This is a genomic window from Agrobacterium larrymoorei, from assembly GCF_005145045.1.
In the GTDB taxonomy this organism is placed as follows: Bacteria; Pseudomonadota; Alphaproteobacteria; order Rhizobiales; family Rhizobiaceae; genus Agrobacterium; species Agrobacterium larrymoorei.
Genome location: NZ_CP039693.1, coordinates 1 through 396,698, shown reverse-complemented (window position 1 = coordinate 396,698; position 396,698 = coordinate 1). Strand labels below are relative to the sequence as shown.

General features: G+C 56.1%; 366 protein-coding genes and 14 pseudogenes. 175 read left to right on the top strand and 205 right to left on the bottom strand.

The genetic code is table 11. The features are described 5' to 3' along the window. Positions 1 to 621: 621 nt before the first annotated feature. Positions 622 to 1,527 (bottom strand): GntR family transcriptional regulator, encoded by a 906-nt coding sequence (locus tag CFBP5473_RS22950; RefSeq protein WP_051441168.1) that lies wholly within the window; start codon positions 1,525 to 1,527, stop codon positions 622 to 624. 337 nt (positions 1,528 to 1,864) lie between these two features. On the opposite strand from CFBP5473_RS22950, the gene CFBP5473_RS22945 reads away from it, so the two are divergent. After that, positions 1,865 to 2,029, top strand: a complete 165-nt coding sequence (locus CFBP5473_RS22945) for an AbrB family transcriptional regulator (protein ID WP_084631480.1) — start codon at positions 1,865 to 1,867, stop codon at positions 2,027 to 2,029. Between the two features lie 17 nt (positions 2,030 to 2,046). On the opposite strand, the gene CFBP5473_RS22940 is transcribed toward CFBP5473_RS22945, so the two are convergent. Both CFBP5473_RS22940 and CFBP5473_RS22935 read right to left on the bottom strand, forming a co-directional pair. Further along, a complete protein-coding gene (locus CFBP5473_RS22940; protein WP_027674186.1) occupies positions 2,047 to 3,117 on the bottom strand; it encodes an LLM class flavin-dependent oxidoreductase in 1,071 nt (356 codons plus the stop codon). A gap of 255 nt (positions 3,118 to 3,372) precedes the next feature. Beyond that, positions 3,373 to 4,467 carry a LacI family DNA-binding transcriptional regulator gene (locus tag CFBP5473_RS22935; protein ID WP_027674187.1) on the bottom strand — a complete coding sequence of 365 codons (1,095 nt, stop codon included), beginning with the start codon at positions 4,465 to 4,467 and terminating at the stop codon, positions 3,373 to 3,375. Between the two features lie 232 nt (positions 4,468 to 4,699). On the opposite strand from CFBP5473_RS22935, the gene CFBP5473_RS22930 reads away from it, so the two are divergent. The 12 genes from CFBP5473_RS22930 to CFBP5473_RS22880 all read left to right on the top strand — a co-directional run bounded on the left by CFBP5473_RS22930 (position 4,700) and on the right by CFBP5473_RS22880 (position 16,058). Beyond that, positions 4,700 to 5,677, top strand: coding sequence for a substrate-binding domain-containing protein (locus tag CFBP5473_RS22930; RefSeq protein WP_027674188.1), 978 nt, complete (start codon positions 4,700 to 4,702; stop codon positions 5,675 to 5,677). A gap of 121 nt (positions 5,678 to 5,798) precedes the next feature. Beyond that, complete coding sequence (locus tag CFBP5473_RS22925) at positions 5,799 to 7,289, top strand: sugar ABC transporter ATP-binding protein (RefSeq protein ID WP_027674189.1); 1,491 nt, start codon at positions 5,799 to 5,801, stop codon at positions 7,287 to 7,289. Beyond that, complete coding sequence (locus CFBP5473_RS22920) at positions 7,282 to 8,298, top strand: ABC transporter permease (RefSeq protein WP_027674190.1); 1,017 nt, start codon at positions 7,282 to 7,284, stop codon at positions 8,296 to 8,298. Before CFBP5473_RS22925 ends, CFBP5473_RS22920 begins: the two co-directional genes overlap by 8 nt. After that, positions 8,295 to 9,290, top strand: coding sequence for an ABC transporter permease (locus CFBP5473_RS22915; protein WP_027674191.1), 996 nt, complete (start codon positions 8,295 to 8,297; stop codon positions 9,288 to 9,290). Before CFBP5473_RS22920 ends, CFBP5473_RS22915 begins: the two co-directional genes overlap by 4 nt. Before the next feature lies 1 nt (position 9,291). Continuing rightward, positions 9,292 to 10,170: a sugar phosphate isomerase/epimerase family protein gene (locus CFBP5473_RS22910; RefSeq protein ID WP_027674192.1), complete on the top strand. Its 879-nt coding sequence runs from the start codon at positions 9,292 to 9,294 to the stop codon at positions 10,168 to 10,170. Continuing rightward, positions 10,167 to 10,838, top strand: coding sequence for a nucleoside triphosphate hydrolase (locus tag CFBP5473_RS22905; protein ID WP_027674193.1), 672 nt, complete (start codon positions 10,167 to 10,169; stop codon positions 10,836 to 10,838). The genes CFBP5473_RS22910 and CFBP5473_RS22905 overlap by 4 nt, the downstream gene beginning before the upstream one ends. Before the next feature lie 37 nt (positions 10,839 to 10,875). Next, positions 10,876 to 11,745 (top strand): D-psicose 3-epimerase, encoded by an 870-nt coding sequence (locus CFBP5473_RS22900; RefSeq protein WP_027674194.1) that lies wholly within the window; start codon positions 10,876 to 10,878, stop codon positions 11,743 to 11,745. 176 nt (positions 11,746 to 11,921) lie between these two features. Continuing rightward, entirely contained in the window at positions 11,922 to 12,947 is a 1,026-nt protein-coding gene (locus CFBP5473_RS22895) for a GlxA family transcriptional regulator (RefSeq protein WP_051441169.1), read from the top strand. A gap of 178 nt (positions 12,948 to 13,125) precedes the next feature. After that, positions 13,126 to 13,293 (top strand): hypothetical protein, encoded by a 168-nt coding sequence (locus CFBP5473_RS25165; protein WP_169696917.1) that lies wholly within the window; start codon positions 13,126 to 13,128, stop codon positions 13,291 to 13,293. Positions 13,294 to 13,339: 46 nt separating this feature from the next. Continuing rightward, complete coding sequence (locus tag CFBP5473_RS22890) at positions 13,340 to 14,122, top strand: EAL domain-containing protein (RefSeq protein ID WP_037170730.1); 783 nt, start codon at positions 13,340 to 13,342, stop codon at positions 14,120 to 14,122. Positions 14,123 to 14,216: 94 nt separating this feature from the next. After that, a complete protein-coding gene (locus tag CFBP5473_RS22885) occupies positions 14,217 to 15,302 on the top strand; it encodes a YihY/virulence factor BrkB family protein (RefSeq protein ID WP_084631483.1) in 1,086 nt (361 codons plus the stop codon). Between the two features lie 114 nt (positions 15,303 to 15,416). Further along, positions 15,417 to 16,058, top strand: a complete 642-nt coding sequence (locus CFBP5473_RS22880; RefSeq protein WP_051441170.1) for a BA14K family protein — start codon at positions 15,417 to 15,419, stop codon at positions 16,056 to 16,058. Between the two features lie 62 nt (positions 16,059 to 16,120). Here the strand turns inward: CFBP5473_RS22880 and CFBP5473_RS22875 are convergent, their stop codons facing one another. Next, positions 16,121 to 17,992, bottom strand: coding sequence for an ABC transporter ATP-binding protein/permease (locus CFBP5473_RS22875; protein WP_051441171.1), 1,872 nt, complete (start codon positions 17,990 to 17,992; stop codon positions 16,121 to 16,123). 290 nt (positions 17,993 to 18,282) lie between these two features. Between CFBP5473_RS22875 and CFBP5473_RS22870 the strand changes: the two genes are divergently transcribed. The 3 genes from CFBP5473_RS22870 to CFBP5473_RS22860 all read left to right on the top strand — a co-directional run bounded on the left by CFBP5473_RS22870 (position 18,283) and on the right by CFBP5473_RS22860 (position 21,518). Further along, positions 18,283 to 20,517, top strand: a complete 2,235-nt coding sequence (locus tag CFBP5473_RS22870) for a methyl-accepting chemotaxis protein (RefSeq protein WP_051441172.1) — start codon at positions 18,283 to 18,285, stop codon at positions 20,515 to 20,517. A gap of 243 nt (positions 20,518 to 20,760) precedes the next feature. Continuing rightward, entirely contained in the window at positions 20,761 to 21,069 is a 309-nt protein-coding gene (locus CFBP5473_RS22865) for a hypothetical protein (RefSeq protein ID WP_027674196.1), read from the top strand. Positions 21,070 to 21,161: 92 nt separating this feature from the next. Then, positions 21,162 to 21,518: a hypothetical protein gene (locus CFBP5473_RS22860; RefSeq protein WP_136954437.1), complete on the top strand. Its 357-nt coding sequence runs from the start codon at positions 21,162 to 21,164 to the stop codon at positions 21,516 to 21,518. A 55-nt stretch (positions 21,519 to 21,573) separates the two neighbouring features. Here the strand turns inward: CFBP5473_RS22860 and CFBP5473_RS22855 are convergent, their stop codons facing one another. The 5 genes from CFBP5473_RS22855 to CFBP5473_RS22835 all read right to left on the bottom strand — a co-directional run bounded on the left by CFBP5473_RS22855 (position 21,574) and on the right by CFBP5473_RS22835 (position 26,754). Next, positions 21,574 to 22,173, bottom strand: coding sequence for a transglutaminase-like cysteine peptidase (locus CFBP5473_RS22855; RefSeq protein WP_234881900.1), 600 nt, complete (start codon positions 22,171 to 22,173; stop codon positions 21,574 to 21,576). Positions 22,174 to 22,490: 317 nt separating this feature from the next. Further along, positions 22,491 to 22,796 carry a hypothetical protein gene (locus CFBP5473_RS22850; protein WP_027674199.1) on the bottom strand — a complete coding sequence of 102 codons (306 nt, stop codon included), beginning with the start codon at positions 22,794 to 22,796 and terminating at the stop codon, positions 22,491 to 22,493. A gap of 152 nt (positions 22,797 to 22,948) precedes the next feature. Beyond that, entirely contained in the window at positions 22,949 to 24,247 is a 1,299-nt protein-coding gene (locus CFBP5473_RS22845; RefSeq protein ID WP_027674200.1) for an HlyD family type I secretion periplasmic adaptor subunit, read from the bottom strand. A 7-nt stretch (positions 24,248 to 24,254) separates the two neighbouring features. After that, a complete protein-coding gene (locus CFBP5473_RS22840; RefSeq protein WP_051441174.1) occupies positions 24,255 to 26,009 on the bottom strand; it encodes a type I secretion system permease/ATPase in 1,755 nt (584 codons plus the stop codon). Positions 26,010 to 26,271: 262 nt separating this feature from the next. Further along, on the bottom strand, positions 26,272 to 26,754 hold the full coding sequence (locus CFBP5473_RS22835) for a calcium-binding protein (protein ID WP_027674202.1): 483 nt from the start codon (positions 26,752 to 26,754) through the stop codon (positions 26,272 to 26,274). Positions 26,755 to 27,473: 719 nt separating this feature from the next. On the opposite strand from CFBP5473_RS22835, the gene CFBP5473_RS22830 reads away from it, so the two are divergent. Then, positions 27,474 to 27,812, top strand: a complete 339-nt coding sequence (locus CFBP5473_RS22830; protein ID WP_027674203.1) for a hypothetical protein — start codon at positions 27,474 to 27,476, stop codon at positions 27,810 to 27,812. 99 nt (positions 27,813 to 27,911) lie between these two features. Here CFBP5473_RS22830 and CFBP5473_RS22825 read toward each other — a convergent pair whose 3' ends face one another. Beyond that, positions 27,912 to 29,207: an O-antigen ligase family protein gene (locus tag CFBP5473_RS22825; protein ID WP_136954436.1), complete on the bottom strand. Its 1,296-nt coding sequence runs from the start codon at positions 29,205 to 29,207 to the stop codon at positions 27,912 to 27,914. 342 nt (positions 29,208 to 29,549) lie between these two features. Between CFBP5473_RS22825 and CFBP5473_RS22820 the strand changes: the two genes are divergently transcribed. Both CFBP5473_RS22820 and CFBP5473_RS22815 read left to right on the top strand, forming a co-directional pair. Continuing rightward, complete coding sequence (locus tag CFBP5473_RS22820) at positions 29,550 to 30,971, top strand: oligosaccharide flippase family protein (RefSeq protein WP_027674205.1); 1,422 nt, start codon at positions 29,550 to 29,552, stop codon at positions 30,969 to 30,971. 198 nt (positions 30,972 to 31,169) lie between these two features. Continuing rightward, positions 31,170 to 32,339, top strand: coding sequence for a polysaccharide pyruvyl transferase family protein (locus CFBP5473_RS22815; RefSeq protein WP_027674206.1), 1,170 nt, complete (start codon positions 31,170 to 31,172; stop codon positions 32,337 to 32,339). Between the two features lie 198 nt (positions 32,340 to 32,537). Here CFBP5473_RS22815 and CFBP5473_RS22810 read toward each other — a convergent pair whose 3' ends face one another. The 3 genes from CFBP5473_RS22810 to CFBP5473_RS22800 form a co-directional block, all read right to left on the bottom strand. Further along, positions 32,538 to 34,466: an acyltransferase family protein gene (locus CFBP5473_RS22810; protein ID WP_157835788.1), complete on the bottom strand. Its 1,929-nt coding sequence runs from the start codon at positions 34,464 to 34,466 to the stop codon at positions 32,538 to 32,540. A gap of 59 nt (positions 34,467 to 34,525) precedes the next feature. Further along, a complete protein-coding gene (locus CFBP5473_RS22805) occupies positions 34,526 to 35,161 on the bottom strand; it encodes a sugar transferase (RefSeq protein WP_051441176.1) in 636 nt (211 codons plus the stop codon). 924 nt (positions 35,162 to 36,085) lie between these two features. After that, entirely contained in the window at positions 36,086 to 36,379 is a 294-nt protein-coding gene (locus CFBP5473_RS22800) for a hypothetical protein (protein WP_136954435.1), read from the bottom strand. A gap of 206 nt (positions 36,380 to 36,585) precedes the next feature. On the opposite strand from CFBP5473_RS22800, the gene CFBP5473_RS22795 reads away from it, so the two are divergent. The 6 genes from CFBP5473_RS22795 to CFBP5473_RS22770 all read left to right on the top strand — a co-directional run bounded on the left by CFBP5473_RS22795 (position 36,586) and on the right by CFBP5473_RS22770 (position 43,857). Beyond that, positions 36,586 to 36,795, top strand: a complete 210-nt coding sequence (locus CFBP5473_RS22795) for a KTSC domain-containing protein (protein ID WP_084631488.1) — start codon at positions 36,586 to 36,588, stop codon at positions 36,793 to 36,795. Positions 36,796 to 37,115: 320 nt separating this feature from the next. Further along, positions 37,116 to 38,648 (top strand): O-antigen ligase family protein, encoded by a 1,533-nt coding sequence (locus CFBP5473_RS22790; protein WP_051441177.1) that lies wholly within the window; start codon positions 37,116 to 37,118, stop codon positions 38,646 to 38,648. Positions 38,649 to 38,778: 130 nt separating this feature from the next. Continuing rightward, on the top strand, positions 38,779 to 39,999 hold the full coding sequence (locus CFBP5473_RS22785; protein WP_027674209.1) for a polysaccharide biosynthesis/export family protein: 1,221 nt from the start codon (positions 38,779 to 38,781) through the stop codon (positions 39,997 to 39,999). Between the two features lie 122 nt (positions 40,000 to 40,121). Beyond that, positions 40,122 to 40,787, top strand: a complete 666-nt coding sequence (locus CFBP5473_RS25160; RefSeq protein WP_137395748.1) for a hypothetical protein — start codon at positions 40,122 to 40,124, stop codon at positions 40,785 to 40,787. 62 nt (positions 40,788 to 40,849) lie between these two features. Then, positions 40,850 to 43,129 (top strand): GNVR domain-containing protein, encoded by a 2,280-nt coding sequence (locus CFBP5473_RS22775; protein WP_051441186.1) that lies wholly within the window; start codon positions 40,850 to 40,852, stop codon positions 43,127 to 43,129. Positions 43,130 to 43,131: 2 nt separating this feature from the next. Further along, a complete protein-coding gene (locus CFBP5473_RS22770; RefSeq protein WP_136954434.1) occupies positions 43,132 to 43,857 on the top strand; it encodes a hypothetical protein in 726 nt (241 codons plus the stop codon). A 147-nt stretch (positions 43,858 to 44,004) separates the two neighbouring features. Here the strand turns inward: CFBP5473_RS22770 and CFBP5473_RS22765 are convergent, their stop codons facing one another. From CFBP5473_RS22765 to CFBP5473_RS22740, 6 genes are all read right to left on the bottom strand, one after another. After that, positions 44,005 to 44,994, bottom strand: coding sequence for a glycosyltransferase family 2 protein (locus tag CFBP5473_RS22765; RefSeq protein WP_136954433.1), 990 nt, complete (start codon positions 44,992 to 44,994; stop codon positions 44,005 to 44,007). Next, a complete protein-coding gene (locus CFBP5473_RS22760; protein ID WP_136954432.1) occupies positions 44,991 to 45,923 on the bottom strand; it encodes a glycosyltransferase family 2 protein in 933 nt (310 codons plus the stop codon). Before CFBP5473_RS22760 ends, CFBP5473_RS22765 begins: the two co-directional genes overlap by 4 nt. Further along, positions 45,920 to 46,936 (bottom strand): glycosyltransferase family 2 protein, encoded by a 1,017-nt coding sequence (locus tag CFBP5473_RS22755; protein ID WP_136954431.1) that lies wholly within the window; start codon positions 46,934 to 46,936, stop codon positions 45,920 to 45,922. Before CFBP5473_RS22755 ends, CFBP5473_RS22760 begins: the two co-directional genes overlap by 4 nt. 14 nt (positions 46,937 to 46,950) lie before the next feature. Beyond that, positions 46,951 to 48,132, bottom strand: a complete 1,182-nt coding sequence (locus CFBP5473_RS22750; protein WP_136954430.1) for a glycosyltransferase family protein — start codon at positions 48,130 to 48,132, stop codon at positions 46,951 to 46,953. 41 nt (positions 48,133 to 48,173) lie between these two features. Further along, positions 48,174 to 48,962 (bottom strand): endo-1,3-1,4-beta-glycanase ExoK, encoded by a 789-nt coding sequence (exoK, locus tag CFBP5473_RS22745; protein ID WP_169696916.1) that lies wholly within the window; start codon positions 48,960 to 48,962, stop codon positions 48,174 to 48,176. 363 nt (positions 48,963 to 49,325) lie between these two features. After that, positions 49,326 to 50,114, bottom strand: coding sequence for a metallophosphoesterase family protein (locus CFBP5473_RS22740; protein ID WP_027674959.1), 789 nt, complete (start codon positions 50,112 to 50,114; stop codon positions 49,326 to 49,328). A 293-nt stretch (positions 50,115 to 50,407) separates the two neighbouring features. Here CFBP5473_RS22740 and CFBP5473_RS22735 point away from each other — a divergent pair, with 293 nt between their 5' ends. Continuing rightward, positions 50,408 to 51,763 carry an aspartate aminotransferase family protein gene (locus CFBP5473_RS22735; protein ID WP_027674958.1) on the top strand — a complete coding sequence of 452 codons (1,356 nt, stop codon included), beginning with the start codon at positions 50,408 to 50,410 and terminating at the stop codon, positions 51,761 to 51,763. Positions 51,764 to 51,803: 40 nt separating this feature from the next. Here the strand turns inward: CFBP5473_RS22735 and CFBP5473_RS22730 are convergent, their stop codons facing one another. The 6 genes from CFBP5473_RS22730 to CFBP5473_RS22705 all read right to left on the bottom strand — a co-directional run bounded on the left by CFBP5473_RS22730 (position 51,804) and on the right by CFBP5473_RS22705 (position 57,672). Beyond that, the gene (locus CFBP5473_RS22730) at positions 51,804 to 52,589 is read right to left on the bottom strand and encodes an ABC transporter permease (RefSeq protein WP_027674957.1); all 786 of its coding nucleotides are present in this window, start codon (positions 52,587 to 52,589) and stop codon (positions 51,804 to 51,806) included. 2 nt (positions 52,590 to 52,591) lie between these two features. Beyond that, entirely contained in the window at positions 52,592 to 53,770 is a 1,179-nt protein-coding gene (locus CFBP5473_RS22725; RefSeq protein WP_027674956.1) for an ABC transporter permease, read from the bottom strand. After that, positions 53,767 to 54,834 carry an ABC transporter ATP-binding protein gene (locus CFBP5473_RS22720; RefSeq protein WP_027674955.1) on the bottom strand — a complete coding sequence of 356 codons (1,068 nt, stop codon included), beginning with the start codon at positions 54,832 to 54,834 and terminating at the stop codon, positions 53,767 to 53,769. Before CFBP5473_RS22720 ends, CFBP5473_RS22725 begins: the two co-directional genes overlap by 4 nt. A gap of 97 nt (positions 54,835 to 54,931) precedes the next feature. Then, positions 54,932 to 55,960: an ABC transporter substrate-binding protein gene (locus tag CFBP5473_RS22715; protein ID WP_328703255.1), complete on the bottom strand. Its 1,029-nt coding sequence runs from the start codon at positions 55,958 to 55,960 to the stop codon at positions 54,932 to 54,934. Between the two features lie 234 nt (positions 55,961 to 56,194). Beyond that, positions 56,195 to 56,935, bottom strand: a complete 741-nt coding sequence (locus tag CFBP5473_RS22710) for an SDR family NAD(P)-dependent oxidoreductase (protein ID WP_027674953.1) — start codon at positions 56,933 to 56,935, stop codon at positions 56,195 to 56,197. 71 nt (positions 56,936 to 57,006) lie between these two features. Next, entirely contained in the window at positions 57,007 to 57,672 is a 666-nt protein-coding gene (locus CFBP5473_RS22705; protein ID WP_027674952.1) for a GntR family transcriptional regulator, read from the bottom strand. A gap of 96 nt (positions 57,673 to 57,768) precedes the next feature. Between CFBP5473_RS22705 and CFBP5473_RS22700 the strand changes: the two genes are divergently transcribed. Then, a complete protein-coding gene (locus CFBP5473_RS22700) occupies positions 57,769 to 58,812 on the top strand; it encodes a phosphotransferase (protein ID WP_037170878.1) in 1,044 nt (347 codons plus the stop codon). Positions 58,813 to 58,815: 3 nt separating this feature from the next. Continuing rightward, complete coding sequence (locus CFBP5473_RS22695; protein WP_027674950.1) at positions 58,816 to 60,138, top strand: aspartate aminotransferase family protein; 1,323 nt, start codon at positions 58,816 to 58,818, stop codon at positions 60,136 to 60,138. Between the two features lie 223 nt (positions 60,139 to 60,361). On the opposite strand, the gene CFBP5473_RS25615 is transcribed toward CFBP5473_RS22695, so the two are convergent. Further along, positions 60,362 to 62,617 (bottom strand): methyl-accepting chemotaxis protein, encoded by a 2,256-nt coding sequence (locus CFBP5473_RS25615; protein ID WP_051441232.1) that lies wholly within the window; start codon positions 62,615 to 62,617, stop codon positions 60,362 to 60,364. An 807-nt stretch (positions 62,618 to 63,424) separates the two neighbouring features. Here CFBP5473_RS25615 and CFBP5473_RS25460 point away from each other — a divergent pair. The 3 genes and pseudogenes from CFBP5473_RS25460 to CFBP5473_RS22680 all read left to right on the top strand — a co-directional run. Beyond that, a complete protein-coding gene (locus CFBP5473_RS25460; protein ID WP_051441231.1) occupies positions 63,425 to 63,925 on the top strand; it encodes an MFS transporter in 501 nt (166 codons plus the stop codon). Further along, positions 63,846 to 64,409, top strand: coding sequence for a hypothetical protein (locus CFBP5473_RS25455; RefSeq protein WP_234881898.1), 564 nt, complete (start codon positions 63,846 to 63,848; stop codon positions 64,407 to 64,409). Before CFBP5473_RS25460 ends, CFBP5473_RS25455 begins: the two co-directional genes overlap by 80 nt. Further along, positions 64,372 to 64,689, top strand: a pseudogene (locus CFBP5473_RS22680) (fumarylacetoacetate hydrolase family protein); the annotation flags it as partial. The gene CFBP5473_RS25455 and the pseudogene CFBP5473_RS22680, both read left to right, overlap by 38 nt. Positions 64,690 to 64,779: 90 nt before the next feature. Here the strand turns inward: CFBP5473_RS22680 and CFBP5473_RS22675 are convergent. Beyond that, positions 64,780 to 65,094, bottom strand: coding sequence for a cupin domain-containing protein (locus CFBP5473_RS22675; RefSeq protein ID WP_027674948.1), 315 nt, complete (start codon positions 65,092 to 65,094; stop codon positions 64,780 to 64,782). Positions 65,095 to 65,236: 142 nt separating this feature from the next. Between CFBP5473_RS22675 and kduI the strand changes: the two genes are divergently transcribed. The 5 genes from kduI to CFBP5473_RS22650 all read left to right on the top strand — a co-directional run bounded on the left by kduI (position 65,237) and on the right by CFBP5473_RS22650 (position 70,073). Beyond that, positions 65,237 to 66,061: a 5-dehydro-4-deoxy-D-glucuronate isomerase gene (gene kduI, locus CFBP5473_RS22670; RefSeq protein ID WP_027674947.1), complete on the top strand. Its 825-nt coding sequence runs from the start codon at positions 65,237 to 65,239 to the stop codon at positions 66,059 to 66,061. Next, entirely contained in the window at positions 66,058 to 66,801 is a 744-nt protein-coding gene (kduD, locus tag CFBP5473_RS22665; protein WP_027674946.1) for a 2-dehydro-3-deoxy-D-gluconate 5-dehydrogenase KduD, read from the top strand. The genes kduI and kduD overlap by 4 nt, the downstream gene beginning before the upstream one ends. 417 nt (positions 66,802 to 67,218) lie before the next feature. Beyond that, the gene (locus tag CFBP5473_RS22660; RefSeq protein WP_027674945.1) at positions 67,219 to 68,196 is read left to right on the top strand and encodes a TRAP transporter substrate-binding protein; all 978 of its coding nucleotides are present in this window, start codon (positions 67,219 to 67,221) and stop codon (positions 68,194 to 68,196) included. Positions 68,197 to 68,271: 75 nt separating this feature from the next. Further along, positions 68,272 to 68,793, top strand: coding sequence for a TRAP transporter small permease (locus CFBP5473_RS22655; RefSeq protein ID WP_027674944.1), 522 nt, complete (start codon positions 68,272 to 68,274; stop codon positions 68,791 to 68,793). Further along, the gene (locus CFBP5473_RS22650) at positions 68,793 to 70,073 is read left to right on the top strand and encodes a TRAP transporter large permease (protein WP_027674943.1); all 1,281 of its coding nucleotides are present in this window, start codon (positions 68,793 to 68,795) and stop codon (positions 70,071 to 70,073) included. Before CFBP5473_RS22655 ends, CFBP5473_RS22650 begins: the two co-directional genes overlap by 1 nt. A 39-nt stretch (positions 70,074 to 70,112) precedes the next feature. Here CFBP5473_RS22650 and CFBP5473_RS22645 read toward each other — a convergent pair whose 3' ends face one another. Beyond that, positions 70,113 to 71,033 (bottom strand): helix-turn-helix domain-containing protein, encoded by a 921-nt coding sequence (locus CFBP5473_RS22645; RefSeq protein WP_027674942.1) that lies wholly within the window; start codon positions 71,031 to 71,033, stop codon positions 70,113 to 70,115. A gap of 213 nt (positions 71,034 to 71,246) precedes the next feature. Here CFBP5473_RS22645 and CFBP5473_RS22640 point away from each other — a divergent pair, with 213 nt between their 5' ends. The 6 genes from CFBP5473_RS22640 to CFBP5473_RS22615 all read left to right on the top strand — a co-directional run bounded on the left by CFBP5473_RS22640 (position 71,247) and on the right by CFBP5473_RS22615 (position 78,166). Beyond that, on the top strand, positions 71,247 to 72,128 hold the full coding sequence (locus CFBP5473_RS22640) for a carbohydrate ABC transporter permease (protein WP_027674941.1): 882 nt from the start codon (positions 71,247 to 71,249) through the stop codon (positions 72,126 to 72,128). 4 nt (positions 72,129 to 72,132) lie between these two features. Beyond that, the gene (locus CFBP5473_RS22635; RefSeq protein ID WP_027674940.1) at positions 72,133 to 73,017 is read left to right on the top strand and encodes a carbohydrate ABC transporter permease; all 885 of its coding nucleotides are present in this window, start codon (positions 72,133 to 72,135) and stop codon (positions 73,015 to 73,017) included. Between the two features lie 2 nt (positions 73,018 to 73,019). Continuing rightward, on the top strand, positions 73,020 to 74,120 hold the full coding sequence (locus tag CFBP5473_RS22630; RefSeq protein WP_027674939.1) for an ABC transporter ATP-binding protein: 1,101 nt from the start codon (positions 73,020 to 73,022) through the stop codon (positions 74,118 to 74,120). 37 nt (positions 74,121 to 74,157) lie between these two features. Further along, complete coding sequence (locus CFBP5473_RS22625; protein ID WP_027674938.1) at positions 74,158 to 75,426, top strand: ABC transporter substrate-binding protein; 1,269 nt, start codon at positions 74,158 to 74,160, stop codon at positions 75,424 to 75,426. Between the two features lie 77 nt (positions 75,427 to 75,503). Next, on the top strand, positions 75,504 to 77,060 hold the full coding sequence (gene pglA, locus CFBP5473_RS22620) for a polygalacturonase PglA (RefSeq protein ID WP_027674937.1): 1,557 nt from the start codon (positions 75,504 to 75,506) through the stop codon (positions 77,058 to 77,060). An 8-nt stretch (positions 77,061 to 77,068) separates the two neighbouring features. Further along, entirely contained in the window at positions 77,069 to 78,166 is a 1,098-nt protein-coding gene (locus CFBP5473_RS22615) for a glycoside hydrolase family 88/105 protein (RefSeq protein WP_027674936.1), read from the top strand. A 19-nt stretch (positions 78,167 to 78,185) separates the two neighbouring features. Here CFBP5473_RS22615 and CFBP5473_RS22610 read toward each other — a convergent pair whose 3' ends face one another. The 3 genes from CFBP5473_RS22610 to CFBP5473_RS22600 all read right to left on the bottom strand — a co-directional run bounded on the left by CFBP5473_RS22610 (position 78,186) and on the right by CFBP5473_RS22600 (position 81,142). Further along, entirely contained in the window at positions 78,186 to 79,028 is an 843-nt protein-coding gene (locus CFBP5473_RS22610; RefSeq protein ID WP_051441230.1) for a DUF1206 domain-containing protein, read from the bottom strand. Between the two features lie 15 nt (positions 79,029 to 79,043). Further along, the gene (locus tag CFBP5473_RS22605) at positions 79,044 to 80,117 is read right to left on the bottom strand and encodes a catalase family protein (protein WP_027674934.1); all 1,074 of its coding nucleotides are present in this window, start codon (positions 80,115 to 80,117) and stop codon (positions 79,044 to 79,046) included. A 101-nt stretch (positions 80,118 to 80,218) separates the two neighbouring features. Beyond that, on the bottom strand, positions 80,219 to 81,142 hold the full coding sequence (locus CFBP5473_RS22600) for a transglycosylase SLT domain-containing protein (RefSeq protein WP_051441229.1): 924 nt from the start codon (positions 81,140 to 81,142) through the stop codon (positions 80,219 to 80,221). Positions 81,143 to 81,350: 208 nt separating this feature from the next. On the opposite strand from CFBP5473_RS22600, the gene CFBP5473_RS22595 reads away from it, so the two are divergent. After that, positions 81,351 to 81,593, top strand: a complete 243-nt coding sequence (locus CFBP5473_RS22595) for an acyl carrier protein (protein WP_027674932.1) — start codon at positions 81,351 to 81,353, stop codon at positions 81,591 to 81,593. Positions 81,594 to 81,707: 114 nt separating this feature from the next. Continuing rightward, positions 81,708 to 82,136, top strand: a complete 429-nt coding sequence (locus CFBP5473_RS22590; protein ID WP_027674931.1) for a DUF4112 domain-containing protein — start codon at positions 81,708 to 81,710, stop codon at positions 82,134 to 82,136. A gap of 4 nt (positions 82,137 to 82,140) precedes the next feature. Here the strand turns inward: CFBP5473_RS22590 and CFBP5473_RS22585 are convergent, their stop codons facing one another. Continuing rightward, a complete protein-coding gene (locus tag CFBP5473_RS22585; RefSeq protein WP_027674930.1) occupies positions 82,141 to 83,040 on the bottom strand; it encodes a LysR family transcriptional regulator in 900 nt (299 codons plus the stop codon). A 90-nt stretch (positions 83,041 to 83,130) separates the two neighbouring features. On the opposite strand from CFBP5473_RS22585, the gene CFBP5473_RS22580 reads away from it, so the two are divergent. From CFBP5473_RS22580 to CFBP5473_RS22560, 5 genes are read left to right on the top strand one after another with little or no spacing between them, the layout of a single operon-like run. After that, positions 83,131 to 84,291 (top strand): isovaleryl-CoA dehydrogenase, encoded by a 1,161-nt coding sequence (locus CFBP5473_RS22580; protein WP_027674929.1) that lies wholly within the window; start codon positions 83,131 to 83,133, stop codon positions 84,289 to 84,291. Then, positions 84,291 to 85,886, top strand: coding sequence for a carboxyl transferase domain-containing protein (locus CFBP5473_RS22575; RefSeq protein ID WP_027674928.1), 1,596 nt, complete (start codon positions 84,291 to 84,293; stop codon positions 85,884 to 85,886). Before CFBP5473_RS22580 ends, CFBP5473_RS22575 begins: the two co-directional genes overlap by 1 nt. A 34-nt stretch (positions 85,887 to 85,920) precedes the next feature. After that, positions 85,921 to 87,777: an acetyl/propionyl/methylcrotonyl-CoA carboxylase subunit alpha gene (locus CFBP5473_RS22570; protein WP_027674927.1), complete on the top strand. Its 1,857-nt coding sequence runs from the start codon at positions 85,921 to 85,923 to the stop codon at positions 87,775 to 87,777. Then, the gene (locus tag CFBP5473_RS22565; RefSeq protein ID WP_027674926.1) at positions 87,777 to 88,229 is read left to right on the top strand and encodes a MaoC family dehydratase; all 453 of its coding nucleotides are present in this window, start codon (positions 87,777 to 87,779) and stop codon (positions 88,227 to 88,229) included. Before CFBP5473_RS22570 ends, CFBP5473_RS22565 begins: the two co-directional genes overlap by 1 nt. Continuing rightward, positions 88,226 to 89,059 (top strand): HpcH/HpaI aldolase/citrate lyase family protein, encoded by an 834-nt coding sequence (locus tag CFBP5473_RS22560; RefSeq protein WP_027674925.1) that lies wholly within the window; start codon positions 88,226 to 88,228, stop codon positions 89,057 to 89,059. The genes CFBP5473_RS22565 and CFBP5473_RS22560 overlap by 4 nt, the downstream gene beginning before the upstream one ends. A 9-nt stretch (positions 89,060 to 89,068) precedes the next feature. Here the strand turns inward: CFBP5473_RS22560 and CFBP5473_RS22555 are convergent, their stop codons facing one another. From CFBP5473_RS22555 to CFBP5473_RS22545, 3 genes are all read right to left on the bottom strand, one after another. Beyond that, positions 89,069 to 90,301, bottom strand: a complete 1,233-nt coding sequence (locus CFBP5473_RS22555; protein ID WP_027674924.1) for a type II toxin-antitoxin system HipA family toxin — start codon at positions 90,299 to 90,301, stop codon at positions 89,069 to 89,071. Continuing rightward, positions 90,298 to 90,570, bottom strand: a complete 273-nt coding sequence (locus tag CFBP5473_RS22550) for a helix-turn-helix domain-containing protein (RefSeq protein WP_027674923.1) — start codon at positions 90,568 to 90,570, stop codon at positions 90,298 to 90,300. Before CFBP5473_RS22550 ends, CFBP5473_RS22555 begins: the two co-directional genes overlap by 4 nt. Before the next feature lie 109 nt (positions 90,571 to 90,679). After that, on the bottom strand, positions 90,680 to 91,558 hold the full coding sequence (locus CFBP5473_RS22545) for an aldo/keto reductase family oxidoreductase (RefSeq protein WP_027674922.1): 879 nt from the start codon (positions 91,556 to 91,558) through the stop codon (positions 90,680 to 90,682). A gap of 111 nt (positions 91,559 to 91,669) precedes the next feature. Here CFBP5473_RS22545 and CFBP5473_RS22540 point away from each other — a divergent pair, with 111 nt between their 5' ends. Next, the gene (locus CFBP5473_RS22540; RefSeq protein ID WP_027674921.1) at positions 91,670 to 92,596 is read left to right on the top strand and encodes a LysR family transcriptional regulator; all 927 of its coding nucleotides are present in this window, start codon (positions 91,670 to 91,672) and stop codon (positions 92,594 to 92,596) included. 72 nt (positions 92,597 to 92,668) lie between these two features. Then, positions 92,669 to 92,977: a hypothetical protein gene (locus CFBP5473_RS22535; RefSeq protein ID WP_027674920.1), complete on the top strand. Its 309-nt coding sequence runs from the start codon at positions 92,669 to 92,671 to the stop codon at positions 92,975 to 92,977. 64 nt (positions 92,978 to 93,041) lie between these two features. Here CFBP5473_RS22535 and CFBP5473_RS22530 read toward each other — a convergent pair whose 3' ends face one another. After that, entirely contained in the window at positions 93,042 to 93,296 is a 255-nt protein-coding gene (locus tag CFBP5473_RS22530; RefSeq protein ID WP_027674919.1) for a WGR domain-containing protein, read from the bottom strand. Positions 93,297 to 93,498: 202 nt separating this feature from the next. Between CFBP5473_RS22530 and CFBP5473_RS22525 the strand changes: the two genes are divergently transcribed. Both CFBP5473_RS22525 and CFBP5473_RS22520 read left to right on the top strand, forming a co-directional pair. Then, a complete protein-coding gene (locus CFBP5473_RS22525; RefSeq protein ID WP_027674918.1) occupies positions 93,499 to 93,981 on the top strand; it encodes a pyridoxamine 5'-phosphate oxidase family protein in 483 nt (160 codons plus the stop codon). Positions 93,982 to 94,124: 143 nt separating this feature from the next. Further along, complete coding sequence (locus CFBP5473_RS22520; RefSeq protein ID WP_027674917.1) at positions 94,125 to 95,105, top strand: 3'-5' exonuclease; 981 nt, start codon at positions 94,125 to 94,127, stop codon at positions 95,103 to 95,105. A gap of 4 nt (positions 95,106 to 95,109) precedes the next feature. On the opposite strand, the gene CFBP5473_RS22515 is transcribed toward CFBP5473_RS22520, so the two are convergent. Next, positions 95,110 to 95,625, bottom strand: a complete 516-nt coding sequence (locus tag CFBP5473_RS22515) for an NUDIX hydrolase (protein ID WP_027674916.1) — start codon at positions 95,623 to 95,625, stop codon at positions 95,110 to 95,112. Between the two features lie 105 nt (positions 95,626 to 95,730). Here CFBP5473_RS22515 and CFBP5473_RS22510 point away from each other — a divergent pair, with 105 nt between their 5' ends. Both CFBP5473_RS22510 and CFBP5473_RS22505 read left to right on the top strand, forming a co-directional pair. After that, a complete protein-coding gene (locus tag CFBP5473_RS22510) occupies positions 95,731 to 96,375 on the top strand; it encodes a DUF47 domain-containing protein (RefSeq protein ID WP_027674915.1) in 645 nt (214 codons plus the stop codon). Then, entirely contained in the window at positions 96,375 to 97,379 is a 1,005-nt protein-coding gene (locus CFBP5473_RS22505; protein ID WP_027674914.1) for an inorganic phosphate transporter, read from the top strand. Before CFBP5473_RS22510 ends, CFBP5473_RS22505 begins: the two co-directional genes overlap by 1 nt. Before the next feature lie 43 nt (positions 97,380 to 97,422). On the opposite strand, the gene msuE is transcribed toward CFBP5473_RS22505, so the two are convergent. The 11 genes from msuE to gnd form a co-directional block, all read right to left on the bottom strand. Then, positions 97,423 to 97,983, bottom strand: coding sequence for an FMN reductase (gene msuE, locus CFBP5473_RS22500; protein ID WP_027674913.1), 561 nt, complete (start codon positions 97,981 to 97,983; stop codon positions 97,423 to 97,425). A gap of 48 nt (positions 97,984 to 98,031) precedes the next feature. After that, positions 98,032 to 99,210 carry an acyl-CoA dehydrogenase family protein gene (locus tag CFBP5473_RS22495; protein WP_027674912.1) on the bottom strand — a complete coding sequence of 393 codons (1,179 nt, stop codon included), beginning with the start codon at positions 99,208 to 99,210 and terminating at the stop codon, positions 98,032 to 98,034. A gap of 84 nt (positions 99,211 to 99,294) precedes the next feature. Then, positions 99,295 to 100,398: an LLM class flavin-dependent oxidoreductase gene (locus CFBP5473_RS22490; RefSeq protein WP_027674911.1), complete on the bottom strand. Its 1,104-nt coding sequence runs from the start codon at positions 100,396 to 100,398 to the stop codon at positions 99,295 to 99,297. 179 nt (positions 100,399 to 100,577) lie between these two features. Then, on the bottom strand, positions 100,578 to 102,296 hold the full coding sequence (locus tag CFBP5473_RS22485; protein WP_027674910.1) for an ABC transporter ATP-binding protein: 1,719 nt from the start codon (positions 102,294 to 102,296) through the stop codon (positions 100,578 to 100,580). Further along, positions 102,275 to 103,120 carry an ABC transporter permease gene (locus CFBP5473_RS22480; protein WP_027674909.1) on the bottom strand — a complete coding sequence of 282 codons (846 nt, stop codon included), beginning with the start codon at positions 103,118 to 103,120 and terminating at the stop codon, positions 102,275 to 102,277. Before CFBP5473_RS22480 ends, CFBP5473_RS22485 begins: the two co-directional genes overlap by 22 nt. Continuing rightward, positions 103,117 to 104,127 (bottom strand): ABC transporter permease, encoded by a 1,011-nt coding sequence (locus tag CFBP5473_RS22475; RefSeq protein ID WP_027674908.1) that lies wholly within the window; start codon positions 104,125 to 104,127, stop codon positions 103,117 to 103,119. Before CFBP5473_RS22475 ends, CFBP5473_RS22480 begins: the two co-directional genes overlap by 4 nt. Before the next feature lie 29 nt (positions 104,128 to 104,156). Further along, positions 104,157 to 105,812, bottom strand: a complete 1,656-nt coding sequence (locus CFBP5473_RS22470) for an ABC transporter substrate-binding protein (protein WP_027674907.1) — start codon at positions 105,810 to 105,812, stop codon at positions 104,157 to 104,159. A gap of 460 nt (positions 105,813 to 106,272) precedes the next feature. Then, on the bottom strand, positions 106,273 to 106,875 hold the full coding sequence (locus CFBP5473_RS22465; RefSeq protein WP_027674906.1) for a 2-hydroxychromene-2-carboxylate isomerase: 603 nt from the start codon (positions 106,873 to 106,875) through the stop codon (positions 106,273 to 106,275). Positions 106,876 to 106,887: 12 nt separating this feature from the next. After that, on the bottom strand, positions 106,888 to 107,457 hold the full coding sequence (locus CFBP5473_RS22460; protein ID WP_027674905.1) for a TetR/AcrR family transcriptional regulator: 570 nt from the start codon (positions 107,455 to 107,457) through the stop codon (positions 106,888 to 106,890). Beyond that, entirely contained in the window at positions 107,454 to 108,458 is a 1,005-nt protein-coding gene (locus CFBP5473_RS22455) for a ketopantoate reductase family protein (protein ID WP_027674904.1), read from the bottom strand. The genes CFBP5473_RS22460 and CFBP5473_RS22455 overlap by 4 nt, the downstream gene beginning before the upstream one ends. 242 nt (positions 108,459 to 108,700) lie before the next feature. Then, positions 108,701 to 109,702 carry a phosphogluconate dehydrogenase (NAD(+)-dependent, decarboxylating) gene (gnd, locus tag CFBP5473_RS22450; protein WP_027674903.1) on the bottom strand — a complete coding sequence of 334 codons (1,002 nt, stop codon included), beginning with the start codon at positions 109,700 to 109,702 and terminating at the stop codon, positions 108,701 to 108,703. 408 nt (positions 109,703 to 110,110) lie between these two features. Here gnd and CFBP5473_RS22445 point away from each other — a divergent pair, with 408 nt between their 5' ends. The 8 genes from CFBP5473_RS22445 (at position 110,111) to CFBP5473_RS22410 (ending at position 120,276) form a co-directional block, all read left to right on the top strand. Beyond that, the gene (locus CFBP5473_RS22445) at positions 110,111 to 112,891 is read left to right on the top strand and encodes a bifunctional diguanylate cyclase/phosphodiesterase (protein ID WP_027674902.1); all 2,781 of its coding nucleotides are present in this window, start codon (positions 110,111 to 110,113) and stop codon (positions 112,889 to 112,891) included. Positions 112,892 to 113,238: 347 nt separating this feature from the next. Further along, a complete protein-coding gene (locus CFBP5473_RS22440; protein ID WP_037170876.1) occupies positions 113,239 to 114,837 on the top strand; it encodes an ABC transporter substrate-binding protein in 1,599 nt (532 codons plus the stop codon). A gap of 64 nt (positions 114,838 to 114,901) precedes the next feature. Next, on the top strand, positions 114,902 to 115,918 hold the full coding sequence (locus CFBP5473_RS22435) for an ABC transporter permease (protein ID WP_027674900.1): 1,017 nt from the start codon (positions 114,902 to 114,904) through the stop codon (positions 115,916 to 115,918). A 103-nt stretch (positions 115,919 to 116,021) separates the two neighbouring features. Then, positions 116,022 to 116,825: an ABC transporter permease gene (locus CFBP5473_RS22430; protein ID WP_234881922.1), complete on the top strand. Its 804-nt coding sequence runs from the start codon at positions 116,022 to 116,024 to the stop codon at positions 116,823 to 116,825. Between the two features lie 7 nt (positions 116,826 to 116,832). Next, positions 116,833 to 117,672, top strand: coding sequence for an ABC transporter ATP-binding protein (locus tag CFBP5473_RS22425; protein WP_234881896.1), 840 nt, complete (start codon positions 116,833 to 116,835; stop codon positions 117,670 to 117,672). A 16-nt stretch (positions 117,673 to 117,688) separates the two neighbouring features. Next, positions 117,689 to 118,447 carry an ABC transporter ATP-binding protein gene (locus CFBP5473_RS22420; protein ID WP_027674897.1) on the top strand — a complete coding sequence of 253 codons (759 nt, stop codon included), beginning with the start codon at positions 117,689 to 117,691 and terminating at the stop codon, positions 118,445 to 118,447. Between the two features lie 29 nt (positions 118,448 to 118,476). Continuing rightward, positions 118,477 to 119,217 (top strand): FadR/GntR family transcriptional regulator, encoded by a 741-nt coding sequence (locus CFBP5473_RS22415; RefSeq protein WP_037170875.1) that lies wholly within the window; start codon positions 118,477 to 118,479, stop codon positions 119,215 to 119,217. Then, complete coding sequence (locus CFBP5473_RS22410; protein ID WP_027674895.1) at positions 119,218 to 120,276, top strand: dienelactone hydrolase family protein; 1,059 nt, start codon at positions 119,218 to 119,220, stop codon at positions 120,274 to 120,276. It abuts the gene before it with no gap. A 97-nt stretch (positions 120,277 to 120,373) separates the two neighbouring features. Here the strand turns inward: CFBP5473_RS22410 and CFBP5473_RS22405 are convergent, their stop codons facing one another. Continuing rightward, complete coding sequence (locus CFBP5473_RS22405; protein ID WP_027674894.1) at positions 120,374 to 121,525, bottom strand: mandelate racemase family protein; 1,152 nt, start codon at positions 121,523 to 121,525, stop codon at positions 120,374 to 120,376. 335 nt (positions 121,526 to 121,860) lie between these two features. Here CFBP5473_RS22405 and CFBP5473_RS22400 point away from each other — a divergent pair, with 335 nt between their 5' ends. Further along, positions 121,861 to 122,646 carry a MipA/OmpV family protein gene (locus CFBP5473_RS22400; protein ID WP_234881894.1) on the top strand — a complete coding sequence of 262 codons (786 nt, stop codon included), beginning with the start codon at positions 121,861 to 121,863 and terminating at the stop codon, positions 122,644 to 122,646. Here the strand turns inward: CFBP5473_RS22400 and CFBP5473_RS22395 are convergent. From CFBP5473_RS22395 to CFBP5473_RS22315, 17 genes and pseudogenes are all read right to left on the bottom strand, one after another. Then, positions 122,636 to 123,031 carry an EamA family transporter gene (locus CFBP5473_RS22395; RefSeq protein ID WP_027674892.1) on the bottom strand — a complete coding sequence of 132 codons (396 nt, stop codon included), beginning with the start codon at positions 123,029 to 123,031 and terminating at the stop codon, positions 122,636 to 122,638. The genes CFBP5473_RS22400 and CFBP5473_RS22395 overlap by 11 nt on opposite strands. Next, entirely contained in the window at positions 123,028 to 124,185 is a 1,158-nt protein-coding gene (locus CFBP5473_RS22390; RefSeq protein WP_051441228.1) for a GNAT family N-acetyltransferase, read from the bottom strand. The genes CFBP5473_RS22395 and CFBP5473_RS22390 overlap by 4 nt, the downstream gene beginning before the upstream one ends. After that, complete coding sequence (locus CFBP5473_RS22385; protein ID WP_027674890.1) at positions 124,166 to 124,993, bottom strand: alpha/beta hydrolase; 828 nt, start codon at positions 124,991 to 124,993, stop codon at positions 124,166 to 124,168. The genes CFBP5473_RS22390 and CFBP5473_RS22385 overlap by 20 nt, the downstream gene beginning before the upstream one ends. Further along, the gene (locus tag CFBP5473_RS22380; protein WP_027674889.1) at positions 124,990 to 125,334 is read right to left on the bottom strand and encodes a DMT family transporter; all 345 of its coding nucleotides are present in this window, start codon (positions 125,332 to 125,334) and stop codon (positions 124,990 to 124,992) included. Before CFBP5473_RS22380 ends, CFBP5473_RS22385 begins: the two co-directional genes overlap by 4 nt. Continuing rightward, entirely contained in the window at positions 125,331 to 126,284 is a 954-nt protein-coding gene (locus tag CFBP5473_RS22375; protein WP_027674888.1) for an arginase family protein, read from the bottom strand. The genes CFBP5473_RS22380 and CFBP5473_RS22375 overlap by 4 nt, the downstream gene beginning before the upstream one ends. Positions 126,285 to 126,288: 4 nt before the next feature. Continuing rightward, positions 126,289 to 127,701, bottom strand: a complete 1,413-nt coding sequence (locus tag CFBP5473_RS22370) for an aspartate aminotransferase family protein (protein ID WP_027674887.1) — start codon at positions 127,699 to 127,701, stop codon at positions 126,289 to 126,291. Between the two features lie 15 nt (positions 127,702 to 127,716). Next, entirely contained in the window at positions 127,717 to 128,400 is a 684-nt protein-coding gene (locus tag CFBP5473_RS22365; protein ID WP_027674886.1) for an MtnX-like HAD-IB family phosphatase, read from the bottom strand. Positions 128,401 to 128,490: 90 nt separating this feature from the next. Next, positions 128,491 to 129,858, bottom strand: coding sequence for a sensor histidine kinase (locus CFBP5473_RS22360; protein WP_027674885.1), 1,368 nt, complete (start codon positions 129,856 to 129,858; stop codon positions 128,491 to 128,493). Next, positions 129,855 to 130,517, bottom strand: coding sequence for a response regulator transcription factor (locus CFBP5473_RS22355; protein WP_027674884.1), 663 nt, complete (start codon positions 130,515 to 130,517; stop codon positions 129,855 to 129,857). The genes CFBP5473_RS22360 and CFBP5473_RS22355 overlap by 4 nt, the downstream gene beginning before the upstream one ends. Positions 130,518 to 130,593: 76 nt before the next feature. Next, the gene (locus CFBP5473_RS22350) at positions 130,594 to 132,861 is read right to left on the bottom strand and encodes a glycosyltransferase family 4 protein (RefSeq protein WP_027674883.1); all 2,268 of its coding nucleotides are present in this window, start codon (positions 132,859 to 132,861) and stop codon (positions 130,594 to 130,596) included. Further along, entirely contained in the window at positions 132,858 to 136,094 is a 3,237-nt protein-coding gene (locus tag CFBP5473_RS22345) for a glycosyltransferase (RefSeq protein WP_027674882.1), read from the bottom strand. Before CFBP5473_RS22345 ends, CFBP5473_RS22350 begins: the two co-directional genes overlap by 4 nt. Positions 136,095 to 136,138: 44 nt before the next feature. Then, a pseudogene (locus CFBP5473_RS22340) lies at positions 136,139 to 137,341 on the bottom strand (glycosyltransferase family 1 protein); the annotation flags it as partial. Positions 137,342 to 137,413: 72 nt separating this feature from the next. Then, entirely contained in the window at positions 137,414 to 138,718 is a 1,305-nt protein-coding gene (locus CFBP5473_RS22335; RefSeq protein ID WP_420359741.1) for a glycosyltransferase, read from the bottom strand. Next, positions 138,642 to 140,786 carry a catalase gene (gene katE, locus CFBP5473_RS22330; protein WP_027674880.1) on the bottom strand — a complete coding sequence of 715 codons (2,145 nt, stop codon included), beginning with the start codon at positions 140,784 to 140,786 and terminating at the stop codon, positions 138,642 to 138,644. The genes CFBP5473_RS22335 and katE overlap by 77 nt, the downstream gene beginning before the upstream one ends. Positions 140,787 to 140,939: 153 nt before the next feature. Next, complete coding sequence (locus tag CFBP5473_RS22325; protein WP_027674879.1) at positions 140,940 to 141,542, bottom strand: general stress protein; 603 nt, start codon at positions 141,540 to 141,542, stop codon at positions 140,940 to 140,942. 76 nt (positions 141,543 to 141,618) lie between these two features. After that, a complete protein-coding gene (locus tag CFBP5473_RS22320; protein WP_027674878.1) occupies positions 141,619 to 141,939 on the bottom strand; it encodes a PepSY domain-containing protein in 321 nt (106 codons plus the stop codon). A 480-nt stretch (positions 141,940 to 142,419) separates the two neighbouring features. Next, positions 142,420 to 143,568, bottom strand: coding sequence for an ROK family transcriptional regulator (locus CFBP5473_RS22315; RefSeq protein WP_027674877.1), 1,149 nt, complete (start codon positions 143,566 to 143,568; stop codon positions 142,420 to 142,422). A 144-nt stretch (positions 143,569 to 143,712) separates the two neighbouring features. On the opposite strand from CFBP5473_RS22315, the gene CFBP5473_RS22310 reads away from it, so the two are divergent. The 6 genes from CFBP5473_RS22310 (at position 143,713) to CFBP5473_RS22285 (ending at position 149,480) form a co-directional block, all read left to right on the top strand. Then, entirely contained in the window at positions 143,713 to 144,942 is a 1,230-nt protein-coding gene (locus tag CFBP5473_RS22310; protein WP_027674876.1) for an extracellular solute-binding protein, read from the top strand. Positions 144,943 to 145,021: 79 nt separating this feature from the next. After that, positions 145,022 to 146,062, top strand: a complete 1,041-nt coding sequence (locus CFBP5473_RS22305) for an ABC transporter ATP-binding protein (protein ID WP_027674875.1) — start codon at positions 145,022 to 145,024, stop codon at positions 146,060 to 146,062. Beyond that, the gene (locus tag CFBP5473_RS22300; protein WP_027674874.1) at positions 146,062 to 146,919 is read left to right on the top strand and encodes an ABC transporter permease; all 858 of its coding nucleotides are present in this window, start codon (positions 146,062 to 146,064) and stop codon (positions 146,917 to 146,919) included. Before CFBP5473_RS22305 ends, CFBP5473_RS22300 begins: the two co-directional genes overlap by 1 nt. Continuing rightward, complete coding sequence (locus CFBP5473_RS22295) at positions 146,916 to 147,779, top strand: ABC transporter permease (RefSeq protein ID WP_027674873.1); 864 nt, start codon at positions 146,916 to 146,918, stop codon at positions 147,777 to 147,779. The genes CFBP5473_RS22300 and CFBP5473_RS22295 overlap by 4 nt, the downstream gene beginning before the upstream one ends. A 32-nt stretch (positions 147,780 to 147,811) precedes the next feature. Beyond that, positions 147,812 to 148,711 (top strand): glycerophosphodiester phosphodiesterase family protein, encoded by a 900-nt coding sequence (locus CFBP5473_RS22290; RefSeq protein ID WP_027674872.1) that lies wholly within the window; start codon positions 147,812 to 147,814, stop codon positions 148,709 to 148,711. After that, the gene (locus CFBP5473_RS22285) at positions 148,704 to 149,480 is read left to right on the top strand and encodes an inositol monophosphatase family protein (protein ID WP_027674871.1); all 777 of its coding nucleotides are present in this window, start codon (positions 148,704 to 148,706) and stop codon (positions 149,478 to 149,480) included. Before CFBP5473_RS22290 ends, CFBP5473_RS22285 begins: the two co-directional genes overlap by 8 nt. 562 nt (positions 149,481 to 150,042) lie before the next feature. On the opposite strand, the gene CFBP5473_RS22280 is transcribed toward CFBP5473_RS22285, so the two are convergent. From CFBP5473_RS22280 to CFBP5473_RS22270, 3 genes and pseudogenes are all read right to left on the bottom strand, one after another. Continuing rightward, positions 150,043 to 150,942: a hypothetical protein gene (locus CFBP5473_RS22280; RefSeq protein WP_027674870.1), complete on the bottom strand. Its 900-nt coding sequence runs from the start codon at positions 150,940 to 150,942 to the stop codon at positions 150,043 to 150,045. A gap of 233 nt (positions 150,943 to 151,175) precedes the next feature. Then, positions 151,176 to 151,853, bottom strand: a pseudogene (locus CFBP5473_RS22275) (SOS response-associated peptidase). Positions 151,854 to 151,862: 9 nt separating this feature from the next. After that, on the bottom strand, positions 151,863 to 153,929 hold the full coding sequence (locus CFBP5473_RS22270; protein ID WP_027674869.1) for an ATP-dependent helicase: 2,067 nt from the start codon (positions 153,927 to 153,929) through the stop codon (positions 151,863 to 151,865). Between the two features lie 530 nt (positions 153,930 to 154,459). Here CFBP5473_RS22270 and CFBP5473_RS22265 point away from each other — a divergent pair. From CFBP5473_RS22265 to ligD (CFBP5473_RS22245), 5 genes are all read left to right on the top strand, one after another. Beyond that, complete coding sequence (locus CFBP5473_RS22265; RefSeq protein ID WP_037170873.1) at positions 154,460 to 156,253, top strand: YbhB/YbcL family Raf kinase inhibitor-like protein; 1,794 nt, start codon at positions 154,460 to 154,462, stop codon at positions 156,251 to 156,253. Between the two features lie 30 nt (positions 156,254 to 156,283). Then, positions 156,284 to 157,384 (top strand): alpha/beta hydrolase, encoded by a 1,101-nt coding sequence (locus tag CFBP5473_RS22260; RefSeq protein WP_084631573.1) that lies wholly within the window; start codon positions 156,284 to 156,286, stop codon positions 157,382 to 157,384. 17 nt (positions 157,385 to 157,401) lie between these two features. Then, on the top strand, positions 157,402 to 157,953 hold the full coding sequence (locus CFBP5473_RS22255; protein WP_051441227.1) for a DUF4142 domain-containing protein: 552 nt from the start codon (positions 157,402 to 157,404) through the stop codon (positions 157,951 to 157,953). A gap of 138 nt (positions 157,954 to 158,091) precedes the next feature. Continuing rightward, entirely contained in the window at positions 158,092 to 158,310 is a 219-nt protein-coding gene (locus CFBP5473_RS22250; RefSeq protein WP_027674866.1) for a hypothetical protein, read from the top strand. A 34-nt stretch (positions 158,311 to 158,344) separates the two neighbouring features. Beyond that, the gene (gene ligD, locus CFBP5473_RS22245) at positions 158,345 to 161,017 is read left to right on the top strand and encodes a DNA ligase D (protein ID WP_027674865.1); all 2,673 of its coding nucleotides are present in this window, start codon (positions 158,345 to 158,347) and stop codon (positions 161,015 to 161,017) included. A gap of 6 nt (positions 161,018 to 161,023) precedes the next feature. Here the strand turns inward: ligD (CFBP5473_RS22245) and ku (CFBP5473_RS22240) are convergent, their stop codons facing one another. Together ku (CFBP5473_RS22240) and ku (CFBP5473_RS22235) are read right to left on the bottom strand one after the other, a co-directional pair. Continuing rightward, entirely contained in the window at positions 161,024 to 161,833 is an 810-nt protein-coding gene (gene ku / locus CFBP5473_RS22240; protein WP_027674864.1) for a non-homologous end joining protein Ku, read from the bottom strand. A gap of 12 nt (positions 161,834 to 161,845) precedes the next feature. Further along, positions 161,846 to 162,742 (bottom strand): non-homologous end joining protein Ku, encoded by an 897-nt coding sequence (gene ku / locus CFBP5473_RS22235; protein WP_027674863.1) that lies wholly within the window; start codon positions 162,740 to 162,742, stop codon positions 161,846 to 161,848. Between the two features lie 202 nt (positions 162,743 to 162,944). Between ku (CFBP5473_RS22235) and CFBP5473_RS22230 the strand changes: the two genes are divergently transcribed. The 3 genes from CFBP5473_RS22230 to CFBP5473_RS22220 are packed head-to-tail and all read left to right on the top strand — an operon-like array spanning position 162,945 to position 164,151. Beyond that, complete coding sequence (locus CFBP5473_RS22230; RefSeq protein ID WP_106389368.1) at positions 162,945 to 163,121, top strand: hypothetical protein; 177 nt, start codon at positions 162,945 to 162,947, stop codon at positions 163,119 to 163,121. A gap of 8 nt (positions 163,122 to 163,129) precedes the next feature. Next, positions 163,130 to 163,930 carry an exodeoxyribonuclease III gene (gene xth / locus CFBP5473_RS22225; RefSeq protein WP_027674862.1) on the top strand — a complete coding sequence of 267 codons (801 nt, stop codon included), beginning with the start codon at positions 163,130 to 163,132 and terminating at the stop codon, positions 163,928 to 163,930. Beyond that, a complete protein-coding gene (locus CFBP5473_RS22220; protein WP_027674861.1) occupies positions 163,927 to 164,151 on the top strand; it encodes a hypothetical protein in 225 nt (74 codons plus the stop codon). Before xth ends, CFBP5473_RS22220 begins: the two co-directional genes overlap by 4 nt. A 47-nt stretch (positions 164,152 to 164,198) precedes the next feature. On the opposite strand, the gene budC is transcribed toward CFBP5473_RS22220, so the two are convergent. Further along, positions 164,199 to 164,960 (bottom strand): meso-2,3-butanediol dehydrogenase, encoded by a 762-nt coding sequence (gene budC, locus CFBP5473_RS22215; RefSeq protein WP_027674860.1) that lies wholly within the window; start codon positions 164,958 to 164,960, stop codon positions 164,199 to 164,201. 184 nt (positions 164,961 to 165,144) lie between these two features. Here budC and CFBP5473_RS22210 point away from each other — a divergent pair, with 184 nt between their 5' ends. Continuing rightward, the gene (locus CFBP5473_RS22210) at positions 165,145 to 165,942 is read left to right on the top strand and encodes an alpha/beta hydrolase (protein WP_234881892.1); all 798 of its coding nucleotides are present in this window, start codon (positions 165,145 to 165,147) and stop codon (positions 165,940 to 165,942) included. A 57-nt stretch (positions 165,943 to 165,999) separates the two neighbouring features. Here the strand turns inward: CFBP5473_RS22210 and CFBP5473_RS22205 are convergent, their stop codons facing one another. From CFBP5473_RS22205 to CFBP5473_RS22195, 3 genes are all read right to left on the bottom strand, one after another. Then, entirely contained in the window at positions 166,000 to 166,296 is a 297-nt protein-coding gene (locus CFBP5473_RS22205; protein WP_027674858.1) for a PRC-barrel domain-containing protein, read from the bottom strand. A 103-nt stretch (positions 166,297 to 166,399) separates the two neighbouring features. Beyond that, positions 166,400 to 167,032 carry a hypothetical protein gene (locus CFBP5473_RS22200; RefSeq protein ID WP_027674857.1) on the bottom strand — a complete coding sequence of 211 codons (633 nt, stop codon included), beginning with the start codon at positions 167,030 to 167,032 and terminating at the stop codon, positions 166,400 to 166,402. A gap of 64 nt (positions 167,033 to 167,096) precedes the next feature. Further along, positions 167,097 to 167,999: a LysR family transcriptional regulator gene (locus CFBP5473_RS22195; protein WP_027674856.1), complete on the bottom strand. Its 903-nt coding sequence runs from the start codon at positions 167,997 to 167,999 to the stop codon at positions 167,097 to 167,099. A gap of 87 nt (positions 168,000 to 168,086) precedes the next feature. On the opposite strand from CFBP5473_RS22195, the gene CFBP5473_RS22190 reads away from it, so the two are divergent. Next, entirely contained in the window at positions 168,087 to 169,103 is a 1,017-nt protein-coding gene (locus tag CFBP5473_RS22190; RefSeq protein WP_027674855.1) for an NADP-dependent oxidoreductase, read from the top strand. Positions 169,104 to 169,158: 55 nt separating this feature from the next. Then, the gene (locus tag CFBP5473_RS22185) at positions 169,159 to 169,461 is read left to right on the top strand and encodes a putative quinol monooxygenase (protein ID WP_027674854.1); all 303 of its coding nucleotides are present in this window, start codon (positions 169,159 to 169,161) and stop codon (positions 169,459 to 169,461) included. 113 nt (positions 169,462 to 169,574) lie between these two features. On the opposite strand, the gene CFBP5473_RS22180 is transcribed toward CFBP5473_RS22185, so the two are convergent. Then, on the bottom strand, positions 169,575 to 170,465 hold the full coding sequence (locus tag CFBP5473_RS22180; RefSeq protein ID WP_027674853.1) for a LysR family transcriptional regulator: 891 nt from the start codon (positions 170,463 to 170,465) through the stop codon (positions 169,575 to 169,577). Between the two features lie 114 nt (positions 170,466 to 170,579). Between CFBP5473_RS22180 and CFBP5473_RS22175 the strand changes: the two genes are divergently transcribed. Then, complete coding sequence (locus CFBP5473_RS22175) at positions 170,580 to 171,449, top strand: SDR family oxidoreductase (protein WP_027674852.1); 870 nt, start codon at positions 170,580 to 170,582, stop codon at positions 171,447 to 171,449. 89 nt (positions 171,450 to 171,538) lie between these two features. Beyond that, entirely contained in the window at positions 171,539 to 172,606 is a 1,068-nt protein-coding gene (locus CFBP5473_RS22170) for an alkene reductase (protein WP_027674851.1), read from the top strand. A gap of 87 nt (positions 172,607 to 172,693) precedes the next feature. Here the strand turns inward: CFBP5473_RS22170 and CFBP5473_RS22165 are convergent, their stop codons facing one another. Then, complete coding sequence (locus CFBP5473_RS22165; RefSeq protein WP_084631570.1) at positions 172,694 to 173,590, bottom strand: AraC family transcriptional regulator; 897 nt, start codon at positions 173,588 to 173,590, stop codon at positions 172,694 to 172,696. Between CFBP5473_RS22165 and CFBP5473_RS22160 the strand changes: the two genes are divergently transcribed. After that, positions 173,589 to 173,996: a DUF2000 family protein gene (locus CFBP5473_RS22160; RefSeq protein ID WP_027674849.1), complete on the top strand. Its 408-nt coding sequence runs from the start codon at positions 173,589 to 173,591 to the stop codon at positions 173,994 to 173,996. The two genes, CFBP5473_RS22165 and CFBP5473_RS22160, sit on opposite strands and share 2 nt — an antisense overlap. A 133-nt stretch (positions 173,997 to 174,129) precedes the next feature. On the opposite strand, the pseudogene CFBP5473_RS22155 reads toward CFBP5473_RS22160, so the two are convergent. The 3 genes and pseudogenes from CFBP5473_RS22155 to CFBP5473_RS22145 form a co-directional block, all read right to left on the bottom strand. Then, a pseudogene (locus CFBP5473_RS22155) lies at positions 174,130 to 174,531 on the bottom strand (DUF1810 domain-containing protein); the annotation flags it as partial. Positions 174,532 to 174,585: 54 nt separating this feature from the next. Next, complete coding sequence (locus CFBP5473_RS22150; protein ID WP_027674848.1) at positions 174,586 to 174,906, bottom strand: hypothetical protein; 321 nt, start codon at positions 174,904 to 174,906, stop codon at positions 174,586 to 174,588. Beyond that, a complete protein-coding gene (locus tag CFBP5473_RS22145) occupies positions 174,903 to 175,679 on the bottom strand; it encodes an exonuclease domain-containing protein (protein WP_210163857.1) in 777 nt (258 codons plus the stop codon). The genes CFBP5473_RS22150 and CFBP5473_RS22145 overlap by 4 nt, the downstream gene beginning before the upstream one ends. A gap of 380 nt (positions 175,680 to 176,059) precedes the next feature. Between CFBP5473_RS22145 and CFBP5473_RS22140 the strand changes: the two are divergent. From CFBP5473_RS22140 to CFBP5473_RS22070, 15 genes and pseudogenes are all read left to right on the top strand, one after another. After that, positions 176,060 to 176,745 (top strand): annotated as a pseudogene (locus CFBP5473_RS22140) (ImuA family protein). Continuing rightward, positions 176,666 to 177,749, top strand: a pseudogene (locus CFBP5473_RS22135) (Y-family DNA polymerase); the annotation flags it as partial. The pseudogenes CFBP5473_RS22140 and CFBP5473_RS22135, both read left to right, overlap by 80 nt. Before the next feature lie 309 nt (positions 177,750 to 178,058). Then, positions 178,059 to 178,685 (top strand): acyl-homoserine-lactone synthase, encoded by a 627-nt coding sequence (gene traI / locus CFBP5473_RS22130; RefSeq protein ID WP_027674845.1) that lies wholly within the window; start codon positions 178,059 to 178,061, stop codon positions 178,683 to 178,685. Between the two features lie 2 nt (positions 178,686 to 178,687). After that, positions 178,688 to 179,659: a P-type conjugative transfer ATPase TrbB gene (gene trbB / locus CFBP5473_RS22125; protein WP_027674844.1), complete on the top strand. Its 972-nt coding sequence runs from the start codon at positions 178,688 to 178,690 to the stop codon at positions 179,657 to 179,659. Next, a complete protein-coding gene (locus CFBP5473_RS22120) occupies positions 179,649 to 180,026 on the top strand; it encodes a TrbC/VirB2 family protein (protein ID WP_027674843.1) in 378 nt (125 codons plus the stop codon). The genes trbB and CFBP5473_RS22120 overlap by 11 nt, the downstream gene beginning before the upstream one ends. Beyond that, positions 180,023 to 180,307, top strand: a complete 285-nt coding sequence (locus CFBP5473_RS22115; protein WP_027674842.1) for a conjugal transfer protein TrbD — start codon at positions 180,023 to 180,025, stop codon at positions 180,305 to 180,307. Before CFBP5473_RS22120 ends, CFBP5473_RS22115 begins: the two co-directional genes overlap by 4 nt. A gap of 10 nt (positions 180,308 to 180,317) precedes the next feature. Beyond that, positions 180,318 to 182,774, top strand: coding sequence for a conjugal transfer protein TrbE (locus CFBP5473_RS22110; RefSeq protein ID WP_027674841.1), 2,457 nt, complete (start codon positions 180,318 to 180,320; stop codon positions 182,772 to 182,774). Beyond that, a complete protein-coding gene (gene trbJ / locus CFBP5473_RS22105) occupies positions 182,746 to 183,549 on the top strand; it encodes a P-type conjugative transfer protein TrbJ (protein ID WP_027674840.1) in 804 nt (267 codons plus the stop codon). The genes CFBP5473_RS22110 and trbJ overlap by 29 nt, the downstream gene beginning before the upstream one ends. Then, the gene (locus CFBP5473_RS22100; RefSeq protein WP_027674839.1) at positions 183,543 to 183,719 is read left to right on the top strand and encodes a TrbJ/VirB5 family protein; all 177 of its coding nucleotides are present in this window, start codon (positions 183,543 to 183,545) and stop codon (positions 183,717 to 183,719) included. The genes trbJ and CFBP5473_RS22100 overlap by 7 nt, the downstream gene beginning before the upstream one ends. A 4-nt stretch (positions 183,720 to 183,723) precedes the next feature. Continuing rightward, entirely contained in the window at positions 183,724 to 184,932 is a 1,209-nt protein-coding gene (gene trbL / locus CFBP5473_RS22095; protein WP_027674838.1) for a P-type conjugative transfer protein TrbL, read from the top strand. A gap of 21 nt (positions 184,933 to 184,953) precedes the next feature. Then, positions 184,954 to 185,616 (top strand): conjugal transfer protein TrbF, encoded by a 663-nt coding sequence (locus CFBP5473_RS22090; protein ID WP_027674837.1) that lies wholly within the window; start codon positions 184,954 to 184,956, stop codon positions 185,614 to 185,616. A 16-nt stretch (positions 185,617 to 185,632) separates the two neighbouring features. Next, complete coding sequence (gene trbG, locus CFBP5473_RS22085; protein WP_027674836.1) at positions 185,633 to 186,445, top strand: P-type conjugative transfer protein TrbG; 813 nt, start codon at positions 185,633 to 185,635, stop codon at positions 186,443 to 186,445. A 3-nt stretch (positions 186,446 to 186,448) separates the two neighbouring features. Continuing rightward, entirely contained in the window at positions 186,449 to 186,886 is a 438-nt protein-coding gene (gene trbH, locus CFBP5473_RS22080) for a conjugal transfer protein TrbH (RefSeq protein ID WP_027674835.1), read from the top strand. A gap of 15 nt (positions 186,887 to 186,901) precedes the next feature. Further along, positions 186,902 to 188,200: an IncP-type conjugal transfer protein TrbI gene (gene trbI / locus CFBP5473_RS22075; RefSeq protein WP_027674834.1), complete on the top strand. Its 1,299-nt coding sequence runs from the start codon at positions 186,902 to 186,904 to the stop codon at positions 188,198 to 188,200. Between the two features lie 213 nt (positions 188,201 to 188,413). Beyond that, positions 188,414 to 189,121: an autoinducer binding domain-containing protein gene (locus CFBP5473_RS22070; RefSeq protein WP_037170882.1), complete on the top strand. Its 708-nt coding sequence runs from the start codon at positions 188,414 to 188,416 to the stop codon at positions 189,119 to 189,121. 6 nt (positions 189,122 to 189,127) lie between these two features. Here the strand turns inward: CFBP5473_RS22070 and CFBP5473_RS22065 are convergent, their stop codons facing one another. Further along, the gene (locus CFBP5473_RS22065) at positions 189,128 to 189,421 is read right to left on the bottom strand and encodes a transcriptional repressor TraM (protein WP_136954429.1); all 294 of its coding nucleotides are present in this window, start codon (positions 189,419 to 189,421) and stop codon (positions 189,128 to 189,130) included. A gap of 164 nt (positions 189,422 to 189,585) precedes the next feature. Here CFBP5473_RS22065 and CFBP5473_RS22060 point away from each other — a divergent pair, with 164 nt between their 5' ends. The 3 genes from CFBP5473_RS22060 (at position 189,586) to CFBP5473_RS22050 (ending at position 190,926) form a co-directional block, all read left to right on the top strand. Beyond that, positions 189,586 to 189,804, top strand: coding sequence for a helix-turn-helix domain-containing protein (locus tag CFBP5473_RS22060; protein ID WP_027674831.1), 219 nt, complete (start codon positions 189,586 to 189,588; stop codon positions 189,802 to 189,804). Positions 189,805 to 189,920: 116 nt separating this feature from the next. Beyond that, the gene (locus CFBP5473_RS22055; protein WP_027674830.1) at positions 189,921 to 190,544 is read left to right on the top strand and encodes a DUF433 domain-containing protein; all 624 of its coding nucleotides are present in this window, start codon (positions 189,921 to 189,923) and stop codon (positions 190,542 to 190,544) included. 4 nt (positions 190,545 to 190,548) lie between these two features. Further along, the gene (locus CFBP5473_RS22050; protein ID WP_027674829.1) at positions 190,549 to 190,926 is read left to right on the top strand and encodes a DUF5615 family PIN-like protein; all 378 of its coding nucleotides are present in this window, start codon (positions 190,549 to 190,551) and stop codon (positions 190,924 to 190,926) included. Between the two features lie 48 nt (positions 190,927 to 190,974). On the opposite strand, the gene CFBP5473_RS22045 is transcribed toward CFBP5473_RS22050, so the two are convergent. The 4 genes from CFBP5473_RS22045 to traA are packed head-to-tail and all read right to left on the bottom strand — an operon-like array spanning position 190,975 to position 196,889. After that, on the bottom strand, positions 190,975 to 191,583 hold the full coding sequence (locus tag CFBP5473_RS22045; RefSeq protein WP_027674828.1) for a TraH family protein: 609 nt from the start codon (positions 191,581 to 191,583) through the stop codon (positions 190,975 to 190,977). A gap of 14 nt (positions 191,584 to 191,597) precedes the next feature. Beyond that, the gene (locus CFBP5473_RS22040; RefSeq protein ID WP_027674827.1) at positions 191,598 to 192,758 is read right to left on the bottom strand and encodes a conjugal transfer protein TraB; all 1,161 of its coding nucleotides are present in this window, start codon (positions 192,756 to 192,758) and stop codon (positions 191,598 to 191,600) included. Next, entirely contained in the window at positions 192,748 to 193,278 is a 531-nt protein-coding gene (gene traF / locus CFBP5473_RS22035) for a conjugative transfer signal peptidase TraF (RefSeq protein WP_027674826.1), read from the bottom strand. The genes CFBP5473_RS22040 and traF overlap by 11 nt, the downstream gene beginning before the upstream one ends. A 32-nt stretch (positions 193,279 to 193,310) precedes the next feature. Next, positions 193,311 to 196,889, bottom strand: a complete 3,579-nt coding sequence (gene traA, locus CFBP5473_RS22030; RefSeq protein WP_027674825.1) for a Ti-type conjugative transfer relaxase TraA — start codon at positions 196,887 to 196,889, stop codon at positions 193,311 to 193,313. A 255-nt stretch (positions 196,890 to 197,144) separates the two neighbouring features. Here traA and traC point away from each other — a divergent pair, with 255 nt between their 5' ends. The 5 genes from traC to CFBP5473_RS22005 all read left to right on the top strand — a co-directional run bounded on the left by traC (position 197,145) and on the right by CFBP5473_RS22005 (position 200,894). After that, positions 197,145 to 197,441: a conjugal transfer protein TraC gene (gene traC, locus CFBP5473_RS22025; protein WP_027674824.1), complete on the top strand. Its 297-nt coding sequence runs from the start codon at positions 197,145 to 197,147 to the stop codon at positions 197,439 to 197,441. A 4-nt stretch (positions 197,442 to 197,445) separates the two neighbouring features. Further along, on the top strand, positions 197,446 to 197,661 hold the full coding sequence (gene traD, locus CFBP5473_RS22020; RefSeq protein ID WP_027674823.1) for a type IV conjugative transfer system coupling protein TraD: 216 nt from the start codon (positions 197,446 to 197,448) through the stop codon (positions 197,659 to 197,661). Beyond that, positions 197,648 to 199,582: a Ti-type conjugative transfer system protein TraG gene (traG, locus tag CFBP5473_RS22015; RefSeq protein WP_027674822.1), complete on the top strand. Its 1,935-nt coding sequence runs from the start codon at positions 197,648 to 197,650 to the stop codon at positions 199,580 to 199,582. The genes traD and traG overlap by 14 nt, the downstream gene beginning before the upstream one ends. Positions 199,583 to 200,053: 471 nt before the next feature. After that, positions 200,054 to 200,362 (top strand): WGR domain-containing protein, encoded by a 309-nt coding sequence (locus CFBP5473_RS22010; protein ID WP_234881918.1) that lies wholly within the window; start codon positions 200,054 to 200,056, stop codon positions 200,360 to 200,362. Between the two features lie 223 nt (positions 200,363 to 200,585). Further along, positions 200,586 to 200,894, top strand: coding sequence for a thermonuclease family protein (locus CFBP5473_RS22005; RefSeq protein ID WP_413228993.1), 309 nt, complete (start codon positions 200,586 to 200,588; stop codon positions 200,892 to 200,894). Positions 200,895 to 200,926: 32 nt separating this feature from the next. Here the strand turns inward: CFBP5473_RS22005 and CFBP5473_RS25150 are convergent, their stop codons facing one another. The 3 genes from CFBP5473_RS25150 to CFBP5473_RS22000 form a co-directional block, all read right to left on the bottom strand. Then, on the bottom strand, positions 200,927 to 201,100 hold the full coding sequence (locus CFBP5473_RS25150) for a hypothetical protein (RefSeq protein WP_169696914.1): 174 nt from the start codon (positions 201,098 to 201,100) through the stop codon (positions 200,927 to 200,929). Between the two features lie 263 nt (positions 201,101 to 201,363). Then, the gene (locus tag CFBP5473_RS25145) at positions 201,364 to 201,534 is read right to left on the bottom strand and encodes a hypothetical protein (protein ID WP_169696913.1); all 171 of its coding nucleotides are present in this window, start codon (positions 201,532 to 201,534) and stop codon (positions 201,364 to 201,366) included. A 320-nt stretch (positions 201,535 to 201,854) separates the two neighbouring features. Further along, positions 201,855 to 202,163: a DUF736 domain-containing protein gene (locus CFBP5473_RS22000; protein WP_027674819.1), complete on the bottom strand. Its 309-nt coding sequence runs from the start codon at positions 202,161 to 202,163 to the stop codon at positions 201,855 to 201,857. Between the two features lie 488 nt (positions 202,164 to 202,651). Between CFBP5473_RS22000 and CFBP5473_RS25755 the strand changes: the two genes are divergently transcribed. Beyond that, positions 202,652 to 202,873, top strand: coding sequence for a hypothetical protein (locus CFBP5473_RS25755; RefSeq protein WP_136954428.1), 222 nt, complete (start codon positions 202,652 to 202,654; stop codon positions 202,871 to 202,873). A gap of 182 nt (positions 202,874 to 203,055) precedes the next feature. On the opposite strand, the gene CFBP5473_RS25140 is transcribed toward CFBP5473_RS25755, so the two are convergent. After that, positions 203,056 to 203,232, bottom strand: a complete 177-nt coding sequence (locus CFBP5473_RS25140; protein ID WP_169696912.1) for a hypothetical protein — start codon at positions 203,230 to 203,232, stop codon at positions 203,056 to 203,058. 613 nt (positions 203,233 to 203,845) lie between these two features. On the opposite strand from CFBP5473_RS25140, the gene CFBP5473_RS21990 reads away from it, so the two are divergent. After that, positions 203,846 to 205,270: an amidase gene (locus CFBP5473_RS21990; RefSeq protein WP_051441226.1), complete on the top strand. Its 1,425-nt coding sequence runs from the start codon at positions 203,846 to 203,848 to the stop codon at positions 205,268 to 205,270. A 309-nt stretch (positions 205,271 to 205,579) separates the two neighbouring features. On the opposite strand, the gene CFBP5473_RS21985 is transcribed toward CFBP5473_RS21990, so the two are convergent. The 6 genes from CFBP5473_RS21985 to CFBP5473_RS21960 all read right to left on the bottom strand — a co-directional run bounded on the left by CFBP5473_RS21985 (position 205,580) and on the right by CFBP5473_RS21960 (position 212,859). Further along, positions 205,580 to 206,818 (bottom strand): CapA family protein, encoded by a 1,239-nt coding sequence (locus CFBP5473_RS21985; RefSeq protein ID WP_027674816.1) that lies wholly within the window; start codon positions 206,816 to 206,818, stop codon positions 205,580 to 205,582. 77 nt (positions 206,819 to 206,895) lie between these two features. Then, positions 206,896 to 208,575: a dipeptide ABC transporter ATP-binding protein gene (locus CFBP5473_RS21980; protein WP_027674815.1), complete on the bottom strand. Its 1,680-nt coding sequence runs from the start codon at positions 208,573 to 208,575 to the stop codon at positions 206,896 to 206,898. Beyond that, entirely contained in the window at positions 208,576 to 209,445 is an 870-nt protein-coding gene (locus tag CFBP5473_RS21975) for an ABC transporter permease (protein WP_027674814.1), read from the bottom strand. It abuts the gene before it with no gap. An 11-nt stretch (positions 209,446 to 209,456) separates the two neighbouring features. Then, positions 209,457 to 210,428 (bottom strand): ABC transporter permease, encoded by a 972-nt coding sequence (locus CFBP5473_RS21970; protein WP_027674813.1) that lies wholly within the window; start codon positions 210,426 to 210,428, stop codon positions 209,457 to 209,459. Positions 210,429 to 210,439: 11 nt separating this feature from the next. Beyond that, on the bottom strand, positions 210,440 to 212,035 hold the full coding sequence (locus CFBP5473_RS21965; RefSeq protein WP_027674812.1) for an ABC transporter substrate-binding protein: 1,596 nt from the start codon (positions 212,033 to 212,035) through the stop codon (positions 210,440 to 210,442). Between the two features lie 215 nt (positions 212,036 to 212,250). Further along, positions 212,251 to 212,859 carry a hypothetical protein gene (locus tag CFBP5473_RS21960; protein ID WP_027674811.1) on the bottom strand — a complete coding sequence of 203 codons (609 nt, stop codon included), beginning with the start codon at positions 212,857 to 212,859 and terminating at the stop codon, positions 212,251 to 212,253. 124 nt (positions 212,860 to 212,983) lie between these two features. Between CFBP5473_RS21960 and CFBP5473_RS25445 the strand changes: the two genes are divergently transcribed. After that, positions 212,984 to 213,226, top strand: coding sequence for a transcriptional regulator (locus tag CFBP5473_RS25445; RefSeq protein ID WP_084631562.1), 243 nt, complete (start codon positions 212,984 to 212,986; stop codon positions 213,224 to 213,226). 86 nt (positions 213,227 to 213,312) lie between these two features. Here the strand turns inward: CFBP5473_RS25445 and CFBP5473_RS21950 are convergent, their stop codons facing one another. From CFBP5473_RS21950 to CFBP5473_RS21920, 6 genes are all read right to left on the bottom strand, one after another. Beyond that, a complete protein-coding gene (locus CFBP5473_RS21950) occupies positions 213,313 to 214,698 on the bottom strand; it encodes a hypothetical protein (RefSeq protein ID WP_234881917.1) in 1,386 nt (461 codons plus the stop codon). Between the two features lie 75 nt (positions 214,699 to 214,773). Continuing rightward, positions 214,774 to 215,841: a class I SAM-dependent methyltransferase gene (locus CFBP5473_RS21945; protein ID WP_027674810.1), complete on the bottom strand. Its 1,068-nt coding sequence runs from the start codon at positions 215,839 to 215,841 to the stop codon at positions 214,774 to 214,776. A 205-nt stretch (positions 215,842 to 216,046) separates the two neighbouring features. After that, positions 216,047 to 216,772 carry a helix-turn-helix transcriptional regulator gene (locus CFBP5473_RS21940; RefSeq protein ID WP_027674809.1) on the bottom strand — a complete coding sequence of 242 codons (726 nt, stop codon included), beginning with the start codon at positions 216,770 to 216,772 and terminating at the stop codon, positions 216,047 to 216,049. Between the two features lie 965 nt (positions 216,773 to 217,737). Beyond that, positions 217,738 to 219,165 (bottom strand): ISNCY family transposase, encoded by a 1,428-nt coding sequence (locus CFBP5473_RS21930; RefSeq protein WP_027674808.1) that lies wholly within the window; start codon positions 219,163 to 219,165, stop codon positions 217,738 to 217,740. A gap of 307 nt (positions 219,166 to 219,472) precedes the next feature. Next, positions 219,473 to 220,678, bottom strand: coding sequence for a multidrug effflux MFS transporter (locus CFBP5473_RS21925; protein ID WP_027676791.1), 1,206 nt, complete (start codon positions 220,676 to 220,678; stop codon positions 219,473 to 219,475). Between the two features lie 56 nt (positions 220,679 to 220,734). After that, the gene (locus CFBP5473_RS21920; protein ID WP_234881920.1) at positions 220,735 to 221,220 is read right to left on the bottom strand and encodes a TetR/AcrR family transcriptional regulator; all 486 of its coding nucleotides are present in this window, start codon (positions 221,218 to 221,220) and stop codon (positions 220,735 to 220,737) included. A gap of 279 nt (positions 221,221 to 221,499) precedes the next feature. On the opposite strand from CFBP5473_RS21920, the gene CFBP5473_RS21915 reads away from it, so the two are divergent. The 4 genes from CFBP5473_RS21915 (at position 221,500) to CFBP5473_RS21900 (ending at position 227,303) form a co-directional block, all read left to right on the top strand. Next, positions 221,500 to 222,615 carry an efflux RND transporter periplasmic adaptor subunit gene (locus CFBP5473_RS21915; protein ID WP_157835815.1) on the top strand — a complete coding sequence of 372 codons (1,116 nt, stop codon included), beginning with the start codon at positions 221,500 to 221,502 and terminating at the stop codon, positions 222,613 to 222,615. A gap of 2 nt (positions 222,616 to 222,617) precedes the next feature. Then, a complete protein-coding gene (locus CFBP5473_RS21910) occupies positions 222,618 to 225,740 on the top strand; it encodes an efflux RND transporter permease subunit (protein ID WP_027676788.1) in 3,123 nt (1,040 codons plus the stop codon). A gap of 125 nt (positions 225,741 to 225,865) precedes the next feature. Further along, positions 225,866 to 226,480 carry a TetR family transcriptional regulator gene (locus CFBP5473_RS21905; RefSeq protein ID WP_027676787.1) on the top strand — a complete coding sequence of 205 codons (615 nt, stop codon included), beginning with the start codon at positions 225,866 to 225,868 and terminating at the stop codon, positions 226,478 to 226,480. A gap of 85 nt (positions 226,481 to 226,565) precedes the next feature. Continuing rightward, positions 226,566 to 227,303, top strand: a complete 738-nt coding sequence (locus CFBP5473_RS21900) for a hypothetical protein (RefSeq protein ID WP_136954425.1) — start codon at positions 226,566 to 226,568, stop codon at positions 227,301 to 227,303. Positions 227,304 to 227,653: 350 nt separating this feature from the next. Here CFBP5473_RS21900 and CFBP5473_RS21895 read toward each other — a convergent pair whose 3' ends face one another. From CFBP5473_RS21895 to CFBP5473_RS21885, 3 genes are all read right to left on the bottom strand, one after another. Further along, positions 227,654 to 229,783: a methyl-accepting chemotaxis protein gene (locus CFBP5473_RS21895; RefSeq protein WP_027676785.1), complete on the bottom strand. Its 2,130-nt coding sequence runs from the start codon at positions 229,781 to 229,783 to the stop codon at positions 227,654 to 227,656. Between the two features lie 32 nt (positions 229,784 to 229,815). Further along, positions 229,816 to 230,748 carry a substrate-binding domain-containing protein gene (locus CFBP5473_RS21890; RefSeq protein WP_027676784.1) on the bottom strand — a complete coding sequence of 311 codons (933 nt, stop codon included), beginning with the start codon at positions 230,746 to 230,748 and terminating at the stop codon, positions 229,816 to 229,818. 431 nt (positions 230,749 to 231,179) lie between these two features. Beyond that, positions 231,180 to 232,193 carry a LacI family DNA-binding transcriptional regulator gene (locus CFBP5473_RS21885; protein WP_027676783.1) on the bottom strand — a complete coding sequence of 338 codons (1,014 nt, stop codon included), beginning with the start codon at positions 232,191 to 232,193 and terminating at the stop codon, positions 231,180 to 231,182. A gap of 124 nt (positions 232,194 to 232,317) precedes the next feature. On the opposite strand from CFBP5473_RS21885, the gene iolG reads away from it, so the two are divergent. Genes iolG through CFBP5473_RS21865 form a run of 4 tightly spaced genes read left to right on the top strand, consistent with a single transcriptional unit; the run spans position 232,318 to position 236,541 of the window. Beyond that, positions 232,318 to 233,325 carry an inositol 2-dehydrogenase gene (gene iolG, locus CFBP5473_RS21880; protein WP_027676782.1) on the top strand — a complete coding sequence of 336 codons (1,008 nt, stop codon included), beginning with the start codon at positions 232,318 to 232,320 and terminating at the stop codon, positions 233,323 to 233,325. A 24-nt stretch (positions 233,326 to 233,349) separates the two neighbouring features. After that, entirely contained in the window at positions 233,350 to 234,291 is a 942-nt protein-coding gene (gene iolE, locus CFBP5473_RS21875) for a myo-inosose-2 dehydratase (RefSeq protein WP_027676781.1), read from the top strand. Beyond that, entirely contained in the window at positions 234,284 to 235,456 is a 1,173-nt protein-coding gene (locus CFBP5473_RS21870; protein WP_027676780.1) for a Gfo/Idh/MocA family protein, read from the top strand. Before iolE (CFBP5473_RS21875) ends, CFBP5473_RS21870 begins: the two co-directional genes overlap by 8 nt. A gap of 38 nt (positions 235,457 to 235,494) precedes the next feature. Next, complete coding sequence (locus tag CFBP5473_RS21865) at positions 235,495 to 236,541, top strand: Gfo/Idh/MocA family protein (protein ID WP_027676779.1); 1,047 nt, start codon at positions 235,495 to 235,497, stop codon at positions 236,539 to 236,541. Positions 236,542 to 236,558: 17 nt separating this feature from the next. Here the strand turns inward: CFBP5473_RS21865 and CFBP5473_RS21860 are convergent, their stop codons facing one another. From CFBP5473_RS21860 to CFBP5473_RS21795, 14 genes are all read right to left on the bottom strand, one after another. Next, positions 236,559 to 237,392, bottom strand: a complete 834-nt coding sequence (locus tag CFBP5473_RS21860; protein ID WP_027676778.1) for a MurR/RpiR family transcriptional regulator — start codon at positions 237,390 to 237,392, stop codon at positions 236,559 to 236,561. A gap of 70 nt (positions 237,393 to 237,462) precedes the next feature. Continuing rightward, entirely contained in the window at positions 237,463 to 237,852 is a 390-nt protein-coding gene (locus tag CFBP5473_RS21855) for a tautomerase family protein (protein WP_027676777.1), read from the bottom strand. Positions 237,853 to 237,904: 52 nt separating this feature from the next. Next, entirely contained in the window at positions 237,905 to 238,714 is an 810-nt protein-coding gene (iolB, locus tag CFBP5473_RS21850) for a 5-deoxy-glucuronate isomerase (protein ID WP_027676776.1), read from the bottom strand. 9 nt (positions 238,715 to 238,723) lie between these two features. Beyond that, positions 238,724 to 239,641, bottom strand: a complete 918-nt coding sequence (iolE, locus tag CFBP5473_RS21845; RefSeq protein ID WP_027676775.1) for a myo-inosose-2 dehydratase — start codon at positions 239,639 to 239,641, stop codon at positions 238,724 to 238,726. Between the two features lie 29 nt (positions 239,642 to 239,670). Continuing rightward, positions 239,671 to 241,506, bottom strand: a complete 1,836-nt coding sequence (iolD, locus tag CFBP5473_RS21840) for a 3D-(3,5/4)-trihydroxycyclohexane-1,2-dione acylhydrolase (decyclizing) (RefSeq protein WP_027676774.1) — start codon at positions 241,504 to 241,506, stop codon at positions 239,671 to 239,673. Position 241,507: 1 nt separating this feature from the next. Further along, positions 241,508 to 243,445 (bottom strand): bifunctional 5-dehydro-2-deoxygluconokinase/5-dehydro-2-deoxyphosphogluconate aldolase, encoded by a 1,938-nt coding sequence (locus CFBP5473_RS21835; protein WP_037171620.1) that lies wholly within the window; start codon positions 243,443 to 243,445, stop codon positions 241,508 to 241,510. A 78-nt stretch (positions 243,446 to 243,523) separates the two neighbouring features. Continuing rightward, positions 243,524 to 244,309 carry a TIM barrel protein gene (locus CFBP5473_RS21830; protein WP_027676773.1) on the bottom strand — a complete coding sequence of 262 codons (786 nt, stop codon included), beginning with the start codon at positions 244,307 to 244,309 and terminating at the stop codon, positions 243,524 to 243,526. An 8-nt stretch (positions 244,310 to 244,317) separates the two neighbouring features. Continuing rightward, positions 244,318 to 245,328 carry a Gfo/Idh/MocA family protein gene (locus CFBP5473_RS21825; protein ID WP_027676772.1) on the bottom strand — a complete coding sequence of 337 codons (1,011 nt, stop codon included), beginning with the start codon at positions 245,326 to 245,328 and terminating at the stop codon, positions 244,318 to 244,320. 1 nt (position 245,329) lies between these two features. Further along, a complete protein-coding gene (locus tag CFBP5473_RS21820) occupies positions 245,330 to 246,232 on the bottom strand; it encodes a sugar phosphate isomerase/epimerase family protein (RefSeq protein WP_027676771.1) in 903 nt (300 codons plus the stop codon). A 43-nt stretch (positions 246,233 to 246,275) separates the two neighbouring features. Next, on the bottom strand, positions 246,276 to 247,196 hold the full coding sequence (locus tag CFBP5473_RS21815) for a substrate-binding domain-containing protein (protein WP_027676770.1): 921 nt from the start codon (positions 247,194 to 247,196) through the stop codon (positions 246,276 to 246,278). 73 nt (positions 247,197 to 247,269) lie between these two features. Continuing rightward, positions 247,270 to 248,286 (bottom strand): ABC transporter permease, encoded by a 1,017-nt coding sequence (locus CFBP5473_RS21810; RefSeq protein WP_027676769.1) that lies wholly within the window; start codon positions 248,284 to 248,286, stop codon positions 247,270 to 247,272. Positions 248,287 to 248,314: 28 nt separating this feature from the next. Then, positions 248,315 to 249,853 carry a sugar ABC transporter ATP-binding protein gene (locus tag CFBP5473_RS21805; protein WP_027676768.1) on the bottom strand — a complete coding sequence of 513 codons (1,539 nt, stop codon included), beginning with the start codon at positions 249,851 to 249,853 and terminating at the stop codon, positions 248,315 to 248,317. A 68-nt stretch (positions 249,854 to 249,921) separates the two neighbouring features. Beyond that, the gene (locus tag CFBP5473_RS21800; protein WP_413228994.1) at positions 249,922 to 250,848 is read right to left on the bottom strand and encodes a sugar ABC transporter substrate-binding protein; all 927 of its coding nucleotides are present in this window, start codon (positions 250,846 to 250,848) and stop codon (positions 249,922 to 249,924) included. A 283-nt stretch (positions 250,849 to 251,131) separates the two neighbouring features. Further along, on the bottom strand, positions 251,132 to 252,160 hold the full coding sequence (locus tag CFBP5473_RS21795; RefSeq protein ID WP_027676766.1) for a LacI family DNA-binding transcriptional regulator: 1,029 nt from the start codon (positions 252,158 to 252,160) through the stop codon (positions 251,132 to 251,134). Between the two features lie 185 nt (positions 252,161 to 252,345). Here CFBP5473_RS21795 and CFBP5473_RS21790 point away from each other — a divergent pair. Further along, positions 252,346 to 253,474, top strand: a pseudogene (locus tag CFBP5473_RS21790) (IS3 family transposase). A gap of 61 nt (positions 253,475 to 253,535) precedes the next feature. Here CFBP5473_RS21790 and CFBP5473_RS21785 read toward each other — a convergent pair. The 10 genes from CFBP5473_RS21785 to CFBP5473_RS21740 form a co-directional block, all read right to left on the bottom strand. Further along, on the bottom strand, positions 253,536 to 254,429 hold the full coding sequence (locus tag CFBP5473_RS21785; RefSeq protein WP_027676765.1) for an amidohydrolase family protein: 894 nt from the start codon (positions 254,427 to 254,429) through the stop codon (positions 253,536 to 253,538). Between the two features lie 67 nt (positions 254,430 to 254,496). Beyond that, entirely contained in the window at positions 254,497 to 255,477 is a 981-nt protein-coding gene (locus tag CFBP5473_RS21780) for a substrate-binding domain-containing protein (protein WP_027676764.1), read from the bottom strand. 44 nt (positions 255,478 to 255,521) lie between these two features. Continuing rightward, positions 255,522 to 256,532: an ABC transporter permease gene (locus CFBP5473_RS21775; RefSeq protein ID WP_027676763.1), complete on the bottom strand. Its 1,011-nt coding sequence runs from the start codon at positions 256,530 to 256,532 to the stop codon at positions 255,522 to 255,524. Continuing rightward, positions 256,529 to 258,031, bottom strand: coding sequence for a sugar ABC transporter ATP-binding protein (locus CFBP5473_RS21770; RefSeq protein WP_027676762.1), 1,503 nt, complete (start codon positions 258,029 to 258,031; stop codon positions 256,529 to 256,531). Before CFBP5473_RS21770 ends, CFBP5473_RS21775 begins: the two co-directional genes overlap by 4 nt. A 10-nt stretch (positions 258,032 to 258,041) precedes the next feature. Continuing rightward, a complete protein-coding gene (locus CFBP5473_RS21765) occupies positions 258,042 to 259,301 on the bottom strand; it encodes a TRAP transporter large permease subunit (protein ID WP_027676761.1) in 1,260 nt (419 codons plus the stop codon). Beyond that, a complete protein-coding gene (locus CFBP5473_RS21760) occupies positions 259,298 to 259,828 on the bottom strand; it encodes a TRAP transporter small permease (RefSeq protein ID WP_027676760.1) in 531 nt (176 codons plus the stop codon). Before CFBP5473_RS21760 ends, CFBP5473_RS21765 begins: the two co-directional genes overlap by 4 nt. A gap of 26 nt (positions 259,829 to 259,854) precedes the next feature. After that, the gene (locus tag CFBP5473_RS21755; protein ID WP_027676759.1) at positions 259,855 to 260,859 is read right to left on the bottom strand and encodes a TRAP transporter substrate-binding protein; all 1,005 of its coding nucleotides are present in this window, start codon (positions 260,857 to 260,859) and stop codon (positions 259,855 to 259,857) included. Positions 260,860 to 260,926: 67 nt separating this feature from the next. Next, on the bottom strand, positions 260,927 to 261,964 hold the full coding sequence (locus CFBP5473_RS21750) for a transketolase family protein (RefSeq protein ID WP_037171613.1): 1,038 nt from the start codon (positions 261,962 to 261,964) through the stop codon (positions 260,927 to 260,929). Then, positions 261,961 to 262,800 carry a transketolase gene (locus tag CFBP5473_RS21745; protein ID WP_027676757.1) on the bottom strand — a complete coding sequence of 280 codons (840 nt, stop codon included), beginning with the start codon at positions 262,798 to 262,800 and terminating at the stop codon, positions 261,961 to 261,963. Before CFBP5473_RS21745 ends, CFBP5473_RS21750 begins: the two co-directional genes overlap by 4 nt. 43 nt (positions 262,801 to 262,843) lie before the next feature. Beyond that, the gene (locus CFBP5473_RS21740) at positions 262,844 to 263,605 is read right to left on the bottom strand and encodes an SDR family NAD(P)-dependent oxidoreductase (RefSeq protein ID WP_027676756.1); all 762 of its coding nucleotides are present in this window, start codon (positions 263,603 to 263,605) and stop codon (positions 262,844 to 262,846) included. A gap of 143 nt (positions 263,606 to 263,748) precedes the next feature. On the opposite strand from CFBP5473_RS21740, the gene CFBP5473_RS21735 reads away from it, so the two are divergent. After that, on the top strand, positions 263,749 to 264,648 hold the full coding sequence (locus CFBP5473_RS21735; protein WP_027676755.1) for a LysR substrate-binding domain-containing protein: 900 nt from the start codon (positions 263,749 to 263,751) through the stop codon (positions 264,646 to 264,648). 540 nt (positions 264,649 to 265,188) lie between these two features. Here CFBP5473_RS21735 and CFBP5473_RS21730 read toward each other — a convergent pair. From CFBP5473_RS21730 to CFBP5473_RS21685, 10 genes are all read right to left on the bottom strand, one after another. After that, positions 265,189 to 266,220, bottom strand: a complete 1,032-nt coding sequence (locus CFBP5473_RS21730) for an L-idonate 5-dehydrogenase (protein WP_027676754.1) — start codon at positions 266,218 to 266,220, stop codon at positions 265,189 to 265,191. Between the two features lie 10 nt (positions 266,221 to 266,230). After that, positions 266,231 to 267,178, bottom strand: a complete 948-nt coding sequence (locus CFBP5473_RS21725; RefSeq protein WP_136954424.1) for a 2-hydroxyacid dehydrogenase — start codon at positions 267,176 to 267,178, stop codon at positions 266,231 to 266,233. A gap of 22 nt (positions 267,179 to 267,200) precedes the next feature. Next, entirely contained in the window at positions 267,201 to 267,758 is a 558-nt protein-coding gene (locus CFBP5473_RS21720) for a gluconokinase (protein WP_037171730.1), read from the bottom strand. Then, positions 267,727 to 268,497: an SDR family oxidoreductase gene (locus CFBP5473_RS21715; protein ID WP_027676973.1), complete on the bottom strand. Its 771-nt coding sequence runs from the start codon at positions 268,495 to 268,497 to the stop codon at positions 267,727 to 267,729. Before CFBP5473_RS21715 ends, CFBP5473_RS21720 begins: the two co-directional genes overlap by 32 nt. A 126-nt stretch (positions 268,498 to 268,623) precedes the next feature. After that, positions 268,624 to 269,298: a 4-carboxy-4-hydroxy-2-oxoadipate aldolase/oxaloacetate decarboxylase gene (locus tag CFBP5473_RS21710; protein WP_027676972.1), complete on the bottom strand. Its 675-nt coding sequence runs from the start codon at positions 269,296 to 269,298 to the stop codon at positions 268,624 to 268,626. 88 nt (positions 269,299 to 269,386) lie between these two features. After that, positions 269,387 to 270,223, bottom strand: coding sequence for an ABC transporter substrate-binding protein (locus CFBP5473_RS21705; protein WP_027676971.1), 837 nt, complete (start codon positions 270,221 to 270,223; stop codon positions 269,387 to 269,389). 28 nt (positions 270,224 to 270,251) lie between these two features. Continuing rightward, on the bottom strand, positions 270,252 to 271,007 hold the full coding sequence (locus tag CFBP5473_RS21700; RefSeq protein ID WP_027676970.1) for an amino acid ABC transporter ATP-binding protein: 756 nt from the start codon (positions 271,005 to 271,007) through the stop codon (positions 270,252 to 270,254). Beyond that, the gene (locus tag CFBP5473_RS21695) at positions 271,004 to 271,762 is read right to left on the bottom strand and encodes an amino acid ABC transporter permease (RefSeq protein WP_027676969.1); all 759 of its coding nucleotides are present in this window, start codon (positions 271,760 to 271,762) and stop codon (positions 271,004 to 271,006) included. The genes CFBP5473_RS21700 and CFBP5473_RS21695 overlap by 4 nt, the downstream gene beginning before the upstream one ends. After that, a complete protein-coding gene (locus CFBP5473_RS21690; RefSeq protein ID WP_027676968.1) occupies positions 271,759 to 272,466 on the bottom strand; it encodes an amino acid ABC transporter permease in 708 nt (235 codons plus the stop codon). Before CFBP5473_RS21690 ends, CFBP5473_RS21695 begins: the two co-directional genes overlap by 4 nt. After that, positions 272,463 to 273,242, bottom strand: coding sequence for an SDR family oxidoreductase (locus tag CFBP5473_RS21685; RefSeq protein ID WP_027676967.1), 780 nt, complete (start codon positions 273,240 to 273,242; stop codon positions 272,463 to 272,465). The genes CFBP5473_RS21690 and CFBP5473_RS21685 overlap by 4 nt, the downstream gene beginning before the upstream one ends. A 229-nt stretch (positions 273,243 to 273,471) precedes the next feature. Here CFBP5473_RS21685 and nac point away from each other — a divergent pair, with 229 nt between their 5' ends. Beyond that, a complete protein-coding gene (nac, locus tag CFBP5473_RS21680; protein WP_027676966.1) occupies positions 273,472 to 274,377 on the top strand; it encodes a nitrogen assimilation transcriptional regulator NAC in 906 nt (301 codons plus the stop codon). A 45-nt stretch (positions 274,378 to 274,422) separates the two neighbouring features. Here nac and CFBP5473_RS21675 read toward each other — a convergent pair whose 3' ends face one another. The 9 genes from CFBP5473_RS21675 to CFBP5473_RS21635 form a co-directional block, all read right to left on the bottom strand. Beyond that, complete coding sequence (locus tag CFBP5473_RS21675; RefSeq protein ID WP_027676965.1) at positions 274,423 to 275,628, bottom strand: pyridoxal phosphate-dependent aminotransferase; 1,206 nt, start codon at positions 275,626 to 275,628, stop codon at positions 274,423 to 274,425. A gap of 48 nt (positions 275,629 to 275,676) precedes the next feature. Continuing rightward, positions 275,677 to 276,444: a 5-oxoprolinase subunit PxpA gene (locus CFBP5473_RS21670; protein WP_027676964.1), complete on the bottom strand. Its 768-nt coding sequence runs from the start codon at positions 276,442 to 276,444 to the stop codon at positions 275,677 to 275,679. Between the two features lie 17 nt (positions 276,445 to 276,461). Beyond that, positions 276,462 to 277,457, bottom strand: a complete 996-nt coding sequence (locus CFBP5473_RS21665; RefSeq protein WP_027676963.1) for a 5-oxoprolinase subunit C family protein — start codon at positions 277,455 to 277,457, stop codon at positions 276,462 to 276,464. Continuing rightward, positions 277,454 to 278,161 (bottom strand): 5-oxoprolinase subunit PxpB, encoded by a 708-nt coding sequence (gene pxpB / locus CFBP5473_RS21660; RefSeq protein ID WP_027676962.1) that lies wholly within the window; start codon positions 278,159 to 278,161, stop codon positions 277,454 to 277,456. Before pxpB ends, CFBP5473_RS21665 begins: the two co-directional genes overlap by 4 nt. Beyond that, a complete protein-coding gene (locus CFBP5473_RS21655; protein WP_027676961.1) occupies positions 278,158 to 278,568 on the bottom strand; it encodes a hypothetical protein in 411 nt (136 codons plus the stop codon). The genes pxpB and CFBP5473_RS21655 overlap by 4 nt, the downstream gene beginning before the upstream one ends. Further along, complete coding sequence (locus CFBP5473_RS21650) at positions 278,565 to 279,947, bottom strand: acetyl-CoA carboxylase biotin carboxylase subunit (protein ID WP_027676960.1); 1,383 nt, start codon at positions 279,945 to 279,947, stop codon at positions 278,565 to 278,567. The genes CFBP5473_RS21655 and CFBP5473_RS21650 overlap by 4 nt, the downstream gene beginning before the upstream one ends. After that, positions 279,947 to 280,372: an acetyl-CoA carboxylase biotin carboxyl carrier protein gene (locus CFBP5473_RS21645; RefSeq protein ID WP_027676959.1), complete on the bottom strand. Its 426-nt coding sequence runs from the start codon at positions 280,370 to 280,372 to the stop codon at positions 279,947 to 279,949. Before CFBP5473_RS21645 ends, CFBP5473_RS21650 begins: the two co-directional genes overlap by 1 nt. Before the next feature lie 101 nt (positions 280,373 to 280,473). Further along, positions 280,474 to 280,638 (bottom strand): HTH domain-containing protein, encoded by a 165-nt coding sequence (locus tag CFBP5473_RS21640; RefSeq protein WP_084631817.1) that lies wholly within the window; start codon positions 280,636 to 280,638, stop codon positions 280,474 to 280,476. A gap of 130 nt (positions 280,639 to 280,768) precedes the next feature. Next, positions 280,769 to 281,275 (bottom strand): PAS domain-containing protein, encoded by a 507-nt coding sequence (locus tag CFBP5473_RS21635; protein ID WP_051441410.1) that lies wholly within the window; start codon positions 281,273 to 281,275, stop codon positions 280,769 to 280,771. 228 nt (positions 281,276 to 281,503) lie between these two features. Between CFBP5473_RS21635 and CFBP5473_RS21630 the strand changes: the two genes are divergently transcribed. After that, positions 281,504 to 281,707: a cold-shock protein gene (locus CFBP5473_RS21630; protein ID WP_027676958.1), complete on the top strand. Its 204-nt coding sequence runs from the start codon at positions 281,504 to 281,506 to the stop codon at positions 281,705 to 281,707. Between the two features lie 133 nt (positions 281,708 to 281,840). Here the strand turns inward: CFBP5473_RS21630 and CFBP5473_RS21625 are convergent, their stop codons facing one another. From CFBP5473_RS21625 to CFBP5473_RS21620, 3 genes are all read right to left on the bottom strand, one after another. Then, on the bottom strand, positions 281,841 to 282,152 hold the full coding sequence (locus CFBP5473_RS21625; RefSeq protein ID WP_027676957.1) for a hypothetical protein: 312 nt from the start codon (positions 282,150 to 282,152) through the stop codon (positions 281,841 to 281,843). 284 nt (positions 282,153 to 282,436) lie between these two features. Then, entirely contained in the window at positions 282,437 to 282,574 is a 138-nt protein-coding gene (locus CFBP5473_RS25135) for a hypothetical protein (protein WP_157835819.1), read from the bottom strand. A 115-nt stretch (positions 282,575 to 282,689) separates the two neighbouring features. After that, positions 282,690 to 283,454 (bottom strand): hypothetical protein, encoded by a 765-nt coding sequence (locus tag CFBP5473_RS21620; protein WP_136954423.1) that lies wholly within the window; start codon positions 283,452 to 283,454, stop codon positions 282,690 to 282,692. Between the two features lie 149 nt (positions 283,455 to 283,603). Here CFBP5473_RS21620 and CFBP5473_RS25440 point away from each other — a divergent pair, with 149 nt between their 5' ends. Continuing rightward, on the top strand, positions 283,604 to 283,822 hold the full coding sequence (locus CFBP5473_RS25440; protein WP_027676955.1) for a helix-turn-helix domain-containing protein: 219 nt from the start codon (positions 283,604 to 283,606) through the stop codon (positions 283,820 to 283,822). Positions 283,823 to 284,616: 794 nt separating this feature from the next. On the opposite strand, the gene CFBP5473_RS21610 is transcribed toward CFBP5473_RS25440, so the two are convergent. Then, positions 284,617 to 285,576, bottom strand: coding sequence for a helix-turn-helix domain-containing protein (locus CFBP5473_RS21610; RefSeq protein ID WP_027676953.1), 960 nt, complete (start codon positions 285,574 to 285,576; stop codon positions 284,617 to 284,619). 461 nt (positions 285,577 to 286,037) lie between these two features. Here CFBP5473_RS21610 and CFBP5473_RS21605 point away from each other — a divergent pair, with 461 nt between their 5' ends. Together CFBP5473_RS21605 and CFBP5473_RS21600 are read left to right on the top strand one after the other, a co-directional pair. Continuing rightward, positions 286,038 to 286,358, top strand: a complete 321-nt coding sequence (locus CFBP5473_RS21605) for an ArsR/SmtB family transcription factor (protein ID WP_413228992.1) — start codon at positions 286,038 to 286,040, stop codon at positions 286,356 to 286,358. Positions 286,359 to 286,866: 508 nt separating this feature from the next. Beyond that, positions 286,867 to 287,430 (top strand): hypothetical protein, encoded by a 564-nt coding sequence (locus tag CFBP5473_RS21600; RefSeq protein ID WP_027676952.1) that lies wholly within the window; start codon positions 286,867 to 286,869, stop codon positions 287,428 to 287,430. Between the two features lie 6 nt (positions 287,431 to 287,436). On the opposite strand, the gene CFBP5473_RS21595 is transcribed toward CFBP5473_RS21600, so the two are convergent. The 6 genes from CFBP5473_RS21595 to CFBP5473_RS21570 form a co-directional block, all read right to left on the bottom strand. Further along, positions 287,437 to 288,147 carry a response regulator transcription factor gene (locus CFBP5473_RS21595; protein WP_027676951.1) on the bottom strand — a complete coding sequence of 237 codons (711 nt, stop codon included), beginning with the start codon at positions 288,145 to 288,147 and terminating at the stop codon, positions 287,437 to 287,439. Then, positions 288,144 to 289,772: a sensor histidine kinase gene (locus CFBP5473_RS21590; protein ID WP_051441409.1), complete on the bottom strand. Its 1,629-nt coding sequence runs from the start codon at positions 289,770 to 289,772 to the stop codon at positions 288,144 to 288,146. Before CFBP5473_RS21590 ends, CFBP5473_RS21595 begins: the two co-directional genes overlap by 4 nt. 40 nt (positions 289,773 to 289,812) lie before the next feature. Further along, entirely contained in the window at positions 289,813 to 290,442 is a 630-nt protein-coding gene (locus CFBP5473_RS21585) for a L,D-transpeptidase (protein ID WP_051441408.1), read from the bottom strand. Between the two features lie 226 nt (positions 290,443 to 290,668). Continuing rightward, positions 290,669 to 293,923, bottom strand: a complete 3,255-nt coding sequence (locus CFBP5473_RS21580; RefSeq protein ID WP_027676949.1) for an error-prone DNA polymerase — start codon at positions 293,921 to 293,923, stop codon at positions 290,669 to 290,671. Beyond that, positions 293,920 to 295,431, bottom strand: a complete 1,512-nt coding sequence (locus CFBP5473_RS21575; protein ID WP_027676948.1) for a Y-family DNA polymerase — start codon at positions 295,429 to 295,431, stop codon at positions 293,920 to 293,922. Before CFBP5473_RS21575 ends, CFBP5473_RS21580 begins: the two co-directional genes overlap by 4 nt. Then, positions 295,352 to 296,116, bottom strand: coding sequence for an ImuA family protein (locus tag CFBP5473_RS21570; RefSeq protein WP_027676947.1), 765 nt, complete (start codon positions 296,114 to 296,116; stop codon positions 295,352 to 295,354). Before CFBP5473_RS21570 ends, CFBP5473_RS21575 begins: the two co-directional genes overlap by 80 nt. A 281-nt stretch (positions 296,117 to 296,397) precedes the next feature. Between CFBP5473_RS21570 and ligD (CFBP5473_RS21565) the strand changes: the two genes are divergently transcribed. Further along, the gene (gene ligD, locus CFBP5473_RS21565; protein ID WP_136954422.1) at positions 296,398 to 297,450 is read left to right on the top strand and encodes a non-homologous end-joining DNA ligase; all 1,053 of its coding nucleotides are present in this window, start codon (positions 296,398 to 296,400) and stop codon (positions 297,448 to 297,450) included. A gap of 59 nt (positions 297,451 to 297,509) precedes the next feature. After that, positions 297,510 to 298,187, top strand: coding sequence for an SOS response-associated peptidase (locus tag CFBP5473_RS21560; RefSeq protein ID WP_027677127.1), 678 nt, complete (start codon positions 297,510 to 297,512; stop codon positions 298,185 to 298,187). Positions 298,188 to 298,462: 275 nt separating this feature from the next. On the opposite strand, the gene CFBP5473_RS21555 is transcribed toward CFBP5473_RS21560, so the two are convergent. Both CFBP5473_RS21555 and CFBP5473_RS21550 read right to left on the bottom strand, forming a co-directional pair. Continuing rightward, entirely contained in the window at positions 298,463 to 299,059 is a 597-nt protein-coding gene (locus CFBP5473_RS21555) for a hypothetical protein (RefSeq protein WP_027677128.1), read from the bottom strand. Between the two features lie 332 nt (positions 299,060 to 299,391). Beyond that, positions 299,392 to 299,628 carry a hypothetical protein gene (locus tag CFBP5473_RS21550; RefSeq protein WP_027677130.1) on the bottom strand — a complete coding sequence of 79 codons (237 nt, stop codon included), beginning with the start codon at positions 299,626 to 299,628 and terminating at the stop codon, positions 299,392 to 299,394. A 556-nt stretch (positions 299,629 to 300,184) separates the two neighbouring features. Here CFBP5473_RS21550 and CFBP5473_RS21545 point away from each other — a divergent pair. The 4 genes from CFBP5473_RS21545 (at position 300,185) to CFBP5473_RS21530 (ending at position 304,587) form a co-directional block, all read left to right on the top strand. After that, positions 300,185 to 301,228, top strand: coding sequence for a sensor histidine kinase (locus CFBP5473_RS21545; RefSeq protein WP_084631841.1), 1,044 nt, complete (start codon positions 300,185 to 300,187; stop codon positions 301,226 to 301,228). A gap of 2 nt (positions 301,229 to 301,230) precedes the next feature. Then, complete coding sequence (locus tag CFBP5473_RS21540) at positions 301,231 to 301,608, top strand: response regulator (protein WP_027677131.1); 378 nt, start codon at positions 301,231 to 301,233, stop codon at positions 301,606 to 301,608. 471 nt (positions 301,609 to 302,079) lie between these two features. Continuing rightward, on the top strand, positions 302,080 to 303,315 hold the full coding sequence (locus tag CFBP5473_RS21535) for a sensor histidine kinase (protein WP_051441432.1): 1,236 nt from the start codon (positions 302,080 to 302,082) through the stop codon (positions 303,313 to 303,315). A 336-nt stretch (positions 303,316 to 303,651) separates the two neighbouring features. Next, positions 303,652 to 304,587, top strand: coding sequence for a bile acid:sodium symporter family protein (locus CFBP5473_RS21530; protein WP_027677132.1), 936 nt, complete (start codon positions 303,652 to 303,654; stop codon positions 304,585 to 304,587). Between the two features lie 58 nt (positions 304,588 to 304,645). On the opposite strand, the gene CFBP5473_RS21525 is transcribed toward CFBP5473_RS21530, so the two are convergent. Both CFBP5473_RS21525 and CFBP5473_RS21520 read right to left on the bottom strand, forming a co-directional pair. Next, positions 304,646 to 305,905 carry a DUF2254 domain-containing protein gene (locus tag CFBP5473_RS21525; protein ID WP_027677133.1) on the bottom strand — a complete coding sequence of 420 codons (1,260 nt, stop codon included), beginning with the start codon at positions 305,903 to 305,905 and terminating at the stop codon, positions 304,646 to 304,648. Positions 305,906 to 305,983: 78 nt separating this feature from the next. Continuing rightward, a complete protein-coding gene (locus CFBP5473_RS21520; protein WP_027677134.1) occupies positions 305,984 to 307,966 on the bottom strand; it encodes a BCCT family transporter in 1,983 nt (660 codons plus the stop codon). Positions 307,967 to 308,249: 283 nt separating this feature from the next. On the opposite strand from CFBP5473_RS21520, the gene CFBP5473_RS21515 reads away from it, so the two are divergent. Together CFBP5473_RS21515 and nhaA are read left to right on the top strand one after the other, a co-directional pair. Continuing rightward, positions 308,250 to 308,996, top strand: a complete 747-nt coding sequence (locus CFBP5473_RS21515; protein WP_234881914.1) for a potassium channel family protein — start codon at positions 308,250 to 308,252, stop codon at positions 308,994 to 308,996. Positions 308,997 to 309,168: 172 nt separating this feature from the next. Continuing rightward, positions 309,169 to 310,368, top strand: coding sequence for a Na+/H+ antiporter NhaA (gene nhaA, locus CFBP5473_RS21510; RefSeq protein WP_027677136.1), 1,200 nt, complete (start codon positions 309,169 to 309,171; stop codon positions 310,366 to 310,368). A 302-nt stretch (positions 310,369 to 310,670) separates the two neighbouring features. On the opposite strand, the gene CFBP5473_RS21505 is transcribed toward nhaA, so the two are convergent. The 5 genes from CFBP5473_RS21505 to CFBP5473_RS21485 form a co-directional block, all read right to left on the bottom strand. Further along, positions 310,671 to 311,045: a response regulator gene (locus CFBP5473_RS21505; protein ID WP_027677137.1), complete on the bottom strand. Its 375-nt coding sequence runs from the start codon at positions 311,043 to 311,045 to the stop codon at positions 310,671 to 310,673. Then, complete coding sequence (locus CFBP5473_RS21500; protein WP_210163878.1) at positions 311,045 to 313,246, bottom strand: PAS domain-containing sensor histidine kinase; 2,202 nt, start codon at positions 313,244 to 313,246, stop codon at positions 311,045 to 311,047. The genes CFBP5473_RS21505 and CFBP5473_RS21500 overlap by 1 nt, the downstream gene beginning before the upstream one ends. Positions 313,247 to 313,619: 373 nt before the next feature. Beyond that, the gene (locus CFBP5473_RS25750) at positions 313,620 to 313,913 is read right to left on the bottom strand and encodes a helix-turn-helix domain-containing protein (protein WP_413228995.1); all 294 of its coding nucleotides are present in this window, start codon (positions 313,911 to 313,913) and stop codon (positions 313,620 to 313,622) included. Between the two features lie 71 nt (positions 313,914 to 313,984). Beyond that, a complete protein-coding gene (locus CFBP5473_RS21490; RefSeq protein ID WP_051441435.1) occupies positions 313,985 to 314,386 on the bottom strand; it encodes a cyclic nucleotide-binding domain-containing protein in 402 nt (133 codons plus the stop codon). 186 nt (positions 314,387 to 314,572) lie between these two features. After that, positions 314,573 to 317,710, bottom strand: a complete 3,138-nt coding sequence (locus CFBP5473_RS21485) for a PAS domain-containing protein (protein WP_084631845.1) — start codon at positions 317,708 to 317,710, stop codon at positions 314,573 to 314,575. Positions 317,711 to 317,945: 235 nt separating this feature from the next. Here CFBP5473_RS21485 and CFBP5473_RS21480 point away from each other — a divergent pair, with 235 nt between their 5' ends. The 4 genes from CFBP5473_RS21480 (at position 317,946) to CFBP5473_RS21460 (ending at position 324,399) form a co-directional block, all read left to right on the top strand. Then, positions 317,946 to 320,945 (top strand): PAS domain S-box protein, encoded by a 3,000-nt coding sequence (locus tag CFBP5473_RS21480; protein ID WP_084631847.1) that lies wholly within the window; start codon positions 317,946 to 317,948, stop codon positions 320,943 to 320,945. Between the two features lie 192 nt (positions 320,946 to 321,137). After that, positions 321,138 to 322,532 carry a sensor histidine kinase gene (locus CFBP5473_RS21475; protein ID WP_136954421.1) on the top strand — a complete coding sequence of 465 codons (1,395 nt, stop codon included), beginning with the start codon at positions 321,138 to 321,140 and terminating at the stop codon, positions 322,530 to 322,532. After that, the gene (locus CFBP5473_RS21470; RefSeq protein ID WP_037171832.1) at positions 322,532 to 322,900 is read left to right on the top strand and encodes a response regulator; all 369 of its coding nucleotides are present in this window, start codon (positions 322,532 to 322,534) and stop codon (positions 322,898 to 322,900) included. The genes CFBP5473_RS21475 and CFBP5473_RS21470 overlap by 1 nt, the downstream gene beginning before the upstream one ends. 1,016 nt (positions 322,901 to 323,916) lie before the next feature. Further along, positions 323,917 to 324,399: a cupin domain-containing protein gene (locus CFBP5473_RS21460; RefSeq protein ID WP_136954420.1), complete on the top strand. Its 483-nt coding sequence runs from the start codon at positions 323,917 to 323,919 to the stop codon at positions 324,397 to 324,399. A 179-nt stretch (positions 324,400 to 324,578) separates the two neighbouring features. On the opposite strand, the gene CFBP5473_RS21455 is transcribed toward CFBP5473_RS21460, so the two are convergent. Together CFBP5473_RS21455 and CFBP5473_RS21450 are read right to left on the bottom strand one after the other, a co-directional pair. After that, on the bottom strand, positions 324,579 to 324,917 hold the full coding sequence (locus tag CFBP5473_RS21455; protein ID WP_084631866.1) for a DoxX family protein: 339 nt from the start codon (positions 324,915 to 324,917) through the stop codon (positions 324,579 to 324,581). Positions 324,918 to 324,943: 26 nt separating this feature from the next. Beyond that, on the bottom strand, positions 324,944 to 325,480 hold the full coding sequence (locus tag CFBP5473_RS21450) for an alpha/beta hydrolase (protein WP_234881912.1): 537 nt from the start codon (positions 325,478 to 325,480) through the stop codon (positions 324,944 to 324,946). A gap of 329 nt (positions 325,481 to 325,809) precedes the next feature. On the opposite strand from CFBP5473_RS21450, the gene CFBP5473_RS25130 reads away from it, so the two are divergent. From CFBP5473_RS25130 to CFBP5473_RS25125, 3 genes are all read left to right on the top strand, one after another. Then, positions 325,810 to 325,980 carry a hypothetical protein gene (locus tag CFBP5473_RS25130; RefSeq protein ID WP_169696910.1) on the top strand — a complete coding sequence of 57 codons (171 nt, stop codon included), beginning with the start codon at positions 325,810 to 325,812 and terminating at the stop codon, positions 325,978 to 325,980. A gap of 84 nt (positions 325,981 to 326,064) precedes the next feature. Beyond that, entirely contained in the window at positions 326,065 to 326,229 is a 165-nt protein-coding gene (locus CFBP5473_RS21445; RefSeq protein WP_106389483.1) for a helix-turn-helix domain-containing protein, read from the top strand. 28 nt (positions 326,230 to 326,257) lie between these two features. After that, positions 326,258 to 326,425 carry a hypothetical protein gene (locus tag CFBP5473_RS25125; RefSeq protein WP_157835827.1) on the top strand — a complete coding sequence of 56 codons (168 nt, stop codon included), beginning with the start codon at positions 326,258 to 326,260 and terminating at the stop codon, positions 326,423 to 326,425. A gap of 298 nt (positions 326,426 to 326,723) precedes the next feature. Here the strand turns inward: CFBP5473_RS25125 and CFBP5473_RS21440 are convergent, their stop codons facing one another. Next, positions 326,724 to 327,830 carry a Fic family protein gene (locus CFBP5473_RS21440; protein WP_027677287.1) on the bottom strand — a complete coding sequence of 369 codons (1,107 nt, stop codon included), beginning with the start codon at positions 327,828 to 327,830 and terminating at the stop codon, positions 326,724 to 326,726. Positions 327,831 to 328,031: 201 nt separating this feature from the next. On the opposite strand from CFBP5473_RS21440, the gene CFBP5473_RS21435 reads away from it, so the two are divergent. Both CFBP5473_RS21435 and CFBP5473_RS21430 read left to right on the top strand, forming a co-directional pair. Further along, positions 328,032 to 328,250: a hypothetical protein gene (locus tag CFBP5473_RS21435; protein WP_413228991.1), complete on the top strand. Its 219-nt coding sequence runs from the start codon at positions 328,032 to 328,034 to the stop codon at positions 328,248 to 328,250. A gap of 66 nt (positions 328,251 to 328,316) precedes the next feature. After that, a pseudogene (locus CFBP5473_RS21430) lies at positions 328,317 to 328,481 on the top strand (Tn3 family transposase); the annotation flags it as partial. Between the two features lie 236 nt (positions 328,482 to 328,717). On the opposite strand, the gene CFBP5473_RS21425 reads toward CFBP5473_RS21430, so the two are convergent. From CFBP5473_RS21425 to CFBP5473_RS21365, 13 genes are all read right to left on the bottom strand, one after another. Then, a complete protein-coding gene (locus CFBP5473_RS21425; RefSeq protein WP_027677289.1) occupies positions 328,718 to 330,622 on the bottom strand; it encodes a HAMP domain-containing methyl-accepting chemotaxis protein in 1,905 nt (634 codons plus the stop codon). 401 nt (positions 330,623 to 331,023) lie between these two features. Next, on the bottom strand, positions 331,024 to 331,608 hold the full coding sequence (locus CFBP5473_RS21420) for a plasmid pRiA4b ORF-3 family protein (RefSeq protein WP_136954362.1): 585 nt from the start codon (positions 331,606 to 331,608) through the stop codon (positions 331,024 to 331,026). Then, complete coding sequence (gene tnpC / locus CFBP5473_RS21415) at positions 331,608 to 333,266, bottom strand: IS66 family transposase (protein ID WP_136954363.1); 1,659 nt, start codon at positions 333,264 to 333,266, stop codon at positions 331,608 to 331,610. The genes CFBP5473_RS21420 and tnpC (CFBP5473_RS21415) overlap by 1 nt, the downstream gene beginning before the upstream one ends. Before the next feature lie 78 nt (positions 333,267 to 333,344). Beyond that, positions 333,345 to 333,692: an IS66 family insertion sequence element accessory protein TnpB gene (tnpB, locus tag CFBP5473_RS21410; protein ID WP_012478004.1), complete on the bottom strand. Its 348-nt coding sequence runs from the start codon at positions 333,690 to 333,692 to the stop codon at positions 333,345 to 333,347. Then, positions 333,689 to 334,030: an IS66-like element accessory protein TnpA gene (gene tnpA / locus CFBP5473_RS21405; protein WP_136954364.1), complete on the bottom strand. Its 342-nt coding sequence runs from the start codon at positions 334,028 to 334,030 to the stop codon at positions 333,689 to 333,691. Before tnpA (CFBP5473_RS21405) ends, tnpB (CFBP5473_RS21410) begins: the two co-directional genes overlap by 4 nt. A 790-nt stretch (positions 334,031 to 334,820) precedes the next feature. Then, a complete protein-coding gene (locus CFBP5473_RS21400; protein WP_027676880.1) occupies positions 334,821 to 335,378 on the bottom strand; it encodes a fasciclin domain-containing protein in 558 nt (185 codons plus the stop codon). A gap of 131 nt (positions 335,379 to 335,509) precedes the next feature. Continuing rightward, positions 335,510 to 335,923, bottom strand: a complete 414-nt coding sequence (locus tag CFBP5473_RS21395; RefSeq protein ID WP_234881910.1) for a DoxX family protein — start codon at positions 335,921 to 335,923, stop codon at positions 335,510 to 335,512. Positions 335,924 to 335,995: 72 nt separating this feature from the next. Beyond that, the gene (locus CFBP5473_RS21390) at positions 335,996 to 336,709 is read right to left on the bottom strand and encodes an anti-sigma factor (protein WP_027676878.1); all 714 of its coding nucleotides are present in this window, start codon (positions 336,707 to 336,709) and stop codon (positions 335,996 to 335,998) included. Then, positions 336,706 to 337,248 (bottom strand): sigma-70 family RNA polymerase sigma factor, encoded by a 543-nt coding sequence (locus tag CFBP5473_RS21385; protein ID WP_027676877.1) that lies wholly within the window; start codon positions 337,246 to 337,248, stop codon positions 336,706 to 336,708. Before CFBP5473_RS21385 ends, CFBP5473_RS21390 begins: the two co-directional genes overlap by 4 nt. 881 nt (positions 337,249 to 338,129) lie before the next feature. Further along, entirely contained in the window at positions 338,130 to 338,747 is a 618-nt protein-coding gene (locus CFBP5473_RS21380) for a hypothetical protein (RefSeq protein ID WP_027676876.1), read from the bottom strand. 90 nt (positions 338,748 to 338,837) lie between these two features. After that, positions 338,838 to 339,614 (bottom strand): molybdopterin-binding protein, encoded by a 777-nt coding sequence (locus CFBP5473_RS21375; protein ID WP_027676875.1) that lies wholly within the window; start codon positions 339,612 to 339,614, stop codon positions 338,838 to 338,840. Further along, complete coding sequence (locus CFBP5473_RS21370) at positions 339,611 to 340,465, bottom strand: cytochrome b/b6 domain-containing protein (RefSeq protein WP_027676874.1); 855 nt, start codon at positions 340,463 to 340,465, stop codon at positions 339,611 to 339,613. The genes CFBP5473_RS21375 and CFBP5473_RS21370 overlap by 4 nt, the downstream gene beginning before the upstream one ends. Positions 340,466 to 340,543: 78 nt before the next feature. Next, the gene (locus tag CFBP5473_RS21365; RefSeq protein WP_027676873.1) at positions 340,544 to 340,804 is read right to left on the bottom strand and encodes a pentapeptide MXKDX repeat protein; all 261 of its coding nucleotides are present in this window, start codon (positions 340,802 to 340,804) and stop codon (positions 340,544 to 340,546) included. A 194-nt stretch (positions 340,805 to 340,998) separates the two neighbouring features. Here CFBP5473_RS21365 and CFBP5473_RS21360 point away from each other — a divergent pair, with 194 nt between their 5' ends. Together CFBP5473_RS21360 and CFBP5473_RS21355 are read left to right on the top strand one after the other, a co-directional pair. Beyond that, entirely contained in the window at positions 340,999 to 341,553 is a 555-nt protein-coding gene (locus tag CFBP5473_RS21360; protein WP_027676872.1) for a sigma-70 family RNA polymerase sigma factor, read from the top strand. Beyond that, positions 341,537 to 342,181, top strand: coding sequence for a DUF1109 domain-containing protein (locus tag CFBP5473_RS21355; protein WP_027676871.1), 645 nt, complete (start codon positions 341,537 to 341,539; stop codon positions 342,179 to 342,181). The genes CFBP5473_RS21360 and CFBP5473_RS21355 overlap by 17 nt, the downstream gene beginning before the upstream one ends. 734 nt (positions 342,182 to 342,915) lie before the next feature. Here the strand turns inward: CFBP5473_RS21355 and CFBP5473_RS21350 are convergent. From CFBP5473_RS21350 to CFBP5473_RS21335, 3 genes are all read right to left on the bottom strand, one after another. After that, positions 342,916 to 343,179 carry a hypothetical protein gene (locus CFBP5473_RS21350; RefSeq protein ID WP_003551697.1) on the bottom strand — a complete coding sequence of 88 codons (264 nt, stop codon included), beginning with the start codon at positions 343,177 to 343,179 and terminating at the stop codon, positions 342,916 to 342,918. 18 nt (positions 343,180 to 343,197) lie between these two features. Then, positions 343,198 to 343,833, bottom strand: coding sequence for a toll/interleukin-1 receptor domain-containing protein (locus tag CFBP5473_RS21345; protein WP_027676870.1), 636 nt, complete (start codon positions 343,831 to 343,833; stop codon positions 343,198 to 343,200). Positions 343,834 to 344,193: 360 nt separating this feature from the next. After that, on the bottom strand, positions 344,194 to 345,177 hold the full coding sequence (locus CFBP5473_RS21335; protein WP_027676869.1) for a helix-turn-helix transcriptional regulator: 984 nt from the start codon (positions 345,175 to 345,177) through the stop codon (positions 344,194 to 344,196). 208 nt (positions 345,178 to 345,385) lie between these two features. Here CFBP5473_RS21335 and CFBP5473_RS21330 point away from each other — a divergent pair, with 208 nt between their 5' ends. Together CFBP5473_RS21330 and CFBP5473_RS21325 are read left to right on the top strand one after the other, a co-directional pair. Further along, entirely contained in the window at positions 345,386 to 345,979 is a 594-nt protein-coding gene (locus CFBP5473_RS21330) for a DUF6088 family protein (protein ID WP_027676868.1), read from the top strand. Continuing rightward, positions 345,972 to 346,985, top strand: a pseudogene (locus CFBP5473_RS21325) (nucleotidyl transferase AbiEii/AbiGii toxin family protein). Before CFBP5473_RS21330 ends, CFBP5473_RS21325 begins: the two are co-directional and overlap by 8 nt. Positions 346,986 to 347,123: 138 nt before the next feature. Here the strand turns inward: CFBP5473_RS21325 and CFBP5473_RS25435 are convergent. Continuing rightward, positions 347,124 to 347,450 carry a hypothetical protein gene (locus CFBP5473_RS25435; protein WP_027676867.1) on the bottom strand — a complete coding sequence of 109 codons (327 nt, stop codon included), beginning with the start codon at positions 347,448 to 347,450 and terminating at the stop codon, positions 347,124 to 347,126. Between CFBP5473_RS25435 and CFBP5473_RS21320 the strand changes: the two genes are divergently transcribed. Together CFBP5473_RS21320 and CFBP5473_RS21310 are read left to right on the top strand one after the other, a co-directional pair. Then, complete coding sequence (locus CFBP5473_RS21320) at positions 347,437 to 348,426, top strand: UvrD-helicase domain-containing protein (protein WP_234881908.1); 990 nt, start codon at positions 347,437 to 347,439, stop codon at positions 348,424 to 348,426. The two genes, CFBP5473_RS25435 and CFBP5473_RS21320, sit on opposite strands and share 14 nt — an antisense overlap. A gap of 518 nt (positions 348,427 to 348,944) precedes the next feature. Then, on the top strand, positions 348,945 to 350,483 hold the full coding sequence (locus tag CFBP5473_RS21310; RefSeq protein ID WP_027676864.1) for an IS3 family transposase: 1,539 nt from the start codon (positions 348,945 to 348,947) through the stop codon (positions 350,481 to 350,483). A 79-nt stretch (positions 350,484 to 350,562) separates the two neighbouring features. On the opposite strand, the gene CFBP5473_RS21305 is transcribed toward CFBP5473_RS21310, so the two are convergent. The 4 genes from CFBP5473_RS21305 to CFBP5473_RS21290 form a co-directional block, all read right to left on the bottom strand. Then, entirely contained in the window at positions 350,563 to 351,285 is a 723-nt protein-coding gene (locus CFBP5473_RS21305) for a restriction endonuclease (RefSeq protein ID WP_051441399.1), read from the bottom strand. Further along, on the bottom strand, positions 351,282 to 351,875 hold the full coding sequence (locus tag CFBP5473_RS21300) for a 7-cyano-7-deazaguanine synthase (RefSeq protein ID WP_027676863.1): 594 nt from the start codon (positions 351,873 to 351,875) through the stop codon (positions 351,282 to 351,284). Before CFBP5473_RS21300 ends, CFBP5473_RS21305 begins: the two co-directional genes overlap by 4 nt. Beyond that, positions 351,872 to 353,062 (bottom strand): PfkB family carbohydrate kinase, encoded by a 1,191-nt coding sequence (locus CFBP5473_RS21295; protein WP_027676862.1) that lies wholly within the window; start codon positions 353,060 to 353,062, stop codon positions 351,872 to 351,874. The genes CFBP5473_RS21300 and CFBP5473_RS21295 overlap by 4 nt, the downstream gene beginning before the upstream one ends. Before the next feature lie 447 nt (positions 353,063 to 353,509). Further along, positions 353,510 to 354,199, bottom strand: coding sequence for an 8-oxoguanine DNA glycosylase (locus tag CFBP5473_RS21290; RefSeq protein ID WP_051441397.1), 690 nt, complete (start codon positions 354,197 to 354,199; stop codon positions 353,510 to 353,512). Between the two features lie 73 nt (positions 354,200 to 354,272). Between CFBP5473_RS21290 and CFBP5473_RS25745 the strand changes: the two genes are divergently transcribed. After that, a complete protein-coding gene (locus CFBP5473_RS25745) occupies positions 354,273 to 354,581 on the top strand; it encodes a helix-turn-helix domain-containing protein (protein WP_027676861.1) in 309 nt (102 codons plus the stop codon). Between the two features lie 204 nt (positions 354,582 to 354,785). On the opposite strand, the gene CFBP5473_RS21280 is transcribed toward CFBP5473_RS25745, so the two are convergent. Continuing rightward, positions 354,786 to 355,913, bottom strand: a complete 1,128-nt coding sequence (locus tag CFBP5473_RS21280; RefSeq protein WP_027676860.1) for an RHE_PE00001 family protein — start codon at positions 355,911 to 355,913, stop codon at positions 354,786 to 354,788. A 188-nt stretch (positions 355,914 to 356,101) separates the two neighbouring features. Here CFBP5473_RS21280 and CFBP5473_RS21275 point away from each other — a divergent pair, with 188 nt between their 5' ends. After that, positions 356,102 to 357,250 carry a site-specific integrase gene (locus tag CFBP5473_RS21275; RefSeq protein WP_027676859.1) on the top strand — a complete coding sequence of 383 codons (1,149 nt, stop codon included), beginning with the start codon at positions 356,102 to 356,104 and terminating at the stop codon, positions 357,248 to 357,250. A gap of 43 nt (positions 357,251 to 357,293) precedes the next feature. Here the strand turns inward: CFBP5473_RS21275 and CFBP5473_RS21270 are convergent, their stop codons facing one another. Beyond that, complete coding sequence (locus CFBP5473_RS21270) at positions 357,294 to 358,376, bottom strand: hypothetical protein (protein ID WP_234881906.1); 1,083 nt, start codon at positions 358,374 to 358,376, stop codon at positions 357,294 to 357,296. 58 nt (positions 358,377 to 358,434) lie between these two features. Here CFBP5473_RS21270 and tssI point away from each other — a divergent pair, with 58 nt between their 5' ends. The 10 genes from tssI to CFBP5473_RS25655 all read left to right on the top strand — a co-directional run bounded on the left by tssI (position 358,435) and on the right by CFBP5473_RS25655 (position 370,820). Beyond that, the gene (tssI, locus tag CFBP5473_RS21265; RefSeq protein WP_084631810.1) at positions 358,435 to 360,843 is read left to right on the top strand and encodes a type VI secretion system tip protein TssI/VgrG; all 2,409 of its coding nucleotides are present in this window, start codon (positions 358,435 to 358,437) and stop codon (positions 360,841 to 360,843) included. Between the two features lie 7 nt (positions 360,844 to 360,850). Further along, positions 360,851 to 362,011: a DUF2169 family type VI secretion system accessory protein gene (locus CFBP5473_RS21260; RefSeq protein ID WP_027676857.1), complete on the top strand. Its 1,161-nt coding sequence runs from the start codon at positions 360,851 to 360,853 to the stop codon at positions 362,009 to 362,011. Next, positions 362,008 to 362,592, top strand: coding sequence for a PAAR-like domain-containing protein (locus CFBP5473_RS21255; RefSeq protein WP_027676856.1), 585 nt, complete (start codon positions 362,008 to 362,010; stop codon positions 362,590 to 362,592). Before CFBP5473_RS21260 ends, CFBP5473_RS21255 begins: the two co-directional genes overlap by 4 nt. Next, a complete protein-coding gene (locus CFBP5473_RS21250; protein ID WP_027676855.1) occupies positions 362,589 to 363,098 on the top strand; it encodes a hypothetical protein in 510 nt (169 codons plus the stop codon). Before CFBP5473_RS21255 ends, CFBP5473_RS21250 begins: the two co-directional genes overlap by 4 nt. Positions 363,099 to 363,144: 46 nt before the next feature. After that, the gene (locus CFBP5473_RS21245; protein ID WP_027676854.1) at positions 363,145 to 367,656 is read left to right on the top strand and encodes an RHS repeat-associated core domain-containing protein; all 4,512 of its coding nucleotides are present in this window, start codon (positions 363,145 to 363,147) and stop codon (positions 367,654 to 367,656) included. Between the two features lie 8 nt (positions 367,657 to 367,664). Beyond that, entirely contained in the window at positions 367,665 to 368,060 is a 396-nt protein-coding gene (locus CFBP5473_RS21240) for a hypothetical protein (RefSeq protein ID WP_037171666.1), read from the top strand. A gap of 110 nt (positions 368,061 to 368,170) precedes the next feature. Next, positions 368,171 to 368,533, top strand: a complete 363-nt coding sequence (gene tnpA / locus CFBP5473_RS21235; RefSeq protein WP_136954338.1) for an IS66-like element accessory protein TnpA — start codon at positions 368,171 to 368,173, stop codon at positions 368,531 to 368,533. Next, entirely contained in the window at positions 368,530 to 368,877 is a 348-nt protein-coding gene (gene tnpB, locus CFBP5473_RS21230) for an IS66 family insertion sequence element accessory protein TnpB (RefSeq protein WP_136954339.1), read from the top strand. Before tnpA (CFBP5473_RS21235) ends, tnpB (CFBP5473_RS21230) begins: the two co-directional genes overlap by 4 nt. A 72-nt stretch (positions 368,878 to 368,949) precedes the next feature. Next, on the top strand, positions 368,950 to 370,515 hold the full coding sequence (gene tnpC / locus CFBP5473_RS21225) for an IS66 family transposase (protein ID WP_136954438.1): 1,566 nt from the start codon (positions 368,950 to 368,952) through the stop codon (positions 370,513 to 370,515). Further along, positions 370,515 to 370,820, top strand: a complete 306-nt coding sequence (locus CFBP5473_RS25655; RefSeq protein ID WP_035209878.1) for a hypothetical protein — start codon at positions 370,515 to 370,517, stop codon at positions 370,818 to 370,820. The genes tnpC (CFBP5473_RS21225) and CFBP5473_RS25655 overlap by 1 nt, the downstream gene beginning before the upstream one ends. 52 nt (positions 370,821 to 370,872) lie before the next feature. Here the strand turns inward: CFBP5473_RS25655 and CFBP5473_RS21215 are convergent, their stop codons facing one another. Further along, on the bottom strand, positions 370,873 to 371,823 hold the full coding sequence (locus tag CFBP5473_RS21215) for an ADP-ribosylglycohydrolase family protein (protein WP_027674167.1): 951 nt from the start codon (positions 371,821 to 371,823) through the stop codon (positions 370,873 to 370,875). A 141-nt stretch (positions 371,824 to 371,964) separates the two neighbouring features. Between CFBP5473_RS21215 and CFBP5473_RS21210 the strand changes: the two genes are divergently transcribed. Together CFBP5473_RS21210 and CFBP5473_RS21205 are read left to right on the top strand one after the other, a co-directional pair. Beyond that, the gene (locus tag CFBP5473_RS21210; RefSeq protein WP_136954418.1) at positions 371,965 to 372,243 is read left to right on the top strand and encodes a hypothetical protein; all 279 of its coding nucleotides are present in this window, start codon (positions 371,965 to 371,967) and stop codon (positions 372,241 to 372,243) included. A gap of 698 nt (positions 372,244 to 372,941) precedes the next feature. Beyond that, on the top strand, positions 372,942 to 373,751 hold the full coding sequence (locus tag CFBP5473_RS21205) for a ParB/RepB/Spo0J family partition protein (RefSeq protein ID WP_037170743.1): 810 nt from the start codon (positions 372,942 to 372,944) through the stop codon (positions 373,749 to 373,751). A gap of 36 nt (positions 373,752 to 373,787) precedes the next feature. Here the strand turns inward: CFBP5473_RS21205 and CFBP5473_RS21200 are convergent. Further along, positions 373,788 to 374,063 (bottom strand): annotated as a pseudogene (locus CFBP5473_RS21200) (integrase core domain-containing protein); the annotation flags it as partial. A gap of 59 nt (positions 374,064 to 374,122) precedes the next feature. Beyond that, positions 374,123 to 377,089, bottom strand: a pseudogene (locus CFBP5473_RS21190) (Tn3 family transposase). A gap of 164 nt (positions 377,090 to 377,253) precedes the next feature. Between CFBP5473_RS21190 and CFBP5473_RS21185 the strand changes: the two are divergent. The 3 genes and pseudogenes from CFBP5473_RS21185 to CFBP5473_RS21175 form a co-directional block, all read left to right on the top strand. Continuing rightward, complete coding sequence (locus CFBP5473_RS21185; protein ID WP_027674168.1) at positions 377,254 to 377,805, top strand: recombinase family protein; 552 nt, start codon at positions 377,254 to 377,256, stop codon at positions 377,803 to 377,805. Positions 377,806 to 377,818: 13 nt separating this feature from the next. Beyond that, entirely contained in the window at positions 377,819 to 378,343 is a 525-nt protein-coding gene (locus CFBP5473_RS21180) for a GNAT family N-acetyltransferase (protein ID WP_027674169.1), read from the top strand. Positions 378,344 to 378,453: 110 nt separating this feature from the next. Further along, positions 378,454 to 379,296 (top strand): annotated as a pseudogene (locus CFBP5473_RS21175) (site-specific integrase); the annotation flags it as partial. A gap of 10 nt (positions 379,297 to 379,306) precedes the next feature. Here CFBP5473_RS21175 and CFBP5473_RS21170 read toward each other — a convergent pair. Further along, positions 379,307 to 379,720 (bottom strand): type II toxin-antitoxin system VapC family toxin, encoded by a 414-nt coding sequence (locus CFBP5473_RS21170; RefSeq protein WP_027674170.1) that lies wholly within the window; start codon positions 379,718 to 379,720, stop codon positions 379,307 to 379,309. Then, positions 379,717 to 379,965, bottom strand: a complete 249-nt coding sequence (locus CFBP5473_RS21165; RefSeq protein ID WP_027674171.1) for a type II toxin-antitoxin system VapB family antitoxin — start codon at positions 379,963 to 379,965, stop codon at positions 379,717 to 379,719. The genes CFBP5473_RS21170 and CFBP5473_RS21165 overlap by 4 nt, the downstream gene beginning before the upstream one ends. Before the next feature lie 310 nt (positions 379,966 to 380,275). Between CFBP5473_RS21165 and CFBP5473_RS21160 the strand changes: the two genes are divergently transcribed. Next, positions 380,276 to 381,055, top strand: a complete 780-nt coding sequence (locus CFBP5473_RS21160; protein ID WP_084631472.1) for a Crp/Fnr family transcriptional regulator — start codon at positions 380,276 to 380,278, stop codon at positions 381,053 to 381,055. Positions 381,056 to 381,107: 52 nt separating this feature from the next. Here CFBP5473_RS21160 and CFBP5473_RS21155 read toward each other — a convergent pair whose 3' ends face one another. Beyond that, positions 381,108 to 381,359, bottom strand: a complete 252-nt coding sequence (locus CFBP5473_RS21155; protein WP_027674172.1) for a hypothetical protein — start codon at positions 381,357 to 381,359, stop codon at positions 381,108 to 381,110. Between the two features lie 280 nt (positions 381,360 to 381,639). Here CFBP5473_RS21155 and CFBP5473_RS21150 point away from each other — a divergent pair, with 280 nt between their 5' ends. Continuing rightward, positions 381,640 to 382,323: a Crp/Fnr family transcriptional regulator gene (locus CFBP5473_RS21150; protein ID WP_234881905.1), complete on the top strand. Its 684-nt coding sequence runs from the start codon at positions 381,640 to 381,642 to the stop codon at positions 382,321 to 382,323. A gap of 3 nt (positions 382,324 to 382,326) precedes the next feature. Here CFBP5473_RS21150 and CFBP5473_RS21145 read toward each other — a convergent pair whose 3' ends face one another. Next, entirely contained in the window at positions 382,327 to 382,563 is a 237-nt protein-coding gene (locus CFBP5473_RS21145; RefSeq protein ID WP_027674174.1) for a DUF6894 family protein, read from the bottom strand. A gap of 770 nt (positions 382,564 to 383,333) precedes the next feature. Here CFBP5473_RS21145 and CFBP5473_RS21135 point away from each other — a divergent pair. The 4 genes and pseudogenes from CFBP5473_RS21135 to CFBP5473_RS25120 all read left to right on the top strand — a co-directional run bounded on the left by CFBP5473_RS21135 (position 383,334) and on the right by CFBP5473_RS25120 (position 385,283). Continuing rightward, the gene (locus tag CFBP5473_RS21135; RefSeq protein ID WP_234881904.1) at positions 383,334 to 383,720 is read left to right on the top strand and encodes a hypothetical protein; all 387 of its coding nucleotides are present in this window, start codon (positions 383,334 to 383,336) and stop codon (positions 383,718 to 383,720) included. 128 nt (positions 383,721 to 383,848) lie between these two features. Then, a pseudogene (locus CFBP5473_RS21130) lies at positions 383,849 to 384,780 on the top strand (TIM barrel protein). Between the two features lie 92 nt (positions 384,781 to 384,872). After that, on the top strand, positions 384,873 to 385,103 hold the full coding sequence (locus CFBP5473_RS21125) for a hypothetical protein (RefSeq protein ID WP_027674175.1): 231 nt from the start codon (positions 384,873 to 384,875) through the stop codon (positions 385,101 to 385,103). A 39-nt stretch (positions 385,104 to 385,142) separates the two neighbouring features. Then, positions 385,143 to 385,283: a hypothetical protein gene (locus tag CFBP5473_RS25120; RefSeq protein WP_169696909.1), complete on the top strand. Its 141-nt coding sequence runs from the start codon at positions 385,143 to 385,145 to the stop codon at positions 385,281 to 385,283. Between the two features lie 602 nt (positions 385,284 to 385,885). Here CFBP5473_RS25120 and CFBP5473_RS21120 read toward each other — a convergent pair. Together CFBP5473_RS21120 and CFBP5473_RS21115 are read right to left on the bottom strand one after the other, a co-directional pair. Continuing rightward, positions 385,886 to 386,230 carry a hypothetical protein gene (locus CFBP5473_RS21120; RefSeq protein ID WP_136954417.1) on the bottom strand — a complete coding sequence of 115 codons (345 nt, stop codon included), beginning with the start codon at positions 386,228 to 386,230 and terminating at the stop codon, positions 385,886 to 385,888. 786 nt (positions 386,231 to 387,016) lie between these two features. Continuing rightward, positions 387,017 to 387,916, bottom strand: coding sequence for a LysR family transcriptional regulator (locus CFBP5473_RS21115; RefSeq protein WP_027674178.1), 900 nt, complete (start codon positions 387,914 to 387,916; stop codon positions 387,017 to 387,019). A 106-nt stretch (positions 387,917 to 388,022) separates the two neighbouring features. On the opposite strand from CFBP5473_RS21115, the gene CFBP5473_RS21110 reads away from it, so the two are divergent. From CFBP5473_RS21110 to CFBP5473_RS21095, 4 genes and pseudogenes are all read left to right on the top strand, one after another. Beyond that, positions 388,023 to 389,105: a 4-oxalomesaconate tautomerase gene (locus CFBP5473_RS21110; protein WP_027674179.1), complete on the top strand. Its 1,083-nt coding sequence runs from the start codon at positions 388,023 to 388,025 to the stop codon at positions 389,103 to 389,105. Between the two features lie 48 nt (positions 389,106 to 389,153). Further along, positions 389,154 to 390,155, top strand: coding sequence for an ABC transporter substrate-binding protein (locus CFBP5473_RS21105; RefSeq protein ID WP_027674180.1), 1,002 nt, complete (start codon positions 389,154 to 389,156; stop codon positions 390,153 to 390,155). Between the two features lie 11 nt (positions 390,156 to 390,166). After that, positions 390,167 to 390,997 carry an ABC transporter ATP-binding protein gene (locus CFBP5473_RS21100; protein WP_027674181.1) on the top strand — a complete coding sequence of 277 codons (831 nt, stop codon included), beginning with the start codon at positions 390,167 to 390,169 and terminating at the stop codon, positions 390,995 to 390,997. Further along, a pseudogene (locus CFBP5473_RS21095) lies at positions 390,981 to 391,754 on the top strand (ABC transporter permease). The gene CFBP5473_RS21100 and the pseudogene CFBP5473_RS21095 overlap by 17 nt, the downstream one beginning before the upstream one ends. A 75-nt stretch (positions 391,755 to 391,829) precedes the next feature. Here the strand turns inward: CFBP5473_RS21095 and CFBP5473_RS21090 are convergent. From CFBP5473_RS21090 to repA, 4 genes are all read right to left on the bottom strand, one after another. After that, positions 391,830 to 392,885: a D-alanyl-D-alanine carboxypeptidase family protein gene (locus CFBP5473_RS21090; RefSeq protein ID WP_027674182.1), complete on the bottom strand. Its 1,056-nt coding sequence runs from the start codon at positions 392,883 to 392,885 to the stop codon at positions 391,830 to 391,832. Positions 392,886 to 393,030: 145 nt separating this feature from the next. Then, on the bottom strand, positions 393,031 to 394,245 hold the full coding sequence (gene repC / locus CFBP5473_RS21085) for a plasmid replication protein RepC (RefSeq protein WP_027674183.1): 1,215 nt from the start codon (positions 394,243 to 394,245) through the stop codon (positions 393,031 to 393,033). Positions 394,246 to 394,446: 201 nt separating this feature from the next. Further along, positions 394,447 to 395,478, bottom strand: coding sequence for a plasmid partitioning protein RepB (repB, locus tag CFBP5473_RS21080; RefSeq protein ID WP_027674184.1), 1,032 nt, complete (start codon positions 395,476 to 395,478; stop codon positions 394,447 to 394,449). After that, positions 395,475 to 396,698 carry a plasmid partitioning protein RepA gene (repA, locus tag CFBP5473_RS21075; RefSeq protein ID WP_037170728.1) on the bottom strand — a complete coding sequence of 408 codons (1,224 nt, stop codon included), beginning with the start codon at positions 396,696 to 396,698 and terminating at the stop codon, positions 395,475 to 395,477. The genes repB and repA overlap by 4 nt, the downstream gene beginning before the upstream one ends.

Sequence of the window (396,698 nt, the reverse complement as noted above, 5' to 3'; positions counted from 1 at the left end):
AATTCCCTCTTGGCGGGCATCCACCGGTTTGCCGACCTTTGCTCGCTAAGGGTACATCATGATTCGGGCGCTCCGTCCAGTATTTACGGTTTGCACGCGTTGAAACCACCAAGATTGCTGTTGAAGGGAGAATCGGTAAAGATCGTTAACCATTCTGAAACACATCGATGATCGCTTCTCGCGATCTCCAGATATGCGGACTGGGAGCGGTATGGATTTGACACTATACCAGCACAAGGCGCTTGAAGCTCAATATTGGCATGTATCCGGCTTGATACTCATTTCGGAATCACTATTTCATCGGCCGAATAGAGGATTTGACTGGCCGTTCTAGTGGTTTGCCAAATCCAGACGGGGTCAGGATATCGGTCCACTCATCCCTTAAATGATCGCAGCACAATCCTGCCGTTCGGTCACCTGCTCATTAATGGCCAACCCGGGCGCTCAGCATTATTGGAAAAGACGAACAAACGCGTGGAGCGCTTCATTCAACTTTCCGAACATCAGTGAGGGAGACATCTTCCTGAACGCAGAAATGATTTTATCTTTTGCCCAAACATAATAATCTTACCCGAAAGGTAAGTAGCAACCTAGATGAAAAACCATCGGCCTAAGGCAGCGTCAATCCTTGGTCCAAGGCGCTCCAACTACTAAACTGCCACTCCGCGCATTCCTGATCTTGGCATTGCCGAGGTGGTGCGCAAGCATTTGCGACGCCTCGAAGCGAAGACCCTTCTTAAGCTTGTCCAGAATATCGAAATGCTCGTTACTCTGAACGCGCTCGTGCTCGCGGTTTAGTGTTTGGCGGTACTCAATCAGTCTTCGTAACTGGTTCTGGCGCTCTATCGTCCCAAGCAGGAAGCGGTTTCCAGACATCTCGGCTAGGCCTTCATGGAACTGTGCGTCGATTTCGAAAAATTCAATCTGGTTAAGAGTTTCCCATGCCCCGTCGCGCACCATAGCCTGCTGCTGATGCAGCCTGTCAAGGATTGCCTCATCTAATTTGAACGAGTCGTTGATGAGCCCCGCAGGCTCCAACATCTGCCGCAGCTCACAGGATTCGCGATAAGCGTCACCCGAGTCGATCAGCTGTATAAAGCACCAGCCGCGACCTTCGCGGCGCTCTATCCAGCCTTCGGTTGCAATCCGCATAAGAATTCGTCTCAGGCGGGCGCGCGAAACATCATAGCGCCGCATCAGTTCCGGCTCCGATACCGTGCGTGCAATATTGCCGACAAGCCGATCATAGGCAATCGTCAGGTAGATCCCTTCATCATCGCTGGACGCATGCTGCTCGACCGCCGGCGGCTCGGAGACGACATTCCCAAGGAAAAAACCGCGGTTAGGAACCTGCTGAACGTAGCCATCCGCGATCAACAAAGCCAGCGCCGCGCGGATAGGGCCGCGCGATGTTCCTAACAGATCGGCCAGTGATACTTCGGTCAAATGATGCCCGGCCTGCAAACCATTAGTCCTGACATATCGAAGTATCTTGGAGGCTAGCGCCCTGTGCAGCTGATTTGCCATTGTCCACCTTGTTGACCAGTTCTTTTGATACAGTAATTCACGATACCGGCGCCAGATGTCTGTCAATTGAAAAAGGCGGCTTTTTTGTTCCAGCCAAGATAGTCTCTCGCCTATCTTTTGATCTGGAGACGACTGATCGTGCCTCCTGCATCGTCTGTATCTGCAATCACCAAAGCATACCCTCGGGACCACATGCCATTTCTAGCCCGCTATCCGCTCTGCCCGTTTATGCCAGTTTAGACTAACATCTAGCCGGCGCTTCCACCTTGATGCTGCCAAGCGCGTTATTGGGGCTGCCACAAATCGTTATCGGCTCCACGGTCCTCTTGTCGGAACCATGCTGGGTTACTCACTCGGCGGCGTCGCCGAAATGAGCCTGATCGCCCTTACCCTTGGAATAGAAGTGCCCTTCGTGGTGTTCCACCACATTGTGCGCGTTCTGCTGGTGTTGGCAGGATCCGCTGCGATTTTTGCGCTGGGAAATCGTGCCAAGCCGAAGTGACGTGTCAGCAAGCGACCTCAGTCTCTGAGCAACGGCAACAAATCTCGCCCCTGCCTCTCGATCTCCGCCAGATAAGGCGTGTCGGACAGGATGAAATGTGTAATCCCGAGGTCGCGATATTTCTTCAACGAAGAGGCCACGTCCTCTGCCGAACCCACCAGCCAGGTCGTACCCGCGCCGCCGCCGCCGAAGCGGCCGGGGGCGGTGTAGAGATTGTCATCGAGGACATCGCCCTGTTTTTGCAGGTCGAACAGCCTCTGTTGGCCAACGGCGATGGATTGCAGGTGGTCGTTCCAGCGTGCGCCGCTGCCTTTTGCCATTTCCGCGACCTTGTTTTCCGCATCTCTCCAAGCCTCAGCGGTTGAGCTGCGCACAAGCGTCGTGATGCGCAGTCCGAATTCGAGAGGGGGCAGATCGCGATCCAGTTGGTTGCTCAAAGTTTTGAGCCGCTCGATCCGTTCCTGAACAGCCTTCAGCGGCTCACCCCAGAACAGTTGTACATCCGCTTCCGTTGCTGCCACTTGCTCAGCCGCTTCGGAGGCGCCGCCGAAATAGAGTTTTGGGTGAAGCCTTTCACCATGAGCTCGAATGCGTGGCTGCGCGGTTGAGTTGGAAACCCGGAAATGCTCGCCCTCGAAACTGACATTCTCTTCGGTCCAAAGCCTCCGGGTCAGCCGTATGAATTCTTTCGTGCGGGCATAACGCTGGGCCTGGTCGCCCTCGCTGTCGCCATAGGCCGCTAGGTCATCGCGCCCGGACACGATATTGATGCGCAGACGTCCCCCCGAAAGCTGATCGAGCGTTGCCGCAGCAGAGGCAAAATGAGCGGGTTGCCAGTAACCGGGGCGAATTGCCGCAAGTGCCTCGAAGCTCGTGGTCTGCGCTGCAATGGCAGTCGCAACGGTAAACGTGTCCGGTCGGCCCCAGCCCGTCCCGATCAAAGCGCCTTTCCAGCCATTCTGCTCAAGGGCCCTGGCGTGCGCAGTCAGCGTTGCAAGACTATTATGGTCTGCGGAGGCCGTATCGCCACGGTGCCCCGCCTTCGTATCATTCGGAATGTACCAGAGAAATTCGCTCGTTCCGGTCATGCTGATCCCAGCCGAACAGCTCGCTTCAAAGTCACGGCAATATTGTCAGATAGTCCGTTCACGCAGTCTTCCTTCACTTCCGGCAAGCCAGACGCCTAGCTCCATGAAAGCATGTCAAAGAGCTGGGAGCAGGACCAAGCAGTGCGACCCAAATTACCGCTTCCAAAGAGAAGAGAATTTGCGTGGCGCCTCCGTCAGAAGAAAAATCGACTAGATCAGTAGAGAATTAGCAGGCCATGTTTGCGGACAGTGAATTCATGCCCGCGCATGACGCTGCAAGATGTTGGTGGATGATATCGTGTCCTTGATGTCGTCCAGCGGGCCTTCCAGTGCAGTGCGGGGTAAAACCAGTTGAGGCTGGACAATCTTGACGACCGGCTCGCCCGGACCCGCATCCAGCAGTTCAAAGCCTCGCTCAAGCATTTCGGCCATATCAGGCTTGATCATATAGACGGAGAAGGGGAGGAAAGAGGCGAAGGGGTCGTAGTCGAAACAGCCGACGACGATATCGCCGAAGGCCTCTCCATCATGACGGCCCATGAAGCGCAGTAGTCCCTCGAAGTTGATCGAAGAGTTGACGAAGAAACAGCGCGGTAGACGGCCCTTCCGCTCGTAGAATTTTTCGAAGGCCAGTTCCGTCATTTTTGGAGAGTAGCCGGTGATTTCGATATCGTCATCAGCCGGTACGCCGAAGTGCTTTTCCTTGACGGCGTGAAACCCGGCTATGCGGTCGCGGCTCGCATGGTCATCATGCCCGCCGAACAGGATGACGTCGTCCGGCATCAGGTCTCCGCTTCGGCTTGCATGCGCAAGAATTGCGCTCGTCAGCACCTCTGCGCCTTGGCGATTGTCGGAAATGACCGAAGAGGCCAGCTTGCCTGGAAGATCGATGTTGACATGGGGAAGGGCCGAGCGTGCGCAGACCTGATGAACCCCATCTGGATCGCTGGCCCCCGCAATGAACAGTGCATCAACGGAATAGGCGATCAACGTTTCCACCGTTTTACGCTCCTCCTCCGGGTCTCTTCTGCCGGAAACGACCATCGGTGAAAGCCCACGTTTGCGCGCATGTGCTTCGAATGTCTGGGCCATGGAAGAGAAAAAGCGGTTCTCATAAATCGGCACCAGAAGCCCCACGAGGCCCGACTTGGAGCTGCGCAGACCGCGCGCCTGCAGATTGGCGGTGTATCGCTGCGCCTTGGCGAGCGAAAGAATCTTGGCCGCCGTCTCCTCGGAAATCCGCCTTTTGCGCCATGAACCATTGAGAACCGCGCTCACCGTCGATGCCGAAGCACCGGACATGACCGACAGGTCGTAAATCGTGGCTTTCTTTGCGCTTTGGTCCGACATCTGCATTCTCCCAGTGATTCTCATTGATAGAGCAGTGATCCTCTTGACGAAAGAGATTTGCGTGATATCGTGATTGCACCATCGATTGTGCAGATAAGCAATATCGATTGTGCGTCGATGGTTGCTATGGGAGTGGCAAGGGAGCGTTTCGCAAAGACGAGACGAGGATTTGAAACGCGTCGGTTTTCCGACCGGGCAAATCCGATTGCCGAGTTGTTGAGGAGGAACATTCATGAAGAGAATTATTGCAGCAGCTGTTGGATTGTCGCTCGCCTTGCTCGCGTCTACCGCATGGGCCGAAGGTCCAAAGGTCGGCGTGGTCGTCAAGATTGGCGGCATTCCATGGTTCAATGCCATGGAAGCAGGCATCAAGGAGCAAAGCTCCAAATTGGGTGTCAACGGCTTCATGGTAGGCCCGACGAGCGCAGACCCTGCGCTTCAGGTTCGCGCCATCGAGGACCTTATCGCGCAGAAGGTCGACTTCATCGGTGTCGTGCCGAATGATGCGAAGGTTCTGGAGCCGGTTTTGAAGAAGGCGCAAGCCGCGGGTATCAAGGTCATCACCCATGAATCGCCAAAGCAGCAGGGCGCCGACTGGGATTTCGAACTGGCATCCGCCAAAGGCTTCGGTGAAGCGCATGGCAAGCTTCTTGCCGAAAAGATGGGTGGCAAGGGCCGTTACGCCGTCTTCGTCGGCTCGCTCACCGTCCCGCTCCATAATGCATGGGCAGATGCAGCAATTGCCTATATCAAGGCCAACTATCCCGACATGAAGCTGGTGGGCGACCGCTACGGCGTGGCCGAAGATCTCGACAAGAGCCGATCGACAGCACTCGATCTCATGTCCGCCAATCAGGATCTGAAGGGCTTCCTGGCATTCGGTTCGCAGGGTCCGATTGGTGCCGGTCGCGCTGTCGAAGAACGCCGAAAGGACGGCAAGGTTTTTGTCATCGGCCCGTTCTCACCGGGTCAGGGCGCAAAGCTCATCAAGTCCGGCGCGCTGACGGGTGGTTTCATGTGGAATCCGAAGCAGGCCGGTGAGGTGTTCATCACGCTTGCGGATCGTATTGCCAAGGGCCAAGTGCCGAAGGCAGGAGACGATATCGAAGGTCTCGGCAAGATCGATCCAGATGGGAATACCATCGTTGTGGATCAGCTTCTGAAGATCGACAAGGAAAGCATCGACAAGCTGGTTTCCATGGGCCTCTAATTCCTCCCCAGGGCCACGGCGTCGCGTGAAACATGCGAGTTTACGCGACGCCGACTTCGACAAAGCATGAATATGACTGACGCCCGCACTACCTGCGGCGCGACTGGAGAGATGTGCCGTTATGAGCGAAGAACCGCTCCTGTCCCTAAAGAACATCAATGTCACGTTCGGCGGCGTTCGGGCATTGAAGAACGTGTCCTTCGAGGTCAATCCCGGCGAGGTGCATTGCCTTGCAGGCGAAAACGGCTGCGGCAAAAGCACCCTGATCAAGGTCATTACCGGCGTCTACAAACCGGCGGACGGGGCTGAACTCTATTTCGACGGCAAGCCGATCACGGCGATGACGCCAGCACTCGCGCAGTCTCTCGGCATTCAGGTCATCTGGCAGGATCTTGCGCTTTTCGACGAGATGTCTGTTGCCGAGAATATCGGCTTTCAACATGCGGTAAACGGCAAATACGGATTGGTCGACAAGCGCGCAATCCGTCAGGCTGCGGAAAAGGCGCTGGCCCGGCTGGGTGTCGAAATAGACATAGACAGGCCGCTCAAGGAGTTGCCCATTGCACAACGGCAGATCGTTGCCATTGCCCGCGCGCTGGTCGGCGAGGCGCGCATCGTGTTCATGGATGAACCAACCGCGTCACTCACGCAATCGGAAGCGGATTATCTGGTCGATATCGTCCGTCATCTTTCAGCGTCCGGCGTGGCAGTCGTCTTCGTATCTCACCGTCTGGCCGAAGTTCTGGAGATTTCGCACCGGATCACGGTGTTGCGCGATGGCGCTCTTGTCGGCGTTTTCCCGGTAGAGGGCATGACCCAGTCGCGCGTTACGGAACTGATGACGGGTCGTAACTTCGATAGTGCCATCATCGCGACCGACCATGACGATCGTCCCGTCGTACTTTCCGTGCGGGAACTGACGCGAGCGGGCGAGTTTCAGGATATTTCATTCGATCTACGCAAGGGCGAGACGCTCGGCATCACCGGCCTCCTGGGTGCGGGTCGCACAGAGCTTGCGCTCACCCTTTTTGGTATGCACCGCCCGCAATCGGGAGAAATTCTGATCGAAGGCGAGCCGGTCGATTTCCGCTCGAACCGGGATGCCATTCGCGAAGGCGTCGCCTATCTCTCGGAGGACCGTCTGTCGCTCGGGCTGAACCAGCCGCAATCCATTGCCGATAATCTGGTCATGGCATCGCTCGATCGCATCTTGTCCGGCGGCTTGATTTCGCCAACGAAGAAAGCCGATGTGGTGTCGCACTGGATCCGCGCGCTGGGCGTCAAGATCGGCCTGCCGGACGATCCGATCCGCACGCTGTCCGGCGGCAACCAGCAGCGTATTGCAATTGCAAAATGGCTGGCAATCGGCCCGAAAATCCTGATCCTCGACGCGCCGACGGTCGGTGTGGATGTCGGCGCGCGCGCCGGCATTTTTGAAATCGTCCGCAAGCTTGCTGCGGAAGGGCTTTCCATCATCGTGATCTCGGATGAGCCCCCGGAGGTCTACTTCAATACGGACCGGATCATTCACATGGTCGAAGGGCGCTTCCAGGCAACCTACGACCCGCGGCACATCTCTCTGACGGAATTGGAGGCCGCCATCTATGCGTAGGCTGATCCTGGGAAATACCACCGAGTTCACGCTGTTCCTCGTCACGATCCTGCTCTGTGCAAGCCTTTCGTTTGGTACGGACCGTTTTCTCACCGTCTCAAACGCTTTCGACGTTTTGAACGTGTCGGCAGTCAACATCATCTTTGCAGTAGGATTGCTCGTCGTACTGATCTCAGGCGGCATCGATATATCCTTCGCCGTAGCCGCCTCGGTGGTTCAATATGTCACGGTTCTGGCTTTGAGCGCGCTCGGCGGCGGCAATTGGGCCGAGGGCTTCATCATTGCTGGCGCGGTCGGCATCGGGCTTGGTCTCATCAATGCCTTTCTCGTTTGGCGGCTTCGGATCATCTCCATCGTTGCCACCATCTCTACCTTCAATATCTTCTTTGGCCTGCTGATGTTCTTCACCAAGGGCGTATCGATCTACGATCTACCTGACTGGCTTTCCACACGCGTCGTCTTTTACGAGCGCGAGATGGCGGACGGATCGTGGGTGGAACTCACCCTTCCGGTCGTCGTCATGATCCTCTGCTGTATCGCCACATGGTTCATGATTTCGCGAACCACGATTGGCCGGCAGCTCTATGCCTTCGGTGACAATCCCGAAGGTGCGCGCCGCTTCGGCATCAATATCGGCGCCATGCACTACATCTCCTTTGGTTGGCTCGGGCTGATGGCGGGGATCGCCGGGTTAATGCAGGCGCATTATGCGCAGGAAGTGGTGCCGAACGCGCTTTACGGGCGAGAACTGGATGTGCTGGCAGCCACCGTGCTGGGCGGCGCCCGGCTTGGCGGCGGCAAAGGTTCGGTCATCGGCTGCGTGCTCGGTATGCTTCTGGTCTCCATCACCCAGAACGGCCTCAACCTGATGGGCGTGTCGCCTTTCGCATTCAAGATGATCGTCGGGGCCATCATTCTCGTCGCGATCACGCTTTCCTCCGCTCGGCTCGATAAGCTTCTGCCATCCGCAATGAAGCGTTCTATAAGACAGGGGAGCACGCGCTCATGACGTCTGCCATTCGTAAGTTCAACGCCACTTTCGGCCCGGATATGGCCGGTCCGGTCATCGCCTTCATCGCGGTCATACTCGTCTTCGGACTTTCGGCGGACAACTTTATTTCGATGGGCACATTCGGCTCCGTCGCCTTCCAGCTTCCTGAACTCGGTCTGCTAACGCTGGCGATGCTTCTGCCGCTTTTGACCGGCGGCATCAATCTCTCCGTCACTTTTGCCGCCAACCTTTCCGGCCTTGCAGCAGCATGGGTGTTGCAGGCCCATGGCGGGGTCGATGCGCCGCCCAGCAGTTTCTTTTTCGCATGTCTTGCAGCACTCACAGTCGGTGGCGCCGCCGGGGCCATGACCGGCGCCGCAATCGCCTATACCAGCGCGCACCCCATTCTCGTCACGCTGTCGATGATGATTTTCCTGCGCGGTCTCGGAGAATTTTTGACGAGGGGCGGCGATGTTTCGGGCTTCCCGAGCTATATGGCGCCCATCGGTCATGGATCGTTTTTCGGGCTGCCTATTCCACTTCTCATCTTCATCGTCTGCGTTGCTCTGTGGCAATTGCTCTTGACGCGCAGCAAGCTGGGCTTCGGGCTGTTGATGATCGGTTCGAACATAGAGGCCGCCCGCTATTCCGGCCTCAACACCCGCAAAATTCAAATCCTTGTCTACACACTCTCCGGGCTCATGTGCGCAGTTGCGGGCATCATCATGCTGGCGCGCTTCAACTCGGTGCGCGTGGGCCATGGTGAATCCTATCTGCTGATCACCGTGCTGGCGGCGTTTCTCGGTGGCATCAACCCGTTCGGCGGTTTCGGACGCGTCCTGCCCGTCTTCGTCGCACTGATCGTGTTGCAGCTTCTCTCCTCCGGGCTGAACCTGCTTGGCGCCAATCAGCATCTCGCCACCGCTTTGTGGGGCGTGCTGATGATCGTGGTGATGGCCGCCCGCACAATCGTTTCAAACTATACCGCATACCGCAGAAAGAAGGCCTGACGTGCAAGGATTTGGTGTTCATGCAATGATGTGGTCCACCGTGTGGGACCACGCCGGGGCCGAGCGCGCAATCGCCGGAGCCGCCCATTACAATCAGGATTTCATCGAAATTCCGCTGATCGATATCGCATCCGTCGATGCGCAGCGTAGCCGGGCGCTTTTGGAAAAACATCGCCTGAATGCCACTTGCTCGCTGTTCTTGCCCGAACATGCCTGGGCCTCGATAAGGCCCGATGCTGCAATCGACCATCTCAAGGCAGCACTGGACAAAGCGAGCGAGATGGGTGCGCAAGCACTGACAGGCGTCACTTTCGGCGGCACGAATGAGCGCACCGGACAAAGGCCGACCCAGGGCGAATACGATAATCTGACCTATGCGCTGACTGCCGCGGCAAAGCATGCCAAGTCGCTAGGGCTCCAGTTCGGCATCGAGGCGGTCAATCGCTACGAAAACCACCTGATCAATTCTGCCGAGCAGGCGGTTGGACTGGTGGAGCGGATCGGCATGGACAACGTCTTCGTCCATCTGGACACCTTCCATATGAATATGGAGGAGAAAGGCATCGCCAATGGCATCATCGCTGCGCGCGACCACCTGAAATACATGCACATGTCCGAAAGCGACCGCGGCACGCCGGGCTTCGGCAATGTGGCTTGGGATGCGCTGTTTGCGGCACTTTCTGGAATAGAATTCAAAGGACTGCTGGTTCTCGAAAGCTTTGCGAGAATGCCGGTCGAAATGGCAGGCGCGATCTCGACCTGGCGTCCCGTTACCCGCGATGCGGATGAGACTCTGGATCAGGGGCTGGCCTTTCTGCGCAGCAAGGCCGACCAATATCGGCTTTTTTCTAACGCCGCATCCATTCGAGAATTGCCGTGACCACTTTAGACGAAAACGCACATACCATCGCTAATCTGACCTTGGATCGCTTTGAGAAACAGGGGAGGCGGATCATCATCGCGATTGCCGGGGCACCGGGATCGGGCAAATCGACAATCGCCGAACGCGTGGTCGAGCATCTGAACTCGGCGCAGGATATTTCCGCCGCGCTCTTTCCCATGGATGGGTATCATTACGACGATGCCGTGCTGGAAGAGATGAACAGGCTCCCGTTCAAGGGTGCTATCGATACATTCGATGCGCACGGGCTACGCCACATGCTGGAACGCCTGAAGGCCAATGAAGACGATGTCATTGCCGTGCCCGTCTTCGACCGCGCACTCGAAATCGCCCGGGCAGGCGGCCGCCTGATCCCCCGATCCATCGATATCATCGTCTGTGAAGGCAACTATCTGCTTGCGGGGCAAGCTCCGTGGGATCGGCTAAAGCCCATTTTCGATCTCACGATCTTTGTCGACGTGAACGAGGACGACTTAAGGCGACGGCTTCAGGATCGCTGGCGAAGCTTCGGTCTCTCGAAAGAGGAGATCACAGGCAAAGTCGAGAACAACGATCTGCCGAACGGCCTGTTGATCGGCAGGATCAGCACCGAACCGGACCTTCGGGTGAGGAACCCTGACAATACACCCGCTGAGACTGCCAACTGACGGCCCTTAGCATTCCTACCAATCGAAAGAGGCACAGATGAAACACGGTATCTACTACTCCTATTGGGAGCATGAATGGAGCGCGAAATTCGGCCCCTATATCGAGAAAGTCGCGAAACTCGGCTTCGATATCATTGAGGTCGCCGCGCACCATATCAATGAGTATAGCGATGCCGAACTTGCGGCGATCAAGCAGAGCGCCAAAGACAATGGCATCACTCTCACAGCCGGTATCGGTCCGTCCAAGACGAAAAACCTCTCATCGCCGGACGCTTCGGTGCGTGAAGCTGGCAAAGCCTTTTTCGAGCGCACGCTGACCAATGTCGCCAAGCTCGATATCCACACCATTGGCGGCGCGCTGCATTCCTATTGGCCTGTCGATTATTCCCAGCCGGTCGACAAGGTGGGCGACCGCGCCAGAGGCGTCGAGGGCATTCACGGTATCGCCGATTTCGCCAATAATCTCGGCATCAATCTCTGCATCGAGGTTCTCAACCGCTTCGAAAACCACGTACTCAACACCGCCGCCGAGGGCGTGGCCTTCGTGAAGGATGTCGGCAAGCCGAACGTGAAGGTGATGCTCGATACCTTCCACATGAATATCGAGGAAGACAGCTTCGGCGACGCCATCCGCACCGCAGGCCCCCTTCTTGGTCATTTCCACACAGGCGAAAGCAACCGCCGCGTTCCCGGCAAGGGCAGAATGCCGTGGCATGAGATCGGCCTGGCGCTTCGGGAGATCAACTACGACGGCGCCGTCGTCATGGAGCCCTTCGTCAAGACCGGCGGAACAATCGGCTCTGATATTCGCGTCTGGCGCGATCTCACCGATGGCGCGGATACGGCCAAGATGGATGAGGATGCACGCAAGGCACTCGCCTTTTCACGGTTCGTCCTGGGAGGCTGAGCCTCTCAACGACGGGGCCTGCTTCTCCGCGCGAAGCAGGCCTATTTTTGATGGCGGCGGCCTCAGTCCTCCCGGCACGAGTGAGCCTGCAACGGCGTAAGCCTTGACGATCCGCAGAGAAGCGGAACTATAGCATCCATGCCTCCAGTTTTGAGAAGCCGCCCCGGAACGAACAGATGCTACAGAGACAGAAACAGCAATCCAAATCGCCGGCGCGGCTGAAGGTCGGCTTCGTTCTGGGACGCACCTTTACCCTCTCTGCCTTCTCCCTTTTTGTCGATACGCTGCGTCTGGCAAGCGATGAGCTGGACCGTTCCGGCAGAGTGCTGGCGGATTGGGAGGTGCTTGGTGATACACGGCATCTCATCCGCTCCAGCTGCGGCGTCAGTGTCGCACCGACGAGTGATCTCGTCTCGCCGGAACGCTTCGATGTTCTTGTCGTCGTCGGTGGTCTTCTTTCGGAGGATGTGGCTTGTAACCGGCAGACGCTGGACTATCTGAAACGCGCCGCGGCCCTTGATATACCGTTGCTCGGTGTATGCACCGGTTCCTTCATTCTGGCCGAAGCGGGCCTTATGAGGGAGCATGAGAGCTGCGTGAGCTGGCTTCACTTCGAGGCGTTTCGGGAGCGTTTTCCAGACCTTCGCGTCAGGCCGGACCGGCTTTTCAATTTCGATGGAAAACGCGGTTCCTGTGCAGGCGGAGCCAGCTCCGCGGATCTGGCGGCCTTTATCGTCCGCGCCTGGGTCGGTCGCGATGCGGAGCGCAATGCGCTCGACATTCTGCAAATCACCTCACCGCGCAAGGCCAGCGACAGCCAGTCGCGCGTGCCCATGCAGCCGCGCAATGACAGCGACGAAATCGATCAGCGCGTCAACGCCGTAATGCTTTTGATGGAGCAGCATATTGCCGAGCCGATCGAGATCGAACGTCTCGCGCAGGCCGTACAATTGTCGCGTCGTCAACTGGAGCGGCTATTTCAACGGGTTCTCGGCTACTCCCCGGCTGAAGCCTATAAGCTGCTGCGGCTGCGCCGCGCCAATCATCTGATTACCAGCACCAGCAGGCCGTTGATCGATATCGCGGTCGATGTCGGCTTTAGCAGCGCTTCCAACATGGGCCGTTCTTTCCGACGCATCTACGGCAAATCCCCCGGCAGTCTTCGTGATGATGACGAGGATCATGCTGAGCGCGCTGATTAAATCGGGCCGGAACTGCCCAATTTGATCCTCCACGTGATCATTGAAGGCGCATCTGCAACCGCGAGCAAATGAACGACGCTTCCTTTCGCTGACCACTGATGGGAAGAGCCATGAAAGCGGCGGAGCAACGGAACTTTACATTCCTAAATCTGTTACTTCATCTTTACCGGAGATGTAGATGACAACCACCGCCGACGACCTGTTCAAGCCAGAAAAGCTCTCCACCGAGCAAAAGATGGCCAATACGACGACCGCATTTCGCAACATCGTTGCAATAGAAGCGGAAGAGCGCCGCGCCAAGACCGAACGCCTTCGCGCCCTTCGATTAGGATTAGAAACTAATTAAGTGATTGCGCGCATACTCTCCCTGCTTAGAAATGGAGATCGCTTCAATGGCAACAAAATGTAAAGGTTGCCATGATGGCGCCGAGGGTTTCCCGATTCCTTTCTCGATGGCGTTTCAGCCAATCTTCGACGTTTCCAATGGCACAGTCTTTGCTCATGAAGCGCTTGTTCGCGGACCGGGCGGGGAGGGCGCCAGATCAGTTCTGGATCAGGTGACGAGCGACAATCGCTACGCCTTCGACCAACAGTGCCGCGTCAAGGCAATAGAACTGGCAGCCAGCCTGTTCGAGCCAGCCGGCAGCACGAAACTCTCGATCAACTTCATGCCCAACGCAGTTTACGAGCCGCGCGCCTGCATTCGGCTGACGTTGGCAACGGCAATGCAGACCGGCTTCCCGGCAGATCGCATCATCTTCGAATTCACTGAAAATGAGCGGCTCGACACCAACCACCTTTTGAACATCCTGCGTACATATCGTTCGCTCGGCTTCAAGACTGCCATCGACGATTTTGGTGCTGGCCATTCCGGGCTTTCGCTTCTCACCCGTTTCCAGCCGGATATCGTCAAGCTGGATATGGATCTGATCCGCGGGATCGATCAGGATCCGGTGAAACGTGGCATCGTCAAACACACGCTCGCCATGTTGAACGAACTGTCGATCACGCCGATATGCGAAGGCGTGGAGACGCAAGACGAGCTTTCAACTCTCAGAGACCTGGGCGTATCACTCATTCAAGGTTACGTTCTGGCCAAGCCGACCTTCGAAAGCCTTTCGGCTTACCCGGCAGTCAGTGCAGAAGGCGAGCACCGCCTAGCAGTGCTCGCTTGAACAAGCGGGCATTCGTCTTTCGCTTTTCTGCCAGACACAAACATATCATCATTTCTTATCCAGCTTACGCAGCTTTTCGGCGCTCTATAACGTTATGATGCGCATGAAACTCGCGCGCATCATACCGGCCAAGAGCTCCCTGTTCCTTCTTACTGCAGCGACCATCGCGGCTTCGTTCGCGCTCGTCAAAAAGCAGCCCGAACTTGCCTATGGCAATCCCCGCGATCAGGAGCGGGGGCGTCTTGCCAGGGTGCCGGAAGATATTCCAAAGCGTGGACTTCTGGATGTTCTCGGGCGGGTTTTTAACGAGGTCAGAAACGACCGCGTGACGCTGATCGCCGGCGGCGTGACGTTTTACATCCTGCTTGCCTTGTTCCCGGCGCTCGCGGTTCTCGTTTCGCTATACGGCCTCTTCGCCGACCCTGCGACAATGTCCGAGCATCTGGGCAAGCTTGCAGTTATTCTGCCACCCGGTGCTTTCGATCTCGTGGCCGATCAACTGACCGCGCTGACAGCGCAAAAGAGCGAGACGCTTGGTATTGCCTTCATTGTCGGGCTAGCGGTGACCCTCTGGAGCAGTCATAACGGAATTCTCGCCATATTCGATGCCATGAACGTAGCCTATAACGAGAATGAAAAGCGCAGCCTCATCCATCTCAATGTGGTCGCGATGGGCTTCACCATCTGCGCCATGATTGCCGTTGCCGTGGTCATCGGCTTCGTCGCAATCGTTCCGGTCCTGTTTTCCTATCTTTATCTCGACGCCTACCTCGAAACCGCCGTTTTGATCATGCGATGGCCGCTCCTTTTGCTGGGGGCCGCGCTCGCAGCTATGGCCATTTACCGCTTTGCGCCCAGCCGCGAGCCCGCGAAAATCAGGTGGCTTACCTGGGGCGCGGCATTGACGACCATATCGTGGTTCGTCATGTCGCTCGGTTACTCCTTCTACATGGAAAATTTCGCCAATTACGCAAAAACATATGGCGCGCTGGGAGCTTTGATCGGCTTCCTGATCTGGGTCTGGCTATCAGTCACCATCCTCATTGTCGGCGGCACGCTGAATGCGGAGTTGGAACATCAAACCGCGCTCGATACGACGACCGGGCCTGAACTGCCCATGGGAACGCGCGGAGCCTATGTTGCAGATACGCTGGGTGAAGAGAGCAAACTCAGCGTCTGAGGAAGACGAAGTAACGGACGCAAGTCCCTGAAAAAGGTTCCATAAAGCTTAAAAATTTGCTGCGGAACCAAGCGCTGCCGAGAGCATTTCCGATCACAAAAGGGAGATACTCTCATGCAGAACTTCATCGCCGGACTATTGCTTGCATCTTGCGCAGTACCGCTGTTTGCGGGCTCCATGACAATCGCTTCCAGCCTTTCGCACGACGCACCCTCACACCAGTTCACCAATCTGGATGCGGAACCGCTTTGGACTTCCGAAGTAAAGAGGATCGACGTCAACAAACAGGCCTACGAGCGCCTCCCGGCTGTTATCGCCCCCGAAACCCTTGTCGCGGAAGCGAAGAAAAAAGCCGCTCCTTCGCTTGTTGCATCCAACGATGAAACGCAGATGCAGATGGCGCAGGACCGTGACCAGACTTTCGATATCAGCGAACAGGCAAAGAACTGGTGTGCTGCAAAGTATCGGTCCTATTCTGCGGAAGACAATAGCTATCAGCCCTATGGCGGCGGCGACAGAAAGCCATGCGTTGCACCCACAGAGATCGCGGGCCCGGCCACAATTCAGACAGCGGCAGTCTCTGAAGATATCAGCGGCAGTGACCATGTGCAGTGGTGCATGGAACGGTATAGTTCCTATCGCGTAGAAGACAATTCCTATCAGCCATTTTCCGGCCCCAGAAAGAAGTGCCTGCCACCGCAGCAGCAATCCGCCAGTAACCGCTACGCGGTATCGGATCAGCAGCTTTATCAGTGATGTTTAGCGGCTGGGTTCGCTCCAGCCGCTCAATGGTATTTCAGGTTTTGCGGCTGACCCGCTTATTTGCGCCGCCGTCGCTTCATTAGCCGCGAAATAGCACCGCCCTTACGGCGCTGCTGCATGAGGCCAACGTCGCTGACGAGCCGTGCACCGCCTTCGCGTTTTTCAAGCGTTATCTTGCGGGTGTGGAATGCTTCCAGTTCAACGCGATGAGCGACGCTCAGCACCGTTGCATCGGGTAGTTCCTCAATCAGCATCGCCATCATCTTGTCCTGCGTTTTCTCGTCCAGTGCCGAGGTGGCTTCATCCAGAACGATGATGTTGGGCTTGTGCAGAAGAAGGCGGGCAAAGGCCAGGCGCTGTTTTTCGCCGCCGGAAAGCGTATGGTCCCACGGCGCTTCATCGTCGATCTTTTCGATCAACTGCCCGAGACCGACCTTTTCGAGAGCGACGCCGATATCCTCGTGCTCCCATGTCTCCGCGGCCTGCGGATAGGAAACGGCCCGCCGCAATGTGCCTGTCGGGATATAGGGCTTCTGCGGCAGCATGAAGAGGTGGTGATCGGGATGAAAATCGACATGCCCGCCGCCCCATGGCCAGAGGCCGGAGATGGCCCGAACCAGCGTACTCTTGCCAGAGCCCGACTCGCCCGCCACCAACACGCGCTCACCCGGCTCGATGACGACCTGTGTTTCCTTCACGACGGCGGTGCCATCGCCGAGCGAAACGGACAGGTTTTCCAGACTGAGCATCGTCGTCCCGGAGGTTTCGCCACGCTGCACGCGCCCGACCTTGTCGCTCTGCTCGGCCTGCTCGAGCCCATCGAGTGACATCATAAGCGAGGCCACACGGCGAGCGCAGGCATTCCAGTCTGCAAGACGAGGGTAGTTATCGACCAGCCAGCCGAAGGCGCCCTGTACGATGGTGAATGCAGACGCAGCCTGCATCACCTGACCGAGTGTCATACTACCATCGAGAAACTTGGGCGCGCAAAGAAGAACAGGCACGACCGGTGCAATCAGCATCGAACTGTGCGACACCAGCGTCGTTCGCATATATTGATTGGCCAGCAGCCTCCACTGCTGGCGCACATTTGCGAAGCGCCGGGAGAGATCCTCCCGCTCTTCCTCCTCTCCGCCTAGAAGAGCAATGCTCTCCCCGTTCTCGCGGACGCGCGTCAGCGTGTAACGAAATTCCGCCTCCACCTGATTTTTGGTCTCCGAGACCCGGACGAAGTTGCGGCCAATGAATGCAATCGCGCCTGACGTTATCGTCGCATAGAGGATCGCGGCGATGACGAGAAAGCCTGGGATCGTGATGGTAGAGCCACCTAAAGGCACAGTGAGCGCCCCACCGATTGTCCACAGCACGACAATGAAGGTGGACGCCGAAACGAACGCGGAAATGACGCCGGAGGTGAAATCCACCGGAGCCTCGGTGGCAATCCGCATATCTTCCGAAATGCGCGCTTCCGGGTTTTGATGATCACCATCGATCAGGTTCAGCTGGTAATATCGACCGTTGGCAAGCCAGCGTCCGATAAGCCCCTTGGTCAACCAAGAGCGCCAACGCCGCTGGATCAGCATGCGCACATAAACCTGCGATGTGACGAGTGTTACACTTCCCAGCACCAGAAGCGGAAACAACGATCCGAGGTAATATACATTCGCAGAATTGCGCTGCTCGATGGCATCGAAAAGGCCTCGGTTCCAAACGTTGATACCATACTGGAAACAGACATTGAGCCCGATCAACACCAACAGCCCGATGCAAACCGGCCAGGCAAACCGATCACCCTCCCGGCTCCAATAGCCGCGTGCGCTGATCCAGAATCTGCGCAGCAGAAACGCTTTGCGCGCTTCTTCCCTCTGCTCTGGCGTCAGCTCGTCTCCAACATTTTCATCCTGAATGTGCGCAGTTTCGGAAACCATCTAGACCCCTGACCAGACTGAAATTTTGTTGGTTTTCATCGCTATACGATTGGGAACAGGTTTTGGTTTCGCGGATGGAAAAAAGATAGTGTTGGAACGAGCCCGCCCTTAACAAATAAGCCGATTTCGCAGTTGCATGACGACAGATGACATAAATCATATGAGTTTTCGCATTTGTTAGGGAAGTCTTAGATGCTGGTAAGTCATTAATTCCGCCAAGTCCGGTTGAGGATCGTATTGGGGTACGATGCGCTCCGTGTTGTTACGGAATATCGTAAGGGGGAATTGAAATGAAGTTTTCGGTGAGAAACATACTCGTCGGCGTTTTCGCCATCTTTAGTGTGGCGGTAATGGGCTTGATGGGCAATCAGCTTTTGGGGGAAATTGCCGTCCAGCAGAACTCCAAGCGCTTATCGGATCTCGCGGAACTCGACAAATCCTTATTCGACGCGCTGCTCGGCATGCGAGGCGAGCGCGGGGGCTTTGCCTCTGCAATCAAGCTTGAAATCGCAGACATGTCTTCCACGCGCAAGAACATTGACGACGGGCGCCGCGATCTCGATGCAGCTTTCGGCAACGTGAAGTCTTTCGCCGACCGCGCCGAGCCTGCCAGCTTAAAAGCGACTATTTTGCCTATTTTTCAGAAATATGATGCGTGGCTGGCTCTACGTATGCCGGTCGATGCGGCCTTGGCGAAGGCCGTACAGGATCGCGACCCCGCACTCGGCAAGACGGTGCTTACAGCGGCTGACCAGATGCTGGTCGATCTGGAAAAGGCAGCCTATCAGGTCGAAGCCGCGATTACCGCACGCGATCCAGCCATGACCGCGTTCACGCAACTGCGCTCGCTTGCCTGGACATCGAGAACGCAGCTTGGAACGGCGAATTCGACGCTGGTTGGCGCCGTCATCGCCAGACAGCCGCTATCATCGGAGAAGCTCGCGGAGATCGCCGTTCAAGATGCGCGCGTAACTCTGGCCTGGAACGTCATCTCGCAGATCGTGGCCAGTGATGCCACCCCGCAAAGCATCCGCACCCTGCACAAAGTTGCTGAAGACATGTATTTTTCCGGTGCTTATGCCGAACAGAAGGCAGCTCTCATCAAGGCATCTCAGGCCGGTCAGGCATTCATCATGAATGTCGACGACTGGCGCAAGCCGGCTGCACCTGCACAGGCCTCGGTTGCGGAAATTGCCTCCGCCTCTCTCAAGGAGATGACTGCAGTGACAGCGAGCCAAGTGGATGGAGCAACGCGTTTCATTTTTATTTATGGTGCGGCAACGCTGGTGGCCTTAGTCCTCTCCGTCATCGGCTTCACCACCATCATCTTCCGCATTGCAAATCCGATCACTCAACTGACCGGCACGATGCGCAAACTCGCCGCTGGCGATCTGTCCGTCGAAGTCATCGGTGCCAAACGTCACGACGAAATTGGCGACATGGCCCGCGCGGTAGAGGTGTTTCAGCAGGCATCCATTCGTAACCGCGACATGGAAGCGGATGCCGCGCGCCTGCGAGAAGCTTCCGAGGCGGAACGTCTTGAAATACAGCAACGTGTCGAAAAAGAAGCGGATGAGCGCCTGACACAGGCCACCTCGAACCTTGCGACAGGTCTCCGTCGCTTGGCTTCGGGTGATCTCTCCTGCCAGATCGACAGCGCTTTTGCCGAACGTTTCGAAGCGCTGCGTCATGATTTCAATAGTTCGGTTCGCCAATTGGGCGAAGCGCTTGAAGGCGTCAATAAATCCGCCTTGACCGTGCGAACCGGCAGTACCGAAATTTCGAGTGCATCCGATCAACTTGCCAAGCGAACCGAGCAACAGGCCGCCTCCCTGGAAGAAACCGCGGCCGCACTGGAAGAAGTCACGACCAATGTGAAGCAGACATCGGAGCGCGCCGGTGAAGCGCGTCAGATGGTTCGCCACGCAACCGAACGCGCAGAAGTTTCGAGCTCGGTCGTATCCGACGCCATCAATGCCATGGGTAAGATCGAGACGGCGTCACAGCAGATTGGCCAGATTATCAGTGTCATTAACGACATCGCCTTCCAGACCAATCTTCTTGCACTCAACGCCGGTGTCGAAGCGGCGCGTGCTGGCGAGGCGGGCAAAGGTTTCGCGGTCGTTGCCCAGGAAGTGCGGGAGCTCGCGCAGCGCTCTGCGAATGCCGCAAAGGAGATCAAAACGTTGATTGGCAATTCCGAAGCCGCGGTCAGGGAGGGTGTAACGCTGGTCAACGACACCGGAAACGGACTTAAGGAGATTGCAGGACTCGTCGCTGCTATCAATGAGCATATGGATGCCATTGCTGTATCTGCCCGTGAGCAGGCATCGGGCCTCTCCGAGATCAACACGTCCGTCAATCAAATGGATCATATGACCCAGCAGAACGCCGCAATGGTGGAAGAGATGAACGCTGCCGGTGCCGGTCTTGCTCAGGAGAGCATGCGACTTTCCGATCTCCTTTCTCAGTTTGAAGTGGAGCATGGCCAGCGCTCTCAATTTGCAGTCCGCACTGCGGCTTAACCACGTCACCGCTTCGAGAGCTATCCGACGAAATCGACAGCCTTTGAAGGCAGTCGCTTATCTCATTGGTTGATCGCAAAAGAATGGATGCAACTTCAAGGTCGCAGAGAGAATAGTCGCAGTGTGGAGTTTTTGATCGGTTCGAGATAGTTGCCTTTGAACGAGAGACATGATGAAAGTAAACGAGTTTTCATCGTCCCATAAGTAGTCGAATGCTCTTGGATTAAGCTTCGGAGTCGAGCGATGCGATTGTCTAATATTTTAGTTCTATTGGTTGCCGTTGCGTCCCCGGCAGGCGCAGCTCAATCCTCTGACAAGCTTCGGACAGCCACTGAAACGGAAATCCGGCAACATCTTCAAAGAGCAGGTAGCTTGAAGGATGGAACGGACGGTTATCAATATCTCGAAGGTAGTTCGACGGGTTACAAAATCACCGATGGAAAGATTTGCGTGCGCAAGCGAAATTCAGTCGATTGCGCGGATGTCCTTTTTGACGGAACGCGGCTCGAGCTGATAGATCGAAACGGAAATCGCGAAATTATCGGCAACTAGAATAATCGAATTTATTTGACATGACCTATGCCCTAGACGGGCACGACGAACTCAAATCTTTCTCTATCATGCCTCGGCACTAAGGGCGTCAAATGGTACTTATGCGTTATGCTTTGAGTGTAGCAATCGTGCTTTCCATCGCGTCACATGCGGCGGCAGATCAAATCACGATTTCCAATAAGGCAACTGGAACGATTTATCGTCTATACGCCTGGCCGACCGATCTCGTGGCGCGCTCGTTCAACATCCTCAATACGCCGTTGCAACGCAACGCTCAAGCCGTTGTCAGCGTGGACAATAGCTACCAGGACTGCAAGTTCACGTTTCAGTACGATCTCAACAATCCGGCAGACAAGCGCAAGAAAAATTATCGCCGTCGGCCTCTACAAAGTAAAGAAGTCGATATTTGTGGAAATAAAGGCTCGGTTTATCTCGGATATGATTTCTAAACGAGATTTTTGATACCGGGCCTCAACAACAGAGGCCCAGCATCTTCCGTTTGATTTAAATGTCGAACCAGAGGCGGGGATTTTCTCCGGACTGAATCTTCTCCCAGATAAGATCAGTCTTATCCCAGGCACGTATGGCGGAAAACCGGTTATCGAGAACGAGATCGCCTTCCGAGGTTTTGACCACCAACACGGCGTGTCCTTCGCCGGATCTGGTTCGTGCTACGGCAATCCTAAGGCTGCGTGCTGGCCAACCCTGAGCAATAAGGTGGCGGCGTTTCGTCAGCGCGAAATCTTCGCAATCCCCCGAAGTGACGTCTGCAGCCCAGACATCTCCTTGCGATTGAGAGTCATTGACCGGCTTGATGGAGCGATTAACAGACGAGTTGACGGACTGCAGCTTCCGGCGATTTTCTGCCGTCAGGTTGACAATCGACTCACCGCTTTCCGCGGCGCAGTCCGCCTGATTGCTGCGGCAGAAGCGAACGAAAGCAAATGGCGCGAGCGTCGCGCGCGAGGTGCTGATAAATGAACTTGCCGGAGGCAAGTGAAGCGACCGGCCCATTCCGGCCGGAGAGGCTGCGTTTGCAACATTTCCACTCAAAATTAAAGCAAGGGCGGTGCCCGCTACTTTGATAAATCGACCTGCCATCATGATATGCTGACCTCGCATATTTCGTTTTTTGATGGCCTGTTTGTAGCATTGGGCTTTTAAGGGCGATTTAGTCGGATTGTTCGCATTTTATCTAGTTGCATTTTATCCGCGCAACAAAACACCCGGCAATTGCTTTGGTAAAAAATGTGATGCTCTTACTATGGCCAGTAAGAGGAGAGTTTCGGGCTATGCCGTTACGATGAAAACAGACACATAGTTTTCCGATATGTGCCTGAACAAGCGTCGAAAACGCAGTCATCATAAGCGAAAACCGCGATTGGAAAATCGCAAATGGCATAATTGCCGCTATCAGCCGTTCAGTTTACGACGGTCGAAGAGCTGCTATAGGTGATGCTGGTTCCGCCAGATGAGCCAGGTTCGAAGTTGCCGCGAGGATCGAGATTGAGGGGCGGATGGCACAATCTGACGACCCGCCGCCCGGAATCGTCGATGATCAGCAGATTAGAACAATCCTCTGCGGAATAGCGCACGTACGAGCTCTGGTAGCTTGACGAGCGAGCCGAGCCTGACTCGATGTAATCCGCAGCATATGCAACATGGGCGAACGGCGCTGCCGATGCGAGAAAGAGAGTAATTCCTAAAATTCTGCGACGAACGGCCATGAATGATCTCTCAAAATTCAAACGCGAACTATGCTTTCTATTGAGGTAGCAAATTTGCTTCCCCAATACTAGCTCCGCTCCATGTTCCTTTACAGCACAACTCGTAAATTCTGACAGCCTCCTCCTTGGAAGAGGCTGCGCAACGAATTTGCTTAATCCTCTCGGAAAGTATGGTTGATTTGGTCCATAAGCGGTTTCGAGAAATAGGATATCACAGATCGGTCTGCGATCTTTATGAAGACTTCTGCGGGCATACCCGGATACAACGTCAATCCCTGCAGTTTTTTGACGCCCTCGTCATCAGGTAAAATCCGGATGGGGTAGTAGGTTAGGCCGCTTCGCTGATCCGTCACCGCATCAGGGGAAATCGAGGATACCGTTCCGGCAACTTCAGGCGTCGTTCTCTGATCGAATGCCGCGAAGCGAATGTTGACTGACTGTCCGGGGAAAATCTGATCGATGTTCCGTGTAGCGATCTTCGCTTCCACGGTTAGGGCGCGCGCATCGGGTGCCAGCAACATCAAGGCATCGCCCGGATTAACGATCCCGCCGACGGTGTGAACCGTCATCTGATAGATGCGCCCATCCATCGGTGCATGTAGCTCCAGGCGCTTCAGCTGGTCCTGCAATGCAACCCGGCGCTCCTCCGATTGGGCAATATCGGATTCAACCTGCGTCAGTTCCTTCGCGTTTTCCGTGCGCCGATCCTCATCGAGCTGGAGAATCTGAAGATCGATCTCGCTGATCTTCCCTTCCGCCTGCGCGCGGGCGGCAACGCGCTCACCGCGGCTTCCCTCCAGATCAACACGCTGGCGTTTCAACACGTTCACCCGCTGCATGGTGACGAGTTGCTGTGCGTAGAGTGAATTCGTCGCTTTATATTCTTCATCGATAATCGATAAGCCGTTATCGATCGACTTGATCTGCTCGCCTATCCCGAAAATCTCTTCGGCAAGCTGGTTCTTGCGTTCTTTCAACTGCTTTTTCATGCCGACAAGAGCGGACTGGCGTGTGGCAAACAGCTGGAGCTCACCATCGATCAAGCTGCGATTGGCATCGATATCGACAGACTCGGCGGCCAGATCCTCCGCCGTAAAACTTTCCTTGCCGACACGCTCGGCTTTCAGTCTTGCGCGTCGCGCATAAAGTTGCGCAAGCGTGCTGTCCACAATGCCGAGGCTGGCACGAACCGCGGTGCCATCAAGGCTCAGCAAAAGGTCCCCCACCTTGACATGGGAGCCTTCCTTTACTGCGATTTCGGATACGATGCCGCCGGTAAGATGCTGTATCTTCTTGGCATTATCATCGATAACGACCGTGCCGTCACCGATGACTGCATTCGATAATTTCGCTGTCGCTGCCCAGCCTCCTAGTCCCCCGACCAGAATGATGCTGAGACTGACGACCCCGAAGACATGTCGGCGAAGTGATTTTTGAGACGGTACGTTCATTCGCTCTTCACTCCTGGCCTTCGCCAACGACCTTCAGCGTGACAGGCCTCGATTCTGCGGCCATGACGCTGTCCCTGCGCAGGAATTTCGGAAGCACATCCTCCTTCGGCCCGAATGCAACGGCTCTGCCATCTTTCATCATGAGAATATGATCGACCGCAACCAGCGCGCTTGGACGGTGTGCAATCACGATCACAATTCCACCACGGGCACGAACGTCGCTGATTGCGGTGCTGAGCGCTTCCTCGCCTTCCGTGTCGAGGTTTGAATTGGGTTCATCCAAAATGACCAGAAAAGGGTTGCCATAAAGAGCCCGTGCCAGTGCGATGCGCTGACGTTGACCGGCGGACAACAGGGAACCGTTCAGCCCGATATCCGTGTCGTAACCCTGCGGCAGATTGAGAATGAGGTCATGCACGCGCGCTGCACGTGCAGCGGCCACAACGGCCTCCGGCGTAGCGTCTTGCCTATATCTGGAAATATTCTGTGAGACCGTGCCGGTGAACAACTCGATACCCTGCGGAAGATATCCGATATGCTGACCGCGCGAAGATTCATCCCACTGATCGAGTGCCGCACCATCCAGTCTCATGGAACCGCGATAGATCGGCCAGATACCCGTAAGCGCCCGCGAAAGCGACGATTTTCCCGACGCGCTGGGGCCGATAATGCCCACAGCACTACCGGCATGCAGTGTAAAGCTAATGTCAGAAACAATCGCCTGTTGCGCATTCGCCGGGCCGGTCGACAGCTTTTGAACCGACAATGTTTCTTTCGGCGCCGGGAGCGTGAGCGGTTGGGAGACCTCAGGTATTGTATCGAAAATCTCTCTTATGCGCTTCCAGGATTGCTGCGCCAGTACGAAACCGCGCCAGCTGGCGATGACCTGTTCGACAGGCGCGAGCGCGCGTGACGTCAGGATCGACGACGCGATAATGATACCGCCAGAAGCCTGATTTTCGATAACAAGTACGGCACCGGCGGCTAATACGCCAGACTGCAAGGCTATACGGAAAATCTTGGATACTATGGCATAAGCACTGCCGCTGTCGGCACTGTTTCTGCACAACGTCCTATACCGCTTATTATAATCCTCCCAGTCCCGCGCCAGATCATTGCTCATACCCATCGCTTCAACGACCTCGGCATTCCGCAATGCCGCGCCCATCAACACGTTTCGCTGATTCCAGACATCATGGACCTTGCGATCGGCGGCCAGTGCAGTGAGGTTCGTAAGAACTGTGATGAAGATCAAAATGAGCGCGCCGCACACCGCGATGATGCCGACGACCGGGTGAAACAGGAAGCAGATCCCGATGTAAATCGGCATCCATGGAAGATCGAAAAAGGCCGCAGGACCAGTGCCCGATAAAAAGGTTCGGACCTGATCGAAGTCTCTCATGACCATGAGGCCGTCATTCGCACCGCTGGTCTTGATCGGCGTTTTGAGCATCACCTTGAAAACGCGCTGACCCAAAACCTCGTCGAACACACCCGATACGCGCGTCAGCATACGGCTTCTGAAAAGCTCGAAAGCGCCCTGAAAAGCATACAAAGCCGCGGCAAGTATTCCCAGCGCGATCAAGGACGGAATGCTGTGACTTGGAATGACGCGGTCATAGACCTGCAACATGAAGAATGAACTGGTCAAGTAAAGCACATTGATCAACGCACTTGCTAAACCGATTGCTACAAGGCCGGATCGACTTCTACAAAATGCTTCGCGCGTCAAATCTTCCTTAGATTGAAACTTAAACGCCATACTAACGCTTCCCTCTACTAAGGCCGTTTGTAGCTTACTTCGATCCTTAACAGGATATTAATATTTGGAATTTTCTTATTAGCGTGAACAAGAACGGTTAATTCCTGTCCAGAAGAAGTCGCACGAAATCAATCCGGTTTTCTTGAGATCGCGCTACTTTCTATTCTCGAAAATACGCAGGGTCGCACAGCAACCCTGCGTAATTGATCGCATCCATCAGTGCGAAAATTTCGCGACGGAAATATAATAACGCGAATTGGTTTTAGACGGCGGCGTTCGGCACAGAACCGTAGAAGGCATAGTCGTCTGCAGTCAGAGGCTTGCCGTTTACGGATTCAATCGAGATATAGTTGTGCTGTCCAGTGTTGCTGTCAAAAAGGTCATACTTGTAGATCACGTGACCGTCGACGCCAGCTGTGTGAGACACGAGGTTGAGTGTGGAATCGACACCCATACCGCGGAACGTCAGGCGGTCGCCACTGGCTTCACCAGCGCCACCGAAGTCGAAAATCTTGTCGGTGCTGCCGTCTACGTCAGAGGCGAGCCACAGGAACGTGTCGTTACCGCCACCGCCGTACATGTAGTCATTGCCCTTGCCGCCCTGAAGGATGTCGTCACCCTTGCCGCCGTTGAGGTTATCGCTACCACGACCGCCGTCCAGATGCGCAGCGCCGCCAGTAGCAACAAGAACGTCGTTGGATTCACCAGAGCCCAGGTATCCACCTGCAGTGTACTTTATAGACATAGTTCTCTCCATTGTATATTTATTTGTAAAACCGGCAGATGACCGTTAACGATCCGTTAAATTATTGTCAATCAAAGCGAAGAGGAAGTTATTGAAACTTTTTTAACAGTAACGTTAAGGCGCAGCATAACCAGTTGATTCGCTTAAATACATTTATCGGCGACTATTTTTGGAATTTGCTTGATTATGAAGTCCGAGGTGCGCTCAATGATCCATAAACAGGGTAAATAATTATATTCACTAATATACACTTGAGAATTCAACCTTTATTTACAGAACAATACTTATTTATCTTTATAACTAAAGGTTGAATTATCAAGTTGATACATTCTATCCGTCTACTTTTTAAATTTTTAAAACGACGATCATAGTTGCTATTAGCGGCCAACGGAACCTGATGCAGTGACAACAAAAACTAGTCAGCTTCTGCGCAGCTATACTGAGGCGGCGGAATGCCAACTTGGAAACTCAGGTGAAACGAAAGAAACTCGTAAAAAGCTGAGCCAGTCTTTAAATGGGTACTGTCAGCGTGAAGAAAAATAGCGTGAAATTTCAATAAGGTAATTTTAGAGGATGCTTTAAAGCGCCATCCAGACTTTTTTTGACCTTATCTTCATCCGCAGCATACAATTTATTATGCTTGATTTCTCGTATATCTAAGCATTAATGAAGATAAGCGGGACACACTTGCTTTCATAAACATCGAATGGGGAAATCCAGTGAAAGAGATTGAGCTGGCAGGTTGGGTATTGCTTCCGATTGGCAAAACCACGATGAGTATCGACTACGTAAACTGGCAGAACAGAAGCTGGCTCGTGCCGGCATGGGTCGATGTCGCGGACAAAGGCATCCGATTGCCGACCAGACTGATCGCGCCCCGTTTCGTTTCTGGACACACGCCTCCGCCAGGCCCGGAAACCCTCGAGATATTTAAAAGGCTCCGCCTGCCTGAAATTGTGTTCGATGCCAATCACTCCCTTGATCAGCTTGTGCCGCTGATCGAAATCGTGGAACGGCCCGCACTTTTCATGCGCTCTATTCACGCCTTGGTTGCCTGATTTAGGAAGTTTCGACGTCTCTTGATCGCTTAGATGGCTTGAGTGACGAACTCAGGCCTGATCAAAACCCAGCATTATGATTTTCAAGAATAAATCGGATCAGGGAACAGTTGCGGCCGTATGATTGTCCAAGCTCGAAGTGTTGCGCTTCCGTGCTGTCACGCGATCCAGTTTGAACAGATAGGCGACCACAAACAGGGTCAAAATCCAACCAATCGAAAACGGTGCCAGAAGATCGACCTCTGTAGAGATGCGAGACATCGTCAACACGATGATTTGCAGCAGAAACACCGTTAGAGCATTATAATGCAACATAACCGTGCGGACGCAGACAATCACGAGCGTCGCCACATAAAGAAATGTGACAGCCACACCGAAATAGCCCAACTCCACCGCCGTTGCGTAGAATTGGTTATGAAAATGAAAGCCGCTTCTGGTTGGAATGTGGAAAGCATCCCAAAGCGCTTCCGGGGCCGCGTCATTTTGAACCCAGAAAGCCTGATAGCCGATACCGAACAAGGGCCGCTGCTGAATAAGCCGCGCTGCGTAGTCCCATAAATCGGTTCGCCCGGTCAGCGTGGCATCCTTACCCATCATTTCGAGTAGTGCGCCTGTCAGCCCGTTCTCATCGCCAAAAACCAAACCTGCCAGACAGACGATACACAATACTATGATGATGGATGCGAATAAAAATTGCCCTCGCGCCTTGACGTTGATCAACCTGACAACTGTCAACACGCAATACGTCATCACGAGAAGCAGAAATGAGATCGCGGCTCCTGCTGAAATCGTTAGAACGAGCGTCAGCAGAGCAAGGCCCACACCGAAACAGGCTATCAGCCAACTTTGAATACTCTTGCTTATTCCCGCTGCGGTAACAGACAGAACGAAAAGCACGAGCCCCGCGTAGGCCAGGTAATTCTTGCTGCCGTAATAACCGACATAAGCGGCCTGCTGCGTCTCATATATAATCGCGGTCTTACCGGAGAGGACGCTCGCTCCCACAGATAGCAACTGGGCAAAGAAGAAAGCCCATACCAGTGTTCTAAGCCGCACCGAACTTGTGAGCAGGAACACCACACCACAAGACAGCAAGGCCTCGGCTGCAAGCCGAAATGTAAGAACAGGATGGTTGGACCAGAATGTGGATGCCAGAAAAAGCGCTGGCATCATGAAAAGAAGGAAAAGACCCGGCGTTTCTATGTGGCCCTGAATCCTGAAATTTTTGGACTTCAGCAGGAGAAGCGCCGCAGAGGGCAATAGAAAGAAAACTATTGCAATGGTGCCGAAGCCCGGGCTGAGAGTAAGACCTAGAAAAGTTACGAACGGAAATGCGAACTGCCCGATATCATCAACCCGTGAGCTAGTCTGCACTCCCTGATGTGATTGGTACACGGTGAATTACCTGAAAATTCGGAATGTCTTCGACAGCACGTCGGTTAATTTGGCGGATGAACAATGTGTTCGGAACTCTCAACACATTTAAAGGACCAATACCCCTTTTTGCCAGCGCGATCTACTGGACCATGAGGGCCAACCAAGATTAATTTTCCTGCAATATTGGCATGGCATCAGTGCATCGTTTCATTCGATGCTTATAAGACACGCGGAGGTATCGTTCCTAAAGTATTTGGATGGCAGCCTGTTCGCGTTCAGGCTATGTAAGCTCAAATCATCTTTTCTAGCCTGCAACTTCGAAGTTCAGGCTTAAGTCGATCACAAACATCAGGGTGCCGAGTGTCCTTAAAAAAAATCGCCTTTGGCACCATGTCGATGTCTTCGATTTCAATTCTTCGAATTGCCGCTCAGTTCTTCGTCATGCCAATATTGGCACGTTTTCTGAGCCCGCATGAATACGGAACTGTAACACTTGCCATCCCGATCGTTCTTCTGCTCGTTATCTTTGCGGATGCGGGGGTAGGGCAGTCGCTGATCAAAGAAGATGAAAATAACTCTCTTGTCTGGTCCAGCGCATTTTGGCTCACGGCGATCATCGGTGTGGTTCTGGCTTTGGTGGCGCTGTTTGGCGCCTCAGGGCTTGCGATCATATTTGCAGAGCCTGATCTCGGGCCCATTACCAGAGGACTGGCGCTTATCGCATTTCTCCAGGCCATCAGCGCAATACCGGGCGTGAAACTGCAAAAACGGGGAAAATTCACGACCATTGCCATCATTGAAGTCGTCGCTATGGCAGCGGGCCTCACAACTGCTCTCGTCGGTGTTTTGAACGGCGCTGGCATATGGTCTCTGGTCCTCCAGCAATTGGCGCAGTACTCCATCCGCGCCGCCTTTACCTTCATAGCGTCCCGGTTCAAACCAAGCTTTGTTTTCTCATTGGCGTGCCTGAGGGAGCACATCGTGTTCGGGCGCAGCATGCTCTTCAGCAATCTCGCAACGAACCTGTCCCAGTCGCTCGAGTTGATCATAATAGGTCACGCGCTTGGCGCAGTCGGGGCAGGGATATTCTCCATGGCGTTCCTGTTCGCCCGGTTACCCGGCCGCATCCTGACGGGGCCGCTCAACTACGTGATATACACCCATCTCCTGCCATTTCGGGAAAACAAGGAAAAGCTCGGCGGGGTCTATCTTGCGATATCCTATCTGGTCGCTGCCTTCATGCTTCCTATGCTGTTTTTAGCGTCGGCCGCCCATCAGGAGATATTTTCCCTTGTGCTCGGAAACAAGTGGACGGAATCGGGCTATCTGTTTGCCTTGATAGCGCCATTTGCGGGTTATCAACTGATTGGAACGCTGGCGGTCACGATCCGCATCGTCTTGGGTCAAGTCCGCAGCCAAATGAGATTGGCCATCGAATTCGCGCTCGCCTGGTGCCTGCTGCTCGCCATATTCGCCGTCGGTGGCACAACTTACATCGCGGGCGCATTTGCAGTTGCCGTTGCTCTGATCGTTCCACGAAACATAAACAGCATTCTAAGTCTCCTGAGCCTATCGCGCATCCGGTTCATTACGCTGATGTCCGCCCCGACGATGATCTCCTTGCTGGCCGCATCCATCTACTGGGTTTTCGCCTCTGAACTGCGCACCCAATGGTATCTGTGGATTCCATGTGTCACAGGCCTGACAATCATCGCAATCGTCACATCGATGGCTGCTGGTTATGCGACACTCCGCAAAGGGCTATCTGCCTTGAACAGCTAAAACTGCGGATTTCTGTTGGTTATTGGAAATAACGAGGCAGAAATCCGAACCGTTCAACCAATTCCGGTCTTTCATGTCGAGTAGATTGGACGAGCAGTGACTTGACGCTGTATCAGCCAGAACCTATACGGCTTGAAGATAGTTTTCGTCAATTTCTTTGAAATCTGGTCAATCGTTACAGGGGAAGATGTACAGTAAATGAAAACAATTGCTGTAATTTGCGCGCTTCCTCCCGAACGTAATACAGGCATGCTGACCGTAGATTTGGCGGCGCACGTCACGTTGTCAAAACTGGCGCATCCAAATATCGTTAAATTTTATACATATGGAAAGTTAAACGAGTACTCTTATCCTGAATCGGAAATTCCATTTACTTATTTGGATATCATCGATCACCAGGAAGAATACCTGAAATCAGACGTATTTCTGTTTTGGGGAGATTTTCTTCATTCCCTGTCATACCTTGAGAAGGATAGGGGCTCGTGGAACAAGAGCCTGTCCCAGGAAGGTCAAACCGGGTTTCAAAGCGACTATTACAAGTACATCTTTCTGTCCCGGCTTGAGGAAGACCGGATTAACCGGGCGATCATTTTCGGCAGCACGATCATCACAAATCGGGCGGAGGACGACGTCGATCAAGCGTATCAGCTGTTCTCGGAGAGGCTCTTCAAAAACGCCGCAGGCGTGTTTTTCAGAGATGCATTGTCGGCTGCAAAAGTGTCACCGCTAAGAGGCCTCGATCCATCGCTCGCCTGCGACTGCGCGTTTTTGCTGAGCGACGAGGATCTTGAGAGATTCTCAGGCTTTAAGATGGCTGAACAGCGTCAGGGTGTGGGCGTTTATTTCGGTCGGACAAAGTCGAAATTTCTGATGCTTCTCTACGCAAAACTGCTGGCGCGAAGCCTTGGTGAATCCTCGCGGTGGATACCATGGTTTTTCACACGACGGAAAATTCGGGCACTCGCTGGCTCGTTCGGCTATCAGGTGCCCAATCAGCACGTAGAGACCGGGAAGATACTCTCGGAACTTTCAGGATGTAAGTTTATCATTACGGACACCTATCATGTCTGCGTCAACGCTTGGCGGTTAGGGATTCCTGCAATATGCATCGGGCTTGGTGCCGCTACCGCCGACAATTCTCTTTCTGACAAAAAGAAAGAGATACTCTTCGAAATGTATGGGGCGCGTAGCTTCTACATTTTCGCAGAGCAGCTACACAGCTTCTCTGGCTTCAGGGCAGCACTTGCGCAGGCAAAAAATGTTCTGGAAAAGCCAGACATCGCGTCCCAAGTTCGCAAGAATATCCAGCACCATGTGGAGACGGCGCTTACACGGCTGAAACGCGCGCTCGAGCAGTCTTGCAAGTGAGATACAAGCTAACTGCTTGCGATTGAGAGACATCTGCTCCGGCAGGGATCGATCTTCGAGGCAAACATGCTTCCAAGTCAGGCTAACCGATCGTTATTGAGCTGGAACTGCCTATCTTTCGCAACGGCGAGTCTGCCGCGCCGTAAGCAAAAAAAATAACACCGTCGGCTCAGCCTCGTGCCGGGGTAGCCGTTGCCACTATGTCTTATTCGAAAGCTTCACGGGCGCATCATTATGCTTGAGAGCAGGTAACAGATAGGAACGAACGGCGAAGTCAGCGCCGTATTTCGAAAGATGACCGTAGTCGGCGTAAAGATAGTTGGAGTTTACGCGATATACGCAACGGTCTGACACGCATAGTGTGGACATAGGATTGATGAATGTCGCACCGGCTGCTTCACTGGCGACTTTTTCCATCGACTCTTCACTGTTCGCCGCGTTGCCAGCAACTTCACCAGCACGCGCCGAGGCACCGGAAAGATAGTCGAGACGCTGGACGTCAGCGGAAAACTGGGGAGAGGGGCCGATCACGATGACATCCACACCGTGGCGTTTGATCTCCGCGATTGTCTCGTGAAGCTGCTCGAGCGTCGCCTTGGGTACGTCGCTCCAGCGAGAGGACAGAATCACAGTCTTGATATTGTAAGTCGTGAGAAGGGAAAGCGCTTCCGCATTGAATTTGCTGCAGGCGGGGCGGGCAAGCGAATAATAGGACAGAATTGGCGGACAACCTGCAAAGGTGTACTGGAAAATGTTTTTGTCCAACTGTGCAGCGTTGGTCAATAAACCCGGCAAATAATGCGCCGCAAAGGAGTCTCCCCAAAGGAGAACGTTGCCCGTAGAGCCAGTCGTCCGCTGGCAATGAACGGGATCCCAGGATTCCAGCGTCGTTGCATTTTGGTGGAAGCATGAATTGCCGCCCCAATCTTCAAGTCCTGCAATTTTCTGCTCGACAAAGCCGGGCTGCCGCTGGGGAAAACCGTTCGCAGCGATGACGGCAAGCCCGATGACCGAGAATGTACCGATGCCAATCCCTGTTTTTACAAAAGCAGATCGCATCTGTTCGAATGACAGCGTTCTGAACGGCTGCTCGACATACTTCCAGGAAAGATATGCCAGGCCGATAACCATCACTATCAAGCCGGAATAAGCATAAGGGGAAAGCGTCCCATCGACATAGTAGTTCAGGAAAGCGATCACCGGCCAATGGATCAGGTACAGCGAAAAGGAAATTTTTCCGACGCCGACGGGCAGGCGAGTTGCGAGCAGGCGATTGACCAGAGGCCGGCGCTCGGTTGTACCGGCTAAGATTATCAACGCCGCTCCGACACAGGGAAACAGTGCGTTCCAACCTGGAAAAGGATCTGCACTGCCAATCGTGACAAGCCCGAAAACAATCAGGCCCAGCCCGGCGAAGCTCAAAAGCGAGTTTGGAACACCTTTGAGCTTCAAGCCAAAATGGCTCGATTGAACCGCAAGCGTGGCACCGATAAGCAGCTCCCAGAGGCGAGTGGGAAGCAGAAAAAAGCCTGCCGTAGGTGCCGCATAAATTGCTGTGATAGCCAGCGCAAAGGAAAAAAGCGAAAGGGTGGCCAACACCAAAATCGTAAGCTTTTTTCCCGCCTGACGGCGGTAGAGAAATGCGAATAAAAGCGGCGCAAACACATAATACTGCTCTTCAACAGAGAGCGACCAGGTGTGCAGAAGCGGCTGGTTTTCAGCCAGTGGATTGAAATATCCGGACGATTTCCAGAAGAAAATGTTCGATACGAAGGTTGCCGATGCGATCAGGCTTTTGGAAAATGAGATAAAATCTCTTGGGAGCAGAATGATAGCTGCCGCGATTGACGTCAGCAGATAGACGACGAACAAGGCGGGTATGATCCGTCGAACTCTCTTGAAGTAGAAATGGGAGACGCTGAACTCTCCCCTCTCCAGCTCCACAAATATCGACTTTGCGATAACGTAGCCCGAAATAACGAAAAATATGTCTACTCCGGTAAACCCGCCTGACAAGAAGGCGAATTTATAGTGATAGAAAACAACCGATAATACCGCTATTGCGCGCAGACCATCGATATCATTTCGATAACCGCCATGTGCTGCCGATTTACTCAGATCACTCACGGTGCGATAGCCTTTTATCGTGCCCGGATGGGCTTTCGTGTATAGAGGGGTTGGCGGTACTAATAGCTACCGCGTGCCATGCAGACTGCTGGAATTGTCTTCAGGATGATGGCCAGGTCCTGGATCAAGGACCAGGTCTGGACATATTGCGTATCGAAAGCGATCCGGCTCTCATAAGATACGTCATTGCGGCCGCTAATCTGCCACAGGCCCGTCAGGCCCGGTCGTGTGCGAAGATAGTAGACAGCGGAACTGTCATAAGCCCGCAATTCTTCATCAACGACGGGGCGCGGACCGACGACACTCATTTCGCCGCGAATAATGTTGATAAGCTGAGGCAGCTCATCGAGGCTCAACTTACGCAGAACCCTGCCGACGGCGGTAACGCGCGGATCGTCTTTCAGCTTGCGGGTCGCCTTCCATTCGGCAGCAGCCTCAGGGTTGTCACGCAGATGGCTGCGAAGCAGCTCGTCGCCGTTCACTGCCATTGTCCGGAACTTCAAGCATTTGAACTTCTGCCCATTGTGACCAACGCGCTCGTGTCCAAAGAAAGCCGGTCCGTTGTCGCTGAACTTGACCAGCGCCATGATCATCAAGAATATCGGACCGAAAAGGACGAGTGCACAGATTGCAACTGTTACGTCCAAGCTTCGCTTTGCCAGTCCGCCAGTTGGAAGAGCTGTTGCATACTTCATAAAGAAAGCTCCATCGTTTCGTGATTATGAGCCGCGGTTAGGAGCCGGCGGATCAATCAGTTACACAAATAAAAGAATACCAGGCTAACGACTTGAACGTGAACTTGAGCCACGCCCTACAGCCGATAGGCGCTTCGTTAATAGTTTATAAACCAATATCGCATTACTGAGTCAATACTTAGTGAACAATGTAGTTAATCGCCGACGCGAGATGCATAAAAGACACGCATTTCCGCTAGACTGAATAACGGTACAGGCGACGAAAATATTTCTGTCACAATCAAGAAAAACCCCAGTTTTTGCAGAATCTTCGATAATTTTCTGGTCGATTCGGGCCGATACACTCGATAAAAACCTATTTTCGCCGAAAAAATTTGGAAATCGAAGGATTGGGTAGAAATATTCAACTGCGAGCAAGTAAATTATCTTATTCTAATATTTGAGCGAAGAAATTACTGACGCCATAAGAGAGCTATGACAAATATGCGCCTCTGCGTTGCGCGTCCTGCCTGCAATGTAAAAGAAAACTGCAGACTCTGATGACACTTGCTCTCCAAGAGGCATCCCAAAGCTTGCCCACGACGCGCGTTCGCGTGCTCAAAATATTCGTGATGGAGTTGCGCAATTATAACGAGTGAGCCGTAAGTAGCTGCGAGTATTGCTGTGGAACTCGCTTTACACTCCTCACAATGAACAAGCGTGAACCCAAAACTTTGGTCCCACTACCGCTTGATCAATCACGCTCGCCGAGCTTCGGTTACGGCGACAGGGTTAAAATGCCGATTTTAAGAGACCCTGGAAGAGGACCAGCCCTCTTCGCGTTGCAACATCTTTACAGTAAGATTGTGAAAAGCACGTATATTTCGATAACTATACTTATGAAGTAAGGTTACCGCGAGAAGCGACTGAAATCGTAAGCCTGAATCACTGGCAAATAGCGTTGCCATTTCCCGTCATGTAGCAACGTTTTAGCGTATCACCCGTCACCCCAGAATTGGGAATCACGACCTTTGGGGAAACCGCCGAAGGGCGCCTGCTCGAACCGCGTGGTGGCGGCACTGCGGTCCCATCGTTCTGATAAGTCTGGAAATTTTGCCCACCATAGGTGCCCGAATATCCTCCGGTACCATCTGGCTGAACTTCCAGATTACGATATTGCTGTGCGTCGACCACGCTCGGAAAAGCTATCAAGACAATAACGAGAACTGTTTTCTTCACGTGAAGTCCCTCGACATGATCCGACCGGATATAGGGCCTGCTACTCGGGTCAACGTCGCCTTCCACCGAGACCACATAATCTTCGGGCCGTCTGCTCGATGAAAAGCTAAAAACATCCGCAAAACTTTAAGGTTTGGCTCACCACATCTTTTCACAAGACGTTTCAGGTTCACGGCTAAAACAAAATAATACAAGGGAGAAAAGAAATGAAGAGCCTCTCGATTAAATCGCGTATCATTCAAAATGTTTACTTCAGTCAGGACGACGGACAACTGCATATTTGCTTCAAAAACGGCGAGGAGCGCCTGTTCGTCGGCGTACCTGAAAGTGAAGTAGAAGCGATGTGCGCTGCCAAATCTCCTGGCCAGCATTATATTGACCGCATTCGCAAGCAGTATAAACGCATCGCTGCATAGTGCCGAGGTCAAATTCGTCATATTGCTGGCAAACCTGAGCCGCATGCGCGCCGCTGCCACGACATTCTACGATGCTCCGGCTCCAAGTCTTTTCATCGAAATCGATTTTTTGAAAGCCAATAATAGTCCGATCTGAAAGCATATCCTCTGGGGATAATTCATCAGGCTGGTTTATCGAGCTTCTACTCCGCTGTAGCGTGGCCGAAATACCCAATGATGAATAGGCCGCGCCCAACTTCCGTTGGCCTCATGACTTAAATTTTTGTTGTTTGGTTATCAACACGGTAAAACGCCACCGAAGAAGCAATACAGGTTGAAGAATGCCGTCACTCTTTATTGCTTCTATAATTTATTGTGTTACAATTTTAATTGCGCTGCTGAATTACGGCTCAGTCGAGCTTCTAACCGTCTCTCTTCTTGCTTTGCCGATTTTTCTACTTCTGCTGATACTCCTCATCACACAAGGTCTGCCAGAGCATACCGCCTCGACACTGTGGATGAGCTCGATCTTATTGGTGATGCTTGTCGCATGGGTCGCCATTCAATCGACGCCTGGCCTGGACCTGGGTACGGCGCAACCCGCCTGGAGAGAGGTTCAACAGCTTCTTCCTGACACGCAATCGGCCATTTCTCTATCTCCAGCAGACGACCTACCTGCGGCACTTCGTATTGTCGTTCCGTTTGGCGTATTCATGGTTGGTCTTTTGTTGTTTGCGAATGATGACCGGGCGACCAGAGCCGTGAAGGTGTTTTCAGTCTCTGCTGGCCTGATCTCGATCTTCTCGATTGCACATTTCTACGCCGCACCCGATCGGCTGCTTTTTGGCGAGAAGATAGCATATTTGACCAGCCTGACCGGTCTCTTCGTAAACAGAAACACCGCGGCCACTTTTTTTGGACTTGCCTTGCTTCTCAACGCTACAGTTGTTGAGACCTCGATCCGAAAGATCGATATCTGGCGTGTGCTAGGCGCCATCGGCGCTGGCAGTATGCTCTCGTCCGGCACTCAGAAGAAAGTCTGGCACGCCTCATGGCATTGCGCTCTTCTTTTTTCATCATTGACCGCACTGATGCTGACGAAATCGCGGGGAGGAATCGGCGCCACATTCGTCGCGGTCTGTTTCCTGCTTGTCCTGAAAATGGTTCGTAAGTCGCGCATATCCCGAAAACAGCAGGCCGATGTATCGGCGCTTGGGCGCAGAACGAAAATGCTTGCGGCAAGCTGCGGCTTTCTGGTGGTCCTCGTTATCTTCTTCATGCTTGGGCAGCGCGTGCTTTTGCGCTCCCAGATGCAAGACACTTTTGAAGATGGTCGCTTTTGCGTGATGCCGGGTATTTTATCGGCGGTTCGCGATCATTTTCCGTTCGGGGCAGGCCTATCCAGCTTCTCCAGCGTTTTCCCAGCATATCGCGACCCTAGCTGCGGCATCATCGGCGCTTGGGACAGGGCTCATAATGTCTACCTTGAGGGACTATTTACACTCGGAATTGTCTTCGTCGTGCCAGTTCTCGTTTTTGCTATCTGGCTGACCATCGTTTTCCTGATCGGGATCAGACGCCGTCGCAGCGCACGATTTGCGGGAGAGTTGGGTCTCTCGGCTCTTCTCCTGGTCGCGGTTCACTCGGCGATAGACTTCTCCCTGCAAATATCCGGCCTGGCTATTTTCTTCGCAGCGATGCTCGCGCCGCTCGTAACATTGTCGCTTCGCCCTCCGGGTAACGGTAATGCGCAGAGAAAAACTACATATCGCGTTCGCTCCAGCTTAACAAAAATAGAGACAGCAAGCCCGATTGATAGCCGCCTAGCATTTAAAGCTGATTTATTTGCATCTTCTAAGATTAAGGCTAGTTAACCGTGAGTTAGCACTATGTGTTTAAACAGCAACAATCCATTCCAAAGCTGAACACAAGCATAACTTGATCCTAAACGGCGCTGGATTTCATTCTTCAATTGATGTTATTGCCGAGTAACATATTGGCTTCATGGGGACGAAATTGAAGCGGAGTAAGACTCACATTTTTCTGCTTATTGCAGCCACTTCGCTTTCCAGCTGCACTTCGCTCCCTAGCGCAGGACCCGCCGCACGTAGTGTGGAGGCAGGGGCAGCCGTAAAAGTTACTTCAGCAGACAAGCCTGCCGCGGTCGGAATCGATTATGCGCTGGTGGATATCAATAAAAGCGTGCTGAGCTTCGTTTCAGATACGGCGCCTACTTCACTGTCTAAAGGCTTCGGCGGCGGGCGGGGCGGTGCACCCGCATTACCGCTCGGCGTGGGTGACGTCGTTCAGGTTTCGGTGTTCGAATCGCAATCCGGCGGTCTGTTCATTCCTTCCGATGCGGGCAGCCGACCCGGGAACTTCGTGTCTCTGCCGCAGCAGACCATCGACCGAAACGGAACAGTGAGCGTGCCATATGCCGGGCGCGTGCGCGCTGTCGGCAGGGCGGTGGAAGCGGTTCAGAAGGAAATCGAAGACCGCCTCGTAAACCGCGCCATCGAGCCTCAGGTGCTTATCACCAAAATCAGTAGCCGCTCTGCGCAGGCCGCCGTTTTGGGAGACGTGCGTTCACCGGCAAAGATCGAGTTGACGGAAGCTGGCGAACGGGTTCTCGACGTAATTTCCGAAGCAGGCGGGTTGAGCGCGCCGGGCATCGAAACACGGATCACGCTTCAGCGTGGTGGACGCTCCGCAACCGTACAATATGATTATCTGGTCGCAACGCCTGCCGAGAATATCTATGTCGCACCGGGCGATACGATCCTCGTCGATCGAGAGCGCCGCACATATTCTGCTTTTGGCGCGTCTGGGCTGAATGGCAGATTTGACTTTGAAGAATCCAAGTTGAGTTTCGGAGAAGCTCTTGCGAAAGCTGGCGGCGTCCTCGATGCCCGAGCGGATCCGGCACAGGTTTTCCTCTACCGCGTCGTCCCGAAGGACTCGCTTGCAAAGATCGGCGTAAACGTATCGCGCTTCACGTCTGAGACAGTGCCGGTCGTATTCCGTGCGAATATGCGGGATCCGTCCGCCCTGTTTGCAATTCAGAAATTCCCGATGCAGGACAAGGACATCATCTACATTACGAATGCAGACTCTGTTGAACTTCTGAAGTTCCTCAACATTGTCAACTCCGTCTCGTCTACTGCCGCAGGCGTTCCGTCCGATGCAGTTTCTGTTAGAGATTCCGTACGAACACTTACGAGATAACAATTAGTGCTTGTATCGACTGTAGTCGTTTACTCTAATATTCGGTTTCTTCTTGCTGGCATAATATTTTTGTGCCATCAGACAAAGTGAATAAAGTATAAATTTTCTTGGGGAGTGCCGTCGTGGCGAAGGGTTTGAAATACGGTTTGGTGTGCGGCGTCCTCTTCTCGTTGATGCTGGCACACGATGCGTCGGCGCAGGCCTCTGGAGGCGCGAGCTGTCTCGTCGCTCCTGCAAGTCTCCCGGACAGCACGATTCAGGCATTCCTGTCCTCGCCAGCGGGCCTGTTGAGCGAGTTTCAGACAGGCGGAATATTGATGTCGAACCGTGTTCGGGCACTTGCTGGCACCGATCCTGCAGCTTTGACGCCCATTATTGCGCTCGCGAGCCAGGCTAATCCCGCGCAGGTCGCTGCTCTGGGCGCTGGTCTGGCACGTGCGGCCGCAGCCTGCGTTCCGGTAAAGCCTGATTATGCAGCGCGCATTCAGCAGGAAGTTGCCGAAACAGATAACGCCGCATTGCAGACGGCGTTTGCGGGTGCAACTCCAGAAACTGAAACGGCCGCCCTGGGTGCCGCTGGCGCGGGAGGAGCAGGTGCCACCGGCGCTTCGGCCATCGGCAGCAATGGCACTGCGGGTGGTGGTGTCAATGCCACCGGCACCACAGCTGGTGCAGGTGGAACGGATTCTGGCAATTCTGCATTCAGCGCCGGTGCAAGCAGCCCTTATTTTTCGACGGCCAGCGCCGGATCTTCAACGATCATCGCCGTGAGTGTAACGACCCAGTAAGCCCCCTGGCGGGGTAAAGACGCAACGGAAATGAGGCGCTCTTGCAGCTCTATAATAAGGAAATTCACGCATTTTCGCGCGAAGACAATGCTGACGCGAGCCAGCAGGAAAGTTTTCTTGACATCGAAAGCGTGATTGCGATTGCAAGACGCCAATGGAAGATCGTTGCGGCAAGTGTGGCCGTTGCTGTCGTTCTCGGGATCATCAACATTCTTACCGCGGTGCCACTGTTCACCGCGGATGTCAGCGTGCTTATCGACAGAGGCAACGGACAACTAGCAGATCAACTGTCAAGCATTGGGTCTTCTGGCGGTAGCCTTATGGAAGACGAGTCTTCGATCCTCAGCCAGGTTGAAATATTCAAGTCGGATACCATCGCCAGTGCCGTGGTTGATAAGCTCTTTCTCGCCAATGACCCGGTGTTCATGGCGGATGATCGCTCCGCAATTGCACAGCTGATCGGAACGTTACGTTCCCTTCTGAATGTATCGCAATGGTTCGTGTCCGATGAGGCCGAGAAAGATGATGCAGCCGCCAGACACTTTGCAGCGGAACGCAAGCTTGTAGACAATCTGGACGTGACCAGGGTCGGACGAACCTATGTTCTGGACGTGAAATACACGTCCCCATCGCCGGAGCTGTCCGCCAAAATTGCCAATGCTTTCGGGGACATCTATCTTGTCGACAAGCTGAACTCGAAATACGAAGCAACGCGGCGCGCGAGCGACTGGCTGCAGAACCGTATTGCGGAATTGCGCCAGAGAGCTCTCGATTCTGACCTTGCGGTTCAAAAATTCCGCACGACCAATAATCTCGTATCTGCGGGCTCCGTTCTCGTGTCGGATCAGCAGCTGTCCGAATTGAACAGTGCTCTCATCGTTGCGCAGTCGGATACGTCCAAGGCGGAAGCACGCCTTCAGCGCATCCAGCAGATAATCGCATCCGGCCAAACGGATGCCATCGTCACCGATGTTTTGGGAAGCACGATTTCCAACGAGCTGCGGCAAAAATATCTGGACGCGTCCAAGCGGGAAGCCCAGATTTCCGCCAGGCTTGGTGCCAACCATGTGCAGGCAATTCGCATGCGCAGTGAAATGGCCGAGTATCAGCGGCTTATGTTCGAAGAACTCAACCGCATCGCCGAAAGTTACAAAAGCGATCTTGATGTTGCGAAGGCCCGTGAGAAGAGCCTGAATGACAGCGTCTCACAGGCAACCGGTATCAGCGCATCTGCAAACGAAACACAAGTGCAGCTGCGAGAGCTTGAGCGCGAAGCCGAGACCTACAAAAACCTCTACCAGACTTTCCTTCAACGTTATCAGGAGGCTGTACAACAGCAGTCCTTCCCGGTCACCGAAGCGCGTGTCATTACCCGTGCATCCCCACCCAAATCGCCGAGCCACCCGAAAAAGCCGCTTATCCTAGCACTCTTTATCGTAATGGGCGGCGCTGTAGGCTGTGGTTTCGCGGCATTCAGGGAAATCCGTGATCGCTTTTTCAGAACCGGTGATCAGGTTCGCGACACGTTGAAGCTCGAATTCCTTGGCATGACCCCACTCATCGCAGGCCGTCGATTGTCTGCTCCGCCCGGTTCCAAATTACCGGTTGGAGAGCTGTTCAAAACGAACTCGGTGTCGAATTACGTCGTTGAAAACCCTCTGTCCTCTTTTGCAGAAACGTTGCGAAGTGCAAAACTATCTGCAGACCTTGGAATGGTAGGGAAGGAATGTAAGATCATCGGGGTTGTTTCGTCTCTGCCTGGCGAAGGCAAGTCGATGACCTCCATCAACTTCGCTCAACTGCTCGCCGATCAGGGCAACCGCACGGTATTGATCGATTGCGACTTAAGGAACCCGGGCGCAACGAGAGCAATCGGCTCTCATGCAGAGGCAGGACTGCTTGAAGCGGTGCTTGAAAATCGTGATCCCCGTAGCCTGTTACTTCGGGATCCGAAGACTGGCCTCGCGTTTCTGCCAACCGTGATCAAGCATCGTGTGCCGCATTCTTCTGAATTGCTTGCATCCCCAGCCATGCGGGGCATCCTGACGACACTCAGCGCGAATGCAGATTACATCGTGCTGGATTTGCCTCCACTCGGCCCGGTTGTTGACGCCCGTGCAATAGCTTCTCGCGTAGACGGCTTCCTGATGGTTGTCGAATGGGGCAGGACGGCAAGACATGTCGTGCGCCAGCTACTCAGGGCCGAAGTGGAAGTCCGAAACAAATGCCTTGGTGTTATTCTCAACAAGGTCGATCAGCGAAAGCTCAAGCTTTACAGATCCTTCGGCTCAAGCGAGTACTACCACTCCCAATATACGAAATATTATCAGGACGCCGCTTGATCTTGGCAGGACTTCGCCAAAATCCAATATCGGTGATCCTCCTGGGCATATTGGCTTGTTGCGTGTTTATATACGCTGCTGATCAAGTGGCTCGATATGCCCGTTATGCGGACTTGCAGTATTGGGCGCGGCAGATCGAGAAAGGTAAACCTGTCGAGGCTAAGACGTTGGACAGGCTGATCAGTGATAGCTATAAATCGAATATCGACAAAGAGTGTCAGTCGGCATTCGTAAAACCGTTTCTGACAGTCCTCCTGGCAGACATGGATAAACATAATCCGAATGTGGATTATGAGAGATGGCTTGGGGCGCTGCAACTCACCGACACCTTTTTGCAGCACACGCTGAGTTGCCTACCCACAGACGGTAATCTTTGGGCACGATATGCGATGATACGGCAAGCTTCCGCTGAACAGCCCGAGGAGATTTCACGCCTTCTGTCACTCTCCCAGGCATACTCACCAGCGGAAGAGAACGCGCTTTCAGCGCGCTATTTTCTATATAATCGTCTCACCGAGGCTTCATTGGCAAGCGCTGCAGCGCCGCTCGAGGATGATCTGAAAATTCTATGCTCTTCCATGGCAGAGAAGTTGCGAAGCAGATTGCCTGCTCCGAATGCTCGCGTTTCGAAGGTCATAGAAAAACTAAATCCGTCGTGCCCACCTATCGGCGGCTCTCCAGACGAACATAGGTTTGAGCGAAACAGATCATTGCAAACCGTCTTTTAGTGCGAAGCGGTTTTGCGTCTGGACGACACGTCAGAACAAGTACCTAAAATGTCTTAGCACCTCAAAGAAGTGCTGAAACCACAGGTCTGTCAGGTCAGACTGATCAGTATTCCCTGAGACTTTCGGGGTCTTTCAGCCCGTTATCTATCAGAGTCTTTTCCCGTGCGCGTTGATTTGAGACGGAAAAATCGCCTCCCGTAGTTTCTTCAGCCGTACCGCAATCGGCATAGTGAGGTGTCGCATTGCGCGTGGGTTTTTGAGTGCGACATGGATTATGCCGGTTGGTGAGCGGCGTTTGATGCTGTCGACGAGGATGAGGAAGTGGCGGGCTTCGATGAGGCTTCGGGTGCGGGCCTTTTGGGCATCCATGGCGGCGGGTAGAAGGGTGAACTCGGCGAGGAAATCGCGGTCTGCCGCAATCATCGCATCGACATGGCGCAGTTCCAGAACGCGCGAGATGGAGCCTTCGCGGATGTTGTAGACATAGCCCGGCGTCGGTTCGATGGCGCAGAGGCCACCTTTGGCCAGAGCGGAAGCAAGCAGCAGGTAATCCTCGCCGATCCGCAGATCGGGGCGGAACCGGAGGCCGTTTTCATTGAGGAAGTCACGCCGGAACATCGGCTTCATGTAGCCGTAATTGAAGGTGGACTTGAACAGGATGTTCGAGCCGATGAACTCTTCAAGCGTCAAGGTCTCTTTCTGCGTCAGGAATTTCTGGCAGAACATCGTGTCCTTCGGGCGCCCGTCCAGATAGACCACGTCCAGATTATCGACCGCGATCTGCGCATTGGCCTGCTCGGCGCGCCAGATCATGCGGGCGCTGCGATCCTGATAGATCAAATCGTCGGAATCGAGAACGGCAATCCAGCGTCCACGTGCTGCATCGATGCCTGCATTGCGCGCGCCGCCGGGCCCGAGATTTTGCTGAAGTGCAAGGAGCTTGACGCGCGGTTCGCCTTCGGCAAGCGCACCGACGATCTCGCGCGTCGCATCCGAGGAACAATCGTCCACGACGATGACCTCAAGCGACACGCCCTGCTGCGTCAGAGCACTTTCGATGGCGGGAACGATCGTATCCGCAGAATTATAGGCCGCGATGATGAAGCTGACATCCGGTTGCGTGTGCAGCGCGCTCATGCAGCCTCCACCGTTCCATATTGACGGATTTCGCGCACGCCGAAGATGCCGCTGAGCGCGCCTGCATGCAGCGCCGTGCGCAGGGCAGAGCGCGTGCGGCGGACCGGGTCGAAGGCGGTCAGAACTGTGAAGACCGCGCTGTAGACGATCTTCGCTACCGTCGCGACGATGAGCGGCAGGCGCTTCAGCCCGGTCTTCTGCTCCGCCTTCAGCCGCCCATGCGTCTGGCCGGAGCGGAAGCGGCGCTTTGCCAGCCACATGAAGCTTGCGCGCGTATCCGGCACGGGTTCGGTCAGCATCGCATGTTGCGCATAGGCAATGCGTCCGCCATCCGCATGCATATGGGTGAAGAAGTGCGTGTCCTCACCGCCGCTTTGGCCCAGCGACAGGGCAAAGCGCCGTCCGCTGACCGATGGAGCATCCATCTTCAAAAGCGTGTTGCAGGTATAGCCGGTGATGATCTCGCCATTGACCCAAACGGGGAAAGTGGAATGGAAGTCACCCTTCTTCATCCAGCCGGGCACATTGTCCTTGTAGAGTGCCGTCACGGGACCGAGCACGGCTTCCGCATCGGTCTCTCTCGCCGTCTTCAAAAGCTCGGAGAGCCAGTTGCGCGGTGCCGTTTCATCATCGTCGATGAAGGCCAGATAATCCGCTTCACAGGCGGACAGGCAGGCATTGCGGGCAATCGAGATATTCGACATCGGGCAGTGGATATAGCTGATCTCAAATGGCGAGGTCTCGCGCAGCCGGTCGATACTGTCCTTTGCCGATGGTTCGGCATCATTGTCGGCGACGATCAGCCGGACGGAGACGCCTTCCGGCACGTCCAGTTCGAACAGCGACTTCAGCGTCGCAACCACCGCCAGGCGGCGGTAGGTGCAGATGCCGATATCGACCTTTGTCGCAGAGGCGGAATTGGAGGTCATGACACTGCCTTTCTCGCAAAGGGTGCGGGCGCGACGAAGGAGCCGATGAGTTCCAGCCAGAAGCCGGTCGACCAGGCCAGATGCATGATCATCGCAGACAGCGCGGCAAGCGGGCCATAGGGGTTCCTCTGGCCGATGGCCATCCACACGCCATAGCTTAAGCATGCGGCAATCCAGAGGCACAGCGGCACGAGCGCAATCCAGTGCACGAAGCCCAACAGCGCAAGAATGACCACGGGCAGGACGGACAGCGGGATCATCTGGCGGATTTTCGGCAGGGTGCGGTGCTTGAGCAGGTTCTTGGCACGCCCCCGGCCATAGGCCAGATATTGCTTGAACAGCGGACGAACGCTTGCACGCGGATAATAGGTCATGCGCGTCTTGTCGGTCATCCAGATACGGAAGCCCGCTTTTCGTAAACGATGGTCCAGTTCGGCATCTTCATTATGGCTGAAGCCTTCGTCATAGCCGCCAACTTCGGTAAAGGCGGCGATGCGCATCAAGGCATGATGGCCGTGATCGATCCAATGGCCCTTGGCGCCCTCGCGGTGCTTGGAGCCGCCATTGCCGAGCTTGGAATTCTGCGCAATCGCAGTCGCCTTCTGGAACGTGCTGTGGCCGACCGTATCCATGGCGACGACAACCGAATCCGCACCGGTTTCGACCGCATCCTGTAACAGCCGGTAGCAGTAATCATCCGGATAATCGCCATGCGCATCGATACGGATCAGATAGTCGTAATCCTTGCCGAACACGTCGATGGCAAGATTGATGCCCGCGCTTTGAATGCGCTTGGGATTGGCCAGAAGAATGACCCGCGGGTCCTGACGCGAGAAGTCGGCAACGATATCGCGCGTGCCATCCGTGCTGCCGCCATCGGCCACCACGATGCGATCATCCGGGCCGTTCAGCGTGCTGGAGAATTTCAGGAGAAGATCGTCGATCGTCTCGGCCTCGTTAAGACAAGGGATGACGATCAGCGTCTTGATATCGGGAATGGTCGGTAGTTTCATCTCTTGTCCCCAGCTCAAACCGTGGAAAGCGCGGCATCGGCAGCGCGTTGGCCGTCAGGCGAAGACAGCGCCTGAAGCCTGCGCACAAGCTGCTCGCAATCATCCCGGTCCGTTACCCATTGATGCCGGTCGACGGCAGACAGTTTTTCGAAGGCGTCGGTATAAATCTGCTCATCCAGACCGGTGAACAGCGCCGCAAGCGTGTCCGCATCGGCCTGCGGCAAAACAAAGCCGATGTCGCGCTTTTGCAGGAAGCGCGCGGTTTGCGTGCCGGAAACGGCAATGGGCAGGGTGCCATAAAGGCAGCCCTCATACAGCCGGTTCGGCAACAGCCAGCTGGAGTTCTGCCCCTCTTCGAAGAAGTCTATCGCCCAGGTGAACTGCACCTCATTATAGATCGAGGCGAGATCCTCGGGGTTCCTGTACGGCCCGTGGAACGTGACATGCGGCGCTTTGGCGACGATGCCGTCGAAGTCATCGAACTCCGAATAGGCGGGGCGTCCGCGCAAAACCACGTCCACACGCCCATCCATCCGCTCGGCAAAATCGGTCAGAATCTGCAGCGATTTGCGGCAGCGCAATGCACCGAACCAGCCGATCTTCCACGCCTCTCCCGCAGCCGGCACGCGCGGCAAAGGCTCAGGCGTCGCTTCAGAGCCCAGCATCAGAACCCTGTTTTCCTGAAGCAGCACGGGAAGATCGAGCCCGGAGCGCGGCGCAAAATAATTGTCGACGAAGGCAGGCGAACTGGTGATCAGCAGGCGTGCGTTTTTGGCAAGGAAACGCTGCGCGGCATTCAGCAGTTTTCCCGGCAAACCGTCGTTCAGCAGCAGGCGGTGAATGTCGAGGCATTCATAGACCACCGGCACATCGGCGCCAAACAGCGCGTTGGCCCGGCGGGCAAGCGCCAGCATTTCCAGATTGCGCGCCAGAATGATGTCGGGCTTTGCAACGCCTCTCAGCTTGGCGGCAAGGCCAAAGCTGGATTTGACGACCGAAGCGATGCGCTGGGCAAAACGGCCATCGGCCGTTTCGCCAAGCACGACCGGCGTCAGACCATCCACCTGCGCCAGCGCATTCTCGCCGCGCCTGAACCCTGCAAGCAGGACGGTTGCACCGCCCGCCTGCAGCGTCATGACGCGCCGCCGGATGGCGGGGTCTGCAAGATCATGCGCGAGGTAGAGAATATGGGTCATATCCAGTCCGGTTATCGAGGGCGGCGTTCAGGCAGCATGCGTCAGTTGGTGGCGCAGGCAACCGACTGCGGAAACTGGCACTTGTCTCCCAGCGCGGTAAAGGCCAGGCGGTCCACCTGCATCGTCGTCGGGCCGGTATAGGCGAACTTGCCCATCCAGCTTTTGAGCGTATCCGTGCCCCACAGGCTGAAGAAAATCTTCTGCGGTGTCTGCGGGATCTTCGATGGATCGGTCACCTCGTGCACCATCTTGCCATTGACGTAGTAACGCAGGCGCTGCGGCTCCCAGACGAAGGCATAGTCGTTGAACCCCTTGTCTGCACCGCCGGGCACATCCACCAGCTGCTCATTGCCGCCCTTGGCGGAAATATACTGGTTCAGCTGCACCTGACCGCTGTTCTTGCCAAGAACCTCCATGTCGATCTCGTCATGCGGCTTCTTGTCGGTCGGGCCGATATAGGTGAAGAAAGCAGAGTTCAGGCCGGAACCCGAAGCCGTCTTGATCCGCGCCTCATAGGTGCCATAGCGATAACGCCCCTTGGTCTGGATTTCCCCGCAGGAATAATTACGGTCCCCCGCACGGCCTTCCTGAAACCCCAGCTGCAAATGCCCACCCTCGAACTTCACCAGCTTCTTCGACCACGTACAATTCTGATGCGGACCATTGTTCCAGCCATCGGATACATACCAGAACGACCGATCCATACTGTCGAAGTTCTCGATAAAAGACTTGCCGTTGTTCTCTTGAGCCATGGCGGCTGAAGAGCCGAGGCCGAGTGCCACCAATGCTGTGGCCAAAATGCGCGACGATATATGCGCAATGTAGGTCATCAGGTTACCTCTGTCTGGACGTGTAGGTAGAGCTTGCCGATGGCTGGCAGTGGAAGCAGCGTGAGTGATGGACCCATTAATGATCATTGAGATACTCGTTCAACACAATGCCCGGCAAAGCAACGGGGATTATTTGCCAGTTTTGTTTGCGATTGGGTAGTCCAATATGATGGTATTCATTGAAATATAATACTTCGAAAATTTATCCTGATAATCAGACCTCAAATGACACACCAGCATAATGACCGGCTATCTACCTGAGACATTTAAAAAAGATCAATCAGTTCAACTCTTACTGGAATCACGTTTACAGCGCGCTCTATCAAAACGCAGCCGGTATCAGAGAAATATTTGCCTTTTAGATCAAATGAGCTGCATCTGATCGCCATCGATCCGCAACACGGTCAGCGTGTTGGTGTAAAACGCACCGGTGTCTATGCAAAGCCGTTGGGGCCCTGGACTGGGTTTATCTTTTGGCGTGTGACCATGGATGACGAACAAGTCCGGAAGCTTTGGGCCTTGCGCTAGAAACGGCTCACGAATCCACATCATGTCCTCATCCGACTGCTCGGCCAGCGCAATGCCAGGACGAATGCCCGCGTGTACGAAAAGCAACTTTCCCACCGTGAGCATGATCGGAAGGCTGGCGATGAAGCGCTTGTGGCCGTCTGGAATGGCCTCCGCAAACAAATCTACGAGGGTGCCTTCTCGCTCGCTACGCAGGAAGGCTGCACCGTGCACGTCAATCCCATAGGAGGCCAGCGTCTGTTCACCTCCAAGCGCCAACCAATCCGCATTTTTCTTGGGATCGCTGAGATAGCGCAGAAAGACGTCTTCGTGATTGCCAGCAAGCGGAAGGCGCCTCAGACCGTGTTCGCTCTGATGCATGAGGTGGTTGATAACCTGCGCAGAGGAGGGGCCACGATCAATGAAATCACCCAGCAAAACCGTCAGGCTGTTTTTGCCTGTAGCTGCGATATCATCGGCAATACGCGTTTCGGCCTGCTTCAAAAGATCCAGCCGACCATGAACGTCACCGACTGCGTAGATCGAGAATGATGGCGCTCTGTCGCCCAGATCGATCCGGCGCCGGGGGACAACTCGTTGCTGGCTTTTCCGGTATCGAGAAAGCCAATCGATGACCTTGCGCATGATTTGGATCACAGTGCCAAGAGAATGAAAGAGACGTACTTTAAGTGGGCGCGTCCTAAAGGAACATTAACAGAATAGCGTGGCTATTGACGATGCTGGGTCGGATTTTTTTGAAAGGCGAGCATCTTTCAATCTCTATCTTGCGGCTTGCAAGCCTGTCGCCGCTAAGGTTCTATTAGCGCATCGAAATCACCGGGTTGTCGTCGGAAATGAAGGCGAAAGCTTCGCTTTCCAGTGCAGCCGATGCCACTTTCGAGCGCTATACCAAATAAAGGGAACAAAGGAACCGACATATGACCATCATACCGAATTCGATCGAAGGCCGCGATATTGCCTATCAGATGCATCCGAACGTCAATCTTCGGAAATATGAAAAGACGGGCGGTCTCGTGATCGAGTCGGGGGAGGGTATCTATGTTTTCGATAGCAGCGGCAAACGCTATATCGAAGGGTTGGCGGGGCTCTGGTCGGTGGCTGTCGGATTTGGGGAGAAGCGTCTCGCGGAAGTGGCGAAAGCCCAGATGGAGAAGCTGCCTTATTACCATACCTTCGCTTACAAGACGCATGGTCCATCGATAGACCTTGCCGAAAAGCTGATCCAGATCGCGCCGGTTCCGATGTCCAAGGTTCATTTCACCTCGTCCGGTTCCGAGGCAAACGATCTGGCCTGCAAGATGGTTTGGTATCGCTCGAACGCCCTTGGAAAGAAGGACAAGAAGAAGATCATCGGGCGCATCAAGGGTTATCATGGCGTGACGATTGCCTCCGGTTCGATCACCGGCCTGCCACGCAACCATGAAAGCTTCGATCTGCCGCTGGACCGCATGATCCATACATCCTGCCCGTCCTTCGTCCACCATGGATCAGCAGGCGAGAGTGAGGCGGACTTTACCGCGCGCATGTTAAAGGATCTGGAAGACCTGATCCTCAAGGAAGGTCCGGAAACTATCGCTGCATTCTGGGGCGAGCCTGTGATGGGAGCGGGCGGTGTGCTGGTTCCACCGGCGGGATACTGGGCTGGCGTGCAGAAAATCCTGAAAAAATACGACATTCTGCTGGTCGTGGATGAGGTGATCTGCGGCTTTGGCCGTACCGGCAAGATGTTCGCCTGCCAGACCTATGGTATCGAGCCGGATGTTCTGGTTCTCTCCAAGCAGCTTTCCTCTTCCTACATGCCGCTTTCGGCAATTCTGATGAATGACGCGTTCTACCAGCCGATTGCCGACGAGTCGGATCGTATCGGCGTTTTCGGCCACGGTTTCACCGCATCCGGCCATCCCGTTGCGACAGCCGTTGGACTGGAAAACCTGAAGATCATCGAGGAGAAAGATCTGGTCGGCAATGCCGCCAGACTGGAGAGCAAATTCCTCTCGCAGCTCGAAGGCCTTTCCAGGCATGCGCTGGCCCACTCATTCCGTGGTATCGGCCTGCTCGGCGCGCTCGAGATCAAGCCTTGGGAGAATGCGAAAGCCGGAGATGCGGCGGCCGCCGTTGGCGCGGCCCTGGAACATGAGGGCGTTATCGCCCGTGTCGTTGGAGAAGCGATCTGCTTCTGCCCACCGCTCATCATCACGGCGGAGCAGATCGACGAGATGTTCGATGCACTGGCTCGTGCGCTCGATGCCGTCGCTGCAACGCGGAAGGTCTGACAGGAATAGAGATCCGGCAGCGAAAGCTGCCGGATCTGCCTCAGCCGGTTGTCGCTTTTCTCATATGCCTGAAGATCATGGCCAGGGCGCCGGCCAAAAGGGTTGCCGTGATGAACAGGAAGGCCGCCGCTGCAATGGCAGGGCTGATGTTCTCGCGGATGCTGGAGAACATTTCACGCGCCAGCGTCCTTTGATTGGGACCGGCGACGAAGAGCGTCAAAACCACCTCATCCAGTGACGTTGCAAAGGCCAGCACCGCGCCGGAGAGAACGCCCGGCATGGCAAGAGGCAAGGTAACGCGGCGGAAGACGGTGGCGGGCGAGGCGCCGAGACGTTCGGCGGCAAGCTCCACCCGCTCATCGATACCGGCCAGTGCCCCGCTGACACTGACGACGACGAAGGGGACAGCCACGACGGTATGGGCGATGATAACGCCTATATAGCTGTTGGTGAGCCCGAAGCGGGCGAGCAGAACCTGCATGCCAACGCCAAGGACGACAGCCGGAACCACCATCGGCAGCAAAAACAGGGTGCGGATCGTACCCTTGAAAAACAGGCGGCGGTTGCGCAAGCCAAGCGCTGCCAATGTTCCGAGAATGACCGCGAGCAGCGTGGTGCCGGACGCGATGATGAGGCTATTGATGATCGCCCGACGCCAGGAATCTGCCGTGAACAGTTCCTCCAGCCATCGCAGCGACCACGAGGGAATTGGGTAGGTGAGGATGACGCTTGATGTAAAGGCGAGGGGCAGGATTGCGAGAAGCGGCGCGATCAGGAAAAGAATGGCGGCAACGGCAAAGAGTGGCTTGAGAATTCTGAGCGTCATGGTCAGTACTTCCTCTGCTCTTCCGCCGAAAGCCGGGCATAGACACTGTAAAGCACGAGCGTTGCGACAAGCAGCACGACACCGAGCGCGCCTGCCATTCCCCAGTTCGCGGTTCCCGTCGCATAGAATGCGATGACGGAAGAAATCATCTGATCTCCCGGACCGCCGATCAAAGCGGGGGTGATGTAATAGCCGATGGCCGAGATGAAGACGAGCAGGCAACCGGAGGCCACGCCACGCAGGCTGAGCGGCAGAAGAACCTTGATGAAGGCCCGAAGGGGATGAGCACCGAGCGAAGCTGCGGCGGGCATGAGGTTGCGCGGTATGGTGATCAGCACCGAATAGATCGGCAAAACCATGAACGGCAGAAGCACATGCGTCATGGCGATGATCACGCCGATACGGTTGAAGATCAGCGGTAGCGGAGCATTTATCAGGCCGATCCATTGCAGCATTTCGTTGATCAGCCCCTGCTCTTGAAGCAGAATGAACCATGCCGCCGTTCGCACCAGAAGCGATGTCCAGAGCGGCAGAAGCACCGCGCCCAGCATGAGATCGCGCTTCCAGCCTTCGAGGGAGGCTGCAATCAGTGCATAGGGAAAGCCGATGAGGACGCAGGCGAGCGTTACCAGCGCTGCAATCCAGAAGGTACGAGCGAGAATGACACCGTTGACGGATTGATCGGCGGGGAGATGCTCGATGTCCCCAGCGGAATTGCGGCCAAGATCGACTGCTGCAAGCAGATTGCGATCCGTGATCGGCGAAAGTGCATCCGCAATCGCGATCCAATAGTCAGGCTGCCCCCATCTTTTGTCTACGGAAACAAGATCGACAGGTGACGCTGCACTATCTGCCAAAGCACTCGTTGTTTTCGACATCAGTGTGCGAAAGCCGGGGCGGGCGCTGTTGAGGCGGCGAACCATGTCGCCCAGCGCCTGCGTATCGTCCACCGCCTTCAAATCTGAAATCAGCGCCGTCTGCATCTCACTCGTCGGTGGCGTCTGCCGATCCCAGTCAGCGACGATTTCGGCACTTTTGGGCAGAAGACGCAGCACCGCCGTATCCGAAACCGATTGAGACACCATGCTGAGAAGCGGCCAGATGAAGAAGCCGATGAGAAAGAGGAGAAGCGGCGCGAGAAGCAGAAGTGAGCGAGCGGTGCGTTGCGAGAAACCACTCATGGGATGATGACCCGACAATCACTGGAGGAGAAACCGGCATAGACTTTCGTGCCCGGCGCGAATTCGCGCGAGCGCCGACCGAGCTTCGCGATGAGGGGGTGGCTGTCATTCTGCAACTGAACCCTCAAATGATCGCCCTGATATACGCAGTCCAGGATTTCCGTCTCGATGCAGTTTCGTGCCTCCATGCGGGCTTCGCTCAGGTCCACACGCTCGGGACGGACGGAAACGAGTACGGGACGACCCGCCGAAACGCCTTCTGCAACCCCGGAAATGATGTGCGAGCCGGAAGGCAGGCGAACCTTTGCCTCATGCCCATCGAGTACCTCCACAACACCCTCAATCAGATTGGTTTCACCGATGAATTCGGCAACGAAGCGGGTCGCGGGCTCGTCATAGACCTGACGCGGCGTTCCGATCTGCTCGATTTTGCCCTTGTTGAACACCGCCACCCGGTCCGACATGGTCAGCGCTTCCGATTGATCATGTGTGACGAAAACGATAGTAAGGCCGAGCCTTCGGTGAAGATCACGGATATCGAGCTGCATCTGTTCGCGCAGTTGCTTGTCCAATGCGCCCAACGGCTCATCCATCAACACGACCTGCGGCTCGAATACCAGCGCGCGCGCCAGCGCCACGCGCTGCTGCTGCCCGCCGGAAAGCTGGAACGGTCTCCGCTCAATGAAGGCCGAAAGCTGGACCATATCCAGTGCCCGTTTGACACGGCTTGCTATTTCACCTTTGGGGAGGCCACGCATCTGGAGCGGAAAGGCGATGTTCTCACCCACCGACATGTGCGGGAAAAGCGCGTAGTCCTGAAACACCACGCCCATGTTTCTCTTGTAGGTCGGGATATTGTTGACGGCTGCGCCATCGACAAGGATGTCGCCGGAGGTCGGCTGCTCGAAACCTGCAAGCATCATAAGAAGTGTCGTCTTGCCGGAGCCGGAGGGACCGAGCAGGCTGACGAACTCCCCTTTGTCGATGCTGAGATCGAGGTTCTCGACCACTGTCAGAGGGCCGAAGCATTTGGTGATGCGATCAAAACGAATAAATTCAACCATGGAAACTCCATCGACTGCCCCGGCAATAAAAGGGAGCAGGACGTGTCGTAGCTGAAGCAGGACACCGACACGCGGTGCCCTGTGAGGGTACTAAAGCTTACTTGGCCAGCCAGGCGTTGAAGCGCTGGGTAAGGGATTCAGCATTGTCGATCCAGAAATCGACATTGAGCGGGATCGCATCCGTCATGTTGGCGGGCTCCGTCGGCAGGTCCTTGGCGTATTCTGCCGGTACCTTGGAAGCGGCTTCCTTGTTCGGCAGACCGTAGGCCACGAATTCAGGAAGCTTGGACTGGTGTTCCGGCAGGCTTGCGAAAGCGATGAAATCCTGCGCCTCGGCCTTGTTTGCCGCATCTTTCAACACCACCCAGCTATCGACGGCATAGATGCTGCCCGGCCAGACGACCTTGAAATTCTTGCCCTCGGTGCGGTTGATGCCGGTAATGCGGCCATTATAGGCGGATGTCATCACCACTTCGCCCGATGCCAGAAACTGCAAGGGCTGCGCACCGGATTCCCACCAGACGATGTTCGGCTTCAACTCATCGAGTTTCTTGAACGCGCGGTTGACGCCTTCCTCGGTGGAGAGAACATCGTAAAGCTCATCCTTGGAAACGCCGTCCGCCAGAAGAGCGAATTCGAGTGTATATTTCGGGCCTTTGCGCAACGAGCGCTTGCCCGGAAATTTCTCCACGTTCCAGAAGTCCTGCCAGGATTTCGGGCCTTCCTTCAGCTTTGCGCCGTCATAGGCAATGGCGGTTGACCAGACGATTGCGCCGACGCCACAGTCGTTGACGGCCGTTGGCAGGAACTTGTCCTTGCCGCCCATCTTGTCCCAGTCGATCTTTTCGTAGAGACCATCGGCGCAACCGAGAGCCAGCTCTTCCGCCTCGACCTGCACGGCATCCCAGTTCGGTGCGCCAGCCTTGACCTTGGATTGAATGACACCGATGCCACCATCCCACGCCTCGTCCAGAACCGGCTTGCCGATCTTTTCGGAGAAAGGCTTGAAGTAAATCTTGCGCTGCGCATCCTGATAGGTACCACCCCAGGAGACGACGGTCAGATCGCGGCTGAAGGCTGGCAGGCTCTGGGTCAGCGTCAGGGCGGCGGCTGTCGCCGCAAGCACGGAAAATTTCTTGAACTGCTTCATTATGTTCCCCTTTTCGTCCTGAGAGGGACCGGCATCGGTTGCTCGGCCCGGATTGAATTCCTCAAGTTCTCGGCAAATCTCGTGCTTGGCTTTTGCAATGTCACGAGCCCTGCCTGTCGCCCGCCGGTCTTCCCTTTTCCTTTGGAAGGCGGCGGAGAGTATCGTATGCATTCTTCTGACCGGCGGCGGATGTTCGGCCCGCCAACAGGGTCAAACGTGCTGTCCTCCATTGATGTGGATTTCGGCTCCGGTGATATAGGAGGACTGCTCCGAGCAAAGGAAATAGATGGTTTCCGCCACTTCCTTCGGCTCCCCCAGCCTGCCCATCGGCACCTCTGCGGCAACCAGCTCATCGGTGCCTGGCGAAAGGATCGACGTCTCGATTTCCCCCGGAGCAATGGCATTTGCCCGCACACCGAAACGGCCGAATTCATGCGCCATTTCGCGTGTCAGGGAAGCCAGCGCCGCCTTGGAGGCCGCATAGGCAACGCCCGCGAATGGGTGCACGCGCGATCCCGCAATCGAGGTGACGTTGACGATCGAACCCTTTGCCGCTTCAAGCTCCGGCAGAAGTGCCCGGGCCAGAAGTGCAGTCGAGATGAGGTTGACGTTCATCACCTGCGTCCACACGTCGGCAGCCGTTTCGGCAACGCCGAGACGGCTTTTCTCCGGTCCCTTCGGCGAAATACCGGCATTGTTGACGAGCGCTTGCAGCTTGCCCTTCGGCAATCTTTCGCGCACAGTATCAACGAGGCGGTCGATCTGGCTTAAGTCGGCAAGGTCGGCCTGGATGTGGCTTTCGCGGGCCGAAGGCCATGCGCATTCCTCGGAAAACGGCTGGCGGGAAACGGTGAGGATTCGCCACCCCTTGGCCTGAAAGAGCTTGACGGTGGCGTGGCCGATGCCGCGGCTCGCACCGGTCAGTAGCATGTAAGGTCGATCTTCGCTCATACCGCCGCTCCTTGATGTTTGATGCATCATATTAGCCCATTTGGGAAATGCAACAGGTCATTTTCGCCGGATTAATTTTCTTCCCGGGTGGTGATGCGCTCCAGGATAGGCTTCCCGCCAAGCAATATGTCATCGATGATCGCCATGGCCGCCGCAGCCGAGTCATGTCGCTTAAGAGCATCCACAACCGGATAATGATGATCGATCATCGCGCGTCCGGCAGGAATGTAAACGTCCGATATGTGCGGACCCATCTGAAGCCAGAGGCGCCTCAATATGCCGTTAAGCACAGGCAGCCCGGCAATTTGCGGCAGCATGAAGTGGAATGCCTGATTGAGCGCAGCACCCTTTAGACCATCTCCATCGGCAATGGCCTGCTCATTGTCGCGTAAAACCTGCTCCAGCGCTGCAATATCCTTGGCAGTCGCCGTTTGCGCTGCGGTTTCTGCCGCCAATCCTTCAAGCTTCACACGAATTGACCTGATTTCCCGGTAGCGTGCCTGTTTCATGTCGGGAATCCGAATATCCCGCGGCGAGCGGAAGATCAGCGCTTCGTCATTGGCAAGCCGCAGGATCGCATCGCGGATGGGCGTGACACTGGTGCCGAACTGCTCGGCCAGATCGCGGATCTTCAGGCGCTCGCCGGGTTGAAAGCGCCCCTGCATGAGCGCATCGCACATGGCGGAGTAGACCGTGTTGCTCAAGCTCTCATAGTCCAGCGGAGAAAATTCCGGCATAAAACCTCCCGACCCAATTTGATGCTTGATGCATCATAATTTTATGTTACATCACTCATATCAGTTTGGTCTTGATTGGCAATATGGGGGAGACAGGTGGAAGCAGCCGCGACGTCCAAAGAGGACGCCATCTCCGCTTCGCTGACTGTGACGCCGCTCTTGACGGTGAGCCAGCATGCATTCGAAATCTATGGCTTTACCGGCTCTACCAAGAGATTATCGAGCGAACGCGACGAAACTTTCCTGTTCACGCGTGAGGACGGCGTTGAATTCACGCTGAAGATCGCCAATGCCGCAGAAGAACCAGCGGCTCTCGAATTTCAGGATGGCGCGCTGCTGCATCTGGCCAAAGCTGCTCCTCATGTTCCAGTGCCTCGCCTCGTGCTGACGCGAAACGGCAAAGAGAGCCACGCGCTTCAAACGGTCGACGGGCCACGCATCATGCGTCTGCTCACCTTCCTTCGCGGCGACTTGCAGTACCGAACGCCCGCAACGGCGAGGCAAAGCCGAAATGTAGGCTCGGCACTGGCGCAGTTGGGGCTAGGGCTTAAAGATTATGGCGGACGACCGCCCTGCGGAAAGCTAATGTGGGACATATCCCACACCTTGGATCTGCGCGCCTTTACCAGCTTCGTGGGAGCGGAACGCCGAAAAGCTGTCGAGGCGGTGCTCGAAGAATTCGAGATCGCACTACCCTCGATAAGGGCGCTAAAGCGCCGCCAGATCATTCACAACGATTTCAATCCACACAATATCCTCATGCAGCCGGATGCTCCTTCCGAGGTCTCGGGTATCATCGACTTCGGCGATATGGTCGAAGCACCTCTTATCAACGATGTGGCAGTCGCGCTCTCTTACCATCTCGCAACCGATAACTGGCAGGAGAGGGCGCAGGCCTTTCTGGAAGGCTTCGTTGCCGTGCGTCCGTTGCAAGCCGACGAAATAGAGCTTCTGCCTCTTCTCACCCGCTGCCGTCTGGCCATGTCCATCGTCATAGCGGAGTGGCGCTCGGCGCTTTTTCCCGACAACCGCGATTACATCATGAGAAACCATGCTTCCGCATGGCGTTCCCTGCAACACATTCCGCAACTCACATCCGCCGGGTTGAAAAGCCTTGCGTCAAATCTTTCGAGGGCTTGAAACATGTCTATGGTCAACGCTTTTTCGCGCGATGATTTCGAACGTCTGGATGAGGCCGAAAAGGCTTTGATTGCAAGGCGAAACAAGGTTCTAGGCCCGGCATATCGCCTTTTCTACGAAAAGCCTCTGCACCTCGTGCGGGGTGAGGGCGTCTTTCTCTATGACACGGCAGGCACGCAATATCTGGATGCCTATAATAACGTCGCTTCGCTGGGCCACTGCCATCCGCGCGTCGTTGAAGCGATCACCGCGCAGACGGCGATCCTCAATACCCACACGCGCTATCTGCATGAAGGCATCATCGAATATGCCGAAGAGCTGACCGCAACTTTTCCCGATGAACTGAGCCAGGCGATGTTCACCTGCACGGGCAGCGAGGCAAATGACCTTGCCTTCCGCATCGCCCGCTTCGTCACCGGTGGCACGGGCGTCATCGCGACCGAACTTGCCTATCATGGGCTGACCAGCGCTGTTGCTGAATTCTCGGCTTCGCTCGGAGAATCCGTGACCCTCGGCGCCCATGTCCGTACCGTCCCGGCACCGGATAGCTATCGTTATTCGCCCGAAGACATGGCACAGAAATTTGGCGCGGACGTAAGGCGCGCAATCGCGGATCTGAAGCGTCACGGCATCAAGCCTGCGCTTTTTATCGTAGACACGATCTTTTCCAGCGACGGCATCTTCGCCGGTCCGAAGGGCTTCCTGAAGCCTGCTGTCGATGCGATCCACGAGGCTGGCGGTCTGTTCATCGCCGATGAAGTTCAGCCGGGCTTCGGTAGAACCGGTGAAGCGATGTGGGGCTTCCAGCGCCACGGCGTGATGCCGGATATGGTGACGCTCGGCAAGCCTATGGGCAATGGCTATCCCATGGCGGGCATCGTGATGAAGCCAGAAGTGATTGCGCAATTCGGCCCGCAGGCGCGATACTTCAATACCTTCGGCGGCAACCCGATTGCGGCAGCCGCCGGTAGAGCCGTTCTGGATACGATCAAAATCGAGGGCTTGCAGCAAAATGCACTGGAAGTCGGTCGCTATCTTATGGACGGACTTTCAAACCTCGCAGGACCACAGTCGGTGATCGGCAATGTCCGCGGCTCAGGCCTCTTCATCGGCGTGGAAATCGTTTCCGATACGGCAACGAAAAAGCCGGATGCTGCCCTGACCTCCCGGATCGTCAACGGCTTGCGGGAACGTCACGTTCTGATCAGCGCATCTGGCCCGAATGCCAACATACTAAAAATCCGCCCGCCGCTGGTCTTCGCACGCGAGCATGCCGACCTCTTCCTAGACAAGCTCAAGCTCGTGCTCGACAGCCTTGGAAAATAAAAAGCGCGATGTGAGAACGCCCTGCACGTTCGCAGTCGTCGGGGCTTCCGAACCGTAGTCCCGATGTTACCGTTGCGAGCAAGCTTACTGCCTCTATCGCAGCGACGATCAATCGACGGGGTGCGACCCTGATAGAAAAAGCCACCGAAGCACTGGCTTCGGCGGCTTTTAAAATCAGGTTATTATCTGCCCTCAGCGATGAGCCAAGGCTTGCCATGCAACCTCATGCGGCACGGCTGGAGAATGACGACTTGACGCGATCCATCAAGCGGTTCGCGGGCGATCCGGCGTTGCTGGAATGCTGAGCGTGAAGCGCCACTGAACCTGTTTCGAACTTGCCAACGAGTTGGAAGAGCGCCTCTGCTTCGCGAGCGAGAGAATGGCTTGCCGCAGTGGATTCTTCCACCATCGCCGCGTTCTGCTGTGTTCCCTGATCCATCAGCGAAACAGCATGGTTGATTTCCTTGATGCCGGTGGACTGTTCACGCGAAGCTTCAACGATGGAAAGAACGTTGACGCTGATTTCCTTGACCTGCTCAACGATTTGGCCAAGTGCCTCACCGGTTTCGCCGACGAGCGAAACGCCGCTCTTTACATGTTCACCGGATTTGGCGATCAGGGTCTTGATGTCTTTCGCAGCGCTTGCCGAACGTTGCGCAAGTTCGCGGACTTCCTGCGCCACGACAGCGAAGCCCTTGCCTGCTTCACCTGCTCGCGCGGCTTCCACACCTGCATTCAGTGCCAGCAGATTGGTCTGGAAAGCAATCTCATCGATAACGCCGATAATCGTGGAGATTTCGTTGGACGACGCTTCGATTGCGTTCATCGCATTGATGGCATTCGTGACGACGTGGCCGGAATGTTCGGCATTTTCGCGTGTAACGCTGACCAGACGACCGGCTTCCTCCGCGCGACGCGTGGTGTCGGCGACGGTCGTGGTAATCTGCTCCAGGGCAGCGGCGGTTTCCTCGACGGACGCGGCCTGCTGTTCGGTACGCTTTGCCAGATCGTCAGCCGCAGAGCGGATCTGGTTCGATCCCGCAGAGATTGCCTGCGCGTTGCCGCTCACGTCCACAATCGCATCTTCCAGACGCTCGATAGCACCATTGAAGTCCACCCGGATCTTGTCGAGGCGCTCGGCAAATGTCTGCTCGATGCGGTGATTCAGCTTGCCATTCGCCATCGCGCCGAGGCCAACGGCCAGCGTATCGACCGCGAATTGCACTTCTGCGGCATCTTCCGCCTGACGCTTTTGCTGCTCCATGCGCTCACGCTCGGAAAGAGACCGGTTGGCGTCCGCCTCGGCTTCGAGACGCAATCTGTCCTGCGCGTTCTGCTTGAACACGGCGACGGACTTGACCATGTCACCGATTTCGCTTCGGTCTGCAACCGCATCGATGTCTGCCTCTGCATTGCCAGCGGCTAGCTCACGCATGGTCTGCACGATCCGCGTGACGGGGCGCGTGATGGAGCGAGTGACGATTGTTGCCAGAACCGCCACGATGGCCAGAACGCCGATGGAGGTGAGGATGGAAATCAGGAAATCCTTGTGCTGCGCATCGGCAGAGGCAGTTGCATATTCCTTCAGCTCCAGACCGGTCTGATCTTCAACTGCCTTCAGCGCATTGATGCGGTTGGTCGTTGCCTTGTACCAGTCTTCACCGGTAACGCTGCTCATCTGGCCACCAAACGGAGCCTGAAGTGCGACGCTGCGCTGCTTCTCGACAAGCTGACCGGCATCGCTCGAAAGTGCTGCCTGAAGCGCGGCACGCTGCGGTGCGCCCGCATAGCTGTTGAAGTCTGCAAAATACACGTTCTGCATGGCGCCGAACTTCACGAACTGCTGATAGCCTTCAGGCGTGAATTTGCCAGTCGCGAAAGCTGCCGTACCAATGGTACGTTCCTGTCCAGCGCGTTCCTTGCCCTGCAAGAGCGCAGAATAGGCGACGATCCGGTTGGAAATCGTGCTGTCCGTCGTAAGCGAACTCATGGATTCGATCAGCTTGATCAGGCTGCCGATCGTGTCTGCAAAATAAGAAGCGATATCCGGCACGGTTGCCTTCAGGGAGGACACATCTTCACGCATCGTCCTCAGCCTGTCGATCTTGCCTTGTGCCGCAAACGCCAGTTCCTTCATTGCCGGGCCACCAATGGCGTCATTGGATGTAAGGTTCAAAGTCTTGAAATTCGCGATTGCAGCATCTGCGGCAATACGCTGCTTATCCAGAAGCGAACCGAATTCACCTACGCCCTTTGCACCCACGAAGCCAGCGGATGCGCCGCGCTCTTTTTGAATTTCGTGGATAGTCGCGCCGATGATTGGCGCCATCGAAGAGATATCGGCAACCGAACGCGCTTCTGAAGCATGACCAAGGCGTTTTACGTTGTCCTGAACGACAGCGCCAATCAACGCAATCGTTGGAATGGCCGCAACAAGAACGACGCGCGTACCGATTTTCAAATTGCCGAATATGCTCACGTAAAGCCTCGATTTCTGCTTGTGAAATGAGCAGCAGCGAAACTGCTCATGCTAAATTGGTAGGAAGGATAATAGTTTTGATTAGGAACAATTGTTTAAGCTTGGTTATCGTGCCTAGTTTTTCATCAGAAATGCTTATTATTTAAGTCGACCGCATAGATTTGCGGTTCGTCAATTCTATGCTCGTTGATGCCGGGCCACGGCCCGATTACAGCACAGCTGGAAAAACGAAGAGAAACCCACTAACCTGGCATGGCTCCTGGGCCTGGTTTATGCTTTCCCACGAAGATGCTGCTCCGCTTCGGCGAGCATGACATTGACTTCCGAGGGTCTCGCCGACGCCATGATGAACCGATGTGGAGTAATAGCGCAATTGCTTCCGACTTCGATTCGATGAAGTCTCGTAACGTCCTGCATCCGAAGGAATGTTCGCTGGCGGGATTCGCATTCCCCGTAGAGATATGAAAGATTGCTCCGCCCAGATCATTCATAATTCGCAGTGACGTCTGGTTGAGGAAGCTGTGCGGATCGACACCGAAGCCTACCAGCGCAAAACCTTTGCCGAGCACCTCACGTCTATGCAGGCTCTGCTACCGTGGATGCCCTTCAACAACAATCATCGGAGTTGCAGACGCGCCTTGACGCATAGGCACGCCAATGACTTCTGCGCTTTCATCGGTTCTGGGAGGAAATCATGACAGAAAAATCAACAAGTAATTTAAGGCCTTACGTCGTCCTGTTCATGCTTTTCCTGTTTCAGACGCTGAACTTCTTCGACAAACTGGTCTTCGGTCTCTCCGCAGTCCGATGATGAAGGCGCTGAGTATCTCGCCGCAGCAGTTCGGCTTGATCGGCAGCAACTTCTTCCTGCTTTTCTCCATTTCCGGCGTGCTGGTCGGCCTTTTCGTCATCGGGCGGATTCCGGTGAAATGTATCCTCGTGCTCCTCGCCCTGATCTGGTCGGTCGCTCAGATCGCTATCTATTTTACCAGCTCGGTCACGGCGCTGATTGCTTGCCGCATCCTGCTTGGCCTAAGGCGAAGGCCCCGGCCGCCGACCGCACTTCATGCCTGCCAGAACTGGTTTCATCCGCAAAAGCGCAGCGTTCCCGGTGCCATCGTGGTGCAGGGCATCAGCGTCGGCCTGCTGGCGGGTGGCCCGATCTTGACCTGCTTCATCCTGAACCATGGCTGGCGCGTCGGTTTCCTGTTTTGCGGCGTGATCGGCCATGTTTGGATCGCATGCTGGCTTCTGGTTGGCGGTGACGGTCCTTACAAAGAAAGATGGCAAGGCGGCTGCCGTCGATAATCACGATGCCATTCCAGCAAAAAATCTCTGGCTCGACCCAATCGTGATCGGCGTCATCATCATGTCCACCATGTCCTACTGGATCGTAGGCATGTCCGCCACATGGCTTCCGCCCTTCCTGCAACAGGGGCTCGGCTATTCGCAGGGTGAGATCGGCTACATCATTTCCACCGTCTATATCTTCCAGTGTCCGCTTCTGCTTCTCGGCTCATGGGTTGCGCAACGCATGTTGCAGAGAGGTGTGAGCAAGCGCTCGGGCTTAGAAGCGCCTCCGGCTATGCCCTTCTCGTCAGCGGCCTTGTCCTCGTCGGATCGGTCTATGTTACCGGGCTCTTGCAGTTCGCCCTCGTTGCATTGCCTTTGCAGCACCAAGCCTGACCACGATCTACGGACCTATCACGCTTGGCGCCGTAGCACCCGCCGTTCAGCGCCGTCGTCTGATCGTCACCGGCGCATTTGGCCCATGGATGATGACGCCGGATGAGTTGGGCGCACTTGACTATTTGCGACTTCAGACAAGGCTGAATGGCGTTGTGGTACAGGAAGCGACCATCAGCCAGATGATCTTCGATATTGCCCGCCAGATCGAATATTGCTCCAGCTTCACGCGGCTTGAGGCAGGCGACGTTATCGTCAGCGAAAGGCCGGGCGGTGTCGGCGCCAAGCGCAACCCGCCGCTCTGGATGAAGCCGGGCGATGTCGTTGAAGTGGAAATCGACACGCTAGGTATTCTGCGCAATCCAATCATCGAAGAGGCCGCGTAAGCCTCATCACGGCCATCCATCGTTCTGCTTAAACTTAAAATGGCACGCCTCATCGGGGCGTGCCCTTTCATTTAAGCCGTAAGCTTTCGATCAGAGAAAATCGTCGCGGCGGGGCGTGAAGCAGTCGATCAACTCGCCTGCCTCAAGGCACATGCAGCCATGTTCGATGTTCCCCGGTATGACCAGACTGTCGCCCTTCGCCAGTTCATGCGCTTCACCATCGCGGAAAAAGCGGAAACGTCCGCTTGCCACATAGGTCGATTGCACATGCGGGTGGCTGTGCAGTTTTCCTTCGGCATCCTTATCAAAGCGGAAGGAGACGACCATCAGTTCCGGCGCCTCCGAAAGCACGGTGCGCTGTACGCCTGCATCGGGCGAGACTGTCGGGAAAGTGGGACGTTGCATCTTTTATCTCCTGTGAAATCCCTGCGCTGGCGGTTGCATCTGCAGCGTGTCGCCAAGCGGCTATTGACCTCATGATACATATCGTACAATAACGAGCAAGAGATATTATGTCTTGAGATCAACAACCAGTGGAGATGTCTGCATGTTGAGTGTCGTCACACGACAGGCCGTGAACCCGGAATACGCAAAAACGCTCGATACGGAGGGCCTGCGCAAGCACTTCCTCGCAAACGACATGTTCCGCGAAGGCGAAATCCGGCTGATCTATACGCATTACGACCGCTTCGTCATGGGCGGCGCGGTACCGAATGGCAGTTCGCTGACGCTGGACAAGGTGGAAGAGACGAAGACGCCGACTTTCCTTGATCGACGCGAAATGGGCATCGTCAACATCGGCGAAACCGGCACCGTTAGCGCGGCCGACGAAACCTTCACGCTGAACCGCGGCGACGTTCTCTATCTCGGCGCAGGCTCCGGCGCTGTGACGTTTGCAGGCGCTGGCCGCTTCTACATCACCTCATGCCCGGCCCATCGCAGCCTTCCGGCCAAGCTCGTCACCATTGCCGACAGCAAGGAAGTGAAGCTTGGCGCGACCGAGACATCGAACAAGCGCACCATCAACCAGTTCATTCACCCGCTTGTCATGGAAAGTTGCCAGCTGGTGCTGGGCTACACATCGCTTGAAGACGGTTCCGTCTGGAACACGATCCCGTCTCACATCCATGACCGCCGCATGGAAGCCTACCTCTATTTCGGCATGGACGAGAAGTCCCGCGTTCTCCACCTGATGGGTGAGCCGCAGGAGACGCGCCACCTCTTTATTTCCAACGAAGAAGGCGCGATTTCCCCACCATGGTCAATCCATTCAGGCGCGGGCATCGGATCCTACACCTTCATCTGGGCCATGGCTGGCGATAATGTCGACTATACGGACATGGATTTCATTCAGCCTAGTGATCTGAAATGACGGGCATTTTCTCTCTTGAAGGTCGCAAAGCGTTGGTCACCGGGTCCAATACCGGCCTTGGCCAGGCAATTGCGGTGGCTTTTGCCGTCGCAGGCGCCGAGGTGGTGTGCGCCGCGCGCCGTGCGCCGGATGAAACACTGGATCTGATCTCTAAACAGGGCGGGAAGGGCAGCGCCCTGCTCATCGATTTCAGCGACCCGATGGCCGCGAAGGATATTTTCACCGGAGCAGGCTTCGATATTCTGGTCAACAATGCAGGCATCATCCGCCGCGCCGATGCGGTGGAGTTTGGTGAACGGGATTGGGACGAGGTGATGGATGTCAATCTCAAGGCCCTGTTCTTCACCACGCAGGCCTTTGCAAAGGAGCTGCTGAGCAGTGGCCGCAGCGGTAAGGTCGTCAATATCGCCTCGCTCCTGTCGTTTCAGGGCGGTATTCGCGTGCCGTCCTATACCGCTGCAAAGCATGGCGTTGCCGGTCTTACCAAGCTCCTCGCCAATGAGTGGGCGGCCAAAGGCATCAACGTCAATGCGATTGCGCCCGGCTACATCGAGACCAACAATACGGAAGCCCTGCGGGCGGATGAGGACCGCAACAAGGCGATCCTTGATCGCATTCCGGCAAATCGCTGGGGAAGGCCCGAAGATATTGCAGGCGCCGCCGTCTTCCTCTCATCTGCTGCCGCAGATTACGTTCACGGCGCAATCCTGAACGTCGATGGCGGCTGGCTGGCCCGATAGTTAGACTAATTCATCATACAACACATATGATGAGTAGTTGACAATCATATGCCAGTTAGATTAGCTGTTTGCGACTTGTGTAGGAGGAAGTTTCGGTAAGCTATGATTGAATTAGCGCTCCCGAAAACGACCTCCTCACACTTTCAGTAAAAGCGTAACCTGTGCAGCTCCCGCTGGCATCGAGCCGGTGGCTCATCAGGCATACGGACTTGCAGCCATCGCCCGATGGCGCGCAGGCCCGCCCTCATATCGAAATGCAAGTTTGTTGTCGGTTTGACCATCGCGGCAAGGCATCGGGACGTGCCGACCGCCTGTGTGGCTGCCGATAACGCTCATCAACAATATTTGGAGTTCATGAAAATACCGGTCCGATAGCCTGGAGGGGCAGGGACCACCTGATCAATGGAGGAGGAAAGTATGAAGAAGTTTGCAAGTCTTATGTGCGTTGCGCTTGGCGTGACCTTTGGGGCTGTTCCGGCAATGGCGCAGGAAATCACCTTGCGCTCCGCCGATATCCACCCGGATGGATATCCGACGGTCGAAGCCGTCAAATATATGGGCGAGTTGCTGGCCGAGCGCTCTAACGGTCGCATCAAGGTTCAGGTTATGAACAACTCGGTGCTCGGCGGTGAAAAGGACACGATCGAGCAGACCCGCTTCGGCGTGATCGACATGAACCGCGTCAATGCGGCACCGTTCAACAACCTTGTCAAGGAAACCACGGTTCTCGGTCTCCCGTTCCTGTTCCGCTCCACCGAGCACATGCACAACACGGTTGACGGCCCGATTGGCGACGAGGTGCTTGCCGCCTTCGAACCCCACGGGCTTGTCGGTCTGGCGTTCTACGATTCCGGCGCGCGTTCGTTCTACACGACAAAGAAGCCGATTGAGAAACTGGCGGATCTAAAGGGCCTGAAAATCCGCGTTCAGCAATCCGATCTCTGGATTTCGATGATGCAGGCTTTCGGTGCCAACCCCACACCCATGCCCATGGGCGAGGTTTACTCGTCGCTGGAAACCGGCGTGGTCGATGGCGCTGAAAACAACTGGCCGTCCTACGAATCCGCGCGCCATTACGAGGTCGCGAAGAACTATTCGCTGACCGAACATTCCCTCAACCCGGAAATCCTCGTCATGTCCAAGGTGACATGGGATAAGCTGAAGCCTGAGGACCAGCAGCTCGTTCGTCAGGCCGCCAAGGATTCCGTCGGCAAGATGCGCGAACTCTGGAGCGCGCGCGAAAAGGCATCAGAGGAAAAGGTCCGCGCCGGCGGTGCCAATGTCATCAAGGTCAACAAGGAGGAATTCGCCGCAGCGATGACTCCGGTCTACGACAAGTTCGTGACCGACCCGAAGATGAAGGATCTGCTGGAACGGGTGAAGGCGGTGAAGTGATTCAAGGCGAGACCGGCTCTGGAAACAGGGCCGGTTTTCCTTTGCCATCTTTCGCCTGGAGGAGGAGGAATAGAGATGCGTAATTTCATGCGGGCCATCCGCCCGTTTCTTGGCGTGCTCAGCAGAGCATCGCTTTACATTGCCGGCATCGGCATGATTGCCATGACGTTGATCGTCGGCTGGCAGGTCTTTGCCCGGTATATTTTGAACGACTCCCCCAGCTGGTCGGAACCGCTTTCCCTGCACCTGATGTCATGGTTCATCATGCTGGGCGCTGCCGTTGGCGTGCGCGAGAGCGTTCACCTCGGCCTCGATATCATTCGTTATCAGATGCCGCCGCGGGTGCAGGTCTCGATGGACCTCGTCAGTCTGGCGCTCATCTTTTTCTTCGGTATCGGTATGGCCTGGTACGGCACGACGCTTTCCATGGGCACATGGACAGCCACCATCCCCGTGCTTGGATGGCCGGGCGGCGTCGATTTCTTTCCTCTGGTCGCGGGCGGATTTCTGATCGCGCTGTTTTCCGCAGAACGCTTCATCGACCTCGCCCTTGGTGAGGACATTGCAGCCGACGTGCTCGTTCAGGAGGCCGCGTAATGGCCTATACCATCCTCTTCGGCGTCTTTACGCTTCTCATGATGATCGGTACGCCGATTGCTTTCTGCCTCGGCATAGCATCCTTCGCGACCGTGCTTTATCTCGGCCTTCCGCCCATCGTCGTGTTCCAGCAAATGAACTCCGGCATGAACGTGTTTGCGATGATGGCGATCCCGTTCTTCATTTTCGCGGGCGACTTGATGGTGCGCGGCGGCATCGCCCATCGCCTCATTCGTTTCGCCGCGGGTCTTGTCGGCCATCTGCGCGGCGGTCTCGGGCAGGTCAATATCGTGGCATCGACGCTGTTCGGCGGCATTTCCGGTTCAGCGGTCGCTGACGCGTCAGCTGTCGGCGGATTGATGATCCCGCAAATGGCAAAGCGTGGCTATGACAAGGATTATGCCGTCAACGTCACCGTCAATGCGGCCATCATCGCCCTGATGATCCCGCCATCGCACAACATGATCCTCTACTCGATTGCCGCTGGCGGCAACGTATCGGTTGCAGACCTTTTCACAGCCGGTATCATCCCCGGACTTCTGCTGGCCCTGGCACTGATGGTAACCGCCTACATCGTTGCCCGGCGCCGAGGATACCCATCCGAACCCTTTCCGGGTTTCTACAAGGTCGGCTATTATCTTCTGGCCTCTTTCCCCGGCATTCTCCTGATCGGCATCATCTTCGGCGGCGTGCGCTCCGGCGTTTTCACCGCAACGGAGAGCTCGTGCATAGCCGTTCTTTATGCCTTTCTCGTTGCGATGCTCGTTTATCGGGAATTGAATTGGGATGGTTTTGTAGAAGCCGTGATGGGTGCGGTTCGAACCACGGCGATGGTGCTTCTGGTCATCGGAACCGCCGCTGCTTTCGGCTGGCTGATGGCCTTCCTTCAGGTGCAAACGCTGATGATCGCCGCGATCAGTGCGATTTCGGACAATCCGATTATCGTGCTTCTCGTCATCAACATCATTCTGCTGCTGCTCGGCACCTTCATGGACATGGCGCCGATGGTGATCATCGCAACGCCGGTTCTCCTACCCGTGGTCAAAGCCTTCGGCATTGACCCCGTCCATTTCGGCGTGGTCATGATCCTGAATGCAGGTATCGGCCTGAATACGCCGCCGGTAGGAACGGTCCTGTTCGTCGGCTGCGCCGTTGGCGGCATATCGATAAGGCAGGCGATGCGTACCATCTGGCCGTTCTTCGGCGCAAGCTGCGCGGTGTTGCTGTTGGTCACCTACATTCCGGCGCTTTCGCTCTGGTTGCCATCTCTCTTCCGTTGATCTGAAGTGCCATCATCAAGCCTCCGCCGTCGGCGGGGGCTATTTCATTTCGGCATCGCTGGAGAGCAACAGTTCCTGCTCATGCTCATCGAAACCCATAAGATTGCCGTGCTGGCTCCGGCGCACTTTGCGCAAATGATCTCTCGGGCTTAATCCCAGCGTCCGTTTAAACATGCGGGAAAAATAATAGGGATCGGTATAACCGACCTCGGCTCCTGCCGATGCCACGGACCGACCGGCTTCGAGGACATGCATGGCGCGTTCCATGCGCTTGAACTCCTGATATTTGCGCGGCGTTCTGCCTACCCGCTTCTGAAATTCGCGCAGAAAGTAGTCTCTGTTATAGGGTGCGGCATCAGTCGCCTTGCCTGCAATTTCCGGATCGAGCGGGTTTGCCGAAATCATCGTAATGGCTTTCATCACCGCAAGATCGAGCGCTTCCGTTCCTTCGGACTGAAAGCTCAACCGGTCGTTCCAGCCGATGAAGGCATCGTCGATGTAAGCGATCAACAGCACCATGAACAGATGATGCTGTCCGAGCGTGACCGAGGATGGAGGAGCGCTCTGACGGTAGTGCCGAACGAGCGGTTCGAGCAGCGGCCAGCGGCTCAAACGAATCTTCGGCTTGATCTCCATCTGCGCGATAAGGTTGTGCCGACCATAGATATCGAGCGTGAAATGCTGGGCAACCCCTCGATACATCGTAATCTGTTCATTCCAGCCGATGAAGCGCTGCCCGCGGGAAATCAGCATGGCATCGCCCGGATCCAGAACCCGCTTTTCGCCATCGATGAGATAATGGCCTTGCCCTTCAAGGCATATGATCAGGTCATCGACCTGATTGGACTTATCGATTTGCCAGGTGCGCGAATGCTCCATGCGGATGGCGGCGCGCGTCAGGTTCAGCTGCAAGGCAGCAGGTGGAATGGAAGATAAAATGCCACCTTCGATTTCGTCCATCTTTTTCCTCGTCTTTGTTAATTCAAAATGACTTGGATTTTTGGTTTTGTCACGTCATAAACCCGTTACATGACGCTTAACACCGAGGGAGGAGATCGGTTTTGGCGGTGGATGCGATGGTAATCGCGCGCGCCAATGACCGACCTGGGAGAATCACTTGTACGAAATTGTATTCTGTTATTCGCGTTCCCCCGGGACGCGGGGAGGAATGTCGTGAAATCGCAGCGCTTTCTGGGGCTGGGATATCTGGCGCCCTATATTATCGGTCTCCTGATTTTTACGGCGATACCGTTTCTCGGTTCCCTCTATCTCAGCTTCACCCGTTACGACCTGATGAGCGACCCGACATGGGCGGGCCTGTCTAATTACGAACGCCTGTTCACGCGCGACCGCACCTTCCTGAAGTCGTTGAACGTAACGCTGTTCTACGTTTTCATGACCGTTCCGATCAAGCTTGCCTTCGCGCTGTTCATAGCGGCGATACTCAATTACAAGCTGCAATTCATCAACTTCTTCCGCACGGCATTCTATGTCCCGTCGATCCTCGGCGGCTCGATAGCGATTGCCGTTTTGTGGCGCTACATCTTCGCCTCCGAAGGTCTTGCGAACATGGCGCTGACGACCATCGGACTGTCCCCCGTGGACTGGTTCGGCGATCCCGGGAATGCGCTTTTCACCATCACGCTTCTGCGTTGCTGGCAGTTCGGCTCGGCCATGGTGATCTTCCTCGCGGCTTTGCAGTCCATCGACAAGTCACTTTATGAAGCGGCGGCCATCGATGGGGCTGGCAAGGTCAGAACGTTCTTTTTCATCACCTTGCCGCTTCTGACGCCGGTTATCTTCTTCAACCTCATCATGCAGATGGTTCAGGCATTTCAGGAGTTTAACGGTCCCTACATCATCACACAGGGGGGGCCGCTGAAATCGACCTACCTGCTGCCGCTCTACATTTACGATGAGGCCTTCAAGAAGTTCAACATGGGCTATGCCTCTGCCATCGCCTGGATTCTCTTCACCATCATCACCGTGCTGACCCTCGTGGCCTTCTGGTCCTCGAAGAAGTGGGTCTATTACGCTGGCGACAAGCGGAACTGATGCCATGACGGATATTGCAACCTTAAACGACATACAGGCGGCGCGCCGCGCGCGGCTCAGGCTCCTGTCCACCTCCGTCCGTTATGTTCTGCTCTTCGTCGTCGGCTTTCTTATGCTCTACCCGCTGATCTGGCTGGTCGGCGCAAGCTTCAAGACGAATTCGGAAATCTTCTCGGGCGCAGGCTTCATCCCGGAAAACCCGACACTCGACGGCTATGTGCGCGGATGGGAAACCTCGACACCTTATACCTTCGGGCGTTTCTTCTGGAATTCCTTCCTGATCATCCTGCCGAAGGTCATCGGCACGGCGATCTCCTGCACCATGGCCGCTTACGCCTTTGCCCGTTTCGATTTTCCGTTCAAGAAAATCCTGTTCGGCTCCGTCATCGCCATCCTGCTCTTGCCGAATGTCGTTACCCGCATTCCGCAATATATCCTGTTCCGCGACCTCGGCTGGCTCGACAGTTTCCTGCCGCTCTGGGTGCCGTCCGCACTGGCTGGCGATGCGTTCTTCGTCTTCATGCTCGTGCAGTTCTTGCGTTCGCTTCCATCGGACATGGAAGAGGCGGCGCGTGTGGATGGCGCAAACAGCCTGCAAACGCTGATCTATATCGTTGTCCCGATGCTGGCGCCTGCACTGATTTCGGTCTGCCTGTTCCAGTTCATGTGGACGATGAACGACTTCCTTGGGCCGTTGATCTACCTGTCTTCGGTCGAAAAATATCCGGTGAGCCTCGCGCTCAAACTCTCCATCGATACAACCGAAGCCTTCGAATGGAACCGCATCCTGGCGATGTCGGTCCTGACGATCGCGCCCGCGCTCATCGTCTTCTTCGCAGCGCAACGGTATTTCATTGAAGGGATCTCGTCTGGCGGGGTCAAGGGCTGAAAATGGCAAGTGTAGAACTGAAGAACCTCGAAAAGGTCTATGGCGGCAGCTTCAAGGCTGTCCATGGCATCAATCTCGAGATCGAAGACGGCGAGTTCATGGTCTTCGTCGGCCCGTCCGGCTGCGCCAAATCCACCACGCTGCGCATGGTGGCGGGGCTTGAGGAAATTACCGGCGGGGAAATCCTGATTGGCGATCAGCGGGTCAACGATCTGCCGCCGGGCAAGCGTTCCATCGCCATGGTGTTCCAGAATTATGCCCTCTATCCGCACATGAAAGTCCGCGGCAATCTTGCCTTCGGTCTGAAGATCGCGGGCGTCGCCAAACCCGATATCGAAAAGGCAATCGACAATGTAGCGCGCATTCTGGAAATCGAACCGCTTCTGGATCGCTTGCCTAAGCAGCTTTCCGGCGGGCAGGCCCAGCGCGTGGCGCTTGGGCGCGCGCTCATCAAGAAGCCGGGCGTGTTCCTTTTCGATGAGCCGCTTTCCAATCTCGACGCGAAGCTGCGTGCTTCGATGCGCGTTCGCATCACCGATCTTCACCGGCAGTTAAAGGCGGATGGCCTGTCATCGACCGTCATTTACGTGACACACGACCAGACGGAAGCCATGACCATGGGAGACCGTATCTGCGTCATGCAGACGGGTCGCATCATGCAGGTGGCAACACCGAAGGAGCTTTATAATCACCCGGCCAATCTCTTCGTCGCAGGCTTCATCGGCACGCCGGAGATGAACCTGGTCGATGTCACGATGGAAGGCTCCGATTTCGTCATCGCTGGCCAGCGCCTGCCGATTGGCGATCATCTGGAATGTCGCCTGTCCGCGCGCCCAAAGGATGCCGTGATCGGCATCAGGCCGCAGCACCTTTCACTGGCCATGCATGACGATGGCCCGGCACTTCAGGCAAAGCTCACCAATGCCGAGTTCATGGGGCACGAGGTCTATCTTCATGCCGATCTTGCCGGACAGAAACTGGTCAGCGTCGTCGGCGCTGCGGAATTCGAAGAACTGGGTCGCTCTGGCGAACTGCGCCTGAAGCCGGACCCGGAGAAACTGCACATTTTCGACAAGGCCGATGGCCGCAATGTCTCGCTGTAACCGCGCGGCATAAAAATATTTGAGGAGTAGGAAATTAATGAACACGTTCAAACGAACAATGACGCTTCTGGCTGCAACCGCATATGCCGCGATGGCCATGGCGCCAGCCGCCAGCGCCGCCGAACTCAGAATGTCCTGGTGGGGTGGCGAAAGCCGTCACGTCGCTACGCAGAAGGCTATTGCTGCCTGCGGTGAAAAATACGGCCACATCGTCAAGGGTGAGTTCACCGGCTTCGACGGTTATCTCGAAAAGCTGACCACGCAGATGGCCGGAAAGACCGAGGCCGACATCATTCAGGTCAACTGGCCGTGGCTGCCGCTCTTCTCCAAGAACGGCGAGGGCTTCGCAGACCTTCGGCAGCTCAAGGGCATCGATCTGTCTCAATGGACGGAAAACGACCTCGAAGCCGGGTCTATGAATGGCAAGTTGCAGGGCCTTTCCGTTTCCACGACAGGCCGCGTGTTCTTCTTCAATGCCACGACATTCGAAAAGGCTGGCGTCGAAATTCCGAAGACATGGGACGAGTTTTTCGCCGCGACGAAGACGATCAAGGAAAAGCTCGGCAAGGATTACTACACGTTCAACGCCGTGAAGGAGACAGCGCAGCTTCTGGTGACGCTCGCCGTCGTGCAGAAGACGGGCAAGGATCTGGTGGATGAGAAGACCAACCGCGTTGCCTGGACGCCGGAAGAGCTTGCCGGTGCGATTTCCTTCCTCGGCAAGCTCGTCGAAACCGGTTCCATCCGTTCGCAGAAAGAAGAAGCGGCAGATGGCAACGTCAATCTCTACGAAAAGCCGTCATGGTCCGAAGGCCGTATCGCTGGTTCCTACGAGTGGGATTCCACCTATTCGAAATATGCCGACCCGTTGAAAGAAGGTCAGGTTTTGAAGCCGGTGGCAATGCTGAAGCAGGCCGATGCGGTGACAGAAGGCGTTTACCGCAAGCCATCCATGGTGTTCTCGGTGTCGCGCAATTCGAAGAACCCGGAAGCGGCAGCGCAAATCCTCAACTGCCTGCTCAACGAGCCGGAAGGTATCGATGCGCTTGGAACATCGCGTGGTCTGCCTGCATCCAAGGCAGCGGCCGCACGGCTGGGAGACAAGGGTGAACCTGAAGTTCGGGCAGCGAATGCCATCGTCATGGCTGCCTCCGGCCCGGTTGTGTCTCCCTTCAACGAGCATCCTGAAATCCGCTCTGCCTTTATCGATACGCTGGAAGAATTCGCTTACGGCCAGCTGACCGCCGAGGAAGCCGCCGAACAGATCATCGATTCCACCAACGACGTTCTGGCAAAGTTCGACTGAGGACTGGCCGACTTTGCCATGAGCGGATGCCTTCGCCGATTTTTCGGCGAAGGCTCAACGATAAAACGAGACCGAACATGAACCGACCCTTGCTCATCGCGCATTCTGCGCGCACGGCAGCGCTTTGCCTTGCTGTGCCAGGCGCACGCTACAATCTCCCCACGGAGATTTCCTGGCGCTTGACCTCCGAAGGCACCGAAGAAAGCGTGCGCGAAGGCAGCACCACGCGTGTCGTGACGTTGCTGCACGACCTTGAGCCAGACAGGGCCTACAGCTTCGAGGCTGAAGGTTTTGATCCTCTGGAATTTCACACGTCACCTTGCGCCGGTCTCGTGAATGTGGGCGATCATGCGATTGTTGCAGATGTGGCGCTTGATGATGCCGATGCAGCGCGTGCCAACGCGCGCGCCTTTGCGGAGGCTATCGCTGCCGTTCCGAAGGGCGGCACTCTTCATATCCCGGCAGGGACATGGACTACCTATCCCTTGCAGCTGAAAAGCGACATGTCTCTGCATCTGCCACAGGGCGCGGTGCTTCGAGCACCCTCCATCCGGGAGGGATGGCCAATCCTTGGCTCGCGGGATGCCGACGGACAAATGCTGGGCAGCTGGGAAGGCCTACCGGATGCCTGTTTCGCAGCACCTCTATATGCTATCTCGGCGAAAAATCTCGTCATCGAAGGCGAGGGGACACTGGACGGCTCCGGCGACAAGGGCGACTGGTGGAAATGGCCGAAGGAAACGCGCGATGGCGCGCGCCGCCCGCGCGGCCTGCATCTCATCTCCAGCAAAAATGTAAAGCTCTTCGGCTTCACCATTCAAAACGCTCCGTCGTGGACGATCCATCCGCAGGGTTGCGATCATCTGGTCGCCGCGGGCCTCACCATCAAGGCGCCGGCGGATAGTCCGAATACGGATGGTTTCAATCCGGAAAGCTGTCGCGACATTCTTATCGCCGGTGTTCGTTTTTCGGTCGGCGATGATTGCATCGCCGTCAAAGCGGGCAAGCGCGGGCCGGATGGCGAGGACGATCATCTGGCAGAAACGCGCGGCATTGCCGTGCGCCACTGCCTGATGGAGCGCGGCCATGGCGGGCTGGTCATCGGTTCGGAAATGTCCGGTGGCGTGCATGATGTGGTTATCGAAGATTGCGAGATGGTCGGCACCGATCGCGGCCTGCGCCTCAAGACGCGGCGCGGACGCGGCGGGTCGGTAAGCAACATCACCATGCGCAGGGTTCTGCTCGACGGCGTGCAAACCGCGCTCTCAGCCAACGCGCATTATCATTGCGATGCGGATGGACATGACGACTGGGTACAGTCGAGACATGCCTCCATTGTCGATACGGGCACGCCGCGGATCAGCAGGATCGCCGTCGAGGATGTCGAAGTCCGCAATCTTTCCCATGCCGCAGGCGTCTTCCTTGGTCTTCCCGAAGCGCCGATCCGTGACATCGAAATCCGCGGGCTGAAAATCGTTTCGCTCGATCCGAACGCGGTCGCAACAGCACCCATCATGGCCGATCACATTCGCCCGATGCGCCATGAGGCAATCGTCTGCGAACAGGCGGAGGTCCGTTGCGACGACCCGTCGCTGATCAGCCAATCACCCATTTCCCTTTCACAAGCCGGTTGAGCCCAAACATGAATGCCTTGGATTATTTCGAACAGTTTGCCAGCCGCTACCAGCATTACAAAGGTGGAAGCTGGTGTTACGAGGATGGCTGCATCTATCGCGGCCTGCAGCTTCTGCATGACGCGACAGGCGACAAGCGCTGGAATGATCACCTGCATCGGATGGCCGATCAGCAGATTGGCGCAGATGGTGTGCTGGCGGGCTACGATCCGCAGGAATACAACATCGATCATATTCTGGCAGGGCGTGTGCTCTTTCCAATGGCGGAAGCGACGGGCGACAGCCGTTACATGAAGGCGGCTCAACATCTCGCCGGACAGCTTGAAACCCATCCCAGAATTCCTGCCGGAAACTACTGGCACAAGAAGCGTTATCCGCATCAACTCTGGCTAGACGGGCTCTATATGGGTCTGCCTTTCCAGATCGAATATGCCAAGGCGACGGGGCGTCCCGATCTGACCGGCGATGCGCTACAACAGCTGGCAACAGCGCTTGCACTGACGGAAAACCCCGGCGGGCTTTACGTTCACGGTTACGACGATAGTCGCGAACAAAGCTGGGCCGACCCGGTAACCGGGCGCTCCCCCGCTCTCTGGGGCCGCTCGCTTGGCTGGCTTGCCATGGCGCTTGTCGACTGCATGACGATGCTGCCAGAAGACGAGGCGACAGCATCGCTTCGAAAGCGAACAGTGACCATGCTGACGGACGTTATGGATCGACAGACTGAAAACGGCCTTTGGATGCAGGTCTTCGATGCGCCCGATCTCACAGGCAACTACGAGGAAACGTCCGCCTCCGCCATGTTTGCCTATGCGCTTCTCAGGGCATCGCGCCTGAATCTGGTGACTGTAAAGGACGGACACCGTGCGCGTCGGGCAGGCAGCAAGGCGCTGGAAGCGTTGATTAAGACCAAACTTGAGCAAGAGGCAGACGGCACGGCAAAGCTTTGCGGCATCGTCCACGTCGCAGGACTGGGCGGCTTCGATGGAAATTACCGCGACGGATCGCCGGAATATTATCTCACCGAACCGGTGGTGAAAGACGATGCGAAGGGCGCCGGGCCGCTGATGATGGCCTATGCGGAGTTTCTTCAACTCCAGCAATAGATGTCAGCGGCCAACAAAACTAACCGAGATTGGGCACAGCACGCTTGATCTCGGACAGGCTTGGTCCCTTGACGATACGATAGCGCGCCTCGACAAGATTGTAGATTCCAAAAGCCGCCAGTCCGGCTGCAATGATCAAATAGATAATCTGGCCAAACGGCAGCTGTCGCAACCATTCCATGGCATCGGACATGCTGCCTGCCTGTGATGGATCGACCTTATAACCAGCATAGGCAAACAGGATGCCGGTGACGGCAAAAACCACACCGCGTGCGACAAGCCCGTAAATACAGACCCATGAAAGTGCGGATCGGTTCTTGGGGATTTTTACGTATTTCTCGAACTTGCGGGCAATGCCTTTGAAGGAGGTAACGAGGCCGCCGATGACGAAACCGATGCCAACTGCAATGGCAAGGTAGGACCCGAAGGGTCGGGACATGACCCATTCGGCAAGCCCTTTTTCACCGGAACCTTCGCCACCGCCCGAATTGAACGCGTGGCCGATGGCATAGAGTGCAAGGCTGGTATAGGTGACAGCGCTGCCGAGGAGTGCCGCGCGAACGATCAAAGCCTTGCCCTTTTTGCCATGGCCATCGCTATCCAGCAGCGATTGTGCCAGACGCCAGGCGACGAAGCCGAACAGTCCAGCCCCGATCAGGCCCACCCAGACCCTTCCAAAAGGCTGTTCTAGGAGTAGCGAAACCGCAGATTTGGTATCTGTTTGGCTCTTGGCAAAGCCTGAGAAAAGTGCGAGGCCCGCAACCAAAAGGAAAACTACACCTCGCGCTGCATAGCCGAATTTGGCAAGCAGTTCGAAACGAGGTTTTGGGCTGGCGGCGACTGAGCGGTCGGCGTAACTCATTTTTCAACGTGCCCCTTATCGCTGTGGCTCGTGGATCGGACAGCCGTTGAACGCCTCGCGGAAGCGAGAAGAGTGCTCGTAAGGCACCTTGCGTGCGCGGTTGATGTTGCCGAGCGGCTGGTGATCCTTAAGGCCTGTCCAGACACTGAAACGCATCCTTTCATCCACAGTCGAAACCTGCTCGTCGCTCCAGCTGTCCTGGGGTTCGACAACGATGCGGGCGACGGTGGCGAATGGCGCTTCCTCCTCGTCCCACTCCACGGTAGGGTCTTCGACGGGCTGTTTTTCAACGTCTCGACAGAGCTGGACCTGAAACTCCCACTCGCCACGAATATCCTGCATTTCCGCGCGGACAGTATCGCGAATGGCATTGTCGCCAGTGCTGGTATCGATCTCGCGACCCTCCAGTTCCAGCAAACCATGGGCGACCGGCTTCAGGCGGAACTTCGCGACATATTCGCCATACCGAAAAGGTGTAACACTGAAATAGGTCTCGCCGAGCGGATCCACATTCGGCGCTCCACCGAGGGATTGCACCTTGGGGCTGGCAAGCCCGACGGCTTCCAGACCCTTGTTGGCGACCTGAAGAACACTGGAAAGCACTTCTTTCGTCCCTTCCATCCGGTCGGTGGTTTTCGCCAGCATCTTCAGGTTCGACAGAAACTTTTTCGCATTCGGCGCCTGAAAAACGGGTCCATTGACCATGACGAAATCCTGCGTTTCGCCAGCCGCACCCTCCAGCCTCTCGCCCGAAACACCGACCACCTTTACAGCAATACCTCTTGGCAAGGCGATTGTATCGGGCAGGATGTCCCCGGCATTCGTGGACAGGCGCATAAAGACATCGTAATTGCCCGGATGGGCAAACAGTCCCTGTGCGAGTTCCGGGCTCAAACCATCCTCGACCCTCATCCGACCTTTCAATATTCCATGCGCTTTCGCGTGGACGGAGCGGACTGCGTGGCCGTAATCGTCCGCAGTTCGTTTGAGAATGACGTCGAATGCGTCATTGAGACCGGACACGACCTCATCCTCATCGGGGCGAAACTCTTCGAGTTCAGGCGAATAACGAACCGGGGATGAGGTCATGGGAGGCGCTCCAGTGTGAAAGACGGGTCGTTTCACAACGTGATGACTCTCAGGATGTTCCATGTAACCCTAATATTCTCGAGGCGAAGCCATGCAGACTCTTATCGGTTACGGAAGACAGTGCAGGGAACCGAGGCGGCCTTTATGCGCTCGCAAAGGGAATTCGCTTCCGCACGCGTTTCCCGCCCAATCCGCGCCGCATATCTGGGCCGCGAGCCGAAGTTGCCTCCGCGCTGGCGCACGATCAGGGCGCGCTCATCATTCAGTGGGGCAGGCAGCTTTGCAATTGCGCGGTTGAACAGCTGATCCACCACCGATGGCCGATAGTGCGCCGAGAGTTGTACGCCCCAGGGTGCCCAGTCTGCCGACCCGGCAAAGACCGGCTCATTCATGCGGCGTGTGGACGCCAGTTGAACGCAAGCCTCCTGAAACGGCATCGCGTCATCCAACTCGAGAGCAGCCTTCTCAGGTGGCTTGTCCTTCCACATCTCGATTGTCTGGCCGGTGATCGCAAAAACATAATCGCGCGTCTCGATGGGCAGGCGACCCGTATTCAGGAAGCGGGAAAGCCCGCCTTCACCTGCATTGTAGGCCGCCGCGGCAAAACCGAAATTGCCAAACTGCCCTTCCAGGGTCTTGAGGTAGGTAGCGGATGCATCGAGCGCTTCGATGACGTGGAAGCTGTTCTCAAGTCCTCTCAGCCGCGCGGTGGATGGCATGAATTGTGCAATTCCCTCAGCGCCCTTGTGGCTGATGGCTTCCGGGCGAAAAAGGCTTTCCCGCCAGATGAGCCGCGCAAAGAAAGCAGGCGGCACGCCATGCGTTTCAGCGGAACGGCCTATGGCCCGGCAGAGGTCCGCATTGAAACTGTTTTTCCTGATGCAGATCGTTTCTCCACCCACATCGCCTTCGTAGAGACAGGAAGCGTCCGACGTTTTTTCCGATGCCGCAGCTGCGCCGGAAGAGAGCGCGACGAGCATAAGTGCGGCGGCCTTAATTTGGCCGACCAAGCGTCTTGAGGTCATCGAAAGCTCGCCATATCATCACCATCCAGTTTCAAGGAGTTACACAACTCTCATCCTCAATTACGGGTTCATGAAGGAGAACCGTATTTTTTGCCGCCGTACTTAAGTCGCATAATGTGCTAGCTTCAATGCGAACACGCCCCACCATCACCGCCTTTCCAGACTGAAGCAACACATCGATTGATCTCATTGATCCGAAAGGAATTTTATGGACGAGATAGCAGGCCGAATAAAGTCGATCATCGGACACTATTTGGAGATTCCGGCAGATACGATTGAGGATAACGCGAGCTTCACGGAAGACCTTGGCGCGGATTCTCTTGAAGCGGTCGAAATCATCATGGCAATCGAGCAGGAATTCGGTGTGGTGATCGATGACGACGCGGCTGAAAAAATTCTTAGCGTTGGCGATGCGGTGAATTATCTGAAAGAAAACATGCTGCAGCTTTAAGAGACATTTCTGATCAATATTCCGGGTAGAATTCGAAGACATGGTGCTTTGACTTGAAATCCAGCATCGCTCCCCCATTTCTTTCTCGCTGGTTTTCCAGTTTTGGAGGTTCCTATGGCAGCGAGAACATGGAATGCAGGTGGCTTTGGCGCGAGTGCCTCAAGGGACGCCTTTGATGTCGAGCAACGTCTTCTGAAACTGCGCAGACTGTCCGGCATCTCCCGACTGATGGATACGGCGGTTGGCATTCCCGGCACGCGCATCCGCTTCGGGGCCGATTCCGTTCTCGGCCTCGTACCGGTCCTTGGTGACGGCGCTGGTGCGCTTGTTGGGCTTTATATCGTCAATGAGGCCCGCCGTCTTGGTGTTCCGCCGGAAAAGCTGGCGAAAATGATCGGTAATGTCGCGATGGATTCCATCGTCGGCAGCGTGCCGCTCTTCGGCGATCTGTTCGACGTCTATTTCAAATCCCACCGCCGCAACGTGCAGATCATTCTCGATCATTTCGGCGTCCAGCCGGAAGAATTGCGACGAAAGAGGTGAGCAATCAGGCAAGGTGAGGAAATGCCTGCCGCAGCTTCGCATGCCTTTCCAAAAGGGTATCGCGAATTGCGGTGAGCGCCTCGGAATGGCGGCGTTCCTCCGGTATCCGATCATGGACGAAGCCGATCTCACGCCTGAGATCGAACCCTGAAAGACGGGCCATTGCAATGTCCTCGTCAGCAAAACAATCGGGCATGACTGTCAATCCGTGTCCCGCTCGGACATAGCCAAGAGCCTGATTGTCATTTGTTGTCCGCGCCGACATGAAAGGCCTGACACCGCGTGCGGTGAAATGACCGCTCGTAGCGGACAGCGCTTCGCAATGTCTGCGAACGATCATCTGGCTATCTGCAACCTCTTCCGCATCGATGTTTTGTTTTTGTGCAAGCGGATGATCGGAAGGGAGTACGAGGCCGTAGCCTTCTTCAAAAATGACGTCGGAAAAGCGAGACCTCGCACCACGAACGACACTGAGCAGAACGTCCAACCGACCACGATCGAGCCGCTCCAGAAGAAGCTTTTCCGAGGCTTCGACAATCTCGATCCTGTAAGGCCTGCCACCTAAGCGTGCGGCGCGTAACGCCTCCTCCATCCATGTGCTCGGCAGGCTGGAAACAACACCCAGGCGTAAAGTGGATTGGGCATCTGGAAGCCGTGCCTCCTGCTCACCAAGCGTAAACTCGCGCTCGATCCTGCGCGCCCGCTCCACCCACCGCACACCAAGTCCGGTCAATTCGACGCGGCGGTTGCTTCGAAGGAGAAGAGCGGCTCCCACTTCCGCCTCCAATTTGGCAATGCCTGCCGAGAGCGTCGGCTGCGACACGCCGCAATGCGCGGCCGCCTTTGTGAAGCTGCCCTTGTCGACAACGGCCAGAAGATAGCGCAAAAGATATCGATCGATCATAGATACTGTCTATCCTCAGCTTCGAAAGCATCGATTTTACCAATAGCATTTTCAGGTGTAGCATCCAAGCTGGTCAGGGAGGGCCGCAGCATGGTGGAGCTTGATTTCGGGCTGTCTGAAATGACGGAATCATTGCGCGATGCCACCCGGCGTTTTGCGACTGAGAAAATCGCGCCACTTGCGGCGGAAATAGACCGTGATGACCGGTTTCCAATCGAACTCTGGCCGGAAATGGGCGCGCTGGGGCTGCACGGCATAACCGCGGAAGAAGAGTATGGCGGTCTGAAGCTCGGCTATCTGGACCATGTCATCGCCTGCGAAGAAGTCAGCCGCGTCTCCGCCTCAGTCGGGCTCTCCTATGGCGCCCATTCCAACCTCTGCATCAACCAGATTTCACGCTGGGGCTCGCCTGAGCAGAAACAGAAATACCTGCCAAAGCTCATTTCCGGCGAGCATGTCGGAAGTCTCGCAATGTCCGAAGCTGGCGCTGGATCGGACGTTGTTTCGATGAAGCTCAAGGCGGAAAAAGTCGAGGGAGGCTGCCGGCTAAACGGCACCAAGTTCTGGATCACCAATGCGCCCTATGCTGAGACGCTGGTGGTTTATGCGAGGACACAGGCAGATGCAGGCTCACGCGGCATCACCGCCTTTCTCATCGAAAAAGGTTTCGCCGGTTTTTCAATCGGGCAGAAGATCGACAAGGTCGGCATGCGCGGTTCCCCAACGGCAGAACTCGTCTTCAACGACTGTTTCGTTCCCGAAAGCGCAGTCATGGGCCCGCTGAATGGCGGGGTAAAAGTGCTGATGTCGGGCCTCGATTATGAGCGCGTCGTCCTTTCCGGCATCCAGCTCGGCATCATGCAGGCCTGTCTCGATGTGGTTCTGCCCTATGTTCGGGAACGAAAGCAGTTCGGTCAGCCAATCGGAAGCTTCCAGCTCATGCAGGCGAAGGTGGCGGATATGGTCGTGGCGCTGAATTCTGCCCGTGCTTATGTTTATGCTGTCGCAAGAGCCTGCGATGCGGGCAAGACGACACGACACGATGCGGCTGGCGCTATCCTCTTTGCATCTGAAAATGCGGTAAGGGTTGCGGAGCAGGCGGTTCAGGCACTGGGCGGAGCAGGTTACACCAAGGATTGGCCGGTGGAGCGTCTTTGGCGCGATTCCAAACTTCTCGATATCGGCGCTGGCACCAATGAAGTCCGTCGCATGCTGATCGGTCGGGAAGTCATTGCCGCGGAGAAAGCATGATGCCGCAACTCCACAGCACCATCGATACCTCCTCCGAAACCTTTCTCGCCAACAGGACGCATAATATCGCGCTTGCCGAAGCACTTCGGCAGAAGGTGGCAGAGACAGCCAAGGGCGGATCGGAAAAGCATCGCGAGCGTCACGTTGCGCGCGGAAAATTGCTCGCGCGCGACCGCGTGGAACGTCTGCTGGACCCGCTCTCGCCCTTTCTCGAAATCGGTCAGCTGGCAGCCAACGGCATGTATGAGGACGAAGCACCGGGCGCCGGAATGATCGCCGGTATCGGCAAGGTATCGGGTGTCGACTGCATGATCGTGGCGCATGACCCCACCGTAAAGGGCGGGGCCTATTTTCCGATGACGGTGAAGAAGCATCTGCGCGCTCAGGAAATTGCTTTCGAAAACAGGCTGCCTTGCATCTATCTGGTGGATTCCGGCGGTGCGAACTTACCGCATCAGGCGGAAGTTTTTCCAGATAGGGATCATTTCGGGCGTATCTTCTACAATCAGGCACAGATGTCTGCCGCAGGCATTGCCCAGATTGCATGCGTCATGGGAAGCTGCACTGCAGGCGGTGCCTATGTGCCGGCAATGTCTGATGAAACCGTTATCGTCAGAAATCAGGGGACGATCTTTCTGGCAGGCCCCCCGCTGGTCAAGGCGGCAACGGGGGAGGTGATTTCTGCCGAAGATCTTGGCGGAGCAGATGTTCACAGCAGACGTTCCGGCGTGGTTGATCATGTCGCGGAAAATGACGAGGAAGCGCTACTGATCGTCCGCGATATCGTTGCGACGCTGAACCGGAAGAGACAGGTCGATATCGAACTTTTTGAACCTCATCCACCTGCTTACGATGCGAATGAGCTTTACGGGATCGTGCCCAAAGACGTGCGCACCCCCTATGACGTTCGCGACGTCATCGCCCGAATTGTCGACCAGTCCGAGCTTCACGAATTCAAGGCAAGCTATGGCATCACGCTCGTCTGCGGATTTGCCCGCATATGGGGAATGCCCGTCGCAATCCTTGCCAATAACGGGGTTCTTTTTTCTGAAAGTGCGCTGAAGGGAGCGCATTTCATCGAGCTTGCCTGCCAAAGACGTGTGCCGCTTCTCTTCCTTCAGAACATTTCCGGCTTCATGGTGGGCGGGAAATACGAAGCAGACGGCATCGCAAAGAATGGTGCCAAGCTGGTGACCGCCGTTGCGACAGCCTCCGTCCCGAAAATCACGGTGTTGATCGGCGGCAGTTTCGGCGCGGGCAATTACGGCATGTGTGGTAGGGCTTATCAGCCGCGCTTTCTGTTCAGTTGGCCCAATTCCCGTATCTCCGTCATGGGCGGAGAGCAGGCCGCCGCCGTGCTCGCAACGGTGCATCGGGATGCCGATACCTGGAGTGCGCAAGAGGAAGACGCTTTCAAGACCCCCATCCGGCAGAAATACGAGAATGAGGGCAACCCCTATTATGCGACGGCCAGACTGTGGGACGACGGCATCATCGACCCCGCACAGACGAGAGATGTTTTGGGCCTCGCATTTGCCGCAACCCTGAATGCCCCGATACCGGAGCGGGCGCAATTCGGCCTGTTCAGGATGTAGCCCATGTCATCAACTAGCCGTGGAGTGAGTGAACGTGCTCGATAGCCTGCTGATTGCCAATCGCGGTGAGATTGCGCGGCGGATCATAAGAACCGCGCGAAAGCTCGGCATCCGCACGATTGCCGTTCATTCCGATGTCGATGCTGAAGCACCCTTTGTCCGGGAAGCCGACCAGGCGATCTGTATCGGCACGGCACCCGCGAAAGAAAGCTATCTGCGGGGTGACAGAATCATCGAGGCCGCCTTGCAGGCGGGGGCGCGCGCCATTCATCCGGGTTACGGTTTCCTTTCGGAAAACGCCGATTTTGCTGAAAGCGTCACCGGTGCCGGGTTGATCTGGGTCGGGGCGCCGCCTTCGGCAATTCGCGCCATGGGCCTGAAGGACGAAGCGAAGCGGCGAATGGTGGCGGCGAATGTGCCGGTAACACCGGGCTATTTCGGGGAAGGCCAGTCTTCTGAGCATCTGAAAAAGGAGGCCGACAAGATCGGCTATCCGGTTTTGATAAAGGCCGTTGCAGGCGGCGGGGGCAAGGGCATGCGCCGCGTGAACGCCTCCGTTGATTTCGACAGCGCGCTTTCAAGCTGCAAACGCGAGGCCTCGGCCTCCTTCGGCGACGACCGGGTGCTTCTTGAAAAATACGTCCTTTCGCCGAGGCACATCGAAGTACAGGTGTTCGGCGACAGTTTCGGCAATGTTGTTCATCTTTTCGAGCGAGACTGCTCTCTGCAAAGACGTCATCAGAAGGTCATCGAGGAAGCGCCTGCACCCGGAATGGACGCGGCAACGCGTAATGCGGTCTGCACGGCGGCGGTGGAGGCGGCGCGTGCGGTTGGATATGTCGGGGCTGGGACCATAGAATTCATCGCCGATGCCTCGGAAGGCTTAAGGCCGGATCGAATATGGTTCATGGAAATGAACACGCGATTGCAGGTCGAGCACCCTGTGACGGAGGCGATAACCGGTCAGGATCTGGTCGAATGGCAATTGCGCGTTGCCTCGGGCGAACCATTGCCCTTGCGGCAGGATGACATCGTAATGGATGGATGGGCAGTGGAGGCGCGATTATATGCCGAAAACCCCTCCAATGGTTTCCTTCCCTCAATCGGCATGCTCGATCATTTGCGCCTCCCCGACACCATTCGCGTCGATAGTGGCGTGGAAGAGAAGGGCGAGGTCAGCCCCTATTACGACCCCATGATCGCAAAGCTGATAGCCAAAGGGAAAACGCGCAGGCAAGCGATTGACGCATTGGCCGACGCTGTGGCCGGTGTCGAAATATGGCCTGTGAAGACCAATGCTGCCTTTTTGGAGAGAACATTGAAGCATTCCGATTTCCTGTCCGGTGCCGTCGATACCGGTTTCATCGAGCGGCATCTGGATGCACTCGTTCCCTCGTCTGAGCCCGGACCGCATGTTCTACAGGCGGCAGCCAACGCTCTTTTGGCAGAACAACGCAACGGTTCCTGGGGGCAACTGCGCGGCTTTCGTTTGAATGGAAAAGCATCGCGGCGTGTGGAAATCGTCGTTGCCGGTCAACCTTATATGGTCGAGATTGAAGATAGGGAGCCTTCGGAGAGCGCAAGCAACCGCGTGCTTTTCATCGATGGCGAGGCATGGCCCATTGGCTGGCGTCGCGCTGGAAATAAAGGTCAGGCAGGCGAGGGGGCCGGTGGCATGATTTCCTCTCCCATGCCCGGCAAGGTCACAGCACTCTTCGTTTCGAAAGGTGAGGCGGTAAAGCGGGGGCAGGCGCTGATCATCATCGAGGCGATGAAAATGGAGCAGACATTGACCGCTCCCTTCGATGGCAAGGTGATGGAAATCAGGGCAAGCGAAGGCGCGCAGATTGCTGAAGGTACGATGCTTTTGCAGATCGAAAAGGATGGGTGATGGCCGGGCGTTATTTCGAGGAATGGACAGTCGGCGACCGGATGACGCATGACATACGGCGAACCGTTACGGAAACGGACAATCTTCTTTTCTCCACCATGACCCATAATCCGCAACCGCTTCATCTGGATGCAGAAGCGGCGCGCGCCAGCGAGTTCGGCCAAATTCTGGTCAACGGCACCTTCACCTTCTCGCTGTTGATCGGGCTGAGCGTCGGCGATACCACGCTCGGCACGCTGATCGCCAACCTCGGATATGACAAGGTGGTGATGCCGAAACCCGTCTTCATTGGCGATACGCTACGGGCGGAAAGCGAAGTTCACGAATTAAGGGAAAGCCGCTCAAGACCCGAAGCGGGTATCGTGACTTTCAAACACGGCCTCATCAATCAGCGGCAGGAGGTTGTCTGCACCTGCCTTCGCACCGCACTTCTGCAAAGGAAACCGGCGTGAGATTGCGCTCGCTGCTTTTTGTCCCCGGCGACAGGCCGGATCGTATGGAGAAGGCGGTTGGCACCGGAGCCGACGCCGTTATCCTCGATCTGGAAGATTCCGTCGCACTTGGCCAAAAGGCGTTAGCACGCGAGGAGGTTTCCGCTTTCCTCAAAACGTCGAAGCGTTCCACCAAACTCTTCGTCCGGGTCAACGCGTTCGATAGCGGCATGATCGACGATGATCTCTCCGCCATCCTGAGCGGCAATCCGGATGCACTCGTGCTGCCAAAGGCCGAGGGTGCGGCAAGTGTCAGCCGCTTGTCTTCGCTCGCGGGCCCCATCCCGATCCTGCCGATTGCCACCGAGACACCTACGGCGATATTCGAATTAGGCAGTTACGCTGCCGTTCGAGACAGTCTCATCGGCCTGACCTGGGGTGCGGAAGATTTACCCGCAGCAATCGGAGCGAGCCGCTCTCGCGACGCGGATGGAAAGCTGACGCCGCCTTACGAGATGGTGCGAGCACTGACGCTTTTTGGAGCCCATGCTGCAGGCACGCTGGCAATCGAAACTGTCTATCCCGATTTTCGGGATGCTAGGGGGCTGGAATTATATGCCCTCAACGCCCGTCGTGACGGTTTTACGGGGATGATGGCGATCCACCCGTCTCAGGTGCCTATCATCAACAAGGCGTTTCTGCCCACTGCCAAAGAGGTTCTCAGAGCGCGTGAAATCGTCGGCGCATTCGAAGCCGAGCCGGATAAGGGCGTATTGCAGATCGACGGTAAAATGGTGGACCGTCCGCATCTGAAGCAGGCGCAACGCATCCTGAAAATGATTGAAGAGTAGCGCAAGCCGTCAGAGTTGCCGCAGGATACGCTTGCAGCGCTTTTCGATGGCGTGGGTCACCCGTTCCAGCACTCTGGTCGGATCTCCATGCGCATCCGAAACCTGTTTCGATGTCTCCTCGCACTTCGAGGCAACGAGATCGGCCAGTTCGGCCACGCGGCGCAGCGTCGATGCACCGCTCAAGCCCACATTCTCCGCCAGCTTCCTCCAGTCATCTCCATGAAGCTCCACTGCCATAAAGCAACCGTTGATGGACTGGGCAAGCGACTGATCGACCTGCTGGTAAACGCCTGCGCACATCAGATCGTAGAGCGGTGCCAGCTTGGCAGACCCTTGAGCACCGATCAGGATGGAATAGTTCTTTGCATGGGAATCCGAATTGCAGATCAAAACATTGAAGATGACGCCATCCAGAAGTTTCACACGCTCTCCGGGCGAAACGTGATCATTGATCGCATCGAACATCATCTTCAGCGTCGCGCCCCCGCCCGTGGATGAGCGTTCGTATTTCTGCGCTGGAAAATGTCCTGTCAGCTGGCAGAGATCCTCCTGATGCAGCCGCCTTAATTCGCCGGATGCGTCGGTGAACCGGTCATAGCGGCGAACAAGCAGAAACCGCCGCGCACCCACCACTCCGATCTCTGCCTGCGCGGCATCCAGACCGCAGGCGGCGGCAAGGGCAAGGCAAAAGGCTTCATTTTCGACGCTGCCCGCCAACCTCGGCGAATCCGGCTTGATGATGTGGGTGGATGGGCTGCCATCCAGCGCTATCGAAAATTCTCCGCTGTCATCCAGATAAACAGGCAGCTTTTCCTGTACGCCCGCCAGCGACATCGACACACCCTTTTCGCCGACAAGGAATGGCTTGGCTTGCAGGTCATTCAGTATGCGTTCCAATGCCTCCATTCCGGGTATCGGCTGAAGGCTGATCCCCTTCTTGCGCGCCTTGCCGATGGAAAGGGCGCCAGCCGTATCTCTCCCGATATGCTCGAGAAGGCCCACAATGTCCTGAGGCGAGACCTTCAGCCGTTGGCCGATTTCGCTGAGATGATTTTCAGGAAGAAGATTAGAGAGCCAGGGAAGAAGCACCGAGCCGTCAAAAGGCCCGTCTTGCAGCGGCATCGTGAGTGAGACGGGAAATGCCGAACGGCGGGCGAGCCAGCTGGAATCGTAATCCAGCCGCCACTGGCCTTCGAAATGCATCGAGGCAACCGGGAATGTCTCGTAAAAGATGGTCGTCACGCGCTATCACCAAACTTTGGCAGGAAGTGCAGATCATCATCTTCCGCCCGCGCTTGAGGCGACAAGCTCTTACGATCGATTAGCTCCAGTCCTACGGTTCGGGCAACGATCAACGCTTTTTCCAACTGGCAACTCGGCTTGCCAGCTTCCAGTTCGATTACGAAGCGATCACCGGTTCCCGACCTGCGAGCAAGTTCCGCCTGCGTCCAGCCCAAATTCTTTCGCCGCTGCTTGATCGCCTGTCCCAAATCCTGCGCAGTCTTGAACATCTTCTTCTCCAATAACTTACCGTACAGGAAGTTTCTGAAGAAATCAAGATTATCCTTACCGAGCGGGAAGCTCCGCAGTTTAGAAACTCAAAGCTTCCCGATCGGTAATTCAATGCGCTGTATTTGCCGCCATACCATTCAACGCGGTGACAGCCTCTTCCGGCAGGTTCAACTCTGCCGCCTTCAGATTTTCCGCCAGATGCGCGCGCGAAGATGTGCCAGGGATCAGGAGAATGTTTGGTGAGCGCTTCAGCAACCAAGCAAGTGCAACCTGCATCGGCGTTGCCGAAAGACCGGCTGCGACATTCGACAGCGTTTGTGACTGGAGTGGAGAAAACCCGCCGAGAGGGAAGAAGGGCACGTACGCGATGCCTTTGCTCGCGAGGGAATCGATCAGCCCGTCATCCCCGCGATGCGCAAGGTTATACTGGTTCTGAACACAGACCACTTCTACCATTTTCTGGGCATCACTCACCTGCTTCTCGGTCACGTTGGAGAGCCCGATATGCTTCACCAGCCCTTGACGCTGGAGGTCCGCAACTACTTCCAGAGGCTCTTCCAACGAACCTTCGGCAGGCCCATGCACATCGAACATCGCGCGAAGGTTGACGACGTCGAGCACATCGAGACCAAGATTTTTGAGATTATCGTGAACGGCTTTTGTAAGCTCGGCCTTAGAGAACGCAGCGTTCCACGACGCATCTTCACCCCGAATTGCTCCAATCTTGGTGACGATTGTGAGGTCGTCCCGATAAGGATGTAAGGCTTCCTTGATGATCTGATTTGTTATGTGCGGACCGTAGAAGTCGCTGGTGTCTATATGATTGACGCCGCTCTCAACAGCTTCCCGCAAAACGGCGACAGCCTCTTGCCGGTCTCTCGGTGGGCCGAACACACCTTTCCCGGCAAGTTGCATGGCTCCATATCCCAGGCGATAGACGTTGTGATCGCCAAGCTTGAACGATCCCGCGCGTTGAATATTGGTCATTTTGCTGGCTCCTTGATTCATAGGCACTTGATACAATGCGCAGCAGCGCGCAACAATTACGGACAATCGAAACAGCCTGTCCGACATGGCGGACAAAAGGAGATTCCATCTTTGGCGGATTTCAACGATGTCAGGGCTTTTCTTCTTGTCGCAAACAATGGTGGTTTCCGTGAGGCTTCGCGCTCTTCAGGTTTGAGTTCCTCTTCGCTCAGCGATGCGGTCAAGCGGCTGGAGGCAGAGCTCGACGTCCGGTTGCTGAACCGCACGACGCGTAGCGTTTTGCCGACCGAGGCGGGCAGGGCGCTCATTGCACGCGCCGGTCCAGCATTCAGCGAAATTTGCGCAGCCATGGAGGAAACGAGTAATTTCCGCAACCGTCCAGCAGGCACTTTGAAACTGAACGTCCCCGTCAGTGCTGCGAGGCTCGTATTGCCAGATATCGTTCCGCAATTTCTCGCTGAATATCCCGATATCCGGCTGGAAATCGTGACTGAAGAAAGTTTCGTGGATATCGTTGCAACGGGTTGCGACGCAGGTATCCGCTACGATGAGCGGCTCGAAAACGACATGATAGCGTTGCCAATCGGTCCACGTGTTCAGCGCTTCGCGCTGGGAGCGTCACGCGCCTATCTTTCGTCACGGGGTCGGCCTGAGCATCCGAGAGATTTGCTTGATCACGCCTGCATTTATGGACGTTTTGCCGGGCGGGCAGTGTTCCCTTGGGAATTCGAGCGGAACGGAGAAAGCATTCTATTTGAACCTTCCGGGCCACTTCTCGTCCAGTCTGGAGGGGGCACCGATCTCGGTGTTGAAGCAGCGATTGCAGGCACAGGTCTCATCTATCTCTTCGAGGACTGGCTGCGCCCGCATTTCGACAGCGGCAAACTGGAGCCGGTGCTGGAAGAATGGTGGCTGAGCTTCAGCGGACCTTTTCTCTATTATCCAGGCCGCCGCCTTGTGCCAGCGCCCTTGAGAACCTTCATCGATTTCATAAAGAGCGACCGCAAGGCTCGAAAAGATGAGCCTTTCTCGGTCTGATTACCACGCGTGAGGAAACCAACCATACATCTAAGAGTTTGTCCTCGGTGATGATCACGAAGGAGTACGATTATGGCGGACGACAGCACGACGACCATCAGAGCGATATTCAACACCCGCGAAGCAGCCGATCTTGCGGTCGAGCATATGGTCCAGCAATATGGGATTGCCAGACCCGACATCTTCATCCAGTCCGTCAGCGACGAAAATAGCGCCGGTTCCAGACCATCAGGCAGCGACCGCTCTCATGAAGACGGGCCACGCCGGGATGGCGCGCTTGAGGGAGAAATCGAGGTATCGGCAGATATCGCTTCCCATCAGCTAGCCGCAGTCCAGCGAAGCTTGGGAGATGCTGGCGCAATCAGAGTAACCGGTCGCTGATGAAGCACCGCATCAACGGGACAAGCGGTGCCGGTAGTCTCATCGGCTCCGCAAGTCTCTTCCATCAATTTGCGCTGCTGTCCAGATAACCCCGCCGCCGCTTGATTGCTGCCAGACGCTCGAGCGCTGCGTGGGCTCCATCATAATCATCATATGTATCGATCTTGGTTTGACCTGACGTGCCGATGCGTCCCCAGTTGCGCAGAAGCGAAACGCCACCGAACAAGGTCGGCTGTATGCCCAGAATATAGAAGCGCTTCATGTTCTGCGCTGCGTCTATACGCCTGAGATCTATGGTGTTTTCAGTCTTTTCCGTCATGGGAGAATACTGCCTCCCATCCAACCGGGCGTCCAACGACAAATTTGAATCAATCGACCGGATCGATTCATGTTTTTGATGAAGCGTGGCCCCTATAGACCTTACGAGACAGTGCGGTCGATAGATGCCGCAAGGCAGTTCGCGTTCAGGAACGATGTCATGCCGAAGCCGTTGAGTGAGGATACAAAAGAGGAGTGACCCAATGGCACATATCGACAACGACAATAGCAGGGTGTGGGATCTGGCCGAGAAGATCGGCTTTTGCATGCTGACGACACAGACCGGGTCCGACCTTCGCGCCCGCCCCATGGCAGCACATGTGGAGCGTCTGGAAAATGCCTTCTATTTTCTGACGGATGTTGCAAGCCACAAGGACGAGGAAATCGCCAGCCACCCAAACGTGTGTCTAGCCTTCGCAGATTCGAAGGGTCAGAAATATGTGTCCATTTCCGGGACGGCGGAAGTGCAGAACGACCGCGAACGCATTCGCGATTTGTGGTCCACGCCAGCCAAGGCTTGGTGGGATGATGCCGAGGATCCATCCATCCGTGTGCTGAAGGTCACGCCATCCTCGGCTGAATATTGGGATAGCCCCGGCACTGTCATCAGCTACATCAAGATGGCGGCAGCAGCCGTCAGCAATACCCGCCCGGATATGGGCGATAATGCCAAGGTCGAAATGTGATATGCTGCTGGCCAGCGGACATCGTTGGCCAGCACTTCCCGCAATTCACAAGCAAATCAGGATATGACGATGGTACGTCATTGTCCGCCACTGCCCGTCCGTCTATCATGCGGCATTGATCACGCAGCATGCACACGGACAAAATGGCTTCTCAACTTGATTTCTTCGGCGCCAACGCCGCGTCTCAAAACGCCGGGGCTCGAGTTGCCGCAAAGGGTGCAAAAGCGAAGAAAAGCTTGGACGATATCGACGCCGAAGACATGGCAAAGCTTCTGGAAGCAACCGGCAACTACCGCATTCTGAGAAAACTGGAACCCCGCGCAGTCGCGGAACAACCGAGACCGAATTTCAAACGCCGCGGCATCATTCTCGACACGGAAACCACGGGCCTCAACCACAAAGCCGACGAGATCATCGAAATCGGGATCATCGCCTTCACCTTCGATGATCTGGGCCTTGTGGGCGATGTTACCGGCATCTATGGCGGCTTGCACCAGCCATCCCAACCCATCCCCGAAGACATAACGCGGCTGACTGGCATTACCGACGACATGGTGGCCGGACAGGCGATCGATCTGACCGCCGTCGCTTCCATGATCGAAACGGCGGACCTTGTCATTGCGCATAATGCCGGATTCGACAGGCCATTCTGTGAAAGGTTTTCGCCGGTCTTCCACGGCAAAGCCTGGGCCTGCTCGGTGAATGAGGTGGATTGGAAACGGCGCGGTTTCGAAGGCAACAAGCTCGGCTATCTCATCGGTCAGGCAGGCTATTTTCACGACGGACACCGCGCGGTGGATGATTGTTTTGCGCTGCTGGAAGTTCTGGAGCGCTCGATGGACGCGACCGGAGCCACCGCTTTTTCAGAACTATACGCAGCAAGCCAGCGCTCGAAAGTCCGCATATACGCCGAAAACAGCCCGTTCGATATGAAGGATCATCTAAAGGCCCGCGGCTATCGCTGGTCGGATGGAACGGATGGGCGCCCGAAATCCTGGTGGATCGAGTTGCAGGAAGAGGAACTCGATGCGGAATTGCAGTTTCTGCGCAAGGAAATATACCGCTGGGATGCCGATCCGCTCATCAAACGCCTAACAGCCTTCGACCGCTTCAGAGCGGCGTAGCGACCTACTTCTCAGCTGGTCGGAAATCAATCAGCAGCGATTTCAGCTCCACCTCTCGCACGCGGCGCGAGGCCTCTTCAGGTGTGACCCAAATGAGCTGGCGCTGGCCGCGCTCCTTGAAGTCTTCTGAAATCTCCGTAACCTCGACCTGATACACATCGACCACGCAGGGTGCGACATCGCCATCCGCCATCCATTTCAGGTAAGTATAGCTGCCGACGGGTTTCTTTTTGGCGCGCCCGCGCACACCGGCTTCTTCCCAGGCTTCCGTCTGCGCCGCCTCATGCGGCTTTTTCTTCTTCATTGGCCAGCCCTTAGGGATGACCCAGCGGCCCGTGCCCCTGGAGGTGACGAGAAGTATCTGAAGACCCGCTCCGTCAGGGTCTTTGCGATAGCAAAGCGCGCCGAGTTGCTGGCGAAATTTGCCAGCAAACAGCTTGTCGGGCATGGCGGCCAGCTGCTTCAGCAGCGGCCTTGCATTTCCCTTCGTCGCCTTGCGACCCTTTGTGACAGCTTTCATTTCACTGTAAGTCTCTGATTTTCTGCGTTGCTACAAGGGCCAAGCTACGTTTATGACAGTTTTATGACAGCGCTTTCGCGCTTGGTGTTAAGGCAGGGCAAGCCAATGATGAGTATTTTTAGAAAACTGATGCCTCGTGAAGACAAGTTCTTCGACATGTTTCGCGAGCATTCGAAGACCGTGGTAGAGGCTGCCGAAGCCTTGCAGAACCTTCTGAACGGCATCGAAGTAGAGAAGAACTGCGAGCGTATCGTGGCACTCGAAGACCGCGCGGACAATATCACCCGTGACGTTCTTCTGGCTGTTCGCCGCAGCTTCATCACCCCGTTCGACCGGGGCGATATCAAGGATCTCATCCAGTCCATGGATGACGCAATCGACATGATGCACAAGACGGTCAAGACCATAAGGCTGTTCGAACAAACGAGCTTCGACTCGCTGATGCGGCAGATGGGCGAGGAAGTGGTGAGAGCCGCGCATCTCGTAGCAGCCGCCGTTCCGCTTCTCGACAAGGTCGGAGCCAATGCGCAGCAGCTAAGCTCCATCGCGGAAGAGGTGACACGCGTCGAAGGTCGCTCCGACGAGCTGCACGATCAGGGTCTCAAAGACCTGTTCCGCAGACACGGCGCTTCCGGCAATGCGATGGCCTATATAATCGGCAGCGAAATCTATGGCGAACTCGAGAAGGTCGTCGACCGCTTCGAGGATGTCGCCAACGAAATCAGCGGCATTGTGATCGAGAACGTTTGATGGACGCGACACTCGCTTTTCCGCTGCTGGCCGCGCTTATCGGCGTTGCGCTGTTTTTTGACTTTCTGAACGGACTGCACGACGCCGCGAATTCGATTGCGACCATCGTCTCGACACGCGTTTTGCGCCCGCAATATGCCGTTGCCTGGGCAGCCTTTTTCAACTTCATCGCCTTCATGTTCTTCGGTCTTCACGTGGCGGAAACACTGGGAACGGGCATCATCGATCCCGGCATCGTGTCGCCCGCCGTGATCTTTGCAGCGCTGATGGGCGCGATCATCTGGAACATCGTGACGTGGGCTTTCGGCATACCTTCGAGCTCTTCCCACGCGCTTGTCGGCGGGCTGATCGGCGCGGGCATGGCCAAAGTCGGCTTTTCGTCCATCGTCTGGAGCGGCTTTCTGAAAACCGCAGGCGCCATCGTCATGTCACCGGCAATCGGCTTCTTTCTGGCGCTGGTGCTGGTCCTTGCCGTGTCATGGATATTCGTGCGCCAGACGCCGTTTGCCGTCGACCGCACGTTCCGCATCATGCAGTTCGTTTCCGCATCGCTCTATTCGCTCGGCCATGGAGGCAACGATGCGCAAAAGACGATGGGCATCATTGCCGTTCTTCTGTTCAGCCAAGGCTATCTCGGATCGGAATTCTACGTGCCCTTCTGGGTGGTGATTACCTGCCAGTCGGCCATGGCGCTCGGTACGTTGTTCGGCGGATGGCGGATCGTCCACACCATGGGCTCGAAGATAACGCGACTTAATCCCATGCAGGGTTTCTGCGCAGAAACCGGCGGGGCGCTGACGCTGTTCGGAGCAACATGGCTCGGAATCCCTGTTTCGACCACGCACACGATCACGGGCGCCATCATCGGCGTTGGCGCTGCGCGTCGTATGTCCGCCGTCCGCTGGGGTCTTGCGGGTAACATCGTGATCGCATGGATCGTCACCATGCCAGCGGCGGCGCTTATCTCTTATCTAACCTACAGCGCAGTATCGCTGTTCAACTGAGGCTAGCCTTCCAAAGCCCCGGCACGCCGGGGCTTTTTCGCTTTTACTCCGCAGCCACTGCCAGCGTCCGGGAACGGGCGTTGACGATCAGCGACGCCTCGCCGATGGCCTGACGCACGCGGGCGCTGATGGCGGGGGAGAGTTCACCTTCCACGAAATCGCGGCCCGTGGCGTAGATTGCCGTTGGCGTAACGAAGGCTTCGAAAAAGGCAAATAACGGTCGGAGCTGATGTTCGACCACAAGTGAATGGCGGTCTCCGCCGCCGGTTGCGGTCAAAACGATAGGCTTGCCGCGAAGATCGGCAGGATCGAGAAGGTCGATGACGTGTTTGAAGAGGCCGGTGTAGCTGCCCTTATAGGTGGGGGAGCCGATGACGAGCGCTTCTGCATCGATGATCGTTTGCACCACGCGGCGTGCATGGGCATCGAGATCAGCGACAGAGCGGGCCGAGGAGAGGGATGATCCTAAATCCTCGATATCGAAAACCCGATGCTCCAGCCCAACCTCGCGCGCAAGCGTCTCACTGACGCTTTCAACGAAACGTTTCGTGCTTGAAGGGCGTGTCGTGTTACCGGAAAAGCCGACAATCAGATTGTTGCTCATTGAAAATCCTTTCGGTGATATCGGATGGAAGCGAAGCTTAGCCGCGCTTCAAGCGGTTTTGCGGATCGACAGATTGAGCGCGTGCGCGGCTTCGCTTTCCTTCCGGTTCCAGCGGTCAAACGCCGCGCGACCGAGAATAGCAACGGACGTATCCTCCTGCGGCGCGTGGACGAGAACGGACTGGACATCGCGGAAGTGGCGCTCAATTCCAAGATCGGCGTTAAGGCCGGGATTGCCGATGCCTCTGACGGCGATCTGAACGGCTTCGCGTATCTGCCGTCCTGCAAGCAGCCTTGCGCGGATTACCCGCTCGGCATCGCTCAGATCGCCATCCAGCGCTCCGAAGATGATCTGGCGAGCGCCGGACACGAGGAGATCGATTTCCCCGGAAAGCGAGACGAAACGCTCGGTTTTTGCGATAGGGTGACCGAGATTTGCGGGTATACGTTCATGGGCAAAACGAATGAATGCCTCCTGCGCGGCCTCCGCCGCGCCGAGATAGATCGCGGTCAGGGCGAGGTTGATGGCGGCGTGGCTGCGATTATCCTGGTGGGCGACCGAGGGGTCGACCAATTCCAGCACATGTTCGGCGGGGATTTCGACATCGGTAAACTCCACGTCATGCGATCCGGTCGCCCGCATCCCGAGACTTTTCCAGTTCTCGATGATGGTAATGCCCGGCAAGCCGTTCGGAACGACGAAGGTTCCGACGCGAGACTGAATTTCATCCGTATGAGCCCAGACGAGAAAATGCGTGACGCCATGAGCCCCGGTCACGAAACGCTTCCTGCCTGAAATTGCCCAACCATTCGCAGTTCGACGCGCGCGTGTTGCAGGCAGGCCGCCGCGCGCAGGCGAACCAAGCTCGGGCTCCACGCGTGCCGCATTCAAAAGCAGGGGCTTGGCCCTGGCCTGCAACAGAAGCTCGCGGTAAAGCTCTTCCGGCCAATGCCCTTTTGCGGCTTGGCCGAGGTGATTGAAGATCGTCATGGCGCTGATCAGCGCAACAGAAGGATCTCCGCGTCCGAGCGCTGCGAGAATATGCGCAGCCGTGCTGAGTGTTCCGCCTGAACCACCATAGCGGGTCGCGACCGTGCTTTCGAGGAGACCCGCCTGATGGACAGCGCGAATACCGGCCCAGGGAAACTGACCGGTCTGATCCGCCTCCGGCGCAGCCTCGGCGACTACACGCACGGCAGCTTCAAGTGCAGTAGGATCATAGGACATAAGTTTACGGCCTTCCTGATGGCGGTGCGGCATATTCGCTTTTTCGATTGAGAGACTGCCCGGCCTCATGCCGGGCACTGAGGATCAGGCGGCGGCCTTCCTCTTCGCCTCTTCGCGTTCACGAATGCCCTCACGCACGAGAGGCAGGACGTAGCGACCATAATCGACGGCGTCGTTGAAATTGTCATAGCCTCGGATCGAGATCAGGTCGCAACCGAGATCGATATAATCGAGGATGGAGTCGGCAATGGTGCGAGGCGATCCGACAAGTGCGGTCGTTGCGCCGCTGGCATTCGTGGCCGTCACAGTCGGGTACCAAAGCGCGCGGTCATGGACGTCTCCGCGCTTTGCGATGTCGAGAAGCCGTTGCGAGCCGACATTGGCTGGTGCCGCCGCATTGATTGGCGCGCGAGACAGGCCTTTCTGGCGGTTCGCGTTCAACTGGTCGAGAACGCGATGCGCTTTCTCCCAGGCAAGTTCATCGGTTTCCGCAACGATTGGGCGGAAGGTCACCCAGATGCGAGGGCGATCCGTTCGACCTGCCTTTGCCGCTTCCGCATAGATGCGGTCGATCTGTTCCTTGGTTTCCTTGAGCGGCTCGCCCCAGAGGCCGAAAATATCGCAGAGCGAACCGCCGATGCGGTAGGCGGCATCGGAAGATCCGCCAAGTGAAATCGGGATCAGGCCATTAGTTGGTCGCACCGCACTGTGGAACTGTTTGAACTGGTAGTATTTGCCGTCGAAATCGAAGGGCTCGGTCGATGACCATGCCAGGCGCAGAATACGGATATATTCTTCCTGCCGTTCGTAACGCTCTTCCTTATTGAGAAAATCACCCTCGCGCGCCTGCTCATCGTCGCTGCCGCCCGCGATGAAGTGAACCACGACACGCCCGCCGCTCAACTGGTCCAGTGTCGCAAGCGATTTCGCCGCAACCGTGGGATAAACCGTGTTGGGACGCAGCGCGACGATGATCTTGATATTTCTGGTATGCGCCAGAACCGTTGCGCCGAGCGTGAACGGATCGAAGGAGGCGGAAGAGTAGGGGATGAGGGTGTAATTGAAGCCGTAATCATCCAGCGCGCGTGAGTAGCGCTGCAAAAACAGCGGATCGACCGGAGCATCCGGGATCGGGTTCAAATCATTGGAAGCGTTGGGAAAACTGACGCTGATGAATTCCGCAGCCATGAAAGCTTCCTAGGGTGTTTCTGAAATCGTTTAGTTGAAGCTACGGCCTGGGCGGGGAATGAGGAAGACAGGTCTTTCTTTTTCTATTGAATATGTAGAAAATATTGCCCGTCTGCCCTTTCCGATTGAAATCGGGAAGCCTTCTGCGGGGAGGCGGGGCCTTTAACCCCGCCATAGCATCATGCGCTTTCCGTATCGGGAACGCGTTGCAGCTTCGGCGTAGCTGATTGAACCTGAGCCAAGCCTGACGGGATTGATGCCAGCAATGCCGCTGTGTAGTCGTGCTTTGGGTTGGCGAAGATATCCGTCACGCTGCCGTGTTCGACAATGCGACCCCGCTGCATGACGGAGACGGTATGTGCAAGCTGGCGCACCAATGCGAGATCATGGGAGACGAAGACATAGGTGAGACCGAGTTTCGCCTGCAGAGACAACAGCACGTCGACGATATCTGCCTGAACGCTCACATCCAATGCGGAAGTGGGCTCGTCCAGAACGATGACATCCGGTTTCAGAACCAGCGCCCGCGCAATTGCCACGCGCTGGCGTTGTCCGCCCGAAAGCGCGGACGGCTTGCGTTGCAGCAGATGCTCGCTCAGACCGACATTGGCAATAGCTTCCTTCACGGCATTCATCCGCTCCGCAGGTGTTCCGATCCTGAACCTGTCGAGAGGTTCGCGAATGAGCTGCTCGACCTTCCACGCAGGATCGAGCGAGGTGAAAGGGTTTTGATAAACGAGTTGCAGGTGCCGCCAGACGGAGCGAAGCGACGCACGGCTCCTGCTCGTTACGGTGTCTCCGCCAACGTCGATTGTGCCAGCCTCCGGTTCTTCCAAACCCAGCAACAGGCGGATTGTCGTTGTCTTGCCCGAACCGGATTCGCCGACCAATGCGTGTGTCGTGCCAGCGGCGACGTCAAAGGAAATATCATCTACCGCCGTCAATATCTTGCCATCGACGGCAAAACGCTTGGTGACGCCGCTCACCTTAATCTTTGGCGATGCCGGGTCGGCAGTACGGTTGAAGCCAGTATCTCGAAGTTTGGCGTAACGGTTCGGATTAAGTGCCGGGACATCGCCATGCAGCTTCCGGGCGTAGGGCGAGGAGGGTGATGAGAAGACCGATGACGTGCGCCCAGCCTCCTGAACGGAGCCGTTCTTGAGCACGACCAGACTGTCGGCACGTTCCGCAGCAATAGCGAGATCATGCGTGATCAGCAGCAGGCTGATGTCCAACTCTTCCTGTAACCGCGACAAAAGATCCAGAATGCGCTTCTGGATGGTTACGTCGAGAGCGGATGTGGGCTCGTCTGCCACCAGAAGGGCTGGACGAGGCAGGATCGCGAGCGCAATCAACACGCGCTGCAACATGCCACCAGAGAGTTGATGCGGATAGGAATCGAACACGCGTTGCGGATTGTCGAGACCAACCTTGGCAAAGGTTTCGAGAATGAGCGCCTTCTGGAGCGCAGGGCTGGCCTCATCGGTCAGTGCCGCGGCCTCCAGCGCTTGCGAGCCGATGTTACGGACAGGGTTGAGGGAATTTCCCGGATCCTGCGGGACGAAACCGATATCCCGACCGCGATATGGCCTGAAGCGTCGTTCCGACAGGCCGAGAAGCTCCTGCTCGTTGAAAACGACCTGACCGCTCGCCGCCGCTCCATTGGGAAGCAGCCGCAAGACGGCCTTGGCGATGGTGGATTTTCCCGAACCGGATTCGCCGATCAGCGCAAGGCTTTCGCCGCGCCCGATCTCGAACCCGACATTATGGACCACCTCTTGCCGACCATAGGAAACGGCAAGATTCTGCACCGTCAGCAGCGGAACTGCTGGTTGGGGTGACGGAGCCTGGAACTCTTCGAGAGCGGGCGCTTTTTTCAGTGCGATTTGCGAAGCCATCGGCTGATCCTGTTGACAGAGAGGACGGTCACGATCGTTACGAGCGCGGGTGCGTAAACAAGCCAGGGCCATTTCAAATAGTCCTTGCCGATAGAGATCAGCAGGCCCCAGTCGGAGGACGGCGGCGGGTCGCCATAGCCAAGAAAGGCAAGGCCTGCGATGACGAGAATGGACTCGCCGAACTGCAGCACCGCCAGTGGAAGCATCGAGCGCGATGCATTGGGCAGAACGTGCCTCAGCACGATAAAGCTGCGTGAGCCGCCGAGCAGGAACGACGCCTCCACGAATGTCGCCTGCCGCGTCTTGATGACTTCGGCGCGCGCAACGCGGGCGAAGAAGGCAATGGCAGAAATGCCCGTTGCGATGGCTGCATTGATAGTTTCGAAGCCGATTGCCGTCACGATGATGACGGCGAGCAGGAATTTCGGGATCGACAGCAGCACATCGACAAGGCGAGCGAAGACGACATCGACCCAGCCGCCGAAAAATCCGGCGAGAAGTCCGATCAGGCCACCGATTACCACGCCGATCACGACGGCGACCAGCGCGCTCGATACCGACGAGGACGTTCCGTAGACGACCCTCGTATAGAGATCGCGTCCAAGATGATCCGTACCGAACCAGTGCGAAAGACTTGGCCCAAGCAGCTTGACAGCCGGAACGCCGCTGACCGGGCTGTGGCCGGTGAAGAACTGCGGCGCAATCGACCACGCAATGACGATGGCGATGACCAAAAAAGACAGGACGACGGTTGGCGTAAGGTTGAACGACCTGAATTTTTCGACGCGGCTGCCGATGGAAACGGGGTTGGAAATAAGGCTCATGATTTCGCTCCTGTTTCCAGTCCCAGTGGCGCGTCATCGACAACAAATTGCCGACGCTTTCGCCCCACCAGTAATTTCACGCGTGGATCGAGCAGCGGATAGAGGAGATCGGCAATGAGATTGACCACCACGAAGATGACGGCTCCGAGAGACACGATGGCCTGAAGAACCGGCAAGTCCTGCGTGCTGACGGAGCGCTGCACCAGACTGCCGATCCCCGTGCGTCCGAAAACGGTCTCGGTGATCAGGGAATTGCCCAGCAGCTCCCCCACGGTCAGCGCGATGACGGTAACGACCGGAAGCGAGGCAGGCTTCAACAAATGCTTGGTGAACAGTTTTCTTGGGCCGATCCCCCGGCTGCGCGCCACCGCCGCGTAATCCTGCTCCGCCTCATGATCGAGATTGGCAATCAGGACTTCTGCAATCTGCGCCGAAAAAGGAATGCCGATGGTGATGGCGGCAAAGAAGGTGGCCCAGAAGCTGTCCGGTTCGATTACTCGAAACAGCCTGAGCTGAAAGCCGAAAAGATGGATGAGGAAGAGGCCGATGACGAAATTCGGCGTCGAGAGGAAGAGCGATGGGAAGGCTCGAAGCAGCCCCTGCCCATATTTCTTCGGCACCACCTGCGTTCCGTAGGCAACCGCGAAGGCCAGTAAGAGCGCGACCGTGAGGCCGGATGCAGCAAGGATGAGCGTCGATGGCAAGACTTCGGCAATCAATGTCGCAACCGGTCGGTTGGAGCGCATCGACATGCCGAGATCGCCGGTGAGGAACGCGGACAGCGAATGCCAGAGCTGCACGATGATCGGCTGGTCCAGCCCCTGCGCCGCTATGATTTCGGCGATTTCCTGTTCGGTAAAGCCGTTCTGAGGGTTGCGCAGCACGCTGGTTATCGGGTCGCCAGGCAGAATGCTGACGACCACGAAGGTAAAGACATAGGCCAGAAGGATGACGACGAGCGCCTGGCCGAGCCGCTTTGCGGCGTAGGTTAGGTAGGCATTGCTCATGCCGTCACCTCCTTGATGCGGTTCAAATCCTATTCGGCGAGGTAGGCGGTGTAGTAGCTGGCATAGGCCACGCCGTTATAGACCTCGCCTTTCAGGTTCGGAGACTGGACATAGATGCGCTGGACGATCTGTGTGCGTGGGATGAAGTAGCCTTGCTCCAGCACGTATTTCTGCAAATCATCCAGAAGCGGCTTCCGGTCTTCAATCGAGCCAGCACTGGCTATTGTATCGCGCAGCCCGTTCAGCGTGGCATCGCGGTCATCCAGCGCAAACCAGTTTTCACCGTTATTGGCATTGGTGAGGATACCTGCGACGGTGCCCGCATCGATGAAACTGCGCGTAACGTCATAGACCGGCACTGTCGGGCTGCCATATTTCACCTTTTCGCCGAACGTTACGACGTCGTAAGCGCGGATCACTGTTTTCCAGCCGATCTTGGCGAGCTGTTGGGAAATGAGCTCATCTATCGCCTTGGATGTTGCGAGATAGGGCGTTGAATGAAGCGTCAGTTCAAGCGTCTTGCCGTCCTTGCTTCGGAAGCCATCTGCGCCTTTCTTCCAGCCTGCCTCGTCCAGAAGCTTTTCAGCCTTATCCGGATTGTAAGCGAGAAGATCGCTATGATCCGTTGCTCCCGGAACATTGCTCTGGATAAACGAGGTCGGAAATTTCCAATCGGGCGTGTAAACCGTATCGATGATTTCCTGACGGTTGATGCCGGATTGAAGGGCCTGACGGACCTTGACATCGTCATAGGGCGGCAGCTTGGTGTTGACGGCCCAGCCGTTGACAAAACCGAGATAGCGCGGCGTGGCAATGGTAAAGCCTTCTTCCTTCAGCGATTTCAGTTCCTGAGGAGAGGCGTTGTAGGCAACGTCTGCCTGACCCGACTGGACGGAAGCAACGCGCAGCGAAGGCTCCGTCACGAGCTTATAGGTGATGGTATCGAGATAGGCGGGGCCGGTGTGGCCGACTGCCTCTGGACCCCAATTGTAGTCCTTACGCTTGACGAGGGTAACGTGATCGCCTTCCTTCCAGGATTCGACCACATAGGGACCACTGCCCGCCGTCTTGCCCAGATCAGCCTGCACGCTGGCTGGCTGCGCCAGTGTCTTCGGCGAAATCAGGATGGAGCCGTGATACCCAAGCGTCGGGATGAAGCCGAGTGTCGGCTTCTTGAAATAGACCTTTACGGTCGTGGCATCGATGGCTTCGGCACGGTCATAGGTCTTCGGGAAAAGACCGATGGGGTTGATGCCTTCGTTCTTGCGGCCCGCATACCAGATGTCGAGATTGGCAACTACCGCTTTCGCATCCAGCGGCTCGCCATCGGAGAAGGTCACGCCGTTCTTGAGGTGAAGGGTGAATTCCGTCGCGGTATCGTTCTGCTCCCACTTCTGCGCAATCCATGGGCTGACCTTACCTTCGGCGTCCACATAAAGCAGCTTATCCGCGACATGGCCCCAGATGTGCCCTTGGAAGCTGGAGATCGCGCTGTTGTTCGGTATCCAGTTATCGCCGAGGGAATCGATCAGAAATGTGATGTCGCCACCCTCACGAGGGGTATCTGCGGCTTCGGCAGTCAGCGGCGCTGTCGTGGAGAAGAAGAGGGCCGCAGAGGCTGCAATGGAGGCGGTGAGCAGCAGCTGGCGCCGGGAAAAAATCAGGGAAGAGAGACGTCTTGTCATAATGTCGTCCTGAGAGAAAATCGAATGAATTGAGTGGCTTCGTCCTGTGCCTTCAAGGCGCGCGGCAGCGCTCACCCGAAGGCATGTCGGGTGGTGTCGAAAGCCTGTTGATGTCGGAGATGGGGCGCTGTGGCGGCTGGCGAAATTAGCCTGTTTCGCCAAGGCGTGAAGCGCGCCCGCTTCTACACAATCCGGTCATGGCGCAGTCCCCCTGCTGTGTGATGTTCATCTTGCCAATAACCTAGCAGCCATGTTCAAGAGAGAAAGACTGGTTGTTCTTTTTCTATGGAATTAGGGGATTATTTTATCGCCTAATTCGCTGCAATTTGGATTGGTGTTTCAGCAGCCTTTACTTCGACACCCTCGGGGACGGAAAAGCGCGGGGCATCGACATATGGCTCTTACCGCTTGAGGGTACGGCGCAGACCTGCATTAGATGCTGCGCCATATTGGTGCTCGGTCAAGCCGCGAGTTTCTCGCCCTTGAGGTGGCGCTCAAGGAAAGGCAGGCTGTCCTGGCCCCAGTAGAGTTCGTCCTCGTAGCGATAGGTCGGCACTCCGAAAACACCAGCAGCCTTCGCGGCCTCGTAGTTCTCCTTGCGCAGTGCCTCGATACGCTCACCCTGCGCTTGCTCGTCCAATGCTGCGCCGTCGAGACCGGCGGCATTTGCTATCGAGCGGCGAACGTCCTTGTTGCCGATGTCCTCACCGCGCACCCAGAAGGCTTCCTGAAGCGCCAGCGTCAGCTTGAGCCAGTCCGCGCCCGCTTCTATGGCCGCCAGCACCAACGCGCCGGCTGGTGCTGGATCAGAGAGATTTGCGCGATTTCCGAAGTTGAAAGCCTTGCCGCGCAGAGCGGCCCAACGCTTCAAATCCTTTGTCCAATAAGCACGCCGCACTTCGGGGCGATTGCGCGAATATATGCCGCCATTTTCTTCAATCAGAGGAATGACATAGGGCTTTATCGTCATATCGTGCCGATGTGCCAGGGCAGCAAAGGGTTCGAGGCCGATAAAGGCGTAAGGAGAGCCGATGCTGAAGAAGTAATCGATCGTCTTTGTCATCTATGGATACTTTCAGTTTGCTGGGTTGACCGAAGTGGCTGTATCGAAAACGGATAGGGCGCAATCGCGCGCGATGAGAACAGCGTCCGGGTCTCGCCCGACCGCAACCGTGGCGAGAGCGCCTTCATAGAGAAGGGCCAGATGGGCAGCCACGAGCTCTGACGCGATGCCTGCCCTCGCAAGAATAGAAACGAAGACATCTCTCACCATTGCCTTATGCGTGCGCGCGACGGACGCGACCTTTTCGGAGTCTCCATGCTCGGCAACCGCCAAGGCGAAGGCACAGCCACGAAAATCTGGACTGTCGGCCTTCTCGTAGAGCCGTTCGAAGATCAATTGTATCTGGTGGCGAGTGGAGGTCTGGGCCGAGATCACATCTTGCAGCGACTGGATGACACGCTCATGCCGCGCCTCCAAATAGGCTGCAACGAGATGATCCTTAGAGGGGAAATGCCGGTAGAGAGTGGCCTTGGCGACTTTCGCCTCGTCAATGATCCGGTCGATCCCGACGGCTCGGATGCCTTCGCGATAGAACAATGCTCCCGCAGCAGAAAGAATGTGGTCCGATATGGCTTCTCTCATTTCGAAGCGCCCGATGCAGCAACGAAATCCGCTATCGCGGACAGAGCGAGAGGTGATGTGAAAGCACCATTCCTGGCCAATTCTCCAGCTAGGCTCTGGACGCCGATATTGTAAGGTGTCGCCACACCATGCAGGCGCCCGAGAAGAACGATTTCACCATTCAGAAAATCGACCTCGCTTGAAGCGCCGCGCGTGAAACTCTGCCATGTCGATTGCTGGCCGGGCGAAATTCCACTGTCCGGTGCAATATGCCAGCCGCTGATATCTATGCGTCGCTCCGAAGGTGACGCAGAGGCGTAACCTGCCGCCTCCAGCGCCTGCCTTGCCTCATCGACAAGCGTCGCGCTAAGCCTTTCCCGCAAATTGTCGGCGCCCTCGAAAAGCTCAAGCACGTTGCGAACATTATGAAGCAACTTCGCTGCCTTCCAGCGACGAATGTCATCCGTCGCTTCAGCAAGATAATTCGCGGTGCTGAGATCGGCTGCGATCCGCTCGCTCGTTTCATCGCGCCCATGCGGGAAACGCCCCACCGTCACGATGCCCAGTTGCGGTTCCCCGCCGACAACGACAGTACCCGTTTCCGTGAAGCGCGCGGGTGTCAGAATGCTTGCGCCATACACCTTCGCGAAGGTTCGAAGAGCGGCGGCCTCTGTCGCAAGACCATTCTGAAACGTGACGATTGGGAGGGTCGTCGCGGCGGTGGCACCTGATCCTGAAACGCTCTGCCAGGACCAGAAGGCGAGCGCGCTTGCTGCATCCTGCGACTTGACCGTCAGAAGCAGGATATCGTCGGGACGCAATTGCGGAGGCTCGGAAACATCGAAAACGTCCAAGGAAACCTGACGCGTGCCGCTTGGTCGCTGAAACGTCAGGCCATTCTGCCTGATATGCGCGATTTGCGCGCCGCGCCCTACCAGAACATGGTCTATACCAGAGAACTGAAACTGGGCTGCCAGGCTCGCGCCGACTGCACCAGCCCCGATAATGACGTAACGCGGCATGTGTTGTTTCTCGCCTTCATTCGGTGATTTGCATGTGATGATCGAAGCACAGGCTTCGCTGATCTGGGTCATCCTACGGCGGCAGCAGAGCCACGAGGAAGACCGGTCATTCTATTTCTACGTAATTTGTAGAAAATTATTCGCCTGCGTCACATTGGGGAGGTGCTGGAGAGCGGGACTTATCGGGCAGATACAGGAAGGGGCAGATTTGACTGCCCCTTTGTCATTCCCGATCCGCAAAATCACTCCGGCTTCTTTTCCGCATGCCCGCCGAAGGCGAAGCGCATGGCGGACAGGAGTTTGTCGGCATAGGCGGATTGCCCCTGCGAGGTGAAGCGGCTGAAGAGGGCGGATGAAAGGATGGGGGCCGGAACGCCGGTGTCTATGGCGGCCTTCAGTGTCCAGCGCCCTTCGCCCGAATCCGATACGCGACCATCGAACTGGTTCAGATCCGCGTCTTTCTTCAAAGCCTCCGCGGTCAGATCGAGAAGCCAGGAGTCGATAACGCTGCCATGGCGCCACACTTCTGAGACTGCTGCCAGATCGATATCGAACTGGAAATATTGCGGGTGTTTGAGTGGCGACGTTTCCGCGTCGATGGTACGTTTTTCTTTGCCCGCATTCGCGGCGCGCAGAATGTTCAGTCCCTCGGCATAAGCCGCCATCACACCATATTCGATGCCGTTATGGACCATTTTGACGAAGTGGCCTGCACCGCTTGGGCCGCAATGCAGATAACCGCGCTCCGCAGTCGATGCCTGTGTTGAAGTGGCGTTGTCGGCACCGGGCGCGAGGCTGGCCAAAATCGGGTCGAGATGGCGCACTGCATCGTCCGGGCCGCCGATCATGAGGCAGTAGCCGCGCTCCAGCCCCCAGACACCACCGCTTGTGCCGACATCGACAAAGCTGATTTTCTTCTCCGAAAGCCGTGCGGCGATATCGACCGCGTCCTCGTAATGAGAATTACCGCCATCGATGATGATGTCGCCGGGCTCAAGCAGTGCCGCGATCTCTTCGACAACCTTGCCGGTGATTGCGGCAGGCAACATCAGCCAGACGCAGGCAGGCTTGGACAGTTTGCCGATGAATTCCTGCAAGGATTGCGCGCCCGAAGCACCGTCGGATGCAAGAGCGCCGACTGCCGAGGGGTTCACGTCATAAACGACGCACTCATGCCCATCCTTCATGAGCCTGCGGACCATATTGGCCCCCATTCGACCCAATCCCATCATGCCAAGCTGCATTTGCGAAATCCTTTCACTGGACAATTTTCACGCGGTAGCAATGTTGCTCGCCGAATGGATCAAAAGCCGATGTGACCGGGAGGTTCCGGTTTTGCCAAACGGTGAGCTTCACTAAAACTCTTGATCGCATCCGTTTGACGACAACACTCCCGACATGCGGCTAAAATTTGTTGACGATACAGCCCTGAACCAACCATTTTCGGTGCGGATTTTAGAGTTATTTCGAAAACAATTATATGCAATTACGAGTTCAGCCCGAAGTCGTTCGGAAACTGCTGGTATGCGCTCGTTGTTCCCGCGTTAATCACGACGCTCGAAGCTTCCGCTGTTCCGCCCTCATAGGCAGGTTATTTCATGCATTCTTAATTGAGCAAGTTCTTAGCTCGCTTCTGAATAACGGAAGCAATCATGTCTGCAATCGCCTACTGCCTGGCCTACCAGCACAATCTATGGCTCGTCCTTCTGGCGGGGGCTTTGTGCTTTTTGTCTAACCTCGGCTCCATGCTTTTCCTGCGTGCCGCCGGGCGTTCGATCTCGTATCAGCGCTGGACATGGATTTGCGTCATGGGGTTTGCAGGTGGCTTCGGCATCTGGTCGACGCATTTCGTTGCCATGCTGGCCTATGATCCGGGTATTGTCGTCGGCTATGATCGTGATCTGACGCTGCTTTCGCTTGCAGTGGCGTTCGCCTCGACATTCACAGCTGGCGCCGTCATTCTGGTGTTGCCGCGCAGCCAAGGAACGATTGCCGCAGGCCTCATCTTCGGCTTCGGCGTGGCCTCCATGCACTTCGTCGGCATGGCGGGTATGGAAGTTCCGGGCGAGCTCGTCTGGGACCGCAATCTCGTCATCGCATCGCTGACCATTTCCTGGATTGCCGCCACCATCGGTTTTTCCATTTCGAATACGATCGTCCTGTCCGACAAGCGCATCGTCACTGCGGCATCCTTTCTCTCTCTTGGCATCGTTCTGATGCACTTCACCGCCATGGGCGCGTTGACGCTCTCGCCGGGCATCAATCCGGTGGCGCATCAGGGGCTATCGAAGTCCTTCCTGCTCATCATGATCATGCTGGTATCGCTGTCATTTCTGGCATCGGGCATTTCAGCCGTCACGATTGCGGTGCGCGCTGCGCGCAAGGCGCTCGCATCCGAAGCCAATTTCGACGTTCTGGTACGCGGCGTAACCGATTATGCGATCTACATGCTGGACCCAACCGGCGTTGTCACCAACTGGAATGCAGGTGCCGAACGGTTCAAGGGCTACAAAGCCAGCGAAATCATCGGCAGCAATTTCTCCATTTTCTATTCGCAGGAGGACCAGAAAAACGGCCTTCCTGAACATGCCCTGCATCTTGCGCGCAAGAATGGCCGCTTCGAAGCAGAAGGGCTGCGCTATCGCAAGGACGGATCGTCCTTTTACGCCAACGTCCTCATTCAACCGGTCTATGACGACAAGGGCCATCAACTCGGCTTTGCCAAGATTACCCGCGACATCACCGAACAGAAGGCCGACCGCGACCGGATCGTTGCGGTCACGCGCAACCTCGATCTGGCGCTTGAAAACATGATTCAGGGCATCTGCCTGTTCGATGCCAATGAGAAGCTCATTCTCTCGAACCAGCGCTACCGGTCGCTCTTCAGCTTCGATGACGAGTTTCTCAAACCCGGCGTCAGCTACTGGGAAATCGTGCGTCGCGGTTACGAGATTGCGCTTCCTGACGATCCCGGTTTCGAAGAACGGGCGAGGGCGCACTATCGCAAGCATATCGAAGCCATTCGCTCCGGCCAGAATAGCCTCATCCATAAAATGGATGGCGATCATTCTATACTGGCGAATTTCAACCTCGTGGTAGATGGCGGCTGGGTCGCGACCTTCGAGGACATTACCGACCGCATTCGCTCGGAAGAGCATATCGCCTTCCTTGCCAAGCATGACAGCCTGACGAAGCTGCCCAATCGCTCCGCCCTGAACGACTTTCTGGACTACGAGGTTTCCGTTGCGACCCGCAACAACGGGCATGTGGCGGTGATCGGCGTCGATCTGAACAAGTTCAAGATGATCAACGACCAGATCGGCCATCATGTAGGCGATAAGGTTCTGGTCGAGCTTGCCACACGCTTGAGCAAGCTTTTGAAGCAGAACGAAATGGTCGCGCGTGTCGGCGGCGATGAGTTTGCGGCAATCAAGCGCTATACGGATATTTCGGAAGTGCAGGATTTTGCCGAACGTCTGTCCGAGGCTTTGAGCATTCCCGTTACCCTCGATCACCACAAGCTGACGACCGGAGCAAGCATCGGCGTTGCACTCTTCCCGGAAGATGGCGATGCGCCGGATGTGCTGCTGGCCAATGCCGATCTTGCCATGTATCGCTCCAAAAACAGCCTGACCCAGAAGATCTGCTTCTATGACGGCAACATGGATGAGCTTGCCCGGGACCGGGCGAAGCTTGCCAAGGATCTCTGGCTCGGCATCGAGAACAACGAATTCCATCTGCATTATCAGGTGCAGAAATCGGTTCTCACGGGTCGCATCACCGGTTATGAAGTGCTGTTGCGCTGGCATCATCCCGAACGCGGAAACGTCTCGCCGGTCGATTTTATCGGTGTCGCAGAAGAATGCGGTGCAATCCTTCCAATCGGTGAATGGGTTCTGCGCCAGGCATGCCATGAGGCGGCATCTTGGCCGAACGACCTGAAGGTCGCGGTCAATCTCTCTCCGGTCCAGATCGCTCATGCAGATACGGTGTCCCTCGTCATTTCCGTTCTCAAGGAAACCGGCCTCGATCCGCGAAGGCTCGAGCTGGAAATCACCGAGAACTCCATCATCGTCGACAAGCAGCGGGCGATGAACGCGCTCAACCTCATCAAGGCGCTAGGCGTATCGATTGCCATCGATGATTTCGGCACCGGTTATTCTTCGCTCGAACTGTTGCGCAGTTTCCCCTTCGACAAGATCAAGCTCGACCGCAGCTTCATGGTGGAGTTGCAGGAAAGCGATGAGGCCAGAGCGATGGTGCGCGCCATTCTCTCGCTCGGCCAGGGGCTGCGCATTCCCGTGCTTGCCGAAGGTGTGGAGACGAACGAGCAGCTGGATATCCTGCGCACGGAGGGATGTCAGGAAGCGCAGGGTTATCTCCTCGGGCGGCCCATGCCCATGGCGCAACAGGCTTTGGCGCAGGTCGCCTGATCCTTTAAAACCGGATCTAAAAACAGGATTGTGACCACTCCCCGGTGGAGGGCGGCTTGCCTGTGTCGCAACAATCATCACAATTTAGCTTCGCAGCACATGCTCATGTTCGGCAGGACCGATGAAGCACGTCAGAATGGCAAAGAACGTTAAGTCCATTTGCCACCGCTGTTTTTCGCCCTGGCATGTTGATCGGGCGGCATCCGAAATGCCTCCAGTCCATCTTCCGCCCACGCAATTCGACCAGGGATACGTTGACAGATGTCATAAGACGTCATATCTCTTTATCAAATTGGTCAGCGGCGGGTTTGAGGAACCGACGCGTATTGGGAGGAGTCACAGCGACCATGATCAAACGTAGCCTAGCCGCGCTTATTTTAAGCTCAACCGTTCTATTTCAGCCAGTTCACGCTGAAACACCGCCTACCATGCTGGTGGTCGGATTTTCGATGAATAACATCCTGACGCTCGATCCCGCCGCCATCACCGGCAAGGAAAGCGTCCAGGTTCTGGCAAACATATATGACAACTTGGTGGGACTGAACCCGACCAAGCGGGGACAGCTGGACCCGCAGCTCGCGGAAAGCTGGACGGTTTCGGATGACGGATCGGCCATCACATTCAAACTGCGCGATGGCGCGAACTTCGCTTCCGGCAATCCGGTAACATCCGCCGATGTCATCTGGTCGCTGAAGCGTGTGATGAAGCTCAATCTGGCTCAGGCCTCCTTCCTGAAAACCCACGGCTTCACCGCTGCCAATGCGGATGCGAGTTTCACCGCGCCCGATGAAAAGACTGTCGTCGTGACCCTGCCGAAAGAGGTCGATCCGCAGATCGTCATCCAGACGCTCGGCATCGTCGGCCCGGGCTCGGTCCTCGACATGAAGGCCGTCATGGAGCATGACAAGAACGGCGATCTCGGTAGCGCCTGGCTTACCAACAACTCCGCCGGTTCCGGCCCCTTCACTCTTGCCCAGTGGCAATCCAACGAGCGTGTGACGCTGGACCAGAACAAGAATTACTGGGGCGAGAAGCCGGCCATGCGTCGCATCATGATGCGCCACCTTGCCGAATCCCAGAGCCAGCGCCTGATGCTGCAAAAAGGTGATATCGACATCGCATTTTCGATGTCGGCGGCTGATCTCAAGTCGCTTGAAGGCAACAAGGACGTTAAGGTCCAAACGAATGCCGGTAGTGGCTTCTATTATCTTGCGGTGTCGATGAAGGATGAGCGTTTCCAGAAGCCGAAGGTGAGGGAAGCACTTCGCTATCTGATCGACTATCAGGGCCTGAACGATAGCGTCATGCCCTATTTCGGCAAGCTGCGTGACCGTCCGCTGCCATCCGGCGTCTTCGGCGCGCTTCCGAATGCGGGATATAAGCTCGATGTCGAGAAGGCGAAGGCTCTTCTGGCTGAAGCGGGTTACCCGAACGGTTTCTCCACGACGCTGCGCGCCATTTCCGATGTTCCCTTCATGAGCCTTGCCACTGCCATTCAGGCAACGCTTGCCCAGGGCGGCATCAAGGCGGAAATCATCACCGGTTCCGGCGATCAGATCTACGGCGCGATGCGCGAGAGAAAATATGAACTCGTCGTCGGTCGCGGCGGCGGCGGCCAGTTGCCGCACCCGGATTCCAACCTGCGTGCCATCGTCTACAATCCCAACAATGCGGATGAAGCGAAGCTGACGAACTTCCAAGGGTGGCGCACGTCTTTCTACGATCAGAAGATCAACACCATGATCGATGATGCTCTCGTCGAAACCGACAAGAACAAGCAGGTCAAGGATTACGAGGACATCCAGCGCTATTACGAAGAGGTCGTTCCGGCGATCCAGCCGTTCTCCGAAGTGATCGACAGCGTCGGCTACCGCGCCGACATCAAGGGGCTGGAGCTCAACCCGTCCTGGTCGACGCAGCTGCGCACCGTCACCAAAAAACGATAGTTCAAGGCGCCGCCTTGCAAGCCTGTAGCGCTTGCAGGGCGGGTTACATATTCCGAGGAAGCCAATGACAACTGAGCGTTTCAGCGCATTCGTGCGCCAGGCCGGAACGGTCCTTGCGACCCTGATCGGTTTGCTCATCCTGACCTTCTGTATCGGTCGGTTGATGCCGGTCGATCCGGTCAGAGCAATCGTGGGGGAAGAGGCCGATCAGGCAACCTACAACATGGTTGCCGAACGGATCGGCGCAAACCTGCCGCTCTGGGAGCAGTTCACCCGCTATGTCGGCGATCTGTTGCATGGCGACTTCGGCACCTCGATCCGAACCGGCCAGCCCGTGCTCAACGACATCCTGCATGTCATGCCCGCAACGATCGAGCTTGCCACCTTCGCCATTCTGTTCGGTGCGGGTCTCGGCATTCCTCTCGGAATCCTCGCAGCCGTGCGTCGTAACAGCGCTGTAGACCACACGATCCGCTTCGCAACCCTGATCGGCCATTCGATGCCGATTTTCTGGACGGGCATGATCGGCCTGATCATCTTCTATGCCGTGCTTGATCTGGTGGGCGGCGGTGGACGTGTCTCGGATTATTATGTCGGTCTGGTACCGGATACGACCGGTTTCCTTCTGATCGACTCCCTGCTTGCCGGCGATATGGAAGTCTTCTGGGACGCCGTGAACCACCTCGTTCTGCCGGCCAGCATCCTCGGCTACTCGTCGCTTGCCTATATCACGCGCATGACCCGCAGCTTCATGCTGGACCAGCTCAACCAGGAATACGTCACCACGGCGCGGGTGAAGGGCCTGTCGAAAAGCCGGACCATCTGGCACCACGCCTTTGCAAATATCCGCGTTCAGCTCGTCACAGTCGTCGTTCTTGCCTATGGTACGCTGCTGGAAGGTGCGGTCCTTATTGAGACTGTGTTTTCATGGCCGGGCTTCGGTCAGTACATGACCAACAACATGCTCATCGGCGACATGAATGCCGTCATGACCTGCGTTCTTCTGGTCGGTGTCATCTTCATCGCACTGAACCTGCTGTCGGATGCGCTTTACAAAATCTTCGATCCGAGGACGCGTTGATATGGCCACCCATTCTCCATCCGTTCAATATTCCGCACCAGGCGCTTCGCGCTCACGGTTCAAAGCAACGGCGAAGCGGGCAGGTTCGCTGATCGGCGAATTGATGGAAAGCCCGACATCGGCTTTCGGCGTCATCGTCATTTCGATCCTGCTGCTGACGGCACTGCTGGCGCCGCTGCTGGCGCCGTTCGATCCGAATGTGGTCAATCTGTCCGCCACCTTGCAGCCGCCAAGTGCCACGCACTGGTTCGGCACCGACGAGCTTGGCCGCGATATTCTTAGCCGCATCATCTACGGAACCCGCATCAGCCTGACCATCATCACCATCGTATCGGTCGTCGTCGGGCCCATCGGCCTGCTGGTCGGAACGACTGCCGGTTACTTCGGTGGCTGGTACGATACGTTGATGATGCGGATCACTGATATTTTCCTGTCCTTCCCAAGCCTCATCCTTTCGCTGGCCTTCGTTGCTGCCCTTGGTGCCGGCCTGGAAAATGCGATCATTGCCATCGGGCTTACGACATGGCCGCCGATTGCGCGTCTTGCCCGTGCAGAGACGCTGACCTTCCGCAGTGCCGACTACATCTCAGCCTCGCGCATGCAGGGAGCGTCATCGCTGCGCATCATCATCAAATCGATCATGCCCATGTGTCTGCCTTCGGTTCTCGTGCGCGTAACGCTGTCCATGGCCACCGTCATCCTGACTGCCGCAGGCCTCGGCTTCCTCGGTCTTGGTGCACAGCCGCCGCTTCCCGAGTGGGGCGCGATGATTGCGACGGGCCGACGTTACATGCTGGACAATTGGTGGCTGGTCGCCTTCCCGGGCGGCGCCATCCTCATCGTCAGCCTTGCCTTCAACCTGTTGGGCGATGGTCTGCGCGACGTGCTCGACCCGAAACAGCACTAGGAGACCGATGATGGAAACCGCAACACCTCTGCTCAAGGTCGATCAGCTTCGTGTCAGCTACCGCACCGGCAAAAGCTACAAGGATGTGGTCAAGGGCGTCTCCTTCGACCTCGGTCGTGAAAGGCTCGGCATCGTCGGTGAATCCGGCTCCGGCAAATCCACGATTGGACGTGCTCTCCTGAAGCTTCTCCCAACGGCGAAGATCGAGGCCGATGAGATGAGCTTCGGCGATACGGATCTTCTGTCTGCAAGCGAAAAGCAGATGCTGCAAATCCGTGGGCGGCGCATTTCGATGATCCTGCAGGACCCGAAATTTTCGCTCAACCCGGTGCACCGCGTCGGCGATCAGATCGCGGAAGCGTACCGCGTGCACACCAATGCCTCCCGCGACGTTGCCAAGCGCAAAACCATCGAAATGCTGGAAGCCGTGCAAATCCGTGATCCTGAGCGCGTCTATTCGCTTTATCCTCACGAGGTTTCAGGTGGCATGGGCCAGCGCATCATGATTGCGATGATGCTGATCCCCGAGCCTCAGATCATCATTGCCGACGAGCCGACATCCGCGCTCGACGTGACCGTGCGCATGCAGGTTCTCAACATCCTGAACCAACTCGTCACGGAGAAGGGCCTCGGACTGATCATGATCAGCCACGACCTCAATCTGGTTCGCAATTTCTGCGACCGCGTTCTCGTGATGCGCCACGGTGAAGTTGTCGAGGAATGTTTGGCGCGCGATCTCAGAAACTGCACGCACCCCTACACCAAGGGCCTGCTTGCGGCGCAGCCTCACATTGGCGGCAATCGCGGGCCGCTGCCTGTGCTCAACCGCGAAACGCAGAGCGCTTAAGATGAGGGACAAGAGCATGAAGGCCATCGAGGTTCGCGACCTATCCATCGATCTGGGCTATGGACCGGCCAAAAAGAGGATTCTCGGCGATGTGAGCTTTTCCGTCGAAGCGGGCGAATCCTTCGGCCTCATCGGCGAATCCGGTTCCGGCAAGTCCACGATCCTGCGCTGCATGGCGCGCCTGCTCAACACCTGGGAAGGTGCAATCGATCTCGAGGGAAGGGCGATTGCGGACATTCCCTTCAGCGAATATTGCCGCCTGGTGCAGATGGTGTTTCAGGACCCCTATGGCTCGCTTCACCCGCGCCAGTCCATCCGCACCGCATTACAGGAGCCGCTGCGCATTCACCGCATGGATCGACAGATCGAGCGTATGGAGCAGGCTCTGATCGATGTCGGCCTTCCGCCGGACTTCCTCACGCGCTACCCACACGAGCTTTCGGGCGGCCAGAGACAGCGCGTGGCGATTGCCCGCGCTCTTATTCTGGAGCCGAAGTTTTTGCTGCTCGATGAACCGACCTCGGCCCTCGATGTCTCGGTTCAGGCTGAAGTGCTGAACCTGCTTGCTGATCTGCGCCCGAAGCGTGGCCTAACCTATCTCTTCGTGTCGCATGATCTTGCGGTCATCGACCATATGTGCGAACGCCTGGCTGTGATGCAGCATGGCAAAGTCGTTGAAGTCATGGACCGCGAGGTCTTGACAACCGGAAACGCCAAGGACCCATATGCTCGTCAATTGATACAGGCGAGCCTGGAGTATGATCAAGCCGTCTGAGGATTGGACGGAAGCGCTGGAGATGCCCGATGACGATAGAGTTGGACAAGCCGGTTACGCCATCTGCCCGCCGGGAAACCCTGTCGTCGCAGGTGGTGAGGGTCATCGAAGAGCGCATCAAAAACGGCGAATATGCGCGCGGCGCAAAGCTGCCGACGGAAAAGGCGCTGATCGATGAACTCGCGGTCAGCCGCACGGTCGTCCGCGAGGCGATTGCCAATCTTCGCGCAAGTGGGCTCGTCTCCATCCATCACGGTATCGGAGTCTTCGTGCGTGAAGACGCAGGCGTGAAGCCCTTTAGGTTGGGCGATGAGAATCTGGCTTTGGTCGGCAATCTGGTCAAAGGGTTGGAACTTCGCATTGGCATCGAATCCGAGGCGGCGGCACTTGCCGCAGAGCGTCGACGTCAGGAAGACATCGATGCCATGGCCGCTGCCTGCGATGCCATGGATGCGGCAATCCGCGTCGTCAGCCGCGACACACAGGCGGATTTCGACTTTCACCGCGCCGTCGCGACAGCGAGCCAGAACGAGCATTTCTTTGAGATTTTCAACTATCTCGGTGAGACGCTGATGCCGCGCATGCGGCTTTCCACCAATGCGGTAGATGACGAGGCGCTGTCCCTGCATCTCGCCCGCGTCAATCAGGAACACCGCGCCATTCTCCATGCCATCGAGGCGGGTGACGTTGAGATTGCCCGCGCAGCCATGCGCAAACATCTCGGTGAGAGCCGCAACAGAATGATTTCCCGCATGGCATCGAGGGCATGAATGATCGACAGCGAAAATCTCTCCAGCCTTGCCATCCGGTTGCGAGACAATCTGTCGTTTCCCTGGAACTTCAATCCGGCAGCGGAAGACTTTACCGTATGGAAAGCGCGCACGCGGCAGACTGTCGTCGATGCGCTCGGCATTCAGACGATCTCTCCTGCCACGGCTTCGATGGTGGGTCACTGGGACGCGGACGGCTATACGGGGCAAGAACTTGAACTGGGTTTTTCGAATGGAGAGACCACGCGCGCTTATATTCTGAAGCCCAAAACGGAAATGAAAACACCCGCAGCCGTACTCTTCCACGATCATGGCTCCCTATTCTCCATCGGAAAGGAGAAGCTGATCAGGCGCCGGGATGAACCGGAACAGGTGGCAAAAGCCTCGGATTCCTGGGCCGACAGGCTCTATGGCGGACGCCATATTGGCAACGAGCTTGCCTGGCGCGGTTACACCGTGATCTGCGCCGATGCGCTTGGCTGGGGCAGCCAGGAAGGAAACGGTTACGAGGCACAGCAGGCCCTTGCTGCCAATCTTATGCAATTCGGCATTTCCTACGCCTCCGTCATCCTTCGCGAAGATCTTGAGTGCCTTGCTTGGCTGTCCAATCTGCCGACTGTCGATGCCGACAGGGTAGCGGTGATCGGATACTCGATGGGAGGATCGCGGGCCTGGCAGGCTTCGGCACTTTCTGATCATGCGACACTCTGCATCGCGGGCGGCTGGATGGGGACTTTGGCAGGCTTGATGCAGCCCGGAAACAATCAGCTGCGAGGCCAATCGGCATTCTCAATGCTGCATCCGCAGATCGCAGGCAAGCTCGACTATCCACATTTCGCAGCGCTCGGCGCACCCAAACCGACGCTGATCTTCAGCGGCGAGGACGACCGGCATTTTCCAAAGGCGACTGCCAATGCTGCCCAGCAGCAGCTGCGAGCAATCTGGAAATCTGCGGGCAGCAGTGCACTCGAAACGAAAATCTGGCCCGGTTCGGCCCACGCCTTTTCTGTTGAACAGCAGGACCACGCTTTCAATTGGCTTGAGCAGGCGCTGAAATAGAGGCAAGCGCCGCCGACTTGCCTCCCAGCACTTTTCAACATGTCCCGAAATCATCTGAGCCCGATCTTTGAGACCGGGCTCAGTGTCACAACCCTATTCAGACAGTGACCAGATTTGCGTTGATGAAGTCGAAATTGATATCTTCGCCAAGGCCCGGCTTGTCCGAAATATGGACGAAGCCATCCTGATCCATAGGATCGACAAGGCCATTCAGATATTCGAAGCCGTCATCATATTCGAGGAACGGGTGCAGCAGTCCGCGCTCGTACCACTTCGCATTCTTGGTGCAGGCCGCGATGATGAGGTTCGGTGCGCCATTGCCATGGATTTCGCAGTTCATGCCGAAGGACTCGGCAAGATGCATGCATTTCATCGCCGGGCTGATGCCGCCTACATCATGAACGCCGGTGCGAAGAATATCGCAGGCCTTCGACGTGATCCACTCCGCGCGGCTAAAATGCTTGCCGCCAGCACTTTCGGGACCCAGAACCGGGATATCGAGATTCTCTGCAAGCCAGGCGTAGGAGAGGGCGCTGTCCTCATCCATCGGTTCCTCGATCCAGGCGAAGTCAAGCTTTTGAAGGCCTCGTCCGAGTTCCAGGGCTTCCGTGCGGGTATACCAATGGAAGGCATCGATCATGAGATCGATATCGGGACCGACCGCCTCGCGAACAGCGGCGCACGCCTTCAGGTCCATCTTAACGTCGGGCGCCCAGGAAACCGGCGGCATCCATGTGTGAAGCTTGATGCCCTTGTAACCGCGCGCAACCAGCTTTTCGGCAAAACGCCCGTAATCCTCTGGCGTCGCCAGCCCGTTTTCCAGTTCGTCACCGCACATGATCGAGCCATAGGCAGGAATTTTGTCGCGGTAGCTTCCGATCAGCTTGTGCACGGGCATGTTGAGCTTGCGACCGGCAAGATCCCAAAGCGCGCAGTCTACGATTGCCAATGCACGGTCCGTCAGCTGCATGGCGCTGCCACGCTGCCAGTGGGCGAGATCCTGCCACAGCCGTTCCCGCGCGAACGGATCTTCGCCGATCAGAACCTTCTTGACGAACTTTTCGATGACATGCGGACGGATGACTTCCGGCGGGGCAAAGCAATAACCTTCAGTACCGTCATCTGCGACGATGGTCAGCAGACCCATATTCACCTTATGCGGAGGGCCGGGGTGTGCGTGCCCTGCGGTATCCTGATGTCTGCGGGTCGTATGGGAAAACACGCGCACATGAACGTCTACAATCTTCAAGAACTTTCTCCTCACACTCTCTGCGACATCCTTATGTCGGTCGCCGGTATTCGCGATGGCAGGCTTGACGCCTACCTCAACTCATCAGTCATCATACCTCTTAGATCATATAACAAACAATTGGAAGTGCGGTCTTCTTCGCGAACGCATATTTCGGAGAGGGCATGAGCGAAAGTAAATTTGAAATTGCAGGAATCGAGGGAGGATAGGAGGACCAGTGGATGAAGCTTTCCTCATGTGCTAAATGTTGCTGCATAGTCCTCTTCATGTCGGTTTCTGGTCTTGTCCGTATGCGTTTCTTGACTGAGCTGCGTCTTTCCTTTCGGCAACTGCTTTTGGCAGGGCTTCACATTGCGGTTGCCACACCGGCACTCGCCGACGACCCGTCTACAGATGGAAAATCTGGCTTTGTCGTCACGCTTGGAGGCAATGTCGAATATGCGCCGTCATATCCGGGATCGTCCCACCAGTCGCTTGGCGCTATTCCGAGCTTCGATATTCGGCGTATGGACGAGCCGGACGAAAACAGCGCTCCGGATGACAATATCGACTACAGCTTGTTCGACGCCGAAAATTTTGAGGCGGGGCCGGTCTTGGGTTTCCGGGATCGGCGTTCGGTGATGGATGACGAAAGGCTCGGCGGCCTGCGCAAGATCGAGTGGAGCCCGGATTTTGGCATCTTCGCGCAGCATTGGCTGGTACCCGACAAGCTTCGGCTGCGGACCGAAGTGCGGCAGGGCCTGTTCAATGACAGCGGCATCGTCGCGGATTTCGGCGCGGACTGGTTCATGCAGCTGACCGACGATTTGACTATTTCGGTCGGTCCTCGCCTGTCTGCGGGCAGCAGCAGATACATGAAGACATATTTCAGTGTCAGCGATGCCGAAGCCGCGTCAAATGGCGCTGTCACCGCCTTTCAGGCTCCGGGAGGGCTTCAGTCCGCTGGCCTGACGATCGCCGCTTCCTATCAGGTGACACCGACGATTACGATGGGCGTCTACAACCGTTTTGATCGGCTTCTCGGCGATGCGGCAGATAGCTCGACCACACAGGCATTCGGTCGGGAAAACCAGAACACAATCGGCATATCGCTGACCAAATCCTTTCAGGTCAGTCTTTAGACAGCTCACCGAGCTGCCCGGTCGAATCTCCCTGAGTAGACCCGGTGACCAGCCATGCTCCGGCAAGGATCAGCACGCTTCCGATAATCTGCGTCCAAAGGACTGGCTCGCCATAGGCGAGCCAGGCAATAGCCATGATCAACACGTAGCTCACGGCTGACAGTGGAAAGGCGGCACTCAGATCGACTTCGGAAAGCACAGTCATCCAGATACCGAAACAGGCGATTTCGGCTGCAATGGCGGCCATGAACCAGGGCGACATCAGAAGATGATCGAGCCAATGATAGGATACCCCAGACACGGTTTCAGCACTCTGTTTGAGAAAGACCTGCTGCAACGTGTTGAGAACCGGCACCAGCAGCCAAAGCGGTTGCGTCTGCTTCACGGCGCGGTTTCCTTGCCATCGTCACCGGCCAGCAGTGGCGCAATGCGTTTCAGTGCAGCATGCAAAATCGCATTCGTGTGGCGAAAGACCATGGTGTTCTGGGTCAGTTCGCTGCCGAGTTTTACCTTGTTGCGATAATAGGCCTGTCCGCTCTGATAGCGACCTATGCCTTTCTCCAGGCAGTAACGAATATTCTCGAACCAGCTGAGATAATAGAGATTGTAGGGCCGCCCCCGGTCCGCATCCATGCAGAAAAACTTGTCGACCAGCTGGTGTCCGTCATGGAGCAGAAGATTGAAGGCAAGCGGCTCGTCGTCAACGAGATAGACGGTGCAGAAGGCATTGTCCGGCATTAGCCGCAGGATCCCGGTAAAATAAGCAGGCGTCAGGTCTTCGAACTGCCACTCGCTTCGTTCGCGCGTCTGTCTGTAAAGCTCCATGAAACGCTGTTCATACGCTCCAAGATCAACGACCCGCTCGACCCTGACCGAGCTTCCGGCGCGCAGTTTACGACGCATGTCCTTGCGCGTGCCAGCCGATAAGGTCGCAAGATAATCATCGACTGTCTCGAAATCGATTTGCCGCCACGCGGTGGCCATGCCACCTGTTTCGACATATTTCCGTTGCTCCAGGACATGCGCAAGCGCTGGATCAAGCGGGAGCGGGAGGTCTTTTAAGGCCAGAAGCGTTGCGCCTTGCGCCATTGCTGCCGCCTCGAAACTGGAGAGCAGCTTTTCAATGATCTCGCGATGTCTAAAAACAGGCACTTCGGGATGAATGCCGATGATACCGTTTTCGGTGCATGGTGAACCGAGGCATGCCAGCTTGAGCTTCAGAAAGCCGGGCATGATCCGCCGTATCCGTTCAATCAACCCATGCACATTGCCGCGTGGCAATGTCGTTTCCAGACCGTAGTCGCACAGGAACGCGGGCATTGCCGCAAGGATTGTGCCATCCTCTTCCACGGTGACGTAGCGCCACCGAAACCCGTCCAGTCCGCTCTCTTCCACGGCCAGCAGGTAGGCGTGTCCCTCCAGTTCATCCGGAAAGCACGCAACCCATGCTTGCCTATCGATTGCGGAAACATGGTCGTGCACCTTGGTCGTCAACTTGTAACCGTTGACAATCGGGCTTTCAGCCAATTGGGCTTTCATGTTTTGCAGCATTCTCGGCCTCGAAAAATTGAGCGGTCAGATCGGCCACGACGCGATGCTGCCGGTCCACATGGATCATGTGATAGCTGTCATCCAGCCAGTGCAGGCGATTTTGTCCGCCGATGTGATCTGCGATGTATCTGGCATGCGAAGGCCCACTCAGATCGTCCTCGCGTGAATGGATGATCAGCGTCGGCGTCCGCATGGAGGGCAGGCGGGACTTCAGCTTTCGGCCCAGGGCGTGCATCTCGAACAGGGCTTTGGCGGGAAAGCTCTCAAATATGCCTTCTGCGCCCAGCCCGGCGATCAGCCGCCTCATCCGCTCATCCTTGATCCCGAGAGATGGATTTTCGTGGAAATTGAGCCGTCCGAGCAGGGGAAAACGCGAAAGCCAGCCGACATTGGAGGAAAGAAGCGAATAATGAAGCGGAACTTCCCATCCATCGTAATAAAAGCAGGGTGAGTAAATTGCCGTTGCCTTGATTTTGTCGGGCGTATCGGCTGCGGCCATCATCGCAAGCTTGCCGCCAACGCAGATTCCTGCAGCGTAGACGGTATCGACCCGTCTGGAGAAGGCAGCGCGGGCGATATGGACGCTTTCGAGCCAATCTTGCCAGCGAGACCGCCGCAGAACGGAAGCGTCCACGCCGTGTCCCGCCAAAAGCGGGGCGAGAACACTATAGCCCCGTTTATGAAGCTGGCGCGCCACAAGCCGCATCTCCGCCGGTGCGCCCGTCAACCCATGGATGAGAAGAACGCCGCGACCGTTGGTGCCTTCTTCGAAGAATGTCGAGGTTTCAGATTTCATAGGCCTGTCGCGCCGACGCAGGCGACGCCTCCAAGGATCAGGATGATGCCAGTGAGACGACGCAGATCGATCGTCTCCTTAAAAAAGATGGCGGCGCAGATGGCGATGGTTGCGTAGCTCAGCGACATCAGGGGAAAGGCGACGGAGAGGGGAGCTTTTGCCAGCACGATGGTCCACGCGAGCAGTTCCACTGCCCAGAACGCAATACCGAGCCATGTGGCGGGGACGAGAAGAAAAAGACGGTTCGAACGGGTTGCCGCATATTTGAAGCAGAGTTCGCGCCCGGTTTCGGTCACGATGCAAAAGCCAATTGTTGCCAGCAACGTCAAGCTCATACTCATGCCATCACCTCCGAAAACACCTCAAGGAGGGCATGATTGGCGGCACTGTTGATATTACGGGTCGTCTCCCTGTTCCGCAGGTGGAATGGCTGATCGATGAATATCTCAGCTTTCTTCATCAGGCGCGTCCAAGGCGTGCCGCCATAACGCGGTTCGGAATAGTCGCCTGTAACGTCAGCCCCGACGATATGGTGGCGGGTCCCGATCTCATGTATCAGCCACAGGACATATGGCAGGCTCAGTCCGCCCTGATCCCAGTTGGTCACGGCATCGGCTAGAACGAGACTATCCTTGTCGATAGTGATGTAGACGGCAGCGGTCTGGATTGTCTCAAGCAACCGGTCGAGGAAATTGCTTTCACCGAGATCCGAAATCGTACTCCAGTGCAGATGCCCCTCGACCTGTGAATAGCTCGCACCACGGCCAACGGCGCTGCGAACTTTGCTCGGTGGGTGTTGATAAGGATAAAGCTCGAGCTTGCCGCTACGGAGCAGGTCGAGATTGGCACCCTTGCTCTCAGGAGAAACGAGATCGCTGCTACAGACGCCGAGCGTAATGACTTTATCGACTTGGGGATTGGAGACTGCGGCGTTGACCCAGGATCCGCAATGAAGCCCATCGGCAAAATGCACCCAGTCAGGATGATTGTCGATATGGATCACGGTCACGCTTCCCTGAAAGCTTTCAAGGGCATCATCGAGAAGAAGTGCTGTGACGTGATGGAAATCGCCGGATCCCATGAAGCAAAGCCGAGGTCTGGCCTTTCGGTCGGATGCCGATCTGACCAGACCTCGGTTCAGGTGACACAGAGCATCTTTCCGGCTCCACAGCCGCAGCAGTTGGCCGCACTCCTTGTCAGCTATTTCCCGGGCGCCGGCCATCATGGCGGCACCCAGGAAATCGGGTTGCAACTCCAATGCATCATCGAGGTGGAGAAGCATAAGCTGCACGGAACTATCTCCGTTCGGCGCGTGTCAGAAGCTGATCGAGAAGTTCGATGGCAAGCCTGATCTCGTCATTGGAGATCATCAGGTTCGGTGCCAGCGTGATGACATTCTTGTGGTAACCGCCAACGTCGAGAACGAGGCCGTATTTATGGCCATTGAACTCCAGATCGCCCTTCATTCCTTCGTCCGACATCCAGTCAAGCGTCGCCTTATCCGGCGTATAGCTATCCGACTGGCAAATCTCCATGCGCAGCGCCAGACCCAGACCGTCCACTTCGCCGACGATGGCATGACGAGACTTGAGCTCTTTCAGTCCCTCAAGGAACAGGGCACCCTTGGCCATAACGCTTGAACCAAGATCCTCTTCTTCAACCATCCTGAGCGTCTCGAGCGCAACTGCGGTGCCCATCGGATTGCTGGCGAAGGTCGAATGCGTGGAACCGGGCGGGAAGATCGTCGGATTGATCATCTCTTCACGCGCCCAGATACCGGAGAGCGGATTGAGACCATTGGTAATGGCCTTGCCGAAGACCAGCACGTCGGGGGAAACGCCGAAATGCTCGATGGACCATAATTTTCCGGTCCGGTAAACACCCATCTGGATTTCGTCGACCACGAGCAGAATTCCATGCTCGTCCAGAACCTTCTTCAGCTCCACGAAGAAATTCATCGGAGGAATGACATAGCCACCCGTGCCCTGGATCGGCTCGATATAGAAGGCCGCATATTCCGATTTTCCGGCCTTGGGATCCCAGACGCCGTTATATTCGCTTTCGAACAGGCGGGCGAATTTCTGGACGCAATAGTGGCCATATTCCTCTTTCGACATGCCCTTGGGGCCGCGAAAATGGTAGGGGAATTCGATGAACTGCGCGCGTTCGCCGAAGTGCCCATAGCGTCGACGGTAGCGATAGCTCGATGTGATCGAACTGGCACCCAGCGTGCGACCGTGATAGCCGCCTTCGAAGGCAAACATCAGGCTTTTGCCGCCAGAAAAGTTGCGAACCAGCTTCAGCGAATCCTCGATTGCCTGCGATCCACCGACATTGAAGTGAACCCGGCCCTTGTGACCGAATTTCGCTTCCGCATCCCGCGCGATCAGGGCTGCAAGCTCGACTTTTTCACGGTGCAGATATTGCGATGCCACCTGCGGCAACCGGTCCAGCTGGCGATGAGCTGCCGCATTCAGGCGCTCGTTGCGATAGCCGAAATTGACTGCGGAATACCACATCTGCAAATCGAGAAATGGCGTTTCGCTGCTGTCGAAGAGGAATGAGCCATCACAACCATCGAAGAACTTCGGATGCTCTGTGTAATGGACCGTATCGCCGTGCGAGCAATAGGCAGCCTCGAGCTTGCGAAGCTCTTCTTCAGGCGCTTCGAGATCGAACTGATCGGCTATTTTCGAATGGACGTTCATGATGTTTCCTTGGCCTTAAGCGGTTTTCGCCAGTCGGGCGTCGTTCGCCCGGCTGGACATGTCGGTGAGAAGGCTTGCGACGGCGCATTGCACGTCCGAAAAGCCTTCATAGGGAATGAAAGGGATGGATTGCTGCGCGCAGTGAACGGCGAGTTTGGATTTGGCAAACACAAGGGACGCCTGCCGCGAAACGCAGAAATCGCTTCGACCATCACCCACATAGATGTGCTGCGCCGACGTCTGGACGATGTTGCATTTGCAGACACCAGCGCCCGAGGCACAGCCCGCGCTGGCAAAAGGCGTATCCAGCCGAAAGCTAAATTTCTGGTTGCTTACTGATGACGACAGCCGGTTCGCATTGATCGCAATGTCGGTCACACCGTGGCGCGCAAGGATGCGACGAATGAAATGGTCGACACCATCACTGACCACGGTGATGCCGATTGAATGGCTGCGGCAGAATTCGGCAAATGCGGGAAAATCGGGATCGATTTCGACCGTATCGAGAAAAGCATTGAGATCCTGAAGCGTCGCATCGATCAGCGGGATCTGGGCGCGCATGCATTCCGCCGCCGTTATCCTGCCCGCTTCCCAGTCTTTCTCCAGTCGGTGCCATTCCTCGCTTGCGAAGCGCTCAAGAACGAGATCGGTCACGTCATCTACGGCAATCGTTCCGTCGAAATCGCAAAATGCATGCATGTCCTGCTCCTCAATGCTGTGAGGAAGCAGTTAGACCGGGCAACTGAAGGCAAGATTAGGTGAAGATGAAGCGAAACTGAATTCGAACCGTTACGACGCGGGAATATCGAATTTCACCCGCAAACCATATCCCCATTCCGGCGTATCGAGCCTCGTCTGGATACCGAGGCGACTGGCAATATCGGCGACGATGGTCAGTCCAAGCCCGGCTCCGCCATCATCGGCAGCCATCAACCGGTTGAAGCGCTGGAAGACATTGCTACGCTGATCGACCGGAATACCGGAGCCGGTATCGCTGATGGAGAGCGTCCATCCACTTTCCTTCTCGTCAATGGCGACGACGATACGGCCGCCATCCGGCGAGTATTTTATGGCGTTGTCGACAACATTATCGAGCATGACCCGAAACAGTGCCCGGTCGATGCTGACGAATGCATTGTCGTGGCGCTGAAGCTGAACCTCGAAGTCGCGGCTTGCAAAGATCGGACCAAAATCGGCCAGGCAACTCGCCGTGAGATCGTTGAGATCGGCAATTTCCGGGACGACCGTTTGATGGCTGACACGGGCAAGCCTAAGCAGCTGTTCGATAAGGTGCATGGCGCGCTCGTTGCTGGAAATCAGATCCGCAACGAGAACTCTCCTCTCCTCGTCCGTGTCGCTGCGCTCGAGAAGCTGGAGCAGCAGCTTGATGCCAGCCTGAGGGGTGCGCAACTGATGCGCGGCCAGATCGGAGAACTGCCGCTCGAGAATTATGGATCGCTCCAGCTTCTGCAACAGCGCGTTGAGCGACTGAATGAGCGGCGCCAGATCCCTCGGTTGCCCCATGACGGATATCTTCGAGAGGTCATCGGAGTTTCTGCTTCGTATCTGCCGAACGAGATCGCGTATCGTGCGCAGCCCGTTGTCGATGGCAAGCCAGGTTATGCAGGCAATAATCGGGATGAGAATGAGAAGAGGCAGCGCCAGATCCGTCAGAATATTCCCGACAAGCGTTTGGCGCAGTTCGATATTTTCCGCTACCTCGACTATTACCTCGCTGTCAGCGATCGGAAGAGAATAAATCCTCCACTGCGCATTCTGAAACGATATGTCGGTAAAGCCGGATTTGAAGGGTCGGTCCGAGGCGGGAAACGGATTGCTGCTTTCCAGCGCCAGAACATTGTTGCGCCAAGCGCGGTAGGCATGTGCATCGGCATAATCATCCGCCTCATCATTGATGGCCAGTTGATTGTTCATATTGAAATCGAGATCCGGCACATGGATTTCGGCGCGAGGCTTCGACGAACTAAGAGGCTTCCTCAACAGCGACCAGAGAACGTTGGCGTCGTTGATCAGCTGTGCGTCATAGATGTTGTTGATCTCGCGTGTCGCACTTCTGTAGGCGAGGAAGCCGATCAAAGCGATCGTGATGATGATGGTTGGCAGGATGCGCAGAAAAAGGCGTTGCGCAAGCGTCATGATGCACGCTCTATCATATAGCCGACGCCGCGGATCGACCGAATGAAATCGGAGCCCAGCTTCTTGCGCAAATTGTAGATCGTGACCTCGATCGTGTTGCTTTCAACCGCGGTATTGAGATCATAAAGCGCGTATTCGATATCGGCTTTCGTGACGTATCGCCCACTTCGCTCCATCAGCATGCGCAACAGATGGAACTCCTTGGCGGGCAGATGCAGCTGACTTCCCGCACGACGGGCGACCATGGCTGAAGGATCAAGCTCGACCTCACCGCAGCGCAGGATCGTTTCTCCGCGCCCCTGCCGCCGCCGGATGAGCGCCCGGACACGGGCAAGCAATTCATCCAGATCGAATGGCTTGGTGACATAGTCATCCGCACCTTCATCCAGCCCCGCCACACGATCACGAACCCCATCTAGCGCCGTCAACATCAGAATTGGTATGTCGTTTCCCTGACGGCGGAGCTGCTGCGCAATTTCCAGCCCGCTCAAACCCGGCAGATTCACGTCCAGAACAAGCACCGTATAGTCACTGTTGCGAAGCGCCTCCAAAGCACTCCCGCCATCACGAAACCAGTCTGCCCCATAAGCGTGCTTCTCAAAGGCCCGCTTCAGCGATGACCCGAGTATCTTGTCATCCTCAACGATCAAAATCCGCAAGCCGACACTCCTTCAGAGATAGGCTCAACCTGAAACTATTTGCGTTCTGTTTCAACTGGTCTGTTTTGTCGTACCGTCAGCGGAACGCTCGGCTACTACACGCAATCTCTAACGATGACCGCTTCAACACATCAGCCAGCGGCTGATAGGCCCTTCGTTTGTTCATCGAAGTAATTTCGCTGGAAAGAAGCCCGTTGAAACAAGGCCGGTCGTCATCCCAGCCGGGATGATTGATGATCGGGTAGAGGCAGATGCCTTCGAGCGGTACACCCGCCTGCATCGCGTGTGCTCCTTGAGACGCCACGTATTTAAACCATTCTGGCCGGCGCTCATCTTCGATACCGGTTTCGGCAATCAGAATTGGTCTGCCATAGCGGGCGTAGGTTTCGATCAGAATCCTGCTCAGTGGCTTGTAAAGTGGATGACCGATATCGATGGGAGGGCCGCCGTGGATCCACTGATTGTTGAAGTAATAATTGACCCCGATAATGTCGAGAAGCTCCGGCCTGCCGCCGATTTGGGGCCATATCCTTCCGGCAATCAGGTCCCATCCTTGAAATTGCGCTTGCCTGTGGCCCTCGCTGGCGCCCGCTTCCCAAGGGCGGGTGGGATCGGTGATGACGTTTATGACCGGATCGCAGTGAACGAAGCGCGCTTTCGGCTCAATTGTGAGAATGGTTTCCATTGCAGCAATTGCCGCCCGGGCAAGCTGGACCTTGAGTTCGTATCCGCGGCCATTCGCAAAGGGGTTGAGGTATCCGGCATCTCCGCCGCCCCAGGAGAAAAAAGAGATTTCGTTAACGGGACAGTAGAATGGGATATCATCGCTTTCCTCGCGCACAAACCGAGCACAAGCGCCTGCAAAACGTGCAAATCGGTCGACAAACTGCGGTGACCAGATGTCGAGACCGTCCGGCCATCCATAGTGTAGCAAGTCCCAAATAACCTGCGTTCCGGTTGCTTGGGCTGCCTTCAGCATGGGGCGGATGCTGGACCAGTCATATTCGCCTTGCCTGTCGATCAGATGCCAGCGAAAACCATCTCGAACAGTCCTGATGCCGAATTCTGCAAGCTGCCCATAGTCTTGTGCAGCATGGATGTCATGACTGACCGCCGCGATCATATCGAGACGTCGGCCTTCTGCAGAGCCTGCAGGGCGGAGCCGGTGCGTCGAGCATTCGAAGCCGCCCTGCAGGAAGGATCTAAACAGGCCTGTCGGTCCTGAAGGCTTACGCTCAGCCAGTACTTCGGCAAACAGCTGTTCCCACTGCGGCAGCACAGCCGTCACGCTGTAGGTCGTTTCGACCTTGCGCCGAAGGGCTTGTGCGAGGCGAGCGCGCAAATCGGGATTTGCGATCAGGCGTTCAACAGCCATGGCGACAGCGGCAGGATCGCTATAGGGCACGAAAATACCGCCGACACCGTCTTCGATCTGTTGCATCGCGCCATTGTCTGGCGTGGCGATGACGGGTAGCGCGGCAGCACCCGCCTCCGCAATGACATGTGGCATGCCTTCGCCTTTTGACAACCAGACGAAAATGTCCATCGCCGAGAGAAGGGCCGGGATATCCTTACGATCGCCCAGAAAGCGCAGCACGCTGTCGAGCTTTTTGGTCTTTGCAAGCGTTTGCAAGTGCTCGGCGTAGTCCGGTAAAAAGGCATCAGGTCCGCCGATTATGACAAAGCGAGCTTTTGGATCGCGTGCGTGAACCAGTGCTGCGGCCTCAATGAAATCCTCGACATTTTTCTTAGGGTCAAGCCTGCCGACCCAGCCGATAAGAATCTCGTCCTGCTTTATACCAAGCGATGTGCGCATCGCGGCACGCTGATGCCCGTCGAAATCCGAGAGTTCTACCATCGACGGGATTTCCAAGGCATCCCCTTCACGCCCCGGCATGATGGATGCGGCGGCTTCCCGGATGGAGCGGCATACGCCGACATAACGGCTGGTAAAGTGTTTCGGTCCTGCCAGCGCCTCCGATACCAGCCCGCCATGTTCGATCAGCGGAGGGCGCCAATGCAGTCGTTCCAGTGCAGGATAGATGTCGGCCACGTTCTGGCAGGAGACGATGACATCATAGGCCGGTATCTTGTTGGCGAGATAGGCAACCGTGTCTTCAAAGGAAAGCCCGTAGGGCGTCGTGTCCACATCGACCCCGAGTTCGCGCAATTGCTCATGCGTCTGGTGCGGCATGTTCGGTTTATGGAAACAGGCAACGACATCGAGACGATAGCGGCTGCGATCCAGATGACGCGCCAAGAGCCTAACTTCCGTTTCTTCGCCCCCGACAACCAGCCATGCGAAGACGAAGAGAATTCGGATGGGTTGTTCGTTGGACGTCATTCGCCGACCTTGAAGATGATTTGCAGAAATTCGGGTCGGTTGGCGACAAGGTCTGCCAGGAACTGCGGGCCGTCATCGAAAGGTACGACATGGGTAATCATCTGCTCACGGATGATGTTGCCGTGGGTCTGAAGAAGGCCGATGGTTTCATGGGCGAGCCGCCGTCTGTTCCACAGACCATCAAGCCCGCGCGGGACGCGGTTGATCTGGGCGCAACGAATGTTGAGACCATTGTGGTGGAATTCCTCCCCCAGCCGCAACGCATCCGCTCCGCCCTGATAGAAGGCGAGATCGATAACGGTGCCCTGTGGGCGCAGCGCCTTCAGCGCCACATGCAAACTATGGGCATGCGCCCGCGTCTGAAAAACGAAGTCGGCACCTCGATCCGTGGCACCATTATGCCAGCGCGCCTTGCAATGCTGCCAGGCGTCTTCCTCCGTCATGGCTATCAGTCCCATGGCCTGCGCTTTGCTTCGCCTGAATTCGGACGGATCGGCGATGATGACGCCGAGCGCGCCCGCCCTTTGTGCGAAGAGCGCGGTCATCAGGCCCACCGTGCCGGCGCCGATGACGATGACGTTGCGACCGGCAACACCTGCACCAAAGGTCGATATATTCGGCCCCAACGCATCCGCATCCGCGTGGAGAATACCGTTGGCGGCGATGGGACCCATCTGGGCGACAAAGACACCAAGGATGGGGTCGATCTCATCCGGCATCGGCACCAGCACATCATGGAACGGGTCTGAGGTGTGGCCGGTTTTATGGGCGTAAGTCGTGGCGAATATGTCGCCTACACTGAAACCTTCGGCCCGAGATTTCGAGACGCGCGCCACTTCCATGTAGCCAAGAAACGGTACGGGATAGTGCAGATCCGGTTCGTTTTGCAGAAACACGCCCCGCCCGCCATCGAAGCGGGAATGGAGATAGGGATTTGTGTTTTTCAGAAAGGTGAGTTCTGTGCCTGCCGAAAAGCCGGTATAGAGCGTGTCCAACCACACCTGATTGTCTGTCGGTGGGCCTTCCTCGTACTCGAAGAAAAAAGCCCTGCCGGGCGCTTCGATGCCAAGCGAACGGACAATCCGGTGCCCGGGCGCAGGGCCGGGTTGCTGCTCGTTGCGCGGTTCATGATAAAGCGGGGCAACCGGATTGCGGGAGATGGATGGCTGCTCCAAAGAGACAGGTTCGCCGCTGCGCGCCGACTCCACCACCGCGAGGGCAACGCGGTGTGTCGCGAGCGCATCCTGATAAGTGCAGCGAATGTGGTTTTCGCCACCACGCACAGCGTCAATGAAGTCTCGATCTTCGCGCCAAACCGGATCACCGTCTGCCTGGCGAACGGGCCGCCCGGCACCGACATCGACCATGATATCATGGTCGGTCAGTTCAATGGCCAGACGATCCGCGAAGATGTTGAGACCAATCCTGTGGCTCCAGCCCAGAAGGCAGGTGGAAGAGATATTGGCGATGACACCGGACTGAAAGGTAAGGTTGGCGGTGGTGACGCCGGGCACATCAAGGCCGGGGAAGCTGTCGCGCTCCTTGAACCCGACACGGCCATAGACATGGGCGACTTCACCGACCAGATAGCGGGCAAGGTCGATAATATGCGTCGCCTGTTCAACCATTTGTCCGCCCGACATATCCGATTTCCACCACCATTGCGGCGGCGGTGTCTGATCCAACCAGTAGCCGGACAAAAGCTGAGCGGGGTTATGTTGAAGAAGGTTGCGCGCCTCCTCGACAGTATCGAGGTAGCGCCAGTGATAGCCGACACCGGTGATCAGCCTCGAGGCCTCGATCTCCGCGCTCAGTTCCTCGGCCAATGCCAGATCGAGCGTGATAGGCTTTTCAACGAAAAACGGAATGTTTTTGGCGATAAGGTCGCGCTCAGCTTTGCCATGGGCGAAAGGTGGCACGCAGATATAGACAGTATCCAGTGACTGCGCTTCCAGCATGGCGCGGTGGTTATCGAAGGCCTTGGCACCGAAACGGCTGGCGGCATGTTCTGCGCGGGCAAAATCCGGGTCGGCAAACGCCACCAGTTCCACATCCTCGAAGCCACCGAGAATTTCCAGATGGCGGTTGGCGATGCCGCCAGCACCGATAAAGCCGATACGCTTTTTTCCCATGAAGACATGTCCTTGCGTGAGAGGCGCTGCCTGCGAAAGTACGCGCTCGTAAACGGCGGCGGTTTCGTTTGCCATGCGCTGTGCGGAAAAGTGGTTCTGGAAGCGTTCGAAGCCCGATTGTCCCGCCGATTTTGCCGTTGCAGGATCATCGAGAGCCCTGATCAACACCTGCGCCAGCGAGGCGTAATCGCCTGGTTCGGCCAGAAAGGGATGCGAAGGTCCAAGCGCCTCTATATTGCCGCCAATGTTGGTTGCGACAACGGGCAGCCCGATCGACATGGCCTCCAGCACGGCAAGCGGCAGTCCTTCGAATTTCGATGGCAGAACGAAAAGATCGGCTTGCGCCATCAAGTCGGCAATATCGGTTCTATGGCCGAGAAAACGCACATGTTCCGTCAACGACTGCGCTTCCACCAGAGCCTTGATCGCTTCAAGCTCCTCGCCTTTGCCGACAAGGAGCAGGACGGTGTTCGGGTGTGCCGCAAGAATGGCGGGCATGGCCGCAATCAGGGTCGCGTGGTCTTTCTGTTTGGAAAAGCGGGCGGCGGTGAGAAGGACATTTCGCCCATCCATGCCCCTTATTGAGGTTTTGCCCGGATTTGGCGTCAGGGCAAAAGTGCCGTTGCGCACGAGGCTAATATGGTCGGCATCGACGCCGTTTTGTTCGAAGCTGGATTTTACGGCTTCCGATACGGCAATGCGATGAGCGAGCGACACGCATTCTCTGGCGTAATGTTGCTGCTGGTCTTTGTCGGTCAGAAGATAAGGCAGATGCTCGGTTCTGACGACGGGGATGTTGTGAGCGAAACCGGCCCCCGCTATTTCGTGGCCTTCCCAACCGATGCCCGCATGGACATGGAGGATAGACGTGGACGTCGCGCGCAGCCATTCACCGAAAGCCGACATGTCATCGATGCTTTTGACGGCAAGCCCCAGTCGGGCTGCCCTCGACAACAACCGTCCTTCGGTTTCGGCAGGCGCCGCAATCGTTACCGCCCACTCATTTTCAAGTGCGCGGGCAAGCGTCAACATGTGTTCACCCATGCCCGATGGATCGAGACTATCGGTGGCAAGAACGATCCTGTGACGCGCGCTGCTCATAGACCGGGCGCAGCCACGATTTCGCCAACGATGACGGGTTGGCCCGGGCTGGTTTTCTTAGGCAGGGCGGCGGGCATCTGCACAAAAGCGCTTCGCGCCATGACGTCGTCCACCAAGCTCTTCATAGCGGCAAAGGTTTTGTCCCAGGACGATGCTTCGAGCATGTCATCAACGGGCTTCCACCATTCTGTGCCAGCTTTCGCCATGGCAAGCGCTTCATCGCAGGCGGCTGCGAAATGCGCGGCATCCGGCGCGACAAGGACACTTTCGACATCTCCATAATGACGCACGACATCTCGGATTGGCGTGCTGACGACGGGCCGGCCAGCAGCAAGATATTCCGGTGTTTTCGTGGGGCTGATGAACTGCGTGGACTCGTTCAAAGCAAATGGCATCAGCGCCACGTCCCAGCCTGAGACATAGGCAGGGAGCTCTCCGTAGTGTTTCGGTCCCAGGTAATGAATGTTTGCCGCTTGCGGTAAATCTTCCGGCGCGATCTTGGTTATGGGGCCAATGAATATGAAAGACATATTCGGACGCTGCCCGGCGACAGTCGCGATCAAATCGAGGTCGAGCCGCTCATCGATCACGCCGTAATAGCCAAGCTTCGGACCAGGAATAGAGCTTTGGTCGGCGGGTTCTTTTGCGCTTTTGCGGGCGGTGTGAAAGTGCTCGGCATCCACTCCGGATGGAAACGGATGGATGTTGTCGTGCTGCCCGCACTTGGCTTCAAAGAGGCTGTAGCCGCCCGTAAAGACCACATCGGCGCGCGCCATCAGTGCCGCTTCCATCTCCTTCATGCGATGTGGCGCAAATTTGAAATTCGCAAGCTCGTCCATGCAGTCATAGACGATGGCTGACGCATCGATGTGCCGGGCAAATTCATACATGGTCGGAGTGTAAAACCAGAAGATAGGGCGCTTCGCACCATACATCGCAAGAAGATCATCCAATAAGTGGCTGAGCGCCACTTCACGTTCCGCCTCGCTCCACCAATGGGGCACGCGCGGGCGCACGGATTTAACGGTCGTGCCTTCGAAGGGATGAATTTCCAGATAGGCGAGGTGATGATCTGTCGGAATGAATTCTTCGAAAAAGAACACCGCCCTTTCCCTGGCGAAACGCGACATCAAATGTTGCGGACGCTGTAAAACGAAATCCCACCGCAGATGCGAAAAACAGATTAGCGGCGTCTTCCGCTCTGATGTTGCGTGTGATGGCGAGGGAATGGAACTGGAAAGATTCATCGGCGCATCCAGGTTTCAGGAACGTAACCAAACCGGGCGAAACATGCTTTGTTCCTGCTGTCTGGAAACTTTCTAACGGCTTGAAACGTCCATGATTTTTTGAAGTTTTGCGATGGAATGCGGCCATGTCCATCTGTCGATCACGGTCTGTCTGGGAGAGAAATCATCCAGATTTTTCAGCATGGACAGAATGCCCTCGTGAAAAGTCTCCGCCGGTGCCGCTCGCCCCGTCTGCGGGGTGATAAATTGCAGGCCACAACGAAGCTGACTGTTAGCGAGAACAGGTAGTCCTGCCAGCATATATTCCGTGAGAATGGCGGGCGCGCCGTCATCGATGCCGCAGACAACGCCCATTTTGGCTAGGTTCATCAGTCGATTGACCTCTGTAAAAGAAACGCCCGGCGGGCCGACGAAGTCAACGTCGATGTCTAGGTGGCGAGCATTCTCACGAAGCTCGTCGCTCAGTTCTCCATATCCGAAAACGCAGAGCGCTTTAATGGAACGCGGCAGTTTTGAAAGTGCGTCAAACAGAATGTCGTGGCGCTTGTACTTTTGCGCCGCGGCCACGTAGATGACGTCATAGGGCTTTGGCCCATCTAACGGATGAAACTGCGTTTCCGACGCGAATTCCGGGCCGATGGGCAGTATGGCCGTCGGCATATGAGGGTGGCGCTCTTTTACTTCACACGATTGCCATTCCGCTCCGGTCAGGATCAGATCGAAACGGGTGCTGACTTCCGGCGGAATGCGTAACGCCGGGGCATCGATGGAATTGTATATCTTGTAGCTTGAAGCGCAGGCGTCCAGAATTTCCGCCGATACGCCCAAACCCCAGACGCAAAGTATCTCCGGCGCGCCAAAGACCGTGATATGGGCGAGCATATCATTGGAATGGAAAGGCGCATAAGGCCCATTCATCTGAAATGCACGACGGATGATGAGCGGTGACCTATGCAAATCTGGCGCAGGCGGGATATCCCCGCGCCAATGGGTCCATATTTCAATGACATCGACAAGACCGGCTTTCACGCAGGCGAGCGGAAGACGCTCTATGTAACCGCCTTCCACATTAAACCCGGGTACCGCCTCTTCGCGTGACGCCGGTTGGCCACGCTCGCCGCTCCGCCACTGGCGTTGAAACTCTTCGACGCTCGGGACACTGGAGGAGAAGGAATTGCCATCTTGAAAATCGCTGATGACGACGAGACGTCTGATGTTCCTGTTGTTTCCCATTGCAGGCGGTTCCGGGCTTTCCCTTGAACGAAAGAAGCGCGGCATTGCTGCCGCGCTTTGACCTATTTTACTTCGAGGGAGAGGCTTTGCCGAGCTTAACCGATGGCTCTCGGCCCCAGACCCGCAGCTTGCCCAATTCCGCAACGAAGTCCGCAGGGCTTGCTTCGTCGGGGAGGGCTATGACGCCTTCATCGATGGCATTTGCCAAGCCTGCCGTTTGAAGCAGAGGCAGGGCGGATGCGACATAGCCGATGAACTTGCAATGCTGAAAGGCATCGGCCACGAAGTCACGGGCGGTGGCCTCATCCTTCAAATCTTCGATGCCCTCGGGTGAAGTCAGCAAAGCCACGGCATCGAAGAGAACCGATGGTCCGCCATCGATCATGTGATGGGCTTCGATCCAGCTTCCGTCGGAGGCTTTGACGCCGCCGACCTTGGGAGCGATGAGTTCGAACACGGCTTTTTCAGCAGTGACCGCGCCTGTGAGCGCTTTCAGCATTTTGGCATCGACACCATCGGTGATCAAAATGCCGAGCTTGCGTCCCTCGAAGCGCTTCGGGCCGTTCTCAACGATGCTGAGCGCCGGTGATGCATCGAGGTCCTGCCGCGTCGGCATTGCGGCATCGGCGGGTTTGGGCATTTTCTGGAAGCCAAGCTTTTGCGCGACGGTCGCGGCCAGCGTTTCATCGATATTCAGCAAATGCGCGACCATGCGTTCACGAATGGCCGGAATTTCGACCTTGCTGAGCTCAAACGTAAGTGCAGACGCGATGTGACGTTGCTCAGCGCCGGTCTGGCTGATGTAGAATTGCCGCGCCTGGCTGTAATGGTCTGCAAAGCTTTCCGGGCGAAGCCGCGCCTTGGTGCCTTGCTCCTCGGCTGGATAGTGGCGATAGCCCTTTGTGGGCGATTCCCTTGGGCCTTCTCCGTGGGAATTCGGCTGGTAATTCACTCGACCAACCGGATTGCGCATCGCCATATGGCCATCCTGCTGGAAATGCGCGAAGGGACACTTGGGGGCATTGATCGGCAGATGGGTGAAATTCGTGCTGCCCAGCCGTTTCAATTGCGTATCGAGATAGGAAAAGTTGCGACCTTGCAGCAGCGGGTCGTTGCTGAAATCGATACCCGGCGGCACATTCTGCGTCATGAATGCGACCTGCTCGGTTTCCGCAAAGAAATTGTCCGGCATACGGTCCAGCACCATCCGACCAATGGCTTTCGTCGGCAGGATTTCTTCGGGGATGATCTTGGTAGGGTCCAGCACGTCGAAATCGAAGCTATCGGCGAACTCCTGATCGAACAGCTGGACGTGCAATTCCCATTCGGGGAAATTGCCGGACTGGATGGAATTCCACAGGTCGCGACGGTGGAAATCGGGATCGGCGCCATTGATCTTGACCGCCTCGTTCCAGGCAACGGACTGCAGGCCGAGCTTCGGCTTCCAGTGAAATTTGACGAAGGTGGACTCATCCTTGGCATTCACCATACGGAATGTGTGAACGCCGAAGCCTTCCATAAAGCGCAGTGAGCGGGGAATGGTCCGGTCCGACATGATCCACATCACCATGTTCATGCTTTCCGGCGTCAGGCTGATGAAATCCCAGAAATTGTCATGCGCCGTCTGGGCCTGCGGAAAAGCTCTATCCGGCTCCTGCTTTGCGGCATGGATGAGATCGGGGAATTTGATGGCATCCTGAATGAAGAAGACCGGAATATTGTTGCCGACCAGATCCCAGTTACCTTCCTTGGTATACATCTTGACCGCAAATCCGCGGACGTCCCGGGCAAGATCGGCTGAACCCTTGTTCCCCGCGACAGTGGAGAAGCGGACGAAGAGCGGGGTCTTTTCGCCCTTGCGCTGAAACAGGTCGGCCTTGGTGTATTCGGCAAGCGAATCGTAGTTCTCGAAATAACCATGCGCGCCATAGCCACGGGCATGAACGACCCTTTCCGGGATACGCTCATGGTCGAAATGAAACATCTTCTCGCGAAAATGAAAATCATCCACGACAAGCGGTCCACGGGCACCGATGCGGAGTGAATTCTGGTCGTCCGATACCGGTCCACCCTGCGCTGTGGTCATAACCGGTGTGTCGCCTTCGGCGAACTGATGAAGCTCGCCGCCGGGTCCACGTTGCATTTTCTGGTCGTGTATCGTGACCACGTCAGTCTGTGGAATGGAGGGTGGGGTAGCCTGTTTCTTGGCCATTGTGCATCTCCTAGCCGTGTGACGCGAGTTGCGCCACCGCAACCCGTAAGGAAAAAGGCCGCCCGAAAGCGGCCTGCTGAATTCGCGATGCCCGGCAGAAACCTGCAAACTAGCAGGTCCATGTGGCGCTCAGAGCCCGCATCGATTGGTATTTCAAAGAGCCGGACGCTTATAACGAGCGCGTTCTTTCTCGATCTGGTCGGCGTCGTAAGGGTCGAGCGTGTCGTCGAAGCGCTGCCATCCTTCTTCCCTGTAGGCGGCGCGGCGTGCAGTCGGATCGACCCAGTTCGAACGCTTGAGAACGGCCTCGGCCTCTGGAACCATGTCGTCGTCGACTTTCGCGGTAACGATGGTACCGCCACGGCGTACACCTTCCGCATAAACATGCGCATCTTCTTCAGAGACGCCGGAGTCCATCATGGCGCCAACGATACCGCCTGCTGCACCGCCTGCAACTGCGCCAGCGGCCACACCCGCCGCCGTGGCGGCAAGCCAGCCAGCGGCAACGACTGGGCCAACGCCTGGGATGGCCATGATGCCGAGGCCAGTCAAAAGGCCGCCCGCGCCACCGACGACTGCGCCGATACCGGCACCCGTGCCAGCGCCTTCGGCGGCCTTGGAATCGTCGCTATGTCGGTTATCGGCATTGTTCGATACGATGCTGATATCTTTGGAAGGAACACCAGCGGTTTCCAACTCGGTCACTGCCGAGCGCGCATCCGCGTGGTCATCGAAAAGTCCGGTTACAGTTCTCATCTGTGTCATCCTCAATTGGGTGGATCACTGGTCTCTCGCCTGGACCGGGGAGATCAGGCCTCGATAAACGGACAGCTTACTTGGCGACGACGTTGCCCTGATAATCCATGGAGATCATGACGGACTTGTCATCCTTCATGCCAGCCGCCATCCAGATACCCTTGTCATCCTTCTTGAGGTCCTTGACATCGGAGTAACCGGCCTCTTCGATGCGGGTTTTCGCCTGCTCTTCCGTAAAGCTGTTCGCACCTTCAACCGGAGCTGTCGGGTTCTTGGTTTCCGGGGTGGCGACAGCGGGCGTGTTGCCGTCATTGCTGGTTGCCGGGGCAGATGTCTGGGCAGCCGCAGACATCGCCGTGGCGCTCAGCAGCGCCACTGCTATAATGACTTTCTTCATGATGATTTCCTCTCATAAGGGCCGCATCTCTTGTTGCCCTCGACTACCAAACTGGCAGTCTCTGTATTCGTTCCGATCCCACGGAATTTAAAATAGAGGCGGATTGCCGCTTTTTTCTTTATCCGCGCACAGCCCATCGAAGCCCGCAATTGGGCTTTCGACACGTTTAATCGGATCGGGGCTTCGGTATGATGGGAAATGGCTCAAATCGTTTGAGTGTCATGATGATGAGGAGGTGCCGGTTCATATCGCTGGAAACCTGCCGAGAAATATTCAGCTGTAGGTCTCGTACCGCTTGGGCAATAACGGGCAAAACCTCTCAATACGGTAGGCCTCCAAACCACGGTCTGGAGTGTTTCCAAAGTGGCGTGTAGCAATAGATTAAGGTATTGCAATCGAAACGATACTTGTCTGTCTTTTGATCTGCAATCATCCGCCTCGCCAACGCGGCGCCCGGCTTTCGTAAGCCGTCATAGGGTATCAGCTGAAATACCGAACTCTCAGCGGCAAAAGCGCCGCACCCAAGGCAGAGGGGTCACCTTCCGTTTCGCTGAGAACAAGTTTGGCTTCCTTGGGGCCTGTACCGTAGCGGTGCTCGCGTTGTGAGGGCATGTTCGCGCGTTCGATCATCATTCGGCCAAGTGCGCGGGGCAATAGTCCCCCGAAGACGATCGCTTGGGGGTCGAGCACGGCGATAAGGCTGGCTATGAGCCTGTCCACCTGCGGCATGGTTTCGTCAAGCCATTCTTCCACACCGGGCCACGCGGGATCGAACTGGTGGTAAAGCGTATCGACAGAATGGATGTCGACGCCGTTTCTTTGTAGCGTCTTCATCAGATATTGCAGTGCTGGACGCTTAGGGGACTCATCCGGGTTGTATATGCCGCTGAACTCACCAGCATTGCCATGGAAGCCGTGGAATGGCCGGCCATTAAGGATCAAGCCACCGCCGAAGCCATAGGCGAAGGATAGATAGGCGAAGGTTTCACACCATAATCCGACACCGCGCAGGTTTTCGCCGATTGCGCCCGTCGTTGCATTGTTTTCCAACCAGACTGGTAATCCAAACCTTGTTTCAAGTATGGGTTTGAGCTCAATGAGCGACCAGTCCCGCAAAGGCTCAGGTGCGTTGAATATCCTGTCTTCCGAGATAAAAAATCCCGACATGGAGAAGCCGAGGCCGAGCAGCCTTGCGCGCGCAATCCCATGATCAGAGAGTATTCGATCCAATGTCATCGCCAGCGCATCAAGCGTCGCTTCCCGATCACCTGGAAGCGTCTTCAACTTTTCCTCCACAACGATGTTGCAGCGGAAGTCGGCAATGCAGATGACGACAGAGTCGGTATTGATCGAAAACCCGAGGGAGTAGGCGGCCTCAGGTATCAATTCGATCGTTGGGCTGGGTTGACCGCGTGTACCTTTCAGGGCTGCGCCGGTGCGTAGCAGTTCGCGCTCTAAAAGGCCTTCAATCAACCGATGTACGGATTGCTGCGTCAGGTTTGTGTGGCCGGTAATCGATGCGCGAGCAATGGGTCCGTGGCGTCGAACAATATCCAGAATCAAACGCTCGTTCTCGCTGGCAAGCGGATGGCGGGCGAAATTTAATTGCAACGTCTGGGTGATTGTCATGGCTTTGGATAGCGGCTGTGTCCACCGGCGGCAACAGGTCTCATGCGTCATTTCCACATTTTCACTGGACCGTCACAAATATTACGCTTAAAGTGTATTAATAAGAAGCCAGTTCTACAACGGCTCCCTAGGAGAAACTATTCAATGGGTATGAAATTCTTTGCATTCGCCGCGCTTGCGCTGGCGACGACGGCAGCGCCGTGTCTATCGGCAGACAGCAACATGAAGAATCTCGATTTCGACCTGTCCAAGCTCACACGCGAAAATTTCTACGACATCGTCGTTCCCGCCGCTAAGGCGGAAGGCCATGTAACGATGTACAACTTCGCGGGAAGCTTCGCCGACACATGGAAAGAACTGATCAACCGGTTCGAGGCCAAGTATGGTATCAAGGTTACCTATAGCGATGTGAAAGGCGATCAGGCCAACCAGCAGCTGATTGCAGTGCAGGCGGCCGGGCAGGATTCACCTGTGGATGCCTATTTCTCGGGCGGCGGCGATTATCCGCTTCTCTCTTCGAAAGGTGTCGTCGGCAATATTGCGTTGACGAAAATCCTGCCGAACATGGCGAATTACGACCCTGTATTGGCTGAAAGCCTGTTCGGTCGCAAGCACGGTGGCAGCTATCCGCTTGTCCATCTCAACCAGACAGCGATTGGTTATGACTCAGCTTTCGTAAAGCCACAGGATGTGCCGAAAAGCTTTGATGAGCTGCTGGTCTGGGCTGAAAAGAACCCGAAGCGTCTGGGCATAACATTGCCATCGAAAGGTGGTTCAGGCAGTGGCTTCATCTATTCCCTCGCGCTGAATTATCTGACGGGCGAATGCCGCCAGACGCTGACCGATTACAGTCAAACACTGGACGAAGCGCGCGATTGGGCGATGAGCACAGATTGCCTCGACCCCGTGTGGGACTATTACCGGCGTCTTCTGTCTGTCGCGGAACTGACGAATGGTAACGCCGATACGCTGAACCTCATCAACAACCAGCAGCTCTACATGGGCACCGTGTGGGAGGACCAAGTCCTGACTTTCCTCGGTAACAAGCAGTTACCGGAAACATTCCGCCTGACATTGCTGGAAAAAGGGCAGGTCGGTTCCGGCGACGCCATGTTCGTGCCCGCCAATGCGAAGAATGTCGCAGCGGCGCTTTTGCTGATCGACATGGCCATGAGCAAGGACTTTCAGGCCTGGAAGCTGGAAACCAAGGCCTCGCGTTCGCCCCGTGCGGATGTGACCAACGATCTGATGCCAAAGGACAAACAGGCCAACGTTCTTCCGCCGGATGTCTATCCCCGACTTTCCGTTCCAGCCTTTTGGGACATGTCGAAAGCCCTCTCTGACGCGCTCGATGAAAAGGTGCTGAACCAATAGGACGCGTGCACTTGCAAGGTGCGGTTCAGGCAGCCTGACCGCACTCCTCGCCACAGCCTCTATTGAAGGGAACGTCGTGATGAGCGAACTCGAGATCAGCAATGTAACGAAGGATTACGGTGCAACGCGCGCGCTTCATCCAGTGTCCATCAATGTCGAGCGCGGTGAATTCGTGACGATCCTCGGCCCTTCGGGCTGCGGCAAGTCCACCCTTCTGCGCATTCTCATGGGCATCAGCGAACCATCCTCCGGGGAGATCCGGCTCGGTGGCAGGCGCATCGATCAGGCGTCACCGGAAGCGCGTGACATCGCCATGGTGTTTCAGTCCTACGCGCTGTTTCCGCACATGTCGGTTGCCAAAAATCTTGGCTTTGGTCTGCGAATGAAGAAAGTGCCCAAGGATGAGCGGGCCCGGCGTATCGCTCATGCTTTGGAAATCTGTAATCTTGCAGGTCTCGTTGATCGCATGCCCCGTCAATTATCCGGTGGTCAGCAGCAACGTGTGGCCTTGGCCCGCGCCATCGTCATGCAACCCAGTCTGCTCCTGTTTGACGAGCCGCTTTCCAACCTGGATGCAAAGCTTCGCGACACGCTGCGTCACGAATTGACGGAATTGCATCGCAGAATTGGCGCGACAAGCATCTACGTGACGCATGATCAGGCGGAAGCAATGGCAATGTCCGACCGTATAGTCGTCATGAATGCGGGTCGCGTGGTGGAAATCGGGACGCCGCTTGAGCTTTATCGAGCCCCGAAACATGCGTTCACGGCAGGGTTTCTGGGCCAGACCAACCTGCTACCTGTCACTGCGAATGGTTTGGAGGCTGTGCTTGCCTGGGGACAGCCCGTAACGCTGGATGCAAGGGCCAATGGCCCGGCGCAGGTTTCCGTTCGACCTGAAAATATCACCATGGCCGCCAACGGCCAGGGTGTGGGCACCGTGTCGTCCGTTTCCTTCATGGGAGCGAATGCGCTCTACACCGTAGAGATAGGCTCGGCCCAATTACGCGTTACGCTTACGGGCGCGGAAGCGCTCATAGAAACCGGCAGCCGGGTGTCCCTGCAGTTTCCCGGCTCTGTGCACCTCCTTCATGATCAGATGATAAAGGAGGCAGCGTGATGCGTGGACTTCTTCGCGACCGGCGTGTGCAGCTCCTTTTGCTGCTTACACCCGGTGTCGGCTACCTGATCCTCTTCTTCGGCAGTCCCTTGATGTCCGCGCTGATCGGCAGCTTTCAGCAGGACGATGGCAGTTTCACGCTCGCTCTCTACGAGCGCATTTTCACCCGCCCTTCCATGATCCGTGGTCTTCGCACCTCGATATATTACGGCGTGATGCCGGTTCTCGTCTCGCTCGCGGTCTCCGTACCGCTGGCACTTTTGATCCGCAAAAGCTTCTGGGGCCGTAAGCTCTTCAGCGGGCTATACAAGCTTCCCATGGCGGTGCCCGGCATCATTGTCGGCCTGATGGTCATCGTGGTTTTCGAGCGCGGCGGCTTTATGGACCGCCTTGTGGCGCCGCTCGGAGTAACCCTGCCGAAACTCGTTCGCGACGATTGGGGGGTCGGCGTTATTCTGGCAAGCGTCTGGAAACAAATCCCCTTCATGACTTTGATCATTACCAGCGCGTTTGCGGCAATCCCTGAAGACATTCGTTACGCCTCGCGCACGCTTGGAGCATCCAGATTGAAGACGTTGATCTTCGTCGAAATTCCGCTCGCGATGCCCGGCATTACAGCCGCGATCCTTCTGACATTCATTGGCTCCATGGGCTCCTACGCGATACCGGATATCGTTGGCCCGCCGACCGCGCGTCCTCTTTCGGTGCTGATGGTGCAGGAATTCAATCAAGGTCGCTTCAATCAGGTTTACGCCATGGGCATGGTGCTGAGTGCCTTCGCGATATCGGTCCTGCTGGCCTATTACGCGCTGACATCCCGCATCGGAACCGGTCAAACGCGGGGAGACGCGGCATGAGTACTCTTGTTAGCGAAGCGCCGGTAATACCTCGCCGCCGCGTGTTCGAACCGGAAGATCGCATTTTCGTGTCGGCAGGTCTGTACATCTGCCTGGCACTGGCAATTGCCCTGCCGCTTGCGCTGATATTTCTCTGGAGCGTGGCGGATGGATGGGCGCCTCCGCTGCTTGTGCCCAAAGACTATACGGGTGCGCGATGGATCAGTGTTCTCTCCGATAACACGCTGATCCAGGCAACCATCAACAGCATCTTCATCGCAGTCGTCGTTACCTTTTCCACAGCAGCAATTGCGTTGCCGACGGCCTGGGCGATGGCCCGTTTTCCCTTCCGGATGAAGCGGTTGGTCGAGATATTCATTCTCGCGCCGATCATCATTCCCGGTCTCGTCGTCGCCGTGGGTATCGGCAAGATATTCCTGCTGATGGGCCTCGCCTATTCCGTGCTCGGCGTCATTCTAGTGCAAATCGTCGGAACCTTGCCCTTGATGATCCGCCTGATGACTGCGGCACTGGAAACAATTCCCGACGATCTCATTCATGCGGCGCGCTCGCTAGGAGCGGGAACAGTCGGCATCGTGTTGCATATCGTTCTGCCACTGGCCGTGCCGGGCCTGCTTGCTGGGGGACTCATGTCCTTTATCGGCAGCTTCGAGGAATTCGACAAGTCCTTCATCGTTGGCGCACCGGTGGTCCAGACGCTACCGATCAAGCTCTACATGTATCTCGATCCCTATTCGATGCAGCTGCCGCTCGCCTCCATCGTCTCATTCATCCTGCTGTTTCCGGCGCTCATCGTCTTCATCATCGCGGGTCGTATCCTGCGGGATGACCTGATGGCCGCAGGCATGGGCAAACTATGATCCTGATAACGGAAAATCCGAAAGTGAATAAAATGCACCAGACCATCGAAGCCTCTCGAAAGACCAATCGCTCCTGTGATGTCCTAGCCCTTTCTTCGCGGGAAAATCCGGCTATCCTCACCATTGCCCATCGTGGCTTCTGGACCCTCACCGCCGAAAATTCTCTGGCATCTGTAAGGGCAGCCGTTTCCGCTGGCGTGGAGATGATCGAAATCGACACGCAGGCAACGGTTGACGGACGCCTTGTCGTTATTCACGACGAAACGCTTGACCGCACCACGACGGGGCAGGGGACCGTAAGTGACCTTCCGTTCGAGACGGTTCGTGCTGCCAAGCTCAAAGCGGGCGCCGGTGGGAATGCCGCGGCCATCACCACCGAAACTGTGCCGACGCTGGAAGAGTTACTGGAAGAAGCCCGCGGACGCATCACCGTCAATATCGACACCAAGTTCACCCGCGACCTGCCGCAAGTGATGGAGACCGTGCTGCGTCTTGGCGTTGAGGATCAGGTTCTGGTCAAAACGGATATCGACCCGGAGGCAATCCGCTTCGAGATACTTGAAAAGGACTGGTTCGGAAAAATTCCGCATATGCCGATGTTTCCAGTGCGGAAGGGTAGGTTTGCAGAGGATTTACGTCGGATCGAAGCGCTACGCGCGCCGATGATCGAAGTAAAGTTCACCGATATTGCCGATCTCCTGGAAGGACGTGCCGAACTGGAGCGTCAGAATATTCGCCTCTGGATCAACACTCTCGACGTTTCCCATTGCCAGGATTTCAACGACACCAGAGCTTTGTCCAATCCGGATGCCGTGTGGGGAGCCCTCGCTGCGGCCGGTGTCGGCGCGATCCAGACGGATGAGGTGGAAGCCTTCAGGAATTGGCTAAAAACAGGTGCTGGTGAAAGCGGAGATCGCGGACATGATGAGTGAACGTCTCGAACGCGCCGCCACCATTGTCGAAGAAGCGATGGCTCTGGCTCTTCGCTTCTTTGGAGAGCGTGACGCGATCGCCACCCGATCAAAGGGCTTTCAGGATTTTGTTTCCGAAGCGGATACGACGGTCGAAAAGCTGATCCGGGATCGCCTTGCGGCGACATTCCCCGGCGAAACGGTGCTGGGTGAAGAGATGGGTGGCGTCGCCGACGACGCCTATTGGATCATCGATCCAATCGACGGAACCGCCAACTTCCTGCGGGGTTCCCCACTTTGGGGCATCTCGCTCGGCTTCGTGCGCAACGGAAGGCCGGAACTTGGCATCGTCGCAATCCCTGTCTTCAACGATATTTACGCCGCAGCTGATGGGACGGGCCTTCTGCTGAACGGCAAGCCGTTCGTCCGCCACGTGCCGTTCCAGGATGTCAGGGTCATGTCTCTTGGAGACAGCGCGGCTGCCGATGCCGAAGAAATTGCGACCCTTGCCGTGGGATTGCGGCACGCCGGTTGGGTAGTGGAATCCATCCGCTCAACATCCATAGGCCTCGCCTTCGCGGCCCGTGGCATTTTCGACGGCCATTTGCAGAAGATGACGACAATGTGGGATATCGCCGGCGGTGCCGTTCTCGCCCGAGAGGCGGGCCTCGATGTCAGAATTAGCACGCGTGAAGGCAGCAATATCCCATGGATCGCGGCTTCAACCTCTCAGCTGATGCGGGCTACCGAGGAGCTATGGCCAGAGGTAAAGTTGATGCACAATGAGTGAATGTTCTTTTGAATTTACGGATACGCATGGGTTGGATCTCGGCTAACCCGAAGATATCTGCAACCATACCCAGAGAATTTCGGCATATAACCACTGTCAGAAACTGGGTTTGATTTTTTTAACTTCAACCATCATCGTCAGGGATAACCGCTGCTGTAAAGGCCTTGGAAACACGCTTCAGCTTCGATATCGCCAGGGCCGCTCATGCAAGCGGATACCACAGCGAAAGACGGCATTTAATTTTGCGCAGTCCGAAACAAAGCAACCCTGCTGGAAAGCGATGCTGACTATTAATCAGCTGGCAGGCCCGATGCCTAGAACCGGATCAAATGGGAGGATCGATCGTTAAATTCGGTCCCTTTTACAAGGAATCACCATCGCTCCAGCAGGCTTGCACGTCCTTGAGGTTCGCAGATCGATCTTCGCCAAAAGACCAGCGTTGTTGCTGTTCCAGCTTAAAAGAGTAGCCAGGCGTTATCCGGTTAGATAATGTCGGGCTGATATCGAGATCATGAATCTAATGCCAAGGGAGCAAATGCTCCCTTGGCAGATCTTGTGCACGTTATAGAATACGCGCACTCAGCAAATCTTCCTCATCGTCACGCTGCTTTCCGCCCAATGCAGCCGCAGCTGATGCGATGAACGCTCCGACGAGCAGCGAGATAGCGCCTACAAGAGCAGTCGTTGCTGCAGCCTTGCGAGCGGTATCTGCCGATTCTTGAGCCTTTACCTTAGCGGCTTCGATCTGACCGAGCACAGTGTCGACACGATTGCGGGCATCCGCCTCGTTCAAACCTGTTCGGGCAGACACGACACTTGCGATGTACGCGCGGTCGGGTTCGGCCACTTCACCTGCCGCCGCACCTTGTAGGAGAATGCGTGACACTTCGGACGCCGCTGCAGTGCTGTCGGTGCGTGCATCCGCTGTTACTCGTCCTGGCCTAAGGAGCATGTCGGTGAAATAGGACGTCGACAAATCGGATCCATCTGATGAACCGGTAGACGATGCGGCTCCGGCGGTGGTTGCGGTTGAAGCGGCAGAACCAACAGCGGATGCGCCAGCGCTTGCAAGAGACGTAAGCGAAGATGCAAGGAAACCCATAACCAGGATGGTGGCGAGTGCCCAGCTCAGGAAACCATGTGCGGTATCTCTGAAAAACACTTCGTCAGTGTGAACTGCAGCCCATTTCGTCCTGAGTCTGCCGGTAAGATATCCCCCCAGAGCCGATGACAACCACTGGACGACAATCAACCAAATTGCCGCGGTTACGCCAAGAGTTGCAGCGGAACTGCTTTCGCCTGACCACGGAGAAACCATGGTGAGGCCAAAGCCTGAGCCGACGAGAAGCAGAATCAAGGTGATGCCCGTCGCCGCAATCGCGCCACCGATGATCGGGCCCCAAGACAGTGCCGTTTGTGAGGATTCGACAGGCATTGCGCCCAAGTTGTTGTTAAGGGGCATCGCCGTTCCTATCGCAGAAAGATAGCAAGAAGGATGATGATTGGAAGGGGAACACCCAGCATCCAGAGTAATATGCCACGGCCCATCGGAGATCTCCTTTTGAAAATTGTCGGTGGAGATTCTCAAACTGTTTCAGTGTCTATTAGTTCCTGCAGAAATGCCGTGGAAGTTGTTGATCCGCTTGTCAATTTCAGTAGCTCGAATAACACGTTGGCGGCGCTGGGGCGACTTCGTTAAAGCAGGAGCCCTTCTTCCTGAATATCGGGGTTCTGCTGAGGCGGAACGATGACCAGCATGTTGCCCGGAAGTGGTCGTTGAAGGTGACGCGCCTCGTCCCACGGCGCCGTCAGCCAGGTATCGATTTCTTCCCGAGTGGTAAGGATCGCGGGCATCGCCTTCTGGTGGATGGGGGAAACGATCTCGTTGGGCGATGTCGTGAGGAAACCGAACAGCTCATACTCCTGCTCGCCGTCTCTGACCTTGCGAACACCTTTCCACGGCGTCCAAAAACCTGCGAAGAACATCAGTGGCTTGGTTTGATCCTTCGCAAACCAAGCATTCGGGACGCGGCCACTACCGACCTTGCTCGTCGGATCCGGTTCCGCAAATGAGGTGAAGGGAACGACGCATCGGCTGGTCGGTCCGAGCCATCGCCGCCAGTGCGGTGAGGATACGTTGCGGACATTGGTTACGCCGGGATCGTAGTTCTTAACGTAGGCCGGAGGCGAAGGCATCCCCCACGTCGCGCGGACGATCTCTCTTTGCCCATCCCCCGCGACGCGCACAATCGGTGCCTGATAGCCGGGATAGACGTCGAAGCTCGCCTCGTTCTATCCGGCCAGATCACGGAACGCCTTTGTAAATTGCAGGACGGCGTCTCGCGTCGTGGTCACGTTGTAAAGATTGCACATCGGCCCCTCCTATTTCCACATTCCGCGCATGCGTGCGCCGACATCGATACGGATCTGCTGGGCGCTGCGTTCCGATGCAGCGGCCGAGACCTTCGGCCAAGCCATGGGTTCGAAGTATTGTAGCAGCGTCGCCGGGATGAACCGGGAGCGCGACGCGTAGACGTGCCGATCGCCTTTCGAGTTCTGGCCGTGCGTAAAAAACCGCTGCGGCGTGATAAGTGACAAGCTGTCCTTCGCTCTCGTCATGCCGACATAAAGTAGACGCCGCTCTTCTTCGATCTCCTGCGTCGTACCTGTCCCCAGGTCCGATGGTATGCAGCCATCAACAACGTTCAGCATAAACACGGAACGCCATTCCTGTCCTTTGGCCGAATGAATGGTCGACAGGATGAGATAGTCTTCATCGAGCAGCGGCACTCCCGCCTGATCGCTTGTCGCATCCGGTGGATCGAGCGTCAGTTCGGTTAGGAAGCGCTCTCGGGAGGGGTAGCCGCTGGCAATCTGTTCGAGCTGCAGGAGATCGGCTTTGCGGGTATCGGCGTCTTCATGGATGCGGTCGAGATGCGGCTCATACCATAGGCGGGCGCGCTCGATATCCGAAGGCCAGCCATCCTTTGTTTTCCGGAGACCAGCCAACAGTTGAACGAAGGAGGTCCAATCTTCGCCCGTCTTCGGTGGCGGCGGGATTTCGGCTAGTGCCAGCAGCGGCTCGGGATCGGTGGCGATTGTGTCGAGGATGGTGCCAGCCTTTTTGGGGCCGATGCCTGGTAGCATCTGCAGGAGACGGAAACCCGCAACCCGGTCACGCGGGTTTTGGGCGAAACGCAGTACTGCCAGCATGTCCTTTACATGCGCACTGTCGAGAAACTTCAAGCCGCCGAACTTTACGAAGGGGATGTTGCGACGGGTCAGCTCGACCTCCAGTGTGCCACTGTGGCTGGATGTCCGAAACAGCACCGCCTGCTGCTTCAGCGTCATTCCAACCTCGCGGTTGGCGAGTACCTGTTCGACAATGAAGTTCGCTTGCTCAATCTCGTCCTTCACCGTCACCAGCTTCGGGCGCTCAAGCGATTCTCGTTCGGTCCAGAGGTTCTTGGTGAAGCGCTCTCGCGCCAGTTCGATGACGCCGTTGGCTGCTGCGAGGATAGGCTGGGTGGAACGATAGTTTCGGTCGAGTGTGATGACATCAGCCGCGGGACTGAATGATGCGGGAAAGTCGAGAATATTTCGGACCGTGGCTGCGCGGAACGAGTAGATCGATTGGGCGTCGTCACCAACCACCGTCAGACCGCGGCCGCCGGGCTTCAGAGCCATAAGAACTGATGCCTGTAACTTGTTGGTATCCTGGTATTCATCGACCATAACATGATCGAAGCGATTGCCGATATCATCGGCGAGGCCAGGATCGTTGACCATCTGCGCCCAGTAGAGCAGGAGGTCATCATAGTCGAGCACGTTCTGTGCCTGCTTGGCCTCGACGTAGGCTCGGAACATCTCCTTCAACTGTTCTTCCCAGGTGGCGACCCAAGGATAATGCTGGCGCAGGATTTCGTTCAGCGGCCTCTCCGAGTTGACGGCGCGTGAATAGATGGCGAGACAGGTGCCCTTGGTTGGGAAGCGTCTATCCGTCTTAGAGAAGCCCAGCTCATGCCGAACTAGGTTCATGAGGTCGGCGCTATCTTCCCGGTCATGAATGGTGAAGTCGAGGTTGAGACCGATCTGTTCGGCATACATCCGCAGCAGGCGCGCGCCGATACCATGGAACGTGCCGGACCAGGCAAGCGCGTCTGTCAGGACGGCGGCGTTGGCGCCCAACACATTGCGGCAAATACGCTCGACGCGTCGTGCCATTTCCGAGGCGGCTCTGCGAGAAAAGGTCATCAGCAGGATGCGGCGAGGATCAGCGCCATTGACGATCAGATGAGCCACCCGGTGAGCAAGCGTGTTCGTCTTGCCTGAACCCGCACCAGCAATAATCAGGAGTGGGCCGTTGACGTTCAGCGTTGATGGTCCAACGCCATACTCGACAGCTCGTCTCTGTTGATCGTTGAGCTTTTCAAGATAAGCAACTGCCATCACCATGCCTCCAATGTAGTTGAGGTCCATATCCTAGCAAAAGCTACTTCGCGGGATCGGTATCGTGACAATTAGCACCTACTTGCAGACCGATCCAGAACAAAAAATGAACATAGTGTCCTGGGGGACTGGGGGCTCACTCAGTTTTCATAGCGACACAGGGGAGGGCGGGGGCGGCCCTTTTCTGTAGAGGACAGTCCTTTGAACCAGCCTGCCCCCATAGCTATGAAACGTATCTCTTAGCCCATCCAAGCGTTGCGTTCCTTTCGACCTAGAATGCGTTCTGAAACCTCTGAGAACTTCCAACTGGGAAAACCGTGGCTTTCGCAAGTTGCCTTCACCAGCAGCATCAGCCCCGATCAGCGCACCGAAGTTTTGCGGGAAAAGCTCGCGGTTCTTCTTTACATGCGGCATCTGCGGAACGTCCGCGCAGTCGCCTCGCGCGCGGCGGATCCGCGGAGAAGAACGAGAGATAGGAACTTTGAAGAGTCTCGGATGTTCGGCGTGCGAGTTCTTTGGAGGAATACTTGATGATATCCCGTGTTGTCGGCGCCACATCAATTGTGGCAGCACTTCTTGCTTGCAGTACTTCCTACGCCCAACAGGGTGACGGAACTGAAGTTCAGATCACCACTAACGTCTTTAAGCCCAACAAGGTGCCGGTTACGAGCGAGCGCATAGGACAGTTGAAGGTCCCTGAAGGCTTTTCCGTGCAGCCCTTCGCGCAGGGTCTTGGCAACAGCCGAATTATCGCGGTCTCCGACAAAGGATTCATCTATGTCAGCCGTCGAGAAGAGGGTGATGTGCTACTTCTCAAAGATGAAGACGGCGATGGCAAGGCAGATCGCGCACCGATCCAGGTCGCTTCTCGTGCACAGGCGCACGGGTTGGCAATCAAAGGCGACAAGCTCTACCTGGTGACTGTGAAGGAGGTCTTTGTCGCCGACATCCAAGCTGACGGCACTCTCGGCGAGCTTGAGATGATCATTGGCGATCTGCCGGATTCCGGACAGCATCCAAACCGCGTCATGGCATTTGGCCCCGACGGGATGCTGTATATCAGCGTCGGGTCAACCTGTAACGCCTGTAACGAAAGCAATCCGGAAAATGCGACGATCATTCGCGCGACGCCGGATGGTAAGAGCCGGACGATCTTTGCGTCGGGTCTGCGCAACACGATTGGTTACGATTGGCAGCCGCAGACCGGCGAACTCTGGGGTTTGGACCACGGCATCGACCTGATGGGCGACGAGGTTCAGGCCGAGGAGCTGAATAAAATCGAGCAGGGCAAACAGTATGGCTGGCCCCATGTGTTCGGATTCGGTGACATCTATCCACAATCGACGCCGGTTGGGGGTGTGACAAAGGAACAGTGGCGCAACCAGAGCCAGCCGATGGTGCTCGGATACACGGCTCATGCTGCTCCGATGCAGATGAAGTTTTATCACGGCTCAGCATTTCCAGCCGAATTCGCAGGCGATGCGTTCGCGACGATGCGTGGATCATGGAACCGCAACCCCGCGTCGGGTTACGAAGTGGTCCGCATTCACTTTGAGAATGGGCAGCCCAAAACCATCGAGCCATTCCTGACCGGCTTCCTGACGGATGGGGGCAAGACTCACTTCGCCCGCCCAGTCGGTCTTGCCGTCGCCAAAGATGGTTCGCTGCTGATGGCGGATGATGCCAACGGTGTCATCTATCGGATTGCCTATACCGGAGATGCCCAAAAAGCCGACACCGCAGCCACGGCTCCTGCCGATGTTATGGAAGCGCAGGCGAAAAAAGGGGCCGATGTGCCGTTGGCCTTGAAGCGACCTGAGACCGAGACACAAGGCAAAATCACAGTTTCCACCGAAGCGTTCTCGGATAGCCAAGCGATCCCAGCGAAGTATAGCGAATATGCCGACGGCGTTTCGCCAGCGCTCAAATGGAGCGCGGTGCCTAAGGCCGCGTCCTACGCCATCATGATGGAAGACCCGGACTCTTCACCGCTCAAGCCTTTCGTTCATTGGCTGGCCTGGAATATTCCCGCCACCGTGACGACACTGCCAGAAGGGCTGCAGGAGCAGCTTCGCCTGGTAGAGCCGGAAGGTGTGTTACAGGGTCGGAACACATCTGGAACGCACGGCTATTTCGGACCGAAGCCACCTCCGGGCGACAAGCCGCACCACTATCACATCCAGGTTGTTGCACTCGATTCCATGATCGATCTTCCACCGACGTCGGACCGCGATGCGCTCTTGTCTGCGATCTCCGGCCACGTAATCGCAAAAGGTGAGATCGTCGGAACCTACCAGCAGAAGATCGAGCCACCCAAGCAATAACGACTAGAAATCTGGTTCAAAGGAAACCTCATGTCAATCTTACGTTCTACTTTCGGTGTCGCAAGTGTCGCGGCGCTACTGTTTTCGTCCTCAGCATCTGTCTGGGCCGAACAGACAGCCTCACCCCCTTCCCAAACGGCTCAGGAGCCTCAGCAGACGGAACAGGCAAAGCCTGATGCCCAGATGCAGGCTGTTCTGGATGCCCTGAAAGGCCTAGATGCCAAGCCGTTTTCGGGACTGACCGTGCCGGAAGCGCGGATGCAGGCGAGTGCTGCCGACGCCGCGCGCACAGTTCAGCGAGATAAGAAGATTTCGCCGATGCCAGAGGCGGGTGTCGCAACGAAAGATATCGCCATACCAACTGCAGCGGGAGCATTGCCAGCGCGCGTCTATATTCCGGAAGGCAAGGGGCCTTTCCCAGTAGTGCTATACTTCCACGGCGGCGGATGGGTTGTGGCAGACATAAATACATATGATGCGACGCCGAGGGCGCTTGCGCTCGGTTCGAAGGCCATCGTTGTCTCTTCCGATTATCATCATGCGCCAGAAAGCAAATTCCCGGCGCAGCATGACGATGCCTGGGCTGCCTACACCTGGACGGTTGAAAACATTCATACTTTGAATGGCGACGCAAAGAGAATTGCCGTTGCAGGTGAAAGCGCTGGTGCCAATTTGGCGGCAAACGTTGCTTTGATGGCGAAAGAAAAGAAGACCACAATACCGGTGCACCAGTTGCTGGTCTATCCCATTGCGGGCAACGACATGAACACTCCATCCTATCAGGAAAATGCCAACGCGGCGCCACTGGGCAAGGCGGATATGGAATGGTTCGTCTCGCATGTGTTCAAGTCAAAAGACGAGACCGCAGATCCGCGGATCAACCTTGTCGGTCGCGACGATCTTGAAGGACTGCCATCCGCAACTGTCATCACCGCCCAGATTGATCCGCTCCGCTCCGAAGGTCAGGCTTACGCGGAAAAGCTGAAGGCGGCTGGCGTGGAGGTAAATGCTCTCAATTATGAAGGCGTAACCCACGAGTTTTTCGGGATGGCCAAGGTTGTGGATAAGGCGAAGGAAGCTGTCGATGCTGCCAATGCCGACCTCGCAAAAGCATTTTCCGAAGCAAAGTGACCGCCTGAGAAAGGACTATGACGATGAAATTCTCGAACCTATCCTACCTGGCATTATCCGTCGCTTTGCTGTCACAGCCGCTGATAGCGCAGGAACAGAAGCCCAAGCCTGCTGGAGATGCTGCACCCATGATGGTCATGGACCGGCCAACCTTTGTGAGCGTCGTATCAAGCGCCAACGAGTTTGAAATAAAGTCCAGCGAGCTGGCTTTGCAGAATGCGGCGTCCGCCGACATCAAGGATGCGGCAAAAATGATCATCGCCGATCATCAGAAAGCTGGTGAGAAGCTGAAGGGAATCCTGGAGAAAAAGGGCGAGCCACTGTCTTCTCCAATCGTCCTTTCGCCCAAGCACCAAAAAATGCTGGATCAGTTGCAGGCCGCAAAGGGAAAAGATTTTGACACGCTTTATCTCGATATGCAGGTCCAAGCACATCTGGAGGCGATTGCACTCTTCCGGACCTACGCAGAATCTGGCGACGATCAGACGGTCGTAGGCTTTGCGAAGGAGACATTGCCGAGCCTGGAGAAGCATCTGTCGCATGTGAAAATGCTCGTCGCCAAACATTAGGATCTCCTGGGCCCATCTTTATTAGCTCTCTTGGTTTTTGCCTTCGATGGCCTAGCGAACCATCGAAGGCAGATTTCTGGAAACTATTGCTGCAGCAGATGGTTTTGGTCTTTGAGACTTCACTATGAGGAGATAAGCATGATCGATGACGGAACGGCCACGATCCGAGCAATGGTCGAAAGCCGCGCCTCTGCCGATCTGGCGGTCGAATATCTTATCCAGCAGCAGGGAATTTTTCGCCCAGATAGCCTTTTTAATCCGTCACGTCCCAAGTGTCTGCCATCGTCTGACAAGTTTCCCTTGGTCCAAGGTGATGTCGGTGATGCCGGCGCCATTCGTGTTTCGGGTGCTGTCTGAGGGTAACCTGGCTTTCTCCTCGGGAGTTGATGCGTTGACAGACAATCTGAGTAAGTACCGATCCAAACGCGATTTCAAGCAAACGCGCGAGCCCAGTGGAGAGATCGAGGTCAAGGCGTCGAACCGGCGCCGTTTTGTTATCCAGAAGCACGACGCGACCCGCCTCCATTACGATCTCCGCATCGAGCTCGATGGCGTGTTCAAGTCCTGGGCGGTGACAAAAGGCCCATCTCTCGATCCGGGAGACAAGCGGCTTGCCGTCGAGGTCGAGGATCACCCTTTGGACTACGGCGACTTCGAGGGCACGATACCGAAGGGTCAGTATGGCGGCGGTACCGTAATGCTGTGGGATCGAGGCTACTGGGAACCGGAGGGCAACAAGACGCCCGAGCAGGCACTGGCGAAAGGCGACTTCAAGTTCACATTGCAAGGTGAGCGCCTTAATGGAAGCTTCGTTCTGGTGCGGATGCGCAACGACCGCGACGGCGGCAAGCGGACGAACTGGCTGCTGATCAAGCACCGCGACGATTACTCTGTCGACGAGAATGGCGCCGCCATTTTGGAAGACAATCAGACCTCCGTCGCTTCCGGCCGGACCATGGAGGCAATCGCTGCTGGCAAGGGCAAGAAGCCTAAGCCTTTCATGACGAAGGGCGACACGGTCAAGGCAGACGCGGTGTGGGACAGCAACGAAGGGTTCGCCGCCGAGGAGCGCAAGGCAGGTACGAAAAGCCTGGCGAAGCCTAGGACGGCTCGGACAAAGGCTGCCAAGTCCTCAAGCTCCAAATCGGCGATGCCTAGCTTCATCGCGCCGCAGCTTTGTGAGAGCCTGACACGTCCACCGTCTGGCAAAGGCTGGATCCACGAGATCAAGTTCGACGGCTACCGGGTCCAGATGCGCGTCGCCGGTGGCGAGGTCGCGTTGAAGACCCGCAAGGGACTGGATTGGACGTCGAAGTGGCCGGCGATTGCAGAGGCGGCGTCGGCGCTACCTGAATGCATCATTGATGGCGAGATCTGCGCGCTCGATGAGCAGGGCGCGCCCGATTTCGCGGCGCTCCAGGCAGCGCTCTCCGAAGGAGCGACGAACGACCTTGTCTACTTTGCATTTGATCTGCTGTTCGAGGGTGACGAGGATTTAAGGGAGCTTCCGTTGACGGAACGCAAATCCCGTCTGGAAACCCTGATGGCCGATGCGGGCGACGATCCCCGCTTGCGGTTCGTCGAGCATTTCGAAACCGGTGGCGACGCCGTCTTGAAGTCGGCCTGCAAGCTGTCGCTCGAGGGCATCGTCTCCAAGGAGGCCGATGCTCATTACGTCTCCGGTCGGACGAAGACGTGGGCGAAATCCAAATGTCGCGCGGGCCATGAGGTTGTCATCGGCGGCTATGCCAAGACCAATGGGAAATTCCGCTCACTGCTTGTCGGCGTCTTCAGCGGAAAGCACTTCGTTTACGTTGGTCGTGTCGGGACAGGCTACGGCACCAAGACGGTCCAACAACTTCTGCCGAAACTTCAGGAGATGGAGACCTCGAAATCTCCGTTTACGGGGATTGGTGCGCCGAAGAAAACGGAGGATATCGTCTGGCTAAAACCCGAGCTTGTCGCCGAGATTGAGTTCGCCGGATGGACCGCAGATGGTCAGGTTCGTCAGGGTGCGTTCAAGGGCTTGCGTGAGGATAAGCCTGCCGAAGAGGTGGAAGCCGAAGAGCCTGCAGTACCAGCGGACGCGGATGTCCCGGATCCTGAGACCAAAACGCCCCCAGCTAGACGCTCTCGGAAGGGCGCAAAGGAAGAGGTCATGGGCGTCATGATCTCGAGCCCCGACAAGGCGCTCTGGCCGGACGCGGGTGACAAAAAACCTGTGACCAAGGTCGATCTTGCTCAGTACCATGAAGCTGTTGGAGCGTGGATGATCGATCATATCAAAGGTCGGCCATGCTCGATCCTTCGTTGTCCTGATGGCATTGGTGGCGAGCAGTTCTTCCAGCGCCATGCCATGGCTGGAACGTCGAACCTTCTGGAACTCGTGACGGTCTTTGGCGACAAGAAGCCCTATCTCCAGGTCGATCGCGTCGAAGGACTTGCCGCCATCGCCCAGATTGGCGGGATCGAACTTCACCCGTGGAACTGCTTGCCCGATCAGCCGGAAGTTCCGGGAAGGTTGGTATTAGACCTCGACCCCGGCCCGAATGTCGAGTTTTCAGCAGTCGTGGACGCCGCGCGTGAGATACGCGACAGGCTGGAAGAACTGGGTCTTGTCAGTTTCTGCAAGACGACAGGCGGCAAGGGACTGCACGTCGTGACGCCACTCGCCGCAAGTCGAGGTAAGAAGCTGAGTTGGGACGAGGCTAAAGGCTTTGCGCATGACGTTTGTCAGGATATGGCGCGGGATAACCCGGATCAGTACCTCATCAAGATGGCGAAGAACCAACGGGAAGGGCGGATATTCCTCGACTACTTGCGCAATGACCGCATGGCGACGGCGGTCGCGCCTCTATCTCCACGAGCACGTGCTGGTGCGACGGTGTCGATGCCTTTGAACTGGACGCAGGTGAGGGTTGACCTCGATCCAACGCGCTTTACCGTCAGGACAGTTCCGGACCTACTGAAAAAGAGCACGGCCTGGCAGGACTACAATGAGGGCCACCGCTCGCTGGAGCAAGCTATCAAGCGGCTGAACAAAGCTCGGAAGGCATCTGCCTGACGCAACCTATTTTGCCCGTGTTTCTGCGGCGACCGACTTCTTCAGTGCGTCCATGATGTTGATGACATTGCTTGGTTTGGAAGGCGACGAAGGCACCTTTGCCTTGGCACGAGTCGGCTTTTTCTGCTGTTTCTTCTTCGCCTTGATGATGTCGAGCAGACGATCCTGGACAGGATCTATGACCATCTTCGCGTCCCAAGGCTTCGTCTGCTTTTTGATGAGCTTCTGAATGAGAGGCATCATGTCGGCGTCTGGTTTCTCATCGGCGATACTGTCAAAGTAGCTGTCTTCGTCACGTACCTCATCGCCATAACGCAGCGTCCACAGGACTATTCCCTTGCCGCGAGGTTCGAGCATGACGGCGCGTTCCCGGCGCGAGATTACCAGTCGGGAAATACCGACCATACCTTGCGAAGCCATGGCGTCGCGGATCACGGCGAAAGCCTCCTGTGCCACTTTTTCGCTCGGAGACAGGTAGTAGGGGGTATCGAGCCAAATCCACTCGATCGTGTCTCGTTGCGTGAAGGTCGTTATGTCGATTGTGCAGGTGCTGTCCAGGGCGACATTCTCTAGCTCGTCATGTTCAAGGATGATGTAGTCGTTTTCGCCGCGCGCATAACCCTTGACCTCGTTCTCCTCTTTCACGTCCTTGCCCGTGACGGAATCTACATAGTGGCTGACCACCCGGTTCTGGGTGGCACGGTTCAGAGTGTGGAAGCGAACCTTCTCGCTCTCCGACGTCGCCGGCATCATCTGGACGGCGCAGTTGACAAGGGAAAGTTTCAGGTGGCCTTTCCAATAAGGGCGAACAGCCATGTGGTTCTCCTGTTAGCCTGCGCGGCGGCTGGGTGCCGGGGGGGGCTTTGCCTTGCCGGCAGCTTTCTTGGTTCTTGAACGGCTTGCGCTTGCATTGGCGTTGGCTGCGGTTCGACTAGATCTGGTCTTCTTGGCACCGAGGCCCGCACTTTCGCGCAACGCCTGCAGCAGATCGACGGCCTTCGCAGCAGGGGAAGCCTTCTTCTTTGGCAGCGAACGGCCTTCGATCTTGGCTTTGACGAGTTCCGTCACAGCGTCCTCATATCTGTCGTCAAAGGTGCTGGCGTCGAAAGTGCCCTTCTTCTTGTCGATGATCAGCTCCGCAATCTCGAGCAGTTCCGGATCGCTCTTGATGTCCGGCTGATCCTCGAAGGCCTCCTGCGATGACCGAACCTCGTAGTCGAAGTTGAGAGTGGAAGCGATGAGGCCCTTGCCATGTGGTCGAATGAGGACTGTGCGCAGACGGCGAAACAGGACCGTGTGCGCTATTGCCGCGACCTTGGCCCTCTTCATGCCTTCTCGCAGCAGGACGTAAGCCTCCGTGCCCATCTTGTCCGGCGTCAGATAGTAGGGCTTGTCGAAGTACACGGTGTCGATGTCGGAGCAGGGAATGAACGATTCGATCGTGAGTGTCTTATCGCTGTCAGGGACTGCGGCCGCGACTTCCTCCGGTTCGAGGACGATGTAATGGCCATTTTCCGTCTCGTAGCCTTTGACCTGATCGCCCTTTTCAACTGGCTCTCCTGTCTCGCCATCTATGAACTCTCGCCTGACCCGGTTTCCGGTCGCCCTGTTGAGTGTGTTGAAGGCGATGCGCTCCGAGGCTGACGCCGCCGTGTAGAGTGCAACGGCGCACGACACCTCGCCGAATTTGATGAATCCTTTCCAGTTTGCTCTCGGGGAACCCATGACACGCGTACTCCTGACACAACCGATGAGATTCAAACCGAATCAGCATGCGAATCGTTCCTGGCAAAATGAATCGTTTTTCAATGACTTAGCCAGGTGCGAGCGCCCGTTATGCGAGTCTCTTCTATGGTGCTGATTCGAATGCATCTTTCCCGCACGCAGCGCGTTTGCCTCCGTAACTCAATCCAAAGGGAGGTCTGTTATGACCAAGCGAGAATTGATCGATACCGGAACCGACAAGCGTTATGTCCGCCGCGACGAGGGTGGGAAATTCAAGGAGAGCGTCGACGTTTCCCGCTCACTTTCAGCCGACGCCCGCCATGATGCGAAGCACGATACGAAATCGGGCGAGGGCGACAAGGGCGATCGCAAACGCTGACCGCTTCAGTGAAGATCGCCACGTTTAACGTCAACGGCATTAATGGGCGCCTCGACATCCTCCTTCGTTGGTTGGACGAGGTGACACCCGACATCGTCTGTCTTCAAGAGCTGAAAGCACCTTCCAACAAGTTTCCCCGTAAGGAATTAGAGCGCTCCGGCTATGGAGCGATATGGCATGGCCAGAAATCCTGGAACGGCGTCGCGATCCTCGCGAGAGGTCAGAAGCCGCTGGAAACGCGACGCGGGCTGCGCGGCGGTCAGGATGACGATCAGAGTCGTTACATTGAGGCAGTCATTGACGGCATAGTCGTCGGCTGCCTGTACCTGCCGAACGGCAATCCGGTCTCAGGACCAAAGTTCCGGTACAAGCTGGAGTGGTTTCAGCGACTGCATTCCTACGCGGCCGAACTCTTGGAGCTCGGTGTGCCCGTCGCGCTCATCGGCGACTTCAACGTCATGCCGACCGATCTCGATGTCTACAAACCCGAGCGTTGGATCGACGATGCGCTGTTCCGGCCCGAAGTGAAGAAAGCCTATGCGGACCTGGTGGCGCAAGGCTGGATAGACGCAGTCCGGCACCTCCATTCGGACGAGCGCATCTACACTTTCTGGGCATATTTTCGGAACGCGTTCGCGCGCGACGCTGGCCTTCGGATTGACCATTTCCTGCTGAGTCCGGACCTCGCCGAGAAACTCTTGATAGCCCAAGTCGACAAGCATGTACGTGGCTGGGATCACACCAGCGATCATGCGCCTGTCTGGATTGAACTGACTGGTAAGACCGCTAAACAAAGGAGAGAGAAATGACCGATGATTTAAAACGTGAGGTTCGCGTCAAGCTCGAGGAGCTGGTTGATGGTCTCGTGGTGAAGGGGATCAAATACGAGGACGCCTGCAGCATGATCGTCGTGGAGGTCAACGGCCTGTTGATGGCTCACGAGCAAGATCCAGATCCGGCAGATGATGGAGTGATTGATGAGCCTGCCAATGACTGGCCCGCGGCCGAAGATAAACGACCTGTCGAATAAAGAGTATCTCGGCCCCTCGGGACATTCCATCAGGGGCCGTTCGATAATCACTGGGGCGGCTGTCCGTTTGACGCAGACATCCCGCCGTCCACGGGTAGATTGACCCCAGTCACGAACCGGGCGTCTTCGCTTGCGAGGAATGCTATAACGGCTGCGACGTCTTCAGGCTCGCCTGGCCCCTTGAGCGCGAAGCGTTCGTTGAACTTCGAAATCAGCTTGTCGTCGTCCATCATATCCTCGGTCATGCCTGTTCGCGTGAGGCTCGGGCACACTGCGTTGACCCTGATGCCGTCCTTACCATGGTCCATGGCCATAGCCCGCGTGAGATTGGTCACTGCACCCTTGGCGGCGTTGTAGGCTGCCATTACCCAATCCCCACCTGTGCCGGATACCGAGCTGACGTTGATGATGGAGCCCCGCGATGACTTCAGATGCGGGATCGCCGCACGGCTCGCGTAGAAGACGCCATCGACATCCGTCGCCATCACTGTCCGCCAATCATCCGTTGTGAGGGTGCCGACGTTGCCCTGAGCCACGACACCAGCATTATTGACAAGAACGTCAAGGCGTCCGAACTTTTCGACGGTGCGGGAAATTAGGTCATTTACCTCACCTTCGTTCGAAATGTCGGCCTCGGCAACGAGAACCCGATCGGCAGGGTGGGGGTTCGCGACGTTGTCCAGCTTGGACTTGGTGCGACCCACGAGTGTCACCATCGCACCTTCACTAAGAAAACGCTCCGCCGTCGCCTTGCCTATGCCGGAGCCCGCGCCAGTCACGACGACGACCTTGTCTGCAAACCGCTGCATCGAAATCTCCTTGAGTATGCAATGCTGTTCAAGTCTGAACGGGAGATAGGCAAGGATGTTCCAAGCACGAGACTCATGCGTTTTGAGCGGACAAGGGCAATAACGCAATTGTCAGTATCAGACTGTTTGTGACGCGGAACGAACGTTCCGAGGAAAGGTTGAGGACATGCAACAGGAAAGTCCCATGACACCGTCACATCTCGCAACCCTCGTCTTTCTCTTCATTCTGCTCGTTGGTGCCATCTACGTTTTCGCGAGGCCGGATGAAGTGATGGCGGCCGACAGAGAATCTACAATGGTGTCTCCCAAGGTCGACTATTGCTTCAACCCTCTGCAAGTAGCGCAGGCTGATCGCTCGCCCGAAGTTGCCGCCAAGCGAAAAGAAGTCACGCGTTCGCATCAACTGGTCATTCTGTTTCACGGCATCCGCGGGCGAGGATCTGTGATGGAAGCGACCGGAAACTCCTGGGAGGCGACGCTCCCGGACACAGTGTTTGCTGCGCCAGACGCACCTTTTCCACATAGGTCAGGTGGACGTCAGTGGTTTGCAGTCGACGACCAGGTCATGCGCCCCGAGCGCATTGATGCTGCGCGTCGCGCCTTTGACGGAGTAGTATCTGATATTATTAAACGTGAAGGGTTCGAAGCAGCCTTGGATCGGGTGGCCTTCGTCGGAGTTTCACAGGGCGCGATAATGGCGCTGGATGGAGTGGCTTCGGGTCGCTGGAAGGTGGGCGCAGTCGTCACCTTCGCTGGATTGTTGCCTCTTCCACCGACGTCGTCATCGACACAAACGGACATTTTGATGATGCATGGTTCCGCGGACAAGACCATCCCTCCTGCGGCAATGGCGGTCGCGGCGAGCCAATTGGAATCGGCAGGCTTTACTGTAAGGTCTAAGATCTACCCTGGGGTTGGTCACACGATTTCATCCGAGGAAGCGAGGGACGCCGTCAACTTCCTTCTTGAAGGCTTTGAATAGGGGAGGACGAGTAGTAGCGGAGGTAAGGCCCGACACTGAGACCGGGCCCTGTCTACCTCAGTGATGATGTTCCGGCATGTCTTTCAACTGATCTTTTGTCCAGGATGTCACAGCATGGACGTCGCCGTCTTCGTCGCGCATGAAGTCCAGATCGCTTAAGGCGACTGCTACTGGTTTCGCGCCAATTCCAAGAAAACCGCCGACATCTATGATGACCTGGCCGCCTGCAGCCCCTGCGTGAACATGGTCAACTTTTCCGATTTTGTGGTCATCAGCGCCGTAGACAGTCGCACCTTCAAGAATTTCTGGTGTCAATTCCGTTGTCGACAAGCGAACGTGGTTTGTGTGATCCATTTTTTTCCTCCTTGTTGGATGACAAGGTAACGGGATCAGACGCCACAGGTTCCCCATTGAGATTGAGCATATGGACTTCGCGCAGTCGTCTTATAAGGCGCGTTTAATGAAGCAGTCCGTCGATGTCGAATTCCTCCCAGCCGCCAAGCTTTAGGGTTGAATCCTCGGAGCTATCCTTTGCCCTCTTGGATCGCTTTGCGGACTGCTTCTTGAGCGAGCGCGTCAGCTTCGCCTGATAGGCCGCCTGCTGTTTCTTTTCGGCCTTCGCCTCTGCTTCCTCCACGCGCCATTCTTCGACGACGCCCGTATCGAGAAGCTCTTCCACCACCCTGGGGTCGAAGACATGGAAGGTGATCTGGCGGGCGCGTCCGTTCAGTCTGACGGTTCTCGTGCCCGCGCTTGGCAGACGACCGTCGGCAAGCCAACGGTGCCGCTCACTGGTTTTGATCGCCAGGACGTCCTCGATTTCGCGTGGGATGACCGGAAGAGCGACGGCTTCGGCGACGACCTTGGAAGCAATGGCCGCAGCAGCGTTGAAGGTGGTCTTTTCGCTGGCTGCCATCGCAAGCGTAAGATCAACTCCTTCAAGAGAGATGGATTTTTTCGAAATGGTGGGCAGCCTTGCCTGTATTTCCTGCAATACGCCTTTCGCGCGGACCGCCGACCCCATTGTTACAGTGGCTGGCAGCGTCCATGTCCTGACGAGTTTAATGTCACTTTTGTCTTGCTTTGGCATTCTGCAGAGATGGTGTTCCAGTGCATTCACGTAAACGAGCACGTCGAAGGCTATCGACGTAAAGTCATAGTGCTTCCGTAAGGATGCTTAAGAAGGCTCGTACGGCAGGGTTAGTTCGGCGGCTTTCCGGCCAGACTGCTGTTATGTTGTGACGCTCCACGGCAAAATTAAAAAGTACGCGGACCAGTTGGCCACGATTGACCCATGGAGCCGCCATGAAGCTCGTAGCCATTCCTATTCCCGCTCCCGCTGCGATCGTTGCTATGACAGCCTCGCTCGCATCAACGATGATTGCGGACGACGGCAAGATCTCGATTTCTCGCTCGTTGAGTTGGAATGGCCACCGAAATAACTGCCCGCTGCTCTGATAGCGCAGGTTGACCGTCTGGTGCTGCTGAAGATGATCGGGGTGGGTAGGCGCGCCATTCGTAGCCAGATACTCCGGGGAAGCGTAGCAGCAAAGCAGATGCGGCGAAAGTTTCCGTGATCGAAGCTGTGAGTCGGGAAGATCCCCGATGCGAACAGCCAGATCTATACCCTCCTCAATAAGGTCCACCCTCTGATCATTCAGTCTGAGATCGATCGAAACTTTCGGATGACGTTGGCGAAACCGGGGCAACACAGGTGCAATGACATGCAGACCAATCGGCAGGGAAGCGGCAATGCGCAACGTTCCCGCGGGTTCGGAACGCGCGAACTTTGCTGCCTGCTCAATGTCTTCGGCATCCCGCAACAGCCGTAGTGCGCGCTCATGCAGGTCACGGCCTTCATTGGTAAGAGTGAGAGATCGCGTCGTTCGGGTGAACAGCGAAACGCCAAGGTGGCTTTCCAGTCGCTGGACGCTTTTACTCACCGCTGACGGCGAGATCGCAAGCGACCGCGCTCCCGCCGTATAGCTGCCCAGCGATCCGGCTCGCGCAAAGGCGATCAAGCCGGTCAACCTATCGATTCCAATTCGTTGCTTCATGGCACTATTAGAGCGAAATGGAGCGTCATTATCAATCTCATCGGAAGTTCGTACATGTGGTGCACGAACAATTGGAACGAGTTTGAAATAACTGAGATGATGAAAGTAGTCCGCCTGCATGAATTTGGTGGCCCAGATGTTCTGCGTTACGAAGATGCTCCGCGACCCGTTATCGCAAAGGGAGACGTCCTTGTCCGGGTACATGCTGCAGGCCTCAATCCGCCTGATCTCTATCTACGGGACGGCTATCGTTCGCTCCCGCCTGAGTGGCGCCCCAGCCCAGTCTTTCCGTTGATCCTGGGCACAAATATTCCCGGCATCGTTGCCGAAGTCGGGGATGACGTGCTGGAGTTTGGCGTCGGCGACGAGGTATATGGCATGGTGCGGTTTCCCCACGACCTCATGAGCGGCAGCAACGCCTATGCGGAATACGTCAAAGCCCCGGCCTCGGATCTCGCGCTGAAACCGGCAGGTATAGAACACACGCAGGCCGCTGCTGCTCCAATGTCACTGTTGACGGCATGGCAGTTTCTCGTGGAGCTCGGCCACGACGAACCGAACCCTTTCCAGGCATTCAAGCATGCACCGATTCCGCTTCAGGGAAAAACAGTTCTCGTCAATGGTGCTGCCGGTGGTGTCGGTCACCTGATTGTTCAGTTGGCTAAATCGAAGGGTGCACGCGTAATTGCAGTTGCTTCGGGACGGCACGAAAGCCTTCTGTCCGATCTCGGCGCAGATACGTTCATTGACTACATCAGGCAGTCAGCCGAGACAGTGACGCAGAAGGTTGATTTGGTGATAGACGCGGTTGGCGGCTCCAAGATGGAGCGGATCCTAGACGTTATCAAAACGGGCGGCGCGTTATATCTGGTCAATCCTCTCGGTTTCTCTGGCCACGAAGAGGCGCAACGACGCGGGATCACCGTTTCAACGACGCAGGTCCGTTCCAACGGTGCGCAACTGGCGAAAGCAGGTCGCCTGCTCGATGATGGTACTATCCGCGTTGTGATCGACAGCACGTTCACAATGGCTAACGCAGCCGCTGCCCACGAGCGTGCATCCAAGGGAAGCATGCAAGGTAAGGTCGTCCTCGTCAACGCTTGAAGGCGTGAGTCCCGGCCGGGAACGGACGGGGCATATCGCAACAAAGGAATGCCAAATGCTGATTGTCGTCGGGTATGTCCAGATCGATCCCGCTGATCTCAACGAGTTTACTGAGGATTTAAAGTTTCTCGCCATGGCCGCACGCCGGAGACCAGGCAATATCTCTCGCGATCGAGCCATAGACGACCAGCAATCTGGCCGATTGCTTGTTGCCGAACGATGGGCCGATGAGATGTCCCTCTCTGCGCATCTTTGTTCTGATGTCACCGTGGCGTTCGTGAACCGATGGAGGAGGCGTATGAAAAGCGATGTTCGAAAGTACGACGCCTCAAACGAACGGGCTCTTGCTGAAGACTGAATCTGTGAGGTCGGGACGATTAGTTTGCGTTAATGGTGGTGTGTGTATGATCCCCTTTGGATGATCGCGGATGCATTGGCCGATATCGGATAGTCTCGCAGATACGCTTTTGGTCAGTTCAGGTAGGCAGCAAGTTCTTCCGGGCTTCCTTGCGGGAAAGCCTCCTTCAGGTAATCAAGGAAGGCTGATACGCGCGCGCTTAGGAGACGCCGGGAAGGATATAGTGCCCATAGCGCCGTTTCTGCTCCCTCGATATCGCCCCAGTGGTTGAGACGACCAGAGGCGATGTCTTTGGTGACCAGAGAGAGCGGTAGCCGTGCAACGCCGGCTCCCATAAGTACTGCATCCCGCAGCATCGTGTTGGAAGACATTCCAAGAACGGCTATGACGTTGAGTTCCATCGGACCTTTTGCCGTCTTGAGTTTCCAATTGTTTCGTTCACCAACAGAGCCGCGCACGATCGATGGCATGGCGCGACCCTCTTCAGGCCAGACAAGCTTCGGAGCAGCGACGACGACTTGGCGGTCATGCAGAAAAGCTCTGCCGACGAGACTGACGTCAGGCTTCGGATTGACGCGGATAACGAGATCATAAGCCTCCTCGATCATATCGACAGGACGATCCTCCACGACAATTTCGATCCTCATTTCGGGATACTTCAGCAGGAAACCCGCTGCCAGCTTTCCCAAGGCTGCCTGTGCGAACAATAGCGGAGCACTGATGCGTAGGCGTCCGCGCGGTGTCTGGCTCCTTGAAGCAATTGAGGTCGTCGTCTCCTCCAGCTCTGTCAGTAACTGCGCCGTGCGCTCGAAAAGGGCGCGCCCTTCTTCCGTCAGCTTCAAGTCCCGTGCCCCCCTTTCGAAGAGCCGGAGATCGAGGCTCGCCTCAAGATCGGCGACGCGTCTGGATAGCGTGGCTTTCGGCCGCCCAGCTATGCGCGCCGCTTTGCCAAACCCGCCATACCGAGCAACGAGGGTAAAATCAGCTAGTGCGAGCAAATCCATGTGTTCCACCTGTGAGACGATGCGTCCCAAAAGATCGTCTATCGGAAGGAATATGGATCACCTAACTTCCTAGATGTCAACAGCGCCCCAGCGGCTTCACAAGGAGTATCATTCATGACCATTCTCGTAGTCGGTGCCACCGGCCGTGTTGGCCGTCACGTCGTAGAACAGCTCGTTCAGCGCAATGCCAAAGTCCGCGTGCTGACCCGCGACGCCACAAAAGTGAACTTTCCTGCGAACATCGAAATCGCCCAAGGCGAGTTGCTCGACCTCGATGCAATTCGCGCGGTATTCAAAGATATCCGCACCTTGTTCCTTCTCAATGCCGTAACAGGTGATGAGTTCACTCAAGCCCTCATCACCCTTAACATTGCCAAAGAGGCGGGTGTCGAACGCGTTGTTTATCTCTCGGTGTTCAACGCCGAAAACTCCGTCAACGTCCCGCATTTTGCTGTGAAGGCGGGTGGCGAACGTATGCTGAGCGAGATGGGCTTCAGCGCTACGATCCTGCGTCCGACCTACTTCATCGACAACGAGATCATGATCAAGGATGTCGTTATCAATCACGGCGTATATCCGATGCCGATCGGCTCCAAAGGCGTTGCAATGGTTGACGCGCGCGATATTGCCGAAGTCGCGGCAATCGAACTTATCCGCCGCGATCAGGCCGCCGAACTCTTGCCAGTTGAAACGATCAATCTTGTCGGTCCAGACACGCTCACCGGAACAAAGGTGGCTGCGATCTGGTCCGAAGTCCTCGAGCGCGAGATCGTCTATGGTGGTGACGATCCAAGCGGTTTCGAACAGAACATGGCGAGCTTCATGCCGAAGTGGACCGCGTATGAAATGCGTTTGATGGCAGAACGGTATGTTTCCGACGGCATGATCCCGAGTGAAGGGGACGTCGAACGGCTCGTGAAAATGCTGGGCCGCCCGCTGCACAGCTACCGTGACTTTGCGGAGAGCCTTGCGTCTGCCAATTGACTTAACCGACGAACGGTCAAGCCAAATTGCTGAAATGCAAATGGCGAGGAGACTCGCCAGCGACCCCCACACCTTCACCGGAGAATTTCATGACCGATATCTGGAGCCCGATCACACTTGGCGGGATTACCCTGCCGCATCGTCTGGCCATGGCACCGATGACCCGCAGCCGCGCAAGGCCCGACGGAACACCTGGCAACCTCGCGCCGGAATATTACGCTCAGCGAGCATCGCTCGGGCTTCTGATTAGCGAAGGAGCCCAGCCGTCTGACGATGGGCAAGGATACCTGGCTACCCCTGGTATCTACACTGACGAGCATGTCGCTGGCTGGCGGAAAGTCGCCGACGCCGTCCATGCGTCAGATGGGCGCCTGTTCATACAGCTCATGCATGTCGGCAGACGGTCTCACCCTGATAACACGCGACATCATCGCCAGCCCGTTGCACCTTCGGCAATCGCGTCAGGCGATTCCATGTTCACGATGAGCGGGATGCAGCCCGTGCCGCGACCTCGCGCACTGGAAACAGAGGAGGTCCAGCAGACGATTGCGGATTTTGCCTATGCCGCAAAGCGCGCTATCGAAGCCGGTGCAGATGGCGTCGAAATCCATGGAGCGAACGGCTATCTGGTACACCAGTTTCTCGCCCCGGACAGCAACCATCGCGCCGATGAGTACGGTGGCACGATGAAGAACCGGGCGCGCTTTGCCATTGATGTCGTGCGTGCGGTAGTCGATGCCATTGGCCCACAGAAAACCGCCATCCGCCTCTCTCCCGGTGTTGCGACGGGTGGCATCGCCGAAGGTCAGGACAACGACGACTTGTACCGATATCTCGCTGCTGAATTCGGCAAGATGGGGTTGGCCTATATTCACATCCTGTATGCCCGCAAGGATCCGCTCTTAGAAGATATCCGCCGCTCTTTCGATGGACCTCTAGTCCTCAACCGCCCCGGTCGTGTGCGTGAACAGATCGGTGCTGATGTGGGGGCGGGACTTGCCGATATTGAAGCACTGGGCGTCATGGCGCTCGCAAATCCGGATCTTGTGCAGCGCCTCAAGACCGGCGCTCCGCTTAATGACGTGAGATCCGATCTCTTTTGTGCAGGCGGCGGTGCTGAAGGTTACACCGACTATCCCGCGAATCACGCAGCATGATGCATAAGCGGGCGGATCGTATTCGCCCGCTACCGTCCTTCAATTAGCTTGTATCGCGTCCGATGGCAGTTCGAATACAATCAGAACCTATCCAAAGCTTGCAGAACGCATTGCCACCCAGTCTCCTGGCGTCATACCGAAAGCTTTACGGAAATGCCGGGTAAAATGTGCCTGGTCAGCAAAACCCGCATCTGCTGCCGACTGCGCTAATCCGTGGCCATTAAGAATAGACTGTTTCGCCAGTTCAAGCTTGCGCATGATGAGGTATCGATGCGGGCTGGTACCCAGCAACCGGCGAAACTGGCGGGCCAATTCGTAGCGGTCCAGTCCAGACGCAACCTCTAGCGCTTCAGAGCGCACGATATCGTTGCAATGCTCTTCGATAAAGTCACGGGCACGAAGAACAGCCGACCGCGCCGATTTGGCGATGCTTTTGTGCGGTGCACCTGCTTGGCGGGACAGGCCCGAAGCCAGTCGCATCAGGACGTCATCCATGATCAGGTCGCTTGGTTCTTCGCTCAGATCGGCAAGAATCTCCGCCAGTGCCTGCCAGAGGCCGACATCGACAACCACCGGATCGGGAACGAATGGCAGAGCATGGCGGTAACCATCGACGGCACCAATCAGGTCGGGAGGCAGATAAATCATCCGATATATCAATCCATCCTCTGTACCTGCAGCGCCATCATGCAGCTCGTCGGGATGCAGCACGATGACGTTGCCTGGGCTGCTGAAACGTTCGGCGCCGCGGTAGCGGAAGGTCTGTACGCCGTGGAGCGTCAGTCCAAACGCATAGGTGTCGTGCCGGTGCGGAGAAAATGCGTTGCCATAAAACCGGGCTTCGATCCGCTCGACACCATGTGAGGGCGCGGCGACACGCATGCTGTCGGCAAATCCAACTTTGCACGAACGTTCAAGACCGCCCGCCTTGCTCGAAGCTAGGTATTCTTGTCCCTCGATACCTTGAATGGAGTTCAACCGCATGTTTGACACCAAGATCGCAATCGTTATCCGCGATGACCTCGCAACCTGGCAGAAGTTGAACGTCACCGCCTTCCTGACCAGTGGCATCGTCACTCAGACACCAGCGATCATCGGCGAACCATATCGGGATGCAGTTGGTCATGTCTACAATCCCATGACGATCCAGCCAATCGTGGTCCTCGCCTCGGATCAGGATACGCTGCGCACGATCCTCAGGCGGGCTCTGGACCGCGACGTCACAGTCTCGGCTTATATTGAGGAGATGTTTTCAACAGGGCACGACGCCGCCAACAGGGAGGTGTTCGCCCAGTTCGGCCCAGACGATTCGAAACTGGTAGGACTGGCACTTAGAGCCGAAAAGAAGGTGGTCGATAAGATCGTAAAGGGAGCAAAAATGCATCCTTGACCTATGGGAATTTTGGTTCGGGCACCGCGACGCCATTGGAGTAGCTGTGCGCGCGAGCACGTCCACGCGGCCGAGTCCTGGTTGAACTACGATAAGTCGCAACGTTTGCAAAAGTCGATGACCGTCTGATCGCAAGCGTGGCTTGATCGCCTTCACCTCCGTAAAAAACGTGAAGGGCGGTCTTGAACGGCGAACCACTCTGGGCGGCGATGCCAAATAACGTCATGCTGGAATGAAATTTGAGGTCGTCGGGAGAGCCAAGAATTTCGCGCGCAGTTGGGCTGGGATGGCTAAGCATGGAGCGAGTGCACTCCTCCAAACGGGCTCCCAAAACAGGATATTTCAGGTAGGCTTCGGCCTCAGAATGTCCAGAGATCGCGTAAAAGCGAGTAGTTTCCGATCGACCAAGTCCGTGAATTTGCGGAAAGATGAACCACATCCAGTGAGACCTCTTCTGTCCGTCACTCAACTCCTGCAAGGCTTCTGCGTAGTTGTCCTGCCGCGCTTTGATGAACCGCGCCAGATCAAATTCCATGCCTTTAACCTTGCTCAGCGGGTTAGATTTCTGTTTTCGAGGTGTGATGACGTCTCAGTCCATTTTCAACTGTTCGAACCAGGCTGCGTATGGAGTGTTTCTAGCGAGATGGCGATTGTAGTCCGGCGCGCCATCGTCCCACCAGACCGGACCGCGTTCGCCAAGGGCAACTTTGGCTCCATCCACTTTCTGTCGGGCTTCGACCATCGCTTGAGAGCCTGCCGATGCATCGCGAACTGCCCGGCGCGCAGCCATCAAATCCCTGATCAGTGCCGAACGCTTGAGCTCATCGAGTGCAGGATTGCTGCGGCGCCACAGCCGTCCTTTTACGACGAAGTATCGACCATCGGGCGTATCTGGATATTTGTTGCTCATTCGAACCCAAGCGTCCCTTGCGCCGGTTCCGCATTCTGAGATGGCTTGTCCTCAATCCGTCGAGCCAGTTCGGTCTGTGCACTGAAGCGAACGTCGACATCCCGATCTGCAACGAACGCCTGCAGCGCCTCAATGGTGATGCGATCCCAGGGTTTTCCTCGATCTGGTCCGGCGGGGACGCGAGGCAAAAGACCTGGTTCAGTGCTCCATGCCAGGCAGTCCTCAAGCGAGGTTTTGTTCAACATGTCGCGGAGATGATGAGCCGTGACGTAGGCGTCAGGCATCGCCCTATGCGCTGGGAGGCCAATTTCATGTACCAGCCCGGTGGGCATTCGCTGATAACGCAGCATCTGGTTGGAAAACCGAGGAAGCTGCGGCCAGACACGCAGCGCACATTTCCAGGTGCAGATCCAGGGTGTTCCACCTGTAAATCGAGGCGTGCAGTAACGTTGCTCGAAGGCGGCTCGATGAGCTGCCAAGGCGTCGATGCGGCCGGGTGGACGAAGAACCGTAGATGCTATTTCCTTCCAGAAGGGAGCATCCGCTACTTGGGCATCTAGGATATGATGGATCGCCATGGTGTCGGGTGAGATGGGGCGGCCAGGATTTACGAACAGCGCCCCGCGTTCATCGGTGACCTGCCATATTCCGGTTTGGTCGATCACGACATCCTGCCAGCCGATCTCGCAAACGTCATTCGGGCCGTTGCCGCCTGTTTCGAGGTCGATGACACGTACCCTGGCTTCGACCACTTCGTTGCTACCTTTCTTCAAACTCCAGCATTGATAAGCGCGATTGGCGTAGGATGGTCCCTGGATATAGGGCTACGATCAGCGGAGCTTGCACGCAACGACAGCCGATGCTGAGGATTTAAGCGGGCTCCCCTGAAATTTATTTTGTGCTCGTCACCGAGCACCGTTCCAAGTCTTACTCACTGATTCAATTTACGAATCTTTTGAATCGCTAAAAATGGAGGACTGCATTCCTAATTTAGCACCTCTCGACTCTTGTTGGACGCGGGAAGAACGTGAACATCAACATTGATAGCGGCATGAAGCGGTTCCCATAAACCACGCGAGCCGGAAGGATTACGTGAACAAGGGCTGCCGCGCGCGAGCATGTTATAGGGGATCTGCGCGATCGCATCGCGTCGCTGGAAGGCGTAGTGGCGAAGCAGGGGGAATGTCTGCCGTTCGGTGTGAGCGCAATCGACGCGGTGCTGCCAGGAGGCGGTCTCGCAAGAGGCGATCTTCATGAATTTGCAGGCGGAGGCGCCGGAACCGTCGATGGCGCGGCGGCAGCGCTGTTCGTGGCAGGCGTTGCTGCTCGCACCAACGGAAAGATCGTCTGGTGTCTGACGCGCCCGGACCTGTTTTTCCCTGCACTCGCGCAGGCAGGTCTTAATGCTAACCGCGTGATCTTCGTGGAAAGCGATCGCGAAGAGGATGTCCTCGCCTCAATGGAGAAGCATTGTCTTTCGGCGGGCTCGGCGCCGTCGTCGGAGAGGTGGTTCGACTGCCAATGCTGGCGAGCCGCCGGCTCCAGCTTGCTGCAGAGAAGAAGGGAAGCCTGGCCCTCGTTGTTCGCAGGTGGCGGCGACAGACGGAAGCCAACGATTTTGGCCAACCCACCGCGTCGACGACCCAGTGGAGGGTGAGTGTGCTGCCATCGGAGGAGCTGCCCGTGCCGGGTGTTGGGCGGGCAAGGTGGTTGCTGGAACTGATGCGGTCGCGTGCTGAGGTTATCGTTGGAGCGTGTGATGACAAGGGTCGCATCGATCTTCCTACCGGATCTGTCTACGGATCGCATTCGTCGCGCCGATCCCGGCATTCCGGCTGAACAGGCCATCGCCGTGATTGCGAAATCTGGCTCGAAACGCTGGGTATCGGCCGCCGATGCTGCCGCAAGAAAGGCAGGTCTGCGTGCGGGGATGCAAGCGGCAAAGGCGCAGGCTTTTTTTCAGGGGCTGATGATCGATGCTGACCTAAAGGCGGACGCCGAGGCTCTGGAGCGTATCACCTCCTGGGCTCTGAGCCACTACTCTCCGATCGTCGCCGTCGATGCGCCAGATGGCATTGTCATGGACACGGATGGTGCCGACCATCTTCAGGGGGGGAGCTTGCCATGGTGGCGGGGATTGCCAACCGCTTTAGGGGCGCTGCGCTGACAGCCCGAGTAGCCATTGCCGATACTTGGGGCGCCGCCCATGCATGCGCCCGCACCATCATCAGGGAAACAGTGATCGTGCCGCGCGGCGAAACCGTAAAAGCAGTCGAGCGACTACCGATTTCCCTGCTGCGGCTATCTGAAAGGACGATCGATGATCTGAGGATGCTAGGCTTTCGAACCTTTGGTGAGCTGTCTGCGACGCCTCGGGCACCGCTAATACTGCGTTTCGGCCCAGAAATCGCCCGCCGCCTCGACCAGTTATTCGGGCGCGTGGGCGAACCCATAGACCCCATCCGCAGGCCCGAGCTGATTGAAGTCAACCGCATGTTCCAGGAGCCAATAGGCGCAGCCGAAACGATCGATAAATATGTGGGTCGCCTAGTTATCGAGCTCTGCAACCACCTCCAGAAAAGGGCTTGGGCGTTTGTTGTGTCGATCTCATCATTCACAAGGTCGACAACACGACCCAGGCGCTGCGGGCAGGGACCACAAAGGCCGCCCGCGACGTCGCCTGGTTGACGAAACTGTTACGCGATAGGACCGAGAAGATTGATCCTGGCTTCGGGATCGAGAAGCTGACCCTCGCGGCCATCATGGTGGAGCCGCTTGAAGTGACACAAAAGGCGTCTTCCCTTGTCGAGGACGAGATCGCGGACGTCACGCCGCTCATCGACAACCGATTCCGGTAGGATTTGCAAGATATTTAAAGTTAATCAAGTTAACGCCCTTATTCTCTGCCGCCACCTGAGTGGAAGGATTTGCCCGATTCAGTTTATGAATTGGGACGTTAGAGATTGACAACGCTAACTTTTGATCGACCGGTTACTAACACTTTTGTTGGTGCTTCAGTGCCTGCCCTCGTCGAAAAAAGCGTTCCACAGACGCTCGCGCATAGAATCACTCGCTAACACTTTTGGCAGTAGATCGATGTTCTCTGCCACGGCAAACCTCATCGCATCACCAATGCAGGGGAGATTTGCTCGATGCGTGTCGTCGCCATCAAGAATCCAAAGAGCGAAGCTGAGCACCGACTCATCCATGAAATGCATCGGCTCCGGGCCCGCATCTTCGGCGGTCGATTGGCTTGGAAAGTAAGTTCGATATCAGGTCTTGAGATCGACAGCTTCGACGAGCTCAGTCCGACGTACGTACTTTGCATAGACTGCTCCGGCGGAGTGATTGGATGCGCTCGGCTCCTGCCGGCGACCGACGGCACAATGCTGGAGAAAGTGTTCCCTCAACTCCTGTCAACGGGACAGCTCGCTACGCACCATCGGATGGTCGAGAGCTCCCGGTTTTGCGTGGACACAAACGCGGCTGCCGAGCGGGAGCAGGCAGGCCTACATTCGGCGACACTCGCGATGTTCGCCGGTATCATTGAGTGGAGTATCCTAAATGGCTACCGAGAAATCGTAACTGCAACGGATGTCAGACTTGAGCGTATCCTTCGTCGCGCCGGCTGGCCTCTCGCCCGCCTCGGCTCCCCTGAACAAATCAATGAAACCAAAAGCGTCGCTGGCCTGCTGCCAGCAGACTGGGTGAGCTTCGATCAACTTCGCCCCAGCACCTACTCGTCGAATTTCTCCTACCATCAAAAGGAAACGGCCTGATCATGCTCAGCACCCAAAGCCGCTCACTACCCCGTCTTGTCAGCAAGCTGCAGAACGCACTGGGAGATCATCTATGCGTCGCGCTCGAAGATCCGAGCGTCGTAGAGATCATGCTCAATCCAGATGGTCGTCTGTTCATCGAGCGGCTCGGTCATGGAATGGCCGCGGCTGGCGAGATGACACGCTCTGCCGCCGAAACAATTATCGGGAGCGTTGCCCATGTTTTGAACTCTGAGGTCGATGACAATCGGCCGATCGTCTCGGGTGAACTGCCGATGGGCGGGCACCGTTTCGAGGGACTACTACCACCCATCGTCTCGGCCCCATCGTTTACGATCCGCCGTCATGCGTCGCGCCTCATCCCTCTCGATGACTATGTGTCGGGCAAAATCATGACCGGCGAGCATGCGGAAATCATTCGCAGCGCAGTCGCGTCAAAGCTCAATATCCTCGTGGCCGGTGGCACTGGTTCGGGAAAGACGACCCTAACTAATGCGATCCTTGCTGAAATCGTATTGAGTTCTCCCGACGATCGCCTGGTCATCCTGGAAGACACGGCCGAGATCCAGTGCGCCGCAGACAATGCGGTCAGCCTGCACACCAGCGACGCTGTCGACATGTCACGTCTCCTGAAAAGCACGATGCGCCTTCGGCCGGATCGGATCATCGTCGGCGAGGTCCGTGACGGAGCCGCACTTACCATGCTGAAAGCCTGGAACACGGGGCATCCCGGAGGGGTCGCAACGATCCATTCGAACAGCGCACGCTCCGCGCTTCAGCGCCTCGAGCAGCTCACTGCCGAAGTCAGTCATCAGCCGATGCAAGCGGTCATCGGAGATGCAGTCGACCTGATTATCTCGATCGAGCGAACGGCCAAGGGCCGGCGCATCAGCGAAATCCTTCACGTCACCCGCTTCGCAGGCGGCCAGTACCAGACTGAGCCCTATGCAGAGGAGAGCCGCAATGCAGCATAAAAAATCCCACCTGATACTGGCGGTGATTATCTTCTCTGCCATCGCTACCGCGTCCCCCGCCGTCGCAAGTTCTGGCGGCAGTCTTCCGTGGGAAGGACCGCTCGAACAAATCCAGGAATCCATCACTGGTCCGGTGGCTGGCTACATCGCGCTGGCCGCTGTCGCAATTGCCGGTGGGATGCTGATCTTCGGAGGTGAACTCAACGATTTCGCTCGCAGATTGATGTACGTCGTTCTGGTCGCCGGCATCCTGCTTGGTGCGACGACGATCGTCGGTCTCTTCGGCGCCACCGGTGCGTCTATCGGCTTTCCAACGGATCAGGTCACGCAAGCTCTTTCGGACGAAGCGGGGGAGGGGGCGTCGTGACCCTCCATCGCAATCGCATCCATCGCGCTCTGTCGCGTCCGAACCTTCTGATGGGCGCCGATCGCGAGCTGGTGCTGATCACAGGTCTTGCGGCCGTCATCCTAATCTTCGTCGTGTTGACCGTCTATTCGGCACTTTTTGGCGTGGCCGTCTGGGTCGTCATCGTCGGCCTGCTCCGCGTGATGGCCAAGTCCGATCCGCTGATGCGGAAAGTCTATGCGCGTCACATCTCCTACAAGCCCCACTACCGGCCAACGGCCGCGCCGTGGCGAAAATATTAGGGGTATCCAGATGGCCTCGCTCAAACGCTTCCGCACCACCGGCCCATCCTTCGCAGATCTCGTTCCCTATGCAGGTCTGATCGACAACGGCGTTCTGCTTCTGAAGGACGGAAGCCTCATGGCTGGCTGGTATTTTGCCGGTCCTGATTCCGAGAGCGCCACCGATCTCGAACGCAACGAACTGTCCCGACAGATCAATGCAATCCTGTCGCGTCTGGGGACAGGATGGATGATCCAGGTCGAGGCCATACGGGTGCCGACGATCGACTACCCCACACCGGACCAGTGCCATTTCCCTGACCCCGTCACACGCGCGATCGATGCCGAGCGCCGTGCCTATTTCGGGCGTGAGCAAGGGCATTTCGAGAGCAAGCACGCGATCATTCTGACCTACAGACCGCTCGAGTCGAAGAGGACTTCGCTCAGCAAATACATCTATTCGGACGAGGAGAGCCGGAAAAAGTCCTATGCGGACACGGTCCTGTTCATATTTCGCAACGCGATCCGGGAGATCGAACAGTACCTTGCCAACACCCTGTCGATTGGTCGCATGCAGACCCGCGAGGTCCGCGACAGGGGAGGGGAGAGGGTAGCACGCTATGACGACCTCATGCAGTTTGTACGGTTTTGCATCACGGGCGAGAGCCATCCCGTCCGCTTGCCCGAGGTGCCCATGTATCTCGACTGGCTGGCGACGGCCGAGTTGGAGCATGGCTTGACTCCGAAGGTCGAGAACCGGTTCCTCGCCGTTGTCGCTATCGATGGCCTGCCGGCGGAAAGCTGGCCCGGCATCCTCAACAATCTCGATCTGATGCCGCTGACCTACCGCTGGTCGTCACGCTTCATCTTCCTCGATGCGGAGGAAGCGCGCCAGAAGCTCGAGCGCACGCGAAAGAAATGGCAGCAGAAGGTTCGACCTTTCTTCGATCAGCTCTTCCAGATCCAGAGCAGATCGGTCGATCAGGATGCTATGACTATGGTCGCCGAGACCGAGGACGCTATCGCCCAGGCCTCGTCCCAGCTTGTTGCCTACGGCTATTACACTCCAGTCGTCATACTGTTCGATGAAGATCGTGAAGCTTTGCAGGAAAAGGCCGAGGCCATCCGCCGGCTCCTCCAGGCCGAAGGGTTCGGGGCGCGCGTCGAGACCCTGAACGCGACAGATGCGTTTCTCGGAAGCCTGCCCGGGAACTGGTACGCCAATATCCGCGAGCCGCTGATTAATACCAGCAACCTGGCAGACCTTGTCCCGCTGAACTCGGTATGGTCAGGCAATCCGGTGGCGCCATGCCCGTTCTATCCGCCGAACTCACCGCCGCTGATGCAAGTTGCCTCGGGCTCAACGCCGTTTCGCTTGAACCTACACGTCGATGATGTCGGCCACACCCTGATTTTCGGACCAACGGGTTCGGGTAAATCCACCCTTCTCGCTCTGATTGCTGCGCAGTTCCGCCGATACGAGTTCGCCCAGATTTTTGCCTTCGACAAGGGCAACTCGCTCCTTCCCCTGACGCTTGCTGCCGGCGGCGATCACTACGAGATCGGCAACGACCAGAACGGGGAGGGGAGAGCGCTGGCGTTCTGCCCTCTGTTCGATCTTTCGACAGATGGCGATCGGGCTTGGGCGACCGAGTGGATCGAAATGCTCGTCGCGCTTCAAGGCGTCACCATCACGCCTGATCACCGTAATGCGATCTCCCGCCAAATCGGGCTGATGGCGACAGCGCCTGGAAAGTCGCTGTCGGACTTTGTCAGCGGCGTGCAGCTGCGCGAGATCAAGGATGCGCTCCACCACTATACCGTCGATGGCCCGATGGGCCAGCTTCTTGACGCGGAAGAGGATGGTCTGACACTTCAAGCGTTCCAGTGCTTCGAGATCGAACAGCTCATGAACATGGGTGAGCGCAATCTGGTGCCCGTCCTGACCTACCTCTTCCACCGGATCGAAAAGCGACTGGATGGTTCGCCGAGCCTCATCCTCCTCGACGAGGCCTGGCTGATGCTCGGCCATCCGGTGTTTCGCGATAAGATCCGGGAATGGCTGAAGGTTCTACGCAAGGCCAATTGTGCCGTCGTCTTGGCGACGCAATCGATCTCCGACGCAGAGCGCTCCGGCATTATCGACGTGCTGAAGGAATCCTGCCCGACGAAGATCTGCTTGCCAAATGGCGCTGCACGCGAGCCGGGCACCCGCGAGTTTTATGAGCGGATCGGGTTCAACGAGCGCCAGATCGAGATTGTCTCAGGCGCCATCCCCAAGCGCGAATATTACGTCGCCACGCCAGATGGACGGCGGCTGTTCGATATGTCGCTCGGGCCGGTGGCTCTGAGCTTTGTGGGCGCATCCGGAAAGGAAGACCTGAATCGGATCCGCGCGCTGAAGGCGGAACACGGCCAGGACTGGCTTTCCCATTGGCTTCAATCGAGAGGAGTTCACGATGCCACGTCGCACCTCAACGTCGAATAACTGGATCGTCGCAATAATGACCGCGGCAATCGCGCTGTCGCCGACCGCTTCCGCCCACGCCGGATCTGCAACGGGCGCGGCCACCGAATGGACGCAGCTTGCCAACAATGCTCAGCTCATCGACCTCCTGAAGAGCTCTGGCATACAGGTTGATAATCAACTGACCCAGATCACGCAACTGGCAGAGCAAATCCAAAACCAATTGAAAATCTACGAGAACATGCTGCAGAACACCGCGCAGCTCCCGAACCATATCTGGGGTCAGGTCGAGAGCGACCTTAATCAGCTTCGTGACATCGTCGAACAGGGAGAGAGCATTTCGTTCTCGATGGGCAATGCCGACGACGTCCTTCAGCAGCGATTCAAGAGCTATGCGGATTTGAAAACCAATCTTCCCAATGCTGAATCCTTCTCGAGCACCTACCAGTCCTGGTCGGACACAAACCGGGACACGATCGGCAGCACACTGAAGGCGGCAAGCCTGACAGCGGATCAGTTTGACACGGAGGAAGGAACGATGAGTTCGCTGCGATCCATGTCGGAGTCTGCCGACGGCCAGATGAAGGCCCTCCAGGTCGGACATCAGATCGCTGCCCAGCAGGTTTCCCAGATGCAGAAGCTACGCGGCCTGGTTTCCCAGCAGATGACGATGATGGGCACGTGGCTTCAGACCGAGCAGACGGACAAGGACCTCGCCCAGGCACGCCGTGAGGAATTCTTCAAATCAACTGCGCCCTCAACATCCGGCGGCGAGAAAATGAAGGTGGAATGGTGAGAACAAAGGTGATCCTGGCCATCGTCGCCGTAGTCATCTCCTTCGGTGCAACAGGCTCGTGGTTCCTGATTTCAGAGCGAAAGGAAGTGCAAGAGCGGCACGAAAAGTTGTCTGGGTCGACGAAGGAGTATCCGACGTCGGGCGGCGAGAAGATGAAGATCGAGTGGTAGGCGCATGACCTCAGAGCTCAAAACGATCAGGGGCATTGCTGTGCTCGTCGCATTCATCGCTGTGTCGTTCCAGCCCGCGATTGCGCAGGAGGGTTCGGTCCTAACGGCCCTCCAGGACGAAATCACTACTGCCGCCAAGGGTTGGGAGACCACCGTCATGGATGCGGCAAGATCGCTATTCTGGATTCTCGCAGGGATCGAAATCGGTATCGCCGCAGTCTGGCTGGCGCTTCAGGCCGCGTCACTCGATAGCTGGTTTGCTGAACTGGTCAGGCGCACCATGTTCGTGGGCTTCTTTGCATTCGTTCTCGCGCAGGGTCCGACCTTCGCGAAGGCGGTCGTCGATAGCCTGTTTCAGATCGGCGCTGGTGGAGGCACGGCTTCGCCAGCCGACGTGTTCAATGCAGGTTTGACCGTTGCAACCAAGATGTCCGAGAAAGTTCAATTCGGCCTGTTCGAGGACAATGCGCTCGCCATCTCGGCGGCCTTCGCGATGGTCGTAACGGTGATCGCATTCTCCCTCGTTGCCGCGATATTTGTATCGGTGATGGCGGAAATGTATCTCGGTCTGCTCGCGGGAATGATAATGTATCTCGGTCTGCTCGCGGGAATGATCATGCTCGGATTAGGAGGCTCGTCCTTCACTAAGGACTTCGCCATTCGTTACCTCATCTATGCGTTCTCGGTCGGCATGAAGCTCATGGCTCTGGTCATGATTTCCCGGATCGGCTCCGAGGTCCTGATCGGCCTTGCGAACCGGCCCGACGTGGGGGACCAGTTTCAGACAGCATTGGCGATCGCCGGAATCGCGGTCGTGGTCTTCATTATCGCCATGTATGTGCCGAACATCATCCAAGGCGTCGTTCAAGGGGCATCGGTCACAGGTGGCATGGAAACCATCCGCCACGGGGGGCAGGCCGCATCATTTGCTCTTGGAGCAGCTTCACTAGCCGGCGGCGCCGTCGGAGCCGGCGCCGCGGCTGCTCAGTCAGCTCGCGCAGCAGGCTCCTCATTTGCCGGTGCAGCGCTTCGCGGCATGGGCGCCGGGATCGGGTCCGCTGGAAAGGCTGCCGGCTCGGCTGCCAAGGAAAAGGCGATCGGTTCGCCCGGAGCCTATGCCGGTTCGATCATGGGGCTCGCCAACGCCAAGCTCGACCAGAGCCGCACGGGACAAAGTGGTGCCAAAACGCCGCTAGAACGAAACGACAAGTAATCATCAGAAAGGCGACAAGCGATGGCAGCAAACCGGCCACCCGACAGCCCTTACCTTGCCGCGCGGCAGGAATGGACGGAACGATATGGATCCTACGTCCAGGCGGCGCGCGCTTGGCGGATCGTCGGCATTCTCGGACTTGCGATGGCCGTGATCGGCTTCACCTATGCCATGTATCTCAGCACGCAGGTCAAGCTCGTGCCCTACATCGTCGAGGTCGACAAGCTCGGCACGTCAGTGACGGCTGGCTTCCCCCAGCAGATCGAGTATGCCGATGCCCGCGTTGTCCGCGCGACACTCGGCAACTTCATCACCAGCCTCAAGTCGATCACACCGGATGCGGTGGTGCAGAAGCAGTACATCGACCGGACCTACGCGCTTCTCAGGACCTCCGATCCTTCGACCCAAAAGGTCAATGCCTGGTTCCGCGGCAATTCGCCCTTCGAAAAGGCGAAGACGTCGACGGTTGCCATCGAGGTCAATAACATTGTCGCGTTATCCAACCAGACTTACCAGATCGACTGGACCGAATATGAACGCGACCGCAAGGGCAAGGAAACCGGTACACGCCGGTTCCGCGGCATCGCGACGGTCGCGCTAACGGCACCACAGGACGAGGCGATCATCCGCCTCAATCCGATCGGTCTTTATGTTCAGGATTTCGACTGGACCGCACAGCTTTAAGGGCAGAGGAATTCACATGCACAAAACAGGATTAATCGCGGCCGCCGGCTGCATGGCCGGACTCATCCTTGCGGATTGCGCAGTCGCTCAGAGCATGACATCGAACGAGGTGAAGGGGACCAACATCTCCCAAAAATGGCGGGGGACACCTGGTCTGGTGACGACTGGTCCAGACGGCAAAGTCGTCTTTCTGTTCGGCGAGACCCAGCCCTCCGTTGTGTGCTCACCGCTTCAAGTATGCGATATCGAGCTGCAAGGCGGCGAGATCGTCCGCGATGTGCTTGTCGGTGACACGGTTCGCTGGAAAGTCGAGCCGGCGACGTCGGGGGCGACCGGTGGGCAGGCGATCCACCTGATCGTCAAGCCATCGGAGGCTGGCCTCGTCACATCGATGGTTGTTACGACCTCGCGGCGAACCTATCATATTCAACTCAAATCCCATCGCAGCCAGTACATGGCCCGCATCGGTTTCGAGTATCCGGAGGATGTGTCGACCAAGCTGGCCGACATCAATGCCCGGTTTGAGACCGGAGGCATACCAGGGAACGCCCCCGACAAGCTGAACTTCTCCTACTCGATCAGTGGTAGTGCCTCATGGCGGCCGAAGCGCGTCTATTCCGACGGCGCCAAGACCTACATCCAGTTTCCTCGGTCCATCTCCGGACAGGACGCGCCGGTGCTGTTCGTCGTCAGCGGTGGCCAGAACCGCGTCGTCAACTATCGCATGAAGAACGACATGATGATCGTCGACTACGCGATCGACAAGGGCGTGCTCGTCTCCGGTGTTGGCTGGCGCCAGCAGAAAATCACGATTCGACTGGGAGGCTGACCGATGAGAAAGACACTTGTCGCCATTGTCATTACTGCGTTTCTTTCCGGTTGTCAGACTGCGGATGAAACGCTGACCTCCAGTTCCACCCCGATTGCCGTCACTGGCGCCACCGCCAGCGCCATCGCCGCCGATATGGCAAGCCGCCTTGCCGAACAGGTTGGCCCGGCCGGCACAACGATCATCAAAATGGACAAGGACACCTCCGAGTACGCCGCCGCGCTCGAGTCAGCGCTGAAAGGATGGGGATACACTGTCATCGCCGACGGCAAGATCGGCAAGGATCAGAAACCTGTCGAGATCGCGTGGTCGGTCGACAGCTTCGAGGGACACGTCCTGGCGCGTGTCAGCACGCCGGCCATTGCGCTCGGGCGCGCCTACACGGCGACTTCAGCCGGAGCGACGCCGGCAAGTGCGCTCTCGATCATGCAACGAAACTGAGGGGGAGGGGAGATCATGGTTCAATCGCTCCAGCTCGGCACGACGGGCAACGCTGACGATCAACAGAGTATGCGACGCCTCAATCGCCTGCCAATCATCGTCACGATCGTCATCATCGTTCTGTTTTTCGGAGTCGTGATCATCGGCCTGTCGTGGCGCGGTCTCTCCTTCAACCGTGGAAATGAGCTCGACAGCACCTCGGCGTCTCCGGCAACAACATTTGGCGATCAGCTGAAGCGAGGCGTGTCGGACGGGATCATAGGCGAGCCGGAACAACGCGAAGTGTTCCAGCCGACGCCAGTCATTGTCGAGCGGGAGCCGGTGAGAGAACCGGTCGTGGAGCGGCAGAGTGAGGTGCGAACGGAACGACGATCGCACCTCGAACCCGAAGCCGAGTGGAAGGCGCGGCTGAAGCGGGAACAGGACGAGCAAATCCTCCGCGAAGCGCAGCGTCAGAGGATGGCAAGCCTCCAGGCTCGGGCAACAGCCCTCGATTCCCCTCTCAAGGTCGACGTCTCCGAGGTGCCGAAGAGCGCCTCCGAAATCAGGGCCGACGCCCACCAATCGCTCAATTCCAAGACGAACAGTGCATCCGATCTCTACAGCGCTGCGATGCAGTCCGGTTTGCTAGGACAAAACGTCGATCAGAACGGGCAGACCTCGAAAGAGGACTTTTTCAATCAGGACATCAAGGATCTTGGTTACCTGCCGAACCAGGTCGTTACGCAGCTTTCTCCGTATGAGTTGAAGCGAGGATCCGTCATTCCAGCCACGCTGATTACGGGCTTGAACTCCGACCTTCCGGGCAGGATTTCGGCGCAGGTCAGCCAGAACGTCTATGATAGCGCCACAGGCTATCGGCTGCTTATACCTCAGGGGGCGAAGCTTTTTGGCCGCTACGATTCCAAGGTGTCGTTCGGGCAGGAGCGCGTGCTAGTGGTGTGGACTGACCTGATCTTCCCGAACGGGTCGACACTTCAAATCGGCGGCATGTCCGGCACGGATGCCGAAGGGTATGGCGGCTTCAAGGACAAGGTCGATCGCCACCTCTGGCGCACGTTTGGTTCTGCGGCGCTTGTCGCTATCATCGGCACAGGGATCGATATGTCGATGCCGGAGAGTTCGACGCTGGCCACGCAGGACACGGCTTCAGATGCGGCGCGCCGGAACTTCGCTGAAAGCTTCGGTAGGGTGGCCGAGCAGACAATATCAAAGAACCTAAATGATCAGCCAACCATCAGGATCAGGCCAGGCTACAAATTTAACGTACTTGTCGATCAAGATATCATATTTCCGGCCGCTTATCGAAGCTAGCCGACAGAAACTTTTCGCGCATAAGAGGATTCTAATACTGAGATACAGATAAAATACAATCTTGCGTAGGAAATATCATTGATCGATAATCAACATCAGACTGCTACTAGTGGGCCTCGCTTCGCATTGGAAGCTTGAATACGCTGAGTAGAAAAGCTTCATCAATTGGGACTGCAACTTAGTCGCGGTCTCACCCTTATTCTCAAGGAGGCGATGAAATTGAACCAATGGTTTGAGCGTTTGATCGAACAGATTACACTGACCCACGATGAAGTCGCAGCAAGGAGGACCTTGGAAGGATTGAGTAAAGAGGCGGGTTTCCGCGCTTATGCCTATCTCAACCTCCAGGCGGGAACGCAGACAGTAATCTCAAATTATCACGAAGATTGGCAGCATCGTTATATTGACAAGTCTTTGGCGCGCATCGATCCGGTCGTGCGCAACGCCCGCAGTCATTTTGAAGCGTTCGCATGGTCGGCCGAGACATCTTTAAAGATAAGCAAGGAACGGCGTCACTTTTACAGCGAGGCGGCGGAATTTGGTATTCGTTCTGGCATCACGGTCCCGATAAGGACCGGGTTCGGCAGAATTGCAATGTTTACCTTGGCATCCGACGACACAAAGTTGCCGGAGGGGCTCACGCTGAACCCGGTGCTCGCCGCTTCAGCCGTCGCACAACTACATTCAAGACTTCGATGCCTTGGGGCAAAACCGACCTACCATACTCCGATCCGGATGAAGCCTGCAGAACTGACATGTCTACGCTGGTCGGCCGAGGGTAAATCAATGAAAGCAATCGCCGTCATAGAAGACATGAGCTACGCGAATGTGGCGTTCTTCCTTCGAAATGCCAAGTCGGCGCTTGGAGCAACGAGCTTGCCGCAAGCGACTGCCATGGCGAAGGAGTTTGGTCTGATCTAATTTTTATCAGTGTGCCTTGGAACTCGGCATTTCCGGAATATATCCGAGTATATCGAGCAACGTCGAAACAACTGTTTGCTGAGCGTGGACTGCGATCATCGCAGCGATATAGGCCCGAGTTGCGTCACCGTCGGGCTCGGTTTCAAACTCCGGGTGAACTTGCGCCTCCAGCATTACGGCATCGTCGCGCAAGCGACGATATTTCTCGATCTCGCGCACGACGTGGAGTTCTATTTCTGAAGGCGGCTGAGCACTCATCAAACCGATGAGAGGTCGCAGGACTATTTTTGTTTCAGACAAGGGACCATCGATGTTTGTGTCGTTTAACCTCGATCACTTATCGGCTCCTCTATAGCAGTGTAAACCTTCTTGAGCACTTTATCGATTTGCCATAACCGCCGGATGACATCACTTACATACTATAGTTGATAAACTTAAACTATGTAAATGTCGATCTTGATCGCATGGATATGCGCAGATTGGTCGGCCGAAATTTTGCCCGCCTTCGTCGGGAAAAGGGCCTGACGCAGGAGGACATTGAAGCGCGCTCCGGCTTTAGCCAGCAGTATCTGAGCGGGCTAGAGAGGGGAAAGCGAAACCCATCGATAGTCACACTATATGAGATAGCCCAAGCTTTGGGCGTCAGCCATGTCGAGCTCGTCATGCCTGATCGGGAAAACTGAATCTGCGCAGCGTAACCGGTTTGGGGCCAAAGCTTTCATTGATTTTACAGCAAATGGATCTCACTCTTCACAAACGCCCCTAGAACCATTATATGTTCTTCGCAAGGAGAATAATAATGGTTCAGATGTCGCGTGCCTATACGCCTGCCGAAGCAGCTGCCGTCAGCGGGATTGCCGTGAAGTCGGTACACAACGCAATCGACAAGCGAATAATAGCCAGACGTTTCGAGGAGGATGAGGGACGAGCACTTTCCGACGATGACTTGCTTCGGCTCAAGCTCTGGTACGGGGTCGGCTCGATCCTGTCGGCTGAACGCCGTCAGAGGCTCTTCGACACGATAGACCAGAACCCAAGCGCCGACACCGTACGAGCAGACGATTATCTGATCGTTGACGTTGCCCGTGCGCGCGAGCAGCTTGCAGATCGTGCGGAAGCTCTTAGCGAAGCGGAACGAGTTATCGAATCCGTGAAGGGCGTCCTTGGCGGCGAACCGGTTTTTACCAAAACACGTGTTCCTGTCAGAGCGGTTGCTGCCATGAGGGCCCAGGGAGCCAGCACCGAGGAGATTGTCGAGGGGTATCCGTCGCTTACTATGCGTATGGTCGAACTCGCGGAGATCTGGGCTGCGGCTCACCCGGCACGGGGTCGGCCCCGCAAACTGTCCGACGGTGGTGCGACCGTGAAATCGTCCAAGCGGCTCTTACTTCCGAAGGCCGCCAACAGTTCGTCAGGCATCTGATATAGTGAAGTTCCTGATTGATGAATGCTTGCACACGTCTCTCGTGGCCGTTGCTCAGAATAACGGCCACGATGGCTTCCACGTGAACTGGTTAGGATTGAGCGGAGAAAAAGATTGGGATCTCATGCCGCGTATCGTGGCTCAGGACTATACGTTCGTCACCAACAACGCGCGCGATTTCAGGAAGCTCTATAGCAGCGAGGAAATCCACGCCGGCTTGATCATCATCGTGCCTCAAGTCGTCCCGGCACTGCAGCGAGAGCTGTTCACACTCATCCTCGAGGAGGTTGCCGAGGGCGAGGAATTGCTGAACGAGGTGATCGAGGTCGGCATCGAGGGCGATGAGGCCATTCTTACCCGCTATTCTCTCCCACCGAACTGAGATCGGCGTACATGCGCTCGTGCCGCGGGACGCGCACCGTGCCGCCCGCTATTTCTGCCCCCCGATCCTTGTCAGGTCGATCCGGATACCGGCGTGATCGGGTTTGATTGGAGTTTCCTCCAACATCTCATCAGTTTCGTCGTCTGCGACGTCGGCAGCGTCGTCACTTTCGACCACTGACCGCTGCACGACCGCTCCACCTGGATCCTCCGCTTGGAACACGCTCTCGCCCTCGAACTTTCCGGTTTGCCAGGCGTGGACCGCATCGTCGAAGAGCTGCGGAAAGACCTCCTCGCTTGTCGGGTTGCCATACCATTTGGCGACGATACGAAGGATCTTGCCGAACATCGCAGTGCCCGTCCGCAGATTGGCGCAGGGATCGACGAGATCGACCTTCAGTTCCGACGCGTCCTTCAACCCTATGCCCGCGGGGATCTGAGTCAAACCGACCCGCACAATAGAGCCCCCGATGTTCTCACGTACAATCTCGATCGCTTCCTCGGGCGTTTTCGGTTTGGACACGAGGATTAGACGGCCGCCAGATTTGACGGTAATGGCAAGCGGATCTTCTGAGCCGACCGCCTGAACGAACTGTTCGACGATTGCCGGCTTCAACGATGGGTCGGCACATTCCTTGATCAGCGCAGCTTCCAGCATACGACCTCCAAAACTTACGTGTTGAATGAGATGATGAGAGGCAGGTCGAACAGGCGGGCCCAGGCCTCACTGCTCGCCCGCTGAATGGCAATGATCGATGTTCCCGCGGTCCACCAGCCGTTTCCGACTGCGACGATGGCGTCGGGTCGGTGGAACGCCGATTGCAGGATTGGCCAGACGAGAAGCTGCTCGTAGCAGATCAGTGGCGCCACACTCAGGTCACCGACATCGACGACGGGATTGGCAAAGAAATGTGCCCGCGCACCGCCGCTATCGCCAACCCAGGCTCGCCACGGCTGCCACATCGTTCCAGGGACCGGCATCCGCTCTCGATAAATAATAGTATTTCCATCAGCCGATATCTTCACGAGCACATTGTCATAGCCTTGGCTGTCAATGGTGGCCGCTCCCGAGATCACGGTGATGCCCGTATCCGTGAGGGCTCTTTGCCAGACGCGAGCAGCCGTCGGCGTCCAAAAGCCGAGAGCGCTCTCAGGTAATACCACTGTAGTGCCGGGCGGGTGGCGTTGGGCAATGCCAATAAGCTCCTGTTGCCACTTGAGGCCAGCCTCACGCCCGAGCGATGCGCCCATTTCAAGGTCGACACCTTTCCACGACGCAGGTAGGGTCAGCGGCGTCCACTCAGCGGCGGACCAGAGCCATAAGCCTGTCATCGCCATGGCTGCAGCCGGCCGATATCGCGTCGTCATGACGATTAACCCGGCTGCCATTGCGCCCAGACCCCACCATCCGCAGCCGGGAAACAGAACGCCCGCGGCAGTAATCGGATGCGCCCATCCCAGAATGCCGAACGGTGGGATCGCCATGCCAAAGCAAGCAGCAATGTATCGGAGCGCCTTTCGCCATCCGTTGCGAGCGGTCCAGAGCAGGGAATGGACGGTCACGAATGCGGAGGAGGCGACCAGCCAGAGTAAGAGACCGGGCCAGATTTCCGATGAATAGAAGTTCGCCACTCCCTGCGGCAGACCACGCGATGCCACGAGGAAGTAGGCAGCAGAGACCGCTGTTGCCTGCAGACGCGTCTGTGCCAAGGACCAAAGCATGGGGAAGGTGGCAGCGACGGGCAAGAGAAGCACATCACCGCTCCAGCCAATACACCCAGCGCTTGTCGATAGCGCGACGAGGACACCCGTTCGGAAAAGCTCACGGAGCATAGGTCCAGACCTCTCGGGCCAGTCCAAGGATCCCATCCATCGGCAGAGGACCGAAGTAACGACTATCGAACGACGAAGGAAACTCGGAATGCAAGAATACCGTGCCGGGCGGAACGACACCCCCGTCGTACCGCTCCATCTCACGCCCATGGCCGTCCACCCTCGCAACACGGGAGTGGGGCACCTGTCGACCATCGACGCGAACGTCATCAGCTGTCTCGATCGCCTGTCCGGATGTTGCCACCACCGTTTTGATCAGTGGAGCGACCCAACCGTCACAGAGGCCGAAGCGTAGATATCCACGCGTCCGCGCCTCACGCATCGCGTCGGTGTCCGGCGGGCAAATAAAGACAAGATCGCCGACCAGGATCGGGCGATCGGGCTTGACGATCCGCCAGATGCCCAGCGGTTCGCTCGGTGTGACATTGACCCTAAGGCCCTGACCGCCGAGCAGTACGATAAAGCCAAGAGCGAACAGGCTGACGCTGGAGATCCGATAGAACCACACGAGCCGTTTCATGCGCCGTAGCACTCTATATCGACGGCGCATTTTCATTTGAGGGTCAGTCCTTGGGACCTCGTTTGGCGCAGTGCCTCAGCCTGTTTGAGCGCCGTGACGCTGCGCTCGTGAGCCGACAATTGCTGCACCGTCCGCATCGTAGTCCAGGCCTGTTGCACCTCGCTCTTCTGCGCGGCATTCATACCGGCCGTGACGCGCTGGAATGCCTCGCCATTGGTGTCCTTCGCTGCAAGCGGAAGTAGGGTCCTATCTCCGAAACGTTCCGTAATCGCCTTGGCAAAACCCTCCAGTTCAGCCTTCACCATCTTGTCAGCGAGCGCATATTCGAGACCCGAGGGTAGATCATTCCTGTCGATGGCGTCACGTACCCGTTCAAGCACGCTCTTCGCATTGGCAGAAAGGGCTGGGATCTCCAGAGCGACTTGTCTACGGACAGCGAGTTCCTGTGCATGGTTACGGCGTTCGGCTTCGCCACGCTGACGCAGATAATCCCTGATGCTGTCGGCGAGCGGCGCGACATTCTTCAGCGCACGATCCCTATCCAGTTTGTCGGCACGACTTGCGAGCAGACCGGTCTTGCCCTTGAGAGCACCGAAGGATTGAGGCTCGCCGACAATCCTGGCGATCGTCTTTTTCGCAGCTGCCTGGTCGATTAGCATCGCGTCGACATTCGCCGCCTTGAATGCTGCTTCCGGCTGCGCGTAGACATGTTTGAAGCGCATCGAGACTTCGTCCCATTGCTTCTTGAGCGCCGGGTCAGCCGCCAGCTTGTCCTCGACTGCCTGCTCGATCGATCTCGGGAAGGTGGTGATACCGGCCACCATGGGCTTGGTCTCCTTTGCTGCATTAGGAAAGGTGTTGGCCGTCGATGTTGCAAAACCGAGCTTGGCGCCAAAGGCCGCAAGCCGGGCGGCGAGATTGACGAGTTTCTGTTTCTGTCGGACGGTCCAGGCGAGCCGGTCCTTCGAGATCGTGCGCGCCACATTCATGAGATGCAGACCACGCGCCCCTGCAAATCGCAGCGCGGCCCGATAGGACGATGCGCCCTCATAATCGAGGGTCGTTTCCTTCGATCCATCGCGGGCCAGCCGCTCCTTAAGTCGCTCTATCGCCAGGTCCGCGACGTGAATAATTCTCCAGGTGTTGCGCTCGGCCGTCGTGCCATCCGGCAATGTTACCGTTTCCGATCCATCGTGCTTGAGACCGATGCGATCGCCAATATCAGGCCGAGCCTCCTCGATGGCTCGCTTGAGATCGACACCCCAGATCGTGCTTTGCTGTCCGTCACTATGTTCGAGCGTCACGAAATAGCTGTCGCGGCTTCCGGGTTTGTGCTCGTAGGGCGCCACACCATGGTCGACGAGTCTTCCGCCGCGCCGGCTGGTGAACTCTTCCACGCCGACATGGAGCTCGGCTGCCTCGCGATGGCGGGTCATCGCAACGTATATAAGGTGACGGTCGAGCGTGCTGGAGGCAAGGACTTTGACACGGTCGACGGTTGCGCCCTGGGACTTGTGGATCGTGGTCGCATAGCCATGATCGATATTGGCGTAGAACCGCTGTTCTACGATGACCTGTGTGCGGTTTTCTCCATCGCCGATCTCGGCCACGATGCGACCGGGTGCGGCATCAAGGACTTTGGCCAGCATGCCATTCTTGACGCCAAGGCTGCCCTCGTTCTTCAGGAAGACGATCTGGTCGCCGGCGGCAAATCGACGTGGGCCGTCCTGGGTATTGAACGCAAAACCTTCGCCGACAATGCAGCGCTCGACGAGCCTGCCACGCGCCAGCTCGTTCAGTTCGCGCACGTCACGACGACGGTGTGCGAGGATGAGCGTGGTCTTGTCGGGATCGTAATCCCGGTTCCAGCTCTCGATTAGTCCTACAATCGCGTCCTGCCTCGTCCAGCCGGTTTGTACCAACCCAGCCTGCTCATAGGCATTCAGGGCGAGCGACACGTTTCCACGGGCTAGGTCGAGTGAAGCATCCCGCATCCACTGATCTTTCTGGCGGTAGATCGTCTCCAGCTCGGCATAGCCGACCCGATCTGTCATGGCCCGAAATGCGGCGCCGGCCTCGATTGGCTGCAACTGATCGGGATCGCCGATCAGGACGAGCTTGGCGCCGGCCTTCGCCACCGCTTCGACAAAGAACGCCAGCTGGCGAGACGACACCATGCCCGCCTCGTCGATAACGAAAACCGTCTCGTCATCGAGGTGGTCACGCTCCTTCTCCCAGCGCAATTCCCAAGACGAAAGCGTGCGCGAGACAATGCCGCCTTCCTTCTCCAGGCCCTCCGCGGCCTTGCCGGCCAGTGCCGCACCGACAACGCGATAGCCAGCCGCTTCCCAGACCTCCCGGGCGGCCTTCATCATCGTGGTCTTGCCAGCACCGGCACGGCCGATGACAGCAGCGATCCCGGCGTCGCCAGCGACATGTTCGATCGCCGTCTTCTGCTCGTCGGACAGACGATCGTGCCGCGCAAATGTCGCCTCGATTACAGCCTTGCGAACGCTGTGCGAGGACCGGTGCGAGAGCCAGATTGCACGCTTGGCCATCTCGGCTTCCAGCCTGATCAACTCGCGCGTCGTGTACTTTGCCGATGTCAGGGTCCCTGTCGCAAAGTCCACCCGCTCGCGCTCAAGACGGAGGGTCTCCGGGCTCTGCAGGATGCGCGCCTTCAGACTTTGGAAGAGGCCCGCATCGTCGATATAACGATGCAGAATTTTTGCGACATCGCGCTCGTCGAACACGCTCTTTTCCCGCGTGATAAGGTCAAGTACGATCTCCGGATTGCGCTGGATACGGCGGGCGTTCTCCGCCCGCCGCTCTTCCTGTAACTCCAGCCGTTCGAGCGCTGCACTCTCCTCGCCACCCTCCGCCTTCCTCTCGATCGCCTTCGTGCCGACGCCAAGATGGATGGTTGGTTTCAGGTCGATGCCCTGCTTCTCGAAGGACCGGCCATCGACCCGGATATCGAGGCCCGCAAGCGTGAGATGCCGGTTCTGGCAGGCGAACCATCCGTCGCGAAACGCATTGAAGTTTTCGAGGCCACCGGCCCAAAGCTCGTAGACGATCTTGCCGCTATCGTTGCGAAGTGATTGGCCATCTGGTCCGGTTACAGCGACTTTCTTCGGCCCAAACCCGTCGTCGGCCAGCGGCCGCAACGTTGTCATCAGATGGATATGCGGATTGCCAGGTGCGTCGTGGAAAACCCAGTCAGCCACCATGCCATGAGCTGTGATGTGGCTAGCCACAAAGTCCCTGACGAGTTCGACGTTTTGTTCGGCCGACAGCTCTATCGGCAGGGCGATGGTGATGTCCTTTGCGAGCTGCGCATCCGACCGCTTCTCAAACTCTTCGACCTTGTTCCACAAAGCTTCCGAGGCTCCTGAGACGGACCGATCGGCAATCATCGATTGCAGCCATTCCGGCGCATCGGCCGGAATGGCAATCTCCTCGTGCAGCAGACCCTGCTTGCGGGTGTAATCGATCGTGCGCGCTTCACGCTCATAGTCCATCTTGGCGCAATGCCGATACGCCGCCGACAGCACCGCACTACGGCCGGAGCCGCGTGCAACGATGCTGACTGAGAAATGCGGCACGGCCATTGGCAGACAGGGTCCTTCGATCAAACAAAATCAACAAGTTCGTTTGGAGCGGGAGGCCCCACCGGGGCCCAGAAGCAAAGCGTCGCATCAGCGACGTATAATTGCGCCCTTCGGATCCGTCCTTGCGAACGGACGGGATGATGCTCGAAAGCGTAGGCTCCGCCTACTCGCATTTCTGTTAGTAGATCGGCACGCCGATCTGGAGGACTCTGGATGCGTGAACAATGACATGCACCATCAGAGGACAATCCAGAGATGAAGAAACCTTCCTCCAAGATTCGCGAAGAAATTGCCAAGCTCCAGGAACAGCTCAAGCACGCGGAGACGAGAGAGGCTGAACGTATTGGCCGCGTAGCACTGCGGGCAGGCCTTGGAGAGATCGACATCGAGGAGACTGAGCTTCAGGCGGCGTTCGAGGAACTGGTGAAACGCTTTCGCGGAGGCAAGCCTGTTTCGAGCGGACGGAAAGGGGCAGAAGGCACCGGGACGGGGGACGGGAAATCTGAGGCGAAGGCGCCTGGCGCGGCTTCGGGCAGCGCTGGCGAGGCTTGAGCGGATGAGCAGGAACGCGACCTCCGAAGCCCGGAAGAAAGATACGCGCGACAAGATCGAGCTCGGCGGCCTGATCGTCAAAGCAGGCCTACGCTTCGAGAAGCGAGCGCTTTTGCTTGGCGCCTTGATCGACCTGCAAGAGCGGCTGAAGTCCGACGAAAAAGAGCGAACACGATTGACGGCGATCGGAGCGGAGGCGTTCGGCAATGAAGGCGAATAAGATCGCTCTCGTCATTCTACCTGCGGCCGTGATGGGCGCGGCGGTGTTTGCGCTCACCGGCATCGAGACGTGGCTTGCCGGGTTCGGAAAGACAGATGCGGCAAAGCTCGCCCTTGGACGGGCAGGGGTCGCGGCGCCATACGTCGCGGCTGCGGCCCTCGGCTTGATTTTCCTGTTCGCGACGGCCGGATCAGCCAGTGTCCGTGCCGCGGGCCTGGGTGCCACAATCGGAAACGTGGCAGTCATCCTGACAGCTTGTCTGCGAGAAGGCGTGCGGCTTGCAGCGTTTTTCTCTCAGGTACCGGCGGACAAATCTTCGCTGTCCTATCTCGATCCGTCGACCATGATCGGCGCGGCTACAGCATTGATGTCAGGCTGCTTCGCAATACGCGTGGCGGTAATTGGCAACGGTGCATTTGCGCGGGCTGCACCGAAGCGCATCACTGGCAAACGCGCCCTTCACGGCGAGGCTGACTGGATGAAACTTGCCGAAGCGGAGAAGCTGTTTCCAGGCACTGGCGGTATCGTGGTTGGTGAGCTGTATCGTGTCGACCGCGACGGTGTAGCCGGCGTTTCGTTCCGTGCCGATAACAGCGAAACGTGGGGCGCCGGCGGCAAGTCACCGTTGCTCTGCTTCGATGGCTCATTCGGCTCATCGCACGGCATCATCTTCGCCGGATCGGGCGGCTACAAAACGACCTCGGTGACGATCCCAACAGCGTTGAAGTGGGCCGGATCGCTCATCTTGCTCGACCCCTCCAACGAGGTCGCGCCGATGATCTCGAAACATCGTGAAGACGCGGGGCGGCGGATCAGGATTCTCGATCCGCGCAAACCCGCGACAGGCTTCAACGCCCTTGACTGGGTCGGCCAATATGGCGGCACGAAGGAAGAGGATATCGCCTCGGTCGCGTCATGGATCATGAGCGATAGCGGTCGCGCGAGCGGCGTGCGCGACGATTTCTTTCGTGCCTCGGGACTGCAGCTCCTGACGGCGATCATTGCCGACGTTTGCCTGTCTGGGCATACGCCGACGGAGAAGCAGACGCTTCGCCAGGTTCGCGAAAATTTGTCCGAACCCGAGCCTAAACTGCGACAGCGCCTGCAGGATATCTACGACAACTCGGAATCCGACTTCGTGAAGGAAAACGTCGCCGCCTTCGTCAACATGACGCCGGAAACCTTCTCCGGCGTTTATGCTAATGCCATCAAGGAGACGCACTGGCTGTCATACCAGAACTATGCGGCGCTGGTCTCAGGTTCGACCTTCCGCACCGAGGATATCTCATCGGGCAAAACAGACGTGTTCATCAACATCGACCTTAAAACACTGGAGACCCACGCCGGGCTGGCGCGGGTCGTGATTGGTTCGTTTCTGAACGCGATCTACAATCGCGATGGCGCCATGGAGGGGCGCGCCTTGTTCCTGCTAGATGAGGTCGCCCGCCTTGGCTACATGCGCATTCTGGAGACCGCGCGCGACGCCGGCCGCAAGTACGGCATCACGCTGACAATGATCTATCAGTCGATCGGCCAGATGCGCGAGACCTATGGCGGACGAGACGCGTCTAGCAAGTGGTTCGAGAGCGCGAGCTGGATCAGTTTCGCGGCCATCAACGATCCGGAGACCGCAGACTACATCTCTCGCCGTTGCGGCATGACGACGGTCGAGATCGATCAGGTCAGTAGTAATTTTCAGTGTCGTGGGTCATCACGAACGCGCTCAAAGCAGCTGGCTGCCCGGCCGCTCATACAGCCTCATGAGGTGCTGCGCATGCGGGCGGACGAGCAGATCGTCTTCACAGCAGGCAACCCGCCGCTGCGATGCGGCCGTGCCATCTGGTTCCGGCGGGCCGATATGAAATCATGCGTCACGCAGGGCCGGTTTCAACCTGCTGCGACTGGGGCACCCTCCGAGTAGAGATCAGGCGCGTGATCGCTTTTCCCAAAAAATGCCGCGCGCCTCGTCCCATGTAGTCTTTGAACTCGACTTCGCTCATTTTCTCGTGGCGGGCATCATGGGTCGCACTATTCTGATTATAGGGCGAACTGGTGCTAAAGAATACCATCGTGCCCTTCAGGTACCTAATGAGGCTTCTGGAACCTGCTGGAAGCTTTCTCTCGTGATCGTAACGATACTCGTAAACGTCGGGATGGTCGTACTGAGCAGGAAGAAGCTCGGATAGATAATCGATGTACCCTTGCGACCCGACAACACCTTGGCCCGTCGCCGCGACGGTCTCTGCCTCAAGGGCATTTCTCTGCGGGAGGATCGTCACCCGGATGGGCGAAGACCGCGTGCGAGCTTCGTTCGCTGCAGGCGGATAGAGCCGTACGCCGAAGGCGGACCGCCCAACACTTCAGTTACTTCACTAAAATGAATCGACGGTCGATGACCGATTCAAAACTGTCGTTGGACGCTGGCGAACGAAAACACGATTCTGTCACCATGATCGCGCAACCCTACCAGCTCTATGTGGAACTAACGGACCGGACAAAAAATATGTCCCGCTTCTATGCGATGTCGATTGAGCCAAATCTCTTTGGCGAAACCTGCCTCATGCGGCGTTGGGGTCGGCTCGGTGCAAAGGGCCAGACAATGATCCACCATTTCGAGCGCGAACAGGATGCAGTGAAGCTGTTTCTGGACCTCACCCGCCAGAAACGAAACCGTGGATACTACACCGGCAGCATACGTTGACGCTCTCGAAAAAGGGCTTCCAAACCAATCCCGGCAAATAGTGAATCTGATAAAGCCTGTTTCGCCCATCCGATCGAAGGAATACGCTTTGAAAACCGCCACGTTGTCCGCCCTCGTTATCGCCATCTCTATCGCAACGATGCTGGAGGCACCGTCATCTTACGCAGCTTCCAAGCAGTTGTCCCAATTTCGTAAATGCGTTTCCGGATCTCGGACGAACTGTGTGGTTGACAATGACACGATCTGGATTGCCGGTGAAAAGATCAGGATCGCGGATATCGATACGCCCGAGATCAGCGAACCGAAATGCCGATCCGAACTTGCCCTTGGCAACAAGGCGACCGCCCGCTTGGTCGAGTTGATCAACGCTGGCCCTTTTGAGCTCCGAGCCTGGCCAGGGCGCGACGAAGACCGATACGGCCGAAAGCTTCGGGTCCTTGTGCGCAACGGTCAAAGTCTTGGCGATATGCTTGTCGCCAAAGATTGGCGCGGACTGGAGCGGCCGACGAGAGCCAGGGTGCTGAGGCTTTAAGATCGGCCCGGCGAACCGGGCCGATCTGGCTGTTAGGTCCGCCGGTTCCAATCGGTCTCGAAGTTGACCTCGATCTCGACGAAGAACGGGATCTTGATCGCGATCTTCATGCCGAGCTTGCCCTTGCCGAAGAGGTGACAGATCACCTTGGCGAGTGTGTGAAGCCGGCGGCCGGTGGCTTTGAGGAACTTGGCGAGCTGTTGCATTTGGTTTCTCCTGTCGATTGCGTTTCATCGCGGGGATCAAATGCGGATCGGGAAGGAGTACTGCACCGGGACGGGAGCAGTGCAGCGGAGGACCTGAGGGCGGCTGAATTTTGTGCCGCGAGGAGCCGCAGGCGGGGAAAATTTTGCCGGCATCAGGTTGCGGTAGGACGCACGATCCGCATCATTCCCAATGTCGATGAAATGGGATCGACAAGAAAATTGCGGCGGCTCTGGTCCGAAAACCACAGGCGACTTAAGCCACCTCAGAAAGGCGGCTCGACTTCGACAAGGCCCTCCATCTCGGCAGCAGCGATAGCCAGTTCCGCCTGGGCGACTTCGAGCTCGACCTGGATCTGGCGACGCTCGGAGCCGTCGACAGCGTTGCGCAGCTCGGCCCGCAGTTCTTCGATCTGGATTTCGAGTTCGTAGGTCATCTTCGTCTCCTAGACGTTTGTGAACGATGACCGTCGGGCCCGAGAGGGGATGGCGGGGTCAGGGATCGCGCCAGCGACCGGCAGAGCCGGGGAGTGGGGGAGCCAGTTTGCGGAATCTGCCCCCGAGGGCAGGTGGAGCAAATTGGGGGAACCGCTCATCCTTGAGGCTGGCGTCGCGGCTTGGGACAATCATGGATGCTGAGCAGCTTCCCCGCTCACCGTATGCCACCAAAAAGCCGGACCCGGCTCAATGCCAGATCCGGCTTTGATCTCTCGGCAGGAGGGTGGGCTCAGCCGGTGGCGGAGCCTCGTGGTCCCGATCAGTCGCGGTTCGGGCGGGACCAGATGAGCTGGAGGCCTTCCTCGCCCTCGACCTCGGCAAGCGTTGCGTAGATCGGGGCAGGGAAGCTCGGATCGTCGAGCTTGACCGAGAGGTAGTCACGACCTTGCTCGGAGGTCTTCTGCCATGCGGCGCCGAACTCAACGCTTCCGGCATAGACGCGGAACTGCGGGCCCTTGTCGGAGGGATTTTCAACCCGCGCGACGCGTGCCTTGACGTTGAGAGCGAGCGTGCGAATGGAGCCGGTGAAGCCGTTCTTATCGGAGGTGAAGGTGCCGATGGTAGCCATTGTCGTGTTCCTTTTCGGTGTTCGGGCCGCGCCCATCGCGGCCTCGATGGCAGTCGCAAAGACCGGTGACGATCGGACCGCACCTAATAGGGCCGCAATGCAATGGAGGGCGGCAAGTCGCAGATTTAATAGTGGGCGAGGAGGAGGGCGCAGCCTGCCGGGGTAAGAAATCTGAGCCTTGTCGTTGCGGGAAAACGATCGAGGCGCAGCCGGTCTCCGGTCAGACATACCCCATCGAGCCCGCAGATGGGTTGCCGGAAACTCTGTCGTAAAGGGATATCGCAATGGCGTTCACCGCATTTGCCTATGGGAAGAATGGCAACCCGGCTCATGCTCCGTCTGTCACGTCGTCGGAGCCTGCTTAGGTTGGGGAATGGGGCCCGCGCGAACGTCGTCCGGCTTGCCCGCCATGCCCGATGCGATATCGTCGCGCCCGCGCCCGCTTGCGCTGGGCGCCGCTGTCATAGCCGACCGACTGGGAACGTGATGTGCTCGAGAACCATGGCGAGGCTAAAGACATCACCTTTGTCGTCACTGAGAGGATCGAACCAGCCTCGTCCTTCATGGGTCACAATAAAGATGCTGCCACCGTCCCGGTATTTGACGGCAAGCCGCGTGCTTTCTCGCAAATCGAGTTCGTATCCGGCCCTCTCCAGCACGGCTTCACAACTGCGCTGGCGCGAAGCGCCTCTAATTCTTCTGGTTCATAATTTACCTCGGCCGCATGGCGGCCGTCCCTTCATTTTTCCGCAAAGCGCGGGACACCTCCTTCCCGCCGCGAAGAGCGGAGGGTGCAAGGGCGCAGCGCGCAACTGACAAAAATTGCAGCTATTTGCTGCGGCGCAGCTTCCCTTGCGGCCGACAGGTCGTCAGCGGCAGGAACAGGTGGGTCTCAATGAGACCCGCGAGGGAAGTATTCATGCACGATCTCAAGATCGTCTTCGTCATCGAGTTCGTCGGACGGAAGGACACCGAATTCACTGCCAGATTTGAACAGGGTGGTGGGAACCATCAGATCGTTGCAGAGGAGGAAGGCGTGAGACTGAGCGAGGGAAAGATCATGTGCCATGTTCGGAAACTCCATCGGATGCGGGCCAATTCCCGCTGATGGCTCCCTCGAAGGAACTGGGACGGTCGCGATCACCGCGGAGGCGAAGACGGAGCGGCGGCAGCTAGCTAGCCGACCCCTTGCGGGTTGATCGACGGAGATCCGGCCATGGTCCAGGGCAATAATTCGAAGCGTAATTGCGCAGGATTCGTTGACGCCGCATCCGGTACACGTCCACGCGACTAGGGCTACTGCTACTCCTACTGCCGACGGTCCTGACAAACTGTCATCCTGTCAATATCGCTAGGTAGCGTCGAGACATAGATACTTGTCTAAAGGCGGAGTGAGGCATTGATAACCGAGTTTTTGGACGGGGCAGCCATCGCTTAAAAAGGCCAAGAGGCGTGACACATGATTAGTCTGGTAGAGTTTTCCGCCTTACTTGAACGCGCTGGACTTGAACTTGACGAAAATCAGTCTGAGGCTGCACGTCAATCCTACGCAAATCTCCGCCTCCTGACTGCATTGGTACGAACACCACGCAATCGAAGTGTCGAGCCGTCCTGTTCATTCCGCGTGTTTGGATCAACCACGCTCATAGGCGAGGTGATCGAGTAACCGCGGGGTCTGATGGATGTCCAATTTGTGGGAACTTGGGATCTCGGGGATTGCGCGGCTAATTGCCGGAAGGCAGATTTCACCCGTCGAGGCCGTCGATTATTTCCTTACACGCGCCACTGCAATGAATCTGCACTTGAATTGTTTTATAAGCGTTGAGCAGGATCGTGCGCGCATCGAGGCCCGTATCGCTGAGGCCGAAATCATGAACGGACAATACAAAGGCGCCCTACATGGCATTCCCTACGCTGTGAAGGACATCATTGATGTCGCAGGCCTGCCAACCACGAATAATTCCCGCCTTACACTTGGTGGCGCGGCCACATCTGACGCGTCAATCGTGGCAAGGCTACGCGCAGCTGGCGCTATCTTGCTGGGTAAGGCTGAGACACAGGAATTCGCAATGGGCGGCCCGGATTTCAGCCTGCCGTTCGGGCCTGCCCGAAATCCGTGGGATCTCACGCGCTTCACCGGAGGTTCCTCAAGCGGATCCGCTGCAGCTGTCGGTTCGGGAGCTGTACCGCTTGCGATAGGAACTGACACGGGTGGATCAATAAGAACACCGTCCGCCTATTGCGGCATTGTGGGAATGAAACCGACCTATGGTAGGATCAGCCGTCGCGGAGTGACGCCGCAGGCCTACTCCATGGACACGGTTGGCCCCATGACGTGGTCTGTCGAGGACAATGCAATGGCACTGGAGGTTTTAGCTGGTCATGACCCAGATGACCCATCCACAGTCCAGATCCCGGTACCGCGATGGGCGCAGGCAACGTCTCTCGGCGTCCGTGGCCTGAAGATAGGGCTCCTGCGCAGTTTCCACGAGGAGGAGCCTGACGTTTTTTCGGATGAATGCGTCACCATATTTGAAGAAGCTGCCAGACTTTTAAAAGAAGCCGGTGCAACGACCATGGAAGTTCGGCTGTCGCCCCTGCGTCATTATTTTGCAGCCCAACGCGTCATTATGTACAGCGAGGCAGCAGCTGTCCACGAAAACGACTTCCGATGTCATCTTCATCTCTACGGACCCTACGCTATCGAACGGTTTATGCCGGGATACCTACTAACAGCGACTGATTATATCCAGGCATGCCGTCGAAGGGGAGAACTGATGAGAGAACTCGCGGAAGCTTTTTCCTCTGTTGACCTGCTTCTGGTTATCGGCGCACTCGGGGTCGCTCCACCCTTCCATGACGTGGCGAGAAACTCACTCGCAAACGGAACCCCGTCCGCCAACGCAGCCTTCAATCTGACAGGGTCACCATCCATGAGCGTCCCGGCAGGCCTCAGCGCCAACGGCTTACCACTCTCGGTTCAGATTGTCGGGCGGAATTTCGACGAGTTCAGTATTTATCGAGCTGCTCAGGTGATTGAGAATGAATTGGGCTGCCGGACGATTCGACCACAGACAATCGCCGCGCTGGCAGAAAAAACTGGTTAAGAAGGTGGGCTCATTTGTAACCCGACTTGAAGTGCCGCGCCGGTTCTTGGGCATAGGTTACATTGAGATTGTCAATGACCGACACTCTTTAGAGTGATGCGTTGCGGGACGAATGGATCAAGCACAGGCGGACATTCATTGCACCTAAATTCGTCGAAACGAACCCAATATTCCGCGCCCATCGGCATAGCCTCAACGCGGGCGCGGACATTGCATATTGAGACCGCCGATCTGCTTTGGATCGGCCACCCAGCGATAACACTCGATGATATCTAACCCAGAGACGATGGCGACCTCTGCGCCCAGCCATTACATGACGTCGTAGTAACCGACGCCTTCCGAAATCCTGATGACAGTGCCAAGTTGCGCAGACTGTTGCTGAAACCGCTGCAGGATACTTCGTCCGTCTTCGCCGGTCGCGATCTCAGGCGCAAGGCGCTGTTCATGTGCTTCGGTTTTCAGCCCTTCTGTGCCGCCAATGATAACTGGGTGAAAAGTAATTCCACTCAATGAGCCGGTGTCGTTGAAAGCGCAAAGGGCAACTACGCTTTCCCATACCTCGCGCGCAGTCCACTTGGATTTACCAGGCTGCATGTGGAAGACGAAATTGCCAAGGCTGTAGAAGATCGGTTTTCCCTGGTAGATCTCGAGTGGCTGGAGGACCGGGGCGCCATGGCTGACAAACATGTCAGCGCCCGCATCTATGCATCGTCTGGCAACGGAGCCAACCCATCCTGGAACCTGATACCAATCAGAGGCCCAGTGATGATGGTGGAGATAGGCGACCACGAGGCACTCTCTGTCCGCGGCATCGGTAATGGCGGCGAGGTTTCTGGTCAGATCGTTCGGATCGATCTTTACGTTGCGGCCGAATGTTTCCGAGCGTCTGAAAAGCCCACGAGCAAGTGCGATTTCGGACAGCTCGTCGACAATTGGCTTGTCATCGGGCTGACTGTCATTGCCAAGATCCATACTGCTGTATCCGACCTTATCCCGGATCGTCGCGAGTTGTTCGAAAGCGTCCGCGTCAACATCGATAACTTGTGTCAGTTTCAGACGGTTGACGCCCGGCCGCTCGGGACGTCCAGGAGCCGCGTCTGCTGCGTACATAAAATCAGGCCCCGGCCCTCCATCCATGGCGACAAGGGCGATTTTCCTATTAGAAACGGTCCCTGCTCCGAAACGGCCTGCGGCCGTGTGATTGCGACCGATGCCGGCATGGATAAAGCCGCGTCTTTCAACCTCCTCAAGCGTTGAGAGAATGCCTGATGAGCCAAGATCAAAAGCATGGTTGTTGGAGAGCGCCAGCCCGTGGAACCCTAGCGACTGAAGCGTGTCGAGGACTACGGGTTGGCTGCTGCCGAAAAACGAGCCTTTCATGGGCCAGCCACCATGACTGCCGAAAATCGTGCTCTCAAAATTGGTGAAGGCAAAGTCTGATTTGCCAAGGGTCTCGCGGACGGCGTTGAAGCCGGGTGTTTCAAAGGTACGGAGGTCGTGTTTGATCAGCGACTGACCGGTCACTGCGACCGTGAAATCATTCGTCATGTCTTATGTTCCTGCGATGAGAAAGGTAAAAATTGAGATGGCAGGGAGCCCGGATCCGCGCTCCCGACGATTAGCGGTCAGTGTGTGAACCGCAAAGGGCGAGCCTTGATTAGTCGGCGCGTATAGGCGTTATCCGACTGAGCGAATATAAAATCCGTGGTACCATGATCTTCCACGATGCCGTCCTTGAAGATGTAAATTTGCTGGCAGAGGTCCTGAACCAGAGCGAGATCGTGTGAGATGAACAGCATAGACACGCCGCGCTCGCGGACGGTTTCTTTCAGCAACGTGACAATCTCAGCTTGAACCGATACGTCCAGCGCCGAGGTCGGCTCATCCGCGACGATGATGCTTGGCCTCGCAAGAAGCGCACGAGCGATGCAGACCCTCTGCTTCTGACCACCGGACAATTGATGGGGCAGATTCTTCAGTAGATTTTTAGGCAGGCCCAACCGATCCATGATCTCTGCAATCTCGTCACCGCTTGGTTTTGCACCGCCAAGACCGGATTGAACGCTCTCTTCGAGCGCAGAACCAATCGACATGCGAGGGTTGAGCGACATTGCCGGGTCCTGGAATATCATCTGGACTCGTCCCAACAGACCGCTTTTGCGGCCTGCACGTGAAATGTCAAAACAGGTTCCTTCGATTTCGAGTAGGCCCCGATTAGCGGTTTCGAGACCAGCCACAATGCGACCGATTGTGCTCTTCCCGCAGCCACTTTCACCGACAATCCCGGTAATGGCGCCACGTGCGATTTCTATGGATATGTCTTGAAGTGCAAACGTCTGGCGATCATTGCGACGCCAGAAAATCCCCCTTCGGGCAAACGTCTTGGTGACGCCTTTGATTGACAGGAGCGGAGTTGAACCGGCTGGCCGTGCAACGCTGGTGCCGTCTCCACCCACGTCCACCTCACGTGTAAAGGACGGCTGCGCGTCATGGTCGGCCACCAGCCGCAGACGCGGGACTGCCGCAAGGAGATTTCGGGTATAAACTTCCGTAGGCGCATCGAGAACCGAGGATGTCAGTCCCTGTTCCACGATCTTGCCATGGCGCATGACGGCGACCCTGTCGGCGATCTCCGAGATCACGCCCATGTCATGCGTGACAAGAATTATCGAGACCCCTGTGTCATCTGTTAGCTTCCGTAACAACGCAAGGATCTGTTTTTGAACGGTCGCATCAAGAGCAGAGGTTGGCTCGTCCGCAACGATAATGTCCGGCTTCCCTGCGAGCGCGATCGCGATGACAAGCCTTTGGCGCTGCCCGCCGGAAAACTGATGCGGGTAATGACTGTATCTCTCAGCCGGATTGTGGATCCCCACACGCGCCATAAGCTCAAGCGCTTTCGCTCTGGCTTCTCGAGTACCAATATCTCCGTCCAGGGCTCGAATTGTTTCGAATATCTGAGAACCTACGCTCATGAGCGGGTCTAATGAGGCGGTGTGATCCTGAAATATCGCCGAGATACGACGACCTCTGATGGCGGCTCGGTCCTCCTCTCGCAATTTATCGATTGCCTGCCCGCGAAAGAGTATCGTGCCGCCACTCTGGCTAAACCCTGGTGCGAGCAACCCGAGGACGGCATTGCCGAGTGTTGATTTTCCAGCACCGGATTCGCCGATCAGTCCAAGGATTTCTCCCGAATAGAGCTCAATGGAAACGTCACGAAGGATTGTCGTCGAGGTGTCGGCACGCTCATGTTTCATGGTAAGATTGCGCACCACGAGCAGGGGAATTTGGTCATTTTCCATTCAACGGCTCCTTGGATCGAGACGTCGGCGTGAGTCTTCGCCGACGAAATTGATGCTTGCGATGAGACCAAACAGTGCAAGCCCTGGAAAAAGGCTGATCCAGTATTGGCCGGTGAGGAGATATTGGAAGCCGTTCGCGACCGCAGAGCCGAGGGATGGTTTGTCGACGGGCACACCGAGCCCGAGAAATGATAGCGTTGCTTCCAGTGCGACCGCGTGACCAAGCTCTATCGGGATCAGTGTGATCGCGGGCGCTATGCTGTTCGGGAGAAGGTGCCTTATTACGATACGAGGCGGAGACAAGCGTAGAAGTTGCGCGGCATCCAGGTAAGACTTCCCTGCCTCGGTCATTGCTACCCCCCGCGTAACGCGTGCATAGGTCGCCCATTGGACAATCACCAGTGCCAGAATAATGCGATCGACGCCTGGTCCGAGCGTAACGATAGCGATCAAGGCGACGAGGATCGTTGGAAGGCTGAGCTGCAGATCGACGATCCGCATGATGAGCGCGTCGACCCAACGGTTGGAATATGCCGCGGTTACACCAGCCGTTATCCCGATAAGGGCCGCGAGAGCTGTGCTGGTTATCGCGACAAACAGGCTGATACGAAGTCCGTGAAGGACGGCGCTAAAAATGTCTCTACCGAGCCCGTCGGTACCCAGTAAATATGTATATCCACCGCTGCTCGCGGTTCCTGGCGGCGAAGATGATTCCCACGCGAAGATCTGCAAAGGGTCATAAGGATTTTGAGGCGATATTAGAGATGCAGCAAGGGCCAGCAAAACATAGACCGCCAAGATTATGATGGGCAGACTGACATGAGGCTTGCCGGGACGCTTCCATAAGCGTCTTAACGTGTCGGTTTTCATCGATATACCTTTCATCCGTTTCGGCGCGTGCGTGGATCGAGCACGACGTAAAAGAGGTCAACGAGCGCGTTGAGGCCAACGAAGGCGATCGAGATGAAGGTGAGGGTGGCCATGACGACTGGCCGGTCCAGAAGCTGGATCGAGTCGATCAAGAGTTTTCCGACACCTGGCCAGTTGAAAATCGACTCGACGACGACGGCGAAGGCCAGCATTCCGCCAAACTGCATGCCGATGATGGTAACGATCGGGACGCTGATGTTTGGAAGAGTATGACGAAACAGAACCCGCCGGGATGACAGGCCTTTCGCCTTGCAGAACCGCGTGAAATCCTGCGTCTCAACTTCTATCGTTCCAGACCGTGTGAGCCGTGCAATGAGCGCGATGTTGGGAAGCGCAAGCGCTAATGCCGGCAACACCATCTTCCAAAGGCCATCTGACGTCATGAAACTCCACTCTGCTCCAAGCAGAGGGGCGGTAGAACCGCGGCCGCCAGACGGAAACCAGCCTGTCAGGATGGCGCCGACCAGGATAAGCATCATGCTCAACCAGAAAGATGGAATGCTCAGGGCGACCACGCTTCCGTGGAGGATTGCGTGATCGATCTGCTTTCCCTTGCGGCGGCCTGCGAGCAATCCCAGAAGTACCCCGGCAGGGGCTGCGATCGACATTGCGACAATCGCAAGCTCAAGAGTGGCGGGAAGTTTGCTCATCACCAGTTCAAAGGCTGGGAGGTGATAAATGTAGGATATCCCGAAATTGCCGCTCAAGACGTTTCCGATGAAGACGAAATACTGGCGCCAGACAGGCTGGTCCAGTCCCAGCGCAATCGTTGCCATTCTGATGTCTTCAGCTGTCGCAGTCTCGATGTTGACGAGGTTGAAGACGGGATTGCCGGCGCTGTGAATGCCTATGAAGCCGATGAGCGACATGGCTAGGAGGAGAAGGAAGGCTTGCGCAAGTCTCCCGATGACCGTTGATAGCATGTGCGCCGCCCTCACTCTGTTCGCGGAGTGGCCTGCATGGCCGTTGTCCAGCCACGCGGATGCACGGTAAAGGTCGCGACCTTCGGACCGTGTCCGACGATAAGATGGTAGTGGTAAAGCGGGATGATCGGATAATCCGCCATCACGAATTCCGTCGCGCGTGCAAGGGCTTCGCTGCGTCCGACCCCTTCTTCCAGCGCGTTTGCATCTGCCAGCATCGCGTCGAATGCTTTGTTCTCGTAGCGACCGTAATTGAGCGATCCGGTGCCACGTGCGGCATCTTGAGATGCGATAACACCATCGAGGCAAAGTGTGACCGCCTCTCCAGAGCAACCGCCATACCAGGCGGGGTACTCCCCGTTGGACCGCTTCGTGAGAAAGACCGAGAATGGCGAGAGAACGGGTTTGACGGTCACGCCAATACGCGCCCAGTTCTGTGCAATCGACTGAAGCGATTCAGCGTCGCCGGGATAACGCCCGCCGGGACCTGCGAGTACAAGGCTGAACCCGTTGGGATACCCCGCCTCAGTCAGGAGAGCTCTCGCGCCATCGTAGTCAGGAGGAGTGACCTTGAGCTTGTCAGACGTTCCCGCCAGACCCGGCGGAAACAGTTGCGCGGCGGCAGTGCCGTAACCGGAAAGAATGCGATCGGTGATGAATGACCGATCCGTTGCCATTGTCAGCGCCTTTCGAACACGCTTGTCACGAAACGGATTGCCGATGGGCGTTCCGGCCTTGTCGGTCACGCCTGGAGGTTGGTCGCTTCCGATATCGAACTGGAGGAAGTTCGAGCGCGAGGCACTTGTGCTGTCGACCTTGATTTTGCGTTCTTTAAGACCCTCGACATCGCGTGCCGGAACGAAATCAGCAAGATCAATGTCCCCTGTTGTGAGGGCCGCCACGCGCGCTGCTGGGCTTTCGATGACCCTTACCGTGACATCTGACCAAGCAGGAGCGCCACCCCAGTAATCAGGGTTGCTGGACAACGAGAGACGTTCACCCGACTCCCATGCCTTGAATTTGTAAGGACCGGTCCCGTTGGGCTGTGCGCCCGAGTTCAGTTCATCCGTGCTCGCAAAGCCGTCTGCTTTATGCGGAAGGATAAAGATCGCGGTCATCTGCAAGGGAAGGGTAGGAGCCTCTTCGCTCGTTTCGATCATAACGGTCAGGGGATCAGGCGCAGTGACGTCTTTAATCGGCTTGGTGAAGGCCTGAAATCCGCCGCTTGGAGGCTTTAGGAAATCGCGGACACGCTTGATCGAGTAGATGACGTCCTGCGCTGTAAAGGCCGACCCGTCATGAAACCGGACACCGTCTCGCAGCTTGAACTCCCACAAAACAGGGGACAGTCGTTTCCACGAAACGGCGAGAGCAGGCTGGGGATTGAGATGCTCGTCCTGCCGAACGAGACGCTCGTATATATGCGCTAACAACGCATTGTTCTCGTTGAGGTCGGCGTAGTGCGGATCGAGGGTCATCAGCTTCAGTTGTGTCCCGACCCTCAGTTCCTCCGCATCGGCGGCGGTCGAGCCCAAAGGTACGGTCGCGGTCGCCGTGGTGATAATCATGGCCACGAGAGGTTGCCGGAAAATCTTCATAAATCGCATTACGTTGTTCCCTTTTGATTGATTACGTCTGCTTAATTCCCTGGCTGCCAATTCCTCACGGCGCAGGTCGTCCTTCCTGCTTCGCTCCCAGCGTTCGCAGGTCAGAGATTCTAAAATTTCGATCTGAGATTTCTTCGGTGCTCAGGCTACATAGGCAGCGCGCTGATCGGCAAGGAGTACGGTAGGTGCCGTGGTTCACTTCGAAAAAACATCCTTTAAGACACACCGTTCATTGCAAGAATGTCACTCAGAACTGACCTGATTTGAGGCCAGGGGCGCTCGTCGCTGTCGGGGCTTGGTGAATCTCGCGCCAGAAGGCAGTGAAGTTTCGCAGCAACTGCAACGGTCGTCATCGCTGGCGTTCGCAGAAGTTCGTCCGCCAGATGCTCTTCAATGATAGACACGTGTTCTTCTGCGTGCTTTGCCCGCCTGTAACCATTGGATTCATCGATCGGCGCCCAGTTATGCCTCTCTGTGAGGAATGCAGCGTGAGCACAGGTGTTTCCATCCTCTCTCGAACGGTCCAGAGATCCATGCATTGAGGGGGTAGCGAAAGGCCCGCCGCTATCCGTCGACAGAACCATCTGATGCGGTGGGAGCATGGACCTCAATTGGCTTTCGAGCTTCTGCTGCGCTCGTCCAAGGTCAGTGAGCTCTTGGAAAGCACAGTGCCAGGCATGCCATTTCGTCAGGACGATGTCGCGAAGACCCGGCACACGATGTTCCTGATCAGAAAAATTGTTGGACAGTAACCATTCCGCTCTCTGCAGCGGGTTTCTGCAGGTGATTGCGGGCAAAGTTCTGCTATTCTCAGAATCAGCCATGATCCGAGCTCCAGACAGCTAGGGTTTGGTCAGGTCACGCCCGGTGGCTCAAACACTAAGCGTGACCGATTTGAACTAAAACATCGCATATGAACGAAATAGTTTCAATGAGAAATTGCGTCGAATGAGTGAAATTACTGGAGCCCAAATTCGAGCAGCAAGAGCTTTGCTTCGATGGACAGCAGAACACCTTGCCGAGTCAGCAAGCGTGGGACTCTCAACCGTTAGGCGCGCTGAAGCGGATGACAGCGCGCCAGCGATAACAGCTGCAAATTTGAAACTATTGAGGATAACGTTGGAAGCTGCTGGTGTGGAGTTCATCCCGACAAACGGCGGTGGAGTCGGCGTAAGATTTAAGAAGCCCTGAGATCAGAAACCCAACCTCACGTGAGATGGGGCTTTATAGCTCACAGCATTCGTTCAGCCTCTTACCTGTCTAGCGATACCTTCAGCTCAACTGGTGCCACCGGCGGGGTAGGGCGGTCCAGGATCTCTCACCTGCTCAAATTCCTGACCATTCCACTCAGCCGACGAGAACATTATCTCACCAGACAATAGATGCTCGCTCATCTCTGCCCAGAGCACGTCTCCTGTAAAGCTGGCAAGATCTCCGCTAGCCTCGAGCAAAGGAAGCGCGCTGTATTTTTCAAGCAGCTCTGACAGTCCGCCATAAGTCTGGATATCGCGAAATGGTTCTCCAGCTTGTGGCCGCAAGACGCGATGGCCCCACATCCCCGGGTGATCATCTTCCCGCAGGACATTCACCAGTTCTATGTCGCCGGATCGTTTGGCGAGCAACGCGGCAAGATACCTTAGAAGGGGCAAATAAACCGGCTGGCGGCATCCACCGAGTGCCCGAATGCCCGGTAGAATAGACAGCGCAAGAAACGCCAGGAAAAGTGTAGGGAGGAGCTTATGGTCGCGAATAGCGCTTGCGATGCTATTGGGTGAAAACTTGACCATCACATCCGGATAGTCTGAACTCCTGAGATATCCCTCATCAAGCGCCAACGGGAGCACTCGTTCCGGTCCGACGTACCAAAAATAGTCCGTCGATCGACGCACCCAGCCACGCCAAGGTCCTTCATTGAGGCCTTCAATCACGTTCGGCACGAGCGCTGCATGCCTTTCCGCAATGAAAAACTCGTACAGCCACGAATTTGGATCCTCAAGGTGATCAGCGATCAGGCCCGCGACGTCAAAATCGTCTATTTGAAGTAGGTTTATTGAAGAACCAAAATGCGTTTGCCAAAGGGTCGCATTGGCGGCGTTGATCGCCTCTGCAGCAGATGGAAAGAGGGTAGGGGGCAATTCTGCTAACAACCGCTTCGCTAGATCAGTCGGAGCATCAACGCCAAGCGAATTCGAAAGCGCGAAACGGTAGGGGCCATTGGAGCAGCAGATGCTGCGTCCATCCATTCGGCTACGCGGCAAACCGAAGAGATTTAGCGGTCGCCCCTCCAGCCGTAACCAGCCCGGTCCTTTTTTTGCGGATTCCTTGAACGACATCGTTGAACCAGCATAGGAAATATGCCAGCGGCGACCGAGTGATTGCAAACCAAGCAAGCTGAACAGATGCGTGTAGAAGGCATCCGGCTCGAAAAGCAATAGACAGTGGGGTCCGGTTTGCAGGACAGGGGATGTGGTCAACTCTTTGCTAGCGCTCATTGCATCGGCTGAGCTGAAGCCCGCCTTAAGCGCCGCCCTCTCCACCATTGCCTGCGTCAGTTTCATTGCGTGGTCGCGAGTTGCACTTGTTCCTGTTTGCCGCTGAAATTCATATGCCGCAGCAGCATATGTCTGAAGCGGCTTTTCCCAATAAGCCTCGATAGACGGCATGAGCGTCGTCAATGCCCGACGGATGTCATCAGGGTGGCAGCGAAGAGGAAAGGCCGCAGACATTGCTCGCTCAACTCACGAGGCAACGAGATGGGGCAGGGCGTCAACGATCGAATTCGCGTTCCTCCACTTCAGCGCAGGTCCAATAGGCTGGGAAGGAGTGTCATTCAACGCCGTGGGCAGCGCTAGGTAGCAATAGGAGGGCGGGATGGCAGGCTTGAGCATCTGGGTGACAAAATCAACGACGGCCTGACGCGCATTAGATGAGACGATCGTGTAGAAGTTCCCGCTATTCCAAACCAAGACGGAATACCGGAAGAATGCCCCAAGGGCGGCGGCAGTCGTCTCAAGATCGACTTGGAGGTTGTCCATCGTGTCAAGGACTTCGTTTCGCTTGTCAGAGATCCTCGACGTTGAGAAGTAGCGGGACTTGAAAAGCTCGTCCTTTTGTCGCTCTCGTGCCTGATAGACGCTATCATCTGGATTGGCGAGTTTCTGCACCTGGACGAGGAGGCCGCCAGGTCGAATACGGGGCGCGATGAAATCCAACTGGCTAACACGGTCACGGTCGTACATCTGGAAGGTAGTGTCTTCCATAAGAATGTCAAACCCTTCGCGGAAATGCGCCAACTCCGGGTCAGCGACGTACCTCTCCTCATCCAGATCGAAGAAAGGCCCGTGGAAGAAATATGCATGAGGACTGCCGCGGCTCTCGTTAAAGGCCGTTCGATTGGCGATCGTCGGGCTACAGCACAACGTCTGGATACGTCCGCCTCCCAGCTTCGCGAGCGTGCGTGCCAGGCAGCCCGTGCCGGTACCAAGCGTGTAAATCTTGGCCGGGATGCCCGTCTTGGCCCAGCGTTTCAGCCCAGTCGACAAAAATGACGATCCAATCCTGCATTCCTCTTCCAGACGATAAGGGATGCTGGCGAAATAATGTTTGTCAAACGGTCCCCATAAGCTGCGGTGCGTGTCGGAAAATACCACGCATTCGAGATCGAAATCCAGAAGGCTCAGATCGACGGTTGGTGTAGCACGATCAGGCGCGCCTCCCAGTCCGCTTGCGGTTCTCTCGAAAAATTGCGCAAGTGTCGTCAACCGAGGGGCTTTTCGCCACTGCTCAATAACATGCCTCCCAGTCATCGAAACGCTCCTTTTGTTAGCGTTGCAAGCGCATCTGGGATACACAAAACAGATGGTCCCCCACCACGACGCTCTGACTAAACGTGACGTTACAATCGGAGAGAAGGGGAGACGAAACAACCTGTCGGATTCGTTAAAGTGATGTGCGGGATGCTGGATGCTGGATGCTGGATGCTGGATGCTGGCGTTTGAACCGAGCGTCTTGCTAGATGTCAATCATTTCGAAAAAACTCGCACGGGCCACAGCCTGATGACTTGTCTTGGCATCGAGCTTTCGCCGTGCAGCACGAAGAAACAGCCGAACCGAACTTTCCGATATCGATAATCTCGCAGCAATCTGCTTTGGAATGTATCCAGTAGCAACCTGTTCGAGACATTGCCTTTCCCTTCGCGAAAGGACTGGCCGAGGAGTGTGAGAAGCCTGAGCGAGTAACGAAAGCGCCTTTTCGTGAACGAAATGGGAAATGATGCAAAGCTCTTCTGCACAATCGTTTTTCAGCAAGAGCCAATCAGGAATAGACAAGTCCGAAGTTACCGAGAAAAGACAGCGCTCTCCTCTTGGCCCTCTCAGTGGTATAGTCATCCCATTACAGCCAACCCCGCTCTCACGGGAATCTTTGAAAAACTTTCGGTACCTTTCCGTGTCCAGCACCGACCAATCGACGGGACGGCGGCTCCATTTTAGAATGTCGATTACTGGGTCTGTTTTGTAAAGATTTCCTGCAAGATAGGTCTCTACCCAGCGCTTAGGGTAGGTCGTGCTATAGTGACGAAATCGTGCCTGCTCAATGCCGACACGAATGACAAGGAAAGCCATTTGCTTGACTCCGAAGCGTCCACAGATCTGCTGAAGTACGCTCTCCAACTGATCAAAGTGGTCAAGCGATTGTAGGAGGGTCAATGAGGATGCAAGCCTTTGGTTTTGGGTCATACTTTATTTCCCAGACGCTCGCGTTCGGACCAGACTTGGATACGTAATAGCTCTTCAGTCAGCTTGTAACTGCCAGAAATGCGAGTGCGGTCAATTTCCCGACAACACAGCTCATGGTCGTTGGAATTGACTTTCAGACATACTCGTCCAAAGCCTGGTGGTTCCTACAAGGCATTGGGTATGATGCCACTTGTTGACCTCCAGCAACCATCATTGCATTGGAGTGGACCGGCAATTGGGCGGATGCAAAAACGTTTAAACGACACTGGTTCCACGTGCCACGGCAAGGGCCTTATCCACGGCGGCGACACCAAGAGATGTGAAAATGGCCTCGATCCGTGCCAGCACAGCCACGTATGACAAGCCTTCAATTTCAGCTATCTCAAGAACGGTTCGACCTTCTGACAACCAGCGTAGAACCAGCCATTGATCTGAACAGATTACCATCTGCAATACCAAATTTCGCAAGTTAACGGTGCGTGCAGGCCAAGATCTCGGACACAGCGACCGTCTCGAGCAAGCGACTTCAGGTTCGAAATCAGGACGCAACAAAAGCTATATTTCTTCCGCATACTCGCGCTTCCTCTGTTGCCGAAGTGCCTGTGCGCCGCAGGCGGTCCAGACAGAATGTTACAATCTCGCTGGGCGCGACGGGTACATTGTTGGTGTCACGTGAGCATTTTTCCAGTGCACTCACACTCCAAGTTGTGGGCGAGACAATTACTTTTAATCAAAGCAGGGATTACAACCCTTAATAGAGTTGAAACCGAGCGCATAACGTGTCAAAGCTAATTAAAGATGCGACGCCGCTGGCCCGTTAGAAATGCGACACTGGCGCTGACGATCAGCCCCCGACCGGACCGGCGGGGCCGGGTTGCAAGGGTAGGGAGGGGGCGGGTGATGGAGCACCCTCTTCGGCTTTAGCTTCCTCAACCGACAACGCGGCTTTGCACCAAAAGCGGCCTCTATTCGGCCGCCTCCATTCGAGCAAGTGCCCTTTGCCGTTTCGCAATCACCTGCGGATCGTTCATGAAATCCGTCCGCCGACCCGGTTTGCGTCCACGTTTCTGATACCCGTTGCTCTGGCTGCCGTCAGGGATCTCGAATATACTGTTGACCTGTCCGGTTCGGCGCGGACCATGTTTGCTCCGCTGTAGATCGCGGCCTTCCTGAATCTGGGCAACCAGTGACAGCATGTCGTCCAGCCGCTTGTTCTCAACCACAGGCGACCGATGAACCGACCGCAAAGTATCGAATGTTTTGTAGGGCAGCATGAAACTCTCATGCATGATCTCCAGGCGACCATCCGGATAATCGCATACGATGACTTTTTGACCGGCGAGCGACGTTGCCCGTTCCGTCGGGTCGAGAATAAATATCACCTTGTCATAGCGTAGCGTCAGTGACTGGGACAGCGTGCGGACTTCCTTACGGCACATGGCGCCATCAAGGTTCTCATGGGCGGCGAGGGTACGATGCATGTCTTTCGGATTGCGGGGTGGCTTGCCGAAACGAGTGTTGAAATCAGCAATGAATTCCGGAACGTAGTGGTTAGCAGCTTCTATCGTGTCGATACCGCGAAGCCGTAATTCCTTGACCAATCGATCCTGCAGGGTCTGGTTCGCACGTTCAACTCGACCCTTTGCCTGCGGGGTATTGGCGCAGATGATATCGATGTTCAGCTCATAAAGCGCGCGTCCGAACTGTGTCAGGCCACTGGTTCGATCCTTCTGAGAAGCGTGCGTAGAGCGAAACACGCCATGCTTGTCACTGTAGAATGCAAGCGGCTTACCCCATTGCTGCAAATAGGCTTTTGTCGCATGCAGATAATCGAAAGTGTTCTCAGATCCGGCAAAACGCAGATGCAGCAGATTGCCGGTGGCGTCATCGATGTAGACGAGAAGGGCGCATTTTGGCCCTCGGTTCTCGAACCACCAGTGATGCGATCCATCGATCTGCACCAGCTCGCCAAAGCAATCGCGCCGGCCTCGGGGTTGAAAGACACGTTTCTTGCGTTCTCTCCGAGATATCCAGATGCCTGCCTCGGTCATCCATTGGCGCAGCGTCTCCTTGCCGATCGCCAGTTGGTGCCGCTCAATCAGCTTCTCACGAGCCAAGGTTGGACCGAAATCGGCATACCGTTCTCTGACCAGATCGGGAACGGCGTTGCGAAGATCCTCGCTGTGACGCCGGTTGCTTGGTTGTTGACGTTTCTTAGAGATGAGACCGGGCATGCCATCGGTCTCATATGCATTTAACAGCCGATGCATTTGGCTTCGGCTGATGCAGAGCACGCCGGCGGCCTGGACGACACTCAGGCGCCGATCATGAATCTTCTGGATGACTTCGAGGCGATGCAATTCTTTCTGCGACATGGTGATCAAAAAGGACATGGCAACTCCGAACGCTCCTGAGCGAAGTCAGGCTGAACATCGTCGCATCCTTGCTCCCAACGTTAACATAGACCAGAGTCGTGCGAGGAGAGTGTCGCATTTCTATCTGGCCCAAGTGTCGCATTACTAAATAGCCATTACATAACGAAATCGCATAACCATAATTATGGAACCCTTATCAGCATTCCGAGATATGAAATTGCGCGCGGCAGTCACCACATGTAGGATGGCAGCCACACGCCCTGAATGCAAATCTGATGGTTGATTAGATCCGATTTTGTTTCACCAACACGAGTTTATGTTGAAATCATTTCAGGCTCGCGCGTAGTAGGCTTTTTCTCGGAAAAAACATAGCTGCTACGCCAGTCGCGGATAGCGCAAAGAAAGCTATTGTGATGAGCATCGGTTTTGCCGTACCGTCTGCAAATGCTGCGACAAATAGTGTGGCAACAGTTCCAGCCGCGAAGTTCATCCCACCCATCAGCGCTGAAGCAGCCCCAGAAACAGCGCCAAACGGCTCTAGGGCTAAAGCACTTGCCAGAGGCATAACGAGCGCCACAGAGAAAGTGATTATAAACAGCGAACTAGCGATCGACGCTGTGCCTGCACCGTGCAGCAACTCGTAGCTCAGGATGGCAACCGCAATAAAACCATAGACCGCGAGAGCTACCATAATAATTCGTTCTGGAGTAAATCGCGTCATCAACCGAGGTCCGATTTGCGCGCCAACCACCAATCCGAATGCATTTATTGCGAAAAGGGCGCTGTAGATAGTCGGAGAAAGCCCATGTACCGATATAAAGACAAACGACGATCCCGCTAGATAAGCGAAGAAGCCTGCCATTGCCAATGCTAAGACGCTAGCGTAGGGCAGAAATTTTCTGTCCAAAATCACGCTCTGGTAAAGGCGAATAACGTCTAAGGGTTGGATACATGTCCTATAAGTCGCGTCCCTTGTTTCAGGCAACGCGACACAGACTAAAAATATGCAGCCCGCCCCAAAAATTGCGAGCGATACGAATATCATTTGCCAAGGCGCATAAGCGATAATTGTGCTTCCGATCATTGGGGCAACAATTGGGGCCACCCCCTGGACGACCATTACCAGGGATATTAGGCTAGCGGCTGCACGGCCACTGTGAAGGTCTCGAACAATCGCCAAGCCAACAACAAAACCCACAGATCCTCCCAAACCCTGCAGAAATCGCCATATGCAGAACGCGACCGACGAGTCCGCCATTACACATCCTACAGATGATGCGACGAAAGCAAATAGGCCCGCAAGAAGCATGGGTTTCCTGCCCAACGCGTCAGAAAGCGGGCCAAACACTAGTTGCCCGATCATCAATCCACCGAAGAAGCTCATGAGGCTAAGCTGGACCTTACTTTCGTCCACGCTGAAGCCGTAAGCAATTTGCGGCATTCCAGGCAGATACATGTCGATTGAAAGAGGCCCTAAGGCACCAAGCAGGCCCAGTATTGGCGCAAGACGGCGCCTAGAGAAATTACTCATCTCGTGTCTCTTCTTCTAATGGGAGTATGTCGCCGGTATGATTTTCGAGTTCAGCTTCAATTGGATCCGCACCCTGTTGCCGAAAGGACCGAGTTTGGGAAGTCGACAAACTGTCCTGATCCTGTGACCTTGCTCCACAGGCAAAGTCCTAAGGTCGACAATATGAGAGTGGTCGAAACAGCTTCCGTACTTTTAATGCTGTCAGCCGCTCCGTCAAAAGAGTCCAACAATGATCTACAGTGTTCAACCGCGGGCAACAGACGATCTTCATAAAATGTCTGTTCAAACGCACAGGCAGGGAGCGAACCTGACACCTGTAGGAGATCGAAGGATGAACCTTTTTCCGAGAAAAGACGAAGATGAAGCCGAAGACAAGTCTCGAGGCTCCACGGAGCCGACGTGGATTTAGATGCCGAAAATATCTCGTCATTCTCGATCTTAATTCTATAGAGGAAGCATTGATGGAACAGCGTTCTTTTGTTTTGAAAGAGATTGTAGAGGCTACCTTTACTGACACCCGCCTCGCACGAGAGTTTTGACATTGTCGTCCCATCAAATCCGTGAAGACCGAAACCGTAGGAGCTCTTCATTAGGATCGTCTCATAGAGCTCACCCTCAAGCGTGCTTTTGTCGCCGCGCTTTCGCCTAACCATGTCTCTCCTCACTGACCAGACGGCCGAACCGTGTCGATAGATACGCAAATTTGTATATTTACATTCCGTATGTATGTAAAGTACATATCGGCCCACCAACCGGTTTCCCCCTCGGCCCGAGAGACAGAAGGTCACAAGACTATGAGAAGAGACAGATTTACGAGAACCTTGACAGCTACGTCGCTAGCTTATCCGCTTCTCTTTGCTGCAGTTTATGCGCAAGACCAGCCCCCTCCACAAGTTGCAGTGACGCACGTACAAAAGCAAGACTTCACCCTTACCGCCAGGCTGCCTGGTCGGATCAAACCCTCCACAACATCTGAGATTCGGCCCCAAGTGTCAGGTATCATCCGCGAGAGACTGTTCGAGGAAGGCGGCAAGGTTGAAGCCGGGCAGATACTCTACAAGATCGACGACGAAACTTATGTTGCCGCTGTTGAATCCGCTAAAGCAAATGTTGCCCAAGCTCAGGCAAGCTACGATTTTGCCGTAATTGATGCGCGGCGCGCCGAGGAAACATTTGCGAACAATGTGAGCTCAGCATCAACTCGCGATACGAAAATAGCTGAACGGGAAAAGGCGCAGGCAGCGCTGCAGGTAGCTCAAGCTCAACTGCGGACAGCCGAAATCGACCTAGCACGAACAACCATAAGAGCTCCAATTTCAGGCGTCATCGGTTTCTCGGACACAACTCCCGGAGCTCTCGTTGCTGCACAACAGACGTCGCCTCTGACAACCGTTCGAGCACTCGACACAATCTACGTTGATGTCACGCAGTCGATCAACGACCTTTTGCGATGGAACGCAGATAAAAGCTCTGGCGACGCCAGAGCCTCCGCAATCGCAACGATGATCCTACCAAATGGCACGCCCTACCCGCTCAAGGGCGATCTTAGAGCTGCAGAACCTCGGGTAGAACCAACCACGGGAATGGTCACGCTCAGGATCGCTTTTAACAATCCAGAGGACCGGCTTTTGCCAGGGCTTTACGTCGAAGTCGAACTCCCGCAGGCCACAACGCGCGGAGCTATTCTCGTGCCACAGTCCGCTGTGATGCGCAACGCGAAGGGTGAGGCATCGGTCTGGGTCGTTGAAAACGGAAAAATCGTAGTCCGTCCAGTTAAGATTGTCGCCGCTGATGGCAATCAGTGGGTCACGGAAAGTGGATTGAAGGCAGGAGAAGCAGTCGTCACATCGGGTTTCCAGAAAGCCAAACCTGGCGTCGCCGTGCAAATTGAGCAGCAGCCCTCAATTGAACCCCCAAAGCAAGTCGGGAGCAACTGATCATGGCACGCTACTTCATTGAAAGGCCTATTTTCGCTTGGGTCATCGCCATCATTATAATGGGTCTCGGCATCCTCTCGATCTTGAGGCTCCCAATATCGCAATATCCTTCAATCGCAGGCCCCTCGGTCGTCATTGGCGCAAACTACCCTGGAGCGTCAGCAGAGACCGTCTCAGACACGGTGGTCCAGATCATTGAGAAGGAGATGACCGGCCTCGATGGTTTGCGATACATTGACTCTTCAACCACTTCGACAGGCCGAGCGACAATTACCCTGACGTTCAATTTAGGGACCGATCCAGACATCGCGCAGGTGCAAGTACAGAACAAACTAAGCCAAGCCGAAGCAAGCCTTCCCGCTGAGGTCACAAGACAGGGCGTGACGGTAGAAAAATCAACCACTGGCTTTATGATGGTTGTTGCCCTCATCTCTGACGATGGGGCTCGAACTGCGATCGATTTATCAGACTATCTCAACTCGTATATGGTGGAACCAGTATCGAGGCTCAAAGGTGTTGGTAAGGTCGAGGTATTCGGATCCGAGTACGCTATGCGAATTTGGCTCAACCCCCAGAAACTTAAATACTACGGCCTGTCTCCAAATGACGTTACGACCGCTATCAGCGCGCAAAATGCCCAAATTTCAGCAGGTTCGTTCGGAGCCATGCCAGCACCACATGGCCAAAAGCTGAATGCGACCGTTACCGCGCAGTCGCTCCTGCGGACGCCCGAAGATTTCGATAGGATTGTCCTACGCGCGGATACCGATGGCGGGCTCGTGCTGTTGAGAGACGTTGCGCGAACTGAGCTTGGTACCGAAAACTACGAGGTGTCGAGCTTTCACAATAGTCGACCGGCCACGGGTATGGCAATTCAGTTGGCCTCCGGAGCTAACGCACTCGAAACAGCGGAATTGGTGAAATCGAAGGTAGAAGACCTGTCGCAGTTTTTTCCTGCGGGGGTGAGCTACGTCATACCCTACGACACCACACCATTCGTTTCACTATCGATCGAGGCCGTAATTCATACCCTCATTGAAGCAATCGTCCTCGTCGTCCTTGTTATGTTCATCTTCTTACATAACTTCCGCGCCACCCTCATCCCTACCCTTGCTGTACCAGTAGTTCTTCTGGGGACGTTTGGAATAATGGCAGCTCTGGGATTTTCAATAAACACGCTCACAATGCTGGCGATGGTTCTCGCCATCGGTCTGCTTGTTGACGATGCGATTGTCGTGGTTGAAAACGTTGAGCGGATCATGAGGGATGAACATCTCGATCCAGTTGCAGCGACAAAGAAGTCTATGGGAGAAATTCAAGGCGCGCTCGTGGGTATCGCGATGGTTGTTTCTGCGGTCTTCGTGCCAATGGCGTTCTTCGGTGGTGCGACCGGCGAAATGTACAAGCAATTCTCTGTCACTATCGTTTCTGCCATGGCACTCTCGGTCCTGGTGGCGCTCATTTTTACACCCGCGCTATGCGCCACCTTGCTGAAATCACACGATCCCAATGCCAAGGCAAATCTTGGATCGAAATTTTCGTCGTGGTTCGAAAAGCATTTTTCCTCGCTGACAAACCGGTATGGAACCATCGTCAGGGTTTCCGCAAAGCGGCCGGTTCGAATGTTCGTGATCTATCTTCTACTTGTCGCGGCGATGGTTGTACTTTTCCAACGGACACCAACTTCGTTCTTGCCCGATGAAGATCAAGGGACATTGATGACGATAATCCAAGCGCCTCCTGGCGCAACCGCAGAAACGACAGAAGGCGTCATGCGAAAGGTGGAAAACTATTATAGGGGGGCAGAGGCGGCCAACGTTGACTCCGTCTTTTCAGTGCGCGGTTTCTCGTTCGCTGGGCAGGGTCAGAATATGGCGATGATGTTCGTAAAGCTGAAAGACTGGAATGAAAGGAAAGGCAGGGAAAATTCTGCCCAAGCAATCGCATCACGCGCCTTCGGCCCACTGATGGGCGGAATAAAAGAAGCATTTGTCATTCCCCTGGTGCCTCCGGCAGTGACCGAACTTGGCAACTCCAATGGCTTCACCGCCTTCCTTCAAGCGCGTTCTGGCCAAACTCATGAGCAGTTGCTTGAAGCTAGAAACATGCTGCTCGGCCTTGCTGCGCAAAATCCAAAGCTCATGGCCGTGAGACCAAGTGGGGTAGAGGACGCCTCTCAGTTCGAGCTCAACATCGATTGGGGAAAAGCAGGCGCCGTTGGTCTGAGCGCGTCGGATGTAGGGGCATTCCTCACCACTGTTTGGTCGAGCTCTTACGTGAACGACTTCCTCTATGAAGGAAGAATGAAGAGAGTGTATGTCCAGGGCGAACCAGATGCTAGAACAAACCCAGACGATTTGGCGAAGTGGCGAATTCCAAACTCGAATGGCGAATTTGTAGATCTTGCAACAGTAGCCAGCCAAAACTGGATCTACGGTCCTCAGCAAGTTAGCCGATACGATGCGCTTCCTGCCATGGAGATCGAAGGTTCTTCCGCGCCGGGTTATTCTTCTGGGGAGGCCTTGGCCGAGATGGAGCAGCTGGCAACTCAACTACCGCCAGGTTTCAGTCTTCAGTGGACAGGGATGTCTCTAGAGGAAAAGGACGCAGGTGCAGGCGCATTGCCACTCTATGCATTGGCGCTCGCAACGATGTTCCTTTGCCTAGCCGCTCTCTACGAAAGCTGGAACATTCCGATCGCGGTCTTGCTCGCCATGCCCGTAGGCGTGCTCGGCGCAATTTTGGGAGCCTGGATCGGAGGGCAATCCAATGGAGTGTATTTCCAGGTTGGCCTTCTGACGGTAGTGGGGCTGACGGGTAAAAACGGAATTATGATTGTCGAGTTCGCAAGAGAGCGTATGTTGAACTTGGGTGAGACTGCTTTTGAGGCAGTGTGTGAAGCAGCCAAACTGCGCTTCAGACCGATATTGATGACGTCGCTAGCTTTCGGCCTTGGAGTGGTTCCTTTGATGCTTTCATCAGGCGCAGGAGCGGGCGCAAGACAGGCAATCGGCTATGCTACATTCTTCGGTACCGCGACAGGCACAGTCCTTGCGATCATCTTCGTGCCTATCTTTTTCATCATCGTTTCAGCGGTCTTCACACGCCGAAAAAAAGAGGCCTGATCGAGAATATAGATCCCCTTTAACAGGGGATCTACACCTCAAAAAATACGATACTTTTTCCACATGTTGCAGTAGGTCGTGATGAAGTTGTAGGACTCTTTGGAATTTGCAAGGAAGGACATGTTTTGAGGCGCACAAAAGAAGAAGCAGCTGAGACCAGCAGACAAATTCTTGAAGCAGCGGAGCGCCTCTTTCTTGAGAAGGGATATGAGTCTGTCAGCTTGGAAGAGATCGCGACACAGTGTGATGTGACGCGAGGTGCTGTGCACTGGCATTTTAAAAACAAGCATGGCCTCTTGCTTGCGCTTCGAGACCAAGCGCAGGAGCCTTTCCGGTTGCTTGCTAACGACTTGTCGGCGGGGCGAAGCGTTGCGTCTCTAGATCGGCTAGGTGACGTCATTGCTGACGTGTTCAGCCGATTACAAAAGGATCCCCGTCACCAAGGCATCTTACGGGTTATGATCAGGCTTGATCTTGCAAAAGCTTCTGACGACACCGCAAATGGAAGCGCCTTCCCTGAGGAAATGGAAGGGTGGATTACAAGCATATTTGAAGCGGTGGAGCGGGATGCCGGTCTGGCTAAGCCTTGGACGCCCTCTGTGGCCGCCGCCATGTTGAATGCAACCGTCGGAGGTCTCGTTCTTGAATGGGCGCTGAGGAAAGCTCCTTTCCGCTTAGCTCCAGATGCTGCGATGATCGTAAGAACAGTTTTGGCGGGCATGAAAAAGCAACCAGGGTAACACCTCAATAAAACCGTAATGGACCAAACATTTTTATTTTACAAACATTTGGTATGTATGTAAATTCGTCGAAGGATGTCAAAGATTGGCAAATTGGATCTTAGAGATGAACAGGGACGCTTTTACCAATGATTCATCCGAGCATCAGAACTCATTCCGAGCGTGTCCCGCCCGCGCCGGAATGGAGATCCTTGCAACACCCTGTGCAGGGAATCTCCCGGCGCGCGCGCGTCCCCAGCCGCGCGCGCCGTTTTTGATTTTGAAGCGTACGATTACGAAGGCTCAGCGCCAACGACTTAGTTATTTCAAAAAGCCCTCTGACTGGCTGCGCATAGTCATGCTTGGAGTGATTTTACTGCAGCTCGCGGTCGTTGCCTTTGCGAGTAATCTGTTCGGCAGGACAGAAATCGATTACGTGCCTGGGACTGCCAACATGGTAGCAGGCTTCTTCAGTCTGTTCATTTTGGTAAAAATCGCAACGCCGAGAACCTATCCAGAATGGCTCATAGAGGCATTCCTTCAGATAATCATTGGAGCAATAGTCGCATCCGATCATATGTTGGATAATCCCTTATCCTTCTCTAGTGCTATAGTTGCATTTATATCGCTTTTCATCGTGCGTGTGTGGATCGCTGTAACCACGCCCCACCGGCTAGGCTTTTCCTCGCTCGCGGCCGGTGCTGGTCTCACGATATTTTTGTTATGTTGGCTAGTTGCTTCAAAGGTGACTACAATTGTTTTCGTCACGGATGTTATACTGGCGACCGACCTAGCGATAAAAGCCATCAGCCTCATTTTGTTCGGGTTGGCTCTCAGGAAATGAGTGTCGAAGTCATCGATGATGAGAAACATGATGCAGTCCAAGTCAATTGTCCGACAATGGGGACTGTCAACACCGCGCTCTGTGCACCTCTCCAGTCCGGTGGGCGTCATTTCGACCTTCTGTGCGATATGGTAGGCGGCTTTGCGTGCTGGCGGGTTTAGGCGGTTCTTGAGCAAACTCCGCAGCCTTGGAAGGCGGAGATAGCGTAACGCCTGCTCCCCACCAGCGCTCGCTAGGGCCTCTGGCTGAATGTTTTGAACCGAGTAGCACTTCGCCCGCCTGCAATGTCAGCGGTTTTTCGTAACAAATGAACAGCCGCTGACGGTCAGTGGCTGTTCTCGCTAACACAATTAAGCGGCGTATCTGATATGATGGCTGTCGTGGCAAGTCCGGAAACGACGCATCATTTCGGATAAGCTTTCCGTTTCCTGAGTCAAGTTTTGTGCCGCGGCCGTTGTCTCCTCTACCATTGCAGCGTTCTGCTGTGTTACCTTGTCCATTTGATCGGCAGCGCCGGTTACCTCTTTGAGACTCATTGCCTGTTCGCGGGCAGAGTCGGCGATGTCGGTAATCGTCGAGCTCATATTCACGACCTGGTTAACGATGTCATTCAACGACGAACCTGTTGCGCTAACCAGATCAACGCCTGCCTGCACCTGAGATCTTGACGTAGAGATCAAAGTTTTGATCTCCTTGGCTGCGTTTGCAGAGCGTTGCGCCAGTTCGCGCACTTCTTGCGCGACAACGGCAAAACCCTTGCCCGCTTCACCTGCGCGCGCGGCCTCGACACCCGCATTCAATGCCAGAAGGTTGGTCTGGAAGGCGATTTCGTCGATGACGCCTATGATGTTCCCGATCTTTGCCGACGATTCCTGGATAGCAGTCATCGCCTGTACGGCACGTCCGACGATCTCACCACCCTTCGTCGCGTTGTCGCGGGCAGCAGCGACAGCGTCCTGCGCACGACCAGCCCCGTCTGCCGTTCCGGTAACGCGATGCGAGACGTCACCCAGAGCCGCGACAGTTTCCTCCAGAGATGCAGCCTGCTGTTCTGTGCGACGAGCCAGATCGTTGGAAGCAGACGAGATCTCTTCAAGCCCGGAGCGGATCGTGCTGACGGCTATCGCCACAGTGCCGATGGTTTCCTCCAACGAGCCAACCGACGTGTTGAAATGGTCGCGTATTCGCTCGTATCGCTCGTCAACGGTTCCGATACGTACCGTTAGATCGCCGTGAGAAAGGGCATCGAGACCAAGCGATATCTGTTCGAACGCATGTGCCATTCTCATAGCTTCTTCGGCTTTCTCACGTTCCTGCAGCAAGCGTTCGCTTTCAGCGGCGAGACGCGTTTTTTCAGCCGCTAGTTCAGCGGCGACCTTACCGCGTCCCGTTTCCTGAAACACGAGCAATGAACGCGCCATGGCACCAAGTTCATGCCGGTATTCGGTTCCCTCGATCGCCACATTGTCGTTGCCACGGGCCAGTTGCTCCATTGTTGCGGCCAGGCGGCTTACGGCAGCAGATATAAGGCGGCCAATAACATACGCCAGTACTAGACCGATAACGATGAGAACCGCCGATATCATGAGGGTCATCGACGCAGTTTCACTTGCAGTCGCCTTCGCTGTTTCACCCAACCTGTTCTGATTGCCCGTCACCTTGGCAAGCAGGGCATCGAATGACGACGCAATCTTCGGGCCCAGAATGTCTAGCTGTGTCGATCGGATATTGTTGCTTTGAAGCCAGGCGTCGCGAACTTCATCTAGGCGACTAGTGTAGTTGCGCATCAAGCGTCTCGCGGCATCAGCTCGCCCTGCCTGAGACTTATCGGAGCTGGAGGCCACCACGGCGTCCGCGCGCTTGAGCGCGTCATTCAGGGCCGTTTGGGCCGAGCCATACGCCGACAGATCGCCGGAGTAAACAAATCGTTCGGAATAATACAGGCTTTGGTACATCAAGTTGATGACCTCGCCGGTCTTATAAAGCGCATTGATGTCATTCTTGCGCCAAGCCGAACGCTGGATGTCTTTTAGTGCGATAATGGTCCACGGGCCAAATTCCGTGACCTTGCTGAGAAGCACTTCTTTTTTCTTCTGGAGCTCGACCAACTTTCCGAACGCAGTATTGTAATCTGCAACATCGCGACGCACGACATTCAAACCAGACTGAAGGTCAGCGTCAGACGCCATGCGCGGATCGTCTACCGCAAACGCTTTCACGGCATCCTGGAGCTGTGTTGCGATTGCGTCGGACGGATTAGAGCGGTAGGCCTCTGCCGCGAGACGGATACGTTGCAACTGTACGTTATAGTCAAAAATGGCCAAGCTCTGCCCAGCTGTGTAACGAAAGCTGGAGAACAAGTTCGACAAGCTTCCCAGTCCATCATTGCCCACGAAGGTGAGAGCACTCATGAGGACAATAAGCGGCAAAAAGCCGAGGGTGATTTGTGTCCGGATACCCGATTTTTTCCAGAAAGACATCTTAGTCCCTTCCAATATTTTGTTTGAGCGGCTTACTGGCTTTTTACCTGGTAGGACTTCAAATTGACCGGAGTCACCAGCTCGAAAGGCACCTTGATAAAGGTGGGTACGGTATCTCCATTCATGAGCTTGATGGCCGCCTCGACGCCCTTGGAGCCCTGTTGGGGCGCGTTTTGAAGGACACTGACATCGAGATCGCCCGCAGCCATCGCGTCAAGCGCGTCCGACGTCGCATCGATGCCGCTTACCACAACCTTGTCCATTTGCATGTTGTTTCGCTTCATGGCCCGGATCGCACCGAGTGCCATTTCATCGTTATTTGCGATCACGGCATCGAACTTAACGCCAGCCGTCAGCCATTCCTGCATGAGATCGTCAGCCTGGTCACGTGACCAGTTCGCAGATTGCCTCTCTAAGATGGCAATTCCCTTGCATGCATCGGTGGACAGAACACTATCGATGTCCATCGTGCGTGTGCGTGCGGCAGGATGGAAATACTCTCCGATCAAAACGACGGCTCTGCCTTTGCCTCCTAGAAGGCGACAAACCTCCTGGGTTTCCATCGTTCCGCTTTCGACTTCATCTGAAGCGACCACGGTCTGATGAGCAGGAAGCTCGGCAAAATTGACCGGAACATTGTTTACATAGACAACGGGTATGTTGGCGGTAGTGCCAATCTGAGAAATCTTTGCTCCGAGGTCGCCGTCCGAAAGGATCACGATCATTGCATCGACGCGGTCGGACGCCAGCTTACCGATCTGCTCCATTTGGCGCGAAGGGTCGCCACCAGCGTCTTCGACACGCAATTTCACGTCTGGCGTCTTATCGGCGGCAGTCTTGATGCCACCTAGCAAGCTGTGAAGAAAAGCATCATTCGCGTTGGCGATCGACACTCCGAGCGTCTTTGCCTCAACGCTCCCCATCCCCAACAACAGGATCGATGTAACAAATACAGATAATCGCATCTATGTAAGTCCCCTTTTACTCAGGAGAATTTAAACTACGCACGGTTAATTTATCCTTATAATTTTTTTTGCTATAACGATTATCCGAAGCACTAAACTACATTTCTCACAATATTTCTAAATAACAATTTCAATTTCTATTTAAAGGAATTTCCATTCCGAATAAACGACACATAAGTCTAAAATATTGACAAGCAATTATTTCCTCAAATGTAATTACTGGAAGCACAACTTTCTTTCCCACGAATTCTACAGAGATTTTGGAGGTTTCCGTTTGATCGATCAACGGCAACAACCGAGCCATAGTGATTTTATATTTCCGAGATCTCACGACAATTGGCCGAGGACGCTATCATTGGGACGAGGCGGAGCGGAGGTCTTAGCGGCGGTGAACTTTGCCACTGTTAAGGTTTCACTATAGGATAAAGTGTCTAGCAGTTCTCGATCATGTGTATCTGAATGGGAGTAATAAGGGAAAGAGGGCTTTCATCCCTACGGCCGAAATATGCGGCGAGCACCTCTACCGCGGTCCGCACCTCGGTTTCCGGATCCTGATCGATGATTGCGTCAATCATTCCATCCCTCATCAATTGACGACGGTCTTTCGTGAGCTCATGGGTGATGAAGATCACCTCTTTGTTCTTGCTAAGCTTCGTCATGGCATTGACTACCGTTTGAGCGCCCGCAGACGCATTATAGATGCCTCGTATGGCTGGATTTTTTCTCAACGCATTGAAGACGAGGTCACCTGCCATATCTCCGCGCTCCATGCTTTCGAGCACCTCGGTCACCTTGCACCGGGGATAGCGCTCACGCAAAACGGTGCGGAACCCTATCTCGCGCTCCTCATGGCCTATCATGCTAATCAAACCCGCGATGACGACAACTTCGCCGCCGTCCTCGCCAAGCAAACGTCCCATTAAATCGCCCGCGACACGGCCCGCTTTTTTGTTATCCGGCCCGACATAGGCATATCTTTCAGCATCGCGAAGATCGGTTACCAAGGTGACGACGGGCTTTCCACCTTGACCAAATGCCCTCAATGCCCCTGCAATTGCTGCATTTTGCGGACTGATTATGGCAAGTGCATCGCAGCGTGATGATAGGGAATTTATCAACTGTGCCGTCGCAGCAGGACGCAAATGGTTGATGTGGTACACTTGGAACTGAAGGTTATAGAAGGCGAAATCTCGATTTGCCGCCTCAAAATGATCTTGGACCAAAGCATGAAAAGGGTTTGACCTCTGCTGGAGTAGAACCGCAATGCGAAGCGTGCGCGAAGGCCGCTGGTTCAGCGCCCTGTCGATCTTGAGCTTGCGCGCATGCTCAAGCACACGGCGTTCTCGATCCTTGCTCACGCCGCCACGGTTGTTGAGTACACGGTCGACGGTCGACAGCGACACGCCCGCCGCAGATGCCAGATCCCGAGCCGTAGGTTTGCTCATTCGTTCATCTCCATTTGAAGAGATCTCTTCAAAAAATGACGTCTGCCATCGATAACATCAGGCTAGTTTGTCCACAACCCGTACGGAGGCATGACAGTACCGGGAAAAAAATGGGAGGCTATCAATGATCAATCTCGCTGTCTTCGGCGTGGGTCGTATCGGGCATGTGCACGCGATAAATGCGAGCGGCCTGGGCTCGGTGCGGATCAAATATCTCGTTGACCCGATCGCTGGTGAACATCAAGCACATCTTGCGGCCAGACTCGGTGCAGAAAGCGTTTCGGCAGACACGGTGTTCTCAGACTCGTCAATCGACGGTGTCATCATCGCCAGTTCGACTGATACACATGCCGAACTGCTCCTGAAAGCGGCTAAATCCGGCAAGGCCATCTTTTGCGAAAAGCCTGTTAGCCTGAATTTTGCGACTGTGGAGGCGGTCACCAATGCTGTAAATGCATCAGGCGTGTCCTGCCTTCTCGCCTTCCAGCGCCGCTACGACCCCGACTTTCGCTTCGTGCGCGATCGCGTTTTGAGCGGGGACGCGGGCACACTCGAGCACATCGTCATGCACACACGCGATCCGTCGCCACCTTCCCTCGCGTATATCGGCCATTCCGGCGGCATGTTCCGCGACCAGGCCATCCATGATTTCGATATGGCACGTTATCTTCTCGGTGAGGAGATAACGACCGTCTACGCGGTCGGCAATTGCCTGATCGACAAGGCGTTCGGCGATGCCGGAGATATCGATACGGCCATGGTGACGCTGACATCCGCATCTGGCCGGTTCGTGCAGATGATAAACTGCCGCCGCGCACCCTTCGGCTACGACCAGCGGCTAGAGGTGCTTTGCTCGAAAGAGGTGCTGTATGTGGAGAACCGCCCGCAGCGTGGCGTCACGATTGCAGACGTCAGCGGCTTTCGCGGCTCGCCACCGATGAATTATTTCATCGAACGTTTTGCGGCTGCCTATCGCGACGAGATGGCGGCCTTCGTCGATATGATCGAGACGGGACAAGTACCCCTTGCCGGCATTCGAGACGGACTTGAAGCGCAGAGGATTGCAGAGGCGGCGATTGTTTCCATACAGTCCGGAATGCCCATCCACATCGGACCAGACTGGCGACCTTAGTTACGTTTTTCGCAGGAGATTATCATGAAAGAAAAACTGTCGAATCTGCCGAACGGCGTTCGTCTTGCGGTAAGCCCGCTCTCCTGGGCCAACGACGTGCTAGAAGATCTGGGTGCCGACATATCGTATGAAACCTGCCTGGATGATGCAGCAAGTGTCGGTTATCAGGGGGTCGAACTCGGGCGCAAGCTGCCCCGCGACTCCAAGATATTGGCACCGCTTCTGAGTGATCGCGGGCTGGCTTTAGCCTCCGGCTGGCATTCTGGGAACCTCGCGGAACATGGTGTCGATGCAGAGATGGCAGCCGTGGCAGATCACGCCAAGTTGCTGCGCGACATGGGCTCGACAGTCATGGTCTATGGCGAAGTGGCCATGATGACACCCGGTGCTCCGCTGGATGCACGGATGTCCGCGCGACGTCTGATGCCGAAGGAAGATGTTGCCGCCTATGCAGCGCGACTGACAGATTTCGGCACGCGACTTGCGGGGGATTACGGTCTGGCGTTGGCCTATCACCATCACCTGATGATGGTGGCCGAAACATTTGATGAGATTTCCTCACTGTTTGACAATTCGGGCGCGTCCGTCGGACTTCTTCTCGACACTGGCCACGCCACTGCCGCAGGGTTCGACTACACCCGGCTGATTAAACGGTTTGGCGACCGCATCGCTCATATTCACCTGAAAGACGTGCGTGGGCGAGTGATGGCCGAAGTCCGCAGCGGAGATCTGAGTTTTAATGACGGCGTGCGGAGCGGCATGTTCACTGTGCCGGGCGACGGGATCATCGATTTTGCATCGCTAGCCACCTTCGTTCGGCAAAGCGGCTATCGTGGCTGGCTGGTTGTCGAAGCGGAACAGGATCCGGCACTTAACCCGCCACTCCCCGCCGTCACCGCTGCCTTCAACCACGTGCTTGACACTTTTGCCAATACCCCCGTTCATCAGGATGAAAATCATGAATAAGAAAACCCTCAATATTGGCCTGATCGGATCTGGCTTCATGGGTCAGGCGCACTCGGATGCCTATCGCCGTGCGGGTATGCTGTATCGCGATCTGCCTGCCATTCCTCGTCTCTGCCTTCTGGCGGATGCGACGGAAGAGCTTGCCGCCGATGCAGCCGCTCGATACGGCTACGAGAGAAGCACGGGGGACTGGCGCAAGCTGGTCGAAGACCCTGAAATCGACGTTGTCGACATCACCTCGCCGAACTCCATGCACCATGAGATGGCAATGGCGGCAATCGCCGCCGGCAAACACGTCTATTGCGAAAAGCCCCTTTCGGTAACGCTGGAACAAGCTGAGGAAATGGCCGCCGCCGCTAGAAACAAGGGCGTCAAGACCATGGTGGCCTTCAACAACATTAAAACGCCTGCCGCCATGCTGGCCAAGCAGTTGATCAACAAGGGTGACATTGGCACGCCAATGCGCTTCCGGGGCTGGTTCGACCAGGGCTTCTTCTCTGATCCTGAGCTGCCGTTTTCCTGGCGTTGCACACGCAAAGACGCCGGCTCCGGCGCTCTTGGCGATCTCGGCAGCCATGTGATCTCAGTCGCACAATATCTGATGGGCGATTTTGAAAGCGTAATCGCTCAAACGCAGACGTTTTTCCCGACACGGCCCGTTCCCCAGGGCGGATCGGGTTATGGTGCAAAGGCGGGCAGTGAAGCTCCGCGTGCGGTGGTGGAAAACGAGGACCAGATCCAGACGCTGGTTCGCTTCGCAAACGGCGCTGGCGGCACAATCGAAGCGTCACGCGTTGCGGCAGGAAAGGTGTTTGGCATTTACTGGGAAGTGTCTGGCACGGAAGGCACCATCCTGATGGACGGAGAGCGTTTCAACGAACTGAAAATCTCGCGCTTCAACGATCCCAAGCCGGACCGTGGCTTCAAGACGATTTATGCCGGAAGCCAGGTCTCGCAATTTTCCGCTTTCTTCGGCTTCGATTTCGCGGGTGGCGGCCTTGGTTACTTCGACGTCAAGGTTATCGAGGTGCGAGATTTGATCGAAGGCATCGTAAACGACGCCGACTGCTTCCCAAACTTCGAGTTCGGCCTTGCCAATGAGCGCATCATCGATGCCATGGAACTGTCTGTGGAAACAAAGACATGGCAAAAGATCCTCCGTTAAGCGACGGATATTCGCCCATCATGAAAGGATAAGGAAACATGTCTGTTCCCCAAGCCCTACCCCCCGCCCGCATCCGCCCCGTCATGGAAGCGCCACCTCTGCGGTGGGGCATACTGGGTTCAGGCTGGATTGCTGATAAGTTCGTGGAATCCGTCAAGGCGCATACTCGGCAGAACATTGCCGCCGTTGGGTCAAGATCTCGGACGACGGCGGAGGTCTTTGCTGCACGTTGGAATATTTCGGGCGTCTACGCCAGCTACGAAGCGCTTGTAACCGCAGACGACGTTGACATCATCTATGTCGCATCGCCGCACAACATGCATTGCGATCACGCATTGCTCGCCATCGAGGCGGGCAAACATGTGCTTGTCGAAAAGCCGATGGCACTCAACCTCGCGCAGGCGCGGACCATGGTGACGGCGGCCCGCCGCAAGGGCGTTTTCCTCGCGGAAGCGCTGTGGACCTATTTTCTGCCGAAATTCGATGTGTTCCAGCAGGTGCTGGATGCAGGCGTAGTTGGCGAAATACGGTCCGTCTATACCGAATATGGCGAGTATCTCCCCCGCGACCACCGGATTTTCGACGCGAGCCTTGCCGGTGGCCCATTGCTCGATTTGGGTACGTACCCGGTTTCGCTGCTGGCAAAACTACTTGGCGTGCCGAACAAAGTTGTAGGCCTCGGGGAGGCCGATCCTGCCGGGATCAATGGTCAGTTGTCGGCGGTTCTTGCCAACGCCAGGGGAGCGCTGGGCACGATGTCCACAACGCTCTACGGCTTCACCTCCACAAATGCTTCCATCGTAGGAACTAAGGGGTCGATCCGTTTCGAAACGGAATTCCACCTGCCCGGCCCATTCGAGGTCTGGTCGCTGGACGGGTTGGTCCGGCTTCGTTACGACGAACCGAGAGGCGCGCATTTCGAGGGCCTATTCTACGAAGCGGCCGAAGTTGCTTGGGCAATTTCCGAAGGGCGACTGGAAAGCATATACCGACCGCTAGAGGAGACGCTTGCCACGATGGAAACGCTCGATTCCATCCGCACTGCGATCAATATCTCATTTGCGAAAGCAGGGTTGGTCGAATGAGAATGGCCACTCGTTTATCAAAGCGCTAAACATCCGCGGCTATGCTCTATTCGGTTTACCAACACTTCAGTAAGCGCGATTGCCAGTGTTGGCATCAGAAACGTCGTAACACCAGTCCTGCCGAGATAAAAGCTAATCGATGCGAGATCTGCGTATGGATTAAGAGCAGAGTCCGCGATGGCGATGATCGGGACGTCTTTTGCCGCCAGAGCTAAAGCATTTGATCCGCTCTCATCATCGACCGACCGCGAGATAAAGATTACTGCATCGTGACTGGTTGCAAGCGCAAGAACATCATCGCCGCCGGTGATGTCCATCAATAACGTGGACTGGATGCGTTTTCGTATCAGCGCTTGCTGAAGTGCCACCGTCATTGGGAAAGACGAGCGTGATCCTTTAATAAAAACACAGCGGGCTCGCACCAGGATTTCCACCGCGCCGTCAATCTCAGCCGCGGTAACCATTTCACCGAGACCAGACAGAGCCTTGCAGCAGGCATCAATCGTTTGATCTAGGGTGTCGCCTGCGGACGAGCCGTCCTGGCCAATTGATTTCCGGCCTATGGCTTCACCGTGCAGTGAAAGTTTTTCTCGAATGCTTTGTCGAAAGATCTCTTGCAGCGCACTGAAGCCATCGTAGCCTAGTAACTGCGCGAACCGCATCACGGTCGAGGGTGTAACTTGCGCAGCTTCCGCTATTGACGCGACTGAGCCAAGTGCAACTTCGTCCGTATTATCGATCAAATAGCGCGAGACCTGGGCCAGGCGTTTGGGAAATGCCGCGTGTTTGACTTGAATCAGAGCACGTAGGCTGTCGATATCGACAGGAGGATTCGGTTGTTGTTTGTCCATCTTATTGGCAGGCACCGTTCATCAATTCACGTTGAGCGCCGCTTTCTAAAGCGGAATGTGAACGCGAGCTTTAAAGTTTACCCGTAACAAACTGGGCAATCCCTCCCCCGAAAGACCAATCGTCATCCGTGTTCTCTACGAACGAAACCATGATGTCAGACGGTGGGATGGAACAGTCTGACCCCAAACGAACCGCAAGGTTTCGATAAAAAGCCAACTTCTCGCTCTGCTCCCTGGGTCGTGAAACGACCTCGACGAGAACGAACTTGTCCGTCCGCTCGAAACCGAGACCCGTGTCCAGAGCATACATATGTGACGACTTATGTTCGTAGACGATCTGATATCGGTCCCGCTCCGGAACGTTGAAAGCAGCCACCATTACCTCGTGTATCGTGTTGAGCAACGATCTCAGTTCGGCTTTTGATCGACCTTTTCTCAGATTTACTTTGATCAGCGGCATAGACATTCTCCCATTCCAGCCGAGACTGCCATTTTGGATCCTGGCCTTTCATCTAGTGAGCATCGCGGTCCATGATCCACTGTACGGCTGGATCGGCCACGAAACGCCATTTGCGCAGGGGACCCGCCATGACGTTGAGGTAATAAAGTTCGAACCCATGCGGTGCGCCGCACGGATGGTGACCACGCGGAACCAGCACCACATCATGGCTCTTAACTGCAATCGTCTCATCGAGTGAGCCGTCGTCAGTGTAGACCCTTTGCAAGCCAAAACCCTGCTCGGGGTTGATCCGGTGATAATAGGTTTCCTCTAGGTAGGTGATCCGGGGGAAATCGTCCTCGTCGTGACGGTGGCTTGGATAGGAAGACCAGTTGCCTGCAGGCGTGAACACCTCCGTGACAAGCAAGCTGTCGCAATAATCCTCGTTTTCCATGGCGATATTATTGATGAACCGCTGATTGGCGCCGACACCACGCGGCGTCAGCGTGATGCCGTCCGGGCCGATACGTCTTGCCTCGTGCCCGCTGATACCTGGAGCGAGGCAGACGCCGATGGTGCAATCAGTCGTCGCGGAAGCTTCCCACTGCTCACCATTAGGAACATAAAGGCAATGCGGAGGGGTTTTCTCGAAGACATTCATTCGCTCGCCTAGTTCGCCCCAGTCCTTGCCAGCGGCATTGAAGAGGGCTTTTCCTTCTACCATGACGATGATGACTTCCGAGTTCCCCGTCATTTCGCTAATGGCCTCGCCCTCACGCAAGCGATAAAGGCTGAAGCCGACATAGCGCCAGCCGGCGGATTGCGGCGTGATCTCGTGAACCTTGCCGTGCGTACCAAAGGGACTGCGCTTGAGAATGCTCATAACGACTTCCTATGCGGTTGTTTTGGCGGTAGATGTGTCAAGCCCGGCATCGCGCGCGCCAGACTTCAGCGCTTTCAGACCCATATTTTGATAATGGAACGGTTCGCGCACTTCACTGTCCTGCTCGGCCTCGATCACCAGCCAACCGGAATAGCGGTTCTTGGCGGCAATCTTGAGTACCGGCGCAAAATCCACGCAGCCTTCCGGGTCGCCAGGGACGGTGAATACGCCCAGACGAACGCCGTCGAGGAACGACAAATTCTCCACGCGAACACGTTTCATGATTTCTGGCCGAATATTCTTGGCGTGGATATGCGTCACGCGGTCCATGTATTTCGCGGCGACACTTTCAGGATCTGCGCCGCCAAACGTGCAATGGCCTGTGTCAAGTAGAAGGCGGGTGTAAGGCCCGGCCATGCGCATGAAACGGTCGATATCATCAGCACTTTCGATGATCGTTCCCATGTGATGGTGGTAGCCCATTTTGACGCCCTGATCGGAAGCGAACTTCGAGAGCACCTCGTAGCCTTCCGAAAAGCGCGTCCACTGCTCCTCGGTCATGATCGGCCGATCGTTGACAGGCGTTCCTTCGCTTCCGTGGACGGTGTTGGAGCATTCGCAGGCATTAATATGGTCGCCGCCCGCGGCCTTTGTCATGTCGATAAACGTCTGCAACGCGGCCTTCTCGGTCTCAATATCATTCACAAGAAGATTGGTGGAATGCCAACCGCCGACAAAACGCAGGCCGAACTCGCCAAGCTTGGCTTTCAACGCCGTGCCTTCGCTTGGCATCTTGTGACCCTTCTCAATGCCATCGAAGCCGATCTTGCGGCAATCCGACAAGCAATCCTCGAGTGATAGATGCGCGCCAATAGTTTGATCGTCATCATTCGACCAGGCAATGGGGTTTGTTCCGTAGAGTATCATGGTCTATCCTTTCGGGCAGTCGAAGGGTATCAGTTGATGCGCTGTCGAGCTGCATTCGCCTCGTAGTGCTTGCGGGCCAGTTTAAGCTTTTCGGTATTACCGACTTCAGGCACGGCAACATCCCACCAGGCACCACCGATACCGGCCCCTGTTTCCGCCTCCGTATCTATGACGATCACCGATGGAATGGAGCGGTCTCTTGCCAGAACGATCTCGGCTTCCAACTGCTCGATATTGCTGGCCTTGACCGCATAGGCGCCCATGGAAGCCGCATGTGCCACAAAATCGATGTCTGGCTGCGTTTCGATGTTGCTGTCTTTGTACATGTTGTTGAACTCGGCACCGCCGCATTCTTGCTGGAGACGGTTGATGCAGCCGTAACCACGGTTATCCGTGAGGACGATCGTGAAAGGAACGTGCATCATCACGGCTGTGGCGATTTCCGAGTTCGCCATCATGTAGGAGCCATCCCCAACGAAGCAAACCACCTCTTTTTCGGGTGCGGCAAGCTTAATGCCAAACGCACCTGCGACTTCGTAACCCATGCAAGAGTAGCCATACTCCATGTGATATCCGCTAGCGGCGGAGCGCCATAGAACTTGCAATGCACCCGGCATGGTTCCGGCCGCGCACATGGCGACCGTCTGCGGTCCAGCAACTCTTTGCACGGCGCCGATAACCTGAGCGTCGGACGGCAGAAAATTGGGTGCGGGCGTAACCGGGGCAGCGGTTACAGCATCGGACGCCTTGAACCACGCGTCCCGCGCCGCGAAATCGGGGTCGGCAAAGCGGTGAGAACCAAGCGCGTTTGAAATTCGTGACAATGCAATCTTTGCGTCGCAAACCAGTGGAACGGCGCCATGCTTGGCTGCGTCATAGCCGGTGAGATTGACCGAAACGAGTTTGCGCGTAGGATTGCCGAAGATTGCCCAGCTGCCGGTGGTGAAGTCCTGAAAACGGGTGCCGATACCGAGGATGAGATCCGCCTTTGCCGCAATCTGGTTGCCGCAATCGGTACCGGTGACACCGGGTGAGCCGAAGTTCAGCTTTTCCTGCCAGTCGATTGCTCCCTTGCCAGCCTGCGTTTCCACAACGGGAATATTGTGATTTTTCGCAAATTCGAGCAGATCGTTCTCAGCGCTGGAGTAAATCACACCGCCGCCTGCAACAATCACAGGGTTGTTGGAGACCTTGATTGCCGCGACGACATCATCCACTTCGCGCGGGTCAGGCTCCGGTCGGCGAATACGCCATACTTTCGGCTCGAAGAACGATTGCGGATAATCGTAGGCTTCGGCCTGTACGTCTTGGCAAAATGCAAGCGTCACAGGGCCGCAATTGGCCGGATCCGTCATCACCTGCATTGCCCGAGGCAGCGCGGTCAGAAGATGTTCGGCACGCGTTAAGCGATCGAAATAGCGGCTGACGGGCTTGAAGCAGTCCGTCACGCTCATTGTGCCGTCGTCGAAATCCTCGATCTGCTGAAGAACCGGGTCCGGCCGGCGATTGGCGAAGACATCTCCGGGAATGAAGAGAACAGGCAGGCGATTGACATGGGCCAAGGCCGCAGCGGTCAACAGGTTGGTTGAGCCAGGTCCGATGGACGACGTGACAGCCATCGCTTTTTGGCGGCGTTTGGTCTTCGCATAGGCGATTGCTGCATGCGCCATTGTCTGCTCGTTCTGTCCACGCCAGGTTGGCAACGCATCACCAATCCCGTGAAGCGCTTCTCCGACGCCGGCAACATTGCCATGACCGAAAATGGCCCATACACCCTCAAGGAAACGCTCCCCATCTTCGGTCATCTGCACGGAAAGCCAGCGGAACATGGCTTGCGCTGCGGTGAGGCGAATGGTCTCCGTCATATCATACCCTTCCCTGCGACGGTAACGCCGCGTCATTGTCTTGGCTTGCGATGCGCGCTTCTTGCCAGATGGTGCACAGCCGCCGGTAGCGACCCTGCATGTCCTCGATTGCTTGTTCGTCAGAAATCGTCCCGGCCAGCCAGTCACGGGCGGCCTGAGCGAAAATGGTGCGTCCTACTGCAAAACCCTTTACCAGCGGAAACTCGGCCGCAACTCTGAAACTCGCGGCGAGATCGGCTTCTGGCGCTTCGAGCCCGAGAACGACAATGCCCCGCGTATTCGGATCATTGTCGGCGATTGCGTTGCACGCCTTTTCCCATGCCGCTCTGCTTGCCATCGGTTCCAGCTTCCACCAGTCCGGATAGATGCCAATGTCATAGAACCAGCGGATCAGCGTGGCGTTGGTGTCGTCATCGACAGCGCCAACCTTTGACGGAATGATTTCTAGCAGAAACTCAAGGCGGTTGCGCCTTGCTGCGGCAAAAAGCCTCTTGATCGTTTCCTCATGGGAATCGAGGATATCAGACGTATCGTCAGGATGGCAGAAGCACAGAACCTTCACGACATTTTCCAACGGCCATTCGTCTAGTCCACCGAAGTCAGGGCCGATTTCTGGCTCAAGTGTCAAAGGACGCGATGCTGGCCATTCAACGGGCCGCCCGATCCATAGGCCTGTGCCAGATGATGCCTGCAGCGCGCGGCGGCCCAGGCGGTTGTCGCATAAAATGCCGTAGCCGGGCTGTCCGTTTTGCACCTTGAGCGCAGCCTGAAGGCACAGTTCCTTAAAACGGCCGATCTTCTGCGGCGTGGCACCAGCCATAGCTTCCAGTTGGACCCGATGATCGAACGCGAAAACCTGCATCGTTGACCAGTCATTGTGACGGTTGGTCGCCCAGTGGATTTGCTCTAGTTCGGCATCGTGACGCAGCGCCTTTTGCTTGACGCCCCGTTTGAGGAAGAAATCGAGTTCTTGGAGCGAGGGATAGGCTGGTGTGCATCCGTGGCGGCTGACCGCGAATGCACCGCAGGCATTGGCGTATTCGAGCGCGCGTGGCCATGGTGCGTTTTCCAGCCAGCCCTTGATAAGGCCGGACATGAAACCGTCGCCCGCGCCCAGCACGTTGAAAACTTCGATTGGATAACCCGGACCGCTTTCACCTTCGTCGAGCGTATCGGGAATAGCGCCCTTAAACGCGACGGCTCCATCGGCCCCGCGTTTGCAGACAAGGGTTGCTTTCGACACATCGCGCACGGCGCGCAGAGCCTTGATCGTGTCGGTCGAGCCGCCTGCAATATGAAACTCCTCTTCGGTGCCGACAATGAGGTCAAACAGGTGAAGCGTCGCCTGTAGTTTGGCCGTGACTGAGCCGCTTTCCACAAAACGGCTCTCACCATCGCCATGGCCCGCCAGACCCCAGAGGTTCGGTCGGTAGTCGATATCGAGCGCGGTCCGTGCGCAATGCTTGCGCGCCAACTCAAGTGCCCTGAGCACGGCCTTCTCGGTGCGGGGATGGCTCAGATGTGTGCCCGTTGCCACCACCGACAGTGAACGGGCTATCAGCGCCTCGTCAATATCGTCTTCGCAAAGCGCCATGTCAGCACAATTTTCACGGTAGAAAATAAGCGGGAACTTCTCTTCGTCACGAATACCGAGCAAAACCAGCGCTGTAAGTCGCTCAGGGTCAGTCTTCACACCCGTGACATCGACGCCTTCGCGCGCGAGTTCTTCGCGAATGAAACGGCCCATATGCTCGTCACCGACGCGCGTAATGAGAGCAGAACGCAGACCGAGGCGGGCGGTGCCTGCAGCCATATTGGTCGGAGAACCGCCGATGTATTTCTTGAAAGATCCCATATCCTCCAAACGGCCTCCGATTTGAGCCCCGTAAAGGTCAACGGAGGATCGTCCGATCGTAATGACATCCAGTGACTTATTCATAGCATTCTCCGGCATCGCGGCAGTTCGTGAGTGTTTTCCGTGCCTGCACGTCTCACGCAGGCACGGTTTGCTGTTGGATCAAAGCCTAGATGAAACGTAATCCATGCTCTCGCGAACCGACGCTTCGGGATCGGAAAGTTCATGGACGTCATCGGCAAACGGCTCGAAGCTGAAAGGGCCTTCGTATCCGGCCGCCATCAGCGCCTTGATCTGAGCGATGTTTTCCAATCGGTCATTTGGATCAACCAGTACCCGATGCGCATCGAGCATATCGTTGACATCGACATCCGGGTCCACGACACCCGAGATATGAACGAGACCAGTATGGTCGGGGAAAAACTCGGTTTCACCCGAAAGATGATGATGAAACGTATCGTGCATTAGCTTGTAGACGTCGCCGCCTTCGGCAGCATCAATGGCACGCAACGCCTCCTTCTTTGTTTGAAGCGAGGAAATCGGGAAACCGAGTGGCTCGACGAGGCCAATCAGACCGCGCCCCTGAAGGACCGGCTTCATGGCTTTCAGCGCTGCAACGAGGTCATCGAATGACACGTTGGTACCATCATTTAAGGGGCACATGACAAGTGCTTTGGCCCCGCTTGCCGCTGCGTAATCGGCGAGGGCTACGGCTTTGCCCGGCAGATCACCCGACCAGACATTAAAGGGGTACAAAGCATTGATGGAAACGATCTCGACCCCGGCTTTTTTCGCCGCTGATTTGACCTCTGCGGGGTCGATCCTGTTGACGATATCGGGAAGATCGTTTCGAATTTCCACCTCTGTCAGGCCAAGACGACGGGCGGTGGAAAAGAAATCCTCAAGGGGTAGTTTCGGAACCGTGATGTGGTTGATGGCAAAACGCATAATAGACCTCAGTTATAAAGAGCAGGGCGGGCAGGAAGGTCAATGGCAATCGCTGCACCTTCGGCCTCCTGGGCGCTGACGCAGGCATCCGAGGTGATTGCAGCGACGTAACCGTCCCAAGAGCTTGGGCCTGAGGCGGTACCCTTGGCTGCCGCATGGATGAAGTCCTGCAGTTCAATATCGTAGCTGGCAATGAAGCGATCCTTCCAGTCCGTGAGGATTTCGCTCTGTTGCTTGGCACCGAGACGCATCGGGATCGCCATTGGGTCGGGGAGGTTCGCAATACCGTCTTCGCCAACGACCTGGCACTGGATGTCGTAGCCATAGTGGCAGTTGACGAAGATCTCGACGTCGATGATCGTTCCCTTAGCGGTTTCCAGAATGACAATTTGGGGATCACGAAGCTTGGCATGGCTCCGGGCCGAAGCGCGCGGAAAGAGAACGCGGGCAGAAACATAGTCGTCGTCGAGCAGCCAGCGTAGGACATCGATCTCGTGAATCATGGTGTCGTGGATCGCCATAGGCGTCACATATTGCTCCGGCACGGCGGGGTTTCGGTGCGCGGCATGGACCATGATCGGCGCTCCGATTTGACTGTCGACCACCTTCTTCAGAGCGACGTAACCCGAATCATAGCGGCGCATGAAGCCGACCTGTACGAGGCGCTTCCCATGAGCGACCTCCGCATCGACGATGCGCTTGCCGCCCTCCGCTGTGGTCGCCAGCGGCTTCTCGCAAAAGCACGGTTTACCGGCGGCGATCGCAGCGAGCACATACTGTTCATGTGTCGCGCCCCAGGAGGTGACGAGGACGGCGTCGACATCCGGCGAAGCGATCAGTGCTTCGCCAGTGTCGAAAATGGCCGCATCCGGTGCGACGTCGGCCTTCACCGCTTCTGCGGAGGCTCTATTAACGTCACTCAACGCGACGATCGTCGCACCGCCAAGGACGTGATTGATGCGGCGCGCATGATCGCGTCCGATGGCGCCCGTGCCGATAACCCCAATTCTAAGTGTCATTTCAAGCCTCATTCCAGTATTTGGCGACATAGCGCCGGGTTTCAGCGAGCATAAAGCGCGCGCTCTCATCGACGCGGTCTTCCCAGGCGAAAACGCAGTTTGAGAGCACGCCGTCGAATTTCATGTCCGCTAGGGTCGCGAACAATGTGTCGAAGTCGATCTCACCCTGGCCAAAATCCGTGTGCTGATGGACACGAACCTTCGAGCCTGGCGGATTGACGATGTAGCGAAGCTCGGACGACTTGTTATGGTCGTAAGTGTCGGCCAGCCTCACATGCACCAAGTGACCTTCGGTGGCGCGCAGATTGGCGACCATATCTGGCCCGTAGAAGAACGTATGCGGCGCAATGAACGACGCTTTCACAGACGGCGAATTGATCGTCTTGATGATGTCGATGGCAGGGGCGATCTGTTCGATCCAGTCCTCAGGATGTGCCTCAAGCGAGAGGATCAAACCCTCCTTTTCGAGAAGTGGAACGAGGATGTCCATAGCGCGGAAGAACTGCGCTTCGCAGGTTTCAGGGCGATGCAAACCGGAACGGTCGTTCAGGCTGCGGTCGGGTGAGCCACCGCGTCCGAACTCCGAAACGAGCATCGGGCAATCCATCTCGACTGCGATTTCGATGACCCGCTTCCAGTTATCGATCGCGTTGTCCCATTCATCCTGATAGGGGCTGGCCCAACGGTACATAGGCTGGAGCGTTGCGAGACCGACGCCATGTTCTTTCAAAGCCTTTTTGAAGGAGGCAATGCGCGACGGGTAGACCTTTGGTCTCGTCCACCAGGACAGAAAGTCTGGACGCGGCGACAACTCAACGTAATCATATCCAAGATCTGCGACCTTCCGGCAGGTGTCTTCAAGCGACAAGTGCCGGAACATGTGTGGGTCAAGTGTATGTTTCATTAAAAACTCCCGTGTACAGACGACAGGTCTGAACTCTGCCGCATTACTTGTATGTCGACATGTTGTCGGGTGTGACGAGTTCGAATGGCACCCAGAGCGTCCTATCGACATTTTCTCCGGACGCCATTTTTGCGGCAGCCTGAACCGCTACCTCGCCCTGCTTCTTCGCATTCTGGTAGACGGTAATGTCGATATCGCCTGCTCTCATCGCCGCCAGGCCATCTGGCGTCGCATCGATACCGGCTATGACGACGTCCTTAATATCGACGCCTGCGGTCTTCAGTGCCTGAACCGCGCCAATGGCCATCTCGTCATTGTTGGCAATCACCGCGTCGAATTTCACGCCCGCCGTGAGCCAGGAAGAAACCAGATCTTGCGCCTGTGTTCTGTTCCAGTTGGCAGTCTGCTTTTCTGCGACCTCGATCTTGCAGTCGGGACCAGCAAAAACATCTTCTACATCCTTGGTGCGAACCAGAGCCGCATGATTTTCGAGTGGTCCCATCAGGATAACGGCCCGCCCTTTGCCACCCATGAGCTCGCAGGCGGCCCTTGCCTGCATAGTGCCGGAATCTGTCTCATTGGAGCCAACAAAGGCCGTACGTGCGGGAAGACCGGATTCGAGTTCAGCGGGAGGGTGGTTTACGTAGACGAGCGGAACCTTGGCTTCAGCCGCCGCCCGCGTAATCGCCGCAGTAGAGTCACCATCAACGGCGTTGACAATGATCGCATCGACGCCATTTGCTATGAAGTTCTGCACTTGGCTTAGCTGCTTTGCAGGGTCTAACTGCGCATCTTCCGCGATCAGATCGATGCTTCCGGCTTGCTCTGCTCCAAAGCGGATGCCGTTCAACAGGATCGTAAGAAAGGGATTGTCGAACGATGTCATGCTGACGGCGACGCGGGTCTCGGCCATCGCTGGCAGCCCAATCAGACAAAGCGCTGCTGTAATGAAAAACTTTTTCATTGAATTCACTCACACATCTGGTCTTTGATGCCCACGAGGCCGCACGGCAGGGTGGGTTGGTACAGTTACAAAATCAGGATTTCACCCGCTTGCGCTGCCTGTACATGTCAGCCACGACGGCTGCGACGATGATCAGGCCCTTGAGCATTTCCTGGTAGTAGGCATCGAGGCGCAGGAATGTGAAGCCGGAAATGATCACACCGAAGATGATCATCCCGATCAATGTTCCGACAACAGATCCTCGTCCACCGGACAGCGACACGCCCCCGATGACGGCCATTGCGATAGCGTCAAGTTCGTAGCTTATGCCCATGCCAGCCTGCGCAGTCAGACCGCGTGAAGCCACGACGATCCCCGCCAAACCCGATAACAGACCGGCGACAGCATAGACTTTTACGGTATGACGCTCGACATTAATCCCGGAGACGCGTGCGGCCTGCGAATTGGCACCGATCGCATATGTAAATTTACCGTATCTGGTGTAGCGCAGGACGACATGCATGATCGCCGCCACTGCCAGAAAAATTAGCACTGGCGCGAGACCTTTGCCGATCGCCGCAAAGCTATCGGTCGGAAAGCTGATGGGCTGACCTTTTGTGTACCACTTGGCAAAGCCACGCGCTGTCACCATCATGCCCAAAGTCGCAATAAACGCTGGAATTCTGGTGTAGGCGATCAGCAAGCCGTTGATCGCGCCGCAAATGAGACCGACGAGTAGACCGGCAGCAACTGGTACAATGACAGGGAGGTCAGTAAATCCTGGGTAAAGCGCTCTTTCATAAGTACCGACCTGCGCCAAGCTCATCGAGATCATCGCGGTTGCGCCGACGATTGAACCGGAACTCAGATCAATGCCGTCAGAAATAATGACTTGGGTCACGCCAATCGCGATGATCCCTATCACCGAGACCTGCAAAATCATGATCGACAGGCGCTGGGTGTTCCCCAGAAAGCTCTGCCCCTGCAGAAGCCAGCCGAGAAGTTCAAATGTCAATGAGATGCCGATGAGGACGAGAAGGATCGTTAATTCGGATGGCAAGCGACGCCGGGTTGGCGCGTCCAAGGCACTGGTCTGTGTCGTCGTATTCATGATGCAATATTCCTCCCACCGTGCACGATCAGCGTGCAGCCAGGTCCATTATCTTGACTTGAGTTGCTTCAGCGCGATCCAGGACGCCAGCGACGCGACCTTCATGCATGACAACGATGCGGTCACTCATTCCAAGCACTTCCGGAAGCTCTGACGAGATCATAAGGACGGCAACCCCCTCACCTGCTAGACTGGTGATCAGCCGATGTATTTCCGCTTTAGCGCCCACATCGATGCCACGTGTTGGCTCATCGAGAATGAGGATCCGCGGCTTGGTCAACAACCATCGTGCAATAAGCAATTTCTGCTGGTTACCACCGGACAGGTTCTCAACGGCCTCGTGAAGGTTTGGTGTCTTTACACGAAGCGTCGCTGCCATATTTTCAGCCAGCTTCGTGACCGTCGTCTGGTCGACAAATCCCGCTTTCACATGCGATCGCGTGATCAACGCGGACTGAATATTTTCGAGGCAGTTGAGGATCAGGAAACAGCCGGTTTCCTTGCGATCCTCGGTCAGGAATGCGAGGCCCTGCGACATTGCCGCGCGGGGACTGTCGATGCTGACGGGTTGGCCTTCAATGAGGATCTCACCGGATTTTGCCGGTGTGACACCGAAAATAGCTTCAGCGACGTTGGATCGCTTGGAACCTACCAAGCCCGCCAGACCCAGAATTTCGCCTCGTCTCAGCGTGAAGGAAATATCGTGGAAAACCCCAGGGATCGTCAGGTTTTTTACCTCAAGGATCACATCGCCAATCGAGCAATCGATCTTGGGGAACATGTCGGTGATGTCTCGGCCAACCATCATCCGAATGATGTCGTCGCGGTTAACATCCTTCGAAAAATGCGTGCCGACGTATTTTCCGTCGCGGAATACCGTGAACTCATCAGCAATCTCGAAAAGCTCATTCATCTTGTGCGTGATGTAAACGATCCCAATTCCACGCTCACGCAAGCTGCGAATGATGGAAAAGAGATGTTGCACCTCGCGATCGGTCAAGGCGGAGGTCGGCTCGTCCATAATCAGGACAGACGACTCGTAACTGACGGCGCGAGCAATCTCGACCATCTGCTTTTGAGCCACCGTCAACTCCGAAACCTGTGAACGCGGGTCCAGCGAAATGTTCAGACGAGCGAAAAGCTCCTCTGTCATTTTTATCATTTTGTAATGGTCAATGAGACCGAAACGGTTTTTGGGCTCCCGCCTTATCCAGATATTTTCCGCCACAGTCATCCAGTTCATCAACTGAAGTTCCTGGTGGATCATCGCGATTCCCTGCTCGAGCGCATCGAGAGGCGATTTCAACACTGTCGGGATGCCACGAATGCGGATTTCACCTGCGTCAGGCTGGTATATTCCAGCAATGATTTTCATGAGCGTCGATTTGCCCGCACCGTTTTCGCCCATGAGTGCATGGACCGTTCCAGGTCGAACACGCAGCTTGACGTTATCGAGTGCAACGACACCTGGAAATTCTTTGCGAATTCCTTCGATCGAAAGCAGACCGTAGGTTTCGGTGGCATCGAGCACCTGTTTGATAGCCGCCGCGGTTGTGGGACTGACCATGGCTTATCCTCCGTCACTCTGTCCCAGACGAGAGGGCGAAGCCCTCTCCTCTGTTATGCAGAGATATTTTAGTTCTTGGCTTGGTAGGTCTTGAGGTTTGCCGGTGTGACGAGTTCGAAAGGCACATATCCCTTCTTCTCGATCGTCTCGCCGCCTGCAAGCTTCAGAGCAGCGTCTACGGCGCCCTTACCCTGGCCAGCAGCGTTCTGAAATACGGTCACATCAAGATCGCCTGCAGCCACGGAGGCAAGAGCGTCCTGTGTCGCATCGATGCCTGCGACGACCACCGACTTCATATCCCTGCCAGCTGCTTTCAGTGACTGGATTGCGCCAATTGCCATCTCGTCGTTGTTGGCGATGACCGCATCGAACTGAACGCCAGCGGATAGCCAGTTAGTCATGAGATCGGCACCTTGGGTGCGCGACCAGTTAGCTGTCTGCTCTTCAACGATCTTGATGAAACTGCAATCCGGCGTCGCAATCACGTCCTTGATGTCCTGGGTTCTCATCCGCGCTGCCTGGTTAGACAGTTCACCCATCATCACGACGGCTCTGGCTTCTTTCTTGCCGGCTTCCTTGAGAATGCGGCACACTTCCTTGGTTTGAAGTGTTCCAGATTCCTTTTCGTCGGAGGCAACGAATGCCTGTTTCTCCGGAAGCTGATCGACGTTGGCCGGCTGACGATTCACGTAGACCAACGGAATACCGGCAGCAGCGGCAGCCTGCGAAATCGCAGCCGTTCCGTCCGTGTCGACAGGGTTGACGATGATTGCGTCTACACCGGAGGCTACAAAATTCTGGATCTGGCTGAGCTGCTTGCCGACATCGTTCTGCGCATCCTCGACCTGGAGAGTGACGCCATCCTTCGTCTTTGCGTAGTCAGTCATGCCATTCCGCAGCACGGTAAGAAAGTTATCGTCGAAAAGCGCCATGGAGACGCCGATCGTTTGGGCAGAAGCAGATGTCGCCAGCAGTGTTGCGAATGCCACGACCATGAGATGTTTTTTCAATTTAGGTTCCTCCTCAAAAAATGCCAATGGTCACCATAGCTCTTTAGAAAGGCAGCATTCTTCCGCCTCTCAACCGGCGGGCCGGCTGAAATTCGGGAACGAAAGCGATGCTTTTACTTTATTGAGTTCTGGGCGACGGCCTCCTGTCTCCACCGTCGCAAGGCACAATTGTCTGAGAGAGAGGATGTGGTCAACCGTTCCGTAACGGCTTTACCTTTCAGCCATGATAGAAATGGACCAATGATACCTGATATTATCTATCAAACCATCATAGACTTTCAGGAACCCACAAATGAGCGGGGAAAAATCTCTGTCCCGGGCTTTCCGCCATACCGTGTTCGATTGTGTGGATCATAGTGTGGATCAAATCGCTGCATAATTCGCGCAGCGGAGTTTGAAAAACACCGGAAATTCTGCGCTCTAGCAAGGCTTGCCTGGATTGCGGGGTTAACTCATTGACCAAGCATGCTATCTGATCGAACCGTGGACTTTGATTGAGTGCTTCGATAACACCTTCCATTCCGCCACCAATGCAATAAACTCCGACGAGATCAGGATGACGTGAAAGTGTATCCATCATCATCTCATAGGTAAGTTGCCGCGTCTCCAAGTTGATGAGTGCATCTAAAACTTGGAAATCGGGGGCAAACTCGCGCATGTACGCCCGAAACCCCATCTCCCTTAACGAATGCCCATGAAAGCGATGGCCTCCCAAGAACAATAAGACTTTGCCGGCGTCCGGCGAAAGTTTCGATATCATCCAAGCGGCACTGCGGCCGACTTTCATATTGTTCGTCCCTAAATAGGCTTCTCGAACTCCTTGAGCGAGATCCGTCAACAGAGAAAATGTTGGAACACCTTTAGACCTTAAGGCCGAAACAGCAGCAGTCACATCGTGATGGTCGGGCCCCGTCGCTGCAATGGCTGATACTTTTCCCGACAGGCCTAGCATCATCTCCGACAACTCCGTCGGCTCGCCTGTTTTCAAATATTGTATCGTGAGTTGAATGTGGCGATCCTTTACGGAGCCAGCCGCCACCTGGAGTTCAGTAGCAAACGACTGATAGAACTCCTGCCGTTCCTTTCTAAGGATAATGCCGAAGGAATATACAGGGAGATCAGCCAGCATCCTCTGGCGAATAATATTGGTTGCATGGAAGCTTAGCCGCTCCGCCGCAGCAAAGACTTTCCTCGACGTCTCCTCGCGAACGGGCAGTCGGCCATTCAGGACGCGGTCAACGGTCGCGACGCTAACACCCGCAGCTTTGGCAACATCCGTTATAGTCGGTCGTTTCATTCGTACCTCACGACAAAAATCATTTCATTTCGTGCAGGATCTTTGCCAGACGATGAGTGAAGACAATCATCTCTGATTGATTTTGTCGAACGATTTTGGTGAATTCTCAAGATGAACTCCCCTCCATTTCGACCGGACGATTAGGATAAGCAAAAAGGTGCAAGCACAGCCCTGAGAACAGGCTTATGTCTAACGAGTATCAACAGGTTAAATCTCTGACGGGAAATGTGCGCCGCAGACGGTGGACAACCGAGCAGAAGCTGACAATTATTGAGTAGAGTTTCGAACCAAGCGAAACGGTATCGTCCACCGCTCGCCGTCATGGCGTTGCGCCCAATTTGCTTTCTCGATGGCACAGGCTTTTGAGCGAGGGAGGTGCGGCAGCCGTGGATTCTGACGAGCCGGTGGTCGGCAATTCGGAAGTGGTGAAGTTGGAAGATCGCGTCCGCGAGTTGGAGCGCATGCTCGGCCGTAAGACGATGGAGGTCGAAATCTTTCGCAAAGCCCTTCCAAAGCGGACTCAAAAAAACGGATATCGCGGCCGATCTTGTTGCCGATGGACGGTTTCCGATGAAGACCGTCGCCGACACGTTGGGCATATCCCGCTCGAACCTCGTCGAGCGGTCGAAAGGTAGATCAAAGCCACGCGGATCCTACTACAAGGCTGAGGATGCAGAGCTTCTGCCCACCATTCGCAGGCTGGTGGATCAAAGGCCATTCTATGGCTATCGGCGGATCGCCGCGCTGCTCAATAGCGAAAGGCGAGCCGCCGATTAGCCTGCCGTCAACGCCAGACGGGTTCATCGCATCATGGGCAACCAGGCCATGCTGCTGGAGAAGCATACGGCCATTCGCAAGGGTCGCATCCATGACGGCAAGGTCATGGTTATGCGCTTCAACCTGCGCTGGTGCTCTGATGGTCTGGAGTTCACCTGCTGGAATGGAGAGGTCATTCGTCTCGCCTTCATCATCGACGCCTTCGACCGGGAGATCATCGCCGGACGGCGGTATCCAATGCAGGCATTTCCGGCTCAAACGTGCGCGACACGATGCTGGAGTTAGTCGAAAGCGGTTCGCACCACCCCAAGCCCCGCACGGGGACCAGGCTATTTTGGCAGGCGCTCGATCTGACACCACGCTTCACGCCGGTAACCAGCCCGCAGTCGAACGGAATACCGGACGCCGAAACGGTGCTCCGGATCATCGATCCGATGGATCGAGGACTACAACAAAATCCATCCACATTCAGCGCTAAAGATGGCTTCCCCTCGGCAGTTCATCAGGGCTAATCAATCTAAGAGACCTGTCCAGTGAAACGGGCAGCGTTCCGCAAGACGAACAAGATGCTAGTTAGACCGGGCGAAAGCTTTCAGAGCTAAAGCTTGTAAAGTCTCTCGGCGTTATCGTGAAACAGCGCTCTGCGCTCATTATGACCATAGCCCGCCGTCAGTAATTTAAACGCGTGGAATATAGAGTCATAGCTCGAAAACAGCTTATCGACGGGAAAATTGGAGGCAAACATGCATCGTTGCACGCCGAACGCCTCAATGGCCGTCTCAACGTAAGGTCTGATATCCTCAGTTGTCCATGTCCAGTTACCCATCCCCAAGCCTGAAATCTTGCACGCGACATTCGGCGCCTCGGCAAGTCGGTGCATACTGTCCCGCCATCCATCAAAATGCTCAGGGCCATCGACCTGCATGCCCGTGTGGTTTAGAATGATCTGGACGTCGGAGAAATCGCGGGCCAGATCAAGAAACTCCTCCATCTGCCAGTAATAGAGTTGCAGATCAAAACTAAGGCCGCGTCGGGCGAGCTCCATGAAACCGTTACGCCACTCCGGCGTTCGACTAACTTCAGCCTTGGTCTGGTATGTCTTCGCAGGATCCATGTGGAAATTCATCGACTGCCGAATACCCCGGAAATTCCGATATTGCATATGCTGATCCAGCAAATCTGCGACATCGCGCTTGCTGAGATCCGCGTAGCCGACAATTCCGTGCGGAAAGCCGTACTTGTCGGCTACACCCTGAAGCCACTGCGTTTCACCAACCGGATTTTTCGGATCAAAACCTACATCAAGATGCACACCTTTGACGAGGTTTTGATTCGCGGCGTCGGCAAGATAGTCCTCAATGAGGTACGACTTGTTGATGGCGGAATAATCGCCAAATGCAGACGGTTTAACTCCGTCGGTCAGCCAAGGATAATAGTTGTTCTCCAGATCCCACAGGTGAAAGTGCGGGTCGATGATGGGGAGATCGTTCATGCGCAGCGTCCGTGCTTCTACAGGGGAAGGTGACAGCGGCCGACTACAGCCGCTGCCTTTTTATTAATTACTTCGACGGAGGAAAGACGCGAGCGATAACCACTTTTGCCTCAGGCGTATCGACCTTATCCGCAGTTACGAGCGGCATAACCAAAGCAAGGTCTTTTTTAACTGGAGCTTTGGTGAGGGCGTTGAACACTTGCTGCGTTCCATCAATCCCCTGCCCGACCGCTTCCTGGAAGAAAATCCCCTGGATTGCGTTGGCTTTGAGAAGCGCGATCGTGGTCGGGCTGCCATCGGCTACCGCGATGCCGATCTTGCCCGTCAGGCCGCGCGTCTGGAGCACCTTTGCCGCTCCTGTTCCGGCCTCGTCATACATGCCATATATGGCCTTGATGTTTGGATGAGCGGTCAGCATGTCGTTGGCCTGAGTGACCGCCTCGTTTACGGTGAGGCCGCGCGTTTCCAGCATCTGGGCCAGCTTGCAGCCATCCGACTTGAATGCCTCCTCGGCTCCCTTGAAGTACTTCTGGGCGTTTTCACGATCCTGTGGCAGAGACAGCATCCCCACTTCGTCGCCGCCACGCTCCTTGGCTAGCTTGCATACAAAGCTGCCCTGGGCTTTGCCCGTTTCGTAATTGTTTGCTGTGACTGAAGACGTGTAATCGGTCTGGCCGGGCTGAGGGCCAATTCCCGCAAACGCGATCGGGATGTTTCGAGACTTGAGATAGGCGAGTAGAGGCGGTGTGCTTGTGGAACTCACCGGGCCGATTACCACGGCATCCACGCCCTTAGTGATCGCCGTCCGGGCATTGTCCATTTGCTTGGCCGGCGAATTCTCCGATGTGTACTCAACATAGTCCATCCCCAATTCGGTCGCCTTCTGCTTAACGCCGTAACCGACCCACTGCCAGTAGGAGATATCGAGCGAGGGCGCGATATATGCCACCGTCTTTCTGTCTTGTGCGATTGCCTGCCCGTTTGCCAGAACCGCGGCGAATGCGATGCCTACCGCGAAGGTTAGAGCTTTTCTGTAAATCATTTTCATTTGTTTTCCTCCTCCAAAGGACCGGATTGTTCCTGCCCAAACTTTCAATGTGAACTGCGGCGTGCCTTACCGAAGCGGTCGATGAGAACCGCAACCAGAATTGCCAGCCCGGTAACGGACCCCTGCCAGAAACTGTTGATGCCGATGAGATTGACGCCATTCTGGATCACCGTGATCATCAGTGCGCCGAGAACTGCGCCAACCGCTGTCCCTGTACCGCCGAGCAGGCTCGCACCGCCAATGACGACAGCGGCTATCGCCTGCAACATCAAGCTCGAGCCTGCGGTCGATTCGGCGTTGAGGATGTAGGACACCGTCAGCAGACCAGAGAGCGACGCGAGCAAGGAAGAGGCAACGTAGGCCAAGAATTTTGTTCGCTTCACCGGAATGCCGAGCAGGTAAGCTGCCGTCGAGCTACTTCCCACCGCATAAAACCACCGACCGGCCACCATCTTTTTAAGGAAGAACTCGATCGCGATCAGCAATATGAAGCAGAACAGGATGTAGTTTGGGACGCCGGGTATTAGGCTGCCGCTGTTCAACAACCAAAAATCAGGATCACCGATCGGCATTGAACGGCCGTTTGTGACGATAAAGGCGAGCGAGCCAGCCACCGCGAAGGTGATCAACGTGACCACGAACGGCGCCAGACCAACGATCGTCACCAGAAAGCCGTTGGCGGAACCAAAAATTAAGCCGACCGAAAGCCCTATGCAGCCTGCACTCACGCCGCCAAAACCTAGGGCCATAGCTTGTGCAGTCACCATTCCCGTCAGTGAGAATACCGAGCCAACAGAGAGGTCTATACCGCCGGTGATGACGACAAGCAGGACGCCTAGCGACATGATTATGAGCGGAGCGCCCGCCTGGGTTATGTTGGCAAGATTGCCCCAGCTTAGGGCCTGCGGTACCTGCGAGCCGACCGCCAGCGATACGACGACAATGGCAAGAGCGATGGCGATTTCAGTGCGATAGGCTCCTAGCAGGCTTTCGCGCTGCCGAATAGAGAGATGAGGTGTAGGCTGTGCGGAAGATTGTCCACGCGCGTAGGTCATGCTGCCATTCCCGTCATGTTTGCGAGTGTGTCCTCGCTCAGGTCTTCTTTTTCTATAATTCCCGCGCAGCGACCGTCCGTTTCGAAAGCGACGACACGATCACAGACTTCCAGCAGTTCTGCGTTTTCGGTGGACCACCAGATGATGATCGTTCCACTCGCAGTCATCTGCCGGATCAACTGATAGATTTCCCTTTTTGTGCCTATATCGACACCGCGGGTAGGCTCCTCCAGCACCAGCAGTAGGGATGGAAGTCCAAGCCAGCGAGCAAGAAGAAGCTTCTGCTGTGTGCCGCCGCTCAACGTATCGGGCAAATCCCAGATCGAGGCTGCCTTAATTTTCAACGAGCGTACGAGATCCAGACATTCCATCCTTTCGCGTGCACTCGTGAACCAGCCACCGCGAACGATACGCCGAGAGGCCAATACATTGTCGATGATCGGCAGGTTCGCTAGAATCCCCTTGTGCGCACGGTCGCCGGTGATAAAGCCAGCGCCGTTGCGAGCGGCCTGGCGGGGTGTATTGAAAACATGCGGCCACCCAGTTCGTGCAATCATCCATCGCCGTTCTTTGGCTGCACCAATCAAACTCGCGATGAGTGCCTGCGGTCCAGCAGGAGCGCCCGCAATGCCGAGAACCGTTCCTGGCATTAGCCGCATTTCGAGGTCCGCATCGCGTATGACAAGGATGTCCTCGGCAGCGCTTGCATCCATTGATTTCGCGAGACGAGGCAACTCGGCTTCCGCTTGCCTGGATACGGTCTGGCCCATCTTCTCCACGATTGCCGTATCCGAAAGGCCCGTCGTTGGGACACGATCAACGACAGTTTTCCCGTCTCTTATGATGGTACAGACATTGGCGATCTGCCTGATTTCCTTCATACGGTGCGAAACGAAGACAATTGCTAGGCCATTTTCGGTGGTCAATCTCCGCAACACAGCGAACAGACGTTCAGTTTCGGTAGCCGTCAGGTTACCGGTGGGCTCATCAAGCAGAAGCAACTCCGCCCCCGACGACAAGGCTCTTGCAATCTCGACCATTTGCCCCTGATGCAGGCTAAGGTCGCCGACGAGGGTGTGTAGGTGCGTGTCGGCGAATTCCCGGTCAATCAGAGACAGCGCATCGTGCGCCTGCGACCATGAACGCTTCCTGTCAAAGAGACCAAAACCTTTCGGAAAGCGCGGCAGGATGATGTTTTCCGCAACGGTCAAATGCGGCAGGAGAGCAAGTTCCTGATGAACCACGGCAACCTTCGAGCGACCTTCGGTTTCCGAAAGCAGATGACCGGCCACGTCATGGAATGCGATCTCACCTGCATCCTTTGCGGCCAATCCGGTGATAATCCGGATCATCGTTGATTTGCCAGCACCATTGCCACCCAACAGGGCATGGACATCGCCACGTTTGACTGAGAAATCGACACCCTTGAGAACGGATGTCGCACCATATGACTTAGTCAGCCCTTTCACAGAAAGAACGGATTGCGATTGGTTAGTCATGACGTTTTCCTCAATAGATCGTCAAAGCTGGTATGAAGCTGACCGCCATCAAAAGAAGCATGGCCATGCCGAAGAAGGGCCAGAGTTCGCGGGTCGTTGCCCCAAGCGGCGCCTTTGCGATGGACGACGAAATGAACAACGTCGTTCCAATCGGCGGCGTGTAAAGACCGATGCCGAGGTTGATCACCATCATAAGTCCGAGTTGGACCCGGTCGAGACCTATGGCATCCGCCAGCGGCACGAAAATCGGACCAAGAAGCAGGATGGCTGGTGGCATATCGAGCGGCATGCCGACAATCAGCATTAGGATGTTCATCATCAGGATTATAACGATAGGGCTGGAAATGTTGGCAGCAACCCATTCCGCCATTTGCTGTGGAGCCTGATCGAAAGTCAGCACCCAACCGACAGCCGCGCTGCCCATAATGACCAGCATGACGACGCCGGTTGCGACGCCAGCCTCAACGAGGTTTTCGCAAAAGCGCGGCCAGGTCAGATCACGGTAGAAAAGCAAGCTTAGAAGTAGCGAGTAAACGACGGATAAGACAGCAACTTCGGTGGGTGTTGCAAAGCCGAAGCGCAGCAAGAGGATGATCAGAATTGGAAGGATGATCGCAGGCGTACTCTGAATGGCAAGGCGTGCAAGCTCCCGCTTATTCATCTTGACTGCGTGCGCAGCATAGCCTCGGCGCACGGAAATGAACCAGCACACCAAGACAAAGCTTGCGGCCATGATCAGGCCGGGGAGAATGCCCGAGATGAACAGGTTTGCGACGCTGACACCGCTGATCAGGGAAAAGAGGATCATCGGAATGGATGGCGGGATCAGCACATCGATGACGGCCGAGGTCGCGTTATTCGCGGCGCAGAGTGCAGGGGGAAAGCCTTGCTTCTTCTGCCAGGGGATGAGCACCGAGCCGAGTGCACTGGCGTTGGCAACGGCCGAGCCAGATACACCGCCGAACACGACCGATGACACGACCGTTGTCGACAACGGCCCGCCTCGCCAGCGTTGCATGGCCTTTGAAGCGAGTTCGAGCAGTTGCTTGCCCAGTTCGCCACCAAGCATCAGCGTTCCAGCCAGCATGAAGAATGGCAAGGCGAGCATGGGGAAGGACTGCGTCTGGTCATAGACTTGCTGAGCAACGACCGATAGCGGTACATATCCGTTGAAAAGGATGCCAAAACCCGCCGCGATGATCAGTCCGTATCCGACCGGGACAGCAAGGACCATAAGGATGCAGAATGAGACGATCATGATCAGTGTCATAGGGGCATCTCCTCAGCCTTGACTTCAACCCGTCGATCCCAGCCGAATCTAAGGACACGGAGCGTAGCCGCTACGGTTACGATGGATACAAGCATCGCCCCGATGGCCAGTGCGTAGTAGCCGATGCTGTTAGGCAATTGCAGAACGGGACTGTGCTCGACGCCAGCAATTTCGGCGACAATGAATGAATGATAGGCGAGCACCAGGAACGAAATAATACTAATGGCGTTGGCGAATACGAACGCCGCAAGTCGGGCGTTGCCATTCAGCTTGTCATAAAGCCACTCCACGGCCATGTGGCCGCCCGCATGCGCGGCCAAAACAATTCCCCCGATGATAAACCATGGAAAGATCAGCATGGGCAGTTCCTGCGCGAAGGAAAAGCCACCGCTTTCAAGGGTGTAACGGGCGATGACGTTAGCCGTCATCATGACCGTTAGCGCGATGCCGGTGGCAATGATGACGAAGCGGGAGAAGAGTATGATGGCGCGCGATATCCGATCCACGCCTTGCAACAAGGTTTGCATGAATGGCTCCGTTCAGTACCAGGGCCTTACGCCCTGGCCTCTGCTTCGATCTTGCTAACGAAATCGCCAAACGGCTTTTTCTTCCAGTTCTCGGCCACGCCAGTCGTCGCCTTGACGAACGCCTCGCGCTCAACTTCCACGACTTCCACGACCGAATTGCCCTTGAAGTTGGCCAGAACCTTGGCTTCCTTTTCGGCCGACAGCTTGCGCTGCAGGTCGCCAGCTTCCTTGGCAGCCGCCTTGATCACCTCAAGGTCAGCGCCGAGACGAGCCTGAGCGATCTTCGACATCAGAAACGGTGTCGATTCCCATTTATGCGCAGTGAGGCTGACATACTTATTGACCTCGAACAGCTTGGAGCTTTCAATATTGGCCAGAGGGTTTTCCTGCCCGTCGACGACGCCCTGCTGGAGCGCAATGTAGAGTTCACCGAAGGCGATCTGTTCGGTTGCCGCACCCATCGCCTGGAAGATGTCGATCGTCATCGGGTCGGCGGGAGTGCGTATTTTCAGCCCTTTAAGTTCTTCAGGCGCAGTAATTTTCCGTTTCGAATTTGTGAGATGACGGATGCCATTGTCCCACCAATCAAGCGGAACGACACCGACTGCCTCAAAACGCTTGTTCAAATCCTCGCCGACAGGGCCGCTCAAGACTTGTATTGCCTTCTTGGTGTCTGGAAACAGGAAGGGCAAGCCAAGCGCAGCCAGTTCCGGAACGAGAGCGGACGTCGCACCCTGACTGTTGGCCGTGAAATCGAGAGCCCCGGTGCGCAAACTGGTCAGCATTGCGGAATCGTTACCAAGCGTTTCTGCACCTGCAACATTGATCTTCACCCGGCCAGCGGTTTTTTCCACTACAAGTTCAGCGAATTTTGCAGCAGCAAGCGTTCGCGGGTTGCCGGGGGCTGCGCCATGCCCAAGGGTCAATGTGGTCGCCGCCTGCGCAGGGCGAATGCCAAAAACCACCGCGGGAGCCGCTAAGGCACCGGTCGCGACAGTCAGAAATGCGCGTCTGTTGATAAACAAGCTCATATTCTCCTCCATTATGTGCTCGCTGGAGATGATCGACCCGCACTCCCACACAGGCCGTCACATAAGTCTATTCATCCAGCCATGACTTGATTGCCGCCGTAACTTTCAGTGTCGAAAGGCCATACCGGTCATGCAAGGTTGGAAGCGCTCCCGCCTCCAGAAATTCGTCAGGAAGGCCAATCTGCCGGAATGCGGCTGGCCTAACATCGGAACGCATCAGAGTTGCAGCTACGGCTTCTCCCAGTCCGCCGATAACGGTATGATTTTCCGCCACAACCACGAGCCTGTTCTGCTTGCGGCATTCGGCAAGGATCGTCGCCTCGTCAATCGGCTTGATGGTCGGCACATGCAAGACAGCGACATCAACGCCATCCTTTTGCAGCTCTTTCGCTGCTTCCAGCGCCCGCATTGTCATCAAGCCAGACGAAATGATCAACACATCCTTGCCATCACGGATGATCTTGGCTTTGCCGAGCTCGAACTTGTAACCGTATTCGTCCAGCACCAGCGGCACGTTGCCACGTAAGAGGCGCATGTAGACAGGCCCCTTGCGGGCAGCGATGGCAGGCACAGCTTGCTCTATTTCACCGGCATCGCAAGGATCTATAATTGTCAGGTTCGGCATGCCGCGAAACATCGCGATATCTTCGGTTGCCTGATGACTGGGGCCATAACCCGTCGTCAGACCAGGAAGCGCGCAAACGATTTTGACATCCAACATCTCTTCGGCGATCGCCAGACAAATGAAGTCGTAGGCGCGACGTGATGCAAAGACAGCATATGTGGTGACCCAAGGTTGAAAACCCTCACGCGCCATCCCGGAAGCCGCCATCATTAGCAACTGCTCGGCCATACCCATCTGGTAGAACTTGTCAGGGTGGGCAGCGCGAAACACATGCAGGTCGGTATATTTCGCAAGATCGGCGGACATCCCCACGATACGGTCGTCTTTTTCCGCGAGCGCCGCAAGCGCGTTTCCAAACGGCGCTGGCTTTGTCGGTTGCTCCGGACCCGCAATGGACGCGATCATGGCAGAGGTCGTCAAGCGCGGACGGTCAGTTCCCGTCGTCAGAAAATCGGGCCGTATGTATTTTGAACGCCTCACTCCTCTGCCCCCCCATCTATGATTTTGATTGCTTCCTTCCACTCATCCGCCTCGACTCGAAGAAAGTGATTCCGCTCCCGCGCCTCGAGAAAGGGCACGCCCTTCGCCATTTTCGTATCACAGATGATAATGCGTGGCTCGTCCCCCTGGTGACGACGGGCAGCATCGAAAGCAGCGACCAAAGCACTCAGATCATTGCCGTCAACCCGTTGCACAAACCAATTGAACGCTTCGAATTTGGCCCCAAGCGGCTCGAAATTGAGAACGCCCAGCGATGGTCCGTCCGCCTGCATCTGGTTAACGTCGACGATACCGATGAGATTGTTGAGCTTATAGGAGCCAGCCGACAGAGCCGCCTCCCAGGTGGAGCCCTCGTCAAGTTCGCCGTCAGAAAACAGGTTATAGACGAAGGCATCCGATTTCTTGCGCTTCAGTGCGAGCGCCACCCCAACGGCGATTCCAAGTCCATGACCGAGGGAACCGCCGGTTATTTCCATGCCAGGCGTATAGCTCGCCATTCCCGACATAGGCAGACGACTTTCGTCGGTGCCATAGGTCTCAAGCTCGTCTTCAGGAATGATCTTCGCCTCAATCAACGCCGCATAAAGCGCGATCGCGTAATGTCCGATCGACAGAAGAAAACGGTCGCGCCCTTCCCATTCTGGATCGTCCGGGCGGTAGTTGGTGGCATGAAAATATGAAACGGTAAGCACGTCGGCGATGCCGAGTGCTTGGGCTATGTAGCCCTGACCCTGTACTTCGCCCATCCGCAGCGCGTGGCGTCGGATACGCCTGGCGCGCTCGGGAAGGCTGATGTTATGACCCATCTTTACCATCAGGCGGCAACTCCTCAGTCTGTGGGTTTCAGATGGCAGGCGATCAGTGGATCAGCATGCCGCCATTAACGTCGATAACCGCGCCAGTGACATAGGCGGAGAGATCGGACGCGAGGAAAAGGTAGATATTGGCGACATCGCGGGCATCGCCCAGCCGGTCGAGTGGAATGCCCTTGATGATGTCGGCACGCATTTCCGGTGTCAGTTTCCCACCAGTGATATCCGTTTGGATCAGGCCGGGCGTGACCGAATTGACGCGAATGCCGGCGGGACCAAATTCGCGCGCCATCGCCTTGGCAAGCCCGAGCACACCGGCCTTCGCCGCCGAATAATGCGGGCCGCCGAAAATCCCGCCACCGCGCTGCGCCGACACAGACGAGATGCAGGCGATTGATCCGCCGCCGTTGTCGCGCATGTTCGGAATGAAGGCCTGGCTGAGGAACAGGATCCCCGTCATGTTGACGGAAATGATGCGATTCCAGTCTGCCTCGGAAATGTCGAGCGTTTTGATCGGCTGCGTGATGCCGGCATTATTGATCAGCGAGTCGATCCTGCCGAAGGCTTTGGCGACCACGTCGGCGGCCGAGATACATGAATCCCTATCGGCCACGTCGCATCGGATGCCGACATGGTCGCCATGCGGAACCTTGGGCAGTTCCGCCGCCGCTTCTTCCGCAGCATGACCATCAATATCCAGAATGGCGACACGAGCGCCATGTTCAACGAACAGCTCCGCCGTCGCACGGCCGATACCACGCTTGCTAGCAGCGCCCGAAATGACCGCGGTCTTTCCCTGCAATAACATGTCTAATCTCCTCCCGATGCCTCCCCGACACCGGTCTCCTCTCATACGGCAACTGGCGCCGCGTTAGAGAAATCTGGCAAAAAGGTATCGTTTTCACAAACGGGATATTTACACCGGTAAGTGAATCTGCTTCACTAATCAGCATGCTGAACATTGCCTCATTATCTGCCTTCCGCATTTTCGAGTCGGCCGCCAGAAACGTATCGTTCCGCGCCGCGGCCGAAGAGCTAAATTTGTCGCCCAGCGCCGTCAGCCACGCGATAAAAGGTTTAGAAAAGAGTCTTGGCGTCGCCCTTTTTGAACGGACGACGCGTAACGTGACGCTCACACTTTCGGGCCAAACGATGTTGAACCATGCATCGGGCGCTTTCGAGGAGCTTCGGCGCGGTATTGAGGCAATCTCATCTAACCGCGTCCATCTCTTAAGGGTACATTGTGCGCCGAGCTTCGCGGCGCAGGTTCTGTCTCCTCTACTTCCACTGTTTCTCAAGCGAAGTCCCGGCGTAGAGGTGAGGATAGCCGCCAGCACCGCCTATGCACGTTTCGTGGACGGGCTTTTCGATTTGGACATCGTTTACGGCGAGCCGCAGAACCGCGATGACCTGATCGTGATCCCGTTGGGGGAAGAAATCGTCTCTCCGCTTTGTGCGCCGGAATTCGCAGCCACGCTGAAATCCATGCGCGATCTGGCAAGATCTCCTCTCATACGCAGCGATCTCAAACGCATACAGTGGATCGACTGGTTCGAGGCCAATGATCTTGGCCAGCCGCCGCAGCCGGCTATGTCTTTCGACCGATCTTTTCTCGCCCTTGATGCCGCGGTCAACGGTTTAGGGATAGCCCTGGAATCAAACGTGCTGGCGCGACATGCGCTGAAGAGCGGCAGGCTAGTGCGCCCGCTCGCCGACGAAGGCCGAGATCACCGCTATATAGGCCATTACCTTACCTACCCAAAGTCCGGCAGCCAGCGGCGTTTAGCCCGTGAATTCGCGGCTTGGCTGCAGCTAGAGGTTACCGGTAGCGCGTCGCAACCATTTAAGTAGGCTAAGACTGCCGTATGATAGGCGGTAACGAGAAACCCAGCGTAGCCGGCTATCTTGACCGCTGAGGTAAACCTGTTGGCAGCGGGACTTATGTCAGCAGTGAACCGACTAGAAGGTGACCTTGAAGTGTCGGATGGGGTATTTGAATCAACCCGACACAGTGTGCAGGACGTGTTAATGAGAGCGGAAAGCGCGTATCGTTTCGATGTGTCGTTTCGCCATCAGCAATGAACGTGGGGTGAATAGGCCATCCCCTGTTCTTCGGCGCAGACCTGAGCATAGATGACCTTGACCGAGAACTCCTGCTCCAACAGGGCTTTACGGTGTCATACCTGAAGATCGGCCATCTCTCGGCGCATATTTTTTTATTAGGCGCACCCAATTCCGCTTTGCTGCGGCAAAGAGCAAACGACACGTATAGCCGGAATGGCGCTATCGCACGATCAGAACAGAGGACCCTGGTTTGCGTCGTTTGTTGATCTTGAAGACGAAGGTCCAAGTTTGTGAATTAAGCAGGCCTTGAGAACTGAAGTTGCGTGTTCAAAATGCGATCTGCACTTTCATCGACCGGTTTCTGTCGCCAGCGACTTCGAATGCCGACACGGCATCGCTAAGAGGAAAAGACCCTGTTATTAGTGGCTTGAGATCAACTCGATGCTTATTAATGAGATTAACCGCCTGACCGAATTCCTCGTGAAATCGGAAGGTCCCCTTCATCTCAATTTCCTTCGCAACGACCATGTTCTGTGGAATTGAGACATCGCCTCCCAAGCCGAGTTGTACAACAGTGGATCGTGGTCGCAACACTTCTAAACCCGAACGAACGGCGCGTTCGTTGCCAGATGCTTCGAATTGAACTTCGAAATAGCCTTTGTTAGCCGAAAAGGCTGAAAGCTCCTCCGGATTTTCTGCGACATTGATGACGCGGTCGGCGCCGATGTCTACGGCCTTCTTTAACACCGCGCCCATGACATCGGTGGCCACGATTTCGCGTGCACCATGGGCGCGCGCCGCGATAATGGCGAGCGCACCGATCGGTCCACAACCCGTCACGAGAACCCGCTTGCCAGCGAGACTGCCGGCACGATTGACTGCATGAAGCGCGACAGCAAAGGGCTCTGCCATAGCGGCTTCATTAATCGAAACACCATCGGCAACCTTATGGCACTGCCAGGCTTCGGCAACCAATCGCTGACGGAACGCCCCCTGAATATGCGGCATGGGCATGGCTGACCCGTAAAAGCGCATGTTCAGGCAATGGTTTTGCTGTCCATTGAGGCAATATTCACAGTGATTGCAGGGGCGACTTGGGGAGACGGCGACTCTTTCTCCTATTGTGAGGCCAGAAACCCCTTTCCCGAGCGCTTTGATTGTACCTGCGACTTCATGACCGAGGATCATCGGTTCTCGAACGCGCACGGTGCCGAAGCCGCCGTGATTGTAATAGTGGAGATCGGATCCGCAGATGCCGCCCGCCTCGATGGCGACTTCAACCTGTCCGGCAGCAAGCGTCTCCACTTCTCTTTCCTCGATCCGCAAATCCTTAGCGGCATGAATAACGACGGCTTTCATCGGGCTATCCTCAGATGACGGGGGTTGGAAGCGTATCGCCAGCGAAGTGAGCCACGAGATTGTCGCGCACCAGCTTGCCCATTGCTTTGCGGGTTTCAATTGTGCCCGAAGCGTGATGCGGCTGCACCAGAACATTGTCGAGTTTCAAGAAGCGCGGGTTGAGATTTGGCTCCCCTTCGAACACGTCGAGCGCGGCGGATCCCAGCGTGCCGCTTTCCAACGCGTCGAGCAGCGCATCCTCATCTATATTAGAAGCACGCGAGATGTTGATCAGCATGCCTTCCGGGCCAAGAGCTTCAAGGACCTCCTTCGAAACGATATGGCGCGTGGCGGCTGAAGCGGCGAGCGTAACAAACAGGAAGTCAGAGTGCCGGGCGAGTTCGACTGGATCGGCGATGAAGGTGATGTTCTTTGCAAAATCCTTTGCCGCCACATCGCTATAGGCAATATCCATGTCGAAGCCCCTAAGGCGCTTGGTAACCTCAAAGCCTATCCGGCCTAGGCCCAGCACGCCTGCCTTCCGGCCCCAGACCTTTCGCTTTAGCGGGTAAAGGCCCTTCGCCGACCAGCTTCCGTCCTTTACCCACCGCTCCGCACCAATCATTCCGCGTGACTGAACGAGCATCATGGCCACACCGAGATCAGCGACGTCGTTGGTCAGCACATCAGGCGTGTTGGTGACGCGAATGCCACGTGCGCGACAGGCCTCGAGATTGACTGCATCGTAGCCGACCCCGTACACCGACACCACTTCCAGCTTCGGCAACCTGCCGATGAGCTCTGCCGAGGCACCGAGCTCTCCACGGGTAGCGATGCCGCGGATGTTTCCGCCATGCTGCTGCAGGAATGCGTCGCGATCTGTCGCCTCATAAAGCTTGCGAACTTCAAATTTTGCCTCGAGCTCGACCAGATCCCATTCCGGGTATGGGCCGACAAGCAGAATCTCCGGCTTGGTCATAGTGTCCTCCATGATAAATTTATCAATTGTCTGTTGCGGTCGCAAAACCGAACGCGGCGATGCGGGCGATGGCATCGTGAACGATCCGTTCGAGCGGCTGGTCGATTTCCACGGTCACTACGTCCCGCTCGCTTTGCGGTAGTTCCAGCGTGGCTAATTGGCTGTCGAGCAACGACAGCGGCATGTAATGGCCTTCGCGGGCGCCCATCCGCGAGGCTAGCAGTGTCCGCGTTCCCTGCAGGAACACGAATGTCACCGGCCGCCCTGCCCTTGCCCGCAACAGGTCGCGGTAGGACCGTTTCAGCGCGGAGCAGGAGATGATGGTGCGCGCATCGCCGAGCTCGGTGCCAAGCACGTTCAGCCAGGGCCAGCGGTCGGCATCGTCAAGCGGAATGCCATGTCGCATCTTCTCGACATTGGCGACCGGGTGACGGCTGTCGCCTTCGATGAAGCGGCAGCCAAGCGTGGATGCAAGCCGTTCGCCGACGGATGTCTTACCGCAACCGCAGACACCCATCACCACGATCGGACCGTTACTGCTTGTCGTCTCAAAGGGACGTGGTGATGCCACCGTCGACATAAAGCGTGTGTCCATTCACGAAAGAGGAAGCCTTGCCTGAGAGAAACACCGCGGCACCGACCAGTTCATCGACATTGCCCCAGCGGGCTGCTGGCGTGCGTTTTTCGAGCCAGGCTGAAAATTCCTCGCTGTCGACCAGCGCTTGGTTGAGCGGGGTTTTGAAGTAACCGGGTGCAATCGCATTCACCTGCAGGCCATGCTTGGCCCAGTCGGTGCACATGCCACGCGTGAGGTTTTTCACTGCTCCCTTGGTTGCCGTGTACGGCGCAATGCCGGGACGGGCCAGCTCGCTCTGGACGGAGGCGATGTTGATGATCTTTCCCTTACCGCGTCCGATCATGTGGCGCGCAACGGCCTGCCCGACGTAAAATACGCTGGAGATATTGGTTTTCAGCAGTTGCTCCCACCGGTCTGCCGGAAAATCCTCCAGCGGTGTGCGGAATTGCATACCGGCATTGTTGATGAGGATATCGATGGGGCCGATGTTCTGCTCGATCGCCTCAACACCCTGCTTGACCGCTTCTCCATCAGTCACGTCAAAATCTGCTGTTTCGACCGACACGCCCGTTTCAGCTTTCAGCGATGCCGCGGCTTCCGCAAGCCGCACCTTAACGCGACCATTGAGAATGACGGACGCACCGTGGTCGATGAGGCCTTTGGCAAGCGCCAGCCCGATGCCCTGCGATGAGCCCGTGATCAGGGCACGTGAACCGGAAAGATCAAAAAGTGGAAAAGTCATCGGAACCTCGTTCCTTGATCCAAGGAATATCAACATGCTTCAAGGGAGAACGGCGTGGAGAGCTTTTGCGCCGTTCAGGTGCTCGAATTCGAAAAGCCTCATGCGTTTTCGGTCGCCCTGTCGAAATCAGATATCGACGACAAGACCTTTAGCCTTCAAAACAGGCTCCAGATTGCTGACTTCAATAACGGATTTGCCCTGCTTGTAGGCTTCGATATAGCCCGCCTCGGCATCTTCACGGATCTGGGACAGTCGAGCCGATTCCCGCGCATCTTCACGCCGCACGACGACCAGACCATCCGCATCGCCAACGATGATGTCGCCTGGATTGATGATCTCGCCGCCGACGATGATGCTGTCGTTCACGGCCGCAATCGTTTCTTTCACCGTGCCCTTGATGCAGACGCTTAGCGAAAATACGGGGAAACCAAGTTCTCTGAGTTGTAGCGTGTCGCGCACGCCGGTGTCGGTCACCAGACCGCCGATGCCTTTTGCGAGGCAGGCATTGGCCAGAACGTCACCGAAAGAACCCGCTTCTTCATATTCGCCCGCGGACACGACGATGATGTCGCCCGGCTTTGCGTAGTTGATGGCGAGCTGCAACATGATGTTGTCGCGCGGCGCACATTTGACGGTAAATGCCGGGCCGCACAGCTTCATGCGGTAGTCGACCGGCTTGAGGCGAGAGGAAAGTGCGCCTTTGCGGCCCTGCGCCTCATGAATGGTGGCGGGCGAGAACTTCGAAAGAGCTTCAATGTCTGCCTTGCTTGGCCGTTCGGCAATATCTTTAATGTGGATCATAAAAACCTCCCACGGTAAGATTGGCGGCGGAAACGTCCCGCCGCTTACGTTTGATTTTTCATGTGCTGGATCGTGTCTGGCGACAGGATCAGGGGATCGGGTCGAACTTCAGCTCAGAAAGCGGAACAACCTTGTCGGTGCGGGTCATCTTGTACTCAGTGTTTGGGCCAAGCCACTTGTCCCAGATCTTGTTGATCTCACCGTCAGCGTCGAGCTTGCGAAGCACTTCGTTGATCTTCGCCGTCAGCTTCGAATTGTCCTTTGCCATACCGATGCCGATTGGCTGGTAAAGCATCGGCTCCTCGATCATGCGCATTGGCTTGCCCTTGGTCTTGGATTCATTGACGAACTTAGTCGTCGTCATGGTATTGGCCACCATGCCGCGCGCCTTACCCTGCTGAACTGCGAGGTAAGCGGATGCCGTGTCCTGGAAGGTCAAAGGCTCGGACTTGTTGAGCTTGATCGACATTTCAGAGGTCGAGCCCTTGGTGGACGCCACGCGCTGGCCTTCATAATCGGCCTTCTTCTTTCCGGCATCGTCAACCGGCACGATCAGCATTTCCTTGGCGAGATAGTACGGGTCGCTGAACTGGATCTGTTCGGCGCGGCTCTGGGTATAAGCGAGGTTGGCGACGGTGATATCGACGCGGCCGAGCTTGACTTCCGGCACGCGGGCCTCGACCGAAACCGGCTTGATTTCAGCCTTAACACCCAGTTCCTTGGCGATGGCATTGCAAAGATCGACGTCGAAACCGGCCATTTCGCGCGTCTTCGGATCGGGCGCGGCAAAAGGAACGACGTCTGCGAAAGTCGCGCAACGCAGCACCTTGTTGTTCATGATCGTGTCCAGCTGATCGGCAGCCGCTGGTGAAGCAAGCGCCGTACCGGCGAGGATGGCCGTCAGGGTAAGGGATTTCCAGTTCATTCTCGTTCTCCTCTTATTGATTGATTTATCAGTGGCGCAGATCGGCAAGGAACCGCTGCGCACGCGGATGGCGGGGTGTGTTGAAAAACTCTTCTGGCGTAGCTTTTTCAAGAATTTCACCGGCATCGATGAACCAGATGCGGTCAGCGACTTCGCGGGCAAAGCCCATCTCATGCGTCACGCACAGCATGGTCATGCCTTCGGCAGCCAGACCTTTCATGACGGAAAGCACTTCACCGACCATTTCCGGATCGAGCGCACTCGTCGGCTCATCGAACAGCATGACGGGCGGCTCCATGGCGAGCGCGCGGGCAATCGCCACACGCTGCTGCTGACCGCCGGACAGCTGGCCGGGATAAGCGCCCGCCTTGTCCGAAAGGCCAACTCTTTCGAGCAGCTTCAACGCCTTGTCACGGGCGACATCAGGTGCCACGCCCTTGACGCGGATCGGCGAAATCGTAACGTTTTCAAGGACCGAGAGATGCGGGAACAGGTTGAAGCTCTGGAACACGAAACCCACGCGGCTGCGCAGCAGGTTGAGTTCCTTCGTCTTCGTAGCAGCATGGATATCCTGACCATCCAGCGTGATCGAGCCGCTGTTGATCTCTTCGAGACGATTGACGGTGCGGATCAGCGTGGATTTACCGGAACCGGAGGGACCGCAAATGACCACCACCTCGCCGCGGGCAACTTCGGCATCGACATTCTTCAAAACCTCGTAGTCGCCATAGCTCTTGCAGACATTCGAGATGCGGATCGTCTGGTCAGTCGATGGTACTGTCATGGCTGCTCCGTTATGATTTTGGCCTGCGTCATCACCGCCTGTTGCGGACGGCTCACGACCCCGGCGCGGCGCTTGGCAATACGGCGCTCTAAAGTGTTTGCGAGATAGGTCAGGCTCCAGCAGATGGCGTAATAGACGATCGCCAGGATGAGGAAGACCTGGAATGGCTGCGTCAGAAGCTGATTGTTCACCTGGCTCGCTGCAAAGGTCAGGTCAGGCACGTTGATGACGTAACCGAGCGTGGTGTCCTTGATCGTCGCCACAAAGGTCGAGATCATGCTCGGGATCATGTTGTAGAGCGCCTGCGGCAGGATGATGAAGCGCATCGCTCCCATATAGCTATGGCCGAGCGCCCTCGCCGCATCCATCTGCCCTGCCCCTAGGGCCACGATACCGGCTCTGACGACCTCGCTGAGAAACGCGCCCTGATAAACGACCAGCGTCACCAGCATGATCGCGAAGCTCGGCACGTCCGCACCGGTCCAGAGCGGAATAAGGAAGTAGCTCCACAGAATCAGCATCAGCAGCGGTACGCCACGAGTAACATAGACCAATGCCGTCACCGGCCAGCGAAGCGCGCGCCATTTCGAAAGCCGCGCCAGCGCCATGAGGATGCTGACCGGAAATGCAAATGCAATGGCGAGTGCGGAGAGTATGATCGTATTCGCCAGACCGCCCAGCGGGCCGTTCGGATACTGACCGATCAGAAGCAGCAGCCAGTAATCGTGAACGATGGTCATCATCTCACCGATCATGCGCGTGCCCTCCATGCCGGATCGAGGCGCATCGAAAGATAGGCACCCACTGCCATGATCAGCAGCGAAATGACGAGGTAGAGCACCGTTCCAACCAGATAGATTTCGAAGGTCTGGAAGCTGAGGTTCTCGATTTCCTTGACTGCGTGGGTAAGTTCCGACGCGCCGATTACGAGTGCAAGGCTGCTGTTCTTGAACAGCGAGACACTGTGGTTGATCAGCGGTGGCAGCGCGTTCCGCACACCCTGCGGCATGATGATGAAGCGCATGGAAGAGAGATAACCATGGCCGAGCGCCTTGGCCGCTTCCATCTGCCCCGGACTGACCGAACGCAGACCAGAGCGCAAATCCTCACTGAAATAGGCCGCCTGGCAGAGCCCGAGACCTACCACGGCAAAAATCGCCTCGGCATTATGATCGATCAACCAGCCGGAGAGACCGGACGGCAGAAGCGTGAAGATACCGAAATACCACAGCATCAATTGTACCAGCGTCGGCACATTACGGTGATAAGAGACATAGGCTGCGACGATGCGATCCCCGAAACGGAATGGCGAGAACCGGATGCAGAGAAGGATCAGTGCCAGCGTCATGGCAAGCGTCCACGAGCCGAAGAAGATGATGAAGGTCATCTGAAGGCCGTGAACCAGCATCCCGATATATTCGGGATTGCTGAGGATCGCTGAAAGATCGAAGCCGCTCACGGCTTTTGCTCCTTCGCCGCTTCAGCTGCCAAGACGTCCTGAGGCTTGGTCGTTTGCAGTCCGCCCATTACCTGCAAGGTCGGCGTGATTTCCATATGGCCGATATTGACGGCGACGGGTGCGGCGATGGCAAAAGCAATCGCATCGGCGATGTCTTCAGCCTTCGGCAGTTCGAAACCGTCGATGAAACGCTCGCGTATGCTCGGATCGTTGCCGTGGACGTGGTTGAAAATGTCCGTAGCGACGCGACCAGGGCAAATCTCGGTGACACGGACGCGCTTGCCGAATGCGTCGATCCGCAGCTGGTTCGACAGCATGGCGACGCCTGCCTTGACGGCGTGATAGGTGGAATTACCGCCGAAATTATAGTTTCCGGCAATAGAGGAAATGTTGATGACGTGACCGCGATCACGCTCCACCATGCCCGGCACGACAAGGCGGCAGATATGCAGCACGGCACGAAGATTCACATCAACGAGGAGATCGATGTCTTCCGCATCCGCCTGAAGAAACTTTTTCGGTCTGTCGACACCTGCGTTGTTTACCAGAATGTCGAACTGCACCTTGTCGGCAAGCTCGGTCAAAGCTGCGCGGTCCGTCACGTCGATGGCGTGCGAGATGCAGCCGGTGCGATTGGCCAGATCGTTCAACGCATCTGCATTGCGAGCGATGGCATGGACTTCGATATTTTCGCGGCGGAGCCGCTCTACGACTGCGGCGCCGATACCGGATGAAGCACCGGTGACCAATGCGGTCTTGTAATCGGAGAATGGCATTCTGATCCCCTTTTTTGTTGTCGTGAACATTAGCGAAGCTTTGTTGCCTTGCCTAAGACCGATTACTTTTGAGGTAATAAGTAAGTTTTATGGAGCGCCGCAAAAGGCGTCTTTGCCTGCATGGAACGGGCCAATCCTCATGATTGCCTTGACCATGAGCGGCGCTCCGCGTTGCAAAAGAGGCGATAGGCTGTAAGCTATCGGCAACCGCAAATACTTTCGCATCAGCATGGACATCAGACGCTTAAAATCATTCATCGTCATCGTGGACAGCGGTAGCATAACGCGCGCTGCCGACATTCTTCATCTCGCGCAACCGGCGCTTAGCCAGCAGCTCGCTGCACTGGAAGAGCACTTTGGGCAGAAGCTGCTCATCCGCAGTCAGCAGGGCGTAACGATGACGGACGCGGGCCACGCCGTTTATCGCCATGCGCAAATCATCCTTCGGCAAATGGAACAGGCGCAGATGGACGCGTCGGCAGCGGGAAATTCGATTGCTGGCCGGGTATCCGTTGGTCTGGTGCCGTTCAGTAGTGCTGCCACTCTATCAGTCGATCTCCTTGCGGAAACACGCAAGCGTCATCCCGGCATCCTCATTCATCTGACCGAAAGCGTCGGGCAGACCTACAGCCAGATGATCATGAACGGCCGGCTGGAACTGGCATTGATACACGGCGTCGGCCCCATTAAGGGGGTGCGTTTCGAGCCGCTGCTGAGCGAAGAATTCTATCTCGTCGCGCACCGCGATTTCGCGATCGAATCGGACACGAAGCCGATGCCTATTGCCGCACTGGATGGCGTGCCGATGCTGATGCCACCTGCCTACAACTTCGTGCGTCGTGCCGTGGACGTGGCGTTTACCCGAAGCCGGGTCAACCTCAAGGTCGTGGCGGAAGTGGAAATCGTCAGAACGCTGGCCCGCGCTGTCGCAAGTGGGCTCGGAGCGACAATCATGCCGAAGGCGATTGCCGACCGGATCGTTTCGGAAACCAGCGAACCTCTGGTCTGCCGTCTGCTCTCTCCCCGGATCGAGGAAACTCTGTCACTCTGCACGTCCGATCAGAACTCGCTGTCTGAACCGGCTTTTGCCGTGAAGGATATTCTCGTTGAACTGACCGAGAACTTGAAGCTTTAACGAAGTTCACTGGCCCGGTTACCAAGCCAGTGAACGTTTCTTCAATCAACGCATGTCCTTGCAGAACTGCGCAATGCGGGCGCAACCCTCGTTCAGCATTTCCATGCTCGTGGCGTAAGAAATACGGAAATAGGGGCTCATGCCGTAAGCTGCTCCCTGCACGGTGGCGACGTGATGCTCATCTACCAGCGCCATGACGAAATCAACGTCACCTTCGATCTTGCGCCCGCCCTTCGTTGTCTTGCCAATGAGGCCGGACATGTTCGGGTAGAGATAGAACGCGCCTTCCGGCTTGTGACAGCGCAGGCCGTCGATTTCGGCAAGCTTTCCCAAAACGAAATCACGGCGTTCGCGGTAGATCGCGGCGCGCTCCTTCAGCAAATCCTGCGGTCCATCCAGTGCCGCGATCGCTGCAGCCTGAGAAACGGTGGCAATGCCGCCGCTGTTCTGGCCGTTCACGTTGCTGATGGCGGCGATTAGTTCCTTCGAACCGCTGGCGCAATAACCTAGACGCCAGCCGGTCATCGCATAGGCTTTCGACACGCCGTTCATCGTCAGGACACGGTCGTAAAGCCGTGGCTCGACATCGGCGATCGTGCCGAATTCGAATCCATCGTAAACCAGATGCTCATAAATATCGTCCGTCAGTATCCAGACATGCGGATGTCGCAGCATCACTTCTGCAATCGCCGTCATCTCGACGCGCGAGCAGGCGGCACCGGTCGGATTGTTCGGGAAGTTCAGGAAAAGCCATTTCGTGCGGGGTGTTATCGCTGCTTCCAGATCTTCCGGACGAAGCTTGAAACCCGTCTGTTCGAAACAAGGAACGGCGACGGGAACACCTCCGGCGAATTTGACGATATCCGCATAGCTGACCCATGACGGGGTCGGAATGACCACCTCATCGCCAGGGTTACAGGTGGCCAGCATGGCATTGAAAATCACCTGTTTGCCGCCACCCGATACGATGATCTGGCTGGCATCATAGGTCAGATTGTTGTCACGCTTGAATTTTCTGGCAATCGCCGCCTTGATTGCGGGCGTGCCATCCATCGGCGGGTACTTGGTCTGTCCGCCAAGAGCAGCCTCATGTGCGGCCTCTATGGCATGTGCAGGTGTCGGGAAATCCGGCTCGCCCGAGGAAAGACTGACAACCTTGATCCCTTGGCCTGCCAGCTCTCTGGCACGCTGGGTCATGGCGGCTGAAGCAGAAATCGAGACGTTCTTCAATCGATCGGCGGTGGAGGACATTGGCGTAATCTTTCAGTGAGATGGACAAACAGGGCCGAACAGCGGCCGTTAAGAGGCAAGTTCGGAAGCAGGCGCGAGCGTTGCGCCCGAAGAGATGATTTCGCTGCGAACGATAGATGCGAGTTCCAGTGACCCGGGCGTATCGCTGTGGACGAGGATCGACCTGGCAGGCATAGAAATAATGGTGCCATCGATGGCCTCGACCGTTCCTTGCGTGAGGAAGCGGCGGACGCGGGCGCGCACCGATGGCTCGTCCTTGACCAAGGCCCCCGGAAGGCCTCGCGCAACGAGGCTGCCCTTTACATCATAGGCACGGTCGGCCAGAAACAGCGCCAGCGTTTTCAGCCCGGCGCGCTTTGCCGCTCTTTCTATCTCGCTTTCCGGCGTTACGAAGACGACCAGCTTGGGATCGACTGCGGAAATGGCGTTCATCATCATGTCGGCAAGGGCGGGATCGCGATTGACCATGTTTCCCATCGCCGCGTGGAAGCTGAAATGGCCGACGTCCATGCCTTCGCTTCTGGCAATCGCAATCAGAGCGCCGAGTTGGTAGAGCATCTGCTGGCGCAGCTCATCCGGTTGAAACGGTAGCTCGCGGCGACCGAAACTCGAGCGATCCGGCAGGCCGGGATGGGCACCGATGCCGACGCCGTTCTGTTTGGCGAGACGCACCATGCGCGCCATCGTATCCGGGTCGCCCCCATGGAACCCGCAGGCTATATTGGCCGAGGAGACAAGCTTCATCATCGCTTCGTCGTCGCACAGTCGATATAGGCCGAAGCCCTCGCCCATGTCAGAATTGAGATCGATCTTCATAACGTCCTCCCTCTCCCTCAGGCCATTGCAATCAGAGCGCGTTTAACCATCGGTACGGTTTGCCGGATATCTTCGACATAGCGCGCGACCGCCTGCTCCACCCGCCGTGCCTCCTCATGGGTCGACCTGACGAACTTGATCTTGCCGCCCGCGCGCGCCTGACCTAGCCGCCAGAGATCGGCCTCGATCACGCCTGCGATCTTCGGATAGCCGCCCGCCGTATTTGCATCGCTCATCTGGATGATCGGCTCGCCGCCCGGCGGAACCTGCACCACGCCCGGAACCACACCGTGAGAGCGCATTTCGATGGTCTCGGTCGGCTTGATCGGATCGCCGGAGAGCCGGTAACCGGTTCGGTCGCTGCGTGAGGAAATCTTCCAGGTCTGGGCCCAAAACGCTTCGCCATCATCGCTGAAAAGGTGATGTTCGCCGGCCGAGATGGCGCGAACCAGCAAAACGCCATCGACAATGGGCGGGAAAAGATCGGCTAAAGCACGGGATGGCTCGACCGCGGCGAGACCATTCGAAGGCGGCGGTGCCGGATCAGCAACCTCGCCGATTTCCAGCCTGTCGCCGTTAGCCAGAGGCCGTCCTTCGTGGCCGCCGAAATTGCCACGCAGCGCGGTGCTTCGCGATCCCATCAGCACCGGTACATCCAGGCCGCCAGCTACAGCAATGTATGAGCGCGCGAGTGTAGGTGGTTGATACAGTTCCAGAACGGCGCCCTCTTTTGCAAGATGCGCGCACCATGGCAACAGTGGATTGCCATCCAGTAGGGGGACGTTGTCTGCGCCTGCTGTAGCGAACACGGCGGAGGCAGAAAACCGCAGTTTGAAGGGAAATGTCTGGACCTCAATGACCGCAGCGTCGATAGCGTTTCCGAGCAAAGCGTTGCCAACGTGAACCGCAAGTGGGTCCATTGCGCCACCAGCAGTGACGCCGATATCGCGAAAGCCGGGACGCCCCAGATCCTGCACGGTATTGAACGGGCCGGTTTCGATGATTTCGATCATAGCTCTATCCTTGCAGGAATGAAGCGAACCGTATCTCCGGGCGCTAGCAGTGCAGGTCGGGAGGCGGCAGGATCGAACATTTGCAAATCCGCGTAACCAATTGAATTCCAACCGTTAGGGCCGGTCAGCATGGCAACACCCGTCTGCATCCCACCGATGGTTACACAGCCCTTTTCCATCTTGATCGACGGCACCGTTTTTCGCGGCATGTAAATGCGCTGATCCAGCCCGTGTAGGTAACCGAAGCCCGGCGCGCTGCCGAGCGCAAAGACGCGGTAAGTCGCTTCATAATGGATGCGCACCACCTCACGGTCGCTCAGGTCTGCGAAATCGCAGAGCGTCGCAAGGTCCGTCGCGTACTCTCCGCCGTAGTGAACGGGTATCTCTACGGTTTTTCCCGCAAGATCGAGGCTGGTGGCGCTGTCCCATGCTTCGAGCAACCGGGCGACGACGGCTTCCGGGTTCTCGGGCGTTTCCTTCAGGATCGTCAGAATATTGGTCATGCCGGGAATGACTTCCGCGACCTCCGGCCATACGCCCACAGTTTGCGACAAAGCCCAGATCCAGCGCTGGGCTGGCAGATCGAATTCGCCAGGTGCTTCCAGCAGAAACGACCGCGAGCCGATGAACGACACGCGTGCCTGTCCCTTGACTGCTGGCTGAATGTCATGCCGGAACGGGAGAATGCTTTGAGTGGCAATCATGAGTGAAGCTCGATTTCGAACAGAGGATCACCGAAACCGACCAGTGCATCCTGCTCGGCAAGCTGACCGGTCAGCAAACCGGCGCGACCGGCAATGACGGGAACGAGAACATGGCCGATGCGGATGAACCCGACCACAGTGTCCGTAGTAACGGGACGCGGGAACGCCTCTCCATCAGCAGGGGGAGCGAGGTGAAAAAGACCGGCTATCGGTGCTTTCACTGTCGTGGCCGACGTTAGTTGGGCGGACATGGCTTTCGAAGATATCACGGCCTTCCCGGATGACGGTACGACCAGCTTTACCCCCGTATCGGGCGTGGTGATCTCCAGCCCCTCGACGCCTGCTGTCGTCAGCATCTCCGTCAAGGCTGCGAGAGTGGCGGGATCGGTAAAATCGAGCCTGCTCATGCCGCTCTCCAAGCTGTAAGCCATTGCTCGAGATAATGAATATCGGTCTCCCCTTCCGCAAACGCAGCGTCCTCGAACAGCGCGCAAAGGAGCGGAAGATTGGTGGAAATACCGTTCACGCGGGTTTCGGCCAGAGCATTGCGCATCCGCGCCATCGCTTCGCCGCGTGTCGGAGCGTGTACGATCAGCTTGGCGATAAGGGAGTCGTAGTAGGGCGAAACGCGATATCCTTTGTGAATGTGCGTATCGATGCGAATGCCCTCTCCCTTAGGCCAGGAAACATCCGTCAACACGCCCGCGGACGGCAGGAATGTATCCGGGTCTTCGGCATTGATGCGGCATTCGAAGGAATGCCCGGTGCAGAGGACGTCTTGCTGTCGAAGCTCAAGATGTTGCCCTTGAGCGGATTTGATCTGCGCCTGAACGATGTCGATTCCGCTCGTCATCTCGGTGACCGGGTGCTCGACTTGTAGGCGCGTATTCATCTCGATGAAATAGAACCTGCCGTCTTCATAAAGGAACTCGAACGTGCCGACACCCCGATAGCCGATCTGCTGGCAGGCCTCGACGCACGCGAGCCCCACGGGTCGAATGATCGCCTCGGAGATACCGGGTGCTGGCGCTTCCTCGACCACCTTCTGGTGACGTCGCTGCATCGAACAATCACGGTGACCGAGCCAGATGGCATTGCCATGCGTATCGCACAGCACCTGTATCTCGATATGGCGTGGACGCTGGAGAAACTTTTCTATGTAGAGAGCGGCAGAACCGAAGGCCTGCCGCGCCTCCTCACGGGTCAACGTAACGGCCTCGCGAAGCGCCGAAGCCTGATGCACCACCCGCATACCACGCCCGCCGCCGCCGCCCGCCGCCTTGATGATGACTGGATACCCGATCTCCTCTGCGATAGACTCAATCGTTTCCAGATTATCGGGAAGCGCCGTGTCAGGGCCGGGAACGCACGGCACGCCCGCCGTGATCATGGTACGCTTGGCGGCAATCTTGTCTCCCATCGTTGCAATCGATTTGGCATCCGGGCCGATGAAAACGAGCCCGGCGTTCTCGATAGCCTCCGAGAAAGCCGCGTTTTCCGAGAGAAAGCCGTAACCAGGGTGAATTGCGCCAGCACCTGTCAAACGCGCCGCCAGCAATATGGCGTCCTTGTTAAGATAGCTTTTCGTCGCGCTTGCGGGGCCGACGCACAGAAACGTGTCGGCAGCCTCACCATACGAAGCCTGCCTGTCGGCCTCGGAACACACCGCGACTATTTTCAAATCCAGTTCTCGGCACGCGCGCTGGATACGTGCGGCAATCTCGCCGCGATTGGCGATAAGGACCGTATCGAAAAGCGGCTCTTTTTCGTTTAAACCGTCCGCCATTACGCAATCTCCGCCAAGAGTTCATTGGCGTCGACTTCTCCACCATCGATGTCCGTCAGGAAAGTGATGCGCCCGGCGCATGGGGCCGTGATTTTGTTAAACACCTTCATGGCCTCCACGATGAACAGCGTGTCGCCTTCTTCGACGATATCTCCGGCATAAACGAAAGGAGGCTGGCCCGGAGCGGAGGCGCGATGGAGAACGCCGAAAATCGGTGCGCGCACAGCCGTGGAAAGACTGGGGCTCTCGGATGCCTTGAGGTCTGTGTCACTTGATATCTCGGGGTCCGCATCAACGGTCGCAGCTACACCATCATTTGCGCTCCGAAAAATTCGAACGGTCACGTCTTTGCGGGTAACCGTCAGTTCGGAGACATTTGATCGTCCGACAAAATCGATAAGCGTTTTTATCTTCGACAGGTCCATAAGCATACTCGGCATCGTTGGGAGCCGCCGGGGCGAACTGCTACGCACAGCAGATCAACATCGGCGCCCTTAGACGTAACACGAGCAGCAAAGCGATGGGGTCAGAAGAACTTTTGATGACCCTCTAGCAATCGCAAGGTTTCGATATCACGGTAGACGCTGCGCTTCGACACGCTGAGATCACATGCAAGCTCAATGGCGGTGACGGGTCGCCGTCTTGCGCGCGGCACACTGAGCAACTCAAACAGACGGCTTTTCCCCGACATGTCTGGCTATCGGAGATGTTCGTTAGAGATAAGCGTGCCCTCTGCCCGCACCGGATGCCACATCAAATCGTGGCGGACAGTCTGGCAGTTCACGAACGGGGCTTTATTTCTTGAAAAAGCGCTTCGCTAATCAGCCCAGACTATTGCCCGCCGCCTTTAGATGTCTTGCAGCCAGTTCCAGGCCATGGTCTTCAGCCAAGTCTTGGAGCATGCGACAGAGCTCCTTGATGTGCTCCCGCGCGGAGTTAACGGCGACAGTCGGGACAGTCGTGACGAAGCCTGCATAATGTGTGGGAGTTCCGTCAAGATCTCGGATGCAGCGACCAAAGGCTGAAACCGCTATCTTCTTGCCGTTGCGATGAGACACGACATACTTCTGCGCGTAAAAGGCGCCGGTTGTGATGGCCTCATGAACCGCTTTTGCAAGACGGGGCCGGTCTTCGTCCGAGATCCGAGACAAAATGAGATCGATCGGCACGCCTTTTGAAAGTTCATCCTGATCGATATCGAACAAGGTCGCCATGACATGATCGCCACAGTTTCGGTCCTGTTCAAGATCCCATGTGAAAAATCCGACACTGTCGGACACCAATGATATGCTCCAATCGTCGATAAGGTTTGGACTGCTTGCCTGCATTCAACACCCCCTTCATGCCGCTTGCCCTGGCGGCAGAATAAATCACCGGGAACGTCGATGGAAGCGTTGGACGAAACTCAATCACAGGATGTTTACATGTCTCATCTCAGGAAGAGGCATTGGGCATCCCGCACTTGCCAATTTTTATTGTATGTATCCTTTCAAACTTGCACGTCACGTCGATATGGCTCAAAAGCTGATCGGCAACGACAGGAGCTGCAGATACAGATGGCAAACGGTACAGTAAAATTCTTCGCGCAGGACAAGGGCTTTGGCTTCATCACGCCTGATGATGGCGGTCAGGACGTCTTCGTTCACGTTTCCGCCCTTGGTTACGGCGGTGCGCTGCGTGAAGGCGACAAGGTCAGCTACGATGTTGGCCAGGATCGCAAGACCGGCAAGTCCAAAGCCGAGAACGTTCAGGTTCTCTAATCGCCAGCTGGCTCAATGGGGCAGATCACAATAACGCCCTGCTTGGATATTGACGACGTAAACTCTTTCTCGCGAGGGCTCTGTGTGGGCCCTTGCAGATCTCAGCCAAATTCGACCATTAAACATTGCGAGTTCAAGCGCGCAAATTGATCCTCGTGCCGCTGTCGAGAACGATGTGCAGATCGCGGATCATCGTTGCGGCAGTGATCATTGCCGCTTTGACCTGATCATCGCTTCGCCAGCCACGCTCGATTGCCAGTGCCGTTGTGTGAAGCTCGACAACCGCGTCGCGGCCCGGACCTCTGGGTATGCCGATCTGATCACGAAGATCGCGGATCGTCGCGACAGCGCGCTCCAGCATCCTGCGCTTCTGATAGGCGTCAAGCTGCTCGATCCGGTTGGCATCGCGGACAAGCTCGCCGATAAAATCTGTTGCCGTGCTCATCACCGCAATCTGGCTCTGTTTGATCGTGAGTCAATTGCCGACCCATTGCCAACCACTGCACAGATGACGTTCTTGTTGCGCTCGTGTCTTTGCGGAGACATGGGCGCCAATCAAAGCGACGGCAATCAATCTCTGGCATTCCCTCGCACTGCGTGCGCAGGCCTTGCGCTCTCTACGGCCCTCGTTGGTAAGAGCGTTCGCTCCAGGCCTGACTGGAGAGCGAACCGCACCAGATGAGGTCGGAACGATCGTTAAAGGCAGATCGAGACGGGTTCGTTGCGACCCTATTCCTCGACGGTATCTGGATCGATCGGTTCGATCGGCTCCTGACACAGGCCCATCGCCTGTTCTGCCAGCGCCGATAGTCGCTGTGCGATCTCGCCCAGATCCAGATCGTTGGCGTGTTCAGCTGTGTCGCTCATTCGAAAGTGTCCCGCATTGTCCCGCGCCTACAAACGGTATTGAGCTCCAGACGTTCCGCAAGCTACTTAGAAAATAACACCGGTCAGGCAAAGCGAACCACTGGCTGGTGGTTCCTCAGATCGTTTTCGCCATTAGCGCGTCAAGCTGCCGTACCGAAGTCTTCGCGACCGGCGGATGAAAAAGAACCAAGGACGACGGCTCACGGGTCAGACGCGGCTGCACAATCTGCTTCAGCATTATGCGCAGATGCGGCCAGGGATCGGCTTCCTGTTGTAGACCAGGATCCTTCATCACAAGCAGGCAATGGAGCTTGGCCGCAATTTCGATGAGGTGGTACGGCTGCATGACGAGCAACACCCGCCCGGCAATTCCCTCCAGGCTTTTGCTATGCTCTTCCGACAGAAGTGCTGCGGTGTAGCCGATCCGCTGATTGGCCTTTTGCCATTGCCGCTGACGCTGGCGCAAAAGCGCCCTCGCCTTTGCCACCTCGCCTGCTCCGATCGTTTCTCTCAGTGCAGTGATCTCTTTCAAGGAGCGGACAATCCGAGGCGCCCCCTCCCCGACAACTTCAATCCTCACCTCGCTATGCAGACCAACTTCGTCACGCATTTGCCGTTCACGCTTCTTGCGCACCGCTGTGGCATGCAGGCGCTTCTGATGCAGGTTCCACCAGTTGGGCCAAAGCTCGCTGACACGCGTGGGTCCGGCAACAGTGCGTCGTGGGATTTCAGCAAGGCGCTCCTCCAGAACACGCGCCGCAACCGACAGAAGATTACGGCGAGTGATCACGTGCGGCATTTTTTTCGACGCATCACCCCTCGATCGCTTCTTTCCGCACGAAATTGTAGGCAAAGTTCTGCTATTCTCAGAATCAGCCATGATCTAAGCTCCAGACAGCTAGGTTGTGGTTAGGTCGAGGCTGGTGTTCCAGCACTACCTCGACCGCACTCATTAGAATTTGGGCGAGTGTCGCCCCACTCATAGATTATGTCAAGGTTTTAATGTTGCCAACTGCTGATCAAATACGAATGGCGAGAGCTGCTTTAAAATGGGGGGTTCGGGATCTCGCATATCGGGCGAAAATTACACCAGCGACGATAACACGTATTGAAGCCGGCAAGCCAAGCTATGCTACTACACTCGAAGCCATTCGCCTTGCTTTTGAACAGGCCGGTCTGGAGTTCATTCCAGAAAACGGTGGCGGCGTAGGTGTCCGCTTCTCGAAGCCACAGGACACAACTGAGTAGATTCCAGATAATCGAATTTCGCTGGCGTTGCTCGGGACTAATCAGTCAACCGCAACATCCTGCATCGACAGCAAGGAGGTGATCCGACGGACATCGTCACTGGGCTTAAAACGCTCAAGTAGGTTTCGTTCGGTGGAGCGAGCCCTGCTCCAAGATTCGGATCGCTTGAAGCACGCCGGGATGTGTGGACGTGCGTCCCCGCCATAAAGGCAATGACTGTAGAGATATCCGAGAAAATCCGACCTTTCCAAGCTTGATGGCCCGGTCGAGAATGGCGACGAGCGGGGCTTAGAAGTTTTTCCTCGGCGACCTCGGCGAGAAGATGGAGCACCGTCGAAAATGCCGAGGGTGCGATAGCAAGACCGTGATCGCGCTACTCGTCGCGTGGCTGACCTTTGTTTTTCTGGAGCTTTGGCTTCGCGCACCCGCCAAAGTGGTTTTTACATCTTTCGTTGTCTGTGCTGCCCTGATCGCCTGCGCGTTTTGTCTCGTTTTTGATATGGACATTCCCTCCTGCAGTGCGACCCAAGTTTCGCTCGTTCGCTGAGACGTGCGTTGGCTGAACTGACGTTGTGACAATTGAGGCAACGAGTTTGTGACGACCATCCAAGGCCGTTCAACATCATCGGATGATATCACGACCTTTTATAAGTTGACGTGACGCGGAGCCGCTGCGTCCAGGAGGCTGGCGTGATGTTGGGACAGGTGTCGACTGGTACGTCGGAGCATTCCTATTACGTTAAGCCCAACCTCCATCGATGTAGAATCAAAACAAGCATGAGACTCATGGCAACCTACAAGTTGTCCTTACGGACTTGAGAGGGAGTGACGCCAAACGCCCTTTTGAAACTATGCGTGAAGGCACTCTGCGACGCAAAACCCCATTTTTCAGCGATTTTCTTTGCGGAGATATCCCTGTTCTGATCGAGGTCATCGCGAGCTTTTTTCAGCCGCAGAGCACGCTGATACTCGCTGATCGTTTGTCCGACAGAAAGCAAGAAAGAGTATTGCAGCGAACGGACACTAACAGCGCTCAAGCCGGCTAGAAATTCGGGCGAGCTCCTGTCCTCTGGATGTGCGTGGATGTAATCGATCGCTCGGCGCACCTGTCGCGGCGCGATCAAGGGCAACGGCGCCTTCAGCGTCTGGGTATAGTTGTTCGGATAGTTTAGAAGGAAACTATCTAGGACCAAATGTCCAACAGCTGAAGAGCGTGCGTTCAGCGATCCGGCGAGTTGTTGAAAGAGTGAATTGTTGAAGACCGCCACAAGAGCCGAAAGTCCTTTAAGGTTTCGCTGGTCCAAGGCACTCTTACTAAATTCGACCGCGTGAACCACCGGCTTATCAAGCAATATTGACATCCGTTTACAGAGAAGATCATCGGAAATGACAACCGTTGAATGTTCACTCTCGTTGAGAACATCAACTTTATCTGCGTGTCGGTAACCAATCACCTGATCGGCAGCAATCGATAACATATCGCTCTTGAAGTGGTAACCGGTCCAGCCCTTGCTGACGAAATTGAAGAGTACGGAATCGAATATTTCGATGGGTTTAACACTATAACTGCCTATTGTTTTCGACCATTCGAAGAAGACTTGATCTAGAATGGCCACATGTCCGCTGACCCCGTAGCTCTTATGCGAACCGATCGGACTTACAGCGACTGGGGCATAGGCGTCACTCAAATATTCCTCAACTTCTCCAATATCCCTGGAGAAAATTTTTAGTTCCTTGTATGGACCGTTCGACATTTCTATCACATCCAAAAACGTGTTAAATTCGGCAAACGCATGTAAAAAGTGTAATGTCTCGACTTTCCTATGTATAGCAATGAGCCCAGTTTTTTCCGAATTAGTCGGACGGGCCTTATTATTTGGCCGATCAACATGTCATATGGAGTTGTTATGCCGATCAGGGTTCCCCAACACGCAAAAGCCACGAAGCACATTGCCGAGGCCGCAGCGGACCACATCTGTTAAGCAAGCCAACACCTCCTATAAAAACGCGCAATAAATATGCACCTTAGAGACACTATTGCACAGTGGAGGCATTTTGCCGGTATGTCCGCATTGATAATCAACGTATATCGACTATGCTAAATTAGTTCAATCGATTTTCTGACTCCCATCTCGGTCCTCCTCGGCCCGTGGACCGAGGCTAATAAAGCCATGTACTATTGGACTACGCCTAGAATAGCTTTGGAGACAACACAGTGAGCAGACGTCTGGATGAGCAATCGATTAATTCTGCCGCGACGCTCTTATCCGCGATTGAGAATCCTAAAAGGCTCGCAATACTCCGGATCCTGGTTGAAGAAGAAATGCCAGTGGGTCATTTGGCGGAAACGGTTGGCCTCAGCCAATCAGCATTATCTCAACACCTTGCCAAACTGCGTAACGCAAATGTTGTGCGGACCCGCCGCGATGCCCAAACGATTTATTATTTCAGCCACTCAGAACCGGTACGGCAAATTCTAGCGGCTCTAGAAGAAATTTTCAGCGAACCCTCACCTAATCTCTCGATCTCCGCCTAAGTGTTGGGATAGCTGGGGTTATCATTTTTTCAGCGCAAACACCGCCCATTAACGTGTCTGTCCTTTATGAAACCGCACTCCAGGTCGTATTTATCCCCCTCAAATGTCGATATTACCGAATTTCCCTGTGCTGGCGCCAAGATCTTATTGCGCTCGTCGGCCCGGCGCTTCGTTTGTAGGACAACGTTCTACCTACGTCGAATGATCTGGAGAGAATGTAGTTCCAGAGCGCAGTCAGACGAACTGCACCGTTTGATACTTTCTCACCTCATCTCGGCGTTTCCCACGTCGTCTCAAGAGTTTGATATCCATGCACCGGCCACGTGACAAAAAGCGATGAGACGAAATCCTCGTTTCGCGGACAGTCTCTTGCCTTGAGCGAGAGAGAACTCAACAGCGTCTTTTAATCCTCTATTCATGATCTTTTAATGAAGCAGCCACGTCTGTCTCAGACAACCGCATCATTCTCTTTCTGTCGCTCGATTGAGCAAGCAAACAGGAGAAAGACATGCATTTGATAGCAATAGCCATGGCCGTCACGGGGACGGCTCTGCTGCTGACCGCGGGTGGAGCAGCTGCTGTAGAAGTTCACAACGGATCGATCAGTCAGGACGAAGTTCTAAAGATGCAAAAGAACTGGGGCGACGCGCTCGTCGCTATTTCCAAGGAGCATGAAGAAAAGGGTCCGGAGGCGGCACGGGTCATGGCGGCGGATGTTATCGACTCAGCCTATGGCTACAGGCTTGGTCCGGTTCTCTTCAAACCGACGCTGACGCAGGAGCCTCAGACATTCAGAACGGACCGGGAGGGTGCGCTTGCCTATTTCGTCGGACAGAATGCCAAATACCCTGCCGATACCGGATTTGCCCTGAAGGGCTGGCGAGAAGTCGAGGTGCAGAATGCAGCGATCCTTCTCGATGGCGAATATGCGACGACTTTGGGAAAAGTGTCCTTCACCGACAAGGACGGGAAAGTGACGACCGTCGATAAATCATGGACATTCAAAAAGGACGATGCCGGCGTGATCCGTATCGTCCAGCATCATTCTTCGCTGCCATATCAGACGAAGTAAGCGCGTCTACCCGATGTGCTCCAGACGGTAGCCAATTCCCCGGACGGTCGTGATACAGGAGCGATCGCCCGAGGGCTTGTCGATTTTTGCCCGCAACCGGCGGACATAGACATCCACGACATTCGTCAGCGGGTCTTCCCCGGCGCCCCAGATATTTGCAAGTATCCGTTCGCGGCTGAGTACGCGGCCCGGTGCAGACATGAATAATTCCAGCAAAGCAAGCTCCTTTGCCGTCATGACGATTTCCGTGCCAGCGACGGTGACACGCATGGATTCCCGGTCAAGTTCCAGCATCCCGACTGACAGAACCTTTGCAACGAGGGGTCGCAGATCGATGGGGCGGCGCATCAGCGCCTCGATCCGCGCCAGAAGTTCCTCGAAAGAAAACGGTTTGACCAGATAGTCGTCCGCGCCCATCCGCAATCCCGAAATGCGGTCATTCACCGAGCCCAGCGCCGTCAACATCAGGATCGGGGAGGAGATACCGCTCGCCCTCAGCGTCTGGCAGACATCCGAACCGTTGATGACCGGTAGCATGACATCGAGAAGAATGACGCCGCTCTGCCCGGTGGAGCGCCATTCCTGCCAAAGCTCATGGGCGCGCTCTATGCCACTCGGGCCGTCGCGGGCGATCGTCACCCCGTATCCTTCCGCGCGCAGCCCGCGTTCCAGAAAATCCGCCACCCTTGGATCATCTTCTATAATCAGCAGGTTCACTTTCGCCGCTCCATCAAAGCTTCGGGAACAATCTCTGCTCGTTGCAACGGAAGCCGGAGCATCGCTGTGGTGCCCTGGCTGGGCTCGCTGTGCAGCGAGATCGTTCCGTGATGAAGCGAGACGAGGTGACGGGCTATGGAGAGGCCAAGACCTGTGCCTTCCGGGCGGTGCCGCCGCGCGTTTGTGCCGCGAAAATTGCGCTCGAACACATGCGCCATCTCATCGGCTTCGATACCGATGCCATTATCGCGGACGACCAGTTCCCACATGTCGGCACTCGCCCGGCTTCGCACATCTATGGTCGCATCATTAGGCGAATAGCGAATGGCATTATCGAGCAGAATGGCAATGACCTGCCGCAATCGAAGAGCATCTCCGAGGACGATGACTTCGCTATCGTCTGTCTCGGTGACAACGGTCACGTTGCGTTGATTGGCAAGGGCGGTTGCGCTCAACAGGGCTTCTTCAAGCGGACCGGCAATGTCGATCGGCTCCCTGTTCAGCACCAGAGCCTCGTTTTCGCCGCGCGACATCAGCAACAGGTCGTCTATCAGGCTGCCCATCTGCCCAGCCGCATGGCCGATACGCTCAAGCGAAGCACGATAGTCGCCCTCGGTCTTTTGACTGCGAAGCGCGATTTCCGCTTCTCCGCGAATGGCGGTGGTGGGCGTGCGAAGCTCGTGGCTGATATCGGCGAGCAAACTCAAGCGCCGCCCTTCGGAAGCACGCAAGCGCGCTAGCGCATCTTCGAGGGCAGCCGTTCGTTCCTTTACCTGCTGTTCGAGGATGTGCCGCTGGTTTGCCTCCTCGGTTCGTCGCAGCAAAAGCTCCGAGGCCATGCGATTGATGCTTTTGGCAAAGCGTCCGAATTCATCGCTGGTGGTGACCGGTATACGATGTTCCAGCTGGCCAGCCTCGTAAGCCTTTGCTCCTTCCGACATCTGAAGCAGTGGACGGCGGATGGCATTGGCAACGGCATAGGCCAGCCCCATGCCGATCACCGCGATGAAGAACGTGACGAACGCCAGAACACGGTTCAGTCGCAGCAGGGCGATATCTGCATTCTGGCGGGTGAAGGCAAGCTGGGATCGTTCCTTGGAGATGGTGTTGTTGAGAACTTCGCGAAGGTCTCGCCCGGCACCCTGATCGAAGATCGCTTCGATGGAGGCCCAGGCCGAGCGCGCATCTTCCGCGCCGGTGTGAGACCTGATGTCTTCGATGGCAGGTCTCAGCGCAACCACACTGCCGGATATCAATCGCAAGGCCTCGTCGCGCGCATCGTCGTCATCGGTCGGCGCGTTGGCGAGGCTGTCCATCTTACGGGTTTCGCTGCTGATACGCTGGAGCTGCGCAATGGTCGTCGCCATATGGGCGCGTAGCATTTCGCCATCGCCCGGGGCGTGATCGGCACCGATCAACGCACGCAAAGACCATGCACGCAGCCGCTGTTTCGTTGCAGAAAGTTCCAGCATGCCGGAAAGCAGATCGCCAGCATATCGACCGCGAATGACCTGCTGTTCGGCGACGGTGGCAATATGACGATTGAGCAGGCCCTGGGCCATGATCAGCAATGCAAGCAGGGTAAAGGCGGCAATCAGCCGGATGGTGAAGTCGAACTGCTTCATCTTTCCCACTCATTTGGGATTGGTGTACGCAGCGCGCCTGTCATCGATGGACCGTCACCGGCGTTCCGGCACGCACCATCTCGTATAGCTGCTCGACATCCTCCCGATACATGCGGAAGCACCCGCTTGATGCGTTGGTGCCTATGGATGACGGGTCGTTGGTCCCGTGGATGCGAAGCAGGCCATCAGCGAGATAAAGCGCACGCGTTCCAAGCGGGTTGGACGGGCCGGGGCGCACGACTTCAGGAAGCTTCGGATTTTTTCGACGCATCTCAGCCGTTGGCCGCCACTCCGGATGTTCTTTCTTGGAGACGACGCGGGTGGTGCCGAACCACTGCTTGCCCTCCCTGCCAACGGCAATCGGATAGGCAAACTGTTCGCCCGTGGGTGCGGTGTAATAAAGGGTGTGCTCTCCGGTTACGATGAGGATGGAGCCTGTACGACCTTGAGCAGTGGAGCGGCGATCATAGCTTCGATCCTCATCATAGAGCGGTGCACGATCATAGGAGCGGGGCGCTAGCGGCCTCTCATAATACGAGCCGTCATCTTCATAGGGAACGCCCTCCCGGTAATCATAAGGCCCGTCGTAATATGGATCATAATATTGCGCCATGGCCTGGAGCGTCAGAAGCAAGTAGAATGCAGCGCACCACACGATACCCGATTTCATTTTATCTCCATCAGTAACGCTTCCCGTCAAAACCACGATTTGCCGCCAATAATGGCAAGTGTAAGGAGTGCGCACCACCGGTAAATGTTCAGCTTATAAAGCTACGGCAAATCGCTGGGTCGACGCGGTGTCGGCCGAACGAAATTAGCATCCAGACTACTCGTAGCTCGCCGACTTAAGCTTTTGACAAAATCGAACCTTCAACCTTTGAATCTTGATCTGCAAATCACTGGAAGTTCCGGCTTTTCACTTTCAACGTATCGATATGAAGATCGGGCACGAACATGTCTCGCGGCACAACCGGCTTCGGCCTATCCCTCGAGTCCGGCCCACCGCCATGTGCAAATTCGTCCCCTCGCCCGGTCGGCAGCCTGAACTCCGTGCCCCGATCAGCCAGCCCGACGAGGTCGCCTGAGAGATCAAACAGTTGCTGTGCCACGAGATGAACGACCTCCCCTTCCCGCTGGATGCGACCATTGATCGCCATCATCGACGAACCCAGCACGATACGCCTGCGCTTCTCGAATAGCGATGGCCAGACGACAATGTTGGCAGGCCCGGTCTCGTCCTCGATGGTGATGAACATCACACCCTTGGCAGATCCCGGCTTTTGGCGCACGAGCACCAGACCGGCGGTGTAAACCCACCGCCCGTCCCTTGCATTCATCGCGTCCGCACAGGTGATGATGTTACGTTCTGACAGGTCGTTGCGCAGGAAGGCAACTGGATGCTGGCGCAGGGTCAAGCCGGTATGGCTATAGTCCTCGATGACATTGTGGCCTTCGGTCATTTGCCGAAGTGCCACCTCCGGCTCCTGCTGTTCCGCGATAGCCGCCACCTCGCGCTCGGCCGCGGCGGCAAACAAAGGCAAAGGCTCATCGCGCAAAGCCTTGATAGCCCAAAGCGCATCGCGACGTTCGAGTTTCAGCGACGGCAGATACGCATCGGCTTCCGCCAATTGGACAAGAGCCTCCGTTGGCACGCTGGATCGACGCCACATGTCATCGACAGAGACAAACGGGCTGTTCATACGCGCTGTCACGATCCGCGCGGCGTCCGCCACCGCCAGCCCCTTCACTTGCCGAAACCCAAGCCGGACAGCATGACGATCGGTACTCCCAACCTTTTCCAGCGTGCAGTCCCAGCGCGAGCGATTGACACAGACCGGCCGCACCTCGACGCCATGCTTGATTGCATCGCCAACGATCTGGGCAGGAGCGTAAAAACCCATCGGCTGACTGTTGAGAAGTGCTGCACAAAAGACATCTGGATAGTGGCACTTGATGAAATTCGACGCATAGGCAATGAGCGCAAAGGAAGCAGCATGGCTTTCCGGAAAACCGTAGGAGCCAAAACCTTCGAGCTGCGAAAACGTCTTTTCGGCAAACTCTGACGAGTAGCCGTTTTTCACCATGCCGGAGACGAGCTTGTCCTTGAAACGCGAGACACCGCCCGTAAATTTGAAGGTGGCCATCGATTTGCGCAACTGATCTGCCTCGCCACCGGTAAAACCGGCACAGACCATGGCGACGCGCATGGCGCTTTCCTGAAACAAGGGAACACCGAGTGTTTTGCCGAGCACCGCCTCCAGCTCAGGCGTCGGATATTCCACAGGCTCCTTGCCCTCACGCCGGCGAAGATAGGGATGGACCATGTCTCCCTGAATCGGGCCGGGCCGCACGATCGCCACCTGCACGACGAGATCGTAGAAGGTGCGCGGTTTTAACCGCGGCAGCATCGCCATTTGCGCGCGACTTTCGATCTGAAACGTGCCGAGCGTGTCGGCCTTGCGGATCATCGCATAGGTCGCAGCATCCTCCTGACGGAGATTGGACAGATCGATATCCTCGCCCTTGTGCTCGCGAATGAGGTCAAAGGCTTTTGCCATACAGGTTAACATGCCGAGTGCGAGAACATCGACCTTCATGAACCTTAGGGCTTCGACATCATCCTTGTCCCATTCGATGATCTGGCGGTCCTTCATCGTCGCTGGCTCGATGGGAACGAGATCGTCCAGGCGGTCATGGGTGAGGACAAAGCCGCCGGGGTGCTGACCGAGATGGCGTGGTGCCCCCATCAGTTGCTGTGCCAGCTTCAGGGTCAGCGCCAAGCGCCGGTCGCCTGGGTTAAGATTTAGCTCCTTGATGTTTCTGTCGGGCACTTCTTCTGACCAGGACCACATGCCTGATGACAGGGCCTTTATCACGTCCTCTGGCAGGCCAAGCGCCTTGCCGACATCGCGGATCGCGCCCTTGGCCCGGTAGCGTGTGACGGTCGCGCAGAGTGCCGCCTTATCCTTGGTATAGGTCTTGTAGATCCACTGGATGACCTCTTCGCGCCGCTCGTGCTCGAAGTCGACATCGATATCCGGCGGCTCGTCCCGTTCCTGGCTAACGAAACGTTCAAAGAGAAGATCATTGGTCGAGGGATCGATTGAGGTGATGCCGAGGATGTAGCAGACAGCGCTGTTGGCTGCCGATCCCCGGCCCTGACAGAGAATGCCCTGGCTTCTGGCAAAGCGCACAATCGAAAATACCGTCAAAAAGTAGGGGGCGTATTTCATGGTGCGGATGAGATCTAGCTCATGCCGAACGGTTTTGAGGACGTCAGTCGGTAAACCTTCCGGATACCGGTCGGGTGCGCATTGCCAGACATAGTGCTCCAGCGACGCCTGTGCATCCTTGCCGGGCACGATCGCTTCTTCCGGATATTGGTAGGTAAGCTCCTCCAGCGAAAATGTGCAACGACGAACGATCTCCATCGTTCGCGCCAAGGCTTCCGGATATCGCGGAAAGAGCCGCTCCATCTCTTCCGGTGGCTTCAGGTATCGATCGGCGTGTCTTTCGCGCTCGAACCCAACATCATCAATCGTTGTGTTGTGCCGGATGCAGGTGACGATGTCCTGCAATTGCCGCCGACCTGGCTCATGAAACAGCACGTCATTGGTAACGACTGTTTTGACCTTGAACCGGGCGGCCAGGTTGGATAACTCATGCAACCGCATCTGGTCGTTCTGGCGCCTGCGCAGACAGAGCGATACGTAAGCACGATCGCCAAACAGCTGCGCCACTTTTCGAAGCTGCGCGGCACAGGTAGCATCGGGTAGATCCGGCACCAGAACGACGATCATGCCTTCCGCGTAGGCCATGATATCATCCCAGTACAGGATGCAGTTGTTCTTACCGCCGCGCGACTTGCCGAGCGTGATGAGGCGCGTCAATCGCGAATAGGCGGCTCGATCCATGGGATAGACCAGCAGAGACATGTCATCAGCAAGATCTAGACGACATCCAACGACAAGGCGGATGCCCGTTGCACGCGACGCTTCGAGCGCTCGGACAATCCCGGCGAGCGAATTGCGATCAACGACACCGAGTGTTCGTATCCCTAGTAGCTTTGCGGTCTCGAAGAGCTCCTGCGCAGACGAAGCTCCACGCAGAAAAGAAAAATGGGTCGTGACCTGAAGCTCGGCGTAACTCATGCGAAAATCCCATGGCAGAACCAGCGATGCGATCCGGTTTCGGGATCAACACCATCGCCGGAGCGGAACACCCAGAGCCGCTCCCCTGACTCGTCCTCGATCACGAAATAATCGCGCACCGCCTCCATCTCGGCGTCCCGCTGCCACCACTCCCCAAAAATGCGCTCAGGCCCGTCGGCACGTTTGACTTTACGGCGCTTGCCACGCCACAGGATCGAAACCGGTGGGCGGTCTGGCATCAGCGCAATTGCCTCGATCAGCTCTGGATGTGGCAGTAACCGCACTGGCCTACGCCAGTGGCTGACCCATGCTATGGTGATCGGTTCAGCAACCGGGCTGATCCGCTGCACGGAGCGTTCCGGCACATCGGAGGCAACAGGTGCAACACGGTAAACCCGCTGGCCGCGGTTTCCGTAGATGTCGATGAGAGGCGTGACGTCCCTCACCTCTTCCTCAACCAGGTAGGATGCCTTTTGCACGTCCTCCAGTGGCTCGGCCATAACAGCGACCAGAGTGAGCTTCTCGATCCCGAAACCCGGCTCGATCTTTTCCGTCCGATCTCGAAATAGTTTTGTCAGCCACGCCACATCGCGGGCAGGCTTGGCTGTCCCCGCACGGATTGCCTGTCTCGTGCCATCAACCTTCTCAACGATGAGATCGGCGCGGCGTACGCCGAGACCGCGCTTCTGAAGTTTAGCGACCAGTTCAACAACAAGCCGCCCGACATATTTGTCGATTGTCTCTGCCGCTCCGATGGGTTCGGCAAAAGCTTTCGAGACTTCGACCAGTTCCGGAGTACGGATGGGTTCGATCGGGTCGGCGAGGCGTCCAAAGATCTGGTCGAGACGACGCCCGACCTCTGGACCGAAGCGAAGGGTCAGTGGCGCGCGTGGAGTGTTGGCGAGCTCACCGACCGTCTGGAAACCGAGGAGGCGCAGATCGCTCACAATTTTTGCCGGAAGACGCAGAAGCGCAATCGACAGCTTTTCAATGGCGCGGACCGTCTCACCGGGCGGAATGACGATCCTCTCGCGGTTGATCGCGCGGGCACAGGCGTGGGCGGCACCCCAGCTATCAGCAACAGCCACTCGTGCGGTAAGCTTCTTGGCAAGAAACTGGTTGACGATTTTCGTGACCATCGGCAACTCACCGCCCTGAAGATGGTCGGCGCGCTCGGTGTCCATGACGATACCATCGATCCCGTCAACGGCGACGATTGGCGAATAGATCGTCAGCGCCCAGAGTGTGATGCGTTCGAGTGCGGCTCGGTCGGCTTCATCATCTGCGTCGACCAGCATCAGACCGCGAAACAGCGACTGTGCCTTCGCTGCTGCCATGCCGACATGCACGCCTGCCTTTCGGGCGTTGGCGTCCGCAGACGAAACCCACCGCTTCGAACCGCTCTTCGCGATCACGGCGATTGCCTGCTCAGGCGGAATGGACGGATCGCCGCGGCGAATGCGATCCGTCGGCAGATCCGGTAGATAGATCGAGACGACCCTTGTCATCGCACGCCCTCACGAGAAACTCAGCACACTCACCCGCTTTCACGCGCATCAATTCCAGAAACCACTGAGGTCTGCCCATACCCGGTACCGGCAGCTCTTCCGACGGCATAACGCTGACGCGCCATCGGGTGGTCGAGGCCGTCGGCTGGCCGAAATCATTCGCTTCCGTCTGCCGTCGCCATCGTCTGACCGCAAGCGCCATCGTCCCTGTCCGCTCTGCTGCAAGCTGCAGCCTTCGGGAGCTCACCATGGGCAAGCGGACGAGTTCGCCGACGACGGCGCCCAGCCCACCGAAGGACAGGCCCTCCTCCATATTGGCCAGCACATCCTCTTCCCTATCGGACTCCACGAAAATCACCCGGTCGGGATGAAGCCCCACCTCGGCCAGTGCCGGAAAGAACAGATCCGGTCGCGTCAGACACCAGACGACGGGACCTTTTGTCCGCGCAGCGATACCGGCAACACAGAGGGCTGCGGCCGCGCCATCCACAGTCCCTGAGCCCCCTCCTGCAAACTCATGCAACGCGCCATAGGCAAGTCCACCACCAGGAAGAGATGCATCGATTTCGCGAACGCCGAAGGAGAGCGTTCCCGCGCGTTTTGCAGTCACACCTTCCAAGGCGGCGATGCGATCGCGCAAATCGCAGATTACATCGGAGGCGCCCTTGGGGCGGGCAGCGGTCATCGTTCACGGCTCCTTTCAAGGTCGTGCTAAGAGGATCGACGTCATGTCGTACAGATTATTTGTTCATTGTTTGTTCTCATGGATCGAAAGAGTCAAGCGGGGCAAAGTTGAGGAATATTGTCCCAGGATTAGCAAAGCTGAAGATTCGAAACGGATTCAAAGACTAAGCATTGCGGAATTTATTTTGAAGGCGACGCGTCCGTTCAGCCCAAACAAGTGGATATCGGGGACAGAGCGTCGTCGTCACAATCTTCTTAAGCTTTTCGTGCTGAACTCTCTCAATGACGAAGCCACCGAGATCAAAACCGCTCCTTCGTGATACCGAAGCCCCGATCCGCTCAAAGCCGCGGCGGAAGCGCAATCCCGCACAGCCGCAGCTTTTGATCGATCCGATGCCTGATCGCGTCGAGCCAGCGCTTGCGCAGCTACAGGCGCATCCACCCAAAGGTGACCAGTGGAGCTGGGAGATCAAATGGGACGGCTATCGTCTGGCCGTTCATATCGCGCCAACAGGAGTCCGCATCCTCACCCGTGGCGGCCATGACTGGACGCACAGGTTTCCTGCGATTGAACAGGCAGCCAAAGCGCTTGGACCAGCGACGATGATTATCGATGGCGAGGCGGTCATGCTTGATGATGAGGGGCGGCCGGATTTTGGCCTACTGCAGAAGTCATTGGGTGCTTCGGGCAGGGCTGCCGGTAATCGAGCCTCTGATGCTGTCCTTTACGCCTTCGACCTGCTTTATCTGGATGGCCATGATCTCAGAGAGATGGAGTATCGCTCGCGCCGCCATCTTCTTGAAGACACATTGAAGGGATGTGAGGGTGCTATCCGTGTGTCGGAAACCCTCGACGCCAAACCCGACGTTTTGCTAGAACACGTTCGCAGCCTTGGCCTTGAGGGCATCGTCGGCAAGAACATCGATCAGCCCTATCGCTCCGGCCGCACCGGCGACTGGGTGAAGATCAAATGCGTTGCGAGCGAAGCGTTCATGATCGTGGGCTTTGAGCCATCGACGGTATCACCTAGCGGCTTCGCCTCAGTGGTATTGGCTGCCTACCGCGGTGACGAGTTCGTCCACATCGGAAATGTCGGCACAGGCTTCAAGGAAGCTGAGATGACAAAGCTGCGTAAGATGCTGGACAGGCTGCGCTGGAAGCAAAAGCAGCCGCCTGTGCCCTACCCCGAAAAATCGGATATCGTCTGGGTCGAGCCAACCCTGATCGCCGAGATCGAGTTCAGAGCCTGGACTGGAGACGGCAAATTGCGACATGCTTCTTATAAGGGTCTGCGGGAACGGCAGGACAACGCTGAGGTTTTCCGGCTCGACTAGCGAAAATCTTCTGGTGCGGTACAGTCATGCTGACCGTAAGAAGAGATGGACGACATCCCATGTGCAATCTCTACAACATCACAACGACAAGCGACGCCGTGCTTCAGTTCACCAAGGCGTTCCGCGATGCCGCACGCTGGAATGAACCTTCGCTCGATGTCTATCCAGGATACAAGGCACCTGTCGTCCGCGTGGGCGAGGATGGCAAACGCGAAATCGCAAGTCTCACCTGGGGCATGCCCTCACCTCCCGCCTTCGTAAAAAGCTACGACCCAGGTGTCACTAATATCCGTAATGTAACATCACCCCATTGGCGGCGGTGGCTAGGGGCAATCAGCCGCTGCGTCGTGCCATTTACATCATTTGCAGAACCGGACCCTGCAAGCAAAGTGCCAGGGGGCCGCGTTCCGAACGCGTGGTTTGCAAGAGATGACAGTCGTCCACTGATGTTCTTTGCGGGCTTTTGGACCCCATGGAAAGGTGTCCGGAAAGTTCGCTATAGCGAGCAGGAATACGAGCTCTTTGGGTTTCTAACGGCGACGCCAAACGAAGTCGTCAGTCCGATCCATGAAAAGGCCATGCCAGCGATCCTGACGACACCAGAGGAGGTCGATCTGTGGCTGACAGTGCCTTGGGAGGAGGCCAGAATGCTTCAGCGACCGCTTCCGGGCAACATGCTGGTGATCGTTCCGCCACCCATCGCGGTGAAGAAGGAAGACGAGCTCATTCTATTTTGATGTCAGTCTCAGCCTAGACCAGGATCACGGTCGTAGCACTATAAAGAACGATGTGCAGATCCCGGATCATCGTCGTTGCGGTCGAAAAGGCTTGAGTGATTTCAGACTCGTCACGCCATCCTGCCCATCGGCTGAAGGCGAAAGACCGCAATTGGCCCTTAAGCGGACGTTCTTTAAGGCATTCCTCGGAAGTCTAAAATGAGGGTAGAATGCGCGCAGTTTCCTCATGCAGTCGGGTGACATCGACTTGCTTTCAGAGGCTATCTCACATTTTTTTAAAGGGCATCAAGCTCGGCGCCAGCCTTGCTGGCCTCGAACACCTTCTTCCCCTCTCGCTGGACGTAAATGAGACGCCAGAATGTGTTCTTGTGATTTGAATTAGCCGAAAGCTCGACTGTGCTGGCATCTGATTTGTAAGTCCGAAACCAATTAGCCTCGTTCTGGCTAAGGGAGTACGCAAAATTTTCCGCTCTACCATAGAAGGTATCGCTGGGCCGACGTTCGTACACCCCAGTTTCGGTATAATTCTTTGCCAGAGAAGCAGCGAGTTGATTGTAACGGTCAATGATGCGGGACCCATACTGGTCATTGACGAACTCTTCCCCCAGAACCACGATACGCCAGAGGCGATCGTCATGCCCGAACGACAGCATCACAAGCTTCATGTCAGCTAGCGCCTTGGGCAAAGAAGTCGCGACGTAAGTTTTGCCGAACGTCGTGTTATCCGCAGGACGCAGTACAACACCGAGTTTTTCGATTTCAGAAGCACTGACCACCCATTTAAGGCCGAAAGGGGCGGAAGCTTCCTGAGCGAGAACCGGCTGAATCAGTGTCATTAGAAGGAAAGCGAGAAAGGCCAATGTTTTTTTCATAGCGCGTCACCGTCCTCCACTGTTTCCTGACCCATGGGAGTCGCGGACCGCCCCTCAGATAGCCGGTTCCAAGTAAAACCATACCGTTCAGACAGCAGCGCAAATCGAAGCTGGGAAATACTCAATTCTGCTGTTGCAGCATTTGCTAAGGCGATTGCTGGGACTAACCCACCGGTGTACCGACTCGCCTCAGCGCTCAAGCGGTCGCGCTCGCTTGTTGCTGCGGCTAGGTCTGCCCCGATGGCAGCAATCCTTCTTTCGTCCGGCTGATGGAGCTCACCATTCAAAGTATAGTTCAGGTCGATCCGCCGCAGGAAGCTGAGGCGCTTCTGTTACAGCATGGCAGCGGTCACCTTCAGCGTTTCAATGCGAACATCGATGAGGCTGCTGATCGCACCGCCGTCGTAGCGGGCCTTTTGCGCTTCTGCCGTAGATATCTCGTTTGCAATATTAACGAGGTCTCGGTCCAAATCTTCAGTGCTAGGATCACTACCAGCGTAGCTGATGAGAGTCAGGCCGCCGCCTAGGAAAATTAGGCAAGCAACTGCAGTTGCAATGATGGTTTTCATGAAAGCCCCCTTCCATATAAACGCTTCAGTATCCGGCCGCATACAAAGACGCAAGCGCCACCTACCACTCAACTTAACTGTTGCATGAAAGTGAAAGCAGACAGCAAGCTTCCGGGATTTCAGGCATGGCGTCAACGACTAAAATTGGGGCCAGAGGCGAAACTGATCGAAGTGTGCCGCTACGCCTGCATCTGGCGCAAAGCTGCCGTAGCCACCGCTTTGAATGGAATCGAACCTCTGTTCCGGTCGTGTGACAGCAGTAGCGGCATCAACTTTCTTCCAAATTGAAATCATACGCTGTTGTTGGACGAATGCTGCCTCGGCCCCCAAAGCGGTCAAGCTGACTGGCATAACCAGCCAGGAAGGAACTATATTGGCCCGCGCCAGTTACCCGGTCTGCTACGAAAAAATTGTAGAACACCGACCGCTGTGCTTGTAACAGTTCGTCGACGAGGGGCGATTTTGCAGAATTACCTTTTTAGATGGCCTCCTTTTGGGAGGATGCGATGGCCGAATTTACCACCGGCCTTCGCAACTGAGTTTGTTGGATTAGCCTATGAATAAAAGCAGACCGACGCTGTCGATGGATCGACTGCTGGAGTGGTCGACCGATCACCGCTTCAGTTTGTTGTCGCAGCTCCTGATCGTCAGTGCCAGTGTTGTGCTCGTCGGTGTCTTTCGAGCCTTATTGATCACAGCGTTATTGCCTTGGCTCTTTTTCATCCCTGTCATTGTGATGAGTGGCCTCATTTTCGGACGGGCCGCCGGCTTGTACGCAAGCTTGTCTTCAACGATCGTCGCTGCTGTGACTATTGGAAGCTTTTCGAATCCCCTTTGGCTCACCGGTCCGCAGTGGGCCGGCAGCATCCTGTTTCTGGTTGTGACGATGGGACTGGCGTGGCTCGCTGCGGAATTGCTGGCGGCGTTTCGGCGTTATCGGAAGCTGGTGGAACAGCACGCCGCGACCAACGCCGAGCTGAAGCAATCCGAAGAACAACATATTCTGCTGAATCACGAACTGGCACACCGTCTCAAAAACATTCTCAGTGTCGTGCAGTCGGTTGTCTTCCAAACCCTTCGGCAAGCCCAAGACCTCCCTTCCGCCAACAAGTCCTTGTCTGCCCGGCTTGTCGCACTTGGAGACGCCACCGCTATCTTGACGGCCAATTCCTGGTCCCATGCCGATATAAAGGTTCTTATCGATAAGCTGCTCTCTCACCATGGGGAGATCGGACAGCGAATAATCGTAAATGGACCGCCCCTCGTGTTGAACTCTCAGGTCGCACTCGCGTTTGCCCTGGCACTTCATGAGCTTGCAACAAACGCCGTGAAATACGGTGCATTATCCAATGAGAAGGGCCGTATCGATCTGTCGTGGTTCATCGATAGGTCGCAGTTGCAACCTCATCTAAGGTTCAAATGGCAGGAGATCGATGGTCCTCCGGTGGTAAAACCTGCTAGTCGTGGATTTGGCTCAACTATGATCGAACGATCATTGGGTGCATACTTCAAGGGTGATGCGAAACTCGATTATCGCCCATCTGGCTTGGTGTTTGAAATCGACTGCGACCTCTCAGCAGCGGGAATCATCGAAGGATAACTATGGGACAGAGTAGACCGATCAACACTCACGCAATCCTTCTTGTCGAAGACGAGGCTATCGTCCGTTTCGGGCTAGCAAGCTTCTTCGAGGATTATGGTTACAGAGTTTTCGAAGCAAGCGATGCCGATGAGGCCATTCGGATTTTAGAGCGAGAGAGTTCTATACGAATTGTGTTCACCGACGTCCAGCTGCCTGGTGCAATGGATGGTCTGAAACTCGCCCATTATGTCCGCGAAAGATATCCGCCAACGCTTCTACTTTTGACGTCTAGCTCCAATCCCGTCGATGCGAAGTCGCTTCCGTCTAATAGCCACTTTATTGCGAAGCCTTTCGATCCACCTCGCATTCTACAAGTGATTGAACGCCTGACGAATTGATTGGAAGGTTTGTGCTTGCCTGCCCCAGCCAATTTCCACACAGGGCGGCTGTGATAAAGATATCTCTCTCCGCCGCTTTTCTGTTTCATAGAACGTTCGATGGAACTTGCTTCCATCCGATTAGTTCTGCGCAAAGGGAAGATCGGGGAAAATTTTTTATGATACAGCGCGCACCCAACCTCTCTAGATTTCTGGCGCATGATGCGATTAGACAAGCTGCACGGCAAGCATCTATCCCAGCTGTCGATAGCGACAAAACCTTCGATCATCTGCTAAATCAACTTCACGACAGTGAACTGAATACCAGTTCAACGAGACCGATGGATCCGCGGGCACCGAGATTAAAATCAGGTGCAGTTTAGATAAAATATTCGTAACTCCAGTTACGGATGCCAGCGTCGTTTAGTTGAAGCTCCGATAAAATTAGTATTTACTCACGCCTCAGCGTTCCTTCATCCCAAAGGCAAAAGCATGACCGTTCTCAAGATCGTGTCGACCAATGAAAAGTCGCTGGCTGATGAAGCTTCAAGAGAGCGATCAGACCTCGATTTCCTGCACGCAATCAGCCTGGACCTGATTGTCGAACATGACATCGAAACTCTTTATGGGAAGATCGTCGATGCTGCGATTGCGATCACAAAATCGCAGTTCGGGACGATGCAATTGTTGCGCCCTTCCGATGATGGATCGGAATCTGGATTGCAGCTTCTGATCTCGCGTGGCCTCGCACCCCAGGATCAGGCGGTCTGGGCGTGGGTAAGCCCGAAAGCCTATAGCAGTTGCACTCTCGCCCTGAAAACAAATCGACGGTCCATAATTCCGGACTATGAGAGCTGGAGCGACATCGCTGGGACAGAGGACCTCCTCGCGTTTCGCAGAGCCGGAATACGCTCTGCACAGACAACTCCTCTTTTCTCCCGAAGCGGTTCGCTACTTGGCATGATCTCCACACACTGGTCGGAGCCACACGAACCGTCTGAGCGCGACCTCCGCATGCTTGACATTTTGGCGCGACAGGCAGCCGACCTTCTTGAGAGAACCATAGCGGAGAAGGCTATCCTTGAACGTGAGAAGGAGTTGCAGAACAAGGTCGCCGAACTCAACGCCGCGCAAGACCTTCAGAAGCTCCTTACGAATGAACTCGGCCACCGAGTGAAAAATCTGTTTGCGATGGTCAGCGCAGTCGTCTCGCAGACACTGCGCGGTTCGAGCGAGCATCTTCGGACCCAGACGCTGCAGCAGCGGCTGATTGCGTTAAGTTCGGCTCATGACATTCTCCTGCAATCCAACTGGCAATCGTCGCAGTTAGCCGCTGTCGCAACCGCGGCAATCAATGGAGCCGGTGTATCTGGGCGCATTAGAATGACTGGTCCATCAGTCGAACTGGGCTCAAAAGCTGCGCTCAGCCTAGCCTTGATCCTACATGAGCTGACAACCAACGCCCTGAAATACGGCTCTCTGTCTGTTGGTGGAGGATGTGTTGACCTCACCTGGCGTTTGGACAGGGTGGGCAATGACGACGTGCTGAGGCTCTCCTGGAGGGAGACCAAGGGCCCGGAAGTTTCTCAGCCGTTGGCCAAGGGATTCGGCTCCAAGCTGGTCAGTGCCGGGCTTAATGGCTTGGGCGGCGTCATCGTGGTTTATGACAAAGCCGGTTTGTTTTGCGAGATGAGTGCTGCCGTTTCCCAGCTCCAGGGTGCGGAATGATCCCTACTCATGCATAAGCACGTCCATTCGCAACAGAACAGCCGATGACTATGCACTTAGCGGCCTGATGCTGCGAATGCTTACACAACAGGCTTGAACAGGGGCTGCGATTGCAGTCGCTGGTGCGGCTTTGATCAGGCTCAAGCAAAAATGTGTTTGATGCCAGTAGCTTGCTCCTGTGCGGACATCAGCTCCTTTCGTAAGACGGCGTATGTAAAAGTCTCGGGAAAAGCTGTCAGAATATTAGCGTACACGCAAGAACCTTGGCCGATTGACCTTGACGCCGGAGGTTGTCGACTTAGAGGTTTCCCTCTTTACCGTTTGGAGGGATAAACCATGAAGACACTGGGGCTGGTATCAGCATTTGTTGGCAAAACATTCGCTGCGTGGGTGGTGCTGTTTGCCTTTCTTGGCTTCTTCTTTCCAGACACATTCAAGCAAATTGGCCCATGGATCGTCACGCTGCTATCCATCATCATGTTCGGTATGGGCCTTACCCTTTCTCTGGATGATTTTCGAGAAGTCGTGAAGCGGCCCTTCGACGTGATGATTGGGGTCCTCGGTCAGTTCCTGATCATGCCGCTGCTTGCCGTTTTGCTGACAAAGCTCATACCGATGTCTCCAGAGGTCGCGGCCGGAGTGATCCTTGTTGGTTGCTGCCCTGGTGGCACCTCCTCGAACGTTATGACCTATTTGTCTAAGGGAGACATCGCGCTATCGGTTGCCTGCACATCGGTTACGACGCTTGCCGCTCCGATCATCACGCCCTTTCTCGTCTGGATGTTCGCCAGCCAGTATCTGCCTGTGGATGGCTGGGCGATGTTTATGAGCATCATCAAGGTCGTGTTGGTTCCGCTGGCGCTCGGTGCCATTCTCCAGAAGCTTCTACCCAGCTTCGTCAAGGCTGCTGTGCCTGCGCTACCGCTTGTCAGCGTCATCGGCATCGTTCTCATCGTCTCTGCTGTTGTCGGTGCATCAAAGGCCTCCATCGTTCAGTCAGGCCTGATGATTTTCGCCGTCGTCATCCTGCACAATGGTCTTGGCTATCTGCTGGGCTTCTTTGCGGCAAAGGCGTGCGGCCTAACGCTTGCAAAGCGTAAAGCAATCGCCATTGAGGTCGGCATGCAGAATTCTGGTCTCGGTGCCGCGCTTGCCACCGCTTATTTCTCTCCGCTCGCGGCTGTGCCCAGCGCGATCTTTAGCGTCTGGCACAACATTTCTGGTGCGCTGCTCGCCAACTGGTTCGCGGGACGTGAGCAAAAGGTTCGGTAGCTTGTGATTTTTGCATGCCTCTGAAGCCGAATGACGCAGGCAATGTTGCAACCTAGCATCAATTCGCCTGCTGGATGAGGTCTGCTACCTTGTGAACCTTCGTAATGTCGTCTTGGATCATTGCGGAGGCTTCGCATCGCTTAAGAGCGACAGCAGAATGCTCGAGCGACGCGTTCCTAAATTCGGGGTTGTTGAACTGCGCAAGTATTGCGAATGTTTTCTGTAGCCGCAATGAAACCTCGACGAGCGCGGCGCCATCTCGGGCAATCGGGAGGAACAAGTCGTCGAACAGATCTTCGACCGTTACAGGCGCAACGAACAGCTTTGGGTATTCCACGTCTTTTGTTTCCGACTTTCCATCCAGCACTGCCAGTACACGTGCAGCTCTGGAGATGACGTCGATTGCAGTCCCTGGATCGTTGACGGCTGGCGACAACGCTCTGGAGGCGATCTCCGACAACACCGCTGCACCGAAGCGAGGATCCTGATCGAACGACCTCACATCTCCAACAGTAAAGGCTGCCGCAAGCTTTTCGCGAGCATCTTCGGGAAGCTTACCCGTGACCCATGCCAGTGGCGTTTTGGGCGCAACTAACTTGCCAGCGATTGCGACAACGGCAATCTCTACGTCGAATTCCTCCGCTATTGCAGAGAGAACGCCGGCATCGACATGCTGAACATATCCAACGCTTTCCTGACAGATCGGCAAGTTGGGTTCGCGCGTTCTCGTGTCGTGTTCGCTTAATCTATTGCCCCCAAGATGCGGCATCTCGATCCATACCCTCAGCGCTTCCACTGTCGCTCGCTCGACGCGTTCCGTCGTTTCCGTGACTCGGCCGAGTCGCGAAAGATGGTCGATCCATCGCAGTAAGGTGACGATGATGAGAACGATGACACCGAGGGTCACGACAAACAGGATGACGCGTCCCCTGTCCCCGTACGCCCCCGTTGTAAGCGCAATGATCCCGACGAGACTGAAGAGGAATGAGCCTACAAAGGTCGCCAGCACGTTCTGTGTCGTACTGTCTTCCATAACCAGCGTTGTGGCTCTTGGCGTTACGTTTGTGGTTGCGGCGGAATAAGCCGATACCATCGTGCTCAGGGAAAAAGTCGTGACCGTCAACATGCTCGAAGCGATGATGCCGAGTATTTTATCAACCGCATCGGCACCAATTTTTGTCGGCAACTCCTCGGGAATGTAGGGGGATAGTGCGACCGCCAGCAACGCGGTCAAAACGCCCGCGATCGAAAACAAAGTGGCCCTGAACCAAATTCGCCGGACCAAACGCCCAAGCCACCATCGCCACTTTGATTTCATTTCAGCAAAGCTCCAAGCAGGTGATCACCCATGCGGACGTAGCGTCGAGTGGGTGATGATTATCGTAAGGCTGAGCCCTTAGGCAGTGTGCTCAGGAGCCCCGTGCACAAGCTGGAATTCCGGCGAATGCACGAGGTGCAGATAACGTTCAAACTGAATGAGAACGTCGCTGATGATCTGATCCTGCGTCATACCCATAAGATCATAGCCGCTATTGCCGCTTGAGAAGAACGTGCGTGCTTCGTAGCGGTACTCCGCTTTTCCTGCCCGGATCGTCGTGAAACTTGCGACGCGATGCTTCTGCACCGTGACACCGTAGATGAAGTCACGAACATCAGAGGCTGGGCATCGAAGTGTGACAAGACCGGGAGCTTCACGTTCGACCTCCGTCGGGCGACCTCTCGATTGCAGTTCTGCCGCGACCTTGTCTAAGGCTGGAGCCACCTTCTCGTCGATGAAACGAACGACTTCTTTCTCGGTGGTCGTTGCAAGCATCAGTGCAAGACGACGCTGCCAAGTTTGTCCCGACGCCGGCTCTGCCGGTACGGCGTTGCGGGCGCTATGAACCTCCAATTGCGCAAGATCCTGCTGCATCCCAAGATAAAGAGAAACCACAAGTGCCAACATGACGAAAGTGAACGGTAGAGCACTCGCGACGGTCGCGGATTGAAGTGCACTCAGTCCACCTGCCATGAGCAGGCAGGCTGCAACCACGCCCTCCATGGAGCACCAGAAGACGCGTTGCCCTGTGGTCGTTTCGGTTTCTCCACCGGCCGCAATCGAATCGACCACAAGCGCGCCCGAATCCGCTGACGTGATGAAAAAGATGCAGACCAAAAGAACAGCCAGTGTCGAAGTAAGTCCCGAGAGAGGCAGATACTCGAAAAAGCGGAAGAGACCGACCGATACGTCGTCTGAAATCGCGGCACCCAGCGCTCCTGAAGCCGCACCAGTGTCAATGAACATTGCAGTATTACCGAACACCGTCATCCAGAAAAAGGTGAAGCCTGCTGGGATGAATAGCACGGCGGCGATGAACTCACGAACCGTTCTGCCGCGCGAGATGCGGGCAATGAACATACCGACAAACGGTGACCAGGATATCCACCAGGCCCAGTAGAACAGCGTCCAGGAATCGATCCAGGGCGTCGGCTCATAGGCGTAGATGTTAAACGTCCTGAGAACGAGAGTGTCGAAATACAAGCCGAGGTTCTGCACGAAATCCCGGAAGAGCTGCGTCGTCGGTCCTGTCACGAGGACAAAAAGCATCAGAAGGACGGCGACGACGAGGTTGGTCTCCGACAGAATGCGCACACCCTTATCAAGGCCGGTCACCACAGAGACGGTCGCCATCGCGGTGACGAGGACGATCAGAACAAGCTGGACAGTCGTACTGATTGGCACGCCCAGAAGGTGATTAAGGCCTGCGTTGATCTGCGCGACACCAAGTCCAAGCGACGTCGCGATACCGAACATAGTGCCGACGATGGCGAAAATATCGACCGCGTGTCCAATCGGACCGTTGATCTTGTTCTTGAGCAGTGGGTAGAGGCCAGAGCGAACGGTCAGTGGAAGATTATAGCGATAACCAAAATAGGCAAGAGACAGACCAACGACGGCATAAATGGCCCAGGCGTGAATGCCCCAGTGGAAGAAGGTCACGGTCATGGCTTCGCGCATGGCCGCCACGGTCTTCGGTTCGGCGGTCGGTGGTGCTAGGTAATGCGTCATGGGCTCGCCGACGGCGTAGAACATCAGTCCAATGCCCATGCCAGCGGCAAATAGCATTGCGATCCAAGACAAGAACCTGAACTCTGGAACAGAATCGTCCGGGCCTAGTTTAAGATTACCAAACCTACCGAAGCACAAAAGCAGCATGGCGGCGAGAAATATGCCAACAGAGAGCAGATAGAACCATCCGAAGGCACCAAGTATCGAGCCTTGAATGGCAGTGAAGAGAGCCTCTGCTTGGCCAGGGAGTGCGATCCCAATTGCCACGAACAGGGCGATGATAATGACTGATCCGTAGAATACGGGCGGATTAATGACGAACGATTTCATACGTTTGAACGTGCCCCCTCATGCATATTGCTCAAATCGATTTTCAAATATCCTCTTTGAGTCAGGTAAGAGTTTCGACAAAAGATCGTCACAGATTGGACATCTTTCGGTAGGGGAAATGCATTAGCTTGGAATTGGCTCCATCGCGGTCTTCCGGCCGCTCGTTCCGGAGGCATGTTGACGCCGTCATGTTGACCAGGCTGGCGCTCGCCCGTATCCAATGTGAATGACATCTACGACACGCAGTAAGAGATCGGTCCCATCCCGCCTCGAGATTTTACAAATGAAGTTGCGGCGCATCGAACGTGGGCGCGACGCTTGGGCGCTACGTTGGCAAGCCATTTTGGCCGTCATCGATGTCAGCATCATTTCGTTCTTTATATTCGGCCCGTTTCTGCGCACCGGGCCGTCTTACCTGATCATCGATTACATGATCGCGATCTGGATAACGGCGGAGTTGCTTGCGCGCGCATTTGCAACCGGCTCACTCGGTGTGTTTCTAAGGAAGCCGATGACATGGATCGATCTTGCCATTCTCGCTACGTTGCTGTTTCCGAACGCCCTGTTCAATTTCGCGTTCCTACGAGCCATGCGGCTTTGGGCTGTTGGTGAAAGTCCGCTCTTTGCCGTCATTTTGAACAAGCTCGGTTGTCACCATTACAAGGATGTGGCCCGTGCGTCGTTAAACTTCCTCGTCTTCCTCTTCATGGTGACAGGATTTGTCTACACGACGTTCTTCTATCACCAGAGCGGTCTCGTCGGCTTCGTTGACGCGCTCTACTTCACGGTTGCGACGATGACCACGACGGGATTTGGCGACATCACGCTGCCTGGCCCGCTTGGTAAGCTCACGTCCGTCGTCACTATGATTGTCGGCATCTCCCTCTTCGTCAGGCTGGCGCAGTCGATCGTGCGACCCTACAAGGTGTCCTATGCATGCGAAAAATGTGGTCTGCAAAGGCACGAGGTCGACGCCGTTCACTGCAAAGCTTGCGGGCATTTGTTGAACATTCCAAACGATAATGATTGAGCCAAAAACGCTCAGAAGTATGCGTTTTTATCTGAGAACGATATCGGTTTTTGTGGAAACCTAATCAGAGGTTTAGTATAAGGCTGTCCTACAGCGCGTGCTGCGTGCGCTGCGGGTTCCCCCGAAATCCACGGAGACTAAGATCAACTTCCAACTTAGGGAGGGTGAGCCTGTGTCTTCGACATCAAATCCAGGTCGCATCAATTCCACACTTCGCAAGTTTCTCGACAGCGAGTCCTCCGGCGGCCTCGTCCTTATGGCGGTCGCCCTTCTGGCGATCATGACGGCGAACTCGCCGCTGGCGGAAAACTACTTTCACATCCTGCACGTCTACATCGGACCTCTCAGCCTTCAGCACTGGATCAACGATGCCTTGATGGCGGTGTTTTTCCTGATGGTTGGTCTTGAAATCAAACGCGAGATGCTGGATGGCCAACTCTCCACCTGGAGCCGCAGGGTTTTGCCGGGTGCGGCTGCTGCGGGCGGTATGCTATTCCCCGCACTCTTCTATGCTCTGCTGAACCGCGACAATCCAGTCGCCTTGCAAGGATGGGCCATACCGACAGCGACTGACATCGCCTTTGCCCTCGGCGTCCTCTCACTGTTCGGATCACGTGTTCCGACGTCGCTGAAAATATTTCTTGCGGCGCTTGCCATCATCGATGACCTGGGAGCTGTCATCGTCATCGCCCTGTTCTACACAGCAGATCTGAATCTGATCGCTCTCATAGGCGCCGCCCTCGTTTGGGGTAACCTCTTTATCTTCAACAAGATGAATGTAAAGGTGCTGTGGCCGTATCTGGTGCTCGGCGCCGTGCTCTGGGTGCTCGTCTTTGCCTCTGGCGTTCATGCCACACTTGCTGGCGTGATGCTGGCATTGACCATTCCATTGAAGCTCACCCCTGGCACCCCGGAAGCAACGACGGACAAGTCTCCACTGCATCACCTAGAGCATGCGCTGCACAAGCCTGTTGCATTCATCATTGTGCCGATCTTCGGCTTCGCCAATGCAGGCGTTTCGCTTTCTGGCCTAAGCCTTTCGGTCTTCAGCGAGCCGTTGACAATGGGCGTTGCAGGCGGCCTCGTCATCGGCAAGCTGGTCGGCGTACTTGGCGTCGTCACATTGCTGGTCAAGCTAAAATGGGCTCAACTTCCAGCGCAGGCAAGCTGGGGCCAAGTGACCGGTACAGCGCTTCTGTGCGGTATTGGCTTCACGATGTCGCTGTTCATCGGCCTGCTCGCCTTCAACGACCCGGCTGTGCAGGATCACGTCAAGATCGGGATACTCATGGGGTCGCTGGTATCAGGTGTCGTTGGGTCCATCATCCTGACCGTATCGAGCAGGCGTAAAAAGAGACAAAACCCGGAATGATCAAGTTACGGCGTAACCACCCTGCGTCGCCACCGTGCCAAACGCAATGTTTGAAATGGAGGCGACGACTGCTATTGGCGCAAAGCCGCCTTAACCACCGCCTTGATAGGATCAGAACCCCCGACAACATAATTTTGCTTAGCTAAACCTTTGGGTAAGTTGACGTCTTCGGTATCAACCGCTAAGCGATGAACTTGATTAAGTCACAACCGATGTCCAGAGCCTTAATGTTCCACATAACATGTGATGCAACCGGCAAAATTTCCGCCCTTTTCGTGCCGCATCAACTTCGGAAGCGGCGGCTAAGAGGATGACAACCGCTCGATCTGACGGAGAATGAATCTCGGATCGAAAGGCTTGGCGACGAACATCGCGCGATCCGGAAGATCGCTGTCCGTCACTTTCACGGCTCCCGATGCGATCACCAGAACGGTTGGTGGGTAGCGATCACGGACATAATGAGCAAGCCGCAATCCATCCATAGAACCGGGCATCTGGATGTCGGTCAAAACGATCTGGATGATCGGATTTGCTTCCAGCACCGCAATGGCGTGGTCGGCGTCTTCTGCCTCAAAGACCACGAAGCCACGATCTTCGAAGAAGTCCATCAGGTCGTGACGGATGAACACCTCGTCCTCAACGATGAGAATGGTGCGTGCCGTGTCTGCCTGGCCCATTATGCAGTCTCCAATTCGCCCGCCCCTGAAAGAGGCGCATCTATTCTAAACTCGACGCCTTCGACCGGGTAGCTAAGCGACGTCATTCCTTTGAAGTAAGAGCGTAAGGAACGCTCGATCATTCGAGACCCGAAGCCTTTTCGAGTCGGAGGAGAAACCGCTGGTCCTCCCCGTTCTTGCCACAGCAGGGATAATTGCTGATCGCCCTCGACGGGCGTTACTGACCATCCTAACGTCACGGAACCACTATCGTTGCTCAGTGCTCCATATTTCAGAGCATTTGTGCTCAGCTCATGGATAGCCAGAGTCAGGGCAAGGGCTGCCTGAGGTGTCAGACGGATACGTGGACCTTCGACATCGATCCGGTCTCGCTTCCCATCGACAGCGGTCAGTCCTGCCTCAACAACAGCTTTAAGATCAGCGACCTCCCATGAGGTAGCGGTCAGTACGTCGGTGGCGCGCCCCAGTGATGCCAGGCGTGACGAGAAGGCGGCGGATGCATCCTCCAACGTCGTCGCGTCCCGCAGCGTCTGATTGGCAATCGACTGAACGATCGTCAGAACGTTCTTCAAACGGTGATCGAGCTCGCCGTTGAGAAGGCGCTGTTGCTGGCGCGCTTCTTCCAAGGCGCTATGATCGCGAGAGACGGAAAGGATGCTCGATACGGTTCCGTCCGGGTCCGTGATTGGGGATACCGAAACCGACCAGAATTTCGGCGTACCGAGATAGGTATCTGCAAATGCTTCGAAGTGTGTCGATTTTCCCTGCTTCGCCGCGGCAATCGCGTTCTTCGCCAACTCCCCACCAGAACCTTTAAGAAAATCCGGCCATGGGCAACCTTTGACGGAATTGAAGTCGCTGATCTCCATGACCTTCATGCCGCCCTCGCTCATGAAGGTAAGCTCTCCTTCAAGATTGAGGACCTTGATACAATCGGTCGAAGCCGCGAGAACGCTTCTTAGAAAGCTTGCATTGCTATGAGCCTCCTGCTCGGCGCGACGCCGTTCTAACGCTGTTCTGGTTCGGTTGGCAGCGTCAGCGATGAAGGCGATCTCGTCAAGGGTCCAGTTGCGTGGCTTGTCGTCATTCACATAGAGAACCGCAACAGTGCGACCATTTTCAACAACGGGCAGATTGATCAGGCTTCGAACGGAAACGCTTTCCAAAGGAGCCGTGTCCGCCGATGTGCGAGGATCGAGACGAATATCGGAAATGACGACGGTACGCCCGTGTCTCAGGTCGACGGCATAACCGCCATAATCGTCCATTCTGTAGGTACCGGCCAGACTTGGATAGCCTTCCGCCGTCCAGTCGGTGGGAACGATAAACGTTTCTCCGTCGGTACCGACTGTTCCATAACCAACTCGCCCGACGTTGAGGGACTTGCCGATGAGGGCAGTCGCGGCATTCGTCATTTCATCGAGATTGGTCGATGCGGATAATATTCTTGCGAGTTCGACAAGTGCTTCGCGTCTCTGCTCGGCGCGAATACGGTCGGTAACTTCAAGAAAGATCACAGTGAACCGATCGTCGCCCGCTGGTTGACAGACGCCGTCATACCATCGTTCGAGCCTGCCAACCTGACGGGTGAAGCGAATTGGCTCCCCTGTCTCGACGACCCTTGCGAACTCCAGTACCCACTCGTCTTCAATGCCTGGAAATATCTCGCGAATCGTCCGGCCCAAGGCACGCCCAGGCTCTATCCCCACGAGATCATACCAAGCGTCGTTTACCTCGTCATATCGCCAGTCAACGATTTGACCTTCGGAGTTTCGCACCACTTCGCCAAGGATGAAGCCCTCTTCCAACGTCTCGAAGACTTGACGCCACTTGGCTTCGTTAGCCCCAAGGTCTGCAAGTGCCTTGTCGCGCTGCTGTTCCGCTAGGACACGCGCGGTCGTTTCAAGCGTAACGTTGAGAAGGCCGGCCACATCTCCTTGTTCGTCGCGGATCGGAGAATAGGAAAACGTCCAGCAGGTCTCCTCGGGATAGCCATGGCGCGTCATCGTCAACGGCATGTCGGTAAAGCTGGACGTTTCCCCTTCGAAGGTTGCGTCCACAAGTGCTTCAATGTCTGGCCAAACATCGGACCATACTTCGCGCATGGGCATGCCCATTGCCTTTGGATGGCGAGCACCGAGCATGGGTACGTAGGCTTCATTATAGAGAAACGTGCGTTCAGGCCCCCATGCAATGCACATGGCGTGTCCGGAACCCATCATTATGTCCACTGCAGTAACAAGACTTTGCGGCCATTTGTTGCGCGCGCCTAGCGGTGATGAACCCCAATCGACCTGACTGAGCAATTCTACCGCGCCACAACAGCCTCGTTTACTCTCACCAATGTGTGCTTGTTTCAATCTCGCTACCACTTCTCCAAGGAGGATGGTGTTATTACACAACCGCTCTTTTATGCATTAAAGTAGGAGGTCGTTGAAAGGAAGCGGAGCTAGCGACAAAACAAAACGTCTGGGTCCGCATTTCCGGAACGTCTAGAATTTTCCAGTTTCGCTGAATTTTCTACGCGACCGAAGATGGGATGGTGGTTTGATAGACGCTCGTTGTTTGAGGGAGCTATTGCGGCGCAAATCTGGAGTGACAATCGACGTTCCAAGTGTGGCGCTCGCTTTCCATCCAATGAACAAAATCGGCATATTCCTGTTCGGGATGGCCGTATGAGCTGCCAACAAACTGCTCTAAAGCTTTCCTATCCCGGATAAATATCTCGCCTCGCGTTGAACGAATGTAGCCGTCTCCCTCCAACACGTGCAACGCTGTCGTAACGCTTGGACGGCGAACGGCGAGCATAAGTGCAAGATACTCATGGGTAAGTGCGATCTTGTTCCCCCAAATCCGATCATGGCACATCAATAACCAACGAGCCAAACGGACCTCGACCTTGTCAAGAGCGTTGGAATGGGCCGTACAAGCTGCCTGGATCAAGAAAATATGAGCGTACCAACGAGCCATTTGCGCGACGATTGGATCGCATAACATGATTTCTTGAAACGCATCTGCCCCATCCGGAACCCATCTCCTTCGCATTGGACGATAATGTCGAATGGGCTCCGATCAATTCCAAAGCTCAACGCCAAGGGAGCAAAACCGTCATTGCCAATGATGCCGGTTTCCGACATGCGACCTTTGCTTGACGAGACGATGACCGATCCGACCCCGGAATTCATGAAGTAGACGAATTTGATAATCTCGCCTTTGGACGCGATGCGGTAGCCTTGCACCAGCGGCACGAGTTCTAGCTTCGAAAAAAGCCGTCGCCGTGATGGAGCGGGCAACATCGTGAGTAGCTGGTTCTGCGAATGGGAGTAAGGAGTGCTGGTCATAGCTCTCTCCCCTTGGGGCCAGAGCGAATAGGCTCTCAGCCGTCTGCGCCCTCATCAATCTGCAAACGATAGTCGACGCTAACACGCATAACAATCACTGTCGAATCAGTGGATTATTTTGGGTGACGGCAGTCGACGGCGTCGGCCTTTGTGGAGAAGGTCCGCGTCAGGCGCGAACCTGAAGTTCTATTCCTTGTCCATGGCGTCTACAACCGACCTAGACTCGTCCTTCGCAGTCACCAAACGGTCGTTCCCCCCGGTTATCGTAGACGCAAGGCTACGCGCATCATATGGCTTGGCGATGACCACAGCATGCTTCTGATCTCTCACCGACGCGGGATCGCCCGTCGCGAACACGATCAAGGTAGAGGGATGTCGGTTTTTCGCTTCTTCCGCAAGCTGAACTCCTGACGCGCCCGGCAAGTTGACGTCTGTCACAAGGACATCGATTGCCATCGTCTGAAGAGCAGCTCTGGCTTCTTCGGCACTTTCCGCCTCGACCACGATAAGACCTGCATCCTCCAGCATCTCTGCCGTATTCATCCGGATCAAGCCATCGTCTTCGACAAGCAGGACGGTCTTGCGACCAACTTTCTCCCCTTCCGAAGGATGCATGCCAAGATTAATCGACTGAGTGCCTCTTTCGGACTTTTTCGGCAGAGCTTTTCGCTGCGCTTGGTTGGCGAGGACATGCCGAAACTTGCGTGCCAACGCCTCACGCGTATAGGGCTTCGAGAGAAGTTCGACGCCCGCATCAAGTCGACCCCCGTGAACGATTGAGTTCTCCGTATATCCGGAAGTGAACAGGACCGCGATGTGGGGTAGCCTTTCCTTCGCCTTGCGAGCCAGCTCTGGGCTTTTCATTGTTCCGGGCATGACGACGTCGGTGAAGAGGATGTCGATTGGAATGCCGCTATCGATGACGGTAAGGGCCGAATCCGGATCCACGGCCTTGAGCGTGCGGTAGCCGAGATCTGTCAGCATGGCGACTACGGTCTCGCGAACCTCGGCGTCATCCTCCACGACGAGAACCGTTTCCGTACCGCCCACGATTGGTCCGTTGTCGACAAGGACTTCAATGTCTTCAGCGTCGAGTGCGCGAGGCAGATAGAGCTTGATCGTCGTACCATGCCCTACCTCGGAGTAAATCTTGATGTGGCCGCCGGACTGCTTCACGAAACCGTAGACCATGGAAAGGCCCAGTCCGGACCCTTTCCCTTCAGCCTTGGTCGAGAAGAACGGCTCGAAAACCTTTTCGATGATCTCGGCCGACATGCCGGAGCCGGTATCGGACACAGCCATCATCACGTATTGACCAGGCACAACCTCTTCATGCGTTCGTGCGTAATCGTCATCCAGATGGGCGTTGGACAGTTCGATCGTCAGCTTGCCCCGACCGTCCATGGCGTCGCGCGCATTGATGGCAAGGTTGAGCAAAGCGTTTTCGATCTGCGTTGGATCGATGAAGGTGTTCCACAGTCCTCCACCCACTACGGTCTCGACTTCGATGGCTTCTCCGATGGCACGACGGATCATGTCGTCCATGCCTTGGACGAAACGACTTACGTTGACCGTCTTGGGTTCCAGTGCCTGCCTGCGGCCGAACGCGAGGAGCTGGCTTGCCAATTTCGAACCGCGTGCCACGCCCGCCATCGCGTTTGCGATCTTCTTTTCCGCACGCTCGTTACCAGCAACATCCTTGCCAAGGAGTTGGAGGTTTCCAGAAACGACCTGAAGCAGGTTGTTGAAGTCGTGCGCAACGCCGCCCGTCAGCTTGCCCACCGTCTCCATCTTCTGGGCTTGGGCAAGCTTGACCTCGGTCTGCCGCCTTTCGGCGATTTCGGAAATAACGCGAGCCTCGAGGTTCTCGTTTAGTTGTCTGAGCTGTTCCTCCGCCCGTTCACGGTGACGAACCTGACGCGACAGCATCTCCGCTTGCTCTCGTAAGGAAGCTTCTGCCGCCCGCTGGTGTGAGATGTCGGTATGAACGCCGACCCACTCGACGATGTCGCCTTTCGATCCGATGATTGGGAGCGCCCTGATCGCAAATTGACGCCACGCTCCATCGTGGCGTCGCACGCGGTGCTCGTGAATGAACATGGATTTGGTGGCGACGGCCTCGCTCCATGCGGCTACGCTAGCCTCCTGGTCTTCAGGATGAACAGCACTTGCCCAACCGAAGCCCTGGTACTCGTCAAAAGACTGTCCGGTTAAATTCGACCAGCCCGGCTGCTCGCCCATCATCTGGCCGTCCGCAGTATTGGTCCAAAGCACTCCGTGAACCGCATCCATGGCTGTCCGGAAACGATTGTTGCTGATTGCAACTTCCGCTTCGCGAACCGCCCGCTCCTCGATATCTATCCCAAGTATGAAGACGCCGGAAATGCTGCCGTTGCGCTCATACCTTGGTACATAGCGGATCTCGATGCGTCGCGGCGATCCGCCGGCATGGGCGATGTCCGCTTCAGCGACGACAGTCTCGCCTTGGAGCGCGCGCTCGATATCGGGGCGGCGGTTCTGGTAAGCTTTCTCGCCGATGATATCGGCGACCTTACGGCCGACCATCTCTTGCGGATCAGTGCCGAACCACTCCTTGTAGGTGCCATTGGCGAAGGTGTAGACGTGGTCATGATCAACGCAGGATATGAGCATTGGGACAGCGTCGGTGACGCCGCGCAGCTCTGCTTCGCTGTCAGCGAGCCTCTTCTCCATGTCGATGCGATCGGTGTTGTCGACGACCGTGCACATCACGCCGCCCACTGATCCACTTGCGTCGTAGACCGGCGTGTAGAAAAGATCGAAGATGAAGTGATGCTCGCGACCATCACGTACAAGCGTCAGGGGTTGGTCCTGGTAGGATCGCAGCTCGCCGCGCATCCCCGCCTGTATCATCTCCCTGTTCCAGTCCCATATTTCCGGCCATACGTCGGCGACATCGCTTCCAAGCGCCTGAGGATGCTTGGGACCTGCAATCTTACTGTAGGCGTCGTTGTAGAGCATGATGCGCGAGGGACCCCACATCACCACCTTCGCAACCGGCGAATTGACGATATTCGCAACGGTCGTGCGAAGCTCGATGCTCCAGCGTTCAACGGCGCCCAACGGCGTTTGAGACCAATCCTTGTCCCTGATGTAGGCACCACATTCTCCCCCGCCAATAGGCCAAGCGGTAGCAAGCGCTGCTGGAGCGACCCCGCGCAGAGCACGTAGACCCGCGCGGACGACTTCGCTCGCATTGGCATATTCGCCACTTGCCAGTTGTTCGTTGATATAACCTTCCAGTTCGGAAGTGAGCGAAACATTGCGGGTGAGACGGTGTGCCATTTCTCCGGTATGGCACGGAGTAAATATCGTGTCAATTTGTGCCACAGCATGTCAAATTATGTAGCGTCCCATGTTACCTCATGATAGTTCGCTAAAAAATGAAAGCTGCAGAGACTGCGGTCTCCACTGATGATGAGCCGAAACGAATTCAAGGTAATTTACAAAAGCATGGGGCGGCATTCTTATCGCTGCTCGATGTCTGCGGTGCAATGTGCGGAAACGCCGAAGGTGTTAAGTGACCTCAACTCTCGAAAAACTGTCACGGGAAGATTTGGAAGCCGAAGTTCTGGCATTGCGCGCGCAAGGCCAGTCTAGCGCGCGGAAAGCGCGTCGGGATGCGATCTTTCAAAGCACCATCGATTACGCGATCATAGCGACGGATCTCAACGGCGTGATCACCGATTGGAATAAAGCTGCGCACTCCATCATGGGGTGGACCGCGCAGGAGATGGTTGGAGGCACCGCCGAAGCCATCTTCACGTCGGAAGATCGGGCTGTCGGCCGTATGGAAACGGAAATGGCCCTGGCGCTGAAGGATGGCCGGGCCAATGACGAGCGCTGGCATCTTCGTAAGGACGGCACACGCTTCTTCGCATTGGGCGAAATGTTCGTCCTGAAGGACGAGGACGACAGCGCGCAAGGCTTCGTAAAGGTGCTGCGAGACAGAACAGAGCAGCGTCGCACTTACGATCAGCTTCAGCAGAACGAGGAGTGGCTCCGCACGATCGTCGACGCGGTCGAGACGGCCTTTGCGATCGTTGAGGTGAAGTTCGACGAGAACGATCATCCGATCGATTATCGTTTTCTCCAGGCCAATCCTGCATTCGAGCAACAGGCAGGCGTCAACCTGCGCGGAAAGTGGGTGACGGAATTCGCACCGGATTTGGAGAAGTTCTGGTTCGAGACGTACGGACACGTTGCCAGGACGGGGGAACCTGCGAATTTCGAAAGCTACGCCAAAGCCTTTTCGAGATGGTTCGATGTCCGAGCGTTGCGGGTCGGCGATCCTGCCGCTCGCCAGATTGCTATCTTCTTCAATGATGTGACGGCTCGACGTGAAGACGAAGCACGCCGGAATTCCATCCAGCAGTTGAGCGATAGAATTCGCGACCTTTCTGATCCTACAGAGATTGCACGCGCAGCGCAGGAAATCCTGGGCGTGGCATTGGATGCGAACGTCGTTGCTTATGGGAATGTGAGTGCGGAAGCTGACGTCGTTGTCGAGAGCTACTGGGCTAGCAAAGAGTTGTCACTGCCTTCTGGGCCGATTTCTATAAGCGACTACGGCCTCTACGATCAGGACTTGAAGCGCGGCGAGCCTGTTGTCATCTGCGATGTCGCGCGCAATCAGCGAACAGAAGGATTTGCGGAAGCCCTCCAAGGTAGAGGCATTAGATCCTTTGTCAGCGTTCCCCTCATCGAACAATCGAAGCTCGTAGCGCTGCTCTATGTCGGCCAATCGGAGCCTCGAAACTGGAGCGACGGTGAAATCGAATTTATCCGGGACGTGGCAGAACGCGTCAGAGCCGAGGCTGAGCGGTCTAGGCGAGAGCTCGAGTTGCGGGAATCCGAAACAAGGGTGAAAGAATACGCGGACCGCGTGAAGCTCGCGCTTGCGGCTGGAGCAATTATAGGCACCTGGGTTTGGGACATCCCGAATGACCGGTTCACCGTTGACGAGGCCTTCGCAACCGCATTTGGCCTAGATCCCTCACTGGGGAGAACCGGCATTCCACTGGCTCAGATCGTCGATACAGTTCACCCAGATGACCAAGCCGGACTGGCGGCTGCCATCCAAGAGGCCATTGCGAGAGGTGGCGCCTACGCCCATCAATATCGAACGCGCAGAGCGGACGGCAAATACTACTGGCTCGAGGCCAATGGCAGAGTGGATCTTGGGCCTGACGGAAAGGCCGCGAACTTCCCAGGCGTTCTACTTGACGTGGACGCGAGACGAGCGGTGGAAGCAGAGCGAGACCGCGTAACGGGCATGCTTCGTAGCCTCAATGACAATCTCGAGCAGCGGGTGCTTGAACGCACGTCTGAACTGATGAGGGCCGAGGAAGCACTTCGACAATCGCAGAAAATGGAAGCCGTAGGGCAGCTTACAGGTGGCTTGGCGCACGACTTCAACAATCTTCTTGCCGGCATCTCTGGGAGCCTCGAACTCATCGAGACCCGCATCCAACAGGGCAGACTGATGGAGGTGGAGAAGTACGTGGTCGCGGCGCAGGGCGCCACCAAACGTGCCGCCGCGCTCACCCACAGATTGCTGGCGTTCTCGCGGCGTCAGACACTGGAACCCAAGCCCACCGACGTCGTCGCGTTGATAGACGGCATGGAAGAACTGGTGCGACGGACGGTTGGTCCTCAAATACACATTGAGACACATGCTGGGGCCGATCTCTGGGCGACCCTGGTCGATCCGAACCAGCTCGAAAACGCTGTCCTGAATCTTTGCATCAACGCACGCGACGCCATGCCCGACGGCGGTAGAATCATCATCGAGGCCAACAACAGGAAGCTTGACGAAGATGCTGTCTCGCTCGATCTCGATCCAGGCGACTACGTTTCGGTGTCCGTCTCGGATAGCGGCGTCGGGATACCGGCCGATGTCATCGAGCGTGTGTTCGAACCGTTCTTCACGACGAAGCCGATAGGGGTTGGAACTGGACTTGGTCTGTCCATGATCTTCGGGTTCGCCAAGCAGTCGGGTGGTCAGGTCCGCGTTCAGTCCGAAGTAGGCAAAGGAACGACGGTCACGCTATTCTTGCCACGTCACGACGGCGTCAAGGCAGCAGACGAAACTGTCGAGAGCGGCATTCTGTCCGACCATAAATCCGACAAACAGATGACTGTTCTCGTAGTCGACGACGAGCCGCTTGTTCGAATGCTTATAGTGGATGTTCTCGAAGAGCTTGGCTACCGGCCGATCGAAGCCGACGATGGCCCGGCCGGAATGGAACTTATCCGTTCTACAGAACAGATCGACCTTTTGATCACTGACGTGGGATTACCCGGTGGGATGAACGGCAGGCAGGTCGCGGATGCGGCACGCGAACTGAGGCCGGGCCTCAAGGTGCTGTTCGTTACGGGTTACGCCGAAAACGCCGTTATCAATCATGGACACCTTGATCCGGGAATGGAAATCATAACGAAACCATTCGATCTGACCGTTCTGGCGAAGCGTATCGGCGACATGCTGAATTCCGCGGCGCCGGCACCAGGGAGTTGACGAGGTCCGCGTTGATCGCTGAAAGGCGAAAAGCGCACAGAACCGCAAGCTTTGAATAGGCCGGTGAGAAATTCTTGCGCATGCTGGTGAAACTTTTTCGGCGCCCGCGAGTTGGGCGAGTTGGTTCTTCTGGCAAGAACTGGAAGACTATCGTCATAAGCTGAGTGCCGCCGCTCCGGAGAACAATTCCTCTTGCACAGTTTGACCGCCACCGATCTCGTCGCAATCGTGCAAGGGATGCCGCAGCCTTATCTCATCCTCGATGCCGATCTGGTCATCGTGGGTGCCAGCAATTCCTATCTGGCGCTTACGGACCGCACGTTGGACGATATTGTGGGCCGTTCCATTCTTGAGGCTTTTCCGGAAAATCCCGAGGCCGCTGGCACTGTCGAGCAGGGACCTTTGGAAGTGTCTCTTCGCCACGTGCTGGCAACCGGAAAGCCGCATGAGATGGCGGTCATTCAGTACGATATCCCGCAGCCCGGTGGTGGGTTCGTGCAGAAATTCTGGACCCCTATTCATACGCCCGTCGCAGGTGCCGGTGGCAAGCCGGCATTCATCATCCAGAACCCGATGGACGTAACCGAAAGCGTGCTGAAGGCGCGCGAGGCCGATGCGCGTTTGCGCATTGCCCTTCACGCGGCCGACCTTGCGTCTTGGGAATATGAGCCTGAGACGGACCTCTGGCGTCGCAGTGGCGCCGTCGACGTGATGTTCGGCTTCGAGCCGGGAGAAGGCGGACCGGTTGCGGCACCATTCTTTGCAAAGATGCATCCAGAGGATCTGGGGCGAGTTCGTGAGACCGTTGCCTCCGCCATCGCATCCCCCGACCATACCGTGATCAACTTCGACTATCGCATTGTCGATTCCGGCACTGTACGGCACGTTTCCTCGCGCGGCGAAGTTCTCAGAACATCGACGGGCAAAGTGAGGATGATTGGCGTGTTGATGGACGTGACCCCCGACCGCGAGCGCGAGGCTGCCCTTTCATCAGCTCTCGATGAGAAGAGCGAACTGGTCGCCCAGAAGGATCTTCTGCTGGCCGAGGTGAACCACCGCGTCAAGAACAGCCTGCAACTGGTCGTCAGCACCTTGCGGCTTCAGGCACGCCGCCTGGAAGATCCTGCTCTTGCCCAGGCTTTCGATCGGGCGATCTCTCGCGTTCGGGCGATCATATCGGTGCATGAGGGTCTTTACCGGGACCAGAATTCGCTCGCCGTCAACATGGCAGAACATCTGGACAAGCTGTGTCGCGACATCACCGTTGCCGGCGGAGCGGAGATCGACCTTGCTATCGACGACATCTCTCTAACCACCGAGCGCGCGATTCCTGTCTCGGTGATAGTCAGTGAGCTGATCCACGATCTGCGGAACCACCGCACCGGTGGCGGCCGTGTTCAAGTGGCGTTGAAACGGCGTTCGCCGAGCGAGTGCGTCTTGAGCGTGCATGGCGATGAGGTCGCCTCATCATCCAGCGAGCTTTCGCAACGGCTGATCGCCAGCATGGCGAGCCAGATCGATGGCACGATCTTACACCCCGAGGACCAGGGGTTCTGGGCGGTCACATTCCCGGCGGAGGCACGTTGATGCCGCTGCGCGTGATGATCGTCGAGGATGAGATGCTTCTGGCGTTGGACCTGGAGGACATGCTGATCGACGCCGGCCACACGGTCGTCGGGCAGGCATCGGACATGCTACAGGCAATTGCTCTTGCCGAGAAAGTCGATGGAGCCGTCGACGTTGCCATCATGGATGTCAATCTTGCGCGTGGAACGAACGGTGTGGAGACGGCCGCGGTGCTTCGCAACCGCTTCGACGTGCCATCTCTCTTTGTCAGCGCCAACCTCGATGAGCGGACCCGCGCGCTCGCGCAGGCGTCCAAGCCGATTGGATTCGTGGGCAAGCCTTACTCGGAACGCGAAGTTCTGTGTTTTTTGGTGACGCTTCGCCGTTGACGTGGGTGTCCCAGACAATGTCTTTAACGGCCGAAAAATGCGATGATATCGCGACTTTTAATTCGGCTTGACCCCGATTACATCAGGGCCGAAGTTTCCAAGAGGGACGACGCGACCAGTCAACGCATGGGCTGACCATATGGGCAGGCAAGCACTGGCGCGCTCATATGATGACTTAAAAGCAATCTGTTTTTGCGTCCATGTGACCCGTTTTTGTTGTTTGTAGTGGGTATAAAGTCGTCTCAGTATTAGGGAGTGCGAATATTTCGTTGTAGAATCTGAACTTGGAAGGTAATCGAAACTGGCGATACAGACGCGATCTCCGCACGCATGTACGCACTAACGGTCGTTGGCTTCGCGCTGTGGACAACTTTCGGCATCCTGAGAACCGAGTGGCCGATCATTCTCACAAATTCGATCTGCTTCTGTCTCTCAGGTTATATCCTCATCAAGAAAATCCGCGCCATATGCAACGCTAATCTCGCTTCGAGTGCAAGATCACAGGCACCAAATGAGTTTGCGGGGAAATGTAAATCGAAGAACTCCCTTTCCGGATAGGAACGGCTGAACCAACGGTTTACGGCAACTCGGCATCGCTGATTGCTACCTAGATCAGCGTTGCCACAGTGAGAATGACTTTGGAGTCTCGGGCAAACAAGGCGTCGACAAGGACATGGCAATAGAAAAGCTGGATCCGATCCGTGCCCGATTGGTCGATGCGGGTGGACGGGATTGGGCGGCGGCGGGCTTGCCGCCCGCTGGGCGTTGTTGCTCTCCAGATCATCCCGGATCATAAGTATGGAAATTCCAGCCTTTGGAACGCGTTGACGCATTCTAAAGCCCTCACCTTCTGACTTCAAACGCCTTTCAAGCCCGTGATGAGGCTCCCATCCAAGCTCCACAAACGGTCGGCTTCGGAACGATGGCTGCGCCCGATCGTTCTTGTTTCGGGTAAGCAAGAATGAGGACTATTGATGGGAGAGCACCAAGCCGGCCTCGTCTTGAAGGAAACGGCCATGGAAGTCGAGGCAATCGTATTCGAGCCAAGTGATTGGGTACCCAACAATCAGCGGCTTCCCGTTTTGTATTACCAGGTTCAGCTCGACGATGGCGATGACTTTGAAACGCTGTTTGCCCTGAACGCCTGGGCTGGGATCTGGACAGACGGCGTCTTCGATTACCAGCACTATCACGCCGGCGCCCATGAAGTGCTGGGCGTCAAAAGTGGAACTGCAACCTTGCTAATCGGCGGCCCGGACGGCCGAATGGTAGACGTTTCGTCAGGAGACTGCCTCCTCCTGCCGGCTGGCACAGGTCACCAGAACCTCGGAAGCTCAGAAGATTTCCAGATCGTTGGAGCTTATCCCGCGGACGAGCACGCCGATATCCAGCGATCAGCCGCCACAGAGGAAATGCTGCAGAAGATTGCGTCGCTTCCTTTACCCGAGACCGATCCGGTCCACGGCCCTTCAGGCGGGCTGCTCGAAAAATGGGGCTGACCAAGCTTTTATCGCTGAAGCATCGACATTACGACCTACGCATGCCGCAGCGTCTCTCAGGCGATGCGTGCGCCGTGCGAACTGCGCAATGTTCAGAACGTAGAGCATCACCGATGCTTTTTTGTGATAGGCCAGTTGATTATTCCTCCGGCAAACAGTGCACCCCATACCAGTAAAGGCTAGAGCGGTAGGCGGATGCAATGGTACATCCACGACCAGACCGTCGGATCGGCGGTCCTCATGCTGTCGATGGCATGTTTCACGTTCGCGGGAAAGACACAAACGGCGTATGTTGCCAACGCAAAACCTGCGAGTTTGCGGAGCCGAAAATGCCATAGGCCGAGCGCGCCAGCAATCTCGCACAGTCCTGTCAGGGCGATGACGAGCGATGCATGAGGAACCCACTGTGGCGTGATCGTCAGGAATGGTCTCGGATAGGCAAGATGCATAACGCCCGCGATGGCGTAAAAGATGAAGAAACCGGCTCGCACGCGGTTTCGCCATGCCTCCAGGCTCACCCGTGAGCTTTCCGGCCCCGATGCTGTCATGAAATTAACGATCGACGCAAGAACGCACGTGCGCGATCGGCTCCGCTCGAAGAGATCGTGTGGCCGACGCCGGGCTCCACGTCAAGTTCGACCTCGAACCCGGCAGCCTGGAACTGCGAAGCCGCCATCATCGAATCTGCGGCCGGGATAATCGTGTCCGCTTGTCCGTGAACAAGAAGAACCTGAGTGGTCTTGCTGAGCGGCGAAACCTGTTGAGGGGCCAAGAGGCCTGCGAATGAAACAAGTGCACCGATCTGCCACCTGCCTGAGGCAATTGCGTCCAGCGCAACGATCGCGCCTTGCGAGACGCCGACGAATGCAACCCGATGATGTGCCTCGTTAAAGCCTTCACGGTGAACGACGTCGGTCATGAGATCGTCGAACGTCTTGCGTGCTGCTCGGATGCGAGCAGGATCAAGGGGGTCGCCTTCGATCAAAAACCACTGGTGTCCCCTCCAGTGATGGAGTGGCGCGTCCGGCGCTGCAAAACGCGCGTTCGGGAAGCTTGACCTCCATGCGTTGGAGAGAGGCATAAGCTGCGCGCCCGATGCGCCTATGCCGTGAAGGAAAACTATGAGGCGATCACGAGAGTGCATTGAGGTCCTATCGGTAAAAAGGAGGCCGACGGCGCTCGACCATAGAGGGAGCAGCCGTCTCACCCCGCGAATACCGTCACGCAGACGTCGGCGGATGCCGCTGTACAGGTTTACGATTGTTTGGGGTGGCGCTCAGGATGTGGCGTTGCGGTGTCAGCGATACAAGCCCTGGAATAGACCCCGTACGCTAGCAGACGGCAAGCTTCGACCTATTGTGTGGGTGCTCCGTGTCACCCATCTATGAGAAAACCTCATGGATGATTGTCATGGCAAGCCGGCTCAGGAACAAACTGACCGTGCAAGAATGCACGGCGATTTTTGAACATACCAACAAGTTTGCGGCCGATGCGGCTGAAGAGGAGCGCCGTTTGCGCGCGGAAAAGACAAAGCGCCTTCGCCGGCTCAGGCCGGAGGGTGACCGGGATGTTTCGCAATAGGGCGAAACCCGCGAGGCATTCAGGCATTCATCTAAAATTTTCAAGGGGATCAAGAAATGGATCAGTTTATGAAACCGGTAATCAATGCTGCAGGAAGCCGCCGGGCCGCGGCTCGCTAAGGGTTACAGTCTCGAAGACCTTGCGATGGCGACTGGGTTGACCGTTCAGGAGATTGCAGCGGCTGAAGAAGGCGATGCCGTCCTGCCGCCCGAGCATCACGTACATCGCATCGAGCATGCGCTCAGCTAGTTTCATGCCCAGCGTTCTGGAGGAAACGATGTCAGACGACATAACCAGCGAAAACATCGAGCACAATCTGTGCGAGATCCGCGACCTTCTTTACCAGGCAGTTGAAGATAATATGGCCAAGAAGGGCGTTGACGCTCGGGAGCCGACCAAGGAAGCGCTACGAGCGCCTGTCGTCTTTGCTGGATGGCTTCGGTAGCGATCTGAAGCGCCCTTGGATGATCGGTAACGGGGCGGTCGCGCGATAGGGACGAGCAGCGCCTCACTCCGCTGTGGGCGGTTGAAGATAGTCGGAGTTGCGCTTGCCCGCCTTGGCGGCGATCGAGGTCGAAACGGACCGATATTCTGGCGGCCTGCTGCAGTCGACGTTCGATAGGCTATCTGTTGCACGTTGTGGTCGCGCCATTGCTGTGGCCGCTGATCCCGTCGATAGAGCGCTTTTTTCGCCTTTAGCGGAATCGAACAGCCGTTCACCTAGTGCTTTGCCTAGCCGAAATTTATTTCTCCAGTGACAGCGAGTAGCGGGTATGCCGACGTTCACCCGTACGCGTCAGTGCACCGATCTCCACGAGCTGCTGAAGGTCGCGTGTTGCTGTAGCGCGGGATGTGCCTGTGATCGAAATGTAGTTTTCGGCACTTAGCCCCCCCTTGAAGCCTGCCGTGCCTTCCTTGAAGATGCGCGCGACTACCTTTTCCTGCCGCTCGTTCAACTGGCCTCGAAAACGATCATAGAACTTTGCTTTCTGAATGAAAAAATCTATGCGCTCAAGCGTCGCCCGTTGAGCATCCAGGATAGTTTCTGCAAAGAAAATGATCCAGCCGGTGATATCGAGCGTGCGTTGGTGCCGTTCAAGTTCGGAGTAGTAGGCCTTCCGGCTCTTCTCGATCGTAAAGGCGAGTGAAATGAGGCTTGGCTGCCCTATGTTCTGAGCCAGGGATTTCTCAGCGAGCGCGCGCCCGAGCCGGCCATTGCCATCCTCAAATGGATGTATGCTTTCAAAATAAAGATGGCCTACTGCTGCGCGCGTCAAAGCTTGAAGCGACGTTTGACCATCTGGCCCGGATTGATTGAACCATGCAATGAAAGTCTCCATCTCATCGGTAACCTGGCGAGACGGGGGGGCCTCGAAGTGGATTGTGGTCTTGTCCAATCGACCTGACACGATCTGCATGGCGTCTTCATGCGTGCGGTAAGCACCAACCGTTTCAATATATCGATTTCCGGCCATCAGCATTGAATGCCACTGGAACAGTCCCTCGTGACGCAGCGGCCTATGCCAGCTTCGATAGACATCCGCCATCATCTCGGCGATCCCCCGCTCTTGGGGACGGATCTGCCTGTCATCAGTGCTTAGCCCGAACTGCCGGCGGAGCGATGACTGAACACTCACGCGGTCCAGATATTCCCCTTCAATCTCTGAGGTCTTAACCGCTTCATCGCTCAGCAGCTCAATGCGAAGTTGGTTGCTATCGTCCTCGTCGAAATGCCGGACAGCACCGATAACCTCGCCGGCGGACTGCAAGAATTTCTGCTCCAACGGTAACAAGCTTGGGGTGTCGTACCTGAAGTTTGGCCAATCAGTGTTTTGCCAGTTCCATTTCATGAGTTATAGCCGCCTTTTCTATAACTCATAATTATTGCGACACATGAGCTATTGCAAGTCCGTCTATCGCTCAGTGCCACAAGCTGCGGCTCTCCATTCAAGACGCAGCGATCAACAGATAACCTCTTGCCCTAAACATATTTTGTTAACGGGCACCTCATATTCCCGCTCGCCCTTGGTACTGATGCCGAGAGAAACGGAATGAGCATGACCAAACACGGCATTTCATCACGTCATTGTCAGCGAAAAATTTCGGAGTTCTGCGAGCTTCGTATCGCTCCGATCGCATCCTGGCAAGCGTTGGAGAATATACGGCCTTATCTGGCCAGTTTGATTGTCGACCGAAAATCACCACCACTTTTGAATGGCTATATCGACTGGACGATGATCGGTCAGGCCTGTGGGTCGAAGCCGAGTTGACGGCAGAGCCGAAAAAGCAGCTCTGACCAGCGCTGCATGCGATCATCCGATGGCTCGGCGCACCATCTCGCAGTCATCATCATCTTCTGGAACACCATGAAACTCGGCGAAGTCGTCGCCAACCAGAAATGGGCCGGAAAGCCGTTATCAACCGATCTACTGGCACGTGTCTCGCCGCTCGGTTGGGAACACATCAATCTCACCGGAGAATATCGTTGGCCGAAACCTTAGCGTAAAATCCCGCCCCCTCCCGCAAACGACCCCAAGGACGGCACCATAAGTGCATACCAGGATGGTCAGGAAGCGCTGCTCGTTACCTGTCGTGACTTGGTTGTGAACGAGGCGCATTGCGGAAGGGTCTTCACCATACGATCTGCGCCAGAGACGTGCGACATACACAATACTAAGCCGCCCATTACGAGAGTGGGCGGCCTTATCGTCACTATGGTTGATCTTGAGTCTTTGGCTCAAAACTCTTCCCAATCCTGCTTCACCGCCGCATTGCCATTGAAGGCGGAGGCGATTTTCCGGCCAATTGCGCGGGCTGGTGACGGGGCCGGGCGTTCGGCCTGTGTTGCTGTGCGAACCGGGGCGTCGTAGGAACCGGCAAGCTTGAACTGGCCGAGCAACTGGTTGAGCGAGGCCGCTTCACGAGCCAGACCGTGGCTGGCGGCGGTAGATTCTTCCACCATTGCCGCGTTCTTCTGCGTGTCCTGGTCCATCTGGTTCACAGCCGTGTTGATCTGCTGGAGGCCCGAAGACTGCTCCTGCGCCGATTCCACGATCGCCATCACATGCCGGTTGATTTCCTGCACTTCCGCGACGATGGTTTCCAGCGCCTTGCCGGTTTCACCGACGAGTTCCACGCCTTCCTGAACCTGCGCGTTGGAGGTGGTGATCAACGCCTTGATGTCCTTGGCCGCAGAGGCGGAGCGCTGAGCAAGTTCACGCACTTCCTGCGCAACCACGGCAAAGCCCTTACCCGCCTCACCCGCACGCGCCGCTTCCACGCCTGCATTCAGCGCCAGCAGATTGGTCTGGAAGGCGATCTCGTCGATGACGCTGATGATGTTGGAGATTTCAGACGAAGACTTCTCGATCTGCTCCATGGCGATAACGGCCTTGCGCACCACATTGCCGGACTGTTCGGCACCGGTCCGGGCGCGGGCGACCAGCTGACCGGCTTCCTGCGCACGCTTGGTCGAGTCCTTCACCGTGGTGGTGATCTCTTCCAGAGCCGCTGCGGTTTCTTCGACCGATGCGGCCTGCTGCTCGGTGCGCTTGGCCAGATCGTCTGCCGCTGAGCGGATTTCATTGGCACCGGCGTCGATGCCGCGGGCGTTGTTGGCGACACGCGAAAGCGCTGACTGGAGCTTCTCGGCAGAGGCATTGAAGTTGCCGCGCACGACATCGAGATGCTGGGCAAACGGCTGGCTGATGCGGTAGGACACATCGCCATCCGACAGGCGGGAAAGCGCATCGGCAAGATTATCGACGGCGAACTGCGTATCAGCCGCTTCCCGAGCCTTCTGCTCCTCACGCGCCATGCGTTCTTTCTCCGACAGGCTGCGATTGGCATCGGCTTCCTGTTCGAGACGGATACGCTCGATAGCGTTGTCGCGGAAAATCACGACATTGCGTGCCATTTGCCCAATTTCGTCACTACGCTCTGCGCCGGCGATCTCAAGATCAAGCTTGCCGGATGTGAGCGCCGACATGGTGCCGGTCATGGCGTTAAGTGGTTTGATGACACCGCGCTGCACGATCAAAGTCGAGATGACTGTGGTGACTGCTGCAATGATACCAAGCACGATCATCGTATTAGAAGTCAGCGACTGGACCTCATCGCCCGTTCTCATCACGTCCAACGCCGCGGTAAGCTGGATGGCGATGAGCTTTGAAATCGAGTCACTCAATGGATCGACAATGCTATAAAGCGGACCATCGGCAAAGGTGTTGATGGCCGCGTTGTCTCCGCTGGACAGAAGTGGGCCAATCGCGTTGATCTTCGCATCCGCGGTTTTACGAATTGCCTCGAATTCCGCGACAAGCCTCTTTTCGTCGTCAGTCAGATAGGTCGCCGTATAAGCGTTCCAGGATTTGTCGATATCCGCCATGGCTTCGCTAATATTGCGGCTGCCCTCCGCGCCGGTCATTGTGCCAGCACTGACCTTGTGCACAGTATCAACAATCTTGACGGCGTAATCATCAGAAATAGACTTCAATTGACCCATCGGTACAACGCGGTCAGCCACAATGCTGTGGGTCCTATTGCCCTGCTCCTCGAGAGAGTAGAGACTGAATGCGAAGGTTGCTGCGAGTATTGAAACTAGCACTAAGATACATGAAAGTATTTTTACGCGAATAGACATAGCTATCCTTTTACTGGCACTCGGCATCGTGCCTTCCAAGACTGGTTAATCTGTGACAGAGAGCATTTCGGATATTACTATTCATCTATAATTATTAATTAGCAATGAACTAGGTATGACGGCGCCTTAAAAATAGGCAATATGCAGCCCATTAATGCTAATCTTGCCGCAATCTTGGTCAAAAGCCAATCCAAAGATGTGCATTCGATAGCCTTGTGCGATGTACTTGCACTCGGAGGATGCGCTTTATCTCGCCTTATCGCCTTGAGTAGATGAAAATAAGCCGCATGGCGTAACGTCAATATTTGGATTTCTGGTTTTTATTGCCAATCATTTTTCGAAGATTGCTGCTTTGATACCGATGTCGCGATCAAAGTAAGCATTCGCCGAGGACCGCAGTGTCAGGTTTTTTTGCGCGATCTGCGCTTCCATTTCGCAGCCAGAGCCTCGACGTTTTTGCCGAGATTTCTTGCATCGGCCTGGCTGGGGTCGTAGTCTGAACTTCCCCACCATTCGAGCAGTTCTTGATGTCGCTCATGGTTGACGTCGGCAATAGCCTCACGGAACTCTTCATAGCCCCAAGGGCCGCCAACATCCTCTGGCGGGCACCTTCCGACAGCCTCGAGAAGGAAAGGATCATCAAAGCCGGGGGTAGCCGGAAAGGTCTTTTCGATTTTCACTGTGTGCGTCCAGCCGTCACCGAAGTCATAGAGATACTTGAATGACTTCGCGCCGATATCTTCGATGGCGGCAAGAAGCGTTTCCTTGCGAGCATCAATGGGGTCATCAAAGCCGCCATCAGGCACGCCGAATCCGATGTCACGGATCCTGAACTCATAGAGATGACTGTTGGTCCAGCCGAAAGCCTGCTGGAGAACATCATGAAGCCGGTCGAGCCGAATGCGGAACGGCACGACAACGCGCCGCATCACCAAGGGATCAACGTCATCGAGCGTGATCTTCAAGCGAACGAGAGGACCTGCCATCAGGCCGCCTGCTGCAGAGATTTTGTTGCGGGGTTCCGCCAATTCCAGGGAAGAAGTTCATCGATCAGGCTGGCAGGATGATCGGCGATGCGGGCGAGAACATCTGCAAGCCAGGTCTGTGGATCAGTGCGGTTCATTTTCGCGGTGACGATCAGGCTGTACATGGCTGCCGCCCTTTGCCCTCCGCGGTCGGAACCGGCAAATAGCCAGGCTTTTCGTCCAAGGGCCACACCACGCAGAGATCGCTCCGCGCAATTGTTCGACAGGCAAATCCGGCCGTCGTCGAGGAAGCGGGTGAAGGATTCCCAGCGGTTCAGCATATAGTCAAATGCCTTTGCCAGGTCGTTGTCACGCGGCAACCTGGCGCGGTGGTCGCGTATCCATATTTCCATCTCGTCGATCAACGGCTTTGATAATTGCTGGCGGATCGCTTTTCTCTCATCGGCAGTGCGGCCATTGATCTGGCGTTCGATCTCGAACAGCGCGTCGATCCGCTGCACCATGTTCAAGGCGATTGGTGAGATAACGGCGGCACTTTTACCCTGCCCTTTTCGGCGCGCATTGGCCTCCAGATCGGCTTGCGCAAAGAATGGCCGCCTGGCATGCGCCCAACACGCCGCTTCATAAATCGGGCCCGGACTTCGATCAGGAAGATAGAGCTGGCCATAGCCGGTATAGGCGTCCGCCTGAAGGATACCGCTATAATTGGCCAGATGTGCCTGTGGATGTTCGCCGGCCCGGTCCCGGGAATAATAGAACATCACCGACGGTGGAGCCGTTCCGCCGAACGGAGCATCGTCCCTGACATAGCTCCATATCCGGCCGGTTGCGGTCTTGCCGAGAGCTAGAACCGGCACGGTCGTGTCATCACCGTGGATCCGTTCAGACGCGAACGTATGGCTTTCAATCCGTCGCACCAGCGGGTCAAGGACCTGGCAGCACGCACCAATCGCGTCTGCTGCAGTCGACAGGCTGATCGGCACACCCTCCAAGGCAAAACGTTCGACCTGGCGATTGAGGGGAATATGCTGGCCGAACTTGTCGCAGAGCATCATCGCCAAAAGGCTTGGCCCCGCCCATCCTCTCGGGATGACATGGAAGGGTGCAGGTGCCTGGCTGATCTTCTCGCAGTCACGGCAGGTGAACTTTTCCCGCACCGTCTGAATGACCTTCCAGCTCCGCGGTACGCTCTCCATCGTTTCGGTGATGTCTTCGCCGAGCTTGCGAAGCCGTTCACCGCCACAGCAACTGCAGGCAACCGGCCCTGGCACCACAACACGCTCACGCGGCAGATGTTCCGGGAATGGCTTCTTGACCGGCCGCTTGCGCGTAAAGCCGGTGACCGCAATCGCAGATGCTGCAGCAACGGCCATTTCGGCGGCAAGCTCATCTTCGGTCGCCGTCGCTTCGGCGTCCTCCAGCATCAGCTCCATCTGCGCAATCAGCCGCGCCGTCCGTTCCGACTTCTGACCGCGAAGCTCCCGTTGCAGCTTTTCGATATAGACTTTCTGGCGAAGAATGATGGCCTGATCGTCGGCCTCCTTGGCCTTGGCAACAGCCAATTCGGCCAAAGCAGCAGCACGCTCCGCCCGCGCTGTCGCCAATTCTGCTTCAAGAGCAGCAGCATGATCGCGGTGATTTTCGAAGCCCGGTTCCATGCTCGAAGTGAATCACAAAACCCCTGATTTGCACAGCTTTTCTTGATGGCAATGGCGGCAAATCCTCGCCAAAATTCGCTATCCAGCGCTCGTCGGACGCCATGTCTGCTGCGGGTTTCGCCAGTCAATTCCCTCAAGCAAGTAGGACATCTGGCCAGCCGTCAGCGCAATTGCTCCGCCCTCAGTCACCGGCCAAATAAAACGGCCACGCTCGAGCCGCTTTGCGTACAGCGAAAGCCCAATTCCGTCATGCCAAAGAGCCTTGATCAGCCGGCCGCTTTTACCGCGGAAAACAAAAACGTCCCCCTTGAACGGATCACGACCAAGACCTTCCTGCACGATCAGAGCAAGACCCTGCATTCCCTTGCGCATATCGCAATGGCCGCTCGCAATCCAAACCCGCACGCTCGAACTGATCGGGATCATTTGAGCGCTCGCATCACTGCAGCGGCAAGATCACAAGGCACGCCGGAGGCAATCCTCACCTTGATACAGTTCGCAAAGTCCACAACTATGGTTGCCGCACCACCATCGCCACCGCTAGAAACATCCAGAACTGTTGCCGGCACAAAAGCAGGCCCATCTTTCACAGTCAGCGCTTGGCGCCGCCACGTGTAGAGCAGCCCCGTCGAAACATCAAAACGACGCGCTACCTCCGAGACATTTGCCCCAGGAGCAAATGCTGCCTCCAGAATTTCCAGCCGTCGGTCCGGTGACCAACGACGACGCCGTTCTTGACCCGTCAGCAAAATGGCCTGTGCCATAGTTCCTCATTGCGCTCTTAAGTCCACTCTCAAGAGCGCAAAATCACGTTATCGCCAAAAACTCGCAAGGCGGTCCACGCCGGAGGGATACCGATCAAAACGTGTGAGCTGTTTTGATGGTCTTGCGAGGCAGACATCTTTCGTTACGATCGGTCAATCGGAGAGCCTGATGGATCACGGCAAAGAATTCGCTAACGTTGTCTAAACGCTGCAAGTCGCTGGTGCGGTTCGTTTCCGATGCGCGCCTTGTAACCTAGTCGGTAGACTTGGTGGAGACGAGTTTATGATTGGTCTCAGAAGCGACGGTTCGGAACTCGATCTTATCTCGTCGATAGCAAACGCAGAGTTGTGTAATCTTCAAGCGCCACTGAACGTTCGGGTGGAAATATGCGTCGGAGCATCCATGGAATTGCGATCGATTCCGGTGAGCAAGCTGAACTTGAAGATCTACTACGTCTCGCCGACCTTGCTCTCTAAACGGTTAAAAGGAGCGGGAAAGGGGGTGGCGCCTTGCCGACCTGCCCCAGAGCAAGAGAAGTCGAACCTTACAGGCATGTCGAAATATCGAGTCGTACCATTGCTCTTGAACCGAATCGAACCACCGACCCTCTTGTTGCCCCCGTCGACAATAAATAAGCGAAATCGGACAGGTCGATCGTGCCGAGGAAAACTTGACGCATTGCTGGACGGTTTGCTGTTCAGCTAATTAAAGCAAGCCTGCTGCGGGCCTTGGCTCAATGAAAATAAAGCCGGTTTGCGATCCGGCTTTATCTCAATTCAAGGACGCAAATTACATCTTTGGCAGAAGCACCTTGTCGATGACGTGAATGACGCCGTTCGACTGCTTCACGTCGGCGATCGTGACATGCGCGACATTGCCGTTTTCATCGGTCAGCGTAATCTTGCCCATGCTTTCCTTGGCCTTCAAAACGCAGCCACCGACGGTCTTGACGTCATGAGTGCCCTTGTCGTCCTTGATCATCTTCTCGATCGCCGTTGACATGGCATTGGCTGCGACGACGTGGCAGGTCAGGACCTTGGTCAACTGTGCCTTGTTCTCAGGCTTCAGGAGTGTGTCGACGGTTCCCTTGGGAAGAGCTGCGAACGCTTCATTCGTCGGGGCGAACACGGTAAATGGCCCCTTTCCTTGCAGCGTCTCGACCAGGCCGGCTGCCTTGACGGCGGCCACAAGCGTCGTGTGGTCCTTCGAGTTCATCGCGTTTTCCACGATGTTCTTGTCTTCGTACATCGCGGCGCCGCCGACCTTTGGATTGGCTGCGTACGCGCTGCCAGCAGCGATCGCGATTGCGGTGGCGCAGGCTGCGAAACGGATTGCGAGCTTGAACATGGTGATTCCTCCTGGCCGATCACCCAGATGCAAGGCTGCATCTCCTAAGGGTCGGCTTCCCTCTTCCGGGACAAGAAGGTTACGGAACGGCTTGAGAAGAAGTTTCAGAGCCGTCAAATTATTTTACACGATCATCTCGCTTGCTGTGGCCACCTCACCACGCGGCCAGCAAACAAAGGCAACCATATCAGGACGGGCTGGAGGGGTAGGCGCAAAAGGTGGTAGATCCACTCCCACACCGACGGGTCACCAGAAAGCGCATCGATCGCGTGTTTGATATTCGCCGGAAAAACACAGACCGCATAAAGCGCCAGACCAATGCCTGCGGCCCGCTGAAGTCGTGCGGTTACGATCCCCACCGCACCAGCGACTTCGCAGAGACCTGTCAGCAAAATCACCAAATGCGGCGACGGAACCCAATCCGGCGTGATTTTCAGAAATGGCGTCGGCCACAGAAGGTGCATCGTGCCGACGAAGCCATACAGGCAGGCGAGCCCTGTCGCGCATTTGCGCCGGCAAGCTTCCGTCCTCAGATAGGCAGCCACGGAGTATCCCATCTCCCCTCCAAATAGGTGCCTTGTGCCATCGCGCAGCCCATCGCACCGGAAAGCGAAAGCTCAGAGGCTTCTTGCCGTGCCGCTCGCCACGATCGCTCCGGTCGGCTTGCCTGTGGGCGAGCCGCCGAACGGTTCCAGCGATACTGCAAGCGTTGCGCCCCCGCTCAGACGATCACGCATGTCCGATGGAATGACCAGTTCTCCGCCCGTATCTGCCGGCAATATGCCGAGCGAGAAGGGATCCCCTTGCCCAGGGACAAGCCAGAGCTCCAGCGATTTCTCCTGCGCGCGCCCTGCCGCGACAGGTACGATGCGCATTCGCCCGCTTTCAGCATCGTAGGACGCCAGCATGTTGACGGAATTACTGGGTGCCGAGAGTTCCGCAACCAGCTTACCATCCCGAGAAGGTGGCGACGCGATACCCGACGCGTAGATCAGGGCGGCAGCAGCGGCTACGGAGGTGCCGAGTGAAAGCCAACGCCAGAAAGCCATTGAATTCCAAAGGCTGACGTTCACCTTATTCGTCTGCGGTGCTGCGAAGAGACGCTGTTCAAGCTGTTCCAGCACGGCGGCGCGAGGCGTTACTTCGTCGTAGTCCTGATTGAAGGACTCCATGTCGGCCTGCCAGCGCGCAACGATTTGCGAAAACGCCTCATCGCCGGCCATGCGGCGCTCGACCATCCTTCTTCCTTCGATGGACAGAACACCCAAGACATATTCGCCTGCCAGGATTTCATCTTTAGAGTGCTCGCTTGAGCCAGGATCACGCGTCATCGCTGGATGCACTCCTTAAGCTTGAGGAGACTACGGCGCAGCCAGGTGCGCACCGTATTCAGCGGGACCCGCAGGTCGTCTGCAAGTTCGGTGTAGCTCAGGCCCTCGACATAGGCGCGACGAACTGCGCTGGCATGTGCCGGATCGAGCTCTGCCATGCATCTGTCGATCCTGCGGCCCTCATCGACGATGCCCATGCGCTGCTCTGGGTTCGGGGTTGTGTCATCCGCAAGATCATATGCTGCGTCGAGATCATCGGAAACTGGTTTGCGGGCGCGGATCGTATCGATCGCGTGGTTGCGCGCGATTGTCGCAAGCCACGCAAACGGACCGCTATGTCCGGTCGCGAAGGTTTTCGCACGTTGCCAGATCTTGATGTATATTTCTTGCAGCGCCTCTTCAGCATCGCTGCGATTTTTAAGGATGCGCAAACATACGCCCATCAATTTTGGGCTAGTCGCCTGGTAAAGTGCGACAAAGGCGGCGCGGTCTCCCATCGCGACACGATTGATCAAAACTTCGATGTCGTTGCTTTGCATTGAAGAAAACCTTGCCACTCCAACCATATAGGAGGTGGCTTCTGGAAAAAACAAGGAGCGACGGGCGGTAGACCCGACAAAGACGCTACTTCTGTCAGTCCATGATCGGCGATTGGCCCGAATATTGTTCATCGCGACGCATCAAAGGTTTTCAACTGGCGTCGAATGAGCCAGAAACCGGATCCTGCCGTAACTGTCGATAGAAGAGTTCTCCCGATCAGCCCCCGGGCGTCAGCACCGTCGAATGGCTTCTGAGTGTTGCCCGATCGATCCAATGGCAAGGAGCGAAAGCGGCTCTCCATGATGCTTAACCGGCAGAAGCTGATCGCGACGAACACTATGAGCGTGGCAGGATGGGCAATGGGACAGGTCCTCATGTGGTCAACTCCGACATTGCCATGGCCTCCAGCCGATACTGGTCTATTCGATTCCGAAGCAGAGCAATCCCGCGAGTTCAGCAGCGCGCTTTGATCCTGAGCGCCTTGCGCGACCTTTCGCTCCCACGTTCAGGCCTTGCTTTCCGACGAGTTACGAACGCGGCGAACCATTAGTTTCAGCAATCCTCCTGCCTTCCTCAATTTTCCCCTTGGTTTCTGTAAATTCTTCCACGGCCCACGCCGGACTCGCCGATAGACGGTATTTCGCATGGCCGAAGCGAGGCGATATACGGCCGCTTATGGTCGGGTCAGGCGGTCGCTTCTGAGCGCTTCGCCGACGGCGGTTCGGCGAGGACCAGTCACGTCAGCCTTAATCACTCTCTGGACGGCAATACTTGCCAACCTTGCTTGAGTATCGAGCCAAGCGCTCCGCCTGTTGGCATGTTTCGACCGCCGGCCTTTATCGTCCGACGGTCTCTGTCTACCTGAGGCGGTCACCTCCGCTCACATCGGCGGAACGACACCATTCGTGCCGACAACCACACGACCGCTCGACATCGAACCGTCGTCTGCCTTTTCGGAGGGCACGAAAACGGTTGCGCCAGGCTTGATGTCGGTTTCCGCAGCATTGGCAAAAGTGACAACCGGCGTGCCATCCGGAATGGTGATCTTCTTCTCCTTACCCTTGTAGCTAACGGTCACCGCATGACCGTCAACAGACTTTACGGCGTCGGCAACAGTCGCATTGGTCATCGAGCTGTTTGGCTTCAGGTCCCAGGCGTAGCTCCCCTCGCCTGTGCCTTTCATCGCTGAAGGAAAGATCAGCACTTCCAAAGCGCCATCGCCCCCGCTCGCTGTTGGCAGTGATGCAATACCGACGAAGTCACCTGGCTTGATATCATCAACCGATGCCTTGGCGACGCCGGAGAGCTTCCAGCCGTCCTTCAGCATGATCTTTGCGCTGCTGCCTTCACGCGTTTTGACGGACAACATGTTGCCCTGAAGGCTTTCGACGGTGCCACGGACACGAACCTGATCGGCGGCCTTGGCGCCACCGCCGAGCGTCAACGCGACCAGCGCGCCGGCGAAAATGGTAAAACCTGTTTTCGAGATTGAGAACATTGTGCTTCCTTTGTGTTTCAAACCCTGTCTGCTGAAGGACCGGCGGAGGCGGGCTGAAAAATCCGCTGGCTATGGAAATCTGAATTCGACCTATATTCCGGCGTACCACTCGTAGCCGCGATCCTCCCAGAAGCCGCCATTTCCGCCGTAGAGATTGGAGAAATCCGCGACGGCCTCGATGCGCATCAGATATTTAGCCTGCTTGTAACCAAGCTGCCGCTCGACCCTCAGCCGTAGCGGCGCGCCATGCGCGACTTCGAGATCTCGCCCGTTCATGGAATGGGCGAGAATGGTTTGAGGATGAAAAGCATCAACGAGATCGATGCTCTCGTAATACCAGCCGCTGCCATCCAGGGTCTTTTCGTACTCGTCGGCACAGTAAAAGACGATATAACGCGCTTCCGGCTTGAGGCTGACCTTGTCCAGAACGGCAGCGAGCGGCACACCTGTCCACTGACCGATCGCGCTCCAGCCTTCGACGCAGTCGTGGCGTGTGATCTGGCTGCGTGCCGGCATTGCCTTCAGGGTTGCAAGGGAGAATTTGATTGGGCGCTCGACGAGGCCACCGACCTCCAACTGCCACTGCAAAAATTGCGTCGACAACAATTGATGATATTGCGCGCCGTCGGGCATGCTTGTGCCGTTGGCGCGAAAACCTGGCGAGATGTCCGCGAGCGTATACTCGCGCGCCAAGGTGTTGTCGCCGATCAGCAAGCGCTGCGCACGCTTCGTCAGGCCCTCGGCGAGTTTCAGGGTTGTCTGAACCTTATCGTTCTGAACGAGCGCGTCGCAGCCACTCAGGCCGAGTGCGGATGCAGTGAGCGTTGATCCGATCAGGAAACGGCGACGGGTAATGAGACGGCTCATGGCTTGAACTCCCCTTCCTGCTCTTCGATGATGACATAACGTCCGGTGATCATCGAGCGCATATTATTCAATACGCCGGAGACCAGAACCATCACGATGTGAATGACGACAAAGGCGATCAGCCCGCTGGCTGTGATGAAATGCAGTGTCCGGGCCGACTGTCGACCGCCAAACAGATCCAGAAGCCAAGGCGCGAAGGCATTGAAACCCGGTGACATTGTCAGCCCGGTTGCAATCATCAAGGGAAGCAGAAAAAAGATAACCAGAAGATAGGTGAGCTTCTGCAGAGCATTGTAGTGACGCGCTTTTTCGCCTTTCGGAAAGCGCAGACAAGCATGATCAGCCACCTCTCGAACGAGGTGCGATGCCGCTAGTTCACCGCGCCTAGGCAAAAGGTCCCGATGGAAATGACGGGCAATGAAACCATAGGCAATGTAAATCAGTCCGTTGATGACGAAGAGCCAGGCAAAGAAAAAGTGCCAGCGCCGACCGGTGGCGAGATCCTGATAGCTCGGCAGCGTCAGCCAGGCGGGAAAGCCGCGGGCCGTGAGCTCCCCATCGACATTGGACACGCCAAGGAAGCCGGTGGTCTCAAAAGAGACGTCGCCGATGCGGGTCATGCCCTTTACCCAGTCGCCGTCCTGCACCGCGTCCATGGCAATGAAAGCCGGGTCGTCATCGGCGCCATATTGACCCCAATAGAGAGCCGGATGCGCGTTGAAGATTTGCAGTCCGCTAAACAGCAGCACGGTCATGCACAGAACGGTTAACCAGTGCGATAGGCGTACGGTCAGACTGTGTCGCTTGATAAGAATTCGTTTTCCAGTGACGGGTTGTGCGGTCGCATCCATAATTTCCCTCGAGCGCCAGCGTTATCGTCGATACGAAACCGCCCCCGCAAAAGTTACGTTTCGCGGGGGCGGACAGGATCATTTCATCGCGTCGCATTTCTTCATCATGTTGGACTTTTTCATCGAGTCCTTTTCCATGCCGGCCTTGTGCATACAGTCGGTCTTGTTGCCAGCCATCTTCATGCTATCGGTCTTCATGTTGTCCTTCTTCATCGTATCCATCTTCATGGTATCGGTCTTTTTCATTGCGTCGGAGGACTGAGCCTCGGCGGTGCCTGCCGCAAAGGAAAGACCAAGAATGACGGCGCCGATGGCGACAGTGAAGGAACGAATAGTCATGATGCGTCTCCCGTTTGATGTGCTCGCCGCGTGTTTGCGCCGAAGGTTCACACCAGGCTCATTCGCGGAAGGCGGGAATTGGTAACAGTCATCACGCCGTTGTGATCATGAACTCGGTGGGGCTGAACTTTTCTCGATTTTACCACCAATGCTGTGTAACCGTTTCGCCATAGGGCCGTATGAAGCTGGAAGACATGATAGCGATGAGCGAATTCGAGCTAAAGGCGTTGATGCTTCTGTCCCTTGACGGGGACGAGAATGCCTATCGCTGCCTGCTCGGTATTTTGCGGCATCTGCTGGAGACCTATTTCAAGCGACGGCTGGCGTCGAACGCGCAGGACACGGACGATCTGGTCCAGGATACGCTTCTGGCGCTGCATCAGCGCCGGATCACCTACGATCGCGAGAGACCGTTCACGGCCTGGTTCTTTACCATCGCACGTCACAAGCTGGTCGATCACCACCGGCGACGAGGCGGGCGATCGGTTGTCAGCCTGGAATTGGTGGAGGGCATTGCGGACGGCTACTCCGAAGACGCGATCCTCGCGAGCATGGATGTGGAGCGATTGCTCTCTGGCATTCCGGCGTGGCAAAGCGAATTGATCCGGCGCGTCAGGTTGGAGGGTCGTTCGGTCGCCGAGGCGGCAGTTGCCAGTGGCAAGACGGAGGCAATGGTCAAGGTCAGCGTTCATCGCGGCATCAAAGCGCTGGCTGCGAGATTGAGAGGCGAACGTGGCGAAAACGGATGATCTGATCGACGGCCTGGCGAGAGAACTGCAGCCTGTACGGCCGCATGCTCTTCTCCGCTTACTAACAAAGGCGCTGCTGCCTGGTGTCTTGCTGTCTGGTGCATTTATCCTGTTCCTGCACGGTTTGCGTCCAGACATAATCTCGGCAATGTCTCTTCCCGCCTTCTGGGTGAAATCATTCTACCCGCTGGCGCTGGCGATCAATGGTATCTACGCGGTGTTGATTGTCGCGCGCCCCGGTGGGCTGCCGAAATCGGCAGGCTTGGCCTCAATCGGCATCTATATGCTACTGGCAATGCTGGGACTCTGGCAGTTGCATGCATCGCCAGCTATGGACTATCCAAAGTTGATTTTCGGCGTCTCCTACTGGTTCTGCCCACTGATCATTGTCGCATCCGCCGCTCCCGTCTTCGCCGCCAATATCTGGTTCTTGCGACGTTGCGCACCGACGCGATATCGGCTCGCCGGATTTACCGCTGGCATGATGGCAGGGGCCGTAGGGGGGTGGACCTATTCCTGGGCATGTATCGAAAACGGCCTTCCATTCGTGGCGCTGTGGTACTCGCTCGGTATTGTTATATGCGGCCTGATCGGCATGGCGCTCGGCACGCGCCTCTTGCGCTGGTAGCGCGATCGTTGAGATGGCCGAGCTGGCTTTCGGCAAACTCGGACCGTCCGGAGCTGTCCCTCAAAGCTCCTGAGCGGCAGATAACAGGCGCTCGCCCAGCTGATAACATTGCCGAAGTCTATTAAACGAGCAGCAATTTATGTCTGCGATGACGGCTAGTACCGGGTATGCCAACGTTTGCCCGCAAGCGTCATCGCACCAATACGTGTTGTGGAAGCGAGCACGCGCCAAATTCGGCCATCGCCATACTCAAATGGACGAATGTTTTCAGAGTAAAACTTTCAACGGCAGCCCTCGTCTCTAAGGTCAAGGCGGCGTTTGGCCATCGGGCGTGGGTTGATTGAGCCATGTGATGAAGCTCTCCAATCGACGTCAACACGGAAAGACGGAAAGTCTACAAGTGAATGTTGGACCGGCCAATCGACCTGACACGGTCTGTGTCTTTACCCGTCCGGTAAGCGAGCATCGGGATCGGGATACTCATGGGGTCGCTGGTATCGGGTGTCGCGGGGTCCATCATCCTCATCGTATCCAGCAGACGTAAAACACACAAAACCCGGAATGATCAAGTTACGGCGTAACCACCCTGCGTCGCCACCGTGCCAAACGCGATGTTTGAAAGGGTGGCGACGACTGCTATTGGCAGCAACGCTGCCGTAGCCACCGCCTTGAAGGGATATGAACCAAGAACCCGCATTTGGAGATCTACCAGCTTGAGAACATTCGAGAATTTGTTACGAGCTATCTCGAAAACGGATTGGGAACATATCCTCGCCGCGGTGGTGTAGGCGGGTATGATGTAGTCTGCACAGCCAGCGCACTTTGAGGGGCTCATCATATCTGTCATGATGAGCGTCTACCACTTGGTTTCCGCAGACTTCACATGATTGTTTCTCCAGATCACCAGCCTTCACCGCCCTCTGGACGGCAAGGTGAGCATCATACTTGGCTGGATTGGCTCGACGCCAGTTGGCCTGACGGGTATCAGTTTTCAGCACTGACGTGTTCCTATAACGCTAGGTCGCAACGAGCTCGGCGAGTTTATCTGCTACCATTGCCATCGAATTTTCCCCGGTGCTCAACCCGCTGCGTGAAGCCAAAAGGGGGCTGACGTTGCGGAGGGCTTCATAGGTCGTATTATGGACGATGGGCACGAGCTGTTCGGTTGCCAAGAGCGCTGAAAGCTCCTTGTCAGCAACACCGGCTGTTGGAAGACGGCGGAGCAATGCCGGTGTTACCAAAATGATACCGACCCGCGACTTTACCAAGCCTCTGTCGATCTCGCGAAGCAGCGACGTGCCAAGAGCAACATCCTTCTCGCTAAACCAGACCGATACGCCACGTGCTTCGAGCAGATCAGGTAATCCCGCGCGGTTCTCGGCCGTTTCTCGGATTGGCGTAAGCGCGCGTACCTCTGTAGGTGTATACAAGATCGTCGAACCAACCTTCGACCATTTTGCTCTGACACGACCTGATCCTCCGCTGCTACCTACCGACGAAGAACTGGTTGCAGGTGAATAGGAGGGATACGATCCGTAACCGCTGCTGTAGCTGCGATAGCCACCATAGCGGCTGCTACCACGGCATGCTGGGCAGTTGGCGGCCGCATTCGCTGAACGGTGCCCTTCACTCGGCGCTGTACATCTTGCCATTGAAAAATCCTCTCAGACGTGGTGATCAGCTATCTTTGATCGTCGTACGCGGGTGCGACTTGCCATATTTTGTGGTCACAAACCTGCCAGAAATAGCACTCCTGTAAACGCCACCTGTGCTCCCTCCGTCTTTCGCTTCTCGCACGGTCGTTCTCGGATTCGAACGTCCACTCCGGGCCGTAACAAATTGTCCAGTGATTGCGCTGCGGAAGTTACTTCCTTTTCCTTTTGCCATCTTTCATCTCCTTTAATTGCGGTGGGAGCCGGTACATTCGGACTATAAAGGATCGTGGGTGTCAAAAACTGTCACCCTGTGAAATCACGAGATAGCAACAGCATTAAAGCGGGCGTCCACATGGCTTAAGGCAATGAATCGAAGTCAGTTCTGCGGTGGTTTTCAATGAAGTTACGCAGCCCTTTGGGCGCGACTACCTCGACTGCATCGCCCCATGAATAGAGGTACCATGCCATTTCAAGCCAGCCTGCTGCATGAAAACGAACTATCAAGCTTCCATCTTCTTGCGGCTCGACGATTTGCTTTGGGTGAAAGGAGAATTCAGCCGCCCGCGCTGCGGCATGTGAAGCGAAACGCCAGATGACTTCGTCGTATTGCTTCGGATTCTGGTAAACACCGAACGATCTTGCGGTATAGTCTTCAAGCGAAAAACCGGACGCGATGTTGAAGCTCTCGTCTAAGCACTGGGCGCTCCGTATCCTATCCATACGGAAATTTCTCATTTCGTCACCTCGTTCTGGCTGGCGCGCTACGAGGTAGTTTCGATGCCCAAGTAAAAAACCATGAGGCTCGACGATCCTTTCTGGTGCATCGATATCTCCGTACCGCATCCGCAGCCTGAATGGACCACGCAGAGACTCGATAACAGCGTCAACAACAGTTGGGACCAAATTGACGCGCGGTCCAGGGCGTGCGACCGATCCCATTCCAAGCAGGACTGCTTCGACATCTGCCTCCGTTCGAGTAGCATCTTTTGACGTAAGGCGAGCGAGCAATCCTCTGCGAACGTCATCTAGCGCAGTAGCGTGGCGCAAACGGCCATCGCTTTGGGCTGTTCTGCTTGCGATCTCCAACGCTTCGACCGCTGTCTCTTGCCGCAATTGAAGTTTTTCTATTACCGGATCGGCGATCCGCCACCGCCGCCTACGATCAGGGCCAGCGAACGCTTCCACATTGAGAAACACTGCCTCAAGCGCTTCAGTCATGCGCTGTGCTATTCGATGCGAGATACTAAATTCTTCGCGGATATCATTGAGGCTAACGCCGGCCCGCCTCGTAGTGGCCATCCGTGCAAGGCGTATAAGGTCCTGAGACTTGGAAAAAGGCATTAAGTGATTCCTGTTGGACAAAAATGTATGCCTACACGCTATGGCTGAACTCTGGGCCTGTCGACAGGCGTTCACGTAACATCGATCAGTGACTACGGCTGGGCCCGCTACCCTGATCAGTGTCTCATTGTGCGCTTCTCCTCATGATTGAGGGATGCACATTGCAATCTGTCAGAAAACCTCATATATTTCTGACAGGAGGACTGCCATGCAACGACTGACAACACAGATCATGGCCCATGCCGAACAGCTGCCCGAAGGAACGGCGCTGTCCGCGAAGGCCTTCCTGCATTTGGGAAAGCGAGCGGCGGTGGACCAGGCATTGTCGCGTCTGCATGAACGCGGCGAACTCGTTCGGGCCGGTCGCGGGATCTATCTCAAGGCGATCAAGAGCCGGTTCGGAAGCCGCCCGCCGACGGTCGAGCAGGCCGTTGAAGCCGTTGCACACCAGCGTGGCGAGGTAATCGTCTCTAATGGCGCTGCGGCTGCAAACTCGCTGGGCCTGTCCACTCAGGTACCGGTCCGGTCCGTATACTTCACATCCGGACGCAGCCGAACCATGATTGTCGGTAGCCAGACGGTCGAGTTGAAACACGTGCCGCGCTGGCAGCTCGCCTTGGCAAACAAGCCTGCCGGTCTAGCGGTCCGGGCGTTGGCGTGGCTTGGCCCGGAAAGGGCCGAAGAGGCACTTCCGAGCATCAAGCGGAAGCTTTCCGCCGAGGCGTTCGGTGAACTCGTAGCCGCCGCCCCTCAGTTTCCCAGCTGGCTTGCCCGCAGTGTAGGAAAGGCCGCTTATGGCTGAACAGTTTTTGCAGCTGTCCCCGGACGATCGGAGAGATGTTCTTGCGATCGCCGCAGAGAAGGCTAGGCGGCCGATCCATCTTCTGGAAAAGGACGCCTGGGTCGTCTGGGCGCTTCAAACCCTCTATGGAACGGCGCTCGGTGACCACCTCGTCTTCAAAGGCGGCACGTCCCTCACTAAAGCCTACAACGCCATCCGCAGGTTTTCGGAAGATGTTGACCTAACCTACGATATCCGTACGCTCGCTCATGATCTCTTGGGGGAGAACGAGGAGGCGTTGCCGAAAACCAGAAGCGAGGAAAAGCGCTGGTCGAGCGAAGTCCGCAAGCGTTTGCCGGTCTGGGTATCCGAGACCGTGAGCCCGCTCATTGTCGACGTAATCAGCGCCCAGTCACTTCCAGCCACCGTCCGGGTCGAAGCCGACAAGCTATTCATCGACTACGAAGCAATTGGTGGAGGATCCGGCTATGTCGCTCCAAGCGTGATGCTGGAGTTTGGAGCTCGATCGACCGGAGAGCCGGCAAGCGTTCGGGACATTTCGTGAGACGCTGCGGGCCTTGTGGATGGCATCGAGTTTCCCACCGCGAAACCGCGGGTCATGCATGCCGAACGCACATTCTGGGAAAAGGCGACGGCAATCCACGTCTTCTGCCTGCAGGAACGGCTCCGCGGAGAGCGCTTTTCACGCCACTGGCACGATATCGTTCGTCTCGACGATATAGGCGTCGCCGATAGCGCAATCGCTGATCGCGTGTTGGCCAAGTCGGTGGCACAGCACAAATCGATGTTTTTCGCTGAGAAGGCGGCTGACAGAACGCCGATCGACTACGACGCCGCCGTGGGTGGAGGACTGCAGCTGACACCTTCCGGCGAAGGGAGGGCGGTTCTCGAACAGGATTACGCCCGGATGCTGGAAGACGGCCTTCTGCTCGATGAGGCGGAGACCTTCGACGAACTCCTCGCCCGATGCGCCAAAATCCAAGACAAGGCCAATGCTGGCGGCTGAGAAAAGCGTCCATGATCGCGGGAAGCCAAATGAGATGACAATTCACGCAATGGCCGACCCGTGATTTTCAATCGTTACACCACCTATCGGCCCGGCCTTTTCGCTCGTCTACTTCCTTCCGGCAGATGGAAGCTCCGGTTACCGAAGGCGACGGCGGGCTGCGTCGAACTGCATAACGTTACGCGGGCCAAGCTGCAATGTCTGGACATTACCGACATCAGGATTAAAAAGGCCCTGCTTTGGCATACGGTTGAAATCCGCACGCGCAGTCATGTCGAAACTCTGTCGTGCCTCGGCGAAGAGGCCGCGAGCCGGCTCGCCAACGACCTCCACAGGTTCATCAATCGCTACCTGGTCGAACTCATCGGGTCGGATCAGGAGGCTTTGAAAGAGGTAGATGCGAAACTTGAGCCCTTGATCGAGAGAAGGAGGCAATACCTGGCACAGGCGGATGGCGCAAGCCATCGCAAGTGTTTCTGGCCCAGCCGCCGCAGCACTTTCCCACCCATTGTTTGAAGCAGACGGCATAACAGAGGCAATGGAGGCCAACCTTCCACGGTCCCTGTCCTTCCTGACCGATCCCGACCGACGCCATCGGTACAACAACGAATTCGTTGCGACTGAGCTCACCAGATACGCCGCATTCTTCGACAATCTCGATGGCCGATCGTTGTCGGACCAACAGAGGGAATCCTGTATTCGGTTGGAAGACAGCAATCTCTTGATCGCGTCCGCAGGGTCCGGCAAGTCGGCGACGATGGTCGGCAAGGTTGCCTACGTACTGGACAAGGGACTATATCAACCAGAGGAAATCCTTGTTCTCGCCTACAATAGGACCGCGGCTGAAGAGCTGAAGGAACGAATAACGCATCAGCTTGGCGTCCAGCCGGCGGATCTGCAATGCAAGGTCACGACTTTTCACGCTCTCGGTCGGGATATCATCAAACTGGTAGAGGGCAAGCCACCGCAATTGGCGAACTGGGTGGAACATCCTGCTGGCGAGGCACGGGTCATTTCCAAGATCATCGAAGACTTGATGCAATCGGACGCGAGCTTTGCCAAGGTCTGGATTGAGCTTCTGGTACTCTATCCGAAAGCCGATATTCCTGCCTCCGTGTTTGACAGCGATGCGGACTATGACCGCTACATCTCGGCGCGTCGGCGTGGTAGCGAAGCGTCTATCGGCGCATTTGGTGGGGTTTACGTCAGGTCTTTGCAAGAGCAGACGATAGCGAACTGGCTGTGGCTCAATACAGTCGAGTTTCAATACGAGCGCCAAGTTGCCACGGAGGACGAAGACGGGACGATCAGACATGTGCATCCCGACTTCTATTACCCGGCAAGCAACACCATCCATGAGCATCTTGCTATCGATAGCTGCGGATTCCGACGTGAAGCCGGCCGGCATTCCGATCAAAGACCGGCCACCATTCCGATTTGAAGCCGGCCACGATTCCAATCAAAGACCGGCCGATTTTCGGCACTGAAGAATACCCCCTGGGTCAGCAACTTTGGCATCAAATGGACCACGTGCAACGTGGAGATTTTGATGCCAGCAAAGAGAAGGCTGACCATGAGACAGTTACGACAGATGCTGCGGCTTGCCGGAAGCGGGACCAGCTCCCGTGAGATTGCGGTCGTGTTGGGAATAGCGCGCAGCACGGTGCAGGATAATTTACGGCGAGCAGCCGAGATCGGCTTGACCTGGCCGTTGCCAGGTGACCTGACCGATGATGCTATCGAGAACAAGCTTTTCGCCCGCAATGGTGTCAAGCAAGGCACCCGACGGCGAACGGAACCGATATGGGCCGAACTTGCCGTCGAGCTCAAGAAGCCTGGTGTTACGCTCCAAATCCTATGGGAAGAGTATCGCGCTTCAAACCCCGACGGTGTCAATCGGCTTGGAATGTTGACCCCGTGGGGATGCGGACGAAAACTTGGACCACCAGGAGGTAGTTCATGTATTCCTACGCAGACAGACTTCGAGCCGTTGAGCTTTACATCAGGCTTGGCAAGCGGGCTAAGGCGACCATTCGCCAGTTGGGTTATCCCACCAAGAATGCTCTAAAAAGCTGGTACCGCGAGTACGAGCAGCGTCGTGATCTGTGTGTTCGCTATCCGGCTCGAACGCCAAAATATTCCAGTGAACAGAAGCAGGCAGCGCTTGAGCACTACCGCACTCACGATCGCTGTATCTCTGCGACGATGCGAGCCGTGGGTTACCCCGGTCGTGGAACCTTGACGGCTTGGGTTCGAGAAGCATTTCCGGAAACGAAGACATCCATAGTCGGTCGATCGTGGCGTCCGGCCTATCCTGAGAGTTTGAAACAGGTCGGTGTCATCGAGCTATGCAGTGGAGAGGAAAGTGCCCAACGAGTAGCGCACCGACTGGGCGTATGCAGGCCGACGTTGTACAACTGGAAAGATCAGCTACTCGGTCATGAGGCTTCTTCATCCATGAAACGCCGCAACACCAAATCCAAGATACCAGAACGCGAGGAGCTCGAACGACAGCTTGAAGCCCTCCAGCGTGATGTCCGCCAGTTACAACTCGAACATGATCTCTTGAAGAAAGCCAACGAACTTCTAAAAAAAGGCCTGGGCGTCGATCTGCTGACCCTGAGTAATCGGGAGAAAACACAGCTGATTGACGCCCTTAAGGATACCTATCGCCTGCCAGAACTACTCGTCCAGTTGCGAATTGCTCGAAGCTCATACTTTTACCATCGCATGCGCATGTGTCTGGCAGACAAGTATGCTGCCGTCCGGCACAGCCTTGTGGAAATCTTTGAAGCAAACCGTCGTTGTTACGGTTATCGTAGGCTGCAGGCGTCACTGGCCAGGAAAAGTGTGATCATCTCGGAAAAGGTTGTCCAGCGATTGATGAAGCAGGAGTGCTTGGTCGTACCCAGACCGCGCCGACGGCGTTTCGGATCATACCTGGGAGAAATAACTCCAGCACCCGAGAACCTGATCAATCGCGACTTCCATGCAAAAGCGCCGAATGTGAAGTGGCTGACAGACATCACCGAGTTCCAGATCCCAGCCGGGAAAGTCTACCTTTCGCCAATCATCGATTGCTTCGACGGCATGGTCATCAGTTGGTCGATTGGAACGCAACCAGATGCGGAGCTGGTCAATACTATGCTAGATGCAGCGATCGAGACCGTGACCGAAGCAGAGAAACGGCCAATCGTCCATTCCGATCGCGGAGCTCATTATCGCTGGCCCGGCTGGCTAACACGGATCAGCGAAGCGAAACTGGTTCGTTCAATGTCCCGAAAGGGTTGCTCGCAAGACAACGCCGCATGCGAAGGCTTCTTCGGCCGGATGAAAACCGAGCTCTTCTATCCCCGAGACTGGAAGACTATTACAATCGAACAGTTCGTTGCCGAAGTAGACGCTTATATCCGCTGGTACAATGAGAAGCGGATCAAGATATCGCTGGGATCACTCAGCCCAATCGAGTATCGAAGAAGCCTTGGCCTTAACCCATAAATCAGTCCAACTTTTTATCCGCATCCCCTCACCCCACCAGAGGGGTCAATATTCCATGCCGAAACACACCCAGCCTTCATTAAGTGTCGGTGCAGGCTTCGACCAGACCTTGGTAATCCCCTTCAACCCTCACTACCCGGTCTGTGACCTCGGCCATGTCAATTGATATCTGCCTTACAAGTTCGATCTCGCTGTTTACGATCACCAGCGGGCTTCTGGTGAAATCAGCGTTATATCGGAAGGGATAGACATTGCCGGCTGCCCGATTCAAAGCCATCTCCATCGCCATGCAAGCACCAAGCAGATCCACGACTATGGTGTAGGTAATTCTCATATCATCGGAGGGGTTGTCCTGTATCGCCCAGAGGATCGGATAAAGCCGGTGGCGAGCCGCGAAAATGTCTTTTCTCAAGCTCGCGATGATCAATTTCGCCAGAGCTAGCTGGCTAAGCTCGCTCAACTCCTCCACGCTAGCCAGTGTGACGTTGGTGTTGGCAATGGACCGGACAGCCCCAGCCTGGAAACCGCTCTCCGACATCAGGAACGCTCTGTCCGCACCCACGTCCTGAGCGATCTGATACAAGGTGAGCACGTTCTCCTTTTCGACAGGTCGGTTCCAGAGCTTGCATTCGACGATCCAGCAGACTGAAACGCCAAACATCTCAATCCTAGCGACGACATCGACGACATGGCTTCCGCGGGCTCCTTCGACTTTTTCTTCAACGGCGACTGAGAATCCGAGCTGCTGGAAGTGGTCGGCAACATCCCTTTGGTATTGTCGCCATGGGACAACTGAACTCATGGATGAGCAGCCCCAGCAAGTTCGCGCATAGTATCGCTATGCTTCTCGCATCCCCGGCAACGCCCGCAAGGGTATTCGGCAACATGGCAGGAGAAAGTCGCCCCCAGTAACGACGCGGGAAGGCCAGAGCCTCTGATGAGATCGACAGGGTCGCTGTCGATGGCAGGCGCAGTGACACGCACAGCGCCTTCCTGTAGCGAGACCAGCGAGCTGATAGCATCGACGAACGGTTTTTTACCGTCTGCGTGAACGTCAGTCGCGACGGCACCAAACATGATTTCCTTGAGGCCCTGCCCTACAAATTTCATCGCGGCCAGCGTGATCAGCATTTGATTTCTGTATGGCCACCACTCGGGAGCTGATCCAACGGTCGCGGTTTCCGAGCCTGCCAGCGATCCAGACCCGAGGTGAGCCAGATCAACTGTCACGACCTCATGGCGAAGCCCCATTAACCCCGAAAGCCCGGAAGCCGCCCGGATTTCTCCCTGCGCCGGCCTTTGCCCGTAATCGACTGTAAGACATAAGTCAGGTCGCTGCGACCATGCCAACGCCGTTGAGTCCAGACCACCCGAGAAGAGTAGTAGTCTCATGCTGACCATGCCTTCATGGCGGCCTTATAGACGGCCGTGGTGTAATCGCTTTCCATTACGCAGCCTGTCCCCTCGAACATCGTGAGGTGAAGCGGGTCGAGTTGTTCGGAATATCCGACCACGGGAATTCCGGCCTTCCGAGCGTAACCGACTTCGAAAATCGTCCCTGGGTCGGCACCGTCGAGGAGTGCGAGGACCACCGCACTCTCATCCAGACCAGCGAGATCTCCGGACGCCAGGTCGTGGGCCGACTTGGCGGTACCGACATCGTGAAGCGGAGAGAAGACTGGTACGCCCATCGACGTCAGGATGTCGCGCGTTTCCTCGATGAGCCAACGCTGAGGCAAGGCGAAGAACGGTCCAGCGAGATAGAGCTGCCTCGGCAATTCCCGCGGCGAATAGGCGTCGCCATGGCAGAGTGCCTCGATACCCGAAAGTGGCAACCGGTGCCCGTCCACGAAATGCGCGACCGAGCGAGATGCTGCGTCGGCCGCCTCATCGGGTGGCAGCCCCGCCTCGCCCCAGTAGTAGGCAAAAGCCGCGCTGAAGACATCACCTGACCCGATCTTGAAAACGCTGTCAGATCGATAAGGAGGAACGAGCACGGAGCTGCGGCCCCTCGAGTGAACGATCGCTCCCCGAGGTCCGAGTTTAATGATGACTACATCGGCATTCTCGCGGGCGAGGATGATAGAGCCAGCCCCCTCCAGAGGAACGCCTGTCGTCTGGCTTGCTTCCCAGCCATTCAAAACGATGGCCAAGTGCTCGGCAACAGAGCCGTTGGAATGGAAGGACTCGGGGTCAGCTCCTGTCTGCGGGTCAAAAACGGCATACTTAGCTCTTACGATCGCACTTCCCGCGACCATTCCGAAACGCAGCACGGCATCGCCTTCTACGCGTAAGGGCTCGATGTCCAACTCGCCGTCGTATTCGAGCTCCGCCGTGGATAGCTGATGGAAGTATCGAAAGGTCGCCGGCATCCGGCATTCGGTGATTAGCGCCTTCACGCCGAACGCGGCTGCAGACATGGCGATGTCTTCCGCCCATTCCGGCGGCGCGTATGTTGCAAGCGTCACATCCTTGGAAAGCTCTGTGATCGCCGCGGCTGCTCGAAGACCCGACCCGAAGAAGCGGTCCCAGCGTGGGTTGTCGCAAATCTCCCGATACGTACCACCCGCCACTATCACGGCGCTAGCTCCACGTGGACAGTGACGATCGTACCATTGAGGACCGTAACCTGCGCGATGTAACGTCGACCGCTGCGCAGGCAGCCGACTAAAGTCGCCAGGCCCGGGAAAGCCGCCAATGAGCCGACGACTAGGCCGGCGGCGGTCTGGCAAACCACGACATCGAAACCATTGCTGACCGTGAGGACGACCTGAAGCGCTGTCCCCACCGAAACGCCGGCCGCTACTATAACATTGACGCCGCTGAGATTGACGTCGAACGCAATCGCACAAGGATCAGAAGACTCGAAAGCGCCGCCTGCCCCTGTCGAAGCGCCCTTTTTGCCCGACTGAGTCACTGCCTGTTGAGGTTGGGAGGAACCCCGTGATTTCCGTCTGCCACTGCCCGACATTTTTTCCCCTTCGAGTCGTAAAACTCGAAAATAAAAACTCTAGCGGTGGTCGAAGTCAAACGTCGGCGCGGCCGAGTTTGCGCATTTCCCCCCAAATTATCGCATCGAGCAACGACGCCTTGATTTCCATGATTTTACAGAGGTCGAGGAAACGACGTTCCATGTCGAAGTAGTCTCGCGGAAGTTTGGTTTCGCCGTGGAAGAGCCCCATTAGTTTTCCGGCTCTAATTACGTGGATATCGAGTATTGCCACCTCGTCTGTACCGAGCAAATTCCGCGCAATCCATGATGCGGTCTTGGGGCCGATCCCCGGGACCGAGAGAAGCGCATTCCGAAACGCCACCGGATCGTCCACCGGAGGGGGGTCGTTTTCGATCTTTTGCAGTGCCGCTTCGATCCTAACGGCCTTCTGCTTCGGAAACCTATATCGCCTTGGTCTGCCGTCCACGATCGCGTCCGATCGCAGCAGACCTTCGATCACCGACGCGGGCACCCTCGCGCCCGGCACGAAAACGCCGGCGTCACAAAGAACCTCGAAGAACGCGTGGTTCATCTCGGCCGTCACGCCATAACCGCCCAACAGACAAAAGCCGAGCTCCTCGTGGAGCGTGGCCGATGGACTTACGAAACCGTGTGACGCCTCCGTTACCTGGTTCGCAATGGCGGCCCAGTAGGCGGGGCTTGGGACCCATTCGGGTTTGCCCCACTTCACCCCTGGAAGAATTTCTGAGTGCGGCTGGTACATTCGTGGCTTTCCGGTATTAGAGCGTCGAAGCGCCCATTGACGTTTCCGCAGAATATTCGTTTATATTCGTTTTATGCAAGCGAAATCAGATGATGCGACAACGAGCGACTGGGGCGGGATGCTTAAAGGCATCGCCGCCAGGGATCGCATCACCCAGGCCGAGCTAGCTCTGGCACTTCATACCAGTCAATCTACAATATCGAAGATAACTCAGGGAATTAGTAGGCCGCGGCCAAACCTCAGGTGTCGGATCGAAGCGCTTGCCGCATCAAAAGAGGTCTCCACTCAGTGGCTTGAAAAGGTAGGCGAGGCGGCGCGCAGTTCCCCGAAGTTCTTCAAGATTGTAGACGCAGCACTTTGCTTAGTGAATAATAACGAATAATTTACCGCAGTTTGTCATGAACAACATCATCAGAGCTCTGCCAGAATCCTAACAAATCATCCTGTGCGGCACAGTGAAGTTGTCGTTCGAAGGCAGCGGTAGCGACGCGCAGATGCATCTATCTTGTACCGATGCACCGCAACGATTAGATGCTGCACTCTAGGTGCTCTCGTTTCCCGCGAAGGGCACGCCGATCGCTTACGATTACATCACCCCCCACGCCCGAAACCTCCCCCTCCCCGTCATCTCTCTGAGACCGAGCTCCAAAACAATCCGCCGCGCCGCCTGCGGCGTCATTTCCAGTGTTTTCGCCACCATCCCGGCCGACACCAGCGGTTTCGCCATGACGAGCTCAACCAGCTCCGGCAATTTCGAAGACGTTCGTCTTCCCGACAATTTGCGTTCCATCATCTGCCGAGCGAGCGTCAGTCGGTCATGCTCCTTCATGCCGATCTCGGCCGCCGCCTGAAAACCCTGGGCGATGGCGAGAAGCCGGGTTTCGCGATCGCGATGCCGGCGCCGCTCGACGGAGATGGTTTTGAGGCCGAGATTGATGGCGGCCAGATGGGCGCCTGACGTGATGCCGGCCTGCCGCAGGATGGAGGCGCACAACAGCCGGCCGAGCCAGGGCGCGTGCTGCAGCACCGAAACCTCGTTCCAGGCATCGAGGGCGACGATCGCCTGCAGCACCGCTGGCAGTTCCTGTGCCTGTCGCAACACGTCGCGCCATTCGTCGAGCCGGGCGTCCTCATCCCAGTCGAGGTCGTAGACCATCGGATCGGCCGTAGCCCGGCCAGGCTTCCTGGCTCGTTCGATTGCTGCCTCCGATCGCGCCAGCAGCGCGTCGATCGCGGCATCGTCGACGCCGGGGAGATTTTCCACGTCGTCACCATCATCCCCCTCCCCTTTCGGATCAAACAAGGCCTCGCGCCGGATGGCAGGTGTCCCCACCTCGTCCGCGCCGACCGCCGGGACCTCCGACGTCTGGCACAGTGCCCGCAAACCGTCGGCCGACAGAGCCCAGCCAGGCAGTTGCCCGGCAATACGCCGGCGAGTGCGCAGTACGTCGCTGGCGATGGTGAGTTCGTGCGTGGGCGTGCGGATGTCGCGGGTGGCATCATGCAGAACGAGGTCTTCGAGATGGACGAGCTCGCCGTCGATCCACAGCGAGGCACAGGCGTCAGCAAAATTTTGGCGTTCGATCCAGCCCGCGCCGACCGGTGAACGGGCAATGCGCTCATCCAGACGCGTGAGAGCGACGCTGGCGTCGAAAGCCGGCCGCATCAGGTCACTCATGCTGATTTTCGCGAGATCGTAAGCCATTGAAATCATGGTAAATGATTTCTTACAGGAACTCTAGTGGATAGTTTGTGTTCCTCACATGGTATGATTGCGAGTTCGGGTTTTAACCATCGATAAGTACCCGTTATCGATGGCTGTTGATCTCAAGCCGCAAATCAGAAAGAGTCGGTGCGAATTACGGTCCTTGAGGCCGCCGAAAACTGCGACTTGGAGCGCTCGTGGCCAAAGTGAAGACATCTCTGACTGCCATCGAGCGCCGCGCAGAAGAACTCGACACCATTGCGTCCGTTCTGCCACTTGAGCGTCGCGACGAGCTTGCCGAGCTACTCACCGATCAGGACATCGAAACGCTACGCCATCTGGTCAACGCCGGTATGGGGGCCAACACGCTGCGAGCGCTGACGTCGGACCTCGCCTATCTCGAAGCATGGGGGCTGGCAGCAACCGGCAAATCTCTCCCGTGGCCAGCGCCCGAAGCGCTGCTGCTGAAATTCGTGGCGCATCACCTGTGGGACCCCGAGAAACGTGCGGCCGATCCGGATCACGGCATGCCTGATGAGGTCGACGACAACCTTCGGGGCCAAGGCTTTCTGAAATCCACCGGCCCACATGCACCCGACACGGTGCGCCGCCGACTGGCCAGCTGGTCGACCCTCACGAAATGGCGTGGCCTTGACGGCGCTTTTGCTTCCCCTGCCCTGAAATCCGCTATTCGCCTCGCCGTGCGGGCCGTCCCGAGACAGCGTCGTCGCAAGAGCGCGAAAGCGGTCACCGGTGATATCCTGGCAAAGCTTCTTGCTACGTGTACCAGCGACAAGCTTCGCGATGTCAGAGATACGGCGATATTGATGGTCGCCTTTGCGTCGGGCGGCCGCCGACGCAGCGAGATCGCAGGCCTTCGCGTGGAACAGTTAACCGTGGAAGCCCCGATCGAGATGCCCGATGGCCCTCCCCTCCCCTCTCTCGCTATTCATCTTGGCCGGACCAAGACGACATCAGGCGAGCAAGACGACGTCGTCTATCTCGCCGGGCGACCTGTGGAAGCGCTCAACGCCTGGCTGGCAGCGGCAAAGATCGACAAGGGTTGTGTCTTCAGGGGGATCGGACGATGGGGTACCGTCTCCAAACGGGCGATAGATCCGCAGTCGATCAATGCGATCCTCAAGCTGCGGGCGGAGATGGCGGGGTTGGACAGTGGGGAGTTTTCTGCGCATGGTTTGCGGTCAGGGTATCTAACCGAAGCGGCCAATCGAGGCATCCCCCTGCCCGAAGCGATGGAGCAGTCAAAGCATCGGTCTGTTCAGCAGGCATCCAGCTATTACAACAATGCGACACGAAGAAGCGGAAGAGCGGCCAGAATGCTTTGATCGCGGCCATGGAATAATGAAAGCGTTCAGAGAATTGTGGAGATTACGCTTTGCCCGTCTCAGCGATCACCAGAACATTGAAGCCGTCACGGATATTGAACTGGTCTTCAGACAGTAGATGCCGACCATGTGCCATCATGAACCAGCGGGCTGTTTCTGCATCATAGAACTCAGCGATCGAAGCCTCTACCTTCGATCTGACATCCCTCAAAATTTCACACCGCCCCATTTTTCGCGTGTTGATCTGGACGAGCCTGCGTTTTGCTGGCTTGCCTGCATCGGATACGAATACCGATAATCTGCTGGCTTCGTAGCTTTTGACCCTGACCCTCAGGCGCTTCGGGCGGGTTCTGTCGAACTCATCGTTGATCGTCTTGATACGCGCTTTGATCTCGTCGTCTGTGAGATGGGTCTCCGGCATAACATCGCGCACCGGTATCAAATCGTCCGCGAACCGCTCCTGCGCAACCTCCGCTGCATGATGAGCATAGGCCAAATGCATCACGGGAAGAGTGGCAAGCCATCTGCGCCGTTGGGCAATTGCCATGGATTTGGCTGCCGCCTCACCCAACTTGAAGACTGAGAAGTTTTCGCGCTTCTGGCCTTCATTGGTCATCAAGGTTGCCTGCCAGGCATCGCCGTCACGCGTCTCGACCCGACGCACCCCGGAAATGCCGCTCTTGTTGTTCTTACGAAGAAGGACGGCCTGCTCATGATTTGTCGCAGGTGGGATGGCTTCAATGATCGCATCGCGGTAGGCGTAAGCTTGAGCGTAGGCAGATTCATTTGATCCGTAGACGCTGTCCTTGAACAACCGGACGATCTTGTGACCGCGCCGTCTCAGACTAACCCACCATCCAGCACCTCGGCGCTCATTGGCCTCTTCGCGAGTGAGACCATAGCCCTCGGCGTCATGCTTGGTGTTGGGGCTGTGAGCCTTCACGTAGGTCTTTTCCACAGCAATGTCCCCATCCATTAACGCCATGGCTCTTACCTTATCTGAACTGCCTTCATCGTGAATTAGTCGGCAGATTGCGGCGAGTTTGGGGTGGTGGAACGCTTTCCTCCGCACTCGGTTGTACAAATGCCAACGATTCCATGTTTTCGCCACAATGTTTGATTGCATTACGTTCAGATTTTGACAGCTGATTGATACTTTATCCGATCGACATCAGAGGTTCTTCATGACCGACCAGCCCTCATCGTCTGACTTCATCCAGGCGAGCCGCGTTCTCAAGGTCAAGTCGCCTTTGGGCGAAGACCAGCTTCTGCCGGAACGCATGGTCTTCAATGAGGGCGTCTCACAACTCTTCGAAATCCGCCTCAGCGTCCGCGCCAAGAAGGAAGCGGTCAAGCCGGAAGAGCTTATCGGGCGACTGGTCGATGTTTCGGTGGAAGTCAGTCAGGGCGATGGCGAAGAGGGCAGTGGCGTGCGCCGTCCATTCAACGGCCTGGTCACGGAACTGCATGAGGGGCCACCAATCACTCGCGGCCTGCGCTCCTACGCCATAACCATCCGCCCGCAGATGTGGCTGCTATCGCGTCGCTCCGACTGCCGCATCTGGATGGACAAGACGACGGTCGATATCGCCGAGACGCTGTTTTCCGAACACGGCATTCCAGCCCCCGATACGTCGGGCATCATCACCCCTCCGCCTGCTCAACACTACAGCGTTCAGTTTAATGAGCCGGACCTCGATTATCTTCTGCGTCGGCTGGAAGAGGATGGGTTGTTCTACTGGTTCAGCCATGAGGATGGCTCTCACAAGCTGCACATCGCTGATACCGCCAATGGCTGGCTTGGACCAATGCCCGCTGCGGAAGGCGAAAGCAGGGTGAGACTGGCGCAGGGCTCATCGGATCGCAACCACATCAATGACTGGGCACGTCGCTTCTCCTACGTGCCGGGCCAGCGCGCTGGTGCCGACTGGAACTTCGAGACGCCCTCCATGGTGCCGGGCTCAATGACGCCATCACTGGTACAGATGCCGGATGCGACCAAGCGCGAGCTTTACGAATATCCCTCCCGCATCAAGACCGTGGCCGAAGCAGAACGGGCGCAAAAGCTCAGAACACAAGCCACCGAAGCCGATCATGACCGCGTCTTCGGCGCATCGACGTCACGCATTCTCGAAGCCGGTCGCCGCTTCACCCCATACGAGGTGGCGCATCCAGAGCATGAATATGAAGAGCATGTGATCATCAGGGCAAGCCATACTATCGTTGATCGCTCCTACGAGACCAACAGCAACGAACCGGAATACCGCAATCAGTTCGAGGCGGTCCCCTCACGTGTGCCGCTGACCCCGCATCGAACCACCAAGCGTCCACGCATCGAAGGCACTCAGGTTGCCATCGTTGCAGGGCCGGAAGGCGAAGAAATCCACCCGGATCAATATGGCCGCGTCAAGCTGTGGTTCCCATGGGATCGCAAGGCCAAGAAGGATGGTACCGATACTTGCTGGGTGCGGGTCAGTCAGGCATGGGGCGGAGGTACATGGGGTGCGCAGGTGATCCCACGTATCGGCATGGAGGTGATGGTTGCATTCGTCGACGGTGATCCCGACAAGCCGCTCGTTATAGGGGTTGTACCGAACCCAGCAAACTCGGTTCCTTACGATCTGCCTGCCAACAAGACGCGTATGGCGATCCGCTCCAACACCCACAAGGGACAGGGACATAACGAACTTACCTTTGAAGACGAAAAAGGACAGGAAAATCTCTTCCTTCACGCTCAAAAGGATCAGACGGTCAAAGTCCTGAACAATCAGACCAGTCGTGTCGATGCGAATGCCTTACATTCCATCGGCGCCAACCAATCGCTTGAGGTTGGTGCGAACATGAGCCACCAGGTAGGAGGTGGTCTCAATATGGTTGTGGGCGGCGTCGGCGGAGCGGTGAATACGATCGCTGGTGGTTTGCTCGCTGGACTGTCAGGCACCAGCGCGGGAATGCTGCAACATGCCATGTCGCTAGCTTCTGCAGTTGCTGAAGACAGCCCATCGTCTGAAAACAAGAGCCTTACTGCGGCGCAGGCAGCAGGCGGTGACGCTACCGCAGGGTCGGATAGCGAAGCAGCTAGCCTCCTCTCACAGGCTGCCGGCTATATGGGTGCAATGGCTTCAGGCGCTTTGGGTACAGTTGCGTCGTCTATCGATACGGTTCGGGCGGGCGTGAACGATGCGGCTGTCAGCGAACTTCGAACGGATGCGGGCGATGCCATGCGCTCGTCGGGTGCAGGCCTTGGATCGCAAGTCGCCTCGATGATTGGACAAGGTATCTTCAACACGCTCGTCAGCCGCATGCAGAATACAAGCGTGGGCATGGCGCAAACAGAGCAGGTCGGCGTTGCGAAGGTCGTGACAGTGGGGCAGGTTTACAATCAGACCGTCGGCCACACGAAAAATATCTCGATCGGCAAGGAGCTCTTCATCGGCGTGGGCGGCGGCAAGGATGCCGATGGCAATGACATTCCTCCAAAATCCATCCTGATCATGAAGGACGACGGCACGATCCTATTGAAGGGCGTGAAGATTTACATCGAAGGAGAGAGCCACGTGCAGGTCACCTCTGCCATGATCGACCATAATTGAGGTCGAGATGCCTGAACTCAAGAATTTGACCCCGTTCCCGAATTTCCGTTATTATAGTCGTGACAACGAAAATCGCGAGTTCGGCATCGCGATTGTCAAGGCAACCTACGAGATTGCCGGGGACGGAACACTGGTTGCTGCTGAAGAGCAGGCCCCGATGCTCTTTACCGACACATGTCACGGAGAAGTCAACGTATCTTCGCTCTGGCATCCTTCGGATCTCGTTCCTTACAAACCCGCAACAGATATTATTGTCAACGCTGTCGCTCGTGCGCCAGAGGGTCGGCCGTCGCCGTCCTGGACGTGCGGGTTGCGTGTTGAGCGGAACGACCAGATTCTCTTGGACAAAAAGGTACGTGTCACTGGCCCAAAATGGTGGCGCCCGATCTGGAAAAGGAAGTTGCGCGAGGAGGAGCGTGCTGACTGGAAAGGTGTCCGAAAACTTTTTGATCGCTGGGAGCTCTCAGAGCCAGACCCGATTCAAGAATTGCCTTTGCGTTATGAGTACGCATTCGGTGGAGAGATCGAGACTGGCGTCGATGAGGACGGTAATCCAACGTTTGACACCGATCACCATAATCCGCTCGGGATCGGAAAGATTGATCGTGAATACAGCGATCATACCAAGTCTGTCGCAGCACCACAGATCGAGTCGCCGGACGATCCTATCAAAGAGCCTTTCAAGAATTATCGTCCCCAAAACTTTGGTCCTATTCCGCCTGCTTGGCTACCGCGTCGTCCTCTGGGCGGCACTTATGATGAGCATTGGCAGGATAATGTATGGCCAGCCTGGCCTACGGATTATTCGTTTGCCTACCATAACTCCGCTCATCCGGACTTGGTGATCGACCCGTACCTTTGGGGAAATGAGCAGATTACTCTGACGGGTATGTCAGAGGGTATAGAAACATGTGTTTTTTCCCTTCCTGCCGAGCAGGTCATGGTGGATTTCGTGCGTGCAGATAATACGACTGAGCGGAAAAACATGGTTATGGATACTGTCTTTCTCGACATTAACTCAGCAAGGCGACGAGATTGGCGCGTTTATTTGTCTTGGCGAGTGAATTTCGAGCCGGATCACTTCGAGCAAGCAATTATACATCGCAAAAAGCATTCACAAGCTGGAGTTGATCTGCCGTCGCAATCGAGCAAGGAGATGGCCTTATGAGCATAGCGAAAATCTCCGCCAGAAAATGTGCGTCCAACGTGATTGTCTCGACAACACCCGATGTCTGCTGGACGCCGGTTGGATCGGATGTCGTGAAAGTGGGCTATTCCTCGATTGCTTTTCTGGATACGGCGATCCGCCATTCGACGACAGTTCGAAATAACGGTAAATTCGATTTTCAGCTGAATTCTCGCTGCTCTAAATCGACGGGCCATGAACCGGGCACGAAGAGAGGCGTCGTCGTTCCCGGCTATCTTGGCCCTGCGCACGTAGAAGTAGCCTCATATTTCGTGTTTTCGGAAGGATGGGCAACCTGTAGCCACAGAGATCCGGCCTGGATCAATCGGCCCGATCCGGGGCCTGTGGAGCCGCAGAAGTCGCAGGTGCAGGCACCAATCATATTAGCGGCAAATGACGGAACGCCTGGGAATAACCGAGCTCAAAATGCGCAAGTTGATGCAGTTTGCAGGATACTGAAACTGACAAAAGACCAAAGACAAATGCTTCACAGAGAAATTGGCGGCCAAAATTATGGCTTCCAAGAGATAATGGAATGCGCAAAGGACATGTTTGGAAAATGAGAGCCCTCGATAAAGCCTGGGACGGATATTTGCCTGGTCATGTTTTCATCAAGCGGGGGTATGGCAGTTGTCTCCTCGTCGACTATGAGCACGAGGGCAACAGGCCATCCATTATGATCGATAGGTGTAGGTGGATCATCACGGTGGGTGAACGTCTAGCTTTTTACGACTACGAAATCTCCACCAGTGAAAATCTCGCGCTACTGGCACCATATCAGCTCCAGTCCATTACCAAACATCCCGACCGCCTGACGTTAGATTTTGGTGAAGCCAAGTTAGTCCTTTTCTGGACCGTCCAATCTCAGGAATTTCATTATGCGGGCATTCAGAGAAACAGCGAAGAGTGGCAGAGACTACCGAAAGACGATCGGGACAACATTACGATCTTTCCAACCAGTGGCGACGCCATTGGGGTCGAATTTGAGATGATGATCAATCCGGAGGATTATCCTTGGGGTAGAGACTTTCTTCGTCGGGAAGCTGAACTCTCTAAAAATACGCTTTAGGTCCGAAATGCAGAACGTATGCGGTATTTGAGGATTGGAGTGTGCCGTGGCTGATGCCGGTGAAACTAACTATGTTCCGAACACCCGCGATTATGTTGATGAGAACGGCGTGCATACCAATGAACGTGCCATTCCGCATACGAACGAGAGCATAGATCGAGACAACGGGGGTGCTCAGCTCGTTGCAGGCGCTACTGCAAAGCCGGAGCTCGATCAGGCTTACGATGATTATGCAAGACTGACTACGTTAGCAAAACAAAGACAGCAGCAGGCATATGATCAAGCTCTTGCTGATAGCACTGAGTATTACAGAAATAACAAACTGGCCTACATTGCGAAAAGCCTTTTAACAGGCGATGAGGATATGATTCAGAAAGAGGCTGAAGCAAAATCCTTCAATCGCGATCAGCAAGACTTTCTATCTCCTTCGGAAGCCTCGGCCTATAATAGAGCGCAGGGAATTATCGCGGGCAATGCAGGAGGTGCGGCGCATGCACTGGGAACGGGCTTAATCAACGGCACAGGCATTGCATCTGAGGAACATGAGAAAGGAAGTAGAGCAGATCTACATCAACAGGCCTCAACGAATGAACATCCATTTCTAAGATTTCTCGGCGAGATCGGCCCGGGGATATTTTTCTCCCGATTGATGGGCAAGGGCGAGAAGCCCGGCGAGACTGCACCTAAACCTGATCCTAGGCCAGAACCACGACCTGAAGCCAAACCTCCAGCGAAGCCTTTGCCTGTGGGTGAACCTGTCTCCGTTGCCAACGGTGAGTATCTGGAAACATGGCGTGATTTCTTCATTCCAGGAACGCTGCCGTTCGATGGCGCCCGCTACATGGGGCTCAAGCTCGCACTGCCGAGAGAATATGTTTCTCCTTTGGGTCCTTGCCAGATTTCGATGTTCGATGAGGCGTTCTCGAACCCAGAACGCGGAAAGCTTCTGTTCCATAATTCTGCTGGGAAGGCTATCGGCTTCGATCGACCCTTCAATTTTCTGCCGTCACTGAATGCAGGATATCCACATCTTGAGCTGAAGGCACCTTGGCTCAAGCAGCTTCGTTTGAAAGATTACGGGCTCATCAAAGAGTTTCGCCAGTACGATGACGGTATCTACCGGCTAGAGCAAGTCGAAGACCTCAATGGACATAGGCTGATTTTCCATCGCAACGAAGAAGGGTGGCTTGAAACAGTCGACGGCCCGGATGGCCTGCAGTTGCAATTTGAGAATGATGACAAGGGACGCCGTATCGGCATCGTCCTCGTCGGCTCTGAAGGTAGCGAACTTGAACTCGCGCGCTACACCTACGATGCTCGCGGTCGAATGACTGATGCACAATGCGCTTTCGGCATGTCGGTGCGCTACGTTTGGCTCCGTGATTCCGATCTATTGGCATCCTGGAATAATCTGACGCGCCAATCGGAAACGCATTTTACCTATGACAGCGACGGGCGCGTTGTTCATACCGCGACCAACGGCATCTGGAACGGAGATAGGTTCGACTATCGTGAGGGAGAAACACGCTACTCCCCCGGTGGAAACGAAAACGCCGCGCAAACCTTCCGCTATGATGACCATGAAAACGTCACCGAGGAGATCGATCCTCTTGGTGGCGTCGTTTCCCACGGTTACAACAGGTACGGATTCCGCACTTCGACGACCGATCAGAACGGCAATGCTCACCGCACCTCCTACGACATTCATGGCAATGTAAAGGAAGTTGTGGATGCGGAAGGCCGCTCCACCATTTATGGCTGGGGTGACAATGGCGAGCTAATGATCGTCATCGATGGCGCCGGAAACCGCAAGACATTCAAGCATGACCACAAATCGAATGTCATTTCCGAGACGGATGCTGAAGGTAATGTCACTCATCTGCGCCGCGACGATCTTGGCCATGTGGTCGAGACGCAGTTTCCCAACAGTGCGATAGAGCGCCGTACCTGGGATACAAACAATCGCTTGGAAAGCGTCACGGATGCCAAAGGCAATACGACTCGGTTCGAATATGATGAGTTCAACCGCCTTATAGCAACGGCGAGCCCAGATGGATCGCGTATCGTTCGCGACTATACCGCCGGTGCAGGCGGTTTCGACACGGTGAGCAGGATCATAAGGCCGGATGGCATCGCTGTGAGCCGCAGCTTCGATGGGAGCGGTCAACTGGCATCGGTTACAGATGGCGAAGGGCGACTGTGGACCTATCGCTATGGCGCCTTCGGCGTTTTGGAGGCCATTGTCGATCCGAAAGGCGGTGAACTGAGCCTCGCAACAGACATTGAGGGACGACTGATCTCCGTCACCAATGCAGAGGGCCTGACCTACAGCTATGAGCGCGATATTGCAGGCCGAGTTATTCTGGAAGAAGACTTTGACGGAAGGGCATGGCGCTATGCGCGTGATCCAGCCGGTCAGATCACGGAGACAATCAAACCGGATGGCGCAAGACTATGCTATTCGTACGACAAATCTGGTCTGATCAAGCGCATTGAGACCTTCACGGCCAAAGATGAGCCCGAAGACGTCACACGTTTCTGGTATGATGGACGTGGTCTTCTCATTCGTGCGGAGAACAAGGCCGCTCTCGTTGAATTCAGCCGTGATCGCAACGGTCGCATTGCCCGCGAAACTCTGAACGGCAAGCGTGTACGCTCCCGGCATGACGCCATGGGGCACCGTATCCGTCGAGAAATACTGGGCCTCGGCGCGTCGATAACGGATTATGTCCGCGATCCGCTGGGCGCAGTCGAAAAGCTCGTTGCAGATGATACCGAAATCACATTCGAGCGTGACAGTTTCGGGCATGAGAAAGCCCGACGCATGGACGGCTTCAATCTTTTGCAGCGTTTTGATCCGGCTGGCCAACTCGTCGCACAGGTCGCGGGTCCCGCCGCAGCCCATGGGCTCGATGCCTCGCGTCTCGGCTGGCAGTTTGATCGTGGCAATGCACCAAGACAGGCAAGAAGCATAGCTGAGCATGTCCATCGCATTTACGAGTATGATCGTGCCTTCGCGCCTGTCAGCGTAGATGACGGTCTTTGGGGCAAGCGTCAGTTTACCTATGATGATAACGGGCAATTGACGAGCGCTGAAGCCTCGACAGGCTCGGAACGCTTTGCCTACGACAGCGCGCGTAACATAGCAGGCGCATCATCCTCCATCCAAACATCCTATGACCCGACCCCCTATGGGAAAGCGTTCGACCAGACATTCGGCTCCGTCATCCCGGCTGCCGCTCCCAGCAACTGGCAGCGTTCTCCCAGTGGTGTCGTGCAGATGGCGCGTGGTCCAAAAGGCGAACGTGTTCAGCTCCTCCATGACGATTGCGGGCGCGTGATCGAGCGGCGGGTCGAGCGCGACGGGTTCAGACCGCAACGCTGGCGCTACGGCTGGGATGTCCATGACCGGTTGGTGAGCGTCAGCACCCTGGATGGCGAGGAATGGTATTTTCGTTACGATCCGTTCGGGCGAAGGATGTCCAAGGTCCGACGCTTTACAGGGGAAGAGAAAGATCGTGTTCGCAGGCTGTGGCCGAAGCTTGTTAGTGCAGATGGACGCCCGACGAAGCTCCGAGGAACCGAAGGCCCCCCCCCGCTCGACGTCGACAACCCTCCTGAGGTCGGCACAGCCTATCTTTGGGACGGTGACCTTATGGTGGCGGAAGCGCCGCTACGGCTCGATGGTCACATCGCATGGGATGAAGCAACGCACTGGCATTTCGAGGACGGGACCCATCGGCTTCTTGCAAAGCGACAGTCGAATGGCGAAATGCTGGCTGTCGTCTGCGATCATCTCGGCACACCGAAGGAGATGTTCGACGCGAAAGGCACGCTCGTCTGGGCTGCCGATCATCACGTCTGGGGCGCGGTGCGGGCGGCGCGGACTTTTGGTGCGCTGGCTGTTGCAAGAACACACGATCGAGAGCCGAGCGAACTTCAATGCCCCTGGCGCTTCCCCGGCCAGTATGAGGATGCCGAGACCGGCCTCTATTATAACCGCCATCGCCATTACGATCCGCTCACAGGGCAATATGCGAGTCCAGACCCGATAGGACTGGCTGGTGGTGATAGACCGCAGGGATACGTAGTGAATCCAAGTGTAGTAGTTGATCCTCTTGGATTAAGCGCTTGGATGACGGCAACTCATAGAGATTCGTTAAGTTCTGGAAAACAGTTGTACCGAGGAGACGCTCGCGCCCCGTCTGAAATATTTGCAGAGGGTTTTAAGCCTTGGGGTGACAGTAAAGATATTATTGCGCATGCGATTCATGCAAAGGAACCACCAAGCTACTTCGTTTCGACTTCGTCTGACATTGCGGTCGCATCTAAACCGCATTTTTCTCAAGGCAAATATGTCTACCACATCGACAAGAGGGTCCAGGGAATTGATGTGAACAAGTATCACAATCTATCTGGTAAAACTAACTTCCACGAGGCCGAATTAGAAATTGCTGTGCCCGGTGCGGTAAGGCCCAGTGATATTATTGGCGTTCAACCAGTGCTGCCAGGTAATCGATTGGGGCCAATGGTGCCCAATCCAAATTACGTTCCGTGAGGATGAAAATGGATAAGTACACTATAGAAACGAACACAAAAGGTTCACGAGGAAAGGCAATTGCTGTCGTTGAATGGCGCAACAACCGTGACCTTTTCTTGGAAATCTCATTGAACGATGTTACACACTCAACACTTGACCTTGATTGTTTTTCGGCCTTCCAACTTCTTAGGCAAAAGTTCTTCCACGAGGTAATATTTTGTTGCAACGGAGCGCGACGAAATTTCGTACAATCTGGAATGATGCAGCAAAGCGGCGGATTTTACGGTTACTTGGTGAAACGAGGAGAGCGATCCAACCCAGACGAGACGGCTTTCATTTTTGACTACTGCAGCCCTGAATTTGTTGTCTCCGTCGAGGATCAGAACATCTTTAAAGATGAATGGTTTCGTTCACTCAGCTAGAAAAATGTGAGCGTCCGGTGAGCTGTTTTTGCTGATCGGGCAAATCAGGCGATGTTCTGGCATTAGAACCAGCATTAGTGCTGACATAAATACCAGAGCAAAGAGGTTTCATGGCCCGCATGGAGATCATGTCCGGTACCGAGCGCAGACGGCGCTGGTCGGACGAGGCGAAGCTGAGGATACTGGCGGAAGCTGATGAGCCGGGTGCTCGCATTGGTGACGTGGCGCGCCGGCATGACGTTCATCCTGGCCAGATCCGCTTGTGGCGAAAGTCGTTCAACTATGTTGATCGACCGACGGTGTTCCTTCCAGTGGAAATCGTGGAGGAGTTTGGCGTAAGTCAGGCGTCTACGACGGCAACGAGGCTGGCGATCGTCGAGATCTTGCTTCGAAACGGTCGGAGTTTGAAGGTTCCTGTTGACGTTGAGTTGAAACTGCTCGGCCCGCTCGTCGCTTGCGTGGAGGCGGCATGATCGGGCCGTCAGGGAATGTACAGGTTTATCTGGCCTGCGGAGTGACTGACATGCGTCGCGGTATCGACGGTTTGTCAGCGCTGGTCGAGGGGGTGATCAGACAAGCGCCTGGTTCTGGCGCGATCTTCGGGTTCCGCGGCAGGCGCGCGGACCGAATCAAGCTTTTATGGTGGGACGGCCAAGGCTTTTGCCTGTTTTACAAGGTTTTGGAACGCGGATACTTCCCATGGCCGGCGGCCAAAGATGGCGTTGTGCATCTGACGCAGGCTCAGTTGTCGATGCTCGTCGAGGGGATCGACTGGCGACGACCGACATGGACGTCAGCGCCTCATCGCACGGGCTGAAAGCGTTAATTTGCAAGGGTGTCAGGGGTAAAATGCTGGCGCTAAAGGGCCAAATCAGTTACATTTTTGGGTATGGAAACAACGCCGCCACAGGGTCAGGACGAGCTATCTGCACTGCGTGCATTGGTTGCTGAACAGGCGGCGAAACTCGAGCGACAAGACGCGGAAGTTACCAAGCGCGATACCATAATCGACATTTTGCGCGCGCAGTTGGAGTTGCTGCGCCATCGACAGCATGGGGCCTCGTCCGAGAAAATAGACCGCAAGATCGAACAATTCGAACTGATGCTCGAGGAGATTGAAGCGTCCCGCGCCGAGGCTGAGGTTCGCTCTGGAAGGACACCACTGCCGGAGCTGGAAGATGCCTGCGAAAAGCCAAAACGCAGACCTTTGCCGGATGGGCTGCCGACAGAAGAGCGGATCTATCCGGCGCCGTGCAATTGCCCGACCTGCGGCGGGACATCGTTCCTGAAAGCACCTGATAAGGTGGTCCAGGTCATGGAGCATGTGCCGGCATCCGTGAAGATTGTTCGCCATGTCGAAAAGCGCTTCGTTTGCAAGGACTGCGACACTTCGTTGGCTGGCAAGATGCCGACCCTGCCGATCGAGCGCGGCAAACCCGGTCCCGGATTGCTTGCCCATATCATGGTCTCCAAGTTCGACGATCACATCCCACTTTACCGACTGTCGGAGATGTACGATCGGCTTGGGATCGATATCTCCCGTTCCGTGATGGCCGACTGGATGGGGCGTGCATCGGCTTTGCTCGGCCCCCTGATTTTGCTGATCAGAGCGCATATCGCGGCCGTCGATCGGATCCATACCGACGACACTCCGGTCGATGTTCTCGACCCTGGACGAGGAAAGACCAGGACCGGGAGGGTCTGGGTCTACGTCTTCGATGGGCGTGGCTATCAAGATCCCAGGCCCGGAGCGATCGCTTATTATTACAGCCCTGACCGCAAGGGGGTTCACCCAGCCGAACATCTTTCCAACTTCAGTGGCGTGATGCACGCGGACGGCTATGCTGGCTACAACAAGCTGTACGGCAATCAGATCATAGAGGCTGCCTGCATGGCGCATGTACGCCGCAAATTCCATGACGTGATCAAACTCAAGCCATCAACGATCGCGCAGGAAGCGCTGTCGCGCATTGGTGCTCTCTACGATATCGAGGATCGTATCCGTGGCATGTTGCCTGACGAGAGGCGGGATTTGCGCCAGCAGCATGCCAAACCCATCCTGGACGAGCTGAAAGAGTGGATTGAGGATGTCCAGACAACACTGCCACAGAAACAGAAGCTGGCGGAAGCGATGCGGTATGCGCTGTCACGATGGGCAGCATTGAGCGTCTATCTTGATGACGGCCGGGTTGAAATCGACAACAACATAGCTGAGCGTGCCATGCGACCACTGGGAATTGGCCGAAAGAACTGGTTATTTGCGGGCTCCGACAAGGGTGGTGAGCGCATCGCAAATATCTTGAGCATCATCGAAACCGCAAAGCTTCATGGCCACAATCCGGAAGCCTATCTGACCGATGTGCTGGCCCGGATCCAGGATCATCCCAAAGACCGACTTGAAAATCTGCTGCCTTGGAACTGGACGCCGGCAAACGCTCGGTGCGAGGCTGCCTGATGGCACGCTCAAGGTTCATTTACACACTCAACCAAGTCGCCGGCATGATCGGCGAGAACCTCGAACTGATCGAAGAAGTGACGGCCAACTCGGACAACATCTCCGAAGGCGAACTGGTTTACGTCAGCGATGGCACTGAAGATGGCACGAAGGGTCTGACCGAGAACGGCATCAAAGAACTTCAAAGCCTACTTGCCGACATCAGGACGTGGGACGGCGGTATCCGCGAGTTCCTCATCGACACACAGTGCGATCCTGAAATAATCGACCGCATCATGGCCGATGAGATGAAGCGCGGCCTTTAGATTCTATCTCGCGACACCCGAAAAATGCTTTCGCCGGACGCTCACAGAAAAATCATCTTCGGGGAGTGATATTCAATAATGAGTCGACAATGTTGTCGGCATATATAGGCCAGTATTTTTCTGGTCTAGGTCGATAGACATCGATCCGATTACGGTCGGGCTTGCAGTTCATTAAGGATTCGCGCCATCGCAATGGGATCGCTGACGTTCCATATACTGCACCCAAAAGAGCCCCTACGATTGCACCATTTGTATCTGTATCTCCCCCGTACGAGATCGTATCAACCACACCATGTTCTAATGAGCCACAATTAAGAAGCTGGTAGAAAGCATTCTGAAAAGCTATTAGAACCCATCCCTGATTCCTTTCGAAATTTTCCGGAGGATACGATTGTGCTTTCTGTATCGCGTTAACTAGTTTTGTCTCGGCGTTAATATCTTGGGACCAAGCTAGAACTGCACGGTATATTTCAGACGGCGTCGGGTTATTAGTGATCGCGTACGCCAACGCTTTTGCAAACAGTATGTTAGCTTGACGACACACAAAAGACGGATGAGTAATCATCGCGTCAAGCTCCGCCCACCTTCCCACTTGTTCAAGTGTGAAGTTTGAACCCAAAATCCCGATAGGCGATACACGCATCAATGCACCATTCGCCTCGCTCGCGATATTTTTCAGGCCCCGTAGTCCCGACGAAACTGTTGCCCCGATGTCGAACGGTTCCGAATTCATCCATTCCCGGTAAGCCCGGAGCGCGTTTTTCTCGTTATAACCGTCGGCCTCTGTAATTGATCTTGCCAAAGCAATCGCCATTTCGGAATCGTCGGTTGGTTGCCCTGCAAGGGTATTCCACGTTCCACCATCATGCATGTCCCGGACACCAGATGGATATGTTTCTTTTATTTGAGCCTTCGATTGAAATTCTACAAGCGAGCCCAGAGCGTCTCCGGCGAGTTGGCCGAGAAAGCAGCCCTTTGCTCTGTCGATGATACTCTGACCCATTCTTTACTCCATAACCCAGCAGATTGGCCTGCTGCCGGTTCGGAAAACTTAGTTAAGGTAATCCGACCTCGTTTCAAATTCAATCTGTGATTAAGCGTACTGAAATGACTCTACGAAAGTGGGAATTAACAAGGCGTCATCGTGCGTATCGGCATCGGGACCCTGCCGATTTTTATGCTGACGAATCCACCGGCACGCGAAACACACAAAGATTATATCGGCGGAGGCAACTATTATCCGCCCGCAGTCAGAAAGATCGTCAAACCCAACGATTTCGCTGTTTTCGCCCAACCAAAGCACGCCGATGCGTTATCCGCTGAGAGGTCGCCATCTCCATCCGAGGGGAGTTGGCTTAGCTTCGCCGGTATGGATGACCGTTCAAAGCCGGTAACCTACTGTCTCAAAATGGTAATTTGGTGAAAAACGGCTGACAAGTCGCGTGAACGCGGGTGACAGAATTTTGCGGAGTGTCCAGTCGCCTTTAGGTGGCGCCGCCGCGTGTCACGCCGTTCTCCGATTCACATCGCCGTTCGGGTATCCTGCTCCCTCAATATCCCGATGATATGCTCGTCCGTGAACCGTGAATGCTTCATTCCATCCGTCTCCTTGATACGACGGACTCTACCAAAATCTGGAGGAAGTTCAGGGGCTCAGGTCATAGGCCATCGCCTTCAGCGACCGCGCTCTATGCCTTCGGCACGCAGCCAGCCTTCGGCCGTCTGCGCCGATTCCGGTCACGATCCCTTGTCCTGACGCTACGCTCATGAGGTGATCGCCAACCGGCGATCTCTTCCGCACGGTGCGACCGCTGCGCTTGCCGCCATTCTTCCTGTCCCTCCTATCGCTCTACGATGGTCTGTCGGCCTCGCCAATGGGCAAGCAGGCTCACGCCTGTCCGCCCGTCAGAAAAACGGCTTTCACCGCTGACGCGCCGAACCTTCCGTTTTTCAGCCGGTCGGACCCATGACTAGCCCGCCACACCAACGGGGAGCGGGCTGCGCCCTCCCCCCTTCGTTCCGGTGAGTGTGAGAGACACATCCACCGGAACGGTGGGTGAAGGCACCGCCCACTTGCGGGGCTTTGCCTCTTAAGAGATCGCAAACCGTGGAGATTTTGCAATGACCAGTGCCAATACGCAGTCCGAAACCATCACCGTCGCACTCGACAAGCTCGACCGCGACCCGAAAAACGTTCGCAAGACCTACCGCAAGGACGGCATCGAGGAGCTGGCCGCGAACATTCGCGCCGATGGCTACCGCATCCTTCAGAACATCATCGTGCGAAAGGCCGACAAGCGCGGTCGCTTCTTCGTCATCGCAGGCGAACGTCGCCGCCTTGCCCTCAACCTACTGGCCGAGGCAGGCGAGATCGCCAGGGATTTCGCCGTCGAAGCAAAACTCCGCGATGCAGCCGACGCCACCAGCATCAGCCTTGCCGAAAACGTCATGCGCGAGGATATGCATCCGGTCGATCAATACGAGGCGTTCAAAGTTCTGAACGAGGAAGGTGTGACGATTGCCGATATCGCCGCCCGCTTCGGAACCTCTGACACCATCGTCAAGCGCCGCCTTGCCCTTGCCCGTCTCTCCCCTGCCCTCCTCCAGCTCTACCGTGACGAGGAAATGACCTTCGAGCACCTGACGGCCTTTACCGTCAGCGATGACCACGACTTGCAGCTTCGCGTCTGGGAAAGCCTGCCATCGTGGAACCGCAACACCTATACCATCAAGGGAGCCTTGCGCGGGGATGCGATTGCCGCGACCGACAGGCGTTTGCGCCTGATCGGTGGATTGGAGGCTTACGAGCAGGCGGGTGGTGCGGTGAAACGCGATCTGTTCGATGAGCGCGCCCAAGGCTATGCCACCGATATTGCCTTGGTGGAGAGGCTTGCAGCCGAGAAGATGGAAGCACTGGCGGCAGAGCTTTGAACCGCACCGGGTTTGCCGGAGGCCATTTCGTTTAAGTTATGCTGCCATGGCCGGTGCGCACATGATGGCGTAATATCGTTCCTCGGCTTCGGCTGGCGGTATATTCCCGATGGGCTCCATAAGCCGTCGGTGGTTGAACCAGTCGACCCACTCCAGCGTAGCGAACTCGTCGGCCTCGAAGTTGCGCCACGGTCCTCTCCGATGTATGACCTCGGCCTTATAGAGACCGTTGAGAGTTTCTGCGAGTGCGTTGTCATAGCTGTCACCAACGCTTCCGACAGAAGGCTCGATACCTGCTTCTGCCAAACGCTCTTAATGGCGTCACGACACGAAAGTGCATGATCTGTCCGGCTTTTGAGAACATAGGGTGATCACGCTGCGAGGATGGATGTTTGCTGTCGCAACGGCCTGAGATCAGCGCCGTTGGTTGGCGTCCAGATATAATCGCCGGTGAGACTGATGTGCTGCCAGCCGAGTGGGGTAATGTGCTTCATGACGTCATGCGGTGTAGTTATACCCTCCCGGTTGAGCTCGGCGAACGCTGGTTCAAGATACAGCGTGTTCCAGTAGACGATGGCGTTGATCAGTAGGTTCAAGCCGGATGCCCTGTAGAACTGACTCTCGAAGGTCCGGTCGCGCAACTCTCCGAGGCGGTTGAAGAACAGCGCTCGCGCCAAGGTGTTCTGAGCTTCGCTCTTGTTGAGGCCTGCGGTCGCATTTCTGCGCATCTCCGGATTTCGCCACCATTACGGCAGGAAAATTGACCGGTTGATGCGGCCGAGATCGCGCAGAGCAAGCGCCAGCCCGTTCTGGCGTGGGAACGCCGATAGTTTGGCGAGCAGGGTCGAAGGTCGGACCTGGCCGGAACGGATTGTCGTGACCAGGCGAAGAATGTCATTCCAGTTTGCCTTGATCCGCTCGATGTTAACGGGTTCGCCGACGAGTGACGCCAGGTTCTCAGGCGGTGTGTCGCCGGGAAATAGATAGAGCTTGCGATCCTTAAGACCGCGCAGCCGGGGCACGAGCTGGAACCCGACGACATGGCAAAGGGCAGAACTCATATCGCTGACCCCACCCGTATCGACATAGTGGGTCTCAATGGCGAGATCGCTGCCATGATAGAGCAGTCCGTCAAGGACATAGATAGCCTCGCTGGCGTTGGCGTTCATGGCGACGATGTAGAAAGCACCGTACTGGTCGGATGTGAACCGATAAAATTTGGCGCCGGGATTGGGACCATAGCGAGCGTTGAGGTCGCCAATCGCCTCGGCGTGACCACCCGCTGGGAAATATTGGCCGTCCGACGATGAAGTGGTCCCATCGCCCCAGAGTCTGGCGAGGGGCAGTTGCCTTTGGGCATTGACGAGAATGGCGTGCGCGGCGGTATAGCCGTCCTCCCTAATGTGCCAATCATGCACCCATGCCAACTGGCGCATTGTGATGCCGGGAGAAACATCCGCCATTCTAGTAAGGCCGAGATTTATGCCGTCGGCCAGAACCGCGGTGAGAAGCGCAAGCCTGTTGTCGGCCACTCGACCGCTACGCAGATGGGTGAAGGCATTGGAGAAGCCTGTCCGGGCGTCCACCTCCAGCAAAAGATCGGTGATGTGGATCGCTGGCAGGCGACCTTCAACCTTCGCCTTCAGCGACTTCGCGATATCTGGAAACAATGCCTTATGCGGCGTGACGCTGAATCCCGTTCCGGTCAATTCGACATCGTCGAGTTCGCCGGCGGCAGCCAGCCGAGAAAGATCAGCCAGCCCTTCATTCAGGACCTGGCGCTGTTGGCGAAGGTACGTCTCGACATCGGGATCGACGGCGATCGGGAGCGGGCCTTCCTCACGCATCAGCTCGAATGTTGGCGTGGGAATGAGAAAGCTCTCAAAAGACTGGAAGCGTTTAGCTCCCTCCACCCAGACATCCCCCGCATCGAGCCGACGCTTTAATTCACTGAACAAGCAAAGTTCATAGGCCATTCGATCGATCTTACCGTCCTGCAGGATGAGCGGCATCCAGCCCTTTGGAGCGAACGAGATCGGAGCTCTGTCGGGTATCGCCCTTTTGCCCGAGCAATAGAGATCGGCGACCACAGATAGTGCTCGCAACAGATTTGCCGCAACGGCATGACCACGGAAGACGAGGGTGGAAAGAAACTGCGGCGCAAGTTTCCGGATCGTCGGATAACGCTGGAGCATCTCGATTTTGCCGTCGATGACATCCGGGGAAATCAGCGTATCGACCGCCTCGACACTGAGCGTAAAGGCCGGCCACTGGATGGCGCGTTCGATGGCTTTTGCGATGTCCTCGCCTTTCTCTCTGGCTTCGATGATCGCGTGGCAGACTCTCGAAACATCCTTCAGCGGCTTCTGCACCTCCCGAACCGACCGGGTCACGCGAGCGGCTGCCCGATTGTCGGCTCGCCTGGTCAGAATGCCCATGATTTTCTTGAACATGTCGATGGCGCAGTCGGTCAGGTGGCGGGAAAGATGTAACGCCGTCGCGGCTAGGACGGCGTGCCGGCGTTCGGGGTTGAGGTCGCGTAAATGCTGCGCACTCATCCGCATGCCCTCGGCCGCGAATTCGTCAAAGACCTTGCCCGGAATGCGGTCCATCAAAGCTCCTGACAGATTCAGCGACCGCAGAAAGCGAATTCGCTCGGCAATCCGGTCCAGGTTGGCGGCGGCTGGTGACAATGCCGGTGTTCTCGCCCACGCCAGAACAGTCAGGCTCGTTCCGTCACGCGGATCGAGAAGCTTGTCTAGATCGAGCCTCTGACCTTCTGACAGCCCACCAGCCAAAGCCCGGTGAGCGATACGGATGCCGCGCCGGATTGCCACATGAATAATGGCTTCAAACGCCGATCGCGACGGCAGGAGAATTCTTCGACGCCGCAATTCTTCCACCACCATGTCCGCCAGCTTGTCGGCCTGGCGCAGTGTTTGGGCAGCTGGCGTCAGCCAGCCGGTCAGTGACCGAACATCAGAAGGGGCGAATGGCCGAATCTGCATTCGGTCGAAAAGCAGAACGAGATGTTCCCGCCGAGTCTGGGGCCGCTCGAAGTAGCGATCGATCTCACGGTGATCGACGCCGATCTGCTGTGCCAGAAACCGCAGGACGCCCAACGGCAGGATCTCGCCATCCGCAAGCGGTCGCCCTGGATAACGCAACGTGGCCAGAACACAGGCAAGGCCCAACCGGTTCGATGCCTTGTTCTGCCGCATGATGAGGTCGAGGTCGGGCCGGTCCAGTGTGTAGTGCTTGGCGATCTCCCTGTCGTCATTTGCGATGGTTGTCGCCTGTTGCCACCATGCCTCGCTCAATAATGCTCTTCGTGCCATTCTGTTATCTTCCGGTTTCGTTACGAAGATGCAGCGAACTGGAAAATGCCTGTCCGACAAACGGACGTTTGACGGTATCCACAAGTTTTGTCCGCGAACATTGCTATTTAACGGCAAATCGGACATTGTCCGCATCGAACTAGAAAACGGACAAATTGCACCTTATGACCGCAATCGGCTACGCAAGGGTCTCGACCGGAGACCAGGACACCGCGTTGCAGCTCGACGCCTTGAAGAAAGCGGGCTGCCAGAAGCTGTTCGAGGACAAGGCATCGGGTGTGAAGACCGATCGGCCCGGTCTGACGGACGCTATCCGCTATGCGCGTGACGGCGATACGCTGACGGTCTGGAAGCTGGACCGTCTCGGCCGATCGATGAAACACCTGATCGAGATCGTTACCGAGCTGGAAGCGAAAGGTGTTGGCTTTCGCTCTATCACCGAAAATATCGACACCACGACATCGGGCGGGCGACTTGTCTTCCACCTGTTCGGGGCACTCGCGCAGTTCGAGCGCGACCTGATTCGAGAGAGAACGCGCGCCGGGCTGCAAGCCGCCGAAGAGCGTGGCCGGCGCGGCGGCCGTCAAGCGGTAGTGACGCCCGAAAAGCTCGCGAAGGCCCGCCAGCATCTGGCCGCTGGCCTTAACGTGCGAGAGGCTGCTGCCCGTGTGAAAATCGGAAAAACCGCTCTTTACCAAGCGCTCAAGCTTAGATGATGACGAGATTACTGTGATAGCTATTGAAACCGATCGCCTTTGGCTGCAACAGCATTCTATAGATGAATTTGCAAGGTATGCAAAACTTTGGTCTTCCACAGGTTCTGAGGTTGCTGGCGTGCCTAGCATTCCCCCGCTCAGTCACGAGGAAGCTTGGGCGCGACTCTTACGATTTGTGGGGCATTGGTCCGTCTTCGGGTTTGGGCCGTTTATTGTCGTAGATAAGGCTACCAATTCTGCCGTGGGTGAAGTTGGTTTCGCGCACTTCCATCGTGGGCATGGTGCTGACTTCGACGGATCTCCAGAAGCGATGTGGAAAATAGACCACCGTTCCCAAGGAAAAGGAATCGCATCAGAGGCCGTCCTGGCAGCCATCGAGTGGTTTGATCAAAAACTAATTGCCAAACGTACAGTCTGCATGATCGACCCACACAACACGGCATCACTACGAATTGCCGCGCATTTTGGGTTCAATCCGTTCGCGGATACCACTTATAGAAACAATACGGTGCTCCTCTTCCAGAGACTGACCGAGTAATCTTGCCGTTTATCGACAGGTGGCCGTTCGCGATCTCCCACCTATTCAAGAGAAATTCGTTCCTTGTGCGTTCTCATATGTCGGACAAATTCAACACTTTCGTGTCGTGACGCCAAAATGATCCGGATCACGGAATGCCCGCTAACATCGATCAGTTGTTACGAGATCAGGGCTTTCTGAAATCGACAGGACCGCATGCACCTGACACGGTGCGACGGCGTCTGGCAAGCTGGTCGACCCTGACCAAATGGCGTGGCCTTGACGGCGCCTTCCCCTCCCCTGCCCTCAAATCCGCCATTCGCCTCGCCGTACGAGCCGTCCCGAGACAGCGTCGTCGCAAGAGCGCTAAAGCGGTGACCGGCGATGTCCTGGCAAAGCTGCTGGCAACCTGCGCCAGCGACAGCCTGCGCGATCTACGTGACCGGGCAATCCTGATGGTCGCCTTCGCCTCCGGTGGCCGTCGCCGCAGCGAAATCGCAGGCCTTCGCCTGGAGCAGCTTACCGTGGAAGCTCCGATTGAGATCGAAGACGGCCCTCCCCTCCCCTCGCTTGCTATTCATCTCGGGCGGACCAAAACGACTTCAGGCGAAGAGGACGAAGTGGTTTATCTCACCGGCCGACCCGTCGAGGCTTTAAAGGCCTGGATCACTGCGGCCAAGATCGACAAGGGCAGCGTGTTTCGCGGGATCGGGAAATGGAGCACGGTTTCGAAACGCGCTCTCGATCCGCAGTCCATCAATGCTATTCTGAAGCAGCGAGCGGAGATGGCGGGGTTGGACAGTGGGGAGTTTTCTGCGCATGGTTTGCGGTCAGGGTATCTAACCGAAGCGGCCAATCGAGGCATCCCCCTGCCCGAAGCGATGGAGCAGTCGCGCCACCGCTCCGTCCAGCAAGCATCCAACTATTACAACAGCGCTACACGCAGAAGCGGGCGAGCGGCCCGATTGTTGTAGGGTCTCAGTGTCAGAAATGCCAAGGCGAGATCAATTCGAGCCCAGTTGTCTCGAAATCCTTGAGGTTTCGAGTCGCCAACCGGCCACCATTGATGCGCGCTATCGCCGCGATCATTCCGTCCGGAACCGACATCCCTCTCCCCTGCCGCTCAGCGTCCCCCATAATATCTCCATAAGCCAATGCAGCTTCTTCCGTAAAGGCAAACATCTTATCGGAGAACCGTCGACGCCAGCTCACAAGCCCCTCTTCCAATCGATCTGCACGTTGATCTGGCCTGATCTTTTGAATACCAAAAGCGATCTCAGCAACTGCGACAGTCGGCAGTGCCAACTCGGCATCGTGGCGAACCAACCATGCTATGACTGCAGAATCGGGAGCTTTTTTTAAAGTTTCAGAGATGACATTCGTATCGAGAAAAATCAAAGCTCGACGCCTTTGTGAGCGCGTCTGTTTTCATCGATGATACTGTCGAAATCGATATCCTTACCCGACTGCGATGCAAGACGACTGTAGAATTTCGCAGCCGGTTCATGTCCCGCCTCACGTGCCTCATAGGTTTCGAGCGCGCGCTCAACAATATCAGCGATCGTACGATTTTCTCGGCGGGCAAGCTTGTGGGCAAGGTCACGCGCTTTGGAACTGCGAACAGATAGTTGCGGTGTTACCATGGAAATACTCCTTCGTCCGAATCCAATCTAAATGAAATTGCGGAAGCCATCAAGATGGCATATGCCATCTTGATGGCTAAGTAGTATTTCTGATTTGGTTCTCTGTATATTGGTCGATATGCGAGGTTGGTACACGCGGAGACCAACATATCACCTCCCCGACCACCATGCTTAGGCAATTTCCGCCGTGCGCGGATCGGTTAGACATAATTCAGAATAAGTGTTACGATGATACATCGTTCGCAGACTGAACAGGGCGCGGACGGATGAGAGTCGATCCGCTCTTGCCCCAAAGGGAGGAGAGCGAATTATGGCTCACAACCTTTACAGTCAAAACCGTATATTGTCCATGCTACCGGGTTCGTCGCGCAGGCGTGCATTTGCGCAGGTGGATTTTGTTCGGCTCGAAAAGCATCAGCGCCTTGCAACGATGGGAGAGCCGATTTCTTATGTGTATTTTCTTAATTCCGGCATCGGTTCGGTGCTGCTGACATCCAGTAACGGAAAATCGTCCGAGGCGGGAGTGTTCGGGAATGAGGGTTTTTCGCCCTCCTCTCTCGCTGTCGGCGGTTCCAGAAGCCCCTTCGATGTCGTGGTTCAGGTGGAGGGCGATGCTTATCGAATGCAAGCCAGCGCGTTTCAAAACATTCTTGCCGAAGATCGCACTGTCGAAAAGATCATTCTCCGTTATGTGCACGTGTTTGCCCTGCAAGCGGCCTATACGGCCCATTCCAATGCATTGGACAATGTTGATGTGCGTTTGGGTCGTTGGCTGCTCATGTGCCATGACCGCGTGCCAAGCAACAGGATCGAGCTGACGCACGACTATCTGGCCCTGATGCTTGCCGTCCGCCGGCCCAGCGTAACAACGTCGCTTCATGTGCTGGAAGGAGAGGGTTTCGTCCGCGCCACTAGAGGGGTGATTACCATCCGCAATCGCGAAGCCTTGGAAAATTTCGTAGGCAGCTCATACGGCGCGGCTGAACACGAATACCGCGTTCTTGTCGAGCACGGCGCCGATAGCGATTTCTCCGACAAACTCCCCTCTCTCCTATACGGCGGAGAAGAAGCCAACACCTTATCTGCCTAGCTTTGACGGGCGCGCAATGGCACCGTGATTCGCTACGTGCCCCTGACCTAGATTAAGCGTTCTTTTCTCTCGGGCTTTCAGCGGATTTACGCAGATAATCCGCCGCAACAGCCCTGACGATTGGAAGCAATTCCAGGTGAGGCTCGTTGAGGTCGAGTTCGGGGTTTTGGAGAATGACGTTCATAGCACGCTCCGTGATCATATGCCTTGCGGCTTCGGATGAGGAAAAGCGCGCTGCAAGGTTTTCGACGATGTCGCGAACAGTTATCGAAGACAACGAACTGGTTTGCTTAAGGTCGTCCATGACATGACCCTTCCTGAACAAGCAGGCAAGAGCATATAGTGTCTCTCAGCCGTCACTGCCTACAAATCGTGGTGACGATAAATGCATCCTTATCCAACATTCGGGAGTTTGAAACTGAAAACTGCCGTGATCGCGGGCCAGCTGCCGTATAGAACGTTTCAAGGAGAAGGAGTGTAAACCGAAGTCTTGCTGCATATCACTGATAATGCTATCTTTTATTGACATACAAGAGACCATCGGAAGGGTTTTGTACGTGATCGGACAAACACGGAATCGGTTATTGAATTTCCTGCCTGAAGCCTCCCGCGAGCGCATTCTCTCCGTACTCGAACCGGTCGATCTGCCGAAAAACTTCAAGATGGGAACGACGGACGAGGTCATGGAATATGTGTATTTCATGAGTTCCGGCATCGGCTCGGTCGCGCTTCGAAGCGACAAAGGCGTGTCTACGGAAGCGGGTATGTTCGGAAGCGAAGGTTTCTCTCCCACCGCAGTCGCTGTTGGGGGCGTGAGAAGCTCCTACGATATCATCGTTCAGGCTGAAGGCTCTGGTCACCGGATCGCCGCAAACGTATTTCGGACTTTGATGAAAACCGATAACTCGCTCTGCGATACGCTGATGCGCTATATCTATGTTTTTGCACTTCAGGCCTCATACACCGCCCATTCCAATGCTCTTGACAAGATCGACAAGCGGCTGGCGCGATGGATATTGATGTGTCACGACCGGGTACAAACCGGAACGATCAATTTAACGCACGAATATCTGGCACTCATGCTGGGGATAAGACGTCCGAGTGTCACGACGTCACTGCATGTTCTGGAAGGCTACCACCTCATCAGGTCGGAACGGGGCGTGATTACGGTTCGGGATCGCAAGGGACTTGAGGAATATGCAGGCTCTTCCTATGGCGGTGCAGAGAAGGAATACGATCTTCTCTTTAACAAAGAAATGAAGGATTGAGCTTCAATCGAGGCGAACGACAGATCGAAAAGGAAGAACTTCTACGAGCGAACCGTCTTCTCTCACGATCTCGAACACTTCACCATCGATGACCTCGCCCTTCAAGATCTTTTCCGCCATCATTTCCCGCGCCGATTGTACGGCTTCGATGCGCGCAAGGGCATCCGTGTTGAACTCGGTGCCTTCGTGATCCTCGCTGAAACCTTCATGCGAACGGACATGAAAGAAGTATCTGGGCATAATTAAGCTCCTGCTTTCGTAGCAAAAACAAGAGAAAACAATCCAGGTTCCACGCGCACGGAGATTCAAAGAGAATATCTGAAATTGGTGCGCCTGCATGGGCGTCCATAAGCTGGCTGATCAGATCATGATCTTGTTCACTTGCGGATAGACAAAATCTGACGAGATTCACTGTAGCGTTTCTGGGCAATTTGAACGTTGCCCCTGACGAGAAATCCTGCGTAGAAGCGCACCACTCGCACAAAAGGAACCGAATGGTGTAGAGGCTACGCGGAGCAAACGATTCCCCCCCCCCGCAACCCCTTCGGCCAAACCCGGACGGACTTCTCGTATTTATGGCAACCAAGCAAATGTCTGCCCAGATGATAGCCGCTGAAAGGAAGCACATGAGAAGCGGTGATGCAACAGGGCTTCAGAGACTGAGAGAGCGACGGCTTATTGCGGCACTGACGATGTCGATGGGGACAATGTCGTCCATTTAATCGGGAGCGCTTGTGTGAACTTGTCTGGCACGTCCAGCGGCGCGCCTTCGAGATCAACGGAGACACGGTGGTTCTTAAGACATAGCCCAGTTCGGATGATCCGAAAAAAGTGATCAACGCCATGATCTGGCGGCGAAACTAAAGTTTCACGCTGCCTTGCGTTCACCTTCCGGGTCGCAACGGGGCCGAGGTCTCGCATGCGACCGTGAGGTGGAGACGCAAAATGCCCCACTCTCGAAATCCCGGGTGTCGAGGTACCGGTTGATCGCCAAACGCGGAGGAGGTTGCATGAGCAGTCGCACTGACGCCTTTGTCAGCCTCTCATCGACCTTGACCGCTTTTACGGAATTTCACCTTCTTGGAACGGGCATAGTCAAAGCCTATCTGGCGGCTCTCGATCACGTCGTCGGAGAGGACATTACCGACAGGCTACTGGAAGCCTTCGACGACATTCTAGACGGTGACGAGCACGAACGTAGAAGAGTTCTCCGCGCAAAAATCCTTGGCGTTGAGATGCCGGGAGATGTGGCCCGGACGCTGACGAAGCTCTGGTATTCCGAACATGGTCCGAACTTCTCCATCGCTGGTCCGACCGCTTCGGCCCAAAACCCGATAACACGAGCTTCTTCGTTTCCCCGGAAGCCTATACCGAGGGCCTCCTGTGAGAGGCGATAGGCGCGCATCCCGCCGGTGCGAGGGCGCCGGCATACGACTCAAAGGCGTCTGCACCGATAAGTCCGTCCTTCGCCGGCTACCGAGAGCACAAATAACCCTTTAAACGTACTGAGAAGCGAAGTTTCCCTATGACCAAGAGCTCCCATAAGTTGTCCATAGACAAGGTTTGATTGGGCTTACCCCGACGCGTTTGTGGAAAGATGACTTCAACAATATCGATATCGGCATTCCCTATGCGCAGGCGCGTCGAAATGGCGATTGCGTATGTCGGCTGTGGCGGGGGCCAAAAATATCCGACCGATCCGAACGTGCTGCGCCCTGCCCTGGATTTGCGTGGGCTCCAAATCTCGGTGCCATGGGCCAGTACCTATTTCACCATCGAAGCCATGATGGAGCACACACTCGCCGATGTCGATGCTCAGCTCGACTTTCTGGAACAGATGGAGCAGGAAAGCGACAACCCTCGCCGCGCCGATCTCGTGGTTTCCGAGTTCGGTGGCGCAGTCAACCCGCTGCTTTTGGCACTGTTTCCCAACTGCCCCGACTCCAATGATGACCAATGGAAGCGGCTGATGGAAGGTTTGAAAGAAGCCGGTCGGAAGACGCAGGCGCGCAACCGCAAGCTCTGCTACCATCCGCATCTCGGAACTGGCGTAATGAAAACGGAAGCAATCCATCACCTAATGGATACGACCGAGCCCCACTTCGTCCACATGCTCCTCGACGCCGCACATCAAACCGCTGCGGGCGTGGATGCTTTGGCGCTCACCCGGAAATACGCCTGCCGTATCAAACACATCCACCTCAAAGACATACGCCGGAATGTGGTGGATCGCATCCATTCCGAAGGGCTCTCCTTCCAGCAGGGTATCGAAGCCGGCATTTTTACCCTTCCGGGTGATGGAGACATCAAGACATTTCCTGAGATTCTATCGACCCTGGCAGACGCCAATTTCGCTGGCTGGATTTGCGTGAAGGCCGAGCAGGACCCGGCGAAAGCCAACCCACTTCAATGTACCAAGATGGGCCGCGCTAACCTCGCGAGATTCTAGGATGGTAATCATGCAGCAGGATATCCTTCTCAGCCTCTTCATGTTTACCGCCAATGTTCAGCCGTAGGATGAAGCGTATGGTGATCGCCTGTTCAAGCATATGCGCCACATCGCCGAGATGGGCTACATAGGCTTCGATATCTCGATTGCACCTCAACAGACAGCCGATCAGGTGGCCGAGATTGATCTTTACAAGCGCTTTCGGGAGAGGCTTGGAACAGCAGCTCTAGGCAATCTGACCTATACCACGAATGTCGGAACGACGCGGAGTTTCGATCCGACCTCGCCCTATAGGGAACAGCGAGAATCCGCCCTCGCCTACCTGAAATGACGCGTCGATATAACGGCGATACTGGGTGGCAAGACCGTCATGGCCGGTCCGATCATCTTCCATTATGACATATTTCCAACCCTTGATGACGGGACCGCTCTCAGGTCGGATGCCCTGCAGGACTGGCTGAGCGAACGTTACATCCTCGCCAAACCGGTGATCAGCGAGTTGGCCGACTAGGCGGACAAGAAAGGCGTCAAAATCGCAATCGAGCCCGTCGATCACTGGGAGACGCCAACACCGAACATGGTCTCGGACGTGCTGGAGTTTCTGGCGAACATTGGCAATCCCTTCGCAGGACTAACTGTGGATAGCGCGCATGTTTTTCTCGGTAGCGATAGCCCGATGCATTTGATCGGAATATCAAGGATTTGCTTAAGCAAGACAGACTTCACTATATCCATATCTCAGCGCCGGATCGTGGTGAAGTTCAAGATAGCTGGAGACCTTGGGCCAGCTTTCTGCCCCCGTGAAGGCCCAATATAAAGGCCCACACCCTATCGAAGTTCAACGCGGCACCTCCGTTTTTGCAAGGGCTGCGCATCACAAGACGTAATTTCTGTATACCGGGCGAACATGAAGCGGTGGGCGTGAAGAGCGCCTATCAGGTGGCACAGAAGGGTTTGTCTACCCTACAGAGCGCTTTGGCGAATTGCGCCTGAGGTCGACCTTCCGACCCCACAACATTCACCGCTCCATTTTCTCAATCGGAGCCAAATTGGATTACTGTAAATGGATTTGATTTGAAAGCCACGCCCCTACGTGCCATAGCACCGCAGGACTTATTGGCCGACAGGTTGGGCGCCTTGAAAGACTTGCCCGGCTTCAGGGAAGGAGCAGGCTTCAGCCTGATCCCCCCCCGGTAGAAAAAGCCCATCGGCTTCTTTCTTCAACTGCGCGAGACGGTAGAATTTACGAGCATCGGCGCGCCTGTCTTCAATCGCGGAAGTGTTCAGGATGATATCGCGATCTACGGTGTGACCTACCTCCACCGTGTAACGGATGCGCTGACGGGCGGCGCACTGCATATTGAGCCAGGCATGTGGCTTAACATTCCCGCAACGACGGATCCAAAAGCCGAAGCCAGTATCGCGCGCCTGGCGACCATCCCTCACAATCCCATTCAAGATCGGTGAACAGCCCCCTGCGGCGGGAACCGCCAATTTTTTTGAGCAATATGATCTCACGATTCCCTAGCCGTCTAGAAGCGCCCCGCTCCCATCTGAAATCTCACAACTGATCGTGTCCGATCCCAACCAAGTACTCCGCGATACGCTGAACAGCCAAATTTTGACGGAAGGCAAGACATTGAAGTCAATCACACAACTGCTTACCTCGACACAGATATTGGCGGTATCGAGAATATTCCCCTCATCACCAAAAGCGCGGTGGCCGTTTCGCAAGACTCAGTCTTCGCTATCGAAATCGTGGCAAATGGGGAAGGACGCGAATTCTGAAGCTCCAATATTCACAATTGAGCCTCCTAGACTTTGGCGGCCTGAGCTACCCTCATGTAACCGTCGGCACGCTCGTCGAGGCTTTCTAGAATTCTGCTACGACAATCCCAGTTACAGTCGATATCTAGGGGCGCGTACACAACGCGGCCCGTTTCAACGACTGAATCCTGTCAATTGACAGGCTTCGTGAGCATCTCCAGTCAGAAAGGCGTAAGGCGCTTTCCAGTTAGTGCGAGTGCAGAAAGGCGATTAAATAAAACCCTGTCAGCTGACAGGTAACGCGCACATGAATGATTTCGTTACGCGACACACGCACGAGACAGAGCCGTCAGTTGCGCTTTTCAGCGAAAGCCGGAACCTCTCAAGAGCGACCGATTTACGCCGTGCACGCCTGTCAGCTGACAGGCTTTCATAGGCTCTATCAAAGTCTGACTCCCACGCTCCCAGTAAAACACATCAATCGCTCCTCCAAGTCCCCAGAAGCATACTCATAAATTTCTCCGCAGCAGGGGAGAGTGAGCCGCTTCGCCGCCTCACAGTTCCGATTGCTCTCGATATTTCCGGGTTTCGAATTGGTCGGGTGACAATGTAGGGATGGTCGCCGTGAGGCGTCGCCATCTTGGGAAGCACAGAAATACCCAGACCCGCTTCGACAAGACCAAGTGAGGTGGAGAGGTGCGTTACCTCATAGAACCATCTCAGTTTGATGTTTGAGCGTGCAAGTGCTGCATCTAAGAGCGTGCGGTTTCCACTTGAGCGGTGGACGGTGATAAGAGGGTAGGGCTCGAGGTCTGGCCATTCCACTTCCGCTTTCTCTGCCAGCGGGTGGTCGCTTCTGGCCGCCAGCACGAACGGGTCTTCAGCCAATTTGTCAAAAGCCAGATCCGGGTCCGAATTCCCCATAATGTTGATACCGAATTCCACCTCGCCGCGAGAGACCGCCTGAAGGCCTTCCGTTGCGGTCAAGTCGAGAATGCGAAAGCGGATATTTGGATACTCGACATTGAACTGCCTGATGACGGTCGGCAGAAAGTAAAAGGCTGCCGTGGGAATGCAGGCAATCGTCACCAGACCACTACGATTGGGACCAAGGTCACGAAGCGAGAATAGCGAGCTGTCAAATTCCTCGATCATCCGTTGAACGAGAGGGATCAGTTCCGACCCTACAGCCGTAGGCGCAACATGTCTTGTCGTCCGTTCCAGAAGCGGAGAGCCGATTACCTGCTCCAGCTTCTGTATGCGACGACTGAGCGCTGGCTGTGAGATATTCAGCAGTTCCGCTGCCCTGTGAAAGCTTTCCAAGTCCACCACTGCAAGAAAAGCGCGGAGGTCCAAAATCTCACAATTAATGTTCATTTCACATCAATCCTGCCGTTCTTAGCATTTCACAAATTAATGCTCCTTCCGATAATAGCAATAACTACGCTGATTATTACAGTAAATGCATCATTGGAGGCCGGTGATGAATGATTTGACTGCTGTTCCATGTGTACTCATGAGGGGAGGGACCTCCAAAGGACCATTCTTTCTCGCATCTGACCTGCCGTCGGATATCAAGGCGCGTGATGACATGCTTCTGTCCGTAATGGGTTCGGGGCACCCGTTACAGATCGATGGTATCGGGGGTGGAAACCCGGTCACAAGCAAGGTTGCAATCGTCGGCCCGGCTTCAAGACCCGATGTGGACGTCGATTATCTGTTCGCGCAGGTCCGGGTCGATCAGCAACTTGTCGATACCTCTCCAAACTGCGGAAATATGCTCGCAGCCGTCGGACCTTTCGCAATCGAGGCTGGCCTTACGCCGGTGAGGGGCGACACGACGCTGGTGCGAATTCACAATGTCAACACGGGCAAACTGATCGAGGCCGAGGTTCCAACACCCGGCGGAACCGTTGCTTATCTGGGTAATGCCTCCATCGATGGTGTTCCGGGGCAGGCGGCTCCCATCGCTCTGACTTTCATGGATGCGGCAGGGGCAAGGACCGGAAGTCTGTTCCCAACCGGAAGGTCCATCGAGTTCGTAGAGGATATTGCGGTCACCTGCATCGACTGCGCCATGCCCATGGTTCTCATCGAAGCGGAAGCGCTCGGCGTCTCGGGCTATGAGACCGCAGATGCATTGAACAGCAACAAAGAGCTGCTCTCCAGACTTGAAAAACTGAGGCTCGCCGCCGGCCAACGCATGGGCATGGGTGATGTGACCAATCAGGTTACCCCGAAGCCCGTACTCATTTCTAAACCGCGCCACGGCTTCGATCTCAGTGTACGATATTTCATGCCCGCTCAATGCCACCCATCTTTGGCAACGACCGGCGCGGTGGGAATTGCAACGGCCTGCATCAATGACGACACCGTTGCTTCAAGATTGATTGGACGGCGCCAGCCGCCGACAATTCTCTCTATCGAACACCCGAGCGGCCATCTCGATGTGAAGTTGGCGGAGAGGGAAGGGAAGGTCGTCGCTGGCATTTTGCGAACCGCCCGCCGGCTATTCGAAGGACATGTCTTCGCAAAACCCAGCCACCGCCTTATTAGAGCGGCCTGAAATTCATTTCAAACAGACACCGGGAGAGTGTCATCAGGAGGAGTTATCATGAAAAAGTTTCTTTTGGTTCTTGCAGCATCCGTAGCGATGGCGGGAAGCGCATTGGCAGAGCCCGTCCGCATCAGCGTGGGATCCTACAATCTCAACAACCTTCCTTTTCCGGTTGCCAAAGGTCTCGGCCTATATGAGATGGAAGGTCTTGAAGTTACAGTAGAAAACTTCGCCTCAGGCGGCTCCAAAACCCTGCAGGCACTTGTTGCCGGATCGACCGATATCGCGGTCGGCTTCTACGATCACACCATTCAGATGCAGTCTCAGAACAAGCATGTGGTTGCCTTCGTGACGCTTGCACGAAATTCCGGCCTCGTGCTGGCAGGCACCCCCGATAGCAAGTTCGATCCGGCAAAACCGGAAACGATGAAGGGTGCAAAAGTCGGCATCACCGCGCCGGGCTCGTCATCGGATTTATTCGTCCGCTACTATCTTCAGCGGCATAATCTCTCGCCCAGCGATGTCTCGCTGATCGGCGTTGGCTCCGGCTCCTCCGCTGTCGCCGCACTTCAGCAGGGCAAGATCGATCTTCTGGTGAATTACGATCCGGCTGCGACCTTCGTGGTGGAGAAGGGCGTGGGCAAAATCATTATCGATGCCCGCAATGATGATGGCGCCAAGGAGATCTACGGCGGCATCTACCCCACATCCGTTCTCTACGCCACGCAGGATTATATTTCGGCAAATCCTGAAACCGTTCAGAAGGTCGCGAATGCGACGGTGAAGGCGCTTCAGTGGATGAAAGACCATTCGGCAGAGGAAATCGTCGAGAAACTTCCGCCGGAATTCATCTCCGGAGACCGCGAAACCTACATCAAGTCCGTCGAAAATGCGCGTCCGATCTTTTCTGCCGACGGTGTGATGAACGAGACCGACGTCAAGACGCCGCTCGATGTTCTGAAGACCTTCAACGAGAAAGTCGCGGCAACAGATATCGACCTGTCGAAGACCTACACGAATGATTTCGTAAACAAAGTGCCCAAAGCGGCATCTAACTGAGGGAGGCCGCAATGTCTGTCGCCGTTGTAAAACAGACTCATAATCTGGAGCAGCCCGCTCCCGCCAAATCCATGGTGTCCATCAATGCTGTAACCATGGCCTTCGGCTCATTCGTCGCGGTTCAGGATGTCAATCTCGATGTCAAGGATGGCGAGTTCGTCGCAATCGTCGGACCGACCGGTTGCGGCAAGAGCACCATTTTGAACGCCATAGCCGGTTTGCTGAAACCCGCGCATGGCACGGTCTCAATCGACGGAAAGCCCGTCAATGGCGTGCACAATGATATCGGTTATCTCTTTCAGCAGGATGCGCTTCTGCCTTGGAAGACGGCAATCGAAAATGTCGAGCTCGGCCCGATGTTCCAAGGCGTTTCGGCGGCTGAGCGACGCGAACGTTCCTTGCAATGGCTGGCCAAAGTCGGACTGAAGGGCTTCGAGCATCGCTATCCCCACCAGCTTTCCGGCGGTCAGAGAAAACGTGTTCAGATGGCGCAGGCTTTGATTACCGGCCCGAAAGTCATTCTGATGGATGAGCCATTTTCGGCACTCGATATTCACACCCGCCACCTGATGCAGAACGAGCTTTTGCGGCTATGGCAGGAGGAGCGCCGGGCGGTCGTCCTCATCACACATGATCTCGAAGAAGCGATCGCACTCGGAGACCGCGTCGTGGTTCTGGCCGCCGGTCCAAAATCCCGGGTCATCGACAGCTTCCCGGTCGATCTCGAACGTCCAAGGGATGTCGCCGAAATCAAACTCGATCCGCGATTTACCGAACTCTATCGAAACATCTGGGCGTCCCTGCGCGGCGAAGTGGAGAAAAGCTATGAACGCCATGACTGAACGCATGATCCAACTGGCTCTTTTGGTCGTCATCGTCGGCGGCTGGCAGCTGGGCGTCAATGCCGGAATTATCGACGTTTTCTTCTTTCCGGCCCCGGTCGATATCGTAAAACAGGTCATCACCTGGGTAACGGATACGGGATTTTACCGTCACGTCTCCATCACGCTCACCGAAACTGTGCTTGGCTATATCATCGGTACGGGACTTGGTGTTGCAGCGGGTGTATGGCTCGGACTTTCCAGATCGGCTGCGCGCATTCTTGATCCTTTCATCAAGGGTCTGAACGCCATTCCGCGCGTCGTTCTCGCGCCGATTTTCGTTCTTTGGCTGGGTCTCGGCTTGTGGTCCAAGGTTGCGCTGGCCGTGACGCTGGTTTTCTTCGTCACCTTCTTCAATGCCATGTAGGGCGTTCGCGAAGTCAATCCTGTCGTTCTGTCCAACGCCAGAATTCTGGGCGCCAAGCGTTCCGACCTGCTACGCCATGTCTATTTCCCCGCAGCGGCAAGCTGGATTCTCTCGTCCCTTAGAACATCCGTCGGCTTTGCGGTCGTCGGCGCGATTATCGGCGAGTATCTCGGATCATCCGCGGGCCTTGGCTATCTCATTGCTCAGGCAGAAGGAAACTTCGATGCTGTCGGCGTCTTCGCAGGTATTTTCATCCTCGCGATCTTCGTTCTCCTGATCGATCTGCTCCTCGATTTCGTAGAAAAGCATCTGATCAAATGGCGACCGAATACCGCCGAGAGACCAGCATAAGCAACCATGAACAGACCCCGCGCAAGCGGGGTTTTTTCTGTCGACTTTTCTGTTGTAAGCCGCCACATGAACAGATTAGTTCAACTCGCCTTGGCTCGTTGTCGGGCGAGGGGAGGGGAGCGGCACTTCGGCAGACGCCTCGCTTTGCCAGGTGTTTACGGTGCGGACGATACCGGGAATTTCAGGATCGAGATAGCTCTTCTGACCTGCCAGTCCCATAGGGTACATCGCCTCACGCTCAGCCTCGTATTTCGCACTTTCCTTTGTGCAGAGGCGAATTCGCATGTCTTCCGGTTTCACATCCGGGCGGTTCACCACAGATTCCAACGATCCTGCATTGGCGGCAAGCGATCCGTCGAATGCCTGATCGAGAAACTGCGCGGACCTCTCGTTGCGCTCCCGTTCGGTCGTTGCTCCGAGAATGACAACCATGACCTTCCTGTTGTTTCGCGTGGCAGTGCCGACATAGTTACGGCCGGATGCGCAGAGGAAACCGGTCTTCAGCCCAGTCGTTCCGCGATATCGGGTCAAGAGTAAATTGTTCGACTTGATCTCCTTGCCGTTGATCGAAACGGACGATGCCTGGAAGAAGCGTTCGAATTCCGGAAACTGCTGCTCAACCGCAAGGCCGAGCAATGCCAGATCGCGGGCGGTCGTATAGTTGTTTCTATCGAAAAGGCCGTTCGGATTGGAAAAATGCGTCCCAGTCATCCCGAGGCGCTTCGCCGCATCATTCATCTTCTGAACGAACGACGCGTCTCCGTGCCCGACCGTTTCGGCCACCGCCATGGCGACATCATTGGCCGATGCTGCAATCATCGCGTAAAGCGCATCTTCAAGCGTCATCGTCTGCCCGAGAACGAGGCCGGATTCCAGAAATGCTTGACCGACTGACTTCTTCGTCATGGTGACCGGCGTCGACAGTGAAATCTCCCCGGCCCGCAGCGCTTCGAACGTTACGAAGGCTGTCATCAGCTTTGTTGTCGAGGCCGGATACCACAAAACGCCGGCATCTTCCTGAGCGAGAACCTGCCGACTATCCGCATCAAGAACCAGAACCGGCGTCGCATGCAACTGAGTTGGTGCGAGCGCCAGGGAGGACAACACAATACGACTGATCAGGCTTTTCATCTTAGACGCTTTTCAAACTGCGGAACTCGGAATGTCTGAATGCCACATTCCAACCCGCCACTGCAACAAGACCGGCTAGTTCGCTCCAGAATAGGGCAGGGGTGCGACGCAGACGGCAACATCCTTATCAAATTATATCTGCTCGTTACCCTGTTGCTGAAACCGGATGTCCCGCCGCGCGCAGCAAGGCCATCAAAACCGGGCCGAGAGAAAATTCGCCGCGTCTCGCTTTGTTCGTCAAATCTCGCAAATATCCGCCCGGCGAATTGATGTGGCCGCCTTTTTCAAGAATGCAGGCAATCGTCACCGCCGCATTTTCAGGCCCCATCGCGTCACACGCCTCCTCATAGGCGGACGGGCTGACCCCCAGCATCGACCGCACGACGACCGCAGCCGTCATCATTTCGCGCCAGTTTCTGATCTGGCCCTCCGGTCCGTAATTGGCAATGTCTGGGCACGCACGCAAGACAAGCCCTAATGGGAATGCCTTCATCGGCACATGCATTTGTTGCCTGTTCTGGCTCGGCTTCGCTCCCTGCTCTTCGTCAGAGCTTGGTTCAGATTCATAAGGGGGGTTGGTATTTGAATTCTGTAAGTGACGCTCAATATGAGCATCATTGCCAGTCATATTTGTAGAAATATCCTCGGAACTCAGCATCTTGACGACATCGTCACGAAGTTTCGCCATCTCTTCACCCAAGCTGCCCAGCTCTTCCAAGCTTGGCGAACGCGGAATACGGGCGACAAGGGCAATATATCGATCCTCAATCTGACCCCAATCGCCTGGAGCGCCCTCTTCCATCGCAGCCGTCAACAGCTTGCGGATGTCTCGCCGGCAAATGGTGAGGTGTTCTTTCGCACGCCGATAGGCCAGACGATCCGCCGCTACCTGCTGGGCAAGGCAGGCCAGTTCCTGTGCCCGCATTAAAAGTGGCGAGATATCAAACCCGAAAGCGTCTTCGATAGAACCCGCGTCGTCCTTGCGCGCATATCGCTTGCCATTAGCGCTATCTCTTCGAATTATCAGGCCAGCCTCAACCAGAATTGCCAGGTGACGGCGCAGCGTCGCCCCCGCAATTCCATGCGCGCGGATCGAAAGTTGGATATTGGAAGGGAAGACCACGAGCTGAGCGTCCTGACGCAGCTCATTTTCGGGATAAAAGCTCAACAGGGCATCAAGAACGGCAAGGCTCCGATCCTGAAGCCCCAAGCGTTCCCGCGCCTCGGAGGCATCTCGAAACACCTTCCACTTGTCAGCCGAAGCCCCTTGCTTGATCTCGCCAGTAGCAATCTGCCGCTTCACAAGCGCAAGCGTAACCGGCCGCCGCCCGAAGGGCGTCGTCACCTGTCCACGTTCCATTGTCCCGCCTTCTTTCAAAAAGGCAAAAGAAGAGCGCCCACCGAAGTCGGTGCCAAAAACTCTTGACTAGGATTCATGGAAATGCGATTCTCAAGTTCTCACACATCGAGAGAGGCTTCCATGACGGCAACGTTTAGGGGGCCTTTTTCTTTTGCTCGTTTACGTCCTTCGTTTTCGTTCGAAACTGCTTGCAGCTTCAGGTCAGTTTTTCGTTTTCGCGCGCGCGAACTGCTCCGCAAGCGCGGGAAGTTCCTGCTCGATAAACTTCAAGAATTCCGTCCCGGATTGATCCTCCACGCTAATGCGCAAATCTTTTGAAGAGCGCACATAGCTGCCGATGACATCACCCTTGAAGCCCTTAATCGTCTTACCGGATTTTTTTGCAATTGCCGTCGGCCTTAGCGCTGCCAAGACTGCCAAAAACCGCTGATCCGAACTCGCCAGGCGTTTATCAGCATCGGCCAGCAGGTTTCTGAGACTGTCCACCGCATCAGGCTTTTCGGAAACAGCCTTGGCAAGATCGGCCCATCTCGGACGGCCAACCTTGGGCGCCCTGCCGATCGCTTCGATGACATCGCCTGGCACGTTCCGGTAAACTGCCCGCATGCGCGCCAATTCGGCATCGTCAATGGAAAGCGCCGCGTAAATATCACGCGGCTTGATGCCCGCTTCGTCCATGCGGCGCGCAAAAAGCGCCCGCTCGATCCAGCTCAAATCCTGCCGGTTGGCGTTTTCAATGCCCTGCGCAATGACGAGATCGAGATCGGAAATCTCCACCTCGATAGCACGCACGGGAATACCGATTTCTTTCGCAGCGCGAAGGCGGCGATGGCCATATATGACCTGATAACGGTCAGGTGCAGAGGGCGATTTCCGAACCTGGATTGGTACTTTCTGGCCTTCCGATTTGATGGAGTTGCGGAAGACCTCGAAATCTTCCGAACCGTCATCGGGCAACCGATCGGGGTAGGGGGACGGATCGATTTTGGAGGGGTCGATCTCCTTGATCGCGCCGCCACCGGAATCGATCAGTGCCTTGAGCCGATCACGCTCCGATTTGATATCGTCAATCGCACGGTGCGCTGCGCCGATAACACCAGCGCCCACCCTGTTGGGTGTTGCTTGCGGCTGAGGCTGCGGCTCGTTTGGCGTATCGGAGGCGAGCCTGCTTTCCAGCTCCGCGGAAAGAAGACCGAAGTTCGCGACAATGGATTTGCGGGGTGATTTGCTCATGCTCGTCCCCAACTGTCAGTGATGAGCTTGACGATGGCCTCATTGACGGCATCGACCGCTTCGCGCGCGCGCTTATGCGTGTCTCTGCCGATCTGTCCCATCTCAAGTTCATAGATCGAGCGCTTGGCCAGACCAGCAGCCTCGACTGCCGTGCTTTCGATGGAGGTCGGCAGCAATACATCTGTGCCGAACAGATGCCGCATCATCGCAACCACTTGGGACTGCGGCGCATCATTCGGGTCATGCCTTGTCACCAAATATCTGATGAAGTCTTGGTCGAGCTGCGCACCATTTTCGTTGAGTACGCTGATCAAGTCACCCATCATCAGAAGGAACTGGCTCATGGAAGCGACATCGAGCATGGCCGGATGCACGGTGATGATCATGCTGGTGGCAGCGTATATGGCGCTCAGCGTCAGGAAGCCGAGCGACGGCGGCGTATCGAGAATGACGACATCATAGTCCTGATCTACCTCGGCCAGCGCAAGCTTCAACCGCTCGAAGAAGATCGCACCGGAACTCGATTTTTGTGCAAGAACACGCGGTGTTTCGTGTTCGTACTCCATGACCTCGAGATTTCCTGGGATCAGATCGATGCCGTCGAAATAGGTCTTGCGAATAATGTCGCGGATTGGCCTTCGCTCGCTCTCGTCGTAACGCAGTGCTGCATAGATCGTCTCATTGGCACCCACATCGAATTCCGGCTGCGCGCCGAACAGCGCAGATAGAGACGCCTGCGGATCGAGATCGAGTGCAAGAACGCGATATCCCTGTAGAGCCAGGTAATGCGCGAGATGCACGCAGGTCGTGGTTTTTGCACTACCACCCTTGAAGTTGGCAATGGCAACGACCTGGAGATGTTCTCCCGCACGGCGGCGGGGAAGAAAACGCAACGCTTCAGCGGGCTTCTGGCTGGCGAACAGCTCGCGCAACTCGTTGATCTGGGCCAGTGTATAAACTCGGTGATTGTTCTCGAGCCGCCCAGGCATCGGCCCGCGTCCTTCGCTCGACATCAGCTTGAGGGTGGAATCAGGGATCGATGTCAGCTTGGAGACTTCGTTCGTTAGAAACGGGCGCAGGCTCTTTTCCGATGTCGGAGGATACATTCGCGTCCGAAGCTGCTGAAGCTGTTGCGACAGAAGGCTTGCATGGCGCATGATCTTGCTGCCTGCATCCTCTTTCGGAAAAGCTGCCTTTTCTGCTCTTTCTGCTATCGCCAT

Excerpts from the sequence above, each read along its gene's own strand:
- CFBP5473_RS22860 (WP_136954437.1), top strand. The coding sequence starts at position 21,162 with ATGGTACTTATGCGTTATGCTTTGAGTGTAGCAATCGTGCTTTCCATC.
- CFBP5473_RS21810 (WP_027676769.1), bottom strand. The coding sequence starts at position 248,286 with ATGAATACGACGACACAGACCAGTGCCTTGGACGCGCCAACCCGGCGT.
- nac (WP_027676966.1), top strand. The coding sequence starts at position 273,472 with ATGGACATCAGACGCTTAAAATCATTCATCGTCATCGTGGACAGCGGT.
- CFBP5473_RS21855 (WP_027676777.1), bottom strand. The coding sequence starts at position 237,852 with ATGCCGCTGATCAAAGTAAATCTGAGAAAAGGTCGATCAAAAGCCGAA.
- CFBP5473_RS21730 (WP_027676754.1), bottom strand. The coding sequence starts at position 266,220 with ATGAAAGCCGTCGTTATTCATGCCGCTAAGGATTTGCGGATCGAGGAA.
- CFBP5473_RS21310 (WP_027676864.1), top strand. The coding sequence starts at position 348,945 with ATGTATTCCTACGCAGACAGACTTCGAGCCGTTGAGCTTTACATCAGG.
- CFBP5473_RS22695 (WP_027674950.1), top strand. The coding sequence starts at position 58,816 with ATGTCTATGGTCAACGCTTTTTCGCGCGATGATTTCGAACGTCTGGAT.
- CFBP5473_RS22790 (WP_051441177.1), top strand. The coding sequence starts at position 37,116 with ATGCCGTCACTCTTTATTGCTTCTATAATTTATTGTGTTACAATTTTA.
- CFBP5473_RS21710 (WP_027676972.1), bottom strand. The coding sequence starts at position 269,298 with ATGATCCACATTAAAGATATTGCCGAACGGCCAAGCAAGGCAGACATT.
- CFBP5473_RS21800 (WP_413228994.1), bottom strand. The coding sequence starts at position 250,848 with ATGGTCGTGGCATTCGCAACACTGCTGGCGACATCTGCTTCTGCCCAA.
- CFBP5473_RS22625 (WP_027674938.1), top strand. The coding sequence starts at position 74,158 with ATGAACACGTTCAAACGAACAATGACGCTTCTGGCTGCAACCGCATAT.
- traG (WP_027674822.1), top strand. The coding sequence starts at position 197,648 with ATGAAGGCGAATAAGATCGCTCTCGTCATTCTACCTGCGGCCGTGATG.
- CFBP5473_RS22070 (WP_037170882.1), top strand. The coding sequence starts at position 188,414 with ATGAAATTGAACCAATGGTTTGAGCGTTTGATCGAACAGATTACACTG.
- CFBP5473_RS22565 (WP_027674926.1), top strand. The coding sequence starts at position 87,777 with ATGGCCGGGCGTTATTTCGAGGAATGGACAGTCGGCGACCGGATGACG.
- CFBP5473_RS22490 (WP_027674911.1), bottom strand. The coding sequence starts at position 100,398 with ATGGCTGCGGAATTCATCAGCGTCAGTTTTCCCAACGCTTCCAATGAT.
- CFBP5473_RS22350 (WP_027674883.1), bottom strand. The coding sequence starts at position 132,861 with ATGACGTCCAACGAACAACCCATCCGAATTCTCTTCGTCTTCGCATGG.
- CFBP5473_RS21155 (WP_027674172.1), bottom strand. The coding sequence starts at position 381,359 with ATGGACGACCTTAAGCAAACCAGTTCGTTGTCTTCGATAACTGTTCGC.
- CFBP5473_RS21125 (WP_027674175.1), top strand. The coding sequence starts at position 384,873 with ATGCGCCACATCGCCGAGATGGGCTACATAGGCTTCGATATCTCGATT.
- CFBP5473_RS22805 (WP_051441176.1), bottom strand. The coding sequence starts at position 35,161 with ATGAAGTATGCAACAGCTCTTCCAACTGGCGGACTGGCAAAGCGAAGC.
- CFBP5473_RS22880 (WP_051441170.1), top strand. The coding sequence starts at position 15,417 with ATGCAGAACTTCATCGCCGGACTATTGCTTGCATCTTGCGCAGTACCG.
- CFBP5473_RS22725 (WP_027674956.1), bottom strand. The coding sequence starts at position 53,770 with ATGAGTGGTTTCTCGCAACGCACCGCTCGCTCACTTCTGCTTCTCGCG.
- CFBP5473_RS22835 (WP_027674202.1), bottom strand. The coding sequence starts at position 26,754 with ATGTCTATAAAGTACACTGCAGGTGGATACCTGGGCTCTGGTGAATCC.
- CFBP5473_RS21700 (WP_027676970.1), bottom strand. The coding sequence starts at position 271,007 with ATGACAGTACCATCGACTGACCAGACGATCCGCATCTCGAATGTCTGC.
- CFBP5473_RS21240 (WP_037171666.1), top strand. The coding sequence starts at position 367,665 with ATGGATAAGTACACTATAGAAACGAACACAAAAGGTTCACGAGGAAAG.
- CFBP5473_RS21445 (WP_106389483.1), top strand. The coding sequence starts at position 326,065 with ATGCTGCAGGAAGCCGCCGGGCCGCGGCTCGCTAAGGGTTACAGTCTC.
- iolE (WP_027676775.1), bottom strand. The coding sequence starts at position 239,641 with ATGATACTCTACGGAACAAACCCCATTGCCTGGTCGAATGATGACGAT.
- CFBP5473_RS21105 (WP_027674180.1), top strand. The coding sequence starts at position 389,154 with ATGAAAAAGTTTCTTTTGGTTCTTGCAGCATCCGTAGCGATGGCGGGA.
- CFBP5473_RS21775 (WP_027676763.1), bottom strand. The coding sequence starts at position 256,532 with ATGACCTACGCGCGTGGACAATCTTCCGCACAGCCTACACCTCATCTC.
- exoK (WP_169696916.1), bottom strand. The coding sequence starts at position 48,962 with ATGACCTACATTGCGCATATATCGTCGCGCATTTTGGCCACAGCATTG.
- CFBP5473_RS21625 (WP_027676957.1), bottom strand. The coding sequence starts at position 282,152 with ATGAGCACGGCAACAGATTTTATCGGCGAGCTTGTCCGCGATGCCAAC.
- CFBP5473_RS22280 (WP_027674870.1), bottom strand. The coding sequence starts at position 150,942 with ATGCCCCTTAACAACAACTTGGGCGCAATGCCTGTCGAATCCTCACAA.
- CFBP5473_RS22160 (WP_027674849.1), top strand. The coding sequence starts at position 173,589 with ATGTTTGACACCAAGATCGCAATCGTTATCCGCGATGACCTCGCAACC.
- CFBP5473_RS22325 (WP_027674879.1), bottom strand. The coding sequence starts at position 141,542 with ATGAGAACTGTAACCGGACTTTTCGATGACCACGCGGATGCGCGCTCG.
- CFBP5473_RS21785 (WP_027676765.1), bottom strand. The coding sequence starts at position 254,429 with ATGAACGATCTCCCCATCATCGACCCGCACTTTCACCTGTGGGATCTG.
- CFBP5473_RS21305 (WP_051441399.1), bottom strand. The coding sequence starts at position 351,285 with ATGAGTTCAGTTGTCCCATGGCGACAATACCAAAGGGATGTTGCCGAC.
- CFBP5473_RS22265 (WP_037170873.1), top strand. The coding sequence starts at position 154,460 with ATGATATCCCGTGTTGTCGGCGCCACATCAATTGTGGCAGCACTTCTT.
- CFBP5473_RS21470 (WP_037171832.1), top strand. The coding sequence starts at position 322,532 with ATGCCGCTGCGCGTGATGATCGTCGAGGATGAGATGCTTCTGGCGTTG.
- CFBP5473_RS21695 (WP_027676969.1), bottom strand. The coding sequence starts at position 271,762 with ATGATCGGTGAGATGATGACCATCGTTCACGATTACTGGCTGCTGCTT.
- CFBP5473_RS21720 (WP_037171730.1), bottom strand. The coding sequence starts at position 267,758 with ATGTCGACGGTGGCATCACCACGTCCCTTTGAGACGACAAGCAGTAAC.
- CFBP5473_RS22890 (WP_037170730.1), top strand. The coding sequence starts at position 13,340 with ATGGCAACAAAATGTAAAGGTTGCCATGATGGCGCCGAGGGTTTCCCG.
- CFBP5473_RS21945 (WP_027674810.1), bottom strand. The coding sequence starts at position 215,841 with ATGACTGGGAGGCATGTTATTGAGCAGTGGCGAAAAGCCCCTCGGTTG.
- CFBP5473_RS21185 (WP_027674168.1), top strand. The coding sequence starts at position 377,254 with ATGACCGCAATCGGCTACGCAAGGGTCTCGACCGGAGACCAGGACACC.
- CFBP5473_RS22750 (WP_136954430.1), bottom strand. The coding sequence starts at position 48,132 with ATGACCCATATTCTCTACCTCGCGCATGATCTTGCAGACCCCGCCATC.
- CFBP5473_RS21290 (WP_051441397.1), bottom strand. The coding sequence starts at position 354,199 with ATGTACCAGCCGCACTCAGAAATTCTTCCAGGGGTGAAGTGGGGCAAA.
- CFBP5473_RS22045 (WP_027674828.1), bottom strand. The coding sequence starts at position 191,583 with ATGCTGGAAGCTGCGCTGATCAAGGAATGTGCCGACCCATCGTTGAAG.
- CFBP5473_RS22870 (WP_051441172.1), top strand. The coding sequence starts at position 18,283 with ATGAAGTTTTCGGTGAGAAACATACTCGTCGGCGTTTTCGCCATCTTT.
- CFBP5473_RS22440 (WP_037170876.1), top strand. The coding sequence starts at position 113,239 with ATGATCAAACGTAGCCTAGCCGCGCTTATTTTAAGCTCAACCGTTCTA.
- pglA (WP_027674937.1), top strand. The coding sequence starts at position 75,504 with ATGAACCGACCCTTGCTCATCGCGCATTCTGCGCGCACGGCAGCGCTT.
- ligD (WP_136954422.1), top strand. The coding sequence starts at position 296,398 with ATGACGAAGCCACCGAGATCAAAACCGCTCCTTCGTGATACCGAAGCC.
- CFBP5473_RS21985 (WP_027674816.1), bottom strand. The coding sequence starts at position 206,818 with ATGACGAATGATTTCACGGTCGCAGTGACCGGTCAGTCGCTGATCAAA.
- CFBP5473_RS25460 (WP_051441231.1), top strand. The coding sequence starts at position 63,425 with ATGATGAAGGCGCTGAGTATCTCGCCGCAGCAGTTCGGCTTGATCGGC.
- CFBP5473_RS21330 (WP_027676868.1), top strand. The coding sequence starts at position 345,386 with ATGCAACGACTGACAACACAGATCATGGCCCATGCCGAACAGCTGCCC.
- CFBP5473_RS22185 (WP_027674854.1), top strand. The coding sequence starts at position 169,159 with ATGCTGATTGTCGTCGGGTATGTCCAGATCGATCCCGCTGATCTCAAC.
- CFBP5473_RS21270 (WP_234881906.1), bottom strand. The coding sequence starts at position 358,376 with ATGCAATCAAACATTGTGGCGAAAACATGGAATCGTTGGCATTTGTAC.
- CFBP5473_RS21770 (WP_027676762.1), bottom strand. The coding sequence starts at position 258,031 with ATGACTAACCAATCGCAATCCGTTCTTTCTGTGAAAGGGCTGACTAAG.
- CFBP5473_RS21390 (WP_027676878.1), bottom strand. The coding sequence starts at position 336,709 with ATGACGCGTGATCCTGGCTCAAGCGAGCACTCTAAAGATGAAATCCTG.
- CFBP5473_RS22170 (WP_027674851.1), top strand. The coding sequence starts at position 171,539 with ATGACCGATATCTGGAGCCCGATCACACTTGGCGGGATTACCCTGCCG.
- CFBP5473_RS21335 (WP_027676869.1), bottom strand. The coding sequence starts at position 345,177 with ATGCCTTTTTCCAAGTCTCAGGACCTTATACGCCTTGCACGGATGGCC.
- CFBP5473_RS22495 (WP_027674912.1), bottom strand. The coding sequence starts at position 99,210 with ATGTCCTATGATCCTACTGCACTTGAAGCTGCCGTGCGTGTAGTCGCC.
- CFBP5473_RS22470 (WP_027674907.1), bottom strand. The coding sequence starts at position 105,812 with ATGACAAGACGTCTCTCTTCCCTGATTTTTTCCCGGCGCCAGCTGCTG.
- CFBP5473_RS21500 (WP_210163878.1), bottom strand. The coding sequence starts at position 313,246 with ATGTGCATTGCATGGGGGCCTGAACGCACGTTTCTCTATAATGAAGCC.
- CFBP5473_RS21600 (WP_027676952.1), top strand. The coding sequence starts at position 286,867 with ATGCATTTGATAGCAATAGCCATGGCCGTCACGGGGACGGCTCTGCTG.
- CFBP5473_RS22300 (WP_027674874.1), top strand. The coding sequence starts at position 146,062 with ATGCGTGGACTTCTTCGCGACCGGCGTGTGCAGCTCCTTTTGCTGCTT.
- CFBP5473_RS25745 (WP_027676861.1), top strand. The coding sequence starts at position 354,273 with ATGCAAGCGAAATCAGATGATGCGACAACGAGCGACTGGGGCGGGATG.
- CFBP5473_RS22230 (WP_106389368.1), top strand. The coding sequence starts at position 162,945 with ATGACCAAGCGAGAATTGATCGATACCGGAACCGACAAGCGTTATGTC.
- CFBP5473_RS22730 (WP_027674957.1), bottom strand. The coding sequence starts at position 52,589 with ATGACGCTCAGAATTCTCAAGCCACTCTTTGCCGTTGCCGCCATTCTT.
- CFBP5473_RS22950 (WP_051441168.1), bottom strand. The coding sequence starts at position 1,527 with ATGGCAAATCAGCTGCACAGGGCGCTAGCCTCCAAGATACTTCGATAT.
- gnd (WP_027674903.1), bottom strand. The coding sequence starts at position 109,702 with ATGCAGCTTGGCATGATGGGATTGGGTCGAATGGGGGCCAATATGGTC.
- CFBP5473_RS21890 (WP_027676784.1), bottom strand. The coding sequence starts at position 230,748 with ATGCGATTATCTGTATTTGTTACATCGATCCTGTTGTTGGGGATGGGG.
- CFBP5473_RS22380 (WP_027674889.1), bottom strand. The coding sequence starts at position 125,334 with ATGAGTATGAGCTTGACGTTGCTGGCAACAATTGGCTTTTGCATCGTG.
- CFBP5473_RS25455 (WP_234881898.1), top strand. The coding sequence starts at position 63,846 with ATGTTTGGATCGCATGCTGGCTTCTGGTTGGCGGTGACGGTCCTTACA.
- CFBP5473_RS22710 (WP_027674953.1), bottom strand. The coding sequence starts at position 56,935 with ATGAGCGAAGATCGACCTTACATGCTACTGACCGGTGCGAGCCGCGGC.
- CFBP5473_RS21980 (WP_027674815.1), bottom strand. The coding sequence starts at position 208,575 with ATGGAAAATGACCAAATTCCCCTGCTCGTGGTGCGCAATCTTACCATG.
- CFBP5473_RS21920 (WP_234881920.1), bottom strand. The coding sequence starts at position 221,220 with ATGTCAAAACTCTCGTGCGAGGCGGGTGTCAGTAAAGGTAGCCTCTAC.
- tnpB (WP_136954339.1), top strand. The coding sequence starts at position 368,530 with ATGATCGGGCCGTCAGGGAATGTACAGGTTTATCTGGCCTGCGGAGTG.
- CFBP5473_RS21820 (WP_027676771.1), bottom strand. The coding sequence starts at position 246,232 with ATGAAACATACACTTGACCCACACATGTTCCGGCACTTGTCGCTTGAA.
- CFBP5473_RS21505 (WP_027677137.1), bottom strand. The coding sequence starts at position 311,045 with ATGGGCCAGGCAGACACGGCACGCACCATTCTCATCGTTGAGGACGAG.
- CFBP5473_RS21825 (WP_027676772.1), bottom strand. The coding sequence starts at position 245,328 with ATGACACTTAGAATTGGGGTTATCGGCACGGGCGCCATCGGACGCGAT.
- CFBP5473_RS22385 (WP_027674890.1), bottom strand. The coding sequence starts at position 124,993 with ATGAAATCTGAAACCTCGACATTCTTCGAAGAAGGCACCAACGGTCGC.
- CFBP5473_RS22175 (WP_027674852.1), top strand. The coding sequence starts at position 170,580 with ATGACCATTCTCGTAGTCGGTGCCACCGGCCGTGTTGGCCGTCACGTC.
- CFBP5473_RS21940 (WP_027674809.1), bottom strand. The coding sequence starts at position 216,772 with ATGACCCAAAACCAAAGGCTTGCATCCTCATTGACCCTCCTACAATCG.
- CFBP5473_RS22645 (WP_027674942.1), bottom strand. The coding sequence starts at position 71,033 with ATGGACGAAATCGAAGGTGGCATTTTATCTTCCATTCCACCTGCTGCC.
- CFBP5473_RS22010 (WP_234881918.1), top strand. The coding sequence starts at position 200,054 with ATGACCGATTCAAAACTGTCGTTGGACGCTGGCGAACGAAAACACGAT.
- CFBP5473_RS21590 (WP_051441409.1), bottom strand. The coding sequence starts at position 289,772 with ATGAAGCAGTTCGACTTCACCATCCGGCTGATTGCCGCCTTTACCCTG.
- katE (WP_027674880.1), bottom strand. The coding sequence starts at position 140,786 with ATGGCCAAGAAACAGGCTACCCCACCCTCCATTCCACAGACTGACGTG.
- CFBP5473_RS22365 (WP_027674886.1), bottom strand. The coding sequence starts at position 128,400 with ATGCATGCATTTTGCGATTTCGACGGAACGATTGCCGTAGATGACGTG.
- CFBP5473_RS22575 (WP_027674928.1), top strand. The coding sequence starts at position 84,291 with ATGCCGCAACTCCACAGCACCATCGATACCTCCTCCGAAACCTTTCTC.
- CFBP5473_RS21385 (WP_027676877.1), bottom strand. The coding sequence starts at position 337,248 with ATGCAAAGCAACGACATCGAAGTTTTGATCAATCGTGTCGCGATGGGA.
- traD (WP_027674823.1), top strand. The coding sequence starts at position 197,446 with ATGAGCAGGAACGCGACCTCCGAAGCCCGGAAGAAAGATACGCGCGAC.
- CFBP5473_RS21865 (WP_027676779.1), top strand. The coding sequence starts at position 235,495 with ATGTCTGTTCCCCAAGCCCTACCCCCCGCCCGCATCCGCCCCGTCATG.
- trbH (WP_027674835.1), top strand. The coding sequence starts at position 186,449 with ATGAGAAAGACACTTGTCGCCATTGTCATTACTGCGTTTCTTTCCGGT.
- CFBP5473_RS22740 (WP_027674959.1), bottom strand. The coding sequence starts at position 50,114 with ATGCGCAAGGTCATCGATTGGCTTTCTCGATACCGGAAAAGCCAGCAA.
- CFBP5473_RS21280 (WP_027676860.1), bottom strand. The coding sequence starts at position 355,913 with ATGATTTCAATGGCTTACGATCTCGCGAAAATCAGCATGAGTGACCTG.
- CFBP5473_RS22220 (WP_027674861.1), top strand. The coding sequence starts at position 163,927 with ATGACCGATGATTTAAAACGTGAGGTTCGCGTCAAGCTCGAGGAGCTG.
- CFBP5473_RS21580 (WP_027676949.1), bottom strand. The coding sequence starts at position 293,923 with ATGAGTTACGCCGAGCTTCAGGTCACGACCCATTTTTCTTTTCTGCGT.
- CFBP5473_RS22705 (WP_027674952.1), bottom strand. The coding sequence starts at position 57,672 with ATGCCGGAATTTTCTCCGCTGGACTATGAGAGCTTGAGCAACACGGTC.
- CFBP5473_RS21925 (WP_027676791.1), bottom strand. The coding sequence starts at position 220,678 with ATGAGTAATTTCTCTAGGCGCCGTCTTGCGCCAATACTGGGCCTGCTT.
- CFBP5473_RS21760 (WP_027676760.1), bottom strand. The coding sequence starts at position 259,828 with ATGCAAACCTTGTTGCAAGGCGTGGATCGGATATCGCGCGCCATCATA.
- CFBP5473_RS22270 (WP_027674869.1), bottom strand. The coding sequence starts at position 153,929 with ATGGCAGTTGCTTATCTTGAAAAGCTCAACGATCAACAGAGACGAGCT.
- trbB (WP_027674844.1), top strand. The coding sequence starts at position 178,688 with ATGCTCAGCACCCAAAGCCGCTCACTACCCCGTCTTGTCAGCAAGCTG.
- ku (WP_027674863.1), bottom strand. The coding sequence starts at position 162,742 with ATGGGTTCCCCGAGAGCAAACTGGAAAGGATTCATCAAATTCGGCGAG.
- trbJ (WP_027674840.1), top strand. The coding sequence starts at position 182,746 with ATGCCACGTCGCACCTCAACGTCGAATAACTGGATCGTCGCAATAATG.
- CFBP5473_RS22605 (WP_027674934.1), bottom strand. The coding sequence starts at position 80,117 with ATGACCTCATCCCCGGTTCGTTATTCGCCTGAACTCGAAGAGTTTCGC.
- repB (WP_027674184.1), bottom strand. The coding sequence starts at position 395,478 with ATGAGCAAATCACCCCGCAAATCCATTGTCGCGAACTTCGGTCTTCTT.
- CFBP5473_RS25145 (WP_169696913.1), bottom strand. The coding sequence starts at position 201,534 with ATGACCTACGAACTCGAAATCCAGATCGAAGAACTGCGGGCCGAGCTG.
- kduD (WP_027674946.1), top strand. The coding sequence starts at position 66,058 with ATGACGGGCATTTTCTCTCTTGAAGGTCGCAAAGCGTTGGTCACCGGG.
- CFBP5473_RS22425 (WP_234881896.1), top strand. The coding sequence starts at position 116,833 with ATGATGGAAACCGCAACACCTCTGCTCAAGGTCGATCAGCTTCGTGTC.
- CFBP5473_RS22795 (WP_084631488.1), top strand. The coding sequence starts at position 36,586 with ATGAAGAGCCTCTCGATTAAATCGCGTATCATTCAAAATGTTTACTTC.
- CFBP5473_RS21665 (WP_027676963.1), bottom strand. The coding sequence starts at position 277,457 with ATGATCGAAATCATCGAAACCGGCCCGTTCAATACCGTGCAGGATCTG.
- CFBP5473_RS21160 (WP_084631472.1), top strand. The coding sequence starts at position 380,276 with ATGGCTCACAACCTTTACAGTCAAAACCGTATATTGTCCATGCTACCG.
- CFBP5473_RS22205 (WP_027674858.1), bottom strand. The coding sequence starts at position 166,296 with ATGGATCACACAAACCACGTTCGCTTGTCGACAACGGAATTGACACCA.
- CFBP5473_RS22150 (WP_027674848.1), bottom strand. The coding sequence starts at position 174,906 with ATGAGCAACAAATATCCAGATACGCCCGATGGTCGATACTTCGTCGTA.
- CFBP5473_RS21345 (WP_027676870.1), bottom strand. The coding sequence starts at position 343,833 with ATGGCAAGATGTACAGCGCCGAGTGAAGGGCACCGTTCAGCGAATGCG.
- CFBP5473_RS22435 (WP_027674900.1), top strand. The coding sequence starts at position 114,902 with ATGACAACTGAGCGTTTCAGCGCATTCGTGCGCCAGGCCGGAACGGTC.
- CFBP5473_RS22260 (WP_084631573.1), top strand. The coding sequence starts at position 156,284 with ATGTCAATCTTACGTTCTACTTTCGGTGTCGCAAGTGTCGCGGCGCTA.
- CFBP5473_RS21765 (WP_027676761.1), bottom strand. The coding sequence starts at position 259,301 with ATGACACTGATCATGATCGTCTCATTCTGCATCCTTATGGTCCTTGCT.
- CFBP5473_RS21675 (WP_027676965.1), bottom strand. The coding sequence starts at position 275,628 with ATGTCCTCCACCGCCGATCGATTGAAGAACGTCTCGATTTCTGCTTCA.
- CFBP5473_RS22735 (WP_027674958.1), top strand. The coding sequence starts at position 50,408 with ATGACCATCATACCGAATTCGATCGAAGGCCGCGATATTGCCTATCAG.
- trbL (WP_027674838.1), top strand. The coding sequence starts at position 183,724 with ATGACCTCAGAGCTCAAAACGATCAGGGGCATTGCTGTGCTCGTCGCA.
- CFBP5473_RS21670 (WP_027676964.1), bottom strand. The coding sequence starts at position 276,444 with ATGAAGATCGATCTCAATTCTGACATGGGCGAGGGCTTCGGCCTATAT.
- CFBP5473_RS22875 (WP_051441171.1), bottom strand. The coding sequence starts at position 17,992 with ATGGTTTCCGAAACTGCGCACATTCAGGATGAAAATGTTGGAGACGAG.
- iolB (WP_027676776.1), bottom strand. The coding sequence starts at position 238,714 with ATGAGCATTCTCAAGCGCAGTCCCTTTGGTACGCACGGCAAGGTTCAC.
- CFBP5473_RS22755 (WP_136954431.1), bottom strand. The coding sequence starts at position 46,936 with ATGAAACTACCGACCATTCCCGATATCAAGACGCTGATCGTCATCCCT.
- CFBP5473_RS22510 (WP_027674915.1), top strand. The coding sequence starts at position 95,731 with ATGATGAGTATTTTTAGAAAACTGATGCCTCGTGAAGACAAGTTCTTC.
- CFBP5473_RS22765 (WP_136954433.1), bottom strand. The coding sequence starts at position 44,994 with ATGAGCGCGCTGCACACGCAACCGGATGTCAGCTTCATCATCGCGGCC.
- CFBP5473_RS25445 (WP_084631562.1), top strand. The coding sequence starts at position 212,984 with ATGAGTGAAATTACTGGAGCCCAAATTCGAGCAGCAAGAGCTTTGCTT.
- CFBP5473_RS21560 (WP_027677127.1), top strand. The coding sequence starts at position 297,510 with ATGTGCAATCTCTACAACATCACAACGACAAGCGACGCCGTGCTTCAG.
- CFBP5473_RS21485 (WP_084631845.1), bottom strand. The coding sequence starts at position 317,710 with ATGGCACACCGTCTCACCCGCAATGTTTCGCTCACTTCCGAACTGGAA.
- CFBP5473_RS21795 (WP_027676766.1), bottom strand. The coding sequence starts at position 252,160 with ATGAAACGACCGACTATAACGGATGTTGCCAAAGCTGCGGGTGTTAGC.
- CFBP5473_RS22320 (WP_027674878.1), bottom strand. The coding sequence starts at position 141,939 with ATGAAGAAAGTCATTATAGCAGTGGCGCTGCTGAGCGCCACGGCGATG.
- CFBP5473_RS21930 (WP_027674808.1), bottom strand. The coding sequence starts at position 219,165 with ATGTCCTTTTTGATCACCATGTCGCAGAAAGAATTGCATCGCCTCGAA.
- kduI (WP_027674947.1), top strand. The coding sequence starts at position 65,237 with ATGTTGAGTGTCGTCACACGACAGGCCGTGAACCCGGAATACGCAAAA.
- CFBP5473_RS22100 (WP_027674839.1), top strand. The coding sequence starts at position 183,543 with ATGGTGAGAACAAAGGTGATCCTGGCCATCGTCGCCGTAGTCATCTCC.
- CFBP5473_RS22615 (WP_027674936.1), top strand. The coding sequence starts at position 77,069 with ATGAATGCCTTGGATTATTTCGAACAGTTTGCCAGCCGCTACCAGCAT.
- CFBP5473_RS21960 (WP_027674811.1), bottom strand. The coding sequence starts at position 212,859 with ATGGCTGATTCTGAGAATAGCAGAACTTTGCCCGCAATCACCTGCAGA.
- CFBP5473_RS21420 (WP_136954362.1), bottom strand. The coding sequence starts at position 331,608 with ATGGCAGGTCCTCTCGTTCGCTTGAAGATCACGCTCGATGACGTTGAT.
- CFBP5473_RS21370 (WP_027676874.1), bottom strand. The coding sequence starts at position 340,465 with ATGGATGCGACCGCACAACCCGTCACTGGAAAACGAATTCTTATCAAG.
- CFBP5473_RS21425 (WP_027677289.1), bottom strand. The coding sequence starts at position 330,622 with ATGTCTATTCGCGTAAAAATACTTTCATGTATCTTAGTGCTAGTTTCA.
- CFBP5473_RS21135 (WP_234881904.1), top strand. The coding sequence starts at position 383,334 with ATGAGCAGTCGCACTGACGCCTTTGTCAGCCTCTCATCGACCTTGACC.
- CFBP5473_RS21745 (WP_027676757.1), bottom strand. The coding sequence starts at position 262,800 with ATGGTAAAGATGGGTCATAACATCAGCCTTCCCGAGCGCGCCAGGCGT.
- msuE (WP_027674913.1), bottom strand. The coding sequence starts at position 97,983 with ATGAGCAACAATCTGATTGTCGGCTTTTCCGGTAACACGACACGCCCT.
- CFBP5473_RS22525 (WP_027674918.1), top strand. The coding sequence starts at position 93,499 with ATGGCACATATCGACAACGACAATAGCAGGGTGTGGGATCTGGCCGAG.
- CFBP5473_RS21705 (WP_027676971.1), bottom strand. The coding sequence starts at position 270,223 with ATGAACTGGAAATCCCTTACCCTGACGGCCATCCTCGCCGGTACGGCG.
- trbG (WP_027674836.1), top strand. The coding sequence starts at position 185,633 with ATGCACAAAACAGGATTAATCGCGGCCGCCGGCTGCATGGCCGGACTC.
- CFBP5473_RS22815 (WP_027674206.1), top strand. The coding sequence starts at position 31,170 with ATGAAAACAATTGCTGTAATTTGCGCGCTTCCTCCCGAACGTAATACA.
- CFBP5473_RS21360 (WP_027676872.1), top strand. The coding sequence starts at position 340,999 with ATGATAGCGATGAGCGAATTCGAGCTAAAGGCGTTGATGCTTCTGTCC.
- CFBP5473_RS22430 (WP_234881922.1), top strand. The coding sequence starts at position 116,022 with ATGGAAAGCCCGACATCGGCTTTCGGCGTCATCGTCATTTCGATCCTG.
- CFBP5473_RS21650 (WP_027676960.1), bottom strand. The coding sequence starts at position 279,947 with ATGGCGGACGGTTTAAACGAAAAAGAGCCGCTTTTCGATACGGTCCTT.
- iolE (WP_027676781.1), top strand. The coding sequence starts at position 233,350 with ATGAAAGAAAAACTGTCGAATCTGCCGAACGGCGTTCGTCTTGCGGTA.
- CFBP5473_RS21320 (WP_234881908.1), top strand. The coding sequence starts at position 347,437 with ATGGCGCAAGCCATCGCAAGTGTTTCTGGCCCAGCCGCCGCAGCACTT.
- CFBP5473_RS22390 (WP_051441228.1), bottom strand. The coding sequence starts at position 124,185 with ATGAAAGCCCAATTGGCTGAAAGCCCGATTGTCAACGGTTACAAGTTG.
- CFBP5473_RS22885 (WP_084631483.1), top strand. The coding sequence starts at position 14,217 with ATGATGCGCATGAAACTCGCGCGCATCATACCGGCCAAGAGCTCCCTG.
- CFBP5473_RS21545 (WP_084631841.1), top strand. The coding sequence starts at position 300,185 with ATGAATAAAAGCAGACCGACGCTGTCGATGGATCGACTGCTGGAGTGG.
- CFBP5473_RS22895 (WP_051441169.1), top strand. The coding sequence starts at position 11,922 with ATGCTACAGAGACAGAAACAGCAATCCAAATCGCCGGCGCGGCTGAAG.
- CFBP5473_RS21540 (WP_027677131.1), top strand. The coding sequence starts at position 301,231 with ATGGGACAGAGTAGACCGATCAACACTCACGCAATCCTTCTTGTCGAA.
- CFBP5473_RS21585 (WP_051441408.1), bottom strand. The coding sequence starts at position 290,442 with ATGAAATCGGGTATCGTGTGGTGCGCTGCATTCTACTTGCTTCTGACG.
- CFBP5473_RS22445 (WP_027674902.1), top strand. The coding sequence starts at position 110,111 with ATGTCTGCAATCGCCTACTGCCTGGCCTACCAGCACAATCTATGGCTC.
- CFBP5473_RS22420 (WP_027674897.1), top strand. The coding sequence starts at position 117,689 with ATGAAGGCCATCGAGGTTCGCGACCTATCCATCGATCTGGGCTATGGA.
- CFBP5473_RS21805 (WP_027676768.1), bottom strand. The coding sequence starts at position 249,853 with ATGGTCAGTCCCACAACCGCGGCGGCTATCAAACAGGTGCTCGATGCC.
- CFBP5473_RS21895 (WP_027676785.1), bottom strand. The coding sequence starts at position 229,783 with ATGTCTTTCTGGAAAAAATCGGGTATCCGGACACAAATCACCCTCGGC.
- CFBP5473_RS21645 (WP_027676959.1), bottom strand. The coding sequence starts at position 280,372 with ATGGACCTGTCGAAGATAAAAACGCTTATCGATTTTGTCGGACGATCA.
- CFBP5473_RS22550 (WP_027674923.1), bottom strand. The coding sequence starts at position 90,570 with ATGTTCAAGACTGCGCAGGATTTGGGACAGGCGATCAAGCAGCGGCGA.
- CFBP5473_RS25440 (WP_027676955.1), top strand. The coding sequence starts at position 283,604 with ATGGCGAGAGCTGCTTTAAAATGGGGGGTTCGGGATCTCGCATATCGG.
- CFBP5473_RS22305 (WP_027674875.1), top strand. The coding sequence starts at position 145,022 with ATGAGCGAACTCGAGATCAGCAATGTAACGAAGGATTACGGTGCAACG.
- CFBP5473_RS22055 (WP_027674830.1), top strand. The coding sequence starts at position 189,921 with ATGGTTCAGATGTCGCGTGCCTATACGCCTGCCGAAGCAGCTGCCGTC.
- CFBP5473_RS21490 (WP_051441435.1), bottom strand. The coding sequence starts at position 314,386 with ATGACCAGCACTCCTTACTCCCATTCGCAGAACCAGCTACTCACGATG.
- CFBP5473_RS25140 (WP_169696912.1), bottom strand. The coding sequence starts at position 203,232 with ATGGCACATGATCTTTCCCTCGCTCAGTCTCACGCCTTCCTCCTCTGC.
- CFBP5473_RS22720 (WP_027674955.1), bottom strand. The coding sequence starts at position 54,834 with ATGGTTGAATTTATTCGTTTTGATCGCATCACCAAATGCTTCGGCCCT.
- CFBP5473_RS22200 (WP_027674857.1), bottom strand. The coding sequence starts at position 167,032 with ATGCCAAAGCAAGACAAAAGTGACATTAAACTCGTCAGGACATGGACG.
- CFBP5473_RS22295 (WP_027674873.1), top strand. The coding sequence starts at position 146,916 with ATGAGTACTCTTGTTAGCGAAGCGCCGGTAATACCTCGCCGCCGCGTG.
- CFBP5473_RS22660 (WP_027674945.1), top strand. The coding sequence starts at position 67,219 with ATGAAGAAGTTTGCAAGTCTTATGTGCGTTGCGCTTGGCGTGACCTTT.
- CFBP5473_RS22920 (WP_027674190.1), top strand. The coding sequence starts at position 7,282 with ATGCGTAGGCTGATCCTGGGAAATACCACCGAGTTCACGCTGTTCCTC.
- CFBP5473_RS21440 (WP_027677287.1), bottom strand. The coding sequence starts at position 327,830 with ATGAAATGGAACTGGCAAAACACTGATTGGCCAAACTTCAGGTACGAC.
- CFBP5473_RS22515 (WP_027674916.1), bottom strand. The coding sequence starts at position 95,625 with ATGAAAGCTGTCACAAAGGGTCGCAAGGCGACGAAGGGAAATGCAAGG.
- CFBP5473_RS21630 (WP_027676958.1), top strand. The coding sequence starts at position 281,504 with ATGGCAAACGGTACAGTAAAATTCTTCGCGCAGGACAAGGGCTTTGGC.
- CFBP5473_RS21870 (WP_027676780.1), top strand. The coding sequence starts at position 234,284 with ATGAATAAGAAAACCCTCAATATTGGCCTGATCGGATCTGGCTTCATG.
- CFBP5473_RS21910 (WP_027676788.1), top strand. The coding sequence starts at position 222,618 with ATGGCACGCTACTTCATTGAAAGGCCTATTTTCGCTTGGGTCATCGCC.
- iolD (WP_027676774.1), bottom strand. The coding sequence starts at position 241,506 with ATGACGGAGACCATTCGCCTCACCGCAGCGCAAGCCATGTTCCGCTGG.
- ku (WP_027674864.1), bottom strand. The coding sequence starts at position 161,833 with ATGGCTGTTCGCCCTTATTGGAAAGGCCACCTGAAACTTTCCCTTGTC.
- CFBP5473_RS22675 (WP_027674948.1), bottom strand. The coding sequence starts at position 65,094 with ATGCAACGTCCCACTTTCCCGACAGTCTCGCCCGATGCAGGCGTACAG.
- CFBP5473_RS22935 (WP_027674187.1), bottom strand. The coding sequence starts at position 4,467 with ATGTCGGACCAAAGCGCAAAGAAAGCCACGATTTACGACCTGTCGGTC.
- CFBP5473_RS21885 (WP_027676783.1), bottom strand. The coding sequence starts at position 232,193 with ATGAGCAAACCTACGGCTCGGGATCTGGCATCTGCGGCGGGCGTGTCG.
- CFBP5473_RS25655 (WP_035209878.1), top strand. The coding sequence starts at position 370,515 with ATGGCACGCTCAAGGTTCATTTACACACTCAACCAAGTCGCCGGCATG.
- CFBP5473_RS21250 (WP_027676855.1), top strand. The coding sequence starts at position 362,589 with ATGAGAGCCCTCGATAAAGCCTGGGACGGATATTTGCCTGGTCATGTT.
- CFBP5473_RS21575 (WP_027676948.1), bottom strand. The coding sequence starts at position 295,431 with ATGACAAGGGTCGTCTCGATCTATCTACCGGATCTGCCGACGGATCGC.
- CFBP5473_RS22630 (WP_027674939.1), top strand. The coding sequence starts at position 73,020 with ATGGCAAGTGTAGAACTGAAGAACCTCGAAAAGGTCTATGGCGGCAGC.
- CFBP5473_RS22285 (WP_027674871.1), top strand. The coding sequence starts at position 148,704 with ATGAGTGAACGTCTCGAACGCGCCGCCACCATTGTCGAAGAAGCGATG.
- CFBP5473_RS22475 (WP_027674908.1), bottom strand. The coding sequence starts at position 104,127 with ATGAGCAATGCCTACCTAACCTACGCCGCAAAGCGGCTCGGCCAGGCG.
- CFBP5473_RS21640 (WP_084631817.1), bottom strand. The coding sequence starts at position 280,638 with ATGTCGGGGAAAAGCCGTCTGTTTGAGTTGCTCAGTGTGCCGCGCGCA.
- CFBP5473_RS22785 (WP_027674209.1), top strand. The coding sequence starts at position 38,779 with ATGGGGACGAAATTGAAGCGGAGTAAGACTCACATTTTTCTGCTTATT.
- CFBP5473_RS21090 (WP_027674182.1), bottom strand. The coding sequence starts at position 392,885 with ATGAAAAGCCTGATCAGTCGTATTGTGTTGTCCTCCCTGGCGCTCGCA.
- CFBP5473_RS21860 (WP_027676778.1), bottom strand. The coding sequence starts at position 237,392 with ATGGACAAACAACAACCGAATCCTCCTGTCGATATCGACAGCCTACGT.
- CFBP5473_RS22530 (WP_027674919.1), bottom strand. The coding sequence starts at position 93,296 with ATGACGGAAAAGACTGAAAACACCATAGATCTCAGGCGTATAGACGCA.
- CFBP5473_RS21145 (WP_027674174.1), bottom strand. The coding sequence starts at position 382,563 with ATGCCCAGATACTTCTTTCATGTCCGTTCGCATGAAGGTTTCAGCGAG.
- CFBP5473_RS21970 (WP_027674813.1), bottom strand. The coding sequence starts at position 210,428 with ATGCTATCAACGGTCATCGGGAGACTTGCGCAAGCCTTCCTTCTCCTC.
- traF (WP_027674826.1), bottom strand. The coding sequence starts at position 193,278 with ATGAAACGGCTCGTGTGGTTCTATCGGATCTCCAGCGTCAGCCTGTTC.
- tnpC (WP_136954363.1), bottom strand. The coding sequence starts at position 333,266 with ATGGAACCGGGCTTCGAAAATCACCGCGATCATGCTGCTGCTCTTGAA.
- CFBP5473_RS22545 (WP_027674922.1), bottom strand. The coding sequence starts at position 91,558 with ATGACCAATATTCAACGCGCGGGATCGTTCAAGCTTGGCGATCACAAC.
- CFBP5473_RS22455 (WP_027674904.1), bottom strand. The coding sequence starts at position 108,458 with ATGCCGCGTTACGTCATTATCGGGGCTGGTGCAGTCGGCGCGAGCCTG.
- CFBP5473_RS21620 (WP_136954423.1), bottom strand. The coding sequence starts at position 283,454 with ATGGCTGATTCTGAGAATAGCAGAACTTTGCCTACAATTTCGTGCGGA.
- CFBP5473_RS21780 (WP_027676764.1), bottom strand. The coding sequence starts at position 255,477 with ATGAAAATGATTTACAGAAAAGCTCTAACCTTCGCGGTAGGCATCGCA.
- CFBP5473_RS25135 (WP_157835819.1), bottom strand. The coding sequence starts at position 282,574 with ATGAGCGACACAGCTGAACACGCCAACGATCTGGATCTGGGCGAGATC.
- CFBP5473_RS22595 (WP_027674932.1), top strand. The coding sequence starts at position 81,351 with ATGGACGAGATAGCAGGCCGAATAAAGTCGATCATCGGACACTATTTG.
- CFBP5473_RS21525 (WP_027677133.1), bottom strand. The coding sequence starts at position 305,905 with ATGAAATCAAAGTGGCGATGGTGGCTTGGGCGTTTGGTCCGGCGAATT.
- CFBP5473_RS21435 (WP_413228991.1), top strand. The coding sequence starts at position 328,032 with ATGAGCATGACCAAACACGGCATTTCATCACGTCATTGTCAGCGAAAA.
- tnpA (WP_136954338.1), top strand. The coding sequence starts at position 368,171 with ATGGCCCGCATGGAGATCATGTCCGGTACCGAGCGCAGACGGCGCTGG.
- CFBP5473_RS21380 (WP_027676876.1), bottom strand. The coding sequence starts at position 338,747 with ATGTTCTCAATCTCGAAAACAGGTTTTACCATTTTCGCCGGCGCGCTG.
- CFBP5473_RS22900 (WP_027674194.1), top strand. The coding sequence starts at position 10,876 with ATGAAACACGGTATCTACTACTCCTATTGGGAGCATGAATGGAGCGCG.
- repC (WP_027674183.1), bottom strand. The coding sequence starts at position 394,245 with ATGGAACGTGGACAGGTGACGACGCCCTTCGGGCGGCGGCCGGTTACG.
- CFBP5473_RS22610 (WP_051441230.1), bottom strand. The coding sequence starts at position 79,028 with ATGAGTTACGCCGACCGCTCAGTCGCCGCCAGCCCAAAACCTCGTTTC.
- CFBP5473_RS21830 (WP_027676773.1), bottom strand. The coding sequence starts at position 244,309 with ATGCGTTTTGCCATCAACCACATCACGGTTCCGAAACTACCCCTTGAG.
- CFBP5473_RS21835 (WP_037171620.1), bottom strand. The coding sequence starts at position 243,445 with ATGAATAAGTCACTGGATGTCATTACGATCGGACGATCCTCCGTTGAC.
- CFBP5473_RS22655 (WP_027674944.1), top strand. The coding sequence starts at position 68,272 with ATGCGTAATTTCATGCGGGCCATCCGCCCGTTTCTTGGCGTGCTCAGC.
- traI (WP_027674845.1), top strand. The coding sequence starts at position 178,059 with ATGCGTGTCGTCGCCATCAAGAATCCAAAGAGCGAAGCTGAGCACCGA.
- CFBP5473_RS21205 (WP_037170743.1), top strand. The coding sequence starts at position 372,942 with ATGACCAGTGCCAATACGCAGTCCGAAACCATCACCGTCGCACTCGAC.
- CFBP5473_RS22505 (WP_027674914.1), top strand. The coding sequence starts at position 96,375 with ATGGACGCGACACTCGCTTTTCCGCTGCTGGCCGCGCTTATCGGCGTT.
- CFBP5473_RS22415 (WP_037170875.1), top strand. The coding sequence starts at position 118,477 with ATGACGATAGAGTTGGACAAGCCGGTTACGCCATCTGCCCGCCGGGAA.
- CFBP5473_RS21515 (WP_234881914.1), top strand. The coding sequence starts at position 308,250 with ATGAAGTTGCGGCGCATCGAACGTGGGCGCGACGCTTGGGCGCTACGT.
- CFBP5473_RS22535 (WP_027674920.1), top strand. The coding sequence starts at position 92,669 with ATGGCGGACGACAGCACGACGACCATCAGAGCGATATTCAACACCCGC.
- CFBP5473_RS22060 (WP_027674831.1), top strand. The coding sequence starts at position 189,586 with ATGGATATGCGCAGATTGGTCGGCCGAAATTTTGCCCGCCTTCGTCGG.
- CFBP5473_RS21165 (WP_027674171.1), bottom strand. The coding sequence starts at position 379,965 with ATGGTAACACCGCAACTATCTGTTCGCAGTTCCAAAGCGCGTGACCTT.
- CFBP5473_RS22850 (WP_027674199.1), bottom strand. The coding sequence starts at position 22,796 with ATGGCCGTTCGTCGCAGAATTTTAGGAATTACTCTCTTTCTCGCATCG.
- CFBP5473_RS22840 (WP_051441174.1), bottom strand. The coding sequence starts at position 26,009 with ATGGCGTTTAAGTTTCAATCTAAGGAAGATTTGACGCGCGAAGCATTT.
- CFBP5473_RS21400 (WP_027676880.1), bottom strand. The coding sequence starts at position 335,378 with ATGTTCAAGCTCGCAATCCGTTTCGCAGCCTGCGCCACCGCAATCGCG.
- tnpB (WP_012478004.1), bottom strand. The coding sequence starts at position 333,692 with ATGATCCCGATCAGTTCGAGCGTGCGGGTTTGGATTGCGAGCGGCCAT.
- CFBP5473_RS22120 (WP_027674843.1), top strand. The coding sequence starts at position 179,649 with ATGCAGCATAAAAAATCCCACCTGATACTGGCGGTGATTATCTTCTCT.
- CFBP5473_RS21550 (WP_027677130.1), bottom strand. The coding sequence starts at position 299,628 with ATGAAAACCATCATTGCAACTGCAGTTGCTTGCCTAATTTTCCTAGGC.
- CFBP5473_RS21635 (WP_051441410.1), bottom strand. The coding sequence starts at position 281,275 with ATGCAGGCAAGCAGTCCAAACCTTATCGACGATTGGAGCATATCATTG.
- CFBP5473_RS21715 (WP_027676973.1), bottom strand. The coding sequence starts at position 268,497 with ATGACTTTTCCACTTTTTGATCTTTCCGGTTCACGTGCCCTGATCACG.
- CFBP5473_RS22865 (WP_027674196.1), top strand. The coding sequence starts at position 20,761 with ATGCGATTGTCTAATATTTTAGTTCTATTGGTTGCCGTTGCGTCCCCG.
- CFBP5473_RS21555 (WP_027677128.1), bottom strand. The coding sequence starts at position 299,059 with ATGAAAAAAACATTGGCCTTTCTCGCTTTCCTTCTAATGACACTGATT.
- CFBP5473_RS21655 (WP_027676961.1), bottom strand. The coding sequence starts at position 278,568 with ATGAGCAGGCTCGATTTTACCGATCCCGCCACTCTCGCAGCCTTGACG.
- CFBP5473_RS21215 (WP_027674167.1), bottom strand. The coding sequence starts at position 371,823 with ATGGGTCAGAGTATCATCGACAGAGCAAAGGGCTGCTTTCTCGGCCAA.
- CFBP5473_RS21610 (WP_027676953.1), bottom strand. The coding sequence starts at position 285,576 with ATGTCGAACGGTCCATACAAGGAACTAAAAATTTTCTCCAGGGATATT.
- CFBP5473_RS22360 (WP_027674885.1), bottom strand. The coding sequence starts at position 129,858 with ATGACGCTTGCGCAACGCCTTTTTCTGCGCATCCTGCCAACCATCATC.
- CFBP5473_RS22460 (WP_027674905.1), bottom strand. The coding sequence starts at position 107,457 with ATGAGAGAAGCCATATCGGACCACATTCTTTCTGCTGCGGGAGCATTG.
- CFBP5473_RS22210 (WP_234881892.1), top strand. The coding sequence starts at position 165,145 with ATGACACCGTCACATCTCGCAACCCTCGTCTTTCTCTTCATTCTGCTC.
- CFBP5473_RS21365 (WP_027676873.1), bottom strand. The coding sequence starts at position 340,804 with ATGACTATTCGTTCCTTCACTGTCGCCATCGGCGCCGTCATTCTTGGT.
- CFBP5473_RS22465 (WP_027674906.1), bottom strand. The coding sequence starts at position 106,875 with ATGACAAAGACGATCGATTACTTCTTCAGCATCGGCTCTCCTTACGCC.
- CFBP5473_RS21260 (WP_027676857.1), top strand. The coding sequence starts at position 360,851 with ATGCCTGAACTCAAGAATTTGACCCCGTTCCCGAATTTCCGTTATTAT.
- CFBP5473_RS21450 (WP_234881912.1), bottom strand. The coding sequence starts at position 325,480 with ATGCCTCTCTCCAACGCATGGAGGTCAAGCTTCCCGAACGCGCGTTTT.
- CFBP5473_RS22635 (WP_027674940.1), top strand. The coding sequence starts at position 72,133 with ATGACGGATATTGCAACCTTAAACGACATACAGGCGGCGCGCCGCGCG.
- CFBP5473_RS25435 (WP_027676867.1), bottom strand. The coding sequence starts at position 347,450 with ATGGCTTGCGCCATCCGCCTGTGCCAGGTATTGCCTCCTTCTCTCGAT.
- CFBP5473_RS22000 (WP_027674819.1), bottom strand. The coding sequence starts at position 202,163 with ATGGCTACCATCGGCACCTTCACCTCCGATAAGAACGGCTTCACCGGC.
- CFBP5473_RS21975 (WP_027674814.1), bottom strand. The coding sequence starts at position 209,445 with ATGAAAACCGACACGTTAAGACGCTTATGGAAGCGTCCCGGCAAGCCT.
- CFBP5473_RS22480 (WP_027674909.1), bottom strand. The coding sequence starts at position 103,120 with ATGAGCCTTATTTCCAACCCCGTTTCCATCGGCAGCCGCGTCGAAAAA.
- CFBP5473_RS25165 (WP_169696917.1), top strand. The coding sequence starts at position 13,126 with ATGACAACCACCGCCGACGACCTGTTCAAGCCAGAAAAGCTCTCCACC.
- CFBP5473_RS22945 (WP_084631480.1), top strand. The coding sequence starts at position 1,865 with ATGCTGGGTTACTCACTCGGCGGCGTCGCCGAAATGAGCCTGATCGCC.
- CFBP5473_RS22855 (WP_234881900.1), bottom strand. The coding sequence starts at position 22,173 with ATGATGGCAGGTCGATTTATCAAAGTAGCGGGCACCGCCCTTGCTTTA.
- CFBP5473_RS21965 (WP_027674812.1), bottom strand. The coding sequence starts at position 212,035 with ATGCGATTTATGAAGATTTTCCGGCAACCTCTCGTGGCCATGATTATC.
- CFBP5473_RS21735 (WP_027676755.1), top strand. The coding sequence starts at position 263,749 with ATGCTGAACATTGCCTCATTATCTGCCTTCCGCATTTTCGAGTCGGCC.
- CFBP5473_RS21740 (WP_027676756.1), bottom strand. The coding sequence starts at position 263,605 with ATGTTATTGCAGGGAAAGACCGCGGTCATTTCGGGCGCTGCTAGCAAG.
- budC (WP_027674860.1), bottom strand. The coding sequence starts at position 164,960 with ATGCAGCGGTTTGCAGACAAGGTCGTCGTCGTGACTGGCGCGGGCTCC.
- CFBP5473_RS22250 (WP_027674866.1), top strand. The coding sequence starts at position 158,092 with ATGATCGATGACGGAACGGCCACGATCCGAGCAATGGTCGAAAGCCGC.
- CFBP5473_RS22315 (WP_027674877.1), bottom strand. The coding sequence starts at position 143,568 with ATGACAATCACCCAGACGTTGCAATTAAATTTCGCCCGCCATCCGCTT.
- CFBP5473_RS21300 (WP_027676863.1), bottom strand. The coding sequence starts at position 351,875 with ATGAGACTACTACTCTTCTCGGGTGGTCTGGACTCAACGGCGTTGGCA.
- CFBP5473_RS25125 (WP_157835827.1), top strand. The coding sequence starts at position 326,258 with ATGTCAGACGACATAACCAGCGAAAACATCGAGCACAATCTGTGCGAG.
- CFBP5473_RS22600 (WP_051441229.1), bottom strand. The coding sequence starts at position 81,142 with ATGACCTCAAGACGCTTGGTCGGCCAAATTAAGGCCGCCGCACTTATG.
- CFBP5473_RS21950 (WP_234881917.1), bottom strand. The coding sequence starts at position 214,698 with ATGCCGTCTATCGAGGCTTATTGGGAAAAGCCGCTTCAGACATATGCT.
- CFBP5473_RS21110 (WP_027674179.1), top strand. The coding sequence starts at position 388,023 with ATGAATGATTTGACTGCTGTTCCATGTGTACTCATGAGGGGAGGGACC.
- CFBP5473_RS21685 (WP_027676967.1), bottom strand. The coding sequence starts at position 273,242 with ATGCCATTCTCCGATTACAAGACCGCATTGGTCACCGGTGCTTCATCC.
- traC (WP_027674824.1), top strand. The coding sequence starts at position 197,145 with ATGAAGAAACCTTCCTCCAAGATTCGCGAAGAAATTGCCAAGCTCCAG.
- tnpC (WP_136954438.1), top strand. The coding sequence starts at position 368,950 with ATGGAAACAACGCCGCCACAGGGTCAGGACGAGCTATCTGCACTGCGT.
- CFBP5473_RS22760 (WP_136954432.1), bottom strand. The coding sequence starts at position 45,923 with ATGACCTCCAATTCCGCCTCTGCGACAAAGGTCGATATCGGCATCTGC.
- CFBP5473_RS22410 (WP_027674895.1), top strand. The coding sequence starts at position 119,218 with ATGATCGACAGCGAAAATCTCTCCAGCCTTGCCATCCGGTTGCGAGAC.
- CFBP5473_RS22310 (WP_027674876.1), top strand. The coding sequence starts at position 143,713 with ATGGGTATGAAATTCTTTGCATTCGCCGCGCTTGCGCTGGCGACGACG.
- traA (WP_027674825.1), bottom strand. The coding sequence starts at position 196,889 with ATGGCCGTGCCGCATTTCTCAGTCAGCATCGTTGCACGCGGCTCCGGC.
- CFBP5473_RS25130 (WP_169696910.1), top strand. The coding sequence starts at position 325,810 with ATGGCAAGCCGGCTCAGGAACAAACTGACCGTGCAAGAATGCACGGCG.
- CFBP5473_RS21815 (WP_027676770.1), bottom strand. The coding sequence starts at position 247,196 with ATGAAAAAGTTTTTCATTACAGCAGCGCTTTGTCTGATTGGGCTGCCA.
- CFBP5473_RS22580 (WP_027674929.1), top strand. The coding sequence starts at position 83,131 with ATGGTGGAGCTTGATTTCGGGCTGTCTGAAATGACGGAATCATTGCGC.
- CFBP5473_RS25150 (WP_169696914.1), bottom strand. The coding sequence starts at position 201,100 with ATGCAACAGCTCGCCAAGTTCCTCAAAGCCACCGGCCGCCGGCTTCAC.
- CFBP5473_RS22520 (WP_027674917.1), top strand. The coding sequence starts at position 94,125 with ATGGCTTCTCAACTTGATTTCTTCGGCGCCAACGCCGCGTCTCAAAAC.
- tnpA (WP_136954364.1), bottom strand. The coding sequence starts at position 334,030 with ATGGCACAGGCCATTTTGCTGACGGGTCAAGAACGGCGTCGTCGTTGG.
- CFBP5473_RS22165 (WP_084631570.1), bottom strand. The coding sequence starts at position 173,590 with ATGCGGTTGAACTCCATTCAAGGTATCGAGGGACAAGAATACCTAGCT.
- CFBP5473_RS22180 (WP_027674853.1), bottom strand. The coding sequence starts at position 170,465 with ATGGATTTGCTCGCACTAGCTGATTTTACCCTCGTTGCTCGGTATGGC.
- CFBP5473_RS21255 (WP_027676856.1), top strand. The coding sequence starts at position 362,008 with ATGAGCATAGCGAAAATCTCCGCCAGAAAATGTGCGTCCAACGTGATT.
- CFBP5473_RS21115 (WP_027674178.1), bottom strand. The coding sequence starts at position 387,916 with ATGAACATTAATTGTGAGATTTTGGACCTCCGCGCTTTTCTTGCAGTG.
- CFBP5473_RS21570 (WP_027676947.1), bottom strand. The coding sequence starts at position 296,116 with ATGACCGCTGCCCGCCCCAAGGGCGCCTCCGATGTAATCTGCGATTTG.
- repA (WP_037170728.1), bottom strand. The coding sequence starts at position 396,698 with ATGGCGATAGCAGAAAGAGCAGAAAAGGCAGCTTTTCCGAAAGAGGAT.
- CFBP5473_RS22585 (WP_027674930.1), bottom strand. The coding sequence starts at position 83,040 with ATGATCGATCGATATCTTTTGCGCTATCTTCTGGCCGTTGTCGACAAG.
- pxpB (WP_027676962.1), bottom strand. The coding sequence starts at position 278,161 with ATGATTGCCACTCAAAGCATTCTCCCGTTCCGGCATGACATTCAGCCA.
- CFBP5473_RS21530 (WP_027677132.1), top strand. The coding sequence starts at position 303,652 with ATGAAGACACTGGGGCTGGTATCAGCATTTGTTGGCAAAACATTCGCT.
- CFBP5473_RS22485 (WP_027674910.1), bottom strand. The coding sequence starts at position 102,296 with ATGGCTTCGCAAATCGCACTGAAAAAAGCGCCCGCTCTCGAAGAGTTC.
- CFBP5473_RS21375 (WP_027676875.1), bottom strand. The coding sequence starts at position 339,614 with ATGAGCCGTCTCATTACCCGTCGCCGTTTCCTGATCGGATCAACGCTC.
- CFBP5473_RS22915 (WP_027674191.1), top strand. The coding sequence starts at position 8,295 with ATGACGTCTGCCATTCGTAAGTTCAACGCCACTTTCGGCCCGGATATG.
- CFBP5473_RS22040 (WP_027674827.1), bottom strand. The coding sequence starts at position 192,758 with ATGCTCCGTGAGCTTTTCCGAACGGGTGTCCTCGTCGCGCTATCGACA.
- CFBP5473_RS22845 (WP_027674200.1), bottom strand. The coding sequence starts at position 24,247 with ATGAACGTACCGTCTCAAAAATCACTTCGCCGACATGTCTTCGGGGTC.
- trbI (WP_027674834.1), top strand. The coding sequence starts at position 186,902 with ATGGTTCAATCGCTCCAGCTCGGCACGACGGGCAACGCTGACGATCAA.
- CFBP5473_RS22195 (WP_027674856.1), bottom strand. The coding sequence starts at position 167,999 with ATGAAGCAACGAATTGGAATCGATAGGTTGACCGGCTTGATCGCCTTT.
- CFBP5473_RS21725 (WP_136954424.1), bottom strand. The coding sequence starts at position 267,178 with ATGACCAAGCCGGAGATTCTGCTTGTCGGCCCATACCCGGAATGGGAT.
- CFBP5473_RS21460 (WP_136954420.1), top strand. The coding sequence starts at position 323,917 with ATGGAAGTCGAGGCAATCGTATTCGAGCCAAGTGATTGGGTACCCAAC.
- CFBP5473_RS22925 (WP_027674189.1), top strand. The coding sequence starts at position 5,799 with ATGAGCGAAGAACCGCTCCTGTCCCTAAAGAACATCAATGTCACGTTC.
- CFBP5473_RS22345 (WP_027674882.1), bottom strand. The coding sequence starts at position 136,094 with ATGAGCAGCGCGCGTCACAGGATCGTTCTTGCCACCGATAGTCTCGAT.
- CFBP5473_RS25750 (WP_413228995.1), bottom strand. The coding sequence starts at position 313,913 with ATGTGCCATGATCGGATTTGGGGGAACAAGATCGCACTTACCCATGAG.
- CFBP5473_RS22940 (WP_027674186.1), bottom strand. The coding sequence starts at position 3,117 with ATGACCGGAACGAGCGAATTTCTCTGGTACATTCCGAATGATACGAAG.
- CFBP5473_RS22290 (WP_027674872.1), top strand. The coding sequence starts at position 147,812 with ATGCACCAGACCATCGAAGCCTCTCGAAAGACCAATCGCTCCTGTGAT.
- CFBP5473_RS22650 (WP_027674943.1), top strand. The coding sequence starts at position 68,793 with ATGGCCTATACCATCCTCTTCGGCGTCTTTACGCTTCTCATGATGATC.
- CFBP5473_RS21755 (WP_027676759.1), bottom strand. The coding sequence starts at position 260,859 with ATGAGCTTGTTTATCAACAGACGCGCATTTCTGACTGTCGCGACCGGT.
- CFBP5473_RS22590 (WP_027674931.1), top strand. The coding sequence starts at position 81,708 with ATGGCAGCGAGAACATGGAATGCAGGTGGCTTTGGCGCGAGTGCCTCA.
- iolG (WP_027676782.1), top strand. The coding sequence starts at position 232,318 with ATGATCAATCTCGCTGTCTTCGGCGTGGGTCGTATCGGGCATGTGCAC.
- CFBP5473_RS22370 (WP_027674887.1), bottom strand. The coding sequence starts at position 127,701 with ATGAACGTCCATTCGAAAATAGCCGATCAGTTCGATCTCGAAGCGCCT.
- CFBP5473_RS22255 (WP_051441227.1), top strand. The coding sequence starts at position 157,402 with ATGACGATGAAATTCTCGAACCTATCCTACCTGGCATTATCCGTCGCT.
- CFBP5473_RS21990 (WP_051441226.1), top strand. The coding sequence starts at position 203,846 with ATGTCCAATTTGTGGGAACTTGGGATCTCGGGGATTGCGCGGCTAATT.
- CFBP5473_RS22090 (WP_027674837.1), top strand. The coding sequence starts at position 184,954 with ATGGCAGCAAACCGGCCACCCGACAGCCCTTACCTTGCCGCGCGGCAG.
- CFBP5473_RS22930 (WP_027674188.1), top strand. The coding sequence starts at position 4,700 with ATGAAGAGAATTATTGCAGCAGCTGTTGGATTGTCGCTCGCCTTGCTC.
- tssI (WP_084631810.1), top strand. The coding sequence starts at position 358,435 with ATGACCGACCAGCCCTCATCGTCTGACTTCATCCAGGCGAGCCGCGTT.
- CFBP5473_RS21100 (WP_027674181.1), top strand. The coding sequence starts at position 390,167 with ATGTCTGTCGCCGTTGTAAAACAGACTCATAATCTGGAGCAGCCCGCT.
- CFBP5473_RS21520 (WP_027677134.1), bottom strand. The coding sequence starts at position 307,966 with ATGAAATCGTTCGTCATTAATCCGCCCGTATTCTACGGATCAGTCATT.
- CFBP5473_RS21535 (WP_051441432.1), top strand. The coding sequence starts at position 302,080 with ATGACCGTTCTCAAGATCGTGTCGACCAATGAAAAGTCGCTGGCTGAT.
- CFBP5473_RS25120 (WP_169696909.1), top strand. The coding sequence starts at position 385,143 with ATGGCCGGTCCGATCATCTTCCATTATGACATATTTCCAACCCTTGAT.
- CFBP5473_RS22110 (WP_027674841.1), top strand. The coding sequence starts at position 180,318 with ATGGCCTCGCTCAAACGCTTCCGCACCACCGGCCCATCCTTCGCAGAT.